Here is a 450179-nt window from a genome sequence, read left to right as displayed (position 1 = left end):
AACGCTTCTGTTACGCTGCCGCAACGCTTGAGGGCCCGAGCGCATGCGCATTCGTCTTCCACGTCCGTTGAAAGGCTGGCGCGTTTTCGCGGGTGAGGTTGGCGTTATCGTGCTTGGCGTCTTGCTGGCGCTGGGCGCGCAGCAGCTTGCCGAGAATTTGCAAATGCGTGCCGAAGTCCGCGAGTTCAGGCGGACCATCGATCACGAGATCGGCCTGAACCTGTTCGTCTACGACGTTCGAAGCCGGGGAAGCGCCTGCAATATGCGGCGTATCAAGGAACTGCTGAACTGGGTTCGAAAGGCGCAGGACGGTCAAGAATTGCCGCAAATCAGCGTCTACGGAGCCCCAACCATGGCGCCCTATCGCAGCGCCTGGGACTCTCGGGATGGAACCATCTTCGCCTATGTGCCGGCGAAGGCCCGCCAGAAATATGCCGAGTTCTACGACGAGCTCGACGGCAATTCAAAGCGCCTAGAGGAGGAGGGCGAGGCATGGCTCGCTATCAAGGGCTACGAACTCGCCGGGCCGGTGTCGATTGACGACCGACGGGCGATCTACCGCAATCTGGCGATGGCATATTCGGTAGATCGAACCTGGGCAGGGAACATGCCTGTTTCGAAGAAGATCGCCGACGAACTGGGAATCAGCCCAGTCCAACCCGACAATCTGACAAAGGAATTCCTCGCCGAGATCGATCTGTGCGAGTCCATCTTTGTTCCGAAAAGGGCGATCGATTCCGGCAGCGGTGCCGCCAAGAGCTGAAGCTTCCGAATGTCTGTTTTCGACCCAAAGTTGCCATTAGGCGAGCGTCCGCTGTCACCTCCGAGCTGACTTCAGGAGCGGCTATTTTTGCAAGCGAGCGCTGGTATCTAATCCCACGACTTTGGACGAGCATTCGCGCAGCTTCTCGACCGCCTCTGATGCGTTAAGATAGCGGGCCATCATCACGGTTGGCCCCAGCCATAACGCCAGCATCTCGCTGGAACCGAGATCGCGAAGAAAGCGGTCGCTGTCTGCAGAGCCCTTAAAGACATGGCTATATCTGTATTCATCGCCGACCTTTTCGATTTGAAATGGCTGGCTTCCCCACGTCTCGTTCAGCGACGATCCTTTCCGGCTAAAAGAGAGGTCGAAGTCGAGCGAGTCACTGAGGGGCGGAAGCTTTGGTTTGCGGGTGCCCCATCCGAGCACGGCGCCTTTCTTTTGCGCATCGTAGAAGACGACGAGTGTTTGCTGGTCACCGTTGTCTTTGAGTAGATAAGAGCGCTGCATCACGCATGCTCCGTGGTTTCCCGCTGTAATTTCCCACTCACCGACGGTCGCATAAGTTTCGCTGACTGGTTCCGCCCGCGCGGCACCGGCGCTTAGCAGCGCACACACGCCGAGTATCCGACCATTCATCTCACAAACCCCTGAGTACGCGTGAAGGTGGAGGGGCTCTAGGCGCGCAAGGGTTAAGGATCAGCGCACAGTTCAACCGTCTGTTTTCCACCCAAAGCAGTTTATGACTGAAAGGGCATTCGTGGAAATGCTCTGTTGCCGCTCGCGCGATCTCCGAAATGACTTTTGCCGACTCCTCCGATGACGCTGTTGCATCTGCCACGAGCACCGTGATCGGAATCGTCCGCCCAAGAGGGGCGATGATACCAACATCGTTCGTGGCGACGTTCAGCCCTTACGAGATCCAGGGGTGGTCAGTTGCGAGACTTCACCCCAATCTTCCCAGAAGGAAGAGCGGCCTGCCGAAGTAGCAGGCCGCCCTAACCGCCATTAAAGCCGCGGGTGCAGGACCAACAGATCAGCCCTTTTGCTTAGCCGGTTCGGTTGGCCGTGCAGCTTTGCGGTGCTTCATATGCGAGCCCTGCCTGCACTTTGCCTCGGCACGGTTCCGCGTCGAGCCCGCCTCGTACTTCGAGCGCGCATTCTTAAGGCACTGAGACTCGGCCCGGCCCATCTTGGCCGACGGCGTCTTGCTGGTTGAGGCGGCTTTCTCATGTGAAGCGGTTGCGGGCTGTCCCGCCCAGGCTGCGGCAGCAGGACTCGCGAGCAAGGCCAGCGCCGCTGCAGGAATTAGAAGCTGTCTCATTTCGAAAACTCCTTGTTGGACCAATCGCCGGTGCAGCCTATGCGCTTTTCATTCTGGCGCGGCGCTGGAACGCGGATGAAAACGGGTTCATTTTCGCCGCAACTTGCAGCCCTCAGTCGCCAATCAGCCGCGCGGTGTCGAGGAGCGATAGCCATCCGCGCCACCCGCCGAGCGTTCCGACGTACCGGCCTTCCCACTGCGGCCGGAATTTCTGCTTGAACTCACGAAGGCCCTTGAAGCTGTAGAGGCGCTGCCCGTGCCGATAGACCGTAGAGCCCAGCCGCGCCCAGCGAGGCGCCAAGGGCCGATTAGCCAAGCCCGCGAGAGGCGCCACTCCCAAGCTGAATCTCTCGAAACCCTGCTCGGCCGCCAGCATGATGCACTTGGCGATCAGGAACTCCATCGTTCCCGCGGGCGCATCATGACGGCGGCGCATTAGGTCGATCGAAGCTTCCCGATGGTTGGGCAAAGTCCACAGATTCGCGAAGGCAACCACGTTGTCGTCCTTGCGCACGACAGCACAGTCGAAGTGGCGAAGGTAATCCGTGTCGAACCTGCCCAAGCTGAAGGTCTTCTCATCAGTGTGCTTCTGACTGAGCCAGTCGTCCGACACGTCCTTGAGAACAGGAAACCAATGATCGAGCTCGGCTGCCGGGAGGACTGCGAACTCGAGACCTTCCCGTTCGGCCCTGTGAATCGAGGAGCGAACGGAGCGCGAGAAACGGGGAGCGCACCGCGTGTCGATCAGAGCTTCCTCGCCATACTTGATGGGGACCAAGCCAAGATCAACGATGATCGGAAGCATGCGGTCGGAGATCTCGTAGAAACACACGAGGCCCGCTTCACGGTCGGCGCTCTCCCTCAGCCGCCAGGCCAGGTCCGCCCACCTCTCCTTAGGGCCGACTGGGTCACCCATGACGACCCAAGTGCGCCGTTGCACCCGGTACATCAGAAATGCGTCCTGCTCCGGAGCAACCAGGAACTGCTTGTCCCCAGTGAGAGCGAGCATGCCATCGGTGCGCTCCGCCCCGGATAATGAGCGTTCGAGCACTTTGTCCGGAAGCAACGGTCCGGACCCGCCGGGTGCGGGTATCGTAAGAAGCTGCCGCAAGCCGACAGCGCCGAGCAGGATTGTTGCGGCAAGCAGGCCTCTCAAAGACCGCGATGCTTCGTGACCGAATTCAAATGACCACCAGGTGAGTCCAGCCACACCACGCAATTGCGTGGCGAATAAAGTCACTCCCACAATGGCGACGGCGGAGAGCACCACCCCCCACCATAGTGCTCCGAGCGGGGCAGTGCCGATACCTGCGCTCCGGTAAAAGCTACCAGCGTTCATCTGCAGGAAGGCTGCAACGATGACGAGGACGATGCCCTCCTCATAGTCGATGCCCTTGGTGAAGCAGAGGAGCGCGCCGGCGACCAAGAGGCCGGTCGCGAGTATCAGCGCACTTCGAAGGCGAGCGAACAATGCCGGGCCCAGCAGAAGCAGCACTGTGCCGAGCAGGCTGATTAGAAAGTGCGACGTCTCCACGAGCAAAGGCGGGATGAAGCGCTCGACGAAGACGAGGCGATGGGGGACGGCAGGCGTGGCAGCAGATAGAAGCAGTACGATACCTGCGAAGGCGGTGAAAGCCGCTGCTAATGCCGGAATCGACGTGCGTCCGAGACGCGCTACGGCGGTGGCTGAAGCCTGCGTGGTCGGAGCAATGCGCGGGACCCATCGGGCACCCTGAATGATCAGAGCGACCGTGAGCGGCAGAAGGTAGTAAATGAGGCGGTAGAGCAGAACCGCCGCGAACAACTTCGCCTGTTGCCCCCCCGCCAGCAAAAGGAAGGATGCTTCGAAAACACCCATGCCGCCTGGAACATGGGACGCGACGCCGGCGACGATCGCGAGAGCATAGGCCAGAGCCAGCTGTTGCAGGTCCGCGCTGTCACCAGCGACGAGGATGAACAAGGCACCCGCAGCGAAGAGTACGTCAACAATAGCGACAGTTTGAAGTGCGATCAGTGCCGCGTGGTCAATTTCGCCAGTGCCGAGGAGACACCGCCGCACGCGCTTCACACCGAATGCCAGGCACCATGTCGCGACCAGCACGAACAGCATGGCCAGGGCAACCGTCTGGAGTCTGACGTCCAAGGGCGCCGGTAAAGGGGCTCTGTGCCCCGGTGGCCCCGTTAATAGAACCAGGCTGCAGAGTAGCAAAAGCGCCGTCCAGAAAGCTCCGGAGCAGAGCAGAACAACGCGTGTGATCTCGCTCGGGGTGAGCCCGAAGCGGCTGTAGTGCGCGTAGCGGGCAGAGCCTCCGGTAATCAGCGCGAGTCCCAGATTGTTGCTAATGGCATAGCTGGAGAAGGCGGCGAAGCGCGTCTGCCGCCAACTTAGATTGCGCTTGAGAAGCCTGAAGGCGAAAGCGTCATAAAAGCTCAGCGTCACGTAGCTGGCGCAGGTGAGCATCAACGCCGCGGCCACGCGCCACGGCCCAATTGCGCCTATTGCGTGGCGGAGCTCAGCCGGGTGCAGGTCCCGCGCCATGTGATCGATCACTTCGAACGCGAGAAGCGCGATCACCGAAGCAAGTATCAAGGCGCCGACCTGCAACGTCAGTCGTGGGGGCGCGAGCTTCGGTGCGGCGCTGCTCAAGGCACAGGTCTCACTGCGGCGCTTCCAAGCCCCTCCTCCAGTGCCGTCGCGAGCCGGCTCATATCATGATGCAGTGCATGCCCACCGGGAAGCGTGATGACCCGGACGTTAGGAGCGGGCCGGGCGGGACAGGCGCTATCCGTTTCTTGCTCACCCTTGATGCAGGTAATCGGAACCCATCTAACGGACCACAGCGGATCGAGCTCGGCGTCGGGTGGTCCTCGGTATGAAATTCCCGTGGGGTCGGCTCTCAGGTAGATGGGCTGACTTGGCACGATCAGTGCGACGGCCGTAAGTGAGTTCCGAACGTCCGGTGCGAGTTGCGGCACGGCAACTCCGACCGCGTCCGCCCCGAAACTGTGACCGACCAGCAGAATGCGGTCAGCGCCGTACCTCCGTTTGGCGGCACGAACCGCATCGTTCACGATCTGAGCAGTTTCTGAGACGCTTTGCCGTTCCCTGAATTCCGCCAGGGAAGAGACGCCATATACCGGGAGCCCGAAGCTCTCGAACACTCCGGCGACACTTCTTCCTTCGCCCAGGAAACCGGCGTCGCCGGAAAAAAAGACTGCAGCCTCTCGCTCGCGCCTCTGCGTGACGCGGTCCTCGAAACCGATGTGATGCGTATTGAAGAGAACGAGCAACAAACCTGCGCTGCAGAGCACAATCAGCAACGCAGCCAATCCTGCGGCTCGGAAGCGTTCTCGACGCACAGCTGCCTCATCGTTCGATGATGGCACCACAATTCGCATGGAAGGCGATGAGCGGCGCATAGCTCAGTATGTATATCACGTCGGTCCTCGAGTATTGCGTGGAGTTCCTCGCCTCCTCTGAAGGGCCTCCTCGCTGGCAGTGTCCGCTTTCCACCCAGCGTTGCCATAAGCGTAGCGTCAACTTTCAACTCATTCCGGACATTGGCGACTTAGGCCTGCTTTCGCTCTGAACGACGTGATTGGCTAAGACTCACCCGGCAGTGATCCTGCAAGCCATTAAAAAAGCGCGATTCTGACCAACTGGATCGTTGTTGCCGTGAAACCTTGGAGGATTAATCAGTGACACACGATACCCAATCAGCACCTGAGGTGAGCCAGGCCGTTCCGGCTCACGTCGAGGATACGATCCAAGCGGTTGCTCGCTTCCACGCCACGCATGAGGCGGATGCTACGCGCCTACAGCGTCTGATCGAGCAACTCACCCGGCGTGCCGGGCAGCCGGCGTTCTTGGCACTGCTGACACTGTTGGTCCTCGGGTGGATTGGGATCAATCTTGGGTTGATTGACGCTGGGCGAAGGCCGCTAGATGAACCTCCGTTCTTCTGGCTGCAGGGCGCCGTGACGCTCACGGCTTTATATATGACGGTCCTCATCCTCACGACCCAGCGCCGAGAGGACAAGTTGGCCGGACTACGCGACCAACTCACCTTGGAGCTTTCGATCCTCAGCGAGCAAAAATCCGCGAAGATTATTGGACTTTTAGAAGAGCTGCGCCGCGATGACCCGAGCATGCCCAACCGATCGGATCAGCATGCTGACGCTCTCTCTGCACCTGCCGACCCGGATGCGGTGCTGGAAGCCCTCAAAGACACACAGGAGCCAGTGTCCTGAGGTCGTCCGCCCACCCATTCAGGACCCTTAGCGTCTTTTAGGTCTGCTTCCGACCCATTGCGGACATTAGCTGTGCTGGGTTTGCTCCCGTCTGTTTGCGGGCACTTGTCTGCATCTTGCGCACATGAGCAGTCACGCTCCCAAGATGGTCACGCCAGCCAGGCAGTGGTACTGCACAGTATCCGGCCGGAGGTAGCGCATGTTCACAAGAAGTCTGGTGATCAGCGCCGTGGCGGGATGGAGCGCCTTTGCCTGCGCTCCTGCCGCGTCCGCTAGGGCCTCGACACAGCCGAGTAGCTTTCGCGATTGCTCTGGCTGCCCCGAGATGGTGGTTATTCCAGGTGGCAAGTTCATGATGGGCTCTGCGGCTTCGGACCCGGCCGCCGACGCTCTCGAACAGCCGCGTCACGCGGTAAGGGTGCGCAGCTTCGCCGCAGGCAAGTTCCACGTGACTCGTTCCGAATGGGCTGCGTTCGTACGGGCTACACGGCGCGCGACGCCGCTCGGGTGCCAGTGGACGGGCAAAGAGGGCCCAGACGGCGAGAAGAAAGCCTCTTGGAATGACGTCGGGTTCTCGCAGACCGATCGAGATCCCGTAGTTTGCGTCAGCTGGCAGGATGCCAAGGATTATGCACGCTGGATAAGCCGCAGATCGGGCAAGCGTTACCGACTGCTCTCCGAAGCCGAGTGGGAATATGCCTCCCGCGCAGGGATCACTACTTCCTATCCCTGGAAGGCCGGTGCTAGCCATGAATTTGCCAACCACGGTACTGAGGAATGTTGCGGCGGTCTGGCGAGCGGAAGGGACAAGTGGGTCAATACCTCGCCCGTCGGTGCCTTTCCCGCTAACGCCTTCGGGCTCCACGACATGCATGGGAACGTCATGCAATGGGTCGAGGATTGCTTCGCTCCCAATTACGCGCAAACGCCAATAGATGGCTCGGCTTACGTCAACTCGGAGCACATTGAGGCCACGGGGATTTGGCGGATCTCAACGGCAAGCTGACCTGTGCTCACAGGGTTTTGAGGGGAGGCGATTGGGCGCAGCAGGTCCGCTGGATCCGTTCAGCCGCACGAAGCTTTGCTCCGCCGCCAGGACCAGGGCCCGCCCTGAATGCCTACCGTAGCGGCGGGGTCGGGTTCCGTCTTGCACGAGACGTTCGCTAATAGTGCCTCAATGTCCGCTTTTCACCCAAAGCGGACATTAGGAATTTACCGAACCAGTCGGATCACGCCTTTTTGTCCGCCGTGAAATAGCCGATCCCGCCGCCGACGATGGCGCCGAGAATCGGGCCGATGAATGGAAGCGGGATGGCCACGACTGCGCCGATGGCCGCTGCAATCGCCGTCCGTTTCGCTACCGGGTTCTCGAGCATCGAATTGCTCCTTTCAAAGTGTATTATAGTGATAACACACTGGGGAGTCCATAAGCTCGGTCAGACGGCGTCGCTATTTCTTCTTTGCGCCGCCCTTCTTCGGCTCGTCAGCCTCCACGCCGATTGCGTCGATGCTTCGCCGCGCGACATCAAGCGCAAGCTGCCAGAGCGCTCCGCCATCCACCCCGGTCTTTGCGGCTTTCTTGAGGTCGTCGGCGGCCTCGACGGCGAGGGCCTGGGCCCTCTTCGGATTCCGAAGCGCGGCGGCTGCTGCGACCAGAGTCGCGGCAACAATTTCCGCAGCCATGGGGTTCTGGGCGATCTTCTTCGCGCCCTTCAGGACCTTCGCGACCTTCGCCTTGCCGTCGGCCTTTTTCTTTTTCGACTTCGACTTCTTCTTGTCGTCCTTGTCCTTGGCCACGGTTGCTTCTCCTTCTGACGCACGCCTATTTTCACACCGTCGTCACACGTTTGTAATGTCACTCTGTTTCAGTTCAGCGACATCCACCGCCCGGCCTGTTAATACCAACATATGCCGGCAGTTAAACGCGAGAGGCGAATGGCTTCCACGGCGCCGACGGAAATGCCCGTTGCTGCGGCAGAACCTGCAATGTCGGAACCGGTCTATTTCAACCGGGAACTGAGCTGGCTGGCGTTCAACCGCCGGGTCCTCGAGGAATCGTGCAACGCCAACTATCCGTTGCTGGAGCGACTGCGCTTCCTGTCGATCTCGGCGAGCAACCTCGACGAATTCTTCATGGTCCGTGTCGCGGGCCTCAAGGCGCACCAGGCTCTCGGGGTCGAAGAACATTCCGCCGACGGGCTGACGCCGGGCCAGCAGCTGGCCGCGATCGAGAAAGAGGCCGACCGGCTGCTCGACGACCAGGAAGAGGTATGGCGCACCCTCCAGGCGGCACTCGCGAGGTCGAAGGTCGTCGTGATCGGCGACGAACCGCTCGACAAGAAGGCAGAGGACTGGCTCGATCAGCATTTCCGCGAGCAGATCTTCCCGTTGCTGACGCCGCAGGCGATCGACCCTGCGCACCCCTTCCCGTTCATCCCGAACAAGGGCTTTTCGCTGATCTTCGAGCTGAAGCGGGGGAAAGCGCATATGCGCGAGCTGCTGATGCTTCCGGTCGCGGTCCCCCGCTTCATCCGCATCCCCGGCCACGAAGCGCGCTACATCGCGCTGGAGACGCTGATCCGGCGGAAGACCGAATATCTGTTCCCGAAGTATGAGCTGCTTCGCGGCGGCGCGTTCCGGGTCATCCGCGACAGCGACATCGAGGTCGAGGAAGAGGCGGAAGACTTGGTTCGATATTTCCGCACCGCCATCAAGCGCCGCCGTCGCGGCCGCGTCGTCCGGCTGGAGATCGAGCCGGACATGCCGGACGGGCTGGTGCGCTTCGTCAAGGAAGGTCTCGATGCAGGAACCGCGATCATCTCCGAGACGCGCGGCTTCATCGGAATGACCGACCTCGCGGCGATCGTCGAAGAGGACCGCCCCGACCTCAAGTTCACGCCGTTCGATCCGCGCTTCCCCGAGCGCATCCGCGAGCATGGCGGCGACTGCTTCGCCGCGATCCGCGAGAAGGACATTCTCGTCCACCACCCCTACGAGAGCTTCGAGGTCGTGGTGGAGTTCGTTCGGCAGGCGGCCGCAGACCCGGACGTCGTCGCGATCAAGCAGACGCTCTACCGGGCAGGCAAGCAGTCGGCGATCATCAAGGCGCTGATCGACGCTGCCGAATCCGGCAAGGCCGTCACCGCCGTCGTCGAGCTCAAGGCGCGGTTCGACGAAGAGCAGAACCTCATGTGGGCCAATGCGCTGGAACGCGCCGGGGTGCAGGTCGTCTACGGCTTCATCGACTGGAAGACCCACGCCAAGGTGTCGATGGTCGTGAGGCGCGAAACCAAGGGCTATCGCACCTACTGCCACTTCGGGACGGCAATTATCATCCGGTCACCGCTCGCATCTACACGGACGTCAGCTATTTCACGGCGGACCCCAAGCTTGGCCGCGATGCCGCCAAGCTGTTCAATTACATCACTGGTTATCTCGAGCCGAAGAACCTGCGTCAGCTCGTCATCTCGCCACAGGGAATGCGAGCTGAGCTGCTGAAGCTGATCGATGCCGAGATCGCCGCCGCCAGGGCCGGGAAACCGAACGGCATCTGGGCGAAGTTGAACGCCCTCGTCGACCCGATGCTCATCGACAAGCTTTACGACGCGAGCCGCGCCGGGTGAAGATCGACCTTGTCGTCCGCGGCATCTGCTGCCTTCGCCCGGGCGTTCCCGGAATGTCGGAAAACATCTTCGTGAAGTCGATCGTCGGGCGCTTTCTGGAACATGCGCGCATGTGGTGCTTTGCAAACGGGCACGAGCTGCCGCACCCGCAAGCGCGGGTCTACATCAGCTCGGCGGACTGGATGCCACGCAATTTGGACCGGCGGATCGAATATATGCTCCCCATCGAGAACCCGACCGTCCACGCCCAGCTGCTCGACCAGGTGATGGTCGCCAACCTCATCGACAATGAGCAGAGCTGGCGATGTCTGCCCGACGGATCCTACGAGCGCTTGCGGCCCAAGCCGAACGAGGCCTTCAACCTGCACGAATATTTCATGAGCAACCCGTCGCTGTCCGGCCGCGGGCAGGCGCTGAAGAAAGGCCGCAAGGTTCCGAAGCTGCGCTTCCAGCGGGGCCGGTAGCGGCCTTGGCGCGCAAGCCCGTCGCAGTTGTCGATATCGGTTCGAACTCCGTGCGACTTGTCGTCTATTCCGGGCGGCAGCGCGCCCCCACACCGATCTTCAACGAGAAGGTGATGGCGGGACTGGGCGCGGGCCTTCGCGACGACGGAAATCTCTCCGACGACAGCGAGCGAAAGGCGCTCGCGGCGCTGAGCCGGTACAAGCTCCTGCTTCGGCACATGGGCGTGAAGGACGCTCGCGTGGTCGCCACCGCGGCCGTTCGCGACGCCGGGAACGGTCCGGACTTCGTGCGCGAGGTCGAGAAGCTCGGCCTCAAATGCGAGATCGTCAGCGCGCTCGACGAGGCGCGCTATTCCGGCTTGGGCGTATTGTCCGCCTTCCCCGGTGCCAGCGGAGTGGTCGGAGACCTCGGCGGCGGCAGCCTTGAGCTGACGGAAGTCGGCGATGGCGAAACGGGCCACGCGACATCGCTTCCGCTTGGCGTGCTGCGCGTCGGGCTCGGCAAGTCCGGCGAGCAGGCCGCGCGGGACGTCCTTCGACGGGGAATCAAGGACGCCGGGCTCCTGAAGTCAGCCCGTGACAAGCCCTTCTACATGGTCGGCGGCTCGTGGCGTGCGCTCGCGAAGATGGACATGATCACGACCGATTTTCCACTGCCAGCGATGCACCATTATCGAATGAAGCCCGAGCGCGCGGCGGAGCTTCGCAAGCTGGCGGATCTCGCAACCATTTTCGAGGGCGGCCTTTCGAGCGCACGTCTCGCAAGCGCTCCGGTTGCGGCCATGTTGCTTGAGCAGATCGTCAGGACGCTGGAGCCGAGCGAGTTGATCGTTTCGGCATTCGGGCTGCGTGAAGGGCTGCTCTACTCGCAGCTCGATGAGAAAATGCGGCAGCTCGATCCACTGGTCGAGGCCGCTCGCGATGCGGGCGGCGGCGAGCGTCGCTTCGGCGAGCACGGAGGCCTACTCCACGAATGGATCTCACCTCTGTTCGACGATCCGCCTAAGCTAAAGCGACTGAACCTCGCATCATGCCTGCTCGCCGACGTCGCATGGCAGGCCGCGCCGATGTTCCGGGCTGACCGCGGCGTCGAAATGGCGCTCCACGGCGACTGGACCGCGGTCGATGCGCCGGGCCGGGTGATCATGGCGCAGGCTCTGTCGTCGAACTTTGGGCGTGAACGCCTGCCAGACTCGCGCCTGACGCAGCTCTGCAAGCCCGAGCAACTGGAGCGCGCGCACTGCTGGGGGCTGGCGATGCGGCTCGGCCAGCGGATCAGTGGCGGCGTTGCCTCGGTACTGGAAAAGACCAGCCTCAACCTCAGCAGGACCGCCGTCACATTATGCGTACCGCACCGCGAGGAATCGCTCGCGGGCGATGCTGTCCGCCGGCGGCTCCAGCGGCTTGCCGACGCCCTCGATCGGAAGGCGGAGGTCGCGGCGTTCATCTGACCGGTAAGTGGTGTGGCGTTCGCGCGTGCCTCCCGCTAGGAGCCTCCCGCATGGGGCGCTTACTTCCACTGAGCAACAGGCCGTTGGACGAGCATCCGCCGAGCCGATGCTCGAGCAAGTCCTTGCATGGTCCGCAGTCAACAGCGGCTCGCGCAATCTCGACGGGCTTGCGCGGATGGCAAGCCTGCTCGGCGATGCCTTCTCGGCCCTTCCTGGAAGCGCGGTGCTTGTCGATCCCGCCCCGGTCGACGCGGTGGACGCGGCGGGCAAGACGATCGCCATCGCCCATGGCCGCAACCTGCACCTGAAAGTGCGGCCCGAAGCTCCGGTCCAGCTGCTGTTCACCGGGCACATGGACACGGTGTTTGGGGTTGATCACGCGTTCCAGGAAACGCGCTGGCTCGACGAAGGGGTTATCAACGGACCCGGCACAGCCGACATGAAGGGCGGCATTGCGGTCATGCTCGCGGCGCTGAAGGCGATTGAAACAAGTGGCGCGACCAACCTCGGCTACGAAGTCATCATCAACAGCGATGAGGAAGTCGGCTCGCTCGGATCGGCTCCGCTGATTGCGGAGGCAGCGCGCGGCAAGAAGGCAGCGCTGACTTACGAGCCATCCGCTTTGCCCGACGGTACACTCGCCGGCGCACGGCCGGGCAGCGGCAATTTTGCAATCACCATTCACGGTCGCTCCGCCCATGCCGGCCGCAATCCCGAGGATGGCCGCAACGCCCTGACCGCCGCTGCGCATCTCGCTTTGCTGTTCGAGGCGATGCGCCAACCGGGTCTGTCGGTAAACCCGGCACGGATCGACGGCGGGTCGCCGTCGAACGTCGTCCCCGATATCGCCATCCTGCGCGTGAACATGCGTCCCGCGACGCCGGAACTTCAGCGCATCGCCCAGGCAATGATCGACGAGGCGATCGCTCTCGTTTCGAGCGAGCGCGAGGTTCAAATCCACATTCATGGCGGGTTCGCCCGTCCGCCGAAGCCGATGACTCCCGAAGCGGAGGCTTTGTTCGGCCTGGTGAAGCAGGCCGGTTCCGACCTCGGCCAGGCCATCGGCTGGCAATCGACCGGCGGCGTTTGCGACGGCAACAACATCGCCGCGTGCGGCGTGCCCGTGGTGGACACAATGGGCGTGCGCGGTGGCAAGATCCACAGCATGGAGGAATTTCTGATCGTCGAAAGCCTGAAGGAGCGCGCGGCCTTGTCGGCGCTCACCATCCTGCGGCTTGCCGGAGGCGCGACATGACGTTCCGCGTTCGTCCCGCAACCCCCGACGATTTCGGGGCAATCTACGAAATGGCGAAACTGACCGGCGGCGGCTTCACCAACCTTCCGCCCGACCGCGCGACCCTGGTCGAGAAGCTCGCGCGGTCGGAGGAAAGCTTCTCCCGAACCGAGGACATCCAGTCGGACGACCTCTACGTCTTCGTCCTTGAAGACCCCAAGGCCAAGATCATCCGGGGCACCTGCCAGGTGTTCGGACAGGTCGGGGTCCGGCAGGCCTTCTATTCCTATCATGTGAGCACCCTGACCCAGACCAGCCCGAGCTGGGCAAGACGTTCCGTAACCAGATGCTGACCCTGACGACCGACCTCGAAGGGTCATCGGAAGTCGGCGGCCTGTTCCTCCATCCGCAGGCGCGTGCAGGCGGCTGGGGATCGCTGATCGCGCGAAGCCGCTACCTCTTCATCAAGCAGCATCGCGCGCGCTTCGGCGATCGCGTGCTCGCCGAGCTTCGCGGGTCATGGACGAGGGCGGCAATTCGCCGTTCTGGGATGGTCTCGCCGGCCGCTTCTTCGACATGACCTTTCCGGAGGCCGACGAGTTCAATGCGGTGCACGGGACTCAATTCATCGCCGATTTGATGCCGAAGACGCCGATCTACGTGTCGCTTCTGAGCGAGCAGGCGCGGGCGGTGATGGGCCTTCCGCATCCGACCGGCCGGGCGGCCCTGCGCATGCTCGAGGAAGAGAATTTCGTCTTCGACCGCTATATCGACATCTTCGATGGCGGCCCGACGGTCACCGCGCACACCGACGACATCCGGACCATCGAGGAATCCGACGAAGAGACGATCGAGGAGATCGCGCCGGGCGGGAAGACGAAGATGCTCCTCGCACTCGGCCGGCTCAAGGACTTCAGGGCCTGCCTCGCATCGACGCGTCGCGCTGGCCGCAAGGGTCTCTGCATCGATCCCGAGGCCGCCGAACTGCTCGGCGTCAAGGAAGGGGACACGGTCCTCGCCGTGAAGCGCTGATGGCCCTGCGCGAGATCAATTTCGACGGGATCATCGGCCCCTCGCACAATTATGCGGGGCTGAGCTTCGGCAACCTCGCCTCGACGAAGAATGCAGGCCAGATTTCTCAGCCGCGCGCTGCTGCGCTGCAGGGCCTCGACAAGATGCGCGCCAACCTTGCGCTCGGGCTTGCGCAGGGGATCTTCGTCCCGCTTTCACGGCCGAACCGCGATTGGCTCTCGGCGCTCGGGACGACAATCGAGGAATGCGAGCCGGTGCTTGCGGCGGCCGCCATGTCGGCGTCGGCGATGTGGGCCGCGAACGCTGCGACCGTCTCCCCTGCACCCGACACGAACGACGGCAAGACGCACCTGACGGTCGCGAACCTTCGCACCATGCCGCACCGCAGCCACGAATGGCCGGGCACGCTTGCGCAGCTCCGCATCGCGTTCGGTGACCGAAAGCATTTCGCGGTTCACGACCCTGTTCCGCCCGCGTTCGGCGACGAGGGCGCGGCCAATCACATGCGGCTGACGTCGAAGCATGGCGAGCAGGGGCTGGAGCTTTTCGTCTACGGCGTGACTGGCGGAGCCTTCCCTGCCCGCCAGCATCTGCAAGCCTCGAAGGCCATTGCACAGCTGCACGGGCTCGACCCGGATCGCACATTGTTCGTCGAGCAGTCCGAGGAGGCCATCGCCGCCGGCGCCTTCCACAATGACGTTGTCGCCGTCGCCAACGAGAACGTCCTGTTCGCGCACGAATTGGCGTTCGCGGATCGCAACGCGGTGCTCGCTTTCTGCGAAAAGCGCCTCCCCGGCTTCGAGCTGGTTGAAGTGCCGTCGGCCGACGTTCCGATCGGCGATGCGATCACATCCTACCTCTTCAACGCGCAGCTGGTGTCGCCTCCCGACGGCGAGATGACCCTCGTCGTCCCGACCGAGGCCCGCGAGACTCCGACCGTCTGGGCCTGGCTGGAAAAGCATGTCGCCAGCAACGGTCCGATCCGCCGCGTCGAGGTCGTCGACGTGCGCCAGTCGATGGCCAACGGCGGCGGCCCGCCTGCCTGCGCCTCCGCGTCGTCGCGGACCCTGAAACCGTCGATCCGCGCTTCATGGTCGACGACGGCAAGCTGGACCGGCTCTCCGAGGTCGTCCGCCGGAATTGGCCGGTCGAAATCGACACAGCGGACCTGCAGAAGCCAGCACTCATCAAGGATGTTGAAGCCGCTCGAAAGGCGCTTCTTGAAGGGCTCGATCTGACCCAGCTCGCCTGAATCCCGAAACGAGACAGAATCCCCTTCTTAACCCTATCGTAACCCTGTTCATTAGGGTGGGAACGGCTCAAAACTGCGCCTGACTCGTTCAGGTGTTAATGATGACGATGCTCAGCAAAATTGGTCGGTTGTTCACGATCAAGACCCGTACCGAAGCCTGGCTGGTGACCTACGCAATCGCTGTGGGTGCTGTTGAACGGGCTCGCCATTATCTCGAACTCTATCCGGGCAACGGCGGCGTGCTTCTGGCGATCGCCTGCACGGGCGTCGTGTTCATCGCCGGCGCAAAGCTTCTGGATTCGGTGACGCCTGCGCCTGCTGCCCTGAAGATTGGCCGTCACGCGCCGCCGGTTGCGCGGCGGCGGCATCAGCTCATTCGTAATCGACCCAAATCGCGCCCGACGCGTTTCGGTTCAGGATCACGGTTTTTACTTCGCAGAGATTGACGCCGGACCAGACGACCGGGCCGACACCTTGAAGCGTCGCCTGGATGTCGAACGCGCAATCGGGATCCTTGAAGTTGATGGTCCCCCGCCCGCCCGGTGACGGAGCGGTGCCGAGGTTCCTCCACCCCTCAGTGCCGTAACGCCTGATCGTCAGGCCGGACATGTTGAGGCCGGTCGCGTTGACGACCGAGAAGCCAGACGCACCTTGGGCCACGGCGGGCATTGGCGCCACCGCGGCCCAAGCTGCAATCGTCAGGGCGATAAGCCTGTTCACGCGGGCAATATAATCGCGCCCGCGCTTAACAGGAAATTACTTCAGCGACTCAGGCCGCCTGCAGCTCCTGGTAGCTGGGGCGCGAGCTCCAGCCGATGACCGTGGCGCGATTGCCGTTGCAATAGGCTTCCTGCAGCGGAAGCGCGGTTCCGCAGAACGCACATTCGGCGAGCATGCGGCCAAGATACCAGTGCGTGCGCCCGCAACCCGGGCAGTGATTCACTTCATTCTCCCGGTACACGGCGTGATAGCCGCGAACAGCGGGGTTGAACGGGTCGCGGCGGGATTCAATCGGATTCAACATCTTCATTCCTTCCAGCCTTTCGCCTTCCAACGAGCGATGAGTCGTTAGGTTTCGGGATAATCCGCAATTGCGGCAGTATTGTCGCCCCTCCGCCACAACCTGTGTCAGGGCGGGACGAAACCGGCGGTTCGTCGGACTCCCTGTGGATATTAACTTAGTCTTAGTGATCCGTACGCATCGTGCATCTGTGGGGAAGGAGCCTTTGGGGAGGCGTGGACCATGGAGTCGAACGAGCGTTACTATCGTCGCAGGGCAGTTGAAGAGCGTATGGCGGCACAACGAGCAATGACGGAACAGGCCCGTGCCTGGCATTCCAAGCTCGCCGCGGATTTCGCGGAACGTGCCCAGGTTTATGCGATTATTCCTGCCAGCGCCTGAAAGGCCTGCAGAAACTTTCTAATAAAAGATCAGGTGGCGTGTGCAGTTTGAGGCTGCTCGCTCGGACGCCATCCTGACGGCGTAACCCGCCAGACCACATTCCCGAAATCGTCAGCGACCAGCAAAGCACCGAATCTGTCGACCGCGACTCCCACCGGCCGGCCGAATCCTTTGTCCGCCTTCGCGTCGACGAAGCCGGTGACGACATCGACCGGCTTTCCTGACGGCCGCCCGCCCGAGAACGGGACATAGACGACCTTGTAGCCGTACGGCGTGTAGCGGTCCCAGCTTCCGTGCTCGCCGATGAAGGCCCCGCCCTTGAACTGGGGCATCAGGTCGCCCGTGTAGAAAGCGAGCCCCAACGGAGCGACGTGCGAGCCGAGCGCGTAATCCGGCTTGATCGCCCTTGCGACCATTTCCGGATTCTGAGGCCGCACGCGCGGATCGAGGTGCTGGCCGTAATAGGAATAGGGCCAACCGTAAAAACCGCCATCGCGGACCGAGGTCAGGTAATCGGGAACGAGATGCGAGCCGAGCTCGTCGCGCTCGTTCACGACAACGTAGAAGGTGTTCGTCCCCGGATAGAAGGCTGGACTGTTGGGATTGCGGAGCCCTCTCGCGAACTCGCGCGCTGCACCGGTCTTCCGGTCGATCTCCCAGACGGCCGCCCTGCCCAGCTCGGCGTCGAACCCGTTTTCGACGATATTGCTGTTGGATCCGACCGTTGCGTAGAGCTTCGACCCGTCCGGGCTTGCCACCAGACTCTTGGTCCAGTGGTGATTGATGATCCCGGCCGGAAGCGGCGTCAGCATGCGGCCGGGACCACCGACCTTCACCTGCCCCGGAACATAAGGATAGGCCACCACGCCATCGGTGTTGGCGACGTAGAGCGTGCCATCGACCCAAGTGACCCCGAACGGCGCGTTCAGATTGTCGAGAAGCGTGGTCTCGAGCTCCGGCTTCCCGTCGCCGTTCGCGTCGCGGACGAGAGTGATCTTGCTGGCCGGCTGCGCCCCGCCCTTGCTGGTTGCGGCACTTCCCCACACCCAGTTGAAGACGATATCCTTGGGTTTCTTGACCGGCTCGGATGGCGGCTTCGCCTGCACGACGAGTATGTCGCCGTTGGGCAGGACATACAGGAATCGTGGATGACTGAGCCCCGTCGCCAGGGCTTCACCTCAAGGCCAGTCGCAACGTCGGGCGTATGTCCTTTCTCCCAGCCGGGTCCCGGGATGACGTTGATCGGCGGGACCAGGAACTGCTTCGGTTCGGGGAGAACGGGGTTCGAGCCGAACTGGCTCGAATCGTCGAACTTGGGATCGCTGCAAGCGGCGAGCGCCGACACGGCGAGCCCGGCCAGCAACATGCTTCGGATGCCGATCATGCCGCCCTCCTCGACGTCACGACGCCCAGGAAGGCCGCAACGATCAGCAGCAATGTCGTGACGCCGGAGAGGATGATCCCTCGGGTACGACGGCGGTCCAGCCGTCCCGGCTGTGGACGAAGGCATTGAGGAGGCCGAGAAGCAAGGCGGCGAGCGTCAGGAGCATATGCCATCCCGAGCCTCGCGCACGGGTCGAGCGGCGGCTAGCCAGCCAGTCGAAGATGCCGATGAGGACCGCGAGGCCGCCCGCAACCAGGCCGGCGACGATCAGCCAGATCGAGAAGATCGGCCAGATGAAATAGGTCGAGCGGACGTAGGTCACGTCAATCAGGAAGGCCAAAAGAAAATAGGCGATCGGAAGCGCACCCAAGAGCGCATGAAGCGTGTCGAGCGCGCCGTGGCTAACCCGAACGGGCTCATCCCCGGGAAGATACTCAGCCATACACATCGCCTCTCAAGTGGCGTGCGCACTACGGCCAAGCCGCCTAGCGGTTCCAACAACAATGACGTGAGGAAAATGGCGCGCCCGGAACGATTCGAACGTCCGACCCTCAGATTCGTAGTCTGATGCTCTATCCAGCTGAGCTACGGGCGCGCGGCCGTGGAAACGGCAGGGGCGCGACATAGGAGGCTGATGCCGGAGAGGCAAGCCCGAGATTGCAGGCGATGAGGCCCGCTCCTACAGCATGGCCCATGCGGACCCGCTTTTCGCTCGTAATCGCGTCGTTTGGCCTCGTCAGCGCTTGCTCGACCTCCCCTGAAGGCCCGACGCCATCGCTGGCGCCGCGGGCCGCCGAGGCGATCGATCCGCGCATCCCGATTCCCAGCGAAGTGCAGGTCGGACCGGCCGACGCCTCTCTTTCCGCCCATCTCGCCTTCCTGGTCGACCAGGCGCAGGCGGGCGATTCCGCCTTCCAGAGCGCGGTGGGTGATGCCGAGCGGCTCGCCGAGGCTGCCGGCAAGCAACAGAGCGAAAGCTGGATCGCGGCGCAGCAGGCCCTGTCTGCCGCACAGGCCGCGCGAGCGCCGACGACTCGTGCGCTGGGGACATAGACGCGCTCGCGTCCATCGCTCTCGAAACGAAGGGCGGGATTCCCGCGGGCAACCTCGCCGCGATCCAGCAGGCCGCGAAGACAGTATCGGCGATCGACCGCAACCAGTCCGACCGCATCGACGCGATCGAGAAGCGCCTCGGCCTCTAACCGAGTGCAGCGGCCCTGGCTGCAGGCCACTCATCCGCATCAATTCTATAGGTGATCACCGGGTTCAGCTCCGGGGGCATGTCGGTGCTCTGGAAGTCCATGTCTTCGCGGCGGTTCATGCGTAGGCGCTTCATCAGGCCCTGGCTGGCCTCATTCTGCCGGACGGTGAGCGCCACGACGTGCGGTGCTCCGAACGTCTCAAACGCGAGGTCGAGACTCGCGATTGCGGCTTCCTTCGCATAGCCCTGCCCCACGCATCCTCGCGCAGGCGCCAGCCCACCTCGAAATCGCCGGGGTTCGGAGCGCCTTCGCTGTTCACCCTCTTCAACCCGCAAAAGCCGAGCAGAGCGCCATCGAATTTTCGCTCGACGATCCAAAAGGTGTGGCCGAATTCGCGCTGGTACCGTTCGATGCGGCCAAGCGCGGCCTCATGCTTCTCACGCGGCCAGACGCCGCCGAGCCACCGCATGACCGGTTCGGTGTTGGTGTGGCGGACGAACTCGTCGAGGTCTTCCGGATCCCATGTACGCAGGCGGAGCCGTTCGGTCTCCGCGACAATCTCAGCCATTCAGTGTTTTCACTCCCTCGACAATGGCATCTATGGCCTGGTCCACATGCTCGACATGCGTGCGAAAGCAGAGGATCGCGCAGCGGATGTAGTAGGTGCCGTCGATCCGGGTGCCGCTCATCATGACGCGGCCTTCCTGCTGCAGGTGTTTGAGCAGTCGCTCCGTGAATTCGTCCGCATCGCCGCCTTCAGGCACATAGCGGAAGGCGACGACGGACAGGTCCGGCGCCGGACCGGGATCGAAGCCGTCGATCTCGGACAGCCGCTGGTGGAAATATCGGGCGAGCGCAAGCTTCTCCGATTGGGCGGCGCGGAAGGCGGCGACGCCGGCGATCTGCAGCGGAAGCCAAAGCCTCATTGCGCGGAAATGGCGCGTCAGCTCGGGTGACAGATCGGCGGGCGACGGCCCGACTTCGGACTCGCCGAGAGGGCTGATGTAATGGGCGGTGGCGCTGAAGGCCTCGGTCAGGTGCCTCCCGTCGCGGACCAGCGCTGCGCCTGTCCCGTAGGGCAGGAACAATGTCTTGTGCGGATCGAGCGCGACGCTGTCGGCCTGGTCGATGCCCTGGAGCAGCTCGCGGCCCTCGTCACATAGCGCGAACAGCCCTCCGTAAGCCCCATCGACGTGAAACCATGCGCCGTATTTGCGGCAGAGTTCGGCAATCTCCGGCAGGGGATCGATTGCGCCCGTGTCGACCGTCCCGCCCGACGCGACGACCAGCCACGGGCGGATGCCGTTGCGCACGTCCGCCTCAAGCGCTTCCTCGAGCGCCGCGACCGACATGCGGTGGCTCGCATCGGTCTCGATCTGCCGGCGAGGCGATCGGCCCCTTCCCGCGATGTGGAGCGCCTTTTCGATGCAATAATGGGCGAAGCGGGTCGTATAGACCGCGCCGCCGCCGTCCGGATCGCGAGCTTCTCGCGCGGCGACAACGGCGGTCAAATTGGCAATACTTCCGCCGCTGGTCAGCGTCCCCGCCGCGGTCTCTGGATAGCCAATGACGCTCGCCAGCCATTGCGTGCAGGCATTCTCGATGCGCACCGCACCGGGGCTTGCCGAGGCGAAACCCGAATATTTGTTCGAAGCGGCCGCAAGCAAGTCGCCTAGCGCCGAGTGGAACAGTCCCCGCCCGGGATGTAGGCCATGAACCTTGGCGATGTGGTGGCGAAACCCGGCCGGTCGACGCATTCCGCAACGTAATCGAGCACTCGTGCCGGATCGCGACCCTGCTCGGCAAACTCGGGCTCCAGATGCTGCGAGAATACCTCCGACCAGGGCCGGTTGGTCGATGCCGTCTCGACCTGCTCGAGATAGGCCAGGGCATGATCCAGAGCCTGCTTTCCAAGCGAACGGCGAGCCTCGGCGTCCGGCTCCAGCGGGGAAGCCGCCTCGCGCAACCGGAGGATTGCGGTGCGCAGGTCTTCCGGCATCAGCTCTGGATCAGCCGCGCGGCGTCGAGTGCGTGGTAGGTAAGAACGCCGGTAGCTCCGGCGCGCTTGAAGGCCATCAGCGTTTCCAGGATCAGTGCGTTGCGGTCGCCGGCGCCCGCAGCAGCGGACGCCTCGATCATCGCATATTCGCCGCTCACCTGGTAGACGAAGGTCGGCACTCCGAACGCGTCCTTCACGTGGCGGACGACGTCGAGATAGGGCAGTCCCGGCTTCACCATTACGAAGTCTGCGCCTTCCGCTAGGTCCAGCTCCACCTCCCGCAGCGCTTCCTCGATGTTGGCGGGGTTCATCTGGTAGCCGCGCTTGTCGCCCTTCAGCCGGCCGAGCGAGCCAACCGCCTCTCTGAACGGTCCGTAAAAGGCCGAAGCGTACTTTGCCGCATAGGCCATGATCGCGACGTTATGGTGTCCGCCCTCTTCCAGGGCCGACCGGATCGCGGCGACGCGTCCGTCCATCATGTCCGACGGCGCGATGATATCCGCGCCAGCCTCGGCCTGCACGACTGCCTGGTCGACGAGGATCGACACGGTATCGTCGTTGATGACCCAGCCGGTCTCGTCGACGATCCCGTCGTGACCGTGCGCCGTATAAGGGTCGAGCGCGACGTCGGTCAGGACCCCGATCTCCGGCACCGCATCCTTGATCGCCTTGGTCGCACGGCAGATGAGGTTGTCGGGGTTGAGAGCTTCACGCGCATCTTCGGTGCGAAGCTCGCTCGGCGTGTTCGGGAACAGCGCGATGCACGGGATTCCGAGGCTCGCTGCTTCCTTGGCCTTGGCGGTGATCCGATCGATGCTCCAGCGGCTGACGCCCGGCAGCGACCCGATCGGTTCTTCGCAGCCGGAGCCTTCGCAAATGAAGAGAGGCAGGATGAAGTCGCTCGGATGCAGCCGATTCTCGGCAAGCATGTCGCGCATCCAGGGGCTCGAACGGCCGCGGCGCATGCGCAGGGCTGGATAGGACGCTGTCATTGCGCGCGCAGATAGACTGGGAGTGCGGGGGAAAGAAAGGGCACGCCGAACATTGAGGTCACGGATGGGCAAATCTCTACCGAAGCAAGCGATCCTCGTGGTCAACGCGGGGAGCCGCAAGGGCGCCGACCTCTTTGCGGAGGCGCGCGACAAGCTGATCGCCGCCGGGATCGAACTGCTCGCCGCCAAGAAATGCAAGACCGCCAAGTCCATGGAGACAGAGGTCAAGCAGGCGCTGGAGAAGGCGCCGATGGTGATCGTCGGCGGCGGCGACGGGTCGCTGTCCTCGTTCGTCGACTATTTCATCGGCACGGACGTGGTGTTCGCTTTGCTTCCGCTCGGCACCGCCAACAGCTTTGCGCGGACGATGGGCGTGCCGCTCGACCTGGACGGCGCGGTGGACGTGATCGCCAAGGGCGAAGCGCGGGAGATCGATGTCGGCTGCATCAATGGCGATTACTTCCTCAACGCAGCGGCGATGGGCCTGGCGCCAAAGGTCGCGGAAAGCGTGCCGCACGGCCTGAAGCGCACCCTCGGGCGGCTCGGCTACCTCATCTGGGCCGGATGGTCGGCGGCCAACTTCCGCGCTTTCCGGGTCAAGCTGGAGGACGGCAAGCGCACGGTGCGCATGTGGGCAACCGAGGTGCGCATCGCCAATGGCCGCTTTCACGGCGGGATCGAGCTGATCGAGAATGCCGACCTCAAGAGCGGCGAGATCGTCGTACAGGTCGTCACCGGCCGGAGCGTAGCCAAGCTCGGCTGGAGCTATTTCGCGTCTGCCGTCAAACTAAAGGCACGGCACCAGACGGTCCGCGAATTCGTCGCCAGCGAGTTCACGCTCAGCACTAAGCCGAGGATGAAAGTCTCGATCGACGGCGAAGTCGGCGCCGAGACTCCTCTCAAGATCAGCGCACTGCCGGATGGCGTGACGATCGCTGCCCCGCGCGATTAGCCTGCCGGATTGAGCGCGCCGCCCGGTTCGCGAGTGGCCTCCGCTTCTTCGATGCACTCGTCCACGCTCGGCTGGACGGCCATTCGCGCCTTTCGCCAGCCGCCCTTGAAATAGTAGGCGACGGCCAGAAGCATATTGGCAGCCGAAGCAACCGGGAAGCTGCTCCACAGCGCGTCGGCACCCAGCCATTCGTAGGTCGCGAGGATCCATCCGAACCTGACCGCCACCAGGCCGACGGCGAGGATGATCAGCGGCGCCCACACCGCGCCGTTCGCGCGCACGGTCCCGAACAGAACCATCGTCACGCCGAACAAAAGGAAGTTCCAGGTCGCCAGCATGTGAATGTGGCGGGCGATCGGCAGAGCGGGACTGTCGCTACCCATGAACAGCGCCAGCACGGTACGATCCGCCAGCGTCAGAAGGACGATCAGCGCCCCGGTGATCAGCAATGTGTAGATGACCCCCGACCGTGTGATCGCATTGACCCGGTCCCAGCGGCCCGCGCCGATGTTCTGCGCAGTCATCGCGCTAACCGCAGCACCGAGAGCCATCGCCGGCATCTGCACGTAGGTCCACAGCTGCATCGCCACGCCGAACGCTGCGGTCGTATCTACGCCTTCACGATTTACGAGGCTGACGAGCGCCAGTGCCGACATCGAGATGACGACCATCTGAATGCCCATCGGCAGACCCTTGGTGACAATCGTCCTGAGGATCGCAAAATTGGGCCAGAGGTAGCAAAGCTCCCGCCCCGCAGCCGGAGCGGTAAATCCTGCGCGTACATGTAGATCAGTAGGCCGATCAGGGCGAGGTAATTGCCGACGAGCGTCGACATGGCCGAGCCAGCGATTCCCATGCGCGGGATCGGGCCGAGGCCAAGGATGAAGACCGGATTGAGGCCGCTGTCGAGGACGACGGCGACGATCATGAACCAGAGCGGCGTCAGGCTGTCCCCTGCCCCGCGCAGCGCCATCATCAGGAGGGTCAACAGCAGCAGCGCCGGCATGGCGAGGAAAATCACCCGCAGATATTCGAGCGCGAGCTGCTCCGCGTCGCCCGGCGTCCCGAGCGCGTGGAGAATGGCTGGAGACAGGAACCAACCCGCTATCGCTATGAGGATGGTGATGATCCCGAACGCGCCCGCGGCGGTGCCGAAGATCTTGCGCGCCTCGTCGACGTCCTTCCGGCCCCAATACTGGCCGATGAGGATGGTCGAAGCCATTCCGAAGCCGAACACGAAGGCGGTCAGCAGGAACATGACCATGTTGGCGTTGGACGTCGCGGCAAGCGCGTGCTCGCCGAGGAAGCGGCCGACCCAGATCGCGTTGATCGTGCCGTTCAGCGACTGGAGGATCGACGAGGCGAGCGTCGGGATGGCGAACTTGAGCAGGGTCGGACCAATGCTGCCCTGCGTCAGGTCGCCCCGTCCGCGCAATGCCGCGTCCGCCATTCAGAAACTCCTCTAGCCGAGCCGCTCCAACGCAGCGCGGTAACGTTCGGCCTCAGCGGACTTCTCGGCATAGTCGGAACGGGCCTTATCGACGGCCTCCGGCTTGGCGCGCTCGGTGAAGGCCGGGTTATTCAGGCGTTGGGCAAGATTGTCGCGTTCCTTTTCGGCGGCTCCTACGGCTTTCAACAGGCGTCCGCGCTCGGCTGCGAGGTCGATCACGCCTCCCAGCGGAAGGGCATAGGTCGTTCCTCCAACCACGACCTGCGCCGCGCCAGCACCGTCGAACGGCGAAAGCTGGATCGATTCCAGCCGCGCCAGACGCGTCAGCATGGCGTGAAGGCGATCGAGGCGATCGGCGATCTCATCCGGCGCGTTCGTCGCGAATAGGTGCAGCTTGGCCGACGGCGGCACGTTGAGCTCGGTGCGAGCTGAGCGAACCTCGCTGACGACATCGATCAGCCATTCGATTTCCGCCTTCGCGCGCGGGTCACCTTGAGCCTGCGGCTCCGGCCACTTCGCCACGATCAATTCGTAAGGCCGCTCGTTCGCGTTCCACAGCTCTTCGGTAACGAAGGGCATGAACGGGTGGAGCATGACCAGGATCTGGTCGAACGCCCAGGCGGCAACACGCTTGGTTTCCTCGTCGAACGCGCCCTTCACCAGCTCCAGGTACCAGTCGCAGAAGGTGCCCCAGGTGAAGTGGTAGATGGCGTTCGCCATGTCGTCGAAGCGTAGCTCGTCAAACGCCTTGTCGAGCAGGGCGAGCGTTTCGACGACCTCGCCAATGATCCAGCGATTGACCGGAAGCTCGACCTCGGGCGCGGCGATGCTTTGGCTCGCGCCAACGCCTTTCATCTGCAGGAAGCGCGCGGCATTCCACAGCTTGGTCGCGAAGTTGCGATAGCCTTCGACCCGCTTCTCATCGAGCTTGATGTCCCGGCCCTGGCTTTCCATCGCCGCCATCGTGAAGCGCAAGGCGTCGGCGCCGTATTTGTCGATCAGACCCAGCGGATCGACCGTATTGCCCTTCGACTTCGACATCTTCTGGCCTTTGGCATCGCGGACCAGGCCGTGGAGGTAGAGCGTCTTCCACGGGCGCTCGCCCATGAACTCGAAACCCTGCATTGCCATGCGGGCATCCCAGAAGAAGATGATGTCGAAGCCGGAAATGAGGACGTCGTTCGGGTAGTGTCGCTTCAGGTCGTCGGTCGCATCCGGCCAGCCGAGCGTCGCGAACGGCCACAGCGCCGAGGAGAACCAGGTGTCGAGAACATCTTCGTCCTGGCGGAGCTCGACGCCCTCGCCAGCCTGTTGTTGCGCTTCTTCAAATGTTTCCGCGACAAAAACATTGCCACTTGCATCGAACCATGCCGGGATGCGGTGGCCCCACCATAACTGTCTGGAAACACACCAGGGTTGGATATTTTCGAGCCAGTTGAACCAAGTCTTCTTCCAGGTCTCCGGCACGACCGCGATGTCGCCCGACCGCACTGCCTCGATCGCCGGTTTCGCCAGCGTTTCGGCGTCGACGTACCACTGGTCGGTCAGCATCGGCTCGATCACCAGCCCCGACCGGTCGCCGAAAGGCTGCATGATGAGCTTGTCCTCGACCGTTACCATCAGGCCCTCGGCGTCGATGTCGGCCACCACGGCCTTTCGAGCGTCGTAGCGATCCAGCCCGCGATATTCCTCGGGCACGAGGTTCAGCGCGTCCACCTCTTCGGGGCTTGCCGTCGCCCCGCGAGCGATCTCGACGGCACGCTTCGCGGACTCCTCGTAGGACGGCCCGTCGCTGCGCATGTGCGCGGTGCCGTCCATCAGCCGGTACATCGGAATGCCGTTGCGCTGGGCGACGCCATAGTCGTTGAGGTCGTGCGCGCCGGTGATCTTCACCGCGCCCGAACCGAAATTGGGATCCGGATAGTCGTCGGTTATGATCGGGATCAGGCGGCGATGCTCCTTCGGCCCAACCGGGATTTCGCAAAGCTTGCCGACGATCGGCCGGTAGCGCACGTCGTCCGGATGAACCGCAACCGCGCCGTCGCCGAGCATGGTCTCGGGTCGTGTGGTGGCGATCGAGATGTAGTCGCGTGTCTCCTGGAACGTGACGTTCCCGTCCTCGTCCTTCTCGACGTAGGTATAGGTCTCACCGTCGGCGAGCGGATATTTGAAGTGCCACATGTGGCCCTGCACTTCGCGGTTCTCGACTTCGAGATCGCTGATCGCTGTCTGGAACTTGGGGTCCCAGTTCACGAGGCGCTTGGCGCGATAGAGCAATTTGCGATTGTAGAGCTCGACGAAAACCTTGATGACGGCCTTCGAAAAGCCCGGGTCCATCGTGAACCGCTCATTCGCCCAGTCGCATGACGCGCCGAGACGGCGAAGCTGGCGAGTGATCGAGCCGCCCGATTGCGCCTTCCACTCCCAGACATGCTCAAGGAAGGCCTCGCGGCCGATCTCAGCGCGCTTGACGCCCTGGCTTTCGAGATTGCGCTCGACCACCATCTGCGTGGCGATTCCGGCATGGTCCGTCCCGACCACCCAGAGCGCGTCCTTGCCGCGCATGCGTTCGCGCCGGGTCAGAACGTCCTGAAGCGTATTGTCGAGTGCATGGCCGATGTGCAGCGAGCCCGTGACGTTGGGCGGCGGCATGACGATCGTCCACGGCTCCTCGTCCGGCCGCGCGGGCCGGAAGAGTCCTTTGGACTCCCAATGCTCATACCAGCGCTGCTCGATCGCGGACGGATCGAAGGTTTTCGGCAATTCGCTCATGCGCGGCGGTTAGCGATGCCGCGCTGCAGCATCAACCTTACTGCGCGGGCTTGCCCATCCAGCGGTTCATCCAGCCGAACACCTCGTCATACCACTGGATCGAGTTCTTGGGCTTCAGCACCCAGTGGTTCTCGTCCGGGTAAATCAGCAGGCGCGACGGGATGTTGCGCCGCTGGAGCGCCGTGAACGCCGCAATCCCCTGCGTATAAGGGACGCGGAAGTCATTCTCGCTGGTGATAACCAGTTGCGGCGTCTTCCAGGCGCTGACGTAATTGACCGGGTTCCACTGCTCGAATGCCGCGGGATCCTCGTAGTACGGCTTACCGCCGTGCTCCCATTCGTCGAACCACAACTCTTCCGTCTCATAGGCCATGGCGCGAGCGTCGAAGATTCCGTCATGCTGGACGAGGCACTTGAACCGGTCGGGCCAGCGGCCTTCGATCCAGTTCATCATGTAGCCGCCGTATGAGCCGCCGAGCGCGCAGGCATTGCCCGCGTCGAGCTGTGGTTCATGCCCAGTGACGTAGGCGAGCCCCTTCTGCAGGTCCTCCAGCGGCCAACCGCCCCAATTCTTGTTGATGGAGTCCGTGAAGGCCTGGCCGTAACCGGTCGATCCGTGGAAATCGACTGTGACCACGCCATAGCCCGGCCCGGAGAAGACGCGCGGGTTCCAGCGGTACGACCAGCTGTTGCTGAACGTGCCCTGCGGTCCGCCGTGGACCAGCAAAGCGATTGGCAGTTTCCCGGTCGCGTCGGCCGGCTTCAGGGTCCAGCCCCAAACCGTATCGTTGTTGGCGCCGGCGAAGCTGAACTTCTTGAAAGTGACCGGGTCGAGCTCAGCGAGGAGCGCGCCATTGGCATTGGTCATCTTCACGGCCTTGCCGCTGCGATCCAGGCGGTAGATCTCGTCCGGCGCCATGATGCTGTTCATGGTCGCGACTGCGCCGCCGTTCGGTAGCGCGCGGACGTTGCCGAAGTGCCCGTCGCGGGTAAGGCGCGTCACCTTGCCGCTCTTGGCATCGACGCGGAACACTGGCTGTTCGAGCGTGTCCTCGGCGGTCACGAGCAGGCTCTTTCCGTCGCGGGCCCATTCGATCGAGCCGACCGAGCGGTCCCAGCCTTGAGTTAGAGCGCGCGTCTGGCCCGTGGCGAGGTCGCGGAGCTGGAGAACTTGGCGGTCGGCTTCGTAGCCTGCGCGGGCCATCGCGAAGTAGGCGAGCGTCCGCCCGTCCGGCGAGACAGCGGCAGGTTATCCGTGCCCTCGTTGGCATCGGTCAGGTTGGCCGGCGGAGCGCTGCCGTCGGCAGGGCTCGCGAAGATGTCGAGATTGGTCGAAAGCGGCTCGATACGACCGGCCTCCCGAAGCGCGAAGTAAACCGTCCTGCCGTCGGGCGCGAACGCGATCTCCTCGCCGCCGCCCATGGGCTTGGACGGCGTATCTCCCTCAAGATTGTCGGTGAGACGAACACCCCGCCCGTCAGCTTTCCGCCCTCGATCGGGAAGGAATAAATGCGCGACCTGGTGCCGGGTTCGGCCCAGCTATCCCAGTGCCGAACGAACAATTTATCGTAAGTGCGACCGGTGCCCGCAGGCTTTGCCGGGAAGGTCGTCGCCGCGCAGGCGAGGTCCGGGCAGTCCTTCTGGTCGGCCCAGACGATCACGCGGTCGCCGGTGGGAGCGAGCTTGAACCCGGCAACGTCGGCGCCGAAGTCGCTCATCTGCTGCGGAGCGCCGCCGATCGGCATCCGGAAAAGCTGGTCGCGCTCGCCGACCGCCATCAGGAAGTAGAGCGCGCCGTCCACGCCGAACACGGCGTCGTGACCCTTCTGCGCGCCCGTCACGGCTTTCGGTGCCGCTCCCGACATAGTCAGGTCGAGTAGATAGAGGGTGTTGTTTCGCTTGTTCGCCGCCAAGTCGGTGTCGGAAATGGTGAACACCGCCCACTTGCCGTCCGGCGAGAGCTCCGGAGCGCCAACGCGATGCATCATGTGCATGTCAGTGGCGGTCATCGGTCGGGCAGTGGCAGGCGAAGTGAGGGCGAGAGAGGCGGCGGAAGCGGCCACGAACAGCGACGTCTTGATCATGCCGGAGGCGTAGCAAAGCCTCCGCGTGGCGCAAGAGTTAGACGGGCCGCCCCGTGATGCGCGTGATTTCGCGGCGAACATGCTCGTCCACCAGTCGCGGCAGATGATCATCCAGCCATTGCTTCAGGATCGGGCGGAGCATCTCGCGGATCATCTCTTCGAGCGGATTGGCCTGTGGCGGGGCAGCGGGCACGGACGCAGCGACCGTGCTCAGCTGGTCGAACGCGCTGCGGCTGGCGGCGGCTGCGGTATCCTTGAGAAGCGGCGGGCCGAGGTCCGCCGTGGGCGCTAGCTCCTCATTGAGTTCGAGGACGTCTTCACCTTCGTGCTCATTGTCCTGTTCGATCTGATCTGCGGTGGTTTCCGCAGCGCGTGCATCCTTGTCCTCCGCGATCACCTTTTTGATCGACGCGAGGATTTCTTCCATCGAAGGTTCGCGGCCAGACGCAATCATTTAGCCGATATCGCTTATTGCTTCGGCGGAGTCACGCTCTGCGTCGTTGGCGGCGGCGTGACGGGCGTTCCAGCCTGCTCGGCCGGAGTGACGGTGCGGGTCGAGACTGGCGCCGTGACCTTCTCGCCAGCCCAGTCGTTCCAGTTGCCCGCGACGCGGCGATAATTGCCGAGCGGATCGTAGAGCGGACCGCCGTCGAGGCCGAGGTCCTGCGCCTCCGCCTGACCCATTGCGTTCAGAAGCTGGAAGCCGGCGACATAGGCGTCGCGGCGAGCCGTCACGAGTGCGACCTGCGAGTTCAGAAGCTCCTGCTCTGCGTTGAGGACGTCGAGGACGGTGCGGGTGCCGACGCTCTGCTCCGCGCGAGCGCCTTCAAGCGCAAGCTCGTTCGCAGAAACGGCAGTCTGGTTCGACTGGATTGCCTCCTGTGCAGCCATGTAGGCGGCGAAGGCCGAGCGGGTGTTCGCAACGACCGTGCGCTCCGTTCCAACGGCCTGCTCGAGGATCTGCGACTGGATGGCCCGAGCCTGACGCACACGTGCTGCCGGCAGACCTCCCTGGTAGAGCGGAATACGCGCCTGGACGCCCGCACTCGTCGCGGTCGTGCTTCCAGCTGCGAACGGACCGAACTGGTCCTGCTCGGTACCGAGATAGTCAGTGTAGCGGCCCGCGCCGAACGCTTCGACCGTCGGCAGGCGGGTGGCGCTGGCAACGTTGACGTCGAGCCCGGCTGCGCGAGCCTGCTGGTTGATCGCGATCAGATCGGGATTGCTCGCCAGCGCGATGTGGACCGCTTCTTCCGGCGACTTGGGGAGCGGCGGAAGCGGCGGCGGAGGCGCCAGCGTATCCGGCGAATGGCCGATCACCCGGCGGTAATTCTCCTCGCTCCCGGCGGAGCGCGAGCGAGCAGTCGCGAGGTTCGAGCGGGCGAGCTCGAGGCGCGCCTCCGACTGTGCGACGTCGGTTCGGGTGAGATCGCCGATCTCGAACCGATCCCGCGTCGCCTGCAGGTTGGTCGACAGAACCTGAACCTGGTTGGTGTTCAGCTCGACGATCGCGCGGTCGCGGATCACGTCCATGTAGGCAGCGACCGCCTCCGTGAAGACATCGCCTTCGACGGCTCGAAGCGTCGCCCGGCCCGCTTCGACACGGGTCTTGGCGGCCTTGATCTGGCTACTGACGCTACCGCCGTTGAACAAAGGGTAGCTGACATCGACTCCGGCCGAGAAGTTGCGGCCGTTGCCGCCCCGGTCTTGGTCAGATCCTGGTTGAACCCGGCGGTTGCGCTGACCTGCGGACGGCTCCCGCCCGGGCGATCGCGACAGTCGCGTCGGTGCCCTTCAGGGCTTCACGCTGCGCCATGATCGTCGGATTGGCATTGTAGGTCGACACGAGCGCCTCACGCAGCGTGTCGGCCGACGCGGTGCCGGCCAGCAAGGCCGCGGCAATCGTTGCGAAGGCGATGTTGCGGATCACGTGTCGCGAAGCTCCAGAATCTAGAATGTGAAGGCCTTGGGCCGCTCGAAACCGGGAAGGACCGGAGTCGATGCATCGGCGATCGGTTGAAAGCCGAAGCCCCGCCTACCCTGCGCCCAATGAATAGCCGGGTAATGCCCTGCTCAACAATTGCCCCGCCGATCCGTCCGCCTTCGACCAGCTGGTCGACCAAGGCGTCCGGGATTTGCTCGACTGCTCCGTCGATCAGGATGAGGTCGTAGGACGAAGCCTTGCCGTGACCCTTGGCGAGCGGCCCCTCGACCGCTTCGACGCCATTGCCGCGAGCGATCGCTGCCAGCGCAGCCGATGACTCGAGCGCAGTGACCTTCAGGCCCATTTTCGCAAGGACCGCGGCGGAATAACCCGTCGAGGCGCCCACCACGAGCGCGCGTTCGCCGCGCAGGGCGGTCAGCGCAGTCAGCAGCCGACCAAGCACGGCCGGGGCGGCAGCGCCCTCCCGTCGCCGAGCGGAATGGGGCCGTCGACATAGGCCAACGGCTTCTGCTCGTCGGGCACGAATTTCTCGCGCGGGATGGCCGACATCGCCTCGATCACGGCGGGATCGTTCACGCCGACGGGGCGAAGCTGGGAATCGACCATCGCCTGACGCGCGGCCGCAAAATCTGGAACGGGAGCGTGAACGGTCATGACTGTTATATTATGCTAATACACCTTGGATGCAAGGCTGGTCTTATCCGCCCAATCCCTCATCGCCAAGGGTAGCCGGTCGCCGTTGGTCGAAAGTGGGGCGGACTGGTGGATCGGCTGCGTTTCGACACGCCATCGCCGCGCGGAGGGTTGACCAGCTTCGAAAAGGCGGGGAAAGGCAGCGCTCCGGCCCGATGGCGGAGTGGTTACGCAGAGGACTGCAAATCCTTGCACGCCGGTTCGATTCCGGCTCGGGCCTCCACTTTTCCCTAAGCGCTCCAGCCCCCGCCCAAGGCACGGAAGAGGTTGATCTGCGCGGACGCGACTTGGCCGTTGATGTCGGCGAGCTTGGCTTCCGATTCCGCGAACGTCCGCTCGGCGTCGAGCAAGGCGAGCGAATCCACCTGCCCCTCGCGCTGCTGGGCGCGGACGATCTTCGCTGCGACTTCGGCCTCGTTGCGCGCCGCCTGCAGGGCCTCGCGCCGGCGGAGTGCGTTGGCATAGATCGACAGGGCGGTTTCCGTTTCTTCGAGCGAGCGAAGCACCGTTCCATCGAACTGAGCGAGCGCTTCCTGGCTGCCTGCTTCGGCGCCCGCCACGCGAGCACGGGCTCGCGCATGGTCGCTGAACGACCAGCTGATCAGCGGGCCGAGCAGGAAACCGACGGGATTGCTGAAGAGATTGCCGATGCTTCCCGCGCTCGAACCGAGCGATCCGCCGAGTGTGATCTGCGGATAGAGCTCGGCGGTGGCGACGCCGATCCGCGCGGTTGCGGCCGCCAGCCTCCGCTCGGCCGCACGGATGTCCGGGCGGCGCGCAAGCAGCTGTGCTCCGTCGCCGACCGGGATCGGATGGTCGAGCTTGAGCGATGACGTGCGCGCACCGGCGGTGGCGGGAAGTTCGGATGGCGCGCGTCCGGTCAAGGTCGCCAGCCGGAACAGCGCGCCGTCGCGCTCTGCGGCGATCGCTGGGATCTCTGCCTGCCGCTGGTTGCGGAGCGCGGCGATGCGGGCGGTGTCGAGCCGCGTCGTCTGGCCGATCTCGACCTGCTTCTCGGTGAGGCGCAGGGACTGGTCGAGCAGCTCGACGATGTGCTCCGCGACCGCGAGACGCTCGGCAGCGCTCGACGCGTCGGCATAGGCCCGCGCCGTGTCGGACACGATTGCAACACGAACAGCGTCCGCATCCGCTTCTGCAGCACCGACGTCTCCGCGCGCTGCTTCAACACCGCGAGCCACGCGGCCGAACAGGTCAACCTCGTAGGCGACTTCGAGGCCCGCCGAGTAACTGGTCGAGGCGTCGGAGTTACCCTCATCGCGGCCGCGTGTTGCCGAAGCATTCACTCCGCCCTGTGGCAGGCGACCCACCTTGGTTTCCCGAAGCGACGCCCTGGCTCGGGCGAGCCGGGCTACCGCAGCGCGGACGTCCGTATTGTGCGCCAGAGCGTCGGCGATCAGGCCGTCGAGGACTGGGTCGTTGTAAAGCCGCCACCAATTGTCCGGCACCGGCGCGAGCGGCTGGATCGCCGGCGAATTGGCCGCGACGAACGGGCCGGCCTTGGCCGTCGTGCCGGCCGGGCGGACATAGTCCGGGCCGGTGGCGCAAGCGGCCAAGGCGAGCGCCGACGCGAGTGTCGCAAACGTCTTCATTGAGAGGTTCCTTTATTCCGCCGGAAGCAGCGTCAACTGCTCGTCCGAGGGCCGGTCGCCGCGGCGGCGCTTCAGCATTTCGCCGAGCGACCGCGTCGCGGCGTAGAACACCGGGGTGAACACGAGGCCGAAGGCCGTCACTCCGATCATTCCGAAGAAGACCGCCGTTCCGAGCGCCTGGCGAAGCTCCCAACCCGGCCCGCTCGCGATCACCAGCGGCACGGTGCCGAGGATGAAGGCGAAGCTGGTCATCAGGATCGGGCGGAGCCGCGAGCGCGCCGCTTCGACCGCCGCATCGATGACGGCGAGACCGCGCTCCTCCGCCTGCTTGGCGAACTCGACGATCAGGATCGCATTCTTCGCGGCGAGCGCGATGAGCACGATCAGGCCGATCTGCGTCAGGATGTTGTTGTCCAGCCCGCGCAGGTTCACACCGGTCATGGCCGCAAGCAACGTCATCGGCACGATCAAGATGATCGACAGCGGAAGCAGAAGGCTTTCGAATTGCGCTGCCAGCACGAGGAATACGAACACCACCGACAGAGCAAAAATCACCGCGGCAATGCTGCCCGCAAGCTTCTGCTGGTACGCGATGTCGGTCCATTCCGTCGCGAAGCCTTGGGGTAGACCGGAAGCTAGCTTTTCCATCGTCTTGAGCGACTGGCCCGAAGAGTAACCGGGCGCGGTGTCGCCATCGACCTCGACCGCGGGGTACAGGTTATAGCGCGTCACGCGATACGGGCCCGTCTTGTCCGAGAAGGTCGCGACCGTCCCGATCGGCACCATCGCCCCGCTGTTCGAGCGGGTCTTCAGCTGGCCGATGTCGGACGCGTCGTCGCGATACTGGGCATCCGCCTGCGCCGTCACGTGGAAGGTGCGGCCGAGCAGATTGAAGTCGTTGACGTAGGCCGACCCGAGATAGACCTGCAGCGCTTCGAACACGCGCTCAGGTGGGACGCCGAGCATGTCCGCCTTCGCCCGGTCGACGTCGGCATAGACTCGGGGCGTCGCCGTGTTGAACAAGGTGAAGACGTTGGCGAGGCCCTTTTCCTGGTGCGCCTGCCCGATCAACTGCTGGGCAGCTTGCTCGAGCGCCTGGTAGCCGGCGCCCTGCCGGTCCTGGACGATCATGCGATAGCCGCCGCCGTTGCCGACGCCCTGGATGACGGGCGGCGGGATGACGAACACGAACGCCTCGTCCATGTCCGCAAGCGCCGCGCGCATGTCATTCTCGATGTTGAGCTCGGTGCGGTCGGTCCCTGCCCGCTCGTCGAACGGCTTGAATGTGACATAGGCTGCGCCGGCGTTGGACGCCTGGGTCCCCGACGCTCCGTCGAAGCCCGAGAACATCACGGCCTGGTCGACGCCCGGCACCTTGAGCAATTTGTCGACGGCCTTCTTGAGCACCGCGTCCGTACGTTCGATCGAGCTTCCGGGGGAAGCTGGATGGCGGCGAGCGCATAGCCTTGGTCCTGCGCCGGGATGAAGCCCGACGGCGTGTACCAGAAGACGGCCAGCGTCAGTCCGACGAGGCCCGCGTAGACGGTCAGCGCGCGCTTTGGAGCGTTGAGGATCCGGCGCGTGAAGTTGCCGTACCACTCGCTCAACCGCGCAAAGTTGGTGTTGAACCAGTCGCCTGCGCGATGGACGAAGCCCATCACACCCGCTTCAGCGCGATGATCGCTTCGCGGCTTCAGAAGCCGTGCGGCAAGCGCCGGAGAAAGAGTCAGCGACAACAGCAGCGAGATGATCGTCGAGGCCGCGATCGTGACCGCGAACTGGCGATAGAATTCGCCGGTGATGCCGGTCAGGAAGGTGACCGGAACGAACACCGCGCAAAGCACGAGGACGATCGCGACGAGCGCGGCCGACACCTCGTCCATCGAGCGGTGCGCCGCTTCCTTCGGACTCAAGCCGTGCTCGAGATTTCGCTCGACGTTCTCGACCACGACGATCGCGTCGTCGACGACGATTCCAATGGCGAGCACGAGGCCGAACATCGACAAGGTGTTGAGCGAGTAGCCGAGCGCCGCCAGCACCGCGAAGGAGCCGATCAGCGAGACCGGGATGGCGACGATCGGGATGATCGCCGCTCGCCAGCTCTGCAGGAAGACGATGATCACCAGCACGACCAGCAGCATCGCTTCGAGGAGCGTTTCCTGGACGGCCGTCATCGATTCACTGATGAATTCGGTCGGGTTCCAGATGATCCGGTATTCGAGGCCCTTCGGAAACATCTTCGAAGCCTCGGCGAGCTGGGCCTTGACGCCTTCAGCCGCCGCGAGCGCATTGGTGCCCGGACGCTGGGTAATGCCGAGGATCACGGAATCCTTGCCGGAGAGGTAGGCGTTGACGCCGTAATCCTCGGCGCCGAGCTCGACCCGGGCGACGTCGCGAAGTCTTGTGATCGCGCCGCTCGGATCGGTCCGGATGATGATGTTTGCGAACTCGTCGGCCGTTTTGAAACGGCCCTGGGTCTCGACGTTTAGCTGCTGCGCCGCGCCGGTGTCGAACGGCGGCTGACCGACGGTGCCGGCGGCAACCTGCACGTTCTGGCTGCGCAACGCGTCGACCACTTCGCCGGCCGTTAGACCGAGCGTGGAGGCGCGGCCCGGATCGATCCAGACGCGCATCGCATAATCGCGGGCGCCGAAGATCGAGACGTCGCCGATGCCGTCGACGCGGGAAAGGCGATCTTTGAGCTGGGTCAGCGCGTAGTTGGACACATAGCCGCGATCGAGCGAGCCGTCGGGCGAAAGCACGTTGACGGCCATCAGCCAGGACGGCGAAGTCTTGCGGACGACGACGCCCTGCCGGCGCACTTCCTCCGGAAGGCTCGGCTGCGCCAGCGCAACGCGGTTCTGGACAAGCACTTGCGCCGTGTCGAGGTCGGTGCCGAGCTTGAAGGTGACGGTGATCGTCACCCGTCCATCGCCGGTCGATTGCGACGACTGGTAGAGCATGTTGTCGACGCCGTTGATCTGCTGCTCGATCGGCGCGGCGACCGTGTCAGCGACGGTTTCGGCGGACGCGCCCGGATAGTTGGCGCTGACCGTCACCGTCGGGGAACGACGTTCGGAAACTGCGAAACCGGAAGTCCGAAATAAGCGAACAGGCCGACGATCGTAATGATGATCGCGATCACGCCGGCAAAGATCGGGCGCCGGATGAAGAAGTGGCTGAGCTGCATTGGAGGGCTTCTTTTATCTGGCCGCCAAAGTCGCCTGTGAGGCGCTCGGGCTGGATGGGGGTGCGGCCGCCGGAGCTGCGCCTTCGGCAACGCGGACCTGCGTGACGCGCGGCTTTACCTTGCTGCCGGGCATGGCGAACTGGACACCCTGGATGACGACGCGGTCGGCGCGGGTCAGGCCGGACCGGATGACGCGAAGGTCGCCGACAAGCGGGCCGGTCTCGACCGGCTTGGCGGCGACGGTTCCGTCCTTGCCGACCGTGAGCACGATCTTGCGCGCTTGGTCGGTGCGGATTGCCGCATCGGGCACCAGCAACGCCGGAGTCGTCCCGCCATCGGCGAGACGCATGTTTCCGAACATGCCAGGCGTCAGGAACAGGTCGGGATTGCGAACGACCGCGCGCGCCCGGATCGTTCCCGAATTCTGGCTGATGCCATTGTCCGTGAAGTCCAGTTTTCCGCGCCAGTTGTAGGTGGCTTCGTCCTGCAAGCGGATTTCGGCGACGTCGCCCTGAGCTCCCGCCCGCCGCTCCCGCGAATCCTTCAGGTAGAGGGATTCCGGAACGTCGAACGTGAAGTAGATCGGATCGAGCGCATTGATGGTCGTCAGCAGCGTACCGCCGTCGACACCCGACGCAACTAGGTTTCCGGCGTCGATCTTGCGGTCGGAGATTCGGCCGCTGATCGGAGCGCGGATGCGGGTGAACTCGACGTCGAGCGCTCGCTGCTGGACCCGAGCCTGGGCCGCCGCGAGGGCAGCGCGGGCGGTCTGCACCTGAGCGGTAAGCTGGTCGACATTGGCCTGCGACACCGCGTCCGCTTCGAGCAGGCGACGGGCGCGGCCTAGGTTGGTCTCGGCGAGGTTGAGCTCGCTGCGTGCGGTCGCAACCCCTGCCCTCGCCTCGGCGAGCGCGGCCGTGAACGGACGCGGATCGATCGTGAAGAGCAGCTGGCCCTTCTGGACGATCGCTCCGTCCGTGAAGTGCACGGCGATGATCTGGCCTGAGACGCGCGGACGGACCTCGACGCTTCGGCTCGGCTCGAACCGGCCGACATAATCGTCCCACAAGCTGACATTCTGCTCGAGGGGTGCCGCGACCGTCACTGAGGGAGTGGTGGAGCAGCTGCGGGGAGGGATCGCTGTTCCAGAAGGTGACGGCCGCGGCTAGGGCGACGAGGGGTGTTCCGATGAGCCCGGCGCGTTGCCAGAGAGGGCGGCCTGCGAGCTTCACTCGCAGGGTGCGCTGGAGGCCGTCGTCGGCCTTCACTTCGGTGAACATGTTCATGCGGGAATCCTTCGCGGGCTGCTGAGGGCCGCATTGATGCTGGCGGCCATCAGTTCGTATTGGTCCGGCGAGAAGCCGGCGGAGATGAATTCGGAGACGTCTTCACCGGGGACGGTGAAGCCGAAATGCCATGTGAGGACGGCCATTCGGCGAAGCGCCTCGAGCTTCGGATTGGCGAGCTCGGGATTTCCCCGGCCCACGAACCAGTTCCAGAAGCGGCGCAGGCGGCCGGCGGTGCGGATCGTCCACAGCCGGTCGATCCGGGCGAGACGGATGATCGACCATTCGAGAGGCGAGAAGTTCGGCCTCGTATTGTTGTTTGCCGCGATCGCAGGGAGCGCGACCGGCCGTGAATCCTGTGTTTCGATCTTTGCCAGGTAGGCCATGCTTTGCTCCTCTCACTAGCGGCGGGCGAGCACGGTCATTCGCCGGAGCGATGCTCCGGCGGCCGGCTCTTCACAGCGCGCAAAAATCCCGTTCGACGAAGCGCCAGGCTTCGACGTGGGTCAGCTATGGTTCGTTACGAAAACTGGCGGGTGTCAGCCCCGCGGGAAGACTGGAAACCTGTTCAGACGCATCGCCCCTTTATCTGTCGATGGGTCAAAAGAGCGGTGCCGGAACATGGCTCCAATCTTTCTGTACCGTTCAGTATAAAGCCAGGTAGGGCCCGTCAAGCGATAATTCTATACTGACCGATAAAAAATCTTTTGGGAGGTATAAATCAGGCGCTCGGCCAGAGGGCGAGGCCGCTTTCGACGAGCTTGTCCAACTCCTCGCGGGTGGCGCCCTGGTTGGCCTGGACAGAGATCCCTGGAGCATCGCGATGAGGACGCGCATCAGGCCTTCGGCATCGACGTGGGCCGGAAGGTCGCCTTCCTCCTTGGCGCGCTCGAAGCGTTCGATCAGCGCTCTCTTCGCCACTTCGCCGCGCTTGACGACTTCCTCCCGCACCGTCTGCGACTCCGGCCCACAGGCAACCGAGGTAATGACGCCCATGCAGCCGTGGGGCTCATTGGAGCTCGTCACATTATCGACCGAGCCGCGCAGCATGACCTCGGCGACGCCCCGCGCAGTTGGCTGATCCATCGCGCGCCGGATGTAGGCGAGCTTCTCCGTCTCATAGAGATCAAGCGCCTTGCGGAAGAGCGCTTCCTTGTTGCCGAACGCGGCATAGAGACTCGGGCGGGTAATCCCCATCGCCTCCGTCAGGTCGTTCAGCGAAGTGCCGTCGTAGCCCTTTTCCCAGAATACGCGGAGCGCCTGCGCCAAGGCCGCATCCACGCAAAATTCGCGCGGACGCCCACGGCAGGCGGGAGCGCAGATGGAAACGACTTCAGGCTTATTCATATCGCACGGTACATAATATGCCCGCGCCGAAAATCCAGTTGTTTCTTTTGTTTAACACGGAGCAAAGGAAAACGGCGCCCCACCCGAAGGTGAAACGCCGCCCCCTTTTTGCTTGTACCGAGGCTTAGAATGCCAGGCTGAGCGTTCCCGAAATCGTGCGCGGAGCGCCGATCTGGACGAAGTTGGGGTTGCCATAGTTGGTGCCGCTGAACGCCTGGTTCAGGCCGCCGTTGAACCCGCCGACATAGAACTCGTCGAACAGGTTGTAGACGTTGAGCTGGAAGTAGCTCTTCTCGAGACCCTTCAGCATCGTCAGCTTCATCCGGGCATCGAGATTTACGAGCGTGTAGGCCGGCGCCTTGGCCGGGAAGATCTCGACGGCAGCCGCGCTTCCGATCGCACCGGAATAGGTCGGCACATTGGTGTCGAACACGTACCGCGGGCCGGTCCGCTTCACGGTCGCGCCCAGCTCGAAGATGCTGAAGCGGCCGACGGCGGAACCGCCGAACGAATACTTTGGCGAACCGGACTCATAATTGCCCTTCGTGAAGGCGCAGCTGCGAATGATGTCCGCCGGAGCCGCACCTGCCGGGACGTTGTCGCAATCGGTGACCTGGTTCGCACCGGTTCCGAAGCGCCCGATCTGGATGTTCTCCTTGATCTTCGAACGCATCCAGGAGCCAAAGGCGTAGAGCGTCAGTTCGCGGATCGGCTCGTACGCGATCTCGCCGTCGATGCCCCACTTATCCACGCGTCCGAGGTTCCGGTAGACGGTCTTGTCCAGTTCCGGGTCGTAGGCCGAGGCCAGCCGATCGTTGAACTTGGTGTACCAGCCGGCAAGCGACGCCTGGATCTTCGAACTGCTGTAACGCAGGCCCGCATCCCAAGAGTCCGTCGTTTCCGGAGTCGGCTTCGCCTGCGCCGTTCCCGCCGGGAAGTAGAAGGCGTTGTACAGATTGTCCGTACTCGGGACCGAGATGTTCTTGGTGTAGCTCGCGAAGGCCGAAACGGCGTTCGTCACGTTGTACACCACGCCGACGTCCGGAAGGAACTTGTGGTACTTCAGGACGCGGTGGCCCGGAGGCGCGAAGCCGGTGATCACACCGGTGGTCGGGTTGAACGAGTAGGGATTGTTGGCTGCGATGACCGCATCGAGCGCTTCGTCCTGTCCGCTGCACTCGACGAAGCCGCTGGCCGACGAGGTGAAGCAGAAGTTCTCCAGGTCGCGCTTGAAAAACGGCATGCTGGCGCCGATCACCACGCGTAGCGGACCGAACTGGCCGCGATACTGGGCCGCGAACTTGTCGAGGATGGCGTAGGACTGGCGGTCACGCTTCTGGAGGTTGACGCCCGACGCTGCCGCGATCGGATCGTTCACCGGGAAGACGTCGACCGGCTCGCCATTGGCCTTCACGAAACCGACCTGGCCCGTCTGGCGATGGTTCGAATAGTCGTGCGTGTACGTGACGCGGACGACGTGGTCGTTGCTGATCTCGTACGCGAGGCCCGCGACGACCGCATAGCGGCGCGTGCGGGTCTGGCTCGGCGTCAGGACGGTGACCTGGTCCAGCGTGTCGCCGTCACCATTGAGGTCGACGCCATTCAGGTACGGGCTGCCGCCGAAGTAGCCGCCGACGCAGTTGATGTTCGCGTTCGGCGCCGCAGTCGAGCAGTTGGCGCGCCCACCGGTCGGATTGATGTCGTATCCGAACTCACGCGCGGAGGACGTGCCGCCGCCGTTGGCCTTGGTGTACTGGAAGCTCGGGTCGACGGTCAGGGTCAGCTGATCGGTAATCGAGAACTTCGAGTTGCCGCGGATGTTGATGCTGTTCGACGGGTTGTAGCGCCGGTCGAACTCGGTGCCGCAAGTGTTAGGAGCATCCGGGTCAACGTAGCCCGCCACGCGGATCTGGGCGACGGTTTCGAAGCGGGGCGCGGCCGTGGTGCACGGATAATTGATGTCATACTCGCGCTCGTCGTTGTTGCGCGGGAAGCGGTTGCCCGTTCCCGAACCGACGGTGCGGCTCGGATCCCAGCGCAGCGGCAGCGAGCCGAAGAAGTTGTTGCGATCCTGGTTGTAACGGCCCGCGATCGAGACGAAGTCGCCACCGGAGCCCAGCGGCTGGTAGATCTTCGCATTGTACTGCTGGCGGTCGAGCTTCCCGTAATTGTTGAACGGGTTGTCGTACTTTGACGTGCTGCCCGCGATGAAGGCGCGCGTGCCCCACTTCGTGAACGTGCCGGTGTCGACCATTGCGAACAGGCGGCGATAGTCGAACTCCCCCAGCGAGGCGTTGATGAGGCCGCTCGGGTTTTCCGACGGGACGCGGGTGCGCTGGTTGATGGTTCCGCCGACGGCCGATGCGGTCGGCGAGTCGACGTCGGTCGAGCCGAGATTCACGTTGACCTGCTCGATGAGTTCCGGATCGATCGAGAAGTTCGAGTAGATGTTGTAGTTACCGCTGTCGTTCAGCTGGATGCCGTCGAGCGTGTAGCTGATGCGTGTCGAATCGAAGCCGCGCATCGTCAGCGTGCCGCCGGAATTGCCATACGCATCGTTGTTCTGGAAGCTCACGCCGGGGACGATGTTGATCGTGTCGAGAACCGTCTGGCCCGGACCGCTGCGGCTGATCATTTCCTGGGTGACGACCGCCTTGGACTTCGCCGCGTCAGGCGTCTGGATGCCGCCGACGTCCTTGGTGCGGCTTCCGGTAACGACGATGGCTTCCTTGTCGAATTCGACCGAGCCGGTGGACTGAGCGTAAGCCGTGGCAGGCATCATGAATGCCGCCGTGGAACACAGCAGAAATGCTTTCTTCACGTAAGACCCGATGAAAAATGAACTTGCAGACCCGAGGCTTACGCCTTGGTGCGACCCCCGCCGCTAAGGGCCCTTTAAGACAGCGGAATGACAGCCGTAACCTGCCGACTCTCGAATCTGGGAGACTGTTGTAGATTCGACACGTCGCCATGAAACCAAGGCCGTCGTGGCGGGCCTCAGCGGGCGTCGAGCCTCCGCCCAAGAGCGACGAAAGCATAGACCGCCGGCGGCACGAGAACGGCCGATAGAACGACTTTGGCGATCATTTGGCCCATCAAAAGCTCTGCGATCGGGAACACACCGTAGAAGGCGACGGTGATAAAGATCAGCGTGTCCACGATCTGGCTAAGCACGCTCGCAATCCCGCGCGGAGCCACAGGAGCTTGGCCCTTCCCTCGCCTTCAGGCGGCTGAAGATAGTGACGTTGAGGAACGTCGAAATCCCGTAGGCGAGGATTCCGCCGAGCCAGATCCGCGGCGTTCCGCCCATGATCGTGTTGAACGCATCGAGGCGGTCCGGCGCCATGTCGGGCGATGCCGGCACGGCAAGCACGATGATGCTGAGTGCGAGCGATACGAGAAGCGGAATGAAGCCGATCAACACCAGCCGGTTCGCGGTCTCTCGGCCATGAAGCTCGGCAACCGAGCTCGACGTCACGACCAGCAGCAGGAAGGCGAAAATACCCGCCTCGACCGCAAGCGGGCCAAGGGCGACCTGCTTGTTGCCGAGAACGCCGGCGATGCAGACCATGCCGCCATAGAAGATGGCGAAGGCGAACAGCGACAAGGGGATTGATCGGGCGGACTGCGGCGCATTGGCAGCCGCCTGGACTTCGGTCGTCATGGCGCGTTGGCCTAGCCGGTTTGCGCGGAACTTCAAGAACGGCAATTGACCGAACGGCTTAGCCGCCGCTACGCGACGCCCCCGTGAATCCCGGAGCATTGGACATTGTCGCAATCGGCGACGCGATCGTCGACGTGATCGCGACGTGCGAGGATTCCTTCCTCGACGCGAACGGACTCACCAAGGGCTCAATGCAGTTGTTGAGCCCGGAACAGGCTGAAGCTTTGTATTCGGCGATGGGCCCCGCGCGAGAGATTAGCGGAGGCTCGGCCGCAAACAGCATGGCGGGAGTCGCAGCCCTTGGACTCGACGCGGGGTTCATCGGCCAGGTCGCGGATGACCAGCTCGGCGCAATCTTCGCGCACGACATGACTTCGCTCGGAGTCCGCTTCGAGACTCCGCCGATCAGCGATGGCCTTCCGACCGGCCGCTGCCTGATCCTGGTCACACCGGATGCGCAGCGCACCATGAACACGTGCCCCGGAGCGAGCCATGAGCTGGCTCCGCAACGGCTCGACGAGCAGATGATCCGGTCCGCCTCGATCACTTTCCTCGAAGGCTATCTCTGGGGTCCCGAGCGCCCACGCCACGCAATGCTCCGCGCAGCGCAGATCGCGCATGAGGCCGGGCGCACGGTGGCCTTCACCTTGTCCGAGAGCCTGTGCATCCCCGGCCGAAAGGAAGGCGTGCTCGGGATGATCGACGGGGGGATGGTCGACGTGCTGTTCGCCAACGAGGACGAAGCCATGCTGCTTGCCGGCGCGGGCGATCTCGATGGCGCACTCGCCAAGCTCTCGCCATTGGTCGCGACCCTTGTCGTAACACGAGGTCCCGCAGGCGCGATGGCGATCGAGGTTGGGAGCCGTGTCGAGATCCCGGCGGCGCCGGTTGAAAAAGTGGTCGACACCACCGGCGCCGGGGATCTTTTCGCCGCCGGTTTCCTCGCCGCGCGTTGCCGGGCACGTCCGCTCGAACGCTGTCTCGAGGCCGGCGCCCAAGCGGCTGCCGAAGTCATCTCGCACTTCGGTGCGCGGCCGGAAGCGAATCTCAAAGAGCTGGTCCAGCTATGAACAACGTGAAGCGCCTCGCAGTCTATTGCGGTTCGGCGCCGGGGACCGATCCCCTTTTCGCGGACGCGACGCGTGCGACCGCCGCGGCGATGGTCAACCAGGGTGTCGACCTCGTTTACGGTGGCGGCAGGCTGGGCCTGATGGGACTGATCGCCGACAGCGTGCTCGAGCTCGGCGGCCACGTATACGGGGTCATCCCGGATGCGCTGGTCGATCTTGAAGTCGCACACACGGGTATCAGCGAGCTTTTCCGCGTGCCCAACATGCATGAGCGCAAAGCGAAGATGACCGACCTCGCCGACGCCTTCATCGCGCTGCCAGGCGGCATCGGTACCTTTGACGAATTATTCGAAGCGTGGAGCTGGAATGCGCTCGGCTATCACGCCAAGCCGTTCTGCCTGCTCAATGTTGCCGGTTTCTGGGACGGGATGATCCAGTTCATCGACCATGCAACCGAGAGCGGGTTCCTGTCCGCTTCGCGCCGGAAGCAGTTGCTGGTCGCGACGACGCCGGAAGAAGCATTGGAATTGCTGGACGAAGCCGCCGGGCGCGCTACGCAAGGCATGGTCTGGTAAGAGTTTTTTCGGTGCTCTGGGGAGGGGCCGCCTAGTGAATCAGAATCTGATGAGCATCGCCGGGATCGCGGCGATCCTGGCCATCGCGTTTCTGTTGTCGTCCAACCGCAAGGCGATCCGCCTGCGCGTCGTCGGCGCTGCGTTCGCGCTGCAAGCTACGATTGCGTGGCTCGTGCTTTGGACCAGCTGGGGGCGCGCCGGGATCCATTCGCTCTCTGCAGGCGTCGCGAACCTACTCGGCTATGCGAACAGGGGCACCGAATTCCTGTTCGGCCCGAGCGCGAGCAACCCCCTCGCCAACACCTTCGCGATCGCCGCTCTGCCGGTGATCATCTTCTTCGCGAGCCTCGTCGCGATCCTCTACTATCTCGGCATCATGCAGCGGATCGTCCGCTGGGTCGGCGGGGCGATCGGCTGGGTGACCGGCATCAGCCGCGTCGAAAGCTTGAGCGCTGCGGCCAACATCTTCGTCGGCCAGTCGGAATCGCCGCTGGTGGTTCGCCCGTATCTCGCGGCCCTGCCCCGTCGCGGCTGTTCACGGTCATGTGCGTCGGCATGGCCGGCGTCGCCGGGACCATCCTCGCCGCCTACGCGAGCCTGCTCGGCCAGAGCTACCTGCCCTACCTCCTCGCGGCGGCCTTTATGTCCGCCCGGGTGGAATCCTGATGGCCAAGATCATCATGCCGGACGAGCTTGGCGACAGTGAAACCGCGGAAGACGCGAACGTCGACGTGGCGGAAACGTTCGAAGAGGGCGTGAAGCCGGCCAACATTATCATGGCCGCGGCCCAGGGCGCTCAGACGGGCGTGAAGCTCGCCGTCGCCGTCGGCGCAATGGTGCTCGCGTTCGTCGCCCTCGTCGCGCTCGCCAACGGCCTGCTCGGCGGGCTTGGCAACATGGTCGGGATTCCGGACCTCAGCTTCCAGCGGATCGTCGGCTATCTGTTCCAGCCGATCATGTTCCTGATCGGCGTTCCGTGGGAACAGGCGAACGCGGCCGGCGGCCTGTTCGGCACGAAGCTGGTGCTCAACGAGTTCGTCGCCTTCATCGATCTCGGCCAGATGAACGCCGCTGTGCTCAACGACCGCAGCCGGGCGATCGTGACCTTTGCGCTCTGCGGCTTCGCAAACTTCAGTTCGATCGCAATCCAGATGGCGGTGACCGGCGGCCTGGCTCCGAACCAGCGCCCCGTGATCGCAAGGCTCGGCATCCGCGCCCTGCTGGCCGGTTCTCTCGCGAACCTGATGAGCGCCGCGCTCGCGAGCCTGATGCTTCCTTGATCTTCGTCAACGCGGAGCACGGGAAGCGACGCAATTCAGCATTACGCCGCCGTTCCGCACTGCTTCGCTTCGGCCGCATTGGAGTTTAGAGGACAATCATGGCCACCATTACTGCCGACCAGATCGCGTCCGTGTCGCTGAAGGACGCCGATCGCAACCCCGACGAATTCGCCAAGAAGCTCGGCCGCAGCTTCGAGGATTACGGGTTCGCGATCATCGCCGACCATGGCATACCCGACGAGCTCATCCATCGCGCCGAGGAGAAGGCGAAGGCTTTCTTCGCCCTGCCGGAAGAGACGAAGAAGAAGTATTTTCTGACCGACGGCGGCGGGCAGCGCGGCTACACGCCGTTCGGGATCGAGACCGCCAAGGGCGCCAAGGCGCACGACCTCAAGGAATTCTGGCACGTCGGCCGGGACCTGCCGGAGGGGCACAAGTTCCGCGGGCACATGCCGGACAACGTCTGGCCATCGGAAGTTCCGAGCTTCAAGGACACGTTCAGCGAACTCTACGCGACCTTCGATCGCACCGGTCTAAAGGTGCTTCGCGCGATCGCTCGCTACCTGAAGATCGACGAGGACTATTTCGCCGACACGGTTCGCGACGGAAATTCGATCCTGCGCGCTCTCCACTATCCGCCGCAGAGCGAGCCGACCGGCAACCACATCCGAGCCGGTGCGCATGAGGATATCAACACGATCACTCTCCTGCTCGGAGCCGAGGAAGCGGGCCTCGAGCTGCTGACCAAGGACGGTCGCTGGATCCCGGTGTCGCCGAAGCCAGGCGAGTTGGTGATCAACATTGGCGACATGCTCCAGCGGCTGACCAACGGGCGCCTGCGCTCAACCTCGCACCGCGTGGTCAATCCGCAGCCTGATCGCGCTAGCCATGCGCGCTATTCGATGCCCTTCTTTCTGCACTTCCGCTCGGATTACCTGATCGAGCCGCTGCCGGGCACGGTGCCGGCCGGCGAGCAGCCCAAGTGGCCTCCGATCACTGCGGACGAATATCTCAAAGAGCGTCTGCGCGAGATCAAGCTGGTCTGATTTTCAACGTTTCGTCCCACTTCGGGACGAGCCACCATATAACGGCATGGACTCAGGCGCCGTCGAGGGTCATTCCGCCCGCTTCCGCGAAGCAGGACGGTGACGAGTCTGATGTACCGGCTATCCGCTTGCCTGTGGGCCGTTGCGGCCATGGCATCGCCAGCACTAGCTGCAAGGCCGTCGGATGTCCCGGCGCCGCCTCAAGCGCGCCTCGACGTCTCGAAGGCCGCCGCGGTTGCCGCAAGCTTCGGCGCGATCACGAGCATCTATCGGAGCGTCGAGCACAATCGCCAGGTTGGCGGCGTCGCCAACAGCTATCACCTGCAGGGCCGCGCGATCGATGTCGCCCGCAAGCCGGGCGTGACTCACGGCATGATCGCCGCCGCCCTCCAGCGCGCGGGCTATGTGATGGTGGAATCCCTCGATGAGGGCGACCACAGCCATTTCGCGTTCGCAAACACCTCGATCGTACCGATTCAGCCTGAAGTGACGGTCGCCGCGGCGATGGTGAAGCAGCCCGAGAAGCCGAAATATCCGGAAATCCTTGCCGACGATCACGGCACGCTGCGGATCGACCTTCCGCCGCCGCAGCTTGCGGAACGCTAGTCGCTAGATCGACAGCGAGGGATCGCCCTCGATCACTTCCTGCTTCAGCCGAGGCCGTTCCCCCGACTTCCACAAATCCGCCGTGTGCCGGACGCGATAGCGAAGCGGACCGCCGTCGGGCGTGGTCGCGCGAGTGACTGGACGCGGAATGCAGACGAACTCGGTCTGCACCCTGTCGGTCGTTGCGGTGACGACTGAATAACCGTGGCCGCCCATGTCGATGAACTCGAGGTGCGGCGCATTGTCGGGATTAGTCAGGCGGCGAGCCGTCTCGATGTCACCCGACTTCGCATATTCGAGCGCGCTGCGGACGCCCCGTTTCAGCGTCAGATTGCAGGTCGCTTCGTACCTGCCTCCTTCCCGCTGGACGGCGAACAACGGCCGCAGCGGATGCTTCTTGAGGCCATATTCCATCGCTTCCGCCATGCCCGGCGCGGAGATGGAACCGGTGATGAATGCGATACCAATCGGCTCGAACTTCTGCGGCGGAAGCGCCTTGGCCGAATAACCGGCCCAAAAACTGTGGCGGTCGCCCGACACGGTGACCAGCCCGCCGATTTTCCGGTCGCGGACGAAGTCGTAGAGCTCTGCCCGCTCGTGGTAGCTGCCGCTCATGTCGCCTCCGCCGGAGCAGGCGTAGCCGGTGCTCGGCCACGGCTTCGTCGCAAGCCCGGGTGGAAGGTTCTGCGGATCGGCGCGGAAGTCGAGCGTGCCGTTCGTCGCCGCCCAGATTTTCCAGGTCGCTTTGGACTCCGCGAGCTTGCTCTTGAACCAAGCCTTCTGCTGCCGCCCAAGCAAGGTCATCGGCGGCTCGTCCTTGCGGAAATTCGGGACCGCCTTGTCGCCCACCATGATGACTTCAGGTGGCTTGCCGCCGTTGAACACAGTTCCGCCGTCCAGCACTTCCAAGATGTCTTGCGGGAACATGTTCGGGAAATCCGGAGGGTCGAGCGCCGCGACCTCCGGGCGAGAGGTCGGATCCTTCATCATGTAAGCGTGCATGTCGGTGATGATCAGCTCGACGTTTCGACCGTACCGAAGCGCGCGATAGGCGGTCATGCTGGCTAGTGCCGCGACGTTGTTCGGCTCATCTCCGAGGCCGTCAACGTCGAACTTGGTGATTGGCGCGTTCTTGACCTTCGGCCCCTTGAACGCCTCGAGACCCGGTCCCGATGCCTTGCGGACCCGCGACGGGATATATTCCCACCACGCCTGATTTGCGGCGACGCGCAGCTCCTGCGCAGGCTCGGGATCGCCGTCGTACTGGATGAAGCTCTGGTAGCCTTTCCACGAGAATTCGTGATTGTCGCCCATGCAGACGAACGGGAAATGCGCGCGGGCATCTTGGATATCCGGATCGCGGATGTGCGCCTGATAGACCACGCGATAGCCAGCGAGATCGGTCGGAACGTGGAAGTTGTAAACTTTCCGCGAATTCGGGATCTTTCCGATGTCGTAGACGGTCCGGCCGTACCGGTGCGCCACCTCTTCCGGATATTCGACGACTTCGTAGATGAAATCGCCAAGGTGGAGGACGAAGCCGAGGCGCTCGGCTTCTGGCTTTCGCTCGTCCTCCCAGATCATCCGGCGATAGGCGTTCTGAGCGCCCTCGTTGACGCTCTGGCAGGAGACGAAGGCGAAGCTCACGGCACGAGCGTCGTCGTCGGTCGGCGCAGTGATCGTCCGGCCGATGCGGCTTCCGGCACCGCTCTCATCGGTGAAGCGATACCAGTAGACGGTCGCAGGCCTCAGCCCCGCAGCGAGCACGCGACAGGTCCAGTCGGATTCGGCGAGCACCGGCGCGCGCGCCGTCGAGACGACCCGCTTGAAGTCGGGATCGAGCGCGACTTCGGCAACCAGGAGGTGCCGATCGCCGCTCTCGAACGGACGTCTCGTCCACAGGATGACACTACGATCGTCCGGGTCACCCGAGGCGACGCCATCCGGATAGAGATCGCGCCGTTCGGTCCAGTTTGTGCGCGATTTCGCGGCGGCGGTTTTTGCCCAAGCGAGCGTTGCGCCGAGCGCGCTTGCGGAGGCAATGAACGAGCGTCTGTCGAGCTTGGTCATGGGCGATGCTAGTCACAATTGCCTCGAGCACAGCCGGCTTTCGACCAACAGCCGACTTCATGCTTCCAGTGCGCGAAACGGCGTGGCAGCCGGGTGAGGATTTACGGGAGATGCGGGGTCCCGCCGCGCTCGCGGAATCAACGCCCGTCGCGGTGAAGGCGACGCCTACGAGTTCATCACCGACTGACGTCCTAGGAAACTCACGCAGGGTCCATGCGCTTTCACACCAATGGAAGCTACAGAACCTTGGACAATTCGGCCTGGGCCGGGCCGCATCGTCGCGACCGCGATCCATGACGGGCACGACCTCCGGCCGGAAATCTCGGAGGCCGTAGCGCTCGGCGATGCCGAACGGCTGCGCGAGGAAGATCCGTTCACCGGGCAGGCCGTGTTAGACGTGCCCGCGCACACAATCGTCCATCGCTCGCGCTTCGAGTTCGACCTCAACCGTCCGGCGGAGGGCGCCGTCTATTGCACGCCTGACCAATGCTGGGGCCTTGAGCTCTGGAAGCCCGGACAGCCCGATGACGGCCTGGTCCAACGATCGCTCGACCTGCACGCCGACTATTACCGACAGCTGGGTGAGATGCTCGACGGCGTCGCGGAACACCACCCTCGCTTCGTTCTGCTCGACATCCACAGCTACAACCACCGGCGCGACGGGCCCGACGGCGCTCCGCAGCTGCAGGAAGACGCACCCGACATCAACATCGGCACCTTCTCTATGCCGCGCGATCATTGGGCGTTCCTGATTGACCCGCTGATGGAGTCCCTGCGGGAATTCGACTTCAACGGGCGAAAGCTCGACGTCCGCGAGAACGTCGCTTTCCAGGGCAAGGGCAACCAGACCCGCTTTGTCCACGAGCGCTACCCGGAACGCGGTTGCGCCATCGCGGTCGAGTTCAAGAAGTTCTTCATGGACGAATGGACCGGTGAGCCGGACCCCGCCGAGCTTGCCGCAATGCGCCGCTTCGTCGCCTTCATGGCCGAAACCTCGGACCGGCTGTTGGGATGACAGGCAGCGCCGCCCTCCGCCTGGCGTCCGACGGGTTCGCGAGCTTCGGGCCCCGTGGCGAGTTGCGCAAGAAAGTCGGCGAAGCCGGCCGCATCCACCTCGACCGCTGGCTGCCCTTCATTGTCCTCCACCGCTCATCGGACCCCGAAAACGGCATTGCCCGCCGGATGGCGATGAACAGTCCCTCCTATCTGATCTGGTCTCCGGATGAAGATGCGGAGGCGCGTGCGGCGCTCGATGCCGTTCTTCCAGCCATCCGGGAAAAGCTCGGCCCGGTCATCGTTTTCGAGCTTGCCGACGAAGACTGGAAACCGCACGCGGAGGATTCCCCCGGCTCCCCGACTTCGATGTTTGCGTGGGGCATTCCGGAAGCAAGGGGGCGCGGGTCGCCTTCAACACGCTTTCGAAGGCTATCGAGAAGATCAAGGTCGAGCTGCGCCATCCGGACGTGAAGGCGGCCCACCTTAAACACAGTCTGTTCGGGGAGCTGGACCACACAGATCGCATCCACCTGTGTATTCCCCAAATCCACCGGGCGCCCGATGGCACTCTCTATCCGCAGCTGACCCACGACCTTGCGATCGCACTAACCGATGCGATCCTTCGCTCCGCCGCGGCCTATATGGCAGCCGCTGGATCCTCGCCGCCGCTGCACCATCGTTCACTCGGACGAAGTGCATTCCTCAAGGCCGCCCTGGAGGCGGACCGGAAGCTCGACAACATCGCCAACAGCTTCGATTTCCTGCTGTCGCTGTCGCCGATCAACTCGCAGGACGCGATGGCGCGCTTCTTCGCCCAATGTGAAGAGAAGCCGCCCAAGTTCCGCTACCGGCCGCTGACGGTCGACCCGGACATCGCCAAGCGCGAGCTTTACGAGATCGACCTGTCGCGCCTCGAGGACCCTTTGCTCGAGCGTCTGCTCAGCGAGAAAAGGCGGGAGATCGACTACCAGCTCACCCTGCTGGCGACCCGCAACACGCCCGGGTTCCGGCCCGCGTCGATGCTCCTGTACGGCACCGTCAGTCGGCAGTTGCTGAGCGATGCACACGCCGTCCTCGGCGCAGTGAAGCCCGGCATGACTCGCGGGAAGAAGATCGGCGCGCATGATGTCGCCGCCGCGGCCAATGATCTCGTCAGCCGGTACCGTTCCATCGACGAACGCTTTCAAGCGAAGGTCGAGGTTCGGGACGACGTATCTGGTTTGCTGGTCTCCGGCGACCGGCTGCTGATCTCGAGCGCAACGTCGATGGCTGAATCGCGTCTCGACGCCCTTCTTTCCCATGAGGTCAGCGTCCATTTGCTGACCTACTTCAACGGCTCAACCCAAGGCCTTTCGATCTTCCGCACCGGTCTCGCGCAATATGAGGGAATCCAGGAGGGGCTCGGCGTCTTCGCCGAATGGGCCGTAGGCGGGCTGACCAGCTCCCGGCTGCGGCTTCTGGCTGGCCGTGTGGTCGCCGTTGAAGCGATGATCGAAGGCGCGGAGTTCATCGACGTCTATCGCCGGCTGACGAACGACCTCGGATTCAGCAAACGGGTCGCGTTCGATCTGTGCGCACGCGTCTTCCGTTCGGGCGGGTTCGCGAAAGACGCCATTTATCTCAAGGGTTTCCGGGCGGTGATGGACCGCGTCGCAACCGGCGCGTCGCTCGACGCGTTCTGGTTGGGCAAAATCGCGCCGGAGCATGTCGATGCCATTGAGGAATTGCTTCTGCGCGGACTTCTTCACGCGCCGGTATTCGTCCCCGATTTCCTTGAACGGGATGATTCAAAAAGTCGGATCGCCCGGCTTCGCGAAGGCCTCGCCTTTGACCGGCTTCTCGATCCGGAGTGAACCCAATTGCTGATTGCTTTCTTCGTCAACGACATCGAGCGCGAGTACGAGAATTACACAACGACCGTGCTCGCCCACCAGGCCATGATGCGGGCCATGGCGTCTGCTACATCACGCCTGAGGATTTCGTCCTCAATCCCGATGACACCTTGTTCGCGCATGGGCGCTTCCTGCCCAAGCGCAAGTACAAGGACCGCGGTGAGTTCTTCAAAGCGCTGAAGAGCAGTAATGAAAGCAAGATCGAGCGCGTCGACCTCGGCGACGTCGACGTGATCATGCTCCGCAACGATCCGTCGATCGACAGCGATCGGCCATGGGCGATGGAGCCCGGAATCCTATTCGGACGCGAGGCTGCCAAGCGCGGCGTGATCGTGCTCAACGATCCGGACAGTCTCGGCCGGGCGATCAACAAGCTCTACTTTCAGAGCTTCCCGACCGAAGCGCGCGCGGAGACACTCATCACCAAGCATGCGTCCGACATCAAGGCGTTCGCCAAGGAGCACAAAGGCAACATCATCCTGAAGCCGCTACAGGGCTCCGGCGGGTCGGGCGTGTTCAAGCTGGATCCGAACAACGCATCCAACCTCAACCAGATGATCGAGGCGATCGGCCGCGACGGCTACATCATCGCGCAGGCCTATGTCCCCGCCGCGAAGAAGGGCGACATCCGCCTGTTTATCATGAACGGCAAGCCGCTCCAGCGTGACGGCAAATATGCCGCTCTCCGCCGTGTCGCCGCCAAGGACGACATCCGCTCGAACATCCACGCCGGCGGAAAGGCTGAAGCGGTAGAGATCGGCGAGACCGAGCTGAAGGTCGCGGAAATCATCCGCCCGAAGCTGCTGGCCGACGGCATGTTCCTGGTCGGAGTCGACATCGTCGGCGACAAGATCCTCGAGGTGAACGTCTTCTCGCCCGGAAACCTCGAATCCTGCTCGAAGCTCGCCGGCGTCGACTTCTCGGAGACCGTAGTCGAGGCGATCGAACGCAAGGTCGATATCGCCAGCCAGTACGCGCAGACATTCGACAACCGGCACCTGGCGATTTTGTAAGCTCACTTAGAGTGGCATGTTGTCCAAAAATGACACACTCGAATCATGTAATAACAGCGGGAACTTAGATGGTTAACGACTGTTTACTGGCGCGGCGGGCCCTCTCTCTGGGGACGCTTGTATCGGTGTCCAGTGAGGAGGCGTGATGTTGCGTCGCTTAATGATCGGTCTGTTATCCGCAGCCGCTGTCGCGGTTTCGAGTTCCGCTTACGCCAAGGAAACCCGATCAACCCTTCCTGATCGAAGCGCTTCCAGTCTCCTTTCGGTAACGAGCGTGTGCGACGCGACGATGACGAACCCCGACGCCCTTGCCTGCTCGGGCTATTTCGCTGGCAATCTCATCAATGGCAGCCCGACAGACATTGCGAACGCCCAGGACGCGATCGAATTGCTTCCCGGTGACTTCGAATGGGATGGCAATTGGGCGGCAGTTGACGCCACCAAGATCATGCAATTGGTGAGCGGCAACGTGCTCGACTTCGGGCAGACGCTTTTCGGCCTGACCATTATCGGCGCGCATTTCGGAAACGTTGACGGTACCGACGGTAATGTGTCGGTCTTCTGGCTGTTCGACTTCGGCACCGAGGGCGCCAGTTCGATAATCCTCGACCATCCCGAGGGCTTCTCCAACGCAGCCATCTACACCCCTGGCGCACCTCCGGTCCCGGAGCCCGCCACCTGGGGATGATGCTGTTCGGCTTCGCCATCGCGGGTTACGCACTTCGGCGCAATCGGCGCCCGAACTTCGCCCAACTGGCGTAGCGAGCCGTTTCCGAAGGGTGTGTCGAAGGCAAAGGCGGTCCACCCTGTCGGACCGCCTTTGCTTTGTCACCGCTGAGGCCTTCCAGCGCCGTCGCGACGGCCCTGAAGGCTAGTGGTTGCGCCGATCGAACCATCTGCTGCCGAGAATTTCCTCGATGTGGTCGGTGATATAGAACTGACCGTCCGATGCATTGAGATCGCATGTCCAGGCCTTTGTCAGGAAGCTCGACGCTTCCCCGGCCGTGTCGAAGAGCTGAGGAAAGGTTTCGACCAGCCAATCCTGCTCGGCATTGCTCATGCTCGCGCTTGCAGCTTCGCAAGCTCCACGGCTTGAAAAGCCTGTTGCCGTATCGTGAGCCATGGCAGCAGTTCCGAGCACGGCCGCTCCGCAAGCGATCAATAGTCCAAGCTTTCTCATCATATCCTCCTTCGCCCGACCCACGACTGATTCCGGCGCTTGGTCGAGCGGGAGCAGAGGGATGGAAATTGCTTTGGATTGCGATGATCATCTAGAAACCAACTTGTGATCATACAGTGATCAAGGTGGGCCGCCTGGCAGCGAACCGCAAATGCTGAAACTAAGAGATCTCGCCGTACGATCCGATTTTCAGATCGGGTCTTTACACGTGAGCCCGTCGCGGCGGCTGGTCGCGGGACCAGCGGGATCGATCCACCTCCAGCCGCTGATCATGCAGGCCTTCCTGCTACTGCTCGACGCCGACGGCGATGTCGTAACGCGCGACCAGCTATTCGACCAATGCTGGGCGGCAATCTCGTGGGCAATGAAAGCCTTAACCGCGTCATGGCCCGGGTGAAGCGTATCCCGGCCGCCGTCGCGCCCGGCTTTTTCGAAATCGAAACCATCCCGCGGACCGGCTATCGCATTTCCGGCGATATCCTGCCCCTTCTGCAATCAACTCCCGCACTAGTTCCCCCTTCGAATTTCTCGCGGCGCGCACTGTTCGCCTCGAGCGCTGCTGCCATCGCCGCAGCCGGCGCGGCAGGAATATGGTTGACCGGCCGCTCTGGATCGGATCGCGAGTTCGAACGCCTAATGAAGCAAGCGCATGAGGCGGTTCGAAATCTTCGCTTCGACGACGGCGTCGCCCGGAGCCTTGAGAAGGCCGTTGCGATCCGACCGAAGGACGCAAAGGCATGGGGCCTGCTGGCGCTCGTACGCAGTCTGCACGCTCAAAGCCTGTCCGGTGGACCGGAGGAGCGTCCTTGGATTCCCGCAACCGAGGAAGCGATCCGGAAGGCGCTCTCTATCGATCCGCGAGAACCGAACGCGCTGCTCGCGATGTTCGAGCTGCAGGGATCCACCCTAGACTGGGCATCGAGAGACCGAAAGCTTCGGCAGATCATCACTATCGACCCTTCGAACGTGATCGCGATCACCGAGCTTGTCGGATTGTTGCAGTCGGCGGGTCTCAACGCGGAATCATGGAGCTGGAACGAGCGTGCTCTGAGGATCGAGCCGCTTTCGGCCGATTTGCTCGGTCGGCGAGCACTGAAGCTCTGGATTGCCGGGCGAGTTGCGCAGGCTGACAAGGTCGTGGACCAGGTGCGGGCCCTCTATCCCGCAGACGGTGGGACGTGGTGGGTTCGGTTCCTGATTCTCGCGCTGACGGACCGTGCGCAAGCCGCGTTGGCGATGCTCAAGGGTGAGCCGAATATGCTCGACCCCGCCTTGGCCACGTTGTGGGGAGCGTGCCTCCCCGCGCTGGACCAGCGATCAGCGATGACGATCACAACGGCTCGCAATGCGTGCCTCGATGCAGCCAGGAAAGCTGGTGAACTTGCCGCACATGCAGTCATGATTCTAGCGGCGCTCGGTGAGGTGGACGCCAGTTTCGAAATTGCCGACGGATTCCTTCTCTGGCGCGGGAAGATCGTGCCCCAAAGTGAGGGTGGCAAGGAAATCGCCAACGACACAGCCTGGCGTAACGGAGTCCAATGGCTCTTCACCCCGCCTTGCGCGAGCATGCGGAGGGATCCGCGCTTCCTCGCACTATGCAACGGAATCGGTCTGACGGAATACTGGCGCAGTCGGGGTGTCAGACCCGATTATCTCCTGCGTTAGAAATGCTTTTCAGTGTCTGCTTCCCGCCGAAAACGACCATTCGAACCGCTGCTCAGTCTTGTTGCACGATCGCGGGATCCCAAAAGGTAGACAGCGCTACCGATGCCACGATCACCGCTTCGCGGTCCGGCCCGCTTCGCGGGACATACAAGGTCTTGTTGAGACCGTTCAGGTCAACCGCACCGATCTCACGGCCGTCAGCCGAGAAACTGTACCCCAGCGCAGTGGAGGTGGGCAGGCCTCCGGCAATGTCCCGATGGATCGAACGGACAGCTATCTCCCGCCCTTCATAGACGAGCATTCCAGTGCGCTCGTCGCGTCCATGCAGCATTCCCAGCGCCGACTTCGGGTCGGCGATCCTGAAAGACGCATCAATGCGACGTCCGCCTCGCGCGAAGTCACAGTGGAAAACGAGCCGGCCAGGCGTGACCGATACGGGGCCGGCGTTCACGATGCCCTCGCGATAGGAACAGCGGCCGGCCAGTTCGATCCCGTCAGTCGACTCTCGAAGGCGAAAAGCGCCTCCGCCGCGGTGCCTCACCAGCAGGGGTCGAAGACTCCGAGACGCTCGGCGGACCTGGTGAATGTTCCCGATCCTTGGCCGAGCTGAAAGTCCCCGCTTCGGCCTCCTCCCATCCCAGTCAATTCGATGCGCTCAGCAGATTCAGCCAACCCGGGCGCGAGTGCGATCCGCGCTTCCCGGACCATGCAGCCGGACAAAACTGTTGCAACTCCCAACGCCGCAACAACCAACCTGTGCATCGATGATGCTCCCTCTCTGTAAAACCGCTGTGGAGCGGCCTCCAAAGCATTGTGCTGCTGTCGCACAGCTGAATATTGGAACGGAAGCGTATCGGTTTCACGGCCCCGTTGTGCTCGTGGCCGCTCCCCGCTTAACCACTCCGCCTTGCCCCGGCCCAAGAGCCGCTACAGCCGTCGCGATGGATTCGCGTAAGAGGCCCAGTCGGCTGACCATTAGCTGATGCAGGACTCCCTTCACCTACTGCGCACTCGGCGATTCCTGCCGATCTTCACGACGCAGTTCCTTGGCGCTTTCAACGACAACCTCTTCCGCACCTCGATGGTGTTGCTCGTTATCTACGGCATCTACCGCGACGCGGAGCAGGAAGCGGCGTTCAGCGCGATCGCGGGCGGCCTCTTCATCCTGCCATTCTTCCTGCTTTCGGCCCTGTCGGGACAATTGGCCGACGCGATGGACAAGGCGAAGATCGTTCGGATCGTGAAATCGGCCGAGATCGCCATCATGCTTTTCGGCGCGGGCGGCTTGTTGCTCCACAACATCCCGCTGCTGCTCGTTGCGCTGACCGCGATGGGCGTGCACTCGACCTTCTTCGGGCCGATCAAATATGCGATCCTGCCGCAGCATCTGAACAAGGATGAGGTGCTCGGCGGCACCGGGCTGGTCGAAGCCGGAACCTATATCGCCATCCTCGGCGGAACGATCCTCGGCGGAATCCTCGTGGTGCAGCGCCCGGACGGAACCTTCCACGCAGAGTTCGCGGCCGTCGGTGTCCTGCTGGTCGCGCTGATCGGCCGGATAGCAGGCGGTTTCGTTCCTCAAGCCCTTGCGGCTGACGATGCGGAAATTCCCGGCTATCCGCATAGAGGCATGGACTGGCACATCGTGCGCGCCTCGGTCACGCTGGTGAGCGCGACGCTGCACGTCAGGAGGCTTTTCCTCGCAATCCTTTCGATCAGCTTCTTCTGGGCTATGGGTGCCGTGCTGGCGGCTCAATTCCCGCCCCTGGTGAAGAACGTCTTCTACGCCAACCAGAGCGTCGCCACCCTTTTCCTCGCGGTTTTCTCGGTCGGCGTCGCAATCGGTTCGGTCGCAATCAACCGCATGTTGAAAGGGCAGGTTTCCGCCCGTTTCGCGCCTTCGTCCGCATTGATGATGGGCGTCTTCGTCCTGCTTCTTTACGTGTTGGCCAAGGACTGGTCGGCATCGCCCGAGCTCGTCGGCACACGCGAATTCCTGCGCCATCCGCTCGGATGGGCGGTCGTTCTCGACCTGCTCGGAATCGCGATCGCCGGCGGAATGTTCGTGGTCCCGCTCTACGCCTTCCTCACGACCACTGTCCCCAAGTCGGAGACCGCGCGGACCGTTGCTGCCAACAATATCGTCAATTCCGGAGCGATGGTCGTTGCCACATTGATGCTCACAGGCCTCGTTCTTGTCGGCGTGTCCGTCGCGGAAACACTGTTCCTGGTGGCGCTCGGAAGCATCGTGGCAGCCTGGCTGGGATGGAAGCTCCACCTCGCCTGCGACTGAGCGAGTGCCCTTACTGGCGGAAGTGAAAGAACTGGCGCCGAAGCGAAGAATCTTCCGGTACGAAAAGCATATCGATCTGGGCGAGATCGACACCGTTGGGCCGGCTGAACCCGCTGATGTCCAGCGGCGTGAAACCGCGATCGGCCATATAACCGAGGGTCTTCATGAGCGGCGGCGCACCCTCATTGTAAGCCACGAACGGCAATTCCAGCTGCACAAGGCCAGAACGCGCAAGCGTTGCCTGCCCACCCTCGAGAACTTCCAGTTCGGCCCCCTGCACATCAATCTTCAGGAACAGGCCGTCGGGCAATCCGGCCGTAAGGTCGTCGAGCGTTCGTGTGGTGAGCGTCGTGACCGTCCGCGGCACGTCGCTCCGCTCGGGAAACATCGATGAGCCGGTTTCCATCTCGTAGAACTCAACGGACTTGCCAGATTTTGCGCCAAGGACAGCCATTTCAAACCGTAGGCCGCTTTCCTTGCTGCAAAGCGCCTCGAGATACGGCCGCTTGCTCTCTTGGGCCTCGACCATCAAGCCGGGCGTACTGGCCCACACCCGGCGAGCAAGACGCGTCCAATCTCCTTGATAGGCGCCGACGTCGACGATCGCCTTCGGCCGCCAGCCCTTGGCTAGCAACCGGCGGTAGGCTTCCTCTTCGGGACTGATGTATCGCCTACGGGAAAGAAGCCGCCGCCAATTCATCCTTGCAGGAGCTTCCCTTCTTGCCGGTCGGCGAGGCTACCCGGCCTGAAGGCGCACTTTCGAGCTTCTTCGGGGATTGCCTCGACAGCCGGTCATTACCCACCAATCGGTTTCGTCCGGCTCTCTTACCATACCCCACAACCCCCGAAAGCAACCCGAGTATCACGGGCATAGCTCCGACGCGGCGGACCGATCGATTACATTTATCAAGCAGGGCGTCTTGCGCCGCAATGACAGTCTCAAGCCATTACCGCCGCCCGCGCGGTCAACGGATCCGCCTTCAGCTGAATCAGCGAACTACGCTGGCTTCGAAACGGCTCGGGATCAAAAGATTAGGACGGAAACGAACAGGAAGCCGATCGCGAAGGTTGTCGCGAACAGCTTGAGATCATCGCTGATGACCAAGCCGCCTTCTTTGGCGCTGCCCAGGATGAAGCCGGGCATGCGCCTGCCGAAGAGGCGTGGGTCGATTGCAATCGCGGGACGCAAGGTACGCATGGGAACTTCTTAAGATGCTTTTAACCATGCACACAACGCCCCCGCGCAGACATGCGCTCCCGCCGTTTCGAAACGGGACGTTCTTCAGGATTGCGAAATCGGGTTAGGCGGCTCGGGTCGAGCTATTCGTCGCCTTCGTCGACGGCTCCGACCGGCGGGCAACGAGCTGGGCCGCCTGGTCCGCCTCCATCGGCTTTCCGAAGTACCAGCCCTGTCCGCTCGAACAGCCGATCGCCAGCACCGCGGCGTGCGCCGCCTCGTTCTCGATGCCCTCGACGAGGATCGGCACTTCGAGCGCGTCGGCGAGCGTGGCCACCGCGCGAACGATCGCAGCGCTCTGCCCGCTCTCGTGGATGTTGGTCACGAAGGATCGGTCGATCTTGATGATGTCGAACGGAAGCGAGCGCAGGTGAGAGAGCGACGAAAAGCCGGTCCCGAAGTCGTCGAGCGCCAGGCGGATGCCCTGGTTCTTGAGGCTTGTGACGATGCTCCGCGCGAGATCCATGTCGCCGAACAACGACGTCTCCGTAATCTCCACCACCAGCCGATCGGCCGGGAAATTACACTCGGTCAGGATGCGGACGATACGCTCGGCCAGCCAGCCATCCGAGAATTGCGACGGCGAGATGTTGACGGAGATCTTGATCGACGGATCCCAGTCCCGCGCCGCGATCAGCGCCGACCGGATCACCTGCTCGGACAAGCGATCAATTACACCGATTTCCTCGGCGACCGGGATGAACTGGTCCGGCGAGATGATGCCCGCGAGCGGGTGACGCCAGCGTGCAAGCACTTCGAAGCCGGTGATCTCGCTGGTGCGCAGGTCCACCTGCGGCTCGAAGAACGGCAGGAACTGCTCGTGCTCGAGGCCGAAGCGGATGCCCTGCTCGATCTCGCCGTGCGCCATCAGCGCCCGCTCCATTGCGGAATCGAACCAGATCGGCCGGACGACGCGTCCCGACTTCGCATCATCGAGGGCGATATCCGCGCGCCGAAGCAGGTCCGGCACACGCACCTCGCCCGGACGGGCCGCGGCCATGCCGGCAAATGCGCCGACCTGGATCATTTTCCCGTCAATATCGAACGGCCGAGTGGTGAGCCTGAGCAAGGACTCGACACGCTTCTCCGCTTCTTCGCGAGCCTCACTCTTGAGGAGGCTGGCGATAGCGAATTCGTCGCCGCCCATGCGCGCGACCACCGTGCCCTCCCCCGCATTTTCCAGGATCGTCCCGGAAATGCCGCGGAGCAGAGCGTCGCCAGTATCGTAGCCGTGCCGGTCATAGATCGACCGGAAACGATGCAGCTGCAGGGACACGATCAGGAGCGATGCATTCTCCTGTTCGGCCTTCTCGAGAAGATCCTCGGTGCCGTCAGCGAAGCCTTTGCGATTGAGCAGGCCAGTGACCGCATCGGTCGACGCCGCGATAGCGGCTCGCCGCTCGCCCTCGATGCGGCGCTCCGTTTCGTGCTGCAGGTCGACGTAACGCCGCCAGCCGAACAGGATCAGGGCGACGTTCAACGTCAGCGCGATTGCCGCGACCTGCGCACCAGGGCCGAGAATGGCCTGGGCTCGCGCCAGCTCACGGAAGAACGAAGTGCCGTTACCGATAAGCAGGACGACGGCCGCGATGACCGTCCCAAGCACGACCCAGTCGTGGCGCGCGCTATCCAGCGGCGCGCGGCTTCTCAGCGAGAGCGAACGCGTGAACACAGACGGTTCGTTACGCGCACAAGATTAATAATTTACGTTGAGAGGCGGGCACAAATGCCCCTTCTCGCCATCCGACGGAGCCTCGAAATCGTGATGCCCCCGGCATCACTGGATTTCGATGCTGGTGCGGACGGTGGGAATCGAACCCACACTCCCGTTACGGGAAGAGGATTTTAAGTCCCAGCGTCTACCGTTCCGCCACGTCCGCTTGTCCAGCCGCGGGTACGGTAGGGCGCCCCGGCTACTCGGCAGTAACCTCGCCTAAGTTCAAGCGCTCGCGCATTTCCTTGCCCGGCTTGAAGTAAGGCACGCGCTTGGCGTCGACCGACACCGGGTCGCCGGTGCGCGGATTGCGCCCGACACGGGCGTCGCGCTGGCGCGTCGAAAATGCACCGAAGCCGCGAAGCTCGACACGGCCGCCCTTTGCAAGCTGGTCGGTAATGGAATCGAACAGGGCACCCACGACGCCTTCGACCTCACGTTGGGTCAGGTCGGGAAAATCGCCGCACAATTTCTGCACCAGTTCCGAGCGAATCATCTCATCCCCGCAGGTATGTTTTCGAATGACTGACGCCTCTCCCAAGAGGCGGATGCACGCTGTCAGGAAAGGGGCGGCGGCGCAAGTGTCGCCGCCCCTTACACTGTTACTTCTTCTTCGAGGTCTTCTTCTCGGTCGCAGTCTCGGAAGCAGCCTGCTTTTCCTTCAGGGCCGCACCGAGGATGTCGCCGAGCGACGCGCCGCTATCCGACGAGCCGTACTGGGCAACCGCCTGCTTCTCTTCGGCGATCTGCATCGCCTTGATCGAGAAGTTCGGCTTCTTCGAACGATCGAGACCTATGATCATCGCGTCGAACTTCTGGCCGACCTGGAAGCGCTCCGGACGCTGCTCGTCGCGGTCGCGGCCGAGGTCGGTGCGCTTGAGGAAGCCCGAAGCGCCGCCCTCGGCGATCTGGACCTCGAGCCCGCCGTCCTTCACCTCGAGAACCTCGACGGTGACGATCTCGCCCTTCTTGGCGCTGCTGCCGCCGGCCGCACCGGCCGAAACGCCGCCCCGCTCAAGCTGCTTCATGCCGAGGCTGATGCGCTCCTTCTCGACGTCGACGTCGAGCACCTGCGCCTGAACGGTCTCGCCCTTGCGGTGCAGCTGGAGAGCTTCCTCGCCCGACACGCCCCAGGCGATGTCCGACATGTGAACCATTCCGTCGACTTCGCCCTCGAGGCCGATGAATAGGCCGAACTCGGTTGAGTTCTTGACCTCGCCCTCAACGGTCGAGCCGACCGGGTGGGTCGCCGCGAAAGCTTCCCACGGGTTCGCCTGGGCCTGCTTGAGGCCGAGCGAAATCCGGCGCTTCTCCTGATCGACCTCGAGCACCTTCACTTCGACTTCCTGCGAGGTGGAGACGATCTTGCCCGGGTGGACGTTCTTCTTGGTCCAGCTCATCTCGGACACGTGGACGAGGCCCTCGATGCCGGCCTCGAGCTCGACGAACGCACCATATTCGGTGATGTTCGTCACGCGGCCCTGGAACACGCCGCCGACCGGATACTTGGCCGCCGCGCCTTCCCACGGATCCGTCTCGAGCTGCTTCATGCCGAGGCTGATGCGCTGCGTGTCACGGTTGATGCGGATGATCTGCACCTTCACCGTGTCGCCGATGTTCAGCACCTCGCTCGGGTGATTGACGCGCTTGTAGCTGATGTCGGTCACGTGCAGCAGGCCGTCGATTCCGCCGAGGTCCACGAACGCGCCGTAATCGGTGATGTTCTTGACGACGCCGTCGATCACCTGCCCCTCTTCGAGGCTCTGGATCAGGCCGCTGCGCTGCTCGGCGCGGGTCTCTTCGAGGATGGCGCGGCGCGACACGACGATATTGCCGCGGCGGCGGTCCATCTTGAGCACCATGAACGGCTGCGGGACCTCCATCAGCGGTCCGACGTCGCGGACCGGACGAATGTCGACCTGTGAACCGGGCAGGAAGGCCACGGCGCCGCCGAGGTCGACGGTGAAGCCGCCTTGACGCGGCCGAAGATCACGCCTTCGACGCGGTTGCCGGCTTCGAATTCCTTTTCGAGGCTGTCCCAGGCGGCTTCGCGGCGAGCGCGGTCGCGCGACAGCATCGCTTCGCCCTGCGAATTCTCGACGCGGTCGACATAGACCTCGACTTCGTCACCGACCTTGATTTCCGCTTTCTGGCCGGGCGCGGCGAACTCGCGCAGCGCCACACGGCCTTCGGACTTGAGCCCCACGTCGATCACCGCGAGGTCGTTCTCGATCGCGGTCACCGTGCCCTTGACGACCTTGCCCTCGAAAGTCTCGTTCTCTCCGCCGAGCGACTTGTTGAGGAGCTCCGCGAAATCGTCGCGGGTCGGAAATGTCGTGGTTGCCATAAAGTGGATAGTCTTTCGTATTCATTCGGCCTGCCGCGAGCGCGCCACCATGGCGAGCCTTCACATGCGGACCTGGTTCAATGCACTGCCGCCGCGGGCTCATCCCGTGGTGGCGTCCTTTGGAGCGGCTGGTCCCGAAGACAGCCCATCATGCAAAAAGCGCGTTCCGGTGCCGGAAAGCCGGTTCACCGCACGCGCTCGCCAATTGAGACGGGCTGTCCAGAGGGGAATAGCCGCCCGCCGGACGCCGGGGGCCTTACTCTAGAGGGGGCGTGGGGCAAGGAGCGATGCGCGCCGGTGACGGCTTGCGGAGCGCGGGAAGCCATTGCGGACACTGAACATAGCCGCATAGGGCTTTGTCCATGCCGAAAACCAGCTCGTTCGACGCAATCATCATCGGTGCCGGAGCGGCTGGAATGTTCTGCGCGGCGCTGGCCGGCCAGCGCGGGCGCCGCATCCTGCTCGTCGATCACTCGCCGGAGCCTGGCCGGAAAATCCTGATTTCCGGCGGCGGCCGCTGCAATTTCACGAACATCGGTGCAACCGCCAGCAACTTTCTCTCGGCCAACCCCCATTTCGCCAAGTCCGCGCTCAGCCGGTTTACGCCAGCGGATTTCATCGCCCTGGTCGATCGGCACGGCATCGCTTGGCATGAGAAGACGCTCGGCCAGCTCTTCTGCGACGGCTCATCGAAGCAGATCGTCGCGATGCTGCTCGACGAATGCGCCGCCGGAAAGGTGGAGACCGCATTCGGTCAGGCGGCGACCGTCGAGCACCGTAACGGATCGTTCCAGGTCAGTCTCGGCAAAGACGTGACGCAGGCGCCCGCACTCGTGCTCGCCAGCGGTGGTCTGTCCATCCCAAAGCTCGGTGCGACCAGCTTTGCATATGACGTGGCACGGAGCTTCGGCTTGAAGATCGTCGAACCGCGCCCCGCGCTCGTCCCACTGACTCTTTCCGGGGAGGAGGCGCTGTTCAAGACGCTATCCGGCGTTTCCGCCGAGGTCGTCGCCCGCGCCGGAAACGGAAGCTTCCGGGAAGCTGCCTTGTTCACCCATCGCGGTCTGTCCGGGCCCGCCATCCTGCAGGTTTCATCCTATTGGCGGCATGGCGATCCTGTGACGATCGACTTCCTGCCCGATCTTCGCCCCGGCTGGCTTCGTCAGGCAAAGCGCGACGATCCGCGTATCACGCTTCGCCGGTTGCTCGGGCGCACGCTTCCCGACCGGCTTGCGGAGACGCTGTCCGACCAGCTCGGGATTGGCCTTGAGCTTGGAAACATACCCGACCGCGCACTCGACGCCGCCGAGCACCGCCTCGCCGAGTGGCAATTCGCGCCTAACGGAAGCGAGGGCTTCGCCAAGGCCGAAGTCACGATCGGCGGCATCAGCACTGCCGAACTGTCATCGCAGACGATGGAGTCCAAACGCGTCCCCGGCCTTCTCGCCATCGGCGAAGCGGTCGACGTCACCGGCTGGCTTGGCGGCTATAATTTCCAATGGGCCTGGGCCAGCGCGCACGCCGCTGCGCAATCTCTCTAGTCCCCTACCGCTCCGGCGCGATTCCGCGTAGGCGCTGGCGCCATGCAACATTCAAGAATTCACTCCGCGCTCGCGGAGGCATTGGCCGCGCGCGGTTATGACACGCTGACGTCGGTCCAATCGGCGGTCATCGAGGAACAGGCTGATGGCCGCGACCTGATCGTTTCCGCCAAGACCGGTTCGGGCAAGACCGTGGCATTCGGCCTGGCGATCGCGGATCAATTGCTCGAAGGCGACAAGGCACCATGGAGCCGCGAACCGCTCGGCCTGGTGATCGCGCCGACCCGCGAACTCGCAATCCAGGTCAGCAAGGAATTGCAGTGGCTCTACGCGCCGGCGGGAGCTCGCGTGGTAACTTGCGTCGGCGGTATGGACCCGATGAAGGAACGTCGCGCGCTGCAGGGTGGCGCTCACATCGTCGTCGGAACGCCCGGCCGTCTTCGCGATCATCTCGAACGGGGCGCGCTCGATCTTTCCGCCTTGCGGGCCGTAGTCCTCGACGAGGCCGACGAGATGCTCGACATGGGCTTTAGGGAAGAGCTGGAGGAAATCCTCGACGCAACGCCCGATGAACGCCGGACCTTACTATTCTCCGCCACCATGCCGCGACCAATCGTGGCGATGGCGCGCCGCTACCAGAAGGATGCGCTGCGCATCGAGACGATCGGCGAGAGTGAGGCTCATGCCGACATCGCCTATCAGGCCGTCGCGGTATCCCCAACCGACATCGAGCATGCGGTGGTCAATTTGCTTCGACTGCATGAAGCCGAGACCGCGATCCTGTTCTGCGCGACCCGCGACGCGGTCCGTCGCCTTCATGCAAGCTTGACCGAGCGCGGCTTCCACGCCGTCGCTTTGTCGGGGGAACATAGCCAGAGCGAGCGCAACAATGCACTCCAGAGCCTTCGCGACAAGAAAGCGCGCGTATGCGTCGCGACCGATGTGGCCGCCCGGGGCATCGACTTGCCCTCGGTCTCGCTGGTCATTCACGTCGAGCTTCCTCGCGATGCGGAGGCGCTTCAGCACCGATCCGGCAGGACCGGCCGAGCCGGGCGGAAGGGCATCGCCGTGCTGATGGTCCCGTTCCGCCGGCGCCGCGCGGTGGACGCAATGCTGAAGCGGGCGCGCATCGACGCCGAATGGATCGAGCCACCGACCCCCGACCAGATTCGCACGAAAGATCGCGACCGCCTCCTCGAAGCGCTCTCCGCGCCGGTCGAGCTTGATGAAGAAGACCAGCAGCTTGCCGCGCAGCTGATGGAAAAGCTGACCCCGGATGCAATCGCCGGCGCGCTCGTTCGAGCGCTGCGCACCGACCTTCCGGCACCCGAGGACATCCTCGCATCAGGCGGAAAGGAAGAGCGCGAGCCGGGTCCACGAGCAGGGTTCGAGGGATCGACCTGGTTCGTGATCAACGCCGGCAGGCGCCACAACGCCGACCCCCGCTGGCTGTTGCCGGTCATCTGCCGCTACGGTCATATCGGCCGCAACGACATCGGAGCGATCAGGGTGGCGGCGAACGAAAGCTATTTCGAGGTAACCCAGCGCGCGACGCCGGGCTTTATCAAGGCGCTGCGCCGGGCCACGATCGCGCCAGAGGATGAAGGCTTGGTGATCGAGCAGGCCCCGCCTCGCGGAGGAGCGCCAACGCCGCAGGTGCGACCATCAAAGAGCCACCCGCGCGTGAAGCCCAAATGGCAAGCTGACAAATCAAGATAGAAGTCGCGGTAAGTGCAACGGCATCGAGTCCGCTTTGACGATGTCCGGCTTGGCGCGTTATGGTCGGGTCCGGGTCGCGCCGGGTGGTCGAGGGACACTGAATGAAGCTGCCGCTGGTTGGCATTGCCGTCGCCCTGGCGTTCGCCGGGTCGGGCGCCGATGCGAAGCTTCCGCCCTTCGCGATCCCGTCTTCCTGAACATCGGCTTCGTCTGCCAGTGGCAGGAGAGCTGCATCGAGAAGCAGCAGCGGGCGATGAAACGCTCGCTCGGCTTCGTGAAGAAGAACAAGCCGCCCGCGTGGAAGGTGCAGTTCTGCAATCGCCGCGCCTCGTTCCGGCGGACCGGGCGCATCGACTGGATCAGCTATTACAACTGTATTTCGAACCGGAGTCTTGGCCAGGCATCGGCCGGCGGAAGGCGGACTGCTCGCTAAAACGGTGGATAAGTCAGTTAGATAGCTCCGAAAGAAAGAATTCGTTAACCATTTCGGGCCGATTCTGGACGGGTCCCGAAGCGGGATGACCTCCGCTCCGGGCTGGAGATATCCCGTGCCGTACTACAGGTTATATTTCCTCGATCGCCGGGGTCGCTTCGGCCGGGTCGAGGGGTTCGCCGCACAAGATGACGCGATCGCCATCCGTCAAGCCGAAGGGCATGGCGAGACGGTCAAGGAATTGTGGTGCGGCGGACGGCGCGTCAAGCAGTGGAGCGGCGGGGAGAAGGCGGCCTAGGAGGGGGCCGCCTTTACCAGCTGCGGCGGATCTTCGGGCGAGCCTCTTCCTCGCTTTCGGAAGGAGACTCGCGGCCGTCGTTGCGCTCCTTCATATCAAGGAACGTGCGGACGGTATCGGCGGAGAGCGGACGGCCGAACAGATAACCCTGCCCTTCCGCGCAGCCATACTTGCCGAGCTCGTTACGCACCTGCTCGGACTCGATGCCCTCGGCGGTAATCGGAACATTGAGCGTGTGGCCAAGGCTGGTGATCGTGTTGACGATCGCCGCGGTCTGCTCGCTCTTCACGATGGTGCTGATGAAGCTCTTGTCGATCTTGATGCGGTCGATTGGCAGCGTGTTGACCTGGGAAAGCGAGGCGTAGCCGGTGCCAAAATCGTCGAGTGAGATGCTGATTCCGACATTCTTCAGGCTGCCAATGGTCGCCAGCACCTGCTCGCGGTCTTCCAGCAGGGACGCCTCGGTGATCTCGACTTCCAGGCGGTGCGCCGGGAAACCGGCCTCGGTCACCACCTTCATGATGTGCTGGGCGAGCTGCGGGTCGCGGAACTGCACCGGCGAGACGTTGATCGCGATCTTCAGGTGCGGCGGCCAGTCCCGCGCTTCCTTCAGCGCCTGCTCGACCACGCTGATGGTCAGCGGGCCGATGAGGCCGGTCTTCTCCGCCGCCTCGATGAAAGTCTCGGCCTCCAGGAATCCGCGGGTGGGCGAACGCCAGCGGGCCAGCGCCTCGAACCCGACGAGCTCGCGAGAGGTGAGGTCGATCAGCGGCTGGAAGAACGGGACGAATTCGCCGTTCTCGATGCCGCTGCGAATGTCTTCTTCCAGCTGCACACGGTCGGTGAGCTCGCGCTCAAGCTCCGGATCGAACCAGGCGAAGCAGTTCCGGCCTGCACGCTTGGCGGCGTACAGTGCGAAATCGCTTTCGCGCAGGACGTCCTCCTCCTTCTGAAGCTTGCGGACCTGCGACAGGCCGATCGAAGCGGAAACGAAGACCCGGACGGTGCCCAGGTCCACGGGCTTCGACAGCCGCGACAGAATGCCCTGCGCGACCTTCTCGGCTTCCTTGGCGCTCGCGCCGTCCAGCAGGATTGCGAACTCGTCCCCGCCGATGCGGGCGCAGCAGCTGTCCGCCGGGGCTTCGTCGACGAGCGCATCGGCGACGATCTTGAGCAGCTTGTCGCCGGCAAGGTGACCGTGAAGGTCGTTGACACGCTTGAAGTGGTCGAGGTCGAGCAGGAGCAGCACACCCGAGCTTTTCGCCGCCAGCGAGAGTTCCAGCGCGCTCATCAGCTCGCGGCGATTGGCGAGGCCCGTGGCAGGATCGGTATTGGCGTTGCGTTCCGCCAGCCGCTCTGCCTTGTCATAGGCATCGAGTGCTTCCTTCAAATCCTTCGAGCGCCGCCAGCCGAACAGGATGATGGCGATGTTGAGGATGAATGCGACCGAGAGCGCATTGTCGTGGGCCTGGACCTGCAGGCCATCGAAGGCCGCGGGCACGACCTGGCTGCCGAGCGCGACAAACAGGATGATTGCCGCCGCGGTGGCGCAGCTGGTTATCAAATGGCTGCTTGCTATCCTCACAGCCTTGCTCCTCGAATCCGGCACGTCCTGGCCTCTTTTCACTCAGTCCACCGCTCCGGAATTACCGAACATAGGTGAAAATTCTGCTACTTAGGCGCTAGGAATTTTCCTATTGCAGATATGGAACATATAGGGAACAAGGGCGCGCGGAGTCGGTGTCGGGCTCTGAAAAGGAGGTCCGGAGTGCTCGTTCTCGATCCGCCCGCCCTGCTCGCGATTGCGGCACTGATCAGCAGTGTCTCGGCGCTGGTGTGGGCGGTTCGGCGCAAGCCCTAACGCGACTTCCGACCAGCAATGATGTCGCCGATCTCTCGCAACCGCGCCACGTAGGCGGTCGTCAGGCAGTCGGGAGAAGCACGGGCATCGCGCCGCACATTGAATTGCTGGCGCGTCCCCAGCAATAGCCCGCGCTTTCCTTCGTCCGCGCGATCCCACGATTGGCGGTAGAAGTTCGACAATTGCATGACTGATCCAATCCTGCTCAATTTCCTTCGGAAGCCGGGATTCGCGAGCGAGTCCCGAGGGGAGGATATCGCTTTGCTCGTGACGCTCATGCGGCGGACGTGTGTCCCGCAACGTTGCACTGCAGACTCTTGAGGAACTCTCTTTCCCGACCAGTGGTTTATCCGCGGGATGGATGGAGGATCGCGCATGGCGCGCTTGAGGATCCTGGCAGTTGTAGCGACAGTCGCGTGCACCGCCCCGGCGGCCGCAGAGCCCGCCGGCAGCTCCAACACCAGCGCGCTTTCTTCTCTTTCGCGGGTCGGCGGCGAAGCTCCGATTCAGATCGCGAGGCGGGGTTTCTCGTTCCCCGTCATCGATTATGCCGAGCCCAATGGCATTTGGCAGCAGCGGCGCGGGATCATCGCCGGCAAGGAAATTGCGCGCGGCACCGTGCTCGGGCTCGGCATCTTCCAGACCTCGCCCAAGATGCGCGGATATGTCGGGGACGTGCCGCAGAACATGGCGCCCAAGCGCAACAAACGGGCGGCCATCGGCCTTTCGATGAAATTCTAGGAAAGGCGCCCGGCCGAAACCGGGCGCTCCGGCTTCCCCTTATTTCAAGCGATCGAGCATCTGGGCAGCCGTCAGCGGCCCAACGACGTAGGTGTCCGTATGCGACTGGATGTGCTTGCGGAGCTCGAGGCCCACTTTCGGCCCGCTCGGCAGTCCCATCTTCGCAGCGGCGGCGTCGGCGGCCTGATCCTGGGCATCGGTCGTCACAGGAGCGATCATCAGATAGTCCCAGCTGTCGCCATCAGTGTGCGCATAGATCTGGCTCGCCGGAATGCCCGCAGCCGCTGCGATGCGGTCCTGCTGAGCGAGCCACTCAAGAAGCGCCTGCTGATGTCCGGGCGCTGCATGATAGATGGAGATGATTGCCCGAGGTGGGCTCGCGGCTTGGGCATAGGCAATTGACGTCGCGGCGATTGCCCCTGCCGCCGCTGCGGCCGCATATTTCATCAAGTATTTCATTGGCTTTCCCCTGCTCGAATGGACGCAGGTGGGGAGCACTACCGGCGCAGAATTCCCCCGAACGCGCCGGCGGACGTGCTGCGCCTCAACAGCAGGAGAGTCAAACGGAGTTCAGGCGTTCGCGAGCTTGTGCTCGACCAGCCGGATAGCCTCCGCAATGGCCTGCTCGGCGGTAAGGTCGCTGGTGTCGAGAAGGTCCGCATCCTGAGCCTGGAGGAGCGGTGCGATTTCGCGCGTGGCATCGCGCTCATCGCGAGCACGGATGTCCAGCAGCACGTCATCGTAATGGCCCGGCATCCCGCGCTCCAGCAGCTCGCGCACGCGGCGCTGGGCCCTGACTTCCGCGCTGGCCGTCACGAACAGTTTGACGTCCGCCTCAGGCGCGATGACCGTACCGATATCCCGGCCGTCGAGCACTGCCCCGCCCTCCTGCGCGGCGAAATCGCGCTGGCGCTGAAGCAGGGCATCCCTAACCGAGGCATAGGAAGAAATCTTCGAAGCGATCCGGGATATCGGCTCGCTCCGCAGCTCTTCGTCGTCCGGGTCGAAGCCGAGATTGTCGCACGCCCGGAGCGCCTCGAACTCGATGTTCGGATCGCCGCCCCAGCGCCAGATCTTCAGAGCCACGGCCCGATAGAGAAGGCCCGTGTCCATGTGGGGCAAGCCGAAATGCTTCGCGAGCGCGCGGGCAATCGTGCCCTTGCCGCTTGCAGCCGGTCCGTCGACGGCAATGACGAACCCCTTGCGCGACCCGTCCTGAATTCCGAAATTCCTATTCAAGCGGGCGCTTTGACAGGGCGGATAGCCTATGGCAAGGCGCGCGCCCGAACGCTGCCGCCGTTTCGCGGCCACCTGAATTTGACTGGAGTTAGACCCACATGGTGAAGCCCGAATGGGGCACCAAGCGCACTTGCCCCAAGTGCTCGACCCGTTTCTATGATCTCGGCAACGAGGAGCCTGTGCATTGCATTGAATGCGGCACCGAATGGGTTCCCGAGCCCGTGCTGAAGTCCAAGCAGCCGATGCCGTTCGAGGCTGTTGAGGCGAAGCAAAAGGAAGTGGCGACCGACCAGGACCTCGAGGCCGAGGATCTGGCAGTCGACGAGGAAGAAGAGCCCAGCGCGGACGAGGAAGTCGACCTGGACACCGGCGACGACGATCTTGGCGTCGAGCCCGTCTCCGAAGACGACGAAAGCTAGAAAGTCGCGCCCGGGGAAGCCAAATTCCCCGTTTTCAGGCGTGAAAACTTCGCCTAAGGCGCGTGAAGGATCGGGGCCGTAGCTCAGCTGGGAGAGCGTCGCAATGGCATTGCGAAGGTCAGGGGTTCGATCCCCCTCGGCTCCACCATCCTTCTGATACAGGATAAAAAAGGGCGCTTTCATCGGCGCCCTTTTTCCTTATCGGCCTAATGTCTGCTTTGGGTGGAAAGCGGACGTAGCTCCGGCCTCATTTCCGTCCGAGGGACCGGCTTGATCAACCGGGTACAATCCTTAGCACCTCCCCAGGTCCTTCTGGCAGAGAGGGTGCGAAACCCAGACCTTTGGTTGAGACGTAGAGCGCGCCGTCAGGACCGATGGTCAGGCCGGTAGGAAGCACCAGCCCGTCTGCTATCAGCTCTTTCTTCCCGAATCCGGTAATGCGTACGATTTGGCCCGTCCCCGGCGTCGGGAACGGCGCTCCGACCGTCATCTCCAGAACGTACATTCGGGCTCGATTGTCAAAGGCGACGCCAAGAACCGTGGTAAGGTCCCAGACGACCGTGTCGATTTGACCGGACGGGGTGATCTTCAAGATCTTGGAAGAGCCCGTCTGGATCGGGAAGGTGTTCAGGTTGCCAACGTAGAACACGCCATGCTGGGCAATTGCCGTTGGAACGATATGACCCTGACTCGCGCTGATATCGACGACGCGCGAAATCTTACCATCTGGTGTGATCTTATCGAGTTCGCCGTGGTTGGGCTCAACCGCATAGAGTGCCCCCCGCACCGAGATCATGCTGTACCACGTGCCGTCGGGCTCGAAGTCATCTGCTTCCGGGTTCGCGACCGGATTCGACTGCTGGTAGGCGCCAAGATCGGCGACCAGGGTCGTCGATCCATTACTGCTCACTCGGTAGATGCCGTTCGGATGGTTGGCGATTCCATGCGAACAGCCCCCACCGGCCACGAGCGCGTACAGAGTGTTACCGATCCAGTCGATGTCGGCGACGCCCTCGACGTCACCACCGATGATTTCATTGGCGGAGCTGCTGGGAAGGCGGTCCGTCACCGTCGTACGCACGCCATTGACGACCTTTGAGATTCGGCCGCCCGTGGCGCTTCCCTTGTACGGACCGACCGGAAAGACGACTTGGTCGCATTGCCCGACGGTCGAACCTGTGCCGCCTGGACCACCCTCGGCAACATAGAGATTGCCATCCGGACCGAACTTGAGCTGGCGCGGATTGTTGAAGCCGGTCGCGTAGATGCTGATGCTTGCGACGCCTGCGTGCTTCGTGATTGGCGCTGCGAAAGTCGGCGAGCCGATGGCGAGCAAAGACGTCGTGGAAATTGCGGTCAACAAGACACGGCGCGAGATTCGATGCCGGTTGAGCATGATAGCCCCTTCCTCTTGCGAGGATGCACGGGGCCAAACTCCGCGACACCGGTCACGTGCATTCAGCGCGGACGCCGTGTCTCACCAACGGCGTGCGCCAGCAACTTGTCTTTAGTTAAGTTGCAGCGGTTCGCGGTCATCAGCCGTCGCACTTAACTACGGTTAGGAAAGGAAAGGCTACCCAACGACGACCGCTTCGGCGCGCGAGTGGCCGCCGGGGTACTCTAATGTCCGCAATGGGTCGAAAGTGGACGCTGGCCGACTATCTTGTTCGCCTTGCCTAGCGGAGATGCGCTCTGTAGGCACGCGCGCTGAAATTCGGAGGAAGAGATGAACCAGGACCGGAGCCGCACCACCTTGCCCTCCATGTCTGTCCGGGTTCCTCATGTCCGCTTTACTCACTCTCGACTCCGTTTCGCTCTCCTCGCCTGACGGGCGGCTGCTTTTCTCCGATCTGACCCTGGCGCTCGGATGCGAGCGCGTGGGTCTCGTCGGGCGGAACGGGGCCGGAAAAACCACGCTGCTCCAGGCGATTGTCCAGGGAGCGAGGCCGAGGTCAGGCTCGATTTCGGTCGGAGGAAAGATAGGAGCGCTGCGCCAGATCGCTGAACAGGGATCCGGCCGCGCAGCAGACCTTCTGCGGGTGGCGGAGCCGCTAGCACGTCTTGACCGGATCGAGCGGGGACAGGGAACGGCGGAGGATTTCGCCGCCGCCGACTGGCTCTTGCCTCAGCGCATCGGCGAGGCGCTGGCGGGCGTCGGACTTGGTTCGCCATCGCTCGATCGGCCGATTTCCAGCTTCAGCGGCGGCGAGCGAATGCGTCTCGCGCTCGCAAGGCTTCTGCTGGAGGGGCCGGACCTGATCCTGCTGGACGAACCGACGAACGATCTCGACGCGGCTGGCCGGCAAGCCGTGTCGGCAATGCTTGCGAACTGGAGCGGCGGAGCGCTTGTCGCCAGCCACGATCGCGCGTTGCTGGAGCAGATGGACCGCATCGTCGAGCTTTCGCCGGTCGGCATCCGCGTGGTTGGGGGCGGCTGGTCCGCCTATGAGGCGATGCGCGGTGCTGAGCGCGACCGCGCCGAACAGGCAGCCGAGCGCGCGGAGTCCGAGCTTCGCGCGGCCAAACGGGCGGCTCAATCGGCACGCGAGCGGCAGGCGCGCCGCGACTCCAGAGGCCGCGCCTACGCCGCCAGCGGAAGCGCGCCAAAGATCTCGTTGGGACTCGCCAAGCGTCGCGCGGAGGCGACGGCGGGCCGCTCCGAGCGGGTCGTGGCCCGCGGCGTCGGCCAAGCGGACCAGGCGCGTGACGTCGCACGGGCCGCGCTGGACCGGATAACGCCGTTATCCTTTTCGCTCCCCACGTCCGGGCTACCGGCGAGCCGGGTCGTTCTATCGCTCGAGGAGGTCGTGCTCCAGATCGGCGACCGCCACTTGTTGGGCCCGCTCAGCTTCAGCATGACCGGCGCCGAGCGCGTCGCGATCCACGGAAAGAACGGGGCGGGGAAGAGCAGTCTCCTCAAGCTAATCACCGGCGCTCTTGAGCCCAGCGGAGGCGCCGTGCGGACTGGCGTTCCTCATGCCTATCTCGACCAGCATGTCAGCCTGCTGCGCGACGATCGCTCGTTGCTCGAGAATGTGAAGCGTTGGCAAGGTCTTTCGGACCATGACGCGCATCGCGTGCTGGCGCGGTTTGCGTTCCGCAATCAGGACGCGCTGCGCTTAGCCAGCTCTCTCAGCGGCGGAGAACGGTTGAGGGCTGGGCTGGCGTGCGTGATGGGCTCCGCGCCGCCGCAACTCCTGCTGCTCGACGAGCCCACCAATCATCTGGACGTATCCAGCATCGAGGCTCTGGAATACGCGATTTCACGATATGATGGCGCTCTTATCGTAGTCAGCCACGACCGCTCGTTTCTCGACAAGGTCGGCATCGAGCGCGAGATTTGCTTGGGCTGAGGAGAGCGATTCAAATGTCCGCAATGGGTCGAAAGCGCACATGAGGCACTAGGGCAACAGAACCGCCGCCCTTCGAGTTCTCCTCTTCGCAGTCGGTCCAGGCCTCATTCGCCTTGCTCAATGGAAACACCGTGGTTTGCGTCCGGATCGGCGCCTTCCCGGCGAGTTCGAGGAATTCGATGCCATCCGTCCGGGTCAGATTGGCGACCGACAGGATGGATCGCTCGCCCCACAGGTCCTCGTAGGGAAAGCCGGGAATGTCGCTCATGTGGATCCCGGCGCAAACGACGCGCCCGCCCTTGCGGACCCGCTTCAGCGCCAGCGGGACGAGCGGTCCAACCGGGGCAAAGATGATCGCCGCGTCCAGCTCTTCGGGAGCGTTCTCGTTCGAGGAGCCGGCCCATTCACAGCCGAGCGAGCGGGCGAACTCCTGGCCTTTCTGGTCGCCGCTTTTCGTGAAGGCGAAGACGCGCCTGCCCTGCCAGACGGCCAGCTGCGCGAGAATGTGGGCAGCCGCTCCGAAGCCGTAGAAACCGAGACGCTCTGCGTTGTCCGCAAGCTTGAGCGCGCGGTACCCGATCAGGCCAGCGCACAGTAATGGCGCCGCTTCCACGTCTCCGAACGATTCCGGCAACCGAAAGCAGTAGCGGCTGTCTGCGACAACATGGGTCGCGAACCCACCGTCCCGGCTGAAGCCGGTGAAGGTCGGCGCATCGCAGAGATTTTCCTGCCCTCCCAGGCAAAAGAAACAGTGTCCGCACGTCCCTCCGAGCCACGGGACTCCGACACGATCGCCGATGGCGAAGTCGCCGGCCTCGGGGCCGATCTCGATCACTCGTCCGACAATCTCGTGGCCGGGAACGATCGGCAAAGGCCCGTGAATGTCGCCGTCCGCGACATGCAGATCGGTCCGGCAAACCCCGCAGGCGGCCACTTCCAGAAGCAGTTCGTGATTCCCCGGTTTGGGGATAGGCCGGGATTCCAGGGCCAGCGGCTCTCCCGCTCTCCCAAGCACCATTGCGGACATAGCCGAAATTCCCGCCATGACCCGCGTATAGCCGCGCGCGTTACGGCAATCGACAGCAGGCCCCTGCCCCGCGACCGGTGGCGGAACGGCAAACGTCTCAAGTCATTGATTCTGAAGGGTGTGGCGGTTCGCAAACGGGCTACCTAGCCAGATCCAGCAAGAGAAAAGGAGGACAACATGCCTCGTCAAGACTGGCGCGACGACGACTTCATGACCCGCGAACGCGACTATCGGGACTTCGACGAAAGGGACCGCGGCTCCGATCGCGCCTTCTTCGGCGGAGAGCGAGACGAACCGAGAATGCGGCGGCGCTCAGGAAGCTGGGGAAGCCTGCTCGGCGATGAAACTTCTGGCAGTCGGAGTCGCTATCGTAACGATCGCTCGTTCGGGTCCGACGATTACAAGAGCGGCATTCCGACCGACGAGACCGAGCGGCTTATCTCCTCGAACAAGGTGGAGGGCACTCCGGTCTACGCCCGCAACGGAGAGCGGCTGGGGTCGATCCATAACTTCATGGTCGACAAGTTCCGCGGGCGCGTCGTTTACGCGGTGCTGAAGTACAGCAGCGGTTTCCTGGGCCTCGACGACCGCTACTTCCCGATCGAATGGGATCAGCTGAAGTTTGACACGCGGCTCAGCGGCTATCACGTCGACATGACTGAGGATCAGCTGAAGCGTTCCGGCAGCTGGGACAGGAACGAGCGCTGGCAGGATCGCCGTGACATCGGGTCCGACCGTAGCCGGGCGTACGATCGGGAACGGATGCGCGAAGCCTGGTAGGCTGAAAAAAGAAACGGCGGCGTCCGCGAGGACGCCGCCGCTCACTTGGTACGTTTGAAGCTCTTAGAGAGCGTTCGAAACGTTGCCGAACGTCGTGTTCAGCTTGGTGCCGATGCCCTGCATCGCACCGATCGCTGCAACCGCGATGAGGGCCGCAATCAGACCATATTCGATGGCCGTGGCACCCTTCTCATTCTTGATCAGTTTCAGAAACTTCGACATTTCCGATCTCCTGGGTCCACTAGGGACTGACACGCACCCAACCCGCAGACGCTGCGTAGGTCAGCCATGGGTTTAGGGCGCGGGGAGTTGAAAAAGCATTAAGCGCGCAGGTTAGCGCGCGTTAACCGACAAAAAGAAGCGGCGGCGCCTCTCGACGCCGCCGCCCGAACTTTTCGAAAACAGCTCTTAGAGAGCGTTCGAAACGTTACCGAAAGTCGTGTTCAGCTTGGTGCCGATACCACGCATCGCGCCAATCGCCGCAACGGCGATGAGAGCTGCGATCAGGCCGTATTCAATGGCCGTTGCACCCTTGCTGTCGTTCATCAGCTTGACGAAGCGCTTGAACATCTCTGGTCTCCTGTCCTTGTTTCCCGGGAACTCGTCGTTCCTCCACCCTCGCAGTCCCGCGAAGGTTGACAGCAGAATTAGAAGCCGTGGGTTGAAAAAGACTTAAAAGGACAAGTTTCCAAAAGTTAATTATTTCGCGTCATTCGAATAGCTTCTCAATCTCGCGAAGAACCTTTCGCAAGGGCTCGGCTCCCTTGCTCCATTCCTCTGGAAGCGGGCTTTCGCGCTCCTTGCGCGGCCTGACCTGCTCGGGATCTTGAACTCGCCAGGTAGCGGCGGCCCGGCTCGACCGTCGACCGCCACGGCCGAGACCATGAAATTGTGCCAGATCTGCGCCGGGACCGTCCCGCCGCTGATATTGCGGCCAAGCGGCTTGTCGTCGTCGCGGCCGACCCAGACGCCGACCACGAGATTCCCTGCGAAACCCACGAATAAGGCGTCGCGATTGTCCTGGCTGGTTCCTGTCTTTCCAAACGTTGGCACCGCAAGCGCGGCGCGCCGGCCGGTGCCGTTGTTGGCAGCCGCATAGAGAAGGTCGAGCATCGGCGCCCAGTCGCGACGGTTGTCCATTCGCCCGCCGCCCTGAAGCAGCCCGGAGAAGCCCCCGGCCTCCTCGTCAGCGGGAAGCCCTCGCGCGCGAATCGGATAACGCCCGCTGGCGACGGCGGCGTAGGCCGATGTCAGCTCGAGCAGGTTCACACCCGCTGTCCCGAGCGCGACGCTCGGACTGTTCGGCAGCGGAGTCGTAATGCCGAGCTCGCGCGCTGCCCGAAGAACGTTTGCACGGCCGACGCTTTCAGAAAGACGTACCGTTGCCGCATTGCTCGAGCGGGCAAAGGCCTCGCGTAGGGTAATCTCACCCCGATAGACACCGTCGCTGTTGGCCGGAGTCCAGCCATCGATCGTGATCGGCCGATCCTCGATTTTGCTGTCGGGCGTCCAGCCAGCGCGGAGGGCGGCGAGATAGACGAACAGCTTGAAGGCCGATCCCGGCTGCCGTCGCGCCTGCGTTGCGCGATTGAACGGACTGTCACCGTAGTTCTTGCCGCCAACCATCGCGACGACGCGGCCGTCGGGACGCATGGCCACGAGAGCCGCCTGCATGTCGCCGGTCGCTGCCCGGGAAACGGCGCGAACCGCGAGCCGCTGGAGGTCCGCATCCAGGGTAGTCTTCACCTTTACTTCGCCAAAGTCGGATTCGAATGCATCTCGCGCTTCGGGCGCCACCCAATCGGCGAAATATGTTCCGGTCGGAATCTTGGAGGAGCGATAGATCGGGCGAGCCGGCCACGTGGCCTTTGCCCGCCCGCGGCCGATCACGCCGGTGTCCGCCATTGCGTTCAGGACGAGCTTGCTGCGCGCCTGCGCGAGCTTGAGATTGTTCGTCGGCGCGAGCCGCGACGGAGCCTGGACCACACCGGCAAGCATCGCCGACTGCGCGAGGCTCAGATTCTCCGGCTCCCGGCCGAAATAATGCTTCGAGGCGGCACGTAGCCCGTACACGCCGTCGCCGAAATAGACGCTCGAGAGGTAGCGGGAGAGGATTTCCTCCTTGGTCAGCCAGGCTTCGAGCCAGAAGGCGATGATCACCTCCTGCGCCTTCCGCTTCATGCTCCGGTTCGAAGACAGGAAGCTCGTCTTCGCGAGCTGCTGGGTAATGGTTGAGCCGCCCTGGCGGACCCCGCCAGCCTGCATATTGGCGACCAAGGCCCGCCCGATCCCGCGCGGATCGATGCCCCAGTGGCTGTAGAAGCGGCGATCCTCGATCGCGACGAAAGCGGCGGGGGTGAGCTTGTTGAGCTTGGTCACGTCGACCGGCGCTTCCTTGATCGCGCCACGGCGGGCGATCGGCTGTCCCTCCTGCGAAACGAGCAGGATCGCCGGATCATCGAGCGGCTCGAGCGCTCGCGACAAGGGAGCGGTCACGATCAGCCAGATGAGGGTGACGAAGAAGACTGCCGAGATTGCGTACAGCACGAGCGGCCAGCGCCGCCGGCGCTTGGGCTTTTCCTGCGGAAGGCCATCGGGGCCGACACGGGGTGGTGCACCGGCCGGCGCGAAGGGATCCGGCAGATCCTCGACGTTGGAGCCGCCGCGGCTCCAGATCCCCTCATTATCGACCACGCTCGTTCCCGAACCCGCAAAACCTCAGGTGACTTACATTACTAAAACAGTCGGGCGGGTATATCCAGAGATTTGCTGAATGCGGCCTTACAGCTAAACGGCAGTCATGCGGTTGCCGTTATTCCGCCGCGCCTGTGCTGCGGCATCGCTGATCCTCGCGGCCATTTCGGTCGCCGGCTGCCAGAGGGCGGACCGCGGAGAGACGAAGGTCGTCGTCATCGGCGATCCTCCGACAATCGTCGACCCGTCAAACGGTCCGTTGACCGAGCCGCAGTCGGTGCTTCTTGCAAACGTCGCGCAAGGTCTCGTTCGCTTTGATGCCTCCGGTCAGATCGTCCCTGGCCTCGCAGAGCGCTGGAACGTCACCGACGATGGGCTGAGCTACATTTTCCGGCTGCAGACGGCGGAATGGCCGGACGGGCGCAGGATCACTGCGCAGCAAGTTGCGCGGCTGCTTCGCCGCCAGGTCACGGCCCGGAGCAAAAATTCACTCAAAGATACTTTGGGCGCGATCGAGGAGATCGTCCCGATGACCGACCGGGTCATCGAGATCAGCCTAAAGGCGCCGCGCCCGCATCTGCTCCAGCTCCTCGCGCAACCCGAATTCGCAATCGTCCGCGAAACGGTCGGGACCGGACCGTTCCAGATCGCCGAGGACAGCAAGCCCAATGCGCTCAACCTGGTGAGAACTACCTCCAACGAGGATGAGGAAACGACCGCGCGGGAAGAAGTGACCCTGTCCGGCAGGCCGGCCGCCGCGGCCGTCCAGGCTTTCCTGAAAGGCGACACCGACCTGGTGGTTGGCGGCACGTTCGGGGACCTGCCCTACACGCGCGCGGACGAAATGCCGAAGAACGCGCTTCGGTTCGACCCCGCGGCCGGCCTGTTCGGGCTGGTCCCGGCGCGGGCGAGCGGCCCCGCCGCCGATCCGGAGATCCGTCGGCTGTTGAGCCAGGCGATCGACCGCCAGGCGATCATCGACGCACTGAACGTGCCCGGCCTGCTGCCAAGGGCAACGCTGCTCGAGCCCGGCCTCGATGGGCTTGCGGACCCAGCCGTGCCGCAATGGATGGCTACGCCGATCGACCAGCGACGCGCGGATCTCGCCTCAAGAGCGGCAAAGATGTTCGGGCGGCTCGACAAGCCTGTCATCCGGATCGAACTGCCCAATTCTCCCGGAGCAAAAATTCTGCTGAGCCGGCTGGCAAGCGACTGGGGTGCGCTCGGAATCACGGTTGAGGCCGCGGCTCCCGGACGGGCAGCGGACTTCAGGCTGCTCGACGCCGTGGCTCCGTCGATCTCGCCGGCCTGGTATCTTCGCTCGTTCCGCTGTGGCGAAGTTCCCGTTTGCGATCCGGAAGCCGACAAATTGCTGGAGGGCGCACGGGTCGCGACGGTCGCCGCACAGCGCAACGCCCTTCTCGCGCAGGCCGGCCAGCGGATGGACGAGGAGCAGTTGTTTATCTCGCTGACGGCTCCGATTCGCTGGTCGCTCGTTTCCGATCGCGTGCAAGGCTTCGCAACCAACCGTTTCGCGCTTCATACGCTGACGTCGCTTGGCGAGCGACTGGGCCGGGAGCGCGGAGAATGACCGACAAGAGATCGCCGCTACGCCACCTCGGAACGGATCCGGCGTCGGTGCGGCAACGGGTCGAAGCGCTCGAGAAGATCATGGAGCGCCTGTTCGTCATCCCGGGGACCAAGAAGGCGGTCGGTCTGGATGTGATCCTCGATCTCGTGCCGATCGCGGGTAGCACCGCAGGCGCGGTGCTCGGCGCCTACATGACCTGGGAAGCGCGCAATCTCGGCATGACCAAGTGGCAGATGACGCGCATGGCGGGGAATGTTGGCGTCGACTGGCTGCTCGGGTTAATCCCGTGGGTTGGCGCGATTCCGGACTTCTTCTTCCAGTCGAACACGCGCAACCTGCGGATCATCAAGCGCCATCTCGACAAGCACCATCCGGCCGGCGCGACGGTCAACGCCGAGGCGACCCGCTCCTCCTGACGGAAGAGCAGTTGTGCTATGAAGCCGGCCTGCTTGCGGGGGCCGGCACATGACCAAGGATCAGAAGACCGTCGCGATCGGCGCGCTTTCGGGCGTCGTCGGAATGGTCGCGCTCGTCTGGGCGATTGCAACATATTTTCCGGAGCCGCACGTCGTCGACAACAATGGCGACCGGCTGGCCTATGCCTTGCGGTGGTCGGTCGTTGCGGTGCTGCCGCTGTTCTTCATGCTCGTCGCCGTCGGCAACGAGCGCTTCCTCAGCGAAGCGATCGATCCGACGCTCGGCAAGGAAAGCGAGAAGATGGTGGTCAACGGTCGCGTTGCCGACAACACGTTGCAGCAATTCGTCTGCTTCCTGGTCGGCATTACCGCGCTGTCGGTGAGCTTGCCGATCGATCGGATCAGTTACGTTCCCGCGGTCGCAATCACGTTCGTGATTAGCCGGACGATCTTCTGGATCGGCTATCGTATCCGCCCGCTCTATCGGGCTCCCGGCTTCTCCTCGACCGCTTACATGAACATTTTCATGTACGTCGCGGTGCTTTGGATGCGGCTCGCCGGGTGACGGCGCCGCCCGATCCGGTCGGGCTGTACGAGCCCTTCACCAAGTTCGGCGACCTCGTCTTCTTGTCCGCCATCAGCTCCGCGCGTGATGGAACGATGATCACCGGCAAGGTTGGGGCCGAATTATCGTTGGAAGACGGGCGCGAAGCGGCACGCCGCGCTGCCGCCAACCTGCTCGCCGTCCTGTCGATCGCCGCGCAAGATGAAGCGAACATCGGCGGCATTCTGCTCCTTCGCGGACAGGTGAACGCGACGGACGATTTCACTCAGGTGCACAAGGTCATCGACGCTGCATCGGAGCTGATCGTCGAGCGGCTTGGAGAGAAAGGCCGCCACGCGCGCACCGCCATCGGCTGCGCGACCTTGCCCAATAATAATGCGGTTACGCTTGAGGGGATCGCTCGCGTCGCGACCTAGTCGCCGCTGATCCTCGGATCGATGATCGGCTTGCCGACGTCGCCCTGCCCGACTGTCCGGCCCGCCATCTCCAGCATTCGCTCGAGCGGCACGCGCGCGCGGTCCATAATTTCGGGCGTGAGCTCAATGCGCGGCTGGAGATCGCGGAGCGCGACGTAGAGCTTCTCCAGCGTGTTGAGCGCCATGTACGGGCACATGTTGCAGTTGCAGTTCCCGTCGCCGCCCGGAACGCCGATGAACGTCTTGTCCGGCGCCGCTTTCTCCATCTGATGGATGATGTGCGGCTCGGTCGCGACGAGGATCGTCTTGGCCGGCGAGCTCAGCGCGAAGTCCAGGATCGACTTTGTCGAGCCGACATGGTCGGCGTGGTCAATAATGTGCGGCGGGCATTCCGGATGCGCCGCAACCGGGGCGTCCGGGTACTCGGCCTTGAGCTTCAGCAACTCGGTCTCGCTGAACGCCTGGTGGACGATGCACACGCCCGGCCAGAGGAGCATGTCGCGGTCGAACTTGCGGGCGAGATAGCCGCCGAGGTGCCGGTCAGGGCCGAAGATGATCTTCTGGTCCTTCGGAATCTGGTCGAGGATGACCGCTGCCGACGAGCTGGTGACGATAATGTCGCTGAGCGCTTTCACAGCCGCCGAGCAGTTGATGTAGGTCAGCGCGATATGGTCCGGGTGCGCGGCCCGGAAGGCAGCGAACTGGTCGGGCGGACAGCTGTCCTCAAGCGAGCAGCCGGCGTCCATGTCCGGCAGGATCACCGTCTTTTGGGGAGACAGGATCTTCGCCGTCTCGGCCATGAAGCGGACGCCGCAGAAAGCGATAACATCGGCATCTGTCGCCGCGGCCTTGCGCGAAAGATCGAGGCTATCACCGACGAAGTCCGCAAGGTCCTGGATTTCGGGCTTCTGGTAATAATGCGCGAGGATCACGGCGTTGCGCTCACGCTTCAGCCGCTCAATCTCGGCGAGGAGATCGATACCCTTCAGGCTTTGCGATTGAATCGTCATCTACTCCCCTCGACAGCCCTTCTGCGTTCAGCCTCCGCGATCACTTCATTATATGGTCGCGAGAGGTCCAGATAGGAAGGATCGTCGGCGTCTTCGTCGCTCGCAAATCGGACCACCACCTTTACGTCGTCATACCGGGTGGTCTTGAGGGGCAGGTCAAGGAGCGCTGCGATACGTTCCCGTGCTTCCTGCTTGGCGCGATCGAGATACTCCGGCTTGCGGGCGTTTTGCGCGGCCTTTTCGCGAGTCAGCTTGAGCGTTCGATTGACGAGGTTCGCGCTCGCTCTCCGCGACACCCAAAATCCTTCCGCATCGCCGACCTTGCCCTTGGTCAAATCGATATGGGGCTCGGCAACCCGAACGTCCGGAATCCTTACCATCAAGGTCTTCGTCTGCGGATCGTAGCGTGCGTCATCGGCACCGAGCCCGGACAGATCGACGAAGTAGTCGACCGAATAAGGCAAGGTGGCCTTCATCTTCGAATTGAAGATCGTCCCGTGGTTGACGCTGGTGACGTCAATGGTCCCGCTGACGTTCGACACTTTGAGATCCGTTCGGCCCGCGAACGTGCTTGATACGACCTGTGCAAGCCCTTCTGCGGTTGCGATTTCCTCATCCCGTCTTCGCTCTTCGGAAGCGCGCCACTGACAGGTCGCGACCCAAGCGACGAGGACGAAGACGACGAGAGCTATCGCTGTCTGTTTCGGCGTGATCCTCAGGTTCTTGTCCATTGCTGTTCGCTTTGCACAACGAGCCCGCGCTTCTCGAGGTCCAGCAGATGCGCGAGAACCGAACCACCCGCCGCAGTCTCCAGCCTCGGATCGAGGCCGGGATAGGCTTTCGCGACGATATCCGGAATGTCGCGTGCCTTCTCGCCGACGAGCCGAAGGATCTGTTTCTCGCGCTGCATACGGTGACCCATCAGACCGCGCACATATTGCTGCGGATTGGTCACCGGCGGGCCATGCGCCGGGTAAAACACGCGGTCCTCGCGCTGCCGAAGCTTGTCGAGGCTGGCCATGTAGGCCGCCATTTCACCATCGGGCGGAACGACGACGGTCGTCGACCAGCCCATCACATGGTCGCCGGTCAGGAGCGCGCCGCCAACCGCGAAGCATAAGTGGTTCGACGTGTGACCCGGTGTGGCGACGGCGACGATCGAACGTCCATCGACTTCGACGCTTTCGCCGTCCTGAAGCACTCGATCCGGTGTGTATTCCCCGTCAAACGCGGCGTCCGCGCGCGGCCCAACGGATTCCAGCGCCAGCGGTGCGCAGCCGATGATCGGGGCGCCCGTCAGATTTGCCAGCGCACGCGACGCCGGACTGTGGTCGCGATGCGTGTGCGTGCACATGATCGCGACAACGCGGCGTCCCCCGATCGCCCGGATCAAGGCTTCGACATGATCGGAAAGATCAGGGCCGGGATCGACGATCGCGACTTCCTGTTCGCCGACCAGGTAGGTCTGCGTGCCGTAATAAGTGAACGCCGAAGGGTTGTGCGCGAGCACCCGGGCGATGCCGGGTTCAAGCGTCTCAAGGAGTTCGTAGGGGCGTCCACGGGACCGCTCTGCCATGGACGCCGTCACCGGCAAAGGGGCGGGTTACTCGGCCGGCACGCCGAGATAGGCGTGACGGGCGAGTTCGCGCGACTGCAACTGCCGCTCGACGCTCGCCTTGAACGCGTGGCGGTAGAGACGGCCGAACAATGCGGCCATGCTGGAATCCCAGCTATATTGGCGAGCTTCGGCCTGCGCGATCGCGCTCATCCGTCCGCGATCCGAGTTCCAGATCGACAGGATGTTGGCCGCCATTGCGTCCGAATCGTCGACCGGACCGAGGCGGCCAATCTCATCGGTTACGCGGTCGACCATTGCACCTGCTTCCACGCCCACGACCGGGAGTCCCGATGCCTGCGCCTCGACGATCGAGACACCGAAGGTCTCGTCGGCCATTCCAGATACGTAGATGTCGGCGCTGGCGAGCCAGCGTGCCAGCTGCTGGCGGTCGCGGACGAACCCGGGAGTCACGATCCGTGGATTGTTGAGCCCCGCAATATCTTCGCGGAGCGGCCCTTCGCCGAGGAGGACAAGCCGGGCGCCCAGGGCTTCGGGAAGCTTTCGGAAAGCGTCGACGACGATCTGCGGCTTCTTCTCCAGGTCGAGGCGGCCGACGTAAATGAGCAGGGGCTGCTGCTCGCCGACGCCGAGGGAACGCCTCAGTCTGTCGTCGCGCCGCGACGGGCCGAAATCGCCGAGCTCGGCGCCCAACGGAACGATGCCGACATTCTCGACCCCGTAGGACCGCAGCTTCGTCGCACCGCCGTTCTCACTAAGCGCGAACACCGCGTCGAACCGGCGATAGAGATGGCCGCAGTAGCGGTAACAAAGTCGCCCTGCCGCGCCGGCCAAGGTGTCGCCCATGACCTTGGAGAAGGGACGTTCGACATAAACCGTGGGAAAGTCGGTGAAATAGCCACCGACCAATGCAGTTTCCGGAAAGCGCTTGCGATGCGCGATCGCCGCCCACGGAAGGTTGTAGCTGTCCTGGCATTCGATCAGGTCGGGACGGAATCGTTCGAGCAACTCACGCACCGCACCGTTGCGTATCATGAGGCGGTAGTTCGGGCTCCCCGGCACTCGCGGCGAGCGGACTGTCGCGGTGATCGCCCTGCCCTCTTCCTTCACCGCGTCCTCGGGACCCGGGACAATGAGGAGATGGCGGTGCTGTGTCTTGCCGAGAATGTGGCTCCGTTTGTGACGCAAATAGGTCCCGACGCCGCCGCCGACCTCCGACCAGCTCTGCGTAAGGTCGCAAATCAGGCGCTCGGGCTCAAACGGGTTGGTCATTTCAGGATCGTCGCGGCTCATGGACATGTCCAACACAGACGGAGCGACAAAGTGCCAACCGCAGTTCGGCCTCCAAATTGTCGGAGCATTTTACACATTTGATCGGACGCCCCCGACTGAAAATTCAGAAAATACCAGTTTTCTGCCGTTTATTCGAATTGGCACGGCGGTTGCTACATTATTGGGTCCACTTGGTCCCACGCCAACGAAAGGGACGGTGCAGCGGTTATTCTGGTCCCGCTCACCGTCCCTTTTTGTTTGTCCCGAGTTTAGCTCGCCTCGGCGCCGATCAGCTGCTGAAGCTCCCCGCTCTGGAACATCTCCAGCATGATGTCGGATCCGCCGACGAATTCACCCTTCACGTAGAGCTGCGGAATCGTCGGCCAGTCGGAAAATTCCTTGATGCCTTGGCGGATCTCCGGGTCCTGGAGGACGTCGACGCTCTCGAACGGGACGCCGAGATGCTCGAGGATGGTGATCGCACGGCTCGAAAAGCCGCACTGTGGGAACAACGGCGTGCCCTTCATGAACAGCACGACTTCATTGCTCTTCACGATCTCGCCGATGCGATTGTTTGCATCGCTCATTACTCTTCTCCTTGTCGCGCTGCCGTTTCGAGCTGCAGCGCATGTAATTCGCCGCCCATACGTCCGCCCAGCGCAGCGTAGACGCGCTGGTGCTGCCTGACTCGCGGGAGCCCTTCGAAGCTCGCGCTCACCACCCGGGCCGCATAATGGTCGCCGTCGCCCGCGAGGTCCCTGATCGTCACTTCGGCGTCGGGAATGGCCTCGCGGATGAGCCGTTCAATGTCGCTTGCCGCCATCGGCACGATTATTGTCCTCCGAGTGCCTCGATCAGCTGGCGCTTGGCCTCGACCGTCTTGTGCTCCAGCGTCTGGCGGATTTCCGCATCGCTGGTCTCGATACCGGCCGCGGTGAGGTCGCCCAGCACCTTGCGAATGACGTCTTCCTCGCCGGCTTCCTCGAAGTCCGCACGAACGACGTCCTTGGCGTAGGATTGCCCCTCGACCTCCGACAGGCCCATTTTGCGCGCCGCCCATTCGCCAAGGAGGCGGTTGCGGCGGGCGAGCACCCGGAACTTCATTTCCTCGTCGTGCGCGAACTTGGTTTCGAAGGCGCGCTCGCGATCGTTGAACTGGGTCATTGGTGTCCCTTGCTTGTTTGACCCGCGAAATAAGGGGATAGGCCGTTGAGGCAACGCGCATAGCAGCCCAAACAGCTATTCCGTCAGGGCAACTTTGTAATAATCCTGTCGGCGAGAGGGTCATCGCGGGCGGCTACGGGTGGGGGAAATCGGCAGCGATCCAGATTTCAAGCTCGTTTCCGCCGCGTGCGCGGGCGACCGCGAGGCGTTCGCCGCCTTGCTGGAACGGCACTACGACCGGATCCACGGGCTCGCCTGGCATCTGACGGGATCCCGGGCGGATGCCGACGACATCGCCCAAGACGTCTGCTGCACCTTGGTCGAGAAGATCGGAAGCTTTCGCGGCGAAGCGAAATTCACGACCTGGCTGATCGGAATCACTTTCAACGCCTGCCGGGATTGGCGGCGTAGGCGCGGCTCTTTTCGACTCTTCACCGAGAAGATGGCGGTACTCGCGGGGATCGCAGCGGCCCCCGACGGCCGCGACCTGTACGATGCAATCTGGCTGAAGAGCGCAATCGCCAAGTTGAAGCCCGCGCTCAGGGACACGGCGGTGCTCGTCGCCGGGCAGCAGCTCTCCCATGCGGAAGCCGCTGCGATCCTCAAAGTTGCGGAAGCGACGGTCTCCTGGCGCATGCATGAGGTGCGCCGGATCCTCTCGGCGGCCGGGGAAACCGACACCTAGGAAGATTTTTTCGAGACCCCTCAAAGGAAATCCCGGGAACGCACGTCTCAGGATCAGGCGAGCAATCTTGCCCGCTGGTTTTGAGGGAGGTTTTCATGGGGTGCACATACCGTCCCGTCGGGTTGGCGCTGGGAGCACTTCTGCTCGCTTCATGCGCAGGGCGCGGAGTCGAGACGGCTGACGCGGTGCAACAGGAACCGGTCGCCGAAGACAATAAAGCAAACGACATGGTCGTGACCGGCTCGCGCATTAAGGTCGGAAATCTGGAGGCCGAGGGTCAATTCCGCGTCGGAACACTGCCGTCGCCGCCTCCGCCGCCAGCTCCTGCCATGCAGCGGGCGCCTGGAATCTGGGCACCGCCCTATCACGATGTCGGCCGCGACAAGTTCACGAACTTCGTCGAGAACGCGTTCAAGATCGCGCGTGAAGACCCGGTCTCGACCTTCTCGATCGACGTCGACACCGCGTCCTATTCCTGGGTGCGCGCTTCGCTGAACCAGAATGTCCTGCCGCAGCCGGCCTCGGTTCGCACCGAGGAGATGGTGAACTATTTCACCTACGACTATGCGCCGCCGGCGAGCACCGCGCAGCCGTTCAGCACCAACGTCGCAATGTTCCCCAGTCCCTGGTCGCCGGGCCGCAAGCTCGTCCGCATCGGGATCAAGGGCTATTCGGTGCAACGCGCCACGCGGCCGCACGCCAATCTCGTCTTCCTGATCGACACCTCGGGATCGATGCAGGAGGAGAACAAGCTGCCGCTGGTGCAGAAGTCGCTCAACATGCTGCTCGACGAGCTGGACGAGCGCGATACCGTCGCAATCGTCACTTACGCAGGTGATGCCGGGACCGCGCTCGAACCGACGCCGGTCAGCCAGAAGGAAAAGATTCGCTCGGTCATTAACCGGCTTGGAGCGGGCGGAAGCACGGCCGGCGCAGAGGGCATCCGCCAGGCCTACGAACTGGCCAAGGAGAATTACGACCCGAACGGCGTCAATCGCGTCATCCTGGCCACCGACGGCGACTTCAACGTCGGCATCACCGACCAAGGCGAGCTCAAAGGCTATATCGAACGCGAGCGCGGCAAGGGCGTGTTCCTGTCCGTACTCGGCTTCGGGATGGGCAATTACAACGATGCGCTGATGCAGACACTGGCCCAGAACGGCAACGGGATAGCGGCCTATATCGACACGGTCGCGGAGGCCCGGAAGACGCTGGTCGAGGAAGCAAGCTCTACCCTGTTCCCCATCGCCAAGGACGTGAAGATCCAGGTCGAGTTCAACCCGGCGGCGGTCGCCGAGTATCGGCTGATCGGGTACGAGACGCGGGCACTCAACCGCGAAGACTTTGACAATGACAAGGTCGATGCGGGCGATGTCGGGTCGGGCCAGACCGTCACGGCGCTCTACGAGATCGTTCCGGTCGGCGGTCCGCGGACAATGACCGACCTGCGCTACGGCAAGACGGCGGCATCGATCGCGAGCCGAAGCAACGAGATCGGCTTCGTGAAAATCCGGTACAAGCTGCCGAAGTCGGACACGAGCCGACTGATCTCGACGCCGATCGACCGGCGCATGGAAGCCCGCAGCTTCGAAGCCGCACCGCGCGACGCAAGGTTCGCGACTGCGGTCGCCGGATTCGCGGAATTGCTCCGCGGGGCAAGCACACCGGGTCGCTCAGCTATGATGACGTGCTGAGGATCGCCAATGCTTCGCGGGGATCCGACGAGTTCGGTTACCGGTCCGAGTTTGTCGGTTTGGTGCGTGCCGCGAAGAGCGCCCAGACCATGGCGCAGCTGGAGCGCTAGGGCTTGTGGCCGCCGGCGCGAGCCCCCGGCGCCGGCGGCCGCCCAAAAGACGCCTTCGACGAGGCCGCGATTGTGGTTATGAGTTTGTCGATGCTGCTCTTCGATGGACCGCGATAGATGGCGATCGGCAACGACGGTCCCATTTTGCTGCCCAAGGCGCCGCCGCCGCGGCCCGCGGCGCGGCAAGCGGCGATCGATACTGCGCTTCGGAAATTTGACGGGGTCGAGGAAACGGCCCGTGATCGGGCTGGACGCGAGCGGCCGGGGTTGTTCGGATGGGCAAACACGCATCGTGGCCCGGCGAGTGCCCTCGCGACGGCCGCAATGTTAGCCGTAGTCGGCCTGCCGATTGCGCTCGCGACGCTTCGCGACGGTCCGCGGCCAGCTCCTCAGCAACCGACCGCCTCAATAGCAGCTCAACCGACGCAGGAGGCGGCTGACACAGCGGACAACCTGGCGGCATTCGAGCCTTCCGAGAATCAAGCCGTCGCCGATCAGGCTCCGAGCGAACCACAGGCGCCGGCAGCGCGACAGGCCCAACCCAGTCCGGCGCCCATGACGTTGGCCCCAGTCGCGCAAAAGGTAGCCAATGAAGAGCCCGCGCCGGCAATGGCCGCGGCGCCTCCTCCGGCTCCCCCGCCACCGCCGCCCGCTCCAGCGCCGGAGAGAGAAGGATATGCGGCTGAGTCGGGCGCGCAGGACATTGTGGCAACCGGGTCGCGGATACGTTCACCGGATTTATCGGATCGCGCGAACCGGCAGGTTGCCGTCGGGAAGTCCTCGCCGCTGGTGACAGTCGACACCTACGGCGATTTCCTGTCGCGGCTGCAGTCGGCACTGAGGACGGATGACCGGCGTGCAGTCAGCAAGCTCGTCGGATTTCCCCTCACCGTGAACACCGAAGGCGGAGCCAGGACCTACCGCTCGCGTCGGGAGGTCGAGAGCGACTTCGACCGGATCTTCACGCCGGCGGTCAAAGCCGAAATCCTCGGACTGAAGCCCTACGCCATGCGTACTCGCGACGATGGTCGGACGAAGGGCTCCTCTAGGCTCTGGTTCGCCCCGGCCTGCTTCAACGCGTTATGCTCGCCGCCAGGGCCGATCCGCGTCCGCGAAGTGACGCCCTAGCTAGTAGATCGTGACGACGAGCTTCCCGATTACGCGGCGCTCGGCGATCGCGCGGATCGCTTCTCCTGCCCGTTCGAGGGATAGGTCGCACTGACCTTCGGCGAGATCATCCCCTGCCGCCACAGCTTGAAGAGAGTTTCGACGTGCGCTGCATTGGCCTTCGGATCGCGGGCGGCAAACGCGCCCCAAAACACGCCGCAAACGTCGCAACTCTTCAACAGCGTCAGGTTGAGAGGAAGCTTCGCGATGCCGGCTGGGAAACCGACCACGAGGAAGCGCCCTTCCCATGCGATGCTTCGAAGCGCCGCCTCGGTGTAGTCGCCGCCGACGGGATCGTAGATGACGTCCGCGCCGGCGGGCCCAACCGCCTCCTTGAAGAGCTGGGCGAGCGCCTTCTGGCCATCTTTGTCGAACGGCCCCTGCGGATAAACCACTGCCTCGTCCGCTCCGGCGTCGCGCGCGGCCTGCGCCTTCTCTTCCGAGGAAACAGCGGCAATGACGCGCGCCTCGTAAGCCTTGCCCAGCTCCACCGCCGCAAGGCCAACGCCGCCAGCTGCGCCTAGCACGAGCAAAGTCTGTCCCGCCTGAAGCTTTCCGCGATCGAGCAAGGCATGGATGGACGTCGCGTAGGTTAGCAACAGCGCCGCGCCTTCCTCGAAGCTGCGTTCCTCGGGCAGCCGATATGCGGCGCGCGCCGGGACGACGACCTTCTCGGCTAGGCCTCCGAAACCGGTGACCGCGATGACGCGATCGCCGACGGTCCAGCCTTGAACGCCTTCACCGATGGCCTCGATCTCGCCGGCAATCTCGCCGCCCGGCGCGAACGGCCGGGGCGGCTTCAGCTGATACTTATCCTCGATAATGAGGACGTCGGGAAAATTGATTGCCGCGGCACGGACGCGGACCAGAATCTCGCCCGATCCCGGCTCCGGATCGGGAAGCTCTTCTAGCCGAAGAATTTCCGGTCCGCCGGGCTCATGGCTGAGAAGAGCCCGCACCTACTTCGCCGCTTCCGGGAAAGCGGGAAGCAGCGGGATGTCGTTCGGTTCGTGCTGGATAATCACCTTCGCGCCAGTGTCTTTTGCGAGCTTCTCGAACTTGTCCATCGACTGGAGAGTCTGTTCCCGGCTCGTATTGAACCCCGGTACTGCCCGCTTCTGACGCGCGATCGTCGTATGATAGAGGTCGCCGGTCAGGAGCACCGGTCCCGACGCGAGCTTAACCAGCAAGGCGAGATGGTCGGGCGTATGCCCCGGAAGGTGAAGCGCGACGACGCTACCGTCGCCGAATACGTCGACGTCGGCTGTCGCCAGCGTCACTTTCTTGCCGGCCCCGCGCCAGCCTTTGAGCGAATCCTCCGGCCTGCCGGCGAGCCTTTCAAAGTCGCCCTTACCCACGACCAGCCGCGCATTCGTGAACTGCGCTGCCTGGCCGATGTGGTCGCCGTGCATGTGGCTGATGCCCAGCACGCCTACGTCTGCCGGCTTCACACCGAGCTGGCCGAGCTGGTCCGCCAGCGTTCGGTCGATCGAGGCAACCATGCCATTCTGGTTCATCGGCTTGTTCTTGGTTTCGGCGGGCAAACCGGTGTCCCAAACCATGATCTGATCGCCGTGGCGGATCAGGTAACAGCTGTCCGTGACCTTGCCTGGGCCGGGCGGATAGACGCCCGGACGATCCGAGAAGAAGCCGTTCATGTCCTTGAAGTCGGCATGGCCGCAGTCGAGCCGCGTCAGTGAAAGCGCCGCGGATTGCTTCGACGGTGCGTCAGCGGCCGGAGCCTGATTGTTGGCTTCGGAGCTGGAGGGCGCGCAGGCCGTCATGGCCGCGGTTGCGAAAAGCAGTCCAAGCACGATCGTCCGCATACGCTCTTCCTTCTTCGAGTTTCAGGTAGCCGGTACCTCGACCGCTTCGAACCAGACTTTCCGCCCCGGGAAATCGATCACCATCCGCGTCCTGTCCAGCCAGTCCAGGCCGAGGATCATCGCCGGCCGGCCGGCGACGCCAAACGTTTCGAAAACGGGCAAATCCGCGACCAGCACCGGAGCATGGGCCAGCACGCGGCTGCCAAGGCGAACGTTGGAAATGTGCGTGGCTCCCGTTTCGACCGCCTTGTTTGTCGCGCCCTGGATGACGTCGCCCTTCGCCAGTTTCGCCGGGTTGAGCCCAAGCAACCGTCCAAGCGCCCAGTTGATGCGCGTCTTGCGCGCCCCCGTGTCGATCACTGCCGTCGCAGTCACCTCACCTATCGTGACCGGCACGGTGAGGAGATTGCCCGTGGTCGTCGATGCGGCGACGCTTTGGGTGTCTTCACCCGCGGGCCGGGCACCCTGCGCAAGCAGGGAAATTCGCTTGTGGGGAAGATCGAAGTCCACCGTTCGATCACCGAACAGGTCGAGCCCGACAATGCCCGCGAGCTTCACTCCATCGGCGCGCGGGTCGAGCTTGACGGCCTTGATGCCATCCTTCTGAACCCCGTCGAGGCCAATGCTGCCGAGCGAGACAAGGGGTACTTCATCGCTGCCCGTCTGGCCCTGAAGCGTCTCGCTTCCCGCTACGGTCAGCCCTGCGCTGTCCGCGAAATCCGCGTAGACCGCGCTCGCTTCCGCGCCCGTATCGAATACGAACTGGGCCGTTCCGAAGCTGCCGGTCACCGGCACGGTCGCATGCCCTGTTGGCGCAATCTGCACCGGGACCTCCGCCAGGGCGGGCACCGGCAGGCAAAGCGCCACCAAGGATGCGAGCCACCTCATTCCACGTAATGCGCCGTGGTCTTCTGGCGGACGTCCTCCGCGGTCACTCCCGGAGCTAGCTCGATCAGCTTGAACGGGCTGTCGTGGTCCGGCCGCTGGAATACCGCGAGGTCGGTGATGATCATGTCGACGACGTTCTTGCCCGTCAGCGGAAGGGTGCATTCCGGGATGAACTTCGGATCGCCGTTCTTCGAGACATGCTCCATCACGACGATGATCTTCTTGACGCCTGCGACGAGGTCCATCGCGCCTCCCATGCCCTTGATCATCTTGCCGGGATCATCCAGTTGGCGATGTCGCCCTTCTCGCTGACTTCCATTGCGCCGAGCACGGTCAGGTCGATGTGCCCGCCCCGGATCATCGCGAAGCTCGCCGCGCTGTCGAAATAGGAGGACGACGGAAGCTCGCTGATCGTCTGCTTGCCGGCGTTGATGAGGTCCGGATCGACCTCGTCCTCGTAGGGGAAGGGCCCGATGCCGAGCATCCCGTTCTCGCTCTGGAGCGTCACTTCCATGCCTTCCGGAATGTTGTTCGCAACGAGCGTTGGAATGCCGATGCCGAGGTTCACGTAATAGCCGTCGCGAAGCTCCTTCGCCGCGCGCGCCGCCATCTGGTCGCGGGTCCAGCCCTTCGTCAGCAAGTCATGGGTCGTCATCATGCAGCCTCCAGCTGACGAACAGTCCGGAACTCGATCTTCTTGTCGTACGGAGCGCCGAGGATCATCCGCTTCACGTAGATCGAAGGCAGGTGGATGCAGTCGGGATCGAGCGATCCGACTGGCACTATCTCCTCGACCTCCGCGATGCACACCTTGCCGCTGGTTGCCGCCGGCTGGTTGAAGTTGCGGGCGGTCTTGCGGAAGATGAGATTGCCGCTTTCGTCGGCCTTCCAGCCCTTGATGATGCTGAGATCGGCGCGGATGCCGCGTTCGAGGACGTAGGTCTCGCCGTCGAACACTTTGGTTTCCTTGCCCTCGGCGACGACGGTGCCGACGCCGGTCTTGGTGTAAAATCCCGCGATGCCCGCACCGCCCGCGCGCAGTCGCTCGGCGAGCGTGCCTTGCGGGGTGAATTCGACCTCCAGCTCGCCTGCCAGGAATTGCCGCTCGAACTCCTTGTTCTCGCCGACGTAGGACGAGATCATTTTCTTCACCTGCTTGGTGCGCAGGAGCTTGCCGAGACCCTCGTTGTCGATGCCGGCATTGTTCGAGGCAATGGTGATGTCCTTGACGCCGCTCGCCTGGATCGCGTCAATCAGCCGCTCCGGGATGCCGCACAGGCCGAACCCGCCAGCAGCAATCGTCATTCCGTCGAACAGAAGGCCGTCGAGAGCTTCTTCGGCGCTGGAATAGATCTTCTTCATCCGCCACTCCTTGGGCCCCGCCTCTGCCGTTCGCGCGGATGAGGGTCAAGGATTCAACGGACGCGGCTGCTCCTGAGGCCGGCGGCGCGAATGCCGGCTTCAGCGCACGCGGCGTCATCGGCAGGCTCCTCACCCGATGCTCCGACGCCGCCGATCCGCGTCTTGCCGTCGGCCGACCAGATGGGAACGCCGCCAGGTACCGTCACGACATGCGGAGCATTGGCGAAGCCCGGCGTTTCCTTCGCCGCCTGTTCCATCTGCGCGGTCGGGAATCCCCAGGCCGCGACTGCCTGAGCCTTCGCTAGCGAGAAATCTATTATTCCGCTGCCGTTGCCGTCCATGCGCAGCGCGGCGACAAGGTGTCCTCCCACATCAACCACCGCGATCGCGTGGCTTTGGTTCCTGGCCGTCGCGTGAGCCGCGCATCCAGCAACGATCGCCTGCGCCGTGCGTGCGTCCAGCGCCGCCTGCTGAGCCTGAAGCGGTGATGCCGAGATTGCCAACATCAGACCGAGACTTGTGGCTCGCATCGCGCCTCCTATGCAGGCTGAAACTCCGCGGGCGCAAGGCCCTCGCGTTCCAGCACGCGTTGAACCGCCGGCCGCTCGAGCAAGCGCTCCAAATGCGCAGCCCAGCGCGAAAAGGCGGCCATGTCCATGCCGATCCTTCTCCCCCAGCGGAAGAAGGTCAGCGCGTATGAGTCTGCGGCCGTGAATCGCCCGCCGGCAAGCCATCCTTCGCCCGACAGGGCCTCAATTTCTGCGAACTGGTTTTCAAGGTTTTCGCGTCCGCCGGCGACAATCGCCGGATGGATGCTTTCGTCCCTCGTGAAGCGGGCTGCGCGCCAGATTTGCGCGAAGGAAATGTGCACTGTGGATGCGAACCAGCCGAGAAGCTCGTTGCAGCGAGCCGCCGCATAGGGATCGTCACGCGGCACCGAGCCGTCCTTGCCGAACAGGTCGGCGATCAGGTTGAGGATCGCGATATTCTCGGTGACCACGCCGTGGCCGGTCCCCAGCGCGGGAACCCGAGCGTGCGGGTTGATTTCAAGGTATTCGGGCTTGAGATGCTCGGCCTGGGCGAGAGTCACCCGGACAGGCTCGAATTCAGCACCGCTTTCCTCGAGCGCGATGTGACTGACGATCGAGCAAGCGCCCGGCGAGTAGAACAGTTTCAGCATTGAGGCCTCCGGGCTCCTCCCTTGGCCGCGGCGTGCGGTTCGACAAGCGGATTCAGCGAAGCAACCGATAAGCTCTGCTTATGCGGACCGGTTTTCGGCCTGGCCCTGCAAACTTCGCAGGCACTCCAGTGCTTCTTCACGCCGATCCCAAGGGACGAACAAATGGTCGTGGTGCAGGGCTGCGATGATGTTCACGCTGATGCCGAGGTCGGCGAGCCTCGACGCCATCACGCCCGTCAGGCCAACCGCATCGAGGCTCGAATGGATCTCCAGGCTGATCCGCGCCCATTCCCCTGCGAATCAGGATGGATCGAAGTCAGGCCTTCGCCTTCACGAACGAGTGCAAATTGGCCGGCCCCAAGCGAAGGCTCCACGACCGCAGCGAATGCGTAGCGATCCGGGTAGAGCCTTGGCCTCAAGCCCCGCAGAAGCCGGGAAAGATCGCGCTCCCCGGCCAAGGATCAGGAGCGAAGCTTTGCGAGAACGCCCTGGAGCTGCATCGCGTTCGACATGTCGCCTTCGATGCGCAGCTTGCCGGTCATGAACGCCGTCATGCCGTCGAGCTGGCCAGCGGCCATCGCCTGCCAGTCTTCCCAATTGACCTTGATCGTCGTGTCGGCCGCACCATCCTCTTCAGAGACCTGGCTGGCCGCGCCGTCGAGCAGGATCACGCCCTCGCTTCCGAAGTCGAGTTTCACTCGCTTGCCCGGCACCCAGGCCTGACCTTCCTGCATGCGCGAAACGAGTTCCTGCTTGGTCATTGCTTTCTCCTTTGTCAGTAAGCGGTAGCCTCGTGTTGCAGGCGAAACAAGCAGCCGCACGCGGACCATGCCGGGGGCATGGCCGCACGGCTGCTCGCCGCGCATCGCATCCGTAATGACTCTCCTTGGCTAGAGCGGCGCGGAAGCCTATCTGGCGCTCCATGGGATACGAAACCGACCTCAAACTCTTCATCGACGGCATCTGGAAAACCGGCGAAGGCCGCGACGCCCACACCGTCCTCAACCCCGTCAACGCGAGCCCGATCGCCGAGGTGCCTTACGCGACCAAGGCCGACCTCGACGAGGCGCTTGAAGCGTCGAATCGCGCATGGCCGGAGTGGCGCTCGATGGATGTCGAGAAGCGCGGGGCGATCCTTCACAAGGCGGCACAGCTCCTGCGCGAACGCGTCGACCTGATTGCCGCGACCATGACTCAGGAGCAGGGCAAGATCCTTGCCGAGTCCAAGGCCGAAACGCTCGCCTCCGCACAACTGTTCGACTGGTACGCCGAAGACGCCAAGCGCGACTACGGCCGGACCCTCGTCCGCCCGGCAGGCCAGGTCTCGCGAGTGATCCGTCAGCCGGTCGGCCCGGTTGCGACGTTCACGCCGTGGAACTTCCCGCTCTACCTGCTCGCCAAGAAGGTCAGCGCCGCTCTCGCCGCCGGCTGCACGGTCATCTCGCGCCCTCCGCATGAAACACCGGGTGTCGGCACCGAGCTTTTCCGCGCTCTTGCCGATGCCGGCATTCCGAAAGGCGTAGCCCAGCTCGTCCACGGTGAATCGGGCCTCGTCAGCGAGACGCTCATCGCCAGCAGGGTCATCCGCAAGGTCAGCTTCACTGGCTCCACCAATGTCGGCAAACATCTGATGCGCCTTTGCGCCGACAGCATGACGCGCGTGACGATGGAACTCGGCGGCCATGCACCGGTCCTGATCTTCGACGATTGCGACCTTGAAAAGACGCTAGACATGGTCGTTCCGCAGAAGTTCCGGAACGCCGGCCAGGTCTGCGTTTCGCCGACCCGCTTCTACGTGCAGAGCGGCATCTACGAGGCCTTCGTGAAGGGCTTCGCCGAGCGCACCCAGAAGGTGAAGATCGGCAACGGACTTGAAGCGGACACCCGCATGGGTCCGCTCGCCAACAGCCGCCGCCCGGGCGCGATCGAGGCTTTGGTGCAGGACGCCAAGGCCAAGGGCGCGCGCGTCCTCGCCGGCGGCGAGCGCGGCGATGGCGGCTTCTTCTTCCAGCCGACTTTGCTCGCCGACGTTCCCAACGAAGCCGAGATCATGAACGAGGAGCCGTTCGGCCCCGTCGCTGTCTCGCGCCCGTTCGACACGTTCGAGGAAGTGATTGAACAGGCCAACCGACTGCCCTTCGGCCTCGCGGCATTCGCATTCACCGAAAACGGCCGCCGCGCGAACCTGATCGGCGACCTCGTCGAGAGCGGCATGGTCGGGATCAATACATTTGCCATCTCTCTTGCCGACGCGCCGTTTGGGGGCGTGAAGGACAGCGGCTTCGGCTCAGAGGGTGGCAAGGAAGGGATGGAAAGTTACCAGGTGGTCAAGGCGATCCACCAGGCTTAGCTTTTCGTCGCTATTTATGGGCGTTGGCTCTCGCCATGGCGCCTTCCATCTGCGGCCTCGCGCTGGCCCACGCTTCCTCGCGGCAAGGAGCCGTCATCGCCTTTTCCTGCCCGGGAATCGGCGACGGAATGGCGCACATGTAGTCGACCGCCTTGCTCACTCTCTTTTCCATCTCGGTCCGCCCGGCCGCGTCCTTGAGATTGATATCGCCGATGTAAACGACTCGAACCAGGCGATCCTTAGAGGGCGGCAGCTTACGGGTGACGACAATGTCCCCTTCGTCTGGCGCCTGCGCGACCGCGGTCGCTTCCATTGCGAATAAGCTTGCGCATCCAACGGTGACGTACAGTCATCGCAATTCTCCCTATTTCGGAAGTATGCGAGTACGGGTTCACAGGACTGATCAGAATAGGTGATTGTCCGGATGAGGCGGGCGGGGGTGACGACGTAAGCGGCGCTCGCTAGAGGCGCGCCATGACCAAGCGCACCGGCGGCCAGATCCTCGTCGACCAGCTCAGGATCCAGGGCTGCGACCGCATTTTCACCGTCCCCGGGGAGAGCTTTCTCGCCGTCCTCGACGCGCTTCACGATGCGCCTGAGATCGACACGGTCGTGTGCCGCCAGGAAGGCGGGGTTTCCTACATGGCGGACGCGGACGGCAAGATGACCGGTCGGCCGGGCATTGCCTTCGTCACCCGCGGCCCCGGCGCGACCAACGCGACCGCAGGCGTTCACGTCGCCTTCCAGGACTCGACCCCGATGATCCTGTTCATTGGCGATGTCGCGCGCGGCGACCGCGACCGCGAAGGCTTCCAGGAAATCGACTTCCCGGCCTTCTTCGGCCCGATCGCGAAATGGGCCGCGCGGATCGAGGATGCCCGCCGGATTCCGGAATATATCTACCGAGCCTATCGCGTCGCGACCGCCGGACGTCCCGGCCCAGTCGTGCTCGCATTGCCGGAAGACATGCTTCGCGACCAGGTCGAAACAGCGGACCGCCCTCGTGTCCCGCCAGTTGCAGAAGAGCCCGATCCGGGCGCGATCCAGGCCTTGTTCGAGCTCCTCAAGGAAGCCGCTTCGCCGATCGCCATCGTCGGCGGCGCCGACTGGAGCCCGAGAGCGGCGCACCACTTCGCAAATTTCGCCTTCCGATACGGAATTCCTGTTGCTGCCGCGTTCCGCCGGCAGGACGCCATCGACAACAAGTGCGGAGTCTATGCGGGCCAACTCGGGTACGGGCCGAATCCGAAGCTGCAGCAACGCATTCGCGATGCAGACCTGATCCTTGCGGTCGGCGCCCGCCTCGGGGAATCAACGACCGACGGCTATGCGCTCGTCACGCCCGACCATCCCGGGCAGACGCTTGTGCAAGTCCATCCGGACCCGAACGAGCTCGGTCACGTCTATCATGCCGACCTGCCGATCTGCGCCGACATGGGCGAATTCGCGGAGATGATCGACGAGTGGAACGACCCCGATCTCGTCCGTTTCTCATGCGGCGAGCAGGCGCATCAGGAATGGCTCGAATGGTCGGAGCCCAAGCCGCGCGAAGGCGTGACGCTCGATCTTGGCCCGTGCGTCGCAACGATGCGCGAGAAACTCCCACCGAGCACGATCATCTGCAACGGCGCAGGCAACTTCTCGGGCTGGTGGCATCGCTACTGGCGTTACGGCTGCATGCCGACGCAGCTCGCGCCGACGTCGGGACTATGGGCTACGGCCTACCCGCAGCGGTGGCGGGAGCATTGCGCTTCAAGGACCGCCCGGTCGTCTGTGTCGCCGGCGACGGCGACTTCCTGATGAACGGACAGGAGCTGGCGACCGCGGCGCAATATGGCGCGGACCTGCTCGTCATCATCGTCGACAATGGCGCGTACGGCACCATCCGTATGCACCAGGAGCGCGAGTATCCGAAGCGCCTCTCGGCAACCCAGCTCAACAATCCGGATTTCGCTGCGCTCGCCCGAGCGTTCGGCGGCTGGGCGGAGACGGTCGACAAGACTGCGGACTTCGCCCCGGCGCTCGATCGGGCGATGGAGCAGAAGGGCATCCGCCTGATCCACTGCAAGACCGACGTCGAGCAAATCACCAACGCGACGACGATCTCGAAAATCCGGGAGAAAGCGGGGCCTAAGCCCTCTCCTCCGGCCTTCTCCAGAAGAGCCGGTCGTTCAATCCGGCAGGGTCTGAAACGCCCCGCTCCTTCGGCTTGTCGTGCTTCGCAGGCAGCTTCGAACCGGTCGGCGCAACGCGTTCGATTACACCCTCAAGCTCATCCTGGAAGCTGCCCGGCGACTTGGGCCGGCGATGCGCCATCACATCCTCCGTTACACTGGCATCGGCACAATTGGTTAACGATCGAGACTGCTGATTTGCTGCAAGAAAAGAGTCCGATCCGGCGATTACAAGCCGAACGGATAGGTCTCCTCTTCGCCCGGACGCATTTCGCCGGGGAGCGGCGTCACGGCTTCGGTTTCGTCGAACCAGACCCAGGCGTCGAACTGCTGATGCAAGACACATTCGGAATAGTGGCTCCAGCGCTCCGTCTCTGGGCGGTAGATGACACCGATGAACCGCTCGAGGCGCTCCTCGCCGAGCGCTTGCCGCAATTCGCGACCGATCTCCTCCGTCCTCAGGTCCAGCAGGAACCGGCTCACGCCGCTGTCGTGAGACATACGTTCGTGACTGCCCTCCAGCGACGGGCGCACCTGCTTGACCCGCATCGGCTCGTCCCAGTCGTCCGCCGCCGCGACCGTTCCGGTATGCGTCCCGAAGCCGATCAGCCGCGCTTTCGCGTCGAACATGTCCTTGCACAGCTGGCCGATGTTGAACTCGCCGCGACTTTTGCCCATGTCCGTGTGCGCGGCATTGCCGATGTGGCTGTTGTGCGCCCAGACGATCGCCTTGGACCGCGGTCCCTTCGCGTCGAGCAGCTGATTGAGCGTCTCGAACATGTGCGTGTCGCGCAGATTCCAACTCTCCGCCGCGCCTTCGTACATGACGCGGTAATAGGCCTCGGCATTCTTCACGAGCCGAGCGTTAGCAGCAGCGTCGAGCCACTCATCGCACTCGATCGTGAGGCAATCGAAATTGCGCTGCATTAGGTCGCGCAGCATCTCCAGCACCGGCGCCTGGCAGCGTGCATAGCCTTCGAAGATGGCCATTCGCCCGTAGGTTGCTGGATGATCGGCCCATGGCTCCAGGCAGGCGTAGCGCCGGCGCGCGATCTTCGCGGCTTCCGGATCCTCCTTTTCGAGAAAGTCGATGACCGCGCGCATGGATGCCTGAAGATTGTAAAGGTCGAGGCCATAGAAACCCGCCATCTGCTCGTACTGACGTTGTTCGTTGTACTCCCGAAGCCAGCGGATGAAGGCGTCGACGTCGGAGTTGCGCCACATCCAGGTCGGGAAGCGCTCGAAGGCGCGGAGTTCGCCTTCACGCCACGGACGGTGACGGACGTAGCGGTCGATTGTAGCGGCGTCGGGCCAGTCGGCCTCGACCGCGACGATGTTGAAGCCATGACGCTCGATCAGCCGCTTGGAAATGGCCGCCCGCGCCCGATAGAATTCGCTCGTTCCGTGGCTTGCTTCGCCGAGCAGGACGACCCGCGCATCGCCGAAGCGGTCGAACATGGCTCCGAAGGCCGGATCGTCCAGATCGGGCAGCGGTTCGGCAGCTCGCCGGATCAATTCGGGCAGAAGCTGCAGGTCTGCGTCAACGTTCACTCCAGCCCTCCTCGCCGATCAAGGGCACGAAGCGGACTCCGCCGAGGCTTTCCTGCGTAATCCTTCCATCCGGCAGCTTCGTCACTTTCACGAGCTCCTGCGCCCAGCCCGGGTCGCCGATCGGCATTACAAGGCGGCCTCCCGGCGCAAGTTCGCCCAGCAGCGGCTTTGGAATGTGGCTTCCGCTCGCAGCCGCCAGAATCGCGTCGAACGGAGCCTCGCTCGGACAACCGCGCGTGCCGTCGCCTTCGACGATGCGCACATTATCATATCCGAGCCGCTTGAGCCTCTCCCGCGCCACCTCGACGAGATCGTGCTGCCGTTCGATCCCGATAACCTCGCGCACGATGCGGCTCATGACCGCTGCGGCGTAGCCGGAACCCGCGCCGACCTCGAGAACCTTGTCACCAGGCTTTATGCCCGCCGCAGCGATCATCAGCGCTACGATGTAGGGCTGGGAAATGGTCTGCCGGGCCTCGATCGGAAGCGGATGATCTTCATAAGCGGCAGAGGCATAATCGGCGGAGACGAACGCCTCCCGCGGCACCTCCCGAAAGGCGTCAAGAATTGCAGGATCCGTGATTCCGCGCGCCTCAATCTGGCGCTGGACCATGCGCTCGCGGAGTTCGGCGAATTCAGGCATAAGCCCGCCTCCAGCACAAGAACCGAGATCGGAGAGGCACGTTCCGATGGCTACGATGGACGTACGGTTTTCCGGGTCAGTACCCGCGAACTACGAGAAGCATTTGGTGCCGCTGCTCTTCCGTCCTTATGCGCAGGTGATGGCGGAGCGCGCGGCCGAGTTTCAGCCGGGGACATTCTAGAGACCGCCGCCGGGACGGGTGTCGTCACGGACGCATTGTCGAAGGCGCTCCCGGCCGCCCGGATCGTCGCGACGGATCTCAACCAGGCGATGCTCGACGTGGCCGCGACGCGCGTTTCTTCAGGCAATGTGACGTTCCGGCAGGCCGATGCGCTCGAGCTTCCGTTCGAAGATCAAAGCTTCGACCTGGTCGTCTGCCAGTTTGGCGTGATGTTCTACCCGGACAAGGTGAAGGGAAATACCGAAGCGCGCAGAGTGCTTCGCGACGGCGGGCATTATTTGTTTGCGGTGTGGGACCGGATCGACCGGAACATTCTCAGCAACATCGCGAACGAGAGCATGCGGGAGCTGTTTCCCGACAACCCGCCCCAGTTCATGACGCGCGGACCGTTCAGCTATTACGACCCTGAGTGGATCGAGAGAGATCTCCGCTCGGCCGGCTTCAACGACATCGAGCTCGATACGATCACCTTGGACAGCCGCAGCTCGTCAGCCGAGGACGGTGCGCGAGGGCTCGTCTACGGTTCTCCGATGGGTGTCGAGCTGGCGATGGACGACTATGGGCCGGACGCGCTCGACCGGGTCTACGAGAAAGTGCTGAAGGCCATGCGCGAGTATGAAGGACCGGACGGATTCGGCGCGCCGATGACGGCGCACATCGTGACCGCGGCTAAATAAGTCCCGCAAGCGGACTGCTGGGATCGGCGTAGCGGCGCTTTTGCATCCGTCCTGAAAGATAGGCCAGCCGGCCCGCTTCCACCGCGGCTTTCATCGCGCGAGCCATCATGACCGGGTCCTTCGCCTCGGCGATTGCCGTGTTCATCAGGACCCCGTCGCAGCCCAGCTCCATCGCCTGTGCGGCATCGCTCGCGGTGCCGACGCCGGCATCGACCAGAACGGGGACGCCGGCGCCCTCGACGATCAGGCGGATTGTCACGCGGTTCTGGATTCCCAGGCCGGAGCCGATCGGCGCGCCCAGCGGCATGATCGCGACCGCGCCTGCTTCTTCAAGCTGCTTCGCGGCGATGGGATCGTCGACGCAATAGACCATCGGCTCGAAGCCCTCCTTCACGAGGACTTCGGTCGCGCGGAGTGTCTCGCGCATGTCGGGATAGAGTGTTTTCGCCTCGCCGAGCACTTCCAGCTTCACGAGGTTCCAGCCACCCGCCTCTCGTGCCAGGCGAAGGGTACGGATGGCATCGTCAGCGGTGAAGCAACCCGCCGTATTTGGAAGGTAGGTGATCTTCTTCGGGTCGATGAAGTCGGTCAGCATCGGTTCGTTTGGGTTGGAGATGTTAATCCGGCGAACGGCGACCGTGACGATCTCCGCGCCCGACGCTTCGACCGCCGCCGCATTTTCTTCGAGGCTCTTGTACTTCCCGTTCCGACGATCAGCCGCGACGTGAAGGTACGGCCCGCGACGGTCCACGTGTCGGCTTTCACTGGGGCTTCGACGTTCATTCAACCGCCTCCGACGAACCGGACGATCTCGAAATCATCGCCGTCCTGCACAGTCACTTCGCGCAGGGTCGATCGCGGAACGACCTCGAGATTACGCTCGACGGCAACCCGAATGGGATCGAAGCCAAGCTCGCTGACGAGCTCTGCAATGCTGATGCCCTCATTCACCCGGCGATGCTCGCCGTTGATGCGGACCTGGACTGTATGATCAACCGTCATTTGTACGGGGCAGATAGGAACGTACGGCCTCCCGCGCAATTGAAGACAGGCGCGCTTTCACTGGACGCCGCCGCGCGAGGCGGTAAGACGCGGCGCGAGTTGGCCCGTGTGGGCGTGAATTAGGGGATTCGGAATGGCCGAGACCGGCAAGGGCGGCGCCGACAAGGGCGCATCGATGCGTGTCGATACTGCCCTCGTGCGTGAGCTCGCGGAAATGCTGACCGCCAATGACCTCAACGAGATCGAGGTCGAGGATGGCGACCGGAAGATCAAGGTACGGCGTGACGCGCCGACGGCGGTTGTAGCCGCTCCGGCGCCAGCGGCTGCAGCGCCTGCGGCGGCTCCGGCTGCTGCCGCGCCGGCAGCTCCACAGGAAGACGTCGGCGGCGATCCCGTGAAGTCGCCGATGGTCGGCACCGCCTTCATGTCTCCGGAGCCCGGTGCGAAGCCGTTCGTCGCGGTCGGACAGGCTGTGAAGGCCGGTGACACCCTCCTCATTGTCGAAGCGATGAAGGTGATGAATCCGATCGTGGCGCCCAAAGCCGGCACGGTGAAGAAGATCAACGTCGCCGACGGCCAGCCCGTCGAGTTCGATCAAACGCTGGTGGTGCTCGGCTAGGCCATGCCCATTAAAAAGCTATTGATCGCAAATCGCGGCGAGATTGCGCTGCGTATCCACCGTGCTTGCCATGAGCTGGGGATCAAGACGGTCGCGGTTCATTCGACCGCAGACTCCGACGCGATGCACGTGCGCCTGGCCGACGAGACCGTCTGCATCGGCCCACCCTCAGCGACCGAATCCTACCTCAACATCCCGAACATCATTTCGGCGGCAGAGATCGTCCACGCCGACGCAATCCACCCCGGCTACGGCTTTCTGTCCGAGAACGCGCAGTTCGCCGAGATCGTCGAGAGTCATGGGATCATCTGGGTTGGCCCCAAGCCGGAGCACATCCGGATCATGGGCGACAAGATCGAGGCGAAACGCACCGCCGCTAAGCTCGGCCTTCCGCTCGTTCCGGGGTCTGCAGGCGCGTTGACCAGCGTCGCCGAGGCGCACGAGCTCGCAAAGGAAATCGGCTATCCAGTGCTGATCAAGGCCGCTTCCGGCGGCGGCGGCCGCGGGATGAAGGTCGTCCAGTCCGACGACCAGCTAGAAAGCCTGATGAGCCAGGCGGCGTCCGAGGCGCGCTCCGCGTTCGGCGACGACACCGTCTACATGGAAAAATACCTCGCCGACCCGCGCCACATCGAATTCCAGGTGTTCGGCGACGGCAATGGCGCGGCGATCCATCTGGGCGAACGCGACTGCTCGCTCCAGCGCCGGCACCAGAAGGTGCTCGAGGAAGCCCCTCCCCGGTCATCACGCCGGAAGAACGCGAACGGATGGGCGAGATCGTCCGCAAGGCGATGAGCGACATGTGCTATCGCGGCGCCGGCACGATTGAGTTCCTGTACGAGAACGGCGAGTTCTACTTCATCGAGATGAACACGCGGCTGCAGGTCGAGCATCCGGTGACCGAAATGATCAGCGGCATCGACCTGGTGCGTGAGCAAATCCGCGTCGCTCAAGGCGAAGGCCTGTCGGTCACGCAGGACCAGGTCCACCTCCAGGGCCACGCGATCGAGTGCCGGATCAACGCCGAGGATCCGATGACCTTCGCGCCTTCACCGGGTCTCGTGACGAATTTCGTCGCGCCGGGCGGCATGCACGTGCGCGTCGATAGCGGACTCTACACCGGCTACCGGGTGCCGCCTTACTACGACAGCATGATCGGCAAGCTGATCGTCTACGGCACCACGCGTGAGCGCTGCATCATGCGCCTCCGCCGTGCGCTCGAAGAGTTTGTGGTCGAGGGCATGAAGACGACCATCCCGCTCCACCAGGCGCTGGTTCGCGACGAGGAATTCCTGCGCGGCGAGTACACCATCAAGTGGCTGGAACAGTGGCTGGAAAAGCAGCGCGTCGCTGCAGAGTAGTCGGAATCCGCCGAGGCCCTAATGTCCGCAATGGGTGGAAAGCTGACATTAGCGATTATGCGGGGACACGGCTGAAGAGCGGGTCCCTTTCCGCTCGTTCGGCACAAGCCTCAAATGTCGCCTTGTAGGCTCCCGGTTCCCGGCGGATGGTTCTGCGGACTATCTCTGCTCGTCGATTGTCAGCACGGGACAGGGCGTGCGCATACCACTGCTTCACGGGCGTAACTGCGCGCATTTGCTGAACATCCTGGGCCAAGATTTCCGCGAACACGTTAGCGACAACGGCGCAGTCAGCGTCGTCATTCGGATTTGGTGGAACGTTTCCGCGACAGCCAACAAGCAACGATGAGGCGAACATAACGACAAGACCCCGCATCGGCTCTCCTCAGGCTTATCTCCGGCGCATCAAACAGCAGGAAGCTAATGTCCGCAATGGGTCGAAAGCGGACATTTATCGTTGAGCGGCTCGTACCCAAAGTGTGCCGGCAGGGGTTGGGCCAATTATGTCACCAAGCGACGTGCGCCTGCTACTCCAGATACGCAATCAATCAACGCGCATGTAATCCGGCTGGATGGCTCTGCGCCGCCAATATTCAACCAATCCAACTCCGGCGCACAAGGGGAGGAACCGCCGGTCGGCTCGCATGGCGCGGCATGGCGGCATGAACAGCCAATAGGTATCGATTCTGTGCAGGGCGTCCCCCACGTCGGGGCCGTAAGCCGTCTCGCTGCGTCGAACCGTCTTCCCCCGGCCTAACAGGTAGCCGTTCGCAATTTCGAAGGCGGTGTCGAGATCCCCGAGCGCGGAGAGAACCATGACTGCCCCGCCGCTCGCGAGCCCGCCGGGGTTCTGAGGCATGGCGAGGCAAGCTTGGCGGGCGTTTGCAATTGCGCCGTTAGACCGCTGCTCTAGGGCATCGAGGCAGGCTTGCCACATCTGCTTCTCGGCTGCCCCGGCGATCATCTTCGGATCGGCCTCGAGCATCTCCCGGGCGGCCGCCGGCCGATCGGTGAAGGCATAAAGAATGAACCGGACCGACCAAACCCACGCACTCGCGGGAAATTGAACCCGCAGCTGTTCGATGACATTGTCGGCGGCAGCCACCCGGCCGAAGATCCATAGTTTCTGTGCGCGCCTGCCAAGCAGCACCGGCGAGAGCGGCGCGGTGCGAACATGCCGTTCGTTCCACCCCCAGGACTCGCGGGTCAGGCCGGCCGCTTGCAGGAGCGAAGCGAGTTCGCCGATCGCCATCGTGTTCACAGGCCGCAGAGCGATGATGCGGCGTAGCAACCGGTCGCGCGACCACCAGTCGAGCGCTGATCCCTGGACCTCGAACAAGGCGAGCAGCGCGTTCGGTTCCTGTGGGTCAATCGCCAGCGCCTTCTGCGTTGCCTCGACTGCCGAATTGACAGCCTCGGCGGATCGGGATGGCGGCGCGACTTGTGCGAAGTAGCTGCGGCTGAGCGCGAGCCAGCCGAAGGCGCGGGCGCTATCCGGATGGATGCGCACGGCCTCCTCCGCCGCGCGCAGCGCCAGGTCCGGTCGGAAGAACTGATCGTCGCCGGCAAGACCTTTATCAGCCTGTCGCAGGAGCTGCTCGAACCGCTTTTCCTTGAGGTCATTGACCGCAGCCCATCCGCCGATGGCGCCAAGAGCCACTACGCCGAGCGAGCCGCCGGCTAACTCTCTGCGGGTGAAATGGCCGGACTTTCGGTCGGAGCTTGCCCGCGCGCTTTGGGTAACCTTTCCGATCAGCCGATAACCCGTCCGCGTGATCGTTTCGATTTCGAAGCTGCCGCGCGCGACGTCGATGCTCAGTCTCCGCAGTGAACCGATCACTCGGTTGAGGCTGTCTTCGCCGACGTAGACGCCACCCCAGCATCGCTCGAACAAGGTCTCGCGCGAAACAACCACCCCAGGCTGCTCAGCCAGTACGACAAGGACCTGCATGACGCGCGGCTCGACAGCGGCGGTGCCGCCTGGGCCTGTCACCGTTCGACGCGATGGACTGACGGCCGCGTCGCCCAATCGAAAGTCGGTCATGCGGGCAAGGTCCGCGGGCGCCAAGGTACCCGATCCTCGCTCGCGTAAAGCGTCCATCCCCAGTCACCCCAATAATCGGTGAACTATCGGCAAATCATCGGCTCGTGATCATCCCATACAAGCCAAAGCCAACGCAACATACGCGCCGCTCCCGACAGTGGAGCCTCAAATGTTAGTCTCTTTAGGAGAGAGTAATGACCAAGCTGTTGTTCAAGACGACTGCACTAGCGATTGGAATAAGCCTGATCTCATCGCCGGTGCTGGCGGGTGAGATCACTGGGCCACCCCCGACCGGCAATGGCCAGAACACACCCGGCACAATCAGCAACGGCAACTCGCGTTGCTCATATTCGGGCTGAACGATACTCCCGACGGAGTTCCCGGGATCGATCCCGGCGGACAGGTTCAGTCGTACGGATACTTCATGTCGCAGTTCGGGCTCTACGACCCGAGCGATCCGGATCAACGCTATGGCTTCGCGTTCCCCGGCGAGGGCTGCAATCCCTCACGCACCGGCGGCACGCACTGAAGTCGACCGCCGAGGGGCGCAATGCGTCCCTCGGCAAGCATTGGACTTGCCGTTTTTGGGCTTCGGGTGCCGCTGTCGCGCTGGCCCTTTTGGCTGGTAGCTCTTGTCCGCTTTGGGTCGAAAGCTGCCGCGACAGGGTTGGGTAGGAAGATAAGATCGCGGGGTGCCGGCATTGACGGCATGCAGGCGCCCTTCGCGTCGACAGCTTGCGCCGATGCCGGATTAAGGCTCACCGACCCGGCCGCTTAAGAGCATCCGTGCAGAACGGAGATCGAGCGACCGCGCACCGCCTTCGACCCGAGCGAGGGCGGCTTCGAGTGGCGGCGCGGCCTTGTCCGGAGGCTCGAGGCGTGCGAGCGAAGTGGCTGCTCGGAGCGCCCAGAGCCAGCTCTCCTGCTCCTCTGCGATAGACAGGGCCCGTGTGAAGAGGGCCCGCGCTGCCACTTCATCGCCGGAGGCCAGCTGGATTTCACCATGCGCTCGCAGGATTTCGGCCGTTGCCCAGTGCGGATCAAGCGCCTCCGCGCGCGCTACAGCTTCCTCGTCGCAGCACGCCGCACAGGTGGTGATGAATACGTCCTTGTCGTGCGGCAGCGGCCTCGGCAGTTGGTCGATGACTAGGGGCCTCGTCAGCTGCCCGGTGCGCAGTTCCAAGATCCTTGAATACCAGGTCGCAAGTTCGCCCATATAGGTGAAGCGATTGTCTGACGCCTCCCGGGCAAGCAGGTCCGCATAGATCCTGGCGAGTTCGTGGTCGCCTACCCAGAGTGCGACCGGGCAGGCTGCGCTGCTCAGCAGATAACAAAAGGAGGCCGGATTCCGCAGTCGCGCTCCGTCGGCTACCGCGTCCATGATTAGGCTCAGCGCCGAGTCCAACTGGCCCTGCACCGCCAGGGTTAGGGCATGATTGCTTCGAGCCACAGTATAGTGATCGTAGCGAAGCACGGCGCCGTAGGCCGTGCGATCGGTCAAATCAGCGACAAGCTTCGTGCCGATGGCTGCGGATTCCGCGATCCGGCCGGCCCGGAAGGTCATCAAGGCGATTACCCGCCGGGCGAAGGCTAACAGATCGGGATCATGATCACCGCTGTCCGGCGGCAGCATCTGACGCGCGAGGGCCAGCGCTCCCGGATGATCGCTCAGGATCTGCCGGTGCCCGGACAGCAGCCAAAGCCCGGTTGCCCGGGCCCACGGATCGCCGATCTTTTCACCGATGCGCAGTACCCGCGTCGCGGCGCGCACGAACTGCTCACCGGGCCGATCCTCATTGAACAGCAGCACGCACAGTCCGATCTGGAGCTGGATCTCCTCCGGCCCGCCCGTTTCCCCGAGCTCTTCCAGCGTCGCCAGCGCTTTCAGCAGCCACCGGTTATATTCGGCGAACTGCGCGAGGCCGATCCAGAGCGGCGCTGAGGCGAGCGTGAGGCTGATGCCCAACCTCTTGTCTCCAGCTTCTCCAAGCGACCAGGCCAGCGCAGCGCGGACATCATCGATCGCCTGCCCGTAACGTCCCCACCAAGCCGGACGATCAAGTACCAACCAGTCGTCCTGCGCACGTTCGAGCAAGCCGCGAACCCATTCCGCATGACGGCGCGCGACGATTTCCGACTGGCCTGAAGCACTGAGTTTGCGGCGCGCGTAAACTTTGGTGGTCTCGAGCAGACGATATGCCACGCCTGAGGATGTCGTCTCGACGACCAGCAGAGATTTCGCCGCGAGCTGCAGCACCGCCTGGATAGTCTCTTCCTCTCCACAGTCATCGAGAGCGGCGACTTGCACCGCGCCTGCCAAATCAAAGGAAGAGCGGAAGCTGCCAAGGGAACATAAGACCACGCGTTGAGCGGGGGAAAGTAGCTCAAAGCTCCAGTCGAGCATTGCGTCGAGCGTCTCGTGCCGAGCCAGTGTTCGTCGACCGAAGGCCACTCGCGAAAGTCGCTGTGTCAGTCCCGTTGAAAGTTCATCGATGCCAACCATCGGCACGGCTGCCGCAGCCAATTCAAGGGCGAGCGGCAGGCCGTCGAGCGATCGGCAGACGGCCGCGACATGCTCGGCATTGTCCGCCGTGATCGAGAACATGTCCGCGCTTGCTTGCGCGCGTTCCACGAACAACCTCACCGCCGGGCTCTCGGAGATCGCACCGGCCGTTTCGGCCAGGCTGGGAACAGGAAGTGGCTGGAGATGGAGCAGCACCTCTCCGGGTACTCGCAGTGGCTCCCGGCTGGTCGCAAGCAGCTTCACCCGCGGACACGATTGAATCACCGTCTCGGCTACCCGGGCGATGATGTCGACGAGATGCTCGCAATTATCGAGGAGCAGGATCAGGTCTGCGTCGCGAAGATGTTCGATCAATACAGCCGGGGTCGCGTCGCTCCCCATCGGGCTCTGCAGGGCAGCCGCCACTGCTGTCGCAACGTGCTCGACCGAGGCGCAGTTGGCAAGATCAACGAAGCAGGTGGCGGTGCCGGCAGGAAAGGCGTGCAGTCCCGCAAGGGCGACGCTTGTCTTCCCAATTCCGCCCGGTCCTATGACCGTCACCAGCCGGTTTCGACCGACGCTTTCGACCACCGATGCCACGCAGTCTGCACGACCGATCAAGCGGTTGACCTGTAGGGGAATGGGAATCGGACGCAGCCCGGAGCCTGCTCCCGCGTCGGCGCCGGAATCGCCTTCAATCGTCACCTCGGAGCGTAACCGGTACCCTCGCCCGGGCACGTTGATGATTTCCACGTCGTTAGCGCCAGCCGCACGAAAGGCGCGACGGATCGCAGTAAGGTGCACCCGCAGATTATTGTCCTGGACGAAAAGGTTTGGCCAGACGTGGCTGTTGATCTCGCCCACGGAGACGATTTCGCCGGCGCGCTCGGCCAGGAGCGTCAGGATTGCCAGTGCACGTGAGCCGAGCCCGACCGGAGCGCCGCGGTTCAGCAGCTGACCGCGCTCGGGCCGAAGCTCGAATGGGCCGAAGCGGAGGATGCGCTCGCTCATCGCCACTCCGCCAGAGCTGAGCCCACTCGCGCCTCCGCCGATAGGTTAGCGCTCTGCATATGCGCAAATTAGCGGCTTTTTACACCCTTTAAGTCGGAGCTCGGCCCCGGTTCCCGTATCAGCAGCGAACGTATCAAGGAGCCGTCAATTGGAGCATTTGGCCATCAAATCGCCTGGGCCTTCCGCGGCGCAGGCACACTCCCGGCCGCGCCGGAGATTCCTGCGTCTTCTGCATCGGGCTTCGCCCTCTCCGCATTCCGCAGCAGTGACTCGCTTCGCGGAGATCTGCGCGGCAGCTGGCGGAACCACGATGCTCCACGACCTCGCTCCCGACGTTGTAACCATCGGTTTCGGCTCGCGCACGGATGGCATCTGGCAGCGTCTCCGGCAGCGCGGATGGGGGTTTGTCGGAAAGGGCGAGTGGAGGAACGAGCCCGTCATCGGCGTATCATTCACCGGAGACCGCCGCGCCAATTGTACGGCTGACGATCTCGCCCATGAGCTGCTCGAGATCGTGCGCGAGATGGAGATCGCCGAGACCCGCCTGTGGTGAACCCACCGTGCAATCCGGCCCTTCGACCGAAGCGCGCCGGCTCGGCAGAGCCGCCGCAAAACCGTTCCCCGCTCTGACAACAAAGGACAGATCAATGAATGGCGAGGGTACGCCCCCGGCCACCCACCGCAAAGCTGTGGGTGCGTGCGACACGATCGCGCTTGCTTTCACCAGGATGCTGCGCTTCTGCGCCGACACCTTCTTCGCGAAGCGCTACGGCAACCGCGCCATCGTACTGGAAACCGTTGCGGCAGTGCCGGGGATGGTGGGGGCACACTCACCCATCTCAAATGCCTCCGCCGCATGTGCGACGACAACGGCTGGATCGCCACCCTGATCGACGAGGCCGAGAATGAGCGCATGCACCTCATGACGTTCATCGCTCTCGCAAAGCCGACGTGGCTCGAGCGAATGGTCGTGCTCACCGTTCAGTGGGCATTCTATTGCTTCTTCTTCCTACTCTACCTGGTCAGCCCGAGAACCGCGCACCGAGTAGTCGGCTATTTCGAGGAAGAGGCGGTGATCAGCTACACTCTGTACCTGGAGGAGATCGATGCCGGCCGCGTGGAGAACGTTCCCGCGCCGGAGATCGCCCGACGCTACTGGAACCTGCCCATCGACGCGACGCTGCGTGACGTGGTCCTGATCATTCGGGCCGACGAAGCGCACCACCGCGACACCAATCATTGCTTCGCTGACAGCTTGGCCGGGATCGAGGTGGATCCGAGCACGATCAGTGCCGCCCTCCCGCACGAGGCGGGAACGCCCCAAGCAAGCTGGGCATCCATCAGCATCACGGGGTGAACGCCATGGAACAACCATCAGTGGACCAGTTTCAGACGGCTCTCGTGCACAGGCGTAACCCCCTCGTGGCGACAGCCGGGGGGCAGTGGTCGCCGCGCTACTAGCGCTGGGACTGTGGCTCGCCAGTCGTCCAGCGCCCGAGCAGCTGCAGGGCATGGTCGAGGCCGACGAAGTCAACGTCGCCACCAAGGCTCTCGCTCGTGTTGACCGGTTGATCGCCGAGGAGGGCCAGCGCGTCCGCGCCGGCACTCTGCTCGCGACACTCTCGAACCCTGAGATTACCGGAAGTCAGGCCCAAGCGCAGGCCGCGGTGGAGGTTGCGCGCGCAAACGCCTCCGAGACCGCCGAAGGCGCCCGCAGCGAGGATATCGCCTCGCTCCATGCCAACTGGCAGGCTGCACAGGCGGCGGCCAAGCTGGCCGCGGCGACAAATCAGCGGATGGCGAGTCTCTTTTCCGATGGCTACGTCACTGCCCAGCGTCGCGACGAAGCCTCAACCGCGCGCGAAAGCACTGCGAGGCAGGCGGAAGCTGCTCGCCAGCAATATATGAAGGCTCTCGCCGGTCCTCGAGCGCAGGACAAAGCGGCAGCCGACGCGCAGGTCCGTGCTGCCGAAGCGGCGTTGCGGACCGCTGCCGCGCTGGGCCGCGAAACCCGGCTGCTCTCGCCCATCGACGGCGAGGTTTCGCGTAAACTCGTGCAGCCCGGTGAAGTCGTCAGCCCGGTGATCCCTGCTTATCAGGTAATCGATATCGATCACCCGTGGGTAACGCTCAGCGTTCGTGAGGACCGGTTCAACCGGCTGGGCATGGGCGTGACGCTGCGCGGGCGCATCCCTGCATTGGGTCGCGATGCCAAATTCCGGGTCTACAAGATCTCGCCCCGCGGCGATTTTGCGACCTGGCGCGCGACCCGCGAGGCCTCGGGCTATGACGTCCGCGCGTTCGAAATACGACTGCGCCCCGCTGAAGCAGTCCCGGGTCTGCGGCCGGGCATGAGCGTCTTGTTCGAGTGGCCGCAATGAATGCCTTCGAACGCGCGCTGCGTGCAGAGCTTCGACACCTTGCGCGGGACCGTTGGGACCTGGCCGGCCTGACGCTGGTCCCCGGTGTTCTGCTGTTCCTGGTGGCAGCGATGTTCTGGCAAGGCGCCATGAGGCACCTTCCGCTCGTCGTCGTGGACGACGACCGAAGCGTCGCCAGCCGCACGGTCCTGAGTGCGCTGGAGGCTTCGCCAATGGTGGAAATTGCCGCCATCCGGGCTTCAGAGCGCGAGGCGGTCGACGCCGTTCGCCGAGGCGAGGCGATGGGGTTCGTCCACCTGCCACGTGATCTCGGCGCCGGCATCGCCCGGCGTCGCACGCCGGTGGTGCGCATCTTCTACAATGCCAGCTTCCTCTCGGCGGGATCACAGCTTGCGCGCGGCACCGAAGCAGCGGTGAAGGACGCAACCGGGACGCTGGTGACCGATCAGCTTTCAGGTCATGCTCTCCCGCCAGACCCGGCCCGCCGCCTCTCCATTGAAGTTATTCCGCTCACCAATGCGGCAAACAGCTTCGAGTGGTTCCTCGGCACCCTGCTCTTTCCTGCAGTGTTGCATCTCGTGACGGCGGTCACCTGCGCGATGGCGTTGGGTCGCGAACTCAATGCCCGCTCCCTTGCGCGCTGGGCTGGGGCAAACGGCCCTTAGCCCCGGCTCTGCTCGGCAAGTTGACGCCCTATTTCACGGCGGCAAGCCTGTGGGGCGTTCTCTGGCTGCTCTACATCACGCTGGCGCGAGGTTGGCGGGTGGAAGGCAGCTTGCTGCTTGTGGTGGCCGGCCAGAGCCTGTTCTACCTGGCAACCGCAGCGATCTCCGCGCTGCTCGTCGCCGCAACGCGGGAGACCGCGACCGCTCTATCGGTTTGCGCCGTCTATGCCGGCTCCGCGCTCGCTTATGCTGGAGCCACCTTGCCCTCAATGGCGGCGGCATTTTCGCCAGCTTCTGGAGTCAGCTCCTTCCGCTCACCCATTACCTTGCGCTTCAAATGGGACAATTCGGCGGCCAGGTGCCGACTGCCGCTGCTCGCCCGTCGCTGGCGCTGCTCGCCTACGTGCTCGTCGCAGGCGGCGGCACGATCGCTCTCGTCGCACGCCAGGAGCGAGCTCGATGAGCGTCCTGCAGGCCTTCCGGGCCGCGTGGCGGGTCATCCTCACCTCGCGCACCTTGATCGGCACCATGCTGCTCGCGGTCGTACTTTACGCCTTCTACTATCCAGCTCCCTATTCGCATCAGGTCGCGCAGCAGCTTCCGGTGGTTGTAGTCGACGAGGACGAAAGCGCACTCAGCCGCCAGCTGGTCCGGGACCTGGAGGCAACGCGCGCTATCGTCGTCATTGATCATGCAGCAAGCATCGCCGAGGCACGGGATTTGATGCACAGGGGCGGTCCTGACGGGCTTGTGCTGATTGCTCGAGGACTGGAACGCCAGCTGCGCACCGGCGCGCCAGGCGCAGGGGTGAAGATCTGGCTCAATGCCGGCTACATGCTGCGTGCGAGCACCCTCGGCGACGCAATAACCGACGTGCTCCGTCACCTTGCGCTCGACACACTGGAGGATGCAGGTCAGCCCGCCAGGGCAGGCCCCCGATCACTATTGTCCGCGAACCCTTGTTCAACCCGACCGGCGGCTACGAAGGTTACGTCTTCCCGGCGGTGGTCGTCATCATCGTTCAGCAAACGCTGATGTTTGGGGCAGCCACCTTAATTGGTGGCAGACGTCGCTCGGGAAGCTGGCGAATGACGACGTCGGAGTACCTGGGTACCTGGGCCGCGTTCAGCTCGGTGGGCGTGCTGACCTGCCTGTTCCTTTTCGGCTGGATATTCTGGCTACAAGGCATTCCGCGAGCGGAAAACTCGGCGTCCCTGCTGCTGGCCGTTCCGGTGTTATCGGCAGCGGTCGCGGCATTGGGCCTGTGGCTTGGCAGCTACTTCGATCGATCCGAGCGCGCGATGGTGATCCTGGGTCCCACCTCCGCCCCCTTCTTCTTCCTGTCAGGAACGGCCTGGCCGCTCGACCAGATGCCAGGCTTCGTCCGCGTGCTCGCTTATCTCCTTCCCTCAACGGCGGGAGTGCACATGTTCGTGCCGCTAAACCAGATGGGAGCTTCGCTCGCCGCTGTCGCTCCAAGCATTTGCGTGCTGGTGAGCCTGACGCTGCTGTATGCCACGCTTGGCTGGTTCCGTCTCGCGCACAATCGGGTGAATCGCTGATGCAGCGCCGCCGCGTTTTTTGTCTGCGTCCCTGGCGAGGCCGTCGCCAAGCAAACCACAAGCGGATTCAGCAGTCGCTGCGGCCCGTGGATCGCTGTCGGTTTCCCTCTACTTTCATTTCAGCAAGGAGTCTTCGATGCCTGCGAATAGAGAAAATGCCACTGCCGATTTCCGGCGGGCAATCAAATTGATCATTGTCACGGGCACCGTCTTCAGCATCGGCGCACTTCTTTATCTGAGATCCACTGGAGAGCTTTCCTTCCACATGGTCCTAGCCACGATCGGGGCGTGTTCCTTTCTATCCTTCTTGGTTGCGGTCTCTTCGCGGCGGCCTTCTTCAGCGACAAGAGTGGGCACGACGAAATGGTGACCGACGCAACAAAACACTCGGGCGAGTGACGGGCGCAGGACCATGCCGACCATTCATCACATGACGATCGACGGATCGCAGATCGGATATAAGGTGCACGGGACAGATCCCGTCCTGCCGTATCTCGTTTTCGTGCACGGCTATGCGTTGAGTAGCACCGGCGCCGTTTACGCTGAATTGCTCGCTCGCCTCTCGCGTGGTTTCAACGTCGTTGCCTTCGACTTCCGGGGCATGGTGCGTCGGCATCAGCGACAAGCCCTTGGAGCTTCGACCGAGTCGCGGATGACCTGGCCTATTTCGCAAAGGAGTTGGGGCTTTCGAACGCCCTGTTTGTGGGCCATTCCACCGGTGGCCTCATCGGGCTGGTGACGGCAGCCAGATATCCAGGCCTCTTCGCAGGTTATGGTCTGCTGGCCACGGCCCCCGCCGTCGCGGGTCGAAGCTTACCGCCAGAAGCCGTGCCGACCTTTGAATTATATGGGCGGGACCGGACCGTCATGGAAACGGTCTTCACTCAGATGTACTTGCGGCCCACTGAGGTGATGTCCGCAGCGCTCGATGACGTTGGACTGATCGAGCCGGGGTCCATCGCTCTTTCCTGGAGCATTTTGCTGAATTTCGGTTCACCGATCATCTGGCGGAAGTTCGTGATCCTGTAATGCTGATCAACGGAGCCAGGGATGTTGTCGTGCTGCCATCCGATCAGCACGAGACCGCACAAGGCATACCCCGGTGCAAGGAAGTGACCTTCTCGACAGAGGGCACATGCTGCCGGTGGAAGCGCCAGATCTCGTCGCGCAGGAGCTGGAGCTGTTCTGGTGTCAGAATTCGGTGCTGTTAGCGACGGGCCAACCATCGTAACAAGCTGCAGCTATTCGCAATCGATTCTCACTCGCTTCAGTGGGGCGTGAACCTCTGGCCGGGAGGCGACAGGCTGATGTCCGAACGGGGTCGAAAGCGGACATTTCGAGCACGCTCGCAGATGCCATTGCATCTGTCCTTACGCGGTTCCGCCAGCGCTCACTTTTCGTATCCAGGGCATCAGCGATGTCCAGCGCAGCTCTTCCATCAACTGGATGCCGACGAGACCGTCCTTCTGCCACATAACCTCGCCGGCCGGTACGTTGAGCCCGTCAATCTGAATGGACAGATACGTACCCTTTGGCGGCAGGCCATCGGCCTCCAGCTGCATGCCGCGTGCCGAAATGTTGCGCAGGATCGCGTCGCAGATGGTGGCACCCCATTTCAGTCGAACGCCGCAGCGCAGCTCGACGCGCGGCATGCTGCGCCGTTCGGCGGGCTGGCTGATGAGCGCGCGATTGATTAGCGCGAGCACGTCGATCGGCTGCTTGAAACGGACGCCTGCCTCGTCGCGGCGAACCCACTCGACGGACGCCGCGGGTCGCTGCCCCGTGCCCAACTCGATCGCCAGCTGCTCACCTTGTTGCGTGCGGATCTGGCCGGTGAGGGTCGCGCCGAGCGACGATACGCTCCTGATGCTGCACGGGCTCCGCTGACCTCCAACGATGATGACGGCCTGGTCGAACCGCCCGGCCCCCGCGGGTGCCGCCGAGCTTCCCTCGGCCCAGGGCAGGCGGTTCTCCATGACGAAACTAGTCAGCGACAATGATCGAGCCATGTTGGGCCCAGCGTCGCGTGCGAAGCCTAAGGAGTCGCTAATGGTCCGCATCGGGTGGAAGGCAGACAGGGGTTGGTTGGGTCAGTTGCGCCTTGCTGCGTTGGGACACATCCCGGTCCAGCGCTTGAATGCCCGCGAGAAGGCGGAAGCTTCCGAAAAGCCGAGCTGATAAGATACTTCCTTGATCGACAGACGCTCCGTCTGGATCAGATGAAGGGCGCGACGGCGAAGGAGATCGGCCCTGATCTCTTCAAAGCTCGTGCCCAACGCCCTCAGTCGCCGGTAGAGGGTCTGACGCGTACAGCCGGCAGCGGCCGCAACCTCGACGATGGTGGGAGATCGGACGGACAGTGATGCCGATATTTCCCTTTCGACCCTCATGATCAATGTGGGCCGGCCGTTGCGTGACGGCCGGTGCCGAGCGGACTTTGCAATACCGTACAGGACATAGCCGATCGCGCCGAGTGCGCGCGCCGTTCGCTTGGCGGTGGCACTCCGCGCCGCGTCCACGTCATTCACCGTGCAACCTACGATCATACCAATGTCCTCCACGGTCATGGAGCGGGTGTAATAGATAGATAATACAGAGGGCGAACATCGACCGCAAGGAGACCGCCCCATGAACCAGGCATCAACCTTCCCTCGGGAAACTCCTCTTCCGGACCTCTGCGCCGGGAACAGATCTCGCCGATGGCTGAATCGAGCGGCGCAAGGCTGCTTTGCCGCCATCGGTATCGGTCAGCTCCTCTTCCTCACCTTCATTCTGGCTTTCTACTACCCGACGACCCTTCGCGGCGACTGGGCGGAGTGGAATCGAAAGCCACTGATCGACGGGTTCAGGGAAGGCGATTTCACCGGGAACCTGTTCTTCGCGGCTCACGTGATCCTGGCGGCCGTGATCACCGCAGGCGGGTTGATGCAGCTTGTGCCGGCAATCCGGAATCGGGTGCCGACTTTCCATCGCTGGAACGGGCGCATCTACATGATGACGGCAGCGACACTGGCGGTCGGAGGACTGTGGCTGGTCTGGGGAAGGGGCACCTATGTCACAGTTGTCGGCGCGGTCGGCATTTCCGCTAACGCCCTGGCGATATTGGCCTTCGCGGGCCTCTCCTGGCGATCCTCACGGGCCCGCCGCTTCGTCCAGCACCGGCGGTGGGCCCTGCGGCTCTTCGCGGTGGTCAGTGCGGTCTGGTTCATGCGCGTGGGTTACATGGCATGGGCGATTGCGGCCGGCGGAGCGGGCATCGGCAAATCGATGGACGGTCCCTTCGACTTCTTCATCGCCTTCGGCAACTCGCTGGTCCCGCTGGCCATCACCGAAGCCTACATCCAGGCACAGGCGCGACAGCATGAACTTGCCTGCTACGGCGTGGCGGCGCTGCTGGTGATTTGCGTGCTCGTCATTGCCGTCGGCAGTGTAGGCGCCTGGCTGATGATGTGGAGCCCCTATCTTTGAGCGCTATGGACGGGAGAGCAAGGAACTCCGCACCGGTCAAGCGACGCACCTTCTCGCCAGCTGAACGAGAGTCTGCTTACCCGATGGCGTCAGTCGTCCCGGAGTATCCGAGAAGAGCGCATAGCAGCCGCTGAGCTAATGTGCGCAATGGGTCGAAAGCAGACATTGGCTTGGCAGGCCGAACATGCGGCTGGCCCCGCTTCGCAGGCTAGGCCGCAAGGCTTTCCAGCTGCTCGCTCGCTTCCAACCAACGCGCTTCGGCGAGAGCCAACGCCGCCCCAGCTTCGCTCGGCGACGCGCGAGCTCGCTCATCGGCAGCGACGCGAGGTTGGGGTCCGCGCCCGCCGGATCGAACATTGCCCGGTCGATTGCCGAACATTGGGCAGCGAGGCGCGCACTTTCCGCTTCCGCGTCCGATGCAACCCTCTTCAGAGCACTGGCTTCGTTACGCGAGTTGGCGGCGGCCCTGCGATCCACTTTGATCGCCTTCGGCTTAGCTTCCGCCTTTGGCTGGTTTCGGCCGAGCACGAAATCAATGTAGTCGTCGATGCTGCCCGGGTAGTCGACGGCGGCTCCGTTCTCCACAAGCACGAGCCGGTCCGCGGTCAGTTCGACCATGTGGCGGTCATGGCTGATGAGGATGACGGCGCCGTCATAATCGTTGAGCGCCTGCACGAGCGCCTCGCGCGCATCCACGTCGAGGTGGTTGGTCGGCTCATCGAGGATCAGCAGGTGCGGCGCATCGCGCGTGATCAGGGCCAGCGCCAGGCGTGCCCTCTCTCCGCCGGAAAGCTTGCTTGCCGCCGTCGTTGCCTTGTCGCCCGAGAAGCCGAAGCGTCCGAGGTGCGCGCGCACGGCGCCAGGTGTTTGACCTTCCATCGCGCGGTTCATGTGCTGCAACGGCGTGTCGTCGCCATGCAGCTCCTCGACCTGATACTGGGTGAAGTAGCCCACGCGCATCTTGCCCGATGCGTTGATCGCGCCCTCCATCGGCGCAAGCTGCGCGGCAAGGAGGCGGGCCAGCGTGGTCTTGCCGTTGCCGTTGCGACCGAGCAGCGCGATGCGGTCATCGGGATCGATCCGCAAATTCAGGGAGCGCAGCACAGGGTTCGCTTCCGCATAACCGACGGCTGCCATCTCGAGTGTGATCAGCGGCGGCTTCAACTCGGTCGGGCTGGGAAAGACGAAACTGAGGCTGGGATCCTCCGCCATAGCTGCGATGGGCTGCATCTTCGCCAGCATCTTGGCCCGGGATTGAGCCTGCTTCGCTGTCGAGGCGCGAGCACTGTTCCGGGCGATATAGTCCTGAAGGCGCGCCCGCTGCGCATCCTGCGATGCCTTGGCGGCAGCGAGCTGCGCGGCTCGCTCGGCCCGCTGCCGTTCAAAGTCGTCGTAGCCGCCCGCGTATAGCGTGATCTTACCCCGATCGAGATGAAGGATCGTGTCGACCACGTTGTTCAGCAGGTCGCGCTCGTGACTGATCACGACCAAGGTTCCCGCGTAGGACTTGAGAAAGTTTTCAAGCCAAAGTGTAGCTTCGAGATCGAGGTGGTTGGACGGCTCGTCCAGCAACAGGACGTCAGGCTTGGAGAACAGCAAAGCGGCAAGTGCCACGCGCATCTTCCAGCCGCCGGAGTAACTGTCGAGCGGGCGGCCCTGCATCTCCCCATCAAAGCCGAGACCCAGCAGGATCCGGGATGCCCGAGCGGGCGCGCCATAGGCGTCGATCGCCAGCAGTCGGTCATGGATGTCTCCCAGCCGATGCATGTCGGCGCAGGTGTCGGCCTCCGCCATCAGTTCCGCCCTTTCCACGTCCGCGGCAAGAACGGTCTCGAACGGCGTGGCGGCACCGCTGGGCGCTTCCTGAGCGATATAGCCGAGCCTCGTCCGGCGTGGCATCTCGATGTTGCCTTCGTCCGCTTCGAGTTGGCCGATGATGACCTTCATCAGCGTCGATTTGCCCGCGCCGTTTCGGCCGATCAGGCCGACACGACTGCGCGGCCGAATTGCAGCGCTGGCGCAGTCGAGGATTGTGCGTCCGCCAAGGCGCACCGTGATACCGTTGATGTTGAGCATGGCCGGCCGCTTAACAGCCGATCGTGGCGAACCCAAGACAGGTTAGCGATGAGCGCCCAAGCGCTGCGATTTAGGTCCTGCCTGCTTTGGGTCGAAAGTGGACATTAGGGGGCGAACTTCGCGCAGCAGCCCACACACAAAAGTAGTAGATCGATACGGACTTTAGTCGGTAATGGCGTGCCCATGACGAGGCAGGAGCTCCCGCAGTGTTCGATGGAGGGCTGCCTCAATGCCGCTGGCGTCATTCTCGACGGTGATCTCTTCTGCGGGGAGCACGCTAACGAGGCGCTTGAGCGGTGGCGTGTTGAGTTGCCGCAAAGCGACAGCGAGGAAGACCCTGAGCAGCCGTAGGAACGGCCTCGTCCCTTGGTGTTTCTGCTTCGGGTCAGGTGAATTGGGTTTCCGAAGTGTCGACCGAAGACGAAAATGAAGTGGCTCGCCTCAGAGAGCTGAACAGCGAGCTTGAAGACAGCATCAAGCGGTGCCGGGCGATCCTGAACGATTGCCGCAAAAGGCTCGCCGCCAACACGAATTCACCGGACCCGTCCGAGAAGGACGAAGAGAGCCGTCTGGCCTGAGGCCTCGCATTCAGAAGTGAGCCCGGCTGCCCTCGTCCCGCGTGAGGCCCGTCGAGGCACCCGTTAAGCTAGACGCAGCCCCGACAGGCCTCGACCCATGAAACGAACGACGGCGCCATGCGGACTCGCCGTAGGAACCAATACTCTCCCCAGGTCTTTATCGGTTACGGTCCGCAGGGACGCCCCCTGTCCCGTTGGTTGCGGATTGAGCGTCGCTCTTCTCGTGACAAGCGAGGGTGAAAAGCGGTTCGGTCCCTTAAAGGGCTGGGCCGCTTTTTCCGTGCCTCCGCGGACTGGCATTTTCCCGTCGGTCTACTTCAGCCCTAGCCCCGGCAGGCGTTCTAATATCTGCAATGGGTCGAAAGCAGACATTGTTCTGATGAAGGGCCGAGAGCCACACTCCTTGTTTGATTAGCAACGGTCTCAGAGGGGCAGGTCGGGCGTTCGTCCCCAGAGATTGAGGCCGATCACCAGCCAACCGAGTGACGCGAGCATCACGATGCCGTTGATCCAGCGCTTGCGAACGAAGATCATCGCGTAGGCCGCGACGAGCCATGGATAATCAAAATAGTATCTTGAAAGGAGGGCTCTTGCCGTGAGTCCATTGTGCAGGTCGCGTATCGAGATAAGCGCAATCAACAACGCGACATAACTCGCATAGACAAACCAAAAGTACCTTCGGTTCTCGTCGAAGTGGTGAGCTAGGTCGATGCCGTCCGCCGGCACCTCATCGGGAAGCGTAATACATGCGGCGAGAAAAATGAGGATTAGTGCGAGAAAATAAGGAACAACCTGACCGGCGGTCGTTCCGCTGAAGCCGTGCCAGCGCCACCACAGGTTGAACAGTTCAGCCAGGATTAGCAGAGCGGATAGCGGCGCCACCCAATCCCAGCGAACTCGTTTGCGGTTACGCAGGAGGCGATGCAGGCTCGTCGCAAGATCGGCGATGGCCAAACCAATCACGACGGCCACAAGCGCGGTGATATATTCGAAGGTGTCCATGGCAGGCGCCCCGGCCCACGTTCTCACGCCTTCGTAATGTCTGCAATGGGTCGAAGGCGGACGCTACAATCGCTGCATCCGAAAACTTTCGCGCATGATACGCGTTGCTCATCGGGAACGCGTCGATGGCCAGTTACACCGCCACTGCTCGGGAAGATCGCGCGAAGGCGCTTGCGGGCGTCGCAATCGTTCACGTCGTGCTTGGCGCGGTGATCCTGACTGGACTGAACGTCCATAGCGTCCGCCAGGTCGTCGAAAGTTTGAAGACGTTCGACATCAAGGAGCTGCCCCGCCTCCTCCGGTTCCGCCTCCCCACAACCCAAGGCCGATCGCGCAAAAGAAGTGGAAGGCGCAGCCGGCAAAAAGGCCGAACCAACGCCGGTAGTAGCACCGACGCCGAAGATCGTCGTTCCAGCCAAGCCACCGGTCGTCGCCGCGCCGGTCGCCGGCACGGAAAGTGCTGCGCAATCAGGGGCAGCCTCCGCAGGAACCGGGCCGGGCGCGGGAGGCGCTGGATCCGGCCGCGGAGGCGGCGGTTCGGGAGACTTCAGCGGCTACACGCCAGCCCGGCTGATCCGCAATCTCAACCGCGGCGACTATCGTGACCTTACGGGCGGGCGCCTGCCCTACGGACGCGCAATGCTTTCGCTCCGGCTCGATACGAGCGGAGTTCCGACGGAATGCCGGGTGACACGTTCCAGCGGCGACCCTTACGTCGACAGCGGCCTATGCCCGTTGATCTACCGGCGGTTGCGGTTTCGGCCAGCGCTGGACGCGGACGGGCAGCCGATCCCTTACCGGCTCGATTACGTGGCGAACTGGTCTCTCTGACGCAGACTAGCGCGCGGCCGCTATCAGCCCGCCATCGCCCTGCCGCGCGAGCCGCGCCTTGTCGCGGCCGTAGACGTCGTCGAGGAAGGCGACCTGCGAGCCGTCGGGGACTGCCGTCAGGTATGTGATGTAAACCGGCACGGGCTTATCGAGCTTGACTTCTTCCTCGGCCCCCGCGCCCTTCCATGTCAGGTCGCGTCCGAACAGCCAACGGCTCAGCCGCCACGCGGATTCGAGCCTGACGCAGCCGCCGCTGTAGAGGCGTGCCGCCTGCTCGAAGAGCTCGCGCTCGGGATTGTCGTGCAGGTACACGCCCTCGCTGTTCGGGAACATGAACTTGATGCGGCCCATCGAATTGTGCGCGCCTGGCTGCTGGCGGATGAGCACCTTCTGCCGGCCGTCGGCGACGGCCTGCCAGTCGATGGTGGTCGGATCGATAATCTGCGGCTCGCCGACGAAGTCCGAAACCACCTCATATCCCTGGCGCTGAAGGTAGGGCAGGCCCTGTTTGACTACGTTCGGGGCGATGCGCTCGGCCGCGAGGTCGGCGGGCACGTACCAGTATGGATTGAGATTCGCGAAGCGGATGTAGGCCGCCATCATCGGCGTCGGATAGATCGGCTTGCCGACGACGACGCGCATCGAGTCCACGGCCTCGCCACCCTCGTACATGAAGAGCCGCTGGGCCGCCGCATTCACGAGCACGTAGCGGCCATCACCGGCAGGCAGCTCGCGTAGACGCTGCAGGTTCAAGCGGATGAGGTCGCTTTGCTCGGGGCTGTAGGAACCGGACGCCAACGCCTGCCGAAGCTGAGCGTAGAGCGGGTTCATCCACCGCATCTCCGCGACATAGGTTTCGAGCGACGGCGCTTTGGCCGCCGCATCGAGGATCGCGCGCGCGCTCGGCGGCGACGGCTTCAGATCGGAATCGACGTAGATGGTGTCGGTGCGGGGCGCGGTCCTGACATCCCGCACATAGTCAACGAGCGCCTGGCTCAGCAGCTTGTCCGCGCGGCGCATAGCGCGTGAGCTTCCTGAATCGGACGCTGCCTGAACGACCCGCTTAAGGTCTTCGACGCGGTATCGGTCGGGACTCAGCCCGTCGAGTTCGGCGCTGGCCAGGATCTCTAGCAGGACGTCGGCCTGGCGGCCGTTCTGCGAGAACCAAAGCGGGCGGCCGTCACGAGCCTTGTAGAAATCGGAAACGCCGTTCGCGGCAGCTGCCGCGGCAATCGGCAAAGTGCTCTGCGCGCCGGCGGGCGAAAGAGGAGCGGCGGCCGCGAACGCAATCGCTGCAAGGCCGCCGCCGAACCTCGAAAGAATGCGCACCGGCCGCTGGGGACCGGTGCGCACTGTACGCCTAATGTTCACATGTACTCCGGCGATTAGCCGCGCTCACCCGAGCGTGCCGGCGGAGTATATGTCGGCGCGGGCGCAGCACCCTGCGGCGCACCGTTGTAGTACTGGCCATTGTAGACATAACCGTCCACGCGGCCGTCATTGTCGCGGTCGGCCCAGATCGCGCCGGCGAGACCGCCGACGGCGGCACCGATCACCGCACCTTCGAGCGTGCTGACGCCCGGAATGACCGCGCCAGCAACTGCGCCGAGCGCTGCGCCACCGAGAGCGCCGGTCGCGACGCGGCGAAGCGTCGGATCGTAACCCTGCGGGGTGCCAGCATAATACTGGCCATTCGACACGTAGCCGTCGACATAGCCGTCATTGTTCTGGTCGGCCCAGACTGCGCCGGCGAGACCGCCGATCGCTGCGCCAACAGCGGCGCCTTCGATCACGTTCACACCCGGCACCACTGCGCCAACGGCTGCGCCGCCGGCTGCACCGATCGCCGCGCCCTGCGCGACGTCACCAGCCGTGCGGCTGTCCGTTGCGCAAGCTGCCAGCGAGACCGAGCTAGCCAGTACGACTGCCAGAATTGATTTTTGCATCGTTTTTCTCCCGATTGTTGATCTTCCGGACCATGCCCGGGACCCGGAAACCCCGGCGAACGGTGCATGTCACGCGCGAGGAAACGACGATTGAGCAACATCGTTCCGGCAACGCGACAATGGTTCGCCGTGAGATTGGACCGCATCAGCGGCTACGCCCGTTGCGAAAGCCGGACTAGGAACTAGAAAGTGTCCGTGACATGAACGTAACGATCTACCACAATCCGCTCTGCGGGACCTCGCGTAAAACCCTTGAAATCATTCGGGAAACCGGCTTCGAGCCGAATGTCGTCGAATATTTGAAGGCCCCTCCGACCCGCGAAGAGCTGCGGCAAATGTACGAACGCGCAGGCATCAGCCCGCGAGAGGGATTGCGCGCGAAGGAACCGATCGCCTCCGAATTGGGCCTGACCCGACCGGATGTCACCGACGACGAAATCCTCGACGCAATGATGGAGCATCCGATCCTCATCAATCGGCCGTTGGTCGTGACCGACAAGGGCGTTCGGCTGTGTCGTCCGCAGGATCTCGTACGCGAAATCCTCTAGGCTTTGCCTCTCCTGACAAGGTCCTGAAAACGGCTCATATTCCCAGACGATGAGTCGCCTCGACCCACGCCTGTTACTGCAGGGATATGCCGCCGGTATCTTCCCGATGGCCGACAGCCGCCAGGCGTCCGAACTGTTCTGGGTCGAGCCGCGATCGCGAGCGGTAATTCCTCTCGAAGGATTTCACCTTTCGAAATCGCTGCGCCGCACAATCCGGTCCGGCCGCTTCACCGTTACGATGGACCGTGACTTTCCTGCGGTGATTGCCGCCTGCGCGGACCGCGACGAGACGTGGATCAACGACGACATCGAGCGCGCGATGCTCGCACTGCATGGGTCGGGGCATGCCCATTCTGTCGAGGTCTGGAATGACGGTGAGCTGGTCGGCGGGCTCTACGGCGTGAAGCTCGGACGAGCTTTCTTCGGTGAAAGCATGTTCAGCCGGATGACCGACGCTTCGAAAGTAGCACTGGCCTGGCTGGTCGCGCGACTGAAGGTGGGCGGGTTTACGCTTCTCGACTGCCAGTTCATGACGTCCCACCTCGCCTCGCTCGGCGCGGTGAGCATCTCCCGCAAAGCCTATGTGGCGTTACTCGGCGGTGCGCTCGGTGGAGGAGGCACGGGCTCGGTCGCCGGTGCGGTCTCTGGGGTCGACGGTTCGGTCGCGGGCTCGGTTGCGGGTTCCGCACGGTCTCCCGTCCCAGACCTTCTGGCGCTCGACCGGTTGTTCGAAGCGACCGGCGCGGCCGGTTCGGGGCTGCGGAAGGATATGTCATCGCACAGCTCTTGGGCCAGACATCGTAGATCGGATGCTCGACGACGTTGAGCGACGGCGATTCCTTGTAAACCCAACCTGAGAACACCCGCCGCCAGGTCGAATCCGGCTGCTGAACGTCGAGCTGAAGAAAGGCGCCGGTCAGCTTTTCATTCTCCCATGGCGCAGTCGCTTCACATGCACGCAGGCGGACGATCACATCTTTTACACGAACCGACATTCCCGGCTTCATCTGAAGATCCCGGACGATGCCGTTGCGCTTGTTGAGCAGGCCGATCACCGCGACCCGGTCCTGCATCGGCGTAACGCCGACCTGCTGCCCGGGACCGGCGGCCGCTTTGGGAAGCTGGACCCGGTTGCCCTGGCTCTCGTCCTGCCCGCGCTGGCAGCCGGCCGCGAGAAGCAGCCCGAGCAGCACACCGGTCGATGCTAGTCGATTCACGCTCAGTCTGGCGTCCAGGGCTGGTAGTCGCCGGTCGATGCCGGACGGAGGCCACCCTTGGAAAGCGAACCGTCGGGACGGAACGCGGCCATTGTGCCGGTCGGATTGACCTCTGCCGGCCTCTCGAACTTCCGCTTCGGCGGCAGCGCCTTGTCCGGCACATCGTCGATCGTGCCCTTGAGCCATGCCTGCCACTCGGGCGGCACGCGGCTGCCGTCATTGGAGCCGTTGTAAATCACCCAGCGAGAAGCCGGTTTCTTCTTGTCACGATAGTAGATGTTGCCGGCATCATCGCGAGCGACTTCCTCGCCATGAAGGCGGGTGAAGAGGCCGGTGCCCCAGGTGGCACCGTTCCACCAGGTGAATGTTCGAGACCAGAATCCCATGGGCCGCGCATCTGCCCTCTCGGGCGGCGAGCGCAAGCATCACGGGCGTCAGTGGCGCCAGGTGACCTTGTCGCCCGGCTTGATTCCCAGCTCGGCAGAGCGGCCGCCGTTGATCTCGAGCACGGCACCGACCGGCTCCAGCGATGGAATAGGATCGAGCGACATCGGAACTGCATTCTCGGCGATGCGCACGATCGACCCGTCCGGCCGGATGAACAGGAGATCGAGCGGAATGAGCGTATTCTTCATCCAGAAGCTTGCGTCCCCGGGCGGGTCGCGCGGAAAAATCATGCCCTGGTTGGCGGCGAGCGACTGCCTGAACATGAGGCCCTGTGCCTGCTGCTCCGGCGTCTGCGCGACTTCGACGGTGAAGCGGTGCTCGCCGCTTGCGGTCTTGATTGTCAGCGGAATTTGCTCGAGCCCGGCGGGGGACTGTTCCAGCGGGGCATCAGAGGTCGCGGTTGCTGAACCGCAGGCGCTGGTCGCCGCAATTGCCACAGCTGTCAGTGCTCGTCCGACGATCCCAATTGAAGCTCGACCGCGGTCAGGCCCTTCTTCCCTTCCGCGATGCGTGCTTCGATCCGTTGTCCCGGTTCCAAATCCCCGACCTCGGAATTCCGGACCGTCTCCATGTGGACGAAAATGTCGTGCGATTCGGGATCCGACACCCGATTGACGAACCCATAGCCCTTTACGCGATTGAACCATTTTACCTCTACTGGCTCGAACTCACCTGCAGCTTCGGACAAAGCCTTACGGTCAACATCCTTGGTCGTCGAGCGGTTCGGACGAGGTTGCGCAGTCACTGCCGAGCCGACGTCGATCGAAATGACTCTCTTCGCCTGCAGGCCCCGGTCGAGCCGCATCGGCACGCATTCGACCAGTGCGCCCTCTGGAAGGCTCCGCCGTCCGTGCTCGCGAAGGACGCTGAAGTGGATCAGGATATCGCCGTCCAGCGCGTCGCTAACCACGAACCCGAAACCTCTCGTCGCGTCGAACCATTTCACGCGGCCCACGACGGGATCCATTTCGGATTCGCTGTCCATCACACGTGGCTCATCGACGGCCACGGGCGCGGGTTCGGGCGCGGGCGCGGGCTCGGGTTGTGGCTCTGGTGCCGTTGCTGTTCTCTTGCGCTGCACAACGCTCCACTAACATGTGTCAGAGTGTCGGGAAACCGACTTAACTACCTTTCTCGCGAAGTTCTTCAAGGTCGATCTCGCTACCCGGCTCAGCGTCGACTACCTTGCGGGCCAGCTCAAAGCTGTGTCCGGCGCGGATCATCGCCGCCAAAGCCCTTTCTCGCTCTTTTCGCTCAGGAATTCCATCCGCAAAAGGCCCTATGCGCCTTCGTCGGGCAAAGCGCAGAGCCGCCGCCGCGGCTTCCTCTGCGGCCAGTTCACGGGCTGCAGCGCCGTCCTCTTCTTCGACTCCGGCCATCCGGAGGGACTGGCGGACCCGTGACGCGCCATAACCTCTCTCAGACAGGGATCGGGACTTGGAAAGCGCGTAGGCGGCGTCATCAATCAGCCCGCTCGCAGCCAGGCGCTCCACCAACCGTTCGATTTCGGGCGGCCCCTCGCCTTCCCAGCCCCGCTCTCGAACCTTGCGGTTCAGGTATGTGCTGAGCTTCGCGCGGGTGGTCGCGAACTTGCCGAGATAGAAAAGAGCAAGCTCATGAAGCCGCTCTCCGTTCAGCGGCTTGCGCGGTCTGGCGGACTTGCGAGCGTACATTGGCCCAAATTGTGCCACACTCGCACACCACTACAACCCGGCCCGCAGCGATGCGGGAGTTCCGCCGCGCCTTTTGGCGGGCATTTAACGACCAGGGTGAAGGCTTGCTCGACCGGAACACCACGATCGTAGCCGACCTCGCTCCTGCAGGCGCTACCGCGACTTTGGACGCAGAACCCCGCCGCATCGCGGACTTCGCGACGCTTGGCGAGGCTCTAGACTATGCCGCCCGGGGCCGCCGCGGAATGAATTTCCACGATGCTCGAGGTCAGCTCAAGCGCTCTTATCCGTACTCGGATCTGCGCGAGGATTCGCTCGCCCATGCGCAGCGCTTCATCGCAATGGGCCTGAAGCCTGGCGACCGGGTTGCGCTCGTGGCCGAGACCGGCGCGGATTTCGCGGCATGCTTCTTCGGCGCAGTCTACGCGGGCCTTTGGCCTGTTCCCCTCCCGCTGCCGACCAGCTTTGGCGGTCGTGAAGCCTATGTTGAACAGCTGAAGGTGATGCTCGCGAGCAGCGACCCGTCGCTCTTCCTCTGCGCGCCTGAATTGCTCACTTATGCGGATGAGGCCGGCACCGACCGTGGCGTGCCCGCGCGCGACTGGGACAGCCTCTCAGAAATCGAAGTCGGCACCGCCGAGCTTCCGCTCCCCGATGCGGATGAGGTCGCCTACCTCCAGTATTCGAGCGGATCGACCCGCTTCCCGCACGGCGTCGCCGTTACCCACCGCCAGCTCCTGTCGAACCTTCGCGCTCACGGAATTGGCCTGCAGGTGCTCGACAGCGATCGCTGCATTTCGTGGCTCCCCTGGTACCACGACATGGGCCTCGTCGGCTGCATGCTCTCGCCGATGGCGATGCAGATGTCCGTCGACTACCTGAAGACGGAAGATTTCGCGCGCCGGCCCCTTGCCTGGCTCGACATGATCACTCGCAATCCAGGCACCAGCGTCAGCTATTCGCCGACCTTCGGCTACGACATTTGCGCCCGCCGCATGTCTTCGCAGACGCGCGCCGAAGACCGGTTCGACCTGTCGCGCTGGCGGATCGCCGGCAACGGCGCCGACATGATCCGTCCCGACGTCATGCAGGCGTTCGTGGACGCATTCGCGGACGCGGGCTTCCAAGCATCGGCCTTCTGCCCGAGCTACGGCCTAGCCGAAGCCACGCTGGCGGTTTCGCTCATGCCGCCCGGCGAAGGCATTCGTCTCGAGCTGGTCGAAGAAACAGTGCTCAATGGCGGAGCCAGCGGCGCTGACGGTCGCCCCCGCCGCTATCGTGCTATCGTCAACTGCGGCAAGCCGGTCGAAGGCATGGAGATCGAGATCCGAGGCGAAGACGGCAACGTCCTCCACGACCGCGACATCGGACGAGTATTCGTCCGCGGCACCTCGGTCATGCATAGCTATTACCGCGACCCGGAAGCGACCGAGGCCTGCCTCAAGGACAATTGGCTGGATACCGGTGACATGGGCTACATGTCCGACGGCTACATCTTCATCGTCGGCCGCGCCAAGGACATGATCATCATCAACGGCCGCAACCACTGGCCGCAGGATATCGAGTGGGCGGTCGAGCAATTGCCCGGCTTCAAGTCCGGCGACATCGCGGCCTTCGCGATCACCGGGCCGTCAGGCGAAGAAACGCCCGCCGTTCTCGTCCATTGCCGCGTGTCCGATCCGACCGAGCGCGGCCGTCTTCGCGACGACATCCGCGAGCGCGTCCGTGCGATCACCGGCATCACGCCGATCGTCGAGCTCGTTCCGCCGAGGTCTCTGCCGCGCACGAGCTCGGGCAAGCTGTCGCGGACCAAGGCGCGCAATCTCTATCTGTCGGGTGAAATCCAGCCCTTCGACATCGCCGCCTGAGAACAACCGCAGGCGTCTCGCGTTGAGCCTGCTCGGCTGAAGGAGCGAGGCTTTGTCTGATGAAGTGATCGTCGTCGATCTCGGCCTGCAACTCGCTGCGGTTGCGGGCTTCGTCCTGCTTATGGTCCTCATCCACAGCTCCGGCCTGGTCGGCATTTCGAGGGCGCTGCACCTTCACGACGAGAGATCGATTCCCAACGAGTTCGGTCTTCGCGCGGCCGCGCTGATGGGAACCTACGGCCTGCTTCTCTTCGTGCTGCACTTCATCGAAATCCTGATTTTCGCGGTCTTCTTTCGATACGTCGGCGCGCTCCGGTCCATGGAAGAGGCGCTCTATTACTCCGCGTCCTGCTACGCGACGCTCGGTACGGCTGCATCCAACTTCGCCGAGGAATGGCGGCTGGTCGGCGCACTCGAATCGCTGATCGGCTTCGTGCTCATCGGCTGGTCGACCGCCTTCATGGTCCGAACCCTGCGCAAGATAATTGACTGACCGCGCCCTTGCGCGTCCGCCGTTCGCCGCATAAGTCGCTGCCCGGCCGCAGGAGTGTAGCTCAGTTGGTAGAGCATCGGTCTCCAAAACCGAGGGCCGTGGGTTCGAGTCCCTCCACTCCTGCCAGCCTTGAAGACTCGAGGCGGTATCGCTAAGTCGCTTTCAGCTCCGCCGGCCTTCGGGTTCGCGGAGCGTTTTTCTATCTCGAAGAGGTAAATCTCAGGTGGCCAAGACCTCACCAGGCGAATTCATCCGGCAGGTGCGCAGCGAGGCTTCCAAGGTCGTGTGGCCGACCTGGAACGAAACTGTCCGCACCGGGATCATGGTGCTGATCATGACGGCGCTGCTCGCCCTCTTCTTCTTCGCGGTCGATTCGTTCTTCAGCGCGATCGTCCGCTTCCTGCTCGGCCTCGTCGGCTGACGCGAAACAGGGAAACCGCAAGCATCATGTCCCGTTGGTATATCATCCACGCCTATTCGGGCTTCGAGAACAAGGTGAAGGACGCAATCCTGTCCGAAGCCACGCGCCTCGGCCTCGAAAGCCAGGTCGAAGCCGTCGAAGTCCCGACCGAGAAGGTCACCGAGATCCGCCGCGGCAAGAAGGTCACGTCGGACCGCAAGTTCTTCCCCGGCTACGTCCTCGCCAAGCTGGCGATGAACGACCAGGTCTATCACCTCGTCAAGAACACGCCGAAGGTCACCGGCTTCCTTGGCCCCGGCGGAAAGCCGCAGCCGATCACCGAAGCGGAAGCCACGCGCATCCTTTCGACGAAGGAGGAAGCCGCCCACGCCGCACCGAAGGCGCAGGTCAAGGTCGATTACGAGATCGGCGATGCGGTGAAAGTCCTCGACGGTCCGTTCGCAAGCTTCAACGGCGTCGTCGAAGAGCTGGATTTCGACCGCGGCCGCGTCAAGGTGTCCGTTTCGATCTTCGGCCGCGCTACGCCGGTCGAGCTTGAGTTCGAACAGGTCGAACGCGTCAAGTAAGACTAGTCGATCCCGAATTCATAAAGGGCCGCTTCGGCGGCCCTTTTTTATGCTCGCGTCAGGCGATCGCCAGTTGAGCGCGCTTCCGGCGCAAAGCCATTCCAGCCGCACCAAAACCAAGCAACATCAGCGCCCAGGTGGCCGGCTCCGGAACGGCCCCGTCAATCCGGGTGAACGTGACTGCGCCGAAACCCTGATTGTTCCAGATGGAGGTTCCGTTGTTCGAGCCCAGCGACGCGTAGTTCGTGCCGCCCGACCCATAGATGGGAATATTAATGTAGAGCCGGTCGAGCGACGGGCTGAAGAAGTCGTTGTCCGCGTGGAATGCCGCGGCAATGATCACTCCGCCATCCACTGTGAATGAATTTTCGAATTGCGAGAACCAAGAGGTTGCGTCGATCGGATAGGCTAGCGACCCGTCGGGCGAATAGCTGTCGATCAGAACCTGGATCGCAGCTGCCGTGCCGTCATCCGGCAGACCGAGGATCCGTCCGGTCACTGTTCCGGCAACGGCATTGTTGAGGATCGGATCGGAAGAGTCGGTTCCGAATGTGAAAATGAAATCCGCGGCGCGAGACGCGGTGCCGGTGCACATCAGCGCCGCCGCAACGGCGGCGTGCAGCATTCTCGATCTCATGGTCTCCCCCCGGACTATCGTCGATTACAGCTTAACTAACACATTAACCCAAGCGAGTTAACCGTCGGAAATTCGGCGCGTTTCGTTTCAGGATTCAGTGCTGCAACCGCGCATCGCGCGTCGGTTCGCGATGTCCAGGCTTTCAGCAGCCTATCGCCGCTTCGTCCCGTTGCTCATTGGTCGGCCGTGCCTCTTCAGTTTTCTGAAGCTCGCACAGACCTCGTTTGCCGTCATTGCCACGGCCATGATCGCGTTCACCATCGCCTCCACAATGTTCGTGAAGCAACAACTTGATTTTACACCTGAATCGTGGCGACGTCATCGCCTGAAATCAGCAGTAAGCGATCATGTCTAATTCTGGGACGGAAGGCCTCGATCAGCAACCAAGATTTGCTCCGGTCGACCGGCATCCCGGATGAACCAGATCGCGGAATATCCAAGCAGCAAGAGCAATGCTGCCTCTATGATTCGGCTGACCGTTAAAGGGCCGATCATGGCTTGCAGCACGACGCTGGTGAAATGAAGCGATGCACTATGCGCAACCGCCAGAAGCGCCAGCACGATGATTGCGAAGGCACCCAGAGGCACCGATCGGTGCAGGGTTCGGAACCGGAACAGGAACAGGCCGACTATGGCTGCGCCGAATGCGAGAAGCGCCGCGATCATGATGTACGGGCCCGGCCGCTTCCAGTCCGTCAGGCCGGCCGAATGCGAGAAATCGCGGACAGCGGCGCTGACCGCCATCTGAGCGTCAAATGCCCTGAGCAGCGCGAAAAGGCCGCACACGATCGCGATCCGTAGCCAGAATGGAGCCGTGCCCGCGGTGGCGGGGTCCGACCGCATCCTCGATGCCTTTAACGCGACGAGAGCGCACAAGGTATAGGCGGCCGCAAAGATGAGTTCCGCTCTCGTAAGTCCCTCCCCCAAAGAACTGATGACTACCGATATACGGACACTGCGTCCGGGCCAAGTGGCCGGATTCTTAACCCCGCAAAATGCCGACAAATCCGGCGCCGAGCGCCAGCAGGCCGAGCAAGGCGGTGAATCCCGCGAGCACTGCCGCGCCCGCCCTGTGGCGAAGCCTGTCGCCACGCCTGGCGTAGAGCCCACCGGTCAACATCAGGATGCCGAAAAACAGCCCGAAAAAACTGACGAGGCTTGCGACGTCGACGTACTCCACACTTCCTCCAATTCACCCCTGTGGACGCTCAAACGATCCCAGGAGGCGGAGGTTGCGCAGACCGGGCCGTGCAAGATCGCTCGAAACGGAGTCCCAGAACGGCACTTGCCGAAGCCATTTCTTCGAACAGACATAGACCTCCGCTATGCTGTTTGAGCTTCGGACTTATCAGGAACGACGATGCAGAACGCCAACTTCCCGTCATCTGAAGGCGAGCTTCACCGCGACATTGCGCTTGAAATCTTGGCGTCTCGAGCCAACGGCCTTGAGGAGAAGGTGGTGGTCACGGACATCTCCAGAGACGGGTGCCAGTTGCAGACGTCCGCCGCTTTCAACGTAGGGGAAGTCATCACTCTGCAACACGATGTGCTCGGCAAGCTTGCGGGCGAGGTACGATGGGCCTCCGGGGGACGAGCAGGTCTGCAGTTTCTACGATCGCTCTAGCGTGGCGCCACTAATCTAAAGCCGCGGATCGTCTGCCGGATTCACGTAGGTGATCTGGAAGGGACCGCGTGCGCTGATCTGCACCGTCGCGCCCTGGGTCGTCGATGCATAGTGGTTCATGTTGGCGGGTGCGACGGCCGAGTCCCCTCGGCCCAGGACCGTTCTCCTGCCCTCATCCATCACCGGCCCATCCCGAGCGTCAGGGCGCCATGGACCACCGTCACATGTTCATCCGTCGGATGGCGATGCGGCGGGACGGCATAACCCGGCGGAAACTTCAGCTGGATGACGAACGGCCCGGCCTGCCCCGGATCGCCTGACACGACCGCGAGCTTCGCGCCTTTCGGGAGCGATGGCGGCGCCGGACCCCAGGTCAGCGCCGGCCTGGCCTCGGTATGAACCGCGGATCCGGCAAGCAATGCAACGACACCGACAAGTACAAGCCTTCTCATGGCGCTTGCCTCCGTGGTTGCCCCACGGAAATATCATACCACGAATACGCCGCACATCGACAGGCTGGATTCTTGTAGTCAATCCATTGCCGATCTGGGCCGCGGAGCCATATGAAGTCACAAATCAGTTTTGGCGGAAAAGCATGATTGACTTCGCGACATTGTTCGAGCGGAAGATGACCTATCCGCATCCAACGGCCCGCGAGCGACTAGATCGTCTGGTTGGCCTGGATGAGCACAAAGCCAAGCTGACGAAGATCCTGTCCCTGCTGGTCAACCCTCGGGGACTGAGGCGCTGGGGCGATCACCATCATCCGGGTGCAAAGCTTCTGGTTGAATCGGTTCTTCACCGGCCACCCCTTGTCATCCTCGGGGCGACGTTGGATCAGGCAAAACCGAAATTGCGGAGACAATCGGCGATGCAGTCGCCCGACAAGAGCACATCGCCATCGTCCTACTGCCCTGAGTCTTTCCGCGAGAGGGAAAGGCAAAGTTGGAGAGATGACGCAGCTCATCTCTGGCGCCTTCGACTACACGGTGAAGGAAGCTTCGGCGATGAAGGCGAAGGGCAGCAACGAAGGAGCCGTCATCCTCCTGGTCGACGAGGCCGATGCTCTCGCGCAGTCCCGCGAGACCGCCGAAATGCACCACGAGGACGTGAGTGGCGTCAACGCCTTCATCCGGGGCGTCGACCGGTTGGCGAACGAGCGGCTGCCAGCGGCAGTCATCATGTGCACGAACCGGTACGAAGCGCTCGATCCGGCAGTTAAGCGCCGATCCGCCGAGCATCTGATCTTCGGCCGCCCGGACGATGACGGGCGGCGCGCGCTCCTCGGACCGCGACTGGCGGAGCTCGGATTTTCCGATGCCGACGTAGACGCAATCGTGGCGGCAACCGGTCCTCGAAACGGCCTTCCCGGCTTCACCTATTCCGACCTGACGCAGCGGCTGGTCCCGTCGATCGTGCTGGACGCCTACCCCTCCAAGCCGATCGAGCCGGCTCGCGCGGTCGCCATCGCCAGGGCATTGCAGCCCTCGCCGCAGTTCAAGGACCAGCGCTAGAGCGCTCGGGCATTGTTTCACGGGCTCAATCTGCTATGGGCCCCGGCTTCCGACACATCATCGGAAAAGCTGCGGGAGGTCGCCTCGTGCGATCGCTTGGACCGCTAAACTTGAAACGAGAGTGACATGGCAAAGAAAATCACAGGCTATATCAAGCTGCAGGTGCCCGCGGGCATCGCGAACCCGTCGCCGCCGATCGGTCCGGCGCTGGGTCAGCGCGGCGTGAACATCATGGAATTCTGCAAGGCGTTCAACGCCGCCACGCAGGAACTCGAGAAGGGCGCCCCGATCCCGACGGTCATCACCGTCTATGCGGACCGCAGCTTCTCCTTCACGACGAAGACGCCGCCGGCGAGCTTCCTCCTGAAAAAGGCAGCGAACCTCAAGTCGGGCTCGAAGGAGCCGGGCAAGGTCAGCGCGGGGACCATCAAGCGCTCGAAGCTCGCTGAAATCGCCGAGGCCAAGATGAAGGACCTCAACGCCAACGACATCGAGGCGGCAACGAAGATCATCGAAGGCTCCGCTCGCGCGATGGGCCTCCAGGTTGTGGAGGGCTAAGCCATGACGAAGCAGACCAAGAAGCAGAAGGCACAGGCCGGTTCGGTCGACCGCGAGAAGTTCTACGCGGTGGACGAGGCGCTGGCGCTGGTGAAGCAGAACGCCACGTCTAAGTTCGACGAGACCGTCGAAGTTGCTCTCAACCTCGGCGTAGACCCGCGCCACGCCGACCAGATGGTCCGTGGCGTCGTCAACCTGCCGAAGGGCACGGGCAAGACCGTCCGCGTCGCCGTTTTCGCCAAGGGCGCGAAGGCAGAGGAAGCCACCAAGGCGGGCGCCGACGTAGTCGGAGCCGAGGACTTGATGGAGACCATCCAGGGCGGCCAGATCGATTTCGACCGCGTTATCGCGACGCCGGATATGATGGGCGTCGTCGGTCGCCTCGGTAAGGTGCTGGGCCCCAAGGGCCTGATGCCGAACCCGAAGCTCGGCACCGTCACCATGGACGTCACCAAGGCCGTCACCGACGCCAAGTCGGGCCAGGTCGAGTTCCGCGTCGAGAAGGCGGGCATCATCCACGCCGGCATCGGCAAGGCGAGCTTCTCCGAGGGCGACCTCAAGGAGAACTTCACTGCCTTCATGGACGCGATCGTCAAGGCGAAGCCGTCGGGCGCAAAGGGCAAGTTCGTGAAGAAGATCGCGATCAGCTCGACCATGGGTCCGGGCCTCAAGATCGACAGCACGGAAATCGCGGGCGCCTAAAGGCTCCAGCGACTGACGATTACAGGGCCGGGTTCCCCAGGGGAGCTCGGCCCTTTTTCTTTTGGGTCAGGTCACACCCTCTCGAGCGCCATTGCGATGAGCGCTCCGGCAGCGATCGCAACGCCATAGGGGATACCGGCCTTGGGCCGGAGCAGGACGACGCGTTGGCGCAGCCCTCGCTCCAGCCGAACGCACGGAGTGCGATGACGATCAGCGCCAACACTCCGCCGGCAATTGCTACGCAGATCAGCATCCACAAGCCCCCGGCGAAGTCGAACCAGAGACCCGCGGCGGCGAGTAACTTTACGTCTCCGCCACCAAGCTTGCCTGCTGCGAACATCGGCGTCCCGACCGCCAGCAGCCCAAGGAAGACGACCAGATTCTTCCAGAGGCTGATTTCGGGACCAACGAGCACCGCGGCCACAATCGCTCCGATCAGGACCAGCAGGACCGTGATATTGGAGATCCGAAGGCGGATTGCGTCTTCAACGGCGGCCGCGACCAACAGGGCCGAGAGTAAGAGCGCCAGCCACTGCGGCGCCTCGATTGCCAGGTTCACTTGGCGACCTGCGCCATTGCCAGATTGTTTGCCGCCCTCGCATAATATTGGCTGCGAGCCTGAATTGCCTGCGTGAAGGCCGCGACGGCCTTGCGATTGTTACCCTGCACTCTTGCAATCACTCCTGCATCGTTGAGCCGGGCTGCCCAGTCGCCTTCGCTTTCCCCGGCCCGTCGCTGCGGTAAGTCCTCGGTGACTGCCGCGCGGGCGAGTTCCAGATTGGCTGCAATGCGCGGAGACTTCGGGTCGATCGCTGCCGCCTGTTCGAACTTCGCGAGGGCATTTCTCCACTGGCCGCGGACCAGCAGGGACCAACCGACATTGTTCAGCACTTCAGCGCGATCAGGTGCGAGCCGGGCAGCCTGAGCGTACGCCTGGTCGGCAACGGCCCAATTAGCGCGATAATCGGCAGCAACGCCCTTCGCGTTCCAGGCCCGCCAGGTCGCCGTCGGATAGGTGGTGGCGCGATCGAGCAGTTTCTCGCCCTGAGCCAAATCGCCGAGCCGCATCGCGGCGACACCGGCATTCTCGTACATGACCCCGTCACCTTTATTGGCGACGAGCAGCTGCAGGTAGATTGGAAGCGCGGACTGATAATCGCCGGAAGCGTAGGCGAGGTCCGCAATAAGGCGATCGATCTCCGTACCCTTCGCGCCGGCCTTGATCGCGTTGCCGATCATCAGCCGCGCCTGCTCGAGGCGGCCTGCCTTGATAGCGTAGGACGCCTCGCTCAGCGGCTGGACCGGAGGAACGACAACGGCTGCGGGTGCAGGCTTGGCGCCCGCCAATGCCAACGCAACCGCAAGGGCGATCATGTGCGGACTGTACGCAGGGCTTTGCGGCTGGCCGCGTCCGTTCCCAGAAGCACGACCATGTGCGACCCCGAAGCGCGACGTGCGATCGGGAAGCCGAACTGGGCGGAGAGCCGCTGCGCAAGCGCACGCTGGTTCGCCGGATAGAGGATCACGCTGCGCGTTCGCGTTGCCTGCGCATTGCCGATCGAGAGGCCGCGCCACCCGCGAGCCGCGAGCCAGACGCGGGTGCGTGCCGCCAGACGATCCACTCGGGCCGCATTCAGCAGCCGGACCTTGACCGGCAGCGCATAGGCCTGACGAAGCGGGACGAAGCGAAGCGTGGTGGTGCGATCGTTCCGCGCCACCGTGGTCGGCTGCCATACTGGCTTGGGCACGGTGATGAGCGCGATCTCACCCATCGACATGCGTTCCAGGCGCGGGCCGCGCTCCTCCGCCACGACAGGCTCCGCGACCGGCCGCACGTAAGGCTTCAAGGGCACGAATACGGCCTCCTGGGGCGGCTCGTCCAAAGGCATGGCCGGAGCGAGCGGAACAGCTGCTGCGGGCTTTGACGCAGGAACTGACTGAACGGGTCGGGGTGGTGGAAGCTTGATCGTGACCGAGCGCCCTACGGCTGCAGTCTGCACGGCGGGCTTCGAAGCGGCTGCCGGCGCTGCTGCAGTCTCAGCCGGAACCGGTGCCGGGGCTTCAGCCACCATCTCGACACGCGCGGTCTGGATCGCCGGGACGTCGACTCCAACCCTCTCGGGTGTCGATACGGAAAGCGCGACCGGTGCCGCCGCCCATGTCCGGGGAGCAGGAGCCGTTTCGACGGCGGGAGCAGCCGCGACTTGCACCGGCTCGACGGGGACGATGACCGCCGGTGCTGCAGCGGCAGTTTGGACAGCCTCGGTCTCGGGAGCGCTCCGCATCGGCGCGGGAACTTCCGCAACCGCTTGCTCAAGTGCGGCCGAAGCCGCTGCCCGGGCCGCGATTTCCTGGCGGACGCCCAATGCCTCTTCAGTCCGCCCCTGCAGCTGCAACGACGAAGCCAATGCGCCAAGGATTTCCGTGCTGCTGGGCGCCAGTGCGAGCGCCGCCTCGTAGTTGCGGCGGGAAAGGTCGAAACGGCCCATCTGGTCGTAGCAGGTTGCGATACCGACGAGCGCGTCGGGGTTGTTCGGATCTTCGCGCTGGGCAAGACGGAAGGCTTCGAGCGCGAGGGCCACGTTCCCAAGCGCGAGCTGCCCCCGAGCCTCCGCGATGCGGTACGGAACTGCGCGCTGGCCCTGGGCTAGCGGCGTTGGGGTCGAGCGGATCTCAAGCTTGCCCTGCTGGCCTCCACAGCCAGCAACCGCCAGCATCGTCGTAGAAACCAGGAATTTGCCCCCCGTCTCATATCAGCCTCCTGCCATTGCCGGCACCAGTGTCCTGATCACCCTGATGATAGCCGGGAGCATCAACACGCCGATCATCACCGGCAGCATGCACCCGACGAGTGGAATTGATAGAAGCACCGGCAAGCGGTGAGCCTTTTCCTCGGCTCGCATCCGGCGGTGTTCACGCATCTCGGCTGCATAGACCCGCAAGGTCTGCGCAATGGAGGAGCCCAGCTTTGAGGACTGGATCAGCAACGTGGCGAATGCCCGGATCTCCTCGGCGCCAGCACGATCAGCCATCCGACGAAGAGCATCCTCGTGGCTTCGACCTGCGCGAAGCTCGAGCACGACTGCGCCGAACTGCTCGGCGAGCTTGGGATGCGAAGTCGTCATTTCCATGCCGACCCTCGCGAACGCCGAGTCCATGCCAAGGCCCGCTTCCACGCAGACCAGCATAAGATCGAGGGCGTCCGGGAATCCGTTGATGATTTCGCGCTGCCGACGGTCAGCCTTTGCAGCGATGAAGACCGACGGGAGGTAGAGGCCCGCAAGCGCAGAAATCACGACGATGGCGTAGACTTTGAAAATTCCCGGCGACGAGCCGGTTGACCACAAAATGGCGAACATCAAAACCGGAAGGCCGATCACCATTACCAGACGCACCAGCGTGTAGATGCGCGGTGCATAGGGCGCTGTGAAACCGGCCGCGGCGAGCTTCTTTCGTAGCGAATCGTCGCGTGTGTCGACGAGCGAAAGGCCTGCCTTCTCGATCCCGTTGACGAGCCTAAGCCAAGCGCTTTCGGCGGCCTGCGAACGGAGCGATGCCCCCACCACCTGATGACCGCTGTCGGGTCCTTCGATCAGGCGACGCCGCGATAGCTGCCTCGCGGTCACTGCAGCGGTCACGAAATAACCACCGACGACGACTAGCGCAAACAGGCCCAGCAGGATGCCGAGGCGGAGAAGCGGATATTCGGTGAGCAACGCGGTCATACGACTCTAGACCTTCAAATCGACCATCTTGCGGATCGTGATGAAGCCGATGACGTACATCAGGATCAGTCCGAGGAAGCTCGGCATGAAGGCCGGGTCATCGGCAACATCCAGATAGAAAGACGGGTTCATCAGGAACAACATGGCAAAGGCGAACACTGGCAACACGGTCAGCATAATGGCCGTCATGCGGCCTTCGCTCGAGAGCGCGCGAACCTTCAGGTACATAGAGTGCCGCTCGCGGATCACCGTCGAAAGGTTGTCGAGAATTTCGGCGAGGTTGCCGCCCGTTTCGCTCTGCACCGAAAGCGAGACGACGAACATCCGCATGTCCTCAAGATCCCACCGGTCGGCCATCGCCTGCAGCGCGTCGCGAAGCTCGGCGCCATAGGTGACTTCGTCGACGACGACGCCGAATTGGCTGCCGATCGGATCCGGCATCTCTACGGTCAAAAGATCCAGCGCGGCGGCAATCGGGTGTCCGGCGCGCAAACCGCGGACGAATACGTCGAGCGCCGTCGGAAACTGGTCCTGCATCTTCTTGCGGGTTCTGTTCGCCTTGAACTGAAGGAACATCAGCGGAAGGAATGCGCCCACAACAACTGCAAACGTACCAATCATCACAATTCGGCCGAGCGCGACCGGAATGCCCAGAAGCGCCATGACCAGCAGAATCGCGAAGAAGATGGCGATCGGCGCGATGAGGATCATCAGCATCAGTCGCCCGGTCGGGATCGTAACCTGAGCCGCGACGAGCATCCGTTCGAACTTCTGTCCGAAATGCTTGAGCAGTGGTGGAAGGCCGGTCGGAAGCGCGCTGTCGCGACGGCGAAGCAGGCTCATGGTCTGCTCGCGATCGCGGCCTTCCGCGATCATCCTCAGGCGGAGGTTGATCGCCCTACCTTCCGAACGGCTGTTCGCCATCCAGCCCACGAGCACTTCGACAAGCAGGAGGACGGCACCAAACGTGCAGCCCAGGATCAGTGCTTTGAGCCAGGCGTCAGTCATCCCTCGAGCTTCGCATCAGGACGGAAGAGATCCGCGGACAATGTCACGCCGTGGGCCATGACCTGTTCGATGAACTTCGGCCGGATTCCAGTCGCTTCGAACTTTCCGAGAACCTGGCCGTCAGGAGAAATGCCAGTCTGACGGAAGCGGAAGATCTCCTGCATCGTCACGACGTCGCCTTCCATGCCGGTCAACTCCGAAAGGCTAAGGAGCTTGCGGCGGCCGTCCGAAAGGCGTCCGATCTGGATCACGACATTCAGTGCGGATGAGATCTGCGCCCGCGCCGACCGTGCCGGGATGTCGATGCCGCTCATGCCAATCATTTGCTCGACGCGGGACAATGCGTCGCGGGCCGTGTTGGCGTGGACCGTCGTCATCGATCCGTCGTGGCCGGTGTTCATCGCCTGAAGCATGTCGAATGCTTCGCCGGCGCGCACCTCGCCAACGATAATACGGTCAGGCCGCATACGAAGCGCGTTCTTGACGAGCTCGCGTTGCGTGATCTCGCCCTTGCCCTCAATGTTCGCCGGGCGTGTCTCGAGCCTGACGACATGCTCCTGCTGCAGCTGAAGCTCTGCCGAGTCCTCGATCGTGACGATGCGCTCGCGGTTGTCGATGAACGCGGACATTGCGTTCAGCATCGTCGTCTTACCGGAGCCGGTACCGCCGGAGATCAGGACGTTCCGGCGCGACTTCACGACGGCTTTCAAAACCTCGGCGACTGGTGCGGGCACACTCCCGATCTCGATCAGGCGATCCATGCTGATCGGCACCCGCGCGAACTTACGAATGGACATGGAGGCGCCGTCGATCGCCAGAGGATGGACGATCGCGTTGACGCGGCTGCCATCGGCGAGGCGCGCGTCGACCATCGGGGAGGACTCGTCGATGCGGCGTCCGACCGCCGACACGATCTTCTGTATGATCCGGAGAAGATGGCGCTCGTCCTTGAAGCGGACGTTCGTGTGCTCGAGCACGCCATAGCGCTCGACAAAAACCGAGTTGTGCCCGTTGATCAGGATATCGGTGATCGTCGGGTCCTTGAGGAGCGGCTCGATCGGCCCGAGGCCAAGGAGTTCGTCGAGGACGTCGCTGACCAGCGACTTGCGCTCGCTGTTATTGAGCGCCTGATTCTGCTTCGCCAGTTCCTCGTAGACGATGTCGCCGACTTCCGCCTCGATCTGGCTGCGCGACATCTGGTCGAGCGCCTGGAGGTTGATCACGTCGAGAAGACGCTGGTGAAGCTCGACCTTCAGGTCGGTGTGCGCATCCCGGTTCGCGAAAGCGCCAGCGTCACCGACGGTTACGATCCGCAGTTCTTCCGCGGATCTGGGAGACTCGGTCTGAACCGCCGAACCCGCCTTTTTCTTGACCTGCCACATCTCTTAGCGCTCCCGCCCGAAGGCTGCTGCAATGCCGGCATCTAACATGTCGATGTCCCTGCCGACTGCGCTCTTGCGCTTGATGTCCGAGAGTGGGACGCCTCGCTCGATGGCCGGATGCATCACGGACGGGTCGTTCGCGATCGTGTAAGCAACATCACGTCCAAGCGCTTTCTGGACGTCCGCCTCGCGAACGGTGCGAAGCAAGCCTTTCTCGAACCGATTGATCACGACCCTGAGGTCGACAGACGTAAGATCCTGGTCGCGGAGCAGATCCAGCTGGCGTCGCGCCCGATGGAGGCCGCTCACGCTCATCTCCGTGACGAGAAGAACCATGTCTGCCTGCGCCAGCGCGGACAGGGACCAGTTGGTCCAGCTCGCGGGGAGGTCGACGAAGACCGTCCCGAACTCGCGCTTCGCGATTTCAACGATCTCAATCAGCTGCTCGCTGGAAAGAGCGTCAAGCGGCATCAGCGAAGAAGGGGCCGCGACGACCTTGAGACCGCTGGGATGAGTAGTCATTGTCGCGCGAAGCAATTCGCCGTCGAGCCGCGATCCTGCCTCCAGCAGGTCGAGGAATGTCAGATGCGGCCGGAGCCCGAGCTGGAACGCCGCATTGCCGAACTGCAGGTCGAGATCGAGCAGGCAGACTTCGCGGCCGAAATGCGCTTCGTTCTCTGCGGCGCGGATGGCGAGCTGCGTCAGGAGTGACGTCGCGCCGATCCCGCCGACGCTCTTGATGACGCACACGAGCTTGCCGTTCGCCGACTGTGCGGACGACGTAGCGCGAGCCATCTGGTCGCGGATCGGAAGCAGCGACGTCTCCAGGTCCGCGACGTCGAGCGGCAAGGGCACCACATCGTGCGCTCCTGCCCTGACCAGCGCACGGACGAGTGCAAGCGGCGGGTCGTAGGCGGCGGCAATCAGCGGCGTGCGCGTTGCAGCAGCAAGGGCCTCGAAACGCTTCATGGACGAAGGCTCGCCCGGGTCGACCTGGACGACCGCGGCGGCGCTGCCAGCCAGATCCTCAGGGTCGATCTTGTCCGACGAAGGAACGAGCGAAAGGCTCAGCGGAAATCCCGCGACGCGGGCACCGATCAAGGCAGCGGCATCGCCGTCGGCGCCACTCAGGTACAACTGCACCGCAGTTTCCCGTTTATGCGCCTTCCACGATCCGGCGGTTTCGTTAGGGTTGATCACGCTCACCTGCACACCTCAATTCGAAAAGCTTCCCTGCCCGTCTTCCAGCGTCAGCGATGCGCTCACCGTCGGGAGCTGCAAATTGATGCCCAGGAACTGCAGGATAAGGGACTGGAATCCCACGCCGACCGCACTGACGGTCACGATGGGGCGACATCTGGTCCGGTCGGATCGCCGGCGTAGCCGAGACCCGAATTGTCATACCTAATGGTCACGTCTTGCGGACTCACGCTCTCGGCAATTTGATTCATCCGAGTGGTGATCGCAGTAAAGGCCGTGTTGTCGACCGGTGTCAGAGTGGGACAGGGACTGGTCACGCAGGTGCATGTCAGTGTTCCCGCCGGGGCAGAACATGACGCCGCGCCAAACTGTGACGTCGGAATAGAGGCGCCCTGCCCTAATATCACCCCGTAGTTCTTGGCTGCGAGGCCCCGGGAACCATGTTGGTGACGACGGCCATCCGCGCACCCATCTGGGTCGCCTTTTCGACCTGATTGAGCGTCCACATGTACCGGCCGACGTCGATGATGCCGAACAGGAAGAGGATCAGAAGCGGCAGGACCATGGCGAACTCGGCCGCCGTCGCCCCGTCGTCGCGCCGCAGGATGTTTACGGGCTTTCTCATAAGCCCATCACCGGCGCTTCCGACGTGGCATTGAGATTCAGCCCCGCGAAGTTGATCCCAATGAACGAAACCAGCGACGTGTACGGAACGGTCGCGCTGACCGTCACCACGGGAACCCCGCCGAGGCCGTCGTAGAAGGCCCCGTAAGTTCCCGAGGTATCGCACCGCGCCGTCACCGTGACGGACGTGTCCTGGGTCCAGTCGGCGAGGCGGGACGTGCCGCCGGCGGCAACCTGGTTGGTTCGGGTCACCCTGCGCGTGTTGTCCACGACCGTCGGATTGATGGTGTTGGGACAGGTGAAGTTGGTGAAGCCCTGGCGCGAGGCGTAGCGGGCGCCGTCACGTACGGCCTTCACGACGACATGCTCGGAATAGAAGAAATGCCCGAGCTCCATCGAACCCAGCATCAAGGCGATGAGCAACGGCGTCACCAGCGCCATTTCGGCGGCCGCTGAGCCAGAATTTTGGCGGGCAAGTCGCCGGATCATGGCGCTACTCGATCAGGCGCGGAACGTCGCGCCGGCTGATTTGTGGGATTGCGCCGCCTTCACCCGTGCCCGAGGCGCCGATGACTTCGACATAAATGTCGTTCCGGCTTCCGTACGCATTGTCGTAGTTCGTGCCGCCGTAGCTGACGGTGCAGCCGGGGCATTTGTTGCGGTCGATGCTCGGCTCGACGAGGAATACGTCGATGAAGCCGGCGACTGGCAAATTCCTCTTTCCATTGAGGCCCGTCGTGGCGGCGACCCTGCGGCAGTTTACCACCGCAGCAGTAATGCGACGGCGGTCGATGCCGGCGGCATCGGGAGCCACGCCTGGAGCGAGGCAGCGGTTCTGGGGCTGGCCATAGGCCGTCGTGCCGCCATTGCCAGGCTTGCCGGTGGTCGGCAGGCGATTTGTCGGATCGGCCGCCTCCCACATATAGGTTTCGTAGCGAGTCACGATCCCGTCGCCATTCGCATCGAGGCCCGGCTCCGTCGTGTAATCGACGCCGAGATGGTTGGTGCGGAAATAGGCGCCCCGGTCCCAATTGCCGTCGCCGACGCGGCCATAAGTGCAAAACGGGAAGGTCGCCGGATTGGCTGTCGTTTTGAAATAATGGCAGCGATCGCGTGGGTATCCCATGATCCCTGGAACGGTACCCGTCGGAAGATCGGCGATCGGCGAGTTCGGAAAATAGCGCGGCGGAGTAGTGCTCGCCATGTCGGCCACGGCGGTGACCGGGTTCTGCTTCCAGACGCACGTGCTGAGCCCGTTATCCAGCACGACGTCCTTCGTGGAGTTGGAGGACGGCGAGCATGGCGGGCTCTTGCAGGTCGATGCGGCTACCGGCTTGAAGTCATACCGCATGTTGAGGGAATCGCGGACGGCGTTCAGGATATTGCCCGTCTCGGTCGTTACTTGCTCGGTGCCGGAGCAATTGCCGAGCAGCGAGTTGGAAGCGAGAGCCTCCGCGACGGTGTTGGCACCCTGGCCCAACTGGTCGAGGAAACCGAAGTTGCCCGGACCCCATTGAGCTCCGCCCTCGGCCATGACGATACCTGTTCCAGGGTTCACGCCACCGGGCGGAAGATTGACGTCCGTATTGCCGACAGGCTCGGTTGGATTGCAGATGAAGAAGGGTACCACGCCGCAGATCGCGCTGCTGAGGCCCGCGACGGCTTTGGCATTCGTCGTTCCTGCGAAGGCGGCGACGATCGGGGTGAAGGCGTAATTCGCGGTGCGTGCATCGACTTGCACCTGGACGATGTTCGCGTCGGCGTCGCCCGTAGCCAGAGTGAACGTCGTCGGGTTGGTATAGGTCGCGTAGAAGGTGATGTTCGCGTCCTGGATTCCGACCGCGAGGCCCGAGGCCGCGTTGTCGTTGGCCATCAGAGTCGAGTTCGAGATCAGCGTCTTTGCCGCTGCACGTGCGCGATCCCTCGCGCCGGTCTCGCCGTCGAGTTGGGTGGCCGCGGAGAGCGCCGCCTGGTCGGCAGCGTTCTGAAGCTCCGTGTCCATGGTCGCGACACGCGCGTAATCGAACGCGAGCCCGCCGGCGGCAATCAATGCAAAAAGCGACAGCCCGACGGTGGGCGCGACGCTGCCCGTATCGCTACGAAGAAAGTTCCGAAGCAAGCGCCGCATCTCTCCTCATCCTTACTTGGGACCGCTGCCGCTGCCCGAGGTGGTTTGCACCTGTTCAACCTGCTTCACGGTATCTGTCCGATAGCGCTTCACCGCGGCGGCACCCTTGTCGCCATGGTCGCCCGGCTGTGCGGCGTCGGCCGCATAGACAGGGTCCGGATCGATCGTCTGGACGGCCTGATCGTACTTGACCGCCTCACCAAAGCCCGGGTCGACCGATCCGGTCTGCGGGTTGACGGTATTGCAGCCGGCCAGGAGGCCGAACGCGAGCGGCGCGAGAAGCAGCCTAGAGGACATGTCCATACTCCTTCTCGAAACCGGTCGGCTTGCGCTGTGCCGATCCACCGGGCGCGGCAGGCGGCGTAGCCGAAAGCGGCTGCCCGAACGGCGGCGGATTGAATTCCGGAGCGACCGGAACGCCGGTGTCCGTGCGGCCGCCTAGGAACAGGTCGGCCTCGTTCGGCGGCTTGACCCGATCGGTCGGGCCGCGGAGCGTGCCGGCGCGAACCGGGCGAACCAGCCGCGGCGTGACGATCATGACCAGTTCCGTCTCTTCCTTCTGGAAGCCGGATGAGCGGAACAGGCTGCCGATGATCGGGATCGAGCCGAGCAGCGGGATCTGTCGAACCGTATCCTGGAAGTCGCGGCGGAGAAGTCCGGCAAGCGCGAAGCTCTCGCCGTCACGGAGCTCGATCGTCGTTTTCGCCCGGCGGGTCTGCAGGCCCGGAATGGACAGGCCGTTGATGACGATCGCCGCGGACGGATCGATCGAGCTGACTTCCGGAGCGACCACCATGTTGATGACGCCGTCGGCAAGCACGGTCGGAGTGAAGGCGAGGCTGACGCCGAACGGCTTCCACTCGACGGTGATAGCATTGTTGTTACCGCCACCGCCGGCGCCACCGCCGCCACCCGAATTCTGGATGACCGGAACCGGGAACTCGCCGCCGGCGAGGAAGCTCGCGGTCTCACCCGACAGAGCGACCAGGGTCGGCTCCGCAAGCGTCGTCACCGCGCCCTTGCGCTCGAGCGCGTCGAGCTGGACCTCGAAGTTGGAACCGAGTGCGCGGAAGGCGCGGGATACGATCCCGTAGCTTCCCTGAACGGCTTCCAGCGTCTTCTGGCTGCCGGTAATCGCGCCGGTTTCCTGGTCGATGATCGGCCGGACAGCAGCGCCGCCGCCGATCACGCCGTCGAGCTTGCCGCCGTCGCTTCCAAAGAACCAGCTGACGCCGAGGTTCTTGAGCGCCGAGCGCTTGATCTCGGAGAAGCGGACTTCGAGCATGACCTGCTGCGACGATCCGATCGAGAGCAGGTTGATGACCTTGCCCGGAGCATAGCTCTCGGCGATCTGGACCGCACGGTCGGCCGCGACGGCATCGGGAACGACGCCTTCGAGAACGATCGAGTCATTTGAGATGCGGGCGCCAATGCCTTCGACCGGCATCAGCTCGGAAAGCTGGCGGCGAAGTGTGATGACGTCCGGACCGACCACGACATCGACGACCGCGATCAGCGTGTTGCTGCGGTCGTAAAGCGTGAGGCTGGTGGTCCCCATCTTCTTGCCGAGGACGTAGAGCGAGCTGTCCGTCAGCGGCAGGACGTCCGCGATCTCGGGCTTCCGATCAGCGCCTTGGCGTAGGGCCGATCCGACCGGATCACCTGGCTCTTGTTGACGGGAACGGCGACTTCGCCGGCGTGGACCCCTTCAGCGACCGTGATGGCGCTGGCCTGAGCGAGGACCGGCGTGGAGACGCCAACTGCCGCGAGGGCTACCGCGGCAAGCGCGACCCTCCCCAAAAGATCACGACCCATAACCCCCCACTTCATAATTGCTGCCCGTGGTGCCCCGGACAACTTCGACACTATTGGTAACAGGCCGCGGCGGCGCGGAGCGCACAGGCGCGGGCCGGCGGATGATGACGCGGCGCGGAGCGGCCGCGCTGGTGACCTGCGCAGGCGCGGCGGCCGGCGCAGCGCCACCGTAATAGGAATAGCGAAGGTCGTTCATGCTGACGGTTGCGACGCGGCCGAGATCCTGCTGTTCGCCGGGCTTCCTGAGTACCAGGCTGAGCTGGCCGACCTGCTGCGCGAGCGCGAGCTTCTGCGCGTCCGTCGGATTGACTTCGAGGGTCGCCGTCTTGGCGACGATCGGCTTGCCGTCCGCACCCTGTGCGTTCTGGTCGATGGCGATGACCTTGACGGCCTGCAGCAGGACGTCGGTCACCTGGCGATTCTCGGCGCCCGGGAGCGAGCGCGTGATCAGGACGTCCACCGTGTCCATCGGCTGGACGAAGCCAGCGACGCCGGACACGTCGTTGATGCGGACTGCCGCGGCGCGCATGCCGTCGGGCAGGAGGTAGGCGATCGACGGGCCAAGGCCCTCGCCTGCCAGCTTCGTCGCCATGATCGGCTCGTTGACCGCGATCGGTCGAAGCACGACGCGCTTCTTACCTGTGGGCGCGAGCTGGTTGTAATTCGAGAAGATGCCGACGGGCAGGCTGGCGCTCGGATAATCGACGAACTTAACCTTGTCGGGCGTAAGCTCGGTTCCATAGTCCAGTGGAATGGCTGCGACGGCAACCTTGGTCGTTCCTGTCTGAAGTGCCGCGACCCTCTGGTCGGTTCGGCCAATGTAAGCGTTGGCGAGATAGACCGCCAAAATCCCCAGAACCAGCGCCACTGCCAGCGCTATCATCGTCTGCCGTCTCATCTAGGCCCCCGCCAAATGATCCCTGCGGATCATGCCATCATTGATTCCAACAAGATAGTGGGGACCGCTCCCAAGGAACGGCCCCGAACGCTTAACAATTCGCGGCACTCGGGTTGTTGATGCAGGTGCCTGCACCGTTCATCGTGTTGCCGATGGCCCCGCCAAGGAAGAGTGCGGCAATGGCGATGCCGGTACCCACGATCGCGAGGATCAGGGCATATTCGGCAGCCGACGCACCGCTCTCATCACGCATCATCTTCATGAATGCGGTCATTTGCTTTCCCTCCCAGCTTACAGCCGCGCCCGAAAGGCGCGGCTGCGCTGAAATCACCCGATTAGCAGTTGGCTGCGCTCGGGCTGTTGATGCAGTTGCCCGCGCCGTTGACAGCGTTGCCGATGGTGCCGCCCAGGAACAGGGCCGCAACGGCGATGCCGGTGCCAACGATGGCGAGAATGAGCGCATATTCGGCCGCCGATGCGCCCGACTCGTCACGGATCATCTTGATGAAAGTCGACATGTGTATTTCCTTCCCTCGAGTACTTTCCGCACCGTGGCGCGGAACTCGCCTTTGCGATCTGAGGAAAGTGGCTGACGCCTTTCGCCGATGTCAGGGTCACGAAAAGCAACTTCGACCCAACAGGACACCGTCGAACTGCCCCCAAGGCCGCTCGGCTGTCACAAGGGCTGCGCTCGCCTTAGGACTCTGTCAAGCATGAGGATTTAATTCTCGTTAAACTAATCCGTCACCTTAACGAAAGTTAAACCGTTGATTCTAGGTCATTAATTTGCCGGTAACTATTTTCCACTCTGTGGATAACCTGTTTCAAAATCGGACAGATTGAGGCCCGCCGGACACAGGAAGGGTGTCCGGCCGTAATGAATTTACTGTTGTTTTCCGCGTCGTTAGCCGACTCGGCCCGAATCAGTTTCAGGCGGCAACGCGGCTCCGGTAGGTGACGTTCACCCGCCGCGACAGAAGCAGGTAGGGCAGCCAAAGCCCGACGCTGATCAGCACCTTCTTGACGTTGCCGTCGAGCAAAGCGTGAAGCGCCTGGCCGACCTGCGCCGGGAGACCCGGAGCGCCGGTAACCGCCTGGGCGATCATCAGCTGCATTGCGAGGTCGACAAGCCAGATCGCGACCAGCAGCCTTGGGAACAGAGGCACTCGGCGAAGAGCGGCCACGAAGGCGATGGTGTAGAGCGAGGTCAGCAGGACGACGTCCAGCGTCATCATCATGTGCAGGACGCTCAGCCACTGCGGGACGGGTCCCATGATCGGGGCATCGACGCCCAATATTCGAGCGCGCGGATCGGCACGTTGAGAAGCATTCCGACGAGCAGCGAGACCATGATTCCGCCGGCGCCATAGAGGTGGTGCCGCTTCGCCTGCTCGGCAGGGATGGTCCGCCACTTGCCCACGCGCGCGAGGCGGGTGCGCGGCTGCGGCTGGTTTTCGCCGTCGGCGAACCAGCGGAGCGCGAGCACCATCGATGCGAAAGGCGCGAGAACCAGCAGGAGCAAGGGAAGAAGACCCTCGATGCCGATCGTGCCCTTGACCGGGCTGAAGGCGATGCGGGTGGCGGTCGCAAGTCCGGCAACCAGCAGCCAGCCCATCATGATCCGGTCGAGGCCGCCCTCGATCGAAACGAGCATCGCCGCCGCTTTAGCGCGGAGGCGGCCGTCGATGCGCTGGCGCACGATGTCGAAACTCACAATCTCAACCCTCTCACCCGTGTTAGCGTTCAATAAGCCTGGAGGCGTTACCGAGGGGTAAAGTCGGGAGAGCGACGAAGTTCCACAATGGGCTGACGGGCAGTGCTTGCGAGGCGATTGCTGAACCGCGCGACCCTGTTAGTCTCATGTCCGCTCGACGGGGGAGAGTGCATGGGTCGCGGGGGAAGGACACGGCGCAGACAGCCGGCAATCGCGGCTCCGGGGTCGACGCGCGCAAGCTGATCTGGGCTACATCCTCCTCCTGACGCTCGCGTGCGCGGGCGCGGTCATCATCGTCGGGGTGATCATGAAGATGGCGGCGAGTCCGCGCTTCGCCGGCGACTTCACCGTTTTCTGGGCCGCCGCAAAGGCGCCCATCGCCGACGTCTACAACTGGTCCGCGCTGGAGAGGTCGCAGGTGGATGCGATCGGCAAGGTCGGGCCGTTCGCCTACCCGCCGACGACCCTGCTGCTGCTGAAGCCGTTCGGGTTGCTGCCGTTCCCGATGGCGCTTGGAAGCTGGGTCGTCATAAGCAGCATCCTGTTCCTCGCCGCGGCCCGCACGCTCATCGGCTGGCGTGAGCTCGCGCTCGCGATCCTCAGTCCCGCGATCGTCATCGCCGTCGCGACCGGGCAGACGTCGCTGATCGTTGGGGCATTGATCCTCGGCGGACTGACCGCGCCGGGGCCGTCATGCGCGGGCGATGATCGGCATTGCCGCGGCCATCAAGCCGCAGATGGTCTTCCTGTTTCCGGTGGCCTTCATCGCGGCGCGCGATTGGCGGGCGCTGGGAAGTGCGTTCGCGGCGGGCGCTCTGGCCGTCGGCGCGACCCTGCTGCTGTGGGGTGTCCAGCCCTGGTTCGACTGGCTAGCCTCCTTGCCGCAGTTCACCGAGGTCCTGCGGCAGACGGGCATCGGCATTCGCTCCGTTACCCCGGCGTCGCTGGCAATGCAGGCCGGGCTCGAGACGCCGGTCATGCTTGTTGGGCTGGTTCTCGGTGCAGTACTCGTCTGGAAGGTGTTCAGGACGAGCTTGGAGCCGCTGGACCGGGTCGCGGCGCTCTGCCTCGGCGGGCTTCTCGGCCTTCCCTATGCCTTGTCCTACGACATGACGGCGCTGATCGTCGCGATCACGCCCATGCTCCTGAACCGGTCCGGGACGATCATTTCCTGGGCGGGCGCGGGCATGATTTTCAGCACCACGCTTTCACAGGTCGGCGTGGTTCTCGCGAGCATCGACATCTTCCGCCGGCATTGGAAGGCGAAGATGCGGGAAGCGCCTTGAACATCTCCGCGAAGCACGCCGCGGCCATCGTCGCGCTGGCAGTCGCACTGACCGTCCCGGCGCTGCTGTCGCCGCAGATGACGCACGACAGCTTCTGGATCGACTGGGTGTGGGCGGACCAGTTCACGGCCGAGCTTGCGAAGGGCAATTTCTATCCGCGCTGGCTGCCTCTGTCGCACGGCGGGCTCGGCTCGCCGGTCTTCTATTATTACCCGCCCTCGCCTTCTACGCCTGCGCCCTGTTCGGGCTGGCGGGCTTTCGACCTACTGGAGCATTGTCGCCGTGTTCTGCTGCGCCTTCGCCCTAGCTGGTTTCACGATGTACGCGTGGCTTCGCGAAACGGCGAAGTCGCCGCTGCTGGGCGCCTTGCTGTTCATGGCGATGCCCTATCACGTGCTCGACTTCTACGGCCGCGGAGCGCTCGCCGAGTTCACCGCGATCGCGCTGATTCCGCTGGTTGCGCTGGGCGTCAAGCGGGCGGCCGAGGGGCGCTTCGTGCTGGGCGCAATCGCGTATGCGGCGATGATCCTGACCCACGTGCCGCTGGCGCTTCTCGCGAGCATCTTCCTTATCGCGCCTTATGCCGTGTGGCTGTGCTGGAAGGAGCCACGGAAGCTATTGCGGGTGGCCATACCGGTGACGCTGGGCATTCTCCTGTCGGCGATCTTCCTCCTGCCCGCGGTGTTGCTCGAGCCCTATCGCGACACAGCGAACCTGTGGCGGCTCGCGACCTTCAACCCGGAGAGCTGGAGCCTCTGGGCGTGGGGCGCGCCGGGCCCGAACCCCGACATGCGATCCGCAGTCGCGGCTGTGATGCTGATTCTGATCATGCCGATCGTGGTTTTGCTCTTCACGACCGAACGGGTGCGAGGCGCCTATGCCGCCATCATGCTGGTCCTGGCGGCGGGGTTGATCCCGGCTTCTGGACCCTGCCCGTCCTGCACACGGTCCAGTTTCCATTCCGCCTGCTCCCCCTCGCCGAGTTCGCGATCGCGACGGGTGTTGCCCACCTCGTTCTCCCGCGAGTGCTCATCGCGGCCGCGGTCGTTCCGGTCCTCGTTCCGTCCGCCTTGTTCCTCGCGGTGCATCCCAACCGTCCGGAAGTGACCACCGCTGAGCTTCCCGCGCATCCCGACGTTCCCGAGATGCTCCCGCCGGGCGAGCGGCCGTACACCTGGCCGTCCCGATGGGCGCTGGAACTTTCGAAGCAGCACACCGGCCGGTTGTTCTACTTCCCGACGTGGGAAGTCGAATGTACGGGACAGAAGGTAGAAACCGCGCCGGAACCGGGCACGCAATTGCTGGGCTACAAGGGGCAGGACTGCGAGCTACGGTTGTCGACGTCCCTTGCTGAAAGGCTGGGCGCGATCCTTTCGCTCGCCGGCCTTTTCATCCTTGCAGGGATCGCCTGGGCTCAGCGCCGGACGTGGATGACGCCGACCTTGTCGGAATAGTAGCGCCGCCATTGCGGCGAGGCGTCGAGCTGCTTCACGAGCGGTTCCTTGGGGCTCAGCAGCGTCCAACGAATATCGTATTTGCGAACTGCCCTGTCGAACTTCGGCATGTCGCCGCTGACGATATCCCACCACTCAAGGACGAACGCGTCGCCGTACATGTCGGCCCGGCCGTCGATATAAGGCTTGATGCCCGCAAGGATGAGCGGCCCGCCGAAGTTGTAGCCGTTCAAGACGGCCTCCCTCCTCATTTCCGCGGGCACGTGCGCGAGGAGTTGTTGGGGAGTGGTCTGGCTATGCTTCGGTTCGAAAGGCACCCACAACCGAAGAAGCGCAAGAAGCGCGACGACCGCCAACGCTCCCCCAGCCCAGAGCCGGCGAACCCGCTTGTCCGGGAACAGGGGCTCGGCGGCTCGCTCCCCCGTGAGGTGCGGCGCTAGAACCATGGTCGCGACGATCACCAGCCAGCTCTGATGCCGGATCTGGGAAAAGGCCCAGCCGAGCAGGAAGAGGAGGAGCAGCGTCTCTCCCAGCCGGAGCTTCGCGCCTCTCAGCATCACCACCGCCAGCGTTCCCAGCAAGACGACGTAGAACAGCGGACTGATGCTCGGGGAACTCGGGTTCCATTCCTGGATAAGGTAGACGGACTTCATTCCCAGGATGTTGAGCGGCAGCAGCAGCTGCGTCAGTCCGTTCGCATTGAGGAGCATGGCAAGGACGCTCGCGATCCCGAAAGTGAGCCAGCCCAGCAGGACCGGCCGAGACCAGCGTGCCGACATCACTGCGTCCAGTGCGATCGGGGCCGCGACGATCCACGCGATCGGGAAGCTCCCGTGGAGGTTGGTCCACACCGTGACCAGCAGCGCGAACCACAGCGGCGGGACCTGCTCCTTGTCCCGGTAATCCAGGAGCAGTGAGGTCCACAGCGCGAGAAGCGGCCAGACGAGCACGTGCGGCCGCGCCAGCATGAACTTGGCAAGGATCAGGTCGAGCGCAAGGAACGATACCAGTGTTGCGACCGGCCCGACCCGCTTCCTCAAGTGGGCGAAGACGATCCAGTGAAGCGCCGTGACCGCCAGCGCGACGATTGCCGCCAGCCCCGCAAATCCCGCGAAGTCGAACGCGCTCGCGTAGATGACTTCGGACAGCCACTCGTGCGCGATCCAGGGATGGCCGGCCATCGTGAACGAGAACGGGTCCGTGGTCGGGATCGCGCGGTTTTGCAGGATCCAGCGGCCCGCCGCCACATGCCAGCTTACGTCCCCGTCGCCGAAAAGGCCGGGCTTGCTGGCCAGCAGCGGCGGCAGGAAAAGCACGAAAACCGCGAACAGCAGCTTGTCGAAGAAGCCGTAGCGCTCGGGACGAATGAGCGGTTGCCGAGCAACCATCACGACACCACTGACTCAGCGCAGGCTTCTGGTGCGGCGGTTCGTCCAGCGACATCTCGCGCCTGCGTCAGGACCAGCGCAAGCAGGGCCAGGACCAGCACAGGAAGGGGACTTACGAAACAGACAAGGACGAGCAAGACGGCGAAGATCCAGAGCGACGGCCTTGCCCGTGAGACGAATGCTGGGATTAGCAAGGCAGTCTCGTAGTTCATGGCATAAGGCGACACGAGCAACGCGGCCCCGATGAGTGCTGCAAATAGGAACGCCGGCTCCGAATTGCGCATGACCCAGACGAGCGCGAAGGCGGGGACGGCGAAGAGCAGCGGATCCGAATTGATCATGTAGTGCGATAATTTCGGATTGGACGTGGCGACGCTGACCAGGTCCCGCGCAGCCGCGATCCACTGTGTCCAGGCGTCAGATCCGAACGAAAGCGTCGCCAGGATCGCCAGGGCGGCCGCCACTCCGGCGGCGATCGTTGCTCCGCGAAGATCACGCTCGAACAGGAAGACAAGAGGGAGAAACAGGCAGAGCTGCGGCTTGAGTGCGACTGCAATGCCGAACACGACACCTCGGCAGGCCGGAAACACCAGCCCGCTGAGAATTAGGCCGCCAACCAGAAGGCTCGGCTGGCCGATATGGGCTAGCAAGAGCAGTGGAGGGAAAACAACGACCCACCATGCCGCGCCGGCCCGAAGCGCGGCCCAAACGAACACCCACAGGCCGGCAAGAGTGAAGGTTGCGTAGCTGAGCCAAAACGGCAGCAGTCCCAGCGCCGCGAACAAAAGCAGGGCCGTCGGCGGATAGGCGAAGGGCCGCTGGCCCAGGTTCGTGAAATCGGGCTGTGCCTGCGTGATCGCAGCAATGTCGTAAGCCGAGGAAAGATGGGCGGCAGCGGTCCAGACGGGCGCGAAGTCGGCGCCGAGGGGCTGGAAGGAATTCAACAGGTACAGCACCCATAGGCTGGCGGACGCCAGCGCCACGACGACGACGGCCTCGTAGAGCAGCCGTATCGAATAGCGAGACCGCACGAACCCTCCCCCGTCCCGACAACTGCCGGCTGCCCCGTTCTAACTCACCAAGTATCCGATTACAGTTCGTTTTGCGTTACTAAGATGGCATGGGAGCAGTGACCGAACGAGCGCGGCTTTCCCGCTGGACGATTGCCATAGGGTTGGCGTTGGGTGCCTGCTCAAGCCCGCAGCCAACGGAAGCTGAACCCATGCAGACCGCAGCGAGCCTGCATATCGTAAGCTCCAACCCGAAGTCCGGTGCAACGGTAACTGGGCCCGTCGACGAGCTCCGGCTCCGCTTTTCCAAGCCAGCGCGCCTCCTCGAGGTCACGATTTCGGGACCGGACGGAGATATGCCGACAATGGTGGATTCCGCGGAAGAGACCTATGAATATTCGATCCCGCTGCCCGACCTCGGCACCGGCAAGTATGAAGCTCGCTGGAGAGCATCAGCGGCGGGAGTGGAAGGTTCGGGCCGCCTGATTTTCAGTGTCAGATAGAAAAGCGGCGGGCCGATAGCCCGCCGCTCTAATGAAACGAGGCTGTTACTGGATTTCGGAACGTTTGGTTTCGAGCGCCCAGAAGACGTGAGTGATCACCTTCTGCCCCGCGCCAAGGTCCTTCACGAAGACGTTCGGACGTCCGGCGGCGTCGCTCCGGATTGCGCGACCCCAGTCGCCGGGGCTGTCGCCGGCCGGCGCGGAGCTGAGACCCGGCGCGACCGCCTTGCCTACTTCACGGACGCCGAAATTCGTCGCCGCCGCTCCGAGAACGGCCGAATTGAAGGAATCGGCGTGGTTGTAGATGATCCCGAGCTCCTCATAGTCGTGGAAGTTCGGGCGCTCATTGTTCTTCGTGCCGTTCGTGCCGGCGGTGCCCGTCGGATCGTTCGTGTAATCCATGCAGGTACCAAGATTGGTGTTCGTGAACGTCTCGTCCTGGTGATCGAGACCGAAGTCATGACCGACTTCCTGACAAGCCACCATGTTGCGCCAAGCCGGCGTGTCATACCTGCTTCCCGGTTGGTAGTAGCTGTCGTTCAGCTTGGTCGTTGCCTGGCTGATATGGCCGTTGCTGAGCCAGATGCTGGCAATGCCCAGCCAGCCGCGCTTCCCATACGCGTAGTTGCAGACCAGGGCTTTGCCCGCGATGGGACTGCACCGCTTGCGATCAGCGCTGCTCGCCGTTCTGCGGAGCGTGAGCACGTCGGGAGCGCCACCCACCACGGGGCTGTTCCAGTCGGAAACCGAACCGGCGATCGCCGAATCCCAATAAGCGGTATTCGAGGTCAGCACGTCTAGGGTCAGCGACCCCGCCGTGGTGCTCGCCCAGTGATAGCCGCCCCAGCTGTGATTTGCAGAAGCTGGAACGGCAAGAGCCAAAGCCGAAGCTGCGGCAATTGCCGCCAGGCGCACGCCTTGAACGCGCATTTCGTTTCCCCTCGTTGATCGTCGATTCGACTGGCGGATGCTCTGCCTCGTCTAATCGACTGTCAATGTTGGTTAATTTTGATGGTTGAAGAGGCTGTCCCGTTTTGCGCCACACTTGACTTGCGAGCGCTCTCGTCTAACTGGCGCAGTTCGCGCGGACCTTCGGGTGCGCGCAACCGTCCGAGACAGTTGCTGGGGCTAGCCCCTTAATTTGCAGCCTAGACGGGGACAGGAATCATTCGGAGACGCCCGCGGGTGTCCCGTCGTGCGTTGCAAAGTGCTTTTAAGCAACGCCAGCGAAACCCACTCCCCACGGACACGAAGTGCTTGGGCGCTTGCGCTCGAGTTTTTGTTGAACCTCGCTCGAAGCTTGCTTCGGGCGAAATACGGAGTTGGCATGGATCGTTCGCAAAAAGCCGATCTGGTCGACGAGCTGAAGCAAGTCTTCACCGAGACAAGCGTCGTTGTGATTACTCGCAACAACGGTCTCTCGGTGGCGCAGTCCACGGACCTGCGTCTGAAGATGCGCGACGCCGGCGCCCAGTACAAAGTTGCGAAGAACCGGCTTGCACTCATTGCGCTGGACGGCACGCGCTACAAGCCGATCGGGGACCTTCTCAAGGGCCCGACCGCGCTTGCCACGTCTGTCGATCCGGTCGCGGCCGCCAAGGTGGCCGTCGACTTCGCCAAGACGAACGACAAGTTCGAAATCGTTGGCGGCGCGATGGGCGACACCGTGCTCGACGTGAACGGGATCAAGGCGCTCGCCGCCCTTCCGTCACTCGACGAACTGCGTGCGACGATCGTGGGCCTCATCCAGGCGCCCGCGACGAAGATCGCACGCACCGTCAACGAGCCCGGCGCACAGCTTGCCCGTGTCTTCGGTGCCTACGCAGCTCAGGCTGCCTAAGGCCGACCTTTTCAATCAACGCACGACATATGGGGCTGAAGCCCCGCAAAGGAGTATCAAATGGCTGACATTGCTAAGCTGGTCGACCAGCTTTCCGAACTGACCGTCCTCGAGGCCGCGGATCTCGCCAAGGCTCTCGAAGAGAAATGGGGTGTCTCCGCCGCCGCCGCCGTTGCCGCCGCTCCGGCCGCTGCAGCCGCCGCTGGCCCGGCCGCCGAAGAGAAGACCGAGTTCGACGTCATCCTCACGGGCGACGGCGGCAAGAAGATCAACGTGATCAAGGAAGTTCGCGCGATCACCGGTCTCGGCCTCGGCGAAGCCAAGGCGCTCGTTGAATCGGCTCCGAAGGCCGTCAAGGAAGGCGTCAACAAGGACGAAGCCGAAAAGATCAAGAAGCAGATCGAGGAAGCCGGCGGCACCGTCGAGCTCAAGTAAGCTTCTGAACGACTTTCGCGGGTGTCTTGAAGCGCCCGTGGATGGGAAGGGGCGGCTCCACTGGGGTCGCCCCTTTTCTATTCGTCCAAGGGAGAAACCACCTCCCATTGATCGCAATCAAGTTGTGCTTTGACGTCCGAAGCCTGCGCGAACCACCCTGCCCGAGTTCGGCTTCATGGCATTGTTCAGATCCATTCCCGGTACCGCGCGTACGCGACCGAGATCAGTGCGCCGGCGATACAGGGGCAGCTTCCCCTTTGGTTATGTCGTTCGGGACCACTGAAGGGAACGACGTAGGTCAGCACCAGCTTCCAGAGCTCCATTCATTCGCAATTAACCGCAATTAGCTGAACGCAAGTCTCTGAAAAATTTAGAAGGTTATGCGAATGAGAAGTCGAACGGGCACTATAATCGGAACTCTGTTCGCGCTTGGATCTGCTGCGGCGTCTGCCCAGCAATCTCTACCCGCAACGCCGGCCGGTCCCGCGTACCGGATCAATCCAGGCGATGAAATTGAAGTCATGGTCTGGGGCGAGGATCGCCTCCAGCGAACCGTCAGAGTGCTCCCCGATGGTAGTTTCGCATTCCCGCTGGTCGGGCAGGTTATGGCAGGCGGCCAACTCCCCTCCGACCTCGAGCGGTACATTACCGCAGCGTTGCGACCACAGTATCGAGGCGTCGTCCCCCAAGTCACTGTTAGCGTGAAGAATCCGTCCGGGTATCAGTTCTCAGTCGTCGGTAAGGTGAGGAGTCCCGGTACATTCACACCGGGCAGATATGTGAACGCACTAGAGGCGATCAGCATCGCTGGCGGGCCAACGGAGTTTGCACAGGTCGGGGATATATCGATCCTTCGAAAGAACGGTCAGACGATGGAAACTCTCCACTCGCGACTTGGCGCGGCGTTGAAAGGCAACCTCCCGCGGTTCCCTCAAAATGATATACCTTCGATACAAAGCGGAGATACTTTGGTCGTGCCGTAAACCGGGACGTCGGCGCAACGGCTGGAACGATCACAGAGCGACAACCTCTGTTCGCCACGATGCAGGAAGCTGAAGCCTTCGTCCGCCGAAACACGCCCCACCCGCAACCCAGTTCAACGACATACGATCACGGCGACGATCAGGCTCCTGCACCGCCTTTCGTTGGACAAGCTAAGCTCCGACACTGATCTTAATATGGTCGGGCTAATAGCCGGGGTTTGTGCTATTCCGCATCATCGCCGCCCTCATTTGGCAATGCGGCGCTGAGAGTTGAATTCACACTCCCGCCCTTCCTGTGGGAGATAAATGATGTCTTCGAACGATACTGAATATTATCGCCGGCGAGCGATCGCTGAGCGCGCGCTGGCTTCGAAATCCGAGCGGGCCAACGTGGCGGCAATCCATGCAGAATTGGCTCGGCAATATCAGGCTTTGGCCGACAAGGCCGAGCTTCGGCCTACGCTCCGGATCGCCTTTCCTAGTCGCCTTTCCGCTTAGGCTTCGTGTTTCTCTCAGATGCGCAAGCCACGACCTTCTTTCGCCTTGCGTCGTGTGTCGAGACCATACTGCCCCGTCTATTTGCAAGCTCATCCGGCGTTCACTTTCTTCCGGCGAGGGGTGTGTACTCGCGAAGATAAGGATCGGGCATGGATCTGAATTACCTATTTCGGCGGCAACAGATCGAACGGAGCCGAGCTCAGACGGCGAGCTCCGACGCAGCGCGTCAGGCTCACGAAGAACTCGCGGCTTGTTACGAGCGGCAGATCAAGGAACAAACTGCGGGGGAGATAACGTTCGAGTCTGATGCGGCTCCCAGCCGATCCGAGTGCGATTGAAGGATCCGGCCGACCACCAAGTTGAAATATGTGAGAACAACTCTAGCCCGCCAGTCCTAAGTGGCGCCTCCGAAACAGTTGGAACGGGGACATGAGCCTTTTGTTAGGAGGAGCATGTCCCATTCAACACCTCGTGAAGTCCTCGTCGTCGAAGACGAGCCGCTCGTAAGAATCGTTGCGGCCGATGCGATCGTCGAGAGCGGGGTCATGGCGTGGGAAGCGGGAGACGCCCGCGAAGCACTGCGAGTGCTGGCTGAACATCCCCGGATTGGGTTGATCTTCACCGACGTAAACATGCCGGGCGAGATGGACGGTTTGGAATTGGCCAATAAGGTGAACAGCGATCGTCCAGAAATGGCGTTGATTGTCACATCTGGCCAAGCGCGGGTGCCCGACAGCAAAATACCGGACCACGGGACCTTCCTTCCGAAACCATACCACACCGACCGTTTGGTCGACCTAGTGCGAGAAAAGTTGGATGGCCGCGGGAGGTAATATTCCATTTAACGTCCACCGTGGACATGATTTCTTGTCTAGCTGAGCCTCCGCCTCGTCGTGAAATCGGCTCCCAAAGCGGTCTCGGTGCGCGCGACCTTGAGCCCAACCAGATGTATCGATCCGGCGACAATCCCTGACCTCGGGAATTTATGTTGCGTTGCAGCAATTCTATTGTGCAGCGCAGCAATGGCCTTATCTTGAGCTGATCAACCAGTTCGGCGTTTTCGGTCAGGAGATGCGTGATGCGCGGCCTTCACGATACAATCACCCGCTTGTCTTCCATGCGAGTGCTGAATTTTCCCGACCCAGGCGGAGCAGACAGCCGACTTGCAGGGTTTGAGCAGTTCGGATCGAACCCCGGCGCGCTCCATGCGAAGGCTTATGTCCCTGGCACCTTTCGCAGGGGCTCACCTCTCGTTGTAGTGCTGCACGGATGTACGCAGAATCCGGCGGTTTACGATCGGAGCTCAGGCTGGTCGCACGCGGCGGAAGAGCATGGTTTCGCCCTGCTTTTTCCGGAGCAGCAAAGGTCCAATAACCCTAACCTTTGCTTCAATTGGTTCTCACGATCGGACGCTACCCGCGATAGCGGGAGGCTCTGTCGATCAGGCAAATGGTGGCGGAGATGCAAGCGCGCCACGGCACCGATCCTGCCCGTGTGTATATTACCGGTCTGTCGGCGGGTGGAGCAATGGCAGCGGTCATGCTCGCCACCTATCCGGATGTCTTCGCCGGCGGCGGAATAATCGCTGGGCTACCGTTTGGCACTGCGCAGTCGATCCCCGAAGCGTTCGACCGGATGCGGGGACAGGGCAGTCCGGCCGCGGGAGAACTCTCCCAAATTGTCCGATCCGCCTCGAGCCACTCCGGACCGTGGCCGACGCTGTCGGTGTGGCATGGCAGCAGTGACAGAACTGTCGACCCCAGGAACGCGGCAGATCTCGTGCACCAGTGGGGCGCCCTTCATGGAGTAGGGAAAGCTCCCACCCGGACCGACCATGTTAGCGGCTATCCCATCGCGTATGGTGCAACACCGAAGGGAGAGAGGTGGTCGAAGAATACGTTATCGTCGGCATGGGACACGGGACGCCCCTCAGCACAGTGGGAGAACAGTCCGACGAAGTCACCGGCCCTTACATGCTTGAAGCTGGCATTTCCTCGACGCGACAGATCTGCCGTTTTTGGGGGTTATCCGGCGAAGTCGGGGCTCAGGCGGCGGAGATGGCGGTCCTCATGCATCGCGAGCCGCAAGCCGCGTGTGGGAGAGAATCGTCGCAGCGTCCTTCCTCGCATCCTCTCGTTGGCGGCGTCACCAAGACAATCGAAGATGCTTTACGCGCTGCGGGCTTGATGTGATGAACCTCATTCACGTGCGTGTGGCGTCATGTGTCGCCGACCGATGAACGTGTTAAGACCTAAGTGCTACGAAAGGGTCAGATCATGCGGAAGAAGCGCGCAGTCGAACCCTCGGACGATAGGAAGCGGCGCCTTGAGGGTAAGGCAAGCAAACGCGTCGAAGACGCCCGCACAGAGGACAACGCTATCGACGAGATGGTGAAGCGGAGCATCGCGAAGCACGGCGCTTAAAGCAGATATCCAGCAGCAGAGGAGATGGCTGTTCCGAAGTTCAAGATCGGATAATCTTCCAGTTGACGGCCTCAACGCGAATGGAAGCTGGATTTGCGCACCGACGACGAGCAGAGCGCCTGGGCCGCTTTTTCCGACCTCGGCGAGGCAGGGAGTTCTCGGGACTCTCGAATGGCTGCTTTGGCTGGAAGACGGAAATTCACGGCACGCATTAGCGCGCGTGGTTGAAGTCGAGCGTCGGAGTATCGAACCTCGCATGAGGGCGGCTGAAATAGTAAGCTGTCAGTGCCAATAGGATTATCGCGGCAACTACGCCCGTTAGCCTCATAAGCGCCCCTGCTTGGGCTGACGCCAATAACAATTGCGGTCGAAGAGTGTCCGCAATGGCGGGATTCTCACTTGGGTGGGGCGGACGGATCCGACTTCATCCCGCATGTTTCATGTGTTCCATCATCATCGACATCATGTCCCGGCACTGGGCCATGCGCTCCATCATTTGCTGGCGCTTGGCAGGATCGGACATCATCTTGTGCATCTGGTCCATGGTTTCTCCAGAAGCACTCGGACCTGGCGAGCTCATCTGATGCTCAGCTTGCATAGCTTGTGTTGCCTGCGCCGCCTGCGCTGCCACTGTCGCCAAGGCGATGCCAACTGCAAAGCCGACGGTCCCCGACCTTAAGTTGCTGCTCATCGTGACCTCCTCTCAGTAGCGACGATAGGCGTGGTTGCGGCCGATCCGCACGTTCGCACGCAGCACTGCAGGTCGCATCCCGCGCCGCACGCTGTTCCTGCAAACACCCGCCTTCGGTAGTATTCAGCGTCGTCCTGCCTCATCACAACCTCTCGCAAGCGTGCTATTGCTCCGCCCGCCGAGGCAATCATTCCGTAAATGTACGGAGCCATAAATTTGGTTGCTTTTCAGACCCGTCGGCTTGCGATGCCATCCGCCGCAATCGCCCGCTGCATTGCAACGATCAGTGGTCCGATCCGTTGAAGGGATATCACCAGTCACATAGTTTGGTATTGGTGCTGGAGAGCCATGGCACGCTCCCTACTCAAGGAGCGCCGCAATGCACGCACTCGTCATCGAAGATGATCCATTAATCGCGATGTCCATCGAGGACATATTGGCGGAATGCGGGTTCACCTCGTTCGACGTCGTAGGTTCGACAGAGCAGGCACTCGTGGCGGCGCGCATGAGATGCCCAGACCTGATTACCGCGGATGTGCAGCTGAACCCCGGAAGCGGGATCGATGCGGTGGACCGAATATGTGATGGCCCTCCCATACCCGTGATCTTTATCACCGGTAGCCCAGCCGATGTGGTAAAGCGCATGCCTCACCATCCGCTAATCGTGAAGCCATTCACCAAGGAAGTGGTGTCCAGAGCCGTTCGATCGGCACTGGCGACAGCGGAAAAGGCAAAGGTAATGACGGAAACCATCCCCGTGGCCGACACAGTAACGGCTCTCGGCAAAGCCTTGATTGTTTCATCGAGGGCTCCGTTGCTGTTGCTCGCTGAGGACCTGACCGTCATCGGTGCAAGCGGATCGTTTTGCAGCGCGTTCGGGATCGATCCCGCCACCGTAAACGGGACGAAGCTCGCGGCTCTGGGTGACGGTGAATGGGATGTGCCCCAGCTGAACTCGCTGCTTCGCGCCACGTTCGACCACGCGGCTTCGATCGATGCCTACGAGATGGACCTCAAGCGCAAAGGGCACGAGCCTGCCTGCCTAGTGCTCAACGCACACAAACTCGAGTATGGCGACGCTGAGCAGCCTCGGATTGTTCTCGCGGTCACGGACATCACCTCCGCGCGTTTGGCCGAGAAGCTCAAGGACGAACTGGTACGGCGCAACCAGATCCTCCTGCAGGAACTGCAGCATCGCGTAGCGAACAGCCTGCAAATCATCGCCAGCGTTCTCATGCAAAGCGCTCGCCGAGTGCAATCCGAAGAAACTCGAACCCATCTTCAGGACGCCCATCAGAGGGTGATGTCCATTGCCACGCTGCAAAAGCAGCTGGCGATGAAGAGTGCGGATAAGGTCGAACTGAACAAATATCTCAGCGACTTGTGCGCCAGCATCGGCGCGTCAATGATCGACGATGCAAACCGTATCTCCCTATCGTCCAAGGTCGACGACACGGTCACGAATGCCAATGTTTCTGTCAGTCTTGGTTTGATAGTCACCGAACTCGTCATCAATGCGCTCAAGCACGCCTTTCCCGGCCGGAACCAGAAGGGCCAGATTCAAGTCGACTACTCGTCGAGCGACAAAGGTTGGACGCTGACGGTGGGTGACAACGGAAACGGCATGGCCGCAGAGAGCGACGCAAAACCGGGACTTGGCACAGGGATTGTCAAAGCGCTTGCGAAACAGCTGGATGCCACCGTTGATGTGGCTAACCAGGACCCCGGCACGAAAGTGACCGTCGCCCACGTCTCCTGAGGCCTGCCGAAGCCCCAACTAACTCTACCTCCAATGTTCGCCTTTGGGTGGAAAGCCGACATTCTAAGCTGCCACACCTCGTTCTGGCATTGTTGCGTGCGGCGGCAGGTCTTCGTTAGCCTAGCCTAAGTGCGAGTTTTCGAGCCGGTCCGCTTGTCGTTCCAGATCCTCGGCAGTTTGAAGAAACAATAGCTCGATCTCAGCATCTTTCGTGCTCATCGCAAGCTCGCGGCAGTGCTTCGCCTGAGCACGTGATTCGTCGGCACCGATCAACTTCATACAACAGAAGCGAATTGGAAGACTTTGCGTTCCGCCGCTCGCGATAAGCCGCGTCTCAGCGCCGAAATATCCACAACTGGTGGGAAGCGGATGTAAGAGCGGCTCGACTGAATGCGCGTGGGTTGCTTCCGGCAACCCTTCCTTCCAACGCTCGTTCATGGCTGATGTACCATTGGTCTTACGAAAATCAGCACGCCATTGAACACGACTTTTCGGAATTCGTCCGGTCACGCGATTTTCCGTGCGTCGGCGCGAAGTCCGCTCTTGGCCGCGGCACATTAAAAGTCATCGCTTGTCGATCGATCACCAGCTCATGGGACGACCTGCGGTTGCACGAAATCGCACGCAAATGGGCCCAGGAATACAAGCGCGATCGCGGATTGTTTCGCAGTTTGGCATTCGTCTTCGAGGGGCCCTTGGACCTTGCAGAGGAAGAGTTCGAAGACGCTCTGTGGGAACGACTCCAATCGATGAGCGACAAGGATGAGTGGCGGGGGATCGCTCCGGACCAGCGAGTCAGCACCGATCCCGAAGATCCCCATTTCTCTTTGAGCTTTGGTGGGGAGGCCTTCTTCGCTGTGGGCTTGCATCCCGGCGCAAGTCGCCCGGCGCGACGGTTTCAATACCCGACGATCGTACTGAACCTCCATGACCAGTTTGAGCAACTGAGAATCACGGGTCGGTACGAGGGTCTCCGCAAGGCGATCCTGGAACGAGACGATGTGCTAGCGGGGTCGATCAATCCGATGTTGGCGCGCCACGGAGAGTTGAGCGCGGCTCGTCAATATAGTGGACGACAGGTCGCCAGTGACTGGGTCTGTCCGTTCAGCCGCAGCAATGACGAAGGACAGTGACCGCGCAGCTAATCCCGCCAAGGAGCGGCGTCGCATTTCGCCTGGATGAAGGCCAGACATTGACCGTCACGGACATCGAAGGCGTGCAAGTTGCCGATTTGCTCGCCTACAACTCTGTCGATGTGCGAGAGGTCATATCGAGCGGTCGGACGGTCGATTATGCGGAGACGATCAGGCTCACAGTCGGCAGCATCCTGTACTCCAATCGATCCCGCCCAATGCTGTCCATCATCGAGGATACGGTTGGCATCCACGATTTTCTTCTAACTCCTTGCAGCGAAGCGACCTTTCGCCACTTTTACCCGGATCAGCCCGTTCATCGCGGGTGCTTCGGAAATCTGGCGGATGCGCTGGCGCCCTACGGCATCGAGCCGGACATGATCCCAATCGCGTTCAACGTCTTCATGAACGTCCCCGTCGGAATCGATGGCAGGATTAGGGTGGAGCCCCGGTAAGCAGAGCGGGGGATTTTATTCGCTTTCGAGCGGAGATGCCGTTGGTGATCGGGCTCACAGCTTGCTCCGCCTATTCAAGCAATGGCGGCAGCTTCAAGCCAATTGGATTCTCCATCGCCGATTAGAATTGGCGCAATGTTTTACAAGGGTGGAAAGCGGACATCCAAGGTTCGATCTCAGGGCGCCATTTCGTAGATGTTTCGTTCGAGGCCGTCCGGAAACATGTCGCGCGATATGATCGTGCCGCCGAGCTTCTGCGCCAATCGCTTTGCCGGCTCGTTCTGATCATCCATGTGCGTTTCGACAGCGCTCCAACCAAGCACTTCCTGAGCCCACCGGATCGCAGCTCTTGACGCCTCTTCCGCGTAACCGTTGCGACGTGCGCCTGGCACTATCCACCAAGTCAGTTCGTGCCTCGGCCAACCCTCTGGCCAAACGATCCCGCACCCGCCTACCATCGTGCTGCTCGCCTGCTCGACTACCGACCACATGCCAAAGCCGCGCAGTGTCCAGTGACCTACGTCGTACGCGAGTTTCCGCCACGCCTGCGCTGCTGTCAGTGGCCCGCCGTAGAACAATGAAGCCGACCGATCGGCATAGAAGTCTCGGTAGGTTTCGAAATCGGTCACCGAAGGTGCACGGAGGACGAGCCGCTCAGTGCGAAGCGTAGGGATATGCATGGGTGACCGTTTACTGGTTGCCAGAGAGGCGTCGACTCTAATGTCAGCTTCGGGTCGAAAGCCGACACTTCGTCGAAGGCCGGAGACAGTTCATCTAGCCGACTGAGCGCTTCGATCAGACACGAGCCAGTACACATGAACTGGAAGAAATGGATGAAGCGGAGATGACGAGATTTTGGCGGCACTCGGCGCCTAAGTGCCAGTAGACGCTCCCGGCCACGCAGAGGCAACTCTAGACATCGTAAAGGAGGATCACTTGGTATTATTCACGACGATTGCGGCCTTTGCCGCGGCCGCCCAGTCAGGAGGTGCTCGCCAACAGGCGGTCGTGATCATGCCCGAAAATGCGCGACAGCGTCAGTTACAGGAGCAGATCGGCTGGGCCGACGCTGTCGTCAGCAATGGCGTCGTCTATGTTTCCGGAGTGCCTGCCTATCTCGCTCCCGGCGAGAAGGACATGGAGAACGCTTTCGTCAGGGCTTTCGACGCGATCGGCAAGACTTTGCAGCGCGCAGGCGTAAGCTGGGATGACGTCGTCGAACTGCGTACCTATCACACCGATCCGACCGCACAGATCGACGCCTTCGCCAAGGTGAAAAGCCGGTACATGAAATCGCCGCCGCCAGCCTGGAGTGCTATCGGAACCTCTGGCTTGCTTCAGCCCGGCGCGCTGGTCGAAATCGCAGTTGTCGCGCACGTTCCAAAACAGAAGTCGAGATAAATATCGGGCCGTGCGCTGTCGATCTAATGTCCGCATTGGGTGGAAAGCCGACATGCGGCGAGCCATAAGCGTACCAATGGGTACCCGATGCACGTTCTGCTCTAATTGGCGGACTGCTGGTTCTGACATTTGCAGCCGCGGCGCTTGGCGCTTTTGTGTGGGTCGACCGTGCATTGGCGGCTGTCCAAGGCAGAGGCTCAGGAGTTTCATGCCATGGTGCGCTAACCCGAACCTTAATTGCGACGGTCCCTAAGCTGCGCAGATGGGCGCACCATGACCCCGGTCAATTAGAGTGCGAAGTTTCCGGCGAGGTCCGGATAGGCCGAGCGCACCGGCGCTGGACGCCGCTTCAGCAGATACCATGCGCTGGCTGCAACCCCGACGATCAGGGCCTCGACCAGCCTGCTTGCCGCACGACCGTTCATCGGTGGTTTCCTGTCGATGCCGTCATGAGCACGCGGTCGTCGCGAGCGCCGAGTCCGACCATCAAGCCTGACAGGACGAGCATCGCCGCGAGGATCGCCAGGACGGCGCCGGCCATCCCGGCCGCCGCGATCTTCCGCTCCGTTTTCGCTGTCATTTCTCATTCCTCGTTTTCGACAGCGCACTGTGAACGGACGCTTAGCGTTCCGAACCCAGGCAGCTCCCTCTGGAAGAAGATCGGGCAGTCCCGCTCATCCTTGAAGGAGGTGAAGTCGGAACCGACCCACATCCGCCAATCTCTCTCCGGCGCCCTCGGCTGCGTGCCCGGAACGAGCGAATAGTCGATCGCCATAGGCTGGCCGTCATCGGCCGCCTCAACGGTCCGCATGCCGGACAGGGCAGCGGCAAACATCAAATCCAACACTTCCTTTCTCCTAGTGAGCATGGCCGGCGGCGACCGCGTGCTTGGGACGCGGGGCAAGCCAGACGATTGACGCTGCTGCGGCGAACACGATTGCCGCGGTGGTAAAGATTGAGCCGGTGGCGAGTGCGGTCGCCTGGCCGTCGACGAGATTGCTCACGACCTGGCGGGACTGCTCGACCGTGTAGCCGTGCATCTGCAGCGACTGCATGGTCTGCTGGGCCCGTTGAGGACGCCCGACAGTTCGGCCCGGGTCGCCTGAGCTCCGTCGTACCAGACAGTCGTCGCGATTGCTGTCGCGACCGCGCCAGACATGGTGCGCAGGAAGTTCATCACGCCGGCCGCGGAGGCGACTTCGCTTTCCTCGACCGCGCCCAGAGCGAGCGAGGTCAGCGGCACGAAGAAGAAAGGCATGCCGGCGCCCTGGATCAGCTGCGGCAAGGCAAGCGTCCAGAAGTCGGAATCGCTGGTCCACCAGAAGACGCGGATCAGCGAGGTCGCGCCTAGCCAGAGCACGCCGAACGACACCAGCAGGCGCGGATCGACCTTCTCGGACAACTTGGCGACGACCGGGGCCATCATGACCGCCGCGACGCCATTGAAGGCGGTCGCATAGCCGGCCCAGGTCGCGGTGTAACCGAGTGCGCCCTGAAGCCATTGTGGAATGACCACGAGACTGGCGAAGAACGTGCCGTAGGCGAACACCAGAGCGATGACGCTGACGGTGAAGCCGCGGTAGCGGAACACTTTCAAGTTTACCGCCGGGTCTTTCTCGAACCATTCCCAGGCGACGAAGAAACTGAAGCCGATGGCCGCGATCACTGCGAGCGACACGATGAAGTTGTTGCCGAACCAGTCGTGCTCGCGCCCGAGGTCGAGCATCAGCTGAAGCGCTCCGACCCAGAGGACGAGCAGCATCAAGCCGATGGTGTCGATCGGCGCCTTCTCCACCTTCGTCTCGGCCTTGCGGAGCAGGACGACGGCACCCGTCGCGCAGATGATCGCGATCGGGATGTTGATGAAGAAGATCCAGTGCCATCCCCAATTGTCGGAGATGGTGCCGCCGAGGATCGGACCGAGGATCGGGGCAACGATTGTCGTCATCGCCCAGATACCGGTCGCCTGCGCATGCTTCTCCTTCGGGAAGATGCTCAGCAGCAGAGTCTGGCTGATCGGCATCAAAGGCCCGCCGCAGAGCCCCTGCCCGATCCGGAAAGCGACCAGCGAGCCGAGACTCCAGGCCATTCCACAAAGGAGGGAAAATACGCCGAACCCGGCCATGCCTAGCGCGAACACGCGGACCGTTCCGAACCGGCGGGCGAGCCAGCCCGTCAAGGGAACGCAGATCGCCTCAGCGACCGCGTAGGACGTGATGACCCACGTACCCTCGCTCGATGAAATGCCGAGGCCGCCCGCGATGTGCGCGACCGACACGTTGGCGATCGTCGTGTCCAGAACCACCATGAAGTTGGTGAAGGCCAGCACGAGGCAGGCGAGGAGCAATGTCCCCTTGCTCATCGCCGGCGCCGACGTCTCCGTCTGCATCACTTGCCTCCGGAAACGTCGATCTTGGCCTCCATGGAGAGGCCGACGCGGAGCGGATGCTTCGCTAGCTCGGCAGGATCGAGAGTGATTCGGACGGGCAGACGCTGCACGACCTTGATCCAGTTACCGGTGGCATTCTGGGCCGGGATCAGCGCGAATGCCGAGCCGGTACCGCCGGAGAAGCCGGCGACGCGGCCGTGGTAGACGACGTCGCCGCCGTAGAGATCGGAGACAAGCTCAACCTCCTGACCCGGCCGGACCTTCGCCAGCTGGCCTTCCTTGAAGTTGGCGTCGACATAGACCTTCCCGATCGGGACGAGGGTCATCACGGGGGTGCCAGCCGCAATGCGCTGGCCGACCTGGACCTGGCGGTTCGTGACGACGCCGTCGATCGGTGCGCGGATGACGGTCCGCTCAAGATCCAGACGAGCCTGCTGAAGCTTGGCCTTGGCGGCGGCGACTTCCGGGCTGGTGTCGATGGTCGAGCCGGCAATCAGCGCTTCGTTCGCAGCCCAGCTTTCGCGGGCCGCGCCACGCATGGCGGCCGCCTGGGCGACGCCGGCGCGGGCAAGCGCGAGGTTCGCTTCGGCGCTCGAATAGGCGTTACGGGCATTCGTCAGCTCTTCGCCGGAGACCGCGCCGGACTCGGCAAGCTCCGAACGGCGGGCGAGGTCGATGCGAGCCTTGCCGAAGTTCGCCTCGGCAGATGCAAGCTGAGCACGCGCCTGACCGACGTCGGCGTCGCGGGCATTGATCTGCGCCGCGAGTGATCCGCCGTTGGCGGCCATCTGCGAATACTGGCGCCGGGCCTTAAAGAACTCGGCCTCGGCCTTGGCAAGCGCGAGGCGCGCATCGCTGTCGTCGAGACGAAGCAGGACGTCGCCCTTGTGCACCATCTGCGTGTTGACGACTGCGACTTCGGTAACGGCCGCCGAAACGAGCGGGGTCACCTGCGCGGAGTCCGCACTGACATAGGCGTTGTCGGTTTCGACATGCGCGTCGTCGAAGAACATCCATGCGCCACCGGCGATTGCGAGCTTCGCGGCTACAAGGGCGAGTAGAACCTTCTTCCGGCGCTTCTTGCGGACATCGTCGGCAGCTCTTTCCGCATCAGGCACGGAAACCTCTTCGAGATTCTCCGCCTGCTGCAATTCAATGGGATCACGTTCAGCCATTTCTTCAATTCCCTGTTTCTTGTCAGTGGATTGAGGCGCTGAAGCCGCCGCCGAGGGCGCGGATCAGCTGCACGTCGAGGGAGAAGGCGCGCGTTTCGAGCTGCGCGACATTCAGCCGTGCTTCGAGCACGCCTTCTTCGGCGGTGAGCACATCGAGATACGTGGACAGGCCGTGCTCGTAGCGTTGGCGGGCGAGGCGGTTGGCCTCTTCAAAACCGGCCAGCGCGCGGCGCGAGTTGGCGAGCCGTGAAACGAGCATCTTCTGGCTCGTCACGGCGTCAGCCGTCTCGTGCAGCGCCTCGATGACCTGGCGGTCGTACAGAGCGACCGCCTCGTCATATTGACCGCGTCGACCGCGGTACTGGCCCTGGAGCGCGCCCCCGTGGAACAAGGGGAGGGAAACCGCGGGGCTCACGCTTCCAATTCCGGAGCCGCTGTTGAACAGATTGCCGAGCCCGAAGGACGACAAGCCGATCAAGGCGCTCAGATTCACGTTGGGATAGAAGGCCGCTTTCGCTTCCTTGATGCGATCGTTCGCGCCTTCGACACGCGCGCGGGCTGCGGCGACGTCGGGGCGGCGAGCGATCAGCTCGATCGATGCGTCGGCCGGGACGCCCTGCGCCTGCAGGGCGGCGACTGCCGGGCGCTCGATCGTCAGCGCACGATCCGGCCCGTTACCGACCAAGGCGGCGAGCGCGTTCCTCGTCAGCGCAATGGCCTCGTCAGTCGATTCAAGGTCGGCCTGCGTCTGCGGGATACGGGCTTCGGCCTGCTTCAGCTCCGCACGAGTATCGAGGCCGATCGCGGTCCGCTGGGCGACGAGCCTGGCCGTCTCCGTACGGATCGCGAGGGCGGCCTCGAGCGTGTCGCGTTGAGCATAAAGCGAGGCCAGCTCCGCATAGGTCGACGCTATTCCGGTGGTCAGCGCGAGCTTGGTGGCTTCCATTTCGTAGCGCGCGGCATCTGCGTCGGCATTGGCCGCCCGGAGCGCGGCGCGGTTCTTGCCCCACAGGTCTAGGTCGAGTGACAGGCTCAGGCCCATCGAACCGCTGTCATTCCAGCCGTTGGGTATCATCGCCGCCGGCACACTCTGGTTCTGGCTCTGCTTAGCGAGCTCAGGCTGCGAGAAGGCGTCGATGGACGGCTTGAGCGCGGCCCCTGCCCTCTGCGCGAAGCCGTCGGCAGCGCGCATACGCGCTGCGGCCGCCTCGAGGTCGGGCGAACTGATCAAGGCCTCGTCTATGAGGCGCGCCAGTTGCGGGTCGCGGTATCGGAGCCACCAGCCGTCTGCCGGCCACGCTGCCTGCGAACCGCCGAGCGAGGCACTCGACGCGAAGGTCGTTGGTGCGCTGATCTCCGGCTTTGCACCGAGGTCCGGAACGGACGCGCACGCGCCCGTCAAAAGGGTGGCCGACAGCATTGCCGCGCGGACGCTCCGCGCAGTGGAAAACCGCATCATCAGTAATATTCCCGTTGATCTGTAACTGTACGGTACGGTTTATTTTACGATTCGCCCCTTGTCAACGCTAAACTGAACCGCCATGTACAGTATTGGGGAATGAGAGGGTGATGCGCGGTTATGCGGGTTAGGACTGACGAAAAGCGGCGCGAGATCGTCAGGGTCGCTTCCGAGCTCTTCGAGGAGCACGGTTTCGAACGGACTTCGATGTCGATGATTTCGGAGCGGCTCGGCGGCTCGAAGGCCACGCTTTACGGCTACTTTAAATCGAAGGAGCAGTTGTTGGCTGCGGTCCTTCTCTATGACGTGACCGATCAAGCCGATCGGCTGATGAATGAGTTCCTGTCATCGGACGATCTTCGGGAAGGCCTGATCAAGCTCGGCGTCGCCTACATGACGCGCCGCTTGTCATCCGTACCGATTGCTAACGTCCGCATGGTCGCCAATCAGCCCTCTGACTCTACGCTCGGCAAGGAGTTCTTCGAAAGAGTGCTGGAGCCGGCCTGGCAACGCCTTGCAAGACGGTTCGAACTGATGATGGATCAGGGACTTCTGAAGCGTGCTGACCCGTGGGTCGCCGCCATGCACTGGAAGGGTCTTAACGAGTGGGACATGTTTGAGAAGAGGCTGCTCGGCGCCATCCGCGGTCCAGACCTCGTCGAAATCAATCGAGCCTCGACACTCGCTGCCGATGCCTTTCTGCAACTCTACGGCCCCGAGAAGCCGAAAAAGAAAGCGCGGGCGAAGGGCTAGTGGCGAACGAACGCCACCCCTTCGACATCGCCACGGACCTTGAGCAAGAGGGCGACGACAGCTGGATTGCACGTACGAGCGACGCCTACTGGAACATGGTCGGACCCTTCGGCGGCCTTGTCGCAGCGCTCCTGTTCAAGTCGGCATTCTCCCATCCAGATCGGGAGGGCGAGCCGCTCGCGCTGACGGTCAACTTCTGCGCCGCCATCGCGAAGGGCGAGATGCAGATCACTGCCAGGCCGGCGCGGACCAATCGCTCGACCCAGCACTGGACCATGACCATGTTCCAGGCAGGCGAGTGCGTCGCGACGGCGACGGCGATGTTTGGGAAGCGGCCCGAGACTTTTGCCGGTCGGCCCGTCGAACCGCCCATTGTGCCTTCACTCGAAAGTCTTCCCCGCATGCCCTGGCCGGGTTCGGGCTGGATTGAACGTTTCGATTTGCGCTTCGCGGAAGGCGAGCCCTTCTGGGCCAACCAACGGGAGGAGCCGTCTTCGGCGCGATCAACGCTCTGGATTGCCTCGGACCCGCCGCGGCCGATGGATTTCGTCGGGCTCGCCGCTCTCACCGACATCTTCTTCGGGCGGATCATCCACGTCCGGCAGCGAATGGTGCCGTTCGGAACGGTCACCCTCACATCCTATTTTCACGCGACGGAAAACGACCTCGCCGAACTTGGCTCAAATCCAATCCTCGGAACTGCGGACGCCCGCATCTTCGACCGCGGGTTTCACGATCAATCCGCGGAGCTTTGGAGCGGCGATGGCCGCCTGCTCGCGACGAGCCACCAGCTCGTTTATTACCGGGATCCGGCCTGACACCCCGACCTCTCTGAAATTTCCTGCAAGACCCCTTCACAAGGGGAAAAATTGGATTATATCGGCTTCATCCAACAAATAGACGGCTCCGCCGCACGATTTCGTGCGTCCCGGGGCTTTTCCCGTCCTCCCCGGGACAGGGTCCGAACAGCGCACGGACCAAACGAATTGGGGAGGAAGAACGGGGGTAGCGCTCCAAACTCAACTCCGGCCGAGGCCGGAGAACTGAGCTGGGCTCTCGCTTCCCGTGCGTGAGCTTCAGCTCCAGCGCAGGGAAGACAATGGCGACCAAAGCGATCGACGCACCTCGTAAGACGACGAGCGGGCTCAAGACCAACTCGCGGCGCATCCGCAAGATTTTCGGCAACGTCCACGAAATCTCGGAAATGCCCAACCTCATCGAGGTTCAGCGCGAGAGCTACGAGCAGTTCCTCCGGTCAGACCCGGCCATCGGCTATGTCTCAGGCCTTGAAAAGACGCTTCGTTCGGTTTTCCCGATCGAGGATTTCGCCGGCACCGCGCACCTCGACTTCGACCGCTACGAGCTGGAACCGCCGAAGTACGACACCGACGAGTGCCGCCAGCGCGGTCTCACCTATGCCGCGCCGATGCGGGTCACACTTCGCCTGACTACGTTCGAGATTGATCCGGAGACCGAGACCAAGTCGGTCATCGATATCAAGGAGCAGGACGTTTACATGGGCGATATGCCGCTCATGACGCAGAACGGCACCTTCATCGTCAATGGCACCGAGCGCGTCATCGTCAGCCAGATGCACCGTTCGCCGGGCGTCCTGTTCGACCACGACCGCGGCAAGACCCACGCCTCGGGCAAGTTCCTCTTCGCCGCCCGCGTCATTCCCTATCGCGGCAGCTGGCTCGATTTCGAGTTCGACGCGAAGGACATCGTCAACGTCCGTATCGACCGCAAGCGCAAGCTGCCGGTCACGACCCTGCTGCTGGCGCTGCAGCTCGGGCCGGAGGAAATCCTCAATCTGTTCTACAACACGGTCAGCTACGTCCGTGGCAAGAACGGCTGGCAGATCCCGTATGTCGCCGACGCATGGCGAGGCCAGAAGCCGCTGCACGACCTGGCCAACGCCGAGACCGGCGAGATCGTGTTCAAGGCCAACGAGAAGATCACCCCGCGCCGCGCCAACCAGGTGGCCAAGGATGGCATGAAGGCGCTCGTCGTTCCGACCGAGGAAATCTTCGGCCGCTATTCGGCGCATGACCTCATCAACGAGAAGACCGGCGAGATTTACATCGAGGCCGGAGACGAGGTTACTGCCGAAAACCTCGAGAAGCTCGACAAGGCGGGCGTGAAGACGCTCGAACTGCTCGACATCGATTACGTGAACACGGGTCCGTGGATCCGCAACACGCTCAAGGCCGACAAGAACGAGGACGCGGATTCGGCTCTTTCCGACATCTACCGCGTCATGCGCCCCGGCGAGCCGCCGACCCGCGAGACCGCGGACGCGCTGTTCTACGGCCTGTTCTTCGATTCCGAGCGCTACGACCTTTCCGCGGTCGGCCGCGTCAAGCTCAACATGCGCCTCGGCCTCGACGTCGAGGACACGGTCACCACCCTTCGTCGCGAGGACATCCTTGCGGTGGTCAAGGAGCTGGTGAACCTCAAGGACGGCAAGGGCGAGATCGACGATATCGACAATCTCGCGAACCGCCGCGTCCGTTCGGTCGGTGAGCTGCTGGAGAACCAGTACCGCATCGGCCTTCTCCGCATGGAGCGCGCCGTTAAGGAGCGCATGAGCTCGGTCGACGTGTCGACGGTCATGCCGAACGACCTCATCAACGCGAAGCCGGCGGTTGCCGCGGTCCGCGAGTTCTTCGGCTCCTCGCAGCTCTCGCAGTTCATGGACCAGACCAACCCGCTGTCCGAAGTGACGCACAAGCGTCGCGTTTCGGCGCTCGGGCCCGGCGGTCTCACCCGCGAGCGCGCGGGCTTCGAGGTCCGCGACGTCCACCCGACGCACTACGGCCGCATCTGCCCGATCGAGACGCCGGAAGGTCCGAACATCGGCCTCATCAACTCGCTCGCCAGCTTCAGCCGCGTGAATAAATACGGGTTCATCGAGACGCCGTACCGCAAGGTCGTCGACGGCAAGGTGACGAAGGACGTCGTCTACCTCTCCGCAATGGAAGAGGCGAAGCACACGATCGCGCAGGCGAACGCCGAGCTGAACAAGGACAACACCTTTGCCGAGGAAATCATCTCCTCACGGCGCAACGGCGATTTCCTGATTGCTCCGCGCGAGCAGATCACGCTGATGGACGTGTCGCCGAAGCAGCTTGTGTCCGTCGCGGCCTCCCTCATCCCGTTCCTCGAGAACGATGACGCGAACCGCGCTCTCATGGGCTCGAACATGCAGCGTCAGGCTGTGCCCCTGCTTCAGGCGGACGCACCGCTTGTCGGCACCGGCATGGAAGAGACTGTCGCCCGCGATTCAGGCGCCGCCATTGCCGCCCGCCGTTCCGGTATCGTCGACCAGGTCGACGCGACCCGTATCGTCGTGCGCGCCACCGGCGACCTCCGCGCGGGTGAATCGGGCGTCGACATCTACACGCTGATGAAGTTCCAGCGCTCGAACCAGAACACCTGCATCAACCAGCGTCCGCTGGTGAAGGTTGGCGACACGGTCGAGGCCGGCGAGATCATCGCCGACGGTCCTTCGACGCAGTTCGGCGAGCTCGCGCTCGGCCGGAACGTGCTCGTCGCGTTCATGCCGTGGAACGGGTACAACTACGAGGACTCGATCCTGATCTCCGAGCGGATCGTGAAGGACGACGTCTTCACCTCGATCCACATCGAAGAGTTCGAGGTCATGGCCCGCGACACCAAGCTCGGGCCGGAAGACATCACCCGCGACATCCCGAACGTCGGCGAGGAAGCTCTTCGCAACCTCGATGAGGCGGGCATCGTATACATTGGCGCAGAGGTCGAGCCTGGCGACATCCTGGTCGGCAAGATCACGCCGAAGGGCGAAAGCCCGATGACGCCGGAGGAAAAGCTCCTCCGCGCCATCTTCGGCGAAAAGGCTTCGGACGTCCGCGACACCTCGCTGCGGCTGCCGCCGGGCGTGTCGGGCACGATCGTCGAGGTCCGCGTCTTCAACCGTCACGGCATCGACATCGATGACCGTACTCGCGCCATCCAGGCCGAGGAAAAGGACCGGTTGAGGAAGGACGCCGACGACGAGCGCGGCATCCTCAACCGGGCGACCTTCGCCCGTCTGAAGGAAATGCTTCTCGGCCAGGTCGCGACCGCAGCTCCGAAAAGCATCAAGAAGGGCGCGACGCTCGACGAGGACATGCTCGAGGCGACGGATAAGCACGACTGGTGGAAGATCGCCGTCAAGGACGACAAGCGCCAGGCCGACATCGAAGCCCTCAAGGGCCAGTACGACGAGGCGGCCAACGTCATCACCCGCCGCTTCGAAGACCGTGTCGAGAAGCTGGAGCGTGGCGACGAGCTGCCGCCGGGTGTGCTGAAGATGGTCAAGGTCTTCGTTGCCGTGAAGCGCAAGCTTCAGCCGGGCGACAAGATGGCCGGCCGTCACGGCAACAAGGGCGTCATCAGCCGCATCCTGCCGATCGAGGACATGCCGTTCCTCGAAGACGGGACGCATGCTGACATCGTGCTCAACCCGCTGGGCGTGCCGTCGCGTATGAACGTCGGTCAGATCTTCGAAACGCACCTTGGCTGGGCTTCGCGCGGTCTCGGGCGCCAGATCGAAGAGATGCTCGACAGCATGCACGAGCGCGGCAAGGACATTGCCGACAAGGACGTGAAGGCTCTCCGCGCGAAGCTGAAGGACATCTACGGCGATGCCTATACGAAGGACATCGACGCGCGCGACGACGCAGCAATCATCGAATTGGCGTCGAACCTGGTAGGCGGCATTCCGATGGGCACCCCTGTGTTCGACGGTGCTCGCGAGAGCGACGTTTCGGCCATGCTGGAGAAGGCAGGTCTAAGCACGTCGGGTCAGGTGACCTTGTACGACGGCCGCACCGGCGATCCTTTCGACCGTCAGGTGACCGTGGGCTACATCTACATGCTGAAGCTCCACCACCTCGTGGACGACAAGATCCACGCGCGGTCAATCGGCCCCTACAGCCTCGTCACCCAGCAGCCGCTGGGCGGTAAGGCGCAGTTCGGCGGACAGCGCTTCGGTGAAATGGAAGTGTGGGCGCTGCAGGCTTACGGCGCTGCCTACACCCTTCAGGAGATGCTGACGGTGAAGTCGGACGACGTGATCGGCCGCACCAAGGTCTACGAGGCGATCGTCAAGGGCGACGACACCTTCGAGGCCGGCATTCCGGAGAGCTTCAACGTTCTCGTAAAGGAAATGCGCAGCCTTGGCCTGAACGTCGAGCTGGACTCGGTCGCCTCCGAGGATGAGCCGCCGGCAATCGCGGCCGAATAATTGAACGAGATCGGCGGGGCCTAGCGTCCCGCCACCCCATCCCTGCCCTCCGGGAACCGAGGGATTAGAGGAAGAGAAACGAGATGAACGAACTGACGCCTTTCGCAAATCCGATCGCCAAGCCGGAGACGTTCGACGAGATCAAGATCGGCATTGCGAGCCCGGACAAGATTCGCAGCTGGTCTTTCGGCGAAATCAAGAAGCCGGAGACCATCAACTACCGCACGTTCAAGCCGGAGCGTGACGGCCTGTTCTGCGCGCGCATCTTCGGTCCGATCAAGGACTACGAGTGCCTGTGCGGCAAGTACAAGCGCATGAAGTACAAGGGAATCGTCTGCGAGAAGTGCGGCGTGGAAGTGACCGTTTCGAAGGTCCGCCGCGAGCGCATGGGTCATATCGAGCTCGCCGCTCCGGTCGCCCACATCTGGTTCCTGAAGTCGCTTCCGAGCCGCATCGGCCTGCTGCTCGACATGCAGCTGAAGCAGCTCGAGCGCATCCTCTACTTCGAGAGCTATGTCGTTCTTGAGCCGGGCCTGACCCCGCTCGAGAAGAACCAGCTCCTCACCGAGGACGAGCTTCTCAACGCGCAGGACGAATATGGCGAAGACGCCTTCTCCGCCGGCATCGGCGCCGAAGCCGTCAAGATCATGCTCATGGATCTCGACCTCGAAGGCGAGCGCAAGGAACTGCTCGATGAACTCGCGGTCACCAAGTCGGAGCTGAAGCCGAAGAAGATCATCAAGCGCCTGAAGGTCGTCGAGAGCTTCATCGATTCCGGCAACCGTCCGGAATGGATGATCCTCGAGGTCATTCCGGTCATCCCGCCGGAGCTTCGCCCCCTGGTTCCACTGGACGGCGGCCGCTTCGCGACTTCGGACCTCAACGACCTGTATCGCCGCGTCATCAACCGTAACAACCGTCTGAAGCGGCTCATCGAGCTGCGCGCTCCGGACATCATCGTCCGTAACGAGAAGCGCATGCTTCAGGAAGCGGTCGACGCTCTGTTCGACAACGGCCGCCGCGGCCGGACGATCACGGGCGCCAACAAGCGTCCGCTGAAGTCGCTGTCCGACATGCTGAAGGGCAAGCAGGGCCGCTTCCGGCAGAACCTGCTCGGCAAGCGCGTCGACTATTCGGGCCGCTCCGTCATCGTGACCGGTCCGGAGCTCAAGCTGCACCAGTGCGGCCTGCCGAAGAAGATGGCGCTCGAGCTGTTCAAGCCGTTCATCTACTCGCGCCTCGACGCCAAGGGTCTTTCCATGACCCTCAAGCAGGCGAAGAAGTGGGTCGAGAAAGAGCGCAAGGAAGTCTGGGACATCCTGGACGAGGTAATCCGCGAGCACCCGGTTCTCCTGAACCGCGCTCCGACGCTTCACCGTCTCGGTATCCAGGCGTTCGAGCCCGTACTGATCGAAGGCAAGGCGATCCAGCTTCACCCGCTGGTTTGCGCCGCGTTCAACGCCGACTTCGACGGCGACCAGATGGCAGTGCACGTCCCGCTGAGCCTCGAGGCCCAGCTGGAAGCGCGCGTCCTGATGATGTCGACCAACAACATCCTGTCGCCCGCGAACGGCAAGCCGATCATCGTGCCGTCGCAGGACATGGTTCTGGGCCTCTACTACCTCAGCCTTGAGAAAGAGGATGAGCCGGGCCAGGGCATGCTTCTGTCCGACATGACCGAGGTCCACCAGGCTCTCGCAGCCGGTGCCGTGACGCTTCATACGAAGATCGTCAGCCGCGTCCCGCAGACGGACGAGGAGGGCAACACCTACATGAAGCGGTTCGAGACGACCGCGGGACGCATGCTCCTGGGCGAGACCCTTCCGAAGAGCCACAAGGTGCCCTTCGAGACGGTCAACCGCGTCCTGACCAAGAAGGAGATCGGCGACGTCATCGACATCGTCTATCGTCACACCGGTCAGAAGGAGACGGTCCTGTTCGCCGACGCCATCATGGCGCTCGGTTTCCGTCACGCTTTCAAGGCGGGCATTTCCTTCGGCAAGGACGACATGGTCATCCCCGCCGATAAGGTGAAGCTGGTCGAGGAGACGCGTGCACTCGTGAAGGATTACGAGCAGCAGTACCAGGACGGTCTGATCACCCAGCAGGAAAAGTACAACAAGGTGATCGACGCCTGGTCGCGTTGCGGTGACCAGGTCGCATCCGCGATGATGAAAGAGATTTCAGCGACGCCGAAGCGCCCTGACGGTCGCCAGGCGGACCTGAACTCCATCTACATGATGGCCCACTCGGGCGCTCGTGGTTCGCAGGCTCAGATCAAGCAGCTTGCCGGCATGCGCGGCCTGATGGCCAAGCCGTCGGGCGAGATCATCGAAACTCCGATCATCTCGAACTTCAAGGAAGGCCTGACCGTCCTTGAGTACTTCAACTCGACCCACGGCGCCCGCAAGGGCCTGGCCGACACGGCGCTCAAGACTGCGAACTCAGGTTACCTGACCCGCCGTCTGGTCGACGTTTCGCAGGACGCCGTGATTATCGAGGACGACTGCGGCACCGACCGTGCGCTTGAAATGCGCGCGATCGTGCAGGGCGGCGCCACCATCGCTTCGCTCGGCGAGCGCGTCTTGGGCCGTACGACGGCCGAGGACGTCGTCGACTCGAAGACCGGCGATGTGGTCATCCCCGAGGGTACCCTTCTCGACGAGGCGATGGTCGCCCAGATCGAGGCGATCGGCCTGCAGGGCGTGAAGATCCGCTCCCCGCTGGTCTGCGCTTCGAAGCAGGGCGTCTGCGCCAAGTGCTACGGCCGCGACCTCGCTCGCGGTACGCCGGTGAACATCGGTGAGGCTGTCGGCGTCATTGCCGCCCAGTCGATCGGTGAGCCGGGCACCCAGCTGACGATGCGGACCTTTCACATCGGCGGCGCGGCGCAGCTCAACGAGCAGTCGAACCTCGAAGCGCCGGTCGACGGCACGATCGAGTTCCGTGACATGCCGACGATCACCGACCCGCGCGGCCGGCACATCTCGCTGTCGCGTTCGGGCGAGATCGCGATCCTCGACATGGATGGCCGCGAGCTGTCGACGCACCGCGTTCCGTACGGCGCTCATCTGCTGTGCGAGACCGGTCACATCGTCACCAAGGGCGATCGGATCGCCGAATGGGATCCGTCGTTCAGCCCGGTCATCACCGAGCGGGCCGGCACGGTTAAGTACCAGGATCTCATCGAGAACCGGACCATGACCGAGCAGGTCGACGAGTCCACGGGTATCGCCCAGCGCGTCGTCACCGACGACATGGCGAAGTCGAAGAAGGATTCGCTGCATCCGCGCCTGACCCTGACCGGCGACAAGGCAGAAGAGGCGGGCGTCTATCGCCTGGCCGCCGGCGCCATCGTCGCGATCGAGGACGGCCAGAAGGTCGAGGCCGGCGAAGTGCTCGCCCGTATGCCGCGCGAAGCTGCAAGGACGCGCGACATCACCGGCGGTCTGCCGCGTGTTGCCGAGCTGTTCGAGGCCCGCACGCCCAAGGACAAGGCAATCATTGCCCGGGTCTCGGGTCGTGTGAACTTCCTCAAGGACTACAAGGCCAAGCGGAAGATCGCGATTGTTCCTGACGATGGCTCGACTCCGCATGAGGAGCTGGTGCCCAAGTCGCGCGTGATCGAGGTGCAGGAAGGCGACTACGTCAAGCGCGGTGACAACCTCGTTGGCGGTTCTCCGGACCCGCACGACATTCTGGAAGCTCTCGGCGTCGAGGCGCTCGCAGAATACCTCGTGAGCGAGATCCAGGAGGTCTATCGACTGCAGGGCGTGAAGATCAACGACAAGCACATCGAGGTGATCGTTCGCCAGATGCTGCAGAAGGTTGAGATCACCGACGACGGCGACACCACGTTCCTGAAGGGCGAGCAGGTCGATCGCGAGGAGATGGACGAGGTCAATTCGCGGCTCGACAAGAAGAAGAAGCCCGCGGAAGGCAAGCCGGTGCTGCTCGGCATCACCAAGGCGAGCCTGCAGACCCGCAGCTTCATCTCGGCGGCATCTTTCCAGGAGACGACGCGAGTGCTCACCGAAGCGGCCGTGCAGGGCAAGGTCGACACGCTCACCGGTCTCAAGGAGAACGTGATCGTCGGACGCCTGATCCCGGCGGGCACCGGCTCCAGCATGAAGGAGCTCCGGGTTGCGGCATCGAGCCGTGACGCGGCTCTCCGTGCGACGCACCGTCGCATGCAGGAGGCGCTGGTCGCTCCGAATTCGGCCGAGGAACTGCGTGCTGCCGAGAAGGCACGCTCTCCGCGTGACGATACGGCCGGAACGGGCGAAGACCCGCTGGCCGAGGTCGTTCCGAGCGGCCACGGCACGGATGCCGATGCCGGCGACTATCTCACCGAGTAGTCGCTAGCCTTTGAGGGCAAAAAGATAGCCCCGCCGGCGCAAACCGGCGGGGCTTTTCTTTTGGTCTCAGCGATGGATCAGCAGCGGCCGGACTTGATCGTATTCTCCGTGCAGTTCGCTGCGGACTCCACGTCCTTCGCGGCACCGCGAACCGTGTTGCATGCGGCGAGCGCCAGGCAGGTCCCGATCAGCGCCGCGGTCACCAGTTTAGATTTCATGTCCACCCTCCATTGCGTTTGCGAAACGACATGACGTCAAGTTGTGCATTTGTCGACTGACTCCCGGATGAATCAGCCGCCCTGGAGGCATGAAAAATGCCTCGCCGGGATTTCCCGACGAGGCACATTCCTTTTGTTCGAAGTGAGCGATTAGTGCCTTAGCACTTGCCACCGTTCATTGTGTTCTCGGTGCAATTCGCGACCGAATTCACGTCGCGGGCAGCACCACGGACCGTGTTGCAGGCCGCGGTCGCCAGCGCGGCAGTGATAAGCGCCGCCGTCAGAATCTTCTGGACCATACGAAACTCCTCGTTTGACGGTCACTAGTAACGCGCCGATTTCGGAAGCGCTCCATTCCGGCACCGGAATTTTCTCGGGTGTTCGCGGCGAACCGTCCTCAGACGGCGACGGGCGCCGAGATATGCGGGTGCGGCTCATAAGCTTCGAACGCAAAGTCCTCGGGCTCATAGTCGAAGATCGACTGTCCCCGATCCTTCAGAATGAGCTGCGGCAGCCGCCGGGGCTCGCGCGTCAGTTGAAGGTGGGCCTGCTCAAGGTGGTTGGAGTAAAGATGCACATCGCCCCGGTCCAGACGAATACGCCGGGTTCGTTGCCCGTCTCACGGGCCAGCATGTGGGTCAGCAGGGCATAGCTTGCGATGTTGAACGGAACTCCGAGGAAGAAATCCGCGCTGCGTTGGTAGAGCTGAAGGTTGAGGCGGCCGCCCGCGACCTGGGTCTGGAACAGGCAGTGGCACGGCGCGAGTGCCATCCGGTCGATCTCGCCTGGATTCCAGGCGGTGACGATCTGGCGCCGAGACGACGGATCGCGCTTGATGAGCTCGACCAGGTTCTTGATCTGGTCGATTTCGCGGCCGTCGGCCGTCTGCCAATGCCGCCACTGCTTGCCGTAGACGGGGCCGAGATTGCCTTCCTCGTCCGCCCATTCGTTCCAGATGCTGACCTTGCGCTCCTGCAGCCAGCGAATGTTGGTATCGCCGCGCAGGAACCAGAGCAGCTCCACGATGATCGATCGGAGATGGAGTTTCTTGGTAGTCAGCAGCGGGAAGCCGTCGCGAAGATCGAAGCGCATCTGGGCCCCGAAATGGGAAAGCGTTCCGGTTCCGGTGCGGTCCTGCTGCTCGACACCTTCGTCGAGGATCCGCTGCATAAGGTCGAGGTATTGGCGCATGTTGAAAGCCTAGCCTCGGATCTGACCCAGACCAAGCGAGATAGTCCATTTGGACGACCAGAATGGTCGTCCGGAATGAACCTGATTTCCGTCGATATCGCGAGTTGCACCGCATAGCTGGCTTCGATGCGCTATCAGCGTGCCTCACAGCCTCTCAAGCTGGACGGACTTGAAGCGGCCCGCCCGGTCTTCGCCGAGTGCTTCGCAGAGTCCGATCCCGCTCGGGAGTGCCTGCGGTTGCTCACGTCGATGCGGACTGGAATTGCCCTCACCTGTTCCGTCACGAAAGCGATGAGACGGGCGGTACTTCCCGGTCCGTCCAATCATCGCAAACGCGGCATTGCACGCCTCCACGGGTATTCTTCTCGCCCACAACCATCCCAGCGGCGATCCGCGACCCAGCGTTTCCGACTGCCTCGCCACGCGACGCTTGGCATGCGCGGCCCAGGGCATCGGCTGCACACTGCTCGATCATTTCGTGCTTTCCGCCGCGCACTGGAGCAGCTTCCGACGGCTGGCCCTACTTTAGGCCTTCCTTGCATGCTCTGATCTGGCCCGGCTCCGGGCGGGGGCCGGCCATGCGGAAGGAAGCGAAATAATTCTCGCCCTCCGCGATTGGCTCGAGCCTGATCAGCTTCAACCCGACGGCGGCGAACTCGCATCTCAGCAAGTTGGGCGGGATTCCGTGACGTTTGGGCTCCCGGTTGGCATCAACGACGATCACCTCGCCGTCGGGCTTTAGCGCATCGCGCATGTGCCAGAGGAATGCGTAGGGCGATTCTACCTCATGGTACATGTGGACCATGAAGATGCGGTCGAACGAATGCGGCGGCAGTTTCGGATCGTCCGGCTCCCTAATTTGACCGCGACATTGTCGAGACTCTCTCGATGGACGCGCTGGACGAGGCGATCCTCGATTTCCGGTACGATGTCCTCGGCGAGAACACGGCCTCGCCGACCGACGACCGGCGCCAGTCTGACCGTGTAATAGCCTTCGCCGGCGCCGATATCGGCCACCGACATGCCCGGTACGACCCCCGCAAGCTGGATGACCTGTTCGGCTTCGCCCACCCGATCGCGCGCGTCTTCGGTGGAGAAGGAGTCCCCAACGATCGGCGCGACAGGACGGTCGGCTTTCGGGAAACGTGGCTGTTCGGGCGCCTGGCGGCAGGCGCCCATTGCTGAAATCAGAAGCAGGGCGATGAGCGCCCTATTCGACATCCTCGACCTCGACGCGCTCGCCGGTAACGCGCTGGGAAAGAGCCGCGGCCATGAACCGGTCGAGATCGCCGTCGAGCACGTCGCTCGGCGCCGTTGATGTCACACCGGTCCGAAGGTCCTTCACCAGCTGATACGGCTGGAGGACATAGCTGCGTATCTGGTGACCCCAGCCGATGTCGGTCTTGGTCGCGTTCTGCGCGCTCGCCTCGGCCTCGCGCTTCTGAAGCTCGGCTTCGTAGAGGCGAGCCTTGAGCTGCTTCATCGCCGACGCGCGGTTCTTGTGCTGCGAACGCTCGTTCTGGCAGGCGACGACAATTCCCGTCGGGATGTGCGTGATGCGTACGGCGCTATCCGTCGTGTTGACGTGCTGCCCGCCCGCGCCCGACGCGCGATAGGTGTCGATGCGCAGGTCCTTGTCCTCGACCTGGATGTCGATGTCCTCGTCGACTTCGGGATAGACCCACACGCTCGAAAAGCTGGTGTGGCGGCGAGCGTTTGAATCGTACGGACTGATGCGCACCAGCCGGTGCACGCCACTCTCGACCTTGAGGTTGCCGTAGGCGTTCTCGCCCTTGATCAGGATCGTCGCGGACTTGATGCCGGCCTGCTCACCCGAATGGTGGTCGATCATCTCGACCTTGTAGCCGTGGCGCTCGCCCCAGCGCGTGTACATGCGCAGGAGCATTTCAGCCCAATCCTGGCTTTCGGTGCCGCCAGCGCCGGCATTGACCTCGACATAACTGCTGTTGGCATCGGCCTCGCCCGCGAGAAGCGCTGCGACCTTGTCGCGCTCCGCACGGTCGGCGAGCTCACCGAGGCTGCGGACGGCATCGTCGGCGAGCGCCTGGTCGCCTTCCGCCTCGGCAAGTTCCAGGAGTTCGGACGTGTCGGCTAGCTCGCGCTCGATGGAGCGCGTGGCGTTGATCGCCTCTTCCAGCCGCCGCCGCTCGCGCATGACTTCCTGCGCTGCCTTGGGTCATCCCAGAGCGACGATTCCTCGACCTTCGCATTGAGCTCGTCGAGCCTCTTCAGCGCGCGGTCCCAATCGAGGAAGCGACGCAAGAGGTCGAGCGCAGCATTGATCTGGTCGGCGTGAGCCTGCGCTTCGGCGCGCATGGTGAATTGCTTTCGTTGTAAACGCGTGGACTTAGGCGCGAGCTAGTAGATGGCACCCTGATTTTGCAAGGCCGCCTCCGCAGCTTGCGGCTGGGACGTCCGTCGTGACTGGGCCCGAACAACGCGAGGACGGCGCTCCAGTTCGGCGATCTTGTCCGGATTGTTCTCGTCGCCCTCTTCCGGCTGGCCAGCGATGCTGAGCCCATGTGAACGGCGGAATCGTCGCGGCTCGGTCTGTGGCTGGAATGCTTCCCAGATCACCGCCGACTTCGGATCTTCCTGAACTGGGAACGACCCGAACACGCGGCGGCCGGTCGCACGATCGACACGGACCCAGCGTATCCCGCGTGGCGCCACGAACGGAACCTTCGGCATGTCCTTGAAAGCCACTTCCGCGAACTGCTTGAAGATCGGCGCTGCGATGCGACCGCCCTGCGCGCCGTGGCCCATGGGACGCGGGTGGTCGTAACCCAGGTAGACGCCGCCGACGATGTCAGGGGTTCCACCGACGAACCACACGTTGGTCGGGCCGGAGGTCGTGCCGGTCTTGCCGAACATCGGCCGGTTGAGGTCGCGAAGGATCGTTGCCGTCCCGCGCTCGATCACGCCTTCCATGATGTGGACCATCTGGAACGCGGCCATCGGCTCCAGCAGCTGGCGGTCGCGCGACGGCGGCCGCGGCATGGCCTTGCCGTCCCAATCCGCAGAATTGCAATTGCCCATGACCGCGCAGCGATTGTCGGTCCGGTAGATAACCTTGCCGGTCCGATCCTGGACAAAGTCGATCGTGGTCGGCTTCACCGCCCGCCCCTGGTTGGCGAGGATGGCATAAGCATTCACCAGCCGGGCCACGGTGGTCTCACCGGCGCCGAGCGAGATCGACAGGTAATTGGGGAAGTCGCCAACGCCGAGCTTACGGGCATTGGCGGTGATCTTGGGCATTCCGGTCTGCGACGCGGCGCGAACCGTCATCAGGTTGCGCGACTGCTCGACACCCCAGCGCAATGTCTTCGGACCCGCATATTTGCGATCGAAATTGACGAAGCACTTTTGCGGAAGGCCCGGGCCCTGCGACGTACAGAACGGAGCATCGACGATGATCGACGCTGGGCTCAGGCCGTTCTCGAGCGCGGTCTCATAAACGATCGGCTTGAACGCAGACCCCGGCTGCCGCATCGCCTGCGTCGCCCGGTTGTAACTGGAACCGACGACATCGAAGCCCCCTGCATGGCGAGGACGCGCCCGGTGCGGACTTCCTCGACAAGGAAGCCGCCGCCAACTTCAGGGATCGAGCGGAGCGCGTAGCTGCTGGCGCCAAGCTGCTTGACGATGATGATCATGCCGGCCGGAGATTGTCGAACGCCGTTCCGCCGCCGCCTCGCTTGGGCAAGTCGGCGACCGACCGTGGAAGGGATCCGGTCGAGCCGTTGGTGAAACCGATCCTCGCTTCGGCCGAATCCTTCGAGAGCACCACGGCTTTCTTCCAGTCCGCAAAGCCGGTGCCGACCGCTGCGCGATCGAGTTGCGCGGCCCAGTCGCCATTCAGGTCCACGCTGAGTTCGAGGTCGCGCCAGCCGCGGCCGCCGTCGAACCGCGCGAGACCCTCGCGCAGGGCATTCGCCGCTGCGTCCTGCATGACCGGGTTCATCGAAGTTCGGACCCAGAGGCCGCCCGCGTAGACGCTGTTGGGGCCATCGTTTGCGTTGTCGCCGTAACTCTTGAGCAAAGTCCGCCGCACTTCTTCCATGAAGTAGCCGCCCTGCTGACGGAACTTCTCGTTGCTTCCGTAGCGAATGGTGCCGAGCGGGGTCGCGGAAGCCGCGGCACGCTGATCGGCCGTAATGTAGCCGTTGTTCTCCATCTCGCGCAGAACATAGTTGCGGCGAGTGAGCGCCTTCTGCGTCGCGCGGACCGGATCGTAGTTGGACGGAGCCTTCGGAAGGACCGCCAGATAGGCCGCTTCAGGCAGCGTCAGGTCTTTGACGTCCTTGTCGAAATAGGCGCGGCTCGCAGCCTGCACGCCATAGGCATTGCGGCCGAGAAATATGGAGTTGAGGTAGAGCTCGAGGATCTGTTCCTTGCTGAGCGTCGATTCCAGCCGGAACGCGAGAATGGCTTCGCGCGCCTTGCGGCCGATCGAGTAGCTGCTGTCCTGGAGCAGATATTTCGCGACCTGCTGCGTGATGGTCGAGCCGCCACGTGCACGCCCGCCGCCGGTCGCGGTCTTTGTCGTGAAATCGAAGACCGCGCCGATCAGGCCGGGATAGTCGATGCCGCCGTGACGAAAGAAGGTCTTGTCCTCGGCGGAAATGAACGCCTGAACCACCATCGGCGGGAATTCTTCGTAGGAAAGTTCCACGCGCCGTTCGCGGGCGAAGGTCTGGACCGGCGTCCCGTCATAACCCCGGACGTTCGTGGGAAGCGAAGGCTGGTAGGCGAGCAGCTTTTCAGACGACGGAAGCCCGCTCGCAAAATAGAGCCATATCCCGGAAAAAAGAACGAATCCGGCAAGCAGCAAGATGCCACCCCTTCGGACCCACTTCTTCTCCAACCAAGGGTCGATGCGCTCACGAACGCGCTGGTTAAAAGCGACGAGGTCCGGAAGCTGGAACTGGGAAGCACTGAGACGGTCGGCACGCATGCGTAATCGCCTCTAGCGCCTCTGGGGCGAGGCCGAAAGGGAAAGGATCACCGAACGATGCGTGATGCGACGTCGGCTTCGATCGCCTGCGCCAAAGCTGCGACGATCTGCGCCCGCTTTTCCGGCTGGGCCAAGAGGGCCTCGTCATCGGTATTGCTGATATAGCCGGCTTCAAAGAGCACTGCGGGCACCTGTGCGTGACGAAGCACGCGGAAATCCGCGAAACGATGAGGATTCGGGCGAAGCATATATCGGCCCGCAGACTTCCGGACGAGCCGCTCGGCGAGCGTCGCTGACGAATTCATCTGTTCGCGCAATGCTAGGTCTGAGAGCATTCCACGGACCGAACCGTCCTGCTCGCTCGACAGGCCCTCGCCTGCCTTGTTTTCCCGCTCGGCGAACCGCGCGGTCTCTGCGTCCGACGCGACATCCGAAAGCGAATAGACGGTCGCACCTCGGGCGTCCGGATTGGGCGCGCTGTCGATATGGAGGGAGAGATAGGCACTCGCTCCGAGCCGCCGCGCGATTTCCGCACGCTGATCCAGGGTTAGATAACGATCATCGTCGCGCGTCATAGCGACGCGAACGCGGCCCCGCTCCGCAAGCTTGTCGCGAAGCTCGCGCGCCAGGGCCAGGGTCAAACTCTTTTCGCTGATGGAGCCGGATACGCCGGACGCCCCCGGGTCGCGGCCTCCGTGCCCCGGATCGAGGACGACGATCGGCCGGCCGGGTGCGCTCGCCTTCGTCAGCTTCACTTCGCCGACTGCGGATCCCAGCTCGACCGTAAGGCTGTTCGAGCGTGCCTCGCCGACGAGGGCCTTCTCGTCATCGGGGACAGGCGCGGAGCGCTGGCTTGCGCCGAACGCCGCAGCCGCAAGCGCGACGCCAGCGATGCTGATCGCCACGCCCACTGCCGCTCTCGCCCGTTTCGACCTTGGCGCCATTATTCCCTTACCCGGCATTTGCCGCAGTCATCCTATCACGCGAACATGGTTAACGCGCAATTATTGCTGGATTCCAGCGGTTCCGACCTCTCCCAGCCAGTTGCGGCACCCGTCGGGGATGCTAACCGGCATTAATCCTAAGCCCCGAAACGGCGGCAAAGGATCAAGCGCCGCTCCCGCAGGGGATGCGGCTTCACAGGTTGACGCTGCATGATGCCAAGAAACGCCTCTCGCCCGCTCCCTGAAGAGCGGCGGGTCGCGTCTCCCGCAAAATCCGGGATGGTTCACGCAGCAGAGGCAACAATTCAACAGGATACCATGACCGTCGGCCGACACCCGACTGGAATGGCCATTTCAATTGCGCGCGCCCGCCCGGAACGGAGCGGCTCGCGCGCCCGGAGAATTTTCAATGTCAACGCGCATGCTAATCGACGCGCGCCACCCGGAGGAGACCCGGGTTGCAGTCGCGACCGGAAATCGCATCGAGGAATTTGATTTCGAATCCGCTGAGCACAAGCAGCTCAAAGGAAACATCTACCTAGCCAAGGTCACGAGAGTCGAACCGTCGCTCCAGGCGGCTTTCATCGATTACGGCGGAAACCGTCACGGTTTCCTGGCCTTCAGCGAAATCCACCCAGACTATTACCAGATCCCGAAGGCCGATCGCGAAGCCCTGCTCCGCGAGGAGGCCGAGCACGCTGCCGAGGAAGAGCGCCTGCGCGCCGCCGAGGACGACGATGAGGGCGATGTCGAGGAGACAGAGGCTGAGGCCATTGAGGCCGAAGCCGACGAGAACGGCACCGGCGAAGGCAATGGCGAAAACGGCGCCGAGGAAGCCGGCACCGGCTCGAACCGCTCGCCGGTCGACGAGTCCGCCGCCGACGAGCTTCGCAAGAAGCGCCAGAACCTCCGTCGTCGCTACAAGATCCAGGACGTTATCCAGCGCCGCCAGGTCCTGCTCGTTCAGGTCGTCAAGGAAGAGCGCGGCAACAAGGGCGCGGCGCTGACGACCTATCTCAGCCTCGCCGGCCGTTACTGCGTTCTGATGCCGAACACGTCGCACGGCGGCGGCATTAGCCGGAAGATCTCGAACGGTGCCGACCGCAAGCGTCTGAAGTCGATCATGTCGGACCTCAACCTGCCCAAGACCATGGGCCTGATTGTCCGTACGGCCGGCCTGTCGCGCACCAAGACCGAGATTAAGCGCGATTTCGACTATCTCGCCCGCCTCTGGGACGAGATCCGCGAGCGCACTCTGAAGAGCAGCGCACCGGCGCTCATCTATCGCGACAGCGATCTCATCAAACGCGCCATCCGCGATCTCTATCACCGCGATATCAGCGACGTGATCGTGGAGGGCGAGGATGGCTACAAGGCGGCCCGGGGCTTCATGAAGCTGCTGATGCCGAGCCATGTGCGGCGCGTTGCGCTTCATTCCGAAGCGACGCCGCTCTTCCAGCGCTACGGGTCGAGGACCAGCTTTCGGCCATGTACCAGCCGGTCGTCCAGCTGAAGTCGGGCGGTTATCTGGTGATCAACCCGACCGAGGCCCTGGTGTCGATCGACATCAACTCCGGCCGGTCCACGCGCGAGCACAATATCGAGCAGACCGCCTTCGCCACGAACCTCGAGGCAGCGAACGAGATCGCCCGCCAGCTCCGGCTTCGCGACATGGCGGGCCTCATCGTCATCGACTTCATCGACATGGAGCAGAACAGCCATGTCCGTAAGGTCGAGAAGGCGATGAAGGAGGCGCTGAAGAACGACCGCGCCCGCATCCAGGTCGGTCGAATCTCCAGCTTCGGCCTCATGGAAATGAGCCGCCAGCGCCTGCGCACCGGCGTGCTCGAAGCTTCGACCAAGCCCTGCGCGCACTGCGAAGGCACTGGCCTGATGCGCACCGCATCCTCGGCCGGCCTTTCGGCGCTCCGCATGATCGAGGACGAGGCCGCGCGCGGCCGGGGTGAGAAGATCCTGCTCCGCGCCGGGCGCGAGGCCGCGATCTATCTTCTCAACAAGAAGCGCAGCGAGCTCGCCGAGATCGAGGCGCGTTATGGCGTCTCGATCGAAGTCGCGATTGACGAGGGCCTCGAAGGCGCCCGGATGAGCGTCGAAAGCTCGGGTCCGCGTCCGACCGCTCCGCAGCGTCGCCCCGAGCCGACTCCGATCGAGGAGGACCTCGAAGAAGTCGAAGCCCTGCTCGGAGATGAAGCCGACGAGGACGGGGACGAGGAAGAAGAACAGGAAGAGCGCGAGACCTCTCGCTCGCAAGAGGACCGCCCGGGTCGCCGCCGTCGGCGCAGGCGCCGGGTGGCCGTGGCCGTGGCCGCCGCGAAGGTGGCGAAGGCGCCGAGGGAGCCGACGAAGCCGGTGTCGAACCGGCCGCCGAAGGCGAGGAGCCGCGGGCTCCCGAGCAGGGCGTCGTGGAAGAGGCTGCACCCGCTGGCGACAAGAAGCGGCGTCGCCGTCGTGGCAAGCGCTCCGAGTCCGCGGTCGACGTGAACACCGAGGAAGCCGAGGTGGCTTCGGAGCGCTCGCCGATGGCTGAAACGCCGACGGCGGAGGAGCCGCCGATCGCTGAGGTCGAGGCCCCGGCCGAGCCTCAGCCCAAGGCCCGCAGGAGCCGCGCAAAGAAGGTCGACGCAACCGCTGAGGCGGTCGTCGCTCCTGCTGCCGCCGAAGAAAAGGCGGAAGCCAAACCCGCCAAGCCGGCTCGCAAGTCGCGTGCAAAGAAGGCGACAGCGGAGGCTCCCGCGCCTGCGCCGGAAGCTGCCGCGCCTACCGCCGACAATGACGAAGCGGACGATGACTCGGGTGACGGACCTCGTCGCGGCTGGTGGCAACGCACCTTCGGGTGATCCGCTGAAGGGACTGCTTTCATCCAGCGTTCAGACCGCGAATGGGAAGGCGGCGGCATGAGCTCGCCGCTTTCCCGCTTCGTGCGGATGCTGATGCTGGCGCTGGTGCTTGGCCTTGCCTCGGCGAGGCCCGCAGTCGCGGCCGACGAAGGGCCATCGATTCTCCGTGACACGGAGACCGAAGCTCTTTTCGCCGACATCGCCAAGCCGCTGGTCGAGGCCGCAAACCTCGACAACAAGAGCGTGAAGGTCGTCCTTCTCAACGACGACGAGATCAACGCCTTCGTCGCCGGCAGCCAGAACGTCTACGTAAACTCGGGCCTCCTGACCCGGGCCGACAATGTGAACCAGCTTCAGTTCGTCATCGCCCACGAGCTCGGCCACGTCGCCGGCGGACACGCCATCCGAATGGGCGAAGGGATGAAGGAAGCGACCGGGATCACCCTCGCGACCATGGTGCTCGGCGCAATTGCAATCGCGGCAGGTGCAGGCGACGCCGGTCTTGGCCTGATGATGATGGGCCAGCGCGCGGCAATGGGTCAGTTCCTGGCCTTCACCCGGGCGCAGGAGACCAGCGCCGATCTCGCTGGCGCGAGCTACCTGCACAAGGCCGGGATCAGCGGCAAAGGCGGCCTCGACTTCTTCAAGAAGCTCCAGAACCAGGAGTATCGCCTCGCGATCTACGCGACCGACAGCTACGACCGGACCCACCCGCTATCGAGCGAACGAATCTCGATCCTGACCAACCTGTTCGAGAAGGACCCGGCGTGGAACAAGCCGACTGACCCCGCGCTCGAGGCGCGGTTCCAGCGGGTCAAGGCGAAGCTCGTCGGGTTCATCAATCCGAAGCAGGCGATCAGCAAGTATCCGGAAACCGACCAGACGGTGCCGGCGCACTACGCCCGCGCTTACGCCTACCATCTCGGCGCCTATCCGGACAAAGCTCTGGCAGAAGCGGACTCCCTGCTGAAGACGAACCCGCACGACCCTTATTTCCTTGAGCTGAAGGGCCAGATCCTGCTCGAGTCCGGGCAGCCGGCGGAAGCCATTGCCCCACTGAGGGAGGCCACGGAAAAGTCCGGGCGAGCGCCCCTGATCGCCTCCATGCTCGGCCACGCGCTGATCTCGACCGAGAACCAGAAGAACATGGAAGAGGCGAAGGGAATCCTGAAGACAGCGGTCGCGGTCGACAACGAGAACCCGTTTGCCTGGTACCAGCTGGGCATCATCTACGACAGCGAAGGCGATACGCCTCGGGCAGCGCTAGCAACGGCGGAGCGCAACAATCTCGAGGGCAATCCGAAGCTCGCGCTGGCGAGTGCCGAAATGGCCATGCGCGGGATTCCCGCCGGAACTCCGGACTATCTTCGTGCCCAGGACATCGCCATGGTGTCGAAGATCGAGCTGAAGAAGGACAAGAAGGGCCGTGACAGAGAGTAAGGGATCGCCGCTGGTCTCGGCGATCGTGGGGGTGTCGTCGGGTCCGTGCTGACAACGGCGGTCCTGCTCGTCGCCGCTCCGCAATTCATGAGCGGTCGCATCGTGCGACAGGGCATGCTTCACGATCCCCAGATCCTGGTCGATGCGGCCGATGCATTGCGCGATCGGCAATATGCGCCGACGCTCGCCAGTTCGCGTGGAATGTTGGAGACGCCGTTCGGATCGTCGTGGAAGGGCGCGGAGAAGCCGGAAGTTATTCTCGTCGAATTCTACGACTACGCCTGCCCCTACTGCAAAGCGAGCAACCCGCACGTCGACCAGCTCCTTCGCGAGAACCCGAAGCTCCGCGTCGTCTATCGTGAGCTTCCGATCCTCGGACCTGACAGCGTCGTGGCCGCACGTCTTTCGCTCGCGGCATCAAAGGCCGGCCGGTTCCAGCAGTTCCACGACGCCCTCTACGCGGCGGGGAGACCCGCGCCGGAAACGAATGCGGCAGCCGCTCGCATCGCGAACATCCCGCCGACGCCGAGCCAGGACGTTGCGATCGAGGCGGAGCTCAAGAAAAACTTCAGCCTCGCGAGCCAGCTCGGCGCGACGGGAACACCCTTGTTCGTGGTCGGGGACCGAGTGCTTAGCGGAGCGGTCGGATACGACGCTCTGAAGAAGGCTGTCGAGGCCGCCCAGAAGAAGGCCTGAATCCTCAAAGCAGCGACGCGAAGAACAGGATCGTCGCAGCAGCCATGACGAGGGTTGCGGCCCAGCCAAAGGCCAGGACCATCGGCTCCGCCACGAAGCGGCCCATGATCTTGCGTCGCCCGACCAGGATCATCATCGCGGCCATCAAGGGCACGGCAACTACGCCGTTCAAGACCGCACTCCAGAACAGGGCGCGGATCGGATTGATGTGGAGGAAGTCGATGGCGACACCGGCCATCGTTGCGGCAACGATGATGGCATAAAAGCGCACGGCCTGCTGTGGCTTGTATTCCAGGCCGTGCTTCCATCCCCGCGCCTCGCTGACCGCAAAGGCCGCCGAGCCCGCCAGGACAGGCACAGCGAGCAGGCCGGTTCCGATGATCCCGAGGGCAAACAGGGCAAACGCGAACTGGCCGGCGATCGGCCTCAATGCCTCAGCCGCTTCCGCCGCAGTGTTGATCTGGGTGATGCCCTGCTGATGAAGTGTCGCCGCGGCGGCCAGGATGATGGCGAGTGCGATCAGGTTGGAGAACGCCATCCCGACGAACGTATCCAGCCGGATTCTTCGAAACTGCGCCGGCGCTTCTCGCGGGACATCCTTGAGAGGTTTGTCTCCCGTGTCGCTGACCTCCTCTGCTTCCTGAGCGCTCTGCCAGAAGAACAGGTAAGGACTGATGGTCGTACCGAAGACGGCGACGATCGTGACGATCGTCGTCCGGTCTATCTCACCCGGCCAGACCATTCCGATCAGCGCGGCTGACCAGTCGATGTGAACCGAAAGGAGCACCCCGACATAGGCGAACAGGCTGAGGGTCAGCCATTTCAGGATGCGCGCATATTGATGGTACGGGACGAACAGCTGGAGCAGCACGGTCGTCAGTGCAAAGAGAACCGCAAAAATGTGCGTGCGCCCGCCGATGACCAGCTCGGTCGCAGCAGCCATCGCCGCGAGATCGGCCCCGATATTGATCGTATTGGCGATCAGCAGGGCCGCGACCAGGAAAGTGACGGCAGCCCTAGGGAAGCTCGCGGACAGGTTTTTCGCCAGCCCGTCTCCGGTCACCCGGCCAATGTGCGCGCTTACCAGCTGCACCGCGCACATCAGCGGGTAGGTGAGGATCATCGTCCACAGGAGGCCGTAGCCGAACTGCGCGCCAGCCTGCGAATAGGCGGCAATGCCGCTGGGATCGTCGTCGGCCGCTCCGGTTACGACGCCCGGCCCAAGCTCGTTCGCGGCTTCGACAAGCGCGTGCCGCAATCCGGAATTCCGGATTCGGTGCACGCGCGCCCTAGTCGCCATCACGCCCCTTGAAACCCTGGGCGATGACGTACCATTCCGACGAATCCTTGCGGCTCGCCGGCGGCTTGGCATGCTTCACGGCCGTGAAATGCCGCTTCATCTCGGCGACGAGCTGATTGTCTGCGCCCCCTGCCAAGACCTTCGCGACATAGGCTCCGCCCGGCCGAAGCACCTCGGTCGCGAACAATAGTCCTGCCTCGACAAGCGCCATGGTCCTCAAATGGTCGGTCTGCTGGTGGCCCACGGTGTTGGCCGCCATGTCGGACAGGACGAGGTCGGCCTCGCCGCCAAGCGCTTCCTTCAACCGGTCCGGTGCCGTTTCGTCCATGAAGTCCATCTGCAGGATGGTGACGCCTTCGATTGGATCGGTCGGGAGCAGGTCGATGCCGACCACCTTGCCCTGCGGCACCTTGCGGCGGACGACCTGGCTCCAGCCTCCGGGAGCGATGCCGAGGTCGACGACCGCCTTCGCGCCCTTCAGCAGGCCGAAACGCTCATCGAGCTCGGTCAGCTTGAACGCGGCGCGGCTCCGGTAATTCTCTGCCTTGGCGCGCCGTACATAGGGATCGTTGAGTTGCCGCTCGAGCCAGCGGGTCGACGACGGTTTCCGCCCCTTGGCGGTGCGGATGCGCTTCACAGAATGTGACCGTCACGCGCCATCAACGACCGAAGGATTCCCTCGCGGATGCCGCGGTCAGCCACGCCGAGCTTCTCCGCCGGCCAGATTTCAACGATCGCTTCCAGGATCGCGCAGCCCGCGACGACTAGGTCGGCACGGTCGCGGCCGATGCACGGCAGCGCAGCGCGCTCGTTGTGATCCATTTCCGCGATCATCGTGCTGATCTTCTGCATCGCATCCACGGGAACGTGCAGGCCGTCGACCGCTCGGCGGTCGTAAGCGGGCAAAGCGAGATAGACGCTGGCGAGAGTGGTCACCGTCCCGCTGGTTCCGAGAAGGCGAATACCCTCCACATCGCTCGGAAGGGCCGAAGCGAAGCCTGCGAAGGCGCGGCGGGCGCGTTCGCGCATGCGGCCATAGGCTTGTACGCGGTCGGGGCCCTCGAGCGCGACCGTTCCCTCGCTCTCGGTCAATGAGACCACGCCCCAAGGCGCGCTCCACCAGCTGCGGATTCGGGGAATGCCTTCTTCCTGGTCGATCAGGACAAGCTCGGTCGATCCGCCGCCAATGTCGAAGATTAGTGCGGGACCGTCACCCGGCTCCAGCAGCTTGTGGCAACCCAGCACCGCAAGGCGCGCTTCTTCCTGCGGCTCGATGATATCGAGGACGATGCCGGTTTCGCGCCGAACGCGGTCGACAAACTCTTCGCCGTTTCCAGCCCGCCGGCAGGCTTCGGTTGCGACCGAGCGCGAGAGGGAGACGTTGCGGCGCCGCAGCTTCTCCCCGCACACCGAAAGGGCTCCAACCGCCCTGTCCATCGCATCCTGAGATAGCTCTCCGGTCCGGGAGAGACCCTCGCCAAGGCGAACGATTCTGGAAAAAGCATCGACGACCGTGAATCCGCCGTCGACAGGCCGGGCAATCAGCAAGCGGCAATTGTTGGTGCCGAGGTCGATCGCTCCGTAAGTATGACGAGAGTGATGGGACCGCCGCTCCGGCAGTTTTCCCGAGGCCGGCGCACCTGGCTGCGAATCCTGCCGCAGCGATGGAGCCGGCGCACTGGCGATACCATTCGCCATGAACAAACGCCCGTTTCTATCCTTCACCACCTGGATCAGGTGGCTGACTTGAGGCGCATTTAACCGGCAAAGGCGATTAAGAGCAAGCGGACGGCTCGGTTCGCCCCAGCGGCGTTGACAGTCGAAGGGGCTCTTTCTATCCCGCCCGCCTGCCGGCATTGCCCCGTCGTCTAATGGTAAGACTACGGACTCTGACTCCGTCAATCGTGGTTCGAATCCACGCGGGGCATCCAGTCGATCGACTTAAGAGCCGAATTCCCTTTTGAAGATGTCCGACGTGCGTTCGATCGAGGCAATCCCGCGCTGGCCGCCTTGCCGGTCGAGCTGGACGATTAGGTCGACGACAGAGCGGACGTAAGCGATTGTATCCAGCCGCGAGAGGCCGAGGCCACTCTGCATCACCATCAGGGCGAGCTGCTCCAACGCGCCCTGCGGCGAGTTGGCGTGGATAGTACTGAACGAGCCCGGGTGACCGGTATTGATCGCGCGGAGGAAGCTGACGGCCTCGCCACCGCGAAGCTCGCCGAGGACGATACGGTCAGGGCGAAGTCGCAGCGCGGCCTGGAGCAGGTCGTCGGTGGTGACCCGCGCTTCTCCCGTCTCGCCCTTCACGGCGATCAGGCCCACGCCGTTGCGATTTCCGAGGCGTATTTCCGGCGTGTCCTCGACTAGGATGACCCGCTCGTGCTCCGGAATTTCACGAAGAAGAGCGTTGAGGAACGTCGTCTTGCCGCTCGAGGTGCCTCCGGAGATCAAGATCGTCGCACCACCGCGCACTGCCTGGCTGAGGAAGTCGACGTCGCTCGTTTCCTCTGCTCGCTCGTGCCAAGGCTTTGCAGAGGCACCCTTCGATTCGCGCTCGTAAGCGGTCAGCGGAACGTCGAGCAGCCGGTGGCGGCGGATCGACAACGCGAAGTGGCGCCGCGTCGCTGGCGGACTGACGATCTGGATTCGTTCGCCGGTCGGAAGCACCGCCGACAGCAAGGGCCGCTCGCGGCTGATGCCCTGGTGGCTGAAACGCGCGACCTGGGCCGCGAGCCGGCTGAGAAGGACATCGTCGATGCCCGGAGCCTCGTGCCGCGCCATGCCGGCCTTCCCGGCGCTCTCGGTCCATACCTCGCCCGGCTGGTTGACGAGGATCTCCGTGACATTCTCGTCGGCCAGCCATTGCTGGAACGGCGCCAGATAGGCGGAAAGATAGACGCCGAGGTGGGCTACGTCCGCCGGCGCGGTCGCAGGCGCTGGTACGGTCATCCAGCCACCGTCGAGAAGTCGAGGTCCTTGGCCGTGAAGACCCGGATCGGCTGACCCTGACGAACCTTGATCGTCGGCGGAATCTGGCCGTTCTGCGAGGCGGCCACCGACGCAGCGCTTTGCCCGCCGGAAAGGATGAGCGCGCTTCCGCCGCTTCCGAGCGTGGAAGCCGTTCCAACGATGGACAGCAGGAGTGCCGAGCCGAACCTCTTCATGAAGTGGCTGTCAACCTTGCCGGTAAGACCGGTCTGGCCGGTTTCGTCCACGGCAGGCGATGCAAGCGCGACCGAGACGCCGTCGGGACGGATCAGGCGCGTCCACATGACATAGGCGCGCGTCTGTCCGTTCGCGACGCCGCTCTTGTACTGGCCGATCAGGCGCGAAGACCTCGGAACGAGAATATTCTTACCGTCGAAGCTGCGGACATCGCTGCTCACGACTGCGCGGACATAGCCTGGAAGGTCGCTGTTGATCGCCGTTTCCAGAACCGCCGGGATCAGAGTGCCCTGCGATACGGTCTGGGCCGGGTTCCTCATCCGCGTGGCCCTGGCGACGTCGGTGCTGGCGATCCCGAATGCGTCGTCACCGCCCGCACCGCCGGGAGCGAGGGCCGCCGGCGTGCCCGCATTCGAGCCACTGTTGTCGACGATTAGCGTCGGGCCGCCATGGGTGTTTAGTGGCTCGCCCGGAACAAGCTGCGGCGGAACCGCCGGCTCGCCGGTCATGACCGGGCCTTGTCCCGGAACGGGAGCGGCAAGCGGTGCTCCGGGCGCAAGCTGGGTTACAGCCTCCGGCGGCAGCGCGACCGCTCCCGGAGTAGTCTGCGGAAGCGTGGCCGCGGCGGGAGCCTTGGGGCTGGGAGCGCTCTCGCGACCGCCGGACAACCCGACGAACGTCACCGCACCGATCATCAGCGCTCCGGCGGCGCCCATCGCGAGGCCCATTCCGTCCTTCTTCGAGGTGCGCTGGGCAACGAGCGGGAATGAATTCCGCTTGGCGAGCGCAAGCGTTTCAGGCTCGAGCTCGATACGTGGATCGGATTGCTCCTGCTTCTCGAGCAGAATGAGAGAATTCTTCATCTTAGCGCCCCGCCAACCGGATGGAGTCCGACTTTGATTGGTTGCGATTGATCAATACGGCCGTGTCCTTGCCGAGCCGCATGACCAGCGTGTTCGGGACGCCCTCTACGACTACGAAGGAGCCCTGCTGGCGATAGTTCAGAAGACCTTCGCGGCCTTCCTCGTCGCGGTCGAACAAGGCGGGCATCGGCGCCCCGGCTTTCCACTGAAGGTAGAGCGAGTGGCCGTCGTCATAGTAGCGGGCGGGAAGCAGTTCCTTGTCGCCCTTTCCCTTCCACGCATAGTTCATCTTGGGATGAGCGACGGCCGGAGCCGCGGCAGACGCGGCGACGGCCGGAGCCGCGGCAGACGCATCCGCGAGGAGTTGCGGGTAGGCAATTTTCTTCTGCGGCGCTTCCGCACTTGGCGGGGGCAATGCGCCATAGGTGAAGCGCAGGTTGTACATCGGCGTGCTGCCCGTCGAGGCGACGCTGAGATCGAAGAGATAGGTGCGCTGATCGGTGATGACCGTCATGTTGGTCTTCGCCTTGCCCATCAGCGGCTTCAGGAACAGCAGGTTGGCGCGCTTGTTCGGCGTCACCTGCCAGGCTGAGGAATCGCCAACGGCGACATTCTCAATCTGCTCGCCTTGGCCGAACTCGATCATCGATTGGTAGCCGAGACGGCCCTGAACCTTGACGACCTTGTCGGCCTGGTAATGGACGCTCTGGAGCCGCGGATCGGCTGCGTGAGCAGGAACGGCGAAAAGCGCCAGGGCCAGGAAGGCGGCCGGGATTTTCGTCATGAGCTGGTCCTCTGAAACTGCATGTTACGTGGTCGATATTGGCGGCTGAGACTGCCCAGCCGTGGGTCGGTGCGGGGTGCGGGCGCAGGGGCAGTGGTGGCATCCACCGTCTGGCTCGCGCTCGAATAAAGAGGATAGGTGGGAGCGGGAGCGCGGTCGTAACTCGCTGCCCCGCCCGACGCGGCGCTGATGATCGCGCGGACGCGAGGATCGCTGTTGCTTGCGGTCGCGGCAGCCGGTTCGAGGCCGACGGACGGAACCTGCGACTGACCCGGAACGGCTTCCACAGAAGTGGTCGAGGTCTTGCGCTCGCGGCTTGCGCCGAACGGCAACCGCCACCCGGCAACCATTGTTGCCGAGATCTTGAGGGTCACGGCCATCAGGGCGCAGTAGACGGCAGCGGCCAAGAAGAGCGTCGTGGTCAGCCGGAGCGGGACCTGGCCGCCCGCTGCTGCAAGGGAGTCCAGCATCGGCGAGAGCAGCGCGATGGTCGCTCCTCCGATCAGGACCGCCAGAAGCGGAGTCAGAGCGAACAGGACAGCTGCCTTCAGCCAGCCCTCAAACAAGCCGCGGCTCCCCTCGAATAGGCCGCAGATGATGAAGATGGGGCCCAGCGCGAGCATTGCCGCGAGCGCGATCCTTGCGACAAGCAGAACTCCAACCGTTCCCAGCAGGAGCAGGAGAGCGGACAGCCAAAGCAGGTCCGGTCCGGACGCGATCGAGCCGGTGTCCGTCAAACCCTTCGTGGCGGCTTCGGTCGCGGCGGCAGCCTGCGCTACGACCACGAAGATCTTGTCGAGCCGGTCGGCGAACAATGAAGTCGCGCTTCCGTTCGTGCCGATGAGCAGGCTCGCGATCTGGTCGGGGCACCGACCAGCAGGTTCCAGATCACGGACTGATAGGCGACCCACGAGGTCGCGAACGTCAGCGCAATGCCAAGCGTCATCATCCGCGGGGTCAGACTGGACAAGGAAAGCGACGTCCGGCCGGTCAGCAATCCAATAGCGTAGAAGCCGATGTACAGGGTCAGCGCCGCCGTCAGCGCCTGGCCGAGCAGAGCATCCGTCCCGAATAGGCGCGCGAAAGCGAACGATGCCGCCTCGCCGCTCATGCAGTCGACGACGCGCAGCGCCTCGGCGATGCCGGACGGGCCGGCGCCGTCGAATGTCGGGCAACCGCTCACTCAGCCGCCTCGATGTAGAGCACGTCATCGTCCGCATCCGGACCGCCGGGCCACGGAGCCCGCGTCAGCAGCGGATACCAGTGGGCGGGATCGTCCCCGACGTTGGCGCGGATTGCGTCGAGCCGCCGGACGGTGGACTCACGGCCCGACAGGACGAGCAGGAGTTCCGGCATTCCAGCCAGGTCCAGCCGCGCAACCACGCTATGGTTGGCATGGCGGATCAGGAAGCAGCGGCTGTGTGCGGGCAGCGAGCGAATGAGGTCGAGTTCATGCGCCGACAGTCCGAAGCCCGCGCAATAGTCTTCCGCCTTCGCTTTCGGGTTGGGCATGAAGATCATCGTCGCCGTCTGCTCGACGAGCGCCGACGAAATCCGGCTGTCGAGAGCGTCGCGCGCCGACTGCGTCGCGAAGCCGACGATCGCGTTGCGCTTACGAAGCGTCTTCAGCCAATCGCGGATGCGCGCGGCGAAGACTGGATCGTCGAGCGCCTTCCAACCTTCGTCGATCAGCACTGCGGTCGGTTCGCCGTCGAGCCGCTCGTCGATGCGGTGGAAGAGGTACATCATCGCCGGAGTTCGCAGGCGCGGGCTGTCCAGCAGCGCGGTCATGTCGAAACCCAAGATGCGCGCGCTCAGGTCGAGATGGTCCTCGTCATTGTCGAACAGCCAAGCATGCTCGCCATTGTTGACCCATGGATCCAGACGGGACTGAAGGTCGCCCGCTTCCGGCCGGCGACGGCCGCCGAGCAGTTCCTGAAAATAGCGGAGCCGGCGGAAGGCCGGATCGTGATCGAAACAGGCGTCGACCGCCGCCGAGATGGAGGCAAGCTCCTCCGGCCCCTCGGCGTTGAGGAGCACGCCGAGCCAGTCGCGCAAGAAGGCCTTGTTTTCGGGAGTGTTCGGCAGGCGAAGCGGGTTGAAGCCTGTCGGCTCGCCCGGGCGAAGGACCGAGTAATGGCCGCCCGCAGCCCGAAGGAAGATCTCGGCGCCACGATCCTTGTCGAAAAAGATCGTGCGCGGACCGAATTTCTGCGCCTGCGCGGCGAGGAAGTTGAGCACGACCGTCTTGCCCGACCCGGATGGGCCGATGATCGAGAAGTGGCCGAGATCGCCCTCGTGGAAGTTGAAGAAATAAGGGGTCGAGCTGGTCGTCTCGAGCACGGAAACGGAATCGCCCCAGTGATTGCCGACCGGCTGACCAACCGGATAGCCGTGGAGCGAGATGAAGCCGGCCGCATTGGCGGTCGAGATGAGCGCTCTGCGAACGATGTAGGATTCGTTGCCCGGGAACTGGCCCCAGAAGAGCGGCTCCAGATTCACGTCCTCACGCACCGCGATCGCGCCGATGTCGGCGATGCCGGCTGCAGCATTCGCCATCGCCGTATCGAGCTCGGCGAGGTCCGACGCACGAACGAGAAGGCTGAAGTGATGGTCGCCGAAACCGGCCTGGCCAGCCCCGAGCGCGTCGCGTGCCGAGAGCATCTCCCGTCGCTCGGTTCCGCTGTCTTCCTCGCTGGCTTTCTGACGGCGGAGCGCGAGGTCGATTCGCTCGCGCGCAATCTGCCGGTCGGCCGGAGCGAAGGTCTCCGTGAGGACCAGCTCGCACGGAAGCCGGAGGATGTTGTCGATCAGGCCGGGACGGGTCTCTGCCGGATATTCCTTGATCGAGAGCATGGCCGCGAAGCTGCGTCCGCTCGCGCCTCCCACTTCAAGCGCGTCGAGGCCGAAACTCACGCGCTTGTACGGAAGGTGATGCCCTAGGTCGCTGCCGTCCGGAGGCATGGCGACCGGCCGCATCTCGCCATTGTAGATGCTCGAAAGGAATTCGAGCGGCTCCGAGAGTTCGCCGGTGTCGGTCCGGTAGGTAGACAATAGGCGCGCACCATAGGGCTCGAGGCCGGCGAGCAACGAAGCCGTCGCGGCTTCAAGGTCGCGAATGGCGCCGTGATCGTCTTCGGTGCGACGGCTGAAGCGGCGCTGCAGGCGCTCGGGCCAGCCCGTCTTGCCCCGCGCCGGACGGCGAACGATGGTCAGGAACTGCTCGTTCACGAACAGCCGGCGCTCGGCCAGCCGCGCATCCCACTGCTTGCCGACAGCAGCGCAGAAGGGGGAATCGAACTCGCCGCCTGAGGCGACTGTCACCCGCCGTCGAACGACGTGATGGTAGAGCACGAAGCGTGCGTCGACGACGCTGCGCAGAAGCACTTCCCGCACCGCCTGGGCATGGTCGAGCTGTTCGGAATCCTGGGTCTCGAACTCCATCCCACCGATGTGCAACGTGCGCATCACCGCACCGTCGCGAAGCCGGATCGTCGCGTCGTCGATGTGGCGGTCGAACGGCAGGCGATCGCCTGCCTTTGCTTCCCGCTTCATCCACTGCGCAGGGCCGGTCCACTTCATTAGCGCCTCCTTAAGGCGAATAGCTGTTGCAGCCCCAGCGCTTGTAGTTGCGCACCCGGGGGCAGCGGCTGACCTTGGTCAGCCAGAGATCGAAGACGCGGGGCTCGCGCAGGCACAGGAAATATCCGACGGCATGGATCGCCAGCGCCGCCGGAAGGGCCAGGAACGAGCGGGTCAGGAGAAAAAGCTCCGTTGTGACCGCGGCATTGATCACGAAGAAATTGAACGTCACTCCGGCGAACATTTGCGGCCGGGTCAGGGCGCGAAAGAGCGGCGCGCGCACCTAGGCTAACCCGAGACCGCCGCGGTCGACTGGATGCCCGACACGATCGCTGCCGATCCGAACAGGATGAAGCAGCCGATGATCACCGTAGCTCCGACGCGCCAGTTGAGGCGGCCGGTCAGCATCATGAAACCGACCATGGCGACCGCGATCACGGCGACCGAAGTTGCGACATTGCCGAGCAAAGTGCCCTGCAGCCAGCTGAGCGCCGACACGATCGGGCCCGAGCCCTGCGGATTGGCCTGCGCGAATGCCGCTGACGGCATGGCGGCAGCGGCAAGTGCGACCGTCGCTTTGACAATCTTCACTACTATTTTCCTTCTTGAATCGAATTGGCCGCGAGGCGCGCGACGATGGCGCGCACATACGCTTGCGTTTCAGGAATCGACGGAATCCCCCGTGCCGTCATCACCCGCCCCGGACCCGCGTTATAGGCCGCTAGCGCCTTCTCAACGTCGCCGTCGAAACGGTTCAGTTGCTGACGAAGGTACCGCGCACCCCCCGCCAGATTCTGTATCGGGTCGCGCGGGTCGACGCCAAGGTCACGCGCCGTTCCGGGCATCAATTGCGCCAAACCGATTGCGCCTGCCCGAGACATGGCCGTCGGGTTCCAACGGCTCTCCTGCCAGACCAGCGCCTCGAGCAGGTGCGGACTGATGTCGTTGGCCTTGGCGATGTCCTGCAACGCCTGTGCGTAGTTCCCCGTGATGCGGTCGCTGAGGACGGTCACGGCACCGTCCGGGAAGATGGCGACATCGTCCGTAATCCCGGTCGTCTGCTGTGTTTCGTCCGACATCCAGGTCGCGTTCGGAGCATCGCTCAGGGTCTTGACCGACCCCTTCGGACCGATCTCGATCACGTCGGCCTGCGCCGCGCCCGCCCACACAAGGCCGAACGCGAGCGCGAGATGCCGCATCAAGCTCACGGCACCGCGACCAATCGTGGATTCGCGTTCCAGGTGAAGCCGGCGAACTGCTTCATCTGCCAGCCGTTACCAAGATCGCCGGCCGAGCAATTGAGCTTCTTGTCGAGACAATTGTCTTCCCACATCTGGTGCACGGTCGGATCCCAGGCCATCCAGAAATCGGCGTGGAAGGTGGTCCCGCGCGGCAAGCTCGGGAGCATCTCGTCCGAAGACAGGCGCCAGTTCCCCACGTTGGAGTCCGTTGTGAACCATGCTCCGAGAGTGAAAGTCGGGATGACGTACGGGTGCGTCGACGGGCACTTGAAGTAGCCCCAGTCGCCATAGCTAGCGTAAGCAACGTGATCGCGGTGGTTCGCGCTGTCGAGGTTCTTGCCGTCCCAACAGTCCGGAGCCTCGATGACTGCACCCAGCTGCGCACCGGCCGGGCAATTCTTCGCGGCCTCCGGAAGCGTCTTGTACTTGCCGGGGACGGAACCGGGTCCCTGGCAATTGAACCAGAGGAAGCCGGTCGGCGATTTGCCCGTCAGCATGTCGTAACCGAAGATGAACTTCAGGCCGTTCGGCAAATTGACGCAATTGCCCTGAGCCTGCGGATCGCCGCTCGAGAGGCTGCATTTCGGGTCGGATTTCGGCCGGCGCTTGTAATAGATGCTCACGAAGTCTGGGCGGACAACGTTGCCTGCTCCATCCAGCATCGCCGGCATCCAGTAGGCCGAGCGGTTAAGCGGAGACATGCACGTCGACTGGCCGCTGGTGCGGAGCGAGTTGTATGTAGAGGACGCGTTCGCGCCCGTGTTTCCGTAGAACTGGTGAAGGTGACTCTTGCCGGGCTGGCCTGGATAGACGATCGGATCGTCGCGAAGCACCTGGCCGGCATTACAGATAAAGCGGAATGCTCCGACGACGTCCGGGCTGGCTGAAGGCGGGATTGCGCCATTGCCACCGGCCGGAACCAACTCGGAGTTGTAGTCGAAGTTCGAAGCGATCGCCGCTTCGCCGAGCAGGCTCGGGCTGGGGTCGGCGACGTGGGCGGCGGCGGCGCTGGCGTTGGGGCCGGCGCTGCTGTGTCGGACGTCGTCGTATCGTGGCTCGAGTTGTCTTTGGCTGAAACCTTGCATCCCGTAAGAACGGCAAACAGCATTAGTGACGCGGCAAGCGTCCTCAAATTCATGCGCAAATCAGGAATGACCCCCCTCCGGGTCTAGAAATTAACGAAGCTTACCGTGAGAATGTGACCTGTTCGGAGTCGCAGCAACAAGCGTCTTGCGACCTATCCGCGACGTGTCGGTGTTTTTTACAGTCGAAACGAGGAACGCCGTAAGAGTAACGTAAACATCCGATTAAGCATTGGATTACACGGACTGCGCTAACTCGAATTGTATCGCTCCCGACATGAATCGACCTGCTTGTCGATTGGTTTAGCGCCGCTTCATCAATTCGGCGGCTTCCCGGACGCGCTGGGCTTCGGAAAGCGGGACCACGAGCACATGGTCGGCGGTCGCGATGACGACAAGGTTCTCGACGCCGATCGTGACGATTTCGGGTCCATCTGATCGAACCAGGCAGCCACGACTCCCCAGGGAGTGCGCTCTTCCACCCAGGACGTTCCCGTCCGCATCCTTGGGTGCCAGGTCGAAGACCGCCGCCCAGCTTCCGACGTCCGACCAGCTCAATCGGACGGGGACGACGGCGACCCGGTCCGAGTGCTCCATCACCGCATAGTCGATCGAGGTGACTGGGCAGCCGGCCAAGGCGTCGCGGTCGGGCGTAGTTCCCTGACCTTCGACCGAGGCTCGTTCCATCGCGGCTTTCGCCGCGCCATAGATTTCCGGCGCATGACGTTGGAGCTCACGGCGCATCGCAGCCGCGCTGAACATGAACATGCCTGAGTTCCAGTAAGCCTTCCCCGAGCGAATAAGCTGCTCCGCGACCTCCTTCGCGGGCTTCTCCACGAACGAGCTCGCTTCGAGCACGCCGTTGCCGATCGGATCGCCGCCGGTGATGTAACCGTAACCGGTCTCCGGCTGCTCGGGTTCAATTCCAAAGGTGATGAGATGTCCCGCCTCAGCCGCCGGGAGACCCCGCCGCACTGCTTCGTACAGCGGCGCAGGATCGGTGATGTAATGGTCACTCGGAAGGACGAGCATGATAGCGTTTTCGTCCGTAGCTAGTGCCGCCAACGCGACTGCGGCCGCCGACCCGCGCGGAATGGGCTCGAGAATCAGCCGAGCATTCGGCGCCAGCTTCCCGACATCGTCCGCCTGGGAGGCCGCCCCGACAATCATTGGAGGAGCGAAGAGGTCGGGATCCCCCACTCTATCGAGCGTTTGCTCGACCATCGTCCCCTTGCCGACCATTTCCAGGAGGTGTTTGGGTCGGTTTCCCGTAGAGATGGGCCACAATCGAGTGCCGGAACCACCGGCGAGAATGACAGGCTGAACAAGGCTTTTCATCGCACAGCCATATCGTTCACTGCGCAGCCGGCCAAATCCCGCTGAATGATACTGCGCCAGCTCGACACATTTCTGTTCAAAATCGGGACGAATTAAACTCTTCGGTTGATTCGGGAGCTTAATTTTGAGTTAATGGTTACTTGGAGTCGTGCACGTATTTTTGAGCGCGTGGATGGCTCGCTTTTCAGGGATTTTCATGGCGGCCAAACGTATCCCAAGCCAATCTCGAAGGCGTCTGAGCGCGACTAGCCGCGCCCGCCGCGAGAAGCTTGCTGCCGCAAAGAGGCGGAACACGGCGCTTGCTGTCAGCGGGGCGGTGGCCATTGTCCTCGCCGCTCCACTGTCGATTGCCGCGTACATGGGCGTGGAAACGTCCCTTCCCGGGTTCGAGACAGCCAAGAGCTTCCTTGCGATGATGGCCGATCGTTCGCCGGGCGACCGGACCAAGGGCGAGCTGACCAAGACGAAGAAGGCTGCGGCCCCGGCGCCCCAGCAGCGTGCGCTCGGCAAGATCACAAAGCCTGAGCCACCCAAGGAATTCATCGAGGCCATCGCACCGCAGGCCCCGACGCTCCAGGAGCCGGCACAATTTGCCCCGACCATCAGCGGGCTCGGGCCGCTGCTCGTCCCTCCGCCACCCGGTGGAGGGGGCGGGATCTTGTTTCCTCCATCGCCACCGGGAGGTGGAGGCGGAGGCCCGAATCCACCGCCACCGCCGGAAGAGCCGCCGCCTCCACCGCCGCCACCTCCGCCTCCGCCGCCGGCGGTTCCGGAACCCGGCACCTGGGCAACGATGCTGCTCGGCTTTGGACTGACCGGCTGGGTGATGCGCCGGCGCCGCCGCACCGTCGCAGCGATCGTCACAGGATAGCATCATGAAACGCGGGATGGTCGTCGCTCTCGCCTTCGCGGGATTGACCACGGCTGCCGCTGCGGCATGGTCGAGCCGGATTATCGAGCGCCCAGCCCCGGTTGCCTCAACGGACGATGAACTTCCGACATGGGGCGGAAAGGATCGCATCTTCCTGACGAAGGCGCAGCTGTTCCAGGCTCATGCTGAAGGCGCCATCGACCGCGACGTCCAGTCGATCCTCAATGTCCCAAAGCGGATGCATTACGGCGACTTCATCTGGAATGACCGCAACGTTCCAAAAGGACCGGTCTGGGTCCGAGTCGACCTCAAGCAACAGCTGATTTCGGTTTTCCGGGCCGGGCACGAGATTGGCACGGCCGTGATCCTCTACGGTGCCGAAGAGAAGGAAACTCCGGACGGCGTCTTTCCGGTGATCGCCAAGATCAAGGACCACAAGTCCGTGACCTATGGGGATGCACCGATGCCCTATACCCTGAGACTTACGAACGACGGCGTCTCGATCCACGGGAGCGACGTTCGGTGGGGAGCCGCGACGCACGGATGCATCGGCGTGCCGCTTGAATTCGCCCAGAAGCTGTACGGACAGGTCTCCAGGGGCGATCAGGTCGTGATCGTGTCTGACGACGAGCAGCGCGCATCCTGACGCGAATTCCGTATCGCGGCCGCAATTCATCGTCCGCGTAAACTCTTTGGTGACCATCCCCTGCGAAAAGACAGGAGCTCAACCGAGGTTGCTCCATGTCTCTTTCGCGCCTGCGTCGCGTTGCCGCCGTACTTGCACTGGCTTCGGCCAGTCCAATGCTCGTGGGCGGCGTCGGACCGCGGCAGAACTTCGATGAGAGACTCCTCGCCGCGCAAAATCGTGAGCGGGATGCAATCGGCGCTGCCCCCTTAGCTGGGATCCGGTGCTTGCGCGCTCAGCGCGCGACTGGGCTCGCTATCTCGCCCGAACCGGCAAGTTCGAGCATTCGCCGGACAGTCCTTGGTGGTCGGGCCCCGAAGGCGAGAATCTCTGGGCAGGCACGGTCAATTACTATCAACCGGAAGCGATGGTCGGTTTGTGGGCCTCTGAGAAGCGCGCCTACAAGGCCGGTGTCTTCCCCAACAACAGCCGCACCGGCCGCGTCGAGGATGTCGGCCATTATACTCAGCTGATCTGGGAGAAGACCGGTGCAGTTGGCTGCGCTCTCGAGCGCGGGCGCAACGAGGACTTTCTGGTCTGCCGCTACACACAGGCCGGGAATGTCCTCGGTGAACGTCCAATCTGAAACCGGGCGATGATCGAACGCGTCCTCTTCCTGGCAACGATCGCTGGCGGCGCCACGCTTGGCGTGTTCTGGCCGCTTCACAAGAGCGATGCCCCGACGATCAGTCCGGCTGCGATCGAAGTCACGCTGGAGCGCAATTCTGACCGTCATTTCTACGCGGATGCCGAGGTGAACGGTCGCAGCGTCCATTTCCTTGTCGACACCGGGTCCAGCGAGATCGCGCTTACGGAAGACGATGCACGGAAAATCGGCATCGAGGTGGACCCCTCGAAATACGAGCTGATCGGTCAAGGCGCGTCCGGGATCGTGCGCGGCCAATATGTCGAGTTGAGCGAAATCCAGCTTGGCGCAATTCGTGAAAGCAACGCCAAGGCCGTTGTCGTTCAGGGCGCCGATGTTTCGCTGCTCGGCCAGCCGTTCCTCGAGAACATCGACGAGATCGTCATCCGGAAGGGCGAGATGCTTCTGCGCGACCAGAAGGATTCGTAGCCAGCCTCGCCGCCTGGCGGCGCTTCCCGAACTCTCGGACCCTCCTCGTAATCGGTTGCTCGAAATAGCGTGTCGAAACATGCGCAAGAGCGAACGTCAGCCCGAATAGTAGCGGCCGCTTCAGATATTTTTCCAGGCGCTCGCCGCTTCCGAGCCAGGTATGCGAGAGCACGCCGTGAATGACGTAGAGGGCGTAGGAAATCTCAGCCACATAGGCCATCGGCCGAGACACGAGGATCCGCTGCAGGAATGCCGGCGCGCCCGTTAGCGAAGAGCCGACCAGGATCGCGGCTGCATAGGGCCGCAGATATTGCAGCGGCCCGGCATCGGGATGGCTGCAGACGATCAACGCGACTGCGAATGGCCAGACTGGCAGTTTCCTGAGGATGCCGGACGCGCGTTCCCCGAACCATCCTGCGTAGACGAGCGCGATGGTGCCGCCGGCGAGGATCTCATCAACGCGGTGCCAGGTGACGATGCTGATGTGCTCGCCCGCGACAATCCGGGCGCTGGTGACTGCAATCGCAAGGACGGGCACCAGATAGAGGCCGCGCCGGCCGAAAAGAAGGCAGATCGTCGCGACCGTCAGGTAGAACTGCATCTCGACGCAAAGGGACCAGAGATGCTCGCCGCCGATCAGCAGGCTGACCGGCGGAAGGTTCGCGACGAAAAGCAGGTTCCGGGCGACCGTTACCGGGTCGTACTGGTGCCACAGGACCAAGAATAGCATGGCAGCCCAGGACAAGGGCACGATCCTCGCGAGGCGCTTCATTACGAAGATGCCAAGGGGTGCGCCGGCCGCCAGAAACTGCACGATCAGGAAGCCGGAGAGAGTGAAGAAAAGCGCCATTCCCATGGCGCCGGACAATTCGTTGAGTTCAAGGACCTTCGGCCCCAGCGGGAGCAGGTGCGCACCCAGCACAAGCAGGATGCTCGTCGCTCGCCAACCGTCGAGAACCGGGATTCGGGTGGACAGCCTGGGCTGAGCCTGGATCGGGGCTACGGATTGTTCGTCCGTCGCGTCACTGTCCATCGCCCGTTCGTCACGCACGCGGCTTAGCTCGCCTGCGCCAGCGCGCCGCCGGGAATGGCGCGCGCCACACCGCTCCTCGCTGCCGATCTGGAACGTGCCGCGATCGCCACGAGAAGGCCGGCGGAAATCGCAAAGAGATAGTGCAGCACGAAGTCCATGAAGACGAATTCGTACGAGATGTGCGCAACCGCGACGATCATCGTCGCGAGCAGGCCCGGAACGAGTTCACCATGTTCGCCGGCCACATGCCGCCTGAGCAATCGGAACCCGAGAACGATAATCGACACGAGCGTCGCGGCGAATCCGACCAGTCCCAGGAAGCCCATTTCCGCAGTGACGAGATAATAGGTGCTGTGCACCGCGGCGGCGCGATTGTCCTCGTTCCAGGCGACACCCGCCCGCTGCGAGTATCCGCCCGTATTCGCGACCAGGACATATTGGTTGGCGCCCACGCCGAACGGATGATCGGCGATTATCATCTTGGCCGCCTGCTTCATCGCAGACCGCTCGTAGTCGCTCGACTCCTTCGCGGCATCGGTCCGACGATTGGCCGCCCATAACATCGCCGGAACGGCCGCGATGAGCAGCATGGCAAGCATGCCTGCGAAAGCATTCTTGCGTGACGTCTTCCCGTGGCGGATCGAAAGGATCACGGTGAGGATCACGCCGATGGCGAGCAGTCCCATCGTAGCCCTAGACCCGCCGAGCACGGCGATGATGAGCCCGGCACCCGCGGTCGCTGCGGGCCAATAGGTTCGGCGGGTTCCGAGCATGAGGGCGACAGCGGGAAAGACCACGAAATCGAGGCTGAGGCCGATGAAATTCGGATGGCCGAGACTTCCTCCGGGTCGCGGATTTCCCGTCACATATTGATAGATCACGACCAGAGCCTCGATCATCAGACCGAAGCCGAGACCGGAAATCAGGGCGACGGGAGCCTCTTCGACGGTCGCACAAGCATGTGCCACCGCGATAAACAAGAGCACGGTTCTGAAGAGCTGCCAGGCGTAAAACGTCGCCGGGATCCACTGGTAAGCGACGAAGGTCGAGACCAGGACAGCTAGACAATAGATCCCGAACGCCAGCTTCAACGAGAGAGGTATTCGAACGCTTTTCGTCGACGCGATCAGCGCGATCGAAATGGCATCGACAAATGAGACTTCGATGCCCCTAGCCAGACCCGGCCAAAGCGGCCAGGCGATTGGCGCGGCCCATAGCCGCGGAGCCAGGAAAAACATCGTAGCGCCAAGGACGAAGCAGGCTTGCACGATATAGCGCGGCTGCGACCGCAAGAAGCCCGCAAGCGCGGGCGTCCCGATAATCAGCGCAAGAAGGAAGATCCATTTCACGCCAGTTGCTGCCCGCTAGCTCCCCACTCGATCCGATGAACGATCATATCGCCGCTCAGTCCGGTCGGTAAGCGCTTTTCATTGCAGGGAATCGTTTAAAATTCGCCCGGCCTTCGCAGCGAACCCAATGGTTGCGTGCCCCTCCGCAACTCACGGATTATTCTCTTGATTGCCACTAGCCCGGCTGTCCATTGTGAGACCGGGCACGATCGAGTTTAGACTGGCAACGGACGATCCGGTCTCGGGCCAAGGGGGAATGAAGCACTGATGTTCCTGGGCGTGCCGAAGTCGATCGTCGTCCGCCTGGGCTGGATGAGCGTTGGCTACGGCGGCGCTCAGCTTCTGCGGCTGGCCAACAACGTCATCCTCGCCCGGCTTCTCGCGCCGCCAATATTCGGGCTCATGGCAGTCGTGAATTCGATCCGGACCGGCGTCGAGCTGCTTTCCGATGTCGGGATCATGCAGAACATCGTCAGCAACCCGCGTGGCGATCATCCCGATTTCTACGATACTGCCTGGACTTTGCAGGCCGTCAGGGGAGTTGTGTTGGCGGCCATTTGCATGGCGCTCGCGGTCCCGCTTGCCCGCTTCTTCGAATATCCGGAATTGGCTGCGATCCTGCCGGTGGCCTCGCTGTTCTTTGTCTTCACCGGGTTCGATTCCACAGCTCGCCCACTGATCCAGAAGCAGCTTCAGGTCGCTCGCATCAATCTTTTCGACATTGGCATCGGCGTTGTTTCGCTGGTCGCTCATGTCGTGCTTGCGATCCTCACGCCGACGGTCTGGGCGCTTGTGCTTGGAAGCGTCATCACTGGGGCAGCGACGCTGATCGGGAGCTTCCTCTTCATCCCGGGTATGCGCCACCGATTCATGATCGATCCTGAGAGCGCCCGGCAACTGTTGAAGTTCGGGAAGTGGGTGTTCCTTTCGTCGATCGTCTACTTCTTCGCCATGAATTTCGATCGCCTCTATTTCGCGAAGGTGATCAGCCTCTCGGAACTCGGCGTTTACGGTATCGCACGAAGCCTGGCCGATATGGTCAGCCTGTTCGTAGCTCGGGCGAGCAATTTCGTGCTCTTCCCGACTGTCGCTGCGGCAGGTCTCGCGCCTCCGGAACTCCGGCAGAAGCTGCTTCATGGCAGGCGGACATTGCTCCTGGCCGCCGCAGTCATCCTAGGCTCGTTTCTGGCAATCTCCGGGATCGTCGTCGATCTACTCTACGACCAGCGTTACCAGCAGGCAGGCCTGATCCTTCCTGTTCTCTGCGTCGGGGTCTGGTTCGGAATCCTGACCTCGACGAACGATTCCATCCTGATGGGCTGGCCCGCCCCGCCTACCCCGCGCTTTCCAACACGGCGAAGCTGATCAGCTATTTGATCGGGGTCCCGCTGGCATTTCACTATTTCGGCTTCATGGGAGCCGTTGCTGTCATCAGCCTGGGCGAGATCGTGAAATATGCGGCCCTCTGGATGCTGAGCCACAAGGAGCACCTGCATTTCGGTCGCGATGATCTCGCGCTCACCTTCGCCTTTGCCGCGACTGCTCTGGCGATTGGAGAGATTACGCGTCTGCTTGGAATTGGAGGTGGAATCCAGGGCATGATCCCGCAATTCCTCCTGCAAATTGCTGGCAAGGTCTGACAATCGGCGACCGTCCGATTCTGGCACGGCTAACCCGTTGGCAGATTTCGAAATGGCGCCCCACAAGCCGAACGGTTAGACCGGGACCAAGGGTAGCGCAGGAGAATTCATGCTAGCGATAGGGGGAGGACGGCCATTGCGGTCGCCATCTGCACCTACAAGCGCAATGAATTGCTCACGCGCCTGCTCGAGGCCCTGCTGGTGTGTGCCGAGCAGGTCCGGGATCGTGCGGCCGTGGGCGTCGCGCTGGTGGACGACACACCTGACGGACAGGCACGCGTCGTTGCGGACGCCTTTGCCGACCGCTTCGAGCTTGGGCTGGAGTATCGGATTTCCGGCCGTAAAAATATCTCTCTGGCCCGCAATCTTGCAGTCGCGACCGCCCTCGATCTCGGCGACTGGATCGCCATGACCGACGACGATTGCGAGCCGCCTTCGCAATGGCTGGAGGCGCTGCTCAATCTTCAACAGGAAACAGGAGCCGATGCGGTTACCGGACGCATGGTCCGCCGTGTTCCCGAAAACTCCCCGCGGTGGATCACGGAACAGCCGTTCCTCGATCTTGGCGTCGAAGAACTCTCCGACGCGAGCGAAATGCCGACAGCTGCAACGTTCAACACGATGATGTCTGGCCAGTGGCTGAGGGATCATCCCAAAATCCGGTTCTCCCCAGAATTTGGAGTGATCGGCGGAGAGGATATGGTCTTCTTCCGCGCGGCGCGGGCGGCAGGGCTGTCGATCAGATTTTCGAAAGACGGGTTCGTTTACGAAAACGAGTCCGCGGAGCGCGCCACGTTCGGCTATCAGCTCTACGTCCACTTCTGGCATGGCAACAGCGCCGCTCTTGCCTGCATCAAGAGTGGAATGAAGCGGTCCCGTATGTTCGTTCACGGCAGCGCGTCGCTGGCGCGAGCAATAATGCGGCAATTGTCGCGGCTCGCCCGTGGGCAAAAGCCGCAGTTCCGTTTCTGTCTCGCGCAGATCCTGCAATCAATCGGCAAGCTGCTTGGCTCGGTCGGCGTCGAAATAGATCACCGCTAGGCCCATGCGCATCCTATTCGCTCTTCCTGGCCTGCACCGGTTCGGCCGCGGCGCCGAAGTCGTCTTCGAATCCATCGCGCAGCAAATCGCCGCGGCTGGGAACCACCAGGTCACTCTAGTTGGCTCCGGTGAGGTCCGGCCCGGCCGCGCCTATGACTTCGTCCACGTCCCGCTGTTTCGCGAGAGCGGTTCGAGCACTGGCCGAAGCTTCCGTTCCTCCGGCACGAGTTCATGTACGAGGAACTGACCTTCGCGGCCGGCCTGCTGCGATTGCCAATTGTCGAGCAGGCGGATGTGACAATGACCTGCAGCTATCCCTACACAAACTGGGCGTTGCGCCGCCGGCGCAGCGGAGGCCGGCCCGCCCATGTCTTCGTGACTCAGAACGGTGACTGGCCCGCGCTTAAACGGGGGCCGGAACCGCGTTTCTTCTCCTGTGACGGACTGATTTGCACCAATCCGCTCTACTATGAGCGCAATAGCGCGCGCTGGCATTCGACATTGATTCCGAACGGGGTCGATCCGCTACGCTTCCTTCCAGGGCCGGCACGCAGGGCCGAACTGGGCCTTCCGGTCGACCGTCAAATCATCCTGATGGTCAGCGCGCTCGAGCCCGGCAAACGGGTCATCGAAGCTATGCGGGCAGTCGCCGGCGTTCCGGATGCCCTTCTGGTCGTCGCAGGTGACGGTCCGCTGCGCGACGAGGTGGACCGGCTTGCTGCTGAGCGGCTTCCCGGGCGCTTCCTTCGCACGACCTTCAGTCACGAGCAGATGCCCGATCTTTACCGGAGCGCCGATCTCTTCCTGCATACCAAGATTCAGGAGTCCTTCGGCAACGTCTACATCGAGGCGCTGAGCTGCGGAATTCCAATCGTCGCGCATGACGATGAAGTCACGCGCTGGATCCTCGGTGATCACGCAATGCTTGTCGACACGACGTCGGAAGCGGCCCTGAAGAATGCGATCCGGAACGCGTTGACCAAGCCCATGGTGGATGCCGAAGCGGCAGCGTGGGCGCATGCCCGATACAGCTGGAAAGTTGTCGCCGGGAAGTACGTTGACTTCTTCGAGGACGTTCTGGACAGGTCCGGGAATTCCCGCGCACATCCGTCCGCCGACCCAATCCGCCAGGGAGCCCAGGCTTGACCGCACCAAATGTCGTGACCGGCGGACCTGTTCGCGCAGCGATCGTGGGAACCGGCTACATTGCCGAATTCCACGTGCGCGGAATCCAGAACGCGCGCGAGGTCGAGCTTGTCGCAGTCTGCGATTCCAACGCGACCGTCGCGAAGGCGTTCGCGGCCGGCCTCGGCGTTCCGGCCTATTCCTCGCTGCAGACCCTGCTGGCTGAACAGCGCGTCGACGTCGTCCACCTGCTGGTACCGCCCGATCTGCATTACCCTCTTGCGAAGGTGGTGCTCGAGGCTGGAGCAAACGTCTTCATCGAAAAGCCGATGTGCGTTTCGGCCGAGGAGACGCGCGATCTCCTTGATCTCGCCGGTGCGAAGGGCCTGACGATCGGCGTCAACCACAGCATGCTTTTCGAAGGCGCATTCCAGCGACTGCGCGACCATGTGCGAAACGGCGATCTTGGACCGCTTGACCATGTGACGTTCAACCACTTTGCGGAGCTCGCCTTCATTCGCTTCGGGCCGTTCGGCAACTGGATGCTCCGCGAGCCGGGCAATGCGTTGCTGGAAATCGGTCCACATCCGGTCTCCGGACTCGTCGACCTGCTGGGCGTTCCGGATGAAATCCAGGTTGCTGCCGATCGCGACATCGTCCTGCCAGGTGGAGCACGCGCTTACCGCCGCTGGCGAATTCACACGCGCGTCGGCCGCACCGCAGCCGACATCAATATCGAGCTTGGGCCGGGATTTCCCCAGCGCACCATCGCCGTGCGGGGCCTCCTCGGCACTGCGCTCGCAGACCTGGATTCGAACATCTGCACGATCGACAGGCGGACACCCGCAAGTCCCGATTTCGACCGGCACAAGCGAGGCGTCTCGATTGCGTCGCAGGTGAGTGCGCAGGCCCGCTCGACACTTGCCGATTACATTCTGACGAAGGCCAAGCTGCGCCGCCGTGGCAACCCGTACCAGCTGTCGATCATGAACAGCATCGCGGCCTTCTACGACGGGCTGCGCTCGCCTGCAGGCCTGGATAGCCGGATTACTGGCGAAACGGGCCGATCCGTCATCGAAACCTGCGAGACGATCATCCGGAAGGCGAAGCTCAAGGGCCGCGTCGAGACCACCCGGGTCGGCCCCTCCCCGGGCTCCAACCGACGATCCTGGTCTTGGGCGGTACGGGCTTCATCGGGCGCCAGTTGATCAAGCAGTTGCTCGACAAGGGCCATGCCGTGCGAGCGGCCGCGCGTGGATCGAGCCTCCCGCTCGAAGAGCTCGGTAGCGATCGCCTGGAAATCGTGCGGGCCGACATGCGGTCCGAGGAAGATCTCGAGCGCATACTCGCGGGTATCGACTTTGTGTTTCACCTCGCCACGTCGGACGCCAGAACCTGGGACCAGTTCATCGAGCGCGAAGTTGAGCCGGCGCGAACGCTCGCCCGCGCCTGTCTCAAGCACGGTATCAAGCGGCTGATCTACACCGGCACGATCGATTCACTTTACGCTGGCAGCCGCGCTGGCACGATTACCGAGCGGACGCCGCTCGATCCGAACATCAGGCGCCGCAACTATTACGCACGTGCCAAGGCGGCGGTTGAAAACCTGCTGACCGACATGCATCGCGCGGACGGCCTTCCGGTCGTTATCGCACGTCCCGGGATTGTCATCGGCCGCGGCGGAAATCCATTCCACTGGGGGTTGGCAAATGGTCGTCGGAAGGCGTCGTTGAAACGTGGGGAGAAGGCAACAACAAGCTGCCGCTGGTCCTCGTCGAAGATGTCGCGTCGGGCCTGATCCGGGCAATGGAAGCGCCCGGAGTCGAAGGCCGAGCCTATAATCTGGTCGACATTCCGCTGCTTTCAGCGCGCGACTATATCGCCGGGCTTGAACGTCTCGCCGGCTACAAGGTCGAAGTCCATCCACGGCCGATCTGGCGGTTCTGGTTGGCGGACTTTGCAAAATGGCCCATCAAGCTCGCGGTCGGCCATCCCGACGGCGGCAGAATTCCCAGCTATGCAGATTGGGAGTCGCGCACCCAGAAGGCCGTGTTCGACACGAGCCGTACGCGCAAGGAGCTTGGCTGGACGCCGATTTCCGATCCGCAGCGCATGATCGATGAAGGCATCGGAGGGTCGCTGGCGGTTTGGCTGATGGCGCGAGGATGATTGTGCGGGGGCGGGGCTAAATGATCAAAAAGCGATTGAAGATCGCATTCCTCAGCGGTCCCGCGAACGCGGCCGAGATCTATCGCGAATGGTCCAAGGCCGAGGCGCAAGTATATTTCGGGACGGACTATTTGAAGCAGTTCCTTCAGGTTGCGTCCGACCTCGACGCGGCAAGCTATGTGGTCACCTGGTACGGCAATGAGCCGGGAGTGACGAAGCTCGGATCGTTCACGTTTGACAACCGCCCAATCACTTCTGCGGGCGGGGCCCGCTATTATCTAGCACAACTGCTTTGGCACCTTCGACTCCTGCCGACACTGCTCCGGTTCAGGCCCGATATTCTTATGCTCACGGGCAACCAGAACTTCTGGTGGACGCTCGCCCGGTGCGCTGGCTCGGCGCCAAGATCGTCATTTCCTATCACGCGGTGCTTTGGCCGCAGTTCCGACCGGTCAAGAAATCGTGGCGCTTTCTGCTGGAGTTGAACCGGATCTTCATCCTGCGTCACGCCAAGGGCATTCTATCGACGTCGCGGGATATTCGCGGGCAGATCGAGCAGCTTCTGGGCCGCGACAAGGATCGGGTACCGATCTTCGATCACCTGCCGACCTATTCGCCGGCCCAGTTCGCTGACATCTCGCCGCCCGATGATTTGCCGCGGCGGCCGTTCCGGACGTTCTTCATGAGCCGGATCGAAGAGAACAAGGGCGTCTTCGATATCGTGGAGATTGCACGCTCGCTCGAAGCTGCGCGGCCGGGGGAGTATCGCTTCGACATTTGCGGAAGCGGCGGCGCGCTAGCGGCACTCCGCCAACGCGTTACCGACCTTGGCCTAGAAGGCGTGGTAATGTGCCACGGCTTCAGCAATCCGGAGAAGGTCAGCGAACTGATGAGCTCCAGCCACGTTTGCATCGTTCCGACCCGGACGAACTATGAGGCGGGCTTTGAGATGACCTGCTCCGAGGCAATTCTCGCAGCGCGTCCATTGGTGACCTCCGCGGTCTGCCCCGCGCTCGATTATCTGCGCGACGCATCCGTAGAAGCCAAACCCGACGACCCCGCTTCTTATCGCGAAGCCATCGTGAAGCTGAGCGATGACCCCCAGTTGTATGCCTCGAAGCAGCGCGCCTGTGCTGGCTTGCAGGCGCAATTCTACGATCGCGGCAACAGCTGGTACTCGGCAATGCGGCGTGCGCTTGATCCTTACGCACGGAAACGCTGAGCTAGGGGCCGGAAATGCGCATCGCCTATCTCACGAGCCAATATCCGGCAGCTTCGCATACCTTCATCCGGCGCGAGGTCGAGGCGTTGCGCGAGCAAGGCGTCGCCATCGATACCTTCAGCATCCGCAAGCCCGGTTCCGGCGAAGCCAGCGCCGATGCCGACAAGGCCGAAGCTGGTCGGACTTTCTATGTCCTCGCACAGTCGCCGCTGGCGATTGCCGCCGCAAACCTTGCAACCTTCGTCACCCGGCCCGCCGCCTATCTGAAGACGTTCGGTTTGGCGCTTGGCCATCGTGCTCCGGGGGCCCGCGGGCTGTTCCTTGGGCTCGCCCATTTCGCGGAAAGCGTATTGCTTGCGCGTGAATTGCGCCTCCGGAATACGGAGCATCTTCACAATCACTTTGCGAACTCCGCCGCGACCGTCGGGCTACTGGCCACCCGCCTGCTAGGCATCGGGTGGAGCTTCACCATGCATGGGATTTCTGAAACCGATTATCCGGCCGGCCTCATGCTCGGCCGAAAGATCGAAGCTGCTGAGTTTGTCGCTTGCGTCTCCTTCTTCGGAAGGGCGCAGGGAATGCGGCTGGTAGCGCCCGAGCATTGGGAAAGGATGCACGTCGTCCGCTGCGGGCTCCCTTCGATCAACTGCCGCGAAGCGGACCGCGGGACTCCGAAGCAAAGACCATCATTTGTGTCGGACGACTCTCTCCCGAGAAAGGACAGGCCGGACTCCTTCGGGCCTTCTCGAGACTTCACAAGGCACGAGCCGACATCCGGCTGCGGTTGGTGGGTGACGGACCTGATCAAGCTTCGTTGAAAGCTCTCGCGGAAAAACTTGGAATCGCCAGCGCAGTGACGTTTCTGGGCAGGCTTTCGGAAGAGCGGACACTGGCGGAGATTGCGCAAAGTGACCTGCTTGCTCTGCCAAGCTTCATGGAGGGTCTCCCGATCGTCCTGATGGAGGCCATGGCTCTCGGCGTTCCCGTCGTCGCTAGTAGGGTCGCGGGCATTCCCGAGCTTGTGGACGATGGGCTCTCCGGCTTGCTCTTCGCGCCTTCGGACTGGGACCAACTCGCAGGACAGATCGAGCGGTTGCTGAACGATCAGGCGCTTCGCGGGGCCGTTGCCGAGCGTGGCAAGGCAAAGGTGCTGGCGGAATTCGATGCGCGCAAGTCTGCGATGCAGATGGGTCGGCTGTTCAACGACAACTTTGGCTCGAGCGTTGCGGTGAACTGAATGAGAAAGCTGTCCCTAACGTTCGGTCTCAGAGAAGCCGTCGTGCTGGCGCTTGCCGGATGCGTGATTGCCGTGATGGTCGCGATCCGGAAACTCTAACCCTCAGCGGCCCGTCCGGAGCCAATCCCCGGGGCCCCGCGCTTGGCGAGGCCGAGGTACATCGGCACCTTCCACATTGCATAGAGAGGCAGTCGCGCCAGCACTCCAAGGGAAATGAATTGCCGTCCTTCACGCAGCCAGACGACGAAGATCGCCAGGAGCGCCACGACGAGAAGGCCGAGCTGAAGGAGAACCGGCCACCAATCCAGCTTCAATGCCAAGGACAAGAGCGAGGCAATCGCCAGTGCGGCAACGTTCAAGAGCGCGAAGAGCGCGAGCGGCGGCACAAGTAGGTCGAGGCCTGCGAGCACGCCCCTGACGTCGCCTTTCACAACTGACTTGAGGATCAATTTCGGGGCCTGCCGCAAGGAGGTCGCGAGGAAACCGCCTTCCCATCTGCGCCGTTGCGTGAGCGTCCCTTCCTCAGTGCTTGCGCAGCTCCAAACCGTCGCATCGGCAACGAACTCGGGATGGTGCCCGGATTCGGCAAGCTCGAGCCCCTGCGCCAGGTCCTCGACAATGCTAGACCGCACTTCGCCGGACGCGCTGAAGAGTGCGTACGGCATCGCCATCCCGGTCCCGGTGAGATGCACTCGTCCTGCGATTCTTTGAAGGCCGCGCTGCCGGACCAAATTCTTCAGCATGAATGCAAAGGTCGAAATCTGGACCAGCGGGAGCTTGCCTTGTCCGGCCGCAGGAGATTGACGGCCTGCACGGGGCTTCCGGATCCAGCCGCCGATACCAATGCCAACAGGCTCGGGGAATCCATCCGGCAATCCGCGTCGAGAACGGCGAGGACATCGGGCGGATCGCTCGCTAAATGCTCGGCGGCAAATGCAAGCGCGTGGCCCTTCCCCGCTGGTCTGCTTCATTCCGTTCGATCACTTCCGCCCCGGCCGAGCGAGCAATTCCTGCCGTCGTATCCGAGCAATTGTCCGCCACGACGAGAAGCCGAACGCCCTCCGGCAGTACAGACGTCAAAGCTGCCACCGTATGCCCGATAACCAGAGCTTCGTCGTGAGCCGGAACGATGACCACCGCAGAAACCCGCTTGCTGCCCGCGCGCCGAAATCGACTGGTTGGCAGACCCGCGATCAATTCGACGACGAAGAATGCCGTCAACACCGCAAAAGGTGCCAGCAAGATAATCACGATCCCGATCACGAAATGTGTCCCAAATTCATTTTCGACAGCAATCCGGAAAGCTTGCGGCGGGTTTAGACTAGGTTTAGCTTTTCTTTCGCACAATCAATCAGGCGAATGTGCGGAGATCGGGCACCCCTTTTGCTTTTAGCCAAGGCGCAACCTCAAACCAGCTTCGTACGCTCGATCGGCCTCGCCGATCTGGTGCTGATAGCAGGCGTTGGAATAATCCTGCTGCCCACCATGATACAGGTTGCCCGGTTCAACTGGACGACTGAACAAGGCGGTCACGGGCCCATCGTCCTTGCAACCGGTGCCTGGCTCCTTTGGCGGGAATTGAGAGGCAGCCACGCCGTCCGGGAGCCAGGTAGTCTCGCGCTCGGACTTTCTCTGCTCATTCCGTTCTTGGCGATCTACGGGCTGGCGCGGGTAACCGGCATACTCGAGATCGAGGCGATCGCAATGTATAGCGCGCTGATCACCGGCCTCTATTTGCTGGTGGGCGGAAAGCTGCTCAGATCGATCTGGTTTCCGCTAGTGTACCTTGCGCTGACTTTGCCTCCGCCGGATTCGGTCGTCGCGGCGATCACCCAACCGATCAAGATCGCGATCTCGCAATGGGCGGTCAGTCTTCTCCACGCACTCGGATATCCAATCGCGAGTTCAGGGTGACCATCCAGATCGCCCAATTTGAATTGCTGGTCGCGGCCGCGTGCGCGGGGCTGAACTCGATCATCAGCCTGGGTGCGATCTGCCTGTTCTATGGATATCTGCGTCACCGCAGCAATTTCCTGTCCTTTGCAGTCATTGCCCTGTCAGTGATCCCGATCGCCGTCTTCTCGAATTTTGTCCGGGTGATCATCCTGATCCTGATCACCTATTACATGGGCGAGTCAGCTGCGCAGGGATTCCTCCACGACTTTGCCGGGCTCACAATGTTTGCGGTCGCCTTGGTGACAGTCTTCGTAATTGACAGCATTTTCACGCGCGTCCTGCATCTCCGGACCGGAAGGGCCGCGCAATGAGCGACGATATCGGACGGCCCGAGCGAATGATGACAAGGCGCAAGTTCGGCCTTGGGCTCGCTTTCGCATCGGTCGCGGGCGTGGCGGCGGCGAGATTGCCCAACAAGAATCTGGATTATCTCGGCAAGCAGAAGCTCGAAAGCGTCATCCCGGATAAGATCGGACGCTGGAACTATGTTTCCAGTAGCGGCCTGGTGGTCCCTCCCGAGGACCAGATGATCCGCGCGCTTTACAGCCAACTCGTCACACGCGTTTACTCGGATGGAAGCGGTCCGCCGATCATGCTCCTCGTCGCGCAAAGCGCCACGCAGACCGGCATTCTGCAAATCCATCGCCCCGAGATTTGTTACACGGCCGGCGGGTACCAATTGTCGGCGATCGAGCCGCATGTCGTTGGATTGCCCTGGGGCGCCCTTCCGACCCTTAGCATGTCTGCGACGAGTGACTCGCGAACCGAGCAACTGGTCTACTGGACCCGCATCGGGGATCGCCTCCCGAAAAGCTGGCGAGAGCAGCGGATGGTGGTTGCAATGGACAATCTGCGCCGGATCATACCGGACGCAATCATGGTTCGCGTATCGACCTTCGGAAACGACAAGGCGCGTGCACTTGCGTCGATGGATGAGTTTATCCTGTCGCTGATGAATTCAGTCTCGCCGCAGGTGCGGCGCGTATTCATCGCCTGAGCGTCATCTCTTCGGCCAGGTTTTGAACGGCCTCAGGTAGTAGATGATGAAGCCGAGCGTCGCGAGAATGAGCGGAATTGCAATGAAATGCAGTCCCTTGTTGCCGATATAATTGGCAACCGCGCATCCAAGCCCGGCACCCAGATAAAGCAGTAGCGAGTCATTTTCATGCTGCACTTCGTCGGAAGTCGAACGCTGCATGAAGAGAACTACAAGCCCGGCGAAGATTCCAACTGTGACCCAGTCGTAGACGGTTTCCATGTCCCCCCTCACCCTAATGGCCTGTGGCATGGGCGATTCCTCCATGCTATGACCTTATACCACGCGATTTTCAAATGGTGGGGGCTTAGCGTGCGTTCGACGATACTAATTGGCGTTGGATTGGCTCTGGCCTTGTCCGCCTGCAACAAGAAGGCGGAAGGTCAAACGGTTGCGATCGTCAATGGCGAGGAAATAACCGCGGCCGAGCTCAACTCTGAGTTGACCGGTGCGAATACTCCCGTTGGCGCCGATAAGAACGCGATGCGCTCACGCGTCCTGCAGGCGATGATCGATCGCCGGCTTCTTGCGCAGCAGGCAAAGACCGACGGCGTCGACAAGACACCGGAATTTCTCAACCGGCAGCGCAAGCTCACTGAAGATCTTCTGATCAGCATGCTCGCAACGCGGCAGATCGACACGGCGCAACTTCCATCAGACGAGGAAATCCAGAAGTTCGAGGCGAGCAGACCGCAAATGTTCGCAAACCGCGAGCAGTGGAACCTTGAGCAGCTGCGCTTCCAGATGCCGACCGACCCGGCCGTGAGAGCCAAGCTGGATCAGTCGAAGACGCTCGATGATATCGCCGCAGTCCTCACTGGCGCGGGCATTACGTTCGTCCGCCAGAAGAACCGGCTCGACACGGCAATCATCCCGCCCAATCTGTTCGGCCAGCTTGCAACGGCGGCAGGTACCGAACCCTTCATCATTCCGGTGGGCAATTTGGGCGTCGCGAGCGTAGTCGTTTCGCGCGAGGCTGCGCCGATTACCGGCGAACAGGCCAAGTCGGTCGCGGTCGCTACAATGCGTCGGGAACAGGCGGCAAAGCTGATGCAGAACCGCCTGAAGACGATCCGTCAATCAGCCAAGATCGAATATAAGCAGGGCTTCGCTCCACCCACCAAATAAGGGTCAGGAGCCGCTTCTAGCTCTTAGGCTTGGCTTCCGCCTGGCCGTACCCGGCCGCGTAATAATCGTCGACGCCATAGCCTTCGCTCACAACACCACCGCGGTACTTGTTCAGGATCACGCCAGCTAGACGCGCGTCGCCCAGCAGGTTCACCGCGTCCTGGATTTCGCGCTGCTTTGTTTTACCTTCCTCAGCGACAACAATGTATGCGTCGAGACGGCCCATGGCCGTCGATGCATCGTCATTCGCGAACACTGGCGGAAGATCGACGATGAAGAGGTTCTTCTCGTCGGAAACCCGCATCGATCGAAGTAGCGTCTGTGCACGCTCGCCCGCCAGCAACTCGGCCGAATGAATCTTCCCTGCCATGGTCGGCATGATCAGCAGCCGTTCGCCCTCGAGGTGATAAACCGCCGGCGCGTCCACGCCGGGCGTACCTTGCAGATAGTCGCGAAGTCCGCTTTCCGGCGCGAGGCCGAAGAAATCGCTGAGCGAGCCTCTGCGAAGATCGAGGTCGACCACGTAGGTCCGGAACCGCGGATCGCGGCTGAGCGATGCGGAAACATTGGCGGAAATGAACGATTTTCCGACGTTCGGGGTCGCGGATACGACGCCGATCATCCGCCAGCCGCGCTTCATGTTCATTTCTAGCAGCCGCGCCCTGATCAGATTGAAGCTCCGCGAACGGGTATCCATACTGTCGAAACCGAACACTCCGCGCGCCCGCGCAGTTTCACCATCCCACGGCACTTCCACGGCGCCTTCGCGGCCCGGGATCGGGATTACGGACAGAGTCGTTGCTGGCTCAGCGCTCACGGAAGACACTCCAGCAGTCTCGTGGAACGGATTATGCAAAGCGAGCCTCACGCTTCCTGAATAGTCCGAAGCGCTTCTTACTCGGCCGGGTCTGAAGAATTGGTACCACGCCGAGGATCGGAAGCCCCATGGACTGAACCTGGGCCGGGCTCCGCATCGGCCGGTTGAGCAATTCTATGAGCAGCGCGAGTATTAGTCCGAGCGCCAGCCCGGCTGCCGCACCAGCTCCAATTACCAGCGGTCGATTTGGCCACTGCGGGCGATCCGGCAGGTTCGGGGGCTCGACAAGCGACAGGCGCTCCGCACGCTGCTCGTTGGCGAGACGCGCACCACCCTGAGCCCTCATCAAATTGCCGGCGACAGTCTTGTACTGCTCGCGAAGCGCATTGGCCTGGTTCTCGAGCTGGGACGCTCGTTCCATGATCGCGGGCGCTCTTGCCTGGCCCGCCGCGGCCACATTGGCCCGATTGACCAGCGCATCGCGAGCGGCCCGAAGCTGCGCGATCGCCGCATTATTGGCCTGGATCTGGTCCTGGACGATCGAGTTCGACGTGGAGCCACTGTTCCGCGCCGCCTGCCTCAGGATTTCGACACGCTCTCGCGCCGCGATGACGTCCGGGTGAGAGTCGCTGTAGGTCGACTGCGCGACTGCGAGCGCGGCCTCCGCCTGCGCCAATTGAGAATCCGATCCGCCAGTCTTGCTTTGGCGAACCAATTGCCGGTTCTCGTTTTCAAGGCTGGTGATCTGCGCCGTGTAGCTTCCCGTATCCATGAAGACCGGCGCGCCGGCGCCCGAAAGGACGACGCCATTCGTCGTCTTCAGCGCAGTGATCTGCCGTTCAATCTGCTGGATCTGGGTCTGCAGCCTGCCAGCCTGTTCCTGAAGGAAGCGGACAGTCAGGTTGGCCTGATCCTCCACCTCGTCGCTGTCCATTTTCAGGAACTGGGTCACATAGGATTGCATCACGGCCTGGGACTTGCCCGGATCCGGGTAGTCGTAGCTCATCGTGATCGCGATGGTGCTTTCCTTGCTCGTCCCGCTCTGTCCAATGTCGCCTGCCAATGCTCCGACCGTCGTCGCCTTCCGCATCTTGTCGACGACATAGGACATTGGCTTCGTTCGCCGCTCGGACGGATAGAGATCGTTCTGCTCGATCAGGCTGATGAGGTCGCCGCGGCTAAGGACCTGTTCGCGAATCTTCGCGATGCGCTTCTCAATCTCACCAGCGCCCGGAGCTTCGACGATATCCGTCGAAAGATCCTGGGACTCCACAAGCAGCGTCGCCGACGACCGATAGAGCGTAGGAAGCATGAAGGCCGTGATCAGGCCGACGAGGAACACGACGATGAACGGCACGATCACGTACATCCGCCGCTGCCAGAGAATGGCCGGCATGTGGTTGATCAGCCAGGCGCCGCCGCCTTCCGCCCGCTCGAGCGTTCCGGGCTCGATCATCCAAGATCTCCGAGACGATAGCGGAGGAACAGCGAACCGGTCAGGTCGCCATCAGGATCGGGACCATTCTGGCGAAGCCAGCGCCCGCTCACGTCTGCTCCTCCGGAAAGGCGGCCATTGATCTTGCGGCTGTAGCTCGCCGCGATGCGGAAATAATGCGACTTGAAGTTGCTCGTAAGCTGATCGTCGGTGACGTATCGAGTGACCCCGGTCGACAGCTGGACGGTCTGCTTGTCGTCGAGCCTCTTGTACCAATCTACGTTGACCGACGAACTGTTCGAGAGCGCCGCGCGTGAGAGACTCTGCGAGCTCCGCGCAATTCGCCCACACAGCCGTTCCGTTTCCGAGCTGTGACAAATCGATCCGTCGAACACGAGCGACGCGGAATGATCGCTTTCGCCGTCGCGTTGGAACCTCGAGAAGCTGACCCCGATGCCACCTTGGATGTCCCAATACTCGCTGAGCCGCGTGCTCAGCGTCAGCCTCGGGCTGATGATCGTCGAATGGTCGCTTGAATTGTCATAATTGGTGCGGTCGGCTCCGACGCTGAACCCAATAGAAGTTCGCTCCGACAATTGGTGATTGTAGGCGCCGTTGACGAAGACGGTCGTATAATCGTTGAGAAAATCGCCGGTGAACCAAACCCGCGATGCGCCCCCGAAAGGGTGATGTTGGTGCGTGGACCGGTCCGGATTGCCGCACCGCCCTGTCCGTACAAACGGTACTGACGTCCTGCGAAGGAGAAGAGATCGGGATCCTGCACCGTGACTGGCGGAGGCGGCAGTGTTACGTCCGGCACTTCCGGGACGGGCGGTACGTACAGGAAGCGATTGCTCAGCTGGCCTGAAAGATCGCCGCTGACACCGCCGGAGGCGAAAACCCGGATGGTTTCGCTCGCTTTGTATTGAGTGTCACCGGTGACGGAGAAGATGCTCTTGAAATCATACTTGTTGAAATAAGTGGAGCCCTCGGCAAACGCCGCAATGCTCGTCGAAGCGCGCTCGCTAGACCAGGCGTGTACGCCGCGCGCTCCGAGCCGCCCGAAAGCAGATCCGTCACCGTTGAACTCCAGGAACGGATTGCTCGAGTAGCCGAGGCCCGCAGTCAGATCGATGTAGCTTGCCGACCTCTGTGGCTGCGCTCCCTCGGTCGGCTGATCCGCCGCCTGGGCAAGCGCGGGAGCGCTCCAGACTGCGAAGACCCCTGCGGTCGCGGCGAGACAGTGCTTGCGGAATGCATTCATCACGGCACCACCAATGTATCTCCGCTCTGGATGAACGGAATGTCTGCTTCAGTGAGACCCTGTGTGTCCCCTTTGAGGACATTGCTCAAGCGAACTCGAATGGTCTGCAATTGCGTGCCCGACTTGCGCAGGATGGAAATGTTGCTCATCGACGCGAATTCGGTCGGCCCGCCCGCAATCGAAACGGCCTCCAGCGCATTGACGTAGCGGCCAGGAGTATAGGTGCCCGGCGCCTTGACCTTGCCCACGATCGAGAACTGGTAACCATTCGGGTTCTTCACGCTGACGGTCACCTGGGGGACCGCTCCACGATACTGTGGCTGAAGAGCCGCCGAGATGACCCGCTCCAGATCCGCAGGCAGCTGGCCCGCCGCGACGAGCTGCCCAACCAGGGGGAAAGCGAACGTGCCGTCAGGAAGGACGCGAACGGTCCGTTGAAGACGGTCGTCGCCCCACACCATGATCTCGATATCGTCGCCGGGATTGATACGATACGCGGGCCCGGCCGTGGCCTGGGCAGGCGCTGGCCGCCGCGTTTGGGCGGCTAGCGGTTGGAGCAGAACAGTCTGGAAGAGGATTCCAGCAATCAATGCGACAAAGGCTTTACGCACCAAGGCTCCTTTCGCCAGTCCGCGCGCACACGCGAGATCGTCTCGTCGTTCAGCATGCTAGGTTACAAAACGATAACTCGCAGAGTAGTATATACAAATTATGAAGGTCCGAAGCCCGTTTTTTGCGGCTTGTTGCATTGCCGCCACGGCGCTTTCGGTAGCTCTCGCCGGCTGCAGTTCATCAGAGTCAAAAGCCCGTGCGGGCTTTGAGGAATATCAGGCCGCAGTTGCGTCCGGAGACCTGCTCGCGGCTCGACGGGCATTGCTCGAGGTCGTAGCCGCCAAGGACGACGAGCCCGCTTATTGGGAGGAACTCGGCAAGGTCCAGGTCGAACTGGGGTCGCTCGGCGACGCCTATTATGCTTACACCCGGGCGCATGAACTAGATCGCACGAACGCGCAGGTCCTTGCAAACTTGACACAGTTGGCGTTGCTCAGCGGCGACATCGACGTGGCGGAGAAGCAGGCTCGGCAGCTTGAACTCATTTCCGCCGACGCACCGGCGGTCAAGCTCGCCCACGGCTATGCGGCACTAAGGCGCCAGAACCTGGACGAAGCGGATCGGCAGGCCGACGCATTGCTCCGGTCACTCCCGTTCGAACCGGGCGCCAAGTTGCTGAAGGCGCGCATCCTGCTGGCGCGCGGGAAGCATGAAGAAGCGGCCTCGTTACTAGAAAAGCAGCTTGTCGTTCGCCCTGATGATGCTGGCTCCCTGAAGGCCCTCATGGCGCTCCACGAACGCTACGAGAATTGGCCGGGGGTGGCGTCCGCGGCAAGCCGGGTCGCACAGCTGGATCCCAAGGATGTGGATGCCGGTCTGGCTGCCGTGGACGCAAGGCTTCGTTCGAAGGATATCGCTGGCGCCCTGCGAGCGGCACAGCCTTTCCTGAAGCCCGATGCGCCCGGCGAACAAGTGGATTCCGTGCTTTGGTTGTGGGCGGAGCATTGGAGGTCGCCGGAGGCACTCGCCGCCGCGCGGCAATTCAGCAGGGCGGCCGGCCCGCAGCAGCGGCTGGCCTATGCGGGCTATTTCAATGAGGTCGGCAGCCCTCAGGATGCCATCGACCTGGCCGGTGGCAGGCCCATCCTTCCGATCAGCCTAGCCAACTCCAGCGCCAATGCGATCATCGCGGACTCGCTGGCGATCGGCGGCCGCACTGCTGAAGCAAAGCAGATGCTGGACACGATCCTGAAGCTGGAGCCCGATCACGTCTATGCGCTGCGCGCGCGAATTAACCTCGAAATAAGAGCTGGTAGGGCAATTGCGGCGATCAGCGATGCCCAAAGGCTAGTAAGCGTCCTGCCCAAGTCGGCTCGCGATCGTCTCTTGCTTGCGCGTGCTTATGCTGCTGCTGGTGACAGCCGCCAGCTGGACAGGACACTCTGGAATGCGTTTCATGAGATTCCCGCCAACCGCGACCTTTACGAGGCACTGCGTGCGCATGTCGCCAAGTCCGACGGACCAGACGCCGCCGAGGCGGTGGATGAGGAATACCGACATCAACAGGATGCGGAGCTGGTGCGAGAATTCATCTGATGCCACCTGCTGACGACGCAATCGTGGTGCAGAAACCAGTTGATCCCGCAGTCGATGCGCGGGCTACTGACTCGCGCAAGCGGCCAGTGCGCTTCACATCGAACATCGTCGGGCCGATCATCCTCGCGAGCGACCTGGCATGCCTTGCCCTGAGCGTCCCCATGTCGCTCATCGCTTACGAACTCCTCGTCGGCGAGCGGCTCATATACTCGGTGCACGTTTTTGCGTTCGCCATCCTCTCGGCGAGCTTCCTGCTGATCCGTTCCTCGAGGCGCGCCTACCGCCGCACGCTCGTCAATCTGATGCATGAGGAAGGCGACGCGCTCGTCGACGCGACGGTCAGCAGCCTCCTCGCGTCGGCGCTCGTCTGGCAGTTCGGGATGATCGGCAATTATTCCCGCGGTGTCAGCCTGCTGTATCTCGTCTCGCTGCTCTTCTGCCTCGCATTGTCCCGGCCGCTGATCAGGATCGGCCTCACCCGCATGGCGGCGCGTGGATCGATCGAGCAGCGCATCGCCTTCTACGGCGCCGATCCTCAGTCGATCGCAATGATACGCCAATTGCTGGGCGCGCTCGATCTGCCTCACCTGCGCTTCGTCGGAGTCGCGGACGACAGGCCCAAGATCGGCAAGCTCGACGATCTCAAGTTAATCGGAGGCTACAAGGAACTGGCCGAGCTCGCGCGGCGAGGCGAAGTCGACCAGGTACTGATCAGCGTTCCAAACCTGCCGACCAAGCGACTGCACGAAATCGTAGACGGACTGAGCGCCGTTTCGGTCGACGTGTCCTTAATACCGCCGGAGGCGATCGAGCTCGCCCCGGATTATCGGGTCCATCTCCTTGGATCGCTTCCAGTTCTGAACCTGTGGCAGCGGCCGTTCCGCGACATCAACCAGTTCGTGAAGCGAGGCGAAGATCTTATCCTTGGTGGGATTGCACTCGTCTTCCTTTCGCCGATCATTGGTCTCGCGGCACTTCTAGTTCGGCTCTCGAGCCCTGGCCCCGTGCTGTTCGTGCAGCCGCGGGTAGGCTTCAACAACGAGATCATCCACGTCCTCAAGTTCCGAACCATGTTCGCGGACCAGTCGGACCTCGGCGCGCGCGAGACGACGACACGCGACGATCCGCGAGTGACTCCGGTAGGCCGGATCCTTCGCAAGCTGAGCGTCGACGAGCTACCGCAGCTGATCAACGTCATTAGAGGCGACATGTCGCTCGTGGGGCCGAGGCCTCATGCGCTCGAGATGCGGGTCGGGGACCGCTACTATCAGGATGCAGTACGCGGGTACGCGGGGCGTCACCGCGTTCGGCCGGGCATCACCGGCCTCGCTCAGGTCAAGGGCCTTCGCGGCGAAATCCGTTCGGTCGAGCGCGCGAAGCGTAGGGTCGAGCTGGACAAGGAATATATTGACCGCTGGTCACTGGGTCTCGACTTCTGGATCATGATTGCGACCGTTCGCGCGGTGCTTTTCGACCGCGATGCCTACTGACCGCGAGAACTTTCTGGACGTCGCTTTCGATGTCCTTTCGGTCGACCGGTTGCTTTCCCGAATCGAGGAGACCCGGTCCGGCGCTCCGTTCCGCTACCTCGTCACTCCGAATGTCGATCACATGGTTCGCCTTCACAAGCGGAGCGGCCAGATAGACGGTCTTGAGGAAGCGTACCGCAGGGCCGACCTCTGTATCTGCGACAGCAAGGTCCTGGGTCTGCTCGCGAGATGGCGCGGCGTGCACCTGCCGGTCTTGCCTGGGAGCGACCTGACCGCACTCATGTTCGACAGGGTGATCCAAAGCGGGGACCGGATTGCCATTGTCGGCGGCGACCCGGCGCTTCTCCGAGGCCTCCAGCGAGCGCACCCGAAAATTCAGTTCGTCCAGCATTGCCCGCCGATGGGCCTGATGCAGAACCCGGATGCGCGAACGACGGCCGCGGAATTCATCTCGGATCAGAAGGCGCGCTTCAGCTTCATTTGCGTCGGTTCGCCCCAGCAAGAGATGATCGCCGCCGAAGCGGCGAAACTTGGAACCGCGAGTGGAATGGCTTTCTGCATCGGGGCGGCACTCGAGTTCATAACCGGGCAGACTAAACGCGCTCCGGTGCTGGCCCGGCGATTGGGGCTGGAATGGGCACACCGCCTGCTAACCGATCCCCGGCGTCTGTGGCGCCGGTATCTCGTCGAGGGCCCAGCCATCTTCTTGCTCGCCCTTCGATGGCGAAAAAGAACCGCATGAAAGTCGAAGCGGCGAGACAATGGAGAAAGCGCCAGCGCCGGCGCTTGTTCATTTTCGGCGGAATAGGCGCAGCAGTCCTCTTCCTCATCATCGGGGCAGCGATCCTGCTCTCGCAATCAGGGTCACAACCATTCGAAATCGCGCGCTCGAACAAGCCATCCGCACTTTCGAGATCGGTGACGGTGAAATTGAACATCCCGCCCCCGATCTCCTTCGGCCGATCTCGCCTGAAGAAGCGCTCGCTGAAAATTCGAAGCGAGAATTCTCGGAGCGGCCCGACAGTGCCGCGGCCGCCTTCACCCTCAAAGCCGACTCCACATCGCGAGAGCGCGCGCTCGAGTGCCTTACCCAAGCCGTTTATTACGAAGCGGCGGGCGACGGCGCCGATGGCGAACGAGCGGTGGCTCAAGTGGTGCTGAACCGGATGCGTCACCCTGCCTATCCGGCAAGCGTTTGCGGCGTCGTCTATCAGGGCTCGGACCGGCCGGTCGGCTGCCAGTTCACGTTCACCTGCGATGGCTCGCTCGCGAGAATTCCGATCCCTGCCCTATGGAAACAGGCTCAAAGGATCGCCAGTCAGGCCCTTGCCGGAAAGGTATTCGCGCCGGTGGGTCACTCGACCCATTATCATGCCGACTACGTCCTTCCGTATTGGGCCGACTCGCTCGACAAATCGGTGCAGATCGGGCGGCATATCTTCTATCGCCTCAAGGGCGGCCTCGGCGCAATCAACGCTTTCCGCCAGCGCTACAGCGGTGCGGAGCCATTGCCGCCGTCGCCCACGACCGTGGAAGTGGCGCTGGATGCAGTTCAAAACGCGGGGCCAATGCTGTCGGGCCCGACCGTCGAGGATCCGCTTCGGGTATCGGCAGGAGATCTGATCACCAGCGGCGAGCCCAAGCCGCAGCTCGTCGCCGACGCTCTCCAGGGAACGTTGCTGGTTGACGGCGAGCCAAGCGCACCACCCACCTCTTCCAAACCAACATCGAAGACGACACAGGGCTGCCCTGACGATGGAGCAAAACGGATGAAAGCGCTCTCGTCCAACGACCTTCGCGTGCAAGGAACCGGCGCCGGCTGCTGATCCGCCGCGCCCGACCGAAAACACGGTTAATCCAGAGTTTCCTACGGAGTGACGATATCTTAACTCCGGAAGCCCGAATGTGCCCCTGCTTTTGTCTGGGGAGGCAAAACAGATGGGCGAAGATTTCTCGGCCTTTAAGGCCCTGGCAGGTGGTGTCGCTGCTCTGCTGATTGTCACTATGGTGGCGCCGGAAGTTACCGGCGGCCAGTTCGATCCGTTGAGGCTTACCAAGAAGAAGGGTCGGACGACCGATCCCGCGCCAACCACCACCACTACGGACACTAGTCTGAGCGGCACGACAACCACGACCACCACGTCGACCACGACCAACAGTTTCTACACCGAGGAAACGATGGTCCCCAGCAACTTCGACATCAATACGGAGCTGGTGAGCGCGACCGTCCCCGGATCCGCCGCCCCGGACGTCGTTGGCGCGTTCCGCTTCATCTGCAATGCGGGACAGCTGCGTTACGACGATCCCATCGTCTTCCCGGGCCAACCGGGAAAGTCGCACCTTCACCAGTTCTACGGGAATACGACCGCCGACGCCTACTCGACCTATGCATCCTTGAGGGAGCAGGCGATAGCACGTGCATGTCGCCGTTGAATCGTTCGGCGTACTGGATGCCCGCCATGCTAAACGGCCGCGGCAGCGTGGTCCGTCCGGATTTCGTCGCAATCTACTACAAGCGCCGGCCGATCACGGATCCGAAATGCTCGCTGACGAGCGGCGACCCGCAAGCGGAGGGCAATTGCGTTCCGCTCCCGAACGGACTGAAATTCGTATTCGGATACAACATGCTCGATCCGGCGAAGACTCCGACCGGGTCGCTCTACTTCAACTGCCAGGGAACTGGCGCCGTGCCCGGCACCTATCCGGATCTCGTAACGGCCGCCAAGAACTGCCCGACGGGGCGCAGATCGGAGCGGTCATCAAGGCGCCCGACTGCTGGGACGGCAAGAACCTCGACAGCCCGGATCACCGGAGCCACGTTTCTTACGGGAGCTACGGTGACTGGGGCTATTACAAGTGTCCGTCGACGCACCCCTATGTCATACCGGCGTTCACGCTTGGTGCCTGGTACACGGTCGACGACACGCTCGACCGCTCGGGCACTTGGGAAGCGGGAAAGACCGTGACGTGGAGCCTGTCTTCGGACACTATGGCCGGAATGACCCCGTCGAAGCCAGGAACTACGTTCCATGCCGACTGGTTCGGGGCCTGGGACAATACGGTCATGAGCATGTGGATGGACAACTGCATCAACAAAATGCTCAATTGCTCGGGTGGCAACCTCGGCAACGGCAAGCAGATGAAGCAGTATGCGGGTTTCACATGGCTGGCGAGCCCGCGGCTCGTGCCCGTCCCGTAGTCATGATCCTGGCGATCGCACCCGCCAAGGCAAGGGGTCTTGCACTCTTTGTCTTGGCGGCGGCGCTCGCGGCCTGCGAATCGCATAAGCCACCAATGACGGAAATCCAGCGTGACGACGCCGAGCGTCAGGCCCTCATCCAGGCGATGAAGCGCCATCCCGCGCTGGCCGAAGGCGGTAACAACGCCGCGATGGGAAAACCGATCGATGTCCCGACGACGGTGCCACCGAAAGCACCGGGGCCGACGATCGTCATGATCATCCGGAACCCAAACCAAAGCCGTAACAAAGCCGTTCGCCGGCCTTGCCCGGATCAATGATCAGGAAAGCTTCCGGCACCTCACCATCGGCGAGGATAAAGGTCCTTTAACCCTGACCGCCTAACCATGTTGCATGACGTTTCGACGGGTCACCACAACTCTTGAGGCCCTGCTCAGGGATGACCGCGGCAATGTGCTGGCGCTGGCGGCGATCGGGCTTCCGATTTTTCTGGGTTGCGCGGCACTCGCCGTGGACACAGTCCAATGGGTCTACGCCAAGCGCGAGCTCCAGGCTGCCGCAGACTCTGCTGCACTCGCGGGCGTCTACGGGCTGATCCAGGCCGGTGACATGGAAGGGGCAGTCGACCGCTCGATCGCTTCGAACCCGGAACTCGATCCGCGACGTGCGGTCACGGCGGAACAGTCCCCGGACATTTACAAAGATGATCCGTTCGCAGTCAGGGTGCGGATCGCAAGTCCTACGAGGATGACGTTCGCCTCGCTCTTCCTCAAACGCGCACCCGTTATTTCAGTCGAGGCCACGGCAACCGTTGTCGAGAATGGCGATTTCTGCGCCTTCGCCATCGGCTCCGGTTCGGAAACCGGACTGCAAATTGATCCAAGCGCCGACGTTGAGATGGATTGTGGTCTGGCGACCAACGCGTCGTCCCCAAAGGCCATTCAGGCCGATGGCTCCGCGACAATTCAGGCCGAGAATATCGTCGCATTCGGCGGAATCGACGCAGATGGCATCCAGTCGTCGCGCGTGCGCGCCTACAGCGTGCGGCAGAAGGACCCGCTTGCCGAGCGAGATCCGCCTTTGATCCCCAATACCGGCTGCCCGAACGTGACGATCAACGCGGACGCGGCCTCCACGAACGGCGGACGGGTCACGTTGCCCGCCGGTTGCTACGGAAACGTCCTCATCGACGGTCCGGTGCTGCTGGCCGACGGCGAATACATCCTCAATCGCGGAAATCTGGTGATCGGGCCGACGGCCGAAGTGACGTGCAAGGCCTGCACGATCTTCCTGACGAGTGAGCAGGCAGCAACCGATCCCTGGTCAGTTGGCAAGGTTCAGATCGACAGTCATGCAAAGGTCAAGCTTGCCGCCCCAACCCAGGGCCCGAACGCCGGAATTCTGATCTTTCAGGACCGCCGCTCGGCAGGTGCCCACGATGAGACCGAGAACATCATCGGCGGGAACAGTTTTTCGGAGCTCAAAGGGCTGATCTATTTCCCGTCGGAGACGCTGCGCGTCGACGCGACATACACACCCGACATTCAATGCTCCCGGTTCATCGGACGACGCCTGATCTTCCAGGGCCGTGTCCTGATCGCGTCGGGCTGCTCGGGTTCGAGCGTCATGAACTTCCGCGGAACCGAAGTCAGGCTGGTCGGCTGACGGCCCGCCCATAGCGAACACAAACAAACGAAAACTGCCGGCCCGAAGGCCGGCAGCTGCGTGCTCACTCAATCGAGTGTGCTTAGGCGATCTGAAGCAGGTCGCCGGTGCGACGGCGGCTGCGGCGGAGCGCCGTGCCCGCTGCGCCGAAGCCCAGCAGCATCATCGCCCAGGTCGCGGGCTCCGGAACACCCGGAGGCGAGCCGGTCGTGTACAGCGTGGCGTTCGACCAACCGCTCGGATCGTCCAGCGTGACGAAGTTGGCGCCAGTGGTGCCGAAGTCGAACAGCCAGAAGACCGAAACATTGCCTGCCGGACCCGCGACGTTGCCGAAGTGGGCACCGATGATCGTCAGGCCAAACATGGTCTCGCCGAAGTTCAGCTGATTGCCGTTTGTCAGCGACAGGATCGTGTTGTCGGCCAGGGCATTCCAGTTACCGTCGAACTGGAAGTCACCCGGAAGCGAGTCGATCGCCGCCTGCTGGTTGGCGATATCCTCTGCACTGCCGTTAAGCAGGTTCCCCGAGTAGTAGCCGGCGCACGCGATGGCGTCCGGCGTCGGGAGGCTGAGGTCGCAAGCCGACACAACGGTCAGCGAGTTAGTCGTGCCACCGGACGGCGGAAGATTGATCTGCCGGGTGTCCTTGGCAAGAGCCGGGGACGCGGCGGCCGCGGCCATGGAGGCAGCAGCAAGGAATTTGAAAACTGAGCGACGCATATTTCACCTCGTTGAGTGAGCGACGACCCATCCCTGTTAGAATGAGCACCCAATCCAAACGCTAAACGAAATCTTAATGTTCCTCAACAAGATATTAACATTCTTTGTATCAAAATGGGATTCGGCTCCGTGCTAAGAGGAATGGTTGCGACCGGAGATCGGAACTCGCTACTTAGAGGCAGCCGCAGTGTCGGAGGGGAATGAATGGCTCGCAGCTACAATATGCGAAAGCGGGTGATGGTGACCGGCGGTGCGGGCTTCCTCGGCTCCCACCTCTGTGACCGCCTGCTTGACGCGGGCCATGACGTGCTCTGCGTCGACAATCTGTTCACGGGCACCAAGGACAATATCGGGCACCTGCACTCGAACCCCAGCTTCGAGTTCATGCGGCACGATGTAACCTTCCCCCTCTTCGTGGAGGTGGACGAGATCTACAATCTCGCCTGCCCGGCCTCGCCAATCCACTACCAGCACGATCCGGTGCAGACGACGAAGACGTCGGTGCATGGCGCCATCAACATGCTCGGCCTTGCCAAGCGCCTCGGCTGCAAGATCCTCCAGGCCTCGACCAGCGAGGTATACGGCGATCCGTCAGTCCATCCCCAGAGCGAGGAATATTGGGGCCATGTGAACCCCATCGGCATCCGCTCCTGCTACGACGAGGGCAAGCGCTGCGCTGAGACCCTGTTCTTCGACTATCACCGGCAGAACGGGGTTCCGATCAAGGTTGCTCGGATCTTCAACACCTACGGTCCGCGCATGCACCCGGCCGACGGACGCGTCGTTTCCAATTTCATCATGCAGGCGCTGAAGGGCGAACCGATTACCATCTACGGTGACGGCAGCCAGACGCGATCCTTCTGCTACGTCGACGATCTGATCCGCGGTCTCATGGCGCTGATGGAAACGGGGCCGGAGACGACCGGGCCGATCAACATCGGTAATCCGAACGAGTTCACCGTGCGCGAGCTGGCCGAGAAGGTCATCGCGTTGATCGGCTCAAGCTCCCAGATCGTGCAGGAACCGCTGCCCCAGGATGATCCGAAGCAGCGTCAGCCTGATATCACGAAGGCAAAGGAAGTCCTCGACTGGCAGCCGTCGATCGAGCTCGAGCAAGGGCTGGTGAAGACCATCGATTACTTCCGGCGGTTCCTGTGACCCCTGCCGGTGCACCTAGTGGTGCTGACCGGCGATCCAGTGCTCAAAGCGTGTGCGAAGTGAACGACGCGAGGGAATGAAGCCCGCCTCCGGGACGTCCGAAGCAGCGGGAGTCTCGTAAATCTTCAAATTCTGGGGAATGCGAGGCCGGACGGTCTCGCGGCCGCGAAGCTTGTCTTCCGCCAGGTTCAGGGCCCGATGCACTTCTTCGGCGGTGAACGGCTTCATCAGGCACCCGAGCGCAAGGTCGGGCATCGGAAAGTTGGGCGCCTTGCCGCTGACGAAAAGGCACGGCACGTCGAAGTCGCCGAGCCGGACCGCCGCCGAGAAACCGGTGCTGCCGCGCGCGAGGTGCAGATCGACGAGAGCGAGATCCGGTTCGAAATGCTCAGCTGCAGCGACAGCATTGTCGGCATCGTCCGCGATCGCGACGACTTTATATCGGGGATTGTCCTCCACCAGATACTTCAGCGTCGTTGCGAGCTGAGAGTCGTCCTCAACAATTAAGATCTTGAGCACCGAATTCCTCCCCATCCCCATGGAGAAAGTCACTGGATCGGATGCTCGACCGAAAATCGCCCGCTGCGAATCCCCGTTGAACGAAGTTTACGACGAACCGACTCGGTGGCCCGCCCAGATGAAAGAAAAGGCCGGAACGCGCTCTGCGTCCCGGCCCTCCCCTCTTAAAAACTCGATGAAATTAAGCGCGATAGAAGATGTGTGCGCCGATCTGGCTGACCCGGGTCAACCGGCGTCCCCACGATGGGGCGACATAATTCGCGTGATACCAGAGCACGTCGTTCGACACGCTGGGCACAGCGTTGCTCATGGCAAGGCGTGCGATCCCCTGGGCCTTCCGCCAGGCGTCGCAGTCGGAGTCGACATACGGGAACTGACCGTTGCGGACGAACGAGAACTGCCACGGCTGCTTGACGGTAGCGCACCAGCTGGAAGGGTAACGGCCGGACGCTGCGCGATTCATCACCACGCGCGCGACTGCCAGCTGTCCCTCGACCGATTCACCGCGCGCCTCGAAATAGACCGCCGTGGCAAGGCAGGTCGCCTCTTCGTCTAGCGGTGCGCCGGTGCTGTAGCGGTCGACCAGCGCATAGAGCGGCCAGCCGTTCTGATAGAGCCAGGCAGCTTCGCGATTGATCGATGGCGCGAGGCTCATCGTGACCGCCGTCGCCGGACGAGCCTGGATGACCCCGCCCGAAACCGTCGAGACGACCGCCGTGGTCGCAGTGCTCAGGCTGCTCGCCGCAGACCGCACGACCTGCGTCACGGCGCCCAGCGGCTTTGCAGCTGCGTCGATCGTTCCCGCCGACAGCGGAGCTGCCGTGGCCGAATTGGACGCTGCTACAAGGAATAGCCCCGCAACCGCGGTCAAGCCGCGGCCCACCAAGAACCTCTTCAAATCTTTCTCTTTGTACTGGCGGTCGACCGCTACCGGGCGCTCATTCTGCGCCTGATCAATCCTGCGGAGTTGGTCGTCCGTCTTGCCCGGAGCCGCGCTCAATTCGCGCTGGCTCACCCGCTTCAAATCGTTAACGGCCAGATAGGGGCGTCATTCGTTTAACCCAACCCTAGGGACGGCGAGTCGAGCCGCAAGCGGGTTAACCTGCGGAACATTACGGTTAATTCTCAACTCGCCGATGGATCGGCTCGACTCGCCGGTTCGAAACTGCCGCTTTCGCGAAGCCGAGTGGCGCGATAGTTGGTTCGGATATGGCGTACTGGCTGATGAAATCCGAACCTTCGAGCTACAGCTGGGACGATCTCGTCCGCGACGGGGGCACGGAGTGGGACGGCGTGCGCAACAACGCCGCGCGCCTGCATCTCAAGGCGATGAAGAAAGGCGATGAAGCCTTCTTCTATGCGAGCATGACCGACAAGGCGGTCGTTGGGATCATGCGGATTACGCGAGAGGCTCAGCCCGACCCCAAGGACACCGACTGGGTCTCGGTCCGGGTCGAGCCGGTGAAGGCGATCGGTCCCGTGACCCTCAAGGCCATCAAGGCGGAGCCGAAGCTCGCCAAGATGGAACTGATCCGCCAGTCTCGCCTGTCGGTCGCGCCCGTCCGCGACGACGAATGGAAAACCGTACTGGGAATGGCAGGCTGATGGCTGAACGATTTGAACGGCACCGCCAGCCCTGGCGGCAGGACGAAATCCAGAAGCTACACCAACTGGCGGGCAAGGGGATGTCGCTGAAGGCGATCGCCAAGGCACTTACGCGCAGCGAGGAATCGATCAAGGACCGCGCGCGAACCGACAAGCTCAAGATCTCGAAATTGAGATAGTCGCTAGACGGCTGTGTGCCGGGGCGGCGTCGTGCCTCCCCAGCTCCTCCGACTCTGCTCCCCAATGTTGATTTGCCGTGTTACGCCACCTCAATGAGTAATTGAGGGGCATCCATGATCTTGCGTCGGCCGTCCGTGTTCGCCTTTGCGCGCTCGTTCCTGCTTTGTGGCACCGTCCTTGCCGGGGCCGCCCTGGCGCAGAACGCGCCCATCCTTCAGCCCGGAGCACCTGGACAGCCGACTAGGCCGATCAATCCCCAGGATGCGATCCGCATCGCCGACACGCGCTTCTCGCCAGACGACGTCCGCTTCATGCAGGAGATGATCACCCATCACCAGCAGGCCATCGACATGGCGGCGTTGGTGAAGGATCGGACCAATCGGCCGGAAGTCATCGCCGTCGCGCGCCGCATCGACGCGTCGCAGGCAGACGAGATGACTTTCATGAAAACCTGGCTCCGCGAGCGCGGCCAGTCGGGACCCGATGCTCATGCGATGCACATGATGCACGCCGCATCCGGCATGACCGACCACGGCGTACCGGGAATGGCCACACCCGAGCAGATGGCGGCCTTGGCGGGTGCGAAAGGGCTCGCGTTCGACCGGATGTTCCTCGAACGGATGATCGCCCACCACGAGGGCGCGGTCACGATGGCAAACAAGCTGCTCGACCGTGCGGGCTCGGCCTACGACCCTGTCCTGTTCGAGTTCGTGAACGAGGTGATCAACGACCAGAAGGCCGAGATCAAGCGCATGAGCGCGCTGGTCCCAGCGTTGGCCGAAGACCCCGATCGAGCCTCAAGCCCGGTTTTGCAAATGCAGGCCAGGCAATCAGCAACCTCCGGCTCGTCGCGTCGCTGCCCAAGCCGACCGGATTCCTCGATCCCGCCAATCCTGCGGGCCTCCCGCCCGAGAAGCCGAAGGACAAGAACGCTAAGGCGAATGCCGACAAACCGGCGGACGAAAAGGACGAGCGCTTCCCGCTGCTCAGCTTCGCCAACACCGACATGGCCTTTTCAGGGAACCTACTGGCCGTCGGCAACTACCATGGTTTCAACATCTACCGGATCGACACCGCCGGCGCGCCGCAGCTGGTCAGCTCGACCATCTGCCCCGGCGGCCAGGGTGACCTTTCGATCGTCGGAAATCTGATGATCATGTCGGTCGAACAGCGACGCGGCCGCGTCGATTGCGGGCGCCAGGGCGTCATCGATGACGTGAGCGCCGAGCGCTTCCGCGGCCTCCGCATTTTCGACATCAGCAATCCGGCGCTGCCCGTTCAGGTCGGACTGGTTCAGACGTGCCGTGGCTCCCATACGCATTCGGTCGTGTCCGGCCCTGACAAGGACGGCTCCATCATCGTCTACGTTTCCGGCACGTCGGTCGTCCGGGACGAGAAGGAACTCCAGGGCTGCGTGGGCGAGGTCGCGGGCGATCCCCGCACCGCGTTATTCCGCATCGACGTAGTCGAGATCCCTGTCTCGAACCCGTCCCGCGCGCGGATCATCGACAGCCCGGCCGTCTTCGCCGATCCCGCCACCGGCAATCTCGCTGGCCTCTACCGCGGCGACGACCACGAGGACCCCGAGCATTCAACAGCCCGCACAGACCAGTGCCATGACATCACCGTCTTCCCAGCGCGCAAGCTGGCGGCCGGCGCGTGCTCCGGCAACGGGATCATCTTCGACATCTCGAATCCGCGCAAACCCAAGCGCATCGACGCCGTGTTCGACCCCGGCTTCGCCTACTGGCACTCGGCGACGTTCAACAATGACGGGACCAAGGTCCTGTTCACCGACGAATGGGGCGGCGGGTCGCGGGCTCGATGCCGGGTTCAGGATCCGCGCAACTGGGGCGCGGACGCGGTGTACGACATCGTCGACGGCAAGCTTCGGTTTCGCAGTCACTACAAGCTGCCAGCCGCGCAGACGGAACAGGAGAATTGCGTCGCGCACAACGGGTCGATCATCCCCGTCCCGGGCCGCGATATCTTCGTGCAGGCCTGGTACCAGGGCGGCATCTCGATCATCGACTTCACGGACTCCACGAAACCGGTCGAGATCGCCTATTTCGACCGCGGCCCGATCGACAAGGAGCATAACGTCCTTGGCGGCTACTGGTCGGCCTATTGGTACAACGGCCGCATCTACGGAACGGAGATCGCGCGCGGGCTCGATGTGCTTGCGCTCACCCCAAGTGCACAACTGACGCAGAACGAAATCGCCGCGGCCGCGCTCGCCAATTACGGCGGACGGTTCAACCCGCAGCAGCAGTTCCCCGTGACCTGGCCCGACCATCCCGTAATCGCCCTCGCCTATCTCGATCAGCTCGAGCGAGCGAAGGCGCTTCCCCCCGAGCAAATCGCCATGCTCAGGCAGGCACTCACGCAGGCTGCCACGGAGATCGGCCATAAGAGGTCCGACGCGCAGCTCGCCTCGCGGATCGGCGGGCTGGCTTCAGGCGTACCCACGTCGAGCAGCGATCCGGCTACGGCAACGCGCGCCTCGGCGCTGCGCCAGGCCCTCGGAAGGATCGCGGAACGGCTGAGATAAGAGTATATTGGCGCACGCGCAGCTGACGGCGCGCCGAAACATCTTGCGGGGCAGGCTCTATGACCGGGCCGACCAATAAAGTTGTCCAGCTCAGCCGCTATGGCGGACCGGAGAACCTGCGCACCGCTGAAATCGAAACACCGGCGGCCGGCCGCGGCGAAGTCAGAATCCGCGTACTCGCTTCGAGCCTGAACTACACCGAAGTGCTGATCCGAAAGCACCTCTACCCGCAGACCGCCGGCCTGAAGCCGCCCTTCGTCATGGGCTATGACGTCGTCGGCGATGTCGATCAGGTCGGCGAAGGGGTGACCGGCTTTGCGTTCGGCGACCGTGTCGCCGACATGACGGTGGTCGGCTCCAACGCGACTTATCGCTTACTGAAAGCGAAGAACCTCACCCGGGTGCCACTTGGTGTCGACCCGGCGGAGGCTGCCACACTCATCCTCAGCTGGATGACTGCGTACCAACTCCTCCATCGCTCAGCCAAAGTGAAGAAAGGCGATCGTGTCCTTGTCCATGGCGCTGGCGGCGCGGTCGGTCAGGCCGCTCTCGTGCTTGGAAGGCTTGCCGGCGTCGAAATGTGGGGCGGGGCCTTTGGCAAGCATGCCGCACTGATCCGCGAGCTTGGCGCGACACCGGTCGACTACGACAAGGAAGACTTCACGCGAGTCCTTCCCGGCGGCTTCGATGTCGTTTGCGACGGGATCGGCGAGGACGGTTATCGTCGCTCGTTCGCTGCGCTGAAGCCAGGCGGCCTGCTCATCGCGATCGGCTATTCCGCGGGCGTGCAGGCCAAGCAGGGAATGTTTTCGATCCTGTCGGGCATTGCCCGCCTGTACCTTTGGAGATTCCTTCCCGGCGGAAAGCGAGCACGCTTCTATTCGATCAACGCAATGCGCGTGCGCCATCCCGAATGGTTCCGGGAAGACCTCGAACATCTGTTCCGCCTGCTGGAATCCGGCGAGATCAGGCCGCGCGTCGCGGAACGGATCTCGTTCGACAAGGTCGCCGACATGCATCGCCGTCTTGAGGCAGGCGGTCTAGAGGGCAAAGTCGTGCTTTGCCCCGACCTTCCGGCTGCCGCCTAGGCGGCTTCCATCTTCCGCGACTGGCGCTTGCGCTCGTGCGGATCGAGGAAGCGCTTGCGGATGCGCACGACCTTAGGCGTGACCTCCACCAGCTCATCGTCCTGGATGTAGGCGATCGCCTGCTCCAGCGTCATCCGGCGGGGCGGGGTCAGGCGGATGCCCTCGTCCTTAGGCCCGGAAGCGCGGAAGTTGGTGAGCTGCTTCGACTTGAGCGGATTGACCTCGAGATCGTGGATCTTCGCATTCTCGCCGATGACCATGCCTTCGTAGAGGTCGTCGCCCGGCGAGATGAACAGGATGCCGCGCTCTTCGAGAGCGTTGAGCGCGTAGGCGACGGCCTTGCCCTGCTCCATCGAGATGAGGACGCCGTTCTGGCGGCCGCTGATCGGACCCTTGTGAGGGCCGTATCTCTCGAACAACCGGTTCATGATGCCGGTACCGCGCGTATCCGACAGGAATTCGCCGTGATAGCCGATCAGGCCGCGTGACGGCGCGCTGAAGATCAGGCGCGTCTTGCCCCGCCCGACGGGCGCATGTCGGTCATCTCCGCCTTGCGCATCGCCATCTTGTCGATGACCGTGCCCGAGAATTCGTCGTCCACGTCGACCACGACCGTCTCGTAGGGTTCCTCGAGACCGTTCGGGCCGTCGCGGAACAGAACGCGAGGGCGGCTGATCGACAGCTCGAATCCTTCGCGGCGAAGAGTCTCGATGAGCACGCCAAGCTGAAGCTCGCCTCGGCCGGCGACCTCGAAGCTGTCGTTGTCGCGCGCGGTCGTGACTCGGATGGCGACATTGCCCTCCGCTTCTCGCTCCAGGCGATCGCGAATCACGCGGCTCTGCACCTTGTCACCGTCGCGGCCAGCATATGGGCTGTCGTTGACCGAAAAGCTCATGGCCAGCGTGGGCGGATCGATCGGCCGCGCTTTCAAGGGCGCACTTACCGCCGGATCGGCAAAGGTGTTCGAAACGGTGGCCTTGATGAGGCCGGCGATGGCGACAATCTCGCCCGCTTCCGCGCTCTCGACCGGCACCCGCTCCAAGCCGCGAAATGCGAAGACCTTGGTCGCGCGGCCTTCCTCGACGACATTGCCGTCCACGTCGATCGCCTTGATCGGCATGTTAGTCGTCAATTTGCCGCTCTCGATCCGCCCGGTGAGAATGCGACCGAGGAAGGGATCGCGGTCGAGCAGGGTGGCGAGCATGCGGAACGGGCCCGCGTCGACGCGTGGCGGCGGGACATGGCTGACAATAGTGTCGAACAACGGCGTCAGGTCGCCGGAGCGGACATCGTCGGCAAGGCCCGCGTAGCCGGCGCGGCCGCTCGCGTAGAGAGTCGGGAAGTCGAGCTGCTCGTCATTGGCTTCGAGGTTCAGGAACAGCTCGAACACTTCGTCGAGCACTTCGGCCGGGCGCGCATCCGGACGGTCGATCTTGTTGACGACGACGATCGGCTTGAGTCCCAGCGCCAGCGCCTTGCCCGTGACGAATTTCGTCTGAGGCATTGGCCCCTCGGCCGCGTCGACCAGCAGGATAACGCCGTCGACCATGCTGAGAATGCGCTCGACCTCGGCGCCGAAGTCAGCGTGGCCGGGAGTGTCGACAATATTGATGTGCGTGCCGTGCCAGTCCACCGAAGTGCACTTGGCAAGGATGGTGATCCCGCGCTCTTTCTCGAGGTCGTTCGAATCCATCGCCCGCTCCTCGACACGCTGGTTGTCGCGGAAGGTGCCGGACTGGCGGAAGAGCTGGTCGACAAGGGTCGTCTTGCCGTGATCGACGTGGGCGATGATCGCCACGTTACGGAGCTTCATGATTTATCCCGGAAAATGTGAGCCGCGGACATAGTGAATGAGCGAGGATGTTGCAACGCAGCGAGGCAACGCGCGCCGCCGTCAAGCGTTTATGGCGCGAAATCGTCAGCGAAGGAGAGTTATCATGCCTCGCGGTGCGTACACTGAGAAGCAGGACCGCAAAGCCGAGCATATCGAGGAAGGCTACGAGAAGCGCGGCGTAAGCAAGAAAGAAGCCGAGCGCCGGGCCTGGGCAACGGTCAACAAGCAGGACAAGGGCGGCAAGAACAGCGGCTCTGGCCGCTCGAGCAGCCGCAGCGCGGCAGCCAAGAAGGGCTGGGAGACCCGACGCCGCCGCGGGAAAGGTTAGGCCTTAGCTACTTGGCGCGCTCGAGGATTTCGACGGCGCGCTCGATCGCCCGAACTTCGCTCGGCGCGAGCCGTTCGAGCTTGCTCGCGAGGGCGCCGGATTCGGACGGCTGCTGAAGCACGTCCCGTCCAGCCTGCGTGAGCCGCATGGCGAGCCTGCGGCGATTGTCCGGGTCGGCGGCCCGCTCGACCAGGCCAACGCGCACGAGAGCATCGACCGAGCGACTGACGGCCGGAGCGCCTCGCCCGACGGTCTTCGCCACCTGGTTGAGAGTGGCGGGCTCATTCGAAGCCACTGCGGACAGGAGAATGCGGCGTGCCCGATCCGCGCGTTCAGCAGGCCCGTCCGCAAGGAACAGCTGCGAAACCGCTACGTAACGAGCCGCGACCGCGGCCGGTGAAGAGCCCCACAACATGATTGCAGAGTAGCAACGGTTTGCCGCTTGGCAAGTTTGTAGCTAGCAAGCTGCGTGCAGCCGAAACCGAAGCTCCCCCGCAACGTCTGGATTTTGGGTTTCGTCAGCCTGCTGATGGACCTCAGCTCGGAGATCTATCACGCGCTACTTCCGGCGTTCATCACGGTGACGCTCGGACTTCCGGCAGTTGCGCTCGGGGCGATCGACGGAGTTGCGGAAGCGACCGCCAGTTTCGCCAAGCTCGCGTCCGGCCGGCTTTCCGACCGAAGCCGGAAGCGGAAGCCCTGGGTGCTGCTCGGATACGGTCTGGCCGCCCTGTCCAAGCCGCTCTTCCCAATCGCTCAGGGTGCACTCGAGCTCATGGGCGCGCGTTTCGCCGATCGCGTCGGCAAGGGAATTCGCGGTGCTCCGCGCGATGCGATCATTGCAGACGAAACGCCGCCGGAAATACGCGGGCGGGCATTCGGCCTGCGACAGGCGCTGGACACGGTAGGCGCCCTGATCGCACCACTCGCCGCGATCGGTTTGATGTATCTCTTCCTCGAGAACATCCGCGCGGTCTTCTGGATCGCGGCAATCCCCGCCGCATTGTCCTTCCTACTGGCCCTCGCGGCCGTGAAGGAGCCTTCGGTTCACCTTCCGGACGGCAAGCAGCAGCCGCTGTTCAGCGGGTTCCGCGATCTCGACAAGCCAATGCGTCGGCTCCTGGCAGTGGCCTTTCTGTTCTCGCTTGCCCGGTTTTCGGAAAGCTTCCTCATCCTTCGGGCGCTCGACATCGGCGTGTCGGCCACTCTGTCGCCGCTGGCGTTGGTTGCCTTCAACCTCGGCTTCCTCGCTCTCGCCTATCCCGCCGGAGCACTGAGCGACCGGCTTAGCCCCCGCCACATCCTGATTGCCGGCATGAGCGTCCTGGTCGTGGCCAACCTCCTTCTGGGCCAGGACATTGGCGTCGTCGGACTGGTTGTCGGCATCCTGTTGTGGGGAGCGCACATGGCCCTGACGCAGGGCATCTTCGCCCGGATGATTGCGGATGCGGCGCCGGACCACCTTCGCGCAACGAGCTTCGGCGCTTACTACTTCGTCAGCGGCATCGGCACTTTGGTTGCGAGCCTTGCCGCCGGCTTCATCTGGGATCGCGACGGCGGGTCGATGACCTTCCTCGCCGGAGCCGGCGCGGCCGCCGTCGCGCTCGCAATGCTCAGCCTTCTTGGAGAGTCTCGCCGCGACCCTGCCCGATAACCACGGGCTCGTCGTGCGGAGCCTTGAACGGCGGCATTCGGGCCGAACCGCGCCAACGGTCGATAAACTGGTGCTTCAGCGCAGCAGCGACGTGCAGCAGGATTAGCGCGACGAGCAAATAGGCGGCCATCTCATGCACTTCTCCCGCCAGTTCGCCGGTACCCTTGCTGATGCCGGGGATCACGGGCACCGAAATGCCCCCAACCAGCGGCGTCGTGGGGCCGTTCGCAAAGCCCGATACGGCGGTGAAACCGACGATCGGCATGGCGATGAGCAAGGTATAGAACAGGCGGTGGTTCCAGACTGCCGCAAGGCGCTCAAACGCCGATAGCTCGGGCGGGAAAGGCGGCGGCGGGTTCTTCACCCGATAGGCCAGCCGGGCCAACACCAGCAGCAGGATCAGCGCTCCCACGCTCTTGTGCCAGATGAAGACCTCGTCACGACCCGGGCCCGGCTCGGATAGCCCGAACCGGAAGCCGAGATAGGCCTGCAACAAGACCAATGCGGCCGTGATCCAGTGAAATGCGACGGCCGTATTCGAATAGCGCAGCACCGCGCGCTGAGGAGCGGTTTCGGGGACGCTCGTCATCGGCTTCTCCCTTCAATCAGACGGAAACGCGGTCGGACGGCAGGGGTTCACTTTAGCGAGTGAACTTCTCGCCGGCGGCTGCCTTGTCGAGCAGCAGCTTCGAGAAGCTGAAGTCGCTTCCCATCCGCTCTTCCTGGCGCTTCAGGCCATCGACGATGTTCTGCAGACCAACCGTGTCCGCCCAAAACATCGGGCCGCCGCGATAGACCGGCCAGCCATAGCCGTAGACCCAGACGACATCGATGTCGGAGGCCCGCTGCGCCATGCCTTCCTCGAGTATCTTCGCGCCCTCGTTGACCATCGTGTAGAGCGTGCGCTCCACGATTTCCTCGTCGCTGATCTGGCGGCGCTCGACGCCCTGCTTCTTCGCGAAATCCTCGATGATCTGCTGAACGACCGGCGACGGGCTCGGGCGGCGCTTCTCGTCATAATCATAGAAGCCCGCACCCTTCTTCTGGCCCCAGCGGTCGATCGCGCAGAGCGCATCTCGGATGTTCTCGATACGATTCGGGTCGCGGTGCCAGCCGATGTCGACGCCCGCGAGATCGGCCATCTGGAACGGGCCCATCGGCATTCCGAACTCGACGTGGACGCGGTCGATCTGCTCCGGTGTCGCGCCTTCGAGCAGGAGCTTGGTCGCCTCCACCTGCCTCGGCATCAGCATGCGGTTGCCGATGAAGCCGTGGCAGACGCCCGCGACGACCGCGACCTTCCGGATCTTCTTCGACAGGCCCATCACCGTGACGAGCACGTCCGGCGCCGTCTTTGCACCGCGAACTACCTCCAGCAGCTTCATCACATTGGCCGGCGAGAAGAAGTGCATCCCGACCACGTCCTGCGGCCGCGACGTCACGGCGGCAATCTCATCGATGTTGAGATAGGACGTGTTGGAGGCGAGAATCGCGCCCTGCTTCACCGTCTTGTCGAGCCGGGTGAAGATGTCCTTCTTCACGTCCATTTGCTCAAAGACCGCTTCAATGATGAGGTCGCAATCGGCCAGCGCCGCGAAGTCGAGCGTCGGGGTCAGCAGACCCATTGCCTTCTCCACCTGCTCGATCGTCATTCGGCCCTTCGCGGCCGTCGCTTCGTAATTCTTGCGCATCACGCCCGACCCGCGGTCGAGCGCTTCCTGGTTCATCTCGAAGATAGTGACGGGGATACCCGCCGACAGGAAGTTCATCGAGATGCCGCCGCCCATCGTGCCGGCGCCGATGACGCCAACTTTCTGGATCGGGCGCGGCTGCGTGCCTTCGGGAGGTTCTCGATCTTCGCAGCCTTGCGTTCGGCGAAGAAGAAATATTGCTGGGCGCGCGATTGCACGCCGCTCATCAGCTCCATGAAAAGCTTGCGCTCTTCGATGACGCCTTCCGCGTAGGGCTTCTTGCAAGCGAACTCGACGGCGCGGATGTTCGCGTCCGGCGCTTCGAAGCCGCGGAACTTGCGGGCGTTCTCCTTGCGGAAATTCTCGAATACCGAGGGGTCGCACTCGTTAATCTTGTATTCGCGCTCGCTGCTCTTCGGCAGCGGTCGGATGTCGCGAACTTCCTCGGCATACCCGACGGCGTGGGGAATCAAGTCATCCTCGATCAACCGGTCGATGAGCCCGCAATCGAACCCGTCCTTCGCACCGATCGGATTGCCCGTCGCGCACATTTCCAGCGCCTTGCGGACGCCTGCGACACGCGGCAGCCGCTGCGTCCCGCCAGCTCCCGGCAGCAAGCCAAGCTTCACTTCCGGAGTGCCAAGTTTCGCTGACGGGAGCGCCACGCGATAGTGACAGCCAAGCGCAACCTCGAGACCACCCCAAGCGCGGTCCCGTGGATTGCGGCAACGACCGGCTTCGAGCAAGCTTCGATACGGTCTACGACTTCCGGCAACCACGGCATGACCGGCGGCTTGCCGAACTCGGTGATGTCCGCTCCGGCGAAGAAGGTCTGGCCCTCGCAAGCGATCACAACCGCTTTCACTGCATCGTCGGTCTCAGCCTCCTCGATCGCCGCGACCAGGCCCTGGCGCACTGCCGCGCCGAGGGCGTTTACCGGCGGATTGTTAGACAGGACGATCAAGACGTCGCCGTGGCGCTTCGTCGAAATCGGGCTGGTGGTGGTGGTGGGATTGTCCTCGGTGACCGTAGCCATGATGCTCTCCAATGAATCTCTAGAACGTGCAGCCGTAGGCTTGCCGCGTGAACGGGTGGCTGATCGACAGTCCGCCGTCGGCGACCAAAGCATGGCCGTTGACGTAGCTGGACTCGTCGGACGCCAGGAACAGCGCAACTTGCGCAATTTCGTTGGGCTCGCCGCCGCGCCGGAGCGGGTTGAGCTGCCCGATCATCTCCTGCTTTCCGGCCGCGCGAGCCATGTCGTAAATGCCCTGCGTCATTCCGGTCTCGATCAGGCCGGGGCAGATGGCGTTGACCCGGATGTTGCTGTCGCAGAGCTGCGCTGCGGCCGTCTTCACCAAGTTGATGACGCCCGCCTTGGATGCCGAATAGGCGACTCCGCCCGCTCCTGCGCGAAGGCCAGCGACCGAGGCTGTGCAGACAATCGATCCGCCGCCGCGCTGCTTCATGTGGGGAGCGGCATATTTGATCGCGAGCCAAGGCCCGATCAGATTGACCCGAAGGATTTCCTCCCAATCGGCCGTGCTCTGCTCGAACAGGCCCGCGAGCCCGCCGGAAATACCGGCATTGGCAAAGACAATATCGACGCCGCCGTGATCGGCCACCGTCTGCTCGACGAGCCGCTCGACGTCCGCTTCCGAGCCCGCATCTACGGAGACGATGTCCACACCCTCGGCGCGGTCGGCAGCAACCACCGTCGCGCCTTCGGACCTGAACAGGTCAGCCGTCGCCTCTCCGATTCCCGACGCGGCGCCGGTGATGATGGCGACCTTGCCTTTAAGCCGGGACATGTTTGGCAAACTCCAGCTTTGCGATGGCGCGGTTGTGGACCTCGTCAGGCCCGTCGGCGAGGCGCAGTGTGCGGATGCCCGCCCAGCTCGCGGCGAGCGGCGTGTCCTGGCTGACCCCGGCGGCGCCAAACGCCTGCACGGCATCGTCGATGACCTGAAGCGCCATTCGCGGCGCCTTAACCTTGATCATCGCGATCTCAGCCCTGGCGGCCTTGTTGCCGGCCTTGTCCATCAAATCGGCTGCCTTGAGGCAGAGCAGCCGCGTGCAATCGATCTCGATCCGCGCCTCGGCGACGCGCTGCTCCCAGATGCTGTGCTCCGAAATCTTCTTGCCGAAGGCAATGCGGCTCTGCAGCCGCTTGCACATCAGCTCTAGCGCTTCTTCGGCTGCGCCGATCGTCCGCATGCAGTGGTGGATGCGTCCCGGCCCGAGCCGCCCCTGCGCAATCTCGAAGCCTCTGCCCTCGCCGAGAAGCAGGTTCGACGGCGGCACGCGGACATTGTCGAGCTTGATCTCCATGTGCCCATGCGGCGCATCGTCATAGCCGTAGACTGTCAGGTGACGCTCGATGGTCACGCCTTCCGCGTCCAGCGGCATCAGGATCATCGACTGCTGCTGGTGCGCCTTCGCCGACGTGTCGGTCTTGCCCATCAGGATCGCGACCTTGCAGCGCGGATCGCCGGCGCCCGACGACCACCATTTCTTGCCGTTGATGACGTACTCATTGCCGTCGCGGCGGATTTCGCACTGGATGTTGGTCGCATCCGACGACGCAACGCCCGGCTCCGTCATCAGGAAAGCGGACCGAATCTCGCCGCGCATGAGCGGGCTCAGCCACTCGTCCTTCTGATCCCGCGTGCCGTAACGATGCAGCACTTCCATGTTGCCGGTGTCAGGGCCGAGCAGTTGAAGACCTCACTGGACCAGTGAATCCGCCCCATCTCCTCGGCGCAGAGCGCATACTCGAGGTTGGTCAGCTGCTCGCCCTCGAACGGGAAGCTCTCGTCCACGTGCTGGAGCGCGCCGCCGGGCGGCATGAACAGGTTCCAGAGACCAGCCTCGCGAGCCTTCGGTTTCAGCGCCTCGATGACCTCGATCACCTTCCAGCGATCGCCGGTTTTCTGGTCGCGGTGGTAATCCTCGACTCGCGGGCGGACTTCGGCGTCCATGAAATCGCGGACGCGATTGCGGAAAGAAGCCTGTCGTTCCGTAAGGTCAAAGTCCAAGGCGTTGCCTTTCCTTGTTCCGCATGCGCTTTTGCGGCTGATTTCCGCTAAGCTTGGGGCGCTTGGGCTGCAAGAGATAGGCGATGGCTCGGGACGATCCGCAGACCGATCATGTTGATGTGATTATCGTTGGCGCCGGCATTTCCGGCGTGGATGCCGCCTATCGCCTGAAGACCCTCTCTAAGGGCAAGAGCTGGCTGATCCTGGAAGCGCGAGACCGCATCGGCGGGACCTGGGACCTGTTTCGCTATCCGGGAGTCCGCTCGGATTCCGACATCTTCACACTCGGATTCCCGTTCCGGCCGTGGCCGTCCGACCAGGCGATCGTCGAAGGCGCCGCGATCCGCGACTATGTCGAGGACACTGCGCATGAGTTCGGCATCTTCGAGCAAATCCGGTTCGGGCACCGGGTCGTCGGCGCTTCCTGGTCGTCCGAAGAGGGGCGCTGGACCGTCGAGGCGGAGCACCAAGGCCAGACTCGCCGCCTCACCTGCACCTTCCTGTTCTCTTGCGGCGGATATTACGACTACGAAGCAGGCTACCGACCCGAATGGCCGGGCGAGAAGGAATTCGGCGGGCAGATCGTCCATCCGCAGGCCTGGCCCGAAGAGCTCGACTATTCCGGCAAGGAAGTCGCCGTAATCGGCAGCGGCGCGACGGCGGTGACGCTAGTGCCTTCGCTCGCCGAAAAGGCCACACACGTGACGATGGTCCAGCGCTCGCCGACCTATATCGTCTCGCGACCCGCCCGTGACCGCATTGCCGGCGTGCTCCAGCGCATCCTGCCGCGCAAGGCGGCGCATTCGGCGATCCGCTGGAAGAACGTGCTCCTGACCATCTACATGTACTCGCGGGCGCGAAAGCGGCCGGAGCGCGCGGCTGCGTTCATTAAGAACATGATCCGCAAGGAGCTTCCGGAAGATTATCCGGTCGACCGGGATTTCACCCCGCAGTACAAGCCATGGGACCAGCGGCTCTGTCTCGTTCCGGATGGCGACCTGTTCGCGTCGATGCGCTCCGGCAAGGTCTCCATCGCCACAGGCGCCGTCGAGCGATTCACCAAAGACGGCCTTCGTCTGGAATCCGGAGAAGACGTCGCGGCCGACATCATCATCACGGCCACCGGCCTGGTCGTAAAGCTCTTCGGCGGAATTGCGCTCAAGGTAGACGGCAAACCGGTCACGCCCGGGGAGCGCCTCATCTACAAGGGCATGATGCTGAGCGGCGTGCCGAACTTCTTCCTGTCGTTCGGGTACACCAATGCGTCGTGGACCTTACGCAGCGACGTTACCGCGCGCGCCGTCTGCAAGATCCTCAACCACATGGCTCGCCGTGGCTTCGACGTCTGCACTCCGCGGGAGCCAAAGGAAGGGATGGAGCGCATTCCGGTCATCTCCTTCAGCTCCGGCTATGTACAGCGCGCGCTCCCCTCCCTCCCCAAGCAGGGAAACCGGCAGCCATGGCTCGTCCCCCAGAATTACGTGAAGGACCGCCTCGCGATGCGCTTCGTTCCGGTGGACGCGGACCTGGAGTTCAGCCGCAACGCTACGGCCGTTCGCGCGTAATGGCTTCATGAAGCGCTTCGTCCTCCCCGCCCTGTTCCTCGCCGCCTGCTCTCAGCAAACCCCGCAGGATGAGGTCGCAAACGCGCCCGAGACGAAACTGCCTGCGACCAATACGCCGGCTCCGGAAGCACCGCTGAATCCGCCTGCGCCGGGCGAACCCGGCGGATTGCCTGACGACCGCACTCCGGTCTTGGAAAGCCCGATCGACCCGAAGAGCGCCCAGGGTGCCGGGCAAGTCCTTCAGACCTATTTCGCACTAGCGGAGCAGGGAAAGTCCGCCGACGCGAACAAGCTCTGGTCCGAAGGCGCCGAAAAGCTCGACCTGAGCAAGTATCGCGAAATCCACGCGAACATCGGCGCCCCAGGGGGCATGGAGGGCGCGGCGGGCTCCAGCTACGTCGATTACACCGTGCAGCTTTACGGCCGCCTGAAGGACGGCAAGGAGTTCAAATCGCGCGGCACGATGACCCTTCGCCGCGTCAACGACGTGCCAGGCTCAACCGAAGAGCAGCGCAAGTGGCATATCTATAAGGCTGACTTCGCCTAAGCCGACCTCAGGCGGCCATTAAGAACAGCTAGACCGCAAGTTATTGTGTGCGGTTAGGAACCGTGCGAGCCTGCGACCGTCCGCCTGCCGAGTCTCGTAGGTCGACGCGTGCACACTTGCGGGGGCGCAGTGCATGAAAGCTCGGGCCGGTGATCGCGGCAGACTGCCGCGATGATCTTCAATTCGCTGACCTTCCTGGTGTTCTTCGCGCTCGTGCTGGCTATGCACAACGCGCCTTTCTTCAGCTGGCACCAGAAGAAGATAAACCTGCTTGTCGCGTCGTACCTGTTCTACGCGGCCTGGAACCCGCCGTTCGTCATCCTTCTCTGGGTGTCGACCGTCGTCGACTGGTGGGCGGCGCAATGGATGGTGCGCGCCAAGCACCAACGGACGCGCAAGATCTGGATGATCACGTCGGTAGTCGTGAACATCGGCATGCTCGGTTACTTCAAGTACGGCGAGTTCCTGCTCGAGAATTTCGTCACGCTCGCGGCCTCGGTCGGCATTGCGTACCAGCCGCCCAAGTGGGACATCATCCTGCCGGTCGGGATCAGCTTCTACACCTTCGCGACCTTGTCCTACACGCTGGACGTCTACCTCCGCCGCGCCAAGCCGGCCCAGCACTTCCTCGATTACGCGCTGTTCGTGACCTTCTTCCCGCACCTCGTCGCGGGTCCGATCATGCGGCCGACCGAGCTGGTCCCACAGTTTGCAAGCAAGCGCAGAGCGACCGCCCACCAATTGTACTTCGGCCTGTCGCTGATGATCCTCGGCCTGTTCCAGAAGGTCGTGCTCGCCGACGGGTTTCTCTCGCCGGTCGTCGAAAAGGTCTACGACGCCCACGAGGGCGTCCCGATGGCGCTCGATGCCTGGGTCGCGACGCTGGCGTTCAGCGGCCAGATCTTCTGCGATTTCGCAGGCTATTCGACGACCGCGATCGGCGTTGCGATGTGCCTTGGGTTCGCGATGCCGGACAACTTCCGCTTCCCGTACGCGGCGGTTGGCTTCTCAGACTTCTGGCGACGATGGCACATCACACTGTCGAGCTGGCTGCGGGATTATCTCTACATCCCGCTTGGAGGAAACCGGCACGGTCCCGTACGCACCTACACTGCGCTCATGGGCACGATGCTGCTCGGCGGGCTTTGGCACGGCGCCGCCTGGACGTTCGTCGTCTGGGGCGGCCTGCACGGCACCTATCTAGCCGTCGAGCGCTGGCTCAGGGCGAGGTTCGCCGGATGGACCCCCGGACCGCTGGCATTCGTGGCCCTCGGATTGATGACCTACGTGCTCGTCAACATCACCTGGGTGTTCTTCCGGGCGAAGACCTTCGGTGGCGCGTCGACGATGCTGCAGTCGATGGCCGGCCTGGCCGAGAAGCCGGTCCCGATGATCGCGCTTCTGCCGATGATCTACGCCATGCTGATCATCTCTGCGATCGTCGGAACCCACTGGTGGATGCGCGACAAGACGCTCGAGATCGCGGTCGAGCGAACGCCCGCCTGGCTGGTTGGCGGCCTCCTCGCGATCATGGCGGTGGCAGTCCTAGCGGAACAGGGGAAAGGCAGTGCCTTCATCTACTTCCAGTTCTGACCCCGGCTCCGTTCCCAAGGGCATCCTCCAGCGCGAAGGCGCGTTGCCGGCCGGCCTTCGGCTGACCGCATCGGATCGGCCAGGACAAGCGCAGCCGGTTCCCACCCGGGATGTCCCCGCACAGCCGTGGGGACGAATACTCATCGGCGTTCTGGGCGCACTCATCGTCAGCGCGATTGGACTCGAGGTGAATGCGCGCGAACGCATAGGCCTTCACGCCGGCGACCTCGACAACAGCGAAATCGCGTGGAGCAATGAGAAATTGCGCGCGGCCGGAGCGCAGGCGGCGATTGTCGGCGATTCCCGGATCCTGTTCGACACCGACCTCGACCGCTTCGAAGCCTTGACCGGCGTGCGCCCGATCCAGCTCGCCATCCACGGCACCAGCGCCCTGACGCTTCTGGAAAACATGGCGGACGACCCCAATTTCAAGGGCGTCCTTATCGTCGGGCTTGCCGACACGATGTTCTTCCAGCCATTCGACGGGTACGGCGGCTACGTCAAAAAGTGGCACGAGTTTAGGGCGCCCTACAGGATCGTTTCGAACGAGATCGATCACGTCCTCCAGCGGAGGATCGCTTTCCTCGATTCCAATTACCGGCTGAGCGTCCTCGCCCATCGGCTAGACCGCGATTTCCGGCCCGGCGTCGAGGGCCCGATGGACGACATCTGGAAGCTGCAGGAGGTCGGCGAGCATCGTGCAACGCACCTCTGGGACCGCGTCGAATATGATCCCGCCTGGCGAGCCCGCACCCGCTGGGCCTGGAAGGGCTTCAAGGAGAAATTTCCGTACACGCCGGAGCTGATTGCGAATGGACACGCACGCGCCAAGGCTGCCGTCGACAAGATTCGGGCGCGCGGAGGCGACGTCGTCTTCATCCGACCGCCGTCCGCGCCGCAGCTTCGCGTGAACGAGGAAGCCCAGGTGCCCAAAGCGAAGGGCTGGGATTTCCTTCTGCGCAACACGCATAGCATCGGCATTCATGCCGACGATCTTCCGGTCTCCGCCCATGGCTGGAACCTGCCCGAATGGTCGCATCTCAGCCGCAAATGCGCGACCGTCTTTACGGACGCTTATGTGCGCCGGCTGACCGAGCTCACTCCGCGATTTCGGTTGCGCCCCGATGCCCCGCCCTCGCTCAGCCGCGTGGACTGCACTTAGCAACAAAAAAGGCGGCCCGTGCCAAAGCACGAGCCGCCGGGCGTTTCGACTTCAGACGAGATCAATCATCGTCGTCATCATCATCGTCGTGATCGCGCCAGTTGCGGTCATTGTGGTTCTGGTTCCAGTTGTGGTCACCGTTCCACTGATTGTTGTAGTTGCTGTAACCGTAGCGACCGTAGCGAGTGCGGCTGGCGATATAATCGACCCGCTGTTCGAGCTGCGCGAGACGACGCTCGACGCCATAGGCTCCACCCCCGCCGTAACGAAGCTGACGCTCGAGATCGAACGTCGCAGCGCGGAGGCTACGCGCCTCGCGATTGCTGATCACGTTCGCCCGGTCGAACTGGGCAATGTGGTTCTGCAAGCGGTCGATCCGGTACTGCAGATTGCCGTAATTATTGTAGCCGCCGTACCCGCCGTAGCCATATTGCGGCGGATAGTTGTTGTACTGCGGCGGATACCACTGCGCCGCGGCCGGGGTCGCAACTGCAAGGGCAGAAGCTGCAGTCGCAGCGAGAATCAGAAACTTACGCATTTCGGCTCTCCCGATGAGATTGGGGCCCTTTTGCACCCCTTGGGCTAACCCCATGCTGAACCCCTCCGTTATTCGTCGTTCATGCGCGACGTTACGGCATCCGCCATCCGGCCGGTTACGGTCGAATCCACGGCTTGATTCGAGCAAACTAAGAGGTCACGGACCTCTGTAACCTTCTCGGGGCGACCCATGGCTGATCTCGACATCTTCCGGTCCGAAACGCGCGCTTGGCTGGAGGCGAATTGCCCAGCCGAAATGCGCGAGCCGATGCGGTCCGAGGCCGACGCCTGCTGGGGCGGCCGCAACCCTACCTTCCAGAGCGACGCCCAGCGTCACTGGATGGAGCTCATGGCCGAGAGGGGCTGGACCGTCCCGCACTGGCCGAAGGACTATGGCGGCGGCGGGCTTTCGACCGCCGAGACCAAGGTGCTCAAGGAAGAAATGGCGCGGATTGGCGCACGCTCCCCGCTCACCAGCTTCGGCATCTCTATGCTCGGGCCTGCGCTGCTCAAGTTCGGCACCGAGGAGCAGAAGAAGCATTTCCTGCCCGAGATCGCGCGCGGCGAAATCCGTTGGTGCCAGGGCTATTCCGAACCGGGTGCCGGGTCCGACCTCGCCGGGCTGGCGACCAAGGCCGAGGACAAAGGCGATCACTGGCTGATCAACGGCCAGAAGGTCTGGACCAGCTATGCCGACAAGGCCGACTGGATCTTCTGCCTCGTTCGAACTTCGACCGAGTCCAAGCACCAGGGCATCAGCTTCGTCCTGTTCGACATGACGACGCCGGGCGTGTCGACCAAGCCGATCAAGCTGATCAGCGGCTACTCGCCATTTTGCGAAACCTTCTTCGACGATGTGAAGGTGCCCAAGGATCAGGTCGTGGGAGAAGTGAACCGCGGCTGGGACGTCGCCAAATATCTCCTCGGCCACGAGCGCGAAATGATCGCGGGCATGGGGCTCGGCGGAATGGGCGGCCTCGGCGCGGGTTCACTGGGCGCGGCGCTCAAACCCGACAATGCGCTGCTTCGGGCTGACATCGCGGCATTCGATGTAGACGCCCTGGCCTTCGCAGCGATGAGCGAGCGCTTCTTCGAGATGTTCAAGGCCGGTGAAGCGCATCCCGCCAGCCCGTCGATGATGAAATATGCCGGCACCGAGCTGAACAAGCGCCGCCACGAGCTCGTGATGGCCGCGGGCGGCTCCGACGCGCTCGAGTGGGACAGCGAGCGCTCGAAGAACGGCAAGAACGCTCGCGACTGGCTCCGCACCAAGGGTAACTCGATCGAAGGCGGCACGAGCGAGATCCAGCTCAACATCGTCGCCAAGCACATCCTCGGCCTTCCGGGAGCCTGACGCATGCCGCTTCTGACCGACGACCAGAAAATGCTGAAGGAAACCGCGGCGGGATTCCTTGCCGACGAGGGCGGGCCGGCGAAGCAGCTCCGTCATTGGCGCGACACCGGCTGCACCGACGGCTACGGCACGGAGCTCTGGAAGAAATTCGCCGAGCTCGGCCTCACCGGAATTTGCATTCCCGAAGATCAGGGCGGCCTTGGGCTCGGCTCGGTCGAAGCGGCATTGGTCCTTGAAGAAATCGGCCGCAACCTGACGCCCTCGCCATTCCTGACAACCGCTGTAGCCGGCGCACGTGCGATCGAAGGAACCGCGCATGCCGAGCGTTTGTATCCGGGTATCCTCGTCGGGGATTGCGTCCTCGCGCTCGCGGTCGACGAGTCTCGCGGACATAGCCCTGAAAAGACTGGCCTCTCGGCCGAGCGCCGGGGAAACGGCTTCGTCCTCAATGGCGCGAAGCAATTCGTCGTCCACGGCAATTCGGCTGATGTAATCCTAACGGTTGCGAGAACCTCCGGTTCGCCAGGCGACCGCGACGGGCTGACGTTGTTCGCTGTCCCGAAGGGAGCAGCGGAAGTCGACAGCGTAACTCTGGCCGACAGTTCCAAGGCGGCGCGAATCAAGTTCGACAATGTCGAGCTCGACGCTGACGCGGTGGTCAGCGAGGTCGACAATGGGTGGACGCCGCTGGCGCGGGCCCTGAATGCAGGCCGCGCTGGTGCTGCTGCCGAACTGGTCGGCGTCGCCGCCGGCGCTTCGACCATGACCGTCGAATATCTCAAGCAGCGGAAGCAATTCGGGAAGCTGATCGGCGAATTCCAGGCGCTTCAGCACCGCGCCGCTCATCTCCACGGCGAGATCGAGATCGCTCGTGCTGCGGCGCTCAAGGCCGCGGAGCTCATCGATTCCGGCGACGATAGGGCCGAGCTTGCGGTTGCGGTTGCAAAGGCAAAGGCAGCGGACGTGGCATCCCTAGCCGTTCGTGAAGGCGTCCAGATGCATGGCGGAATTGGCATGACCGACGAGCACGACATCGGCCTCTATCTCAAGCGCGAAGCGGTGCTGGGCGAGCTGTTCGGCGACGTCTACTATCACCGCAACAAGGTCGCGGAGCTCAGCGGCTACTGATCGCCGCGATCGAGCAGGAAATTGAGCCGCGCACTCGCAATCGGTCGTGAGCGCTCCTTCTGCCAGGCAAAGGCTTCGACGTTGGCGATGCGGGCCCCAGCCTTTCGATGATCGCCGCGGCGAAGGTCTCGCGTGCCGTCCCGCCCCGCATGTAGTCCACGGTGACCGTAATCGGCTTCATGACTACACCCTCGTCGCCCAGCTCTCGGCCAAGCGCCGTGAACGCTGCAAATTCAAGCAAGCCCGCAATCGCGCCACCATGAAGATATCCCGGCCGTCCGACGACATCGTCGTGGAACGGCATCACGACCAACGGCCCATGATCGCCATCCTCGATCCGGAGCTTCAGAAGCTGGACATAGGGTGGAAGATTACGCACCCGAGTGCGTTAGGCGAGCGAGGCAACAGCGCCAAGCGCGAAGGTCAGTCCTTCGATTTGTATCCGCAGACCGCGCCTAGGATGAAACTCGTGAACAAGGCGAGTTGCACTTTCCCGGCCGGGTCATCCCAACCGAAGTAGCGCGCGCCCCAACCAATCAGCGCGATAAACATGGTCATTGCGATCCAAACCATGTGCTCGTTCCTTACCGCGCCGGACACAAGCCCGGCAGAGTGAGGATGCTCCCAACAAGGTAAACAGACGGTAAAGCCTTGCCGCGCTAGGCCTCGGTGGCCATAGGCGCGTTTGAGGGCCGGATTAGCTCAGTTGGTAGAGCAGCGGTTTTGTAAACCGAAGGTCGCGGGTTCGAATCCTGCATCCGGCACCAGCACCGCCGTCACGTCGCCTGCTGCTCCTTGCCAGGTCGAAGGACGAGCACCGAGCAGCCCGCGTTTCGGGACAAACCTCCCGAATGCGTCGGCAGAAGCCGGTCGAGCATCGAATAGTGGTGCGGCGACAAGACGATGAGGTCGGCTCCGATCCGTTCGGCAACGTCGATAAGCCCACTGTCGACCGTGCCCGTTCCGACCTCGACATGGACCTTGATGCCGTCCCTCATCCGAGCAGCGATTTCGTCAAGCTCGGAGTACTTCTCGGCAATCCGCTCCTGATAGGAGTTGGGCCACCACTCCCCGGTTTCGACCGCCTCAGCGGCGGTTGCAATCGCGCAAAGTGTGACCTCGGACGAATAACAATGCGCCAGTGACTGGACGACCGGGAGAGCTTTTTCCCACGATTCCGGCCGCTTCAGGTCGACCGCCATCAAGATGCGCTTGAACATGGCTCAAGCCTCTCGCCGGGCCAGCGATTGGATGACGAGCTCGGGTGATGCGACGCCCGCCCAGGCGTGGTGGAGCGACCCGCCACGAGCGAACAGGAACGTCGCGCCCTGGTCACGGTCCAGCTTCAAGTCTGGTTCGGCAACCTTCTGGAACGCTTCCCACGCCGTCCCGTGCGGATCGTAAACGATCGCACAGGGGCATTTCGGCTCCGGCGAGACGCCATCCTGCTCGATCACGGTCAACAGCCATGCGTCGTAGCCGGAGAACTCGCACGCAGCCGTCGCATATTGGTCGAGAGCGGCGGTCTCCGCAGCCCGCCCCCGCGGGCAGAAGAGCACGACAAGGGCATGCCCCGCGAATGCAGCAGGACTGACCTTGCCCCCGCTAAGGCGCGGCAATTCGAGGTCTGGAATGCCGAACTTCAGTTCCGTGCGCATCGTCGCCTCGCAGATACAGAGGCTGAGTGGCTAGGCCCGGAGCGCGCGCGTTCGAATCCGTAATTGCCCTGATCCGGATAAGGACCATTGCGTAGCGTGAGCCCGTAGTGGCCTATGTAGCCACGCAAGGATGGAAACAGCGAGAGCCATGGACGACCGCCACGAGCAGTCTGGAGCGATCCTGAGGACGAAGCGGATCGGGCTTCATACGCAGCGGGAGCCGATCGTCGTCATGCGGAGCGATTGTCCCGTATGCCGTTCGGAAGGCCTCGCACCGAGGTCCCAGGTCCTTTTAAAAGCCGACGGGCGCGAAGTCGCGGCCATTCTTTTCCAGGGCGCGGACGAATTGCTCGCGCCGAACGAGATCGGCCTGTCCGAAGCCGCCTGGGAATTGCTCGGCGGGATCGAGCACGAGCGAGTTCGGATCAGCCACCTCCCTCCGGTCGAATCCATGGGATCGGTACGCGGGCGCATCTTCGGCGGATCGCTCGGGCAGACCGATTTGGCCCGGATTGTCGAAGACGTGGTCGCCGGAAGATACAGCGACGTCCAGCTTTCAGCATTCATCACCGCCGGGACAGCGGTCCCCTTCGACGACGAGGAGACTTTCGCGCTGACCGCCGCAATGGCCGGCGCGGGCGACCGGCTCGACTGGGAATTCGACGTCATCGACAAGCACAGCGTCGGAGGCCTCCCAGGTAATCGGACCACGCCGATCGTTGTCGCAATCGCGGCCGCCGCCGGCCTCCGGATTCCGAAGACGTCTTCCCGAGCGATCACATCCCCCGCAGGCACGGCGGACGCGATGGAGACTGTTACGAAGGTCGACCTCGACCTCGATACGATCCGCAAGGTCGTGGAAGCCGAAGGAGGCTGCCTCGCCTGGGGCGGAGCGCTGAGGCTAAGCCCCGCCGACGACATCTTCATCGGGGTCGAGCGGCAGCTGGACATCGACCCGGAAGGGCAGCTGATCGCGTCCGTCCTGTCGAAGAAAATCGCGGCGGGAGCGAAGCGGCTGGTGCTGGACATACCCGTCGGTCCAACCGCCAAAGTCAGGAGCCAGGCCGCGGGTCACGATTTGGCCAAGCGCATGACAGGAATTGCGGCTCGATTTGGAGTGGCCGCCCACTGCCTGCTTTCGGACGGGCGTCAACCTGTCGGCCGGTCGGTCGGGCCGGCGCTCGAGATGATGGACGTGCTCGCGGTCCTGCGTGGCGAAAGCGATGCACCGGCTGACCTTCGCGATCGGGCTCTTACGCTTGCCGCTGCGGTTCTCGAGCTGGGTGGAGCCGTCGGCAGAGGTCGCGGCAACGAACGCGCCCGGCAATTGCTCGATGACGGCTCGGCCTTGCGGAGGTTCGAAAGCATCTGCCGGGCCCAGGGCGGCTTTCGCGAGCCAAAAGTGGCTCGGTTGCACAGGATCGTGACGGCTTCGGGGTCAGGAACGGTGCAAGCCGTCGACAATCGGAAGATCGCCCGCCTTGCGAAGTTCGCGGGCGCCCCGGACTCACCCTCCGCCGGGCTTCGGCTCCATGCTCGCCTGGGCGACTCCGTCAATCGCGGCGACCCGCTTTTTACCCTTCACGCCGAGACGGCGGCGGAACTCAATTACGCCCTCGACTATGCGGCGAGCGCCGGGGATGCGATCACGCTTTCGAAGTAAGCGCCCGCACCGTCGTCACGAAACTGTCGGGGTTCAGCGAGATGGAGTCGATCCGCTTCTCGACGAGAAACTGCGCAAACTCGGGATAGTTGCTCGGCGCCTGTCCGCAGATCCCGACCTTGATTCCGGCCCGGTGCGCACCGTCGATCGCATCTCCAACCATGCGCTTCACCGCTTCGTCGCGCTCGTCGAAAAGGTCTGCGAGATCGGCTGAATCCCGGTCTACGCCGAGCACCAGTTGGGTCAGGTCATTGGAGCCGATCGAAAAGCCGTCGAACCGCTTGGCGAATTCCTCCGCGAGGATGACGTTCGAGGGTATCTCGCACATCATGTAGACTTGGAGACCATCCTTGCCGCGGCGGAGACCATTCTCCGCCATCGCCTGAAGGACCCGGTCTGCTTCGGTCACTGTTCGACAGAAGGGCACCATCACGATCAGGTTCGTGAAGCCCATCTCCTCGCGCACCCGCTTCAGGGCGCGGCATTCAAGCGCGAAGCCGTCCTTGTAGCGGTCATTGTAATAGCGAGACGCTCCGCGGAACCCGAGCATCGGATTCTCTTCCTTCGGCTCGAACGCCTCACCGCCGATCAGGTCCGCATATTCGTTGGTCTTGAAGTCGCTGAGGCGAACGATAGCCGGATACGGGTGGAAGGCGCTCGCGAGCTTTGCGACGCCAACGGCCAACCGGTCGACGAAATAGTCCGCGGGCGTCGTGAAGCCCTCGCTCAGGGCGCGGACCATTTCCGCATCGGCGGCGGACAGTCGCTCCGGATGCGCTGCGGCCATCGGATGGAGCTTGATCGCAGAGCCGATAATGAACTCCATCCGAGCCAGGCCGACGCCATTCGCCGGCAACCGCCACCATTCGAATGCTGCTCCCGGATTGGCCATGTTGACCATGATGTCCACGGGCGGCTCGCCGAGTGTTCCGACGTCGATCGTTTCCCGCACGAACGGCAGGATTCCCGAATAGACCGCTCCGCGCGATCCTTCCGCGCAGGAGACGGTGATCTCCTGGCCGGCCCGAAGGACGCTCGTCCCATTGCCGGTGCCGATGACGGCCGTCACTCCGAGCTCCCGCCCGACAATCGCGGCGTGGCTTGTAGGTCCGCCATGGTCCGTCACGATTCCGGCCGCGCGCTTCATGATCGGCACCCAGTCAGGGTTGGTCGCCTCTGCGACGAGAATTGCACCGTCCTCGAACCGTTCGATGTCCTCGGGATTTCGGACGATGCAGGCTTTCCCGCTGACGATTGCGCCGCCGATCGCGACGCCTTCGACCAGGCGCTGCCCCTTTGCCTGCAATGTATAGACGTCAAAGCTGGTGCCGGACTTGGCCGCATGCACGGTCTCCGGACGCGCCTGGACTATGAACAGCTCGCCCGAAGCCCCATCCTTTGCCCATTCGACGTCCATCGGACGGCCGTAATGCGCTTCTATCGCGACGCCCCAGCGAGCAAGCCGCAGGGCCTCATCATCGCTCAGGACAAAGCTTTCGCGCTCAACTTCGCTGGTCTGCAAGAGCTCCGTCCCGCGTCCATCCGCGCCGTAAACGAGCTTCTGGTTCTTCGCTCCCCGGACCTTCTCAATGATTGGCCGGTATCCGTTCCGCAGCAAAGGCTTGAAGACCATCAGCCGGTCGGGATCGACGGTACCCTGGACCACGGTCTCGCCGAGGCCCAAGGCGGCATTGATGGTCACGACGCGCGGAAAGCCGCTTTCCGTGTCAAGCGTGAACATGACGCCCGATCCGCCCAGGTCCGAGCGGACCATGAGCTGGACACCGATCGACAGCGCGACCTGCAAATGGTCGAAGCCCTTCGCCTCGCGATAGGTGATCGCCCGGTCGGTGAAGAGCGATGCGAAACAGCGCCGGCAGGCATCGATGAAGGCGTCTTCGCCCTGCACGTTGAGGAAGCTTTCAAGCTGTCCGGCGAAGCTCGCGCCGGGAAGGTCCTCCGCGGTCGCGCTGCTGCGAACAGCTACCGCGGGATTTGTCCGACCTGTCTTCCGGCCCAATTCGCAGTAGGCATCGCGCAGCTGCTGCTCGACCGGCGGCGGGAGTGTGCCCGCGAGAATGAGCGCTCGAATTTCCGCGCCAGCGTCCCGCAGCGACTTTTCGCCAGCGTGCAAGCTTGCAAGCAGATCCCTGATCCTCGGTTCGATTCCGTTGGAGGATATGTGCAGCCGATAAGCGTCGGCGGTCGTCGCGAAGCCGTCTGGAACGCGAATTGCCTGTGCACCGAGAGTTCCAATCAGCTCGCCGAGGGAGGCATTCTTGCCGCCGACTATGGCGACGTCGCCCATCCCAATGCATTCGAAAGGCAGAACGAAAGCTCCGGTCTGCAAAACCGCCTCGGCCTCGACAAGAGTGGAGTCGTTGTCTGCCATGGCGCGACAATCACCGCGCCAGCCGCGCCTGTCAGTGCGGAAGTCTACTTAGCTTGGGAGCTTAGTCGCGCTCGCGGACCCTGACGCCTTCGTCGACCTTGTCGCTCGGATGGAGGATCACGCGTTCTCCGGCGGCCAGACCGCTGACGATCTCCGCTTCCTCGTCATTCATCCGGCCTGCCTTGACCTGCTTACTGCGTGCCCTTCCTCCGGCATCCACGACAAACACGCTCCACTCGCGCCCCGAGCGGAAGAGCGCGCTGATCGGCACTTTCAAGACATTGGGGGCGGCTGAGACGACGATGCGAACCGTAGCGCGATACCCATGGCCCAGACGCAGCCAGGCTTCGCGCGGCTCGGCAAAATCGATGACCACGTTGACCCTCTGCTCCTCGACCCCCAGAGCGGAAATCTTCGTGAATCCGTACGGCTCGACCAGACGCACCCGGCCCTTGAGCGGACGATCTCCACCCCAGTCCTCGATGAAGACTTCCGCTCCCGGCCGAACGCGGACCGCGTCAGCTGATAAAAGGTCCGTGACGATTTCCAGCCGATCGGGATCGCCCACTTCGACCAGGGGGGTTCCCGCGACCACAACCCGCTCGCTCTCCTGCGGGACGCGGAGCACGAAGCCCGGGACGGGCGACGTCACGTCGACCGCTCCAGCGCCTTTGGCTTTCGTCCCCGCGACCATCAGCGCGGCGCGAGCGGCCTGAAGGCCCTGGGAGGTTGCCGCGACCGATTGATTGGCCTCGGCGAAGGCAGCGCGGCTGCGGTCCCGTGCCGCGCGCGCCCGGTCGACGTTGGCCCGAGAAACGAAGCCACGGTTGGCGAGGTCGGACGCCCGGCTGAACTCCCGCTCGGCGAGTATCTGCTCGGCGCGAGCTTCCGAAACCCGCGACTGCGATGCGGCAAGCTGCGCCTGGAGCGAACGGATTTCCGCCGTGGCCTGGGCATAGGCGCGCGCGTCGAGCGGACTGGGTTCGACCGGCTGGATCCTCCCGAGCAAGGTTTGCCTCGGCACGACCTGCGCGCCGGGCTTCAGCGGGACGCGCAAGAGCTGCCCGGTGATCGGAGCGGATACGACGTAGAGGTTGGTCACCCGCGTCTCCCCGAGATCGTCGATCGTGACGACGAGAGGACCGTGTTCAGCACGACCCAGCTCGACGTTCACTGCGGGCTCTCGAAGCGCAACGAAGACGGCTAGCGCGACTGCTGCGACAAGCAGTGCGAGCAACAGCCTCGGTCCCGTCAGCCAATTTCGCATCATTCCCTCGTCTTCAATGCGCGGACGAGGTCGAGTCGGTCGATCCTGCTTCGGATCAGCAATGCAGTCGCGGCCGCCGCGACCACCACTGCAAGCACGCCTTCGGCGGGCGTCTGGGGATTGAATCCCAATGGGATGCTGTAGAGATCGGCACTGAATTGCTGTGTCACGTACCGCGTCAGAGCGATGCCCAGGCCGATGCCGATCGGGAGTGAGATCAGCACGAGCAGGCCGAGCTCGCCAAGCAAGACGTAGGCGACTTCGCCTCTCCGAAAACCAAGGACGCGCATGGATGCTAAATCGCGCGCCCTCTCCGAGAGGCTAATGCGGGCGCTGTTGTAAACGACCCCAAGCACGATGAGCGCCGCGAACAACGTGTTGAACAAGGTCACGATACCCATCTGCTCTGCGACTGTATCCCTCACGCCCTGAACGATTGCCTGTTGCGAAGTGACCCCGCCACCTGCGGCGTCTCCTTCAGCGCCCGGAACACAGAGTCTCCGTAATTGCTGTCGACAGCAAGATAGGCGCCGGAAAGCGTCGCTCCCTCTCGAAGCATGCGGTTAAGATTGGCCCGGTCCAGCCGTGCTGACGAGCCGAGCGGCGTGTCGATGACGGCCGAGACCGGCAGGTCTAGGACCGGCCGCTCGCCCTCTGTCACGATCGCCCGGATGGGATCGCCAGCGCGGACGTCAAGGCGGCGCGCGAGCCTGCTCGAGATGACGACGCCTGATTGCGGAGGCTCGATCACGCGGCCCTTGAGGTCGACCGCACGGCTGAGGTCGCTTTGCGGCGGGGAACCGACGAGGCCCTCGCGGACTTCGTGATGACCTGCAACCAATCGCGCGCTGGTGGCGCGATACGGCTCTACCCGGAGCACTCCGGGAAGCCGGCTCAGCTCATAAAGTGCGCGGGCATCGCGTGGCTCGGCGAAGGTGACGACCAGATCCTCGCGCTCCGCCTTTCCGAACGCCAGCTCGATCATCCGGTCGACATTGTCCGTTGCGCTCGCCGACGCGATGTAGAGCGCGAGCGCAGAGGAGAGTCCGAGGACGGCAAGCATGCTTCGAAGGGGTCGGCGGAGAAGGCCGCGCAGAATCATCCTGCTGGGTTCGTCGGGTACTAGCGCCCGCGCGGCGTTCGCGGTCCATCGGCCGGAAAAATCCGCCGGCGCTGGAGGTCGCATCGCTTCGGCGGGGGTCAGCTTCGCAGCGCGCGTAACTGCGAGGGCCGCACCGGCGAGAACAGCGATCAAGGTCGCTGCGATACCGATCAGGTAGATATCGGCCCCGGCCCGGAATTCTAGGAAGGGAAACACGAAATAGCGCTGGTACATGCCCGCAAGTCCGCGGCCGAGCCAGGTCCCGAGACCGGCGCCTAGGACCAGTCCGCCGAATGACAGAAGAACGGCCAGCTGACCGTAGTGGAAGAAGATCGCCCGATCACGGTAACCGAAGGCCTTGAGCAGTCCGATGACCTCACGCTCCGTCTCGACCAGGCGGGCGAGTACGATGTTCAGGAGGAATGCCGCGACGGCCAGGAAGATCGGCGGGAGGATTTCGACAGTGGTCGCCAGCTGCTCGATCTCGTTGGACACGAACCGGTCGGAGATCTGCAGGTCGCGGCCGTAGGCGCCGATCGCCCCGTAGCGGTCGAGCACGATATCCAGTTTGCGGATGACCTCGGCGCGGTCGGCGCCGGGGGCGAGGCGTACCAGCGCCTCGTTGAAGGATTCTCGAAGGTCGAGCGCACCGGCGAGCGCTTCTTCGTTCATCCAGATCACGCCGTAGCGGCGGTTGTCCGGGAAGATCTGCCCGGCGCGACCGCATAGACATATTCCGGCGACAGCACCGTCCCGGTTAGCCGCAGGTCGATGCGCTTTCCGTAGATCAGAGCGGAGAAACGATCTCCCGGCGACAGTCGCGCGGCCTTCGCGAACGCTTCGTTGGCGACCACTTCGTCAGTCGCGCCCGGGTTCGGGAGGCGGCCTTCGCGCAGGACGAGGAGGTTTAGCCCCTTCGGATCCGGAAGCGAATGAACCCGGGCGGAAACGGGCTCCGCGATCCCGGGCACGTCGAGGATCGCGCCAGCGCTGACGCGCCCTTCCGCATAAGCGACGCCCGGGATCTGGCGAACGGTTGCGATGGCCGACAATGGCGCCCGGCGGATGGGTGCGAAGACATCGGCGAAGCGATAGATGTCGTAATAGGACGCTCGCGTCGCTTCGAGCGACCGGATCATCCCGAACGACATGATCACCATTCCGACGCCTGCCGCGATGACCAGCGCGATTGCGACCGCCTGGGCTCGAAGCCGCCAGACGTCGCGCAAAAGCTTGATGGTCAGCGGCGACAGTCTCACCAGCGAAGCTCCAGCGGAGGCTTGCGAGCAGGATTGCTTCGGCGGTCGACGATCCTGCCGTCACCGAACAGCACGACATCATCTGCCATCTCGGCCACTACGGCATTATGGGTGATGATGAAGACGGTCGTTCCGATCTCGCGATTGATGCGGTCGAGCGCGTCGAGCACCCGGACTCCGGTGGCGCTGTCGAGCGCCCCCGTCGGCTCGTCGCAGAGCAGCACGCGCGGGCGCTTGGCGATGGCGCGGGCAATGGCGACGCGCTGCTGCTCGCCGCCGCTGAGCTGCGACGGGAAATGATCGATGCGATCCTGCAGGCCGACCATCGCCAGCGCTTCCGCCGGATCCATGGGATCCTTGCTGATCTGGGTAATCAGCGAGACGTTCTCGCGCGCGGTGAGCGACGCGATGAGATTGTAGAACTGAAAGACGAACCCGACGCTCTCCCGGCGATATTCGGTGAGCCCGTCGTCATCCAGGTCGGTCAAATTGGTGTCGAAGAAATGCGCATGGCCGGAGGTAGCCCTATCGAGCCCGCCGAGGATGTTGAGGAAGGTCGATTTGCCCGACCCGGAGGGGCCGAGAAGCACGAACATCTCGCCTTCGTCGACGTCGAGATCCACGCCCCGCAGCGCATGAACGGCCGCAGGCCCGGAACCGTAGGTCTTGGTCAGCTTCTCGATACGGTAGATGCACTGCCGCGCAGCTTGCTGGCCAGACGATGACTCGCCACTCCGCCTATGCACCGGCCGCCCAAGCAGTTTCAACGCGGCTAGGTTTATCCCGCAATCCGGCGCGGCCGAATAGGGGCAGCTACCTAGGTAGTCTCCACCGGCCGCTCCGTACCGCGCGCCTCGTCGAGAAGCTGCTTCACTTCAGCGTCCGTCGTCTGGGTGAAATCGACGTATTGCGAGCCGACAGCGTAAAATGGGTCGGGCGTCGCGAGGCAGACCACCTCGTCGCATTCGGGCTCTAGTTCCCTGAGCGAATCCTCCGGGGCGACGGGTACAGCAAGCACGAGCTTTGCCGGCTTTCTCTTGCGAATGGCCTCCAGCGCTGCCCGGACAGTCCCGCCGGTCGCGATCCCATCGTCGACGATGATGACCGTTCGGCCGTCCACGGATCGCGGCTCGCGGCTTCCGAGATATTCTCGCCGCCTGCGCTCGAGCTCCACGTATTGCTGCTCGGCTTCCCGCTGGATGTATCCAGGAGGAAGGGACAGCATTCGAACGAGTTGGGGGTTGAGGATGACCTGCGGCTTGTCGCCGTCCACGATTGCACCGATCCCCAGCTCTTCGTGCCCGGGCGCGCCGAGCTTGCGCACCAGAAGAACGTCGAGATCGGCCCCGATGGATTTGGCAGCCTCATAGGCGACCGGCACTCCACCCCTCGGGAGAGCGAGCACCAGCGGCTTCTGATCCTTGAACCTCGCAAGCGCCTGCCCGAGCATACGTCCCGCCTCACGGCGATCAGCAAACGGAAGCCGAACCTTCAGCTCAGGCGGGCCCAGATGCATGCTGAACCAGTCCGCCGCTTCATCGACGACCAGGTCGAGCGTTCCTGGTTCCTCGAAGAGGTGCGATGCGCCAGGAATTATCGTGAGCTTCTTCTTGCAGCGCAGCTCGGCGAGTGCTGTCCGATTGAGCTCGATGACCTGCGTGTCGCGACTTCCCACGAGAAGCAGGGTCGGAGCCTTGACGGACGGCAATGCCGCCATCGCAAGGTCTGGCCGGCCGCCGCGAGAAACGACCGCAGAAATACTAGAATCCGAAAAGCCCGCTGCGAGCAATGCCGCGCCGGCGCCCGTGCTCGCGCCGAAATAGGCGATAGGGAGGCCAACCGTCGCCGGCGAATTCTCGGCCCATTCGGTGACTTCCCTGAGCCGGCGGGCAAGCAGCGGAATGTCGAAGACGTTGCGGCGGTCTGTTTCCTCCTCGAGCTTCAGCAGGTCGGGCAGGAGTGTGGCGAACCCTAACTCCTGTAGCTTGCGGGCGACATGGTTGTTGCGGGGACTGAAGCGGCCGCTGCCGCTTCCGTGAGCGAAGATCACCAGCCCCTTCGCGTCCGGGGGCACGACGAGAAGTCCTGCCAGATGGCTCGAACCGACCACTACAGGCGTAGGGTCGGGGATTGCGATGGTGCCCATGACCGGCTCCTTGGTGCGGCTTGGCTAGGAGCCTCTCCCACAACTCGCCGGAACCAGTCAGTACGGATTCTTCCCTAGGATGACCCGGCGGTTTCTTCCTCGACCGTGAATTTCTCGGCCGCGCCCCAGCTGGTCGCGTAATCGAGAACCGAGACATATTTGCAGTTTGCCCGCATCAACGCCGTCACTGACGTCGACGGCAATTCGTAGTCCGTGAGATTCGGATGGCGCTCCACGAGCAACCGCCAAGCCTGGTCGCGCTCCGCCCTATCGACAACCTCCGATGCCGTAGCGCCGGCATAGACCGCCTGAAGCTCACCCAAATTCCGGGGCTCAGGCGCAACGGCAATCGAAACGCGATTGTCTTTCGAGATGTTCTCGAACTTCTGGCTTGCCCGAAAGATGAGGAAGTAGATGACCAGTCCGATGTTTGCGTAGCCAACGATTGTCGTCTGCGGCCAGCCGTCCGGGCGGACCGTCGATACGGCCATGAGCCTCTGGCCGTCCAATATTCGAATGGCCTTGCCCTCTTGAGCCGCGCTCATGCCAATTCTCCCTCAGCCAATTCGCTTCTCTGTCCCATTGCCGGGATCGTGCAGTTCCACTTCAACTCTCGTTCGATTCGATCACGCAGGGAAGCCGATGCGTCCGGCTCGCCATGGACGATGAACGTCTCGCGCGGCGGCCCCTGAAAGCCTCGAATCCATTGCAGCAACTGATCGGAATCGGCGTGCGCGGAAAGGCTGGTCAGGTCCGCGACTTCCGCACGGATCTCGATAAATTGTCCGTGGATCTTCACCTCGCGAACGCCGTCGACCATAGCCCGGCCACGAGTGCCTGGCGCTTGGAAGCCGGCGAACAGGATGGTGTTGCGCGGATCGGGTCCGAACGCCTTGATGTGGTGGAGCACCCGGCCGCCCGTCGCCATTCCGCTCGCCGAGATGATGACCTTTGGCACCGGACTTGCCGAGAGCGCCTTGGACCCGTCCGTGTCGCGGACGTAGGTCGCGATCGCGCACGCGTCCCGGCAAACCATCGGCTGCATTCGATGGTCGTCCATGTGCGCGCACAACAGATCGGTGGCATTGGTCGCCATCGGGCTGTCGACATAGATCGGAATGAGCGGAAGCTCTCCGTGCATCTTGAGCGCCCACAAATGGTAGAGCAGCGACTGGGTCCGGCCGACGGCGAAAGCCGGAATCAAGATCGTTCCACCGCGTCGAGCAGTCCGCTCAATGATATCGTGCAGCACCTTTTGTGTATCGATCTTCGGATGAAGACGATCGCCGTAGGTGGATTCGATCACGAGATAGTCGGCATGCGGCACTGGCTCGGGATCGACCATCGTCTCATCGCCAAAGCGGCCGAGGTCGCCGGAGAAGACGATCGTCTGGCCCGAAAGACGGATCTCCGCGGTTGCCGCTCCAAGGATGTGCCCTGCCCGCCGAAACAGCAGTGACGCGTCCCCGCCAAGATCGTGCAGTTCATGAAATGCAACGGGCCTGAACTTCTCAAGGGCGAGCTCGGCATCCGCGCGAGTGTACAAGGGAAGCGCGGGCCGATGGCGGCTGAAGCCGTGCCGGTTCGCGAACTCGGCGTCCTTTTCCTGAAGAAAGGCGCTGTCCAGCAAGATGAGACGCGCCACGTCCATCGTCGCGGGAGTCGCGTAGATCGGCCCGTCGAACCCGTCTTTCACCAGCCGCGGCAGGTAGCCGCTGTGATCGAGGTGAGCGTGGGTGAGCACGACCGCATCGATGCTCGCCGGCTCGACTTCCAACCGCCGCCAGTTCAGCTCGCGAAGCTCGCGCGGGCCCTGGAACAACCCGCAGTCGACCAGCAATCGGCGGCCGTCATAATTCAGGAGATGCTTAGAACCGGTCACGGTGCCGGCTCCGCCCAGGCTGGTAAGGCTCAGCGTCACGGTTTCTCCGTCGGCTCGGCTTCGATGACGGTCAAGCCCGTGCCGGTCGCCCCTTCTTTCAGAGAGTCCGCAGTGACCACGATCGTGGTGCCCGGCTCGAGAATGCCGGCGACGGCCCGCCGGAAGGATTCCGGCGCCTTGAACCGCTGCCATTCCTCGCGAGGGACCCGTCCGTCTTCGCCACCTTTCGACAAGGACACGCGCATCCAGTGCGGGCCTGCCGCGTCCACGGAGCGTAGCGCATAGGCCCAGCTTCCCGTAATCGGGCCTTCGACGGTGACCGGCCCCGATCCGATCTCCACACCATTCCGAAGCACGACCGCTCTGCCGTCCGCCACGCTGACGACAATCGAGATCGGCCCCGACGGCGAGCGCTCCGGTTGCCAGACGAAAGTTCCGCCCTCACTCCCATTCACTTCGCTGAATGGCTGGCTGGCGGACAGCGTGGACGCGAGCCGAGGGGTCGTAGGCTCGTCGGTAATCACCACCGTCATTCCCAGGCGTGTCGATCCATAGAGCAGTTTCGCGAATCCGATCGGAAGGCGGATGCAACCATGGGAGGCTGGATATCCCGGAAGGTTTCCTCCGTGCAGCGCGATGCCGTACCAAGTGAGCCGCTGCATGTAGGGCATCGGTGCATTGTCGTACTTTCGGGAATAATGCTCGACGTGCTTCTGAAGGATCGTGAACACTCCGGTCGGGGTGTCATAGCCGGGGCGGCCGGTGGACACCGTCGACGCACCGATCGGAACGCCGTTGCGAAAGAGCGTCGCGCGCTGGGTCTTAAGGTTGACGATCAGGAGGGTTGGGCCTTCAGGCGCAATCTCCGGAGCCCAGACGTATTCGCCTGCATGCAGCTTCTTGACGGTTTCGACGATCGAGCCCGATCCAAGGTCGACCCGCTGCGCGGACGCCCTCCGCCCCAAAGCAACACGCCCATTCCGATGGCGATTGCAACGGACCGGCAACGCGGCGACGCACCGTACAGGGATAGCGGCAAGCCAAACGCTCCTTTTCACTCCGGTCCGCTAATGCGGGCGGCATGCAAAATTCAGGATACGTGATTTTCCTGACGCAGGAGCGGCTCTTTTACGGAAGATTACTTATTCGAGACGCCACCCGATCGGTGCGAAACGGGCCGGATGATCAGTCGTCCCTTGAAAAGCCTCGCCCTGACCCTCGCAATCGCGACGGCAACGGCCTGCACCACCGCAACTCCATACCAGCCGTACAGGCCGGAAATGGCCGGCGGCGTTCACGGCGGCTACTCCGAGCAGCGCCTGGCGCTCGACCGCTACATCGTGAGATTTCACGGCAATGAACTGACATCCCGCGACCGGGTGGAGGGCTACCTCCTCTATCGGGCCGCCGAAGTCACCACCCAGAACGGTTACGACTGGTTCACCGTCGTCGACCGGCGAACCGAACATGACGTCCGAACCTATGCCCGACCGGACCCCTTCTACCGGCCTTGGTACGGTCCGGATTACGGCTACTGGCTTCCGTCCTGGCGTTACTACCGGCCCGGGTTCGGCTGGCACGACTGGTATCCCGGCTATGGGCCCTTCTGGGCGGACAGCATGGATGTGACGACGGTCGAGTCCTTCGAGGCGCAGGCCGAGATCGCCCTCGGCCGCGGCGCGATCCCTGCCGGTAACACTCGCGTGTTCGACGCTCGCAAGGTGATGGCGGACCTCGGCCCGACCATCGTCCTGCCGAAGCGCCCGTGATCCGGTCTCCTAGGAGCATTGCGTATTACGCCTGCGCCTTCGGCCCCTTACGAGCAGCAGCATGATCTGGAAGACTGTCCGACTTGAACTCTCGCCGAACGTGAGTTCCACGAAAGCATCGCCCAGCCGGGCATTCCTCATTCGCGTTCCCCTCGACGAACTCGGCGTCATCGACGCGGCCGAACTTGCGCGCGACCCCTGCGGGCGACGGTGCTGCGGACCTGGTCGTCCGAGCCAGATCAATTCGGTCACATCGAGCGCGCCGACGGGCATTGGGTGTTTCGCTGCCCTCGCAAACGGGGCGAGGATGTCTATCGGATGCCGGCTGTTCCACTCGGCCTGCACGATCAGGTTACCGTCCAGGATGCCAACGGAGCCACGCAGCCCTTCACGGTTGCGAGCATCGGCGGCACGAACCGAAGTTCCGCTCAAGCGTAGCGAATTTGATCTTGGGTGATATTGTCCGCGCCCATGGACCGGATCACGGGCGCCAGCTCAGTCTCAATGCGCGATAGCGAATCCCATCTTCGGTCGATCCTGGCCACCGTTCCCGACGCAATGGTCGTGATCGACGAGACCGGTCATATCCTCTCCTTCAGCGCCGCCGCCGAACGGATGTTCGGATACAACGAAGAAGAAGTGCTCGGCGAAAACGTGTCCATGCTGATGCCCTCGCCGGATCGCGAACGGCATGACAGCTATCTCGAAAACTATCGCGATACCGGTGAGCGCAAGATCATCGGCATTGGACGGGTGACGACCGCCCGGCATCGAGATGGCTACACATTCCCGATCGAATTGTCGGTTGGCGAAGCCTGGCTGGACGAAAAGCGAATTTTCACCGGCTTCATCCACGACATCACGCAGCGCCAGAACGTCGAGCGACGGCTGCAGGACCTGCAGTCAGAGCTGGCCCACGTCGGACGAGTGAGCGAGATGGCGTCCTTTGCTTCATCGCTCGCGCACGAGCTCAACCAGCCGCTCACCGCCATCGCCAATTATTGTGAAGCGGCCCGCGACCTCCTCGGCAATGGCTCGGACCGCGAGACCCTGGATACGGTCCAGGAGGCTCTCGACGAGGCCTCAAAAGAGTCCGTGCGAGCGGGGCAGATCGTTCGCCGGCTACGCAACTTCATTAGCCGGGGCGAGACGGAACAACGCGTCGAATCCCTCGGGCGGCTGATCACTGAGGCCAATGCCTTGGCGCTGGTCGGCTCGCGCGAACATGGGATCGAGGTCCAGGTCCAGCTCGATCCCGACGCGGACCTCGTGTTCGTCGACAGAATCCAGGTCCAGCAGGTGCTGACCAACCTCATTCGAAATGCGATCGATGCGATGATCGACAGCAATCAGAAATCGCTGATCATCCGAACCTCGGCTGAACCTCAGGATTACGTGACCGTCACCGTCGAGGATACCGGCCCCGGAATCAGCGAAAGCGTCATCGCGGAGTTGTTCCAGCCGTTCGTGACATCGAAAAGCGCGGGCATGGGCATCGGCCTCTCGATCTGCCGAACCATAGTCGAGAGCCATGGCGGCCGGATCTGGTTTGAAGAGCGGCCCGGCGGCGGTACCGCCTTCCACTTCACCTTACCGTCTGCGGGGAGTTGAGAATGAGTGACGCCGAGAGAGTCGTTCATGTGGTCGACGACGACGATTCCGTTCGCCGGTCCGTCGGCTTCATGCTCAAGACTTCTGGCTATCGGGTCCGCTCATTCGCGTCTGGCGTAGAAATCCTCAAGGAATCAAAGGCGCTGGAGCCCGGCTGCATCCTGCTCGATATCCGGATGCCGGGTATGGACGGTCTCGAAGTCCAGGAAGCTCTCAGGAGCCACGGAGTGCCGTTGCCGGTCATCATCATGACCGGTCACGGCGACGTTCCCTTGTCGGTTCGGGCGATGAAGGCGGGAGCGATCGACTTCATCGAGAAGCCGTTCGAAAAAGACGTCCTGATCACCGCGATTGAAAGCGGCTTCGCCGTTTTGAAGAGGGCGGATTCAGGACGCGAAAAGGCGAAGGACGCCGCCGTCAGGCTTCAGGTCCTGACCCCTCGCGAGCGCGAAGTGCTGGACGGACTAGCCCAGGGCCTCCCGAACAAGACCATTGCATACGACCTGGGGATCAGTCCCCGAACGGTGGAAATCCACCGCGCAAACCTGATGACCAAGCTGGAGGTCCGGAGCCTCTCCGAAGCCTTGCGTCTCGCCTTTGCAGCGCAGGAGCAGTCCTAGCGGCCTCAGCCGCCCGTGTGCCGGGCCTCGATGACCTGCTGAAGGTGGAGTTGCTCTTCATCGAGCAACTTGCGCAGCGTCGCCTTCTGCTCCTCGTCTTCGGTTGAGCGCAGCTGCGCCTTGAAGCGCTTGATGTTTTCGCGTGCGACGAACGCCTCCATCGCAGCCCTCCATTACCAGCCCACGAGTCGAGAGGTCGGCAGACTAGCACGGCCGGGACTCGCTTGTCAGTGGATTGGGCGTGAACGCAGGACGACGGACCATCCACCCGATACCAGCCCGATGAACATGCTCATCGCCAGGATCGAGAGGGGTGGCATGGCGAAGCGCAGCACTTCGAGCAGGAACGGAACCGTCAGCGAGGCGGTGACGAGCAGGACCGCACCGGCGACGATCGCCCAGAACACGGCTCGCCCCCGAGCCAACAGCGGCTGACCGAGCGAGCTGCTTTCGGCCAGCGCGAGGCTGAGGTGACCGGTAACGAGCGCAACGAAGGCACCGGCCCTGGCGATCTGCTCTCCAACGTTCGACGCATTCAGCCAAGCGTAGAACGCAAAGACCGACGCGAGCACCACCGTTCCCTGGACGATCGCCAACATAAGCTCGCGGCGCCCGAACAGCCGCTCGTCGCGGCGGCGCGGCGACCGCAGCATCGCGCCGGATTCGCTGCGCTCCCCTTCGAACACGATCGAACAAAGCGGGTCGATCAGCAGCTCGAGCAGCACGAGGTGCATCGGAAAAAGCATCGGCGGAAGGCCGACGAGGATCGGGATCAGCGCCAACCCGCCACCGGGATGTGGACGGCGGTGATGTAGGTCATCGCCCGGCGCAGGTTGGCGAAGATTCGCCTGCCGAGCGCTATTCCTCGGACGATGGAAGCGAAGCGATCGTCGAGTAGAATGAGGTCCGCTGCCTCGCGAGCGACGTCGGTGCCCCGCCGCCCCATCGCAATTCCGATATCCGCGGCCGCCAACGCGGGCGCATCGTTGATCCCGTCTCCCGTCATTGCAGTGACGTGGCCCGCCTGCCTGAATGCCTGCACGAGGGCCAGCTTTTGGCCCGGCATGATGCGCGCGAAGATGCGTGCTTCGACCGGCACGTCGGCCGCCTTGGCGAGGTCGGCTCCAGTGACCACTCCGCCAGTCGTTGAGATGCCGGCGGCTCGCGCAGAAGCCAGCGCGGTCGCGGGAAAGTCGCCGGTGATCATCGCGACCGACACGCCGGCCCGCTGCGCTTCAGCCAGCGCTTGGGGTACATCACTCCGCACCGGATCCCCGAAGCCCAGGAGCCCTTCGAGACGATAGCGGATTGCGGCGGGCTCGAGCTGCGGGTCATCTGCAAACTGCGCAGTGGCAACCGCCAGGACTCGCATGCCTTCGGAGCCAAGCTCATGGGCCGCGGCCTCAGCCCCGTCCCTTTTTCCTCATCGCATAGGGGCACCAGCGCCTCGTGGGCGCCCTTCGCGGCATAGAGCACACCACCGCCCGCAGTTGGCCAGACCTGGACGAAGGCAAGGAAATCAGGCCGCAGCGGATAGGACCTGAGTGGCGAGCCGGCCGGCCGCTCCGAACAGGCATTATGCACAGCAAGATCCATCGGATCGTGCGGGCGGAGCGCGGACGCCATCTGCGCCGCGCGCAAGACGGGATCGGCGCCGGCCGGCCGCCCTCCCGACAGCTCGAAGCGCTGGCCCGAGCGCCATACCGACCGTAGCGCCATCCGGTTTTCGGTGATGGTCCCAGTCTTGTCGACGCAGAGGAGCGTGGTCGCGCCGAGGGTCTCGATGACGGCAGACCGCCGGACCAGCACATTGTGCCGGGCCAGCCGAAGCGAGCCGAGCGCCATGAAGATCGTCAGGACCATCGGAAATTCTTCCGGGACGAGCGAAATCGCCAGCGTGAGTCCGCTGAGCGCGCCGGCCAGCCAGTCGCCCCGAAGCAATCCATAGACCAGGGCCACGGCCAGGCAGAAGCCGACTGCAAGCACGCCGATGATGCCGACCAGCCGGCGAACGTCCCGTTGCACGAGAGTCGGTTCTTCGACCGCTTCACCGAGCTCGACGCCGATCCTACCCACTTCGGTGGACGTGCCGGTGCGAACGATGCGCGCGACACCTTGCCCGCGCACGATCAAGGTCGCAGCGAAGAGAGAACTCGTTTCCGCCTCGCCGGGCGGCTGTAGCTCGTCCGACAGCAGCTGGGCGCCTGCCGGCTTCTTGGTGGATGGGCTGGACTCGCCGGTGAGCGCGGACTCGTCGACCTCGAGCGCGTCGCCATCGACGAGGACGGAATCGGCTGGAATCCGCCCACCCTCACCCAGCAGGACGATATCCCCGGGACCAGCTCGCCAGAAGGGACGGACCGCGTGACCCCGTTGCGAATGACGCGCGCCTGCGGCTCCGCCAGCGCGTTCAGCGCTTTCAGCGCCCTTTCGCTGCGTGCGTCCTGGAAGATCACCAGCCCAAGGGACAGCATTGCGCCAGCGGTCAGGAATAGGCCCTCCGCCAGATCGCCGATCGTGAGGTAGAGTGCTGCGGCAGCCAGAAGGAGCAGGAACATGGGCTCCCGAAGCGTCCCGAAGATGATCTGGTGGAGAGCGCGCGACCTCGGCTCGCGAACGATGTTACGGCCGTATCGCGCAAGGCGCGAAGCGGCTTCCTCCTCGGACAATCCATGAAGATGCGCCGCAAGATCCATCGTTGGTCGCTATCCGTCGAAGGGCGGTCCGAACTTACGTGAATATCCTGATTACGTTCAGGCCCGGAGATGTCGATGCTTCAGGACGATCGGTGATTTGCGCCGAGAGTCGGGAGACGATCGATGACGACACAGATTTACTTGGAGCCCGAGCAGGCCACGAAAGCCGCTGGCGGCCAGCGCGTGCAGGCAGGCGTCAAGACCATCCTGCTGCATGTCCAGAACGACAAATCGCTGGATTCGCGGGTGCAGACGGCACTGGCCCTTGCCCGTGCTTGCGAGGCCCATCTCAGCTGTGTGCACATCACGCCGATCGAATCCTACGTCGCGTTCGACAGCTTCGGCGGAGTCTTCGTCATGAACGACGTGATCGCCGCGGTCGATGAGGAGGCTGTGCGGATCCGCAAGAGTCTCCACGAAAAGCTGCGGAACGAAGACGTCTCCTGGGACTATGTCGAAACCACCGCCAATATCGCCAGCCAGATTGTCAGCAGGGCCGCGCTTACGGACCTTGTCGTGACCGGACGCGAGCCGCATCGGACCGATTTTGCCGGGCCGACGATCGGTTTGCTGGGCGAGCTTCTCCATCGAGCGCGGACGCCGCTATTCATCCCGGCTGACGACGGCACCCCGCCAGACCCGGCTGGAACGGCCCTGATCGCATGGGACGGAAGCTACGAAGCGGCGAACGCAGTCCGCTCGGCGGTCGGCCTCCTCAAGGTCGCATCGCAGGTGAGAATCCTCCAGATCCGAGAGAAGGCGGAAGAGGCGTTCCCGGGCACGAAGCTGCTTGAATATCTGTCGCGCCACGACATCCACGCCGAGCTGTTCACAGAGGAAGCCTCGTCAAAGGAATTCGTGTCGGACGCGCTCGTCGCCCACGCGCGAGCCATCGGCGCGGCCTATCTCGTGATGGGCGGCTATAACCACAGCCGGGTGGGTGAGTTCGTCTTCGGCGGAGTGACCCGCAGCCTGCTCAAGTCCTCCCCGGTCCCGCTGCTGATTGCGCATTAAAAGTTCGCTCACGCTCTGAGCGTCAAACCGCCAGCTCGACCCACGTGGGAGCGTGATCGCTAGTCTTTTCCCATCCGCGTGGCTCGCGATCGACGCCTGCCGCTTTCAGCTTCTTGACGAGCGGCGGACTGAGCAGGAAATGGTCGATGCGGATACCCGCGTCGCGCTGGAACGAGTTCCGCCAGTAATGCCAGAAGGTGTAGATTCGCTCGCCCGGATGGAGCTTGCGGATTGCGTCGGTCCAGCCCTGGTCGACCAGCTCCGCGAACTTCGCGCGCGCCTGCGGCGAGAAAAGCGCGTCCTTCGCCCAGCGCTCCGGCTTGTAGACGTCCAGCTCGGTCGGGATGACGTTGAAGTCACCCATCAGCATCGACGGCAATCCGCTGTCGAGAAGGTGCCTCGCATGAGCCTGCAGCCGGTCCATCCAGGCCAGTTTGTAGTCGAACTTCGGCCCCGGCCATGGATTGCCGTTGGGAAGGTAAAGGTTCGCGATGAGGATGCCGCAGACCGCGGCTTCGATGTAGCGGCTTTGGACGTCATCGGGACCACCGGGCAGGCCGCGTCCTGTCTCGACCGGCTCCCCGACACGGCTCAGAATGGCGACGCCGTTCCAACTCTTCTGCCCGTGCCAGATCGCCGAATAGCCGAGCGCTTCGATGTCCTTGGCCGGAAAGGCCTCATCTGTGCATTTCAGCTCCTGCAATCCAACGACGTCGGGACGGATCTCCTCGAGCCAGCGAAGCAGCACGGGCAGCCGCGAATTGATGCCGTTGATGTTGTAGCTGGCGATGCGGAGCGCGCGTTTCTTGCTCATCAGCGTGAAACCATCATGAAGGCTCTCCGTTCGATCGCGGGCTGAATCGGCGCCTTGTCGCGAGTCGCACAGGTTTATCCACCATTACATCCACAGAATTTATGCGGACCCATGCAGAATCCGCTGGAACATCCGTCGTCGCCAGCTATTGTTGTTATGTGCTTCAGGACCCGAAAGGGAAGCGAAGCATGGGACCCGCCAACTTCGGTTGGCGGGGTTTTCCTTTTGCGGCGCAATCGCCTCCCCCAATGAAATCGCTGCTCCACGCAACAGCAGTTGGAACCTGTTCCGACGGCGCGGGTTGTCGCGTCGTACTTCGGATCCGCAGATCAGCGTCATGATGACGCGGAACGCGGACGAAAGTTGGCGATCGGCGACCGGACGCAGATCATTGGATTAGAAGTACGGGAGCCCCGCCAGCCATCAGTGCCGGCGGGGCTCCAACGTTTCAGAGCATCTCCGCCTTCGCGCTCGCGAGCTGAAGCCGCCGCGAATTGTCCGACAGCGGGTACTTGTTTCCGTTCGCGCAGTTGAACAGCAGCGCCGTTTCATCGAGCGTGACCAGGCCGCGAGCGAGCGCGGCACGCCACCCCGCCAGGACAGCGCCACCTTCCGGGCACAGCAGCATTCCATCGTCGCGTGCCACGTCCTCGACCGCCTGCAGGATATCCTGCTCATCGACGGCGATCGCCGCGCCGCCGCTCTCACGCACCGCGCGCAGGATGAGGAAATCGCCGACCGCGCTGGGAACGCGAATTCCGGTCGCGACCGTTGCCGCGCCTTCCCAGCGTTCGGCGAACTCGTCGCCCCGCTCGAATGCACGGACCATCGGCGCGCATCCGACCGCCTGGATGGCGTACATGCGCGGCCGCTCGGGACCGATGAGACCGACAGCTTCCAGCTCGTCGAACGCCTTCCACATGCCGATCAGGCCGGTGCCGCCACCGGTCGGATAGAAGATCGCGTCAGGAACTTTCCAGCCGAGCTGCTCGACCAGCTCAAAGCCCATCACCTTCTTGCCTTCGAGGCGGTACGGCTCCTTCAGCGTCGAGCAGTCGAACCAGCGACCTTCCGCCGCGCCCTCGCGGATCAGCCGACCGCATTCATCGATCTGACCGTCCGCGACCCAGACGCGCGCGCCATAAGCGGCCGTTTCCCGCACGTTGATTTCGGGCGTCTCGGCCGGGCAGACCACCACGGCCTCCATTCCGGCGCGGGCGGCATAAGCGGCGAGCGCCGCGCCGGCATTGCCGTTGGTCGGAAGCGAGACTCTCTTGATCCCGAACTGCCTCGCCATCGAGACCGCCATCGCCAGGCCGCGCGCCTTGAACGATCCGGTTGGGAGGCGGCCCTCGTCCTTCACCAGCAGACTAGAAGCTCCGACCTTGGCCGCAGTTCGCGTCAGGGAAACGATCGGCGTCTCTGGCTCGCCCAGGCTCACCGGCTCGGCGTCTTCGGGCAGCGGCAGCAGCTCCCGCCACTTCCACATCCCGGCTTCACGCTGACCCAGGCTTTCACGGGTCAGCGTTCGTAGTGCCCGCTCGAAATCATATCGGACGAGCAGCGGTTTTCCCGCCTTGCTGAGATTGTGGGGCTCGCCCGCGGGATAACGCTCGCCTGTAAGCGAGCATTCAAGATGGGTCACATACATGGGCCGCCCCGTAGCCCGCGCGGTTCGTCGAAGCGAGGTTGTAATAGTATAACATCCGACGTACGCGTGATTCGATTCGATCCGTAGCAAATCAGGACTGATGATCTCTTCTCGACTGGCCCTCGCGGCAGCCCTCTCCTTCCTTGCATCCCCCGCCTGGGCCGAAACGACGGTCGCTGGGACCGATGTGTCCGCGACGAGTGCCACGTCGGGCGACTCTTCGGCTGCGACGGCCGACGCGCCGCAGCCCGGCAACGCCGATGACGCGCATCACGACCACAGCGACGACGTCGTCGTGACCGGCGTGCGCCGCAAGGCGAACGACGTGCTTGGCGGAATCTCGGTTCTCGACGAGGCGGACCTCACTCGCGAAGTGCGTCCGAGCATTGGCGAGACCCTTGCTCGCCAGCCCGGCGTCAGCGCGACCAGCTTCGGCCCGGCCGCGTCCGCGCCCGTTCTTCGCGGTCTATCCGGCGACCGCGTCCGGGTTCTCACAGACGGCATTGGCAGCCTCGACCTGTCGTCGTCCGGGCCGGATCACGCCATTTCCATCAACCCCGTCACAGCGGAGCGCATCGAGGTCCTTCGCGGACCCTCGGCCCTGCTGTTCGGGTCGTCCGCGATCGGCGGCGTCGTGAACGTGATCGACGCGCGCATTCCGCGCCGTCTTCCCAAGAATGCCGTCGGGGTGACCGCTCTCGCGAGCTACGGCACGGCGGCGAACGAGCGCCTCATCAACGGGTCCGTAGACGTTCCCCTCGCCGGCAAGTTCGTCGTCCATCTCGATGGCAATTGGCAGAAGAGCGATGACCTGCGGACAGGCGGCCATATCCTTTCGAAGGATCTTCGCGAGCAGGCTTTGGCCAGTCCCGATCCCGAAATCCAGACGCTCGCCGACCTCAAGGGCAAGCTTCCCAATTCCGCCGCCGAATCCAAGGAAGGCGCCATCGGCCTTGCCTATGTCGATGGCGGGCTGAACATCGGCGCGTCTATCACCCGGCACCTCGCGACCTACCAGGTGCCGATCCGCTATTCGCTGGTCTCGGGCGTGGAAGCGGAAGCGCCGACGATTGACCAGGAACAGACCCGCTATGACTTCCGCGCGGAGATTCCGGTCCGTGGATTCTTCAGCCAAATCCGTGCTCGCGGCGGTTATGCCGACTATCATCACGACGAGCTCGACGACACGGGCGCAATCGGCTCGAGCTTCTTCAGCAAGGGCGGCGAGGGCCGCTTCGAGCTGATCCAGAGCGAGCGCGCGGGGTGGGGCGGAACGAGCGGCTTGCAGTACCTCGACCGCAACGCACGGATCGAAGGCGACGAGAAGTTCCTGCCCGACAGCAGGCAGCGCCAGGCCGGGCTTTTCACCCTGCAAACCCTGGTTAGCGGGCCGCTCCGGGTCGAAGGCGGCGCTCGGGTGGAGTTCAGCAAGCTCACCGCCGACGCCGACGAGCAGCTCGCGACGCCCGACCGCTCACGCAACTTCACCACCTGGTCGGGCTCGCTGGGCGGTCAGTACGAATTCTCGCCCGGCTGGCGCGCAGGGCTGACCTTGTCGCGAAGCTCACGCGCCCCCTCGATCGACGAACTGTTCTCGAACGGCCCGCACGGCGCCAGCCAGTCGTTCGAAGTCGGCAATCCGAATCTCAATCCCGAAACTAGCGTCGGCGTCGAGGCCGTGCTGCATCGCCAGTCGGGACCCGTCACGCTGAATGCCAGCCTCTATTACAACCGCTTCTCCAACTTCATCTTCCAGGCGCCTACGGGCGAAACGGAAGGGATCTTCCCGTTTTCCAATATCTCCAGGGCCGAGCCAATTATTACGGCTTCGAGGCCCAGGCGCTGGCGAAGTTTGGTGAAGCGTTTGGCGTAAAGTGGAAGGGCGAGCTCCAGGCCGATGCAGTCAATGCGACGGTGAAAGACTATGGCCCCGCCCCCCTAATCCCGCCGCTCCGCATTCTCGGCGCGATCGAAGGCAGCCGCGGAACGGTCGATGGCCGGCTGGAAGTCGAACATGCGTTTGACCACAACCGCACTGCCCCGATCGAGACCGACGCGCCGGGCTACACGCTCGTGAACGCCTCGGTCGATTGGCATCCCTTCTCCGCCAATCCGGAGCTTTCGCTGTCGCTTGCGGCAAACAATCTTTTCGACGTCGAGGCGCGACGAAGCACGAGCCTGCTCAAGGATTTCGCGCCGCTTGCGGGGCGCGACATCCGCCTGACCGCTCGATTGGGCTTTTAGAAGACGAACGCCGTCCATCTCGGCTAAACTGACCGCGTGCGGCGGATCTGGATCTCGTTGGCAATCCTGGCGCTTGGCGCCGCCCTGGCGCTCGCGATCCTGAATGGCTGGTACTACGGCTAACCAAATGTGAAGCGGCCCGGCTCAAGGGGTTGGCCGGGCCGCCTCGCCGCTTGCTGGGGAGAGCGAGCGGCCGGGGAAACTTTTCTTAAAGGTCGATGCCCGCGGCGATGGCTTCCAGCTTGCGGACGCGTTCGCGAAGGTCGGCGACCTCGATGCGGTTGCCCGCGGGAGGAAGCATCCGGTCTCCTGCGGCATGGGTTAGCTCGAAACGCCTCAACTCGAGCCAGCCCTGCCATCCCTTGAGAGCCGCAACACTTGCTGCGCTCAGCCCGGCGAAGATGCCACCGGCCAGGATGCTAATCGTCAGCGGTTCCATCACTTCTCCTCCCGCAGCGCCTCGATTTCACGCGCCAGCTCATCATTGGTTGAGTTGATGTGGTCGTCGATCGCCATCAGACGGCGGTCGGTTTCGTCGAGCTGCGTCCGCAGGGCGTGAACGGTCGGGCGAACCCGGGCCACATTCTCCATGCGGTCGTAGTCGCTTAGCTGGCTCCGCTCGTATCCGCGGGTCGCCTTGTTGCGCTGGATGTGCATGTAGATGCCCGCGCCGACGTAGGCGATCAGAGCGAGCTTCCAGCTGACCAGGATCGCGGCAGCGACGAAGCCGATCCGGATGAAGGTCGGGTCGATGTTGAACACCTCGCCAAACGTCGAGCAGACACCTGCAACCTTCTTCTCACGGCGGTCCATCGAGTAGCGGTAGTTGTAGCGGGCCATTGCCCTTCCCCTTTCGTTCACTTGGTGCGTGCCGCGATCGCGGCCTTCATGGCTTCCAGATCGGCGTCGACCTTCTCGGCGGCGCGGAGCTCGGCGATCTCTTCCTCAAGGCTCTTGGGGCCGGTCATCCCCAGCGCTTCCGCGCGGCCTTCGGCGAAATCTGCGTGACGCTCGAGCACCTCGAACTTGGCGAATGCATCGAGCGTACGGCTGCCGTGCATCACTTCGCGGGCCTTGGCGCGGGCCACCGCGCTTTCAATCCGGGCCGCAATGGCATTCTGCCGTGCGCGAGCTTCACGAAGCTTGGTCTGAAGCTTGGTGATGTCCACTTCGTAGCTTCGCAGAACCTGCTCGATCTGCTCCATCTCCGAGCGAAGGCCATCGGCCATTTCGGCCGCCTTCTGCTTCTCGACGAGAGCCTGCTTCGCCAGGTCCTCGCGGTCCTTCGACAGCGCCAGCTCGGCCTTATCGTTCCAGCCGATCTGCAGCTCTTCCAGCCGGCCGACCGCACGCTTCATCTCCTTGGCGTCTGCGATCGAGCGCGCCGCGCTGGAACGAAGCTCGACGAGGGTTTCCTCCATCTCCAGGATAATCATGCGGATCATCCGGGCGGGGTCCTCGGCCCGATCCAACAGCTCGGTCATGTTCGCCGCGAAAATATCCCTAGCGCGGCTGAAGACCGGGCCGTTGAACCAGGTAGCGAGCTGCGTGCTGCCGGAAGTCATTGTTTCGGGCTCCCTAACCAACCGGGGCGTCCTCACCGGAATCTTCGCTTCGATGATCTCGAGTTCACGCATTGGCCGAAACTGCGACGGGGCTGGCGACTGCCTGGGCCGGACCGACCGCGGCGCTGACCGCGACGGAGCTCATCAGGAGCGCTGCTGCAAGAGCAGTAAGCGTACGAGCAAGTTGCGACTGACCGGACATTTGTAATCTCCCTTTTTGCCGGTCCGCTTCATCAGTCGCGGGCCGGTGCCAGGTACGATACAAGAGCCGTGCCAATCCCAGAAAACTGCGAAAAATGCTAAGACGGGATCCATTTCAGCGGCGAGTTGGCGGGATTTGCCACCTAGGCTTGGTGAAGATTCCCAACCGGCCCTGCGGGACCCGCGCGAGACCTGCCGCGTTGGTGCACCAAGCGCAATTCGAAAGGATGTTCAGATGTTGGGTAAGCTTGCCGGAGCGTATGTCGGAGAGAAGATGGCAGGCCGCAATCGCGGGCTGAGGGGCGCAGTCCTGGGCGCGGGCGTTGCCGCGGTTGCGCGACGCGGGCTCGGTCCGCTGGCGCTTGCGCTAGGGCCGGATGGGCGGCGAAGAAAATGTGGGACAAGCGGCGGGAACGCCGCAATCCGCACTATCCTTCGGGCGCCTCTCCGTCCTGAGTCTCACCGAGCGACGGCTCGATATAGGGCTCGACCTTCCCTTTGAGCTTCAGCGTCATCGGATTGCCGTAGCGGTCGCGGCTGCGGCCGGCCGAGACGCGGATCCAGCCCTCGGACACGCAATATTCCTCGACGTTGGTCTTTTCCTGCCCGTTGAAACGGATGCCCACCCCGCGCTTGAGAATTTCCGCGTCGCAATAAGGACTGCGCGGATCGAGCGAGAGGCGGTCGGGAAGTTCGGTCTTGTCTTCGGCCATGGCCAGCGCCCTAGCCTCGCGGCGCTTGTGAGGTCAACGCGCGCTAGTTGCCGCATTCGTGACTCCGGACTAAGCGCCTCATCCACATGAGCGACAAGGATCCAGCGCCCCTAAAGCCGAACAGGCCGAAGCTCGCACTACACGTGCCCGAGCCGCCGTTCCGGCCTGGCGACAAGCCCGACTTTTCGAAGATGAAGGTGCCCGCAGCCGGTTCCGCGCCGCGGCCGGACGTTTCCGCTGCGGCGTCCGAGACGCATCCTCTGACGACCGCGCTCGTTCGGGTTCTCGACGAGGACAATCGGGCGGTCGGTCCGTGGGACCCGAAGCTCGATCCCGAAACGCTTCGCAAGATGCTGCGCGACATGGTTACCGTGCGCGTCTTCGACGACCGCATGTACCGCTCGCAGCGGCAGGGTAAGACCAGCTTCTACATGAAGTGCACGGGCGAAGAGGCGATCGCAGTCGCCGCCCAGAACGCCCTCGACCGCGAGGACATGCACTTCCCGACTTATCGGCAGCAGGGGCTTCTCGTCGCGCGCGACTATCCGCTCGTCGACATGATGAACCAGATCTACTCGAACAAGGGCGACAAGCTGCAGGGTCGCCAGCTTCCGATCATGTATTCGGACAAGGCCTACGGCTTCTTCTCGATCTCGGGCAATCTCGGCACGCAATTTCCGCAGGCGGTCGGTTGGGCAATGGCTGCAGCGATCAAGGGCGACAGCCGCATCTGCATGGGCTGGATCGGAGACGGAGCGACCGCGGAAGGCGACTTCCACTCCGCGATGACCTTCGCCGCGGTGTACAACGCGCCTGTGATCCTCGCGACGGTGAACAATCAGTGGGCGATCTCGAGTTTCTCGGGAATCGCAGGTGCGGAGCGCGCGACCTTCGCCCAGCGCGCAGTCGGTTACGGCATTGCCGGGCTTCGGGTGGACGGCAATGACGCGCTCGCGGTTTACGCCGCCGTTCGCTGGGCATCCGAGCGTGCGCGCACGAACCAGGGCCCGACCCTGATCGAATTCTTCACGTACCGAGCCGAAGGCCATTCCACATCGGACGATCCGTCCGGTTACCGCCCGACCGACGAGGCCAAGGCCTGGCCGCTCGGCGATCCGATCGAACGGCTGAAGGCACACCTGATCCAGCTCGGCGAGTGGGACGATGAGCGCCACGACGAACTGACCAAGGAAGCCGACGCCAAAGTTCGCGCTGCGCAGAAGGAATCCGAAAAGCTCGGCATCCTTCCGCAGCAAGGCAAGGACAATATCGGCAGCATGTTCGAGGACGTTTACGCGGAAGTGCCGTGGCACATCGCGGAGCAGCGCGAGCAGGCGCTGGACGAGAATCGCTGATGCCGACGATGAACATGATCCAGGCGCTCAACGACGCCCACAAGGTGATGATGCGCCGCGACGAGGATATCGTCGTGTTCGGCGAAGACATCGGCTTCTTCGGCGGCGTGTTCCGCGTGACGGAAGGCTTGCAGAAGGAATTCGGCAAGCAGCGCGTGTTCGACGCCCCGATCAGCGAAGGCGGCATCGTCGCGACAGCGGTCGGCATGGCCGCCTACGGCATCAAGCCGCTGATCGAGATCCAGTTCGCCGACTATATCTACCCCGGCTACGACCAGATCGTCAGCGAAGTCGCAAAGATGCGCTACCGCACCGCCGGCGAGTGGACGATGCCAATGGTCATCCGCACTCCCTACGGCGGCGGCATCTTCGGCGGCCAGACGCACAGCCAGTCGCCCGAAAGCCTGTTCACGCACATCGCGGGCCTAAAGGTGGTCGTCCCGTCGACGCCTTATGACGCCAAGGGCCTGCTGATCGCCGCAGTGGAGGATCCGGACCCGATCATCTTCTTCGAGCCGAAGCGCATCTACAACGGCCCGTTCGAAGGTCACCACGACCGTCCCGTCACGCCGTGGGCGAAGCATCCAGCGAGCGAGGTTCCGGAAGGCCATTACACGGTGCCGCTCGGCAAGGCGGCGGTCGTTCGCGAGGGCAATGAGCTGACCGTCCTCGCCTACGGCACGATGGTGCACGTCGCGCTCGCCGCGGTGAACGAGCAGGGCATCGACGCCGAGGTGATCGACCTCCGCTCTTTAGTCCCGCTCGATATCGAGACGATCGAGAAGTCGGTCGAAAAGACCGGCCGCTGCCTGATCGCTCAGGAAGCGCCGCGCACGTCCGGCTTCGCGGCTGAGCTCAGCGCTCTCGTCCAGGAACGCTGCTTCTATCATCTCGAAGCGCCGGTGGAGCGCGTCACAGGATGGGACACGCCCTATCCGCACGCCTACGAATGGGCGTACTTCCCTGGTCCGAAGCGCATGAAGACTGCGCTTGAGAAAGTGATGGCAGACTGATGGCGAAATATGAGTTCAAGCTGCCGGACATCGGCGAGGGCATTGCCGAAGCGGAGATCGTCGCCTGGCACGTGAAGGTCGGCGACACCATCGCCGAGGACCAGCAGATCGCCGACATGATGACCGACAAGGCGACGGTGGAGATGGAATCTCCCGTGGCCGGCAAGGTCGTCCAGCTTGCGGGTGAGGTTGGCGACCAGATCCCGATCGGGTCAGTGCTCGCGGTGATCGAGACCGAGGGCGAAGCGCCGTCCCAAGCGGCGCCCGCTCCTGCGGCAGAGGAAGTACCGATTGCCGATGGGGCCGCCGAACCGACTCCCGCGCAGGCGGAAGAGCTGCCGACAACCGCGGTCGAAGCACCGAAGGAACCGCCGCGCGCTCCGGAGCCCCGGGTCGAACCCGAAGTTGCGAAGAAGGAAGCAGGCGGACCGCATGTGCTCGCTTCCCCTGCAGTCCGCGCTCGCGCTCGCGATCTGGGCATCGACCTTGATCAGGTGAAGATCACAGGCGACCGCGTCCGCCACTCCGACCTCGACGCATACCTGCTCTACAACGGCGGCAGCGTTTCCACGCGCGGCGCCGGTACTCCGCGCAATGACGAAACGATCAAGGTCGTCGGCCTGCGCCGCAAGATCGCGGAGAACATGGCGGAGGCGAATCGTCGCATCCAGCACTTCACTCTGGTCGAAGAGTTTGACGTCACTGCGCTCGAGGAAGCGCGGCAGATGATGAACCGCGACCGCGGCGACAATCCGAAGCTGACGCTTCTTCCCTTCCTGATCACCGCAATGTCACGCGCGCTTGCGGACTGGCCGATGCTCAACGCGACGTTCGACGACGAGGCGATGGTCGTGACGCGCCACGGACCCGTGCACATGGGTATGGCGACGCAAACGCCGAATGGACTGATGGTCGCCACCATCCGCGACGCTCAGTCGAAGTCTATCTGGCAGCTCGCGTCAGAGATCGGACGCCTGTCCGAAGCCGCGCGATCCGGCAAGGCAACCCGCGAGGAGCTCAGCGGCGCGACCTTCACGATTTCCAGCCTCGGCCCGATGGGCGGCATCACTTCGACACCAGTCGTCAATCCGCCCCAGGTCGCGATCGTCGCGGTCAACAAGATCGAGGACAAGCTCGTCCCGATCGACAACGAGATCGAAGTCCGCAAGCGGATGAACCTGTCCCTGTCCTGCGATCACCGTGTTGTCGACGGCTGGGACGCGGCAAGCTTCATGCAGGCGTTGAAGCCACTGCTCGAAAATCCGCTGCGATTGCTTTCCTAGTCGGATTGGGAAGGGTTGATGGCGAAAGATTGGCGCGTCGAGACGCTCGACAAGGTCCGTGAGCTCATCCGGCAGGCCGACCCCGAAGCGACGGAAACCGTGAAGTGGCGGAAGCCATCGAACCCCGACGGCGTTCCCGTTTGGGAGCATAACGGGATCATCTGCACGGGCGAAACCTATAGGGACAAGGTGAAGCTGACTTTCGCTCAGGGTGCTTCGCTCGACGATCCGGCCGGCCTGTTCAACGCCAGCCTCGACGCCGGAACCCGCCGCGCGATCGACATCCGTGAGGGCGAACAGGTCGACGAGGCGGCGTTCAAGGCGCTAATCAAAGAAGCTGTCCTACGGAACGCACGCTAAGCCGCTATTCCGCCGCAGGCGTTGCTCCCGAATAGGTCCAGCTCGCGATTTTCCAGTCCCTTCCGGATCGGATCAGCACAAATGTCATGCTCCCCTTGCCGGCCATCCTTGTACCCTCTTGGCTGAACCGGTAGGTCGTGGGCAGCACGACGTAGGCGGAATTGCCGTCGCTGTTCGCCTGGATCGGGGTCTTTTCGTAATCGACGCGGCCGCCGCTGATGCCCCTGGCCCCTGCGTCCTTCATGTAATCGGCGAGCCAATGCTGCGCCGATTGCGGGCCGCCCCAGACGAAAGGCGCGAATTCGTCGACGATGAGCGCGCCGTCCACGTGCGCTGCGTAGAATGCTTCCGCATCTCCCGCGTTGAACTTGTCCAGCCAGGTAGTGACGGCCGCCGTCGCATCCTCCGCCGGCCCGGCCTGAGCCGGCGCGGTCCACGCAATGATTGAAACGGCGGCGAGCAGCAGCGTTCGCGTCATGAATTGCCCCAGGTTCGGCCGATCAAGATGCCAACTCACCGAGCGCCGGCCAAGCGCGGGCGGTCGAGGAAATGCGGCTTTGCGGCGCTTGTTGCAAGAGCTAGGGCTTGCGCCATGCTGAAGCCCGTCACGACCGACATCGAAGCGCTCAAGATCCTCGACGAACGGCTGCGCTGGCTGTCGGCGTGGACGATCCATCACGCCAATCACATCCGCGAGAACAGCGACGGCCTGAAAGTCGGCGGGCATCAGGCAAGCTGCGCGTCGATGACCGCCATCATGACCGCGCTCTATTTCCATGCGCTCGGGCCGAACGACCGCGTCGCGGTCAAGCCGCACGCCGGCCCGGTGCTTCACGCCATCCACTATTTGCTTGGCACCCAAAGCCGCGAGGCGCTGGAGAATTTCCGTGGCTTCGGCGGCGCGCAGTCCTATCCGAGCCGGACCAAGGACAAGATCCCGGTCGATTTCTCGACAGGCTCGGTCGGCCTCGGGGTGGCGATCACTACCTTCTCCAGCCTCATCCAGGATTACCTGACTGCGCGCGGAATGATGGACGAGGCCGACCGTGGCCGCTTCGTCGCTCTCGTCGGCGATGCAGAGCTGGATGAAGGCAATATCTACGAAGCGCTGATCGAAGGCGCCAAGCACGATGTCCGCAACCTGTGGTGGATCCTCGACTACAATCGGCAGAGCCTCGACGCGACCAGCGCCGACCGCATGTTCGAGCGCTTCGACGAGATCTTTCGCTCCTGCGGCTGGCGAGTTGTCGAGTTGCGATACGGCAAGCGACTGAAGGCCGCGCTCGACGCTCATCCGAAGCTCAAGACCTGGTTCGACGGACTGGGAAATGCCGAGTTGTCAGCCTTACATTACCAAGGCGGGGCTGCCCTTCGAAAACGCATCGAAGCGGATCTCGGAATGAGCGCGTCCGCATTCCTGAAGGCAAACGACGATGCCGCGTTGGCGTCGTTATTCAGCGATCTTGGCGGACACTGCATGGAATCGCTCGTCGAGGCGTTCGACGCCGCGCAGGACGACGTCCCTACCCTGTTCATCGCCTGGACGATCAAGGGCAATGGCCTCCCCTTTGCTGGGCACAAGGACAATCACGCCGGCCTGATGAACCCGACGCAGATGGCGGCATGGCGTGAAGCGATGGGCGTGACCGAGGGCCGCGAGTGGGAGCCGCTCGAGAGCGTCGGCGACAATACCCGCCCCGGCGTCGAAGCCATGATCGAGCGCAGCCGCTTCGCCCGCGAAAAACGCCAACGCGCGTTCGGCCAGATCGAAGTCCCCACAATTCCCGCGCCCTCAGGCGAAGAGCAATCCACGCAGGCCGCTTTCGGCCGAATCCTGCTGGAGATTGCGAAGGCCGGTGGAACGCTCGCCGAACGCATCGTCACGACCTCGCCCGATGTGACCGTTTCGACCAACCTCGGCGCATGGGTGAACCAACGCGGGTTGTTCCGGCGCGAGGGCATCGACGATATATTTGCACGAGAAAAGATTGCGTCTGCGCAAAAGTGGTCTTCAGCGAAGAAAGGCCAGCATATCGAGCTGGGCATCGCCGAGAACAACCTGTTCCTGATGCTTGCGGCCGCGGGTTGGCCGGAGATCAATTCGGAACGCGGCTGGTGCCGATCGGGACGCTTTATGACCCCTTCATCGCCCGCGGTTTGGATGCGCTGAACTACGCCTGCTACCAGGACGCGCGGTTCCTCCTCGTCGCAACGCCAAGCGGCATCACACTTGGACCGGAGGGCGGCGCGCACCAGTCGATCAATCCGCCGTTGATCGCGCTCGGCCAGCCCGGCCTGCGCCACTACGAGCCGGCCTATGCCGACGAGCTTGCAGCGATGATGGAGCTGGCGTTCCGCCTGATCGACGATCCGGCGGGCGAGAGCACTTACCTCCGCCTGTCGACCCGCAGCGTTCAGCAAATCGAACGCCAAGACGATGGCTGGCGGGACGACGCGCTGAAGGGCGCCTACTGGCTGCGTGAGCCCGGTGCGGGGTCCGAGGCCGCGATCGTCGCCATGGGGACGGTCATGCCGGAAGCGCTCGCCGCGTGGGAAGAATTGCGCGAGGACATTCCGGGCCTGGGCCTATTGTCCGTCACATCGCCCGACCTGCTGCATCGCGGATGGACTGCCGCGCAGGCGGCGCGCTGGGCAGGCGAGCGTCAGGCCAGCCACATCGAGCAATTGCTCTCCCGGATCGGCCGGAACGCAGGGCTCGTGACGATCGCCGACGCAGCGCCCGCCTCGCTATCGTGGCTCGGCGGAGTGCTCGGTCAGCGCGTGGCGCCGCTCGGAGTCGACCGGTTCGGGCAGACCGGCAATCTCTCCGATCTCTATGCTTCATACCGGCTAGACGGAGCCGCGATCACCGAGGCGGTGGCGGAGATATTGCTCCAGAACGGATGAAGTAGCGACCTGTTGGAAAGGCCTTGTGCCAAGAGCCAAACCAACGGGAGCGCAAGAGTTGAAGCCTTTCAGTCAAAGAATGCCGTTCGCCCGGCGGGACGCACTCATCCAGGGCGATAGCGTCCGCCAGATTTGGGGCCTGGAGGAAGAAGCACCAGCCGAGGCGCGGCTCCCGGTTCGCCGCGACTTCCAACCGCGAAACCATGCAATCGAGGAAACCGCCGACCGTCTGCATCTGAGGCTGGGCGAGGAACTTGAATATGCCCGCCGGATGCTCGACGCGATGGGCGATGAATTGTCCGCCGACCCCATTGCGGTCTCGCGTCACGGCGTGGTCCTCCAGTCGCTCGACATCGTCGGGCAGATGCTTGGCCACATCGCAAAGGTGATCTGTTCGGCCGACCCGGAGTCTGCAATCGAGCAAATCGGAATGAGCGACCTGAAGGCCCGACTGACACGGAGCGGCGCACTGTAGCTTGGCAAGGCTGTCGCCGCTGCCTAGAGCGGCATCATGCCAGGGCGCTTTTTCGACGAGTGGAAGGTCGGCGACCGCGTAGAGCATTCGATCTCGCGGACGGTCACCGAGACCGACAACCTGCTGATCTCCACCCTCACCCACAATCCGCAGCCGCTTCACATCGACCATGAGGCCGCGGCCAAAACGGAGTTCGGCAAGCCGCTGGTCAATTCGGTCTTCACCTTCGGGCTGATGATCGGGGTCAGCGTCAACGACACGACGCTCGGAACGCTGGTCGCCAACCTCGGTTACGACAAGCTCGTCTTCCCGAAACCCGTCTTCGTCGGAGATACTCTTCGGTCCGAGAGTGAGTGCATCGACCTTCGCGAGAGCAAGTCGCGGCCGAATGCGGGCATCGTCACTTGGGCGCACCGCAGCTTCAACCAGCGCGGCGAACTTGTGTGCGAATGCACCCGCTCTGCGCTTCTGTTGAAGAAGCCCCAATGACCGAGCCTCGCAGCTGGCTGTTCGTGCCGGCGGACAGCGAGAAGAAGATCGGCAAGGCGATCGAGAGCGATGCGGATGCGGTCATCTTCGACCTCGAGGACAGCGTCGACTTCGGCCAGAAAGCCGCCGCTCGGCAAATCCTTAGGGAGTTGGGCAAGCGCTCGGGCGGGCCGCAATGGTGGGTTCGCATCAACCCGCTTCGCACCGACGAGCATCGCAAAGACCTGGAAATGCTTGGCATCGCCGATATCCACGGTGTCGTCCTGCCGAAGGCGGAGGGCGGAGCGGACGTTGCCGAGCTCGCGCACCGCACCGGCAACATTCCGATCCACGCGATCGTCACCGAGACGGCCGCAAGCCTGTTCGGATTGCTGAGCTATCGCGATCCGAAGTCGACGCTCTCAGCGATGAGTTGGGGTGCGGAAGACCTTTCGGCCGCTCTCGGTGCATCGTCCAAATACGATGCCGACGGCAGCCTTAGCTTCACCTACAAGCTTGCGCGCTCGCTCTGCCTTGCTGGAGCGGTCGCCGCGGGCGTCCAGCCCGTGGACGGTGTGTTCGCCGACTTCCGTGACGAGAAAGGTCTTCTGGCCGAAGCCCAGGCATCCGCTCGAGAGGGCTTCACCGGCAAGCTTGCGATCCATCCCGCTCAGGTCGGCGTGATCAATGCGGCCTTCACCCCGTCGGCCGCGGAACTCGATCACGCGCGTGCTATTGTCCAAGCGTTCGATGCCGAGCCTGATGCCGGCGTCCTGTCAGTAGGTGGCCGGATGGTCGACCGGCCCCATCTTGTACAGGCAAGAAGGGTGCTCGACCGCGCGAAATAAGGAGGCCGACATGGCGACGACTGCGGAACCCACCACGACATCGGAACGCACAGGCGGCCCGACACTCGCCAAGGGATGGGGCACCGACGCGCCAGACCAGCCGCTTCGCCCGATGGAGTTCGAACGCCGCGCGCTCCGTCCCAACGACGTGGCGATTAAGATCACCTACGCCGGCATCTGCCATTCCGACCTGCACACCTGCCGCAACGATTGGGCGGCACGCGCTACCCTGTCATCCCCGGACATGAGATCGTCGGGATCGTCACGGCAATCGGCGACGAGGTCACCCGACACCGCGTCGGCGACACGGTCGCCGTCGGCTGCATGGTCGATAGCTGCATGGAGTGCGACCAGTGCCTCGAAGGCTGGGAAGTCTTCTGCCGCAAGGGGTGCGTCCAGACCTACAACAGCAAGGACTATCACGACGGAACGGTCAGCAAGGGGGCTACACCGACCATATCGTCGTCCGCGATCACTTCGTCTGCAAGGTGCCGGACGGCATGGACGCCGCCCGGGTCGCGCCTCTGCTCTGCGCGGGAATCACGACCTACTCGCCGCTTCGGCAGTATAACGTCGGACCAACGACCAAGATGGCCGTCGTCGGCCTCGGCGGCCTGGGTCACATGGGCGTGAAGCTCGGCGCGGCGCTCGGTGCTCACGTCACAATGATCACCACGACGCCCAGCAAGGGTGATGACGCCCGCGCACTCGGCGCCCATGACGTCATCATTTCGACCGACCCCGAACAGATGAAGGCCGCAGCGACGCGCTTCGACTTCATCCTCAACACCATTCCCGTCAGTCACGAGATTGATGGCTACCTACAGCTTCTCGGCCGATCGGGCCGGATGGTAATCGTCGGCGCGCTGACACCCATGCCGGGGTTCGTTGGCATGAACCTGATCTGGTGGAATCGCGCGGTCGGCGGCTCGGCAATCGGCGGCATTCCGGAAACGCAGGAGATGCTCGATTTCTGCGCGGCGAAGGACATCTATCCGGACGTGGAATTCATCCGCATGGACCAGGTCAACGAGGCTTATGAGCGGCTGCTCAAGAACGACGTCCGCTACCGCTTCGTAATCGACATGAGCCACGGCCTGTGAGCGAGACCGTCCATCCCGTTCCCGACGACTTCAACGCGAGGATCGGACCGGCGGAACTCGACGCGCTGTTGAAGGCCGAGGAGTCCGATCCTCATGGCCACTGGATGGAGCAGGCGAAGCGCCTGCAATGGACCAAATTTCCCGAGCAGTCGGGCGACTGGTCGTTCGACGAGGACGACTTCCGCATCAACTGGTTTGCGGACGGAAAGCTCAACCTGTCCGTCAATTGCCTCGACCGGCATCTTGAGAAGCATGGCGACCGCACCGCGATCATCTTCGAGGCGGACGAGCCGGGTCACGGTCATCGCTACACCTATCGTGAGTTGTACGAGGAGACCTGCCGCTTCGCGAACCTGCTGAAGCAGCGAGGTGTTCACCGCGGCAATCGCGTGATGATCTACATGCCGATGATCCCCGAAGCAGCGGCCGCAATGCTTGCCTGCGCCCGCATCGGCGCGATCCATTCGGTCATCTTCGGCGGCTTCTCGCCGGAGAGCGTCGCGGGGCGCATCGCCGACTGCGACGCCTGCGCGGTCATCACCGCCGACGAGGGCGTGCGCGGCGGCAAGCACATTCCGCTCAAGCGCAACGTCGACGCCGCGCTCGAGCATCGCGACGTGCAATCAGTGATCGTTGTCACACGCACCGGCGCCGACGTGCCGATGAAGGACGGCCGCGACGTCAGCTATTCGGCTGTCCGCGACCAGCTTTCGACCGAATGCGAAGCGGAAGCGATGGACGCGGAGGATCCTTTGTTCATCCTCTACACGTCCGGATCGACCGGAAAGCCCAAGGGCGTCGTCCACACGACCGGCGGTTATGCGGTCTGGGCGGCGGCGACTTTCGACTGGGTATTCGACTATCGCGACGACGACGTCTTCTGGTGCACCGCCGACGTCGGCTGGATCACGGGGCACACCTATGTCGTCTACGGCCCGCTGATGAACGGCGCGACGAGCGTGATGTTCGACGGCGTTCCCAACTTCCCCGACTTCGGCCGGTTCTGGGAGACGGTGGATCGTCTCGGCGTGACCATTTTCTACACCGCACCGACCGCGATCCGCGCATTGATGCGCGAAGGGGACGAACCGGTGAAGAGATACAGCCGCAAGTCGATCCGGCTGCTCGGGACGGTCGGTGAGCCGATCAACCCGGAAGCGTGGGAATGGTATTGGCGTGTGGTCGGCGACGGCCGCTGCCCTGTGGTGGACACCTGGTGGCAGACCGAGACCGGCGGAATCCTCATCTCGCCTTTCCCCGGCGCGACTCCGATGAAGCCCGGATCGGCGACGAAACCGCTGCCCGGCGTGAAGCCGCTGCTAGTCGATTCGGAAGGCAAGGAACTGCACGGCGCGACAAGCGGAAACCTGTGCATTTCCGCCTCATGGCCCGGCCAGATGCGCACTGTGTGGGGCGACCATCGGCGCTTCTTCGAGACCTATTTCTCCACCTATCGCGGACTCTACTTCACCGGCGACGGATGCCGGCGCGATGAGGACGGCTATTACTGGATCACCGGCCGCGTCGACGACGTGATCAATGTCTCCGGCCATCGCATCGGAACCGCCGAGGTCGAGAGCGCGCTAGTCGCCCATCCTCTCGTGGCCGAAGCAGCGGTTGTCGCTTTCCCTCACGACATCAAGGGCCAGGCGATCCACGCCTACGTGACGTTGAACGCCGGCGAGGAAGGCGGCGAGGACCTTCGCCGCGAACTCAATCAGCAGGTACGCAAGGAGATCGGCGCCCTTGCATCGCCCGAGCGAATTCAGTTCGCGCCGACGCTTCCCAAAACCCGTTCCGGCAAGATCATGCGCCGGATCCTGCGCAAGATCGCGGAGGGCGAAACCGCAGGCTTCGGCGACACGTCGACGCTCGCCGATCCGACGGTCGTCGACCAGCTCCTCGCCGGAGCGCGCGAGTTCCAGAAGGCTCCTGCCTAAGCGCTTGCAGCGTCGCTCATAGCCGCTAACCCTTGACCGGCAGGGGGAGCAGAATGAGCGATCAAAAAGCTTGGTCGATGAAACGCGTCGTTGCCGCATCGTCGGCCGGCACCGCGTTCGAGTGGTACGACTTCTTCATCTTCGGATCGCTCGCGACGACCATTCAGAAGGTCTTCTTCGCGGGGCTCGACCCGACTGCCGGATTGGTCGCGGCGCTCGGCCTGTTCGCAGCCGGTTTCGCCTTTCGTCCCTCGGCGCGCTCATTTTCGGGGTGATCGGCGACCGTCTCGGCCGCAAGGGCGCCTTCCTTGCGACCGTCAGCCTGATGGGCGCTTCGACCTTCCTGATCGGCATTCTCCCGACCTACGCCACGGCGGGCATCGTCTCACCCATCCTGCTCATCCTGCTGCGCATCTTGCAGGGCATCGCGCTCGGCGGCGAGTATGGTGGCGCGGCCATCTATGTCGCGGAGCACGCACCTAACAATAAGCGCGGCGCGACAACCGGCTGGATTCAGATCACTGCATCGCTCGGCCTCATTGCCGGTCTCCTCGTCATCCTCGGAACGCGTAGCGCGACCGGCGAACAGCACTTCCTCGAATGGGGCTGGCGAGTCCCGTTCCTCGTCTCTGTCGTGCTGCTGATCATCTCCGTCTGGCTGCGCTTCAAGCTTTCCGAAAGTCCCGCCTTCGCGAAGCTCAAGGAGGAAGGAGCGGTCAGCACTGCACCGCTCCGCGAAGCCTTCGGCCGCTGGGACAATCTGAAGCGCGTGTTGATCGCCTTCTTCGGAATCATGTGTGCCCAAGGCGCGGTCTGGTACCTGTCCTTCTTCTACGTCCAGGTCTTTCTGACCAAGTCGCTGGGCGTTCCCGATTCGACCAAGGATGCGCTGGTGCTCGCGATGACGATCGCCAGCGCGCCGCTCTATGTCTTCTTCGGCTGGGTGTCCGACCGCGTCGGCCGCAAGCCGGTCATGATCGGCGGTATGCTGCTCGCGCTGATCGCCTACTACCCCGGCTTCCACGGCATAGCCGCAGCCGCGAACCCGGCGCTCGTTCAGGCGCAGCAGAAGCGGCCGGTCGAGGTTCACGCCAATCCCGCGACCTGCTCGGTACAGTTCGATCCCGTTGGGACGCGGCGCTTCGACACGAGCTGCGACATTGCCAAGAGCCTGCTCGCCTCGACCGGCATCTCGTACACGAACCGCAGCTACCCCGGCGACAGGGCAATCATCGCGGTCGGAATCCAGCAGATCGAAGTGCCGGACGGCCGCGGCCTGGACGCTGCAGGACTCAAGGCGCTGAAGGAAGCGACGGCCAAGACGGTCAAGGCCGCCCTTGCCGCCGAGGGCTATCCGGCGAAAGCCGATCCCGGCCGGATGAACCTCCCGATCATCTTCTTCTGGCTGATGGTGTTCGCAGTGGCCGCGACCGCTTTGTACGGACCGCAGGCGGCCGCTCTCGTAGAGATGTTCCCCACGCGGGTGCGCTACACCGCCATGTCGCTTCCTTACCATGTCGGTACAGGCTGGGTTGGCGGCTTTCTTCCGGTGACAAGCTTCGCCTTGGCGGCGATTACCGGGAACACCTACGCGAGCCTCTGGTACCCGGTCGTCTTCACCGTGATCCCCATACTCGTCTCGCTCTTCTTCCTGAAAGAAACGCGCGGCAGGCGGCTGGAAGAAGTCTAGTTCCGAGACAGGGCTAACTTTGGGTAAGGTTTCGCCCAGCAACCGATTGCGTATCGTGGCGGCGGGGCTCGTTCACTTCTGAAGCGACGCGGGGGTGCGAGCCCCAACCTTGCGCGGTGTCTGCAACCGCTATTCGAAAAGGGGATTATGTCCGCTCTCTTTCGGTTTCTCGTCGCCTGGATCATTTTCGGCGCGATCGCCGCGACCATCACATTCGGGCCTGCGTTGCTCCGGGTGATCGCATTCGGGCCAATCAGCCTGCTTCAGGTGATGGTGGCCTAGCTTTCAACGCATTGCGGATCCTTCGCACCGCGGCCATTCACTCACCATGGTCATGACTCCGGCACTCGCCGAAACTCTGGCGATGGTTTCCGAAGCGGCGTCGTGCGCCAGAAACCCGTGGTGGATCATCGGGAGCGCGGCTGTCGTTCTTCACGGACGCAGCATCGATCAGGTAAAGGACGTCGATCTTGTGATGTCCGCCCCTGATGGCGAAGAATTCCTGAAGCGCGTGGGCGAGCGGCCTCAAAGCGGCAAGCCGAACGATCGGTTCCGGTCGCTCGTGTTCGGCACTTGGACGAAGCCGCCGATACCCGTTGAAGTGATGGCCGGCTTCAGCGTCGCAACGCCCGACGGCTGGCGCGACGTCGCATTATCTACGCGCGAGGAAGTCACGGTCCAAGGACAGCGAGTTTACGTTCCTTCGGTCGACGAATTGATCCGGCTGCTCCGGACATTCGGCCGAGCAAAGGATCACTCGCGGGCTGACCTGCTGCAGGACTAATGTCTGCAGAACATTCTCAGGGCGCCCAGTGAATGTCGATCGGCTGCTCCGCCTCGGCGAGCACTCGGCCGATCGGCAGCTTTGAGCTTTGACCGTCCTCGATTGCGCCTTCGAGCATCTCGCGATTGTCGTCGCCCTTCAACGTAATGAGGACGGTTCGGGCCGACAGGATCGCCGATCGCGTGAGCGTTACGCGCGGCACCGGCGCGTCCTCCGGCATCGGGTCCGGCATGACCCCAACCGCGCGGCGCGCCTTCGGAGCATCCAAGGCGTCCTGAAGATCGGGCCCAGTGAAAAGCGACGCTGTGTGACCGTCCTTGCCCACCCGAGCCAGACGAGGTCCGGTGGCCAGGGCAGATCCTGAAGCCGCGCATCGGCCGAATTGCCTGCGAGCCTGTAATCGGGAATGTCCGCCGCGATCGGGATCACCCGCGCGCCCGCCGGAAGGAATGTGCGGGCGATTGCGCGCACATTGCTGCGCTCGTCGTCCATCGGGACCAGCCGCTCGTCCGTGGGAATGATCGTCACCTGCTTCCACGGCAGCTTCTTCGCCGCCAGGGCCTTGAGGATGGGCTCTGCGGTATCGCCGCCCGGAAGCGCGATCAGCGAAGAGCCGCGCGCATCGAGTGCGCTCTCGATGATGAAAGCGATGTCGCCGGCGACGGCCTCGGCCATTTCCTCAGCGTTGTCATATTCCCACCATTCGGCTTCGATCATCGTCAGGCTTTCTTTGTCGGCTAGCGCGGAGGCTCCTGCCCATAGCCGGCCCAATCCGCAACCCGTTGACCGCTTCGATCGATCGCCGGCGTGTACCGGAGCCGCTGGCGAGCGATGCTGCACACCTGCGAATCGATGGCCGGGTTTCCGGTCCCCTGATCGACGATGCACTGGATAATCGCACCGTTCGCGTCGACGCGGAACCGCATCCGGATCCACGCGCCGCGCGGCCAGGCGTCGAGCAACTGAGGCGGGAAGTCGCGCCCTCGAAGCGGCCGCGTCGCAAGCCTCGTCCGGACGGCGGCAAGCCCCTGTCCGCCTCCGCCTGTCCCACTGCCTGCTCCGCCCGAACCCGTGCCCGCCCCGGTGCCGCCTGCACCCGTGCCCGGCCCCGGTACGTTCGACGCCCCCTGCGTCGGCGCGGCGCCTTCGTTGGGGGTCTTGGTCGGAGTCACGGGGACTGGAACGGGCAGCTCGATCCGCGGCTTCGGCGCTACCACGGGCGTCGCCTGGCTCTTCATGTTCGCGGGTGCGGCCGCGCCCTCCCGCTCTTTCGGCTTCTGCGTTTCTTCCGCCTGCTTAGGGGTGACCGGCGGAGTAGGCGGTGGCGGCGGCACTTCGTTGACGTCGAAGACGCGCATGACGCTTTGCGGGTCGGCGAGATCTATCCGTCCCGAGAGATGGAGGAGCATGAACAGCAGGACCGCGTGGATTGCGATCACCCCTGCGATGGCCCTGCCCTTGTCACGATTTTTGAGATTGGAGCGATACATTACGGTCTGACAACGACCGTAATGCTGCGCGGTTGCCGCTGTCACGCCGTTGCAAGAAGAGAGAACGCCGGACGGATGATCATCCGCCCGGCGCCGCTCTCACACAGATTTATTAGCGGCTCATACTGCTTGCACTCTTACGGCCGCCGCCGTGGCTAGCCCGGCCGCCTTTGCTTGCAATCTCCCGCTGCTTCGCGGGGTCCATCGCAGCAAAGCCGCGCTTCGCCTTCGATCCGGCCATGCCTGCCTCCTTGTGAGCTACAACCCGTAGCGACACCGAAAAACGCAGCCCGGAAACAGCGGTTCAAATATCTGATGTGAGTTAGCGAGATTTTCGTCGCGGCAGATTCCGATAGGCGAGAGCCGAAGCGGCGATCACCGCAATACCCGCGAGCTCAAGCCACCAGCCCTGCGCAAACCCCCGATATTAACGGTCACCCATCGATCGATGTGGTGGAACGAACCGGCGCGCATGACCACGAATGCGAACAACAGCGCAATTCCGAGCGCTGCAGACTTGACCGGCAACGGCGAACGCCGGAGCCGGCGAGCGAGCGCGATGATCGCCACAATCAGTCCCGCCGCCAGGAGCAGCAAAAACAGGCCCTGGACCAATCGCCGCTGATCATACCAGCCTTCATAGTGGGCCAGCTTCCGAGCCGTTTCGGTGAGGAAAGTCTGAAGATCGAGTTCCTTGTTGAACCCCAGGAAGGTGAGCAACAGCGCGGTACCGATCCAGAATTGACGTTCGCGCTTGCGCGCCGCGCCACTAGCCCAAAACGCTGCCGCGGCACCGGCAAAATAGGCCGCGACGATGACCCAGGCGGTGGTCGACCGGTCGTTGATCAACGAGGCTGAGATCAATCTGCCCTTAAGGTCGAATGCCCTTTCGATGGGCGCTGGCGGAGAGGGTGTCCGACTGCGGATCGCCTAATGTGCTGAAAAACATGAGTTCGTCTCCGTGGCCGGGAGCCTAACCCCGAATTTTTCCCGGACGGGAGCGGGCTCTAGATATTCGGAAGCGTGACGGCGTCTATGTCCTTTTTCATGAGGTTGTAGGCCTCCAAAAGCGCCTCATCGAACTGAACAACACTTGCCCGCGTTTTTGGACATTCTTGGGCCGTTCGCTGACGAACACCTGCCCAATAATCCGCTCTCACGTTTGTCCGAGCAGAAGGACCGAATGCGAAGTAGCAGCCCATCGCCCTTTCGCTGGCCTCAAGCGACCGATTGACGGCCATAGTCGTCTCAGGTGTCCAACCCACGTTGACGGCCTGAGCATCGTTCAACCAAGTCGTGTATTCGTCGATCATGAAGGCGACTTTTGCGTTTGCATCCTGCAACTGCGCGTCAGTCATCTTCAACGCATCTTCGGACGTTTCCATATAAACGGGATTCACAAAAAGCGCCTTCCGGAAGGCCGCATCTAGGCGCTGACCAGCTGTCATGAACTTTCGGAATTCATCCGTGCGCGTCTGGAACAAGGCGATCTTGTAGGGCGTCGTTCGATCACCTCGCGTTGCGGCAGTCTGCTGACACGAACTGACAGCGGCCACGGCCGCAAAAAGGGCGCTTATCGTGCTGAGAGCTAGCCCCCGAAAATCTCAAGCCGTCTTAAGTGAGGTTCGTCCCGTGGCGCATGGCTGGACACTGGGACATCATTAACGGGCGGCTTTGAACCTCCACCGCCAAAACGTCGCGCCTGTCGACCTCTCGAAGCCTTCGTCATGGGAAGATGCTAGCAGCGGAAAGCTGTATTGAAAGGGCTGGCCAAAGCGACGTCTTACAACGGCGGAAGCACCACGATGCGAGCCGCCTTCACCCCGCATCGCGAGCACTTCGCCCGCGCCCGCGCATGGGTGAGGGGAGCCAACCCGAAGGTCTGCACGGCTTCCGGCCCGGAGAGGGTCCGCGCGGCTCCGCAGCCACTACAGTCGAGCCGGAGGGATGCGCCGAAGCGCACGAGGTCGCCGGTCGTTCGGACGTGCTTCGTGGACATTCTCTCCGCATATGCGGATGAGAACGATTCGTGAACAAGCTGAGTCGTCAGCGGCCAAAAAGCTTGTTGAAAAATCCCTTTCGCTCAGGCGCACTCCCGCGTCCAAAGACTGCCGCGCCGTCCTTTGCATGCTGATATAGTCCGTCGTCGGCTGGCAGTCGGCCCGCATCAACTTCGCGTTGTGTCACTTGCAGGAGAAGGTCGGGATCGACGTTCTCGCCAATCGTCGCTTCCTTGATGCAGAAGAACTTATGTTCCGCATTCTTCAAGTTGCGAATTTCGGTGGGATCTGCCCCTTGCGCGATGAATTGTCGTTCGGCCAGTTCCATCAGTGAGAGGTAGATCTCGATCAACGTGACGCGGTCGGCCTCGTTGTCGACATCGCCGTGGAGGAAGACAATCTGGTCCTTGAAGCCGATCAGATCCACCGGCTCATTGGTCGGCAAACTACGCAAATCGTCGACCAGCATGACAACGCGCTGATCCATGCTTTACCTCCTATGGATTGCGACCGACAAATTCGGAGTTCGGTTCTTGGATCGTGAACTGGCGATACGTGACGGTCAGCAAGAGTAGAACGCCAGCGGCAACAACAGAGATGAAGCCCCACTTGAATGACCGGTGCATTCGCTTCGCGTTGGTTTCAGCGGCGGCCATATTCTTCACAATCGAGTTATCGATGTCGCGCGCTTGATCAATTCGGGATCGGCGAATCTTCGCGGGTCATCGCCCACGCACTCCCAGTTCTCCGGCAGCCATGAGGACGGCTGGTTTCCGGGCAGGCAAAAGCGCTTTGGAGCGACTGTCGACAGCGAGAGCCACGCGGCGATCAGAAGTTGTAAGCCGAACAAGATTGCGACGTAGCCAAGCCAAATGTCCGCGGGCGATTTGTTGAAGAGGGCGATGCCGCCTCCCAAAGAAGCGGTCCCTCCGGTCAATAAAAAACCGGACCAAGCGAGAGCGCGAGCGTCGGCGGCGTTCGCCACCGTGAGTTGAAGCTCAAGCATTTTCTCGCCTTCGCGTAGAGCCTCTACTTGAAGCTCGGGCGGCAAGTCTGCGAATGTCTCAAAGCCATTAGACACACGGCTTTTATTGCCGTAGTTTCACTACATGGCAAAGCCTCCGCCTGAACAATTTCGCAAGTATGACGACGGCGCGAAAAAGCCTCCGGCTCCGCCAAGGCCTGAGCCTAAACCGGAGCCGAAGCCAACTAAGGAATAGTGCCGTTAGGGCTGTTTGAGCACCTTGATCGCATTCGGATCGAGGACGCCGCCGCCAACGCGCTTCGTGACGTAGAACATCACGAACGGCTTGTTGCTGTAAGGATCGCGCAGCACGCGAGTGCCAATGCGGTCGTTGATTAGATATCCAGCCTTCCAATCCCCGAACGCAATCGGCATCGCACCAAGGCCTGGAGCGGGCATCGCCTCGTCGATTTCGACCGGACGGCCCAACAGGGTTGCGGGCTGTCCGACGATCAGGCTCTCGCGCCAGATCAGGTTACCGTCCGCGTCCTTGAGCTTCGCCAGCATCGCCGCCGTGAGGCTGTTCATGAGCCAGGTGGCATTGTTTCTGTAGGGCGCGTCCAACCCGTAAGCGAAGTCAATCAGGTTATCGACGGTCGCAGCCGATGCCGCCGGATCAAGCGCCTTCTCAACAGTCTCAATCACGCCGCCCGGATGGGTCCCCGCGTTGGCGCCACCGGTCACGTAACTCAGGAAGCCAGCGGGCTTGTTGGTGCCGTCGCCGGCGATGAAGGCGATGCCTTCTTGGCGGCTGAACTCCGCCTGCACCGAATTGCGCAGCCAAACGTCGATGTTGATCGCCGCGTCATCGAGCAGCCGCTGGGTCGCAGCCGGCATTGCGTAAATCTCACCCGATGCGAACGGAATCGGAGCAAGCTGCGTGCTGGTCGTCTGCGGCCTCGCGGCGGTTTCGCCAACCCAGCCCGATCCCCAGTTCTTCGCGTCCCAGAGCTTCGTGAACGCGCCAACGCTCGTGGGCTGCACCGTCGCGAGACGACGCATAGGCGAGGTCGCCCGCTGTGCCTCAAGAATGGTGCGGTCCCACTCGTTGGGGCCAGATAGCCGCCGTCACCGGCCGTGCCGACGCTCATCGCCGCGTGAATGGCCGCGCGGTCGCCGGTGGCGTTCTGCGAGCGCAGGAACTCTTCGCCCTCGCCGCGTCGAAAGTAGCTGTTGAACGTCCGGGTGTATTCCGGATCGGCTCCGACATTCAGTTGCGGAGCGGAGATGTTCACGCCGCCGCCAGCGTTGATGCTGTTCAGCGCCGCTTCCAGATTGGTCACGCGCTCGTCATGCCGCGTCGTGAAATCCTCGATGGCGTTGCGAAGCTGACGCATCATCTGCTCCGGGCCTTGCTCAGCGCGAACGCGGAAGCCGCCGTGGGCGAGGGAACGTGGGAAATGGTAGGTCATGTCGTTCTCCGTTGATCGATGACGGAGGATCGACTGTCCCGGCGCGGAAATACTGCGTTCTCGCGCGTGCTACTCGATTCTAATTAGTCAACTGGCGCATAAGATCGCCAAACGAGCAATTCGTGGCGGCGGTCCAGTCCCAAGGCTTTAGAGTCAACTGCTTGGACAGTCACCTCACCATCAGGCCAGCCCTTTAGCTCGACAAATGCGAATCGATCGGTGGAGGCAATCTCCCGCCATTCGCCCGGCTTTCCGGAATGAGCGACAACCGCAGGCGCAGGGATTTCTTTCTCGAACTCGACAAAGATCATCGTGGCCTCGTTGCGCCTCGTCCCGCCGTTGTTCACATACCATGCGAAGTAGGAGACGTTTTCGGATTGCTCGCCAAGCTCCACCACTAACGGTTCGCCATTATCCTCGGAAAATCGAAGATATGCAGTGGACGACAAAGCCAGTTGCTCCTGCCGTGCCTTCGCTTCGCGCCTGTCCCTGAGCCAAAACTCGACCCATAGTGCGAGGGTGGCCCCGCCCAAGGTGAAGAAGGCAAAGACAACCACATCCTGAAGGCCCAGATTTGTGATTTCTTGCCAGCCGCTGATTAGTATCTGGTCCCAACCCCTGTTGGTCGCGAAGGCGCCTATCGCTTGTTGGAACAAGGCCGCCGCGACCAAGCTCACGAGAGCGAACGCCCAGCTCACCCATCTGCGGAAGCCGCGCTGCCCATTGTCATTAGCCATCATCTATCCATGCTAGTCGCTAAACCTCTGAAATCGGCATTAGCAGGCACGCAATTGCCGATCATAACGCGCTGCTAAAACGTCTGTGACCTCGGCGGCAATGGTTTGGCGTTCCACCAACTGCTCGGTCGGCGAGAGATAACGACCCGATCTGGCGCGAAGCCTCTCGACCTGTCTTTCAACGAACAGGGAAGCAGTGTCGATTTCAGGGCATGATGCGAGCCGCTGAAACGGAGAGCCGATCAAGTCCCGTTCTATTGCGGCCAGCGCAAGTTCCAGCGCATCGCCCTCAATCTCTCTCATTACCGCAGGGACGACGCGGGCCGCAATCTCGCCGCCGATGCCCTTCGCGCTCGTCAGCCCGGTTTCTGCTCGTACGATCTTCGCCGCTTCGCGCACGGCGTGAGCCTCAGCATCGGGCCGACGCGGACGCGCCATGCATCGCACACCGCTGACCAAGGCGCGCGGCCAAGCGTTCACAGGACCGTTTCTCCGGTCAGCAAACTCCGCTCGATCACGTCCAGCGCGGTGCGAGCTAACTCGATGCCCGCGAACGCATCGCCCTTGTGGGCGGAGGCGAGGTCAAAGGCGGAGTAACAGGCGGCGATTGCCACGTCCTCGGATCGAGCGCCCATCTTCGCGAACTCCTCCGATCCAAGCTTGCGAAAGTGGGTGCGGCAGAACTCGATCACCTTGACTGAGCAGTCCTCTTCTTCACGCGTCATGTCCTGTCTCCTTGTGTCGGAAATGCGATTAGGTTGTCTTCGTCGCGCACGGCGTCTCGTTGTTGCTGGAGGCGGATCGCGCGGCGGCGTGCAATGTCGCGGGCTTCGCCGCCTTGCGCCCGCGCACTGATGCCGAGTGTGCGTCGGTATGCGCAGACCTTTTTGACGGCCTGATCGAGCACCCGAACAAGCGGATGCACAACCGGGTTGCCGCGCCCGTTGTGGGTCACGTAGCCGGTGCGCTGCAGGTCTTGTTGCGCCTGAGCGAGCCGGAGCATTTCGCGTGCGAGGATCGTGGCCAAGCGAACTTGGTGCTCAGACCAGTCCGAGCGCTCCTCCATGATCTCGTCGAAGATGACGCGCTCACGGCTGTTCATGTTGAAAGCTGTGGGTTCAGGCATCGTCACCCTCGCGATTTTCCGTGTTTGCATTTTTAATCGTGGCCGCCGCCGGTCTTGGATTTGGGCCACCACGAACTTTTCGATGGGGGTAGGGGTCAGCATCGCCCCGGTGGCCGTAGCTGGTGCAGGAGTGGCGTCGGCCTTCAGCCGGTAGGATCGGCTGCGCTCATCCCATTCCAGCCCAGGATCACGCCCAGCGGCCATTCGCTGGCCACGAGTAAGGAAGCGGGCCTTCTCGCTGGTGGCGAGCCGCCGCACTTCGTCCCGGTCCAACTTGTCCCAAGGAAGCTCGTTCGGAAGGACGTAGTGCTTGTCGAACGGCGCGAACGCGTGAAAGCCTTTGCCCTTCCAATCGCGGACAGTCATCGCCGGGTTGTCGGCTAGGAAGCGGTCCAGCGCAGCCGGATCGTCGGGCGAAAGGGGACGGGGGACGGCGAAAGGCCTAGTTTCGCTATCGCCGCCGATTAAATCCCCTTCTCTTCCTTCTTCCGATTTAATTCTGTCCGGGAGAGAAAAGGGGTTTCACCCGTCCCCGTCCCCTTTTCTCGTGTCCGTTCGTGTCCGGGTTACATTGGGTCATCGAGCTTCACTCCCTCTATGTTCGTCAGGTGCTCCTTGATGTCGGGCCAGAGCGCATCCGGCTCCGGCTTGAAGTTCATCACCACGGCGTCCCGCGTGCCGGCGATCTTGGGCCGCAGAGCGTCGGCCCAGACGGTCACGCCTTCGGCCTTCTTCAGCCCCTTCGTGACTGTCTCCGGCTTCCCCAGCCGCTTGTCCGCGATGTTCGCGGAGCCGTCCGCGTGACGGAAGCCGAGTTGCAGGGCGATCCACTTGCGAACGTCGCGCATCGGCAGAATGACCTTGCGGTCCAGCGTCGTGAGATGTTCGGCCAGTTCGGTCGCGAGCCTCAGCGCCGGTGATCGGGAAGCCTCCGCAATCGCTCGCTTGCGCGTTGACCCCGGTGCGTGGTCGCCGGTCCCGACAAAGCCGTGGTCGGCAACGTATCGCTGCGCCCAGTGCAGGATGATTCCCGGCCCGTCGCTCGCGAGCCATTGGCGGAGGTCGGCCCACCATTCCGGAGCTTGCAGCGTTTCCGAAACAGTCGGCACGAGCCAGCGCCGATCCTCATCGTCCAGATACAGCGCCTCTTCGGAATTTGAGCACGCGATGATCGTCGCCGCGTTGTCCAACTCGTATTGGTTGACGCCCTTCTCGTTGACCTCGATCACATCATCGGTGACGAGCGACTTGAGCTTGTCGTAAGCCTTGCGCTTCTGACCGGAATAGAACTCGCTGATGAAGATCAGCCGCTTGCGCGCCGCCCAGCCGTTGAACGCGCTGTCCACAACCGAACTCTCGGAAGGGAAGCTCACGTTGGACGCTCCCGCCTGTGTGCGGAGGATCATGCCCAGCGTGTTCTTGCCGACGCCTTGCGTGGCGGAGATCAGGAGCATCCCGTAGCGCATCCGGACCTTCGGCTTCGCGATCAGAGTGGCGAGCCACTTCATGACCAAGGGCCGTTCTTCGGCGTCGGGGAACAGGTGCTCTAGGAACGCTTCCCACGGCCCAGCATCGCCCGGAACAGGCGTGATGTTCGGCCCTTCATAGACGTTGAAGCACCGCTGCCCATCGACCGTGAGCGACCCGGACGGGAAGCCCGGACGATAGACCATGCGCTCGTGCTGGCATTCGATGCGCTCAAAGACCTTCTGCGCCGTGTCCTTCACATCGGAGAACGGCGCGATAATCGTGTTGAACTCTTCCGGCCTTCGGTCGCGGCTCGGATGGTGACGAAACATGATCCGCGGTGGCTGCGCGGTGTAGGCGACTTGCGCTGCGAACTCGTCACGCAGCAAGGCGGTCGGCCTTCCGCGTCCCTCGACAGGCAACAGGAACGTCGCCTTGGTCGCCGGGATCAGGAAGTCAGTGAACATCGGCCCGACGAAGCGCTCGCCGTCGAACATCTCGTCAGGCAGCGGATCAGCTAGATCGAAGCCATCCTTGAACCGGGCATCGAAAGCGCAAATCCAGACATTCGATGCGAAGCGCTCGGCGGCAATCTCGGGCGCGGCAATCTCGTGCGCGGCCTTCAGGCCCTTCCCGTCATGGTCGTTGTCCGCGATGATGACGACGCGCTTCCAACCCATCGCGGCGAGCTTCGCCCAGTCGCTGCGGTTGATGGCGTGAACTCCGCCGATCCAGCCGACATGCGCGCCGTAACGAAGCTCATCGAGCCACGGAAAGCGGTCGGGTGACTCTTCGCCAGCCAACAGCCGCTTCACGAACGCGGCACTCTTAGCGCCTTCATGCAGGAAGAGGGTGCTATGTTCTTTCGCGCCGGGGAGGCCGTAGAACGGCATGACCTCCGGCTCCATCTGATGCCACTGGCCGTCGCTCCACCGCGTCCAAGGGATGAAGCCCTTGCCGCCGTCCTTCGTCTGATAGCGCTGGTGGATCATCACCACCCGCCCGTCGAAGTCATGGCAGAGGTAGATGTTCGGATCGGAGAGGTTCACGCCGGGAGGCGGCTCGGTGACCACCTCAAGATGAACGATCGTCGGGAGCTTCACATTCTTGAAGGCTTCCTTGATCGCAGCGGCTTCGGCCTCTGTCGGCTGCTCCGCCTTTCCGGTGACTTTCACGTTGCCTTTCGCGTCGAAGCGCACCTGGCCCACAGTTCGGGGATAGCCGTCCTCAGTCACTTCGATCTTGGCGCGCTGGAAATTCACCGCCTTCGCCTCGATCCGGATCAGATATGCGCGGACGGCGGGCAACTCATCGAGCGAAGTGACCTGCCCGATGCGCGTCGGTTCCTCTTTATTCTGATGCGCGTCCGCAGCAGGACCGGCTTCAGGGTCATTCCTTTCCGGTTCCCCTAGCGCTGCGCCCGTTCCTTCATCGGAGCGGGCGCTTGCACTTTCAGGCGTCGTCATCGCCGCCCCGATCACCGGCTCGTAAGCCTCAAGAAGCTGGCTGATCCGCGCCCGCAGATTGCGCACGTCGATCATCAGCGCCTCGCGAACCGGGCCGCCAGAGGTCCAGCCGTTCGCCAAGTCGAGGTCCGCCGTGGGGACCGCGAAGCGATTGCCGTTCATCATCGTGACGAGCGTGAGCTGGGCGGCTTCCGGGTGCTCGCGCGTCGCGGTGCGCAGCCGGGTAGCGATCAACCCGGCAATCTTCACCGAATAGCCTTCACGCCGCAGATCCATGAAGAGCAGTTCGGCGGCTAGGTCGTCATCGCGCCAATGGCGCATCCCGTTGACCGAAGCGGGAACATGTCCGCAGTGGCCGGTGGCAATGTCGCCTTCTTGCTGTTTCCGGTCGCGGCCAAGAAGCTGGCAAGCGGCCTTCGTCGTGTAGATCGTCATAGTGGTTTCTCCTTCCGAGGAGAGAGGTCCGCTGCCGCCAATTCAGATCGAACAGGTTTTTTCGCGCCGTTATTTTTCGGCAGCGCGGGCGGTGTTGCTCTCAGTCAGATCGCGCAGCGGAGCGCGGAGCGTGGTCCACAGATCGCGGGCATAGGCCCACGCATCGTTCTTCATCCGATAGGTGCGGATGAGGTCCGGATCGTTCGCCGGATCGACACTCACCCGGTAGCCAAGCGGATCAGGCGCGAGGACCACGAACGGGCCGTGATACGGCTCCGGCTCCTCGCTCATTACGCATTGGCCTGATCGCGTTGCGCCTTGCGGGCCTCAAGCCACGCTTCGCATTCCGCCCGGTCGAAGCCGCTGCTGCGCTTGCCGAGAGCGAAAGGCTTGGGGTGGCCGTGATCGCGGATCAGGATTGCTAGGCCGTGCTTGCCGACGCCTAGTTCGCGCATCCAATCTCGCGGTCGAATGACGAGAGATGGGGCCTTGATGGTTGTGGTCATTGTGTCCTCCGTCCTTGTGACGGGGACTTAAAGAGAGCCAATCGGCCCCAATCGCTACAACGGAGAGCGCAGCAGTTCGGCGGCTAATTGCCGCGAAAGTTAGGGCTTCCGCCGAAATCTGTTGATGAGCTTGGCCCGTTCGCCAGCACTCAATTCCCATCGTTCGGCGGCGATGTCCTCCGCCATTGGCCGCGTCGTGCGATTTCGCTTGTTCCAATGAAGCTGAAAGAGCGCCCTGATTCGCGGCACATCGTGCGCGGCGCGTTCAATGTCGGTGAGATCGTCTTTGGGCTTTGGTCCCGGTCGCTTCGCGGGTTCCGGTAATGGCAACTTCAGCCCGATCCGGGCGAGAAGACCTTGAGCTTGTCCCCATATGCCGATGAACTGCGCGCCCGGTCCGTCATTCGCTGCCGCTAGAGCGGCCTCATCGGCCCGGTCGAGCTCAGCGATGATGAAGCGAGTCAGCGCCCGCTGGTCCTCCGGGTCGCTCGATTTCCACTCCGGGAGCTTCATGCCTTTACGCTTTCAACAAACGCCGCCCAATCAGCCATCAAAGGCTTGCGCTTGTCGAAAAGATCGGTGCGCCGATAAGCTGCAACCGTTTCGTCGTCGTCATAATGCGCCAGCGCGAACTCGGCCAACTGGTCGGGATAGTCCGTGGCCTCAGCCGCCCAGGTGCGGAACGCGGAGCGGAAACCGTGGACTGTCGCCTTTCCGGCATAGCCCATGTCGTTCTTGAGAAGGTCGAGCATCGCCATGTTGCTCAGGCCGTTGCCCGGCTTCGTCCGGGAGATGAAAACGTGCGGGTTGCCCTCCTCACGCGGAACGGCCTTGAGGATCGCTAGCGCTCGCTCGGACAGCGGCACGCGGTGCGGCATCCGCTCCTCACCGTTCCCGGTTCGCTTAATCTTCATGCGTTGCGCGGGATCGTCCACACGCCAGCTTCCTCATCGATCTCATCCCACGTCGCACCGATCACTTCGGACGTGCGAAGCGCGGTCAGGATCAGGAACTCAAGCGCTTGTGGCGTCACGCCCTTCTGTTTCCGGAGCGAGGTCACGAACGCTGGCACTTCGGCGTAGGTCATCGCCTTGTGCTTCTTCGGGCTGTGAACCTTGCTGGCCTTCGGGAGCGACTTGCGAAGGCTGTCCCGGTCAGCCGGGTTGTTCCCGGAGCGGAAGCCCTCCTCAATGGCGAAGCTGAAGATCAGGTCGAGGCGCGGCAGGAGGCGCGTGGCCGTAACCGGCACCTTCGTCCAGATCGGCAGCAACAGATCGATGATGTCGGCCCGGTCGATGCGATCCACCGCCATGTCGCCAAGGATCGGATAGACGTGCTTGGCCAGCGAGCCGCGCCAAGATTGCTCGCTCTTTCCGCCCGCGTCCCATTCGGCCTTCTTGATGTCGATGTAGCGCTCAGCGATGTCCTTGAACGTGGATCCATCGCGCTGCTGGCGAATCACGTGCCGCGTCTCGCGGTCACGCTCCTCCATCGGATCGATGCCCTGCCGGACCATCCGGCGAAGCTCCACGCAGCGGTCGCGCGCTTCGTCCACGTCCATGAAGTCGATGGACCCCAAGCTCATCTCCCGTTCGCGGTAGCCTTTCTTGGGCTTACCGTTCGGGCCGACGATGTCCTTGGAGGGGTCCGGGAAGCGGTAGCAGAATGACCACGTCTTGCGGCCTCCCGCGCTCACAGACAGGAACAGCCCGCGCCCATCGCTATACTTGCGCCGCTTGTTCGCCCGCTCGATGTCCTTCTTAGTCAAACGCATACCAGCCTCCCGGCTTTCACAACGAAAGCCATCCCTGATATTTCCCTGATTCGGACAAAAACGTAAACAGATTTGTCGAACCCAACGGGACCCATCCGGACTATCGGCTAGGCTAGAAACGTTTGAATTGCGTGGATTTTAGCAGCCCAATCGGGCCTATTCGCGCTGTATCGGGGATCAGCTGTTGGCGGAGAGGGTGGGATTCGAACCCACGGTACGGTTGCCCGTACGCCGCATTTCGAGTGCGGTGCTTTCGACCACTCAGCCACCTCTCCGCATTTGTATGAAGGCGCTGGCCGGACGATGCCGGCTGGGCGGAGGCGCCTCTAGCAGCGCGTTCCGGCATTGCATAGCCGCCTTGTGGAACCGCGCGCGATCCCTAGATTGAAGCCATGTCGCACGTCGAACGTTTCACAGCCATGAACTCCGCAACACCTGCTTTGCCGATGGCCAAGGCCCGGTTTGGAATCGGCGATGTCGTTCGCCACCGGCTGTTCGATTTCCGCGGAGTCGTCTTCGACGTGGACCCGGTCTTCGCCAACAGCGAGGAATGGTATCAGGCGATCCCGGAGGACCTGCGTCCCTCGAAGGACCAGCCCTTCTACCACCTGCTCGCCGAGAATGCCGAGCAGAGCTACATCGCCTACGTCAGCCAGCAGAACCTGATGCAGGACGAGAGCGACGAGCCGATCGACCACCCAGCGATCGAGGCCTACTTCAACGGCTTCGACGGCAGCCGCTACCAGCTCCGACCGGAGCATCGTCACTAGTTTTTCGACGCCGCCCGCGGTTGACAGGTCACGGCCGCTGCCATAGGCGGCTGCCTTTCGCGCGGGGTCTATAGCCCGACCGCGCGTCCAGTTTTGCAGAGAAGTGAGCCAATGTTCGCAGTCGTGCGCACGGGCGGTAAGCAATATCGCGTCACCGCCGGAGACAAGATCGTCGTCGAGAAACTCGCTGGGGAAGCCGGCGACAAGATCGACATCACCGACGTCCTCCTTGCCGGAGAAGGCTCGGACCTGAAGTCCGTCGCTGGCCTCGTGGTCGGAGCGGAAATTGTCGCCCAGGCAAAGGGCGAGAAAGTCACCGTCTTCAAGAAGCGCCGCCGGCACAATTATCGCCGCAAGAAGGGCCACCGTCAGAACCACACGATCCTGAAGATCGTGTCCATCGGCGGCGAGAAGGCCAAGGCAGCGAAGCCGAAGTCGGAAGCCGCTCCGGCCGAGACCAAGGCTGCTGCTGCACCTGCGAAGGCGGAGAAGCCGGCCAAGGCCGAAGCTCCGGCCAAGAAGGCCGAGCCGAAGGCAAAGGCCGACAAGGCGCCGTCGACAAAGGATGCTGCACCTGCTAAGGCCGCAGCCAAGAAGGCCCCTAAGGCCAAGTAATCACTCGTTTAAGAAATTCAGGCAGTAGTTTCTCATGGCACATAAAAAAGCAGGCGGTTCCAGCCGCAACGGTCGCGACAGTGAAAGCAAGCGCCTCGGCGTGAAGCTCTTCGGCAGCCAAAGCGCGCGCGCCGGAAACATCATCGTGCGCCAGCGCGGAACGAAATGGCATGCCGGCAGCAACGTCGGCATGGGCAAGGATCACACGCTTTTTGCTCTTACCGACGGCACCGTCGCGTTTCGCGACGGCAAGCTTGGTCGCAAGTACGTGCACGTCATGCCGATTACGACCGAGGAAAACGCATAGGGGCTGGTCGATAAGGGCCACCCCAGGAGGGGGCAGCCCAAAGTCGACCGCAAGGTCACAAGGGAGAAGAGGGAAGCCCCCTCTTCTCCCTTCTTTGTATCTGAAGGGCCCAATTCTTCTCCCGAAACAGTCACGGAGCGGCGCTACGGCGCGGCTCACGGAGGGAGAAGGAATGATGTTCGCCAGGACTGAACGGCTGCTTCTGAGGCCCGGCTGGGCTGAAGACGCCCCGGCGCTTGCCGCTGCGATTGCCGACGAGATGATCGTCCGCAATCTCGCGACGGCGCCATGGCCGTATCATCTTCGCGACGCCGAAGCCTTTCTCGCGCAGCCGCGCGATCCCGTTCTGCCGTCCTTCCTGATCTTCGCCCGGACAAAAGGCGCACCGCGCCTCGTTGGCTCTTGCGGGCTTGGCAGACGTCCATCGGGTGCGGTCGAGCTCGGCTACTGGATCGCGAGACCTTACTGGGACCGCGGCTATGCTACCGAGGCCGGCCTGGCGTTGATCGACATCGCCCGGACGCTTGGCTTCACGCAGCTCGAAGGCTCACACTTCCTCGACAATCCTGCCTCAGGCCGGGTGCTCGAGAAGCTGGGTTTCAAGCCGCTCGGTATCTCCGCGCCTCGGCTCAGTTGCGCGCGCGGAGCGGAGGCGCAGGCTCGCCTGCTCCGACTGACCCTAGCCGTTGAGGAGGACGAGGCGCTGGCCGCCTAGGTCGCGTCGTGGAGGATGATGCCCAGTGTGTGGCGGCTGCCGCTGCGCACCGGGCTGACTCCATGGCGCATCGTAACGCGATACGTGCCCTTCGCTCCCTGAACGGGGCGGTGATTGACCGCGAAGATCACCGCCTCGCCCGCCTTTAGCGGCACGACATGCACCCGCGACTGCATGCGCGGCCGCTGCTCGGTGAGCACGAATTCCCCGCCTTCAAACCCCGCCGGTTCCGACAGCAGAAAGGCCGCCTGAAGAGGGAAACTCAGGTCGCCATAGAGATCCTGATGCAGACAATTGTAGTCGCCCGGCCCGTAGCGAAGCAGCAGCGGCGTCGGTCGCGTCTGGCCGGCAGCATGGCATAGCTCGAGATACTCCGCATGCTCTGCCGGCAGGAGATCGCCTTGGCCCAAGCGTTCGCGCCATTGGTTCGCGACCGGGATGAGACGAGCGTAAAGCGCCTTGCGGAGCGTCCCGATCAGTTCCGGCAGGGGATTTGAGAAATACCGATATTCGCCTTTGCCGAAGCCATGCCGCGCCATCACCACGGTGCTCCGGAAGAGCCGGTCTTCTTTGTACGCTGCGATCAGCGCCTCCCGATCCTCCGCCGAAAGCAACGGGCCGGTGGTCGTCCAGCCGCGCCCATCGAGATCCGCTGAAACGCGATCCCAATCGATGGCGGCAAATCTGTCCTGGATTGTCATGGCGACTGAGTAGCTACGGGGAGGCCGTGAAGCGTCCCGCCGCTTGCCGCCAAACTTCAGGCCGCGTTGCGGACCTTCTTCACCGGAGCCGGCGCTGCCCTGACTGCGGCGCTCGCTTCATAGGCGCGGAGGAGATCCCGGTCGTCCTCGTTCCACGGGTGGAATTTCGGAAGGAAGAATTTGAACCAGGCGACTCCGATCTTCCGGAACATTCCCGGATAAACCCACAAATACCAAAGCAGCCGCGACCACGCGCGAAGGCCGCTCACGCCGTCCTGCCGCATGAGCTCGAGCGAACCCGCCGTCCGGTCGACGACGAAATTGCGGGTGACGTAGAGCATCACCTTCGCCTTCACCTTCCAGCGCTTCGTGCGCGGCCAGTTGCGCGTGGCGTGCAGCCAGGTGTCGTAGGCGACGCCCTTGTGCTCGATCTCCTCGCAGGCGTGCCAGCGCCAGAGATCGGCGGCATCCTTGTCGGCGCCTGCCAGATGGCTTGGGTCGGCGAGAAGCTCGTGGGCCAGGATCGCCGTAAAATGCTCCAGCGCCATTGTCGCCGCGAGACTGACGATCGGCGGCTTCGTCTTCGTGATGCTCAGCCTGTATTCGACCTGCGCTTCAAGCTTCGACAGATCATAACCAGAGTCCGCGGCGCGGCGATTGAAGGCCGCATGCTCACGGCTGTGGATGGCTTCCTGGGTGGTGAAGCCCTTGATCTCCTGCGCCAGCTTCGGCGGAGTGCCCTCGCGGAAGGCGCGAACGCTCTCGACGAAATAGGCCTCGCCGACGGGGAAGGTCGTCGACAGCGCATTGTAAATGGCGGTGGCCTCGACACTCCCGCCGTGCCACAGGCGTGGATCGAGTTCGCCGCGTTCGAATTTCCGATCGCGCGGCGTGATCGTCAGGTCTGACGGAGTCGGCAGGGTCGTCGTGCTCATGGGTGGAAGTTATATTAACTGACAAACGTGTCAATAAGCCGTAAACGCCTCAACTCCGAAGAGAGCCGTTCCGCCGCGCTGGAAGCCGCGCGCATGCTGCTGCTCGCTCAGGGCCGCAGGCCGTAACGTTAAAAGCGGTCGCCGCGAAGGTCGGCCGAACCCACGCCAACCTGCTCCATCATTTTGGCTCGGCAGCGGGCCTCCAGGCCGAACTCGCACGCTCGATCGCGGACCGAGTGACCGGAAGCATCGCGGAGGCAGTGGAGCGCGCCCGCGTCGGCGAGCGTGACGTTCGCGAGGTCGTCGACGGCACGTTCGACGCCTTCGATCGCGAAGGCGCGGGCGCCCTCGCCGCTTGGATGATCCTGTCTGGCAACCGCGATGCCCTGAACCCGATCCTCGATTCGATCCGCGCCCTGGTCTCGCAGCTGAGGGTCGGTCACGAAGAACATCACGTCCCGAAAGCACTCTATGGCTGGTGCTTGCGGCGCTCGGCGATTCTCTCCTTGGCGAACCGATCACGAGTTCGCTCGGATTGCAGCGCGATGCCGCGAGACGGATCGCGACCGAAGCCCTTCGTTCGGAAATCGCCGCAAGGCACCCCCGTATGGCCTGAGTGGTCATATCGGGCGCGCCGCCCTACATGCGCGTTCATGCATTTTCTCGACCAGGCAAAGATCTACGTACGATCCGGCTCCGGAGGCCCCGGCGCCGTCAGCTTTCGTCGCGAGAAGTTCATCGAGTTCGGCGGGCCCGACGGCGGCGACGGCGGCAAGGGCGGAGACATCGTCTTCGAGGCGGTGCCCGGCCTCAATACGCTGATCGACTTTCGCTACACCCAGCACTTCCGGGCGAAGCGTGGGACCGGGGGTTCCGGTTCGAATCGCACCGGCGCCGCCGCGCCCGATCTCGTGATCAAGGTTCCGGTCGGAACGCAGCTTCTCGCCGATGACGAGGACCGCAGTCTCATCGCCGACCTGACGGTCGAAGGCCAGCGCGTCGTACTGCTTGAAGGCGGAATGGGCGGTCGAGGCAATGCCAGCTACAAGAGCTCGACCAACCGCGCCCCGCGCCAGCATCAGCCCGGCATCGAGGGCGAGGAGATGTGGATCTGGCTTCGGCTGAAACTGCTTGCCGACGTCGGCCTCGTCGGGCTCCCGAACGCGGGCAAGTCGACCTTCCTCAACGCGGTCACCAACGCTTCCGCGAAGGTCGGCGATTATCCGTTCACAACGCTCCGCCCCCAGCTCGGTGTCGTCCGGCACAAGGGCCGCGAGTTCGTGCTTGCCGACATCCCCGGCCTGATCGAGGGCGCGGCTGAAGGCGCGGGCATCGGCGATCGATTCCTCGGGCATGTCGAGCGGACCGAAGTTCTGCTGCACCTCGTCGATGCTGCGGGCGACGATCCGGTCGAGGCCTGGCGCGTGGTGCGCGGTGAGCTGGAAAGCTACGGTGCAGACCTTGCCGGCAAGCCCGAAGTCGTTGGGCTGAGCCGTAGCGACCTCGTCACCGAGGAACGGCTGCATGAACTCAAGCGGGAGCTTGAAGACGCAACCGGCCAAACTGCTTTCCCCATTTCCGCGCCGCTCGGCGAAGGCGTCGCGCCCTTGCTCGACGCCGTCATTCAGCGCCTTGGCGCGCAGGCGGAGGTCCGCGAAGACGCCACCGCGGACGAACGGCCCTGGTCGCCCCTATGATCCTTGCCGTCACCGGCGGAACAGGCTTCGTCGGACAGCGGCTCATCGACCTTGCAGTGGAGCGCGGCCATCTGGTCCGCGCGCTCGCCCGGCGTCCGCAGCAAGTGCGCGACGGTGTCGAATGGATCGAGGGAAGCCTCGAAGACCGTGACGCGCTCCAGCAGCTCGTGAAAGAAAGCGATGCGGTGATCCATGTCGCGGGCGTGATCAATGCTCCGGACACCGCCGGCTTCGAAGCGGGGAATGTCAATGGCACGCTTGCGATGCTCGCCTCCGCGACGGCAGCCGGCACGCACCGCTTCGTCCACGTCTCGTCCCTCGCGGCGCGCGAGCCGGGCCTTTCGCAATACGGCGCGTCCAAGGCCCGTTCGGAAGAGCTGGTTCAGCGCTCCGGCCTCGACTGGACGATTGTTCGCCCGCCCGCAGTCTATGGCCCCGGCGACAAGGAGACGCTGGAGCTGTTCAAGATGGCCAAATCCGGCGTTGTCTTTCTGCCCCCGCGAGGCCGCCTGTCGGTCATTCACGTCGACGATCTCGGTCGCCTGCTTCTCGCGCTTGCGGAGCGAGACGAGCCGGTGAAGCAAATCATTGAGCCGCACGACGCAAAGGCGAACGGCTGGACGCACCGGGCATTTGCCGCAGCGCTCGCGAAAGCGGTCGGAACCCGCGCTATCTCGTTCGCCACGCCCCGTCTGGTTCTCCGCGCAGGCGCCGCGATCGACCGGATAGTGCGCGGCGACAGGGCCAAGCTCACCCCCGACCGCGTTGCCTATTTCTGCCATCCCGACTGGGTGGTGAGCGACGGAAGCGAGCCCCCCGCCGATCTATGGCAGCCGGAAGTACCGACGGAGCAAGGGCTGGCGCAAACTGCCGGCTGGTACCGCGAGCAGGGCTGGCTTTAGCCGACGCCTTGACGAAGTCGACGTCCCTCACCTAGCAAATCCGACGATGAGGCACCTGAACGCCACCTCCGCGACTCGCACCGCCAAGCTTTGGTGGCGCGTGTTCACGCATGCGGAGCGATGGCGCGACTGATCGACCTACCAACGATCATCGAATGCCCGCCCGCCATCGGCGGGCTTTTTTTGTTTCAGGTGACCATAATGACCGATATCGTTCTGCTCTTGACCGCGAACGCGCTGGAGTTGGGGCAATGCTGATTGCGATCATCGCGACGCTCGCGCTCGCCATTCTCGTCAACGTCTCTTTCCTCGCGCGCTCGGCAATCGCGCAAGGGGCGAAGCCCACTCTCGAAGCCACTATCCTCGGCGCCGTCGTCAACTTCTTCGACACGCTGGGAATCGGGTCGTTCGCCCCGACGGCGGCCTGGCTCAAGTTCCGGAAGCTTGTGCCGGACCGGTTGATACCCCCAACCATGCTTGTCGGGCTTACGCCGCCGGTCATGGCTGAGAGCGTCATCTTCCTGATCCTGCTCGGGGTGATGGTCGATACGACCTTATTGGTCGGATGCGCGCTTGCGACGATGATCGGCGGAATCGTCGGAGCTCCTCTCGTCGCTCGCGCAAGGGTCTGGGTCGTCCAGTTCATCCTTGCAATCGGCCTCGCCCTTGCTGCGGGCGCCTATGTGATGACCAACCTGCACCTCTTCCCCGGCGGAGGCGAAGCGTCCGGGCTTCCGGTCGAGCTGACCGTTATCGCCGTGATCGCAAGCTTCGTCCTCGGGATTCTCGCCAACTTTGGCGTCGGCAATTACGCGCCAATGCTCGTCATGCTGAGCCTGATGGGCATGGACCCGAGGCTGTGCTTCCCGATCATGGCGTTGGGAGGATCCCTCATGGGCGCGAGCGCGAGCGTCCGGCACATCCAGATCGGCCAGGTCGACATGCGCGTGGTCCTCGGCCTCACCCTCGGCGGAATCCCGGCAGTGCTCGTCGCGGCGCTGATCGTGAAGTCAATGCCGATCGAAGTCTTGCGCTGGATGGTCGTAATCGTCGTTCTTTATTCGGCGGCGATCCTGCTTCGCGCCGCCTTGCACGGCCGCCGCGAGCATCGAGCCGAAGGTGCGACAGCCGCGGTGGCCGCATCATGACCGATACGAGCGCCATCAATCGCGACTTCGAAAAGTACGACCAGGTGCGCAAGACGCACACCTACCGGCTTGCCGAAAGCGAAACCGACGAATTCGACGAGGAGTATCGAATCGCAACGCTGGACTTCGGGCCATTCCTGCATGGAAGCTCGGAAGACAGGGCCCAGTTTGCCAAGGAATTTGCGGAAGCCTTGCAGGACATCGGCTTTGCGGTCCTCACCGGGCACGGCGTCGATCCGGTGCTATACGATGAAATGCACGACCGCGTTGCCGAGCTGTTCACCGCCACCCCGTTCGGTGAGAAGATGCGGTTCCGGGCCCGGCGATACGGCTCGGTCAGCCAGGGCTATTTCCCGCTGGAGGAGACCAGCGACATTCATCCCGATCTGGTCGAGGGCTGGGTCTGGTGCAGGCGTGCCTTCGATATCCCGCAAGATCGTGATGCGCCGTTCGATGCCGAAGAGTATTGGCCGCGCGCGGAACAGGAGGTGCAGTTCCGCCGCCTGGTCGAAGCACATGAGCCTTTGATCAAGCCGATCGCACAGGCCATTTTCCAGGGGCTCGGCTGCGATCCGGACATCTACGATCGCAAGCTTACCCAGACCAATTTCGGACTGCGGCTCAACTATTATCCGCCAATGACAGAGGAGCAGGACCGCTCCGGCGCGGGCCGACTGCTCGGCCACGAGGACGTGGACCTGTTCACGATCCTTCCGGCTTCCAAATGTGATGGCCTGCAGGTCTGGAATCACCGAAGCAGCAAATGGGTTCGGCTGCGTGCTCCGCGCGGGTCGATCATCATCAACACCGGCGATTACATGCAGCGCATCTCGAACGACCGGCTTCCGTCAACGACGCACCGGGTCGGCAAGCCCAGCGACGGGTCGCACCTGACGAGCGCGCGGACGTCGTTCCCGATGGCGGTCTACCTGTGGGAGAATGAGATCCTCGATGTCCTACCGGGGCTCGGCGCGCCGAAGTACGATCCGATCGAGGCCATCGCCTTCCACACGCGCAGCACGAGCAAATTCTACGGCGACGGTTACGCCGTCGGCTAGGTTACGACGAGCTCGGCAAATTTGCCGAGGTCGATGTTTCCGCCAGAGACCACGCAGACGATCGGCCCCTCGCCTGCCTCGCCGGTCAGCGCGGCCGCGAGCGCCAGGGCTCCCGCGCCTTCCGCAATCGTCCGCGTCTTTTCGGCGATCAGCCACATCGCCTCGCGCGTTTGGTCCAGGGTGACGGTGATCGACCCGTTGGTCACCGGTCGCATCCGCTGCCACATTCGCTCGGTGACACTTTTGCCGCCCGCGCCATCGACGAATGAAGCCTGCCATTCGGCGAACTTGCGCGGGCCGCCGTCGCGGAGCGACAAGGCATAGGGAGCCGCCGTTTCGGGCTCGGCGCCGAGCACCGGCACGTCCGGCCGCTTCGCCTTGATCGCGCTCCCGACGCCGGTGATCAGGCCGCCGCCGCCGATCGCTGTGATCACGGTGTGAACGTCGGGAGCATCTTCCAGGATTTCGAGGCCCATGGTCGCATGCCCGGCGATGAAGTCGTGATTGTCGAAAGGGTGGATGAAGGTGCCCTCAAGGCCGGGGAACGTGTGGCTCTCCGCTGCTTTCCAGGCATCATCGTAGGAAACAGGAACGATGGCCGCGCCGAGCGCCCGCATTCGGTCGAGCTTGGTCTGCGGCGCGGTTTCGATCGCCACCACGGTTGCGGCGATGCCGAACTTGCGCGCGGCATAAGCCACGCCCTGCCCCGCATTGCCGGCGCTGATCGTCCACACGCCCCGCGCCCGTTGCTCGTCCGACAGGTTCGCCACCGCATTCGTCGCGCCGCGGATCTTGTAGGCGTTGGTCGGCTGGAGGTTTTCCAGCTTCAGCCGAATGTCCGGCCCGTCCTTGCCGAGGTCCAGCCTGACGAGCGGCGTACGAAGCACCGTGCTCGCGATCCGCCCCCGCGCCTGCTCGATGTCGTCGAGTGAGATTCGCCGAACCGGATCGATCATCGCTTTCCCCGCGCCTGGTTGGCGATCCTTATGGTCGGCTCACGGGTTTGTCTAAACCCAAGCCAAGCAAGAGCGGCCAAACTCAAGAGTGTGATCAGCGCACCAACTCTTTCTTCGCGCGTCCATACAATCCGCGGACTGCATCCAGGGTTGTGCATCAACAGCTTAGTCTGCGGATGCATTTCGCCGCACGACCAGGCCGGGAAATAGAAGTGCGGTTCCACCACCTTCCCCGGAACCTGCGGTGGCGGCAGCAAACTTCTTGCCAGCTCCCCCGGGTCCGACGAATCTTCAAGCGCCATCACTCCGGGCGGCAGATATTCGGGCAAGTCAGGATGGTCCGCCTGGATACTGGCCACGGTCGGAATCTCCCCGCTTCTCGGCTGGAGCAGGAAGGTGGCGGACAAGTAGGCGACCGGCATCATAATGATCAGCAGCAACGGCCGAAACCGGGCACTCGCGACTGCCGTAACGAGTGCGAACTCTGCGATTGGAAGAGCGCGATAGGGAAACTGAACCTTCGCGAGCAGCGGCAAGGACCAGAAAGCCGGAACGACGCCGGCGCTGATGACTAGGATTCCGAGTGCAAGGAATGCCCATTTGTCGCGGCGCGTGATGATCAGGATCACCGCAAGGGCTGTAAGGGAAGCCATGAGAAGGAACACGGTTGCAACGAAACCAAGCTCCAGGTTCGCACTCCAGATCGACCAGAATTCAGGTCTCAGAAAATCGTATCGATAAAGCATTGCGGCCTCGCGATGCCTTTCCAAAGTGAGCGCGGGTCCAAGGTAGATTGCCGCGAATCCGATCCCGAGACCGCATGCCAACGCAAAATGGGGCAGCTCGCGCCGGTGCCACAGCGCATATGGGGCAATTAGGAAAGTGCTTGCGAGCAACGCGAGGGGCAGATGCGTGCAAATGAGCACGCCATAGGCCAGAGCCGCCAAGACGATGCCGCGCCCTTCAGCGATGCGCCGAAGTCCGATCGCCAGCAGTGGGATCAACGAGATTGCGACGGTTTCCGCAAGAGCTCCGCGGCGGCTGAAATCGAACAGGTGATAGGGGGCTGCCACGAACATCAACGCACCGAGAACTGGTCGCGATGATCGCTCCTTCAGCCAATGCCATGCGGTGATTCCGGACATCGCGTAGGATGACCAGAAAGCGGCCATCACGCTGGCGTACGTGCTGACGCCAAGCAGCCCGAAAATGGCCGTAACGTAAAAGGCAATCGGCGGATAATAGTAGAAGACTGGTGAGCCGAGCCCGGAGTTGGAGAGCGGCAGCCAGCGTGGATAGAGATTGCCGCGGGCGATCTCCGACGTGAACTGGTCGGCCCAGACCCAACTGATAATGAAGCTGTCATAGAGCATGGGCGGACCAATCACCGCCGGCATCATGAGCAGCGCAGCGACCCCTACGAACAACAGGTAGACGGCAACATGACGCAGTCGATGACCGCGCGCGATGCGCGCCATGGTGCGTTCGGCCCCTGAGAGGTCTTTAGGAATTTTAGAGAGCTGGCCGGGGTTCCAGCTCGATCTGCAGCGAATTCACGACGATGTACCAAGAGCAATTGAAAGCAACAGGCTCAACACAACTTACTCCTTACGCATTACTCGACTGGGAGTATGTAGAGCAGTCTTGGATTTGCAAGACGATAGTTGCAATGTCCGCCGTCCACTCCGGCAATAGGAAAATTCTGTCCTACAACCTGTCTGTTGTGCTCATGACGGCGATTATTCACGTATCTTCCACGCATCAGATCTTCTGTCGCCCTCGAAGATGATGAAGGTCACACACGATCAACTTCCTCTCTGCTTGCCCAAGGGAGGCACGCCCGCTCACGACTCGCGTCACATCATCACCTTCATGAGCTTCGCCTGCCCGGCCCATGGCACCGTACCGCCCTATTCCCGCCTGATTGCGTTGCGAAAGGACGCGCCTCTTAATAGGGCGCCTCCATGACCGACCGCGACGAAACCGAAGCCAAGATCCGCGAGCTGATCGATCCTTTCAACAAGAAGGGCATCGAAATTTCCGGCGACACGCGCTTCGCTCAGGACCTCGAATGGGACAGCCTGACCGTGATGGACTTCGTCGCCTCGGTCGAGGACGAGTTCGATATCCTGATCAGCATGAACCGCGCGGCCGAGATCGAGACTGTCGACCAGCTGATCGATGCCGTCCGCCAGCTCGAGAGCGAACGGTGAGCGACCTCTTCTCCAAGTTCGACGACCTGATCGCACTTCGCGAGGGCTTGCTTTCGAGCGGCGTCACCGACCCGTTCAACCTGGTTATGGAGAAGGTCGAAAGCCCGACCGTCGCCATCTGCAACGGCCGTCGGACGATCCTTCTCGGCACTTACAATTACATGGGCATGACCTTCGACCCGGACGTCATCGCGGCCGGCAAGAAGGCGCTCGACGAATTCGGGTCGGGCACGACCGGAAGCCGGGTGCTCAACGGCACCTACGTCGGCCACCGCGCGGTCGAAGATGCGCTCAAGGACTTCTACGCCATGGACCATGCCATGGTGTTCTCGACCGGATACCAGGCGAACCTCGGCATCATTTCCACGATCGCCGGCAAGGATGACTACATCATCCTCGACATCGACAGCCACGCATCGATTTACGACGGGTGCGCGATGGGCAACGCCCAGATCGTCCCCTTCCGCCACAACGATATCGAAGCGCTCGAAAAGCGGCTGAAACGGGTGCCCGAGGGCGCCGGCAAGCTGGTGGTGCTCGAAGGCGTCTACTCGATGCTCGGCGACATTGCTCCTCTCAAGGAGATGGTCGCCGTCTCCAAGGCCAACGGTGCGATGGTCCTCGTCGACGAGGCTCACTCGATGGGCTTCATCGGCGAGCATGGCCGTGGCGTCGCCGAGGCGCAGGGCGTTATTGACGACGTCGATTTCATCATCGGTACCTTCTCCAAATCGGTTGGAACGGTCGGCGGCTTCTGCGTGTCGAACCATCCGAAGTTCGAGATCCTGCGGCTCGTCTGTCGCCCCTACGTCTTCACCGCCTCGCTCCCGCCGTCGGTGGTCGCGACCGCGGCCACGTCGATCCGTAAGCTGATGGATTCGTCCGACAAGCGAGCTCATCTGTGGGAGAATTCGAAGCGGCTCCACGCCGGGCTTCGCCAGCTTGGCTTCACGCTCGGCACGCAGGAACCTCAGTCGGCGATCATTGCGGTGATCATGCCGGACCTCGAAACTGGCGCGGCGATGTGGGAAGCGCTCCTGAAGGAAGGGCTTTACGTCAATCTGGCCCGTCCGCCCGCAACTCCGGCGGGAATGACGCTCCTGCGTTGCTCCCTGTGCGCGGAGCACAGTTCGGAGCAGGTAGAAGAGATACTTGGAATGTTCGCTGCGGCAGGCCGAGCAACCGGTTGCATTTAAGCGTTAACCCGCCTTCCGTCGGGAAGCAGACGGGGCTAAACTGATTCCATGACGCCCAGCGGGGACGATCTCCAGTTCGACTGGCGACGGGGTGGGGCAGCGGCAGGCGCACTGGTCGCCACCCTGATTCTGCTCGCCATGGTCGTGCTTGTGGCCATGTCCAACCAGACGCGCGACCGCGCTCTGGCCGGGGAGCGGCACGCCTATGACGTCAATCTGCTCTCGCGCGCGGTCGATGCCAGCATCTCGCGGGCCGAAGCCGGGCTCGGCCGCTTCGTTCTCGACGAGGAGGTCAAGACCAGCGGGAATATCTATTACAGCCAGTGGCGGCTCGCCGGACAGCAGATCAGGCAGCTCGAACGGCTCGTCCGCTCCGACCCCGCGCAGCGTAAGCGGGTCCAGGAGCTCGACCGGCTCTACCAGATGCGAGGCGAGGAGTTTGCGGCCGCCGCTCGCGCCACTGTCGCCAAGCAGGGCTCCGGCGGCACCGGCTATTTCTACCAGGCCGCGCAGTCGGAAGTCGGCTCGGATCTCTCGGCCAAGCTGGCTGAAATCGCCGCGGCCGAGCGCACCCTGCTGCGCCAGCGGATGGAGCAGACGCAATTCTTCTCCGCCGAAGCGGATCGCCTCACGGATTATCTGAGCTGGCTAGGAGTTCTCGTCGGGCTCGGCGCAATCTTCCTCGGACTGGTTTCAGTCCAAGCGGTGCGGCAATTCGCCTATGCGAAGAAGCTGGCGGATACGGAGACGGAGCGCGCCGAGGGTCTCGAAGAAGCAGTCGCTGAGCGAACCCGTGAACTGATCGAGGCGAACAAGGCGCTCAAAGCGGAAGCCGAGAAGCGCGAAGCGGCTGAAGCTCAGCTGCGCCAGGTCCAGAAGATGGAGGCCGTCGGTCAGCTGACCGGAGGCATCGCGCACGACTTCAACAACATGCTGGCGGTCGTCGTCGGCGGGATCGATCTCGCCCGCAGGCGGCTCAACGGCCCGAAGCGCGAAGTCCTCAACCACCTCAACAACGCAATGGAAGGCGCGACGCGCGCAGCGGCCCTTACCCGGCGCCTGCTGTCCTTCGCTCGCTCGGAGCCGTTGCTGCCCGAGCGTGTCGACAGTTCTGAGCTCGTGTCCGGCATGTCCGACCTGCTTGACCGCACGCTCGGTGAGCGCGTCCACGTCGAGGTCGACCTCGCACCGGATGTCTGGCCGATCTACGTCGACCCGCACCAGCTCGAGAACGCCATCGTCAATCTGGCGGTCAATGCGCGTGACGCGATGGAGGGCGAAGGCCTGATGCGCATCACTGCGAGCAATATCGTCCTCGCGGCCAACGAGGTCGGCGACATCCGCGCCGGCGAGTATGTCCGGATCAGCGTCACCGACACGGGCTGCGGCATGACTCCTGAAGTGATGGAACGGGCGTTCGAGCCCTTTTTCACGACCAAGCCCGTCGGCAAGGGTACCGGTCTCGGTCTCAGCCAGATCTTCGGCTTTGCACACGAGTCGGGGGCGAGGTCGGAATCGAAAGCCAGATCGGCAAAGGCACGACCGTATCGGTCTATCTGCCGCGGACCGTTGCCGCGGAGACCAAGATCCGGCTCCATCCGGCTATGCAGAGGGTCGAGGACGCGACCGTCGCGGGGCCCGCATACTGCTGGTCGAGGACGATCCTCGCGTCCGGTCGTCAACCATCGAGGCCTTGCAAGATCTCGATTACGACCCGGTCGCGTGCAGTAGCGGTGCCGAAGCAGTCGGGATCTTCGAAAGCCAGCCGTTCGACCTCGTCATCACGGACGTCATCATGCCGGAAATGACCGGCCCGGAACTGATCAAGCACTTGAAGCAGTCGCACGACGACTTCGCGGTGCTGTTCGTCACCGGATATGTCGGCGAGGGAGAAACCGGTGACCTCGTCGGCTACGAACTGCTGCGCAAGCCGTTCACCGTCGGCGCGCTGGCCAATGCCGTAGCAGTCGCTTTGTCGCGCCGGCCTAGCGAACCGCGCCGGAGCGGAGGAGCCGCGGCAGCAGGCTGATCGCGGCGAGCAGCGGCCAGCGTCTTTGCCAAGGCTTAATGTCGATCTCGGTGCCAGCGTGCCGATTGATCTTCCACGCGATGTAATCGACGCCGCCTGCGAAGGTCGCGCTCGCCTTAGCGAGCCGAACCACTGACAGCATCTTTCCTTCGACGCGCCGCCTGGCCCAGCTCGATGGTCGAGCCATCAGCGCGGGGATCGCCGCAATCGCCGGACCGCTGAACCGCTGGTAACGTTCGAGGTCTGCGTCGACGACCGACGTGCTGCGACCTTTGCGTTCGGCCCGAAGTTCGGCGGAATAGGTCAGCGAGAACGCCCGGCGCCACCAGTCCAGCGGCGCCTCTCCCTCAACCCGTCCGGCCGATGCGAGCAGCGTCGGAGCCGACCGGGATATCGCTGCAATCGCGGCCGCCCGGGAAGCGTCATCCGCAGCCCAGACCAACCGCGACGGCTGCGCGAACCTTGCCCAGACCGAGACGTTGCGGGTCTCCGGACCGTTGAGGCGGTAGAAGTCCGGCTCGCTGAGCACGGCATATTTGGCGACCAGCCCGTCATGCTCGAAGTAGAAAACGTTCGGCGGGATCATTCGGTTCGCGGCTGCAAGCCAGGACTTCCCGTATGTCGTGCGGTAATCTGAAACGATCAGGTAGAAGTCCAGCATCAACCCTTCGAGCTGCTTCTGCCGAAGACAGGAACCGTAGAAGAGGACGGCGCGAGACGCCGGCGCGTGTTTCGCCGCAATCGCCTCCGCCATGGTCCTGACTCGCGGGTCGACCTGCTCGGCGAGCTCTTCGGCGACGAGATCGCGCAATGCCGCCACGGCTCAGGCCGCGAGGCGGACGAACGACAGCGGCTGAGCGGGCTTAAGGACGATCGGCTGGCCGATCCGGGTGTGGAACATCTCGCCGTCGAGAATGAGGCTGGAGCCCTCGCCCTCAATGCTGATCTCGTCCGCTTCCTCGAAATGAACGCCCCGCAGCCGCGAGCGGCCGAGTTTGCCGGCAATACTTGCAAGGATTGCCCTGAACAGTGAGGCTGGGCGTTCCTCGATGGCCAGCAGCTTTAACGGCCCTCCGCCAGTTCCCCGCAACTCACTCGAAAGGAGCATCTTTTCGAGCGTGGTCACCGCAAGGAGGGCGAAACGCCCGGTGATCGGGCCTTCACGCCGGACGGAAACCTGCAATGGGCTTGGTGTCGGGGGGAGGAAACGATTTTGCAGCCCCAGGACCATGCGGACAACCAATGCGAGCGCGGTCAACACATGGCTGACACCGTTCGGAAGACCGAGCGGGTAAATCTTGTCGCGGCAGTAGAGCATGGTGTCGGCGAGGCCGGCGCCACCGAGAAACATGCCGATGACCGGCCGCGATAACGGGTCGCAGCGCAGCGCGATCAACTCGCGCGCGACGATGTGCGGGCTAAGGTCCGACTGCGCGAGCAGGACCAGCCGCTCGAGCGCAACGATTGGGTCGCCTTGCGCACCCAGGTCCAGAGCGATGAGGTTTGTCTTCCCGTTCGGGAGAACCGCGACCGGCGGAGGCTGCGTCCCGAAATGACCGCCGTTGTGGATTTCGGTCAGGGCGGCCTGAACGGTGCCGTCGCCACCGTTGATGATCAGTATCTTCGGGCGGACGCGAGCGATGGTACGAAGCGCGTCGCCGATCTGCTCGGCCCGCTCGACCTCGTAATGGAAGATGTCCGGATGGTCGGCGCAATAGTCGCGGATGCGCGAAAGCTGCGCAATATTCCCCGTCGACTTCGGGTTCGACAGCAATGCGATCCGTGGACGGGACATCTTACTCGCTGACTTGCGGAGCGGCGAAACGCGATTTCGACATGATTTTCACGTTCCGTCCGTTATAGGCTTCGACCAAGGCCGTTCAGGAAGATGCAACGGCCCATTGCGATATCTGGGTCGGGTTTGCGGCCAAATCATGGTGTTGGGACGACTAAATCCGTGCGCCGACTAACTTTGATCGATCGCTACCTGGTGAAGACGATCGCGGTGCCGCTGATCGGAACGCTCCTGCTCGCCGCCATGTTGCTGGTCCTCGACAAGATGCTGCGCCTGTTCGATTTCGTCGTGACTGCCGGCGGACCGGTCAGCGTCGTGTGGCGGATGCTCGCGAACCTGCTCCCGGAATATTTCTCACTGGGCATCCCGATCGGGCTGATGCTCGGCATCCTGCTGGCCTTCCGGAAGCTGGCATTGTCATCGGAACTCGATGCATTGCGCGGGATCGGGGCGGGCTTCGGCCGGTTGCTGCGTGTCCCTTACGCCTTTGCCATCGGGCTATTGCTGCTGAACCTGTTCATCGTCGGCTGGCTACAGCCTTGGACGCACTACGGATATGAGCGGCTGCGTTTCGACCTGCGCTCCGGCGCGCTGGGTGCGTCGATGAAGGTCGGCGAATTCAATCACCTGGGGCGGAGGATGACGCTCCGCATCGATCGCAGCGAAAACCGCGGAACCGAGCTTCACGGCATTTTCGTCCAGGTCGACGACAAGTCGGGGACCCAGGTTGCTGCGACCGCGGACCAGGGCCGGTTCCTGTCGACCGACGATCCCGACGTGATCCTCTTCAGGCTCGAGAAGGGCCGCCTGATCCAGGATTCCCCGAAGTTTCGGACTCCGCGAACCTTGTCGTTCGACCTCTACGACTTGCCGATCAACCTGCCGCGCGTCGACAGCTTTCGGCAACGCGGCCACGAGGAGCTGGAGGAATTCACCCTGCCCGAGCTTTTCCGCGACGGTTATTTGCGAAACGTGCCCGAGGCACAGCGGCTCGGTGCGCAGGCGAACCTGCATTTCCGTATCGTCGAGGTCCTGATGATGCTGATGCTTCCGCTGCTGGCCGTCGCCCTCGCTGTCCCGCCGAAGCGAAGCAGTTCCGCGCTAGGTATCTTCATCGGGATCGTGATCGTGGTCGCCTATCACAAGGTGAACCAGTACGCAGAGCAGGCCGCGGCGCAGGGCCGGATGGAGCCGGTGTTGGCGCTCTGGATCCCGCTGCTCGCATTGTCGGCCATGATCTACTGGATGTACCACGTGCTCGCGCACCGGCCCGGCGGACAGCCGATCGGCGCGCTGGAGCGGGCGTTCAGCCAAGTCGGCAAGGCCGTCCGCAGGCTCCTGCCGAAAGTCCGGCCGGCATGATCAACCTGCAATTCTTCCCGTCGCGGCGGCTGGCGCTCTACACCGTCAAGCTCTTCATCACGCGAAGCCTCGCGGTGTTGCTCGCGCTCGTCCTCGTCCTGATGACGCTCGACCTGCTCGGCGAGTCCGGGAAGATCCTTGCGATCCCGGGCAATGGCGAGCCGGAACTATGGCGATACGTTTCGCTCCGGGTGCCTCTGCTGATCTCGCGTTTCCTGCCCTTCTCGGTTCTGCTCGGGACGTTGATCGCGTTCACGGGCCTCAATCAGCACAGCGAAGTCGTGGCCATGAAGGCCGCGGGCATTTCAGCGCACCAGATGCTGGCGCCGCTGATCCTCGCCAGCCTCGTCATTGCCGGCGGCCTGTTCGCGTTCAATGAGAAGGTGGTCGTCAACGCGAACCGCCAGGTGACGGCTTGGAGCGACAACGACTATCGGCCGGTGCCTCCTGAGAGTGGAATCCTCAGCAATATCTGGCTGCTCAATGGCGAGGATTTGATACAGGCACGGCACGTCGGGGGGCAAGGACGACGTTTCCACGCAGAGGGCGTGTCGATCTACGACCGCGAGCGCGGCGTCCTGCAACGGATCATCCAGGCCGATCGCGCCGATCCCCAGAACGGCGCGTGGAAGCTTTCGAAGGTGCGCGTCTACGATTCATCGATGAATATCGTCCGGCACGTTCCTGAAATGACCGGGCTCGAAGGCGTCAAGCCCGAGCAGCTGACCCTCGCGAAGGTCGATCCGGACCAGCTCGATTTCTGGACCTTGAAGGAGCGCATCGGCCAGCTCGAACGCGCCGGACGTCCAGCCGACGAGGCCAAGGCCGGGCTTTGGCACAAGATTTCTGGTCCACTTTCGACCCTTCTCATGCCCCTGCTCGCAGCGACCGCGGCATTCGGGCTGGCCCGCTCGGGCCAGGTCCTGATGCGTGCGACGATCGGCATGGCGCTCGGCTTCGCCTACTTCGTGGCCGATAACTTCAGCCTGGCTATGGGCAATGTCGGCGCCTACCCGCCCTTCCTCGCCGCCTGGGCACCGTTCCTGCTGTTCCTCCTCGTCGGTGAGACGGTCCTGATCCGATCCGAAGAGTAAGGATCTCCATCCGTTTCGGAGGCATGCGCAGGGTCCGCTTAAGCCTGACCTGACGAAGACTTGGCGGTGTTCCTGTCCGCCGCTCTTGCCGCCACGATCTCGGCCCCTCGTCCGCCCAGTCAGGCAAGGGCCATGGTGCGCGTCGCCCACTCGGTACTCGTCACTAAAGATACGTGGCGGCAGGAGCGGACCGCGCGAAAGCGAGAGATCCTGATTGTCGAGAATGGACGACCGGTAGTGGTCCGGGTCATCGAGTTCGAGTGAAGAGCGCTTAGCGGGCGCCGGCGGTCCAGCTGCTGGCCGCTAGCCGTCCGACCAGCCGGGAAAGGCTGCGATAGGTCGAGTCGTGATAGACCGAATCCCATCCAGCGCCTTGCACAGACGGCGGTGCGCCTCGCCGAGCGCATGGTAGGGCAAGCCCGGAAGCAGGTGATGCAGGGCGTGGTAGCGAAGGCCGACCGGCGCCCAAATTGCAGGCAGGGTCCCTGGCGGCGGCACGTTGACGCTGTCGAGGAACTGCGCGGTGACGGTCATCGGCTCACCGTCATTCTCCCAGAGATGCGCGACCAAAGTGCGGATCTGGTTGAGGAACATCACCCCGGACGCAACGCCAAGGAAGATCAGGAAGGCGCGCACAGGGACGACGCCCGTCGCAACCATCGCGAGCAGAGAAATCGCCCACACGCTGCACGCAATCTCCATCGCCAGCCATTGCTTGCGGAAATCGCCCTCGGGTTGCGGACGGCGGAACTTCGGGTTGATCTGAAGCCCCGAATACTTCGCGACGACCGTATCGCGGAGCTTGGGTGACAACAGCGACAGCGGCGCAAGGATTCCAAAGCGAATCAGCATACCGATCGGTGCGAGCGCAGCCGCGATCAGGAAAACCGGCAAGGTCCACGGCTTCATCAGCGCGAGCGGGAGATACTCGGGATCGTTGACCGTCCCGTAGTAGCGCTTCGCATGATGCTGATTGTGGACGCCTTCATAGAGGAAGGACGGGACGAGCAGCGGTATCCCGACGATCAGGTTCCAGACGAGCCGGAAGCCCGGGACCGCGTTCGGCTTGATGTGGGTCAGCTCGTGAATGAAGCTGCCGGCGCGGTACAGCGCGAGCATCGCAACGACGACCGCCACTGTCGCGACCACCGCCGAGCTCGTGAAGATCGCAGTGAACAGCCCGGCATAGCCGAGAAGGGCGCATCCGATCATGTCGGCCCAGTAGATGCCCGGCCGCGCGACATTCAGGTCGCGAGTCAGGTCCGCAGCGGCCTTCAGCATCGCCTTGTCGTCGCCCGATGCACGCACCGGCGTCTGGTCGCCTCGCGTGGAATCGGCTTCGACGCTGCGCTGCAGCTCAAGAATGCTTGTCCGGGTCATGATTTGGCTGCCTCTGCAAAGAGATAGTGGCGCGATGATGGCGCTACAACGGCGCTATGGCTGGCGGTTGGCGCGTTGCCGCGCTAGCCAGCGCTCATGAATTCCTCAGCACTGACCGTTCGCCCGATCGATTCAAAGGCGGATCGCAAGAAGTTCGTCGACTTCGCCTGGGACGTTTATCGCGACGATCCGGCCTGGGTCCCGCCTTTGAAGGACGAGGTCCACGGCCTGCTCGACCCGAAGAAGAATCCGTGGTTCCAGCATGCGAAGGCGCAGCTGTGGCTCGCCGAGCGCGGAGGAAAAGTGGTCGGGCGCATCAGTGCGCAAGTCGACCAACTCGTACAGGACGAAATGTGCCAGGGCACCGGCCAATGGGGGATGTACGAAGTGCTCGACGCCGAGGCTTCAGCCGCGCTCATCGCGACTGCCGAGGACTGGCTTCGCCAGCAGGGCATGAAGCGGGCGCTCGGGCCCATCAGCCTTTCGATCTGGGATGAGCCGGGGCTTGAGATCGAAGGCTTCGACGAATCCCGACAGCAATGATGGGACACCACCGGCCGGAGTATCAGGGCTGGATCGAGGCCGCCGGCTACGAAAAGGCCAAGGACCTAATCACCTACGCGCTCGACATCACCAATTGGCAGGACCCGCTGATCGACCGGCTGATCGCGTCGGGCGAACGAAATCCGCGCATCCGAATTCGCAACGTCGACAAGTCGAAATTCGACCAGGAAGCCGCGCTGATCCTCAATCTGCTCAACGACGCCTGGTCGAACAACTGGGGCTACGTCCCTTTGACTCCGGCGGAGATTGCCTACGCGGGCAAGAAGCTGAAGCCGATCATCTTCAATGAGCTGGTCCGGATCGCGGAATTGGATGGCGAGCCTGTCGCCTTCATGCTCACGATCCCCGACATCAATGAGCTGACGAAGGATCTCAACGGCGAGCTGTTCCCGTTCAACTTCATCAAGCTGCTGTGGCGGCTTCGCAAGCCTCGGACCCGCCGCCTCCGCGTGCCATTGATGGGGGTCGCCAGGAAGCTGCACGGCTCGCGCCTCGCCAGCCAGCTCGCCTTCATGATGATCGAATTCACGCGCCGCGATGCAGTTTCCAAGTTCGGCGCGACTCACGGCGAGTTCGGCTGGATCCTCGAGGACAATAAGGGGATGCTTTCGATCGCTCAGCTGCCCGGCGCCGAGATCAACCACCGCTACCGGATCTACGAAAAGGCGCTCTAAGCTCGAGCGTTGTTGGCGACCGGGGATCGCCCAATCCTTTATTTGTCGGTCGGGGCTTCCGACTTTGCAGCGCGTTGACTCAGCCGTCATTGATTGATTTCAATAAAGCTTCGGCATCCTGGAGACAGTTGTTTTGGTCGATATCCCGGGCAGCAGCTCGACGACATCGTCGGTAGTCGTTGGAAGCGTTACGACGAATACCCTCGAAGTCGTCGGCGATCATGACTGGTTTCGAGTTGACCTGAGCGAGGGTCAATCGATTACCGTCACGCTGAAAGGCTTGTCGCTTGGCGATCCTTATTTGCGAATCCGCGACTCGCTCGGAAACGTCATCCTCGAGAACGACGACATAAGTCCCGGCACCTTGCTGGGATCGAAAATCAACGTCATCGCGCCGCAGGCCGGAACCTATTACATCGACGTTGGCGCTTTCAACGACGCCACTCGCGGCGATTACCAGCTCACGGTCACGAGCTACGTTCCGCCAGCCGTCGCAACCTACGATCAGATCGCTGACCAGTTGGTCAACGGTTACTGGGACGGCGGAGCACACCGGTTCAACGTAAGCCAGGGCGGATCGATCACCGTCAACCTCACCGGACTTACTGCAGCAGGCCAAGCCTTGGCTGGTGCCGCGCTCAAGACCTGGACAGACATCATCGGTGTCAACTTCATACCGGTTACGACAGGCGGCCAGATTGTCTTCGATGACAATCAATCCGGAGCTTTTTCCGACTCTGTTTATTCAGGCGGCTTCATCACCTCGTCGACCGTCAACGTTTCAACCCAATGGCTTGCCGACTATGGAGCCAACGTCGGCGGTTACGCCTTCCAAACTTACATTCACGAGATCGGCCACGCCCTAGGGTTGGGGCATGCCGGGAACTACAACTCGACCGCGAATTACACGACCGATGCGTTGTTCGTGAACGACAGTTGGGCCACCACTGTCATGTCGTACTTTAGCCAGCACGAGAATTATTATTTCGGAAACCAGGGCTTCAGCGAAAACTTTCTCGTCACCCCGATGCTGGCGGACATCGTCGCGATGCAGGAGCTTTACGGGCTGTCGTCCAGCACGCGATCCGGCAACACGAGATACGGGTTCAACTCGAATGCCGGCAGCCTTTACGACGCGGCCAGCCTTCAGAACGTCGCTTACACGATTTACGATACCGGCGGCATCGACACTCTGAATTTCTCGCAAGTTCAATACTTCAACCAGACATTCAATCTTAATCCAGAAACGTTCTCCAGCGTCAATGGATCGACCGGCAACCTCAGCATCGCGCGCGGCGTCGTCATCGAGAATGCCACTGGCGGCTCAGGTAATGACACCTTCATCGGCAATAGCGCGAACAACGTCCTGACGGGTGGCGATGGTCAGGACATGGTGTCTTATCAAACAGCTACTGCGGGCGTCCGGATCGACCTGGGCATAACGACCCAACAAGACACGATTGGCGCCGGCCTCGATACATTGGAAGGTATTGAAGGAGTTACGGGATCTCCATTCGACGACGTCCTCATCGGAACGTCGGGGACTTTTCGGCTTGATGGCGGCAGCGGTAACGACCTCATCATCAGTTATGGAACCGGACAACGCAATTTGGTCGGCGGCGATGGCGACGATGTATTCATCGCGGGCCCGGCGAGCGAATCCATCGACGGCGGAAACGGTTTCGATATCGTCGATTACAGCCTAGCTACCGGCCCGCTCTTTATCGGCGGCTATTCCGATAGCACCGGTAGCGACTCATACGGCTCAATCGAACGAATTCTCGGATCGGCCTACAACGACACATTCTATTACGCAGGTGCCGTTGGTGTCGAGTTCTGGGGCGGCGCGGGCGATGATTTATACCTTGTCTTCGGAACCACTTGGAACCCGACAGAGGCTCCGAACCAAGGAATGGACACTGTCCAATCAAACTTGAGCTACGTCCTTCCTGCCAACGTTGAAAATTTGGTCTTGATGAACTCTTCCATCAGCGGAGAACCATGGCCAATCAGCGGTACTGGCAACGAACTCAGCAACGTAATTACCGGCAATTCGAGTGCCAACCTGATCGTAGGAGGGGCAGGCATCGATCGGCTGACCGGCGGACGTGAAGCGGACACTTTTCGCGACACCGCGGCCGGACTCAACGGCGACACAATCGTCGATTTCTACGGAAACGACACGATCATAATCAGTGACGCGAGCCTCGCGGGGTTCTCGTTCAACCTCTCGGGTAATACACTCTCTTACACCGGCGGATCGCTGACCTTGGAGTCACCAATCCCGACGGACGCGTCAATTGTTGCAAGTGCTGCGGCGGGTGGCGGAGTCCAACTCACGATCGAGGGGGGTACCGAGCCGTTTGCCGGCTTCGGGAGCCTCCGCTGGGCCGTCGACGGATTCGGTTACAATGCCGGCAACTGGACCTCGAACGATCTGACCCCTCGACAGATTGCCGATGTGAACGGCGACGGCCGGGCGGATGTGGTCGCGTTCGGACCAGAGGGCGTTACAGTCGTCATCAGCGCCGACAACGGCGGTTTCGGAGGATCGGCGCTGGTCTCGTTCAACTTCGGCTATTCGACGGAAGCTGGCGGGTGGACCTCGAACAACCTTTACCCTCGTCTCCTGGCGGACGTGAACGGCGATGGTTGTGACGACATCGTCGCCTTCGGCGAGGGTGGCACTTACGTTTCGCTCAGCACGAGCCCCACAATGGGAGTGTCGTTCGCTACTCCCATTGTGGCCACCGGAGAGTTCGGGCGTTCTGCCACCGCCGGTGGCTGGCTGTCGAACGATCGCTACCCGCGCGAACTGGCGGACGTGAACGGCGATGGCCGTGCCGACATCGTCGGCTTCGGCAACGATGGCGTGTTCGTCGCACTCGCCAGCTCCGATGGAACGTTCGCGGCTGCGGGCATCGCGTCCGTGAACTTCGGGTTCTCGGGTGGCGCGGGAGGCTGGACCTCGCAAGACCGCTACCCACGCGAACTGGCGGATGTGAACGGCGATGGTCGAGCGGACATCATCGCCTTCGGAGAGGGCGCCACATATGTGGCTTTGGGTCAAGCCAACGGGACTTTCGGCGCGCCGTATGTCGCGACGGGCGAATTCGGACGGTCGACCGCTGCTGGCCAATGGACGTCTGACGACCGCTATCACCGAGAAGTTGCGGATGTAAATGGGGACGGGAGGGCCGATATCGTTGGATTCGGTCTCAGCGCAGTCTACGTTGCGCTTGCCCGCGAAGACGGCACCTTCGCCGCCTCGCAACCGGTCTATGGTAACTTCGGCGCGGGCCCGGAAGCTGGCGGCTGGGAAAGCCAGAACACTTTCCCCCGCTATGTCTTCGACTTCGACAACGATGGAGACGCCGATCTCTTCGGCTTCGGCTCCGCGGGCGTCTACGTCACCTTATCCAGCGGCGGTCTGTGGGCCTGAATGAACGGCTTCAATCTAGTTCGACCCAGGTCGGAGCATGGTCGGACGCTTTCTCTTCACCCCTCGCCCACTTGTCGACGCCGGCACCTTGAAGGCGGTCGGCGGCTTCTGGAGAGCATAACAGATGGTCGATGCGGAAGCCCGCATCGCGCTGCCAGCAGCCGGCAGTGTAATCCCAGAAGGTGTAGAGATGATCGTCGTTCGGGTGGAACGCGCGGAGGGCTTCGGTCCAGCCCTGGTTGAGCATCCTGCGCCACTGCGCCCGCGTCTCCGGCTGGACCAGCGCATCGTTTGACGCGGCTCGGATCGAAAAGACGTCGCGGTCTTCGGGGACGACGTTGAAGTCGCCCGCGAGGATCACCGCACGCTCGTCCGCAAGCAGTTCCTTCGCACGCTCCTCGAGCCGTTTCATCCAGCGGAGCTTGTATTCGAACTTCTCGGTGCCGATCGGATTGCCGTTCGGAAGATAGATCGACGCAACGACCGTGCCATTCGTCTCAGCCTCGATGTAGCGGCTGTGGGTGTCGTCGGGGTCGCCCGGAAGGCCAACGCGCCTGAGCTCCGGCGTGTCGCCCTTCGCGAGTATGGCGACGCCGTTGAAGCCCTTCTGGCCGTGCCAGACGGCGCCGTAACCCGCGCCTTCGATGTCGGCGATTGGCAGGCTTTCGTCGGCGCACTTCAATTCTTGAAGGCAGACGACGTCCGGCTTTTCGCGGTCCAGCCATTCGAGCAGGCGCGGGAGCCGCGCGCGGATGCCGTTGATGTTGAACGTCGCTAGCCTCAAACCGAGAAGCTCGAGCCGCAGCCGCAGCCCGAAGCCGCATTGGGATTGGTGACCTTGAAGGCCGCGCCGCCGAGGTCTTCGACGAAATCGACGGCCGAGCCGCGAACGAGGTCGAGACTGATCGGATCGACCACCAGCTTGACGCCGTGAGTCTCTGCGACCGTGTCGTCGTCGGCCTGTCTCTCGGCGAGCTCGAACTTGTAGGTGAAGCCGGCGCACCCGCCGCCATCCACTGCGAGACGCAGGATCGCAGGCCTCGACTGACGCTCAGCGATCCAGGCTACACGCTTCGCAGCGCTCTCGGTCAGGATGATGTCAGGCTCGCTCACAGGTAGCGAGATAGGGTGGCACCGCCGAAGCGGCAAGAATTAGCGCTTGCCGCCCGACGGACCGCCAAGGGCGATCGTGTCCATCGAGTGCGTTCCGGCGTTCTTCTGCATCGCGACCAGATAGTCGGTCGACTTCATGAACGGGATCGGATTCACGGGACGGCCGTCGATGCGCACTTCATAGTGCAAGTGGCTGCCGGTCGAGCGCCCTGTCGAGCCCATGCGGGCGATCAGCTGACCGCGAGTGATGTGGGCACCCGCCTGGACGAGAACCTGCGACAGGTGGCCGTAGCGGGTAGCGATGCCGCGGCCGTGGTCGATCTCGACCAGATTGCCGTAGCCGCCGCTGTTCCAGCCGGCACGAAGGACGGTACCGTCGGCGGTCGCGTAGATCGGCGTGCCGTACGGACCCGCGAGGTCTATGCCGGGGTGCATCGCTGCCGAGCCGCGAAACGGATCGGAGCGGACGCCGTAGCCACTGGTGAAAGCGGCGGTCTTGACCGGCTTGTCCGAAGGAACGGCAATTGCGCCGGACGCGAGGTTGTCGAGCTTCTTCCAGCTCGTGAACAGCTGCTTGAAGGTCGGGTCGGCATTGCCGTCGAACGGGCCGCCGCGGCCGTCCTGGCCGGCTCTTGAAGGATAGAAGCCGAGACGCTCGAGCGTCGACTTGTCGATGTTCTCGCTGGAGAGAGCTGCTGCCAGAGCCATCTGGCGCTGCTCGATCAATTGAACCCGGCGCTCGGTTTCAGCTGTGAGCTGGGCGACCTGGGCTGCGTAATCGGTGGAGGAAGCTTCGGTGGTGGCGATTGGGGCAGGAGCTGGAGTCAGGATGCGGGCGACGGAGTAGCTGGACCACGCAACGAGCGCGAAGAATGCGGCGAAGACGACAATTTGAGCAGAGGCAGACAGGCGGAACCTGCGAAGTTGCTTTCCGTCGTGCACAAAAAAATCGCGGTCCCTGAAAAGGCCGGACGTCGCCGCCAACACCGTAGACATGACCCTCGCTCCACAAATCCATGCGGGCCGCGCAAAAACGCGGTCCGAAATTCCATCGATCAAGGAGCTCCCCAGCCCCCACCTGCCAACAGAGTTTGCCCACCACCAGCTGGCGAGGGGAGACTGACCCGCCCCGGTTAATGAATTCAACCTTCGGTTCCTCCAGCCGGGACGAGTCGTCCGCTCACTGCGGTGAAATGAGCAAATTGCGTCAACCACAGAGGGAAGAGCGCCCGAATCAGGCGCTGTTTGACCTTGATCTGCGATAATTTCGCACTGCCTTGCCGATGCCGCAATCGCCGCTAGAAACGTCGGCGGGCCACGCCGTCCCAACGCGGCGCGTGCTCTCTGCGAGGAGAGTTGAATTGACTGATACGACAGCGGCAGGCGCGACGTTGCGCCGGCCGAAACCCGCTACTCTACCGGCTCGCCCGCATTTCTCGTCGGGCCCCTGCGCCAAGCCGCCAGGCTGGTCCCCAAGTCGCATCGACACAAGATCACTCGGACGGTCGCACCGGTCGGCGCTCGGCAAAGCGCGGCTGCAGGAAACCATCGAGCGCACCAAGGCGCTGCTTCAGCTGCCGGCCGACTATCGGCTCGGCATCGTTCCGGCGTCGGATACCGGTGCGGTCGAAATGGCGCTGTGGGCGCTTCTTGGACCGAAGCCGGTCACCATGCTCGCATGGGAAAGCTTCGGCGCTGGCTGGGTGACGGATGTCTCCAAGCAACTGAAGCTGAAAGCAGAGGTCCGCACCGCCGATTACGGACAGATTGCCGAGTTGGGCGGCATCGATCCGGCGAGCGACGTGGTCTTTACGTGGAACGGGACGACCAGCGGCGTCCGGGTGCCGAACGCCGACTGGATCGCCGAAGACCGCACCGGCCTTACCATCTGCGATGCGACCTCGGCCGCATTTGCCCAGCGTATCGACTGGCCGAAGATCGATGTCGGCACCTTCAGCTGGCAAAAGGCGCTCGGCGGTGAAGGCGGGCACGGCATGCTCGTCCTCAGCCCGCGCGCAGTCGAGCGGCTTAAGCAAGCCCAGACGAACCGGCCACTTCCCAAGATCTTCCGCCTGACCAAAGGCGGCGCGCTTATCGAAGGCGTGTTCAAGGGCGAGACCATCAACACACCTTCGATGCTCGCGGTCGAGGACTGGCTCGTTGCGCTGGATTGGGCGGAGCGGGTCGGCGGTCTCGACGCGCTGATCGCCCGGGCAGATGCGAACGCCGGAGCGCTCGACCGCTGGGTCGCGGCGTCAGACTGGATCCAGCATCTAACAGGCGACCCGGCAATCAGGTCGAACACCTCCGTCTGCCTCCAGTTCGCAGATCGCGCCGACGAGGAAGCGAACAAGGCGCGCCAGAAGGCGATCGTGAAGCTGCTCGAGGTGGAGGACGCCGCCTACGACATAGGCGCCTACCGCGATGCGCCGCCCGGTATCCGCATCTGGTGCGGAGCCACCGTCGACACTGGAGACATAGAGAAGCTCGGGCCCTGGCTCGATTGGGCTTGGGAGGCGACGGCGTGAGCGAGCAAGTGCGCGTACTGATTTCAGACAAAATGGACCCGCGCGCGGCGGCGATCTTCCGCGAGCGCGGCATCCAGGTGGACGAAAAGCCAGGTCTCACGCCGGAAGAGTTCAAGGCGATCATCGGCGACTATGACGGCCTTGCCGTCCGCAGCTCGACCAGGGTCAATGCCGAGGCGATGGATGCGGCGATCCCGCGACTGAAGGTCATCGGCCGGGCGGGTATCGGCGTCGACACGATTGACGTTCCGGCCGCAACGGCTCGCGGCATCGTCGTAATGAACACGCCCTTCGGCAATTCGATCACGACCGCCGAGCATGCCATCGCAATGCTGTTCGCGTTGGCCCGTGAAATCCCCGCTGCGGACCAGTCCACGCAAGCCGGCAAGTGGGAGAAGAACCGCTTCATGGGTGTAGAGCTCAGCGGCAAGACCCTGGGCCTGATCGGCTGCGGCAATATCGGCTCGATCGTCGCCGACCGGGCCCACGGGCTGAAGATGAAGGTGGTAGCCTACGATCCCTTCCTTTCGCCTGAACGCGCTCTCGAACTCGGCGTGGACAAGGTCGAACTCGATGAGCTTCTGCGTCGCGCCGACTTCATCTCGCTGCACACCCCGCTGACCGATCAAACGCGCGGCATCCTGTCGCGAGAGGCGCTGGCGAAGACCAAGCCGGGCGTACGCATCGTCAATTGCGCGCGCGGCGGCCTCATCGACGAAGCGGCGCTCAAGGAAGGTCTCGAGAGCGGGCATATCGCCGGAGCGGCGCTTGACGTGTTCATGCAGGAACCGGCGAAAGAAAACCCGCTGTTCGGGACGCCCAACCTGATCTGCACGCCGCATCTCGGTGCCTCGACCAACGAGGCTCAGGTGAACGTCGCGATCCAAGTCGCGGAACAGATGGCGGACTTCCTGCTTCTCGGCGGGATCACCAATGCGGTGAACATGCCCTCGCTGTCGGCCGAGGAAGCGCCGCGGCTGAAACCCTACATGGCGTTGGCGGAGAAGCTCGGACGCCTCGTCGGACAAGTCGCGGGAGCGGACATCCGGTCGGTCGCGGTCGAGGTTGAGGGCGCAGCCGCAGAGCTCAACATGAAGCCGATCACCGGTGCGGTGCTGGCGGGCCTGATGGGCACCTATTCCGACACGGTGAACATGGTGAACGCTCCGGTCTACGCAAAGGAGCGCGGACTCGACGTCAAGGAAGTCCGCCACGAGCGAGAGGTGGATTATCATACCCTCGTCGCCGTGACGGTCGGCACAGCCGAGGGCGACAAGCGTGTTGCCGGCACCCTGTTCGGCAACCGCGCTGCGCGTCTGGTCGACATTTTCGGTGTCGCAGTCGAGGCCGACCTGACCCCGCGGATGATCTACATCGTCAACACCGACGCGCCGGGCTTCATCGGCTCGCTCGGAACGACGTTGGGCAAGGCAGGCGTCAACATTGCGACCTTCAACCTCGGCCGGCGCAAGGCCGGTGGAGAGGCAGTCGCGCTGGTGGCGGTCGACGACCCGATCACGCCCGAACTGACCGAAGAGCTTCGGAAGCTTCCAGGCGTCCGTCAGGTCGTGCCGCTGACCTTCTGAGGTCCGCTCGACGAGGTCTCTAGCTCGGTGAACCGGACGGGCATGATTTCGCGCGTCCGGATCTCGCCGCTGCCGGTCTTGTCGATGACGCTGAGCTGCTGGATTTCCCTCCCCCGATCGGGATGACCATTCGACCGCCGGGTTCAAGCTGCTCGATCAACGCGGGAGGCGGTTCTTCCGCGGCGGCCGTGACGAGAATGCGATCGAAGGGCGCATGTTCGGGCCAGCCGCGCGTTCCGTCGCCGACGCGCACCTCGATATCGTACCCGAGCAACTCAAACCTCGCCTTCGCGCCGTCGGCGAACTCTTCGACGACTTCGACGCTGAACATCTCAGCGCCCATCTCGGCCATGACCGCGGCCTGGTAACCGAAGCCCGTTCCCACTTCGAGCACCCGGGTCCCTCGCTCGACGCCCAGCAGGTCAATCATTAGCGCGCCGATGAACGGCTGCGAGATCGTCTTGTCGAAGCCGATCGGGAGCGGCGTGTCCTGATAGGCCATCAGCATCAGGCTCTGGGGAACGAATAAGTGGCGCGGGACATCCATCAGAGCGCGACGAAGCTCGGGATCGAGGTGATCTTTTCCAATCTCCTCACGCGACAAGTCGAAATGCATGTCGACGATCTCGACCATATGTCGACGGTAAATCGCCAGATGCTGTTCGGTCATCGGCTTCATGCGCAGACCTCTGCATGCCGAACGGCCCCGGGCGCAGGCGTTCCAAACGCCCGAAACTGGACGCTTGCGCCCCGGCCCCCTAGGAGCGCCGTGCCTCCACACAAAGGGATTCGAATTGGGCAACGTAACGGTCATCGGCGCGCAATGGGGCGACGAGGGCAAGGGAAAGATCGTCGACTGGCTCGCGAGCCGGGCCGACATGGTGGTCCGCTTCCAGGGCGGCCACAACGCCGGCCACACGCTCGTCGTGAACGGAGAGACGTTCAAGCTGTCGTTGCTGCCGTCCGGAATCGTGACCGGCACCCCTTCTGTGATCGGAAATGGCGTGGTCCTCGACCCCTGGGCGTTGAAGGCAGAGGTCGAGCGCATCCGGGAACAGGGCGTGAAGGTCACGCCGGAAATCCTGATGCTGGCGGAGACCTGCCCTCTTATTCTCCCGATCCACCGCGACCTCGACGCTTTGCGCGAAGATGCGAGCGGCGCTGGCAAGATCGGAACAACCCGCCGTGGCATCGGTCCTGCCTATGAGGACAAGGTCGGTCGCCGGGCGATCCGGGTTTGCGACCTCGCCCATCTCGGCGAGCTGGAGCCGCTACTCGACCGCCTCTGCGCCCATCATGACGCGTTGCGCGCTGGTTTCGGCGAGCCGCCGGTTGACCGCGAGCGCCTGCGCAACGACCTCGCGGAGATCGCCGACTTCGTCCTGCCGTTCGCGAAACCCGTCTGGCGCGACCTCGACGCTGCGCAGCGCCGCGGCCGGCGCATACTGTTCGAAGGCGCGCAGGGCGTTCTTCTAGACGTCGATCACGGCACCTATCCGTTCGTAACCTCGTCCAACACCGTTTCAGGCGCGACCGGTCCCGGAACGGGCATGGGTCCGTCAGCGGCCGGTTTCGTGCTGGGCATCACCAAGGCCTACACGACCCGCGTGGGCTCCGGCCCTTCCCGACCGAACTCGACGACGAGATCGGCCAGCGGCTCGGCGAGCGCGGGCACGAGTTCGGCACGGTCACTGGTCGCCGCCGCCGCTGCGGATGGTTCGACGCAGTGCTCGTCCGCCAGTCGGTCGCTGTCAGCGGCGTGACCGGGGTCGCGCTGACGAAGCTCGACGTCCTGGACGGCTTCGAAAAAGTGAAGATCTGCATCGGCTACACGATTGACGGACAGACGTTCGATTACCTCCCGCCGCACGCTCAGGACCAGGCGCGAGTAGTTCCGCAATATGAGGAGATCGAAGGCTGGCCCGGATCGACGCGCGGCGCTCGCAGCTGGGCCGATCTGCCGGCGCGCGCGATCAAATATGTCCGCCGCATCGAGGAGCTGATCCGCTGCCCGGTGGCGCTGGTTTCGACCAGCCCCGAGCGCGACGACACGATCCTCGTCCGTGACCCATTCGCGGGCTAGCCGCGCACCTCGAAGCTGGTCAGTCCAGCGACCGCCGCGTCGCTGACCCGGACGTTGGCGACACGAGCGCTCGGCGGGCCGTCGCCGATCAGGTCGATCAGCCAGTTCACGGCGCTTTCGTCACCCTCGAGATGAGCCTCGACCGAACCGTCGGGACAATTGCGAATCCAGCCCCGAACCTTCAGCCGCTCCGCCTGCTCCTCGGTCCACGCGCGGAAGAACACCCCTTGCACCCGACCGCTCACGTCAACGTGGCGAGCGATAATGCCCATCACACCGTCGCGATGTCGGGCGCGTCCTCGGCCTTCATACCGACGACGTTGTAGCCGGCGTCGACATGGTGGACCTCGCCCGTAACCCCGCTTGCGAGATCCGAAAGCAGGTAGAGCCCCGCCCCGCCGACATCCTCGATCGTCACGTTGCGGCGCAGCGGCGCATTATATTCGTTCCACTTCATGATGTAGCGGAAGTCTCCGATGCCGCTTGCCGCGAGCGTCTTGATCGGACCGGCGGAGATTGCGTTCACGCGAATGCCTTCTGGGCCCAGGTCGGCAGCGAGATATTTGACGCTGGTCTCAAGGCCCGCCTTGGCCACGCCCATGACGTTGTAGTGCGGGATGACCTTCTCGGCGCCGTAATAGCTGAGGGTCAGGATCGAACCGCCCGGGTTCATCATCGCCCGCGCGCGCTGCGCGACCGCGATGAAGCTGTAGACCGATATGTTCATGGTCAGCAGGAAGTTATCGATTGTCGTGTCGACGAATTTCCCGCGAAGCTCGTTCTTGTCAGAGAAGCCGATGGCGTGAACGACGAAGTCGAGCGTCTCCCACTTCGACTTCAGTTCCGCGAACGCCTTGTCGAGCGCCTTCATGTCCGACACGTCGCAGTCGATCAGAAGCTCGGACCCGAGCTCCTGCGCCAACGGCCGGACACGCTTCTCGAGCGCTTCGCCCTGATAGGAAAAGGCCAGCTCCGCGCCCTGCTCGCTGAGTGCGCGCGCAATGCCCCAGGCCAGCGAACGGTCGTTGGCCAGGCCCATGATCAGGCCCTTTTTGCCCTGCATGAGTTTACTCAAAGCTGCGGTCCCTCTGGTTGCGGTACGAGCTCCACATCCTCTCCGGGTTGCGGCTCTTCGACCTCGAGCTGGTCCTTGTACGGACCGGAATAGACTTCGCCCTTTAGCGCCGTCGGCGAAGCTTCCGCCAGCGCCGCGTTGAGCTCCGCGCCCATAACCACGCCGAGCCCGACCATGAAGAAGAAAATCAAGACGACCATTACGCCGGCGAGGCTTCCGTAAGTGAGGTCGTAGCCGCCGAGAAGTCCGATCACCTCCGGCAGCAGCTCAGCGGTAATAAGCCACCAGGCAGTGATGAGCAGTGCGCCTGGCCATTTCTTGCAACCCACCTTCCGGTAACGCGACGGCGTCAACAGTAGGAACAGCAGGTATACGTTTGCGAAAAGGACGAGCGCTGGGACCACGCGATACAGTGTCATCGCGTCCGCAACGTTCTGGAAGATCGGAACCCAGTGCTCGATGGCGTGCTGCGCAGAGCTGAGGATGATGCTGACGCTGAACGAGACCATCAGCAGAAAGACCGCTCCGACGATCATCGCCATCGAAGCGAGCCGGTACTCCCAGAAAGGCGCGCAATATTTCACCCCGTAGGCCCTGCGAAGGATGTCGCGGATCGTCTCGATGAAGCTTCCGACGGTCCACAGGCCGATGATTGCGCCGATCCAGAGCAGCGGGCCCGTCCGCGCCGATAGGACTTCGGCGATCGGCTCGCGAAGAACGTCAGCTACGTTGGGCGGCAATTGCGCGAGGATCGAAATAACGGTCCTTCGGCCATTCTCGGACGCGCCGAGCAGATTGGCGAGAGCAGCAGCGACAATGAAGAACGGGAAGAGCGCAAGCAACGCCAGGTAGGCGAGATTTCCGGCGTGAATGAAGCCGTCGTTATAGACGCCAACGCCAATCCGCTTGATGACCTCCCACGGGTCGATGCGGTGCTGAAGCTTGACTGCGACGTCACGCCCAAAGGCGGCGCTCATGCTCGCAAGCTGCTTGCGGCGTTCCTCAGGGGATAGCGGTGAGTGGTCCTGCATCTAGTGCGGCTAAACCCGAGGTTCGCGCGCGGGTTGCCGCCGCCGCCCACTTCTCGGCGAATGACTGCAGTTCGGCGTCGTCCGGAGGTAGATCCACTTCAAGCGCCACGAGCTGGTCGCCGCGCTTGCCGTTCCTGCCTGTGAAACCGCGACCCTTGAGGCGAAGCACCTTGCCCGATGTGCTGCCCTTGGGGATCGTGACCATCACAGGCCATCCGGCGTGGGCACTTTGACCTTTCCGCCCAGCACAGCCTCCTTGAGCGTGATCGGCAAGTCCAGCCGGATATCGTTCCCGTCGCGCTTGTAGAATGGATGCGATGTGATCGAGATCGTCACCAGCCCGTCGCCCGCGCCACCCGGCCCTGCTCGCCCTTGCCGGCGAGGCGGATCTTCGTCCCTCCTCGACCCCGTTGGGAAGCTTGAGGTCGATCGTCTTGCCGTCGGCCAGGGTGATACGCTGTGGGCTGAGCGTCGCCGCATCCACGAATGAGACGGTAAGCCGGTAGGCGATGTCCGCACCCTTCTGGGGCGCGCGGGCGCGCTGACGAAATCCGCCGAAGCCACCCCCGCGCCGGGCGCCGCCTCCGCCGAACAGCCCTTCAAACAAATCGCTGAGGTCGGCGGTCTCGGCGCCCGCGAATCCGCCCTGGAATCCGTCGAAGCCGCCACCTCCCGGCCGCGCGCTGCCGCCAAACCCGCCAGCGCCGAACGGCATCTTGGGATTGCCGTCTTCGTCGATCTCGCCCCGGTCGTATTGGGCGCGCTTGTCCTTGTCTGACAGCAGGTCGTAGGCCGCGGTCACTTCGCCAAAGCGCTTGGCGGCGTTCGGATTATCCTTGTTGCGGTCGGGATGCAGCTGTTTCGCGAGGCTGCGGTACGCCTTCTTGATCTCCGCTTCGCTCGCGCCGCGCTGCACGCCCAGCCTTTGATACAGGTCCATGACCTGCTCCAATGCCGTAACACACCTCTCGTTACCAGATGGGTTGCGGCAAAGGCTGCTCCAAGCCTAAGCCCGAAGCGTGGCAGACAGCGATCCATTCCAGCTTTTTTCCGACTGGTTTGCGGAGGCGCAGGCGAGCGAGCCGAACGACCCGGAAGCCATGTCCCTGGCGACTGCGACACCCGATGGCCGCCCGTCCGTTCGCATTGTCCTCCTGAAAGGGCATGGCCCTGACGGCTTCACTTTCTACACCAATCTCGACAGCCGGAAGGGCGCCGAGCTGGCCGCGAATTCCCGCGCCGCCTTGCTGTTCCACTGGAAGTCGCTCCGCCGCCAGGTGCGTGTCGAAGGCCCCGTTGAGACGGTGAGCGATTCCGATGCCGACGAATATTTCGCCACCCGCGGCCGCGATTCCCAGCTCGGCGCCTGGGCATCATGGCAGTCCCGCCCGCTCGACGCTCGAGAGACGTTTGAGAAGCGCTTTGACGAAATGAGCCGCCGCTTCGACGGCGATACCGTGCCACGGCCACCGCGATGGAGTGGGTTCCGGATGAAGCCCGAATCGTTCGAGTTCTGGAGCGACCGGCCCCACCGCCTTCACGAGCGCCGCGTGTTCACGCCGGCCGCGGGCGGATGGCGCGAGGGGCTTCTCTACCCGTGAGCGGAGTGCATCAGCACCATCACGGCCATCATCATGCCCATGGCGACGAGCGCTCTGCGCTAACCGCGCGCGCCGCGATGGCGAGCATCACCATGGCGGTGCTTCTCATCGGGCTGAAGACCTGGGCATCGGTCGAAACATCGTCGATGGCCATGCTCGGCTCTCTGGCCGATAGCGGGCTGGACCTCCTCGCAAGCCTGGTCGTGCTCCTCGGCGTCCGCGTTGCCGCGCAGCCCGCGGACACCGATCACCGCTTCGGCCACGGCAAGGCGGAAGCGCTCGCCGCTTTGGTCCAGGTCATTCTTATCACTCTCTCCGCGCTGTTCATCGGCTATCGATCCATCGAACGGTTGATCAACGGGGAACAGACGACTGACGCCGAGCTCGGGATCGCCGTGTCGATTGTCGCGGTTGGCTTCACCCTCGCGTTGATTGCCTACCAGCGGCATGTGGTCAGGCGGACCGGATCGGTCGCGATCGCCACCGACCGTCTTCACTACGCCTCGGACCTTCTTCTCAACATCTCGGTGATCGCGGCGCTGGTGCTCGACCAATACGCGGGATTGCCCGGCGCCGACGCGGTTTTCGGACTGCTCATCGCACTCTGGTTGCTGTGGGGAGCGTGGACTTCGTCCAGCCATGCGCTCGATCAGCTGATGGACCGGGAGTGGCCGGAAGACATCCGTGAGCGATTCCTGATGGCAGCGAAGGAATATCCCGAGCTTGCCGGACTGCATGACCTGCGCACACGCACGAGCGGGACGCATCACTTCGCCCAATTCCACGTCTGGGTGCCGGGCGACTGGACGGTCCAGCATGCGCACGACCGGATGGATCGGATCGAGGAAGAGCTTCAGGCGCGCTTCCCTGCAACAGAGATACTGATCCACCTCGATCCGGAAGGGCACACTGACCGCGAAACGATGTTGCCGTCCGAAATCACGGAGAAGGCATCATGACCGGAACTCCCTTCTTCCAGGTGGACGCGTTTGCCGAGAGGCCCCTGACGGGGAATCCGGCGGGTGTGATGCCGCTCGATCGGTGGCTTCCGGACGACGTGATGCAGGCGATCGCGGCGGAGAATAATCTCGCGGAGACGGCCTTCACGGTCCCGTTCGAGGGCGAGGATGCCGACTACGAGCTGCGGTGGTTCACGCCTGCGGTCGAAGTACCCCTCTGCGGACATGCGACGCTCGCGGCCGGCCACATATTGATCCACATGGACCGGGTGCGGTTCAGCACGCAGGCCGGAATCCTGACCGTGACGCGCAATGGCGACCTGCTCGAACTGGACCTTCCGGCGGCCCAGTTGATCGAGGTCGATGAGCCCGAGCTTTGCGAGGCGCTGGCCTTAGTCCGAGGCCGGTCTGGCTGGCATCTCCGGGATTCAACGACAGCGCCATCATCCAGGTTGAAAGTGAAGCGGAGGTGCTGGCGGTTTCGCCCGACTTCGCGAAACTGAAGACGATCCGTCGCATGGCCGTGGTTACGGCGAGAGGCGAGGAGCAGGACATCGCCAGCCGGGTCTTCGTTCCCTATGCCGGAATCGACGAAGACCCGGTGACTGGGTCGGCACATGGAGCGCTGGTGCCCTACTGGGCTGAGCGCCTAGGCCGCGAGAGCTTTACCGCGCTGCAGGCGAGCGTGCGGAGAGGCGTGTTGCATTGCCGGCTCAAGGGGACCGTGTGGCGCTCGGCGGACGTTGCTTCACGATCATCGCGGGTACGTTCCAGCTTTGAGCGACAAGCACGGTCTCCCGCGCCGGATCGGTATCGGCGGGGCGTTGCTGCTTGCATTCAACGGCGCGATCGGAGCATCGATCTTCGCACTCCCCGCGACCTTGGCCGCGGATTTCGGCACGTCCGCGCCCTGGCTTTTCCCGCTGGTCGGCATCGCGTCGTTGCTGATCGCGGTTCCCTTCTCTCGTTCCGTTGCAGCTTTCCCGGAGAGCGGCGGACCGGCGACCTACGGACGCGTGTTCGGCAGACTTGCCGGGTTCGAGCTCGGGTGGATCTATTACGTGGCGAGGGCGACGGCCTTCGCGGCCAACCTAAACGTGCTCGTCTCCTATTTCGCGCGCTGGTGGACGGGCGCCGATGGCGGAGCGATCCGGGTCGGACTGATGTTGGCGTTGGTGGCCGGCTTCGCGGCAATCAACATTTCCGGCGTCCGCTCGGCCATGCGAGTGCTTGGCGGGCTGACCTTGCTGAAGACAGTCCCTCTCCTGCTGGCGGCATTGGGAGCGCTCGTAATCGCTGGGGTGCCGACGCCCGGTCCACTTCCGCCGGTCAACGAGGTCGAAACGGGCGTCCTGATCGTCTTCTACGCATTCGTTGGATTCGAAAATGCCACGGTCACGGCTGGTGAGACCAAGGAGCCGAACCGCACACTTCCGCGGGCGCTGCTCGGGACGATTGGCACTGTCGCGCTTCTTTATTTTTTCGTGCAACTGGCCTTTGTCGCCGTCTTTCCTTTTGGCCTCGAAAGTGGACAAGACGCGCCTCTTCTTGCCCTTGGCGCATGGCTGATCGGACCTGTGGGCGCGCTTGTCATCGGCGTAACCGCGATCTTCTCCACCGCCGGCAACCTCCATAGCAACATGGCCGCGACGCCCCGAGTTACTTTTGCCATGGCAGAGCGCGGCGAGCTTCCGGGGTGGCTGGCGAAGGTCAATCGCCGGTTCGACACGCCGGCTGCATCGATCTTATTTTTCGCTGGGCTGATCGCCGTGCTCGCCATCAGCGGAAGCTTCGTCTGGCTGGCGGTAGTCAGCACTCTCGCGCGAATGATCATTTACTCGGTGACGATCCTCGCTCTTCCGCGCGCGCCGCAACCGCCCGAGCGCATCGGCGCCTCCCACTGGCTGATCGCCGCCATCGGTGTGCTGATTTGCGTGCTCGTCGCGGCCCAGGCAGATCGGACGGCCTGGCTGACGCTCGCCGTGTTGTCGGGCGCGGGGTTGCTTCTCTATTTTTTTACGCCGAAGCGATCATCTGCCTCTTAGCCTCGCTTCGAGCGCATCGAGGATTGGCAACTGGCTTGGCAGCATCATTCGCCGGGCCTTCCCCAGCGGCATCCAGCGTGCTTCCTCAGCTTCGGGATAGGCCTGCATCCGTCCGCTCTTCGGCGGCCATTCCAATTCGAAATGAATGCTCTCGATCGCGGCTGCATCGACGTCGCCCTCTGCCGCGAAGACCTCGACCTGCTTTCCGCCCGACTGTTTGATCGAGCACAAGGGAAAGGGGATCCCGCCGAGCGGATGTCCGATTTCCTCCTCGAACTCCCGTAGAGCGGCATCGGCTGCGGTCTCACCCGGCTCGATCGCGCCTTTCGGGATCATCCAGGCGCCCGCGTCCTTGTTCCGCCAGAAAGGGCCGCCCGGTTTGATCAGCAGGACCTCGGTTTCTTCCCCACGCTGCCGGAACAGCAGAATGCCGGCGCTAGGCGGCGGCATCCATCGCGCTTCGAACCGCCGACCGGGTTTCGGCGATCCATCCTCCGCCGAGCATCCGCGTGCCGTCATAGAAGACCGCGGCCTGGCCGGGCGCGACACCGTACTCTGCCGACGCAAAGCGGACCTGGCCGCCGTCGATGCTTGCGGGAACGGGCGAAGCGAGCGACCGAACCTTCACGCCGATTTCCGTCTGGTCCTCGGCGATCCAGTTGATTTCCTCGACACGCATCTCCTCGACGGCGAGCGCGCGGCGCGGTCCCACCACCAGCCGCTGCTGCTCCGGCTCGATGCGGACGACGTAGAGCGGCTCCTTCTGGCCGCCGACCTCGATCCCGCGCCGCTGTCCGACCGTGAAGTGAACGACGCCGCGGTGCGTGCCGAGAACGCGGCCTTCGAGGTCGACGATCTCTCCGGCGGCGATAGTCTCCGGCCGAAGCCGCTGCACAAGGCCCGCATAGTCGCCGTCGGGAACGAAGCAGATGTCCTGACTGTCGGGCTTGGCGGCAACGATCAGCCCTTCCTCTTCGGCGATCCGGCGAACCTCGCTTTTCGGAAGATCACCTAGCGGAAAGCGCAGGAAATCCAGCTGTTCGCGCGTCGTACCGTAGAGGAAGTAGCTCTGGTCGCGCGCCGGGTCGGCGCCCTTGTGAAGTTCCACACTGTCGCCGTTCACCACGCGGCGGACGTAATGCCCGGTCGCGAGGCAGTCCGCGCCAAGCTCCTTCGCGAACGCCACCAGGTCCCTGAACTTCACGCCCTGGTTGCAGAGCGAGCAAGGCACAGGCGTCCGTCCCCGGGCATATTCGTCGGCGAAATGCTCGATAACGCTGTCGCGGAAGCGGCTTTCGTAATCGAGGACGTAGTGCGCGATGCCGAGGCGCTCGGCGACCATGCTCGCGTCATAGATGTCCTGTCCCGCGCAGCAGGCGCCCGAACGTTTCGCCGCCTCGCCATGGTCGTAGAGCTGCAGTGTGACGCCGATCACCTCCGCGCCCGTACGCGCGGCGAGCGCGGCCACGACGGAGCTGTCGACGCCGCCGGACATGGCGACGACGATCCGTGCTTCGCGAAGGTCGCGATCGAGGCCGAAATCGATCTGCATTGGAGCTTTCTTGGGGTCTCTTTACCTGAATTTCACCCCTGTGAGCTAGGCCGACAGTCAGTCGGGGCTGTCGAAGAGGGGTAATTTGTCTCGGCCGGAGTCGAAATTCACTGCTGCGGGACCTGTCGGCATGGATGCCGCTGAGCTTGTCGCAGCGTTCGAGGCCCAGCTCGCCAGCGCGCGGGGCGACCGCAGGCTAGCGATCGCTCGCCTTCTGGCGGCCGGTCCCGGGTGGCGTGAAGCCCGAGACGTCCTTGGCGGCGCCTTCGCGGAATCGCCGGCGACGGAAGGGTTAAAGGACGCGAAGGATACGTGAGGGGTAAATTAACCAGCGTGTTTCAGAATGTCTTCAAGGGCCAGGCTTTAAGACCGGTGCCATCGACAATGATTAAGCGGGTTTAACGAAGAGATGCTCGAGAACCAGAAGATTCGGCCAGCACAGGTTATCGGACCGCTTGGCGAGCCTTTGACGCTCGAAAGCCTTCCGCCTGCCGGCACCACCCGTTGGGTCGTGCGCCGGAAGGCAGAGGTTGTCGCGGCGGTTGCGGGAGGCCTGCTGACGGTCGACGAGGCATGCGAGCGGTATTCTCTGAGCCTTGAGGAATTCACGAGCTGGCAGCGTGCGGTAGATCGCAGCGGCATGCCTGGCCTGCGCGTCACCCGCATCAAGCATTACCGCGACCAATACGAGCGCCAACAGCGCTATTAGTTCCCCGGTTCCGGTCGTTACGGCGGGTAATTTATCCCGCAGTTCCGCGGTGCATTAACCAAAAAACTGGACAGTTCCTTCCGAATCCGGAACAACCGCCGCGCATCAGCGTCTAGATGCCGGAAGGCCGCTGAGTATTGATGGCGGCCCACGAACAGGAGGGAACGCTACATGGGTATCATTATTTGGCTCATCGTCGGTGGTGTTTGCGGTTGGCTGGCCAGCCTCATCATGCGGACCGACGCACAACAGGGCATCCTGCTGAATATCGTGGTAGGCATTGTCGGCGCCGTGATTGCCGGCTTGATCTTCGGCGGCAGCATCAATTCGGCGCTGACCGTTGAAACTTTCCTTTATTCATTGCTTGGCGCGGTCATCCTTTTGGCGATCGTGAACCTCATTCGCCGCGGATCGGTTCGCTAGACGATCGGTACTCGGAGAAAAGAAGGGCCGTTCGGGAGACCGGGCGGCCCTTTTCTTTTGGATTACTGGAGGTCGAATACCATTGAGAGGGTGACCTGCAGCTTCTGCTCGCCGGCCACGACCTTGGTATCGGCAGCCTGGGCGCGAGCCTCCATGAAGACTGGAGCCGGCGGCGGCACCGGATAGCTTCCTCCGCCTTCGCTCACCGAGACGATGCGTGCCACGCGCTTTCCCATGGCACGGGCATAGAGCTCGGCGCGCGCGCGGCCCTTGGCGATCGCCTGCTCACGCGCCTCGTCCAAAGCAGATTCAGGCTTGTCGATGGTCAGCGAGGGACCGTTGACCTGGTTCGCCCCCTCCGAAACGAGCGCATCGAGAATCCGCCCGCTGTTGCGGATATCGCGGAAACGGATGCTGACCTGATTCGAGGCGGAGTAGGCGACCAGCTGCGGTGGCTGATTTTCCTGGTAGCGATATTCGGGATTGAGGTTGAGCGAGCTGGTCTGGATATCGCGATCCGCGACCCCCGCCCGCTTCAAAGCAGCCAGAACGCGCTCCATGCGAGAGGCATTCTCCTGCATCGCGGCGCTCGCCGTCGGCTGCCGGGTGACGACACCCGCGGAGATGATCGCAACGTCCGGGACTCGCGTGACCTCGCCGGTCGCGCTGATGTCGAGCCGGGTGCCGGTGATCGGTGGCATGGGCAGCTCGGCAGCCTGGGCAGCGACGGACGTTACCGGAAGCGCAGCCGCACTAAGTGCCAGCGCCATCCACATGCTCTTCATCCAGATCCTCCTGAACCTTCGAAACGAAGGCGAAACGTCACATCGGCGCCATGGCTGATTGCTGAACGACAATGCGACCTTTCATTCAGCAGGTCAGCGGCGGCGCGCCAGCACCAACCGGTAGATGAGGAGGATAACGAACGCTCCGACGATGGCGGCAAGGAAGCCCGCGCCTTCGCCATCATGATACCAGCCGACCGAACGGCCTAGGAAGCCGGCGAGAAGAGCTCCGGCGATACCGAGCAGGATGGTGATGATGCAGCCGCCGGGGTCCCGGCCTGGCATGAGCAGCTTCGCGATCGCGCCGGCAAGACCGCCAATCACAATCCATCCAAGGATGCCGTACGTTTCCATTTCCGCTTCCCCTTTAAATCCGCCCATGTCAGTGCTGCGGCTCGCAGCAGTTTGGGCCAACGCGCCTTCGCGACACAAGTGCCGCCGTTGGTCGAAAAACTGTAGCCGGGTCCGATTACACAGGGTCAGTTGCGGCCACTGACTTATTCGGGTAATACAGTTCCGCCGAACCGCTGTCAGATTCGTGGGGCGTGGCAAGAGAAGTGGAAATGAACCGGGAAACATCTTCTTTCGAGGGCTCCGATACCCTGGTGGTCGTGGACCGCTCGCGGCGCCGGCGCACCATGCTCATCGCGGGCGGCGTTGCGATCATCGTGCTGCTGCTCGCCTTCTTCCTGATGCGCGGCGGAAGCGAAGAGACGACGAATGCGGGCGGTCCCGGAGGTCAGGCAGTTAGCCAGGTCCCGACCGTCACCGTTATCGTACCGGGCCGCAGCGAAGTCGCGCGCACCGTGACCGCCAGCGGGCCTTTGGCGGCACGACGTGACCAGCCGGTCGGCATTCCGGGAACAGGCGGACGCGTCACTCGCGTGCTTGTTGATGCGGGAACCTGGGTCAAAGCAGGTCAGACGCTTGCGACGGTGGACCGGTCGGTCCAGGCGCAGCAGGCCTCGCAGCTTGCCGCCCAGGTCGCTGCAGCGAAGGCAAATGCCGCCCTTGCGCAAAACAATTACGAGCGGGCGATCGCGCTTCAGGGCCGCGGCTTCGTGTCGAAGGCCGAGATCGACGCCAAGCGCGCCGCACGGGATGCGGCGAATGCCCAGGTTCGCGTGAACCAGGCGCAGCTCAACGCCACCCGCGCCGAAATCGGCAGGCTGGACGTCCGCGCGCCTGCAAGTGGGCTGATCCTCGAGCGCAACGTCGAAGTCGGCCAGATTGTCAGCCCTGGGTCGGGGCCCTGTTCCGCCTTGCCGAAGGCGGCCAAATGGAGATGCGCGCGCAGATTTCGCAGCAGGATCTCGCGCTCGTCAAAGCCGGCATGGCAGCGAGCGTCACCCCGGTCGGTTCCGATCGCAGCTTTGCTGGCCAGGTCTGGCAGGTCGCGCCAACGATCGACCCGCAATCGCGCCAAGGCGATGTCCGGATCCTCGTTCCCTACGATCCGCAGATCCGCCCCGGCGGCTTCGCCGAGGCCCGCATCGGCGCGGGCGCGGCGACTGCTCCGCTCCTGCCCCAGAGCGCCGTGCTCAGCGATGACGGAGGCAATTACGTCTACATCATCAACGCGAAGAACGAGGTCGAGCGCCGCACGGTCAAGATCGGAAGCGTCGACCAAGCCGGCGTAACGATCGTCGAGGGATTGTCCGGAACCGAGGCGGTGGTGCTGTCGGCCGGGCCGTTCCTCAACCCCGGGCAGAAGGTCAATCCGAGGCGGCAGGCCGCGCGCTAAGCCGGACGGAGAGTATTAGCTCATGAATTTCCGCAACATCTCGTCCTGGTGCATTCGTAACCCGGTTTTCCCGATCGTGCTCTTCGTCGGGCTCATGCTTGCCGGCCTCATCTCGTTCTACCAGATGCAGGTGAACAACGCGCCGGACATCGACTTCCCGGCCGCAACCGTTTCCGTCAGCCAACCGGGCGCAGCGCCGAACGAAATCGAGACTCAGATCACGCAGAGGGTCGAATCCGCGATCCGTGGCGTGAACGGGGTCGAGGAAATCAACAGCTCCGTTCGCGAGGGCAACAGCTTCACCTTCGTGCAATTCGAGATCGGCACGCCGACCGACCGTGCGGTGAACGACGTTCGCAACGCGATCGCCCAGATCCGCGGCAACCTTCCGGAGGGTATTCTCGAGCCGCAGATCACCCGAGTCGACGCCGAGGACCAGCCGATCATGTTCGTCGGCGCCGAGACGACCGACATGACGCTTGAGCAGTTGAGCTGGTACATCGACAATACAGTCTCGAAGCGACTGCTCGGCATCGAAGGCATCGCCGCGGTTTCCCGCTCGGGCGGCGTGGATCGCACGATCCGCGTCATCCTCGATCCGGCCGCTTTGCAGTCGCAGGGGATCACCGCAGCGCAGGTCAACCAGCAGCTCCGGCAGAGCAATCTCAACGCCGCCGGCGGCCGCGCCGAGGTCGCCGGCTCCGAACAGTCGGTCCGGGTGCTCGGCAATGCGCGCAACGCTTACGAACTCTCGCAAACGCAGATCACGCTCCCCGGCGGCCGCTGGGTCCGCCTCGCCGATCTGGGCGAGGTCCGTGACTCTTCGTCCGAGCAGCGCTCGATCGCCAAGATGAACGGCCGCCAGGTCGTCACCTTTGCGGTGCAGCGCGCGAAGGGCTCGTCCGAAGTGACCGCCTACGAGGCCGGTTGGGCGGAAGTGCGCAAGCTCGAGAAGGAGAACCCGAAGGTTCGCTTCTCGGAGATTTTCAACACGGTCGACTACACCAAGGCGCAATATCGGTCCGCGATGGAAGGCCTGTGGGAAGGCGCCGTCCTCGCGGTTCTCGTGGTCTTCCTCTTCCTCCGCGACATCCGCGCCACGATCATTTCGGCGCTGGCCATCCCGATGTCGGCGATCCCTGCCTTCTGGTTTATGAGCATGTTGGGGATCACCCTCAACTTCATGTCGACGATGGCGATGGGCCTCGTCGCCGGCGTCCTCGTCGATGACGCGATCGTCGAGATCGAGAACATCGTCCGGCACATGCGCATGGGCAAGTCGGGCTACCAGGCCGCGCTCGACGCGGCGGACGAAATCGGCCTCGCTGTCCTTGCAACGACCATGGCGATCGTCGCCGTTTTCTTCCCGGTCGCGCTGATGCCCGGGATCGCCGGCCAGTACTTCAAGGCGTTCGGCTTTACCGTCGTCATGTCGGTCCTGATGAGCTTGCTCGTCGCGCGCATGATAACGCCGCTGGTCGCGGCCTATTTCCTCCGCTCGCATGGCGTCCAGGATCACGCGAACTGGAAGTGGATGGACCTCTATCTCAAGGTTCTAAACTGGAGCCTCGATACGTCGAAGGCGGATGCGCTCCTCGCACGGCTTCCGAAGGCCGCCCGCAACCCGGGCTATTACCTTCTCGGCGCCTTGCTCCTTCTGCTCGTCATTGGAGCTTTCGTTGCCGGAACGGGCGCGGGTATGTTCGGACTCGGAAAGCTGGCCTGGAATGGCGGTGTGACATTCGTTCTGGCCCTTGGCGTCGGAACGCTCGTCGCCTACGGTGCGGGCAAGCTGATCGGCTTCCTCGTGGGAATGATGGGTAGTCACGGGTTCGCCCAGTGGCATTCGACGATCGCGGCCCGCTGGAATGCGCGCCTCCATGATCACCGTCTGGCGATGGTCGGCGCAGGTATTGGCACGCTGCTGATGAGCATCATTCTGTTCGGCACGCTTTCCGTGTCCTTCTTCCCGCCGCAGAATAACGACTTCACTCGCGTGAACATCACCCTTCCGCCCGGAACCACGCTCGAGCAGACCGAAGGCGTCACCGATCGGGTTGCGGCGATCGTCGAGAAGGATCCGAGCGTCGAGCGGGTGTTCGAGCGGATCAATGTCGGCACCGGCAGCGTGAACATCGTGCTCAAGAAGGACCGGAAGGTCACGAGCACCGAGTTCGAGCGCAACATGTCTCCGCAGCTCGCCGCCTTCCCCGATGCTCGCGTGAGCTTCCAGGCTCAGAACGGCGGCGGTCCCGACGGCGATTCCCGTGACATCATGGTCTACCTGGGCGGCGACGATCCGGACGAGTTGACCCGGGTCGCCAATCAGATCGCAAAGGAAATGGCGACCGTTCCGGGTCTTCGTGCTCCGCGGGTCGGAAGTCAGCTCGCGCAGCCTGAAATCACCATCAAGCCTCGTTTCGATCTGGCTGCGGATCTGGGCGTAACCACCATGGCGCTGAGCCAGACGATCCGAATCGCGACCCTCGGCGACATCGAGCAGAACAGCGCGAAGTTCTCGCTGTCCGATCGTCAGGTCCCGATCACGGTTTCCCTGTCCGAGGGCGCCCGGCGCGATCTCTCGACCCTGGAAAACCTGCCGGTTCCGACCTCAAACGGTGGCTCGGTTCCCCTCAAGACCGTTGCCGACATCGGATTCGGCTCTGGTCCGACGACGATCCAGCGGTCGAACCAGATCCGTCGACTCTCGATCGGGGCCGATCTCGCGCCCGGTGCCGTTCAGGGCGACGTACAGGTCAAGGTCAGTGCGCTTCCGACCATGAAGAACCTGCCTCAGGGCGTTCGGAAGCTGAACCTCGGCGATCAGAAGTGGCAGAATGAGCTTCTGTTCAACTTTGCGGTGGCCCTGGTCTCAGGCGTCCTGCTCGTGTTTGCCGTGCTCGTTCTGCTCTACCGGCGGTTCCTGTCGCCGTTCGTGAACATGGGCTCGCTGCTCCTGGCTCCGCTCGGCGCGGCCGTGGCGCTGCACATTGCGGGTCAGCCGGTTTCGCTGTTCGTGCTAATCGGAATCCTCATGCTGTTCGGGATCGTCGCGAAGAACTCGATCCTCCTGATCGACTTCGCGGTCGAGATGATGAATCACGGAATGCCGAAGAACGAGGCAATCTGGGAAGCCGGTCACAAGCGCGCCCAGCCGATCGTCATGACGACCATCGCGATGGTCTTCGGCATGTTGCCGACGGCGGTGTCTATCACGGGCGATAACAGCTGGCGCGCCCCGATGGGCATCACCGTCATCGGCGGCCTCATCTTCTCGACGCTGCTGACGCTGCTTCTGGTTCCGGCCTATTTCTCGATCGCCATTTCGATCGAGTCCCGGATCGGGCGGCTCTTCCATAAGTTCGTCGGGCAGGACGCCCATCGCACCCCGTCGGGACCGGCGCCGCAACCCGCAGAGTGAACCCTCGCGCCCGTTCGTCTATTGATGATCGGATGGATGCAGCAACGTCCCGGCCCCGTACTGCTTTAGCGCGGTTCAATCCTGCCCAGCCTGGTGCGGCGGGGATGAAAACGGCTGCGACGGGCCTGCTCGTCCTCATGGCCGCGATCTTCGCGGCCGCTCGGGCTTACGAGTACCAATATCCGTGGCTCTCGTTCGTGAAGGCATTCGCGGAGGCCGCCATGGTCGGCGGTCTAGCCGACTGGTTCGCGGTGACGGCCCTGTTCCGTCATCCGCTCGGCCTGCCGATTCCCCACACAGCAATCATACCACGCAACAAGGATCGGATCGGCGAAACGCTGGCAAATTTCATCAAGGAGAATTTCCTGATCCCATCGGTGGTCGCCCGCCGGATGCAAAACATTGACGTGGCCGGCGCGACTGGGCGCTTCCTGCAGACGCCTGCCGGTGAAGGGACGCGCATTCGGGCGGGGGCGTCTCGGCTGATCGCCGACATCTTCGAAAGCCTCGATGACGAGCGCCTTGGCGGGATCGTCAAAGGCGCAGTTTCGGCGCGCCTGCGCAAGACGGAAGTATCGCCGCTTCTCGGCCACGCCTTGGCGTCGGCGATCAACGAGGACCGCCACGTGCCGATGCTGGAAGCGGCCATCCGCTGGACGGCGCGAGCCCTCGAAGCGAACGAGCCCCTGATCCGCGAGATGGTGCACAAGAAGGCGAATTGGGCCCTGAAACTCGCCGGGCTCGACGCGAAGCTCGCCGACGCGATCATCGATGGACTGCGCAAGCTGACGGTGGAGATGTCGACCGACCCCGCACACCCCGTTCGGGTCAAGGTGGAGGAGGCGCTGGCCCAACTCGCCAACGACTTGCAGACGCGCCCCGAAACCCGCGAGCGCGTCGAAGCGATAAAGGAGCAATTGCTCGACAACAAGTCGGTCAGCCTGTGGATTGATACGATCTGGCAGAAGGCGCGCGAAGCGGTGATCAAGGCCGCCCGAAACCCCGACGCGGCCTTTGCTGGCAAGCTCGGCGAAATCCTGAAATCGATGGGCGCGACACTGGAAAGCGATCCTCGAATCCGCGCCGCAATCAACCAGTTTGCGCGTCGCGCCGTGGTCGGCATGTCGGCGAGCTACGGGGGTTCGATGGTGAAGCTGGTGTCGGAAACCGTCCGCGGCTGGGATGCGGGAACGGTGACGGCCAGGCTCGAAGCAGCGGTCGGGCGCGACCTCCAGTACATTCGGATCAACGGCACCCTGGTCGGCGGGCTCGTCGGGCTCGCCCTGCACGCAGTGGATTCGCTCTAGCGCCTTTGACTTCCTGCCGGCCCATGCCCATCTTCAGGTCATGGTAGGACGTACCCTCTTCCGGCGCCTCGTCGCCCATTCGGGACAAATTCCCGCCCGAGCCTAGCCCCGGGCCCGCATTCGAGTGGGTTCGGGGAGCAATCGTCCTCACTAAATTCAAGAAAGCATAGAAATGGATAGTCATCCTGCGGGCGAAGTGCGCCCGCCGATTCACCTGCTCGCGTCTGAATCAGACATGGTCGCGAGCCTCGCACTGCAGACCGAGCACCGCTTCCCCGTCGTCGCGGCCATGCTGCTCGAAGAGATTGAGCGAGCCGAACTTCATGAGGCCGACACTCTGCCGGAAACGGCGGTCACGATCGGCTCCCAAGTCGATTTCGTCGACGAGAAGACATCGCAGTTGCGGATCGCCGAGCTTGTCATGCCCGCAATGGCGAACATCGCGGAGGGACGGATCAGCATCCTCACGCCAATGGGAGCGGCGCTCTACGGCCTGACCGCGGGCCAGTCGATCGATTGGCCGGATCTCGACGGGAACGAGAGGCGGATCCGGATTCTCCGTGTTCGCCAGCCGTCGGGCGCCGAACCGCCCGCTGCGGCCTAGCCTGCGCTGCGGCGCTCGATCGTGGCGCCGACCGCGCTGAGCTTCTCCTCGAGCCGCTCATAGCCGCGATCTAGGTGGTAGACGCGAAGCACTTCGGTCTCACCTTCCGCTGCAAGGCCGGCGAGCACCAGGCTCATCGAGGCGCGCAGGTCGGTTGCCATGACTTGCGCGCCGGTAAGCTTCTCGACCCCGTGCACGATTGCGGAGCGGCCGTGGATCTCGACTTCGGCGCCCATTCGGCGCAGCTCAGGGACATGCATGTAGCGGTTCTCGAAGATCGTCTCTTCGAGGAAGCTCTGCCCTCTGCGCGGCAAAGCATGGCCATGAATTGCGCCTGCATATCTGTCGCAAAGCCAGGATATGGTGATGTGGACAAGGCGAGCGGCTTCAGGCCGCCGTTCGAGCTGACCTTGATACCCTTGTCGTGGAATTCGATTACCAGGCCCGCTTGTGCCAGCGCATTGAGCGTTGCCTTCATCTCGTCCGGGCGAGCACCGATCAAGTTGATCGACCCACCCGTAAGACCGGCGGCGCACGCGTAGCTGCCCGCCTCGATCCGGTCCGGCATGACTTCGTAAGTCGTGCCGGTCAGGCCTTCGACGCCGTCGATGATCAGGTGACCCGAGCCGATGCCCTCGATCTTCGCGCCCATGGCGATCAGGAGATTGCAGAGGTCGACAATTTCAGGCTCTCGCGCGGCATTGAAGAGCTGGGTACGGCCGGAGGCGAGAACAGCCGCCATCACGGCATTTTCGGTCGCGCCGACGGAAACGACCGGGAAGCTGTAGTCGCCGCCGGTCAGCCTTCCCTTCGGAGCACTCGCTTTCACATAGCCGGCCGCTAGCTCGATTTCGGCACCGATCGCTTCCAATGCCTTAAGGTGAAGATCGATCGGCCGGTCACCGATCGCGCAACCGCCCGGAAGCGAGACGGTCGATTCTCCGGCACGCGCCAGCATCGGCCCGAGAACCAGGATCGAGGCGCGCATCTTGCGGACCATGTCGTATGGCGCGACCGTCGATGCGATTTCGCTCGCCTGGAAGCTGACCTTTCGGCCGAACTCGCCCTTCTTGACGCCTGCAACGCTGGTTGAGACGCCAAGCTGGTTCATCAAATGACTGAAACTGTCGACGTCCGCGAGCCGCGGCAGGTTCGCCAGGGTCAGCTTCTCCTCGGTAAGGAGAGCGCAGGGAATCAGGGTCAGCGCTGCATTTTTTGCGCCGGAAATGGGAATGTCGCCCTGAAGCTTGTTGCCGCCGCGGATCCAGATGCTGTCCATCGGCGCGCTTTAGCGCTTGGCGGCGGACTCGCAAGCAGCGGCGAGAATCAGGCCTTTTCGAGGGTGCACTGCAGCGGGTGCTGATTTTCCCGCGCGAAGTCGATCACCTGGCTGACCTTGGTTTCGGCGACTTCGTAGGTGAAAACGCCGCAGACGGCGACTCCCTGCTGGTGAACCTGCAGCATGACTCGGGTCGCGTCCTCGATTCCCATCGTGAAGAATCGCTGCAGGACGAGGACGACAAACTCCATCGGAGTATAATCGTCGTTGAGCATCAGGACTTTGTAATTGCTGGGCTTCTTGGTGCGCGGGCGTGTGCGCGTCGCGACGCCTGTCTCCATGTCGCCAACGCCGCCGTCATCCGGCTCGTCAATCATCGTCCAACGCATACCCATAACTTACCTAAGATATGGCAAGCGGCGAACGCCTAGCAAGGCGGCTGGATGCGGCTCATGCCCAAAAAAAAGACGGCCGCCCGGGGAGAGAGGTGGGCGGCCGTCTGTCATTGCCTGATCAGGAGGGGGAGAGGCGTCAGGCAACGAGCTTGTTGATACGCTCCGCGTTAAGCGTTGCGCGCGTCTGGATCGGCTGGATGGCCTCACCGGCGAGCTTCACGAAGGTCTCGGTCAGACGCGAGCTCTCCGCGACGAAACGGTCGAACTGCGCACGAGCGAACTCGCTCTGCAGCTGGAGGAACTCGCTGGCCGACTTGGCTTCGGCGAGAGCACGGACCGCGTCAGCAGCCTTCTCGACGCCTTCACGGCTCGTCTCGACGACGTCCTGGCCGAGCGAACGAGCGCCTTCGACGGCGATCTTGCCGGCGTCGACGAGAGCCTCGACGTTCCCCTTGCTGACTTCGGTCAGCTCTTCGATCGCCTTCTGCGAACGCTTCACGGCCTCCTGGCCACGCTCACCGGCATCGGCGAACAGGGTCTGGAAAGAACCCGTGGCGGGGATGGCGTTGAAGCCGGCGAACCAGTTGTTGGTGTTCTTGGTCATAGTCTCAATCCTTTCCTGGGCGGCGGGCTTGCGAGCACCTGCGGCCTTTGCAACGCGGCGCGGCTTGGCGCGGCGAGCGGTTTTCACAGCCGAGCGGGTGGCTTTCGCCTGACGCTTGGTGGCACGAGCCACCTTCGCCGTCGTCCGCTTGGAGGTCTTCACAGCACCGGCCGGAACCTCTTTCGCAACGTCGCCAGCTGCCTCGATCGCCTTCGTCGCGACCTCTGCGCTGGTGTCGATTGCCGTTTGAGTTTCGTCTGCCATTGCTTCAATTTCCTTCTATTGTGCGGTGCAACATAATCTGTTGCAGTGCACCTTTCAAGGGGTATTCTTGTGCACCGCAGCAGAGGCGCGCTTGACGGGCGAAAACGCCCGGACCAAGAGCAGCCATGGAACTAGACGACGCCGACCACCCTACCCGTCGCCGCCGCGGCCTTCTCATCGTGCTCTCGTCGCCATCGGGCGCGGGGAAGACGACCATCTCCCGGATGCTGATGGAATCGGACCGCGATATCACCATGTCGATCTCGGCCACGACCCGTCCCAAGCGGCCGGGCGAGACGGATGACGTTGACTATCATTTTGTCGACGATGCCGAATTCGATCGTATGATTCGCGATAACGAGTTCGTCGAATGGGCTCACGTGTTTGGGTATCGATACGGCACCCCGAAAGCTCCCGTAAAAAGAGCTCTGCGGAGAGGGAGAGACATACTCTTCGATATTGATTGGCAAGGCGCTCGCCAGCTTGTGCCAGACTTTAAGGAGCATCTCGTCACGATCTTCTTGCTTCCTCCCTCGATGGAGGAACTCGAAAGGCGGCTTCGAGCCAGAGGCACGGACTCGGATGAAGTTATTGTTGATCGAATGCGTCGTGCAACTGACGAGATCAACCATTGGGCCGAGTATGAATACGTGCTTGTAAACCGAGATACCGACGAATGTCTGACGCAGGTGCGTTCAATTGTGGAGGCGGAACGCCTTCGCCAAGCTCGGCATGCAGAGCTTGACCCTTTCGTCCGACAACTGATCGGCCCGGCGCACTAGCTTTCGAGCAATTCCAGGAATTTTGCAGCTGCGAGAAAATCCCGACAGCGATTGGCAAGCGCTGCCTCGGCCTCGGCGTCCGAACCCCATTGCTCGAGTTGCCATCGGTCGTCGACGCTAACCGCTTCCCAGGCCTGCTCCGGCGTGAAGGCGCCTTCGAGAACGCCAAAAGCCGCAAGCAGCGACCCGCCTATCGTGATGAGCGGCGACAACCCGGCAAGACGGAATGGATCGAGCGTCGAGATTGCGTGCACGAGACGGTCAATGGTCGCCTGCGGCTGGGAAACATGGACGATGCCACCGGTAGTCTTGAAGTCGACATCGAAGCGGCGCTGGCCCCACCCCAGCAGCGGATCCCAGAGTTCCGCCTGGCGCTCGACCAGACCCTGAGGGCCCTCAGCCCGGTAGCAGACAAGGTCCGCCTCGGCATAACGCGCGAGACCGTCGGCGAATGCCCGCTTGTCCGGCGCGACCCGGTCGATCGCCGCATTGGCGAGTCCGGTAAGCGGCAAGCCATGGGGGTCGATCTTCTCTTCGACACCATTCCATTCGTCGGCGACCGCGTCCGCCAAGGCTTTCGTCGGTACTGTCAGCGGCTCACGGGCAGGCGTCCGGAGCGGCTTTCCGTCCAATTCCACTCCCCAGCCGTCGTCCTTTTCGACCACGTCCGCGGCCTTCCAGAAGCGTTTCATCCGTCGTGACGGTCCTGCTCCGCCCACATCTTCTTCAGCAGCCTGGGCGCGAACACAGCATCGATGGTTCCCGCGATCACGAGGATGGCGCCCACAGTCGGCCAGCCGCCCTCACGAAGCAGGTCGCTGTAAATGACCGCAAGGCCGAGGAAGAAGATTGCGAGGCCGAACAGCCGGGCCAGCAGGAACAGGTGAAATCGCCGCTTCCAGATGTCTTCATCAGCCATATCGCCGCTCCGGGAAGCCAGACAGGAAGTTGAGGACGTCGAGCGGCTGATCGGCAACCGCGACGGCTCCGCCCTCAACGAGCTCGTGCGCCTCATGATAGCCCCAGCCTGCACCGATACCCTTGGCACCGGCCGCCGACGCCATGCCCATGTCGAAGGCCGTATCGCCGATCACGATCGTCGTCTCTGGTCCAGCCCCCGCGTCGCTCATCGCCTGATGGACCATGGACGGATGAGGTTTGGAAGGATGCCGGTCCGCGGTCTGGAGGGACATGAAGCGCTTTGTATAGCCGTGGCCGTCCAGACAGAGCGCGAGACCACGATCCGATTTGCCGGTCGCTATTGCGAGCAGCCAGCCCTCCGATTCCAGCGTGTCCAGAAGCTCCGGAATGCCGTCGAACAGGGCTCGTCGACGCGGCCCTCGGCGCGGGCGCGTTGGAAATGGAGCTTGTAGCTTTCGGCCATGGCAACGTGCCGCTCGTAAGCCTCGTGCGGAGTCAGCGTGGCGATCGCTTCGACCAAACTCAGGCCGATGACCTTCCGGCTGACCTCTGGGACGGAACGTCGACGCCATGCTCGACGAATGCCGCGGACAAAGCATTGAAGATGTTCGCGCCGCTGTCGACCAAGGTCCCGTCGCAATCGAAGATGGCCAGCTTATTCATTGTTCGGGGCCAGTTCGCGAATTGCCTGGATGATATCCTCCCTGCCCGCGCCCTTCTGACCCGCGATTGTCGCGGCGAGGTCCGCAGCGGACTTGTGCTGGTTGAACTTCCGGGTTCCGCGGATTTCGACGGGTTCGACTTCGAAGCCGATGATCGCCTTCGTCATTGCCTCGAACTTGCCCGGAGTCATTTTCCCGCGAGTCCAGGGCTGCTCGGGCTGGTGAAGGCCTTCGAAGCGTTCGCTCAAACGGTCGAGCAGTTCAACTAGTGCTTCCTCAGAGAGCGGCCGCGCCACCCCTTCGATCTCGACCGTCTCATAGTGCCACGTCGGGACCTGGTTTTCGGACACATACCAGTTCGCGCTCTGGTAGCCCTCTCGGCCGGAAAGGCTGATCAGGACCGGCTGATCCGTCAGATGCTCGGCAACACGATTGCGCCGCGAGACGTGAAAAAGCACGCGGCCGTCGTCGGTGACGAGGATCGGCACGTGGACCACGAACATCCTCTTGTCGGACGAGGTGAAGATGTGAGCGAAGGCGCGGTCTGCAGCGAAACGAAGGGCCGCCTCACGATCTCCCCAATCGAATGCGCGATTGGGGTGCATCAGCGCCGGCCTTTGGGCTGTGAACGCGAGCGCCGCTCTCCACGACGATTGCGCCTGCGGTCTCGAGCGATGGCGGCGGCCTTGCGCTGCTTCGCCTCAGGAGTCTGAGAGGTCTTGGGCGGATCGAGCGGCATGTTCTCGCCATGCATCAATTCGAAGCCGATGGTCGAAAAGCTCTCCGCAATGTGCGCCGGCAAATCGGCGGTCACGTCGATCACCCCATCAGGCGCGTCAATTCGGATCCGTCGAGCATGAAGGTGAAGCTTGCGGCTGATGCCGCCTGTCAGGAAGGCCTCGGGCCCTCCATATTTGGCGTCGCCGACGATCGGATGGCCGATTGCGGCCATGTGCGCGCGAAGCTGGTGCGTTCGGCCTGTTAGCGGCTGAAGCTCGACCCAGGCGGCACGATTGCCCGCGCGGTCGATGATCCGCCAGCGCGTCTTTGCGGGAAGACCGTGCTCCTCGCTGATGTGCATCTTCTCACCGCCGGTCCCCGGCTGCTTCGCAAGCGGCGCATCGATCAAGCCTTCGTCCCCCGACGGGACTCCGACGATGAGCGCCCAGTAGACTTTTCGCGCCGTGCGGCCGGAAAAAGACTTGGCGAAATGACCGGCTGCGCGCGCGGTCTTCGCGACCAGCAGCGCACCCGAGGTGTCCTTGTCGAGCCGGTGAACAAGCTTCGGCCGATTGCCGGCGTCATCGGCAAGCCCGTCGAGCAGTCGGTCGAGGTGATGATGCGTCTTGGTCCCGCCCTGCGTTGCCAGCCCCGGCGGCTTGTTCAGGACGAACGCGTGGCGGTCCTGGTAGATGACCATCTCCCTGACGAGCTCTTCTTCCTCGGGCGTCAGCGGCTCGCGCTTCGGCCCCGGCCGCGCAGCGCGAGCCGGGGTCGCATCTTCGGCCGGGAACAGGATCGTCTGGCCCGCCTCAATCCGGTCGCCGGGCGTCGCGCGCTTGCCGTCGAGCCGAAGCGCGCCGGTCCGCGCCCAGCGCGAGACCGTGTTGAAGCTGATGTCGGGCGCGTTCCGCTTGAACCAGCGGTCGAGGCGTATGCCGTCGTCGTCTTCGGATATCTTGAATGTGCGCGCCTCGGCCATGCGGCCGCGCTTAGCCTCGCGAACTCCAATAGTCGAACGCTTGCCTTTGCAGCTTCCTGATCAACCGCGTCGCTTTCGGTCCTTCCCAAAGGCCGGTGTAACCATGCTTCTTCGCGCCACCGACCCACCAGCCCTGCCCGGGCAAACCATCTGACTGTCGAACGACCAGCACAGCCAACTCCGGCTCTCCGCGTTCTTCGGCCTCGTCATCGACGAACGCGAGCACCTTGCACAGCGCCCGCATCTTCGGGCGAGTGAAGTGATGGCCGAGAAGCTGCAAGGTTTCGGAATAAGTGATCGGTTCGCCCGCCGTAGCGCTGGCGATCAGGATCGCACGAACCTCCAGCGGGTCGGCGAGCAATCCCGCTCTGTCGTTCACTGAGGCTGTTGAGCGACCGGCGTCAGCTCGAACACGTCGAGCTTCGAGCTGCTCTGCGGCCAAGGGATGACCAGACGCCATTTGAAGGGCGCTATCCGTTCAAGCACGCCGGCCATGTCACGCTTGGGATCCTCGCCATAGGCCACCGGCTGCTCCTCGTCGCCGAGCGCGAGGCTTCCGAGAAAGACGAGGCGGTCCGGCCGATCATCCTCCCACAGACGTCCCGCAGGACGCTGGCTGCCAGTTTGCTTGACGATGGTCAGCAGGTCGCCCTCGACCTCGACATAGCAGAAGAAGGGCTTGAATCGCTCGAACGCGACCGCCTTCGCAGTCGCTTTCCCTAGCTTGACGAGGCGGCAGTTATAGCTGCCCGGCGTCGGCGCCGGTCGCGGGAGCGCAGCCCTGGGCCTCAGGAGCGGTCCTTCGGCTTCCACTTCGCGGCCGAAACCGCGCTGCGCGTCCTGCAGGGCCTCCTGCCAGGCTAGGCCAAGACGTGAAATGCGCTGTTTGTCCGCTTCGGTCGCAACGCCCTGCCAGACGTCGCCCCGGATCTGGGGCTCGGCGGTCACGACCGGGCGCAAACGCGGCCGCTGCTCCGCTGTCGAGCAGGCCGCGAGTGCGAGAATCGGCACGATTGTGAGGAAGCGACGGCTCACGACCGTTAGCGTGACATTCGTGGTCACCAGTTGCAACCAACAGCCCGTTCAGCATTCGCTTTGAATTGACGCTCACCGCCGGTAGGCGCGCGAAACATGAATCGCGACAGCCAGAGCGACCCGGATCATCAGCACGCGCGGCAGGGGCTGGCGCTGGGCATCTCGGCCTACGGGCTCTGGGGCGTCCTTCCGGTCTATTTCAAAGCGTTGCGGTCAATCGACGCGTTCAACATCGTGGCGCACAGGATTGTCTGGTCGGTTCCGATCCTCGCGACCCTGCTGTCGTTTACCGGGACGTGGGGAGAGGTCCGTGAGGCACTCGGGAACCGCAAGGCCGTCATCCTGCTGACCGTAACCGCGCTGCTCATCGGCGGTAACTGGCTGCTCTACGTCTACGCGGTGAACAGTGGGCACATTTTGGCCGGCAGCCTCGGCTACTACCTAAATCCGCTCGCGAACGTCCTTCTTGGACGGATCGTCCTCAAGGAACGACTGACCTGGCTTCAATGGGCGGCAGTCGCCCTGGCAGCCGCAGGTATTACAGCACTGGCCATCGGAGCGCTGAGCCAGTTGTGGATCAGCCTCACGCTTTGCGCGAGCTTCGCGACCTATGGCCTGCTCCGGAAGATCGCTCCCGTCGACGCCATCGCCGGACTCGCGATTGAGACGATGCTGCTCTTCCCGTTCGCGGCCGGCTGGCTGGTTTGGGGTCTCGCGGCCGGCGACCCGATCTTCGGAGCATCAAGAGTGGATGTCGCGCTGATCCTGGTCGCGGGAGTGATCACCGCGACTCCGTTGCTCCTGTTCACTGCGGCCGCGCGACGCCTGCCCTACTCGACCTTGGGCATGCTGCAGTTCATCGCTCCGACGTTTCAGTTCCTGATCGCCGTCCTGCTCTACGGAGAGCCGTTCACCCAAGCCCATGCCATCGCATTCGGGGCAATCTGGACTGCGCTGGCGCTCTACGTGCTTGCGCTAGTCAGGCATGCGCGCGCGTCGGTTACCCTGCCGGAGTAGGAACTTCCCGAAAATTAGGCCATTGTTGAGTCCGTGAAACGGTTAGTCGCCGCTGCAGCGCTGCTCGTCCTGGCATCCTGCAACACGTATCAGGACCCTTACGGACCCGAGCCGTACCCGTATCCGGCGCCCGCGCCCTATCCGCAGGAGCCCTATCCTCCAGCGCCTGGTCAATATCCCGGCGGCGCGCCGTACCAGCCTGCGCCACCAGAGTGCATGATCACCTCGTCCCGCGACTGGACCGCATGGATCAACCGCATGCCTGGGCCGAACAATGGCCCGGCGCTGGTCGTCTCCGGCAAGGTCGTGACGGCGACCGGCGGCTACCAGGTTGCGTTCGACCGCTACATGCAGATCCGAAAGGGCTACCCGGCGCAGGCCTTCGTGACGCTCAATGTCGCGGGCCCCGGTGATTCGCCGGCCTCGCAAGCGCAGGTCACTCACGAAGTGCGGTGGGAATGGCCGCTCAACCAGCCTGTTGGGAGCGTGATCGTTCGTTGCGGCGACAAGACGCTGGCTGAAATTACCCGCATCCAAACCGCCTTCTAAAGCTGCTACAGGCTGCGCTCCATCAGGAGGGGCCGGTCATGTTCAACATCGTTTCGCTGATCATCGGCGCCGTCGCGCTGGTTTGCGCGATGATCGCCTTCCTCCCCCTGCTCGGATGGCTGAACTGGCTGATCATCCCCCTCGCCCTGATTGGCGCGGGCTTAGGCGTTGTCAGCAGAAGTACCAGCGGCCGCAATCTCAACCTTTTCGTGATCGTCGTCGGGATCGTCCGGCTGATGCTCGGCGGAGGTATCTTGTGAGCGCCGACCCGCGAACGTTCAGCGCGACATGATGATCGCGGGCCCGAATCGGGTCTCGGTTCCGCCTTCCGCCGTGAAGCCGCACTTTTCGTAGAATTCCTGCGCTTCCGGAGCTGCAATGACGGTCAGGCTCAGCCCCGCAATTCGCGCCCGATGCGCCGCCTCCTCCACGAGCAGTGAACCAACGCCCCGTCGCCAGAAGTCAGGTTCTACGAACAGGCCCTCGAGCTCGGCCGATTCCGGTCCGATGACGACGACCGCGAAACCGGCGACGGCCGATACGCCTTCAGCGACGATCACCGAACCTTGTTCGATATGGTTCAGCGGAAGGTCGATGGCTTCGGGATTTGCCTCCAACTGCTCACGGTAGTGTGGGAGGGCGCGCGAGGCCCGGTGCTGCAGCTCCTCCAGGTCGAGGCGCTCGTTCGGCCGAGCGAGCCGAATCCAAACCGGAAGGTCAGCGAGCCTTGACGTAGCTTCCGGGTGCATCCTCGATCGCCTTAAGCTTACCCTTGCCCGGGATGCGGGGGCCCTTCGCCGCTACTGTCTTGGGAGCCTGCTTCTTTACCCAATCCAACCAGTCGGGCCACCAGCTGCCCTTGCGCTCCTCCGCGCCCTCGATGAACTCCTCGAGTGTTTCCGCGGCATGGTCGTTGACCCAGTATTGATACTTCTGCGCGGCCGGCGGGTTCACGACGCCTGCAATGTGCCCCGATCCCGCGAGCAGGAAGCGCTTCGGACCAGTGAAATGCTCCATGATCTTCCAGACGCTTTCCGGCGGGGCGATATGATCCTCGCGCCCGGCCTGAACATAGGTCGCCGTCTTCACCTTGCCGATATCGATCGGCGTGCCCGCCACATCGATCCCGCCGTTCTTAATCAGCTTGTTCTGCTTGTAGAGGTCTTCGAGATAGTCGCGGTGCCACTTGGCCGGCAGATTGGTCGTGTCCGAATTCCAGTGCAGCAGGTCGAATGGTGCCGGCTCTTCCCGAGCAGGTAGTTATTGACGACATAGTTCCAGATGAGGTCGCGGCCGCGCAGCAGGTTGAACGTCGCCGCCATGTAGCGGCCGTCGAGATAGCCCTTGTCGCGCGTGATCTCGTCAAGCAGCGCCATGGTCTCGTCGCCCGTGAACAGCTTGAGATCGCCGGCAAGCGAAAAGTCGACCTGTGCTGTCAGGAAAGTCGCCGACTTGACCTTGGCCTCCTGCTTCTTCGCATGAAGGTATCCCAAGGTCGCAGCCAATGTCGTGCCTGCAACGCAATAACCGATGGTGTGGACGCTCTCAACGCCGAGCAGGTCACGAACGGTGTCGATCGCATCAACCTGTCCCTTGAGGACGTAGTCGTCGAGCGTCAGGTCAGCCAGGCTTTCGTCCGCCGACTTCCAGCTGACCATGAACAGGCTGATGCCATGATCCACGCACCATTTGACGAAACTTTTCTCGGGAGTGAGGTCGAGGATGTAGAAGCGGTTGATCCAGGGCGGGAAGATGACGACCGGAGTTTCGAGCACCTCGTCGGTCGTCGGACTGTACTGGATCAGTTGATAGAGCGGCGTTTCCTTGATCACCTTGCCCGGCGTCGTCGCCAAATTCTTGCCAACTTCGAACACGCCCTGCTTGGTCTGCGTCAGCTGGCCCGCGGCGATGTCGTCCAGCATGTTCGCCAGGCCCTTGAGGAGGTTCTCCCCGCGGGTTTCCATCGTCCGTTTGAGCACTTGTGGATTGGTCAACGCAAAATTCGACGGGCTCATCGCGTCGACGAAGCTGCGAACGCCGAACTGCATGCGCTGGCGGGTTTCCTCGTCAATCCCCTCTATATCCTGAACGGTACCGAGAAGCTTGTCTGAAAGTGCCAAATAGGTTTTACGGATCGTGTCGAAGACGGGACTTTCCTGCCATTCGGGCGCGGCGAAGCGGCGATCGCGCGCATTCTCCTTCGCTTCCGTATCGAGACCAATCATCCGGCCCCAGGTCTCGAGGCCCTTCGCCCAGGCCTCGGCACCGGCAGTGAACAAGGCGGCGGGATCGGCCGTGGCAGGCGATCCGATGCCGAACGCAGGTGGGAATGCTCCCCACGGCGGTGCGGCAGCCGGCCATCCGTCGCCCTTCGGCAATCCCTCGGCCCATTTCTCCATGAGCATCTGCTGGGCCCGGCCCATGACCCAGGTCCAATGCTGCCAATCCTCGAGCGTCGGAATCGCGCTCGTCGTGTCCGTCTCATCCGCCATATGATCCATGTAAGCGTTTCGCGGTTCGTCGGCGAATCTCTTCAATTGCATCGAGCTGACCGACCCGCGAAAAGCGGAGATGATGGAGCCAACAGCCGTCCCGCAGGCGCTCGCCCTGATCGACTATTTCGGCATTGCAGTGTTCGCCATATCCGGTGCGCTGCTTGCAGCGGAGCGGCGGCAGACGTTCGTCACGTTCGTCTTCTTCGCCGTCGTGACGGGTGTCGGCGGCGGGACGCTCCGCGACCTGCTGATCGGCGCACCGGTGTTCTGGGTGCACAAGAACGCAACCTTGCTCATCTGCATCGGAGCAGCGCTCCTCACCTGGCTGGTCAGCCGGCGCTTCATCGCCGAGCGCGCCTTGCTCTGGTTCGATGCGGCCGGTCTCGCGGCATATGCGACCTACGGCGCGGCGAAGGCGCTCAGCTTCGGCGTTGCTCCGGTCCCGGCATTCGTGATGGGCGTGTTGACTGCCTGTGCTGGCGGAATCATTCGCGACGTGCTCGCCGGCGAGCCTTCGATCCTGATGCGCCCCGAACTCTACGTGACAGCGGCCGCGCTCTCGTCGGGCTTGTTCGTTGGGCTGGCTTTGCTGGGACTCTCGCTGCCGGTTGCAGGAGGAGTCGCCGCGATTGCGGGCTTCACTCTGCGCGGACTTGCGATCGCCCGTGGCTGGTCATTGCCCGCCTACAACGACTAGGCTTGCCGCAGTGCAGCACGGTCGGCATGACGGGCTGGTGACCGAAGAATTCTACCGCATCAAGCGGCTACCGCCCTACGTCTTCGCTGAAGTGAATGCGATGAAGGCCGCGGCACGAGCGCGCGGTGAGGACATCATCGACCTCGGCATGGGCAATCCGGACGGCGCCCCTCCGAAGCACGTCATCGACAAGCTTGCCGAAGTTGCCGCCAAGCCCACCGCTCATCGCTACTCCGCAAGCCGGGGATCCCCGGCCTCAGGAAGGCGCAGGCCGCCTATTACCAGCGCCGGTTCGGAGTGACTCTCGATCCCGACAAGGAGGTCATCGTCACCTTGGGCTCGAAGGAGGGTCTCGCCAACCTCGCCCAGGCAATCACCGCGCCGGGGGACGTCGTGCTCGCGCCGAACCCGTCCTATCCGATCCACAGCTTCGGCTTCATCATTGCGGGCGCAGCGATTCGCTCGATCCCGGCCGCCCCGGCGAAGAATTCTTCGACCGATTGAATAGCGCAGTCCGCTACACCGTCCCGCGGCCGAAAGTCCTCGTGATCGGCTATCCGTCGAACCCAACCGCCTATGTCGCCGACCTCGCCTTTTACGAGCGGCTCGTCGCTTTCGCTCGGGAGCACGAGCTGATCGTTATCTCCGACCTTGCCTACGCAGAAATCTACTTCGGCGACACTCCGACACCTTCGATCCTGCAAGTCGAAGGGGCGAAGGACGTCGCGGTCGAGTTCACGTCCATGTCGAAGACCTACAGCATGGCCGGTTGGAGGATTGGCTTCGCTGTCGGCAATGCGCGGCTGATCGAGGCGCTAGCGCGGGTGAAGTCCTATCTCGACTATGGCGCTTTCACGCCGGTCCAGGCGGCAGCCGTGGCCGCGCTCAACGGGCCGCAGGACATCGTCGAATACAACCGCAACCTCTACCGCAAGCGCCGCGACGTTTTAGTGGAGTGTTTCGGCAGAGCCGGTTGGGAAATCCCGGTCCCACAGGCGTCGATGTTCGCCTGGGCACCGATACCCGGGCGCTTCCACAACCTAGGCGCCATGGAATTCTCGAAACGCCTTCTGACCGAGGCTCACGTCGCAGTGGCACCGGGCGTAGGATTTGGTGAGGAAGGCGAAGGCTTCGTCCGCATCGCGCTCGTCGAGAATGAGCAAAGGCTGCGCCAGGCGGCGCGCGGTGTGAAGAAGATGCTGGGTAGCTAGGCCGAGCCTAGCGGAGCAGCGCGCTCGAAACCGTTACGACGCCCCAGCGCGTCATCTCGCGCTTGTCCGGAACCGAGGCGACCCGGAAACCGCCACCGCCAAATCCAAATGCGAAATGGCTGTGATCGCCCTCGTCGAGCGACTCGATGAGGTGATAACCCGCATTGCGGAACGCGGCTGCGATCATCGCGTGAGTCACACCGGGCCTGCGCGCTATGTCGATCGCCCGGCCACGAAGATGATAGCTGTTACGGACTCCGCCGACCTGGCGATTATGTTCGGGCGAGCGATAGGTGCTCGTGACGCGGCCCCAGCCGGAGGCGAGGCTTGCGGCAGCACGAAGGTTGCCTGCACCGCCGCCCAGCGGAGCCCAGTTGGCTCCGGACGGTTCCTGCGCGACCCGTGCCAGCACGGCCGCGGTATCGTCCCTCTGCCCGACCTTCTGATGCTCCGCGACGCGAATGATCGCGCGCTCGCCCGTTACCGTACGGATTCCAAAATCGGTCTCTGCAGATGCGACCGATGCGCTCGACAACAGCGCCATTCCGATTGCGAATCGAGTCATTCTCAAGCCCCCGCTCGTGCAGACTTCTTACACCGCTCGGCCGCTCTCAACAACGACATCAACGACTTATGTGAATCTCGCGCCGGGACACTTTGACAAGAAGCGCCGACATCGCATGGTACGCGCCATGTTCCCAGGCTCGCCGACGTCCGTCACGACCGTTGCTCAGATCATCCAACTGGCCGTCGCGCCCGTATTCCTGCTCGCGGGCATTGGGGCTTTCCTGAACGTCTGCGCGGGACGTCTGTCCCGGATCGTCGATCGCTCCCGGGAAATCGAACCACTGCTCATCGCCAGCCGGGGCGCGGAGCACGACCGCTGGCTCGGCGAGATCCGCGTCCTCGACCGACGTATGGCCTTGGTCAGCCGGGCGATCTTTCTTTCGGTCTTGGCGGCTGTCCTCATCTGCGCCGTAGTAGTGCTGCTTTTTGCTGCGGGACTGACCAACGCGCATTTCGGAACCGCAATTGCACTGCTCTTCATTGCCTCCATGATCGCCATCGGTCTCGGCTTCGCGGTCTTCCTAGTCGAAACGCGAGTTGGATCGCGCGCGGTTCGCATCCGATCGGAATTGCTCGCCCATGAGGTTGAGCCCGACTAAGGCCCACCGCCTCGACAAGATTCGGAACGCCTCCTATCGGCTCTCAAACAGGGAGTTTGATTTCACATGCTTCGACGTCCTCGCGTGCCCGCTTCGCAGGTTCTTGACCGCGTCCTCGTCCTCGAGATGGTTCGGGTGACGGAGGCGGCAGCGGTCGCCGCGTCGAAATGGATCGGGCGCGGTGACAATGACGCGGCTGACGCGGCGGCAGTCGAGGCCATGCGCGAGGCTCTCAACGAACTTCCCTTCGACGGCACAGTCGTCATCGGCGAAGGCGAGCGCGACGAAGCGCCGATGCTCTATATCGGCGAGAAGGTCGGATCGGCGCAGGGCACGGGACCCAAGATCAACATCGCGCTCGACCCGCTCGAGGGAACGACGCTGACCGCAAAGGCGGGACCGAATGCTCTGTGCGTCCTCACGATCTCCGAGGAAGGCGGACTCCTCAACGCTCCCGACACCTACATGGAGAAGCTGGCGATCGGCCCTGGCTACCCGGACGGAACGATCGACCTTTCGAAGAGCGTCGGACACAACATCCGCTCGATCGCGGCCGCAAAGGGCGTCGAGCCGAACGAAATCATCGCTTGCGTGCTCGACCGGCCGCGCCACGAGGACATCATCGCCGAGCTGCGTGCGCTCGGATGCGGCGTGAAGCTGATCTCGGATGGCGACGTTGCCGGCGTGATTGCCGTGACCGATCCGGACACCAGCATCGACGTCTACCTCGGCAGCGGCGGTGCGCCGGAAGGCGTCCTTGCCGCCTCGGCACTGCGCTGCGTCGGCGGACAGATGCAGGGCCGTCTCGTCTTCCGCAACGACAAGGAAATCGCGCGGGCGAGGCGCTGGGGCATCGAGGACCTCGACCGCATCTATTCTCTTGAAGACATGGCGAAGAGCGACTGCATCTTCGCCGCGACCGGCGTGACCGATGGCTCGCTCCTGAAAGGCGTCCACCGCCGGACCAACTGCCTGACGACCGAAAGCATTGTAATGCGCGCGAGCTCCGGCACCGTGCGTCGTGTCTGGGCCGAGCATCACAAATGGGACGATTGACCGCCTCGCTCCCGTCCAGCCGTGTGGTTTTCACGGCAAGCTGGGCTCGATTCCCGCTTTCGTGCATTTGTTCCCTCCGTGAGCAGGGACCGAACTTTCGCCAGCTTCTTCCAAGCGGGCTTCGAATGCTCGTCGCACCGGCGGCGCGACGGCGTTCGCCTAGACCTAATCCGGGCGACGTCTCACGACCGTCATGTGGCTTCCGACTATCGACAGTGCGCGGAGCTTGGTTTACGGACGCTCCGGGACGGACTGCGGTGGCACCTGATCGAGAAGTCGCCCGGCTGCTATGACTGGTCCAGCTGGACGCCGGCGCTCGAGGCGGCGGAGCGGAACGGCCTTCAGATCATCTGGGACCTTTTCCACTACGGATCGCCGGACCACGTCGACCAAGGCTCGCCTGATTTCCCAAGACGTTTCGCCGATTTTGCGATGGCCGCCGTGGAAGTGCAGCAGAGCGTCAGCGGCCGCCCGCCCATTCTCTGCCTGCTCAACGAAATCTCGTTCCTGTGCTGGGCGGTGGAGACCGGTTACTTCCCGCGCGTCGGGCCGGGCAAGACGGGCTGGCTCAAGCGCCAGCTGGTCAAGACCGCCGTGGCGGCGGCAACTGCGATCCGCGAACGATGGCCGGAGACCAAGTTCGTCTGGGCGGAGCCTCTTATCCACATCGCGCCGAAGCATCACCGCAAGCAGGAAGTCGCAGCCGCCGAACGACGCCGGCTAGGACAGTTTGAAGCCTACGACTGGCTGATGGGCCGCGAAGAGCCCGAACTGGGAGGACGCGAAGACTTCGTCGACCTGGTTGGCCTGAATTTCTACCCCCACAACCAATGGTATCTGGACGGTCCGACCATCCCAATGGGCCACCACGAATATCGGCCCCTGGCGGACATGCTGGAGGAGGTAGCCGAGCGTTACGGCAAGCCGATGTTCATTGCCGAAACGGGCGCCGAAGGCTCTGGTCGCCCTGCCTGGCTGCATTATGTTTGCGACGAGGTGCGGCAGGCGCAAGGCCGGGGAGCGAATATCCAGGGCATTTGCCTCTACCCGATCACTGCCTATCCCGGCTGGGACAATAGCCGGCATTGCGAGGTCGGCCTGTTCGCGCCGGTTGGCTCGGACGGCAAGCGCCACGTCTTCGAGCCCCTCCGACAAGAGATCGATCGGCAACGCGCAATCTTCGGCGTCGATAAAATGTCGGAAGCGAAACTGAGACGGCTTCACGTAGCCCGCTGATCAGACGACCGGCGCGTCCCTGACATCGTCCGACGGAGTCCCGACGAATGGCCATCCGTCGCGCCACTGAATCTTGTCGATCAACAGGATCCGACGGCTGTTGATTTCATCTTCCTGCCGCTGCCGCGGACGGTTCACGTCGATCGCGTGATAGATGATCCAGTTTTCCCCCGCCTTGTCGGTGACGATGCAATTGTGCCCAGGCGCAAGCCAGCGCTCGCTCTTGAAAAGCATCAGGCTGTGCGGCACGCCGCGCGCTTCCTCCAGCGTCTCGAACGGCCCCGTCGGCTCCCGCGACCTGGCGACCATCACGCCATATTCAGCGTCCGGTCCGCAGCAATTGTCGCCCGAATAGAAGATGTAATAGAAATCGTCGTGGTGAATGACCCATGCGGCTTCGACGAGCCGGGGAAAACCGCCCTTGGAATTGGGCCAGATGATGTCCGTCGGTTCGCTGTCAGGCACGAAAGACATGTGGTCTTCCGCGAGTTGCTGGACCTTGATCGGCTGGAACCCGGAGCCCCAGTACAGGAACCGCTGGCCGCTCACCGGGTCGTCGAAGACCATCGGGTCGATATATTCGAACCCCATCCCCAGGAGCAGAGGCAGCCCCATATCGACAAACGGCCCGACCGGTGACGAAGCGGTTGCGATGGCGAGGCAATGCCCGCGTTCCGGGACGTCGCAGACGTCGGGTGTCGCCGAATAGTACATGAGATACCGGTCGCCTTCCTGGACCACATACGGAGCCCAGAAATCCTGGGTGTCACGCGCCCAGCCCGGCTTATCGGGAAGCGCATCACCCAAATGATCCCATTGGACGAGGTCGCGGGACCGAGCGACCTGGATGTTGATCCACTTGTCGTCCTGAAGTGTCTGGGTCGCGTAAGCGTAATAGTATCCGTCGGGCGCCAGGATAGCGGCCGGATCGGGAAAGTCCGCATCAAGGACAGGGTTGATGTAGGTCGCCGTCGCCCGGTCGACGATGGCAACGCCGGTAGAATCAATGGGGCGTCCATACGCCCCCGGATAGGGTCCGATCCGTCGTTTCGAAACCCGAAATCGCAAGTCGGAAAGGCCCCGAGGATAGGCGTAAATCCGCTCGGCGAACCCGCGATTTACTCGGCCGCGACCGAGACCGCTTCCGACCGCCCGCTGGCGAGCTTTTCGTCCATGCGTCGGAACGTGGCCAAGGCCTGTCCGACGATTTGGTCCATGTTGTAATAGCGATAGGTTGCGAGCCGTCCCACGAATGACACGCCGCCCGTTTCGTCAGCAAGTGCTTCGTACCTCTTGAACAACTCCTGATTTTCCGGCCGCGGGATCGGATAATATGGATCGCCCTCAGCCGACGGGTATTCGTAGGTTATCGTCGTCACGGGCGCTTCCTGGCCCGTCAGGTGCTTGTATTCGCTGATCCGCGTGAACGGCACGTCCTCGCTGGGGTAATTCACGACCGCCACTGGCTGGAACCACTCCTGGTCCAGCGTCTGGTGATCGAACTTCAGGCTGCGGTAAGGGAGCTTGCCGAAGCGAAAGTCGAAATACTCGTCGATCGGCCCGGTGTAGATAATGTGGTCGGCGATCTCGTGCGCCCGGTTCTTCAACTCGGCGAAGTCGACTCCTGTGCGCACCTCGATCAGCGGGTGGTCGAGCATCTTCTCGAACATCGCTGTGTAGCCGTGGAGCGGCATCGCCTGGAAGGTATCGCTGAAATAGCGGTCGTCTGCGTTCGTCCGGGTCGGAATTCGCGACGTGACCTGCTTGTCGAGTTCCGAGGGATCCAAACCCCATTGCTTGCGCGTGTAGCCCCGGAAAAAGAGCCGGTAGAGCTCCGTGCCGACAGCGTTGATGACCACATCCTCGGAGGTCCGGATCTCCTCGACCGGTTCCGCGCGTTGCGCGAGATACTCGGCCGCTTCTTCCTCGGTCCGGAGGTTGGCGTCGAACAGCATGTTCAGGGTCGTCCGGTTAATCGGGATCGGTACCTGCTGGCCGCGGACGCAGGCGAGCACGCGATGCTCGTACGGCCGCCACTCGGTGAACTGCGAGAGGTAATCGACAACCTGCTCGCTGTTCGTGTGGAAAATGTGCGGCCCATACTTGTGGTAGAGAATGCCGGCCTCGTTCGGCTCGTCATAGGCATTCCCTCCGACGTGACTGCGGCGGTCGATCAGCAGGACGCGGGCGCCATGCTGGCTCGCAAGCCTCTCCGCGAGGACGGAGCCGGCGAAGCCCGCACCGACGATGAGATAATCGTACCGCTCGCTCGACGGTTCGGGAGCGTTGAAGAAAGCGTTCATTCCGCAGCCACCAGCAATGCCGAGGCCGTCTGCGAGGCGCGTTCCCCGAGAACCTCCGCTATCAGGCCGGACATTCGCGCCTGCGTCGTCGCCCAGCTCGTCGCAGACAGAATCAAGTCCGCTTCGGCGAGCCAATCTCCACCCTCGCGGGATTGCTCCAGCGCCTTCTCGCAGCAGCGGACGAAACCGTCCGCGTCGCTGGCGATGTGGACGCCCTGCAAATGCCCGTAAGTGCGGACGACGTCGCGGACAGGAGTCGAGACGACCGGCTTTCCGCCTGCAAGATATTCCGGAGTCTTGGTCGGCGAGATGAACTGCGTGGATTCGTTCATCGCGAATGGCATCAGCGCGACATCCCAGCCCGACAGGTAAGCCGGAAGCTGCTCATATGTCTTGCCGCCGAGATAGTGGATGTTCGCAGCGCGAGGCAACTCGTCCTCGCCGATCTTCACGACCGGTCCGACCATGACGAACGACCAATTTGGGCGCATGTCGGCCGCCTGCCTCAGCAGGTCGATGTCGAAGCGCTCGTCGATGACGCCATAGAAGCCCAGGCGAGGGTGCTTCAGCTCTGCCTGGTCGGCAGGCTGCGAAAGCTCGCGTCTAGCCTTCGCGAAATGGTCGCGATCGACGGACGAGGGGAAACAATGGACCGACGGATGACGGTTCTTCTTCGCTTCGTAAAGGCTGGCTCCGCCGGTGAAGACCAGGTCTGCGCGGCCGATCAGCTCCTGCTCGAGGTCGAGCAATTGCTCCGGCGCGAACCGAAACTTGGAAAGTTCGTCCATGCAGTCGTAGACGACGGTGCTGGCGTCGAGATGACGCGAGAACGGCAGCATCATCGGCGTGTAATACCAAGCGACGATGGGGCGCGAGCAGCTGGCAGCGTGTGCGTCCAAAAGACGCCTTAGAGCATCCTCCCGCCGCGCTTCGTTCTGGCCCTGCGGTAGATGCGGGGTGGCGATGCGGACATTGGGGAAGTCATCGGCTTGACGGACCTTCAGATAAGCGGTCTCCCGGCGATCGATCTCAATCGGCTCTTCCCAGAATATCACTGACATTTCGCGCGCGAAACGGCTCATAAGGTGCTGCGGGCGCTGGAAAACAAAGTCCCACCGCAGGTGCGAAAAGCAGAACAAAGTTGGACGTGCAGGATCCGGCGCCGAATGTTCGGCTTCCGACTCTACAGGGACCCCGGCGTTAGTCAGCATTTCGCGTTTAACCTCCTGTCGTTAGGAACTCATATGTCCAACGGAGGGCAAGCGGTTACGGTTCCGCAAAATTGATCCTGATTAACTCTTTTTACCCCATGTTGCGCTGCAACATACGCCGGACTGTGAGTCGCTTGCGCCGAAGCGCAGGAACACTCCCGACGACGCGGCCAGATTTGCCGGAGATTGACCCTGCGTGGCGACCGTGGAAGGACGCCTGGCCAAGGAGAGCGTCCCTTGGCGACAACAATCGAAGAACTGGAAAAACGCCGCGAGGCGGCAAAGCTAGGCGGCGGCGCTAAGCGGATCGAGGCCCAGCATGCAAAGGGCCGCCTAACCGCGCGCGAGCGGCTCTCGGTGCTGCTCGATGAAGGCAGCTTCGAAGAATATGACATGTACGTCGAGCACAATTGCGTCGACTTCGGCATGGAGAGCCAGACGTTCCCCGGCGACGGCGTTGTCACCGGTTCCGGTACGATCAATGGCCGCTTGGTCTACGTTTTCGCCCAAGATTTCACCGTGTTCGGCGGCTCTCTTTCGGAGCGTCACGCCCAAAAGATATGCAAGATCATGGATATGGCGATGAAGGTCGGCGCACCGGTCGTCGGCCTCAACGATAGCGGCGGCGCCCGCATTCAGGAAGGCGTCGCCTCGCTCGCCGGTTATGCCGAGGTCTTCCAGCGCAACGTCCTCGCCTCGGGTGTGGTCCCGCAGATCAGCCTGATCATGGGCCCGTGCGCGGGCGGCGCGGTCTATTCGCCGGCGATGACCGACTTCATCTTCATGGTGAAGGATAGCTCCTACATGTTCGTCACCGGCCCGGACGTGGTGAAGACCGTCACCAACGAGGTCGTGACCCAGGAAGAGCTGGGCGGTGCGATCACCCACACGACGAAGTCGGGCGTCGCCGACGTTGCTTTCGAGAACGACATCGACGCACTGCTGGCCACTCGCGAGTTCTTCGACTTCCTGCCGCTGTCGAACCGCCACGATTTGCCCGAGCGGCCGACTAGCGACGACTGGGACCGCATCGAAGACAGCCTCGATACCTTGATCCCGCCAAGCGCCAACCAGCCGTACGACATGCACGAGCTGATCCGGAAGGTCGCCGACGAGGGCGAGTTCTTCGAGCTTCAGCCGGGCCATGCCGGCAACATCATCACCGGCTTCTGTCGCATCGAGGGCCGCACGGTCGGTGTCGTCGCCAACCAGCCGATGGTGCTGGCAGGCGTCCTCGACATCAATTCCTCCAAGAAGGGTGCGCGCTTCGTTCGCTTCTGCGACGCGTTCGAAATTCCGATCCTGACTTTCGTGGACGTCCCCGGCTTCCTCCCGGGCGTCGCGCAGGAGCATAACGGCATCATCAAGCACGGCGCGAAATTGCTCTTCGCTTATGCCGAGGCGACGGTCCCCAAGATCACCGTCATCACCCGCAAGGCCTATGGCGGCGCCTATGACGTTATGGCCTCCAAGCATTTGCGTGGGGACCTCAATTACGCCTGGCCGACCGCCGAGATCGCCGTGATGGGCGCCAAGGGCGCGGTCGAGATCATCTTTCGCAAAGACATCGGCGACGCCGAGAGAATCGCGACACGCACCCGCGAATATGAAGAGCGCTTCGCCAACCCCTTCATCGCCGCGAGCAAGGGCTTCATCGACGAAGTGATCATGCCGCACTCGACGCGGCGGCGGGTCGCGCTCGGGCTAAGGAAGCTCCGTAACAAACAATTGGAGAATCCGTGGAAGAAGCACGACAACATTCCGCTTTAGATCCGGATGCGGTCACGCCCGAGGAGATCGGCCTGGCAATTCTGGGTGGGGCGGGCTGGATCGCTGTAGCAGCCGGTATTGTCTGCCAGATTATGTGGGGCGGTCGTTACGCCCTGCTGGGCGTCCTAGCTTTCGCGCTGTCCAGGGCACTGATGAGAATTTGGCAGCTGGCACGGCGGCAATCCTTTCCGCGAAACCGGGCATCGTCGCGAATGACGAGAGGACTGGCGATCTTCTGGGTGTTCCTTTCGCTCTGTCTAAGTTTGCCATTCTGGGGAGTCGCATGAGCACCTACACTGCCACGATCCGCTGGACCCGGAAGTCGGACGGCGACTTCAGCAAGGGCCAATACAGCCGCGCGCACACGTGGGAGTTCGATGGCGGCGTGACTGTCCCCGCCTCACCCAGCCCGCACGTCGTCCCGGCCCCTTGGTCCGATCTTAACGCCATCGATCCGGAGGAAGCGTTCGTCGCCTCCCTCTCCTCCTGCCACATGCTCTTCTTCGTTGATTTCGCGCGGCGTGCCGGGCTCATCATTGACGACTATGTTGATAAGGCAGAGGGCACTTTGGAAAAGCGCCCGGACGGGAAAATGGCGATGACGCGCGTTACGCTCCACCCGCGCATCACTTGGAGCGGCAGCACACCCGATGAGTCATCCATCGCCGAACTTCACGACCGCGCGCACGAAGCCTGCTTCATCGCCAACTCAGTGACTACGGAAGTGACAATCGACCAATGAAACTCGGCCGTCTGAACCACGTCGGCGTCGCGACGCCGTCGATCGAGCAGAGCCTCGAGCTTTACCGCACCATGTTCAATGCCGAGCCGCACGGTCCCGCCTTCGACCTCCCCGCGCAAGGCGTCCGCGTCTGCTTCGTCGACACGCCCAATTCGCAGATCGAGCTGATCGAACCGCTCGGCGACCATTCGCCCGTCGCGAAATTCCTCGAGAAGAACCCGTTGGGCGGCCAGCATCATATGTGCTTTGAAGTCCCGGACATTCAAATCGCCAAGGCGGAGTTTGAGGCGAACGGCGCGCGCGTCCTCGGCGAGGCGCGCATCGGCGCCCACGGCACGCTCGTTTTCTTCGTTCACCCCAAGGACATGGGCGGCGTTCTGACGGAGATCATGGAGACGCCGAAAGCGGCGAACTGAGTTCTACTCGAACTCCACAATCACCTGATCGACGGCGACGCTTTCGCCGGCCTTCACCGGCGTCGCTTTCACCGTTGCGGCTTTGGGCGCGCGGAGGATGTTTTCCATCTTCATCGCTTCCATAATCGCGACCGTCTGGCCCGGCTCGACCTTGTCGCCGGTTTTCACGTCGAGGCGCGTGACAAGGCCCGGCATCGGCGCGAGCAGCAGCCGCGACAGATCAGGCGGCACTTTCTCGATCATGTGCACGGACAGCTCGGCGACATGCGGGTCGAGCACCTGCACCTTGTGCTTCGCGCCGCGCGTGGTCAGCTCCCACTTCCGGCCGTTGCGCGCGACCCGGACGGTACGCTGGCGGCCGCCGATGGTCAGACCGAGCAGTCGCTGGCCCGGAGTCCAGCTTCCAAAGATCTCGACCGGGGCACCACCATCGACGCTGGCCATTGTGCCACCTTCGAATGGCTCGATGTGGACGCGGTGAACCTCGCCCCAACCTTCACGCTGTGGTCGCGCGGTGGCTCGATCGGGCTGTGCAGCTGGTCGCTGATCTGCCCGGCGCGCGCTTCCCGCGTCGTCTCGATCATCGCAGCGATGGCCACCAGGTCGACGATCAGTTGCGAGTCGGCGGGAGCGCCCTCGAAGCCTTCCGGATATTCTTCGGCGATGAAGTTGGTCGTGATGTTCCCCTCGCGGAAGCGCGGGTTCTGCATCAGCGCGGACAGGAAATCGACGTTGTGACCGATGCCGTCGATCTCGAACGCGTCGAGCGCCGCGACCTGCGCGTCGATCGCGGCCTCGCGGGTCGGCGCCCAGGTGACCAGCTTGGCGATCATCGGATCGTAGAACATCGACACCTCGCCGCCCTCGAACACGCCGTCATCGACGCGGACGACAATCCCGTCGCGCTTCTCGGGTGACGGGCGATAGCGAATCAGCCGGCCCGTGGAGGGCAGGAAGTGCCGGTAGGGATCTTCGGCATAGACGCGGTTCTCGACCGACCAGCCGTTGAGCTCTACGTCGTCTTGGCTGAGCTCCAGCTTCTCGCCCGCCGCGACGCGGATCATCTGCTCGACGAGGTCGAGGCCGGTGACTTCCTCGGTCACCGGATGCTCGACCTGCAGCCGGGTGTTCATTTCGAGGAAGTAGAAGCTCTTGCCGGTCGTATCGGCACCGGAAACGATCAGCTCGACCGTGCCCGCGGAATAATATCCAACGGCGCGGGCGAGCGCGACCGCCTGCTCGCCCATCGCCTTTCGCATCTCGGGCGTGACGAACGGCGACGGCGCTTCCTCGACCACCTTCTGGTGGCGGCGCTGGATCGAGCATTCGCGCTCGCCGAGGTAGAGGATGTTGCCGTGCTGGTCGCCGAGCACTTGGATCTCGATGTGCCGCGGCTGCTCGATGAACTTTTCGATGAAGACGCGGTCGTCGCCGAAGCTGCTCAAACCCTCGCGCTTGGTGGCTTCGAAGCCCTCGCGAACGTCCTTCTCCGACCAGGCGAGGCGCATGCCCTTGCCGCCGCCGCCGGCCGATGCCTTCATCATAACCGGATAGCCGATGTCCTTGGCGATTTTCACCGCCTCGTCGGTCGTGGCGATGTCGCCGAGATAGCCGGGGACGACGTTCACGCCCGCCTTCTGCGCGAGCTTCTTGGACTCGATCTTGTCGCCCATGGCGGCGATGGCCTTGGGCGGCGGGCCGATGAAGGCGATCTTTTCCTTCGCCAGCGCCTTGGCGAAGCTCTCGCGCTCCGAAAGGAAGCCGTAGCCCGGGTGCACGGCCTCGGCACCGGTCGCCTTGCAGGCGTCGATGATTAGCTCGGCTTTGAGGTAGGACTCAGATGCCGGCGGCGGGCCGAGGTGGACAGCCTCATCGGCCATGCGCACGTGCGGCGCGCGAGCGTCAGCGTCGGAATAAACCGCGACCGTCTTGATGCCCATGCGCTTCGCCGTGCGGATGACGCGGCAGGCGATTTCCCCGCGATTGGCGATCAGGATCTTCTTGAACACTAGGGCGCAACTCCCTCGACGACGTAGATCCGAGATTTGGACGAGCGATGCCGGATCTCACTCGCCGCGTGGGTCTCAGGCGCATTCTCGAATACCATTGCGGAATCGAAACTGGGGAATTCAAGCAGTACGACGCGTCCATTGGGCGCGGGCGGATCGATGGTCTCTGTGCGTCCCGCGCGCGCTATGTAACGGCCGCCGTGGGCAATGATGATCGGCTCAATCGCCTTCTTGTAATTCTCGTAATCGGCGGGATCGGTCACGGCGACTTCTATCACCACATAGGCCTTGGGCGAGATCGCGACGGAGGAAGTGGTAGTCGGAGTCATGGCCGCGCATGTCGCCGACGTCGACGCGAGAAGGACTAATACCGCGAACCTGATCATTCCCGACGCTCCTTATTCTGCGGCTTCGTCCAGCGGTGGACGATTGTGGCCGAGCAGGCGCAGCACTTCGTCGGCGGCGTCGGCGAGGTTTGTGCCCGGACCGAAGATCGCCTGCACTCCTGCGGCGCGGAGAAGCGCATAATCCTGTGGCGGAATGACTCCGCCTGCGACGACCTTGATGTCGGCTCGGCCTGCTTCCTTGAGCGCTGAAATCAGCTCCGGGATGAGCGTGCGATGGCCTGCGGCTAACGACGATGCGCCGACGACGTCGACGTCATTTTCGATCGCCATTTGCGCGGTTTCGCGTGGGGTCTGGAACAGCGGCCCGGGAATGACTTCGAAGCCGAGGTCAGTGAACGCCGATGACACCAGGTTCGCGCCGCGGTCGTGTCCGTCCTGGCCCATCTTCGCGACCATAATGCGCGGCTTGCGGCCGAGGCGCTCGGCAACAGAGCGCGTGCCACCTTCCGCCGCTCTCCAGCGGTCGTCGTTGCGGGCCTTCCCGTAGATGCCGCGCACTGGCTCGGGAACGGTTCCGTAACGCCCGAACGCGCGTTCCAGCGCGTCCGAAATCTCGCCGAGCGAGGCACGGGCGCGTGCCGCTTCGACGCACAATTCTAGGAGGTTCGCATCGCCCCGCGCCCCAGCTTCGAGCGCGTCCAGCGCGGCGACCACCTTCGCGTCATCGCGGTCTTCGCGAAGCTTCCTCAGGCGGCCGATCTGGTTGGCGCGGACCTTGGCATTGTCGACCTCGAGGATGTCATGCTCTTCCTCTTCCGCCAGGCGATAGCGGTTGACACCGACGATCACCGTTTCGCCCGTGTCGACCTTTGCCGCGCGGGCCGCGGCGGCCTCCTCGATGCGATGCTTGGGCAGGCCTTCCGCAACTGCCTTGGTCATGCCTCCGTGCTGCTCGACTTCCTGGATCAGCTCCCACGCGCGCTCCTCTAGTTCGCGGGTCAGCTTCTCCACGTACCAGCTTCCGCCAAGCGGATCGGCGACGGCGGTGATGCCGCTTTCCTCGGCCAGGATCAGCTGGGTGTTGCGCGCGATGCGCGCGCTGAAATCGGTCGGTAGCGCGATCGCTTCGTCGAAGCTGTTGGTGTGCAGCGACTGCGTTCCGCCGAGCACCGCCGCTAGCGCCTCGACCGTGGTGCGCACGATGTTGTTGTACGGGTCCTGTTCGGTGAGGCTGACTCCCGAAGTCTGGCAGTGCGTGCGAAGCCGCTTGGACTCATCTTTCTTCGCGCCGAGATCGGTCATGATCCGGTGCCAAAGCGTACGCGCGGCGCGCAGCTTCGCGACCTCCATGAACAGGTTCATCCCGATGCCCCAGAAGAAGCTCAGGCGGCCCGCGAACTCGTCGATCTCGAGCCCCTGCTTCATCGCCGCGCGCGCATATTCCATGCCGTCGGCGAGCGTGTAGGCGAGCTCCTGCACCGCCGTCGCCCCGGCCTCGTGCATGTGATAGCCGCTGATCGAGATCGAATTGAATTTCGGCATCTCGCGCGCGCAGAAAGCGATCACGTCCGACACGATCCGCATCGATGGCTCGGGCGGGTAGATGTAGGTGTTGCGGACCGCGAACTCTTTCAGGATGTCGTTCTGGATCGTCCCCGTCAGCTGCGCGTGCGGGACGCCCTGCTCCTCGCCAGCGACGATGAAGAAGGCCATGACCGGAAGCACCGCGCCGTTCATGGTCATGCTGACCGACATTTCGCCGAGCGGGATGCCGTCGAACAGCAGTTTCATGTCCTCGACACTGTCGATCGCGACGCCCGCCATGCCAACGTCGCCCGCGACGCGCGGATTGTCGCTGTCGTAGCCGCGATGGGTGGCGAGATCGAAGGCGACGCTTAGACCCTTTTGACCGGCGGCAAGGTTGCGGCGGTAGAAGGCGTTGGACTCTTCCGCTGTCGAAAAGCCGGCGTACTGTCGGATCGTCCACGGCCGGCCCGCGTACATCGTCGCATAGGGGCCGCGCGTGAAGGGCGCGACGCCCGGATAGCCGCTATCGATGGCGGCATCGGGTCCATAGACATTGTCGAGGCGAATGCCCTCGAATGTCTCGCGCGTCAGGTCCTTGCCCCGCGACTCTTTCGCGGCGAGCGTTTCCCAATCTGATTTGGTCGGCTTGTCGGTCACGGCGCCCGCACTAGCGCGGGCAGCGGCGAACCTCCACCCTCGACGCTATGGCGCGAGGGCAAAGTCGAGGGCGGCATTCTTCAGCTGCGGATCGATTTCGTGACCGCCGTTGAACCAGTGGACTTCAGGCGAATAGCCGGCCCCTCCAGGCCTTTGATCATGTCGCGGACATTGGCGGCCGGGAGGATCGGGTCGCGGCTAGAATGCGCGATGAAGATCCGCTGCTCCTTGTCGATGCGGGAAGGCGCGAACGCATAGCCGGGCGAGAAGGCAATGATGGTCCGGAAAAGGCCTGGGTAGGCCATGCCGATCGACAGTGCGTAGCTGGCTCCGTCAGAGAAGCCCATGACAGTCGTGTGCCCTCTATCGATGGGTGCTTTCGCCGTCAGTTCGGCAATTGCCGCCTTGATGTTGGCGACGTCCGACTCATCGTCCTTTGGTTTGCGTTGTGCCCAGGTACGCCCGCTCGACTGGACAGACAGCAGAATGGCGCCGCGTTGATCGGCGTCGTGCTTGAACTGTTCGAGGAAATAACGAGCGTCGCCACCAGCGCCGTGCAGGACGACGATCAGTGGGGCTGGGCCGGTGATTGTCGCAGGGACATAGGCAAAGGCGCTCGGAGCGATGTGCTGAACGATCGCGGGCGACCGCGCTGCGGCCGGCGATGCAGGGGCGGCGAATACGGCGCTTGCCATAAGAAGAAGTCGCGACACGACTTGCATATCAGTGGTTTCGCAGGACCGAGCGTTGGAGCTTGCCCGTCGCGGTCTTTGGCAGCGCGTCCACGTACTCGATCTCGCGCGGATATTTGTAGGGGGCGATCTGGTTCTTCACGAAGGACTGCAGCTTTTCGGTCAGCTCCGCGCTCGGCTCGGCGAATGCGGCGAGGACGATGAAAGCCTTCACCTTCTGGCCGCGCTCGGGGCAGGTGACGCCGATCACGGCGCACTCGGTGACGGCTGGGTGCGCAAGGAGCGCGTTTTCGACTTCCGGAGCACCGATATTGTAACCCGAGCTGACGATCATATCGTCGCTGCGCGCAAGGTACCAGTAATAGCCGTCGGCATCTCGGCGATAGGTGTCGCCGGTGATATTCCAGCCGTTCTCGACGTACTTCGCCTGCCGCTCGTCATCGAGATAGCGACAGCCTGTGGGACCACGGATTGCGAGGCGGCCTTCGCCCTCCTCAAGCGAGTTGCCCGCGTCGTCGAGAATGGTCGCGGTATAACCGGGTACCGCCTTGCCGGTTGAGCCGGGACGAACGTCGTCGCCCGCCGCCGAGACGAAGATGTGCATCATCTCGGTCGAGCCGATGCCGTCGGTGATCGCGATGCCGGTCCGCTCATGCCACGCGCGCCAGGTCGCCTCGGGCAGATGCTCGCCGGCGGAAATGCAGTAGCGCAGAGACTTGAGGGCATCGTCGAGGCCCGGCTGCGACAGCATCGCCTTGTAAGCCGTAGGCGCGGTGCCGAGGTGCGTGACACCATGCTTCACCATCGCCTCGACCATCTTCGGCGGCGTCGCCTGCTCGATGGTCGCGGCGGCGGCGCCGAAGCGTAGTGGGAACATGAGCGTGACGCCGAGCCCGAATGTGAAGGCCATCGGGGCGCTGGTCATGAACACATCGCCAGCCTTTGGACCGACGAGATGTTTCGCAAACGTGTCGCAAGGCGCGAGGATGTCGCGATGGAACTGGACGCAGCCCTTCGGCACGCCGGTCGTGCCGCTGGTGAAAGCAATCAGCGCTGGGTCGTCGCGATGCGTATCGACGGGCGGGAGCGGGGCGAGCGACGCGGTGCGCGTCTCCAGATCACCGTGCTCATAGTCGCCGTCATATTTGATGATGTGCTTGACGAAGTGGGTCTGGTCGACCGCCTCGCGGAAGTCACCGATGAAGCGGCTGTCCACGATCGCATGGCTGATCTGCGCCCGCTCGATCACCGTCGCGACCTCGCCGGGCCGAAGCAAAGGCATGGTTGCGACGACCACTCCGCCTGCCTTCAGCACCCGAGCCAGACCGCGAACATCGTGTACCCGTTCGGTCCTCGCAGAAGCACTCGGTTGCCGGGGACGAGGCCCTCTTCTTCCACCAGCAACCGCGCGATGCGCCCGCTGAAGGCGTCAAGATCGGCATAGGTCCAGCGGCCGTGATCGTTGACGATTGCAAGCGCGCCGGGAGTGCCGCCCTTCAGAAGCTCGGCGGCCGCGTTCAGCCGGTCGGGATATCGGACTTCTGGCAAGTCGAAACGGAATTCCGGAAGCTGGTCCGGTGGCGGCAGGCGATCCTCGACGAACCGGTCCCTCATTCGGGAACCACCGCCGTCGCCTCGATCTCGACCTTCGCCTCGCGCTCGACGAGCCGCACGACCTCGACCAAGGCCATCGCCGGATAATGCCGGCCCATGATCTCGCGCCACGCGGCACCGATCTCCTTCGCGCTCGCGAGATATTCGTCGATCGAGGTCACGTAGCAGGTGAGCCGCGCGATGTTCTTCGGATAAGCGCCGTCGCATTGGAGGATGGCGACAATATTACGAAGCGTCTGGGCGAACTGGCCCGCGAGCGTATTGTCGACGAACTCCTGGCGTTCGTTCCAGCCGACGACCCGGCGGTCATCACGATGCGGCCGCGCGCAGCCATGGCGTTTGAATAGCCTTTCGGACGCGGCCAGCCGGGGGGCACAGGTCCTTCATGCGCGATGCTCCTTCAAGAGGTCGCGTGCGATAATCTGCCGCTGCACCTCGCTCGCGCCTTCGTAAATGCGAAGCGCGCGGATTTCGCGATAGAGTTCCTCCACCTTGGCGCCCTTGGTCACGCCCATTCCGCCGTGCATCTGGACGGCGGCATCGATGATCTGCTGCGCGGACTCGGTCGCGTTTAGCTTGGCCATTGCGGCGGCTCGGCGATGATCGGTTCCGCCCACATCCTGCTGCCACGCCGCGCGGTAGATGAGCAGCGACGACGCATCGATCGCTGTCGCCATGTCGGCCAGCTTGGCCTGCGTCACGGCATTGTCGGAGAGCTTGCCGGTGCCGAGACGGCGGTTTGACGAGAAGGCGAGCGCTTCATCGAGCGCACGCCGGGCAAACCCGAGCGCTGCCGCTCCCACGGTCACCCGGAAAAGGTTCAGCGTCTCCATCCCGACGCGGAACCCTTCTCCAGGTTCGCCGACGATCGCATCAGCGGGGATGCGGACGTTGTCGTACTTGAGCCGCGCGAGCGGATGCGCGGCGATGGCGTCGATGCGCTGAACGACCGCAACCGATTCGGCGGGCACGATGAAGGCCGAGAGCCCACGCGACCCCTCGCCTTCGCCGGTGCGCGCGAAGGTCAGATAGTAGTCCGCGATGCCGCCGTTGGAGATGTAGGTTTTCTCGCCGACCAGAACCCATTCGTTGCCTTCGCGCATCGCGGAGGTCGCCATGTTCGCGGCATCCGATCCGCACTCCGGCTCAGTCATGGCGAAGGCGGCAATCGCCTTGCCGCTGGCGACGCGCGGGAGCCATTCTCGCTTCTGCTCGATAGTCCCGAACAGGCTGATCGCGCCTGAGCCAAGACCCTGCATCGCGAAAGCGAAGTCGGCCAGACCGTGATGACGCGCCAGGATCTCCCGGCAGATTGCGAGACTGCGTACGTCGGGACGAGAGTCTCCATCGCCGACGCACAGTTTCAGGAAGCCGGCGCTTCCCAATTCCTGCACCAGTGAGCGGCACGCCTCGTCCGTGTCAGCCGCTTCGGCGTCATGGATCGTCGCCTCGCACCAGGCTTCGAGTTCAACCGCCAGCGCTCGATGGCGCTCTTCGAAAAATGGCCAGGCGAGGAAGCTGCGGTCGGCCATCAGTTGCCCTGGAACTCCGGTTTGCGTTTGTTGGCGAACGCCTCGTAAGCGCGATGGAAATCCTTGGTCTTCATGCAGATCGCCTGGGCCTCGGCCTCCATCGTGATCGCCTCGTCGATCGACACGTGCCACTCGCCATCGAGCTGGCGCTTGGTCATCGCGTGAGCGAAAGTCGGACCACGCGCGAGCTCCAGCGCAAGCGCGCTCGCCTCCGCCAACACATCTTCGACGACCCGATTCCAGAAGCCCCAGGCGACACCTTCGTCGGCGCTTATCGACCGGCCGGTGAACAACAGCTCCGCAGCGCGGCCGTGCCCGATGATCCTCGGCAGGATCGCGCAGGCGCCCATGTCCGCGCCTGACAGGCCTACGCGGGTGAACAGGAATGCCGCCTTTGCGCTCGGCGAAGCGAAGCGGATGTCGCTCGCCATTGCGAGGATCGCGCCGGCTCCCGCGCAGACGCCTTCGACCGCGGCGATGATCGGTTGCGGACAGGCGCGGATTGCCTTGACCAGGTCGCCGGTCATGGTCGTGAATTCTAGCAAACCGGCATCGTCCATCCTGGTCAGCGGACCGATGATCTCGTGCACGTCGCCGCCCGAACAGAAATTGCCACCCTCGCCGCGAATGACGACGACTTTCACGTCCTTCGCTCTGGCCAGCGAGCGGAAGGTGTCACGTAGCTCGGCATAGCTTTCAAACGTCAGCGGGTTTTTCCGCTCCGGCCGGTTCAGCGTGACGGTCGCGACGCCGTCGGCGAACTCCCACAGAAAATGGTGCGGGCGGAAGTTCGAAGCGTCGAAACTCACGCGCTCGTGCCCCCGTCGATGGTGATCGCTGCGCCGTTGATGTCTCTGCTGAGCGGCAGGCAAAGCGTCAGCACAAGGTTCGCAATCGCCTGCGGATCGACCAGCCGCCCGCTCGCATTCATGTTGGTGATCGCCGAACGCGCATCGCCCTCGCCGCGTCCCGTGATCTGCGACACGCGCGCCACCGACTGGTCGGTCATCGGCGTATCGACATAGCCGGGGCAGACCGCGTTCACGGTCATCTTCGACTTCGCATATTCAGCCGCCATCGAGCGCATCAGGCCGAGCAGGCCGTGCTTCGATGCCGCATAATGCGCCGCATACGGGACTCCGCGAAGGCTCGCGACCGAGGCAATAAAGACGACCCGGGCGTCTTCCGACTTCAGCAGGTCGGGTAACCCCGCCTGCACCGTGTCGAACGCGCCGGTGAGATTGACCGAAATGATCCGGTCCCAGCTCTCGCGGGTCATCTTGTGGAAGGGCGCGCTCTCCGCGATGCCCGCGTTGACGATCAGCAGGTCAATCAGGCCGTTCTTCGCCCGTGCCTCGTCGAACGCTTTATGGATGCTGTCGAGGTTGGTGACGTCGCACTGGATCGCCTGTCCGTTCGTCACTCTCGCAACATCCAGCAGAGGCTCCATCCGGCGGCCCAGCAGCGAAATCCGCGCTCCGGCAGCATGAATCATCTCCGCCGTGGCAGCTCCAATGCCAGTGCCGCCGCCGGTAATCAGCGCGTGACGCCCTCGAGCGGTCTGTCAGCCATCGCTCTCCCCTTTCATTTGAAGCATTGGCCGAACCCAATGAGGTGGCAAGGCAGCCGTCATGAAGCTTGCGATCATCGAGACGGGACGGCCTCCCGGCCAGCTCTCCGAGCAATTCGGCGACTATCCATCGATGTTCCGGGCGATGCTGGGCAATGGCTTCGAATGCGAGAGTTTCGACGTCCAGGCCGGAGATCTGCCGGATGCTGGCGCCCACCACGCCTGCCTCCTCACTGGGTCACCGGCCGGCGTCTACGATCCATTGCCGTGGATTCCTGGACTGATGGAATTCATCCGCGCTGCGAAGGAGAGCAAGATGGTGGGCATCTGCTTCGGTCACCAAGCGATGGCGGAAGCGCTCGGCGGCCATGTCGAGAAGTCCGAAAAGGGCTGGGGTGCCGGCCTCCATCGCTACAACGTGGTTCGTCCCGAGCCCTGGATGGACGGCGCCAACAAGATCGCGGCCCCGGCATCGCACCAGGACCAGGTCGTCGTTCAGCCGCCGAACACGGAGATTGTCGCCCAATCCGGCTTCACGCCTCTTGCGGCGCTCGCCTGGACCGACAGACCGGCCATCTCCTTCCAATTCCACCCGGAATTCTCGCCGGCCTTTGCGAAGGCGCTGATCGAGAAGCGTTACGACGTCGTTCCCGACCCTGACGCGGCGATCGCCTCGCTGGATGCGCCAAACGACAATGCGCGCGTTGCCGGTTGGATAAAGCGTTTCCTGGAGGCATAGGCACGCGCAAACCATTTGGGGGAAGCGACTCATGAAGACCCGCGCAGCCGTAGCCTTCGAAGCGAAGAAGCCGCTCGAGATCGTCGAGCTGGACCTCGAAGGCCCGAAGCAGGGCGAAGTTCTGGTCGAGATCATGGCGACCGGCATCTGCCACACCGACGCCTACACGCTCGACGGTTTCGACAGCGAGGGCATCTTCCCCTCGATCCTCGGCCATGAAGGTGCGGGCGTGGTGCGCGAGGCCGGGCCCGGCGTCACCAGCGTGAAGGTCGGCGACCATGTCATCCCATTGTACACGCCGGAATGTCGCCAGTGTAAGTCGTGCCTCAGCGGCAAGACCAACCTCTGCACCGCGATCCGCGCGACGCAGGGCAAGGGCCTGATGCCCGACGGCACCAGCCGCTTCAGCTACAAGGGCCAGACCATCTATCACTACATGGGCTGCTCGACCTTCTCGAACTTCACGGTGCTGCCGGAGATCGCAGTCGCGAAGATCCGCGAGGACGCTCCGTTCAAGACCAGTTGCTACATCGGCTGCGGCGTCACGACCGGCGTCGGCGCAGTCGTGAAAACCGCCAAGGTAGAGCCCGGCGCAAACGTCGTCGTCTTCGGCCTCGGCGGCATCGGCCTCAACGTCATCCAGGGCGCGAAGCTGGTCGGCGCGAACAAGATCGTCGGCGTCGACATCAACCCGGACCGCGAGGATTGGGGCCGTAAGTTCGGTATGACCGACTTCCTCAACACGAAGGGCATGAGCCGCGAGGACATCGTCGCGAAGATCGTCGAGATAACCGACGGCGGCGCGGATTACACGTTCGACGCAACCGGCAACACGGAGGTGATGCGTACGGCGCTCGAATGCTGCCACCGCGGTTGGGGCACGAGCATCATCATCGGCGTCGCAGAAGCCGGCAAGGAGATCGCCACCCGTCCGTTCCAGCTCGTCACCGGCCGCAACTGGCGCGGAACGGCGTTCGGCGGAGCCAAGGGCCGCACTGACGTACCGAAGATCGTCGACTGGTACATGGACGGGAAGATCGCGATCGACCCGATGATCACCCACGTCCTGACGCTCGACGAGATCAACAAGGGCTTCGACCTGATGCACGCGGGCGAAAGCATCCGGAGCGTGGTCGTCTACTGATGAGCGACAAGGTGAACCTCGCCGAGAAGCTGGCGAGCTTCTCCGATCATTGGGCGCCGCGGATCGTCGCGCGCTACAATGACAATGAGATTCGTCTAGTGAAGGTCGAAGGCGAATTCATCTGGCATAGCCATGACGACACCGACGAGCTGTTTCTTGTGATCGAGGGCGCGCTCGACATCGAGCTTCGCGACCGCACGGTGCATCTGCACCCGGGCGAGCTGTTCGTCGTTCCGCGGGGCACGGAGCATCGGCCGGTGTCACGCGGCGGCGAGACCAAGCTGCTGCTGATCGATCCGCGGGACATGCCCAATACGGGTGACGAAGCGACCGCCACCAAAGCTGTCGAGATCTAGGGAGAGGGAATATGTTCAGCCACGTGATGCTGGGATGCAGCGACCGCGAACGGTCGAAGAAATTCTACGACGCGACCTTGGGTGCGCTGGGCCACAAACCAGGGCAGGATTTCGGCAAGTCGGACTGGTGGATGACCCGCGAAGGCGCGCTCGGCGTCGGGCAGCCGTTGAACGGCGAGCCCTGCAGCGTCGGCAATGGTTCGACGATTGGCTTCCGCGCCGAAAGTCCCGAACAGGTCGATGCCTGGCACGCGGCCGGCCTGGCCAACGGCGGCAAGTCTTGCGAGGACCCTCCTGGCATCCGAGACGCTGGCTTCGGCAAGATGTACCTCGCCTACCTGCGCGATCCGGACGGCAACAAGCTCTGCGGCTTCTACCGGATACCGGCCGACAAGTGAGTTTGGAGGTCCTCAGCGAAAACCGGTCGCACGGCGGGCGGCAGCTCGTCGTGAAACATGCGTCCGCCGCGACCGGCACGGAGATGACCTTCTCGATCTTCCTGCCGCCACAGGCCGAAAGCGGCGGGAAACTGCCGATCGTCTGGTACCTGTCAGGCCTGACGTGCACGCACGCAAACGTGACCGAGAAAGGCGAGTATCGCGCCGCCTGCGCTGAGCATGGCCTTATACTCGTCGCTCCAGACACGAGCCCTCGCGGCGAAGGCGTGCCGGACGATCCAGCTGGCGCCTACGACTTTGGCCTCGGCGCGGGTTTCTACGTCGATGCGACACAGGAGCCTTTCGCCCGCAATTATCAGATGTGGTCGTACCTCATCGAGGAATTGCCTGCCCTGGTCGCATCCGAGTTTCCGGTCGACATGAGCAGGCAGGGCATCACCGGCCATTCGATGGGCGGCCACGGGGCATTGACGGTCGCGCTGGGCAATCCAGGCCGCTTCCGCAGCGTGTCGGCTTTCGCCCCATTGTGGCGCCGAGCCAGGTGCCGTGGGGTCAGAAAGCACTAGGCGGCTATCTCGGGGACGATCACGCCGTCTGGCGAAAACATGATGCCGTCGCACTGATTGAAGACGGTGCTCGGATCGACGGACTGCTCGTCGACGTCGGAACTTCAGACAATTTCCTGGAGAAGGAGTTGAAGCCGGAGTTGCTGGAAAAGGCCTGCGCCGACGCGGGCATCCCGCTGGAGCTCCACCTGCGCGATGGCTACGACCACAGCTATTACTTCATCTCGACCTTCATGGCCGACCACCTGCGCTGGCATTCGGAGCGACTGCGCTGAACGGCAATTTTTATGGTGCGGCTCTTGCGGTGGGCACCGCGATTACGTGCGGCCTGCTGATCGGAATCGAACGAGGTTTCAATCTCCGGCGCGTGGGCGAAGGGACGCGGGTCGCCGGCATCCGCACCTTCACCCTGCTCGGCCTGGTCTCAGGTATAGCGGGCCTGATTGGCGGCATGGGCCATTCGGTCGCCGCGGGAGGCCTCGTCGCAAGTGCCGTAGCCATCCTGACCATCGGCTACGCCCACCGGCCTGACCTGGATAAGCGAACGGACGCGACCACCCCGATCGCCGGAATCACGACCGTCGGCCTCGGCTTCCTCGCGGGAAGCGGCGACCCGGCACTGGCCATAGTCGGCGCCACTCTGGTGACGCTCATCCTCGCACTGAAAGAGGAAGTGCACAGTCTGATCGGCAAGCTCGACGAGGAGGACGTGAAGGCACTCGCACGCTTTGCGGTGATCGCAGGAGCAGTCCTGCCATTCCTGCCGAGCGGCAATTACGGCCCATACGGCGCGTGGAATCCGCAGAAGCTGTGGCTCGTGGTCGTCCTCGTTACCGGCTTCTCCTTCCTCGGTTATGTCACAAACCGCATTTTCGGCTCGCGGCATGGGACCATTGCCACCGCCATCATCGGCGGCCTCTACAGCTCCACGGCAGTAACGCAGTCGCTCGCTCAGCGCCTTGGTTCGGGCAAGGGGGCGGAGCCGAACCGGCTGGAATCGCTCTCGCAACAGCGATCATGTACGTGCGGATCATCGTCCTTATCTCCTTGCTCGCGACGCGATTGGTGCTTCCGTTCGCGATGATTGTCGCACCCGCATTCGTCGTTGCAAGTGCGGCCGGCTGGTGGCTCTATCGCAAGGCGCCGCGGTGCGAAGGTCCTTCGCCGCCAGGCAACCCGATCGCTTTGCTCCCGGCCCTCGCGTTCCTGCTCTTCGTAGCTATCGCCGCAGTTGCAGGCGCCTGGGCCCAGGGGCGCTTCGGGCAGGAAGGCATCGCAGCACTCCTCCTGATCATCGGAACGATGGATGTGGACGTCGCGATCGTGACGGCGGGTGGAATTCCGCCGGAGATGATCGGCGCGCTTTTCGCAGCAACGGCGCTGGCTGGAACGGTGCTCGCCAACATGGCCGTGAAGCTCGGGATTACGCTGGCCTATGCTCGGAGCGAAGGCCGCTCAGCAGCTATCGCGCTCGGCGCGAGCATGGTCGCCCTCGCCATCAGCATTGGATTTGTGCTGACGCTGATCTGGTGACCCCAACGGGGTAACAACAATCCCGAATTACAAGTCATTAGCTTGTCTAACCACCCAAATCGCAACCGAGAAGCCCCCTCACGTCCTACTCGTTTTGTCTAACTGATGGGCCCCGGGATTCGGCGTCCCACGCGCTCCGGCGAACCTCCTTCGAGAAAATGGCTCCCAGCTGACGTGGCCCTCAGATTGACGCTCGGCATTTCGCACATCAGCATCCAGGCGATGCCCAAGCCAATTTTATTCGCTTCGATCGCAGCACTGGTGGCTCTATCGGCGTGTGATGGCGAGAACCAAAAGAAGTCCACCGCTCTCGCAACGCCGGCGACCGCAACAAATTTCCCCCAGCTAACTGGCCGGGTCGTCGACGAAGCTCAACTGCTCAGGCCAGACCAGGAACTCGATCTGGCAGCAAGGTCACAAGCTCTTGAAGCGCAAACTGGCCGCCAATTTGTGATTGTGACCGTGAGGTCGCTCAGAGGGCGCGACGCTGCAACTTACACGCGAGATTTGGGCAACACGTGGAGGATCGGCAGGAAGGGCTACAATGATGGCACAATCCTTCTTGTCGCGCCGACAGAGCGCGAAGTGCGTATCGCAACCGGGGACGGCCTCGCCACCGCTTTCCCCGATCGAGCGGCCAAGCAGGTGATCGAAGGAGTGATGCTGCCAAGGTTTCGTAAGGGAGAGATAAGCGCCGGCATCGTCGCGGGAGCCGATGCCATCGTAGCTCAACTCAGTAGGCACCCCAATGAAGCTATTGCACACCCCCGTTGAAGTCATCGCTGCGAAACGTGCCCATGTGGCGCGACTGGCCAATGAGAGAGGATCTCACGGCGAACAGGCTGCACTAGCGACGCAAGACAAATGGATTGCTCGCCCGAAGGGGCGTCCGCTTCGCATCCTCCTCGACGAGCTTGCTGCGGAAGGCATCCTAATAAAGGCTTCAAGCTTCGACGCACTCGCACTTCCCGCGCCGTTCGATTTCTCGGATCGAGACCAACTGCGCAACCATCTGCCCGAGATCACATTCATTGAGATCAAGACGGCAAATCAGCCGCGGGTCGGGCCGGGATTCACAGGGTTCTTCTTCGCGCTTACAGAAGGCGAGATTGCCGCCGCGGATCAGTTGGGCCCACGACACCGAGTGGCCCTATTCAACAAGATTTCGGGCGAGCTCCTGCTTACTTCTGTGCCCGAAATCATTTCTCGGGCCAGGTCCATGAACTGGCAGCTTTCTCTGCAACTTTGATGGAAACGTTGCAGGCCACGCGCCGAAAGCGTGGCCCGCAATAGGGCGACCACTACAGCCCAGTTATCGGTTCGTCCAAGAACGGCAGCATGGGAGTCTCACCGTAACGAGGATGGACCCGATCTAAAAAGTCTTGGAACTGCCTGTAAGTGCGGCTGACTTTCATCAGCGCGATCACGGAGGCCAAATGTTCTCGCAGCTTGGGATGGCCCAGCTCATCGGTCAGCCTTCGAAATAGTTGGTGCTTGAAGCGGCCATCGGGTCGGCGTGGGGTCTGCCGCCTCAATTCATCCAACACGCCAGGCGCCAGGCGCCGATAAACAATGTCGTTCGTAAGATGACCGAAGTATTGCGGCCGCTTCACATTATCGCGGGGAAATTCCAGCCCTCTCAGACGAAATAGTTCAGAATAAAAGTCATCCGGGAAGGTGTGGACCCACGGGCGGAGCTCCTTGGCGATAAAGTCTTCAAGGATTCTCGCGAGCGCATCTTTCGCGCGATCGCGCTGATACCCAGTTGCCTCGTCGACCAGAGCGATAATTCCGACCCGCGCGAACGATCGGATGAGCATGTCAGCGAACTGAGCGTATCGCCTCTCCTGCTCCGTCTGAAGCGCGCCAGCGTCGCGGGCTTCCAACAGCGATTCACACAATTCCTGCAGAACAACTGCCTCAAAGCCCGAGCTCGGTGCGTTGCCTCTGGGAGACGCGCCCGTGAACAAGATCGGCTCAGAAATTGCATTGGCCAGATCGTTGTCGAGAAATGCTCTTATGGTCCGATGTTCAACAATCCGCTGTGCGCCTTGACCGCGCCCCTTCATGCCGATGGCGGCCGTCATGCCGCGTCCTGAGATCACCCGGCGACCGTCGTCCAGAACGAAACAAGGCAGCTCGACATCTGCAATTGTGAGAACGCCTCTGTGCGTTGCCTTTGGGTACGCGTGGCCAGGGCTTTCGCCGCTCCATCGAGCCTCAGCGGCTCGCTTAGCTATGGCTTTTCGTTCCTCTGGAGTCAGAGCTTCAGCACGGGCGAAACCCCCTTGGCTTTCCCAGAATCTACTTCCATGCAAGCATCCTTTTCAGATTATGCTTGCATTCAATATAATGCCCGCGTCGAAGTGCAAGCATAACTAGTCCAATTATGCTTGCATAACGAAGGCCCGACAGGGACCTAAGCCTCATTCGCTCGAGCTCGTCGACGAGCGCATCCAAGTGCCCATGAAAACTTTCGATCATTGCGCGCAGGAACGCCTCAGGCTCGACGCTTTCCGGACGAAACGGATGTTCGGCCCGCAGCCCGAGCATCCGCAGGAAAATAAGCTGGGTCCTGCCATTCCCTTCGCGGAATGGGTGTATGTGATTCACATCTCCGAGAAACTCAGCGGCCACGACGATGAAGTCGTCAGGATCCGACCCAGCGAGGAACGGAGGCGACTGTAGGCCCTTGAACAGAGCCTCCATCTGGCTGGAGATAAATTCCGGCAAGCAAAACAGATTTCCGCCCTTGCTCGTTCGGATGGTCCTATATTCTCCAGCCCACTCGTATACGTCTTGGAATAGGTACCGATGCAGGGCTCGATAGTGGGCAGTGTCGTAGTTTCCCTCAGGTGGTCCTTCGACGCTGCGCATTCCGACATGCTCAACCTCGAACTGTTCTAACTCCCCTGCGTCCTTCAGGTCCGGAATGTTGATTAGAACATCGCTGCCGGGATAGCAGGCGGGATCGTCTACCGCCTCATACCGATCGCCGATCATTTGGGGCTACGCTGCGTGGGCTTGCGACCGGCTGGAACTGTGTCGCTCTAAGCGCTCACGTGCTTCACCCGATAATTGGAGCCCTCAACTGCACTGATGGCCTCGTAACCTTTCACGTTGAGTGCAGGCGCCAGGATGGCGAGCGCGTCTTCGAGTGCATCGATCTCGGTGCGAGTTAATCCGAACATGCGGTAAACACGGTCGTTGATCTCCACCTCTGCGGACACGATCTCAGCCGCGAGCTTCGCAGCCTCAGCGCGCTTGTGATCGAACCACGTCTCCCACTCGTCTCGCTCAGCCACGGGGATGGTCACCTTTAGGCGCTTGTTTAGCGCGGCCTGGAGATCGGCAAACGTCATCGAAGGCCAAGCCTTGAATAAAGAACTGGCCGTTATTCGAGCGTCAATATCGCCGAGCCTGCGCAATGTAGCTTTGATCAGTGACTCTAATTCTTCGCCGGCACGCATCGCTTCCGCCGACGGACTACTGAGCTCCCGTTCAAGGAGATCAGCCGGTGGAACGGCTAGTGCGCCTACGAATTGGACGCGCGCTTCGCGGAACCCGCCCGTACGGCGGGTGCCAGGCCGCAAAGCTGGAACCATGAAAGTTTGGAATTAAGAAATCCCGCGAGCGCCGAAGATGACGCGGGAATCACATACGATTTGTCGTTCGAGTAAAACCTACTGGTATCAAACGAGAAATTCGGACGATCGTTGAAATGGGGGTAGATCACCTTCGTACCGAGAAACGCAGGCTCATACGCGGCCTGCGCCTGCTGCAACTCCCACCAGTTCTGGCTCGTAGCTCGCCTCTCGAGGCGATCGCGAAACGGCAATAGATGGTCGCGCACCGCCGGATAATCATCGATGTCGATCATGTTCCTGGGCGTGTAGATCAGCCAGAGGTCATTGCTCTCCACATGCCAACGCTTGAGATTTTCGCCGACGAGAAATGGCTTCAATAGGTCCGCGGAACGGTCACCAGTGTTCGCGGCTCGCTCGACGATCTGGTCGCGCTGCTCACGGCTAAGAATGAAGGCGTCGTTCAGACCTGTTTTGATGCCGTACAGGGGCGGTCCAAAAGTATCCGCGAGAGTAGCACGCCCGGACGCTATCTTGATCCGAATTTCTTCAAGCAGGTCACTTTCGAACCGCCACGTGCCGGCGGTTAGCCGGCTGCAAGGCATCGGCTTCGCCTCTTCCTCGAAGGTCTTGGCTAAATCCCCTGGCATGGAACGCACTGTTAGATAACGGAGATTGTCATCTTCGTGCGGCCGTCGTTTCCGAAGCGTGATGATTGCAGGGTACGTCGTAACGCCTTCGAAAACTTGCAGATCGCCGAAATCGACGACGGTTTCGATATTGCTGCTCTCGGCCAAGAATGCCCGCAACAACTTGCCTGACCCGGTTCGGAAGAAGGTCGACGAGGAGATGAACCCGAGGCGGCCGCCTTCCTTCAGTAGCTTGACGCCGAGTTCGAAGAAGTACGCATACAGATCGGCCCGGTCGGTTGCGACACTAAACCGCGCCTCGAGGTGTGGCTTTATGGGCTTGAGCAATTCCATTCGAACGTAGGGTGGGTTGCCAAGCACGATGTCGAACCCGCCGGCGCCTAAGATATCCCGGAACTCAGAAGCCCAATTGAATGGCCGTGGGTGGAAGTGGGTGCTTTCGACGAGGCTGTTTCCGTGCTTGATGTTCCCATTCAAGCTCTCCAACGCCCGTTCTCGCTTCGCAGTTTGCAGCCAGAGTGCCAGCTTCGTGATTTCGACGGACTCCGCGTTCACATCCACGCCGAAAAGATTGTTGGTGATGATCTCGACATCAGCATTCGGAGCACTGAGAGCGAGGATGCCCGGGGTCAGCTCGCTGAGCCGATCACGCACACGCTTCTGTTCCGCGTTGAGATAATTGAATGCGGCGATGAGGAAGGCACCCGAACCGCACGCGGGATCGAGAATCCGGAGGCTCGTGAGCCGATCGAGGTATGCGGACCAGTAATCGGCTTCTGCCGTTCTGCTGTTTTTCCAGCGAACCTCGCCATCTGGCAGAGCCTTACCGAACTGGGGCAGCAACTCGTCAGCAATCTCCTGCAGATGCTTGCCGATCGTCTGCTCAACGATGAACCGCGTGATGAAGTCGGGCGTATAGACGACGCCTTCACGCTTCTTCTTTGATGCGGGCGGCGGGGCCTCGATCCCTGCGGCCGCCTTCTGATTTTCTATATCGGTGATCGATTGTTCGAAAATGTGCCCGAGGATGTTTACGGAGACGTCGCTGGCAAAATCGTAGTTTCCGAGGCGTCCGAAACTTTCGACCAGCGCATCTGGCAGATTGAGGTCCTCGATAATTGGGTCGTGCGCGAATAGGCCGCCATTGTACCGAGGAATATTGTGAGGTGGTGCCCCTCATCCACCCACTGAAACAGCGTCCGGAGCTGGTCCCACTTCGGCTGAGGATTATACCTGTTCGTGGTCTGCACCGCGTCCTGGAGACTTTGCGGAGGCAGAAGAAACTTGTCCTCAGCAAATGCGATGAACAGCAGCCGATCTAGAAGTGTCTGAACAATCCGAATCCTGTCTTCGACGTTGATCGTCGGTCGCTGATCTCCGACAAACGCCAGCAGGTCATCCCGCAGTGCCCTGTAGTCTTGGTAAAGCTGATTGGTGACGTCCCGGTCTGCCATGGCGCTTCGGGACAGCAGGTCAGCAGTCGCGCCGGTCAGCAGTCGTTCGACATGCAGCAGCAGGAGCAGGCGCGAAAGCTCCTCCGGCTGGTCGATCCGTCTCAGATCGAACAACTCATAATCCTGCCGGCCGTAGCCGACGGCATAGAGCCGTAGTTCCTTCATATTGCTAATGACGACCCAGCGCGCCCCTGGAGCATCCATCGCATAGTCCCAAGCCTGCTGAACCGGCGTCTTCTGGCGGCTCGCCATAATGCGATCGAGGGCAACTTTGGGGCCCTTCAGCTCAAACGGCGCAAGGATGGCCGAATCGCCATCTGAGAAATGCCCCAGGGCTAGGTCGACAGTGGTCCCTCCTGGAACAGGCTGTTTAACCCGCATCGTACCAACCTGCCCAGGCGCAGGAGCTGAGTACTGCAGGACTCCTTGTACGATTATGCGATTGAATTCTTGTTCGAGCTGGCTCTCATTCTGGAGATCAATTGCGGGGTCAGCCGCTCGCTTTGCCCATTCCGCGGCAGCTTCTAGCACCGCCGGCGACTGCAACTCGCTTACGCCACTGAGAACGGATTGAATGATCTTCGGATTAAAGAGAGGCATGCCGCGAGAATAACTGCTCAGCCCTCCTAGTCCATCGAATCTCTGTTCATCTCCGCGCTTTCAGCGCGTATTAGCGGCCAACCGCTGCCTTAGCTCCTCGTTGCTGTACCAGCGCATAGCCGGCTTGCATGGCCGCATTTACGTCAGGCGTTCTCGCTTGCTCGGGGAGTCCAGTCCATGCGGCGAGAAACTCCCGCGCGCGGTCCAGATTGTTCATGATCGCGTCGGACGCCTTCTCATAGAGCTCTTGGTCCGCCTTTAGCTGAGCACGGTCCCGCTCGAGCTGCGCGCGTCCGCTATTCAGCTCGGCCACCTGATCCGATATCGAAGCCGCAAGGCGAAAGAACCTATCGACGGAACCATTGAGAGCTGGAGGAAGGCTATGCAGCAGTGCGAGCTCCTCGGGAGTGCTGCCCCGCACCAACAATTGACCCTTCTGGACGACTGCTTCCATCGGCGCACTGGGATCAAGTACCATTGCCAGCACTTCAATCTGTTGAGATAGCCGTTGGGTGCGCTCTGCGGCCTTCTTCCGTTCGGCGGCGGCTGCGACCCTCTCCGTCTCGGCAACGCCGATTAGGTCCAGAAGCTCACGTTCGCGTCCTTCTTGCGATAGCTTCAATAGCTCAGCTTCAGCCTTTGCGGTCTCAGCCGCGGCTTCCTTCTCTGTGGCTTCCTCGACAAGTCTCCTTGCGCGTTCGCGGTCGGCTTCAGCTTCAGCACCTAAGCTCTCCCGCCGCTCTCTAGCGCTTTTTTCGGCCATACTTGCGCGCCCGGTCTGCCGATTGCGTCTAGCTCTCCTCTCCCCTCGCTCATCTCCGAACCCTTGAGCCCCGAACTAGGCCGAGCTTCTCACATGCAGCGGCCCACTCGTCGTGATTGGCCTCGAGCTGCTTCGATCGACCGCGAATTGAGGACGGGTCGAGCGACCACTTTAGTACCTTAGGACGCACGTCGATCGGCTTGCCGGCTTCATCCCGGGCACAATGCTTCGGGAGGCGGCCTCGCACCGCATGTTCCCGCTGAACGAGGGGCACGGCTACGACATGAACGTGCGGGCTCTCCTCGTCCAAATGCAGTGTTACCGAGATCAGTCGCTTGCCGTGCTTTTTCCGCGCGAGAGCCAGTGCAGCTTGGACTACGGGGTCAGCCAGGATTTCGGATGTTGGCTTAGATTTCCAATCACCGGCTCGGTTCCAATATTCGGGTGAAGCCGAGTAGACGTCCTCAGAGGCAATAGCGCCGGCGTTCCTACGCACCTTCGTCGCCACCTTGTGATCTTGCAGCACGCCTTTAACCCGATCGACGTAAGAGCCCGTCGCACTCGCAAGAAGCTCGATTGGCTCCGGAGCATCCTTTCGCGCATTCGGCGCTTCGATTTTGCGAGTGTTGTGCCCTTGCGCCCTGGCCACCTGAGTCCAAGTTTTCAGATTATTGTGACTTAGCGTAGCAAAGCCCAATGCTGGCCGACCGTCCGCTTGGGCCGGAAACCTGCCAACATATCCCTTTCGCTCAGGCTTGGGCTCAGGGCGCAGTTTGCGCCTGCCGATCGGCAGGATCTCGTCTTCGTCGTTCACCCGCTTTCGATTAAAGCTACCCATAAATTCCTCCGTGAGAACTATGATAGCGGGAAGTCGTCAGCGACTTTAAGACAGTCAAACAAAAATAAATGTTTATTGAACGAAGTACAAAAACATCTCACCCGGGAAAGGTTTTTTCGCTTCGCGAAATAAACCTACGCGGAATACTTCACCTAACTCGCTTCGGCGTCCGTTCGGCGTCCACCTAAATCCTCCAGGGATTTCCGCGTGGGTCAGAGATGTTTTTGCCTCGTTGACGCCTCCGACGCGCAAGGCGCGATGGCGAAGGGACTAAATGGGAGGCCAGGTTGGCCCTCAGGCCCGATGAAAGAGGACGGCTGTTCGTCCCTCTCCAGCCTGGAAGATCTCCAAGATGAATGATTACGCGCTCTATCCCGCGATCGTCCCTTGCGCGCTGACGATGAAGCCCGCTCATGTTCACGCTGAACAGGCGGGCCGCCTAATGCCTATGGAACGCCTTCCATTCAGATGCCTGCCGGTCGTGACACATCCTAAGCAAGGTCATCCTGTAAATGAGCTTAGAACGGCCCTGCGTGAGGCTGCTTACATTCGTCGTACACGCTTCACCAAGGGAGACGTCACGATCCATGATTTCTCCTCCCGGGCCGAGGATCTCTTCATGCTCACCAGCATCGTGCCCGACGAGGCGCCGGAATGGGTTCATCGTCCATTCCTAAGATGGCAGCTCGCTGACGAGGCGATTGAGGCTTCTGGTGATCTCCATGGAGTGAGAGCGTGGCACGTTTGTGGTGACTTGAGACCCGGTCTCTCCCGCGGCGAGTGGATGGATCAGGTTGTAGATCTTGTGCGATCGGTCCTCCCCGCCGGCATTGTAGCCGAGATCGCTGGCCACATCCCGCGCGCCGGCCGTCCGCCGCATGTACACATCCTAATAAGCTCTCGATATTTCGGGCGGAGGACCTACGCAGGTGTCTCATACCCGCTCTACCGTCGCTTGAACGGTTGCCTCCGACAGGCATGGGTCGAATGGGCCTGCGGGGATGCCTGACGACCTGATCGAACGCGTAGGCTTTAGTAAAGTCAAAAGCTTTTTCCTACTTTTCTATTGCCAACTACTCATCGACGATTACATTTAGTTTCAGACAGAAGTCGCTGCCGGTTCTTAACCGGTTGCCGGAATGGCCCACGGTCCAAAATGGAGAAGTGGTCGCTCTCTTACCGGAGGCCACTTCATGTCTTCTCTTCCGTCTATTTTGCGCGCCTTTGAGAGCGTTTGCGAACACCGGGACGTCGTTCCTACGTATTTCGTTAGGTCGAAGGGCGTCTTCATCATTACCGGGGTGGGCGCCACCAACGGTGGCGCAGTGATCGTCGACCACACGGGACAGATCGTCCGCGCTTGTCCGACGAAGCGCGCCGCGCTCGCGTCGATCGGCTGCAACTAAAAAACCCGGCAGCCAGGCTGCCGGGTCTCAAGAAAGCTCGCGCTCTCTTTGTGCAAGAAGAAACCTATCGCGAGCCGACTGAGATCACAAGGCTGAGCCAAGCTGCCCCAATCCAGGGGGAGCGGCCACATGTGTCCGCATAATGCTATCCACCGCGAGATTCGCCACGTCGCAGGCAATCTCTTCGTTCTGTCCGTAATAAGGTGCAGCGCTCGTACGCTCGTCTGCGATGACTGCTTCTACCGGTGGCTGGAAAGTCTGGACCGGTGAGCAATGCAGGGTCCGGCGCAACGCCCGAAGCCTTACTATCCAGCGGCGAAGCCGCCTTGGTAGAAAGAAGGGACAGTGTTGCCAAACGTCCCGTCAAGCTCCGCCGCATGGCGATGAAGCAGTATAAGGGACAAGCTCCCCGCACCGATGAGGAGCGCGAGGAAGCTGGTGATGACGCCGGCAAATGGTTTCCTGTCGTGGCGTGTGGCCAGTGCTGTCACCGCCAGGCGACAACTCTGGTTGCAATGCAGCGCGTATCCGGATCGGTAGTCTGGAAGGGCGTTATGCGTTGCGGGAGCGTTTGGCTCTGCGGAGAATGCGCTCAGAAGATCGAGCGCGTTCGCGGCGACGAAGTCAAACGTTTGATCGAGACTGCAAGGGCTCGTGGCCATCTGGTTGTGATGATCACCCACACCTTTCCGCATACGATCGCTGAGACGTGTCGCGAGTCTATGGATGGGCTCTCCGGTGCCTTGCGCACGATGCGGCAGCGCGGAGGCTACCAACGTTTTCGCAAGTCGCTCGGCTTCCAAGGGCTGGTTCGCTCGACTGAGATTACACACGGTTGGAATGGCTGGCACCCGCATAATCATGAGCTGTGGATTCTCGATCCGGTGTTGGCGGGAGTCGATAGTCAAAACATGGATGGCCCGACCCTCGAGAAGCTGATTGCCGATAAGGTTTTTCCTCAGTGGGAAGCGGCAGCGAAGAAGGTGTTTGGCGAAGATCGTGCACCTGACCGGGAACATGGCATCGATGTGAGCATCGTGTGGTCGGCCAATGATTATCTGGCGAAGTGTCCTGACCGCGCAGCTCAACTCGAGGCTAATGGGAAGAACCGTTGGGAAGCGTCCGCTGAAATGACGAAGTCGACCGCGAAGATGGGTCGGAAGAAGTCACGCACGTTTTGGGATATTCTCGAGATTGCCGATGGTTCGGGGCCTTCCCCGAGGAACAAAAGGCCGCGGGCCTTCCCATACTCTCTGTAGAGCGGGCGCGCGAGCTGGTGCTCGATTATGGTCGCGGGACGTGGCGCAAGCGGCGGATGTATTGGACGCCGGGCCATAAAACTAAGGACGGCTACGTCGAAGGTCTCCGCGAGCGCTTCGATATCGGCGAGGAGCTCACGGATGAGCAGATCGCCGACGGCGAGCTTCCGATGACGATGGCTCAGGCCAAGATCGAAGTTGAGAAGAAGGATCCGATTTCTCACGTAGTCGAATTCGATCTCTTCAGTCTCTCGGTGCTCGGCAGTGGTTACATGGACGATCTGTTTGTTCGCGCTGCGCACGGACGCTCTATCCTCGACGTCGCTCTAGAGGACGGCTGGATCCTGGATAGGCTGGGCGATCACGTTGAGGGATACGCGCGATATGGCGCTCGTCACCGGAAGGTGTTCGAGCGTCTTTCTGAGCCGATTCCGATCATGTTGGAGGCGGCCTGATGACCGCTCCCGCTCGCATCCGTCAGGAGGACATCGCTCGCGCACTCAAGGGCTGCAAGAAAGCCGGCTTCAGCCCTGCTCGCGTGACCATTGAAGCGAACGGCAATGTCGTGTTCGAGTTCAGCGATGGAGCACCGCTTCCCGTCGTCCGTGCAAACCCTCTGGACAGGGTGCTTTGATCGATGACCACTCCTCAAGCCTTCAACACCGCCGCGGACGCGTTGGGGCTCTCAGCGGACGTTCGCGCGCGGTTGGTTGATCTGGAGCGTCAGTCGCATCTCGTGCGGCTGGCACGAGCCCTTATGGGCATCCTTCCGGCCTCTAGAGCAGCCTGTTGGCTTCGAGCTTCGAACAAGGCGTTCGACGGCCGAACCGGCCTCGACATGCTTCTTTCCTCAAATCCTGAAGAAGCTCAGACCGTGTGCCAGCATGCGGAATACTGGGCCTATAACGGTTGGTGATCCTCGATGAAGACCCGCTACAAGAACGTCACCGTCAGCCCCGACAGGCACAAGAAGCTTCGCGCTCGCTTTCGGAAGACTGGCCAGAAGCCCGTTTACATGAAGCACCTGCCGGATCAGCCGGGCTTCGATGCTGAATACCAGGCACTGCTAGGCGGACAGGACCTCGAGCCCCGATGGCCGCCGCGTAGCGTGCACGACCTTTGTGCTCGCTACTACAAGTCGGCGGACTTCGAAGATTCGGGTGGAGCTGACAACAAGCGCCGCCGGCGTGGCCTTATCGAGAGTTTTCGGGAAGAATTCGGCAACGACCTCGTCGAGGATTTCAAATTCCAGCACATCGAGGCCATCCTGCTCGCTCGTTCGAAGAAGCGGGAGAACGGCAAGGGACGAGAGGTCGGTGGTGCCGTCGCGGCCGTGAATCTGCGCAAGCAGCTCGTTCGGCTCTTCAACTATGCGGAGAAGCTGGAGTGGATCGCGTCGAACCCTGTGAAGAAGGCGAAGCGCGTCGGCAAAGCGAAGATCAACGGCTATCACACGTGGACTGAGGAAGAAATCGTTGCATTCAAGAAGCGGCATCCGCTCGGCACGAAGGCACGGCTTTTTCTCGAAATCGTTTTGTGGACCTGGCAGCGACGCGGTGACGCGCGGTTGTTCGGCCCGAGGCATATCGTCCGCGGCAAGATCAACTACCGGGCCAGCAAGAACGATGCTGACCTCTGGCTTCCCATCGCGCCCGATCTGAAGCGCGCGATCGATGCGATGCCCTCCGTTGGGTTAACAACCTTCCTGGTGAATGAGTTCGGCAAGCCGTTCACTGCCGCTGGCGTGGGTAACTGGTTCCGGGATCGCTGTAACGAAGCTGGCTTGACTCACTGCACTGCCCATGGGCTTCGCAAAGTAGGCGCCGTTCGTGCAGCTATGGCGGGGGGAACCAATCAGGAGCTGAAGGCCGTCGGTGGCTGGAAGGGCGACCAAGAGGTTGCGACGTATACCGAAGCCGTTGCTCAGGAAGGTCTGGCGGACGTCACTCTGCTGCGCGTCATAAACCGCTTCAGCGATATCGACCCTGATCTTGCCTAAGCGAACGAACAAGCCGGGCACCTTCGATCCCGTCGAGCACCGTAAGGCCAAGCAGGCAGCTCGCGATCAGGACGAAGCTGACCTGAAAGCAGGCCGCGTGACAGCCGAGGAGCTGGCCAGGCAGAACTCATTGTTCGGCAGCTTCCCGCCCGGGTCGATCACCATCGCGCACGATCCGTACGCCGAGCGCTATCGAAAGAAGCTTGAGGCCAAGCAGAGCCGAGAGTTCGAGCAGGTGCTGAAGAATCCGCCTGAGCCCAACAATGAGCTCAAGAATCTGATGAAGCGGAAGGCGCCCTGGGAGGAGTGAATGTCTTTCATGCCGCCGGCGACAGGCCCAAATTTGTCTAACCGTTAGACAGTCGATTTGTCTAACCTTTCAGAAAATCGCTTAAAAGCGCCATTTTTCAGGAAGGGTGGTGACCCCAACGGGACTCGAACCCGTGTTTTCGCCGTGAAAGGGCGACGTCCTAGACCGCTAGACGATGGGGCCGCTCCAAGAAGCGGAGTGCGCGTTAGGGGAGGCTTTTGCGCGGGTCAAGCGAGTGCCGCGTCCTCTAGATGCATCTCGGCCGCATTGCCGCCATTCCACTCATCGCGCTTGATCGTCCCGGCCAGCCACCACCGCCTGTCGCCGGGTGATGATAGCAAGGCCTGACCCAGTTCGGTGGCCGCAATCCGGAAGGCGATCCACTTGAAGCTCTTGCCGTCATCCCCGCATGCGAGACCGCGGATGTGGCCATCCCCGACGATGCCCGTCTTCAGCAAGCGAGCCGGCCCGGCGGCTACCCGCGGTGCCGGCCAGCCCGAACCATAGGGACCCGCCGCGTCCAGCGCGTCGCAAAGGTTTCCCACGACGCCGCCCGGCGCAAGCAATGCGTCAAGCAGCAGCGCCCGGCCATCGAGCGCACGCTCGACGTCCGGGGCCAATCGCTCGCTGATGAATTCGCGAAAAGCGTCCAGGCCGCCCGGCGCTAGCGTGAGTCCAGCTGCCATTGCGTGTCCCCGCCCGCAACGAGCAGGCCGCTGTCCTTCGCAGCAAGCACGGCCGCGCCAAGGTCGACACCCCCGATCGACCGGCCCGAGCCTTTCCCGGTTCCGTCCTCGGTCTCGGCAATGACGATCGCGGGTCGGCCGAACCGTTCCTTCACGCGCCCGGCGACGATTCCGATCACGCCCGGATGCCATCCGGTTCCCATGACTGTCAGCACCGGAGCGCCGTTTAGCTTGTCGGCCTGTTCGAGCGCCTGCTCGCAGACCTGCATTTCAATGGCCCGGCGCTCTTCGTTCAATCGGTCGAGTTCGTCAGCAATTGCCCGCGCATCCTCAGGATCGGTCGAGGTTAGCAGGCGCACACCCAAATCTGACTTCCCGACGCGACCACCCGCGTTGATGCGCGGTCCGAGAGCAAAGCCAAGATCACGACAGCTGGGCGCCTTCACCAGCCGCGCGGCTGCCGCGAGCGCATTCATCCCGATATTGTGGCGGCCCGCCATGACCTTCAGGCCCTGCGTCACGAAGGCGCGGTTGAGCGTGTGCAGCCGCGCCACGTCAGCCACTGTCCCAAGTGCAACGAGATCGAGCAAGTCGATGAGCTTCGGTTCCTCGCGATCCGCGAAGAAGCAGCGTCCACGCAACTCGCGAACCAACGCAACGCCAAGCAGGAACGCCATTCCGACCGCGGCGACATGCCCGTGTGCCGACCCGGTTTCGCTTTCGTCGAGCCGGTTCGGATTGATCATCGCAAAGGCAACCGGAAGCAGTGCCGCGCACTGGTGATGGTCGACAACAATCACATCGAGGCCTGCGTCCTTGGCTTCCTGCAGCGCCTCGAACGCCTGCGCTCCGCAGTCGACAGTGACGGCCAGAGTTGCGCCGCGGTTCTTCAGTTCGACCAAAGCGGCGCCTGACGGGCCGTATCCCTCCATTAGACGGTCGGGAATATAGACCATCGCGTCGACACCGAGCTGCCTCAGCAGCAGCACGAGCAATGCCGAGCTCGTCGCGCCATCGACGTCGTAATCGCCAAAGATCGCGATCGTCTCGCCCGCCTGCACCGCGTCGGCCAACCGCGCGGCACCCTTGTCCATGTCCTTGAAAGCGGAGGGATCAGGCAGGAAGTCGCGAATGGTCGGCTTGCGATTGCGCTCGAGATCGTCGCGCGCGACCCCGCGGGCGAGCAGAAGCTCGTCCACCAGTGCATCCATTGTCAGTCCAGGCTCGCCCGAACGACGCCATTTCCATGGCTGGCCGCCCACCGAGCGCTCCACCCCAAGTGCGAACGTCATGCGCCCATGTCTAGCAGCAGATCGCGCAACTTGCGCGCCTCCCCACTGGGGATAGCGGGGATGGAATGGCCGGTCATGCCCCCACCCGCCACGCCGAACTGCAGCCAGGCGATTCCGAACGCGCGGGTGATGAAATTCTCCCGGAGGTCGACGCTCTGGATTTTCCGTGCGGGCAGAATCGTGATCCGCCGCCGCCACCAGCCTGTGCGCACCAGTATCCGGTCGCCATCGAGGGAATAGCCTGTTCGCCGCCACGCCAGCCAGCGCAGGCCCAAGGCACCCAGCAGCACGGCGAGAAACGGTCCGCCGAAAAGCGGATTGAACACCAGATTGCCGATGGCCACCAAGATCAACGGCGCCAGCGCGATCGCCAGCACGATTACAAACTCGAGCGACACGCGGGTCCACGCAATGCGCGACGGGAGCGGCTGCCAGCCGAGTTCGCCGACGATGCGATCGACTTCCGCGTCTCTCGCGAGCGGCGCGAGGACGTGCGAGCCCTTGCTACTCTCGTCTTTGGCAAGGCTCTGGACCCGAAACTCGCGCCATCGAAGCCGATCCATCACCGGTCCGGTCGCAATCACGGCGGCCTGCGCGCGGCTGACGGGCAAAGTGACGTCCGTCCGGGTGAAGAGCCCGCGGCGCCGGCGAAGTCCGACACCGGTCCTGTCGAGGCGGAATCCGAAGTCGGTGAGAGCTGTGCGGATAATGCCGGTCACGACCCCAAGCAGGATTAGCAGAGCCAATCCTGCGGCTGCCGTCGCGAAACGATGGGCCATAACGAGCTCGCGGGCCGGACCGCTGACGCTCAAGATGCTTACCCAGAAGGTCCGGCTGAAGGGATCGAAGCCCATCGCTTCGCCGAGCGGAGAGCTGGCGAGACCGAACAATCCGGCGAAAATGGCAAGCGAGAAATTGAATGTTCCGGCCAATAGCAAACGGGGGAACGTCATCTCGTAGACGGGCGGCGGCTCGACCGTTTCCGCGTTAGGCTCCAGAGAGACGGCATGAGTGCGGCGTGCTCGGACCAGTGTTCGCAGCTGCTCGGCGCGCTCGAGGCGAATGGCCTGAAGGACGCCCTCTTCCTGTCCCGCCGAAGCTCCGGTCTCAAACTTCACGCGTGCGAGGCCAAGTACGCGGGCGAGCGGTCCCTGCGTGATGTCGACGTCCTGAATCCGGTCGAACGGGATCGAGCGATGCGTACGGTTCAATATGCCGCTGTCGATCCGGATTTCGTTCGCACCGACCCGGAATTCGAACCGTCTCCAGTAAAGGAAGACTCCGATCGTCATGAAGGCGATCAGGGCGAGCATTCCAAAGAAGGCAGTGCCCCACCGTCCGGAGACGGCCAGATAACCGATGGCCACGTAGCCGCCGGCGACTCCTCGCAGCGATCCGCCAAGGCCAGTCAGCAGGAAGAAGGGATGGAGGTGCTCCGGCGGGCCAACCGCCGTGTCCTCACGCAAAGTCGGTTCGGACATGTTCGCGGATGATGTCGCGGATCTCTGCTGCCCGCTGGGGTGCAAGACCGGGAAGCATGACGATGCTGTTGTGCGTGCCCGCGGTGTGCACGACCAAAGTTGCCAAGCCGAACGCCTTTTCGAGCGGACCACGCGTGACGTCGATGTGCTGGACCCGGACCAAAGGAACGACCGTGTCGACATGGAACAGCCAGCCGCGGACGACCTGGAGCAGGCGATCGGTGAGCTTGTAGAGAAGCCGCCGATAGATCCGCTCCGGCGCGGTCAGGATTGCCACTGCCGCCAGCGCAGGAATGACGAAGGTCGGAAGCCCGGCAGCGGCCGTTTCCTGAAGCATTGCCTGGTCCGCGACAGCTCCGGCGGCCCAAAGGACGAGCCAGACGACGGACATCCGAGCCCGAAGCACGTTTTTGTAAGCAGGCTCGACCGGCAGGAGGTCGGGATCGACAGGGAAGCCGGAGGAGGGAAGCACCGCCTCCGCAATCATTTCGATATCCGAAGCCATTGCCCCTCCACTGCCCCGCGGCCCTTGTTCACCAAGTGGCGCGAGGCCGCAATATGTGGAGCGGGCCGCCCTCCGTCTAGGAACCGCGGCGGGCTTTCATGCTTACTGCCGGTGAAGGAGATGGGAGAGTATGCGGCAGAACTGGCCGGCACAGCTGTGGCTGGTGCGGCACGGGCAAAGCCAGGGCAATGTCGCGCGCGATGCCGCCGATGAGGCGGGGCTGCATGAAATCGACATTCGAGTCCGGGATGTCGACGTTCCCCTGTCCGAGCTCGGCCACCAGCAGGCGAGTTCGACAGGACACTGGTTCGCGGCGCTTCCGGTTGAAGAGCGGCCCGAGGTCATCCTGTCCTCCCCTTACCTGCGGGCTAGACAGACTGCGGAAGCTATCTGCGGCGCGGGAGGGCTAAGCGGACCCTCCAGGCTCGTGATCGACGAGCGCCTGCGCGAGCGCGAATTCGGGATCTTCGACCGGCTCACCCGCGTCGGGATCCAACAGAAATTTCCGGAGGAAGCCGCTCACCGGACAAAGCTCGGGAAATTCTATCACCGCCCGCCTGGAGGCGAGAGCTGGGCTGATGTCATCCTCCGGCTGCGGTCGGCGATGAACACCATCAACCTCCATTATTGCGACAGGCGTGTCCTCATCGTCTGCCACCAGGTCGTGGTGCTGTGCATGCGCTACATCCTCGAGGAGCTGACCGAGCCTGACATCCTGAAGATCGACAAGCAGTCTGAGATCTTGAACTGCGGAATCGTCCGCTACGACTTCGAGCCGGACGCGAGCGGGGTCTGCGTTCCGAAGCTTGAGGTGTGGAACCACGGAGCGCCACTCGAAGCCGAGGGAGCGCCGAAGACTGCCGAGCCCGACATGATGACCGGAACGCGATGACGCGGAAGCGCGGCGAACCGCTCACCCGTTCAGCATTGAATAAATTCCCGCTGCCGCCAGTGGTCGATGGCGACAAGGAGACCAAGGGCCGCATCCTCATCGTCGCAGGTTCGCGGGAGATGGCCGGGCGGCCTTGCTCGTCTCGACGGCTGCTATGCGGGCCGGCGCGGGCAAGCTGCGGATGGTGACGGGCAAGAGCGTCGCGGTTCAAACGTCGATCGCCATGCCGGAAGCGTTGGTGGTCGGACTGGAGGAAGCGCGAGACGGAGGCTTCACCCGCACTGCCATCCACCAAATCCGGGAAGAAGCGGATCACGTCGATGCTGTTGTTGCCGGTCCGGGGATGGCCGTTGCGAAGACCGGCGCGCTTCTTGCCGAGCAACTGCTGAGAAGTCCCGCAAGCGTCGTGCTGGATGCGGCGCTCCTGCACAGCCTCAAACGGGGCGAGCCGGAGCTACGCAGAGGCGGGCATCCGAGCCTGCTGCCGCATGCCGGCGAGCTGTCTTCGCTACTCGATTCCGAGGAGGAAGAGATTGATGACGATCCGATCGGCTGCGGCATTCGAGCGGCCGAGCTCTACCAGGCGAATGTCCTGGTGAAGGGCGTGACCAGCCATGTCGTGACGCCAGATGGCCGGGCCTGGTCCTTCAGCGGCGGCGCGCCCGGTCTCGGAGTGTCGGGAAGCGGCGATACGCTGGCGGGAATCGTCGGCGGCCTGCTCGCCCGAGGCGCGGAGCCGCTCACGGCCTTGCTTTGGTCAGTGCTCCTCCACGGCGAAGCCGGCGAAACGCTGGCTCGAAAGGTCGGCCCGATCGGCTTCCTCGCACACGAAATCCCGGACGAAATCCCGGCACTGCTTGCGCGCTAACGAAGCGCCGCCACGTCCTCGAGAAGCATCGGCTCGCGTTCGATCTGGCGGAAAAGGCGCCATTGCTCGTCGACACTTTTGCCCTGCATCGACTGATCCATCACATACCAACCAAAGTCGGATGCGATGACCATGCTCCCGAAAGCATCGAGCATCTTCAGCATCTGTCCTGCGGCCGTTGGTGTCTGCAGGCGGTAACGGATGAAGAGCTTGTGTGCGGTGGCCTGATCGATGGCGCCGCTCAGATAGTCGCGAGCAACCGTCGCGGTCGCTCCCAACACGTCGGGGCGCGCGGAAATGTAGGCTCGCCACGCATCGACGTTTTGCATCTTCAGGCTCGCCAGCGGGTAGAGAACGTCGCGCTCGAAAGCGATGCGCTCCTCGACTGGGAATGTCAGGCCAACTCCGTATTCCGCTACGGACTCGGCGACGGGGAATTGGGGGCCATCTTCGATCTCTACGTCGAACTCGTGCCAGCCCCGGCTCCGCACCAACGCGTCGTCGATGTTTACGAAGTGACTGTGATGGCCCGGGTAGGTTTCATGGCAGGCTGCCGCGAGAAGCCGGTCAACATCGACTGGACTGTCGAGATTGATCCGTGCCCGGCTCTTACCATCACCTTGATAGACGTCTTCGGCCGGAGCCGGTTGATCATGGAGGAACTGCACCTCCACTGATTCAGGCTGCCTAAGCTTCATGTGCAGCGCCGTTCGCCGACGGCATTCCGCAAGCGCCGCGTTGAAGACCGGCTCGATCTTGTCAGGCGGAACTAGGGCGGCCGTCTTCAGCGCAGCAATACGCTCCGCCAGCGTTCCCGGTCCGGGAATGGCCTTGTCGAGCCGTTCGAGGGCGGGGTCATATGCGCTGAGCGGGCGAAAGTCCGGCTTGAACCCGTAAAACCGCTCCACCTGTTCGCCGATTGGAAGCTTTGCGCCGCTCATCACCTGCAAATGAGCCTGAAGCGAAGCGAGGCGTGCGCGTAAGGAATGGAGCCGCATGGTTTCGAGCCGCTCCTGGGGCTTCGGCAGAGCGTCGAGCCGAGCAATCAACTCACCGCTGCGCGTGACCATTGCCGCCGGCACGGGCTTCGGAAGCTTGCTCTCAACGGCCTGCTCGAGTGCAGGCGAATTGATCGAAATAAGATCCGGATCGACCTTCTTGGCGTCGAGCGCGAGGCTCACATAGTCTTGAGCAATTGCGTCGATGCTATCGGTTTTTGCGGACGCAGGAGCGGCTGCGATCAGGCCGAACGCCGCCGTAAGGGTCAAAAGCAACTTGCGCATGGCAGGCACCCCCTGGAAGGCGCAGGCTCTTCCAGGGCAACCAAGCTGTCAATTGCCGGAAGTTCTATTCGGGCGTCGTGTGGCGCTCCAGCTCGTCGCCGACGAGGCGGACGACGTGGAGCACATTTGTCGAACCGGCCGTTCCAAACGGAATACCGGCCATGATCACGACCCGGTCGCCGCCTTCGGCGAGGTGGTGGCGGAGCGCCATGCGCTTCGCCTTGCCGACCATTTCCTCGAAGCTCGAAACATCTTTGGAATGCACCGAATGGACACCCCAATAGAGACCCATGCGCCGCGAGGTGGTCTGTGACGGGCTCATCGCCAGGATCGGAACCGGCGGCCTCTCGCGGGCGATACGCCGGGCCGTCGAGCCCGACTTGCTGAAGACGACCATGGTCTTCGCATTGACCGTGCCGGCGATCTGCCGCGACGAACCTGACAGCGCGTCCGCGATCGTTGGCTCCATCTGCGTCTCGGTGAAATGGATGCGCGAGGAGTAGACGGGGTCGCGTTCGACGCTGTTGGCGATGCGATCCATCATCGTCACGGCCTCGATCGGATATTTGCCTGCGGCGCTTTCCGCCGAAAGCATGACCGCGTCCGCACCGTCGTAGATTGCGGTGGCGACGTCGCTCACCTCGGCGCGTGTCGGCGTCGGAGACGTGATCATCGATTCGAGCATCTGGGTCGCGACGACCACCGGCTTTCCAAACTGGCGGGCGGAAGCGACGATCCGGTTCTGGAGCGGCGGTACCTGCTCGGGGGAAGCTCCACTCCAAGGTCGCCACGGGCGACCATCACACCGTCCGCAAGAGCGATGATGTCGATCAGCCGATCGATCGCCGCCGGCTTTTCGATCTTGGCCATCAGCGCAGCTTTCTCGCCAATCAGCGAGCGTGCTTCGGCGACATCCTCCGGCCGCTGGACGAACGAAAGCGCAATCCAGTCGGCGCCCTGCTCCAGAGCGAACTGCAGGTCGGAGCGGTCCTTTTCCGTCAAGGCCGGGATCGGCACGACGACGTCGGGGACGTTGACGCCCTTGTTGTTGGAGACGGTGCCGCCGACCATCACCTCGGCGACGATCTTCTGCTCGCCGGCTTCCACCACCTTCAGCCGAACCTTGCCGTCGTCGATAAGCAGACGGTCGCCCGGACCAATCGCCGCGAAGAGTTCCGGGTGGGGCAATTCCATCCGCTTGGAGTTGCCCGGCGTGTCATCCTGGTCGAGCACGACCTTCGCGCCTTTTTCGAGCTGCGCCGACCCGCCCTCGAAGCTTCCGACACGCAACTTCGGTCCCTGAAGGTCGAACACGATCGTCGTCGGCCGCTTGAGTTCCTTTTCCAGCCCACGGATCGCTTCGACCAGCTTGGCTTTCGACTTCTGGTCGCCGTGGCTCATGTTGATTCGAAAAGCGTCAGCTCCGGCCAGCATGAGCTTCTTGATCATCTCAGGCTTGCTCGAGGCCGGTCCCAGCGTCGCCAGGATCTTCACTTTGCGGGAGCGCGGTCGCAGCGGCTCGGTCAACTTGCTTCCTTCCAATGTCGCGAGGGCAATAACGCGTTGCGCCCCGCATTCAACCGGCTTGAGCGGCAGCTTGGGCTCGCTTACAGCCGGGCCGAATCCCTGAACGGAGGCAAGTGACAGATGGCGGAAGGTACCGTCGCGGCCGATCAGCTGCGGCTTTTCATCGAACGAATTGAACGGCTTGAAGAAGAAAAGAAGGGCATCGCGGACGACGTGAAGGACGTCTACGCGGAGGCGAAATCCAACGGCTACGACCCGAAGATCATGCGCATGATCGTCCGTCTGCGCAGGATGGAGGCGCATACGCGCCAGGAGCAGGACGCCGTTCTCGAAACCTATCGCAACGCGCTCGGTCTCGCGTAAGGAACCGCCATGGCAGGCCATTCCAAATTCAAGAACATCATGCATCGCAAGGGCGCGCAGGACAAAAAGCGCTCGGCGATGTTCTCGAAGCTCAGCCGCGAAATCACTGTCGCTGCCAAGATGGGCCTGCCCGATCCCGAGATGAATGCGCGCCTTCGCGCGGCGGTGCTCGCCGCCAAGGCGCAGTCGATGCCGAAGGACAACATCCAGCGGTCGATCGACAAGGCATCGGGCTCGGACGCCGAGAACTATGAGGAAATCCGCTACGAGGGCTTCGGCCCGGGCGGCGTCGCCATCATCGTCGAGGCGCTGTCCGACAACCGCAACCGCACGGCGACCAACGTCCGCACCGCTTTCTCCAAGAATGGCGGCAACCTCGGCGCAAGCGGCTCGGTCAGCCACGGGTTCGAGCGGATGGGCCTGATCGAATATGGTGCCGCTGCAGGCGATGCCGACAAGGTTCTGGAAGCCGCGATCGAAGCCGGCGCGGACGATGTCGAATCGGATGAAGAAGGTCACGAAATCTGGACCTCGGTGGATTCGCTCCACGAGGTAGCAAAATCGCTCGAGGGCGCGCTTGGCGAAGCAGAAGCCGTCAAGCTCGGCTGGAAGCCCGGCACCGAAGTCGAAGTTCGCGGCGACGATGCAGCGACGCTGATGAAGCTAATCGACGCGCTGGAAGACGACGACGACGTCCAGACTGTCTGGGGCAATTACAATGTCCCGGATGAGGAGCTGGAGAAGCTTGCCTAAGCTTCTGGGTCTCGACCCTGGCCTTGGGACTACCGGCTGGGGCGTTATCCAGGCAGAGGGCAACCGACTTTCCCACGTCGCTAACGGACAGCTGAAGACGGACACTGCCGTGCCACTGCCGGAGCGGCTCGCCGACCTGGCTCGCCAGCTCGAGGCGCTAATTGCCGAGGTCGAACCCGACGCTGCGGCGGTCGAAGAAGTGTTCGTCAATAAGAACCCGCAGTCGACCCTCAAGCTCGGCCAGGCGCGAGGAGTCGTCCTGATGACGGCCGCTCGCGGCGGGATACCCGTCGCCGAATACGCCGCCCGGCTGGTGAAGAAGGCCGTCGTCGGCAACGGCAATGCGGAAAAAGTACAGGTCCATGCGATGGTCTCGCGCCTGCTGCCCGGGGCGAAAATCGCCGGGCCAGACGCCGCCGACGCCCTCGCAATCGCGATCACCCATGCACATCACTTGGCGAGCGCCCGCCGCATCGCCTAAGCCTAGGCAGACATGATCGCCCGCCTGTCCGGAATCCTCGCCGAAATCAGCGCCGACACGGCGATCGTCGATGTCGGCGGTGTCGGCTACCTCATCCACGCGAGCGCCCGCACGCTCGACGTACTCGGGCCGATCGGCGGCGAGATTCTGATCCTGACCGAGCTCCAGGTCCGTGAGGACGCGTGGACTCTGTTCGGTTTCGGATCGCAGGTCGAGCGAGACTCGTTCCGCGCCCTCACGTCCGTTCAAGGCGTGGGCGGCAGGCTCGCGCTCGCTATCCTGTCGGTCCTCTCTCCCGACGAACTCGCCCGCGCCGTAAGCCAAGGCGACAAGGCCATGATCGGCAGAGCCAACGGCGTCGGCCCGAAGCTTGCCGCCCGCATCGCCAACGAACTTCAGGGCAAGCTCGGCGTCGCCGGGCTGGGCGCATCGCTGGTGCCGGCAGCGCGCGGCGGAGCAGCTTCGGATGCGATGTCCGCACTCGCCAATCTCGGATTCAAGCCTGTGGAAGCGAGTGCTGCGGTGAACGCTGCCCAAGATGAACTCGGTCCGGAGGCCGGCCTCGACGACCTCGTTCGGCTGGCGCTCCGCAAAGCGGCAAAGTGACGCGCGCTCGCGCATTTACGCTCCTTCTCGCACTGCCGCTCAGCGCCTGCGCAATCACCTCCAGCGCATATTCGGCTATCGATTCCTGCCTCGAGACAGGCCATGCATGGAATTACCGTTCGAGCCGATGCGAGCGCCCGGATCCGGGCCCGGTCGACCTGATCCGCGTCGACAAGTCCGCCCATCTCATGTCGGCCTACCGCCAGGGCAGGCTGGTCCGCGAATTTCGCGTTGCGATCGGGCGCGGCGACCCTGGCCCAAGCAGCAACAGGGCGATGGCCGAGTGCCGGAAGGTTCTTACCGAATTGTCGGACACAACCCGAACAGTGCATTCCATTTGTCGCTCCGGATCGGATATCCGACACCTGAACAGGTTTCGGCAGCGGCCAAGCGGGGCGTGAATCCCGGCGGCGACATCATGATTCACGGCCTTCCAAACGACCGCGGCTGGATCGGCAGCCGGCACACCGAGTTCGACTGGACCGACGGCTGCGTCGCAGTCACCAACCGCGAAATTGAGTGGCTCTACAAAGCCGTAAGGGACGGCACGCCGGTGGAGATACAGGCGTGACGACGCGCACCGCATCCTGCCGCTGCGGACAGCTCAAGGTGACGGTCACGGGCGATCCGGTGCGGGTTTCCGCCTGTCACTGCCTCAACTGCAAGAAGAGGTCTGGAAGCGCTTTCGCCGTGCAGGCCCGCTGGCCGGCCGAGCAGGTGACGGTCGAGGGTCAGTCGAAGAGCTGGGTCATCGTCGCTGATAGCGGCAACCCGGGCACGTTCCATTTCTGCCCGGAATGCGGCTCGGACGTCCACTATGAGATCAACGGCAAGTTCGACGGCCTGATTGCCATCCCGCTAGGGGCGTTCGACGACCCCTATTTTGCCTCACCGAAATTCTCGGTCTGGGAAAAGCGCAAGAACGACTGGATCGACATCGTCGGCGACGGCGTCGAACACACCCTCTAAGGCTCAGCCGCCCCAAGCCTCGCGATAGACGCGCAGGAAATTGCCGCCCATCAGCTTCTCGAGCCGCGCATCGCTCCAGCCGCGCTTCTGCAGGTCCGCAGCAAAGCGGCGATAGCGGTCGACCGAGTTATAATCCTCGACCATCGGATAGACGTCCACGCCCTCTCCCGGCGCTGCGATTCCGGCCTTGATCCGGTCGAGCGCCCACTTCTTCAGCTTTTCCTTCGCTTCGGCATCGAGGAGCTGCGGAAGGGCCCATTGTCGGTGCCAATGCCGACATGATCTTCACCCGCTACGTTGGCGATATGTTCGACGTGACGCAGCAGGTCTTCGCCCTTCGGATGGCTGTCGAGCGTCAGGAAGGGCATGAAATAGACGCCGACAACCCCGCCCTTGTCCGCAACGGCCTTGATCGTCTCGTCGCTCGTGTTGCGGACGTGGTCGGTCAGCGCGCGGGCGCCAGTGTGGCTGATCACCAGCGGGCGCTTCGCGTGCGCAGCTGCCTCCGCCATCGTCCTTGCTCCGCCGTGGCTCAAATCCAGAAGCAGCTTTTCCGCCTCGATCCGCTCGATCGTCGCACGGCCAAGTTTGGATAGCCCTGCATTGGCCGGCTCGAGCGCACCGTCACCCGCTAGGTTACGGTTGTTGTAGGTCAGCTGAACGGTCAACACGCCGTCCTTCTTCAACTGAGCCAGGCGATCCAGCTCAGGACCGACCATCGACGTGTCCTGCGTGCCGACGATCACTCCGAGCTTCTTCTCGCGCTTCGCCTTCAAAATGTCGGCGGCGCTTTTGACCGGCAGAAGATAGTCGGGATTGGCGTTGAAGATGTTCTTCTTCTCGGCGATGGCCTTCTGGTAGTCGCCCCACGGGTCGACGACATTGCCGACCGGCATCACCGTGTCGCGGATGACCGTCACGCCCGTCTGAAGCGTTTCGATCCAGCCACGGTCGCTCATCCGCAACTGTTCTTCCGGCGTGTAGGGATCGCCGAGACCACCAAGTCCATCGATGATGATTGCCCGGTCGTACCAGGCGCTGCTTGCGCGCCGCTGCGCAAAAGCCGGGCCGGCGACCAGGGCCGCTGCGCCCGTCGCAATCAAAGTCCGTCGATCAACCTGCATGTCGCCCCGCAAGTTCACGTATCAAGCAACAGTAAGCGCCTTGTCGGCGGCGCGTCCATCTGCGAATCAAATCTCAGAGATGGCGACCGACCCAGCCCGAATCACGACGCCGGAGCGCACGACCGAAGACGCGGATGCCGCGCTTCGCCCGAAAAGCCTCGACGAGTTCGTCGGCCAGCAAGCTGCGCGAGAGAACCTGCGCATCTTCGTGAACGCTGCGAAGAGCCGCGGGAGGCGCTCGACCACGTCCTGTTTCATGGACCGCCCGGCCTCGGAAAGACCACGCTCGCCGGGATCCTTGCCCGCGAGATGGGCGTCGGTTTCCGCGCCACGTCGGGTCCGGTGATTGCCAAGTCCGGCGACCTGGCCGCGCTGCTGACCAACCTCGAGGACGGCGACGTCCTGTTCATCGACGAGATTCACCGCCTCAATCCCGCGGTAGAGGAAGTCCTCTATCCTGCGATGGAGGATCGTGCTCTCGACCTGATGATTGGCGAAGGCCCATCGGCTCGCTCCGTCCGTATCGACCTTCCGCGCTTCACATTGGTCGGAGCAACCACCCGCCAGGGCCTCCTGACGACCCCGTTGCGCGATCGGTTCGGAATCCCCGTCCGCTTGAACTTCTACACGGTCGAGGAGCTTGAGCAGGTCATCCGCCGGGCATCGCGGCTGCTGGGTGTCGGAATCACCGATGACGGCTCGCGCGAAGTCGCCCGCCGTTCACGCGGAACTCCGCGCATCGCCGGCCGGCTGCTCCGCCGCGTACGCGACTTTGCCCACGCAGTTGGAGCAGACGAGATCGACGAAGGCGTCGCCGACAAGGCACTTTCGCGACTGGAGATCGACGCGCTCGGCCTCGATGCAATGGATCGCCGCTACTTGACGATGATCGCCGATCTCTACGGCGGCGGCCCAGTCGGCGTGGAAACGCTCGCCGCAGGCCTAAGCGAGCCGCGCGACACCATCGAAGACGTGATCGAGCCCTATCTCATTCAGCTTGGCCTCATCGCCCGGACGGCACGTGGGCGCTGTCTGAACGGCCGCGGCTATACTCACCTCGGCCTGAACCCACCCGCCGGCGCGCAGGCAGGCCTGTTCGACCCGGGAGCGAGCCCCAAGTGATCCGCACTGCATTGCTGACCTTCGCCGCCGTCGCGGCTACACCCGCATCCGCCCAGCCCGCGGCATCTCCCGCAGCCGTCGATTATTCGAAGGACGCGAACTGGCTTTGCCTTCCTGGCCGGTCCGACATTTGTTCGACGCCGCTGCCGACGACCGCGCTTAATTCTAACGGCTACGGCTCTGTCGGACGCAGCGAAGTCGCCAAGGATGCGGCGGTCGACTGCTTCTACGTTTACCCGACGGTTTCTAACGATCGGGGACTGAACAGCGACCTCACCGTCGACAACAGCGAGCGCTCGGCAACACAGGTGCAGTTCGCACGCTTTGCCGGCGTCTGCCGCACCTTCGCTCCGGTCTATCGCCAGATGACGCTTGGTGCGGTGGCAGCGGCCGCGGCGGGCGCCGATGTCACCAAGCCGGCGATGCTCGCCTATGCCGACGTCGCCAGCGCCTGGCGCACGTACCTGCGGCAGTACAACGAAGGCCGCCCGTTCGTTCTTATTGGCCATAGCCAGGGCTCGCTCATGCTCCAGCAGCTCATCAAGCATGAGATCGAGGGCAAGCCGATCGCGAAGCAAATGCGGCTCGCCATCCTGCCCGGCTTCAACCTGCTCGTCCCGCAGGGCAAGACGGTCGGCGGCACGCTGAAATCGACGCCCATCTGCTCGTCGCCGGGCGAAACGGGTTGCGTCATGACCTGGGTCAGCTTCCGCGAGAAAAACGTCCCGCCCGCCGGCGCGATCTTCGGCAACGCGCCTGCTCCCGGAATGACCGTCGCCTGCACCAATCCGGCGAAACCCGGCTCGACCGCATGGGAGAGCCTCGACAGCTATTGGAACACCCGTTTCGGGCTACCAGTCCCGGGCGGTCCGATCAGCTGGTCGAGCGAGGGTGCGCCGCCGACCCAGTTCGTGCGGACCGAAGGTTTGGTCTCGGCGCGCTGCGTCAACGACGGCCAACTCGGCTATCTCTCGATCCGAACCAACGCCGACCCCAACAGCAAGCGCACGGACCGCGTCTACGGCGAGGTCGGGATCCTCGGCATGTTCGTTCCCGGCTGGGGAATGCATTTGGCGGACGTCGCCGAGGCACAGGGCGACATGATCCGCCAGGTCGAGGACGTCAGCGCTCGATCCAGAACAACTTCTCAACAGGCACGCTGAGCGCCTCCGCGAGCTTGATCGCGAGCATCGCGGAGGGTGTGAACACGCCATTCTCGACCGTGTTGATGGTCTTGCGAGTAACCCCGACACGCTCAGCGAGCTCGGCCTGAGTGAGGCCGAGCTCGGTCCGCCGCAATTTCAATCCGTTGGCGAGCCGCTCACCCATCGCGAAGCGCGTGACGCTCCAGCCGTGCGAAGGTCAGCATTGCTACCGCGATGGCAATAGTCAGGATGATGTGGACCGTGTCGCGGCCGGATACCGGCTCGAACAGGTCGACGACATAGATCCCGATAGCAGTCAGGCAGGCCGCCCAGAAGCCGTTCGCGAATCCGGTGCGGCGATGCTCCCGCGTAGTTTCGTCGTTGAGAAGGGCTCGGACCTCCGCCGACCGAAACCAGGCTCCGCCAGTCGCGAGCATCAGCAGTAGAACGGCCGAAAGCACGACCCAGGCCGCGATCTTGAAGTGGCCGGCTGAGCTGACGAGGTCGTGCCGGCTGGAAAAGTAAGAGGCTTGTTGCGACAGGAAGATCGCCGCGAGCACGAACAACATTCGCGCCCGCTTGCCGCTCAACCTCTCTGCCGTCTCGCTGCTCGTCTCAGCCATTCCAAATCCCCAGATCAAGTAACCTATGCGTTACATGTAACCTTGGGGTTACACATGAGTCAAGCGCCCTATTTGCGGCGGGCGGCAGCGGCCGGTAAGCGAACGGGATGAGCCTGGCGCACCTCGACACACCCTATCGCGGCGGATTTGTCGGGGCGGAGCATCATTTCGCGCTGACAGTCTACTTCGAGGACACGGACACGGCAGGCGTCGTTTACTACGCGAACTATCTGAAGTTCATGGAACGTGCGCGGTCGGACATGATCCGCGCCGTCGGTGTCGACCAGGGTGCTGCCCTCAGGGCGACGGCAGTGCCTATTTCGTGACCGAGGTGGACATCAGATATCGCAAGCCCGCGCGGCTCGGCGATGACCTGATTGTCATAAGCACCGTCGACGCCGTTCGCGCCGCATCCGTGGACATTCATCAGCGGGTCATCCGTGGAACGGAACAATTGACCGACGCGAGGGTGACAGCCGCCTACCTCGACAGCGATGGCCGGCCGCAACGCCAGCCGAAGGACTGGGTTGAGCGGTTCAATCGAATAACGACCGGGAAGTGATGCGTTTTATCAATTCAACCAGCCTGTTCGCCGTCGCCGCCTTCGTCGCGGGCACCGCGGCGCAAGCCCAGTCCGGAGGACAGATCGTCCTCGCGGTCCCGCAGTTTCCAACCCCAAGAACCTGAAGACCGACGGCGGCGAAACCGGCGTCATCGGCATCCAGATCGCGCAGCAGATCGTGTCGGACCTTCGAACCACGCGGTCGATCTATCCGACTGGCCCTGAGAACCTACGGCACTACACTCCGACCGAGGCAGGTGCGCCGCTTTACCCGAACTGGGCGAACATCGGCGCCGGGGCGCTGGTGACGGGCTATGTCCAAGCGCGCGACGACGGCCGCATCAATGTCGTCTGCTATCTCTATGACCTGAAGCAGCGCCGAGAGATGACCCGCAAGGGATTCGCGGTGGCGGCAACCGAATGGAAGCGCGCGGCCCACCGCTGCGCCGGCGCTTTCTACACCGCGGTGACCAAGCGGCCCGGCCTGTTCGACAGCCGCATCGTTTATGTCGCCGCAACGGGTTCGCGCATGCAGCCGGTAAAACGCATCGCGATCATGAACTGGGACGGGACCGACCACAGCTATCTCACCCAGGGCGAAGTCACCGTGACCAGCCCGCGCGTTTCGCCGGATGGCGAGCACATCGCCTACATGAGCTTCGCCGGCGGAATGCCGCACATCCGAATCATGGACGCGGATGGAAGCAACGACCGGCAGCTCCTGCAATCCACGTCGATGAGCTTTGCGCCGCGCTTCTCGCCGGATGGACGCTCGATCGCCTTTTCGATGGCGGTGGACGGTAATACCGACATCTATGTGGTCGACGCGAACGGCGGCTATCCGCAGCGGCTGACCACCACGCCGGGCATCGACACCTCGCCGAGCTTCTCGCCAGACGGTCGGAAGATCGTCTTCGAGAGCGACCGCTCGGGCACCCAGCAGATTTACGTCATGAATACCGACGGCTCGGGCCAGCGCCGGATCAGCTTCGGCGGAGGCTCGAACTCCTCGCCCGTCTGGAGCCCTGACGGCGACAGGATCGCCTTCTCGCGCTGGAACGGTTCGACCATCGGCATCGGAATCATGAACGCGAGCGGCGGCGACGAGAAGCTCCTGACCAATGGCTGGCAGGACGAGGCGCCGAGCTGGTCCCCGGACAGCGAGTGGGTGATGTTCCAGCGGACCCAGCAGGGCACGGGCACTGGGTCGTTGCTGATGGTTTCGATCGGCGGCGGAGAACCGAAGGCCGTCGCCACGCCGCAACCGGGCGCCGACCCGAGCTGGTCGGGAGTGGTCCAATGATCATGCGTGCGTTGCTTTTGGCTTCCGCCTTCGTTGGTACCTCCGCTTCCGCCCAAGGCTACCAGCCCTATCCCTATTCGCCGGCACCCGCACCCGGATATCCCCAGCCGGGCTATCCGCAACCTGCGCCCGGCTATCCCGGCGTGCAGGCGCCCGTGCTTGCGGTCCCGGTGCTCGAACAGGATCTCAAGTTGAAGGCGGGTTCGAACACCGTCCGCTTCGGCCGCGACAGCTACGTGCTGACCCCGCAGTCCCAGGCCACGCTGACCGCCCAGGCCCAGTGGTTGATCATGCATCCTTATGTGAACGCGAGCATCGAGGGTCATGCCGACGTCCGGCAGACGCGCGATTACGCGCTGGCGCTCGGCGAGCGGCGCGCGGCGGCGGTTCGTAATTACCTGATTGCGTCAGGCGTGCCGCCCAGCAGCTTCAAATTGTCAGCTGGGCCGGGAACGTCCGACCAGCGATGCGGTCCATGACGCGACCTGGTTGCAGAACAGCCGCGTCGTCACCGTCTTGAAGCAGCCGCCGCAGCAACTGCAGCCCTGGATGCCGCCGCAGCCTTGGCCGCAGCCACAGCCCGGAAATCGTTAGGCGGCGTAGCGCTGGTGCGAGCCGAGCCAGGCACGCGCCTGGCGCTGGGCCTCGGCGATCTCGCGAGCAGTCATCTCGATGGCGATCTCGGCGCGGCACTGCTGCCCGCGAGTGCAGCCATTGAGAGCCGCGAGGTTGAACCACTTGTGCGCTTCGACGAGGTCGACCGTGATGCCCCCCGGCCGGTCGAATAGGTGACGCCCAGTTCGAACAAGGCGTCGACATTGCCGCGCTCGGCATCTGCGAGGCGGCTGCGGATAAGGAATTCCGCGCTCTTCTGGCTAATTGCACCCACTTGAACTCTCCCCTGGTACGGGGTGAACTTCGGACGCAGATGGCAAATAAATGGTTAACGGCGTCGTGGCGTCAGAGTCACAGTCCGACGGCGATATTGTCGATGAGGCGCGTGCGGCCGATTAGGGCTGCAGCAATCAGGCGCATCGGGCCGCCCGCCTGCTCCAGCGGTTCAAGCGTCAGCGCATTGACGAGGGCAACATAGTCGATCCGCGAAAAGCCGGCCCTCGTCAGCCGTGCCTTCGCAGCGGCCAGCGCATCGCTAACCAGCAGGCCGGATGAAATCGCCTCCGCCGCCTCGTTGAGTGCGCGCGGAAGCTCCACTGCATTACTTCTCTCTTCGGGCGAGAGGTAGGCGTTCCGGGATGATAGAGCCAAGCCATCCTCGTCCCTGACAGTTGGTACGCCCAGGACCTCGATGCCGAGCTGCAGGTCCAGAGCCATCCGCCGAATGACGGCGAGTTGCTGGAAATCCTTCTCACCGAACAAGGCGATGTCGGGCCGCACCGCGCACAGCAATTTTGCAACGACCGTCGCGACGCCATCGAAATGGCCGGGCCGCGCTTCCCCTTCCCAGCGGTCGCTTACCCCCTTCACGCTGACCGTCGTCGCGAAGCCGGCCGGATAAAATTCAGCGGGCTGCGGAAGCCAGAGCAGGTCGCAGCCCGCCTCCTCCAGCATGGCGGCGTCCTTCTCTTCCTGCCGGGATAGCGATCAAAGTCCTCGTTCGCGCCGAACTGGAGCGGATTGACGAAGATCGTCGCAGCGACACGGTCGGCGACACGGCTTGCTTCCGTGATCAATTTGAGATGTCCGGAGTGGAGAGCGCCCATGGTCGGAACGAGCGCCAGACTCTTTCCGCCGTCCCCCATGGCAATGAGGGCTGACGGCAATTGGCTGGCCTCACGGATTATTTGCAAGGAATCCGACCTTTAAGTAAACGGTTAACGGGGCGCGGTTCTTGGAGCCGCGTGGGAAAAGTGCAAGGGGGTGGGGAACATGGCCCAGCCGCATTTCATCGTCTTCGCCAATGAAAAGGGCGGAACCGGCAAGTCGACCACTGCCGTTCACACCGCTGTCGCCCTCGCAGCGACCGGACATGTCGTTGGCGCGCTCGACCTGGACAGCCGACAGCGGACCATGACCCGCTATCTCGAGAACCGCGATGCGACGATGCGCCGGCTCGGCAAGAACCTGCCTCAGGCAAAGTATCGCGTATTCGAAGGCGACAGCGTCGAAGGCCTCGATCTCGCCCTGCGCGAGCTCAGCGAGGAGGTCGACGTTATCGTTGTCGACACGCCCGGCCGCGACGATCCGATCGCTCGCGCGGCAATTCTCAAGGCAGACACATTGGTCACTCCGATGAACGACAGCTTCGTCGATCTTGACCTGATCGGCCAGGTTCATCCGGAAAATTACAAGATAACGCGGCCCAGCTTCTATGCCGAGCTGATCTGGAACAGCCGGACGCAGCGCGCGAAGAACACCGGCAAGAGCGTCGACTGGGTCGTGCTCCGCAATCGCCTGCAGCACATCGAGAGCCACAACCTGCGCCGAGTCGGCGCGGCGCTCGACGAACTGGCCCGCCGGGTCGGCTTCCGGGTCATCCCGGGCCTGGGCGAACGCGTCATCTATCGTGAACTGTTCCCGAAAGGCCTCACCCTGCTCGATTTCGAGCAGCTCGGTGAAGTCGGCATCGGTCACATCACCGCTCGGCAGGAGCTTCGCGAGATGATCGCGGGGCTCGGCATTCCTGACCCCGGCGTCGAAGAGCCCATCGCAGCGGCAGGTTGAACGGCAGCGCCGATTGGGTCATTGCGGCGCGCCGAACCAAGTTCCTGTTAAATAGCGAGTTCAATGACCCATAGCTTCGATCGCACCATCCTTCGCGAGTACGACATTCGCGGAATCGTTGGAAAAACGCTGAATGAGGCCGATGCCTATGCGCTCGGCAGGACTTTCGCCGCTCTGGCCACCGATGAAGGCGCAACCCGCATCGCCGTAGGCCGGGACGGCCGTACTCACTCGCCGATCCTCGCGGCCGAGCTGATCCGCGGCCTGATCGAAGGCGGCATCAACGTCGACGACATCGGTATCGGACCCAGCCCGATGCTCTATTTCGCCGTCTCCACGCTGAGCGTGCAGGGTGGAATCCAGGTCACCGGGAGCCACAACCCGTCCGACTATAATGGGTTCAAGATGCTCCTGAACGGCCGCTCGGTCTTTGGCGATGAGATTCAGACGATTGGCCGCCGCGCTGCCGACGGCGACTGGTCAGAGGGCCATGGCCACGTCGACCAGGTGGATGTGCTCGACACCTACGTGAATCGCCTGATGCAGGGCTTCCAGGGCGGAACGTTCCGCATCGGTTGGGACGCCGGGAACGGCGCCGCCGGTCCCGCGCTCGAGAAGCTCATCAAGAAATTGCCGGGCGAGCATTTCGCGATCCACACCGACGTGGATGGCACCTTCCCGAATCATCATCCCGACCCGACGGTCGAGGCGAACCTCGCTGACCTCAAGGCACTCGTCGCGGAGAAGAATCTTGATTTCGGAATTGCGTTCGACGGCGATGCGGACCGCATCGGCGCCATCGACAGCAAGGGCCGCGTGGTCTGGGGCGACCAGCTTCTGATGATCCTCGCCGAGCCGGTGCTGAAGGAAATGCCCGGGGCAACCATCATCGCCGATGTGAAGGCGAGCCAGATCCTGTTCGACCATATCGCCAAGATCGGCGGCAAGCCGCTGATGTGGAAGACCGGGCACAGCCTTATCAAGTCGAAGATGATCGAGACGGCGGCCCCGCTAGCTGGCGAGATGAGCGGCCATATCTTCTTCAAGCATCGCTGGTACGGCTTCGACGATGCGCTCTATGCAGCCGTTCGCCTGATCGAGGCCCTTAACGCATCGGGCAAATCGCTGACCCAGATCGTCGACGAAATGCCGAAGTCGATCGTGACTCCGGAGCTTCGTTTCCCAGTCGATGAAAGCCGCAAGTTCGCCGTCATAAGGGAAATCCTCGCGCGGCTTTCGAGCAATGGAGCGCGGGTGGATGCGACCGACGGCGCTCGCGTGATGACCGACGATGGGTGGTGGCTGCTCCGCGCGTCCAACACGCAGGACGTCCTCGTCGCCCGCGCCGAAGCTCGCGACGACGCGGGCCTCGAACGCCTTATGGGCCAGATCGACGAGCAGCTTTCGCTGTCCGGCGTCGAACGCACCGAGGGCGACGGCCACTAAGGCCTTCGGTCCATCGCATTGGGAATTGACCGACTCGATTGGCAGGGAGCAGAGCCGGCGGCGGCCGCCAGTCTGTTGCGGACCCGCTTACATCGCGGCTGATCACGGTAGCGTACGCGTCTAACCCCCAGACGTGGAGACTGACCATGACTGCACCGACGCCGCCGGGAGGCGGTGGCGATACTCTTGCGCCCGAGCCCACCACCACAACCCAGACCGAAACCCCAAAGAGGACCTTCGTGCTTGAGGAGCGCCCCCAAGCAGAAACCTCGATCCGGCTGTTCTCGTTTCGAGCGTCGGACGAAGATCTTGCCGACTTGAAACGGCGCATCGCGGCCACCCGATGGCCTGATCGCGAACTAGTCAATGACGCCTCCCAGGGCGTGCAGCTCGCCACAATGCAGAAGCTCGCCGATTATTGGCTCAATTCGCACGATTGGCGAAAGGTCGAGGCGAAGATCAATTCGTACCCGAACTTCATCACAAACATCGACGGCGTGGACATTCACTTCATTCACGTGAAATCGAAGCATCCGGACGCCAAGCCGCTGGTCGTCACTCATGGCTGGCCAGGTTCGATCATCGAGCAGCTCAAAATCATCGATCCATTGACCGATCCGACGTCATTCGGAGGCAGCGCCGAAGACGCGTTCGACGTCGTGATTCCCTCGCTTCCGGGCTACGGATTCTCCGGAAAGCCGACCAAGCTAGGCTGGGATCCGCAGCGCATTGCGAGAGCCTGGATCACGTTGATGGGACGGCTCGGCTACGACCGTTTCTTCGCTTCCGGCGGCGACTGGGGCACTCCGGTCACCGAGCAGATTGCCCTACAGGCACCGAGGGAAGTAATCGCGATCCACACCAACATGCCCTTCGCGATGCCCGCCGATGTCGCAAGGGCAGCGTTCGCTGGCGGGCCACCGCCGGAGGGCCTTGATGCCGACGAGCTCCGTGCGTTCGAGCAGCTCAAGTTCTTCTTCGGCAAAGGCCTGGCTTACGCCCAGGAGATGGGGAACCGACCGCAGACGCTTTACGCGGTCGATGACTCGCCGATCGGACTGGCGGCATGGATCATCGACCACGACATCGACAGCTACAGGCTCATCGCCCGGGCGTTCGATGGCGTCGCGGAAGGCCTGACGCGCGATGACGTTCTCGACAACATCACACTCTACTGGCTGACGAAGACCGGAGTATCCTCCTCCAGGCTGTATTGGGAGAACAAGCTCGCCTTCTTCGTGCCGCTGGGCCAAACCGTGCCGGTGGTGATAAGCTCATTCCCGGAGGAGCTGTACCAGGTTCCGAAGAGCTGGGCCGAGAAGGCCTATTCCAACCTGATCTATTACCAGCGCCACCCGAAAGGCGGCCACTTCGCTGCCTGGGAGCAACCGCAAGCGTTCGTGGACGACCTGCGTAACGGGTTCAGGTCGCTGCGGTGAACGCCGCGCCATCGGTCGGCGCCGTTGTTGCCGCGCTGATGCTCGTCGTGGGGGCGGTTCGCCGCTCCCCGCACAGCCTCGCCCGGCGGGTTCGACGCGTACCGATCTCCAGCGCCATGACCTCAGTGTTCCGGGTCGCGAGGTTTTCCAAGCGCGGGTCGACTTTGCACCCGGCGCATTTTTCCCGAGCCACACGCACCCGGGGAGGAGATCATCTACGTTCTCGAAGGATCTCTCGAATATGAGGTGAACGGGAAGCCCGTGCGCGTCAAAGCGGGCGATGTGCTGTTCGTCCCCTACGGAGCTGTGCATTCCGCACGAAATGTGGGTGAGGGTTCCGCCGCCGAGCTTGCGACTTACGTCCTCGAGAAGGGAAAGCCGCTGACGGTCTTCGTCAAGTGAAAGACGTGATGCGGCTACCGCCAGAGTTGCAGCCTACCAACCGACGCGTCGAGGCCTTCTCAGACGCGGTATTCGCGATCGCGGTGACCATCATGGTCCTCGAAATCCGCGTTCCGGACACACTCGCCTTCGCAAGCGACATGGCTGCTCTCGAAGACTTCGCCACGCTGCTTGCAATCTACGTGCTCAGCTTCGTCGTCGTCGGCATCTTGTGGGCAAACCATCACTATCTCGTCTTCACTCTGCCGACGTCGGACCGAGCGACCATCTGGTTGAACAATCACGTCCTCTTCTGGGTGACGATGGTCCCGGTCGTCGCCCGATTCTTCGGCCAGCACCCGACGTCGCCGAGGGCGACCGCGGCGTATGCGTACGTGATCATGATGTGCACATTCGCGCTCACGCTGCTCAGACGACATGCCGCGCGCGTTACCGAGAACGAAGTTCACCGCGCGCTCCACCACCGTGTCTTTCGAAGGGCATGGGTGGCCATGGCGCTCTACGCTGCGGCAATCCCGATCGCCTTTATGAACATCAGGATCAGTTGGGCCCTGTTGCTGATCCTTCCCGCATTGTTCTTCCTGCCGGTCATTCGGCTGCAGGCCGCCAAGGACGAAGTTCACCGCGCGATGGAGCATTCCCGCCCCTGACTTGTGCTAAAGCGGCCCGCCTGACTCCAAGGAAGCAGAGATGGACGACGCGATGACGATTCAGTTCGACCTGACCCGGCCCACCGAAGACCAGCTTCGCGATCTCGAAGCCGACCTTAGCGACCAGGAGCGTCACGTACTTCTGGAACATGGGACCGAGGCACCCTTCTGCGGCGTGTTTCTCGATGAGAAGCGCCCCGGCGTTTACACCTGTCGGCTGTGCGGCCTGCCGTTGTTCAACGGCGGACAGAAGTTCGAGAGCGGAACCGGGTGGCCCAGTTTCACCCAGCCGTTCTCCGCCGATCACCTGACCTATATCCGCGACACCAGCTACGGAATGGTCCGGACGGAAATCGTCTGCGCCCGCTGTGGATCGCACCAGGGACACGTCTTCCCGGACGGGCCTCCGCCGACCGGCGAGCGCTATTGCATCAATTCGGTCAGCCTCGAGTTCACGCCCAACGGCGAGCCGCTGCCTGACAAGCTTGATCGTGGCGCGCCTGAGGGCGAGCCGCTGCCTTAATCTCAATCATCCTCGTCCTCGTAACCCACCAGGTTCAGTTCGCGCGCTTTGATCTGATGAAGCATGCACCAGTGTTTGAGCGCTTCCTCGCGTCCATGAGTGATCCACACCTCACGCGGCTGCAACTCGCGGATGGTCCAGGTCAGTTCGTCCCAGTCGGCGTGATCGGAAATCACCAGTGGCAGCTCGATGTTCGACTGGCGCGCCCGCTGGCGAATGCGCATCCAGCCTGATGCCATTGCGGTTACCGGATCGGGCAAACGTCTAGACCAGCGATCGTTGAGAGCGGATGGCGGCGCGATGACGATGTGCCCCGCCATCTCCTCCTTCTTCGCCCCAGCCGTGTGCCGCATCTCGCCCAGCGCGACGCCGAGTTCCTCATAGAGATTGCACAACCGCTCGATCGCACCGTGATAGTAGATCGGTTGCTCATGGCCGCGGCGACGAAGCTCGGTGATCACCCGCTGCGCCTTGCCCAGCGCATAGGCACCGACCAGCACCGACCGCGAGGGATCGGAATGCAGGCGATGGAGCAGCCGATCGATCTCGCTTCCGGTGTCTGGGTGGCGGAAGACCGGCAGGCCGAACGTCGCCTCGGTGATGAAGATGTCGCACGGCACTGGCTCGAACGGCGCGCAGGTCGGGTCTTCGCGGCGCTTGTAGTCACCCGAAACGACGATCCGTTCGCCCGCATGTTCGAGCACGATTTGCGCTGAGCCCAGCACATGGCCCGCGGGAACGAAGCGGACGTCTACCTCGCCGACGCGGAAGCTTTCGCCATAGGCGACCGGATTGCCGTTTTGCTCGCCGTAGCGGACGCCCATGATCGCCAGCGTCTCCGGCGTCGCCCAGACCGCGCTGTGCCCGCCTCGCGCATGGTCGGCATGGCCGTGGGTGACGAGCGCTCGCTCCTTTGGCCGAGAGGGATCGATCCACGCATCCGCCGGGCGCACGTAAATGCCTTCCGGAAAAGGCTCTATCCAGGAACCGAGCCGCGCCATCGGGAGCTATATAGGTCGAAGGACGGGAGAGTTCCCTTGTCTGCAGAGGAAGCTTCATGGACGAAACTTTGCTTGGACTGATGGAAATCGCCGGCCCGATCATCCTGTTCGTGATCCTGGTCTGGGTGGTATTGCGCAACCGTCGCAGCAAGGGCGAAGCGCCGATGAGCGTGACCGAGCGCGCGACACGCGAAGAGTATGCCGAGGAAGAGCGGCGCCGCCGCGAGGGGACTGACGACCGCTGAGCAACGAACCGGATCTCCCACTCGTCATCCGGAACTGGTTTGCCGCGCGCGGATGGGAGCCGCGGCGGCACCAGATGGACATGCTGCGGCTCGCGCGGGCGGGGAAGAACGCGCTGCTGGTTGCGGCGACCGGATCGGGCAAGACGCTCGCCG

At 63.0% G+C, this 450179-nt stretch carries 447 protein-coding genes, 9 tRNA genes and 57 pseudogenes (1 of these 513 running past the window's edge); 241 read left to right on the top strand and 272 right to left on the bottom strand.

Translation table 11 applies throughout. The annotated features are described in order from the left end of the window. The first annotated feature begins 43 nt into the window (after positions 1-43). Positions 44-763 (top strand): hypothetical protein, encoded by a 720-nt coding sequence (locus H9L14_RS03685; protein ID WP_187709268.1) that lies wholly within the window; start codon positions 44-46, stop codon positions 761-763. Between the two features lie 81 nt (positions 764-844). Here H9L14_RS03685 and H9L14_RS03680 read toward each other — a convergent pair whose 3' ends face one another. The 3 genes from H9L14_RS03680 to H9L14_RS03670 form a co-directional block, all read right to left on the bottom strand. Then, positions 845-1402: a hypothetical protein gene (locus H9L14_RS03680; RefSeq protein WP_187709267.1), complete on the bottom strand. Its 558-nt coding sequence runs from the start codon at positions 1400-1402 to the stop codon at positions 845-847. A gap of 797 nt (positions 1403-2199) precedes the next feature. Next, positions 2200-4734: a bifunctional lysylphosphatidylglycerol flippase/synthetase MprF gene (gene mprF / locus H9L14_RS03675; RefSeq protein ID WP_187709266.1), complete on the bottom strand. Its 2535-nt coding sequence runs from the start codon at positions 4732-4734 to the stop codon at positions 2200-2202. Continuing rightward, entirely contained in the window at positions 4731-5378 is a 648-nt protein-coding gene (locus H9L14_RS03670) for an AcvB/VirJ family lysyl-phosphatidylglycerol hydrolase (RefSeq protein WP_187709265.1), read from the bottom strand. The genes mprF and H9L14_RS03670 overlap by 4 nt, the downstream gene beginning before the upstream one ends. A 408-nt stretch (positions 5379-5786) precedes the next feature. On the opposite strand from H9L14_RS03670, the gene H9L14_RS03665 reads away from it, so the two are divergent. Next, positions 5787-6338: a DUF1003 domain-containing protein gene (locus H9L14_RS03665; protein ID WP_187709264.1), complete on the top strand. Its 552-nt coding sequence runs from the start codon at positions 5787-5789 to the stop codon at positions 6336-6338. Between the two features lie 325 nt (positions 6339-6663). Continuing rightward, positions 6664-7344, top strand: a complete 681-nt coding sequence (locus H9L14_RS03660) for a formylglycine-generating enzyme family protein (RefSeq protein WP_187709263.1) — start codon at positions 6664-6666, stop codon at positions 7342-7344. A gap of 223 nt (positions 7345-7567) precedes the next feature. Here the strand turns inward: H9L14_RS03660 and H9L14_RS03655 are convergent, their stop codons facing one another. Both H9L14_RS03655 and H9L14_RS03650 read right to left on the bottom strand, forming a co-directional pair. After that, entirely contained in the window at positions 7568-7714 is a 147-nt protein-coding gene (locus H9L14_RS03655; protein WP_187710022.1) for a hypothetical protein, read from the bottom strand. Positions 7715-7787: 73 nt separating this feature from the next. After that, on the bottom strand, positions 7788-8135 hold the full coding sequence (locus H9L14_RS03650) for a hypothetical protein (RefSeq protein WP_187709262.1): 348 nt from the start codon (positions 8133-8135) through the stop codon (positions 7788-7790). Between the two features lie 162 nt (positions 8136-8297). On the opposite strand from H9L14_RS03650, the pseudogene H9L14_RS03645 reads away from it, so the two are divergent. The 5 genes and pseudogenes from H9L14_RS03645 to H9L14_RS03625 all read left to right on the top strand — a co-directional run bounded on the left by H9L14_RS03645 (position 8298) and on the right by H9L14_RS03625 (position 15394). Then, positions 8298-10425: pseudogene (locus H9L14_RS03645) on the top strand (RNA degradosome polyphosphate kinase). Positions 10426-10430: 5 nt separating this feature from the next. Further along, entirely contained in the window at positions 10431-11876 is a 1446-nt protein-coding gene (locus H9L14_RS03640) for a Ppx/GppA family phosphatase (RefSeq protein ID WP_187709261.1), read from the top strand. Positions 11877-11982: 106 nt separating this feature from the next. Beyond that, entirely contained in the window at positions 11983-13131 is a 1149-nt protein-coding gene (locus H9L14_RS03635) for a hydrolase (protein ID WP_187709260.1), read from the top strand. Further along, positions 13128-14142 (top strand): annotated as a pseudogene (locus H9L14_RS03630) (arginine N-succinyltransferase). The gene H9L14_RS03635 and the pseudogene H9L14_RS03630 overlap by 4 nt, the downstream one beginning before the upstream one ends. After that, a pseudogene (locus tag H9L14_RS03625) lies at positions 14142-15394 on the top strand (N-succinylarginine dihydrolase). Before H9L14_RS03630 ends, H9L14_RS03625 begins: the two co-directional pseudogenes overlap by 1 nt. Before the next feature lie 95 nt (positions 15395-15489). Here H9L14_RS03625 and H9L14_RS16890 read toward each other — a convergent pair. Genes H9L14_RS16890 through H9L14_RS03610 form a run of 3 tightly spaced genes read right to left on the bottom strand, consistent with a single transcriptional unit; the run spans position 15490 to position 16418 of the window. After that, positions 15490-15762, bottom strand: coding sequence for a hypothetical protein (locus H9L14_RS16890; RefSeq protein ID WP_187709259.1), 273 nt, complete (start codon positions 15760-15762; stop codon positions 15490-15492). A 4-nt stretch (positions 15763-15766) separates the two neighbouring features. After that, a complete protein-coding gene (locus H9L14_RS03615; RefSeq protein ID WP_187709258.1) occupies positions 15767-16114 on the bottom strand; it encodes a hypothetical protein in 348 nt (115 codons plus the stop codon). Positions 16115-16163: 49 nt separating this feature from the next. Further along, entirely contained in the window at positions 16164-16418 is a 255-nt protein-coding gene (locus H9L14_RS03610) for a hypothetical protein (RefSeq protein WP_187710021.1), read from the bottom strand. 219 nt (positions 16419-16637) lie between these two features. On the opposite strand from H9L14_RS03610, the gene H9L14_RS03605 reads away from it, so the two are divergent. Next, a complete protein-coding gene (locus H9L14_RS03605; protein WP_187709257.1) occupies positions 16638-16796 on the top strand; it encodes a hypothetical protein in 159 nt (52 codons plus the stop codon). Between the two features lie 29 nt (positions 16797-16825). Here the strand turns inward: H9L14_RS03605 and H9L14_RS03600 are convergent. The 3 genes and pseudogenes from H9L14_RS03600 to H9L14_RS03590 all read right to left on the bottom strand — a co-directional run bounded on the left by H9L14_RS03600 (position 16826) and on the right by H9L14_RS03590 (position 18775). After that, positions 16826-18180 (bottom strand): annotated as a pseudogene (locus tag H9L14_RS03600) (PQQ-dependent sugar dehydrogenase). A gap of 43 nt (positions 18181-18223) precedes the next feature. Then, entirely contained in the window at positions 18224-18622 is a 399-nt protein-coding gene (locus H9L14_RS03595) for a DUF2231 domain-containing protein (RefSeq protein WP_187709256.1), read from the bottom strand. Between the two features lie 76 nt (positions 18623-18698). Beyond that, positions 18699-18775, bottom strand: a tRNA-Arg gene (locus tag H9L14_RS03590). A 98-nt stretch (positions 18776-18873) separates the two neighbouring features. Between H9L14_RS03590 and H9L14_RS03585 the strand changes: the two genes are divergently transcribed. Further along, complete coding sequence (locus H9L14_RS03585) at positions 18874-19233, top strand: hypothetical protein (protein ID WP_187709255.1); 360 nt, start codon at positions 18874-18876, stop codon at positions 19231-19233. Positions 19234-19378: 145 nt separating this feature from the next. Here H9L14_RS03585 and H9L14_RS16480 read toward each other — a convergent pair whose 3' ends face one another. The 5 genes and pseudogenes from H9L14_RS16480 to hemB all read right to left on the bottom strand — a co-directional run bounded on the left by H9L14_RS16480 (position 19379) and on the right by hemB (position 22373). Beyond that, on the bottom strand, positions 19379-19501 hold the full coding sequence (locus H9L14_RS16480) for a hypothetical protein (protein WP_281389419.1): 123 nt from the start codon (positions 19499-19501) through the stop codon (positions 19379-19381). A 57-nt stretch (positions 19502-19558) separates the two neighbouring features. Next, positions 19559-19950: pseudogene (locus H9L14_RS03580) on the bottom strand (GNAT family N-acetyltransferase); the annotation flags it as partial. Continuing rightward, positions 19943-21049, bottom strand: coding sequence for a pyridoxal phosphate-dependent decarboxylase family protein (locus H9L14_RS03575; RefSeq protein WP_246444403.1), 1107 nt, complete (start codon positions 21047-21049; stop codon positions 19943-19945). The pseudogene H9L14_RS03580 and the gene H9L14_RS03575, both read right to left, overlap by 8 nt. A 5-nt stretch (positions 21050-21054) precedes the next feature. Further along, complete coding sequence (locus tag H9L14_RS03570) at positions 21055-21381, bottom strand: hypothetical protein (protein WP_187709253.1); 327 nt, start codon at positions 21379-21381, stop codon at positions 21055-21057. Continuing rightward, the gene (gene hemB / locus H9L14_RS03565) at positions 21381-22373 is read right to left on the bottom strand and encodes a porphobilinogen synthase (RefSeq protein WP_187709252.1); all 993 of its coding nucleotides are present in this window, start codon (positions 22371-22373) and stop codon (positions 21381-21383) included. Before hemB ends, H9L14_RS03570 begins: the two co-directional genes overlap by 1 nt. 64 nt (positions 22374-22437) lie before the next feature. Between hemB and H9L14_RS03560 the strand changes: the two genes are divergently transcribed. Then, the gene (locus H9L14_RS03560; protein ID WP_187709251.1) at positions 22438-23325 is read left to right on the top strand and encodes a diacylglycerol/lipid kinase family protein; all 888 of its coding nucleotides are present in this window, start codon (positions 22438-22440) and stop codon (positions 23323-23325) included. Here the strand turns inward: H9L14_RS03560 and H9L14_RS17290 are convergent. The 8 genes and pseudogenes from H9L14_RS17290 to H9L14_RS16475 all read right to left on the bottom strand — a co-directional run bounded on the left by H9L14_RS17290 (position 23322) and on the right by H9L14_RS16475 (position 32230). Continuing rightward, a pseudogene (locus tag H9L14_RS17290) lies at positions 23322-24775 on the bottom strand (MATE family efflux transporter). The gene H9L14_RS03560 and the pseudogene H9L14_RS17290 sit on opposite strands and share 4 nt — an antisense overlap. Positions 24776-24787: 12 nt before the next feature. Continuing rightward, positions 24788-27547 (bottom strand): valine--tRNA ligase, encoded by a 2760-nt coding sequence (locus tag H9L14_RS03550; RefSeq protein ID WP_187709250.1) that lies wholly within the window; start codon positions 27545-27547, stop codon positions 24788-24790. A gap of 37 nt (positions 27548-27584) precedes the next feature. Then, positions 27585-29631, bottom strand: a pseudogene (locus H9L14_RS03545) (S9 family peptidase). A gap of 37 nt (positions 29632-29668) precedes the next feature. Then, entirely contained in the window at positions 29669-30058 is a 390-nt protein-coding gene (locus H9L14_RS03540; RefSeq protein WP_246444401.1) for a DUF2497 domain-containing protein, read from the bottom strand. A gap of 41 nt (positions 30059-30099) precedes the next feature. After that, the gene (locus H9L14_RS03535) at positions 30100-31284 is read right to left on the bottom strand and encodes a TolC family outer membrane protein (protein WP_484592946.1); all 1185 of its coding nucleotides are present in this window, start codon (positions 31282-31284) and stop codon (positions 30100-30102) included. Between the two features lie 58 nt (positions 31285-31342). Next, positions 31343-31522: a hypothetical protein gene (locus H9L14_RS15525; RefSeq protein ID WP_246444399.1), complete on the bottom strand. Its 180-nt coding sequence runs from the start codon at positions 31520-31522 to the stop codon at positions 31343-31345. Then, positions 31485-32018, bottom strand: coding sequence for a protein-L-isoaspartate O-methyltransferase family protein (locus H9L14_RS03530; protein WP_281389418.1), 534 nt, complete (start codon positions 32016-32018; stop codon positions 31485-31487). Before H9L14_RS03530 ends, H9L14_RS15525 begins: the two co-directional genes overlap by 38 nt. Continuing rightward, positions 32000-32230 (bottom strand): hypothetical protein, encoded by a 231-nt coding sequence (locus tag H9L14_RS16475; RefSeq protein WP_281389417.1) that lies wholly within the window; start codon positions 32228-32230, stop codon positions 32000-32002. Before H9L14_RS16475 ends, H9L14_RS03530 begins: the two co-directional genes overlap by 19 nt. Positions 32231-32418: 188 nt before the next feature. Between H9L14_RS16475 and H9L14_RS03525 the strand changes: the two genes are divergently transcribed. Continuing rightward, positions 32419-32492, top strand: a tRNA-Cys gene (locus H9L14_RS03525). Between the two features lie 7 nt (positions 32493-32499). Here the strand turns inward: H9L14_RS03525 and H9L14_RS03520 are convergent. From H9L14_RS03520 to H9L14_RS03490, 7 genes and pseudogenes are all read right to left on the bottom strand, one after another. Further along, positions 32500-33879 carry an efflux transporter outer membrane subunit gene (locus tag H9L14_RS03520; protein ID WP_187709248.1) on the bottom strand — a complete coding sequence of 460 codons (1380 nt, stop codon included), beginning with the start codon at positions 33877-33879 and terminating at the stop codon, positions 32500-32502. Between the two features lie 12 nt (positions 33880-33891). Further along, positions 33892-37069 (bottom strand): annotated as a pseudogene (locus H9L14_RS03515) (efflux RND transporter permease subunit). Between the two features lie 13 nt (positions 37070-37082). Beyond that, positions 37083-38174, bottom strand: a complete 1092-nt coding sequence (locus tag H9L14_RS03510) for an efflux RND transporter periplasmic adaptor subunit (protein WP_246444397.1) — start codon at positions 38172-38174, stop codon at positions 37083-37085. 177 nt (positions 38175-38351) lie between these two features. After that, entirely contained in the window at positions 38352-38741 is a 390-nt protein-coding gene (locus tag H9L14_RS03505) for a hypothetical protein (RefSeq protein WP_187709247.1), read from the bottom strand. A 335-nt stretch (positions 38742-39076) separates the two neighbouring features. Next, positions 39077-39702 (bottom strand): annotated as a pseudogene (locus tag H9L14_RS03500) (TetR/AcrR family transcriptional regulator). 124 nt (positions 39703-39826) lie between these two features. Next, a complete protein-coding gene (locus tag H9L14_RS03495) occupies positions 39827-42484 on the bottom strand; it encodes a TonB-dependent receptor (protein WP_187709246.1) in 2658 nt (885 codons plus the stop codon). A gap of 215 nt (positions 42485-42699) precedes the next feature. Continuing rightward, positions 42700-43366: pseudogene (locus tag H9L14_RS03490) on the bottom strand (queuosine precursor transporter). 98 nt (positions 43367-43464) lie between these two features. On the opposite strand from H9L14_RS03490, the gene H9L14_RS03485 reads away from it, so the two are divergent. The 5 genes and pseudogenes from H9L14_RS03485 to H9L14_RS03465 all read left to right on the top strand — a co-directional run bounded on the left by H9L14_RS03485 (position 43465) and on the right by H9L14_RS03465 (position 47943). Continuing rightward, positions 43465-44436, top strand: a complete 972-nt coding sequence (locus H9L14_RS03485) for an adenosine kinase (protein WP_246444394.1) — start codon at positions 43465-43467, stop codon at positions 44434-44436. 5 nt (positions 44437-44441) lie between these two features. After that, positions 44442-45011 (top strand): LOG family protein, encoded by a 570-nt coding sequence (locus H9L14_RS03480; protein WP_187709244.1) that lies wholly within the window; start codon positions 44442-44444, stop codon positions 45009-45011. A 49-nt stretch (positions 45012-45060) separates the two neighbouring features. Further along, positions 45061-46291, top strand: a pseudogene (locus H9L14_RS03475) (NupC/NupG family nucleoside CNT transporter). Between the two features lie 98 nt (positions 46292-46389). Next, on the top strand, positions 46390-47337 hold the full coding sequence (locus H9L14_RS03470) for an isopenicillin N synthase family dioxygenase (RefSeq protein WP_187709243.1): 948 nt from the start codon (positions 46390-46392) through the stop codon (positions 47335-47337). Positions 47338-47436: 99 nt separating this feature from the next. Then, positions 47437-47943: a D-Ala-D-Ala carboxypeptidase family metallohydrolase gene (locus H9L14_RS03465; protein WP_222949911.1), complete on the top strand. Its 507-nt coding sequence runs from the start codon at positions 47437-47439 to the stop codon at positions 47941-47943. Between the two features lie 3 nt (positions 47944-47946). Here H9L14_RS03465 and H9L14_RS03460 read toward each other — a convergent pair whose 3' ends face one another. Next, positions 47947-50013: an alkaline phosphatase D family protein gene (locus H9L14_RS03460; RefSeq protein ID WP_187709242.1), complete on the bottom strand. Its 2067-nt coding sequence runs from the start codon at positions 50011-50013 to the stop codon at positions 47947-47949. A gap of 229 nt (positions 50014-50242) precedes the next feature. Here H9L14_RS03460 and H9L14_RS03455 point away from each other — a divergent pair, with 229 nt between their 5' ends. The 5 genes from H9L14_RS03455 (at position 50243) to H9L14_RS03435 (ending at position 54602) form a co-directional block, all read left to right on the top strand. Continuing rightward, positions 50243-51028, top strand: coding sequence for an N-formylglutamate amidohydrolase (locus H9L14_RS03455; protein WP_187709241.1), 786 nt, complete (start codon positions 50243-50245; stop codon positions 51026-51028). Beyond that, on the top strand, positions 51025-51480 hold the full coding sequence (locus H9L14_RS03450; RefSeq protein ID WP_187709240.1) for a hypothetical protein: 456 nt from the start codon (positions 51025-51027) through the stop codon (positions 51478-51480). The genes H9L14_RS03455 and H9L14_RS03450 overlap by 4 nt, the downstream gene beginning before the upstream one ends. After that, a complete protein-coding gene (locus H9L14_RS03445; RefSeq protein ID WP_187709239.1) occupies positions 51384-52862 on the top strand; it encodes a peptidase MATCAP family protein in 1479 nt (492 codons plus the stop codon). Before H9L14_RS03450 ends, H9L14_RS03445 begins: the two co-directional genes overlap by 97 nt. A 110-nt stretch (positions 52863-52972) precedes the next feature. Next, complete coding sequence (locus tag H9L14_RS03440) at positions 52973-53914, top strand: ATP-grasp domain-containing protein (protein WP_246444715.1); 942 nt, start codon at positions 52973-52975, stop codon at positions 53912-53914. Positions 53915-54059: 145 nt separating this feature from the next. Next, positions 54060-54602, top strand: coding sequence for a hypothetical protein (locus H9L14_RS03435; RefSeq protein WP_222949909.1), 543 nt, complete (start codon positions 54060-54062; stop codon positions 54600-54602). A 183-nt stretch (positions 54603-54785) separates the two neighbouring features. Here H9L14_RS03435 and H9L14_RS03430 read toward each other — a convergent pair whose 3' ends face one another. Then, entirely contained in the window at positions 54786-55097 is a 312-nt protein-coding gene (locus H9L14_RS03430; RefSeq protein ID WP_187709237.1) for a hypothetical protein, read from the bottom strand. 148 nt (positions 55098-55245) lie between these two features. Here H9L14_RS03430 and H9L14_RS03425 point away from each other — a divergent pair, with 148 nt between their 5' ends. Together H9L14_RS03425 and H9L14_RS03420 are read left to right on the top strand one after the other, a co-directional pair. After that, entirely contained in the window at positions 55246-55491 is a 246-nt protein-coding gene (locus H9L14_RS03425; protein ID WP_187709236.1) for a winged helix-turn-helix domain-containing protein, read from the top strand. Next, positions 55479-56759 carry a tetratricopeptide repeat protein gene (locus H9L14_RS03420; protein WP_187709235.1) on the top strand — a complete coding sequence of 427 codons (1281 nt, stop codon included), beginning with the start codon at positions 55479-55481 and terminating at the stop codon, positions 56757-56759. The genes H9L14_RS03425 and H9L14_RS03420 overlap by 13 nt, the downstream gene beginning before the upstream one ends. 52 nt (positions 56760-56811) lie before the next feature. On the opposite strand, the gene H9L14_RS03415 is transcribed toward H9L14_RS03420, so the two are convergent. Further along, a complete protein-coding gene (locus H9L14_RS03415; protein ID WP_187709234.1) occupies positions 56812-57210 on the bottom strand; it encodes a hypothetical protein in 399 nt (132 codons plus the stop codon). Positions 57211-57741: 531 nt separating this feature from the next. Between H9L14_RS03415 and H9L14_RS03410 the strand changes: the two genes are divergently transcribed. Beyond that, the gene (locus tag H9L14_RS03410; protein WP_187709233.1) at positions 57742-59052 is read left to right on the top strand and encodes an MFS transporter; all 1311 of its coding nucleotides are present in this window, start codon (positions 57742-57744) and stop codon (positions 59050-59052) included. 10 nt (positions 59053-59062) lie between these two features. Here the strand turns inward: H9L14_RS03410 and H9L14_RS03405 are convergent, their stop codons facing one another. The 5 genes and pseudogenes from H9L14_RS03405 to rpsA form a co-directional block, all read right to left on the bottom strand. Further along, the gene (locus tag H9L14_RS03405; RefSeq protein WP_187709232.1) at positions 59063-59752 is read right to left on the bottom strand and encodes an FkbM family methyltransferase; all 690 of its coding nucleotides are present in this window, start codon (positions 59750-59752) and stop codon (positions 59063-59065) included. A gap of 601 nt (positions 59753-60353) precedes the next feature. Next, complete coding sequence (locus H9L14_RS03400; protein WP_187709231.1) at positions 60354-61961, bottom strand: putative bifunctional diguanylate cyclase/phosphodiesterase; 1608 nt, start codon at positions 61959-61961, stop codon at positions 60354-60356. A 122-nt stretch (positions 61962-62083) separates the two neighbouring features. Beyond that, positions 62084-62169 (bottom strand) — tRNA-Leu (locus H9L14_RS03395). A gap of 33 nt (positions 62170-62202) precedes the next feature. After that, positions 62203-62499 (bottom strand): integration host factor subunit beta, encoded by a 297-nt coding sequence (locus tag H9L14_RS03390; RefSeq protein ID WP_187709230.1) that lies wholly within the window; start codon positions 62497-62499, stop codon positions 62203-62205. 106 nt (positions 62500-62605) lie between these two features. After that, positions 62606-64350 (bottom strand): annotated as a pseudogene (gene rpsA, locus H9L14_RS03385) (30S ribosomal protein S1). 362 nt (positions 64351-64712) lie between these two features. Here rpsA and H9L14_RS03380 point away from each other — a divergent pair. The 4 genes from H9L14_RS03380 to H9L14_RS03365 all read left to right on the top strand — a co-directional run bounded on the left by H9L14_RS03380 (position 64713) and on the right by H9L14_RS03365 (position 68341). Next, on the top strand, positions 64713-65891 hold the full coding sequence (locus H9L14_RS03380) for a BaiN/RdsA family NAD(P)/FAD-dependent oxidoreductase (protein WP_187709229.1): 1179 nt from the start codon (positions 64713-64715) through the stop codon (positions 65889-65891). A 42-nt stretch (positions 65892-65933) separates the two neighbouring features. After that, on the top strand, positions 65934-67610 hold the full coding sequence (locus H9L14_RS03375; protein WP_187709228.1) for a DEAD/DEAH box helicase: 1677 nt from the start codon (positions 65934-65936) through the stop codon (positions 67608-67610). 40 nt (positions 67611-67650) lie between these two features. Continuing rightward, complete coding sequence (locus tag H9L14_RS03370) at positions 67651-68043, top strand: hypothetical protein (protein WP_187709227.1); 393 nt, start codon at positions 67651-67653, stop codon at positions 68041-68043. A gap of 115 nt (positions 68044-68158) precedes the next feature. Beyond that, positions 68159-68341 (top strand): hypothetical protein, encoded by a 183-nt coding sequence (locus H9L14_RS03365; RefSeq protein WP_222949908.1) that lies wholly within the window; start codon positions 68159-68161, stop codon positions 68339-68341. Positions 68342-68354: 13 nt separating this feature from the next. Here the strand turns inward: H9L14_RS03365 and H9L14_RS03360 are convergent, their stop codons facing one another. Both H9L14_RS03360 and H9L14_RS03355 read right to left on the bottom strand, forming a co-directional pair. Continuing rightward, complete coding sequence (locus tag H9L14_RS03360; protein ID WP_222949907.1) at positions 68355-69926, bottom strand: putative bifunctional diguanylate cyclase/phosphodiesterase; 1572 nt, start codon at positions 69924-69926, stop codon at positions 68355-68357. Positions 69927-70198: 272 nt separating this feature from the next. Next, the gene (locus H9L14_RS03355) at positions 70199-70390 is read right to left on the bottom strand and encodes a lysozyme inhibitor LprI family protein (RefSeq protein ID WP_187709224.1); all 192 of its coding nucleotides are present in this window, start codon (positions 70388-70390) and stop codon (positions 70199-70201) included. 187 nt (positions 70391-70577) lie between these two features. Here H9L14_RS03355 and H9L14_RS03350 point away from each other — a divergent pair, with 187 nt between their 5' ends. Then, positions 70578-70943: a hypothetical protein gene (locus H9L14_RS03350; RefSeq protein ID WP_187709223.1), complete on the top strand. Its 366-nt coding sequence runs from the start codon at positions 70578-70580 to the stop codon at positions 70941-70943. Between the two features lie 39 nt (positions 70944-70982). Here H9L14_RS03350 and H9L14_RS03345 read toward each other — a convergent pair whose 3' ends face one another. Beyond that, a complete protein-coding gene (locus tag H9L14_RS03345; RefSeq protein WP_187709222.1) occupies positions 70983-71402 on the bottom strand; it encodes a hypothetical protein in 420 nt (139 codons plus the stop codon). Positions 71403-71513: 111 nt separating this feature from the next. After that, positions 71514-72182, bottom strand: coding sequence for a (d)CMP kinase (cmk, locus tag H9L14_RS03340; RefSeq protein WP_246444392.1), 669 nt, complete (start codon positions 72180-72182; stop codon positions 71514-71516). A 98-nt stretch (positions 72183-72280) separates the two neighbouring features. Between cmk and H9L14_RS03335 the strand changes: the two genes are divergently transcribed. Both H9L14_RS03335 and H9L14_RS03330 read left to right on the top strand, forming a co-directional pair. After that, a complete protein-coding gene (locus tag H9L14_RS03335) occupies positions 72281-72601 on the top strand; it encodes a TIGR02300 family protein (RefSeq protein ID WP_187709221.1) in 321 nt (106 codons plus the stop codon). Between the two features lie 72 nt (positions 72602-72673). Beyond that, positions 72674-72749 (top strand) — tRNA-Ala (locus tag H9L14_RS03330). 126 nt (positions 72750-72875) lie between these two features. On the opposite strand, the gene H9L14_RS03325 is transcribed toward H9L14_RS03330, so the two are convergent. Beyond that, the gene (locus tag H9L14_RS03325; RefSeq protein WP_187709220.1) at positions 72876-73997 is read right to left on the bottom strand and encodes a ScyD/ScyE family protein; all 1122 of its coding nucleotides are present in this window, start codon (positions 73995-73997) and stop codon (positions 72876-72878) included. A 385-nt stretch (positions 73998-74382) separates the two neighbouring features. Here H9L14_RS03325 and H9L14_RS03320 point away from each other — a divergent pair, with 385 nt between their 5' ends. Beyond that, positions 74383-75954, top strand: coding sequence for an ABC-F family ATP-binding cassette domain-containing protein (locus H9L14_RS03320; protein ID WP_187709219.1), 1572 nt, complete (start codon positions 74383-74385; stop codon positions 75952-75954). 10 nt (positions 75955-75964) lie between these two features. Here H9L14_RS03320 and H9L14_RS03315 read toward each other — a convergent pair whose 3' ends face one another. Next, positions 75965-76999, bottom strand: coding sequence for a zinc-dependent alcohol dehydrogenase family protein (locus H9L14_RS03315; RefSeq protein WP_343070219.1), 1035 nt, complete (start codon positions 76997-76999; stop codon positions 75965-75967). 159 nt (positions 77000-77158) lie between these two features. Here H9L14_RS03315 and H9L14_RS03310 point away from each other — a divergent pair, with 159 nt between their 5' ends. Continuing rightward, positions 77159-77761, top strand: a complete 603-nt coding sequence (locus tag H9L14_RS03310; protein WP_187709218.1) for a PRC-barrel domain-containing protein — start codon at positions 77159-77161, stop codon at positions 77759-77761. Positions 77762-77824: 63 nt separating this feature from the next. On the opposite strand, the gene H9L14_RS03305 is transcribed toward H9L14_RS03310, so the two are convergent. From H9L14_RS03305 to H9L14_RS03295, 3 genes are all read right to left on the bottom strand, one after another. Then, a complete protein-coding gene (locus H9L14_RS03305) occupies positions 77825-77983 on the bottom strand; it encodes a Flp family type IVb pilin (protein ID WP_187709217.1) in 159 nt (52 codons plus the stop codon). A 186-nt stretch (positions 77984-78169) separates the two neighbouring features. After that, positions 78170-78331, bottom strand: a complete 162-nt coding sequence (locus H9L14_RS03300; RefSeq protein WP_187709216.1) for a Flp family type IVb pilin — start codon at positions 78329-78331, stop codon at positions 78170-78172. 129 nt (positions 78332-78460) lie between these two features. Next, entirely contained in the window at positions 78461-80455 is a 1995-nt protein-coding gene (locus H9L14_RS03295; RefSeq protein WP_187709215.1) for a transglycosylase domain-containing protein, read from the bottom strand. A 106-nt stretch (positions 80456-80561) separates the two neighbouring features. Here H9L14_RS03295 and H9L14_RS03290 point away from each other — a divergent pair, with 106 nt between their 5' ends. The 4 genes from H9L14_RS03290 to H9L14_RS03275 are packed head-to-tail and all read left to right on the top strand — an operon-like array spanning position 80562 to position 83443. After that, the gene (locus H9L14_RS03290) at positions 80562-82046 is read left to right on the top strand and encodes an ABC transporter substrate-binding protein (protein WP_187709214.1); all 1485 of its coding nucleotides are present in this window, start codon (positions 80562-80564) and stop codon (positions 82044-82046) included. Next, positions 82043-82462 (top strand): DUF4112 domain-containing protein, encoded by a 420-nt coding sequence (locus tag H9L14_RS03285; RefSeq protein WP_187709213.1) that lies wholly within the window; start codon positions 82043-82045, stop codon positions 82460-82462. The genes H9L14_RS03290 and H9L14_RS03285 overlap by 4 nt, the downstream gene beginning before the upstream one ends. 49 nt (positions 82463-82511) lie before the next feature. Further along, positions 82512-83027, top strand: a complete 516-nt coding sequence (locus tag H9L14_RS03280; RefSeq protein ID WP_187709212.1) for an MAPEG family protein — start codon at positions 82512-82514, stop codon at positions 83025-83027. Then, positions 83024-83443, top strand: coding sequence for a RidA family protein (locus H9L14_RS03275; protein WP_187709211.1), 420 nt, complete (start codon positions 83024-83026; stop codon positions 83441-83443). The genes H9L14_RS03280 and H9L14_RS03275 overlap by 4 nt, the downstream gene beginning before the upstream one ends. Here H9L14_RS03275 and nadA read toward each other — a convergent pair. The 7 genes from nadA to H9L14_RS03240 all read right to left on the bottom strand — a co-directional run bounded on the left by nadA (position 83440) and on the right by H9L14_RS03240 (position 88465). Further along, complete coding sequence (gene nadA / locus H9L14_RS03270) at positions 83440-84453, bottom strand: quinolinate synthase NadA (protein WP_187709210.1); 1014 nt, start codon at positions 84451-84453, stop codon at positions 83440-83442. The genes H9L14_RS03275 and nadA overlap by 4 nt on opposite strands. Further along, a complete protein-coding gene (locus H9L14_RS03265) occupies positions 84450-85184 on the bottom strand; it encodes a DUF4230 domain-containing protein (protein WP_187709209.1) in 735 nt (244 codons plus the stop codon). Before H9L14_RS03265 ends, nadA begins: the two co-directional genes overlap by 4 nt. Then, on the bottom strand, positions 85169-86029 hold the full coding sequence (locus tag H9L14_RS03260; protein WP_187709208.1) for an MBL fold metallo-hydrolase: 861 nt from the start codon (positions 86027-86029) through the stop codon (positions 85169-85171). The genes H9L14_RS03265 and H9L14_RS03260 overlap by 16 nt, the downstream gene beginning before the upstream one ends. Before the next feature lie 27 nt (positions 86030-86056). Further along, positions 86057-87322, bottom strand: coding sequence for a glycosyltransferase (locus tag H9L14_RS03255; RefSeq protein WP_187709207.1), 1266 nt, complete (start codon positions 87320-87322; stop codon positions 86057-86059). Between the two features lie 248 nt (positions 87323-87570). After that, entirely contained in the window at positions 87571-87888 is a 318-nt protein-coding gene (grxD, locus tag H9L14_RS03250) for a Grx4 family monothiol glutaredoxin (protein WP_187709206.1), read from the bottom strand. After that, entirely contained in the window at positions 87888-88130 is a 243-nt protein-coding gene (locus H9L14_RS03245; protein ID WP_187709205.1) for a BolA family protein, read from the bottom strand. Before H9L14_RS03245 ends, grxD begins: the two co-directional genes overlap by 1 nt. 2 nt (positions 88131-88132) lie before the next feature. Beyond that, positions 88133-88465 carry a DUF1476 domain-containing protein gene (locus tag H9L14_RS03240; protein ID WP_187709204.1) on the bottom strand — a complete coding sequence of 111 codons (333 nt, stop codon included), beginning with the start codon at positions 88463-88465 and terminating at the stop codon, positions 88133-88135. A 139-nt stretch (positions 88466-88604) separates the two neighbouring features. On the opposite strand from H9L14_RS03240, the gene H9L14_RS03235 reads away from it, so the two are divergent. The 3 genes and pseudogenes from H9L14_RS03235 (at position 88605) to H9L14_RS03225 (ending at position 92082) form a co-directional block, all read left to right on the top strand. Beyond that, positions 88605-89150: an RNA polymerase sigma factor gene (locus H9L14_RS03235; protein ID WP_187709203.1), complete on the top strand. Its 546-nt coding sequence runs from the start codon at positions 88605-88607 to the stop codon at positions 89148-89150. Positions 89151-89245: 95 nt separating this feature from the next. Further along, positions 89246-90954, top strand: a pseudogene (locus tag H9L14_RS03230) (vWA domain-containing protein). Between the two features lie 117 nt (positions 90955-91071). Then, the gene (locus tag H9L14_RS03225) at positions 91072-92082 is read left to right on the top strand and encodes a hypothetical protein (protein ID WP_187709202.1); all 1011 of its coding nucleotides are present in this window, start codon (positions 91072-91074) and stop codon (positions 92080-92082) included. Here the strand turns inward: H9L14_RS03225 and H9L14_RS03220 are convergent. The 10 genes and pseudogenes from H9L14_RS03220 to H9L14_RS03180 all read right to left on the bottom strand — a co-directional run bounded on the left by H9L14_RS03220 (position 92083) and on the right by H9L14_RS03180 (position 98138). Continuing rightward, positions 92083-93080: pseudogene (locus H9L14_RS03220) on the bottom strand (NADPH:quinone oxidoreductase family protein). It abuts the gene before it with no gap. After that, entirely contained in the window at positions 93081-93947 is an 867-nt protein-coding gene (locus H9L14_RS03215; protein WP_246444388.1) for an N-acyl homoserine lactonase family protein, read from the bottom strand. 21 nt (positions 93948-93968) lie between these two features. Then, positions 93969-94835, bottom strand: a complete 867-nt coding sequence (locus tag H9L14_RS03210; RefSeq protein WP_187709201.1) for a retroviral-like aspartic protease family protein — start codon at positions 94833-94835, stop codon at positions 93969-93971. Then, positions 94832-95445: pseudogene (locus H9L14_RS03205) on the bottom strand (CoA transferase subunit B). Before H9L14_RS03205 ends, H9L14_RS03210 begins: the two are co-directional and overlap by 4 nt. Before the next feature lie 44 nt (positions 95446-95489). Beyond that, positions 95490-96197, bottom strand: a complete 708-nt coding sequence (locus H9L14_RS03200; protein WP_187709200.1) for a CoA transferase subunit A — start codon at positions 96195-96197, stop codon at positions 95490-95492. Positions 96198-96250: 53 nt separating this feature from the next. Then, the gene (locus H9L14_RS03195; protein ID WP_187709199.1) at positions 96251-96727 is read right to left on the bottom strand and encodes a GlcG/HbpS family heme-binding protein; all 477 of its coding nucleotides are present in this window, start codon (positions 96725-96727) and stop codon (positions 96251-96253) included. Positions 96728-96735: 8 nt separating this feature from the next. Next, positions 96736-97377, bottom strand: coding sequence for a glutathione S-transferase family protein (locus tag H9L14_RS03190; protein ID WP_187709198.1), 642 nt, complete (start codon positions 97375-97377; stop codon positions 96736-96738). 78 nt (positions 97378-97455) lie between these two features. Further along, positions 97456-97644, bottom strand: coding sequence for an ACT domain-containing protein (locus H9L14_RS14945; protein ID WP_425506920.1), 189 nt, complete (start codon positions 97642-97644; stop codon positions 97456-97458). Next, complete coding sequence (locus tag H9L14_RS17285) at positions 97614-97835, bottom strand: ACT domain-containing protein (protein WP_222949906.1); 222 nt, start codon at positions 97833-97835, stop codon at positions 97614-97616. The genes H9L14_RS14945 and H9L14_RS17285 overlap by 31 nt, the downstream gene beginning before the upstream one ends. A 3-nt stretch (positions 97836-97838) precedes the next feature. Then, a complete protein-coding gene (locus H9L14_RS03180) occupies positions 97839-98138 on the bottom strand; it encodes an SCP2 sterol-binding domain-containing protein (protein WP_187709197.1) in 300 nt (99 codons plus the stop codon). Positions 98139-98299: 161 nt separating this feature from the next. Between H9L14_RS03180 and H9L14_RS03175 the strand changes: the two genes are divergently transcribed. Next, positions 98300-99727 carry an NAD-dependent succinate-semialdehyde dehydrogenase gene (locus H9L14_RS03175; protein WP_187709196.1) on the top strand — a complete coding sequence of 476 codons (1428 nt, stop codon included), beginning with the start codon at positions 98300-98302 and terminating at the stop codon, positions 99725-99727. 10 nt (positions 99728-99737) lie between these two features. Here the strand turns inward: H9L14_RS03175 and H9L14_RS03170 are convergent, their stop codons facing one another. Beyond that, on the bottom strand, positions 99738-100076 hold the full coding sequence (locus H9L14_RS03170) for a UrcA family protein (RefSeq protein ID WP_281389478.1): 339 nt from the start codon (positions 100074-100076) through the stop codon (positions 99738-99740). Positions 100077-100201: 125 nt separating this feature from the next. Here H9L14_RS03170 and H9L14_RS03165 point away from each other — a divergent pair. Further along, positions 100202-101850 (top strand): annotated as a pseudogene (locus H9L14_RS03165) (thiamine pyrophosphate-binding protein); the annotation flags it as partial. A 7-nt stretch (positions 101851-101857) separates the two neighbouring features. Here H9L14_RS03165 and H9L14_RS03160 read toward each other — a convergent pair. The 3 genes from H9L14_RS03160 to H9L14_RS15520 all read right to left on the bottom strand — a co-directional run bounded on the left by H9L14_RS03160 (position 101858) and on the right by H9L14_RS15520 (position 104095). Beyond that, positions 101858-102043, bottom strand: a complete 186-nt coding sequence (locus H9L14_RS03160) for a hypothetical protein (protein WP_187710020.1) — start codon at positions 102041-102043, stop codon at positions 101858-101860. An 86-nt stretch (positions 102044-102129) separates the two neighbouring features. Further along, positions 102130-103452 (bottom strand): erythromycin esterase family protein, encoded by a 1323-nt coding sequence (locus H9L14_RS03155; RefSeq protein ID WP_246444713.1) that lies wholly within the window; start codon positions 103450-103452, stop codon positions 102130-102132. Then, positions 103442-104095: a protein-L-isoaspartate(D-aspartate) O-methyltransferase gene (locus H9L14_RS15520; RefSeq protein ID WP_246444384.1), complete on the bottom strand. Its 654-nt coding sequence runs from the start codon at positions 104093-104095 to the stop codon at positions 103442-103444. Before H9L14_RS15520 ends, H9L14_RS03155 begins: the two co-directional genes overlap by 11 nt. A 46-nt stretch (positions 104096-104141) precedes the next feature. Here H9L14_RS15520 and H9L14_RS16470 point away from each other — a divergent pair, with 46 nt between their 5' ends. Both H9L14_RS16470 and H9L14_RS03150 read left to right on the top strand, forming a co-directional pair. Beyond that, positions 104142-104276, top strand: a complete 135-nt coding sequence (locus H9L14_RS16470; RefSeq protein ID WP_281389416.1) for a hypothetical protein — start codon at positions 104142-104144, stop codon at positions 104274-104276. Between the two features lie 35 nt (positions 104277-104311). Next, positions 104312-104953, top strand: coding sequence for a class I SAM-dependent methyltransferase (locus H9L14_RS03150; protein WP_187710019.1), 642 nt, complete (start codon positions 104312-104314; stop codon positions 104951-104953). Here H9L14_RS03150 and thiS read toward each other — a convergent pair. Further along, positions 104946-105955, bottom strand: a pseudogene (gene thiS, locus H9L14_RS03145) (sulfur carrier protein ThiS). The gene H9L14_RS03150 and the pseudogene thiS sit on opposite strands and share 8 nt — an antisense overlap. A gap of 133 nt (positions 105956-106088) precedes the next feature. Between thiS and accB the strand changes: the two are divergent. Together accB and accC are read left to right on the top strand one after the other, a co-directional pair. Then, entirely contained in the window at positions 106089-106574 is a 486-nt protein-coding gene (gene accB, locus H9L14_RS03135; protein WP_187709193.1) for an acetyl-CoA carboxylase biotin carboxyl carrier protein, read from the top strand. A 3-nt stretch (positions 106575-106577) separates the two neighbouring features. Next, positions 106578-107935 (top strand): annotated as a pseudogene (gene accC, locus H9L14_RS03130) (acetyl-CoA carboxylase biotin carboxylase subunit). A gap of 544 nt (positions 107936-108479) precedes the next feature. On the opposite strand, the gene H9L14_RS03125 reads toward accC, so the two are convergent. Next, a complete protein-coding gene (locus tag H9L14_RS03125; RefSeq protein WP_187709192.1) occupies positions 108480-110036 on the bottom strand; it encodes a winged helix-turn-helix domain-containing protein in 1557 nt (518 codons plus the stop codon). Between the two features lie 137 nt (positions 110037-110173). Between H9L14_RS03125 and H9L14_RS03120 the strand changes: the two genes are divergently transcribed. Together H9L14_RS03120 and H9L14_RS03115 are read left to right on the top strand one after the other, a co-directional pair. Continuing rightward, the gene (locus H9L14_RS03120; protein WP_187709191.1) at positions 110174-110338 is read left to right on the top strand and encodes a hypothetical protein; all 165 of its coding nucleotides are present in this window, start codon (positions 110174-110176) and stop codon (positions 110336-110338) included. Continuing rightward, positions 110320-110508 carry a hypothetical protein gene (locus H9L14_RS03115; protein WP_187709190.1) on the top strand — a complete coding sequence of 63 codons (189 nt, stop codon included), beginning with the start codon at positions 110320-110322 and terminating at the stop codon, positions 110506-110508. The genes H9L14_RS03120 and H9L14_RS03115 overlap by 19 nt, the downstream gene beginning before the upstream one ends. 222 nt (positions 110509-110730) lie before the next feature. On the opposite strand, the gene H9L14_RS03110 is transcribed toward H9L14_RS03115, so the two are convergent. Further along, complete coding sequence (locus tag H9L14_RS03110) at positions 110731-113493, bottom strand: ATP-binding protein (protein ID WP_187709189.1); 2763 nt, start codon at positions 113491-113493, stop codon at positions 110731-110733. A gap of 265 nt (positions 113494-113758) precedes the next feature. Here H9L14_RS03110 and H9L14_RS03105 point away from each other — a divergent pair, with 265 nt between their 5' ends. The 8 genes and pseudogenes from H9L14_RS03105 to H9L14_RS03080 all read left to right on the top strand — a co-directional run bounded on the left by H9L14_RS03105 (position 113759) and on the right by H9L14_RS03080 (position 119130). Next, on the top strand, positions 113759-114046 hold the full coding sequence (locus H9L14_RS03105; protein ID WP_222949905.1) for a hypothetical protein: 288 nt from the start codon (positions 113759-113761) through the stop codon (positions 114044-114046). A 94-nt stretch (positions 114047-114140) separates the two neighbouring features. Then, positions 114141-114850, top strand: a pseudogene (locus tag H9L14_RS03100) (alternative oxidase). An 85-nt stretch (positions 114851-114935) separates the two neighbouring features. Next, entirely contained in the window at positions 114936-115874 is a 939-nt protein-coding gene (locus H9L14_RS03095; RefSeq protein WP_246444382.1) for an HlyD family secretion protein, read from the top strand. Next, complete coding sequence (locus H9L14_RS15515) at positions 115871-116539, top strand: ABC transporter permease (protein WP_246444380.1); 669 nt, start codon at positions 115871-115873, stop codon at positions 116537-116539. Before H9L14_RS03095 ends, H9L14_RS15515 begins: the two co-directional genes overlap by 4 nt. A 337-nt stretch (positions 116540-116876) precedes the next feature. Further along, on the top strand, positions 116877-117002 hold the full coding sequence (locus H9L14_RS16465) for a hypothetical protein (protein WP_281389415.1): 126 nt from the start codon (positions 116877-116879) through the stop codon (positions 117000-117002). Further along, a complete protein-coding gene (locus H9L14_RS16460) occupies positions 116999-117574 on the top strand; it encodes an ABC transporter permease (RefSeq protein WP_281389414.1) in 576 nt (191 codons plus the stop codon). Before H9L14_RS16465 ends, H9L14_RS16460 begins: the two co-directional genes overlap by 4 nt. Beyond that, positions 117499-118101, top strand: coding sequence for an ABC transporter permease (locus H9L14_RS16455; RefSeq protein ID WP_281389413.1), 603 nt, complete (start codon positions 117499-117501; stop codon positions 118099-118101). The genes H9L14_RS16460 and H9L14_RS16455 overlap by 76 nt, the downstream gene beginning before the upstream one ends. Positions 118102-118647: 546 nt before the next feature. Next, positions 118648-119130: an alpha/beta fold hydrolase gene (locus H9L14_RS03080; protein ID WP_187709842.1), complete on the top strand. Its 483-nt coding sequence runs from the start codon at positions 118648-118650 to the stop codon at positions 119128-119130. A gap of 341 nt (positions 119131-119471) precedes the next feature. Here the strand turns inward: H9L14_RS03080 and H9L14_RS03075 are convergent, their stop codons facing one another. After that, positions 119472-120110 carry a PilZ domain-containing protein gene (locus H9L14_RS03075; RefSeq protein ID WP_187709187.1) on the bottom strand — a complete coding sequence of 213 codons (639 nt, stop codon included), beginning with the start codon at positions 120108-120110 and terminating at the stop codon, positions 119472-119474. Positions 120111-120191: 81 nt separating this feature from the next. Then, a complete protein-coding gene (locus H9L14_RS03070; RefSeq protein WP_187709186.1) occupies positions 120192-120668 on the bottom strand; it encodes a helix-turn-helix domain-containing protein in 477 nt (158 codons plus the stop codon). A 61-nt stretch (positions 120669-120729) separates the two neighbouring features. Between H9L14_RS03070 and H9L14_RS03065 the strand changes: the two genes are divergently transcribed. Beyond that, on the top strand, positions 120730-121569 hold the full coding sequence (locus H9L14_RS03065; protein ID WP_187709185.1) for a DUF2306 domain-containing protein: 840 nt from the start codon (positions 120730-120732) through the stop codon (positions 121567-121569). Positions 121570-121777: 208 nt separating this feature from the next. Here H9L14_RS03065 and H9L14_RS03060 read toward each other — a convergent pair. Then, positions 121778-123645, bottom strand: a pseudogene (locus H9L14_RS03060) (ABC-F family ATP-binding cassette domain-containing protein). Between the two features lie 431 nt (positions 123646-124076). On the opposite strand from H9L14_RS03060, the gene H9L14_RS03055 reads away from it, so the two are divergent. Continuing rightward, positions 124077-124223, top strand: a complete 147-nt coding sequence (locus H9L14_RS03055; RefSeq protein ID WP_187709184.1) for a hypothetical protein — start codon at positions 124077-124079, stop codon at positions 124221-124223. Between the two features lie 423 nt (positions 124224-124646). Here the strand turns inward: H9L14_RS03055 and H9L14_RS03050 are convergent, their stop codons facing one another. Beyond that, positions 124647-125252: a hypothetical protein gene (locus H9L14_RS03050; RefSeq protein WP_187709183.1), complete on the bottom strand. Its 606-nt coding sequence runs from the start codon at positions 125250-125252 to the stop codon at positions 124647-124649. A gap of 315 nt (positions 125253-125567) precedes the next feature. Between H9L14_RS03050 and H9L14_RS03045 the strand changes: the two genes are divergently transcribed. Beyond that, positions 125568-126056 carry an energy transducer TonB family protein gene (locus H9L14_RS03045; protein WP_187709182.1) on the top strand — a complete coding sequence of 163 codons (489 nt, stop codon included), beginning with the start codon at positions 125568-125570 and terminating at the stop codon, positions 126054-126056. A gap of 6 nt (positions 126057-126062) precedes the next feature. On the opposite strand, the gene H9L14_RS03040 is transcribed toward H9L14_RS03045, so the two are convergent. Together H9L14_RS03040 and H9L14_RS15510 are read right to left on the bottom strand one after the other, a co-directional pair. After that, on the bottom strand, positions 126063-127409 hold the full coding sequence (locus H9L14_RS03040) for a L,D-transpeptidase scaffold domain-containing protein (protein ID WP_187709181.1): 1347 nt from the start codon (positions 127407-127409) through the stop codon (positions 126063-126065). A 32-nt stretch (positions 127410-127441) separates the two neighbouring features. After that, the gene (locus H9L14_RS15510) at positions 127442-128002 is read right to left on the bottom strand and encodes a YMGG-like glycine zipper-containing protein (RefSeq protein WP_246444377.1); all 561 of its coding nucleotides are present in this window, start codon (positions 128000-128002) and stop codon (positions 127442-127444) included. Between the two features lie 200 nt (positions 128003-128202). On the opposite strand from H9L14_RS15510, the gene arsC reads away from it, so the two are divergent. Beyond that, positions 128203-128550: an arsenate reductase (glutaredoxin) gene (gene arsC, locus H9L14_RS03025; protein WP_187709180.1), complete on the top strand. Its 348-nt coding sequence runs from the start codon at positions 128203-128205 to the stop codon at positions 128548-128550. Positions 128551-128599: 49 nt separating this feature from the next. Further along, complete coding sequence (gene aat, locus H9L14_RS03020) at positions 128600-129376, top strand: leucyl/phenylalanyl-tRNA--protein transferase (protein WP_187709179.1); 777 nt, start codon at positions 128600-128602, stop codon at positions 129374-129376. 13 nt (positions 129377-129389) lie between these two features. Here aat and H9L14_RS16870 read toward each other — a convergent pair. The 5 genes and pseudogenes from H9L14_RS16870 to H9L14_RS02995 form a co-directional block, all read right to left on the bottom strand. Continuing rightward, positions 129390-129557 (bottom strand): annotated as a pseudogene (locus H9L14_RS16870) (DUF2155 domain-containing protein); the annotation flags it as partial. Positions 129558-129769: 212 nt separating this feature from the next. Next, positions 129770-130153: an NADH:ubiquinone oxidoreductase subunit NDUFA12 gene (locus H9L14_RS03010; RefSeq protein ID WP_187709178.1), complete on the bottom strand. Its 384-nt coding sequence runs from the start codon at positions 130151-130153 to the stop codon at positions 129770-129772. A 48-nt stretch (positions 130154-130201) separates the two neighbouring features. Next, positions 130202-130645 carry a DUF192 domain-containing protein gene (locus H9L14_RS03005; RefSeq protein ID WP_246444710.1) on the bottom strand — a complete coding sequence of 148 codons (444 nt, stop codon included), beginning with the start codon at positions 130643-130645 and terminating at the stop codon, positions 130202-130204. Positions 130646-130656: 11 nt separating this feature from the next. After that, positions 130657-131199: a cold-shock protein gene (locus H9L14_RS03000; RefSeq protein WP_187709177.1), complete on the bottom strand. Its 543-nt coding sequence runs from the start codon at positions 131197-131199 to the stop codon at positions 130657-130659. Between the two features lie 136 nt (positions 131200-131335). After that, on the bottom strand, positions 131336-131887 hold the full coding sequence (locus H9L14_RS02995) for a regulatory protein RecX (RefSeq protein WP_187709176.1): 552 nt from the start codon (positions 131885-131887) through the stop codon (positions 131336-131338). Between the two features lie 50 nt (positions 131888-131937). On the opposite strand from H9L14_RS02995, the gene H9L14_RS02990 reads away from it, so the two are divergent. The 5 genes from H9L14_RS02990 to nusG all read left to right on the top strand — a co-directional run bounded on the left by H9L14_RS02990 (position 131938) and on the right by nusG (position 135235). Beyond that, complete coding sequence (locus tag H9L14_RS02990) at positions 131938-133755, top strand: fatty acyl-AMP ligase (RefSeq protein WP_187709175.1); 1818 nt, start codon at positions 131938-131940, stop codon at positions 133753-133755. Between the two features lie 52 nt (positions 133756-133807). Then, entirely contained in the window at positions 133808-134248 is a 441-nt protein-coding gene (locus tag H9L14_RS02985) for an ion channel (RefSeq protein ID WP_187709174.1), read from the top strand. A gap of 50 nt (positions 134249-134298) precedes the next feature. Next, positions 134299-134374 (top strand) — tRNA-Trp (locus tag H9L14_RS02980). Positions 134375-134471: 97 nt separating this feature from the next. After that, positions 134472-134669 carry a preprotein translocase subunit SecE gene (gene secE, locus H9L14_RS02975; RefSeq protein ID WP_187709173.1) on the top strand — a complete coding sequence of 66 codons (198 nt, stop codon included), beginning with the start codon at positions 134472-134474 and terminating at the stop codon, positions 134667-134669. 26 nt (positions 134670-134695) lie between these two features. Beyond that, positions 134696-135235, top strand: coding sequence for a transcription termination/antitermination protein NusG (gene nusG, locus H9L14_RS02970; protein WP_187709172.1), 540 nt, complete (start codon positions 134696-134698; stop codon positions 135233-135235). A gap of 58 nt (positions 135236-135293) precedes the next feature. Here the strand turns inward: nusG and H9L14_RS15505 are convergent, their stop codons facing one another. Further along, positions 135294-135860: a PEPxxWA-CTERM sorting domain-containing protein gene (locus H9L14_RS15505; RefSeq protein ID WP_246444374.1), complete on the bottom strand. Its 567-nt coding sequence runs from the start codon at positions 135858-135860 to the stop codon at positions 135294-135296. A gap of 109 nt (positions 135861-135969) precedes the next feature. On the opposite strand from H9L14_RS15505, the gene H9L14_RS02960 reads away from it, so the two are divergent. Further along, on the top strand, positions 135970-136227 hold the full coding sequence (locus H9L14_RS02960) for a hypothetical protein (protein ID WP_187709171.1): 258 nt from the start codon (positions 135970-135972) through the stop codon (positions 136225-136227). On the opposite strand, the gene H9L14_RS02955 is transcribed toward H9L14_RS02960, so the two are convergent. Together H9L14_RS02955 and H9L14_RS02950 are read right to left on the bottom strand one after the other, a co-directional pair. Beyond that, a complete protein-coding gene (locus H9L14_RS02955) occupies positions 136224-136715 on the bottom strand; it encodes a hypothetical protein (protein WP_187709170.1) in 492 nt (163 codons plus the stop codon). The genes H9L14_RS02960 and H9L14_RS02955 overlap by 4 nt on opposite strands. Before the next feature lie 139 nt (positions 136716-136854). Then, positions 136855-137052 (bottom strand): hypothetical protein, encoded by a 198-nt coding sequence (locus H9L14_RS02950; RefSeq protein ID WP_187709169.1) that lies wholly within the window; start codon positions 137050-137052, stop codon positions 136855-136857. A gap of 180 nt (positions 137053-137232) precedes the next feature. Between H9L14_RS02950 and H9L14_RS02945 the strand changes: the two genes are divergently transcribed. Continuing rightward, positions 137233-137496, top strand: a complete 264-nt coding sequence (locus tag H9L14_RS02945) for a PilZ domain-containing protein (protein ID WP_187709168.1) — start codon at positions 137233-137235, stop codon at positions 137494-137496. Between the two features lie 179 nt (positions 137497-137675). On the opposite strand, the gene H9L14_RS02940 is transcribed toward H9L14_RS02945, so the two are convergent. Then, positions 137676-137948, bottom strand: a complete 273-nt coding sequence (locus H9L14_RS02940) for a cupin domain-containing protein (protein ID WP_187709167.1) — start codon at positions 137946-137948, stop codon at positions 137676-137678. Between the two features lie 209 nt (positions 137949-138157). Next, complete coding sequence (locus H9L14_RS14935; RefSeq protein ID WP_222949904.1) at positions 138158-138298, bottom strand: hypothetical protein; 141 nt, start codon at positions 138296-138298, stop codon at positions 138158-138160. A 151-nt stretch (positions 138299-138449) separates the two neighbouring features. Here H9L14_RS14935 and H9L14_RS14930 point away from each other — a divergent pair, with 151 nt between their 5' ends. From H9L14_RS14930 to rplA, 3 genes are all read left to right on the top strand, one after another. Then, entirely contained in the window at positions 138450-139010 is a 561-nt protein-coding gene (locus tag H9L14_RS14930) for an AAA family ATPase (protein ID WP_222949903.1), read from the top strand. Positions 139011-139136: 126 nt separating this feature from the next. Continuing rightward, positions 139137-139568 carry a 50S ribosomal protein L11 gene (gene rplK / locus H9L14_RS02930; RefSeq protein ID WP_187709166.1) on the top strand — a complete coding sequence of 144 codons (432 nt, stop codon included), beginning with the start codon at positions 139137-139139 and terminating at the stop codon, positions 139566-139568. Positions 139569-139571: 3 nt separating this feature from the next. After that, positions 139572-140270 carry a 50S ribosomal protein L1 gene (rplA, locus tag H9L14_RS02925; RefSeq protein ID WP_187709165.1) on the top strand — a complete coding sequence of 233 codons (699 nt, stop codon included), beginning with the start codon at positions 139572-139574 and terminating at the stop codon, positions 140268-140270. A gap of 19 nt (positions 140271-140289) precedes the next feature. Here the strand turns inward: rplA and H9L14_RS02920 are convergent, their stop codons facing one another. From H9L14_RS02920 to H9L14_RS02840, 19 genes are all read right to left on the bottom strand, one after another. Continuing rightward, positions 140290-140829 carry an A24 family peptidase gene (locus H9L14_RS02920; protein ID WP_187709164.1) on the bottom strand — a complete coding sequence of 180 codons (540 nt, stop codon included), beginning with the start codon at positions 140827-140829 and terminating at the stop codon, positions 140290-140292. Beyond that, a complete protein-coding gene (locus H9L14_RS02915; protein ID WP_187709163.1) occupies positions 140826-141644 on the bottom strand; it encodes a tetratricopeptide repeat protein in 819 nt (272 codons plus the stop codon). The genes H9L14_RS02920 and H9L14_RS02915 overlap by 4 nt, the downstream gene beginning before the upstream one ends. Next, positions 141641-142987, bottom strand: coding sequence for a LytR C-terminal domain-containing protein (locus H9L14_RS16450; RefSeq protein ID WP_187709162.1), 1347 nt, complete (start codon positions 142985-142987; stop codon positions 141641-141643). The genes H9L14_RS02915 and H9L14_RS16450 overlap by 4 nt, the downstream gene beginning before the upstream one ends. A gap of 36 nt (positions 142988-143023) precedes the next feature. After that, the gene (locus tag H9L14_RS02905; protein ID WP_187709161.1) at positions 143024-143995 is read right to left on the bottom strand and encodes a type II secretion system F family protein; all 972 of its coding nucleotides are present in this window, start codon (positions 143993-143995) and stop codon (positions 143024-143026) included. A 6-nt stretch (positions 143996-144001) separates the two neighbouring features. Beyond that, positions 144002-145003 carry a type II secretion system F family protein gene (locus H9L14_RS02900; RefSeq protein ID WP_187709160.1) on the bottom strand — a complete coding sequence of 334 codons (1002 nt, stop codon included), beginning with the start codon at positions 145001-145003 and terminating at the stop codon, positions 144002-144004. Next, the gene (locus tag H9L14_RS02895) at positions 145000-146385 is read right to left on the bottom strand and encodes a TadA family conjugal transfer-associated ATPase (RefSeq protein ID WP_187709159.1); all 1386 of its coding nucleotides are present in this window, start codon (positions 146383-146385) and stop codon (positions 145000-145002) included. The genes H9L14_RS02900 and H9L14_RS02895 overlap by 4 nt, the downstream gene beginning before the upstream one ends. A 3-nt stretch (positions 146386-146388) precedes the next feature. Then, positions 146389-147591, bottom strand: coding sequence for a CpaE/TadZ family protein (locus H9L14_RS02890; protein ID WP_222949902.1), 1203 nt, complete (start codon positions 147589-147591; stop codon positions 146389-146391). Between the two features lie 9 nt (positions 147592-147600). Next, entirely contained in the window at positions 147601-147729 is a 129-nt protein-coding gene (locus tag H9L14_RS16445) for a hypothetical protein (RefSeq protein WP_281389412.1), read from the bottom strand. 259 nt (positions 147730-147988) lie between these two features. Next, positions 147989-148210 (bottom strand): TadE family protein, encoded by a 222-nt coding sequence (locus tag H9L14_RS15490; RefSeq protein ID WP_246444371.1) that lies wholly within the window; start codon positions 148208-148210, stop codon positions 147989-147991. Further along, positions 148207-148698: a TadE/TadG family type IV pilus assembly protein gene (locus H9L14_RS02880; protein ID WP_187709157.1), complete on the bottom strand. Its 492-nt coding sequence runs from the start codon at positions 148696-148698 to the stop codon at positions 148207-148209. Before H9L14_RS02880 ends, H9L14_RS15490 begins: the two co-directional genes overlap by 4 nt. A gap of 4 nt (positions 148699-148702) precedes the next feature. Further along, the gene (locus tag H9L14_RS02875; protein WP_187709156.1) at positions 148703-150337 is read right to left on the bottom strand and encodes a pilus assembly protein TadG-related protein; all 1635 of its coding nucleotides are present in this window, start codon (positions 150335-150337) and stop codon (positions 148703-148705) included. A gap of 12 nt (positions 150338-150349) precedes the next feature. After that, positions 150350-150634: a hypothetical protein gene (locus tag H9L14_RS02870; RefSeq protein ID WP_187709155.1), complete on the bottom strand. Its 285-nt coding sequence runs from the start codon at positions 150632-150634 to the stop codon at positions 150350-150352. Further along, positions 150624-151895 (bottom strand): type II and III secretion system protein family protein, encoded by a 1272-nt coding sequence (locus tag H9L14_RS02865; protein WP_246444367.1) that lies wholly within the window; start codon positions 151893-151895, stop codon positions 150624-150626. The genes H9L14_RS02870 and H9L14_RS02865 overlap by 11 nt, the downstream gene beginning before the upstream one ends. Positions 151896-151927: 32 nt before the next feature. Beyond that, positions 151928-152167 (bottom strand): hypothetical protein, encoded by a 240-nt coding sequence (locus tag H9L14_RS15485; RefSeq protein WP_246444366.1) that lies wholly within the window; start codon positions 152165-152167, stop codon positions 151928-151930. Beyond that, positions 152142-153050, bottom strand: a complete 909-nt coding sequence (cpaB, locus tag H9L14_RS02860; RefSeq protein WP_222949901.1) for a Flp pilus assembly protein CpaB — start codon at positions 153048-153050, stop codon at positions 152142-152144. Before cpaB ends, H9L14_RS15485 begins: the two co-directional genes overlap by 26 nt. 91 nt (positions 153051-153141) lie before the next feature. Then, positions 153142-153324 (bottom strand): Flp family type IVb pilin, encoded by a 183-nt coding sequence (locus tag H9L14_RS02855; RefSeq protein ID WP_246444365.1) that lies wholly within the window; start codon positions 153322-153324, stop codon positions 153142-153144. A 61-nt stretch (positions 153325-153385) separates the two neighbouring features. After that, positions 153386-153568, bottom strand: a complete 183-nt coding sequence (locus H9L14_RS02850) for a Flp family type IVb pilin (RefSeq protein ID WP_246444364.1) — start codon at positions 153566-153568, stop codon at positions 153386-153388. Between the two features lie 411 nt (positions 153569-153979). Continuing rightward, the gene (locus H9L14_RS02845; RefSeq protein ID WP_187709153.1) at positions 153980-154288 is read right to left on the bottom strand and encodes a DUF2569 family protein; all 309 of its coding nucleotides are present in this window, start codon (positions 154286-154288) and stop codon (positions 153980-153982) included. Positions 154289-154299: 11 nt separating this feature from the next. Beyond that, on the bottom strand, positions 154300-154764 hold the full coding sequence (locus H9L14_RS02840; protein ID WP_187709152.1) for a hypothetical protein: 465 nt from the start codon (positions 154762-154764) through the stop codon (positions 154300-154302). Positions 154765-155071: 307 nt separating this feature from the next. On the opposite strand from H9L14_RS02840, the pseudogene H9L14_RS17280 reads away from it, so the two are divergent. The 4 genes and pseudogenes from H9L14_RS17280 to H9L14_RS02820 all read left to right on the top strand — a co-directional run. After that, positions 155072-155437, top strand: a pseudogene (locus tag H9L14_RS17280) (glycosyltransferase 87 family protein); the annotation flags it as partial. 31 nt (positions 155438-155468) lie between these two features. Then, positions 155469-156050 carry a glycosyltransferase family 87 protein gene (locus tag H9L14_RS02830; protein ID WP_187709151.1) on the top strand — a complete coding sequence of 194 codons (582 nt, stop codon included), beginning with the start codon at positions 155469-155471 and terminating at the stop codon, positions 156048-156050. 318 nt (positions 156051-156368) lie between these two features. Continuing rightward, entirely contained in the window at positions 156369-157157 is a 789-nt protein-coding gene (locus H9L14_RS02825; protein ID WP_187709150.1) for a glycosyltransferase family protein, read from the top strand. After that, positions 157121-157504 carry a hypothetical protein gene (locus tag H9L14_RS02820; protein ID WP_222950001.1) on the top strand — a complete coding sequence of 128 codons (384 nt, stop codon included), beginning with the start codon at positions 157121-157123 and terminating at the stop codon, positions 157502-157504. Before H9L14_RS02825 ends, H9L14_RS02820 begins: the two co-directional genes overlap by 37 nt. On the opposite strand, the gene H9L14_RS02815 is transcribed toward H9L14_RS02820, so the two are convergent. Then, entirely contained in the window at positions 157465-158892 is a 1428-nt protein-coding gene (locus H9L14_RS02815; protein ID WP_187709149.1) for a hypothetical protein, read from the bottom strand. The genes H9L14_RS02820 and H9L14_RS02815 overlap by 40 nt on opposite strands. Continuing rightward, complete coding sequence (locus H9L14_RS02810; RefSeq protein WP_187709148.1) at positions 158892-159923, bottom strand: glycosyltransferase family 87 protein; 1032 nt, start codon at positions 159921-159923, stop codon at positions 158892-158894. Before H9L14_RS02810 ends, H9L14_RS02815 begins: the two co-directional genes overlap by 1 nt. A gap of 191 nt (positions 159924-160114) precedes the next feature. Between H9L14_RS02810 and H9L14_RS02805 the strand changes: the two genes are divergently transcribed. Next, positions 160115-160405 (top strand): copper resistance CopC family protein, encoded by a 291-nt coding sequence (locus tag H9L14_RS02805; RefSeq protein ID WP_187709147.1) that lies wholly within the window; start codon positions 160115-160117, stop codon positions 160403-160405. A gap of 45 nt (positions 160406-160450) precedes the next feature. Here the strand turns inward: H9L14_RS02805 and H9L14_RS02800 are convergent, their stop codons facing one another. Next, a complete protein-coding gene (locus tag H9L14_RS02800; RefSeq protein WP_187709146.1) occupies positions 160451-161335 on the bottom strand; it encodes a hypothetical protein in 885 nt (294 codons plus the stop codon). A gap of 397 nt (positions 161336-161732) precedes the next feature. Between H9L14_RS02800 and rplJ the strand changes: the two genes are divergently transcribed. The 6 genes and pseudogenes from rplJ to H9L14_RS02775 all read left to right on the top strand — a co-directional run bounded on the left by rplJ (position 161733) and on the right by H9L14_RS02775 (position 166348). Then, positions 161733-162245, top strand: coding sequence for a 50S ribosomal protein L10 (gene rplJ, locus H9L14_RS02795; RefSeq protein ID WP_187709145.1), 513 nt, complete (start codon positions 161733-161735; stop codon positions 162243-162245). A gap of 60 nt (positions 162246-162305) precedes the next feature. Then, the gene (gene rplL, locus H9L14_RS02790) at positions 162306-162680 is read left to right on the top strand and encodes a 50S ribosomal protein L7/L12 (RefSeq protein ID WP_187709144.1); all 375 of its coding nucleotides are present in this window, start codon (positions 162306-162308) and stop codon (positions 162678-162680) included. Between the two features lie 380 nt (positions 162681-163060). Beyond that, positions 163061-163663 (top strand): polysaccharide biosynthesis/export family protein, encoded by a 603-nt coding sequence (locus H9L14_RS02785; RefSeq protein WP_343070217.1) that lies wholly within the window; start codon positions 163061-163063, stop codon positions 163661-163663. Between the two features lie 950 nt (positions 163664-164613). After that, a complete protein-coding gene (locus tag H9L14_RS02780; RefSeq protein WP_187709142.1) occupies positions 164614-164994 on the top strand; it encodes a response regulator in 381 nt (126 codons plus the stop codon). Positions 164995-165239: 245 nt separating this feature from the next. Further along, a pseudogene (locus H9L14_RS17275) lies at positions 165240-165518 on the top strand (PHB depolymerase family esterase); the annotation flags it as partial. 92 nt (positions 165519-165610) lie between these two features. After that, the gene (locus H9L14_RS02775; RefSeq protein ID WP_425506894.1) at positions 165611-166348 is read left to right on the top strand and encodes an extracellular catalytic domain type 1 short-chain-length polyhydroxyalkanoate depolymerase; all 738 of its coding nucleotides are present in this window, start codon (positions 165611-165613) and stop codon (positions 166346-166348) included. A 660-nt stretch (positions 166349-167008) separates the two neighbouring features. Here H9L14_RS02775 and H9L14_RS02770 read toward each other — a convergent pair. Beyond that, positions 167009-167275 carry a hypothetical protein gene (locus H9L14_RS02770; RefSeq protein ID WP_187709141.1) on the bottom strand — a complete coding sequence of 89 codons (267 nt, stop codon included), beginning with the start codon at positions 167273-167275 and terminating at the stop codon, positions 167009-167011. A gap of 379 nt (positions 167276-167654) precedes the next feature. Here H9L14_RS02770 and H9L14_RS02765 point away from each other — a divergent pair, with 379 nt between their 5' ends. After that, positions 167655-169034, top strand: coding sequence for a sensor histidine kinase (locus tag H9L14_RS02765; RefSeq protein WP_187709140.1), 1380 nt, complete (start codon positions 167655-167657; stop codon positions 169032-169034). 120 nt (positions 169035-169154) lie between these two features. Here the strand turns inward: H9L14_RS02765 and H9L14_RS02760 are convergent, their stop codons facing one another. Beyond that, positions 169155-169544, bottom strand: a complete 390-nt coding sequence (locus H9L14_RS02760) for a hypothetical protein (RefSeq protein WP_187710017.1) — start codon at positions 169542-169544, stop codon at positions 169155-169157. Here H9L14_RS02760 and gntA point away from each other — a divergent pair. Beyond that, the gene (gene gntA / locus H9L14_RS02755) at positions 169478-170167 is read left to right on the top strand and encodes a guanitoxin biosynthesis heme-dependent pre-guanitoxin N-hydroxylase GntA (protein WP_187709139.1); all 690 of its coding nucleotides are present in this window, start codon (positions 169478-169480) and stop codon (positions 170165-170167) included. The genes H9L14_RS02760 and gntA overlap by 67 nt on opposite strands. Further along, a pseudogene (locus tag H9L14_RS02750) lies at positions 170164-170747 on the top strand (DUF1989 domain-containing protein). The gene gntA and the pseudogene H9L14_RS02750 overlap by 4 nt, the downstream one beginning before the upstream one ends. 51 nt (positions 170748-170798) lie before the next feature. On the opposite strand, the gene H9L14_RS02745 reads toward H9L14_RS02750, so the two are convergent. Then, positions 170799-171302, bottom strand: coding sequence for a GNAT family N-acetyltransferase (locus H9L14_RS02745; RefSeq protein WP_187709138.1), 504 nt, complete (start codon positions 171300-171302; stop codon positions 170799-170801). A gap of 256 nt (positions 171303-171558) precedes the next feature. Here H9L14_RS02745 and H9L14_RS02740 point away from each other — a divergent pair, with 256 nt between their 5' ends. Continuing rightward, the gene (locus H9L14_RS02740; protein WP_187709137.1) at positions 171559-172023 is read left to right on the top strand and encodes a Rid family hydrolase; all 465 of its coding nucleotides are present in this window, start codon (positions 171559-171561) and stop codon (positions 172021-172023) included. A 287-nt stretch (positions 172024-172310) separates the two neighbouring features. Here H9L14_RS02740 and H9L14_RS02735 read toward each other — a convergent pair whose 3' ends face one another. From H9L14_RS02735 to H9L14_RS02710, 6 genes and pseudogenes are all read right to left on the bottom strand, one after another. Further along, entirely contained in the window at positions 172311-172448 is a 138-nt protein-coding gene (locus H9L14_RS02735; RefSeq protein WP_187709136.1) for a hypothetical protein, read from the bottom strand. After that, positions 172445-172603 carry a hypothetical protein gene (locus H9L14_RS02730; protein ID WP_187709135.1) on the bottom strand — a complete coding sequence of 53 codons (159 nt, stop codon included), beginning with the start codon at positions 172601-172603 and terminating at the stop codon, positions 172445-172447. Before H9L14_RS02730 ends, H9L14_RS02735 begins: the two co-directional genes overlap by 4 nt. A gap of 3 nt (positions 172604-172606) precedes the next feature. Continuing rightward, positions 172607-172870, bottom strand: coding sequence for a hypothetical protein (locus tag H9L14_RS02725; RefSeq protein ID WP_187709134.1), 264 nt, complete (start codon positions 172868-172870; stop codon positions 172607-172609). A 10-nt stretch (positions 172871-172880) separates the two neighbouring features. Further along, positions 172881-174412, bottom strand: a pseudogene (locus H9L14_RS02720) (DHA2 family efflux MFS transporter permease subunit). Further along, complete coding sequence (locus tag H9L14_RS02715; protein WP_187709133.1) at positions 174412-175587, bottom strand: HlyD family secretion protein; 1176 nt, start codon at positions 175585-175587, stop codon at positions 174412-174414. Before H9L14_RS02715 ends, H9L14_RS02720 begins: the two are co-directional and overlap by 1 nt. 22 nt (positions 175588-175609) lie before the next feature. Then, positions 175610-177046, bottom strand: coding sequence for an efflux transporter outer membrane subunit (locus tag H9L14_RS02710; protein ID WP_343070216.1), 1437 nt, complete (start codon positions 177044-177046; stop codon positions 175610-175612). 120 nt (positions 177047-177166) lie between these two features. Here H9L14_RS02710 and H9L14_RS02705 point away from each other — a divergent pair, with 120 nt between their 5' ends. From H9L14_RS02705 to rpoC, 4 genes are all read left to right on the top strand, one after another. Next, positions 177167-177799, top strand: a complete 633-nt coding sequence (locus H9L14_RS02705) for a TetR/AcrR family transcriptional regulator (RefSeq protein WP_187709132.1) — start codon at positions 177167-177169, stop codon at positions 177797-177799. Continuing rightward, positions 177799-178617, top strand: coding sequence for an acyl-CoA thioesterase (locus H9L14_RS02700; protein ID WP_187709131.1), 819 nt, complete (start codon positions 177799-177801; stop codon positions 178615-178617). Before H9L14_RS02705 ends, H9L14_RS02700 begins: the two co-directional genes overlap by 1 nt. A 281-nt stretch (positions 178618-178898) precedes the next feature. Next, positions 178899-183068 carry a DNA-directed RNA polymerase subunit beta gene (gene rpoB / locus H9L14_RS02695; protein ID WP_187709130.1) on the top strand — a complete coding sequence of 1390 codons (4170 nt, stop codon included), beginning with the start codon at positions 178899-178901 and terminating at the stop codon, positions 183066-183068. An 83-nt stretch (positions 183069-183151) separates the two neighbouring features. Continuing rightward, positions 183152-187426 (top strand): DNA-directed RNA polymerase subunit beta', encoded by a 4275-nt coding sequence (gene rpoC, locus H9L14_RS02690; protein ID WP_187709129.1) that lies wholly within the window; start codon positions 183152-183154, stop codon positions 187424-187426. A 77-nt stretch (positions 187427-187503) separates the two neighbouring features. On the opposite strand, the gene H9L14_RS02685 is transcribed toward rpoC, so the two are convergent. From H9L14_RS02685 to H9L14_RS02675, 3 genes and pseudogenes are all read right to left on the bottom strand, one after another. Further along, positions 187504-187644 (bottom strand): entericidin EcnA/B family protein, encoded by a 141-nt coding sequence (locus H9L14_RS02685; RefSeq protein ID WP_187709128.1) that lies wholly within the window; start codon positions 187642-187644, stop codon positions 187504-187506. Between the two features lie 158 nt (positions 187645-187802). Beyond that, a complete protein-coding gene (locus H9L14_RS02680; RefSeq protein ID WP_187709127.1) occupies positions 187803-187943 on the bottom strand; it encodes an entericidin EcnA/B family protein in 141 nt (46 codons plus the stop codon). 98 nt (positions 187944-188041) lie between these two features. Continuing rightward, positions 188042-188835, bottom strand: a pseudogene (locus H9L14_RS02675) (thymidylate synthase). Between the two features lie 322 nt (positions 188836-189157). Here H9L14_RS02675 and H9L14_RS02670 point away from each other — a divergent pair. Beyond that, positions 189158-189364 (top strand): JAB domain-containing protein, encoded by a 207-nt coding sequence (locus H9L14_RS02670; RefSeq protein WP_281389477.1) that lies wholly within the window; start codon positions 189158-189160, stop codon positions 189362-189364. On the opposite strand, the pseudogene H9L14_RS02665 reads toward H9L14_RS02670, so the two are convergent. The 5 genes and pseudogenes from H9L14_RS02665 to H9L14_RS02650 form a co-directional block, all read right to left on the bottom strand. After that, positions 189356-190056: pseudogene (locus H9L14_RS02665) on the bottom strand (methyltransferase domain-containing protein). The gene H9L14_RS02670 and the pseudogene H9L14_RS02665 sit on opposite strands and share 9 nt — an antisense overlap. After that, positions 190046-191172 (bottom strand): peptide chain release factor 2 gene (gene prfB / locus H9L14_RS02660; RefSeq protein ID WP_187709125.1). Its coding sequence is split into 2 segments (ribosomal slippage): positions 190046-191034 and positions 191034-191172, totalling 1128 coding nucleotides; the frame shifts between segments, so codons are not numbered across the junction. Before prfB ends, H9L14_RS02665 begins: the two are co-directional and overlap by 11 nt. A gap of 42 nt (positions 191173-191214) precedes the next feature. After that, positions 191215-192348, bottom strand: coding sequence for a penicillin-binding transpeptidase domain-containing protein (locus tag H9L14_RS15480; protein WP_246444363.1), 1134 nt, complete (start codon positions 192346-192348; stop codon positions 191215-191217). A 160-nt stretch (positions 192349-192508) separates the two neighbouring features. Then, positions 192509-193813 (bottom strand): transglycosylase domain-containing protein, encoded by a 1305-nt coding sequence (locus tag H9L14_RS15475; RefSeq protein WP_246444362.1) that lies wholly within the window; start codon positions 193811-193813, stop codon positions 192509-192511. Positions 193814-193860: 47 nt separating this feature from the next. Next, the gene (locus H9L14_RS02650; protein ID WP_187709124.1) at positions 193861-194718 is read right to left on the bottom strand and encodes an N-acetylmuramoyl-L-alanine amidase family protein; all 858 of its coding nucleotides are present in this window, start codon (positions 194716-194718) and stop codon (positions 193861-193863) included. 448 nt (positions 194719-195166) lie between these two features. On the opposite strand from H9L14_RS02650, the pseudogene H9L14_RS17270 reads away from it, so the two are divergent. The 5 genes and pseudogenes from H9L14_RS17270 to H9L14_RS02635 form a co-directional block, all read left to right on the top strand. Continuing rightward, a pseudogene (locus tag H9L14_RS17270) lies at positions 195167-196527 on the top strand (Rne/Rng family ribonuclease); the annotation flags it as partial. Further along, a complete protein-coding gene (locus tag H9L14_RS17265) occupies positions 196501-197259 on the top strand; it encodes a ribonuclease E/G (protein WP_425506919.1) in 759 nt (252 codons plus the stop codon). The pseudogene H9L14_RS17270 and the gene H9L14_RS17265, both read left to right, overlap by 27 nt. After that, positions 197256-197615, top strand: a complete 360-nt coding sequence (locus tag H9L14_RS17260; RefSeq protein WP_425506893.1) for a hypothetical protein — start codon at positions 197256-197258, stop codon at positions 197613-197615. The genes H9L14_RS17265 and H9L14_RS17260 overlap by 4 nt, the downstream gene beginning before the upstream one ends. Before the next feature lie 57 nt (positions 197616-197672). Beyond that, a complete protein-coding gene (locus tag H9L14_RS02640) occupies positions 197673-199055 on the top strand; it encodes a M48 family metalloprotease (RefSeq protein ID WP_187709123.1) in 1383 nt (460 codons plus the stop codon). 45 nt (positions 199056-199100) lie between these two features. Next, positions 199101-199751 (top strand): DsbA family protein, encoded by a 651-nt coding sequence (locus H9L14_RS02635; RefSeq protein WP_187709122.1) that lies wholly within the window; start codon positions 199101-199103, stop codon positions 199749-199751. Between the two features lie 4 nt (positions 199752-199755). Here H9L14_RS02635 and H9L14_RS02630 read toward each other — a convergent pair whose 3' ends face one another. From H9L14_RS02630 to H9L14_RS02620, 3 genes are read right to left on the bottom strand one after another with little or no spacing between them, the layout of a single operon-like run. Next, positions 199756-201033 (bottom strand): NRAMP family divalent metal transporter, encoded by a 1278-nt coding sequence (locus H9L14_RS02630; RefSeq protein ID WP_246444361.1) that lies wholly within the window; start codon positions 201031-201033, stop codon positions 199756-199758. A 7-nt stretch (positions 201034-201040) separates the two neighbouring features. Beyond that, complete coding sequence (locus tag H9L14_RS02625; protein WP_187709120.1) at positions 201041-201688, bottom strand: RlmE family RNA methyltransferase; 648 nt, start codon at positions 201686-201688, stop codon at positions 201041-201043. Next, entirely contained in the window at positions 201685-202749 is a 1065-nt protein-coding gene (locus tag H9L14_RS02620; RefSeq protein ID WP_187709119.1) for a Ppx/GppA phosphatase family protein, read from the bottom strand. Before H9L14_RS02620 ends, H9L14_RS02625 begins: the two co-directional genes overlap by 4 nt. Positions 202750-202908: 159 nt before the next feature. Here H9L14_RS02620 and H9L14_RS02615 point away from each other — a divergent pair. Next, positions 202909-202982: transfer RNA gene (locus H9L14_RS02615), tRNA-Gln, on the top strand. Positions 202983-202992: 10 nt separating this feature from the next. Here H9L14_RS02615 and virB11 read toward each other — a convergent pair. The 10 genes and pseudogenes from virB11 to H9L14_RS02565 all read right to left on the bottom strand — a co-directional run bounded on the left by virB11 (position 202993) and on the right by H9L14_RS02565 (position 213109). Continuing rightward, positions 202993-204003 (bottom strand): P-type DNA transfer ATPase VirB11, encoded by a 1011-nt coding sequence (virB11, locus tag H9L14_RS02610; RefSeq protein WP_187709118.1) that lies wholly within the window; start codon positions 204001-204003, stop codon positions 202993-202995. Next, the gene (locus H9L14_RS02605; protein WP_187709117.1) at positions 204000-205082 is read right to left on the bottom strand and encodes a TrbI/VirB10 family protein; all 1083 of its coding nucleotides are present in this window, start codon (positions 205080-205082) and stop codon (positions 204000-204002) included. Before H9L14_RS02605 ends, virB11 begins: the two co-directional genes overlap by 4 nt. A 1-nt stretch (position 205083) precedes the next feature. Beyond that, positions 205084-205866 (bottom strand): TrbG/VirB9 family P-type conjugative transfer protein, encoded by a 783-nt coding sequence (locus H9L14_RS02600; protein WP_187709116.1) that lies wholly within the window; start codon positions 205864-205866, stop codon positions 205084-205086. Then, a pseudogene (locus tag H9L14_RS02595) lies at positions 205863-206977 on the bottom strand (TrbL/VirB6 family protein). Before H9L14_RS02595 ends, H9L14_RS02600 begins: the two are co-directional and overlap by 4 nt. A gap of 68 nt (positions 206978-207045) precedes the next feature. Then, entirely contained in the window at positions 207046-209448 is a 2403-nt protein-coding gene (locus H9L14_RS02585) for a VirB4 family type IV secretion/conjugal transfer ATPase (protein ID WP_187709114.1), read from the bottom strand. Positions 209449-209458: 10 nt separating this feature from the next. After that, complete coding sequence (locus tag H9L14_RS15470; RefSeq protein ID WP_281389410.1) at positions 209459-209731, bottom strand: VirB3 family type IV secretion system protein; 273 nt, start codon at positions 209729-209731, stop codon at positions 209459-209461. Positions 209732-209736: 5 nt separating this feature from the next. Then, entirely contained in the window at positions 209737-210033 is a 297-nt protein-coding gene (locus H9L14_RS15465; protein WP_425506918.1) for a TrbC/VirB2 family type IV secretion system protein, read from the bottom strand. Between the two features lie 8 nt (positions 210034-210041). Continuing rightward, positions 210042-210590 (bottom strand): lytic transglycosylase domain-containing protein, encoded by a 549-nt coding sequence (locus H9L14_RS02575; RefSeq protein WP_246444360.1) that lies wholly within the window; start codon positions 210588-210590, stop codon positions 210042-210044. Between the two features lie 62 nt (positions 210591-210652). Further along, complete coding sequence (locus tag H9L14_RS02570; protein ID WP_187709113.1) at positions 210653-211774, bottom strand: DUF1996 domain-containing protein; 1122 nt, start codon at positions 211772-211774, stop codon at positions 210653-210655. Between the two features lie 300 nt (positions 211775-212074). Then, a complete protein-coding gene (locus H9L14_RS02565) occupies positions 212075-213109 on the bottom strand; it encodes a mannose-1-phosphate guanylyltransferase (protein WP_187709112.1) in 1035 nt (344 codons plus the stop codon). A 316-nt stretch (positions 213110-213425) separates the two neighbouring features. Between H9L14_RS02565 and H9L14_RS02560 the strand changes: the two genes are divergently transcribed. The 4 genes from H9L14_RS02560 to H9L14_RS02545 all read left to right on the top strand — a co-directional run bounded on the left by H9L14_RS02560 (position 213426) and on the right by H9L14_RS02545 (position 215740). Continuing rightward, a complete protein-coding gene (locus H9L14_RS02560; RefSeq protein WP_246444357.1) occupies positions 213426-213980 on the top strand; it encodes a PEPxxWA-CTERM sorting domain-containing protein in 555 nt (184 codons plus the stop codon). 4 nt (positions 213981-213984) lie between these two features. After that, positions 213985-214626 carry a L,D-transpeptidase family protein gene (locus tag H9L14_RS02555; protein ID WP_246444355.1) on the top strand — a complete coding sequence of 214 codons (642 nt, stop codon included), beginning with the start codon at positions 213985-213987 and terminating at the stop codon, positions 214624-214626. Between the two features lie 262 nt (positions 214627-214888). Further along, a complete protein-coding gene (locus tag H9L14_RS02550; RefSeq protein ID WP_246444353.1) occupies positions 214889-215251 on the top strand; it encodes a CAP domain-containing protein in 363 nt (120 codons plus the stop codon). Positions 215252-215260: 9 nt separating this feature from the next. Next, entirely contained in the window at positions 215261-215740 is a 480-nt protein-coding gene (locus tag H9L14_RS02545; RefSeq protein WP_187709110.1) for a retropepsin-like aspartic protease family protein, read from the top strand. On the opposite strand, the gene H9L14_RS02540 is transcribed toward H9L14_RS02545, so the two are convergent. Both H9L14_RS02540 and H9L14_RS02535 read right to left on the bottom strand, forming a co-directional pair. Further along, positions 215694-216791 carry an acyltransferase family protein gene (locus H9L14_RS02540; protein WP_187709109.1) on the bottom strand — a complete coding sequence of 366 codons (1098 nt, stop codon included), beginning with the start codon at positions 216789-216791 and terminating at the stop codon, positions 215694-215696. The two genes, H9L14_RS02545 and H9L14_RS02540, sit on opposite strands and share 47 nt — an antisense overlap. 5 nt (positions 216792-216796) lie before the next feature. Next, positions 216797-218122, bottom strand: a complete 1326-nt coding sequence (locus H9L14_RS02535; protein WP_187709108.1) for an O-antigen ligase family protein — start codon at positions 218120-218122, stop codon at positions 216797-216799. A 267-nt stretch (positions 218123-218389) separates the two neighbouring features. On the opposite strand from H9L14_RS02535, the gene H9L14_RS02530 reads away from it, so the two are divergent. The 9 genes from H9L14_RS02530 (at position 218390) to H9L14_RS02495 (ending at position 225319) form a co-directional block, all read left to right on the top strand. Further along, positions 218390-219487, top strand: a complete 1098-nt coding sequence (locus tag H9L14_RS02530; RefSeq protein ID WP_187709107.1) for an oligosaccharide flippase family protein — start codon at positions 218390-218392, stop codon at positions 219485-219487. A gap of 47 nt (positions 219488-219534) precedes the next feature. Continuing rightward, positions 219535-219762: a hypothetical protein gene (locus tag H9L14_RS02525; RefSeq protein WP_222949898.1), complete on the top strand. Its 228-nt coding sequence runs from the start codon at positions 219535-219537 to the stop codon at positions 219760-219762. 105 nt (positions 219763-219867) lie between these two features. Continuing rightward, the gene (locus tag H9L14_RS02520; RefSeq protein WP_343070274.1) at positions 219868-220803 is read left to right on the top strand and encodes a glycosyltransferase family 2 protein; all 936 of its coding nucleotides are present in this window, start codon (positions 219868-219870) and stop codon (positions 220801-220803) included. A gap of 4 nt (positions 220804-220807) precedes the next feature. Beyond that, entirely contained in the window at positions 220808-221050 is a 243-nt protein-coding gene (locus tag H9L14_RS14925) for a hypothetical protein (RefSeq protein WP_222949897.1), read from the top strand. Then, positions 221035-221949, top strand: coding sequence for a glycosyltransferase (locus H9L14_RS02515; protein WP_222949896.1), 915 nt, complete (start codon positions 221035-221037; stop codon positions 221947-221949). The genes H9L14_RS14925 and H9L14_RS02515 overlap by 16 nt, the downstream gene beginning before the upstream one ends. Continuing rightward, positions 221946-223136 carry a Gfo/Idh/MocA family protein gene (locus tag H9L14_RS02510; RefSeq protein WP_187709104.1) on the top strand — a complete coding sequence of 397 codons (1191 nt, stop codon included), beginning with the start codon at positions 221946-221948 and terminating at the stop codon, positions 223134-223136. Before H9L14_RS02515 ends, H9L14_RS02510 begins: the two co-directional genes overlap by 4 nt. Continuing rightward, the gene (locus H9L14_RS02505) at positions 223133-223726 is read left to right on the top strand and encodes an NAD-dependent epimerase/dehydratase family protein (RefSeq protein WP_187709103.1); all 594 of its coding nucleotides are present in this window, start codon (positions 223133-223135) and stop codon (positions 223724-223726) included. The genes H9L14_RS02510 and H9L14_RS02505 overlap by 4 nt, the downstream gene beginning before the upstream one ends. Positions 223727-223734: 8 nt before the next feature. Continuing rightward, positions 223735-224097 (top strand): NAD-dependent epimerase/dehydratase family protein, encoded by a 363-nt coding sequence (locus tag H9L14_RS02500; RefSeq protein WP_187709102.1) that lies wholly within the window; start codon positions 223735-223737, stop codon positions 224095-224097. Positions 224098-224467: 370 nt separating this feature from the next. Then, positions 224468-225319, top strand: coding sequence for a glycosyltransferase family 4 protein (locus H9L14_RS02495; protein WP_187709101.1), 852 nt, complete (start codon positions 224468-224470; stop codon positions 225317-225319). On the opposite strand, the gene H9L14_RS02490 is transcribed toward H9L14_RS02495, so the two are convergent. Next, complete coding sequence (locus tag H9L14_RS02490; RefSeq protein ID WP_187709100.1) at positions 225301-225714, bottom strand: hypothetical protein; 414 nt, start codon at positions 225712-225714, stop codon at positions 225301-225303. The genes H9L14_RS02495 and H9L14_RS02490 overlap by 19 nt on opposite strands. Before the next feature lie 152 nt (positions 225715-225866). Here H9L14_RS02490 and H9L14_RS02485 point away from each other — a divergent pair, with 152 nt between their 5' ends. Then, positions 225867-226556, top strand: coding sequence for a glycosyltransferase (locus H9L14_RS02485; protein ID WP_187709099.1), 690 nt, complete (start codon positions 225867-225869; stop codon positions 226554-226556). Positions 226557-226651: 95 nt separating this feature from the next. Here H9L14_RS02485 and H9L14_RS02480 read toward each other — a convergent pair whose 3' ends face one another. Beyond that, complete coding sequence (locus H9L14_RS02480; RefSeq protein ID WP_187709098.1) at positions 226652-227299, bottom strand: glycosyltransferase family 2 protein; 648 nt, start codon at positions 227297-227299, stop codon at positions 226652-226654. 172 nt (positions 227300-227471) lie between these two features. After that, a complete protein-coding gene (locus tag H9L14_RS02475; RefSeq protein WP_187709097.1) occupies positions 227472-227819 on the bottom strand; it encodes a glycosyltransferase family protein in 348 nt (115 codons plus the stop codon). Positions 227820-227915: 96 nt separating this feature from the next. Between H9L14_RS02475 and xrtV the strand changes: the two are divergent. Both xrtV and epsI read left to right on the top strand, forming a co-directional pair. Then, a pseudogene (xrtV, locus tag H9L14_RS15460) lies at positions 227916-228823 on the top strand (exosortase V). After that, entirely contained in the window at positions 228820-229509 is a 690-nt protein-coding gene (gene epsI / locus H9L14_RS02460; RefSeq protein WP_187709094.1) for an exosortase-associated protein EpsI, V-type, read from the top strand. Before xrtV ends, epsI begins: the two are co-directional and overlap by 4 nt. Before the next feature lie 3 nt (positions 229510-229512). Here epsI and H9L14_RS02455 read toward each other — a convergent pair whose 3' ends face one another. Next, complete coding sequence (locus tag H9L14_RS02455; RefSeq protein WP_187709834.1) at positions 229513-229770, bottom strand: XrtV sorting system accessory protein; 258 nt, start codon at positions 229768-229770, stop codon at positions 229513-229515. A 90-nt stretch (positions 229771-229860) separates the two neighbouring features. Here H9L14_RS02455 and H9L14_RS02450 point away from each other — a divergent pair, with 90 nt between their 5' ends. Then, positions 229861-230676: a SurA N-terminal domain-containing protein gene (locus H9L14_RS02450; protein ID WP_187709093.1), complete on the top strand. Its 816-nt coding sequence runs from the start codon at positions 229861-229863 to the stop codon at positions 230674-230676. Positions 230677-230692: 16 nt separating this feature from the next. Here the strand turns inward: H9L14_RS02450 and H9L14_RS02445 are convergent, their stop codons facing one another. From H9L14_RS02445 to H9L14_RS02425, 5 genes are all read right to left on the bottom strand, one after another. Next, positions 230693-231493 carry a CpsD/CapB family tyrosine-protein kinase gene (locus H9L14_RS02445; protein ID WP_187709092.1) on the bottom strand — a complete coding sequence of 267 codons (801 nt, stop codon included), beginning with the start codon at positions 231491-231493 and terminating at the stop codon, positions 230693-230695. A 31-nt stretch (positions 231494-231524) separates the two neighbouring features. Continuing rightward, on the bottom strand, positions 231525-232949 hold the full coding sequence (locus H9L14_RS02440) for a GumC family protein (protein ID WP_187709091.1): 1425 nt from the start codon (positions 232947-232949) through the stop codon (positions 231525-231527). Beyond that, positions 232946-233323, bottom strand: coding sequence for a hypothetical protein (locus H9L14_RS02435; protein WP_187709090.1), 378 nt, complete (start codon positions 233321-233323; stop codon positions 232946-232948). Before H9L14_RS02435 ends, H9L14_RS02440 begins: the two co-directional genes overlap by 4 nt. A 104-nt stretch (positions 233324-233427) precedes the next feature. Beyond that, entirely contained in the window at positions 233428-234195 is a 768-nt protein-coding gene (locus H9L14_RS02430) for a hypothetical protein (RefSeq protein ID WP_187709089.1), read from the bottom strand. Next, positions 234192-234803 carry a polysaccharide biosynthesis/export family protein gene (locus H9L14_RS02425; protein ID WP_246444351.1) on the bottom strand — a complete coding sequence of 204 codons (612 nt, stop codon included), beginning with the start codon at positions 234801-234803 and terminating at the stop codon, positions 234192-234194. Before H9L14_RS02425 ends, H9L14_RS02430 begins: the two co-directional genes overlap by 4 nt. A 100-nt stretch (positions 234804-234903) precedes the next feature. Between H9L14_RS02425 and H9L14_RS02420 the strand changes: the two genes are divergently transcribed. The 8 genes from H9L14_RS02420 to H9L14_RS02385 all read left to right on the top strand — a co-directional run bounded on the left by H9L14_RS02420 (position 234904) and on the right by H9L14_RS02385 (position 242694). Next, positions 234904-236340 (top strand): tetratricopeptide repeat protein, encoded by a 1437-nt coding sequence (locus H9L14_RS02420; protein WP_425506892.1) that lies wholly within the window; start codon positions 234904-234906, stop codon positions 236338-236340. After that, positions 236340-237830: an exopolysaccharide biosynthesis polyprenyl glycosylphosphotransferase gene (locus H9L14_RS02415; RefSeq protein WP_187709087.1), complete on the top strand. Its 1491-nt coding sequence runs from the start codon at positions 236340-236342 to the stop codon at positions 237828-237830. Before H9L14_RS02420 ends, H9L14_RS02415 begins: the two co-directional genes overlap by 1 nt. After that, positions 237820-238572 carry a WecB/TagA/CpsF family glycosyltransferase gene (locus tag H9L14_RS02410; RefSeq protein WP_187709086.1) on the top strand — a complete coding sequence of 251 codons (753 nt, stop codon included), beginning with the start codon at positions 237820-237822 and terminating at the stop codon, positions 238570-238572. The genes H9L14_RS02415 and H9L14_RS02410 overlap by 11 nt, the downstream gene beginning before the upstream one ends. Before the next feature lie 19 nt (positions 238573-238591). Beyond that, complete coding sequence (locus H9L14_RS02405) at positions 238592-239656, top strand: cell wall hydrolase (protein WP_187709085.1); 1065 nt, start codon at positions 238592-238594, stop codon at positions 239654-239656. Between the two features lie 112 nt (positions 239657-239768). Beyond that, positions 239769-240263, top strand: a complete 495-nt coding sequence (locus H9L14_RS14920; protein ID WP_222949894.1) for a DUF1996 domain-containing protein — start codon at positions 239769-239771, stop codon at positions 240261-240263. Positions 240264-240408: 145 nt separating this feature from the next. Continuing rightward, the gene (locus H9L14_RS14915) at positions 240409-241029 is read left to right on the top strand and encodes a DUF1996 domain-containing protein (protein WP_222949893.1); all 621 of its coding nucleotides are present in this window, start codon (positions 240409-240411) and stop codon (positions 241027-241029) included. Between the two features lie 2 nt (positions 241030-241031). Continuing rightward, complete coding sequence (locus tag H9L14_RS02390; protein ID WP_187709083.1) at positions 241032-241349, top strand: hypothetical protein; 318 nt, start codon at positions 241032-241034, stop codon at positions 241347-241349. A gap of 73 nt (positions 241350-241422) precedes the next feature. Continuing rightward, entirely contained in the window at positions 241423-242694 is a 1272-nt protein-coding gene (locus H9L14_RS02385) for a pilus assembly protein TadG-related protein (RefSeq protein WP_187709082.1), read from the top strand. Between the two features lie 82 nt (positions 242695-242776). On the opposite strand, the gene H9L14_RS02380 is transcribed toward H9L14_RS02385, so the two are convergent. Continuing rightward, the gene (locus H9L14_RS02380; protein ID WP_246444349.1) at positions 242777-243373 is read right to left on the bottom strand and encodes a PEPxxWA-CTERM sorting domain-containing protein; all 597 of its coding nucleotides are present in this window, start codon (positions 243371-243373) and stop codon (positions 242777-242779) included. Positions 243374-243616: 243 nt separating this feature from the next. On the opposite strand from H9L14_RS02380, the gene H9L14_RS02375 reads away from it, so the two are divergent. Then, positions 243617-244570: a UDP-glucuronic acid decarboxylase family protein gene (locus H9L14_RS02375; RefSeq protein ID WP_187709080.1), complete on the top strand. Its 954-nt coding sequence runs from the start codon at positions 243617-243619 to the stop codon at positions 244568-244570. Between the two features lie 15 nt (positions 244571-244585). Here H9L14_RS02375 and H9L14_RS02370 read toward each other — a convergent pair whose 3' ends face one another. Together H9L14_RS02370 and H9L14_RS02365 are read right to left on the bottom strand one after the other, a co-directional pair. Then, a complete protein-coding gene (locus H9L14_RS02370; RefSeq protein WP_187709079.1) occupies positions 244586-245089 on the bottom strand; it encodes a response regulator in 504 nt (167 codons plus the stop codon). A 181-nt stretch (positions 245090-245270) separates the two neighbouring features. Then, entirely contained in the window at positions 245271-246104 is an 834-nt protein-coding gene (locus H9L14_RS02365; protein WP_222949892.1) for a cell wall hydrolase, read from the bottom strand. A 194-nt stretch (positions 246105-246298) separates the two neighbouring features. Here H9L14_RS02365 and H9L14_RS02360 point away from each other — a divergent pair, with 194 nt between their 5' ends. From H9L14_RS02360 to H9L14_RS02345, 4 genes are all read left to right on the top strand, one after another. Further along, on the top strand, positions 246299-246694 hold the full coding sequence (locus H9L14_RS02360) for an EVE domain-containing protein (RefSeq protein WP_187709077.1): 396 nt from the start codon (positions 246299-246301) through the stop codon (positions 246692-246694). Next, positions 246694-246873 carry a hypothetical protein gene (locus H9L14_RS02355; RefSeq protein ID WP_187709076.1) on the top strand — a complete coding sequence of 60 codons (180 nt, stop codon included), beginning with the start codon at positions 246694-246696 and terminating at the stop codon, positions 246871-246873. Before H9L14_RS02360 ends, H9L14_RS02355 begins: the two co-directional genes overlap by 1 nt. Positions 246874-246987: 114 nt before the next feature. Further along, a complete protein-coding gene (locus H9L14_RS15455) occupies positions 246988-248025 on the top strand; it encodes a DUF305 domain-containing protein (RefSeq protein WP_246444348.1) in 1038 nt (345 codons plus the stop codon). 1459 nt (positions 248026-249484) lie between these two features. Beyond that, positions 249485-250513: a medium chain dehydrogenase/reductase family protein gene (locus tag H9L14_RS02345; protein WP_187709075.1), complete on the top strand. Its 1029-nt coding sequence runs from the start codon at positions 249485-249487 to the stop codon at positions 250511-250513. On the opposite strand, the pseudogene typA reads toward H9L14_RS02345, so the two are convergent. Then, positions 250510-252326 (bottom strand): annotated as a pseudogene (gene typA / locus H9L14_RS02340) (translational GTPase TypA). The gene H9L14_RS02345 and the pseudogene typA overlap by 4 nt on opposite strands. A 124-nt stretch (positions 252327-252450) precedes the next feature. Between typA and H9L14_RS02335 the strand changes: the two are divergent. After that, a complete protein-coding gene (locus H9L14_RS02335; protein ID WP_187709074.1) occupies positions 252451-252675 on the top strand; it encodes a plasmid stabilization protein in 225 nt (74 codons plus the stop codon). Between the two features lie 7 nt (positions 252676-252682). On the opposite strand, the gene H9L14_RS02330 is transcribed toward H9L14_RS02335, so the two are convergent. Further along, positions 252683-253090 carry a MarR family winged helix-turn-helix transcriptional regulator gene (locus H9L14_RS02330; protein ID WP_187709073.1) on the bottom strand — a complete coding sequence of 136 codons (408 nt, stop codon included), beginning with the start codon at positions 253088-253090 and terminating at the stop codon, positions 252683-252685. Between the two features lie 54 nt (positions 253091-253144). On the opposite strand from H9L14_RS02330, the gene H9L14_RS02325 reads away from it, so the two are divergent. Beyond that, positions 253145-254329 (top strand): MFS transporter, encoded by a 1185-nt coding sequence (locus H9L14_RS02325; protein ID WP_222949891.1) that lies wholly within the window; start codon positions 253145-253147, stop codon positions 254327-254329. On the opposite strand, the gene H9L14_RS02320 is transcribed toward H9L14_RS02325, so the two are convergent. From H9L14_RS02320 to H9L14_RS02305, 4 genes and pseudogenes are all read right to left on the bottom strand, one after another. Next, a complete protein-coding gene (locus H9L14_RS02320; RefSeq protein WP_187709072.1) occupies positions 254289-254918 on the bottom strand; it encodes a cytochrome b in 630 nt (209 codons plus the stop codon). The genes H9L14_RS02325 and H9L14_RS02320 overlap by 41 nt on opposite strands. A 52-nt stretch (positions 254919-254970) precedes the next feature. After that, positions 254971-257056: pseudogene (locus H9L14_RS02315) on the bottom strand (3-hydroxyacyl-CoA dehydrogenase NAD-binding domain-containing protein). A 19-nt stretch (positions 257057-257075) separates the two neighbouring features. After that, positions 257076-257831, bottom strand: a complete 756-nt coding sequence (locus H9L14_RS02310; RefSeq protein ID WP_187709071.1) for an SDR family NAD(P)-dependent oxidoreductase — start codon at positions 257829-257831, stop codon at positions 257076-257078. Further along, positions 257818-259058 (bottom strand): annotated as a pseudogene (locus H9L14_RS02305) (acyl-CoA dehydrogenase family protein). Before H9L14_RS02305 ends, H9L14_RS02310 begins: the two are co-directional and overlap by 14 nt. A gap of 83 nt (positions 259059-259141) precedes the next feature. Between H9L14_RS02305 and H9L14_RS02300 the strand changes: the two are divergent. The 4 genes from H9L14_RS02300 (at position 259142) to H9L14_RS02285 (ending at position 263925) form a co-directional block, all read left to right on the top strand. Continuing rightward, a complete protein-coding gene (locus tag H9L14_RS02300; protein WP_187709070.1) occupies positions 259142-260623 on the top strand; it encodes a flavin-containing monooxygenase in 1482 nt (493 codons plus the stop codon). Positions 260624-260630: 7 nt separating this feature from the next. Next, positions 260631-261170 (top strand): hypothetical protein, encoded by a 540-nt coding sequence (locus H9L14_RS02295; protein WP_187709069.1) that lies wholly within the window; start codon positions 260631-260633, stop codon positions 261168-261170. Positions 261171-261341: 171 nt separating this feature from the next. Further along, entirely contained in the window at positions 261342-262763 is a 1422-nt protein-coding gene (locus H9L14_RS02290) for an MBOAT family O-acyltransferase (protein WP_187709068.1), read from the top strand. Further along, positions 262738-263925, top strand: a complete 1188-nt coding sequence (locus tag H9L14_RS02285) for a hypothetical protein (protein ID WP_187709067.1) — start codon at positions 262738-262740, stop codon at positions 263923-263925. Before H9L14_RS02290 ends, H9L14_RS02285 begins: the two co-directional genes overlap by 26 nt. Positions 263926-263986: 61 nt before the next feature. Here H9L14_RS02285 and H9L14_RS02280 read toward each other — a convergent pair whose 3' ends face one another. Continuing rightward, positions 263987-264463 (bottom strand): hypothetical protein, encoded by a 477-nt coding sequence (locus H9L14_RS02280; RefSeq protein WP_187709066.1) that lies wholly within the window; start codon positions 264461-264463, stop codon positions 263987-263989. Between the two features lie 189 nt (positions 264464-264652). Between H9L14_RS02280 and H9L14_RS02275 the strand changes: the two genes are divergently transcribed. Together H9L14_RS02275 and H9L14_RS02270 are read left to right on the top strand one after the other, a co-directional pair. Next, complete coding sequence (locus tag H9L14_RS02275) at positions 264653-265816, top strand: acyl-CoA dehydrogenase family protein (RefSeq protein ID WP_187709065.1); 1164 nt, start codon at positions 264653-264655, stop codon at positions 265814-265816. A 3-nt stretch (positions 265817-265819) separates the two neighbouring features. After that, positions 265820-266944, top strand: coding sequence for an acyl-CoA dehydrogenase family protein (locus H9L14_RS02270; RefSeq protein ID WP_187709064.1), 1125 nt, complete (start codon positions 265820-265822; stop codon positions 266942-266944). Here H9L14_RS02270 and H9L14_RS02265 read toward each other — a convergent pair. Continuing rightward, entirely contained in the window at positions 266931-267323 is a 393-nt protein-coding gene (locus H9L14_RS02265; RefSeq protein WP_343070214.1) for a PaaI family thioesterase, read from the bottom strand. The genes H9L14_RS02270 and H9L14_RS02265 overlap by 14 nt on opposite strands. 44 nt (positions 267324-267367) lie before the next feature. Continuing rightward, positions 267368-267517, bottom strand: a complete 150-nt coding sequence (locus H9L14_RS02260) for a hypothetical protein (RefSeq protein WP_187709063.1) — start codon at positions 267515-267517, stop codon at positions 267368-267370. Between the two features lie 118 nt (positions 267518-267635). On the opposite strand from H9L14_RS02260, the gene H9L14_RS02255 reads away from it, so the two are divergent. Continuing rightward, positions 267636-267711 (top strand) — tRNA-Thr (locus H9L14_RS02255). A 9-nt stretch (positions 267712-267720) separates the two neighbouring features. Here the strand turns inward: H9L14_RS02255 and H9L14_RS02250 are convergent. Both H9L14_RS02250 and H9L14_RS02245 read right to left on the bottom strand, forming a co-directional pair. After that, complete coding sequence (locus H9L14_RS02250; RefSeq protein ID WP_187709062.1) at positions 267721-268164, bottom strand: universal stress protein; 444 nt, start codon at positions 268162-268164, stop codon at positions 267721-267723. Between the two features lie 3 nt (positions 268165-268167). Beyond that, a complete protein-coding gene (locus H9L14_RS02245) occupies positions 268168-268602 on the bottom strand; it encodes a hypothetical protein (RefSeq protein ID WP_187709061.1) in 435 nt (144 codons plus the stop codon). A gap of 148 nt (positions 268603-268750) precedes the next feature. Between H9L14_RS02245 and H9L14_RS02240 the strand changes: the two genes are divergently transcribed. Next, the gene (locus H9L14_RS02240) at positions 268751-270265 is read left to right on the top strand and encodes a thymidine phosphorylase family protein (protein ID WP_187709060.1); all 1515 of its coding nucleotides are present in this window, start codon (positions 268751-268753) and stop codon (positions 270263-270265) included. On the opposite strand, the gene ppsA is transcribed toward H9L14_RS02240, so the two are convergent. The 10 genes from ppsA to H9L14_RS02185 all read right to left on the bottom strand — a co-directional run bounded on the left by ppsA (position 270249) and on the right by H9L14_RS02185 (position 281278). After that, positions 270249-272657: a phosphoenolpyruvate synthase gene (gene ppsA / locus H9L14_RS02235; RefSeq protein WP_187709059.1), complete on the bottom strand. Its 2409-nt coding sequence runs from the start codon at positions 272655-272657 to the stop codon at positions 270249-270251. The genes H9L14_RS02240 and ppsA overlap by 17 nt on opposite strands. Before the next feature lie 61 nt (positions 272658-272718). Then, complete coding sequence (locus H9L14_RS02230; protein ID WP_187709058.1) at positions 272719-273927, bottom strand: efflux RND transporter periplasmic adaptor subunit; 1209 nt, start codon at positions 273925-273927, stop codon at positions 272719-272721. Continuing rightward, positions 273924-274349, bottom strand: a complete 426-nt coding sequence (locus tag H9L14_RS02225) for an FtsX-like permease family protein (protein WP_187709057.1) — start codon at positions 274347-274349, stop codon at positions 273924-273926. The genes H9L14_RS02230 and H9L14_RS02225 overlap by 4 nt, the downstream gene beginning before the upstream one ends. Next, positions 274346-275698 carry an FtsX-like permease family protein gene (locus H9L14_RS02220; RefSeq protein WP_187709056.1) on the bottom strand — a complete coding sequence of 451 codons (1353 nt, stop codon included), beginning with the start codon at positions 275696-275698 and terminating at the stop codon, positions 274346-274348. The genes H9L14_RS02225 and H9L14_RS02220 overlap by 4 nt, the downstream gene beginning before the upstream one ends. A gap of 5 nt (positions 275699-275703) precedes the next feature. Next, positions 275704-276285, bottom strand: coding sequence for a hypothetical protein (locus H9L14_RS02215; RefSeq protein ID WP_187709055.1), 582 nt, complete (start codon positions 276283-276285; stop codon positions 275704-275706). Next, a complete protein-coding gene (locus tag H9L14_RS02210) occupies positions 276282-277052 on the bottom strand; it encodes an ABC transporter ATP-binding protein (protein WP_246444347.1) in 771 nt (256 codons plus the stop codon). Before H9L14_RS02210 ends, H9L14_RS02215 begins: the two co-directional genes overlap by 4 nt. A gap of 50 nt (positions 277053-277102) precedes the next feature. Further along, positions 277103-278431, bottom strand: coding sequence for an alpha/beta family hydrolase (locus H9L14_RS15450; protein WP_246444346.1), 1329 nt, complete (start codon positions 278429-278431; stop codon positions 277103-277105). Positions 278432-278505: 74 nt separating this feature from the next. Further along, positions 278506-278976: a pyridoxamine 5'-phosphate oxidase family protein gene (locus H9L14_RS02195; RefSeq protein WP_187709054.1), complete on the bottom strand. Its 471-nt coding sequence runs from the start codon at positions 278974-278976 to the stop codon at positions 278506-278508. Beyond that, the gene (locus H9L14_RS02190) at positions 278973-280352 is read right to left on the bottom strand and encodes an MBL fold metallo-hydrolase RNA specificity domain-containing protein (RefSeq protein WP_425506891.1); all 1380 of its coding nucleotides are present in this window, start codon (positions 280350-280352) and stop codon (positions 278973-278975) included. The genes H9L14_RS02195 and H9L14_RS02190 overlap by 4 nt, the downstream gene beginning before the upstream one ends. Further along, positions 280349-281278 (bottom strand): L,D-transpeptidase, encoded by a 930-nt coding sequence (locus tag H9L14_RS02185; protein WP_246444345.1) that lies wholly within the window; start codon positions 281276-281278, stop codon positions 280349-280351. Before H9L14_RS02185 ends, H9L14_RS02190 begins: the two co-directional genes overlap by 4 nt. Before the next feature lie 216 nt (positions 281279-281494). Here H9L14_RS02185 and H9L14_RS02180 point away from each other — a divergent pair, with 216 nt between their 5' ends. The 4 genes from H9L14_RS02180 (at position 281495) to fixJ (ending at position 284313) form a co-directional block, all read left to right on the top strand. Then, the gene (locus H9L14_RS02180; RefSeq protein ID WP_187709052.1) at positions 281495-282082 is read left to right on the top strand and encodes a CC0125/CC1285 family lipoprotein; all 588 of its coding nucleotides are present in this window, start codon (positions 281495-281497) and stop codon (positions 282080-282082) included. A gap of 210 nt (positions 282083-282292) precedes the next feature. Then, positions 282293-282520, top strand: a complete 228-nt coding sequence (locus H9L14_RS02175; RefSeq protein WP_187709051.1) for a hypothetical protein — start codon at positions 282293-282295, stop codon at positions 282518-282520. A 33-nt stretch (positions 282521-282553) separates the two neighbouring features. Next, a complete protein-coding gene (locus H9L14_RS02170) occupies positions 282554-283693 on the top strand; it encodes a PAS domain-containing sensor histidine kinase (protein WP_187709050.1) in 1140 nt (379 codons plus the stop codon). 2 nt (positions 283694-283695) lie between these two features. Beyond that, the gene (gene fixJ / locus H9L14_RS02165) at positions 283696-284313 is read left to right on the top strand and encodes a response regulator FixJ (RefSeq protein ID WP_187709049.1); all 618 of its coding nucleotides are present in this window, start codon (positions 283696-283698) and stop codon (positions 284311-284313) included. Positions 284314-284318: 5 nt separating this feature from the next. Here fixJ and H9L14_RS02160 read toward each other — a convergent pair whose 3' ends face one another. The 5 genes and pseudogenes from H9L14_RS02160 to H9L14_RS15440 form a co-directional block, all read right to left on the bottom strand. Continuing rightward, positions 284319-284474 carry a hypothetical protein gene (locus H9L14_RS02160; RefSeq protein WP_187709048.1) on the bottom strand — a complete coding sequence of 52 codons (156 nt, stop codon included), beginning with the start codon at positions 284472-284474 and terminating at the stop codon, positions 284319-284321. A gap of 66 nt (positions 284475-284540) precedes the next feature. Further along, positions 284541-285095, bottom strand: coding sequence for a cation transporting ATPase C-terminal domain-containing protein (locus tag H9L14_RS02155; RefSeq protein WP_187709047.1), 555 nt, complete (start codon positions 285093-285095; stop codon positions 284541-284543). Then, the gene (locus H9L14_RS02150) at positions 285086-285580 is read right to left on the bottom strand and encodes an HAD-IC family P-type ATPase (protein ID WP_343070213.1); all 495 of its coding nucleotides are present in this window, start codon (positions 285578-285580) and stop codon (positions 285086-285088) included. Before H9L14_RS02150 ends, H9L14_RS02155 begins: the two co-directional genes overlap by 10 nt. Continuing rightward, positions 285517-286614: an HAD-IC family P-type ATPase gene (locus H9L14_RS15445; RefSeq protein ID WP_246444685.1), complete on the bottom strand. Its 1098-nt coding sequence runs from the start codon at positions 286612-286614 to the stop codon at positions 285517-285519. Before H9L14_RS15445 ends, H9L14_RS02150 begins: the two co-directional genes overlap by 64 nt. A 236-nt stretch (positions 286615-286850) precedes the next feature. Then, positions 286851-287009: pseudogene (locus tag H9L14_RS15440) on the bottom strand (cation-transporting P-type ATPase); the annotation flags it as partial. Positions 287010-287132: 123 nt separating this feature from the next. Here H9L14_RS15440 and H9L14_RS02140 point away from each other — a divergent pair. Then, entirely contained in the window at positions 287133-288023 is an 891-nt protein-coding gene (locus H9L14_RS02140; RefSeq protein ID WP_187709045.1) for a universal stress protein, read from the top strand. A gap of 22 nt (positions 288024-288045) precedes the next feature. On the opposite strand, the gene xth (H9L14_RS02135) is transcribed toward H9L14_RS02140, so the two are convergent. Together xth (H9L14_RS02135) and H9L14_RS02130 are read right to left on the bottom strand one after the other, a co-directional pair. After that, complete coding sequence (xth, locus tag H9L14_RS02135) at positions 288046-288837, bottom strand: exodeoxyribonuclease III (protein WP_187709044.1); 792 nt, start codon at positions 288835-288837, stop codon at positions 288046-288048. A gap of 448 nt (positions 288838-289285) precedes the next feature. Next, positions 289286-290488 carry a threonine synthase gene (locus H9L14_RS02130; protein WP_187709043.1) on the bottom strand — a complete coding sequence of 401 codons (1203 nt, stop codon included), beginning with the start codon at positions 290486-290488 and terminating at the stop codon, positions 289286-289288. A gap of 100 nt (positions 290489-290588) precedes the next feature. Between H9L14_RS02130 and H9L14_RS02125 the strand changes: the two genes are divergently transcribed. Together H9L14_RS02125 and H9L14_RS02120 are read left to right on the top strand one after the other, a co-directional pair. Next, positions 290589-292361 carry a TonB-dependent receptor gene (locus H9L14_RS02125; protein ID WP_187709042.1) on the top strand — a complete coding sequence of 591 codons (1773 nt, stop codon included), beginning with the start codon at positions 290589-290591 and terminating at the stop codon, positions 292359-292361. 41 nt (positions 292362-292402) lie between these two features. Further along, a complete protein-coding gene (locus H9L14_RS02120) occupies positions 292403-292732 on the top strand; it encodes a hypothetical protein (protein WP_343070212.1) in 330 nt (109 codons plus the stop codon). A gap of 208 nt (positions 292733-292940) precedes the next feature. Here H9L14_RS02120 and H9L14_RS02115 read toward each other — a convergent pair whose 3' ends face one another. From H9L14_RS02115 to H9L14_RS02095, 5 genes are all read right to left on the bottom strand, one after another. Next, positions 292941-293174: a hypothetical protein gene (locus tag H9L14_RS02115; RefSeq protein WP_425506890.1), complete on the bottom strand. Its 234-nt coding sequence runs from the start codon at positions 293172-293174 to the stop codon at positions 292941-292943. After that, on the bottom strand, positions 293171-293572 hold the full coding sequence (locus H9L14_RS02110) for a PspC domain-containing protein (protein WP_187709040.1): 402 nt from the start codon (positions 293570-293572) through the stop codon (positions 293171-293173). Before H9L14_RS02110 ends, H9L14_RS02115 begins: the two co-directional genes overlap by 4 nt. 17 nt (positions 293573-293589) lie before the next feature. Further along, a complete protein-coding gene (pspA, locus tag H9L14_RS02105; RefSeq protein WP_187709039.1) occupies positions 293590-294297 on the bottom strand; it encodes a phage shock protein PspA in 708 nt (235 codons plus the stop codon). Positions 294298-294361: 64 nt separating this feature from the next. Beyond that, the gene (locus H9L14_RS02100) at positions 294362-294499 is read right to left on the bottom strand and encodes a hypothetical protein (protein WP_187709038.1); all 138 of its coding nucleotides are present in this window, start codon (positions 294497-294499) and stop codon (positions 294362-294364) included. A gap of 427 nt (positions 294500-294926) precedes the next feature. Next, positions 294927-295211: a DUF3297 family protein gene (locus tag H9L14_RS02095; RefSeq protein WP_187709037.1), complete on the bottom strand. Its 285-nt coding sequence runs from the start codon at positions 295209-295211 to the stop codon at positions 294927-294929. An 86-nt stretch (positions 295212-295297) separates the two neighbouring features. On the opposite strand from H9L14_RS02095, the gene H9L14_RS02090 reads away from it, so the two are divergent. The 4 genes from H9L14_RS02090 to H9L14_RS02075 are packed head-to-tail and all read left to right on the top strand — an operon-like array spanning position 295298 to position 299222. Beyond that, positions 295298-296566, top strand: a complete 1269-nt coding sequence (locus H9L14_RS02090) for a 3-methyl-2-oxobutanoate dehydrogenase (2-methylpropanoyl-transferring) subunit alpha (protein WP_187709036.1) — start codon at positions 295298-295300, stop codon at positions 296564-296566. A gap of 8 nt (positions 296567-296574) precedes the next feature. Continuing rightward, a complete protein-coding gene (locus H9L14_RS02085) occupies positions 296575-297579 on the top strand; it encodes an alpha-ketoacid dehydrogenase subunit beta (protein ID WP_222949960.1) in 1005 nt (334 codons plus the stop codon). Further along, entirely contained in the window at positions 297579-298862 is a 1284-nt protein-coding gene (locus H9L14_RS02080; RefSeq protein ID WP_187709034.1) for a dihydrolipoamide acetyltransferase family protein, read from the top strand. Before H9L14_RS02085 ends, H9L14_RS02080 begins: the two co-directional genes overlap by 1 nt. 18 nt (positions 298863-298880) lie before the next feature. Then, positions 298881-299222 carry a DUF1801 domain-containing protein gene (locus H9L14_RS02075; RefSeq protein ID WP_187709033.1) on the top strand — a complete coding sequence of 114 codons (342 nt, stop codon included), beginning with the start codon at positions 298881-298883 and terminating at the stop codon, positions 299220-299222. Between the two features lie 4 nt (positions 299223-299226). Here the strand turns inward: H9L14_RS02075 and H9L14_RS02070 are convergent, their stop codons facing one another. Next, positions 299227-299700, bottom strand: coding sequence for a nuclear transport factor 2 family protein (locus H9L14_RS02070; RefSeq protein ID WP_187709032.1), 474 nt, complete (start codon positions 299698-299700; stop codon positions 299227-299229). 114 nt (positions 299701-299814) lie between these two features. On the opposite strand from H9L14_RS02070, the pseudogene H9L14_RS02065 reads away from it, so the two are divergent. The 10 genes and pseudogenes from H9L14_RS02065 (at position 299815) to H9L14_RS02030 (ending at position 309437) form a co-directional block, all read left to right on the top strand. Then, a pseudogene (locus tag H9L14_RS02065) lies at positions 299815-302129 on the top strand (transketolase-like TK C-terminal-containing protein). Between the two features lie 79 nt (positions 302130-302208). Next, complete coding sequence (locus H9L14_RS02060; protein ID WP_187709031.1) at positions 302209-302604, top strand: hypothetical protein; 396 nt, start codon at positions 302209-302211, stop codon at positions 302602-302604. Between the two features lie 36 nt (positions 302605-302640). Further along, positions 302641-303093 (top strand): MaoC family dehydratase, encoded by a 453-nt coding sequence (locus H9L14_RS02055; RefSeq protein ID WP_187709030.1) that lies wholly within the window; start codon positions 302641-302643, stop codon positions 303091-303093. After that, a complete protein-coding gene (locus H9L14_RS02050; RefSeq protein ID WP_187709029.1) occupies positions 303090-303920 on the top strand; it encodes an HpcH/HpaI aldolase/citrate lyase family protein in 831 nt (276 codons plus the stop codon). The genes H9L14_RS02055 and H9L14_RS02050 overlap by 4 nt, the downstream gene beginning before the upstream one ends. Positions 303921-304130: 210 nt before the next feature. Then, positions 304131-304265, top strand: a pseudogene (locus H9L14_RS16865) (alcohol dehydrogenase catalytic domain-containing protein); the annotation flags it as partial. Between the two features lie 155 nt (positions 304266-304420). Continuing rightward, entirely contained in the window at positions 304421-305023 is a 603-nt protein-coding gene (locus H9L14_RS16860) for a zinc-binding dehydrogenase (RefSeq protein WP_343070211.1), read from the top strand. Then, complete coding sequence (gene acs, locus H9L14_RS02040) at positions 305020-306963, top strand: acetate--CoA ligase (RefSeq protein WP_187709028.1); 1944 nt, start codon at positions 305020-305022, stop codon at positions 306961-306963. Before H9L14_RS16860 ends, acs begins: the two co-directional genes overlap by 4 nt. A 53-nt stretch (positions 306964-307016) precedes the next feature. Beyond that, a pseudogene (locus H9L14_RS02035) lies at positions 307017-308653 on the top strand (MFS transporter). A 147-nt stretch (positions 308654-308800) separates the two neighbouring features. Next, positions 308801-308935 carry a hypothetical protein gene (locus H9L14_RS16440; protein WP_281389409.1) on the top strand — a complete coding sequence of 45 codons (135 nt, stop codon included), beginning with the start codon at positions 308801-308803 and terminating at the stop codon, positions 308933-308935. Between the two features lie 46 nt (positions 308936-308981). Then, the gene (locus H9L14_RS02030; RefSeq protein ID WP_187709027.1) at positions 308982-309437 is read left to right on the top strand and encodes a hypothetical protein; all 456 of its coding nucleotides are present in this window, start codon (positions 308982-308984) and stop codon (positions 309435-309437) included. 16 nt (positions 309438-309453) lie between these two features. Here the strand turns inward: H9L14_RS02030 and pgl are convergent. From pgl to H9L14_RS01990, 8 genes and pseudogenes are all read right to left on the bottom strand, one after another. Further along, positions 309454-310154 (bottom strand): annotated as a pseudogene (gene pgl, locus H9L14_RS02025) (6-phosphogluconolactonase). A gap of 20 nt (positions 310155-310174) precedes the next feature. After that, positions 310175-310927, bottom strand: a complete 753-nt coding sequence (locus H9L14_RS02020) for an energy transducer TonB (RefSeq protein WP_187709026.1) — start codon at positions 310925-310927, stop codon at positions 310175-310177. 112 nt (positions 310928-311039) lie between these two features. Then, complete coding sequence (locus tag H9L14_RS02015) at positions 311040-311168, bottom strand: KGG domain-containing protein (RefSeq protein ID WP_187709025.1); 129 nt, start codon at positions 311166-311168, stop codon at positions 311040-311042. A gap of 134 nt (positions 311169-311302) precedes the next feature. Next, positions 311303-311791, bottom strand: coding sequence for a hypothetical protein (locus H9L14_RS02010; protein WP_187709024.1), 489 nt, complete (start codon positions 311789-311791; stop codon positions 311303-311305). 143 nt (positions 311792-311934) lie between these two features. After that, positions 311935-312483 (bottom strand): hypothetical protein, encoded by a 549-nt coding sequence (locus H9L14_RS02005; RefSeq protein ID WP_187709023.1) that lies wholly within the window; start codon positions 312481-312483, stop codon positions 311935-311937. A 227-nt stretch (positions 312484-312710) separates the two neighbouring features. Next, complete coding sequence (locus H9L14_RS02000) at positions 312711-312926, bottom strand: hypothetical protein (RefSeq protein WP_187709022.1); 216 nt, start codon at positions 312924-312926, stop codon at positions 312711-312713. Positions 312927-312973: 47 nt separating this feature from the next. After that, positions 312974-313396, bottom strand: a complete 423-nt coding sequence (locus H9L14_RS01995) for a hypothetical protein (RefSeq protein ID WP_187709021.1) — start codon at positions 313394-313396, stop codon at positions 312974-312976. A 756-nt stretch (positions 313397-314152) separates the two neighbouring features. Then, positions 314153-314992, bottom strand: a pseudogene (locus H9L14_RS01990) (phage major capsid protein); the annotation flags it as partial. Between the two features lie 56 nt (positions 314993-315048). Here H9L14_RS01990 and H9L14_RS01985 point away from each other — a divergent pair. After that, a complete protein-coding gene (locus H9L14_RS01985) occupies positions 315049-315378 on the top strand; it encodes a hypothetical protein (RefSeq protein ID WP_187709020.1) in 330 nt (109 codons plus the stop codon). A 68-nt stretch (positions 315379-315446) separates the two neighbouring features. Here H9L14_RS01985 and H9L14_RS01980 read toward each other — a convergent pair whose 3' ends face one another. From H9L14_RS01980 to H9L14_RS01930, 11 genes are all read right to left on the bottom strand, one after another. Next, complete coding sequence (locus H9L14_RS01980) at positions 315447-316034, bottom strand: hypothetical protein (RefSeq protein WP_187709019.1); 588 nt, start codon at positions 316032-316034, stop codon at positions 315447-315449. A gap of 105 nt (positions 316035-316139) precedes the next feature. Then, positions 316140-316538 (bottom strand): hypothetical protein, encoded by a 399-nt coding sequence (locus tag H9L14_RS01975; RefSeq protein ID WP_187709018.1) that lies wholly within the window; start codon positions 316536-316538, stop codon positions 316140-316142. 38 nt (positions 316539-316576) lie between these two features. Then, positions 316577-316825, bottom strand: a complete 249-nt coding sequence (locus tag H9L14_RS01970; RefSeq protein WP_187709017.1) for a hypothetical protein — start codon at positions 316823-316825, stop codon at positions 316577-316579. Further along, positions 316822-317499: a P27 family phage terminase small subunit gene (locus tag H9L14_RS01965; protein ID WP_187709016.1), complete on the bottom strand. Its 678-nt coding sequence runs from the start codon at positions 317497-317499 to the stop codon at positions 316822-316824. Before H9L14_RS01965 ends, H9L14_RS01970 begins: the two co-directional genes overlap by 4 nt. A 293-nt stretch (positions 317500-317792) precedes the next feature. Then, a complete protein-coding gene (locus tag H9L14_RS01960) occupies positions 317793-320594 on the bottom strand; it encodes a primase-helicase family protein (protein ID WP_187709015.1) in 2802 nt (933 codons plus the stop codon). Positions 320595-320663: 69 nt separating this feature from the next. Next, the gene (locus H9L14_RS01955; RefSeq protein WP_187709014.1) at positions 320664-320885 is read right to left on the bottom strand and encodes a hypothetical protein; all 222 of its coding nucleotides are present in this window, start codon (positions 320883-320885) and stop codon (positions 320664-320666) included. Next, positions 320885-321100 (bottom strand): helix-turn-helix transcriptional regulator, encoded by a 216-nt coding sequence (locus H9L14_RS01950; protein ID WP_187709013.1) that lies wholly within the window; start codon positions 321098-321100, stop codon positions 320885-320887. Before H9L14_RS01950 ends, H9L14_RS01955 begins: the two co-directional genes overlap by 1 nt. Before the next feature lie 99 nt (positions 321101-321199). Then, the gene (locus H9L14_RS01945) at positions 321200-321613 is read right to left on the bottom strand and encodes a hypothetical protein (protein WP_187709012.1); all 414 of its coding nucleotides are present in this window, start codon (positions 321611-321613) and stop codon (positions 321200-321202) included. Next, the gene (locus H9L14_RS01940; protein ID WP_187709011.1) at positions 321610-322014 is read right to left on the bottom strand and encodes a tyrosine-type recombinase/integrase; all 405 of its coding nucleotides are present in this window, start codon (positions 322012-322014) and stop codon (positions 321610-321612) included. Before H9L14_RS01940 ends, H9L14_RS01945 begins: the two co-directional genes overlap by 4 nt. Further along, positions 322011-322874, bottom strand: a complete 864-nt coding sequence (locus H9L14_RS01935; RefSeq protein ID WP_187709010.1) for a tyrosine-type recombinase/integrase — start codon at positions 322872-322874, stop codon at positions 322011-322013. Before H9L14_RS01935 ends, H9L14_RS01940 begins: the two co-directional genes overlap by 4 nt. A 185-nt stretch (positions 322875-323059) precedes the next feature. Next, positions 323060-323149: transfer RNA gene (locus H9L14_RS01930), tRNA-Ser, on the bottom strand. A gap of 144 nt (positions 323150-323293) precedes the next feature. On the opposite strand from H9L14_RS01930, the gene hspQ reads away from it, so the two are divergent. From hspQ to H9L14_RS01910, 4 genes are all read left to right on the top strand, one after another. Continuing rightward, on the top strand, positions 323294-323644 hold the full coding sequence (gene hspQ, locus H9L14_RS01925; RefSeq protein WP_246444342.1) for a heat shock protein HspQ: 351 nt from the start codon (positions 323294-323296) through the stop codon (positions 323642-323644). Positions 323645-323755: 111 nt separating this feature from the next. Then, positions 323756-324259 carry a 50S ribosomal protein L21 gene (gene rplU, locus H9L14_RS01920; RefSeq protein ID WP_187709008.1) on the top strand — a complete coding sequence of 168 codons (504 nt, stop codon included), beginning with the start codon at positions 323756-323758 and terminating at the stop codon, positions 324257-324259. 34 nt (positions 324260-324293) lie between these two features. Then, positions 324294-324566, top strand: a complete 273-nt coding sequence (gene rpmA / locus H9L14_RS01915; protein WP_187709007.1) for a 50S ribosomal protein L27 — start codon at positions 324294-324296, stop codon at positions 324564-324566. Between the two features lie 175 nt (positions 324567-324741). Next, positions 324742-325281, top strand: coding sequence for a GNAT family N-acetyltransferase (locus H9L14_RS01910; RefSeq protein WP_187709828.1), 540 nt, complete (start codon positions 324742-324744; stop codon positions 325279-325281). Here H9L14_RS01910 and H9L14_RS01905 read toward each other — a convergent pair. Together H9L14_RS01905 and H9L14_RS01900 are read right to left on the bottom strand one after the other, a co-directional pair. Then, positions 325278-325982, bottom strand: a complete 705-nt coding sequence (locus H9L14_RS01905) for a 2OG-Fe(II) oxygenase (protein ID WP_187709006.1) — start codon at positions 325980-325982, stop codon at positions 325278-325280. The genes H9L14_RS01910 and H9L14_RS01905 overlap by 4 nt on opposite strands. Before the next feature lie 56 nt (positions 325983-326038). Beyond that, positions 326039-326917, bottom strand: coding sequence for a metal-dependent hydrolase (locus H9L14_RS01900; protein ID WP_187709005.1), 879 nt, complete (start codon positions 326915-326917; stop codon positions 326039-326041). 653 nt (positions 326918-327570) lie between these two features. On the opposite strand from H9L14_RS01900, the gene obgE reads away from it, so the two are divergent. The 5 genes from obgE (at position 327571) to H9L14_RS01870 (ending at position 331722) form a co-directional block, all read left to right on the top strand. Then, complete coding sequence (obgE, locus tag H9L14_RS01890; RefSeq protein ID WP_187709004.1) at positions 327571-328614, top strand: GTPase ObgE; 1044 nt, start codon at positions 327571-327573, stop codon at positions 328612-328614. Then, positions 328611-329516 carry an NAD-dependent epimerase/dehydratase family protein gene (locus H9L14_RS01885; protein ID WP_187709003.1) on the top strand — a complete coding sequence of 302 codons (906 nt, stop codon included), beginning with the start codon at positions 328611-328613 and terminating at the stop codon, positions 329514-329516. The genes obgE and H9L14_RS01885 overlap by 4 nt, the downstream gene beginning before the upstream one ends. A gap of 120 nt (positions 329517-329636) precedes the next feature. Beyond that, positions 329637-329774, top strand: coding sequence for a hypothetical protein (locus tag H9L14_RS01880; protein ID WP_187709002.1), 138 nt, complete (start codon positions 329637-329639; stop codon positions 329772-329774). Beyond that, positions 329768-330664, top strand: coding sequence for a TSUP family transporter (locus H9L14_RS01875; RefSeq protein WP_187709001.1), 897 nt, complete (start codon positions 329768-329770; stop codon positions 330662-330664). The genes H9L14_RS01880 and H9L14_RS01875 overlap by 7 nt, the downstream gene beginning before the upstream one ends. After that, positions 330661-331722: an isopenicillin N synthase family oxygenase gene (locus H9L14_RS01870; RefSeq protein ID WP_187709000.1), complete on the top strand. Its 1062-nt coding sequence runs from the start codon at positions 330661-330663 to the stop codon at positions 331720-331722. The genes H9L14_RS01875 and H9L14_RS01870 overlap by 4 nt, the downstream gene beginning before the upstream one ends. Here the strand turns inward: H9L14_RS01870 and H9L14_RS01865 are convergent. Beyond that, positions 331719-332678 (bottom strand): threonine ammonia-lyase, encoded by a 960-nt coding sequence (locus H9L14_RS01865; RefSeq protein ID WP_187708999.1) that lies wholly within the window; start codon positions 332676-332678, stop codon positions 331719-331721. The two genes, H9L14_RS01870 and H9L14_RS01865, sit on opposite strands and share 4 nt — an antisense overlap. Further along, a complete protein-coding gene (locus H9L14_RS01860) occupies positions 332675-334156 on the bottom strand; it encodes a hypothetical protein (RefSeq protein WP_187708998.1) in 1482 nt (493 codons plus the stop codon). Before H9L14_RS01860 ends, H9L14_RS01865 begins: the two co-directional genes overlap by 4 nt. A gap of 486 nt (positions 334157-334642) precedes the next feature. Between H9L14_RS01860 and H9L14_RS15435 the strand changes: the two genes are divergently transcribed. The 4 genes from H9L14_RS15435 to H9L14_RS01845 are packed head-to-tail and all read left to right on the top strand — an operon-like array spanning position 334643 to position 338116. Next, positions 334643-334891, top strand: a complete 249-nt coding sequence (locus H9L14_RS15435) for an acyl carrier protein (protein ID WP_246444341.1) — start codon at positions 334643-334645, stop codon at positions 334889-334891. Beyond that, entirely contained in the window at positions 334888-336087 is a 1200-nt protein-coding gene (gene spt, locus H9L14_RS01855; RefSeq protein WP_246444339.1) for a serine palmitoyltransferase, read from the top strand. The genes H9L14_RS15435 and spt overlap by 4 nt, the downstream gene beginning before the upstream one ends. Before the next feature lie 48 nt (positions 336088-336135). Continuing rightward, a complete protein-coding gene (locus H9L14_RS01850) occupies positions 336136-337818 on the top strand; it encodes an ATP-binding protein (RefSeq protein WP_187708996.1) in 1683 nt (560 codons plus the stop codon). Then, positions 337781-338116: a response regulator gene (locus H9L14_RS01845; RefSeq protein ID WP_187710015.1), complete on the top strand. Its 336-nt coding sequence runs from the start codon at positions 337781-337783 to the stop codon at positions 338114-338116. The genes H9L14_RS01850 and H9L14_RS01845 overlap by 38 nt, the downstream gene beginning before the upstream one ends. On the opposite strand, the gene H9L14_RS01840 is transcribed toward H9L14_RS01845, so the two are convergent. Further along, positions 338073-338936, bottom strand: a complete 864-nt coding sequence (locus H9L14_RS01840) for a hypothetical protein (RefSeq protein ID WP_187708995.1) — start codon at positions 338934-338936, stop codon at positions 338073-338075. The two genes, H9L14_RS01845 and H9L14_RS01840, sit on opposite strands and share 44 nt — an antisense overlap. Positions 338937-338939: 3 nt before the next feature. Beyond that, positions 338940-339911, bottom strand: coding sequence for a diacylglycerol/lipid kinase family protein (locus tag H9L14_RS01835; protein WP_187708994.1), 972 nt, complete (start codon positions 339909-339911; stop codon positions 338940-338942). 162 nt (positions 339912-340073) lie between these two features. On the opposite strand from H9L14_RS01835, the gene lptF reads away from it, so the two are divergent. The 3 genes from lptF (at position 340074) to H9L14_RS16435 (ending at position 342631) form a co-directional block, all read left to right on the top strand. Next, complete coding sequence (gene lptF / locus H9L14_RS01830) at positions 340074-341273, top strand: LPS export ABC transporter permease LptF (RefSeq protein WP_246444337.1); 1200 nt, start codon at positions 340074-340076, stop codon at positions 341271-341273. Beyond that, entirely contained in the window at positions 341270-342367 is a 1098-nt protein-coding gene (gene lptG / locus H9L14_RS01825; protein WP_425506889.1) for an LPS export ABC transporter permease LptG, read from the top strand. Before lptF ends, lptG begins: the two co-directional genes overlap by 4 nt. A 132-nt stretch (positions 342368-342499) precedes the next feature. Further along, entirely contained in the window at positions 342500-342631 is a 132-nt protein-coding gene (locus H9L14_RS16435; protein ID WP_281389406.1) for a hypothetical protein, read from the top strand. A 39-nt stretch (positions 342632-342670) separates the two neighbouring features. Here the strand turns inward: H9L14_RS16435 and H9L14_RS01820 are convergent, their stop codons facing one another. Next, positions 342671-343747, bottom strand: coding sequence for a fatty acid desaturase family protein (locus tag H9L14_RS01820; RefSeq protein ID WP_343070208.1), 1077 nt, complete (start codon positions 343745-343747; stop codon positions 342671-342673). A gap of 96 nt (positions 343748-343843) precedes the next feature. Here H9L14_RS01820 and H9L14_RS01815 point away from each other — a divergent pair. Together H9L14_RS01815 and H9L14_RS01810 are read left to right on the top strand one after the other, a co-directional pair. Continuing rightward, a pseudogene (locus H9L14_RS01815) lies at positions 343844-344985 on the top strand (N-acetyltransferase). A 133-nt stretch (positions 344986-345118) separates the two neighbouring features. After that, a complete protein-coding gene (locus H9L14_RS01810) occupies positions 345119-348427 on the top strand; it encodes a M10 family metallopeptidase C-terminal domain-containing protein (protein ID WP_187708992.1) in 3309 nt (1102 codons plus the stop codon). A 10-nt stretch (positions 348428-348437) separates the two neighbouring features. On the opposite strand, the gene xth (H9L14_RS01805) is transcribed toward H9L14_RS01810, so the two are convergent. Genes xth (H9L14_RS01805) through H9L14_RS01795 form a run of 3 tightly spaced genes read right to left on the bottom strand, consistent with a single transcriptional unit; the run spans position 348438 to position 350536 of the window. Beyond that, on the bottom strand, positions 348438-349211 hold the full coding sequence (xth, locus tag H9L14_RS01805) for an exodeoxyribonuclease III (protein WP_187708991.1): 774 nt from the start codon (positions 349209-349211) through the stop codon (positions 348438-348440). After that, the gene (gene erpA, locus H9L14_RS01800) at positions 349208-349540 is read right to left on the bottom strand and encodes an iron-sulfur cluster insertion protein ErpA (RefSeq protein WP_187708990.1); all 333 of its coding nucleotides are present in this window, start codon (positions 349538-349540) and stop codon (positions 349208-349210) included. Before erpA ends, xth (H9L14_RS01805) begins: the two co-directional genes overlap by 4 nt. A gap of 39 nt (positions 349541-349579) precedes the next feature. Continuing rightward, entirely contained in the window at positions 349580-350536 is a 957-nt protein-coding gene (locus H9L14_RS01795) for a M23 family metallopeptidase (RefSeq protein ID WP_187708989.1), read from the bottom strand. 365 nt (positions 350537-350901) lie between these two features. Here H9L14_RS01795 and H9L14_RS01790 point away from each other — a divergent pair, with 365 nt between their 5' ends. Both H9L14_RS01790 and serA read left to right on the top strand, forming a co-directional pair. Continuing rightward, positions 350902-352068 (top strand): phosphoserine transaminase, encoded by a 1167-nt coding sequence (locus H9L14_RS01790; protein WP_222949890.1) that lies wholly within the window; start codon positions 350902-350904, stop codon positions 352066-352068. After that, the gene (gene serA, locus H9L14_RS01785; RefSeq protein WP_281389405.1) at positions 352065-353654 is read left to right on the top strand and encodes a phosphoglycerate dehydrogenase; all 1590 of its coding nucleotides are present in this window, start codon (positions 352065-352067) and stop codon (positions 353652-353654) included. The genes H9L14_RS01790 and serA overlap by 4 nt, the downstream gene beginning before the upstream one ends. Before the next feature lie 19 nt (positions 353655-353673). Here serA and H9L14_RS01780 read toward each other — a convergent pair whose 3' ends face one another. Further along, positions 353674-354324: a protein-L-isoaspartate(D-aspartate) O-methyltransferase gene (locus tag H9L14_RS01780; protein ID WP_222949889.1), complete on the bottom strand. Its 651-nt coding sequence runs from the start codon at positions 354322-354324 to the stop codon at positions 353674-353676. A 124-nt stretch (positions 354325-354448) separates the two neighbouring features. Between H9L14_RS01780 and H9L14_RS01775 the strand changes: the two are divergent. After that, positions 354449-355737 (top strand): annotated as a pseudogene (locus H9L14_RS01775) (adenylosuccinate synthase). On the opposite strand, the gene H9L14_RS01770 reads toward H9L14_RS01775, so the two are convergent. The 4 genes and pseudogenes from H9L14_RS01770 to H9L14_RS01755 form a co-directional block, all read right to left on the bottom strand. Continuing rightward, a complete protein-coding gene (locus tag H9L14_RS01770; RefSeq protein ID WP_187708987.1) occupies positions 355734-356009 on the bottom strand; it encodes an acylphosphatase in 276 nt (91 codons plus the stop codon). The pseudogene H9L14_RS01775 and the gene H9L14_RS01770 sit on opposite strands and share 4 nt — an antisense overlap. Beyond that, positions 356009-356812, bottom strand: a complete 804-nt coding sequence (gene fabI / locus H9L14_RS01765) for an enoyl-ACP reductase FabI (RefSeq protein ID WP_281389404.1) — start codon at positions 356810-356812, stop codon at positions 356009-356011. Before fabI ends, H9L14_RS01770 begins: the two co-directional genes overlap by 1 nt. Beyond that, positions 356809-357789: a YihY/virulence factor BrkB family protein gene (locus tag H9L14_RS01760; protein WP_246444336.1), complete on the bottom strand. Its 981-nt coding sequence runs from the start codon at positions 357787-357789 to the stop codon at positions 356809-356811. The genes fabI and H9L14_RS01760 overlap by 4 nt, the downstream gene beginning before the upstream one ends. 97 nt (positions 357790-357886) lie before the next feature. Then, a pseudogene (locus H9L14_RS01755) lies at positions 357887-358783 on the bottom strand (DnaJ C-terminal domain-containing protein); the annotation flags it as partial. 79 nt (positions 358784-358862) lie between these two features. Between H9L14_RS01755 and pdxH the strand changes: the two are divergent. The 4 genes and pseudogenes from pdxH to H9L14_RS01735 all read left to right on the top strand — a co-directional run bounded on the left by pdxH (position 358863) and on the right by H9L14_RS01735 (position 362448). Next, positions 358863-359444 (top strand): pyridoxamine 5'-phosphate oxidase, encoded by a 582-nt coding sequence (gene pdxH, locus H9L14_RS01750; RefSeq protein WP_187708985.1) that lies wholly within the window; start codon positions 358863-358865, stop codon positions 359442-359444. A 77-nt stretch (positions 359445-359521) separates the two neighbouring features. After that, positions 359522-360403, top strand: a complete 882-nt coding sequence (locus tag H9L14_RS01745) for a cation diffusion facilitator family transporter (RefSeq protein ID WP_246444680.1) — start codon at positions 359522-359524, stop codon at positions 360401-360403. Further along, a pseudogene (locus H9L14_RS01740) lies at positions 360400-361183 on the top strand (PhzF family phenazine biosynthesis protein). Before H9L14_RS01745 ends, H9L14_RS01740 begins: the two are co-directional and overlap by 4 nt. Further along, complete coding sequence (locus H9L14_RS01735; RefSeq protein ID WP_246444334.1) at positions 361147-362448, top strand: APC family permease; 1302 nt, start codon at positions 361147-361149, stop codon at positions 362446-362448. Before H9L14_RS01740 ends, H9L14_RS01735 begins: the two are co-directional and overlap by 37 nt. Here the strand turns inward: H9L14_RS01735 and H9L14_RS01730 are convergent. Further along, on the bottom strand, positions 362434-362898 hold the full coding sequence (locus tag H9L14_RS01730) for an NUDIX hydrolase (RefSeq protein ID WP_187708982.1): 465 nt from the start codon (positions 362896-362898) through the stop codon (positions 362434-362436). The genes H9L14_RS01735 and H9L14_RS01730 overlap by 15 nt on opposite strands. After that, positions 362885-364000 (bottom strand): tRNA 2-thiouridine(34) synthase MnmA, encoded by a 1116-nt coding sequence (gene mnmA / locus H9L14_RS01725; protein ID WP_187708981.1) that lies wholly within the window; start codon positions 363998-364000, stop codon positions 362885-362887. The genes H9L14_RS01730 and mnmA overlap by 14 nt, the downstream gene beginning before the upstream one ends. An 85-nt stretch (positions 364001-364085) precedes the next feature. Here mnmA and H9L14_RS01720 point away from each other — a divergent pair, with 85 nt between their 5' ends. The 3 genes from H9L14_RS01720 to H9L14_RS01710 all read left to right on the top strand — a co-directional run bounded on the left by H9L14_RS01720 (position 364086) and on the right by H9L14_RS01710 (position 365132). Further along, the gene (locus tag H9L14_RS01720) at positions 364086-364316 is read left to right on the top strand and encodes a hypothetical protein (RefSeq protein WP_222949888.1); all 231 of its coding nucleotides are present in this window, start codon (positions 364086-364088) and stop codon (positions 364314-364316) included. 93 nt (positions 364317-364409) lie between these two features. Then, complete coding sequence (gene sciP / locus H9L14_RS01715) at positions 364410-364709, top strand: CtrA inhibitor SciP (RefSeq protein WP_187708979.1); 300 nt, start codon at positions 364410-364412, stop codon at positions 364707-364709. 171 nt (positions 364710-364880) lie between these two features. Then, a complete protein-coding gene (locus H9L14_RS01710; protein ID WP_187708978.1) occupies positions 364881-365132 on the top strand; it encodes a GlsB/YeaQ/YmgE family stress response membrane protein in 252 nt (83 codons plus the stop codon). 62 nt (positions 365133-365194) lie between these two features. Here H9L14_RS01710 and H9L14_RS01705 read toward each other — a convergent pair whose 3' ends face one another. Both H9L14_RS01705 and H9L14_RS01700 read right to left on the bottom strand, forming a co-directional pair. Then, positions 365195-365908 carry an SIMPL domain-containing protein gene (locus H9L14_RS01705; protein WP_425506917.1) on the bottom strand — a complete coding sequence of 238 codons (714 nt, stop codon included), beginning with the start codon at positions 365906-365908 and terminating at the stop codon, positions 365195-365197. A gap of 102 nt (positions 365909-366010) precedes the next feature. After that, a complete protein-coding gene (locus H9L14_RS01700) occupies positions 366011-366271 on the bottom strand; it encodes a GlsB/YeaQ/YmgE family stress response membrane protein (protein ID WP_187708976.1) in 261 nt (86 codons plus the stop codon). Between the two features lie 209 nt (positions 366272-366480). Here H9L14_RS01700 and H9L14_RS01695 point away from each other — a divergent pair. The 4 genes and pseudogenes from H9L14_RS01695 to rnk all read left to right on the top strand — a co-directional run bounded on the left by H9L14_RS01695 (position 366481) and on the right by rnk (position 372993). Further along, positions 366481-367661: pseudogene (locus tag H9L14_RS01695) on the top strand (efflux RND transporter periplasmic adaptor subunit). Positions 367662-367683: 22 nt separating this feature from the next. Continuing rightward, entirely contained in the window at positions 367684-371082 is a 3399-nt protein-coding gene (locus H9L14_RS01690) for an efflux RND transporter permease subunit (protein WP_187708975.1), read from the top strand. A gap of 104 nt (positions 371083-371186) precedes the next feature. After that, positions 371187-372389 (top strand): DUF445 domain-containing protein, encoded by a 1203-nt coding sequence (locus tag H9L14_RS01685; protein WP_187708974.1) that lies wholly within the window; start codon positions 371187-371189, stop codon positions 372387-372389. A 172-nt stretch (positions 372390-372561) separates the two neighbouring features. Next, positions 372562-372993, top strand: coding sequence for a nucleoside diphosphate kinase regulator (gene rnk / locus H9L14_RS01680; RefSeq protein WP_187708973.1), 432 nt, complete (start codon positions 372562-372564; stop codon positions 372991-372993). On the opposite strand, the pseudogene murA reads toward rnk, so the two are convergent. The 3 genes and pseudogenes from murA to H9L14_RS01665 all read right to left on the bottom strand — a co-directional run bounded on the left by murA (position 372990) and on the right by H9L14_RS01665 (position 375535). Next, positions 372990-374272, bottom strand: a pseudogene (gene murA / locus H9L14_RS01675) (UDP-N-acetylglucosamine 1-carboxyvinyltransferase). The gene rnk and the pseudogene murA overlap by 4 nt on opposite strands. 47 nt (positions 374273-374319) lie before the next feature. Continuing rightward, entirely contained in the window at positions 374320-374649 is a 330-nt protein-coding gene (clpS, locus tag H9L14_RS01670; RefSeq protein ID WP_187708972.1) for an ATP-dependent Clp protease adapter ClpS, read from the bottom strand. Positions 374650-374803: 154 nt separating this feature from the next. After that, entirely contained in the window at positions 374804-375535 is a 732-nt protein-coding gene (locus H9L14_RS01665) for a phasin family protein (protein WP_187708971.1), read from the bottom strand. A 125-nt stretch (positions 375536-375660) separates the two neighbouring features. Between H9L14_RS01665 and gmk the strand changes: the two genes are divergently transcribed. After that, positions 375661-376317 (top strand): guanylate kinase, encoded by a 657-nt coding sequence (gene gmk / locus H9L14_RS01660; RefSeq protein WP_187708970.1) that lies wholly within the window; start codon positions 375661-375663, stop codon positions 376315-376317. Here gmk and H9L14_RS01655 read toward each other — a convergent pair. From H9L14_RS01655 to H9L14_RS01625, 7 genes and pseudogenes are all read right to left on the bottom strand, one after another. Continuing rightward, complete coding sequence (locus H9L14_RS01655) at positions 376314-377009, bottom strand: ATP12 family chaperone protein (protein ID WP_187708969.1); 696 nt, start codon at positions 377007-377009, stop codon at positions 376314-376316. The genes gmk and H9L14_RS01655 overlap by 4 nt on opposite strands. Then, positions 377006-377236: a hypothetical protein gene (locus tag H9L14_RS01650; protein ID WP_187708968.1), complete on the bottom strand. Its 231-nt coding sequence runs from the start codon at positions 377234-377236 to the stop codon at positions 377006-377008. The genes H9L14_RS01655 and H9L14_RS01650 overlap by 4 nt, the downstream gene beginning before the upstream one ends. Next, positions 377229-377901 (bottom strand): annotated as a pseudogene (locus tag H9L14_RS01645) (HAD-IA family hydrolase). Before H9L14_RS01645 ends, H9L14_RS01650 begins: the two are co-directional and overlap by 8 nt. Next, positions 377894-378505 (bottom strand): FMN-binding negative transcriptional regulator, encoded by a 612-nt coding sequence (locus H9L14_RS01640; RefSeq protein ID WP_187708967.1) that lies wholly within the window; start codon positions 378503-378505, stop codon positions 377894-377896. Before H9L14_RS01640 ends, H9L14_RS01645 begins: the two are co-directional and overlap by 8 nt. Next, positions 378505-379602 carry an RluA family pseudouridine synthase gene (locus H9L14_RS01635; protein WP_187708966.1) on the bottom strand — a complete coding sequence of 366 codons (1098 nt, stop codon included), beginning with the start codon at positions 379600-379602 and terminating at the stop codon, positions 378505-378507. Before H9L14_RS01635 ends, H9L14_RS01640 begins: the two co-directional genes overlap by 1 nt. Positions 379603-379612: 10 nt before the next feature. Beyond that, positions 379613-379981 (bottom strand): ribose-phosphate pyrophosphokinase, encoded by a 369-nt coding sequence (locus H9L14_RS01630; RefSeq protein ID WP_246444332.1) that lies wholly within the window; start codon positions 379979-379981, stop codon positions 379613-379615. Beyond that, positions 379978-380664, bottom strand: a complete 687-nt coding sequence (locus H9L14_RS01625; RefSeq protein WP_187708965.1) for a DUF4893 domain-containing protein — start codon at positions 380662-380664, stop codon at positions 379978-379980. Before H9L14_RS01625 ends, H9L14_RS01630 begins: the two co-directional genes overlap by 4 nt. 69 nt (positions 380665-380733) lie before the next feature. On the opposite strand from H9L14_RS01625, the gene rarD reads away from it, so the two are divergent. Genes rarD through H9L14_RS01610 form a run of 3 tightly spaced genes read left to right on the top strand, consistent with a single transcriptional unit; the run spans position 380734 to position 382463 of the window. Continuing rightward, positions 380734-381654, top strand: a complete 921-nt coding sequence (rarD, locus tag H9L14_RS01620) for an EamA family transporter RarD (protein WP_187708964.1) — start codon at positions 380734-380736, stop codon at positions 381652-381654. A 33-nt stretch (positions 381655-381687) separates the two neighbouring features. Beyond that, a complete protein-coding gene (locus H9L14_RS01615) occupies positions 381688-382203 on the top strand; it encodes a hypothetical protein (RefSeq protein ID WP_187708963.1) in 516 nt (171 codons plus the stop codon). A gap of 38 nt (positions 382204-382241) precedes the next feature. Next, complete coding sequence (locus H9L14_RS01610; RefSeq protein WP_187708962.1) at positions 382242-382463, top strand: hypothetical protein; 222 nt, start codon at positions 382242-382244, stop codon at positions 382461-382463. 18 nt (positions 382464-382481) lie between these two features. On the opposite strand, the gene H9L14_RS01605 is transcribed toward H9L14_RS01610, so the two are convergent. Then, complete coding sequence (locus H9L14_RS01605) at positions 382482-382952, bottom strand: GNAT family N-acetyltransferase (protein ID WP_187708961.1); 471 nt, start codon at positions 382950-382952, stop codon at positions 382482-382484. Then, positions 382921-384695: pseudogene (locus tag H9L14_RS01600) on the bottom strand (PHA/PHB synthase family protein). Before H9L14_RS01600 ends, H9L14_RS01605 begins: the two are co-directional and overlap by 32 nt. An 82-nt stretch (positions 384696-384777) precedes the next feature. Here H9L14_RS01600 and H9L14_RS01595 point away from each other — a divergent pair. Then, a complete protein-coding gene (locus H9L14_RS01595) occupies positions 384778-385395 on the top strand; it encodes a trimeric intracellular cation channel family protein (RefSeq protein WP_187709823.1) in 618 nt (205 codons plus the stop codon). A gap of 37 nt (positions 385396-385432) precedes the next feature. Beyond that, positions 385433-386606 (top strand): annotated as a pseudogene (locus H9L14_RS01590) (LL-diaminopimelate aminotransferase). A 7-nt stretch (positions 386607-386613) separates the two neighbouring features. Here the strand turns inward: H9L14_RS01590 and H9L14_RS01585 are convergent. Beyond that, positions 386614-387171 (bottom strand): D-Ala-D-Ala carboxypeptidase family metallohydrolase, encoded by a 558-nt coding sequence (locus H9L14_RS01585; protein WP_222949887.1) that lies wholly within the window; start codon positions 387169-387171, stop codon positions 386614-386616. A gap of 127 nt (positions 387172-387298) precedes the next feature. Here H9L14_RS01585 and H9L14_RS01580 point away from each other — a divergent pair, with 127 nt between their 5' ends. From H9L14_RS01580 to H9L14_RS01570, 3 genes are all read left to right on the top strand, one after another. Further along, positions 387299-387772: a DUF2721 domain-containing protein gene (locus H9L14_RS01580; protein WP_187708960.1), complete on the top strand. Its 474-nt coding sequence runs from the start codon at positions 387299-387301 to the stop codon at positions 387770-387772. A 66-nt stretch (positions 387773-387838) separates the two neighbouring features. Then, positions 387839-388828, top strand: coding sequence for a class II fructose-bisphosphatase (glpX, locus tag H9L14_RS01575; protein ID WP_187708959.1), 990 nt, complete (start codon positions 387839-387841; stop codon positions 388826-388828). A gap of 78 nt (positions 388829-388906) precedes the next feature. After that, positions 388907-390064, top strand: coding sequence for a glycoside hydrolase family 26 protein (locus H9L14_RS01570; protein ID WP_187708958.1), 1158 nt, complete (start codon positions 388907-388909; stop codon positions 390062-390064). Here the strand turns inward: H9L14_RS01570 and H9L14_RS01565 are convergent, their stop codons facing one another. Genes H9L14_RS01565 through H9L14_RS15420 form a run of 3 tightly spaced genes read right to left on the bottom strand, consistent with a single transcriptional unit; the run spans position 390065 to position 393428 of the window. Beyond that, complete coding sequence (locus tag H9L14_RS01565) at positions 390065-391132, bottom strand: glycoside hydrolase family 43 protein (protein WP_222949886.1); 1068 nt, start codon at positions 391130-391132, stop codon at positions 390065-390067. A 50-nt stretch (positions 391133-391182) separates the two neighbouring features. Further along, the gene (gene glf / locus H9L14_RS15425; RefSeq protein ID WP_187708957.1) at positions 391183-392367 is read right to left on the bottom strand and encodes a UDP-galactopyranose mutase; all 1185 of its coding nucleotides are present in this window, start codon (positions 392365-392367) and stop codon (positions 391183-391185) included. Then, entirely contained in the window at positions 392364-393428 is a 1065-nt protein-coding gene (locus H9L14_RS15420) for a glycosyltransferase (RefSeq protein ID WP_246444328.1), read from the bottom strand. The genes glf and H9L14_RS15420 overlap by 4 nt, the downstream gene beginning before the upstream one ends. 387 nt (positions 393429-393815) lie before the next feature. Between H9L14_RS15420 and H9L14_RS01550 the strand changes: the two genes are divergently transcribed. The 3 genes from H9L14_RS01550 to mce all read left to right on the top strand — a co-directional run bounded on the left by H9L14_RS01550 (position 393816) and on the right by mce (position 396506). After that, positions 393816-395348 carry an acyl-CoA carboxylase subunit beta gene (locus H9L14_RS01550; protein WP_187708955.1) on the top strand — a complete coding sequence of 511 codons (1533 nt, stop codon included), beginning with the start codon at positions 393816-393818 and terminating at the stop codon, positions 395346-395348. A gap of 283 nt (positions 395349-395631) precedes the next feature. Continuing rightward, positions 395632-396090, top strand: a complete 459-nt coding sequence (locus tag H9L14_RS01545; RefSeq protein WP_187708954.1) for an OsmC family protein — start codon at positions 395632-395634, stop codon at positions 396088-396090. Then, positions 396087-396506: a methylmalonyl-CoA epimerase gene (mce, locus tag H9L14_RS01540; protein WP_187708953.1), complete on the top strand. Its 420-nt coding sequence runs from the start codon at positions 396087-396089 to the stop codon at positions 396504-396506. Before H9L14_RS01545 ends, mce begins: the two co-directional genes overlap by 4 nt. A gap of 3 nt (positions 396507-396509) precedes the next feature. Here the strand turns inward: mce and H9L14_RS01535 are convergent. From H9L14_RS01535 to H9L14_RS01495, 10 genes and pseudogenes are all read right to left on the bottom strand, one after another. After that, positions 396510-398515, bottom strand: a pseudogene (locus tag H9L14_RS01535) (acetyl-CoA carboxylase biotin carboxylase subunit). Continuing rightward, positions 398515-398901 carry a DUF1330 domain-containing protein gene (locus H9L14_RS01530; protein WP_187708952.1) on the bottom strand — a complete coding sequence of 129 codons (387 nt, stop codon included), beginning with the start codon at positions 398899-398901 and terminating at the stop codon, positions 398515-398517. The pseudogene H9L14_RS01535 and the gene H9L14_RS01530 overlap by 1 nt, the downstream one beginning before the upstream one ends. A 12-nt stretch (positions 398902-398913) precedes the next feature. After that, positions 398914-401046 (bottom strand): methylmalonyl-CoA mutase, encoded by a 2133-nt coding sequence (gene scpA, locus H9L14_RS01525; RefSeq protein WP_187708951.1) that lies wholly within the window; start codon positions 401044-401046, stop codon positions 398914-398916. Positions 401047-401126: 80 nt separating this feature from the next. Continuing rightward, on the bottom strand, positions 401127-401741 hold the full coding sequence (locus H9L14_RS01520; RefSeq protein WP_187708950.1) for an alpha/beta hydrolase: 615 nt from the start codon (positions 401739-401741) through the stop codon (positions 401127-401129). A 28-nt stretch (positions 401742-401769) separates the two neighbouring features. Next, on the bottom strand, positions 401770-402072 hold the full coding sequence (locus tag H9L14_RS15415; protein WP_246444678.1) for an AMP-binding enzyme: 303 nt from the start codon (positions 402070-402072) through the stop codon (positions 401770-401772). A 183-nt stretch (positions 402073-402255) separates the two neighbouring features. Next, positions 402256-403352, bottom strand: a pseudogene (locus H9L14_RS15410) (AMP-binding protein); the annotation flags it as partial. Further along, positions 403349-403717 (bottom strand): RidA family protein, encoded by a 369-nt coding sequence (locus H9L14_RS01510; RefSeq protein ID WP_246444676.1) that lies wholly within the window; start codon positions 403715-403717, stop codon positions 403349-403351. The pseudogene H9L14_RS15410 and the gene H9L14_RS01510, both read right to left, overlap by 4 nt. A gap of 18 nt (positions 403718-403735) precedes the next feature. After that, positions 403736-404884, bottom strand: a complete 1149-nt coding sequence (locus H9L14_RS01505; RefSeq protein ID WP_187708949.1) for an acyl-CoA dehydrogenase family protein — start codon at positions 404882-404884, stop codon at positions 403736-403738. Then, positions 404884-405693: an enoyl-CoA hydratase family protein gene (locus H9L14_RS01500; protein WP_187708948.1), complete on the bottom strand. Its 810-nt coding sequence runs from the start codon at positions 405691-405693 to the stop codon at positions 404884-404886. Before H9L14_RS01500 ends, H9L14_RS01505 begins: the two co-directional genes overlap by 1 nt. Beyond that, positions 405690-406421, bottom strand: a complete 732-nt coding sequence (locus tag H9L14_RS01495) for an SDR family NAD(P)-dependent oxidoreductase (RefSeq protein WP_281389475.1) — start codon at positions 406419-406421, stop codon at positions 405690-405692. The genes H9L14_RS01500 and H9L14_RS01495 overlap by 4 nt, the downstream gene beginning before the upstream one ends. Before the next feature lie 94 nt (positions 406422-406515). On the opposite strand from H9L14_RS01495, the gene H9L14_RS01490 reads away from it, so the two are divergent. The 9 genes and pseudogenes from H9L14_RS01490 to H9L14_RS01450 all read left to right on the top strand — a co-directional run bounded on the left by H9L14_RS01490 (position 406516) and on the right by H9L14_RS01450 (position 412439). Next, the gene (locus H9L14_RS01490) at positions 406516-407193 is read left to right on the top strand and encodes a type 1 glutamine amidotransferase (RefSeq protein WP_187708946.1); all 678 of its coding nucleotides are present in this window, start codon (positions 406516-406518) and stop codon (positions 407191-407193) included. Between the two features lie 31 nt (positions 407194-407224). Beyond that, entirely contained in the window at positions 407225-408337 is a 1113-nt protein-coding gene (locus H9L14_RS01485; RefSeq protein WP_187708945.1) for an S-(hydroxymethyl)glutathione dehydrogenase/class III alcohol dehydrogenase, read from the top strand. Then, entirely contained in the window at positions 408337-408693 is a 357-nt protein-coding gene (locus H9L14_RS01480) for a cupin domain-containing protein (protein WP_187708944.1), read from the top strand. Before H9L14_RS01485 ends, H9L14_RS01480 begins: the two co-directional genes overlap by 1 nt. A gap of 11 nt (positions 408694-408704) precedes the next feature. Beyond that, positions 408705-409091: a VOC family protein gene (locus H9L14_RS01475; RefSeq protein ID WP_187708943.1), complete on the top strand. Its 387-nt coding sequence runs from the start codon at positions 408705-408707 to the stop codon at positions 409089-409091. A gap of 2 nt (positions 409092-409093) precedes the next feature. Then, positions 409094-409932, top strand: a pseudogene (gene fghA / locus H9L14_RS01470) (S-formylglutathione hydrolase). Between the two features lie 29 nt (positions 409933-409961). Further along, positions 409962-410741 carry an MgtC/SapB family protein gene (locus H9L14_RS16430; protein WP_187708942.1) on the top strand — a complete coding sequence of 260 codons (780 nt, stop codon included), beginning with the start codon at positions 409962-409964 and terminating at the stop codon, positions 410739-410741. Then, a complete protein-coding gene (locus H9L14_RS16425) occupies positions 410675-411190 on the top strand; it encodes a DUF4010 domain-containing protein (RefSeq protein WP_187708941.1) in 516 nt (171 codons plus the stop codon). The genes H9L14_RS16430 and H9L14_RS16425 overlap by 67 nt, the downstream gene beginning before the upstream one ends. Before the next feature lie 186 nt (positions 411191-411376). After that, positions 411377-411964 (top strand): TPM domain-containing protein, encoded by a 588-nt coding sequence (locus H9L14_RS01455; RefSeq protein ID WP_187708940.1) that lies wholly within the window; start codon positions 411377-411379, stop codon positions 411962-411964. Beyond that, positions 411939-412439, top strand: coding sequence for a hypothetical protein (locus H9L14_RS01450; RefSeq protein ID WP_187708939.1), 501 nt, complete (start codon positions 411939-411941; stop codon positions 412437-412439). The genes H9L14_RS01455 and H9L14_RS01450 overlap by 26 nt, the downstream gene beginning before the upstream one ends. Before the next feature lie 52 nt (positions 412440-412491). On the opposite strand, the gene H9L14_RS01445 is transcribed toward H9L14_RS01450, so the two are convergent. The 7 genes from H9L14_RS01445 to H9L14_RS17255 all read right to left on the bottom strand — a co-directional run bounded on the left by H9L14_RS01445 (position 412492) and on the right by H9L14_RS17255 (position 419079). After that, positions 412492-413277 carry a P63C domain-containing protein gene (locus H9L14_RS01445; RefSeq protein WP_222949883.1) on the bottom strand — a complete coding sequence of 262 codons (786 nt, stop codon included), beginning with the start codon at positions 413275-413277 and terminating at the stop codon, positions 412492-412494. Between the two features lie 217 nt (positions 413278-413494). Next, positions 413495-414193, bottom strand: coding sequence for a Fic/DOC family protein (locus H9L14_RS01440; RefSeq protein WP_187708937.1), 699 nt, complete (start codon positions 414191-414193; stop codon positions 413495-413497). Between the two features lie 47 nt (positions 414194-414240). Further along, positions 414241-414552 (bottom strand): hypothetical protein, encoded by a 312-nt coding sequence (locus tag H9L14_RS01435; RefSeq protein WP_187708936.1) that lies wholly within the window; start codon positions 414550-414552, stop codon positions 414241-414243. 173 nt (positions 414553-414725) lie between these two features. After that, entirely contained in the window at positions 414726-416267 is a 1542-nt protein-coding gene (locus H9L14_RS01430; RefSeq protein WP_187708935.1) for an Eco57I restriction-modification methylase domain-containing protein, read from the bottom strand. Positions 416268-416455: 188 nt separating this feature from the next. Beyond that, positions 416456-417130 carry a hypothetical protein gene (locus tag H9L14_RS01425; RefSeq protein WP_187708934.1) on the bottom strand — a complete coding sequence of 225 codons (675 nt, stop codon included), beginning with the start codon at positions 417128-417130 and terminating at the stop codon, positions 416456-416458. A 418-nt stretch (positions 417131-417548) separates the two neighbouring features. Further along, complete coding sequence (locus H9L14_RS01420; RefSeq protein WP_187708933.1) at positions 417549-418100, bottom strand: hypothetical protein; 552 nt, start codon at positions 418098-418100, stop codon at positions 417549-417551. A 190-nt stretch (positions 418101-418290) separates the two neighbouring features. Continuing rightward, positions 418291-419079, bottom strand: coding sequence for a plasmid recombination protein (locus H9L14_RS17255; protein ID WP_187708932.1), 789 nt, complete (start codon positions 419077-419079; stop codon positions 418291-418293). 352 nt (positions 419080-419431) lie between these two features. Between H9L14_RS17255 and H9L14_RS17250 the strand changes: the two genes are divergently transcribed. From H9L14_RS17250 to H9L14_RS01380, 6 genes are all read left to right on the top strand, one after another. After that, positions 419432-420088 (top strand): MobA/MobL family protein, encoded by a 657-nt coding sequence (locus H9L14_RS17250; RefSeq protein WP_187708931.1) that lies wholly within the window; start codon positions 419432-419434, stop codon positions 420086-420088. 663 nt (positions 420089-420751) lie between these two features. Continuing rightward, complete coding sequence (locus H9L14_RS01405; protein ID WP_222949882.1) at positions 420752-421744, top strand: rep family protein; 993 nt, start codon at positions 420752-420754, stop codon at positions 421742-421744. A gap of 17 nt (positions 421745-421761) precedes the next feature. After that, on the top strand, positions 421762-422199 hold the full coding sequence (locus H9L14_RS01400; RefSeq protein ID WP_187708929.1) for a hypothetical protein: 438 nt from the start codon (positions 421762-421764) through the stop codon (positions 422197-422199). Continuing rightward, positions 422199-422378 (top strand): hypothetical protein, encoded by a 180-nt coding sequence (locus H9L14_RS01395; protein ID WP_187708928.1) that lies wholly within the window; start codon positions 422199-422201, stop codon positions 422376-422378. The genes H9L14_RS01400 and H9L14_RS01395 overlap by 1 nt, the downstream gene beginning before the upstream one ends. Positions 422379-422666: 288 nt before the next feature. Next, positions 422667-423743, top strand: coding sequence for a tyrosine-type recombinase/integrase (locus H9L14_RS01385; protein WP_187708926.1), 1077 nt, complete (start codon positions 422667-422669; stop codon positions 423741-423743). Then, positions 423736-424053: a type II toxin -antitoxin system TacA 1-like antitoxin gene (locus H9L14_RS01380; RefSeq protein WP_187708925.1), complete on the top strand. Its 318-nt coding sequence runs from the start codon at positions 423736-423738 to the stop codon at positions 424051-424053. Before H9L14_RS01385 ends, H9L14_RS01380 begins: the two co-directional genes overlap by 8 nt. 107 nt (positions 424054-424160) lie before the next feature. Here H9L14_RS01380 and H9L14_RS01375 read toward each other — a convergent pair. From H9L14_RS01375 to H9L14_RS01360, 4 genes and pseudogenes are all read right to left on the bottom strand, one after another. Then, positions 424161-424236: transfer RNA gene (locus tag H9L14_RS01375), tRNA-Glu, on the bottom strand. A gap of 44 nt (positions 424237-424280) precedes the next feature. After that, positions 424281-426031: pseudogene (gene recJ / locus H9L14_RS01370) on the bottom strand (single-stranded-DNA-specific exonuclease RecJ). Beyond that, on the bottom strand, positions 426028-427512 hold the full coding sequence (locus tag H9L14_RS01365; RefSeq protein WP_187708924.1) for a PH domain-containing protein: 1485 nt from the start codon (positions 427510-427512) through the stop codon (positions 426028-426030). The pseudogene recJ and the gene H9L14_RS01365 overlap by 4 nt, the downstream one beginning before the upstream one ends. Continuing rightward, positions 427490-428017, bottom strand: a complete 528-nt coding sequence (locus H9L14_RS01360) for a PH domain-containing protein (RefSeq protein ID WP_246444323.1) — start codon at positions 428015-428017, stop codon at positions 427490-427492. The genes H9L14_RS01365 and H9L14_RS01360 overlap by 23 nt, the downstream gene beginning before the upstream one ends. Positions 428018-428147: 130 nt before the next feature. Here H9L14_RS01360 and H9L14_RS01355 point away from each other — a divergent pair, with 130 nt between their 5' ends. Further along, positions 428148-428909: a histidine phosphatase family protein gene (locus tag H9L14_RS01355; protein ID WP_187708923.1), complete on the top strand. Its 762-nt coding sequence runs from the start codon at positions 428148-428150 to the stop codon at positions 428907-428909. A gap of 133 nt (positions 428910-429042) precedes the next feature. After that, a complete protein-coding gene (locus tag H9L14_RS01350) occupies positions 429043-429777 on the top strand; it encodes an ADP-dependent NAD(P)H-hydrate dehydratase (RefSeq protein WP_187708922.1) in 735 nt (244 codons plus the stop codon). Here H9L14_RS01350 and H9L14_RS01345 read toward each other — a convergent pair. Beyond that, positions 429774-431060 (bottom strand): hypothetical protein, encoded by a 1287-nt coding sequence (locus H9L14_RS01345; RefSeq protein ID WP_187708921.1) that lies wholly within the window; start codon positions 431058-431060, stop codon positions 429774-429776. The genes H9L14_RS01350 and H9L14_RS01345 overlap by 4 nt on opposite strands. A 64-nt stretch (positions 431061-431124) precedes the next feature. Continuing rightward, positions 431125-432587, bottom strand: a pseudogene (pyk, locus tag H9L14_RS01340) (pyruvate kinase). A 120-nt stretch (positions 432588-432707) separates the two neighbouring features. Here pyk and H9L14_RS01335 point away from each other — a divergent pair. Genes H9L14_RS01335 through H9L14_RS01310 form a run of 6 tightly spaced genes read left to right on the top strand, consistent with a single transcriptional unit; the run spans position 432708 to position 435759 of the window. Next, positions 432708-432950, top strand: coding sequence for a DUF2312 domain-containing protein (locus tag H9L14_RS01335; protein WP_187708920.1), 243 nt, complete (start codon positions 432708-432710; stop codon positions 432948-432950). Between the two features lie 9 nt (positions 432951-432959). Then, on the top strand, positions 432960-433703 hold the full coding sequence (locus H9L14_RS01330; protein WP_187708919.1) for a YebC/PmpR family DNA-binding transcriptional regulator: 744 nt from the start codon (positions 432960-432962) through the stop codon (positions 433701-433703). After that, complete coding sequence (gene ruvC, locus H9L14_RS01325; protein ID WP_246444321.1) at positions 433696-434184, top strand: crossover junction endodeoxyribonuclease RuvC; 489 nt, start codon at positions 433696-433698, stop codon at positions 434182-434184. The genes H9L14_RS01330 and ruvC overlap by 8 nt, the downstream gene beginning before the upstream one ends. A 12-nt stretch (positions 434185-434196) precedes the next feature. Next, positions 434197-434790, top strand: coding sequence for a Holliday junction branch migration protein RuvA (gene ruvA / locus H9L14_RS01320; protein WP_187708918.1), 594 nt, complete (start codon positions 434197-434199; stop codon positions 434788-434790). Beyond that, entirely contained in the window at positions 434723-435361 is a 639-nt protein-coding gene (locus tag H9L14_RS16420; protein ID WP_343070206.1) for a L,D-transpeptidase family protein, read from the top strand. Before ruvA ends, H9L14_RS16420 begins: the two co-directional genes overlap by 68 nt. Beyond that, entirely contained in the window at positions 435358-435759 is a 402-nt protein-coding gene (locus H9L14_RS01310) for a GFA family protein (RefSeq protein ID WP_187708916.1), read from the top strand. Before H9L14_RS16420 ends, H9L14_RS01310 begins: the two co-directional genes overlap by 4 nt. A 3-nt stretch (positions 435760-435762) precedes the next feature. On the opposite strand, the gene H9L14_RS16415 is transcribed toward H9L14_RS01310, so the two are convergent. Continuing rightward, positions 435763-435918, bottom strand: a complete 156-nt coding sequence (locus H9L14_RS16415) for a membrane dipeptidase (RefSeq protein WP_187708915.1) — start codon at positions 435916-435918, stop codon at positions 435763-435765. Positions 435919-435971: 53 nt separating this feature from the next. Next, the gene (locus H9L14_RS01300) at positions 435972-436883 is read right to left on the bottom strand and encodes a dipeptidase (protein ID WP_187708914.1); all 912 of its coding nucleotides are present in this window, start codon (positions 436881-436883) and stop codon (positions 435972-435974) included. Positions 436884-436962: 79 nt separating this feature from the next. Between H9L14_RS01300 and ruvB the strand changes: the two are divergent. Then, positions 436963-438005, top strand: a pseudogene (gene ruvB / locus H9L14_RS01295) (Holliday junction branch migration DNA helicase RuvB). After that, positions 438002-439168 carry a DUF3089 domain-containing protein gene (locus H9L14_RS01290; RefSeq protein ID WP_187708913.1) on the top strand — a complete coding sequence of 389 codons (1167 nt, stop codon included), beginning with the start codon at positions 438002-438004 and terminating at the stop codon, positions 439166-439168. The pseudogene ruvB and the gene H9L14_RS01290 overlap by 4 nt, the downstream one beginning before the upstream one ends. Here the strand turns inward: H9L14_RS01290 and H9L14_RS01285 are convergent. Together H9L14_RS01285 and H9L14_RS01280 are read right to left on the bottom strand one after the other, a co-directional pair. Then, complete coding sequence (locus H9L14_RS01285) at positions 439128-439334, bottom strand: helix-turn-helix transcriptional regulator (protein ID WP_187708912.1); 207 nt, start codon at positions 439332-439334, stop codon at positions 439128-439130. The two genes, H9L14_RS01290 and H9L14_RS01285, sit on opposite strands and share 41 nt — an antisense overlap. Next, complete coding sequence (locus tag H9L14_RS01280) at positions 439327-439773, bottom strand: hypothetical protein (protein WP_187708911.1); 447 nt, start codon at positions 439771-439773, stop codon at positions 439327-439329. Before H9L14_RS01280 ends, H9L14_RS01285 begins: the two co-directional genes overlap by 8 nt. Positions 439774-439880: 107 nt before the next feature. Between H9L14_RS01280 and H9L14_RS14900 the strand changes: the two are divergent. The 4 genes and pseudogenes from H9L14_RS14900 (at position 439881) to H9L14_RS01260 (ending at position 442117) form a co-directional block, all read left to right on the top strand. Next, positions 439881-440335: pseudogene (locus tag H9L14_RS14900) on the top strand (YbgC/FadM family acyl-CoA thioesterase). After that, entirely contained in the window at positions 440332-440460 is a 129-nt protein-coding gene (locus H9L14_RS16410) for a hypothetical protein (RefSeq protein WP_281389402.1), read from the top strand. Before H9L14_RS14900 ends, H9L14_RS16410 begins: the two are co-directional and overlap by 4 nt. A 53-nt stretch (positions 440461-440513) precedes the next feature. Further along, positions 440514-441638: a Tol-Pal system beta propeller repeat protein TolB gene (gene tolB / locus H9L14_RS01265; RefSeq protein WP_246444320.1), complete on the top strand. Its 1125-nt coding sequence runs from the start codon at positions 440514-440516 to the stop codon at positions 441636-441638. Continuing rightward, positions 441635-442117, top strand: coding sequence for an OmpA family protein (locus H9L14_RS01260; RefSeq protein WP_187708908.1), 483 nt, complete (start codon positions 441635-441637; stop codon positions 442115-442117). The genes tolB and H9L14_RS01260 overlap by 4 nt, the downstream gene beginning before the upstream one ends. Positions 442118-442228: 111 nt before the next feature. Here H9L14_RS01260 and H9L14_RS15395 read toward each other — a convergent pair. Then, a pseudogene (locus tag H9L14_RS15395) lies at positions 442229-442527 on the bottom strand (hypothetical protein). A 77-nt stretch (positions 442528-442604) separates the two neighbouring features. Continuing rightward, positions 442605-443446 (bottom strand): annotated as a pseudogene (gene panC, locus H9L14_RS01250) (pantoate--beta-alanine ligase). Positions 443447-443525: 79 nt separating this feature from the next. On the opposite strand from panC, the gene H9L14_RS01245 reads away from it, so the two are divergent. The 6 genes from H9L14_RS01245 to msrB all read left to right on the top strand — a co-directional run bounded on the left by H9L14_RS01245 (position 443526) and on the right by msrB (position 448780). Next, on the top strand, positions 443526-444320 hold the full coding sequence (locus tag H9L14_RS01245) for a division plane positioning ATPase MipZ (protein ID WP_187708906.1): 795 nt from the start codon (positions 443526-443528) through the stop codon (positions 444318-444320). A gap of 63 nt (positions 444321-444383) precedes the next feature. Continuing rightward, positions 444384-445766, top strand: coding sequence for a phosphoglucomutase/phosphomannomutase PgmG (gene pgmG / locus H9L14_RS01240; protein WP_187708905.1), 1383 nt, complete (start codon positions 444384-444386; stop codon positions 445764-445766). A gap of 146 nt (positions 445767-445912) precedes the next feature. Then, complete coding sequence (locus H9L14_RS01235) at positions 445913-447205, top strand: epoxide hydrolase family protein (RefSeq protein WP_187708904.1); 1293 nt, start codon at positions 445913-445915, stop codon at positions 447203-447205. Between the two features lie 177 nt (positions 447206-447382). Further along, on the top strand, positions 447383-447607 hold the full coding sequence (locus H9L14_RS15390) for a cupin domain-containing protein (RefSeq protein ID WP_343070273.1): 225 nt from the start codon (positions 447383-447385) through the stop codon (positions 447605-447607). Continuing rightward, positions 447604-448257, top strand: a complete 654-nt coding sequence (locus H9L14_RS01225; RefSeq protein WP_187708903.1) for a TMEM175 family protein — start codon at positions 447604-447606, stop codon at positions 448255-448257. Before H9L14_RS15390 ends, H9L14_RS01225 begins: the two co-directional genes overlap by 4 nt. 40 nt (positions 448258-448297) lie before the next feature. Further along, positions 448298-448780, top strand: coding sequence for a peptide-methionine (R)-S-oxide reductase MsrB (gene msrB / locus H9L14_RS01220; protein WP_187708902.1), 483 nt, complete (start codon positions 448298-448300; stop codon positions 448778-448780). 2 nt (positions 448781-448782) lie between these two features. Here msrB and H9L14_RS01215 read toward each other — a convergent pair whose 3' ends face one another. Further along, positions 448783-449781 (bottom strand): ligase-associated DNA damage response exonuclease, encoded by a 999-nt coding sequence (locus H9L14_RS01215; protein WP_187708901.1) that lies wholly within the window; start codon positions 449779-449781, stop codon positions 448783-448785. A 56-nt stretch (positions 449782-449837) separates the two neighbouring features. Here H9L14_RS01215 and H9L14_RS01210 point away from each other — a divergent pair, with 56 nt between their 5' ends. Beyond that, the gene (locus H9L14_RS01210; protein ID WP_187708900.1) at positions 449838-450026 is read left to right on the top strand and encodes a hypothetical protein; all 189 of its coding nucleotides are present in this window, start codon (positions 449838-449840) and stop codon (positions 450024-450026) included. Then, positions 450023-450179 carry the beginning of a ligase-associated DNA damage response DEXH box helicase gene (locus H9L14_RS01205; protein ID WP_187709817.1) on the top strand. Its footprint extends 2264 nt past the window's final position, so the window shows 157 of its 2421 coding nt (coding positions 1-157); its start codon is at positions 450023-450025; its stop codon lies off the right edge, out of view. The genes H9L14_RS01210 and H9L14_RS01205 overlap by 4 nt, the downstream gene beginning before the upstream one ends.

Source organism: Sphingomonas sediminicola, from assembly GCF_014489515.1.
Lineage (GTDB): Bacteria > Pseudomonadota > Alphaproteobacteria > Sphingomonadales > Sphingomonadaceae > Sphingomicrobium > Sphingomicrobium sediminicola.
This window is presented reverse-complemented; position numbering and strand designations above follow the sequence as displayed.

Bases quoted from the DNA above. Each gene is read 5' to 3' on its own strand.
- H9L14_RS03685 (WP_187709268.1), top strand. From the start codon at position 44: ATGCGCATTCGTCTTCCACGTCCGTTGAAAGGCTGGCGCGTTTTCGCG.
- H9L14_RS03680 (WP_187709267.1), bottom strand. From the start codon at position 1,402: ATGAATGGTCGGATACTCGGCGTGTGTGCGCTGCTAAGCGCCGGTGCC.
- H9L14_RS03660 (WP_187709263.1), top strand. From the start codon at position 6,664: ATGGTGGTTATTCCAGGTGGCAAGTTCATGATGGGCTCTGCGGCTTCG.
- H9L14_RS03655 (WP_187710022.1), bottom strand. From the start codon at position 7,714: ATGCTCGAGAACCCGGTAGCGAAACGGACGGCGATTGCAGCGGCCATC.
- H9L14_RS03635 (WP_187709260.1), top strand. From the start codon at position 11,983: ATGCTCGAGCAAGTCCTTGCATGGTCCGCAGTCAACAGCGGCTCGCGC.
- H9L14_RS16890 (WP_187709259.1), bottom strand. From the start codon at position 15,762: ATGCCGCCGCCGCGCAACCGGCGGCGCGTGACGGCCAATCTTCAGGGC.
- H9L14_RS03610 (WP_187710021.1), bottom strand. From the start codon at position 16,418: ATGTTGAATCCGATTGAATCCCGCCGCGACCCGTTCAACCCCGCTGTT.
- H9L14_RS03605 (WP_187709257.1), top strand. From the start codon at position 16,638: ATGGAGTCGAACGAGCGTTACTATCGTCGCAGGGCAGTTGAAGAGCGT.
- H9L14_RS03595 (WP_187709256.1), bottom strand. From the start codon at position 18,622: ATGGCTGAGTATCTTCCCGGGGATGAGCCCGTTCGGGTTAGCCACGGC.
- H9L14_RS03585 (WP_187709255.1), top strand. From the start codon at position 18,874: ATGCGGACCCGCTTTTCGCTCGTAATCGCGTCGTTTGGCCTCGTCAGC.
- H9L14_RS16480 (WP_281389419.1), bottom strand. From the start codon at position 19,501: ATGAACCGCCGCGAAGACATGGACTTCCAGAGCACCGACATGCCCCCG.
- H9L14_RS03570 (WP_187709253.1), bottom strand. From the start codon at position 21,381: ATGCCGGAAGACCTGCGCACCGCAATCCTCCGGTTGCGCGAGGCGGCT.
- hemB (WP_187709252.1), bottom strand. From the start codon at position 22,373: ATGACAGCGTCCTATCCAGCCCTGCGCATGCGCCGCGGCCGTTCGAGC.
- H9L14_RS03560 (WP_187709251.1), top strand. From the start codon at position 22,438: ATGGGCAAATCTCTACCGAAGCAAGCGATCCTCGTGGTCAACGCGGGG.
- H9L14_RS03550 (WP_187709250.1), bottom strand. From the start codon at position 27,547: ATGAGCGAATTGCCGAAAACCTTCGATCCGTCCGCGATCGAGCAGCGC.
- H9L14_RS03540 (WP_246444401.1), bottom strand. From the start codon at position 30,058: ATGGAAGAAATCCTCGCGTCGATCAAAAAGGTGATCGCGGAGGACAAG.
- H9L14_RS16475 (WP_281389417.1), bottom strand. From the start codon at position 32,230: ATGACCGTTCACGCTCCCGTTCCAGATTTTGCGGCCGCGCGTCAGGCG.
- H9L14_RS03520 (WP_187709248.1), bottom strand. From the start codon at position 33,879: ATGAAGACGTTTGCGACACTCGCGTCGGCGCTCGCCTTGGCCGCTTGC.
- H9L14_RS03505 (WP_187709247.1), bottom strand. From the start codon at position 38,741: ATGGCCTACCTGGCAAAGATCGAAACACAGGATTCACGGCCGGTCGCG.
- H9L14_RS03495 (WP_187709246.1), bottom strand. From the start codon at position 42,484: ATGATGCCTGCCACGGCTTACGCTCAGTCCACCGGCTCGGTCGAATTC.
- H9L14_RS03470 (WP_187709243.1), top strand. From the start codon at position 46,390: ATGGCCACCATTACTGCCGACCAGATCGCGTCCGTGTCGCTGAAGGAC.
- H9L14_RS03460 (WP_187709242.1), bottom strand. From the start codon at position 50,013: ATGACCAAGCTCGACAGACGCTCGTTCATTGCCTCCGCAAGCGCGCTC.
- H9L14_RS03455 (WP_187709241.1), top strand. From the start codon at position 50,243: ATGGAAGCTACAGAACCTTGGACAATTCGGCCTGGGCCGGGCCGCATC.
- H9L14_RS03450 (WP_187709240.1), top strand. From the start codon at position 51,025: ATGACAGGCAGCGCCGCCCTCCGCCTGGCGTCCGACGGGTTCGCGAGC.
- H9L14_RS03435 (WP_222949909.1), top strand. From the start codon at position 54,060: ATGTTGCGTCGCTTAATGATCGGTCTGTTATCCGCAGCCGCTGTCGCG.
- H9L14_RS03430 (WP_187709237.1), bottom strand. From the start codon at position 55,097: ATGATGAGAAAGCTTGGACTATTGATCGCTTGCGGAGCGGCCGTGCTC.
- H9L14_RS03425 (WP_187709236.1), top strand. From the start codon at position 55,246: ATGCTGAAACTAAGAGATCTCGCCGTACGATCCGATTTTCAGATCGGG.
- H9L14_RS03420 (WP_187709235.1), top strand. From the start codon at position 55,479: ATGGCCCGGGTGAAGCGTATCCCGGCCGCCGTCGCGCCCGGCTTTTTC.
- H9L14_RS03410 (WP_187709233.1), top strand. From the start codon at position 57,742: ATGCAGGACTCCCTTCACCTACTGCGCACTCGGCGATTCCTGCCGATC.
- H9L14_RS03405 (WP_187709232.1), bottom strand. From the start codon at position 59,752: ATGAATTGGCGGCGGCTTCTTTCCCGTAGGCGATACATCAGTCCCGAA.
- H9L14_RS03390 (WP_187709230.1), bottom strand. From the start codon at position 62,499: ATGATTCGCTCGGAACTGGTGCAGAAATTGTGCGGCGATTTTCCCGAC.
- H9L14_RS03380 (WP_187709229.1), top strand. From the start codon at position 64,713: ATGCCGAAAACCAGCTCGTTCGACGCAATCATCATCGGTGCCGGAGCG.
- H9L14_RS03375 (WP_187709228.1), top strand. From the start codon at position 65,934: ATGCAACATTCAAGAATTCACTCCGCGCTCGCGGAGGCATTGGCCGCG.
- H9L14_RS03370 (WP_187709227.1), top strand. From the start codon at position 67,651: ATGTCCGGCTTGGCGCGTTATGGTCGGGTCCGGGTCGCGCCGGGTGGT.
- H9L14_RS03355 (WP_187709224.1), bottom strand. From the start codon at position 70,390: ATGCAATTGTCGAACTTCTACCGCCAATCGTGGGATCGCGCGGACGAA.
- H9L14_RS03350 (WP_187709223.1), top strand. From the start codon at position 70,578: ATGGCGCGCTTGAGGATCCTGGCAGTTGTAGCGACAGTCGCGTGCACC.
- H9L14_RS03345 (WP_187709222.1), bottom strand. From the start codon at position 71,402: ATGAAATACTTGATGAAATATGCGGCCGCAGCGGCGGCAGGGGCAATC.
- H9L14_RS03335 (WP_187709221.1), top strand. From the start codon at position 72,281: ATGGTGAAGCCCGAATGGGGCACCAAGCGCACTTGCCCCAAGTGCTCG.
- H9L14_RS03325 (WP_187709220.1), bottom strand. From the start codon at position 73,997: ATGCTCAACCGGCATCGAATCTCGCGCCGTGTCTTGTTGACCGCAATT.
- H9L14_RS03320 (WP_187709219.1), top strand. From the start codon at position 74,383: ATGTCCGCTTTACTCACTCTCGACTCCGTTTCGCTCTCCTCGCCTGAC.
- H9L14_RS03315 (WP_343070219.1), bottom strand. From the start codon at position 76,999: ATGGCGGGAATTTCGGCTATGTCCGCAATGGTGCTTGGGAGAGCGGGA.
- H9L14_RS03310 (WP_187709218.1), top strand. From the start codon at position 77,159: ATGCCTCGTCAAGACTGGCGCGACGACGACTTCATGACCCGCGAACGC.
- H9L14_RS03305 (WP_187709217.1), bottom strand. From the start codon at position 77,983: ATGTCGAAGTTTCTGAAACTGATCAAGAATGAGAAGGGTGCCACGGCC.
- H9L14_RS03300 (WP_187709216.1), bottom strand. From the start codon at position 78,331: ATGTTCAAGCGCTTCGTCAAGCTGATGAACGACAGCAAGGGTGCAACG.
- H9L14_RS03290 (WP_187709214.1), top strand. From the start codon at position 80,562: ATGCGGTTGCCGTTATTCCGCCGCGCCTGTGCTGCGGCATCGCTGATC.
- H9L14_RS03285 (WP_187709213.1), top strand. From the start codon at position 82,043: ATGACCGACAAGAGATCGCCGCTACGCCACCTCGGAACGGATCCGGCG.
- H9L14_RS03280 (WP_187709212.1), top strand. From the start codon at position 82,512: ATGACCAAGGATCAGAAGACCGTCGCGATCGGCGCGCTTTCGGGCGTC.
- nadA (WP_187709210.1), bottom strand. From the start codon at position 84,453: ATGACGATTCAATCGCAAAGCCTGAAGGGTATCGATCTCCTCGCCGAG.
- H9L14_RS03265 (WP_187709209.1), bottom strand. From the start codon at position 85,184: ATGGACAAGAACCTGAGGATCACGCCGAAACAGACAGCGATAGCTCTC.
- H9L14_RS03260 (WP_187709208.1), bottom strand. From the start codon at position 86,029: ATGGCAGAGCGGTCCCGTGGACGCCCCTACGAACTCCTTGAGACGCTT.
- H9L14_RS03255 (WP_187709207.1), bottom strand. From the start codon at position 87,322: ATGAGCCGCGACGATCCTGAAATGACCAACCCGTTTGAGCCCGAGCGC.
- grxD (WP_187709206.1), bottom strand. From the start codon at position 87,888: ATGAGCGATGCAAACAATCGCATCGGCGAGATCGTGAAGAGCAATGAA.
- H9L14_RS03240 (WP_187709204.1), bottom strand. From the start codon at position 88,465: ATGACCCAGTTCAACGATCGCGAGCGCGCCTTCGAAACCAAGTTCGCG.
- H9L14_RS03225 (WP_187709202.1), top strand. From the start codon at position 91,072: ATGGCGATCGGCAACGACGGTCCCATTTTGCTGCCCAAGGCGCCGCCG.
- H9L14_RS03215 (WP_246444388.1), bottom strand. From the start codon at position 93,947: ATGCGGACGATCGTGCTTGGACTGCTTTTCGCAACCGCGGCCATGACG.
- H9L14_RS03210 (WP_187709201.1), bottom strand. From the start codon at position 94,835: ATGAGGTGGCTCGCATCCTTGGTGGCGCTTTGCCTGCCGGTGCCCGCC.
- H9L14_RS03200 (WP_187709200.1), bottom strand. From the start codon at position 96,197: ATGAAGAAGATCTATTCCAGCGCCGAAGAAGCTCTCGACGGCCTTCTG.
- H9L14_RS03195 (WP_187709199.1), bottom strand. From the start codon at position 96,727: ATGCGAGCCACAAGTCTCGGTCTGATGTTGGCAATCTCGGCATCACCG.
- H9L14_RS03190 (WP_187709198.1), bottom strand. From the start codon at position 97,377: ATGCTGAAACTGTTCTACTCGCCGGGCGCTTGCTCGATCGTCAGTCAC.
- H9L14_RS03180 (WP_187709197.1), bottom strand. From the start codon at position 98,138: ATGACCAAGCAGGAACTCGTTTCGCGCATGCAGGAAGGTCAGGCCTGG.
- H9L14_RS03175 (WP_187709196.1), top strand. From the start codon at position 98,300: ATGGGATACGAAACCGACCTCAAACTCTTCATCGACGGCATCTGGAAA.
- H9L14_RS03160 (WP_187710020.1), bottom strand. From the start codon at position 102,043: ATGGCGCATCGCCGGCCCAAGTCGCCGGGCAGCTTCCAGGATGAGCTT.
- H9L14_RS15520 (WP_246444384.1), bottom strand. From the start codon at position 104,095: ATGCCTGAATTCGCCGAACTCCGCGAGCGCATGGTCCAGCGCCAGATT.
- H9L14_RS16470 (WP_281389416.1), top strand. From the start codon at position 104,142: ATGGCTACGATGGACGTACGGTTTTCCGGGTCAGTACCCGCGAACTAC.
- accB (WP_187709193.1), top strand. From the start codon at position 106,089: ATGGCCGAGACCGGCAAGGGCGGCGCCGACAAGGGCGCATCGATGCGT.
- H9L14_RS03125 (WP_187709192.1), bottom strand. From the start codon at position 110,036: ATGGACGCTTTACGCGAGCGAGGATCGGGTACCTTGGCGCCCGCGGAC.
- H9L14_RS03120 (WP_187709191.1), top strand. From the start codon at position 110,174: ATGACCAAGCTGTTGTTCAAGACGACTGCACTAGCGATTGGAATAAGC.
- H9L14_RS03110 (WP_187709189.1), bottom strand. From the start codon at position 113,493: ATGAGCGAGCGCATCCTCCGCTTCGGCCCATTCGAGCTTCGGCCCGAG.
- H9L14_RS15515 (WP_246444380.1), top strand. From the start codon at position 115,871: ATGAATGCCTTCGAACGCGCGCTGCGTGCAGAGCTTCGACACCTTGCG.
- H9L14_RS16465 (WP_281389415.1), top strand. From the start codon at position 116,877: ATGGGACAATTCGGCGGCCAGGTGCCGACTGCCGCTGCTCGCCCGTCG.
- H9L14_RS16460 (WP_281389414.1), top strand. From the start codon at position 116,999: ATGAGCGTCCTGCAGGCCTTCCGGGCCGCGTGGCGGGTCATCCTCACC.
- H9L14_RS03075 (WP_187709187.1), bottom strand. From the start codon at position 120,110: ATGGCTCGATCATTGTCGCTGACTAGTTTCGTCATGGAGAACCGCCTG.
- H9L14_RS03070 (WP_187709186.1), bottom strand. From the start codon at position 120,668: ATGACCGTGGAGGACATTGGTATGATCGTAGGTTGCACGGTGAATGAC.
- H9L14_RS03065 (WP_187709185.1), top strand. From the start codon at position 120,730: ATGAACCAGGCATCAACCTTCCCTCGGGAAACTCCTCTTCCGGACCTC.
- H9L14_RS15510 (WP_246444377.1), bottom strand. From the start codon at position 128,002: ATGCAAAAATCAATTCTGGCAGTCGTACTGGCTAGCTCGGTCTCGCTG.
- arsC (WP_187709180.1), top strand. From the start codon at position 128,203: ATGAACGTAACGATCTACCACAATCCGCTCTGCGGGACCTCGCGTAAA.
- aat (WP_187709179.1), top strand. From the start codon at position 128,600: ATGAGTCGCCTCGACCCACGCCTGTTACTGCAGGGATATGCCGCCGGT.
- H9L14_RS03010 (WP_187709178.1), bottom strand. From the start codon at position 130,153: ATGGGATTCTGGTCTCGAACATTCACCTGGTGGAACGGTGCCACCTGG.
- H9L14_RS03000 (WP_187709177.1), bottom strand. From the start codon at position 131,199: ATGGACAGCGAATCCGAAATGGATCCCGTCGTGGGCCGCGTGAAATGG.
- H9L14_RS02995 (WP_187709176.1), bottom strand. From the start codon at position 131,887: ATGTACGCTCGCAAGTCCGCCAGACCGCGCAAGCCGCTGAACGGAGAG.
- H9L14_RS02990 (WP_187709175.1), top strand. From the start codon at position 131,938: ATGCGGGAGTTCCGCCGCGCCTTTTGGCGGGCATTTAACGACCAGGGT.
- nusG (WP_187709172.1), top strand. From the start codon at position 134,696: ATGTCCCGTTGGTATATCATCCACGCCTATTCGGGCTTCGAGAACAAG.
- H9L14_RS15505 (WP_246444374.1), bottom strand. From the start codon at position 135,860: ATGCTGCACGCCGCCGTTGCGGCGGCGCTGATGTGCACCGGCACCGCG.
- H9L14_RS02955 (WP_187709170.1), bottom strand. From the start codon at position 136,715: ATGCGGTCGGACCCCGCCACCGCGGGCACGGCTCCATTCTGGCTACGG.
- H9L14_RS02945 (WP_187709168.1), top strand. From the start codon at position 137,233: ATGCAGAACGCCAACTTCCCGTCATCTGAAGGCGAGCTTCACCGCGAC.
- H9L14_RS02940 (WP_187709167.1), bottom strand. From the start codon at position 137,948: ATGAGAAGGCTTGTACTTGTCGGTGTCGTTGCATTGCTTGCCGGATCC.
- H9L14_RS14930 (WP_222949903.1), top strand. From the start codon at position 138,450: ATGACGCAGCTCATCTCTGGCGCCTTCGACTACACGGTGAAGGAAGCT.
- rplK (WP_187709166.1), top strand. From the start codon at position 139,137: ATGGCAAAGAAAATCACAGGCTATATCAAGCTGCAGGTGCCCGCGGGC.
- rplA (WP_187709165.1), top strand. From the start codon at position 139,572: ATGACGAAGCAGACCAAGAAGCAGAAGGCACAGGCCGGTTCGGTCGAC.
- H9L14_RS02915 (WP_187709163.1), bottom strand. From the start codon at position 141,644: ATGATCGCCCTTGCGGTTGCGTTGGCATTGGCGGGCGCCAAGCCTGCA.
- H9L14_RS16450 (WP_187709162.1), bottom strand. From the start codon at position 142,987: ATGCTGGCGGTTGCTGGCTGTGGAGGCCAGCAGGGCAAGCTTGAGATC.
- H9L14_RS02905 (WP_187709161.1), bottom strand. From the start codon at position 143,995: ATGACCGCGTTGCTCACCGAATATCCGCTTCTCCGCCTCGGCATCCTG.
- H9L14_RS02900 (WP_187709160.1), bottom strand. From the start codon at position 145,003: ATGACTGACGCCTGGCTCAAAGCACTGATCCTGGGCTGCACGTTTGGT.
- H9L14_RS02895 (WP_187709159.1), bottom strand. From the start codon at position 146,385: ATGTGGCAGGTCAAGAAAAAGGCGGGTTCGGCGGTTCAGACCGAGTCT.
- H9L14_RS15490 (WP_246444371.1), bottom strand. From the start codon at position 148,210: ATGAGAAAGCCCGTAAACATCCTGCGGCGCGACGACGGGGCGACGGCG.
- H9L14_RS02880 (WP_187709157.1), bottom strand. From the start codon at position 148,698: ATGATCCGGCGACTTGCCCGCCAAAATTCTGGCTCAGCGGCCGCCGAA.
- H9L14_RS02875 (WP_187709156.1), bottom strand. From the start codon at position 150,337: ATGCGGCGCTTGCTTCGGAACTTTCTTCGTAGCGATACGGGCAGCGTC.
- H9L14_RS02870 (WP_187709155.1), bottom strand. From the start codon at position 150,634: ATGTCCTCTAGGCTGCTTCTCGCGCCGCTCGCGTTCGGCCTCCTGGCC.
- H9L14_RS02865 (WP_246444367.1), bottom strand. From the start codon at position 151,895: ATGGGGACCACCAGCCTCACGCTTTACGACCGCAGCAACACGCTGATC.
- H9L14_RS15485 (WP_246444366.1), bottom strand. From the start codon at position 152,167: ATGAAGTGGGGGGTTATGGGTCGTGATCTTTTGGGGAGGGTCGCGCTT.
- cpaB (WP_222949901.1), bottom strand. From the start codon at position 153,050: ATGAGACGGCAGACGATGATAGCGCTGGCAGTGGCGCTGGTTCTGGGG.
- H9L14_RS02855 (WP_246444365.1), bottom strand. From the start codon at position 153,324: ATGACCGCATTCATGAAGATGATGCGTGATGAGAGCGGTGCGTCGGCT.
- H9L14_RS02850 (WP_246444364.1), bottom strand. From the start codon at position 153,568: ATGTCGACTTTCATCAAGATGATCCGTGACGAGTCGGGCGCATCGGCG.
- H9L14_RS02845 (WP_187709153.1), bottom strand. From the start codon at position 154,288: ATGATGATGACGCTGGACGTCGTCCTGCTGACCTCGCTCTACACCATC.
- H9L14_RS02830 (WP_187709151.1), top strand. From the start codon at position 155,469: ATGATCGGCATTGCCGCGGCCATCAAGCCGCAGATGGTCTTCCTGTTT.
- H9L14_RS02825 (WP_187709150.1), top strand. From the start codon at position 156,369: ATGTACGCGTGGCTTCGCGAAACGGCGAAGTCGCCGCTGCTGGGCGCC.
- H9L14_RS02815 (WP_187709149.1), bottom strand. From the start codon at position 158,892: ATGGTTGCTCGGCAACCGCTCATTCGTCCCGAGCGCTACGGCTTCTTC.
- H9L14_RS02805 (WP_187709147.1), top strand. From the start codon at position 160,115: ATGCAGACCGCAGCGAGCCTGCATATCGTAAGCTCCAACCCGAAGTCC.
- H9L14_RS02800 (WP_187709146.1), bottom strand. From the start codon at position 161,335: ATGCGCGTTCAAGGCGTGCGCCTGGCGGCAATTGCCGCAGCTTCGGCT.
- rplJ (WP_187709145.1), top strand. From the start codon at position 161,733: ATGGATCGTTCGCAAAAAGCCGATCTGGTCGACGAGCTGAAGCAAGTC.
- rplL (WP_187709144.1), top strand. From the start codon at position 162,306: ATGGCTGACATTGCTAAGCTGGTCGACCAGCTTTCCGAACTGACCGTC.
- H9L14_RS02785 (WP_343070217.1), top strand. From the start codon at position 163,061: ATGCGAATGAGAAGTCGAACGGGCACTATAATCGGAACTCTGTTCGCG.
- H9L14_RS02780 (WP_187709142.1), top strand. From the start codon at position 164,614: ATGTCCCATTCAACACCTCGTGAAGTCCTCGTCGTCGAAGACGAGCCG.
- H9L14_RS02775 (WP_425506894.1), top strand. From the start codon at position 165,611: ATGGTGGCGGAGATGCAAGCGCGCCACGGCACCGATCCTGCCCGTGTG.
- H9L14_RS02770 (WP_187709141.1), bottom strand. From the start codon at position 167,275: ATGAGCAGCAACTTAAGGTCGGGGACCGTCGGCTTTGCAGTTGGCATC.
- H9L14_RS02765 (WP_187709140.1), top strand. From the start codon at position 167,655: ATGCACGCACTCGTCATCGAAGATGATCCATTAATCGCGATGTCCATC.
- gntA (WP_187709139.1), top strand. From the start codon at position 169,478: ATGTACCATTGGTCTTACGAAAATCAGCACGCCATTGAACACGACTTT.
- H9L14_RS02745 (WP_187709138.1), bottom strand. From the start codon at position 171,302: ATGCATATCCCTACGCTTCGCACTGAGCGGCTCGTCCTCCGTGCACCT.
- H9L14_RS02735 (WP_187709136.1), bottom strand. From the start codon at position 172,448: ATGAACGGTCGTGCGGCAAGCAGGCTGGTCGAGGCCCTGATCGTCGGG.
- H9L14_RS02730 (WP_187709135.1), bottom strand. From the start codon at position 172,603: ATGACAGCGAAAACGGAGCGGAAGATCGCGGCGGCCGGGATGGCCGGC.
- H9L14_RS02715 (WP_187709133.1), bottom strand. From the start codon at position 175,587: ATGGCTGAACGTGATCCCATTGAATTGCAGCAGGCGGAGAATCTCGAA.
- H9L14_RS02710 (WP_343070216.1), bottom strand. From the start codon at position 177,046: ATGATGCGGTTTTCCACTGCGCGGAGCGTCCGCGCGGCAATGCTGTCG.
- H9L14_RS02705 (WP_187709132.1), top strand. From the start codon at position 177,167: ATGCGGGTTAGGACTGACGAAAAGCGGCGCGAGATCGTCAGGGTCGCT.
- rpoB (WP_187709130.1), top strand. From the start codon at position 178,899: ATGGCGACCAAAGCGATCGACGCACCTCGTAAGACGACGAGCGGGCTC.
- rpoC (WP_187709129.1), top strand. From the start codon at position 183,152: ATGAACGAACTGACGCCTTTCGCAAATCCGATCGCCAAGCCGGAGACG.
- H9L14_RS02685 (WP_187709128.1), bottom strand. From the start codon at position 187,644: ATGAAATCTAAACTGGTGACCGCGGCGCTGATCGGGACCTGCCTGGCG.
- H9L14_RS02680 (WP_187709127.1), bottom strand. From the start codon at position 187,943: ATGGTCCAGAAGATTCTGACGGCGGCGCTTATCACTGCCGCGCTGGCG.
- H9L14_RS15480 (WP_246444363.1), bottom strand. From the start codon at position 192,348: ATGCGGCAGCCGGGGTCTGCGTTCAAGCCGATCGTTTATGAGACCGCG.
- H9L14_RS15475 (WP_246444362.1), bottom strand. From the start codon at position 193,813: ATGCGTGCCGACCGTCTCAGTGCTTCCCAGTTCCAGCTTCCGGACCTC.
- H9L14_RS17265 (WP_425506919.1), top strand. From the start codon at position 196,501: ATGAAGGAGGCGCTGAAGAACGACCGCGCCCGCATCCAGGTCGGTCGA.
- H9L14_RS02640 (WP_187709123.1), top strand. From the start codon at position 197,673: ATGAGCTCGCCGCTTTCCCGCTTCGTGCGGATGCTGATGCTGGCGCTG.
- H9L14_RS02620 (WP_187709119.1), bottom strand. From the start codon at position 202,749: ATGGCGAATGGTATCGCCAGTGCGCCGGCTCCATCGCTGCGGCAGGAT.
- virB11 (WP_187709118.1), bottom strand. From the start codon at position 204,003: ATGACCGTACCAGCGCCTGCGACCGCGCCGGCGGACGTAGCCCACCTC.
- H9L14_RS02605 (WP_187709117.1), bottom strand. From the start codon at position 205,082: ATGAAGAATTCTCTCATTCTGCTCGAGAAGCAGGAGCAATCCGATCCA.
- H9L14_RS02600 (WP_187709116.1), bottom strand. From the start codon at position 205,866: ATGACGAAAATCCCGGCCGCCTTCCTGGCCCTGGCGCTTTTCGCCGTT.
- H9L14_RS02585 (WP_187709114.1), bottom strand. From the start codon at position 209,448: ATGAAGTGGACCGGCCCTGCGCAGTGGATGAAGCGGGAAGCAAAGGCA.
- H9L14_RS02570 (WP_187709113.1), bottom strand. From the start codon at position 211,774: ATGCAAGGTTTCAGCCAAAGACAACTCGAGCCACGATACGACGACGTC.
- H9L14_RS02565 (WP_187709112.1), bottom strand. From the start codon at position 213,109: ATGAAAAGCCTTGTTCAGCCTGTCATTCTCGCCGGTGGTTCCGGCACT.
- H9L14_RS02555 (WP_246444355.1), top strand. From the start codon at position 213,985: ATGAAACGCGGGATGGTCGTCGCTCTCGCCTTCGCGGGATTGACCACG.
- H9L14_RS02545 (WP_187709110.1), top strand. From the start codon at position 215,261: ATGATCGAACGCGTCCTCTTCCTGGCAACGATCGCTGGCGGCGCCACG.
- H9L14_RS02530 (WP_187709107.1), top strand. From the start codon at position 218,390: ATGTTCCTGGGCGTGCCGAAGTCGATCGTCGTCCGCCTGGGCTGGATG.
- H9L14_RS02525 (WP_222949898.1), top strand. From the start codon at position 219,535: ATGGGAGCCGTTGCTGTCATCAGCCTGGGCGAGATCGTGAAATATGCG.
- H9L14_RS14925 (WP_222949897.1), top strand. From the start codon at position 220,808: ATGCGCATCCTATTCGCTCTTCCTGGCCTGCACCGGTTCGGCCGCGGC.
- H9L14_RS02515 (WP_222949896.1), top strand. From the start codon at position 221,035: ATGTACGAGGAACTGACCTTCGCGGCCGGCCTGCTGCGATTGCCAATT.
- H9L14_RS02500 (WP_187709102.1), top strand. From the start codon at position 223,735: ATGGAAGCGCCCGGAGTCGAAGGCCGAGCCTATAATCTGGTCGACATT.
- H9L14_RS02480 (WP_187709098.1), bottom strand. From the start codon at position 227,299: ATGCTGAAGAATTTGGTCCGGCAGCGCGGCCTTCAAAGAATCGCAGGA.
- epsI (WP_187709094.1), top strand. From the start codon at position 228,820: ATGAGCGACGATATCGGACGGCCCGAGCGAATGATGACAAGGCGCAAG.
- H9L14_RS02455 (WP_187709834.1), bottom strand. From the start codon at position 229,770: ATGGAAACCGTCTACGACTGGGTCACAGTTGGAATCTTCGCCGGGCTT.
- H9L14_RS02440 (WP_187709091.1), bottom strand. From the start codon at position 232,949: ATGATCGAGCCCGGAACGCTCGAGCGGGCGGAAGGCGGCGGCGCCTGG.
- H9L14_RS02420 (WP_425506892.1), top strand. From the start codon at position 234,904: ATGAAGGTCCGAAGCCCGTTTTTTGCGGCTTGTTGCATTGCCGCCACG.
- H9L14_RS02415 (WP_187709087.1), top strand. From the start codon at position 236,340: ATGCCACCTGCTGACGACGCAATCGTGGTGCAGAAACCAGTTGATCCC.
- H9L14_RS02410 (WP_187709086.1), top strand. From the start codon at position 237,820: ATGCCTACTGACCGCGAGAACTTTCTGGACGTCGCTTTCGATGTCCTT.
- H9L14_RS02405 (WP_187709085.1), top strand. From the start codon at position 238,592: ATGGAGAAAGCGCCAGCGCCGGCGCTTGTTCATTTTCGGCGGAATAGG.
- H9L14_RS14920 (WP_222949894.1), top strand. From the start codon at position 239,769: ATGGGCGAAGATTTCTCGGCCTTTAAGGCCCTGGCAGGTGGTGTCGCT.
- H9L14_RS02390 (WP_187709083.1), top strand. From the start codon at position 241,032: ATGATCCTGGCGATCGCACCCGCCAAGGCAAGGGGTCTTGCACTCTTT.
- H9L14_RS02385 (WP_187709082.1), top strand. From the start codon at position 241,423: ATGACGTTTCGACGGGTCACCACAACTCTTGAGGCCCTGCTCAGGGAT.
- H9L14_RS02380 (WP_246444349.1), bottom strand. From the start codon at position 243,373: ATGGCCGCGGCCGCCGCGTCCCCGGCTCTTGCCAAGGACACCCGGCAG.
- H9L14_RS02375 (WP_187709080.1), top strand. From the start codon at position 243,617: ATGGCTCGCAGCTACAATATGCGAAAGCGGGTGATGGTGACCGGCGGT.
- H9L14_RS02360 (WP_187709077.1), top strand. From the start codon at position 246,299: ATGGCGTACTGGCTGATGAAATCCGAACCTTCGAGCTACAGCTGGGAC.
- H9L14_RS02355 (WP_187709076.1), top strand. From the start codon at position 246,694: ATGGCTGAACGATTTGAACGGCACCGCCAGCCCTGGCGGCAGGACGAA.
- H9L14_RS15455 (WP_246444348.1), top strand. From the start codon at position 246,988: ATGATCTTGCGTCGGCCGTCCGTGTTCGCCTTTGCGCGCTCGTTCCTG.
- H9L14_RS02345 (WP_187709075.1), top strand. From the start codon at position 249,485: ATGACCGGGCCGACCAATAAAGTTGTCCAGCTCAGCCGCTATGGCGGA.
- H9L14_RS02335 (WP_187709074.1), top strand. From the start codon at position 252,451: ATGCCTCGCGGTGCGTACACTGAGAAGCAGGACCGCAAAGCCGAGCAT.
- H9L14_RS02330 (WP_187709073.1), bottom strand. From the start codon at position 253,090: ATGTTGTGGGGCTCTTCACCGGCCGCGGTCGCGGCTCGTTACGTAGCG.
- H9L14_RS02320 (WP_187709072.1), bottom strand. From the start codon at position 254,918: ATGACGAGCGTCCCCGAAACCGCTCCTCAGCGCGCGGTGCTGCGCTAT.
- H9L14_RS02310 (WP_187709071.1), bottom strand. From the start codon at position 257,831: ATGTCCCGGCTTAAAGGCAAGGTCGCCATCATCACCGGCGCCGCGTCG.
- H9L14_RS02300 (WP_187709070.1), top strand. From the start codon at position 259,142: ATGGCTCGGGACGATCCGCAGACCGATCATGTTGATGTGATTATCGTT.
- H9L14_RS02295 (WP_187709069.1), top strand. From the start codon at position 260,631: ATGAAGCGCTTCGTCCTCCCCGCCCTGTTCCTCGCCGCCTGCTCTCAG.
- H9L14_RS02290 (WP_187709068.1), top strand. From the start codon at position 261,342: ATGATCTTCAATTCGCTGACCTTCCTGGTGTTCTTCGCGCTCGTGCTG.
- H9L14_RS02280 (WP_187709066.1), bottom strand. From the start codon at position 264,463: ATGCGTAAGTTTCTGATTCTCGCTGCGACTGCAGCTTCTGCCCTTGCA.
- H9L14_RS02275 (WP_187709065.1), top strand. From the start codon at position 264,653: ATGGCTGATCTCGACATCTTCCGGTCCGAAACGCGCGCTTGGCTGGAG.
- H9L14_RS02270 (WP_187709064.1), top strand. From the start codon at position 265,820: ATGCCGCTTCTGACCGACGACCAGAAAATGCTGAAGGAAACCGCGGCG.
- H9L14_RS02260 (WP_187709063.1), bottom strand. From the start codon at position 267,517: ATGGTTTGGATCGCAATGACCATGTTTATCGCGCTGATTGGTTGGGGC.
- H9L14_RS02250 (WP_187709062.1), bottom strand. From the start codon at position 268,164: ATGTTCAAGCGCATCTTGATGGCGGTCGACCTGAAGCGGCCGGAATCG.
- H9L14_RS02245 (WP_187709061.1), bottom strand. From the start codon at position 268,602: ATGCGCACGGAACTGAAGTTCGGCATTCCAGACCTCGAATTGCCGCGC.
- H9L14_RS02240 (WP_187709060.1), top strand. From the start codon at position 268,751: ATGGACGACCGCCACGAGCAGTCTGGAGCGATCCTGAGGACGAAGCGG.
- ppsA (WP_187709059.1), bottom strand. From the start codon at position 272,657: ATGGCAGACAACGACTCCACTCTTGTCGAGGCCGAGGCGGTTTTGCAG.
- H9L14_RS02230 (WP_187709058.1), bottom strand. From the start codon at position 273,927: ATGATGCGAAATTGGCTGACGGGACCGAGGCTGTTGCTCGCACTGCTT.
- H9L14_RS02220 (WP_187709056.1), bottom strand. From the start codon at position 275,698: ATGAACGAAGAAGCGCTCGCCGGTGCGCTCGACCTTCGAGAATCCTTC.
- H9L14_RS15450 (WP_246444346.1), bottom strand. From the start codon at position 278,431: ATGGGCACCATCGCAATCCCCGACCCTACGCCTGTAGTGGTCGGTTCG.
- H9L14_RS02195 (WP_187709054.1), bottom strand. From the start codon at position 278,976: ATGAGCGCGGCTCAAGAGGGCAAGGCCATTCGAATATTGGACGGCCAG.
- H9L14_RS02180 (WP_187709052.1), top strand. From the start codon at position 281,495: ATGATCAGTCGTCCCTTGAAAAGCCTCGCCCTGACCCTCGCAATCGCG.
- H9L14_RS02170 (WP_187709050.1), top strand. From the start codon at position 282,554: ATGGACCGGATCACGGGCGCCAGCTCAGTCTCAATGCGCGATAGCGAA.
- fixJ (WP_187709049.1), top strand. From the start codon at position 283,696: ATGAGTGACGCCGAGAGAGTCGTTCATGTGGTCGACGACGACGATTCC.
- H9L14_RS02160 (WP_187709048.1), bottom strand. From the start codon at position 284,474: ATGGAGGCGTTCGTCGCACGCGAAAACATCAAGCGCTTCAAGGCGCAG.
- H9L14_RS02140 (WP_187709045.1), top strand. From the start codon at position 287,133: ATGACGACACAGATTTACTTGGAGCCCGAGCAGGCCACGAAAGCCGCT.
- xth (WP_187709044.1), bottom strand. From the start codon at position 288,837: ATGAGCAAGAAACGCGCGCTCCGCATCGCCAGCTACAACATCAACGGC.
- H9L14_RS02130 (WP_187709043.1), bottom strand. From the start codon at position 290,488: ATGTATGTGACCCATCTTGAATGCTCGCTTACAGGCGAGCGTTATCCC.
- H9L14_RS02125 (WP_187709042.1), top strand. From the start codon at position 290,589: ATGATCTCTTCTCGACTGGCCCTCGCGGCAGCCCTCTCCTTCCTTGCA.
- H9L14_RS02110 (WP_187709040.1), bottom strand. From the start codon at position 293,572: ATGGCCCGCTACAACTACCGCTACTCGATGGACCGCCGTGAGAAGAAG.
- pspA (WP_187709039.1), bottom strand. From the start codon at position 294,297: ATGACTTCCGGCAGCACGCAGCTCGCTACCTGGTTCAACGGCCCGGTC.
- H9L14_RS02100 (WP_187709038.1), bottom strand. From the start codon at position 294,499: ATGTCCGGTCAGTCGCAACTTGCTCGTACGCTTACTGCTCTTGCAGCA.
- H9L14_RS02095 (WP_187709037.1), bottom strand. From the start codon at position 295,211: ATGGCCGAAGACAAGACCGAACTTCCCGACCGCCTCTCGCTCGATCCG.
- H9L14_RS02090 (WP_187709036.1), top strand. From the start codon at position 295,298: ATGAGCGACAAGGATCCAGCGCCCCTAAAGCCGAACAGGCCGAAGCTC.
- H9L14_RS02085 (WP_222949960.1), top strand. From the start codon at position 296,575: ATGAACATGATCCAGGCGCTCAACGACGCCCACAAGGTGATGATGCGC.
- H9L14_RS02080 (WP_187709034.1), top strand. From the start codon at position 297,579: ATGGCGAAATATGAGTTCAAGCTGCCGGACATCGGCGAGGGCATTGCC.
- H9L14_RS02075 (WP_187709033.1), top strand. From the start codon at position 298,881: ATGGCGAAAGATTGGCGCGTCGAGACGCTCGACAAGGTCCGTGAGCTC.
- H9L14_RS02070 (WP_187709032.1), bottom strand. From the start codon at position 299,700: ATGACGCGAACGCTGCTGCTCGCCGCCGTTTCAATCATTGCGTGGACC.
- H9L14_RS02060 (WP_187709031.1), top strand. From the start codon at position 302,209: ATGCCGTTCGCCCGGCGGGACGCACTCATCCAGGGCGATAGCGTCCGC.
- H9L14_RS02055 (WP_187709030.1), top strand. From the start codon at position 302,641: ATGCCAGGGCGCTTTTTCGACGAGTGGAAGGTCGGCGACCGCGTAGAG.
- H9L14_RS02050 (WP_187709029.1), top strand. From the start codon at position 303,090: ATGACCGAGCCTCGCAGCTGGCTGTTCGTGCCGGCGGACAGCGAGAAG.
- H9L14_RS16860 (WP_343070211.1), top strand. From the start codon at position 304,421: ATGGACGCCGCCCGGGTCGCGCCTCTGCTCTGCGCGGGAATCACGACC.
- H9L14_RS16440 (WP_281389409.1), top strand. From the start codon at position 308,801: ATGTCCGCTCTCTTTCGGTTTCTCGTCGCCTGGATCATTTTCGGCGCG.
- H9L14_RS02030 (WP_187709027.1), top strand. From the start codon at position 308,982: ATGGTCATGACTCCGGCACTCGCCGAAACTCTGGCGATGGTTTCCGAA.
- H9L14_RS02020 (WP_187709026.1), bottom strand. From the start codon at position 310,927: ATGTATCGCTCCAATCTCAAAAATCGTGACAAGGGCAGGGCCATCGCA.
- H9L14_RS02015 (WP_187709025.1), bottom strand. From the start codon at position 311,168: ATGGCCGGATCGAAGGCGAAGCGCGGCTTTGCTGCGATGGACCCCGCG.
- H9L14_RS02000 (WP_187709022.1), bottom strand. From the start codon at position 312,926: ATGTCCACGAAGCACGTCCGAACGACCGGCGACCTCGTGCGCTTCGGC.
- H9L14_RS01995 (WP_187709021.1), bottom strand. From the start codon at position 313,396: ATGCTGGTCGACGATTTGCGTAGTTTGCCGACCAATGAGCCGGTGGAT.
- H9L14_RS01975 (WP_187709018.1), bottom strand. From the start codon at position 316,538: ATGGCGCGTCCGCGTCGGCCCGATGCTGAGGCTCACGCCGTGCGCGAA.
- H9L14_RS01970 (WP_187709017.1), bottom strand. From the start codon at position 316,825: ATGACGCGTGAAGAAGAGGACTGCTCAGTCAAGGTGATCGAGTTCTGC.
- H9L14_RS01960 (WP_187709015.1), bottom strand. From the start codon at position 320,594: ATGACGATCTACACGACGAAGGCCGCTTGCCAGCTTCTTGGCCGCGAC.
- H9L14_RS01955 (WP_187709014.1), bottom strand. From the start codon at position 320,885: ATGAGCGAGGAGCCGGAGCCGTATCACGGCCCGTTCGTGGTCCTCGCG.
- H9L14_RS01950 (WP_187709013.1), bottom strand. From the start codon at position 321,100: ATGACCACAACCATCAAGGCCCCATCTCTCGTCATTCGACCGCGAGAT.
- H9L14_RS01945 (WP_187709012.1), bottom strand. From the start codon at position 321,613: ATGAAGCTCCCGGAGTGGAAATCGAGCGACCCGGAGGACCAGCGGGCG.
- H9L14_RS01940 (WP_187709011.1), bottom strand. From the start codon at position 322,014: ATGAAGATTAAGCGAACCGGGAACGGTGAGGAGCGGATGCCGCACCGC.
- H9L14_RS01935 (WP_187709010.1), bottom strand. From the start codon at position 322,874: ATGCGTTTGACTAAGAAGGACATCGAGCGGGCGAACAAGCGGCGCAAG.
- hspQ (WP_246444342.1), top strand. From the start codon at position 323,294: ATGAACTCCGCAACACCTGCTTTGCCGATGGCCAAGGCCCGGTTTGGA.
- rplU (WP_187709008.1), top strand. From the start codon at position 323,756: ATGTTCGCAGTCGTGCGCACGGGCGGTAAGCAATATCGCGTCACCGCC.
- rpmA (WP_187709007.1), top strand. From the start codon at position 324,294: ATGGCACATAAAAAAGCAGGCGGTTCCAGCCGCAACGGTCGCGACAGT.
- H9L14_RS01910 (WP_187709828.1), top strand. From the start codon at position 324,742: ATGTTCGCCAGGACTGAACGGCTGCTTCTGAGGCCCGGCTGGGCTGAA.
- H9L14_RS01905 (WP_187709006.1), bottom strand. From the start codon at position 325,982: ATGACAATCCAGGACAGATTTGCCGCCATCGATTGGGATCGCGTTTCA.
- H9L14_RS01900 (WP_187709005.1), bottom strand. From the start codon at position 326,917: ATGAGCACGACGACCCTGCCGACTCCGTCAGACCTGACGATCACGCCG.
- obgE (WP_187709004.1), top strand. From the start codon at position 327,571: ATGCATTTTCTCGACCAGGCAAAGATCTACGTACGATCCGGCTCCGGA.
- H9L14_RS01885 (WP_187709003.1), top strand. From the start codon at position 328,611: ATGATCCTTGCCGTCACCGGCGGAACAGGCTTCGTCGGACAGCGGCTC.
- H9L14_RS01880 (WP_187709002.1), top strand. From the start codon at position 329,637: ATGGCGCGACTGATCGACCTACCAACGATCATCGAATGCCCGCCCGCC.
- H9L14_RS01875 (WP_187709001.1), top strand. From the start codon at position 329,768: ATGCTGATTGCGATCATCGCGACGCTCGCGCTCGCCATTCTCGTCAAC.
- H9L14_RS01870 (WP_187709000.1), top strand. From the start codon at position 330,661: ATGACCGATACGAGCGCCATCAATCGCGACTTCGAAAAGTACGACCAG.
- H9L14_RS01865 (WP_187708999.1), bottom strand. From the start codon at position 332,678: ATGATCGATCCGGTTCGGCGAATCTCACTCGACGACATCGAGCAGGCG.
- H9L14_RS01860 (WP_187708998.1), bottom strand. From the start codon at position 334,156: ATGGCGCGCATCGCGCGCGGTCATCGACTGCGTCATGTTGCCGTCTAC.
- H9L14_RS15435 (WP_246444341.1), top strand. From the start codon at position 334,643: ATGACCGACCGCGACGAAACCGAAGCCAAGATCCGCGAGCTGATCGAT.
- H9L14_RS01850 (WP_187708996.1), top strand. From the start codon at position 336,136: ATGACGCCCAGCGGGGACGATCTCCAGTTCGACTGGCGACGGGGTGGG.
- H9L14_RS01835 (WP_187708994.1), bottom strand. From the start codon at position 339,911: ATGTCCCGTCCACGGATCGCATTGCTGTCGAACCCGAAGTCGACGGGG.
- lptG (WP_425506889.1), top strand. From the start codon at position 341,270: ATGATCAACCTGCAATTCTTCCCGTCGCGGCGGCTGGCGCTCTACACC.
- H9L14_RS16435 (WP_281389406.1), top strand. From the start codon at position 342,500: ATGGTGCGCGTCGCCCACTCGGTACTCGTCACTAAAGATACGTGGCGG.
- H9L14_RS01820 (WP_343070208.1), bottom strand. From the start codon at position 343,747: ATGACCCGGACAAGCATTCTTGAGCTGCAGCGCAGCGTCGAAGCCGAT.
- H9L14_RS01795 (WP_187708989.1), bottom strand. From the start codon at position 350,536: ATGTCTACGGTGTTGGCGGCGACGTCCGGCCTTTTCAGGGACCGCGAT.
- H9L14_RS01780 (WP_222949889.1), bottom strand. From the start codon at position 354,324: ATGACCGAACAGCATCTGGCGATTTACCGTCGACATATGGTCGAGATC.
- H9L14_RS01770 (WP_187708987.1), bottom strand. From the start codon at position 356,009: ATGGGCATTATCGCTCGCCACGTTGACGTGAGCGGTCGGGTGCAAGGG.
- H9L14_RS01760 (WP_246444336.1), bottom strand. From the start codon at position 357,789: ATGAGCGCCGCCTTTGGGCGTGACGTCGCAGTCAAGCTTCAGCACCGC.
- H9L14_RS01745 (WP_246444680.1), top strand. From the start codon at position 359,522: ATGGCGAGCATCACCATGGCGGTGCTTCTCATCGGGCTGAAGACCTGG.
- H9L14_RS01730 (WP_187708982.1), bottom strand. From the start codon at position 362,898: ATGCCGCCGCCTAGCGCCGGCATTCTGCTGTTCCGGCAGCGTGGGGAA.
- mnmA (WP_187708981.1), bottom strand. From the start codon at position 364,000: ATGCAGATCGATTTCGGCCTCGATCGCGACCTTCGCGAAGCACGGATC.
- sciP (WP_187708979.1), top strand. From the start codon at position 364,410: ATGCTCGAGAACCAGAAGATTCGGCCAGCACAGGTTATCGGACCGCTT.
- H9L14_RS01710 (WP_187708978.1), top strand. From the start codon at position 364,881: ATGGGTATCATTATTTGGCTCATCGTCGGTGGTGTTTGCGGTTGGCTG.
- H9L14_RS01705 (WP_425506917.1), bottom strand. From the start codon at position 365,908: ATGTGGATGGCGCTGGCACTTAGTGCGGCTGCGCTTCCGGTAACGTCC.
- H9L14_RS01700 (WP_187708976.1), bottom strand. From the start codon at position 366,271: ATGGAAACGTACGGCATCCTTGGATGGATTGTGATTGGCGGTCTTGCC.
- H9L14_RS01690 (WP_187708975.1), top strand. From the start codon at position 367,684: ATGAATTTCCGCAACATCTCGTCCTGGTGCATTCGTAACCCGGTTTTC.
- H9L14_RS01685 (WP_187708974.1), top strand. From the start codon at position 371,187: ATGAAAACGGCTGCGACGGGCCTGCTCGTCCTCATGGCCGCGATCTTC.
- rnk (WP_187708973.1), top strand. From the start codon at position 372,562: ATGGATAGTCATCCTGCGGGCGAAGTGCGCCCGCCGATTCACCTGCTC.
- clpS (WP_187708972.1), bottom strand. From the start codon at position 374,649: ATGATTGACGAGCCGGATGACGGCGGCGTTGGCGACATGGAGACAGGC.
- H9L14_RS01665 (WP_187708971.1), bottom strand. From the start codon at position 375,535: ATGGCAGACGAAACTCAAACGGCAATCGACACCAGCGCAGAGGTCGCG.
- gmk (WP_187708970.1), top strand. From the start codon at position 375,661: ATGGAACTAGACGACGCCGACCACCCTACCCGTCGCCGCCGCGGCCTT.
- H9L14_RS01655 (WP_187708969.1), bottom strand. From the start codon at position 377,009: ATGAAACGCTTCTGGAAGGCCGCGGACGTGGTCGAAAAGGACGACGGC.
- H9L14_RS01650 (WP_187708968.1), bottom strand. From the start codon at position 377,236: ATGGCTGATGAAGACATCTGGAAGCGGCGATTTCACCTGTTCCTGCTG.
- H9L14_RS01640 (WP_187708967.1), bottom strand. From the start codon at position 378,505: ATGCACCCCAATCGCGCATTCGATTGGGGAGATCGTGAGGCGGCCCTT.
- H9L14_RS01635 (WP_187708966.1), bottom strand. From the start codon at position 379,602: ATGGCCGAGGCGCGCACATTCAAGATATCCGAAGACGACGACGGCATA.
- rarD (WP_187708964.1), top strand. From the start codon at position 380,734: ATGAATCGCGACAGCCAGAGCGACCCGGATCATCAGCACGCGCGGCAG.
- H9L14_RS01610 (WP_187708962.1), top strand. From the start codon at position 382,242: ATGTTCAACATCGTTTCGCTGATCATCGGCGCCGTCGCGCTGGTTTGC.
- H9L14_RS01605 (WP_187708961.1), bottom strand. From the start codon at position 382,952: ATGCACCCGGAAGCTACGTCAAGGCTCGCTGACCTTCCGGTTTGGATT.
- H9L14_RS01595 (WP_187709823.1), top strand. From the start codon at position 384,778: ATGGAGCCAACAGCCGTCCCGCAGGCGCTCGCCCTGATCGACTATTTC.
- H9L14_RS01585 (WP_222949887.1), bottom strand. From the start codon at position 387,171: ATGACTCGATTCGCAATCGGAATGGCGCTGTTGTCGAGCGCATCGGTC.
- H9L14_RS01580 (WP_187708960.1), top strand. From the start codon at position 387,299: ATGTTCCCAGGCTCGCCGACGTCCGTCACGACCGTTGCTCAGATCATC.
- glpX (WP_187708959.1), top strand. From the start codon at position 387,839: ATGCTTCGACGTCCTCGCGTGCCCGCTTCGCAGGTTCTTGACCGCGTC.
- glf (WP_187708957.1), bottom strand. From the start codon at position 392,367: ATGAACGCTTTCTTCAACGCTCCCGAACCGTCGAGCGAGCGGTACGAT.
- H9L14_RS15420 (WP_246444328.1), bottom strand. From the start codon at position 393,428: ATGTCAGTGATATTCTGGGAAGAGCCGATTGAGATCGATCGCCGGGAG.
- H9L14_RS01545 (WP_187708954.1), top strand. From the start codon at position 395,632: ATGAGCACCTACACTGCCACGATCCGCTGGACCCGGAAGTCGGACGGC.
- mce (WP_187708953.1), top strand. From the start codon at position 396,087: ATGAAACTCGGCCGTCTGAACCACGTCGGCGTCGCGACGCCGTCGATC.
- H9L14_RS01530 (WP_187708952.1), bottom strand. From the start codon at position 398,901: ATGATCAGGTTCGCGGTATTAGTCCTTCTCGCGTCGACGTCGGCGACA.
- H9L14_RS01520 (WP_187708950.1), bottom strand. From the start codon at position 401,741: ATGGCAAGCGCCGTATTCGCCGCCCCTGCATCGCCGGCCGCAGCGCGG.
- H9L14_RS15415 (WP_246444678.1), bottom strand. From the start codon at position 402,072: ATGATCGTCAGCTCGGGTTACAATATCGGTGCTCCGGAAGTCGAAAAC.
- H9L14_RS01505 (WP_187708949.1), bottom strand. From the start codon at position 404,884: ATGGCCGACCGCAGCTTCCTCGCCTGGCCATTTTTCGAAGAGCGCCAT.
- H9L14_RS01490 (WP_187708946.1), top strand. From the start codon at position 406,516: ATGAAGCTTGCGATCATCGAGACGGGACGGCCTCCCGGCCAGCTCTCC.
- H9L14_RS01485 (WP_187708945.1), top strand. From the start codon at position 407,225: ATGAAGACCCGCGCAGCCGTAGCCTTCGAAGCGAAGAAGCCGCTCGAG.
- H9L14_RS01480 (WP_187708944.1), top strand. From the start codon at position 408,337: ATGAGCGACAAGGTGAACCTCGCCGAGAAGCTGGCGAGCTTCTCCGAT.
- H9L14_RS01475 (WP_187708943.1), top strand. From the start codon at position 408,705: ATGTTCAGCCACGTGATGCTGGGATGCAGCGACCGCGAACGGTCGAAG.
- H9L14_RS16425 (WP_187708941.1), top strand. From the start codon at position 410,675: ATGTACGTGCGGATCATCGTCCTTATCTCCTTGCTCGCGACGCGATTG.
- H9L14_RS01450 (WP_187708939.1), top strand. From the start codon at position 411,939: ATGAAGCTATTGCACACCCCCGTTGAAGTCATCGCTGCGAAACGTGCC.
- H9L14_RS01445 (WP_222949883.1), bottom strand. From the start codon at position 413,277: ATGACGGCCGCCATCGGCATGAAGGGGCGCGGTCAAGGCGCACAGCGG.
- H9L14_RS01440 (WP_187708937.1), bottom strand. From the start codon at position 414,193: ATGATCGGCGATCGGTATGAGGCGGTAGACGATCCCGCCTGCTATCCC.
- H9L14_RS01435 (WP_187708936.1), bottom strand. From the start codon at position 414,552: ATGACGTTTGCCGATCTCCAGGCCGCGCTAAACAAGCGCCTAAAGGTG.
- H9L14_RS01425 (WP_187708934.1), bottom strand. From the start codon at position 417,130: ATGGCGAGCCGCCAGAAGACGCCGGTTCAGCAGGCTTGGGACTATGCG.
- H9L14_RS17255 (WP_187708932.1), bottom strand. From the start codon at position 419,079: ATGGGTAGCTTTAATCGAAAGCGGGTGAACGACGAAGACGAGATCCTG.
- H9L14_RS17250 (WP_187708931.1), top strand. From the start codon at position 419,432: ATGAATGATTACGCGCTCTATCCCGCGATCGTCCCTTGCGCGCTGACG.
- H9L14_RS01395 (WP_187708928.1), top strand. From the start codon at position 422,199: ATGACCGCTCCCGCTCGCATCCGTCAGGAGGACATCGCTCGCGCACTC.
- H9L14_RS01385 (WP_187708926.1), top strand. From the start codon at position 422,667: ATGAAGACCCGCTACAAGAACGTCACCGTCAGCCCCGACAGGCACAAG.
- H9L14_RS01365 (WP_187708924.1), bottom strand. From the start codon at position 427,512: ATGTCCGAACCGACTTTGCGTGAGGACACGGCGGTTGGCCCGCCGGAG.
- H9L14_RS01360 (WP_246444323.1), bottom strand. From the start codon at position 428,017: ATGGCTTCGGATATCGAAATGATTGCGGAGGCGGTGCTTCCCTCCTCC.
- H9L14_RS01355 (WP_187708923.1), top strand. From the start codon at position 428,148: ATGCGGCAGAACTGGCCGGCACAGCTGTGGCTGGTGCGGCACGGGCAA.
- H9L14_RS01345 (WP_187708921.1), bottom strand. From the start codon at position 431,060: ATGCGCAAGTTGCTTTTGACCCTTACGGCGGCGTTCGGCCTGATCGCA.
- H9L14_RS01335 (WP_187708920.1), top strand. From the start codon at position 432,708: ATGGCGGAAGGTACCGTCGCGGCCGATCAGCTGCGGCTTTTCATCGAA.
- H9L14_RS01330 (WP_187708919.1), top strand. From the start codon at position 432,960: ATGGCAGGCCATTCCAAATTCAAGAACATCATGCATCGCAAGGGCGCG.
- ruvA (WP_187708918.1), top strand. From the start codon at position 434,197: ATGATCGCCCGCCTGTCCGGAATCCTCGCCGAAATCAGCGCCGACACG.
- H9L14_RS16420 (WP_343070206.1), top strand. From the start codon at position 434,723: ATGAACTCGGTCCGGAGGCCGGCCTCGACGACCTCGTTCGGCTGGCGC.
- H9L14_RS01300 (WP_187708914.1), bottom strand. From the start codon at position 436,883: ATGCAGGTTGATCGACGGACTTTGATTGCGACGGGCGCAGCGGCCCTG.
- H9L14_RS01285 (WP_187708912.1), bottom strand. From the start codon at position 439,334: ATGGGTGAGCGGCTCGCCAACGGATTGAAATTGCGGCGGACCGAGCTC.
- H9L14_RS01280 (WP_187708911.1), bottom strand. From the start codon at position 439,773: ATGGCTGAGACGAGCAGCGAGACGGCAGAGAGGTTGAGCGGCAAGCGG.
- H9L14_RS01260 (WP_187708908.1), top strand. From the start codon at position 441,635: ATGATCATGCGTGCGTTGCTTTTGGCTTCCGCCTTCGTTGGTACCTCC.
- H9L14_RS01245 (WP_187708906.1), top strand. From the start codon at position 443,526: ATGGCCCAGCCGCATTTCATCGTCTTCGCCAATGAAAAGGGCGGAACC.
- pgmG (WP_187708905.1), top strand. From the start codon at position 444,384: ATGACCCATAGCTTCGATCGCACCATCCTTCGCGAGTACGACATTCGC.
- H9L14_RS01235 (WP_187708904.1), top strand. From the start codon at position 445,913: ATGACTGCACCGACGCCGCCGGGAGGCGGTGGCGATACTCTTGCGCCC.
- msrB (WP_187708902.1), top strand. From the start codon at position 448,298: ATGGACGACGCGATGACGATTCAGTTCGACCTGACCCGGCCCACCGAA.
- H9L14_RS01215 (WP_187708901.1), bottom strand. From the start codon at position 449,781: ATGGCGCGGCTCGGTTCCTGGATAGAGCCTTTTCCGGAAGGCATTTAC.
- H9L14_RS01210 (WP_187708900.1), top strand. From the start codon at position 449,838: ATGGACGAAACTTTGCTTGGACTGATGGAAATCGCCGGCCCGATCATC.